This is a genomic window from Streptomyces sp. NBC_01171 (assembly GCF_045039805.1).
Taxonomy (GTDB): Bacteria; Actinomycetota; Actinomycetes; order Streptomycetales; family Streptomycetaceae; genus Streptomyces.
Genome location: NZ_CP108609.1, coordinates 3,643,726 through 4,100,178, shown reverse-complemented (window position 1 = coordinate 4,100,178; position 456,453 = coordinate 3,643,726). Strand labels below are relative to the sequence as shown.

389 protein-coding genes, 5 tRNA genes, 3 rRNA genes, 2 pseudogenes and 2 riboswitches (2 of these 401 cut by a window edge) are annotated in these 456,453 nt (G+C 71.9%); of the genes and pseudogenes, 177 read left to right on the top strand and 222 right to left on the bottom strand.

The features are described from left to right. From OG448_RS18925 to OG448_RS18915, 3 genes are all read left to right on the top strand, one after another. A protein-coding gene (locus OG448_RS18925) for a CDP-glycerol glycerophosphotransferase family protein (protein WP_405555312.1) crosses the window boundary here: on the top strand, positions 1 to 957 show its final stretch. The gene continues 1,248 nt to the left of window position 1, outside the view; only the last 957 of its 2,205 coding nucleotides appear in the window; its start codon lies beyond the left edge, outside the window; the stop codon is at positions 955 to 957. Positions 958 to 1,082: 125 nt separating this feature from the next. Beyond that, positions 1,083 to 3,284: a CDP-glycerol glycerophosphotransferase family protein gene (locus OG448_RS18920; protein WP_405555310.1), complete on the top strand. Its 2,202-nt coding sequence runs from the start codon at positions 1,083 to 1,085 to the stop codon at positions 3,282 to 3,284. A gap of 6 nt (positions 3,285 to 3,290) precedes the next feature. After that, positions 3,291 to 5,507 (top strand): CDP-glycerol glycerophosphotransferase family protein, encoded by a 2,217-nt coding sequence (locus OG448_RS18915; RefSeq protein ID WP_405555309.1) that lies wholly within the window; start codon positions 3,291 to 3,293, stop codon positions 5,505 to 5,507. Between the two features lie 9 nt (positions 5,508 to 5,516). On the opposite strand, the gene OG448_RS18910 is transcribed toward OG448_RS18915, so the two are convergent. Beyond that, entirely contained in the window at positions 5,517 to 5,930 is a 414-nt protein-coding gene (locus tag OG448_RS18910) for an organic hydroperoxide resistance protein (protein WP_135793587.1), read from the bottom strand. 129 nt (positions 5,931 to 6,059) lie between these two features. On the opposite strand from OG448_RS18910, the gene OG448_RS18905 reads away from it, so the two are divergent. Further along, a complete protein-coding gene (locus tag OG448_RS18905; protein WP_405555307.1) occupies positions 6,060 to 6,572 on the top strand; it encodes a MarR family winged helix-turn-helix transcriptional regulator in 513 nt (170 codons plus the stop codon). On the opposite strand, the gene OG448_RS18900 is transcribed toward OG448_RS18905, so the two are convergent. Then, entirely contained in the window at positions 6,514 to 8,145 is a 1,632-nt protein-coding gene (locus tag OG448_RS18900; protein WP_405555305.1) for a hypothetical protein, read from the bottom strand. The two genes, OG448_RS18905 and OG448_RS18900, sit on opposite strands and share 59 nt — an antisense overlap. Positions 8,146 to 8,236: 91 nt before the next feature. Here OG448_RS18900 and OG448_RS18895 point away from each other — a divergent pair, with 91 nt between their 5' ends. Beyond that, entirely contained in the window at positions 8,237 to 9,502 is a 1,266-nt protein-coding gene (locus OG448_RS18895) for a glycosyltransferase 87 family protein (protein WP_405555303.1), read from the top strand. 25 nt (positions 9,503 to 9,527) lie between these two features. After that, positions 9,528 to 11,120 (top strand): glycosyltransferase family 2 protein, encoded by a 1,593-nt coding sequence (locus OG448_RS18890; protein WP_405555302.1) that lies wholly within the window; start codon positions 9,528 to 9,530, stop codon positions 11,118 to 11,120. A 4-nt stretch (positions 11,121 to 11,124) separates the two neighbouring features. On the opposite strand, the gene OG448_RS18885 is transcribed toward OG448_RS18890, so the two are convergent. Beyond that, complete coding sequence (locus OG448_RS18885) at positions 11,125 to 11,748, bottom strand: TetR/AcrR family transcriptional regulator (RefSeq protein WP_405555300.1); 624 nt, start codon at positions 11,746 to 11,748, stop codon at positions 11,125 to 11,127. 178 nt (positions 11,749 to 11,926) lie between these two features. On the opposite strand from OG448_RS18885, the gene OG448_RS18880 reads away from it, so the two are divergent. The 4 genes from OG448_RS18880 (at position 11,927) to OG448_RS18865 (ending at position 17,616) form a co-directional block, all read left to right on the top strand. Then, the gene (locus OG448_RS18880) at positions 11,927 to 12,835 is read left to right on the top strand and encodes an ABC transporter permease (RefSeq protein WP_135793581.1); all 909 of its coding nucleotides are present in this window, start codon (positions 11,927 to 11,929) and stop codon (positions 12,833 to 12,835) included. Then, entirely contained in the window at positions 12,828 to 13,658 is an 831-nt protein-coding gene (locus OG448_RS18875; RefSeq protein WP_391292254.1) for an ATP-binding cassette domain-containing protein, read from the top strand. Before OG448_RS18880 ends, OG448_RS18875 begins: the two co-directional genes overlap by 8 nt. Before the next feature lie 104 nt (positions 13,659 to 13,762). Continuing rightward, positions 13,763 to 15,961 carry a CDP-glycerol glycerophosphotransferase family protein gene (locus OG448_RS18870; protein ID WP_405555298.1) on the top strand — a complete coding sequence of 733 codons (2,199 nt, stop codon included), beginning with the start codon at positions 13,763 to 13,765 and terminating at the stop codon, positions 15,959 to 15,961. Then, a complete protein-coding gene (locus OG448_RS18865; protein WP_405555296.1) occupies positions 15,958 to 17,616 on the top strand; it encodes a glycosyltransferase family 2 protein in 1,659 nt (552 codons plus the stop codon). Before OG448_RS18870 ends, OG448_RS18865 begins: the two co-directional genes overlap by 4 nt. Positions 17,617 to 17,623: 7 nt before the next feature. On the opposite strand, the gene OG448_RS18860 is transcribed toward OG448_RS18865, so the two are convergent. The 4 genes from OG448_RS18860 to OG448_RS18845 form a co-directional block, all read right to left on the bottom strand. Beyond that, positions 17,624 to 19,021 (bottom strand): hypothetical protein, encoded by a 1,398-nt coding sequence (locus OG448_RS18860; protein ID WP_405558852.1) that lies wholly within the window; start codon positions 19,019 to 19,021, stop codon positions 17,624 to 17,626. 205 nt (positions 19,022 to 19,226) lie between these two features. Continuing rightward, positions 19,227 to 24,170, bottom strand: a complete 4,944-nt coding sequence (locus OG448_RS18855; RefSeq protein ID WP_405555294.1) for an NAD-glutamate dehydrogenase — start codon at positions 24,168 to 24,170, stop codon at positions 19,227 to 19,229. Positions 24,171 to 24,642: 472 nt separating this feature from the next. Further along, positions 24,643 to 25,311, bottom strand: coding sequence for an HAD family hydrolase (locus tag OG448_RS18850; protein WP_405555292.1), 669 nt, complete (start codon positions 25,309 to 25,311; stop codon positions 24,643 to 24,645). 58 nt (positions 25,312 to 25,369) lie between these two features. Then, entirely contained in the window at positions 25,370 to 25,864 is a 495-nt protein-coding gene (locus OG448_RS18845) for a DUF6912 family protein (protein ID WP_405555291.1), read from the bottom strand. Between the two features lie 303 nt (positions 25,865 to 26,167). Between OG448_RS18845 and OG448_RS18840 the strand changes: the two genes are divergently transcribed. Then, positions 26,168 to 26,602 (top strand): Rv3235 family protein, encoded by a 435-nt coding sequence (locus OG448_RS18840; protein ID WP_405555289.1) that lies wholly within the window; start codon positions 26,168 to 26,170, stop codon positions 26,600 to 26,602. Between the two features lie 131 nt (positions 26,603 to 26,733). Here OG448_RS18840 and secA read toward each other — a convergent pair whose 3' ends face one another. Beyond that, positions 26,734 to 29,577, bottom strand: coding sequence for a preprotein translocase subunit SecA (gene secA, locus OG448_RS18835; RefSeq protein WP_405555287.1), 2,844 nt, complete (start codon positions 29,575 to 29,577; stop codon positions 26,734 to 26,736). A gap of 252 nt (positions 29,578 to 29,829) precedes the next feature. Between secA and OG448_RS18830 the strand changes: the two genes are divergently transcribed. Next, positions 29,830 to 30,468 carry a GNAT family N-acetyltransferase gene (locus OG448_RS18830; RefSeq protein ID WP_405555285.1) on the top strand — a complete coding sequence of 213 codons (639 nt, stop codon included), beginning with the start codon at positions 29,830 to 29,832 and terminating at the stop codon, positions 30,466 to 30,468. Continuing rightward, the gene (locus tag OG448_RS18825; RefSeq protein WP_405555284.1) at positions 30,465 to 31,655 is read left to right on the top strand and encodes a winged helix-turn-helix domain-containing protein; all 1,191 of its coding nucleotides are present in this window, start codon (positions 30,465 to 30,467) and stop codon (positions 31,653 to 31,655) included. Before OG448_RS18830 ends, OG448_RS18825 begins: the two co-directional genes overlap by 4 nt. A 10-nt stretch (positions 31,656 to 31,665) precedes the next feature. Here the strand turns inward: OG448_RS18825 and OG448_RS18820 are convergent, their stop codons facing one another. The 7 genes from OG448_RS18820 to mtnA form a co-directional block, all read right to left on the bottom strand. Continuing rightward, the gene (locus OG448_RS18820) at positions 31,666 to 32,412 is read right to left on the bottom strand and encodes a response regulator (protein ID WP_405555282.1); all 747 of its coding nucleotides are present in this window, start codon (positions 32,410 to 32,412) and stop codon (positions 31,666 to 31,668) included. Positions 32,413 to 32,615: 203 nt separating this feature from the next. Next, positions 32,616 to 33,308 carry a ribosome hibernation-promoting factor, HPF/YfiA family gene (hpf, locus tag OG448_RS18815; protein ID WP_405558850.1) on the bottom strand — a complete coding sequence of 231 codons (693 nt, stop codon included), beginning with the start codon at positions 33,306 to 33,308 and terminating at the stop codon, positions 32,616 to 32,618. Between the two features lie 324 nt (positions 33,309 to 33,632). After that, positions 33,633 to 34,484, bottom strand: coding sequence for a ComF family protein (locus OG448_RS18810; protein WP_405555280.1), 852 nt, complete (start codon positions 34,482 to 34,484; stop codon positions 33,633 to 33,635). A 134-nt stretch (positions 34,485 to 34,618) separates the two neighbouring features. Beyond that, the gene (locus OG448_RS18805) at positions 34,619 to 36,496 is read right to left on the bottom strand and encodes an LpqB family beta-propeller domain-containing protein (RefSeq protein WP_405555278.1); all 1,878 of its coding nucleotides are present in this window, start codon (positions 36,494 to 36,496) and stop codon (positions 34,619 to 34,621) included. Beyond that, on the bottom strand, positions 36,486 to 38,564 hold the full coding sequence (gene mtrB, locus OG448_RS18800; RefSeq protein WP_405555276.1) for an MtrAB system histidine kinase MtrB: 2,079 nt from the start codon (positions 38,562 to 38,564) through the stop codon (positions 36,486 to 36,488). Before mtrB ends, OG448_RS18805 begins: the two co-directional genes overlap by 11 nt. Before the next feature lies 1 nt (position 38,565). Next, positions 38,566 to 39,255 (bottom strand): two-component system response regulator MtrA, encoded by a 690-nt coding sequence (gene mtrA / locus OG448_RS18795; RefSeq protein ID WP_190045392.1) that lies wholly within the window; start codon positions 39,253 to 39,255, stop codon positions 38,566 to 38,568. Positions 39,256 to 39,404: 149 nt separating this feature from the next. Continuing rightward, positions 39,405 to 40,547: an S-methyl-5-thioribose-1-phosphate isomerase gene (mtnA, locus tag OG448_RS18790; protein ID WP_405555274.1), complete on the bottom strand. Its 1,143-nt coding sequence runs from the start codon at positions 40,545 to 40,547 to the stop codon at positions 39,405 to 39,407. Between the two features lie 140 nt (positions 40,548 to 40,687). On the opposite strand from mtnA, the gene OG448_RS18785 reads away from it, so the two are divergent. From OG448_RS18785 to OG448_RS18765, 5 genes are read left to right on the top strand one after another with little or no spacing between them, the layout of a single operon-like run. Continuing rightward, positions 40,688 to 42,025, top strand: a complete 1,338-nt coding sequence (locus tag OG448_RS18785; RefSeq protein WP_405555272.1) for a hypothetical protein — start codon at positions 40,688 to 40,690, stop codon at positions 42,023 to 42,025. Between the two features lie 4 nt (positions 42,026 to 42,029). Continuing rightward, positions 42,030 to 42,761 carry a DUF4129 domain-containing protein gene (locus OG448_RS18780; protein ID WP_405555270.1) on the top strand — a complete coding sequence of 244 codons (732 nt, stop codon included), beginning with the start codon at positions 42,030 to 42,032 and terminating at the stop codon, positions 42,759 to 42,761. Continuing rightward, entirely contained in the window at positions 42,758 to 43,936 is a 1,179-nt protein-coding gene (locus tag OG448_RS18775) for a DUF4350 domain-containing protein (protein ID WP_405555268.1), read from the top strand. The genes OG448_RS18780 and OG448_RS18775 overlap by 4 nt, the downstream gene beginning before the upstream one ends. Beyond that, entirely contained in the window at positions 43,933 to 44,925 is a 993-nt protein-coding gene (locus tag OG448_RS18770) for an AAA family ATPase (protein WP_405555266.1), read from the top strand. The genes OG448_RS18775 and OG448_RS18770 overlap by 4 nt, the downstream gene beginning before the upstream one ends. Next, positions 44,925 to 46,235 (top strand): DUF58 domain-containing protein, encoded by a 1,311-nt coding sequence (locus OG448_RS18765; protein WP_405555264.1) that lies wholly within the window; start codon positions 44,925 to 44,927, stop codon positions 46,233 to 46,235. Before OG448_RS18770 ends, OG448_RS18765 begins: the two co-directional genes overlap by 1 nt. A 94-nt stretch (positions 46,236 to 46,329) precedes the next feature. Here OG448_RS18765 and rrf read toward each other — a convergent pair. The 4 genes from rrf to OG448_RS18745 form a co-directional block, all read right to left on the bottom strand. Further along, positions 46,330 to 46,446, bottom strand: a 5S ribosomal RNA gene (gene rrf, locus OG448_RS18760). Positions 46,447 to 46,529: 83 nt separating this feature from the next. Beyond that, positions 46,530 to 49,653, bottom strand: a 23S ribosomal RNA gene (locus tag OG448_RS18755). Between the two features lie 293 nt (positions 49,654 to 49,946). Next, a 16S ribosomal RNA gene (locus OG448_RS18750) occupies positions 49,947 to 51,472 on the bottom strand. Together the 16S, 23S and 5S rRNA genes form the textbook arrangement of a ribosomal RNA operon. A 569-nt stretch (positions 51,473 to 52,041) precedes the next feature. Next, the gene (locus OG448_RS18745; RefSeq protein WP_405555262.1) at positions 52,042 to 53,049 is read right to left on the bottom strand and encodes a stage II sporulation protein M; all 1,008 of its coding nucleotides are present in this window, start codon (positions 53,047 to 53,049) and stop codon (positions 52,042 to 52,044) included. Between the two features lie 140 nt (positions 53,050 to 53,189). On the opposite strand from OG448_RS18745, the gene OG448_RS18740 reads away from it, so the two are divergent. Continuing rightward, positions 53,190 to 54,080: an RDD family protein gene (locus tag OG448_RS18740; protein WP_405555260.1), complete on the top strand. Its 891-nt coding sequence runs from the start codon at positions 53,190 to 53,192 to the stop codon at positions 54,078 to 54,080. Here OG448_RS18740 and OG448_RS18735 read toward each other — a convergent pair. From OG448_RS18735 to OG448_RS18700, 8 genes are all read right to left on the bottom strand, one after another. Continuing rightward, positions 54,077 to 54,709: a hypothetical protein gene (locus OG448_RS18735; protein WP_405555258.1), complete on the bottom strand. Its 633-nt coding sequence runs from the start codon at positions 54,707 to 54,709 to the stop codon at positions 54,077 to 54,079. The two genes, OG448_RS18740 and OG448_RS18735, sit on opposite strands and share 4 nt — an antisense overlap. A 115-nt stretch (positions 54,710 to 54,824) precedes the next feature. Further along, a complete protein-coding gene (gene ahcY, locus OG448_RS18730) occupies positions 54,825 to 56,282 on the bottom strand; it encodes an adenosylhomocysteinase (RefSeq protein WP_405555256.1) in 1,458 nt (485 codons plus the stop codon). Between the two features lie 373 nt (positions 56,283 to 56,655). Continuing rightward, complete coding sequence (locus OG448_RS18725; RefSeq protein WP_405555254.1) at positions 56,656 to 57,636, bottom strand: cation diffusion facilitator family transporter; 981 nt, start codon at positions 57,634 to 57,636, stop codon at positions 56,656 to 56,658. 151 nt (positions 57,637 to 57,787) lie between these two features. Continuing rightward, complete coding sequence (manA, locus tag OG448_RS18720) at positions 57,788 to 58,936, bottom strand: mannose-6-phosphate isomerase, class I (RefSeq protein WP_405555252.1); 1,149 nt, start codon at positions 58,934 to 58,936, stop codon at positions 57,788 to 57,790. A gap of 50 nt (positions 58,937 to 58,986) precedes the next feature. After that, positions 58,987 to 60,114 (bottom strand): SIS domain-containing protein, encoded by a 1,128-nt coding sequence (locus tag OG448_RS18715; protein WP_405555250.1) that lies wholly within the window; start codon positions 60,112 to 60,114, stop codon positions 58,987 to 58,989. Positions 60,115 to 60,169: 55 nt separating this feature from the next. Further along, on the bottom strand, positions 60,170 to 60,340 hold the full coding sequence (locus OG448_RS18710; protein WP_020940431.1) for a Trm112 family protein: 171 nt from the start codon (positions 60,338 to 60,340) through the stop codon (positions 60,170 to 60,172). A gap of 137 nt (positions 60,341 to 60,477) precedes the next feature. After that, positions 60,478 to 61,839, bottom strand: coding sequence for a phosphomannomutase/phosphoglucomutase (locus OG448_RS18705; protein WP_405555248.1), 1,362 nt, complete (start codon positions 61,837 to 61,839; stop codon positions 60,478 to 60,480). A gap of 72 nt (positions 61,840 to 61,911) precedes the next feature. Further along, positions 61,912 to 62,334: a DUF3499 domain-containing protein gene (locus tag OG448_RS18700; RefSeq protein WP_030814457.1), complete on the bottom strand. Its 423-nt coding sequence runs from the start codon at positions 62,332 to 62,334 to the stop codon at positions 61,912 to 61,914. 320 nt (positions 62,335 to 62,654) lie between these two features. Here OG448_RS18700 and OG448_RS18695 point away from each other — a divergent pair, with 320 nt between their 5' ends. The 4 genes from OG448_RS18695 to OG448_RS18680 all read left to right on the top strand — a co-directional run bounded on the left by OG448_RS18695 (position 62,655) and on the right by OG448_RS18680 (position 65,788). After that, a complete protein-coding gene (locus OG448_RS18695) occupies positions 62,655 to 63,335 on the top strand; it encodes a TetR/AcrR family transcriptional regulator (RefSeq protein WP_405555245.1) in 681 nt (226 codons plus the stop codon). Then, positions 63,332 to 64,087 carry an SDR family NAD(P)-dependent oxidoreductase gene (locus OG448_RS18690; protein ID WP_405555243.1) on the top strand — a complete coding sequence of 252 codons (756 nt, stop codon included), beginning with the start codon at positions 63,332 to 63,334 and terminating at the stop codon, positions 64,085 to 64,087. Before OG448_RS18695 ends, OG448_RS18690 begins: the two co-directional genes overlap by 4 nt. Positions 64,088 to 64,145: 58 nt before the next feature. Next, entirely contained in the window at positions 64,146 to 65,021 is an 876-nt protein-coding gene (locus OG448_RS18685; protein ID WP_405555241.1) for an ABC transporter substrate-binding protein, read from the top strand. 314 nt (positions 65,022 to 65,335) lie between these two features. Then, positions 65,336 to 65,788, top strand: coding sequence for a metallopeptidase family protein (locus OG448_RS18680; RefSeq protein ID WP_405558849.1), 453 nt, complete (start codon positions 65,336 to 65,338; stop codon positions 65,786 to 65,788). Positions 65,789 to 65,827: 39 nt separating this feature from the next. Here the strand turns inward: OG448_RS18680 and OG448_RS18675 are convergent, their stop codons facing one another. The 3 genes from OG448_RS18675 to OG448_RS18665 form a co-directional block, all read right to left on the bottom strand. After that, the gene (locus OG448_RS18675; RefSeq protein WP_405555239.1) at positions 65,828 to 67,315 is read right to left on the bottom strand and encodes a DUF5719 family protein; all 1,488 of its coding nucleotides are present in this window, start codon (positions 67,313 to 67,315) and stop codon (positions 65,828 to 65,830) included. Next, positions 67,312 to 70,962: a glycosyltransferase gene (locus OG448_RS18670; protein ID WP_405555238.1), complete on the bottom strand. Its 3,651-nt coding sequence runs from the start codon at positions 70,960 to 70,962 to the stop codon at positions 67,312 to 67,314. Before OG448_RS18670 ends, OG448_RS18675 begins: the two co-directional genes overlap by 4 nt. Positions 70,963 to 71,164: 202 nt before the next feature. Then, on the bottom strand, positions 71,165 to 71,428 hold the full coding sequence (locus tag OG448_RS18665; RefSeq protein WP_030377564.1) for a WhiB family transcriptional regulator: 264 nt from the start codon (positions 71,426 to 71,428) through the stop codon (positions 71,165 to 71,167). A gap of 596 nt (positions 71,429 to 72,024) precedes the next feature. On the opposite strand from OG448_RS18665, the gene OG448_RS18660 reads away from it, so the two are divergent. The 4 genes from OG448_RS18660 to OG448_RS18645 all read left to right on the top strand — a co-directional run bounded on the left by OG448_RS18660 (position 72,025) and on the right by OG448_RS18645 (position 75,931). After that, complete coding sequence (locus tag OG448_RS18660; RefSeq protein WP_405555235.1) at positions 72,025 to 72,531, top strand: cysteine dioxygenase; 507 nt, start codon at positions 72,025 to 72,027, stop codon at positions 72,529 to 72,531. Positions 72,532 to 72,576: 45 nt separating this feature from the next. After that, positions 72,577 to 73,536: a 2-phospho-L-lactate transferase gene (gene cofD / locus OG448_RS18655; RefSeq protein ID WP_405555233.1), complete on the top strand. Its 960-nt coding sequence runs from the start codon at positions 72,577 to 72,579 to the stop codon at positions 73,534 to 73,536. Then, a complete protein-coding gene (locus OG448_RS18650) occupies positions 73,533 to 74,834 on the top strand; it encodes a coenzyme F420-0:L-glutamate ligase (RefSeq protein ID WP_405555232.1) in 1,302 nt (433 codons plus the stop codon). Before cofD ends, OG448_RS18650 begins: the two co-directional genes overlap by 4 nt. Before the next feature lie 86 nt (positions 74,835 to 74,920). Then, positions 74,921 to 75,931 carry a DNA-3-methyladenine glycosylase family protein gene (locus OG448_RS18645; protein ID WP_405555231.1) on the top strand — a complete coding sequence of 337 codons (1,011 nt, stop codon included), beginning with the start codon at positions 74,921 to 74,923 and terminating at the stop codon, positions 75,929 to 75,931. Between the two features lie 7 nt (positions 75,932 to 75,938). Here OG448_RS18645 and OG448_RS18640 read toward each other — a convergent pair whose 3' ends face one another. Next, a complete protein-coding gene (locus OG448_RS18640; RefSeq protein ID WP_405555230.1) occupies positions 75,939 to 77,021 on the bottom strand; it encodes a sugar phosphate nucleotidyltransferase in 1,083 nt (360 codons plus the stop codon). 230 nt (positions 77,022 to 77,251) lie between these two features. Between OG448_RS18640 and OG448_RS18635 the strand changes: the two genes are divergently transcribed. The 4 genes from OG448_RS18635 (at position 77,252) to OG448_RS18620 (ending at position 82,983) form a co-directional block, all read left to right on the top strand. Next, complete coding sequence (locus tag OG448_RS18635; RefSeq protein ID WP_405555228.1) at positions 77,252 to 78,007, top strand: TIGR03089 family protein; 756 nt, start codon at positions 77,252 to 77,254, stop codon at positions 78,005 to 78,007. A 60-nt stretch (positions 78,008 to 78,067) separates the two neighbouring features. Then, a complete protein-coding gene (locus OG448_RS18630) occupies positions 78,068 to 79,294 on the top strand; it encodes an LCP family protein (protein ID WP_405555226.1) in 1,227 nt (408 codons plus the stop codon). Between the two features lie 234 nt (positions 79,295 to 79,528). Further along, a complete protein-coding gene (locus OG448_RS18625) occupies positions 79,529 to 81,274 on the top strand; it encodes an LCP family protein (protein ID WP_405555225.1) in 1,746 nt (581 codons plus the stop codon). 113 nt (positions 81,275 to 81,387) lie between these two features. After that, positions 81,388 to 82,983: an LCP family protein gene (locus OG448_RS18620; RefSeq protein ID WP_405555223.1), complete on the top strand. Its 1,596-nt coding sequence runs from the start codon at positions 81,388 to 81,390 to the stop codon at positions 82,981 to 82,983. Between the two features lie 57 nt (positions 82,984 to 83,040). Here the strand turns inward: OG448_RS18620 and OG448_RS18615 are convergent, their stop codons facing one another. Next, positions 83,041 to 84,069, bottom strand: coding sequence for a glycosyltransferase family 2 protein (locus tag OG448_RS18615; RefSeq protein ID WP_405555222.1), 1,029 nt, complete (start codon positions 84,067 to 84,069; stop codon positions 83,041 to 83,043). Between the two features lie 261 nt (positions 84,070 to 84,330). Between OG448_RS18615 and OG448_RS18610 the strand changes: the two genes are divergently transcribed. Further along, complete coding sequence (locus OG448_RS18610) at positions 84,331 to 85,704, top strand: LCP family protein (RefSeq protein ID WP_405558847.1); 1,374 nt, start codon at positions 84,331 to 84,333, stop codon at positions 85,702 to 85,704. 15 nt (positions 85,705 to 85,719) lie between these two features. Here the strand turns inward: OG448_RS18610 and OG448_RS18605 are convergent, their stop codons facing one another. Further along, the gene (locus OG448_RS18605; protein WP_031184341.1) at positions 85,720 to 86,268 is read right to left on the bottom strand and encodes an acyl-CoA thioesterase; all 549 of its coding nucleotides are present in this window, start codon (positions 86,266 to 86,268) and stop codon (positions 85,720 to 85,722) included. A 119-nt stretch (positions 86,269 to 86,387) separates the two neighbouring features. Here OG448_RS18605 and OG448_RS18600 point away from each other — a divergent pair, with 119 nt between their 5' ends. Further along, positions 86,388 to 87,662, top strand: coding sequence for an LCP family protein (locus tag OG448_RS18600; protein WP_405555220.1), 1,275 nt, complete (start codon positions 86,388 to 86,390; stop codon positions 87,660 to 87,662). A 67-nt stretch (positions 87,663 to 87,729) separates the two neighbouring features. Here the strand turns inward: OG448_RS18600 and OG448_RS18595 are convergent, their stop codons facing one another. Beyond that, a complete protein-coding gene (locus OG448_RS18595) occupies positions 87,730 to 88,890 on the bottom strand; it encodes an acyl-CoA dehydrogenase family protein (protein ID WP_030814394.1) in 1,161 nt (386 codons plus the stop codon). Positions 88,891 to 89,080: 190 nt separating this feature from the next. Between OG448_RS18595 and OG448_RS18590 the strand changes: the two genes are divergently transcribed. After that, positions 89,081 to 90,424 carry a UDP-glucose dehydrogenase family protein gene (locus tag OG448_RS18590; protein WP_405555219.1) on the top strand — a complete coding sequence of 448 codons (1,344 nt, stop codon included), beginning with the start codon at positions 89,081 to 89,083 and terminating at the stop codon, positions 90,422 to 90,424. A gap of 108 nt (positions 90,425 to 90,532) precedes the next feature. Here the strand turns inward: OG448_RS18590 and OG448_RS18585 are convergent, their stop codons facing one another. After that, positions 90,533 to 90,691 (bottom strand): CGNR zinc finger domain-containing protein, encoded by a 159-nt coding sequence (locus OG448_RS18585; RefSeq protein ID WP_405555217.1) that lies wholly within the window; start codon positions 90,689 to 90,691, stop codon positions 90,533 to 90,535. A 66-nt stretch (positions 90,692 to 90,757) separates the two neighbouring features. Between OG448_RS18585 and OG448_RS18580 the strand changes: the two genes are divergently transcribed. After that, positions 90,758 to 91,117 carry a VOC family protein gene (locus tag OG448_RS18580; protein ID WP_405555215.1) on the top strand — a complete coding sequence of 120 codons (360 nt, stop codon included), beginning with the start codon at positions 90,758 to 90,760 and terminating at the stop codon, positions 91,115 to 91,117. A gap of 43 nt (positions 91,118 to 91,160) precedes the next feature. Here OG448_RS18580 and OG448_RS18575 read toward each other — a convergent pair whose 3' ends face one another. Then, entirely contained in the window at positions 91,161 to 91,520 is a 360-nt protein-coding gene (locus tag OG448_RS18575) for a MerR family transcriptional regulator (RefSeq protein WP_405555213.1), read from the bottom strand. A 55-nt stretch (positions 91,521 to 91,575) separates the two neighbouring features. On the opposite strand from OG448_RS18575, the gene OG448_RS18570 reads away from it, so the two are divergent. Further along, positions 91,576 to 92,649 (top strand): alkene reductase, encoded by a 1,074-nt coding sequence (locus OG448_RS18570; protein WP_405555211.1) that lies wholly within the window; start codon positions 91,576 to 91,578, stop codon positions 92,647 to 92,649. Here OG448_RS18570 and OG448_RS18565 read toward each other — a convergent pair. From OG448_RS18565 to OG448_RS18555, 3 genes are read right to left on the bottom strand one after another with little or no spacing between them, the layout of a single operon-like run. Beyond that, positions 92,646 to 93,824, bottom strand: a complete 1,179-nt coding sequence (locus OG448_RS18565) for a dipeptidase (RefSeq protein WP_405555209.1) — start codon at positions 93,822 to 93,824, stop codon at positions 92,646 to 92,648. The two genes, OG448_RS18570 and OG448_RS18565, sit on opposite strands and share 4 nt — an antisense overlap. Before the next feature lie 6 nt (positions 93,825 to 93,830). Continuing rightward, complete coding sequence (gene purE, locus OG448_RS18560; RefSeq protein WP_405555208.1) at positions 93,831 to 94,352, bottom strand: 5-(carboxyamino)imidazole ribonucleotide mutase; 522 nt, start codon at positions 94,350 to 94,352, stop codon at positions 93,831 to 93,833. Beyond that, positions 94,349 to 95,488, bottom strand: coding sequence for a 5-(carboxyamino)imidazole ribonucleotide synthase (locus tag OG448_RS18555; RefSeq protein WP_405555207.1), 1,140 nt, complete (start codon positions 95,486 to 95,488; stop codon positions 94,349 to 94,351). Before OG448_RS18555 ends, purE begins: the two co-directional genes overlap by 4 nt. A 195-nt stretch (positions 95,489 to 95,683) precedes the next feature. Here OG448_RS18555 and OG448_RS18550 point away from each other — a divergent pair, with 195 nt between their 5' ends. Then, complete coding sequence (locus OG448_RS18550) at positions 95,684 to 96,178, top strand: GtrA family protein (protein ID WP_405555205.1); 495 nt, start codon at positions 95,684 to 95,686, stop codon at positions 96,176 to 96,178. Here the strand turns inward: OG448_RS18550 and OG448_RS18545 are convergent. Both OG448_RS18545 and OG448_RS18540 read right to left on the bottom strand, forming a co-directional pair. Beyond that, positions 96,175 to 97,440, bottom strand: a complete 1,266-nt coding sequence (locus OG448_RS18545; protein ID WP_405555203.1) for an ATP-binding protein — start codon at positions 97,438 to 97,440, stop codon at positions 96,175 to 96,177. The genes OG448_RS18550 and OG448_RS18545 overlap by 4 nt on opposite strands. Before the next feature lie 142 nt (positions 97,441 to 97,582). Further along, a complete protein-coding gene (locus OG448_RS18540) occupies positions 97,583 to 98,260 on the bottom strand; it encodes a response regulator transcription factor (protein ID WP_030814361.1) in 678 nt (225 codons plus the stop codon). Between the two features lie 494 nt (positions 98,261 to 98,754). Between OG448_RS18540 and OG448_RS18535 the strand changes: the two genes are divergently transcribed. After that, entirely contained in the window at positions 98,755 to 100,260 is a 1,506-nt protein-coding gene (locus tag OG448_RS18535; RefSeq protein WP_405555201.1) for a peptide MFS transporter, read from the top strand. A gap of 84 nt (positions 100,261 to 100,344) precedes the next feature. On the opposite strand, the gene OG448_RS18530 is transcribed toward OG448_RS18535, so the two are convergent. Further along, positions 100,345 to 100,905, bottom strand: a complete 561-nt coding sequence (locus OG448_RS18530; protein WP_405555199.1) for an ATP-binding protein — start codon at positions 100,903 to 100,905, stop codon at positions 100,345 to 100,347. A gap of 292 nt (positions 100,906 to 101,197) precedes the next feature. Further along, positions 101,198 to 101,575, bottom strand: coding sequence for an STAS domain-containing protein (locus tag OG448_RS18525; RefSeq protein ID WP_030814352.1), 378 nt, complete (start codon positions 101,573 to 101,575; stop codon positions 101,198 to 101,200). A 245-nt stretch (positions 101,576 to 101,820) separates the two neighbouring features. Between OG448_RS18525 and OG448_RS18520 the strand changes: the two genes are divergently transcribed. Both OG448_RS18520 and OG448_RS18515 read left to right on the top strand, forming a co-directional pair. Continuing rightward, positions 101,821 to 102,717: an RNA polymerase sigma factor SigF gene (locus tag OG448_RS18520; RefSeq protein ID WP_405555197.1), complete on the top strand. Its 897-nt coding sequence runs from the start codon at positions 101,821 to 101,823 to the stop codon at positions 102,715 to 102,717. 201 nt (positions 102,718 to 102,918) lie between these two features. Further along, positions 102,919 to 104,442 carry an RICIN domain-containing protein gene (locus OG448_RS18515; RefSeq protein ID WP_405555196.1) on the top strand — a complete coding sequence of 508 codons (1,524 nt, stop codon included), beginning with the start codon at positions 102,919 to 102,921 and terminating at the stop codon, positions 104,440 to 104,442. Between the two features lie 39 nt (positions 104,443 to 104,481). Here OG448_RS18515 and hutI read toward each other — a convergent pair whose 3' ends face one another. From hutI to hutU, 4 genes are all read right to left on the bottom strand, one after another. Beyond that, complete coding sequence (hutI, locus tag OG448_RS18510) at positions 104,482 to 105,657, bottom strand: imidazolonepropionase (protein ID WP_405555194.1); 1,176 nt, start codon at positions 105,655 to 105,657, stop codon at positions 104,482 to 104,484. 50 nt (positions 105,658 to 105,707) lie between these two features. Beyond that, the gene (locus OG448_RS18505) at positions 105,708 to 107,045 is read right to left on the bottom strand and encodes a formimidoylglutamate deiminase (protein WP_405555192.1); all 1,338 of its coding nucleotides are present in this window, start codon (positions 107,043 to 107,045) and stop codon (positions 105,708 to 105,710) included. Then, the gene (locus OG448_RS18500; RefSeq protein ID WP_405558846.1) at positions 107,042 to 108,244 is read right to left on the bottom strand and encodes an allantoate amidohydrolase; all 1,203 of its coding nucleotides are present in this window, start codon (positions 108,242 to 108,244) and stop codon (positions 107,042 to 107,044) included. The genes OG448_RS18505 and OG448_RS18500 overlap by 4 nt, the downstream gene beginning before the upstream one ends. A 74-nt stretch (positions 108,245 to 108,318) precedes the next feature. After that, on the bottom strand, positions 108,319 to 109,983 hold the full coding sequence (gene hutU, locus OG448_RS18495; protein ID WP_405555190.1) for a urocanate hydratase: 1,665 nt from the start codon (positions 109,981 to 109,983) through the stop codon (positions 108,319 to 108,321). A gap of 94 nt (positions 109,984 to 110,077) precedes the next feature. Here hutU and OG448_RS18490 point away from each other — a divergent pair, with 94 nt between their 5' ends. From OG448_RS18490 to OG448_RS18470, 5 genes are all read left to right on the top strand, one after another. Next, positions 110,078 to 111,529, top strand: a complete 1,452-nt coding sequence (locus OG448_RS18490) for a diaminopimelate decarboxylase (protein WP_405555189.1) — start codon at positions 110,078 to 110,080, stop codon at positions 111,527 to 111,529. A gap of 192 nt (positions 111,530 to 111,721) precedes the next feature. Then, a complete protein-coding gene (locus tag OG448_RS18485) occupies positions 111,722 to 112,111 on the top strand; it encodes a hypothetical protein (protein WP_405555187.1) in 390 nt (129 codons plus the stop codon). Continuing rightward, a complete protein-coding gene (locus tag OG448_RS18480; protein WP_405555186.1) occupies positions 112,108 to 112,938 on the top strand; it encodes a transcriptional regulator in 831 nt (276 codons plus the stop codon). Before OG448_RS18485 ends, OG448_RS18480 begins: the two co-directional genes overlap by 4 nt. 31 nt (positions 112,939 to 112,969) lie before the next feature. Next, entirely contained in the window at positions 112,970 to 113,470 is a 501-nt protein-coding gene (locus tag OG448_RS18475) for a roadblock/LC7 domain-containing protein (protein WP_405555184.1), read from the top strand. 23 nt (positions 113,471 to 113,493) lie between these two features. Further along, complete coding sequence (locus tag OG448_RS18470) at positions 113,494 to 113,865, top strand: hypothetical protein (protein WP_030814321.1); 372 nt, start codon at positions 113,494 to 113,496, stop codon at positions 113,863 to 113,865. Positions 113,866 to 113,877: 12 nt separating this feature from the next. Here the strand turns inward: OG448_RS18470 and OG448_RS18465 are convergent. The 3 genes and pseudogenes from OG448_RS18465 to OG448_RS18455 form a co-directional block, all read right to left on the bottom strand. After that, positions 113,878 to 114,105 (bottom strand): annotated as a pseudogene (locus OG448_RS18465) (hypothetical protein); the annotation flags it as partial. A 93-nt stretch (positions 114,106 to 114,198) separates the two neighbouring features. After that, entirely contained in the window at positions 114,199 to 115,041 is an 843-nt protein-coding gene (locus OG448_RS18460; protein ID WP_405555183.1) for a MurR/RpiR family transcriptional regulator, read from the bottom strand. A gap of 148 nt (positions 115,042 to 115,189) precedes the next feature. Continuing rightward, the gene (locus OG448_RS18455) at positions 115,190 to 116,527 is read right to left on the bottom strand and encodes a PLP-dependent aminotransferase family protein (RefSeq protein ID WP_405555181.1); all 1,338 of its coding nucleotides are present in this window, start codon (positions 116,525 to 116,527) and stop codon (positions 115,190 to 115,192) included. A gap of 114 nt (positions 116,528 to 116,641) precedes the next feature. On the opposite strand from OG448_RS18455, the gene OG448_RS18450 reads away from it, so the two are divergent. Continuing rightward, a complete protein-coding gene (locus OG448_RS18450) occupies positions 116,642 to 117,292 on the top strand; it encodes a LysE family translocator (protein WP_405555179.1) in 651 nt (216 codons plus the stop codon). A gap of 301 nt (positions 117,293 to 117,593) precedes the next feature. Here OG448_RS18450 and OG448_RS18445 read toward each other — a convergent pair whose 3' ends face one another. Next, positions 117,594 to 118,985, bottom strand: a complete 1,392-nt coding sequence (locus OG448_RS18445) for a cystathionine beta-synthase (RefSeq protein ID WP_405555177.1) — start codon at positions 118,983 to 118,985, stop codon at positions 117,594 to 117,596. A 161-nt stretch (positions 118,986 to 119,146) separates the two neighbouring features. Between OG448_RS18445 and OG448_RS18440 the strand changes: the two genes are divergently transcribed. The 3 genes from OG448_RS18440 to OG448_RS18430 all read left to right on the top strand — a co-directional run bounded on the left by OG448_RS18440 (position 119,147) and on the right by OG448_RS18430 (position 122,600). Further along, positions 119,147 to 120,166 (top strand): SGNH/GDSL hydrolase family protein, encoded by a 1,020-nt coding sequence (locus OG448_RS18440; RefSeq protein WP_405555175.1) that lies wholly within the window; start codon positions 119,147 to 119,149, stop codon positions 120,164 to 120,166. Between the two features lie 136 nt (positions 120,167 to 120,302). Then, on the top strand, positions 120,303 to 121,523 hold the full coding sequence (locus OG448_RS18435; RefSeq protein ID WP_405555173.1) for an acetyl-CoA C-acetyltransferase: 1,221 nt from the start codon (positions 120,303 to 120,305) through the stop codon (positions 121,521 to 121,523). A 294-nt stretch (positions 121,524 to 121,817) separates the two neighbouring features. Beyond that, positions 121,818 to 122,600, top strand: a complete 783-nt coding sequence (locus OG448_RS18430; RefSeq protein ID WP_391298834.1) for a hypothetical protein — start codon at positions 121,818 to 121,820, stop codon at positions 122,598 to 122,600. Positions 122,601 to 122,643: 43 nt separating this feature from the next. On the opposite strand, the gene OG448_RS18425 is transcribed toward OG448_RS18430, so the two are convergent. Further along, on the bottom strand, positions 122,644 to 122,955 hold the full coding sequence (locus tag OG448_RS18425) for a hypothetical protein (RefSeq protein ID WP_405555171.1): 312 nt from the start codon (positions 122,953 to 122,955) through the stop codon (positions 122,644 to 122,646). A 98-nt stretch (positions 122,956 to 123,053) separates the two neighbouring features. Between OG448_RS18425 and OG448_RS18420 the strand changes: the two genes are divergently transcribed. Further along, the gene (locus OG448_RS18420) at positions 123,054 to 123,284 is read left to right on the top strand and encodes a DUF4287 domain-containing protein (protein WP_031184306.1); all 231 of its coding nucleotides are present in this window, start codon (positions 123,054 to 123,056) and stop codon (positions 123,282 to 123,284) included. 72 nt (positions 123,285 to 123,356) lie between these two features. Here OG448_RS18420 and OG448_RS18415 read toward each other — a convergent pair whose 3' ends face one another. The 5 genes from OG448_RS18415 to OG448_RS18395 all read right to left on the bottom strand — a co-directional run bounded on the left by OG448_RS18415 (position 123,357) and on the right by OG448_RS18395 (position 127,908). Next, positions 123,357 to 124,202 carry a Bax inhibitor-1/YccA family protein gene (locus OG448_RS18415; RefSeq protein ID WP_405555170.1) on the bottom strand — a complete coding sequence of 282 codons (846 nt, stop codon included), beginning with the start codon at positions 124,200 to 124,202 and terminating at the stop codon, positions 123,357 to 123,359. Between the two features lie 245 nt (positions 124,203 to 124,447). After that, positions 124,448 to 125,119 carry a hypothetical protein gene (locus OG448_RS18410; protein ID WP_405555168.1) on the bottom strand — a complete coding sequence of 224 codons (672 nt, stop codon included), beginning with the start codon at positions 125,117 to 125,119 and terminating at the stop codon, positions 124,448 to 124,450. A 221-nt stretch (positions 125,120 to 125,340) separates the two neighbouring features. Further along, positions 125,341 to 127,284: a hypothetical protein gene (locus OG448_RS18405; protein WP_405555166.1), complete on the bottom strand. Its 1,944-nt coding sequence runs from the start codon at positions 127,282 to 127,284 to the stop codon at positions 125,341 to 125,343. Between the two features lie 133 nt (positions 127,285 to 127,417). After that, the gene (locus OG448_RS18400; RefSeq protein ID WP_030814261.1) at positions 127,418 to 127,636 is read right to left on the bottom strand and encodes a hypothetical protein; all 219 of its coding nucleotides are present in this window, start codon (positions 127,634 to 127,636) and stop codon (positions 127,418 to 127,420) included. 56 nt (positions 127,637 to 127,692) lie between these two features. Continuing rightward, positions 127,693 to 127,908, bottom strand: a complete 216-nt coding sequence (locus OG448_RS18395) for a hypothetical protein (protein ID WP_405555164.1) — start codon at positions 127,906 to 127,908, stop codon at positions 127,693 to 127,695. Between the two features lie 239 nt (positions 127,909 to 128,147). Between OG448_RS18395 and OG448_RS18390 the strand changes: the two genes are divergently transcribed. Then, entirely contained in the window at positions 128,148 to 128,555 is a 408-nt protein-coding gene (locus OG448_RS18390; RefSeq protein ID WP_393607231.1) for a helix-turn-helix domain-containing protein, read from the top strand. A 171-nt stretch (positions 128,556 to 128,726) separates the two neighbouring features. Next, positions 128,727 to 128,987, top strand: coding sequence for a hypothetical protein (locus OG448_RS18385; RefSeq protein WP_391298847.1), 261 nt, complete (start codon positions 128,727 to 128,729; stop codon positions 128,985 to 128,987). A 38-nt stretch (positions 128,988 to 129,025) separates the two neighbouring features. Here the strand turns inward: OG448_RS18385 and OG448_RS18380 are convergent. Then, a tRNA-Leu gene (locus OG448_RS18380) sits at positions 129,026 to 129,109 on the bottom strand. Between the two features lie 389 nt (positions 129,110 to 129,498). On the opposite strand from OG448_RS18380, the gene OG448_RS18375 reads away from it, so the two are divergent. Together OG448_RS18375 and OG448_RS18370 are read left to right on the top strand one after the other, a co-directional pair. Beyond that, positions 129,499 to 130,269: an ABC transporter ATP-binding protein gene (locus OG448_RS18375; protein WP_405555161.1), complete on the top strand. Its 771-nt coding sequence runs from the start codon at positions 129,499 to 129,501 to the stop codon at positions 130,267 to 130,269. Beyond that, entirely contained in the window at positions 130,269 to 132,797 is a 2,529-nt protein-coding gene (locus OG448_RS18370; protein WP_405555159.1) for an ABC transporter permease, read from the top strand. Before OG448_RS18375 ends, OG448_RS18370 begins: the two co-directional genes overlap by 1 nt. A 59-nt stretch (positions 132,798 to 132,856) precedes the next feature. Here the strand turns inward: OG448_RS18370 and OG448_RS18365 are convergent, their stop codons facing one another. The 19 genes from OG448_RS18365 to OG448_RS18275 all read right to left on the bottom strand — a co-directional run bounded on the left by OG448_RS18365 (position 132,857) and on the right by OG448_RS18275 (position 164,039). Further along, positions 132,857 to 134,161 carry a class I SAM-dependent methyltransferase gene (locus OG448_RS18365; RefSeq protein WP_405555157.1) on the bottom strand — a complete coding sequence of 435 codons (1,305 nt, stop codon included), beginning with the start codon at positions 134,159 to 134,161 and terminating at the stop codon, positions 132,857 to 132,859. A 193-nt stretch (positions 134,162 to 134,354) separates the two neighbouring features. Further along, positions 134,355 to 135,737: an NAD(P)/FAD-dependent oxidoreductase gene (locus OG448_RS18360; RefSeq protein WP_078858577.1), complete on the bottom strand. Its 1,383-nt coding sequence runs from the start codon at positions 135,735 to 135,737 to the stop codon at positions 134,355 to 134,357. A gap of 475 nt (positions 135,738 to 136,212) precedes the next feature. After that, on the bottom strand, positions 136,213 to 137,154 hold the full coding sequence (locus OG448_RS18355; RefSeq protein WP_405555155.1) for an exopolyphosphatase: 942 nt from the start codon (positions 137,152 to 137,154) through the stop codon (positions 136,213 to 136,215). Beyond that, on the bottom strand, positions 137,151 to 137,711 hold the full coding sequence (locus tag OG448_RS18350; RefSeq protein WP_405555153.1) for a DUF501 domain-containing protein: 561 nt from the start codon (positions 137,709 to 137,711) through the stop codon (positions 137,151 to 137,153). Before OG448_RS18350 ends, OG448_RS18355 begins: the two co-directional genes overlap by 4 nt. Before the next feature lie 46 nt (positions 137,712 to 137,757). After that, positions 137,758 to 138,234 (bottom strand): septum formation initiator family protein, encoded by a 477-nt coding sequence (locus OG448_RS18345; RefSeq protein WP_405555151.1) that lies wholly within the window; start codon positions 138,232 to 138,234, stop codon positions 137,758 to 137,760. A 169-nt stretch (positions 138,235 to 138,403) separates the two neighbouring features. Beyond that, a complete protein-coding gene (gene eno, locus OG448_RS18340; RefSeq protein WP_030814218.1) occupies positions 138,404 to 139,693 on the bottom strand; it encodes a phosphopyruvate hydratase in 1,290 nt (429 codons plus the stop codon). A gap of 325 nt (positions 139,694 to 140,018) precedes the next feature. Further along, the gene (locus OG448_RS18335; RefSeq protein WP_405555150.1) at positions 140,019 to 140,723 is read right to left on the bottom strand and encodes a transglycosylase family protein; all 705 of its coding nucleotides are present in this window, start codon (positions 140,721 to 140,723) and stop codon (positions 140,019 to 140,021) included. A 4-nt stretch (positions 140,724 to 140,727) separates the two neighbouring features. Further along, positions 140,728 to 140,906: riboswitch (cyclic di-AMP (ydaO/yuaA leader) on the bottom strand. A gap of 194 nt (positions 140,907 to 141,100) precedes the next feature. Next, positions 141,101 to 142,129 carry a transglycosylase family protein gene (locus tag OG448_RS18330; protein WP_405555148.1) on the bottom strand — a complete coding sequence of 343 codons (1,029 nt, stop codon included), beginning with the start codon at positions 142,127 to 142,129 and terminating at the stop codon, positions 141,101 to 141,103. A 123-nt stretch (positions 142,130 to 142,252) separates the two neighbouring features. Next, the gene (locus OG448_RS18325; RefSeq protein WP_405555146.1) at positions 142,253 to 143,596 is read right to left on the bottom strand and encodes a cytochrome P450; all 1,344 of its coding nucleotides are present in this window, start codon (positions 143,594 to 143,596) and stop codon (positions 142,253 to 142,255) included. Between the two features lie 117 nt (positions 143,597 to 143,713). Then, complete coding sequence (locus OG448_RS18320) at positions 143,714 to 144,709, bottom strand: nucleoside triphosphate pyrophosphohydrolase (RefSeq protein WP_405555145.1); 996 nt, start codon at positions 144,707 to 144,709, stop codon at positions 143,714 to 143,716. A 150-nt stretch (positions 144,710 to 144,859) separates the two neighbouring features. Continuing rightward, positions 144,860 to 145,498 (bottom strand): SurA N-terminal domain-containing protein, encoded by a 639-nt coding sequence (locus OG448_RS18315; protein WP_405555143.1) that lies wholly within the window; start codon positions 145,496 to 145,498, stop codon positions 144,860 to 144,862. A gap of 151 nt (positions 145,499 to 145,649) precedes the next feature. Further along, positions 145,650 to 146,270 (bottom strand): hypothetical protein, encoded by a 621-nt coding sequence (locus tag OG448_RS18310; RefSeq protein WP_405555141.1) that lies wholly within the window; start codon positions 146,268 to 146,270, stop codon positions 145,650 to 145,652. 172 nt (positions 146,271 to 146,442) lie between these two features. Next, positions 146,443 to 148,209, bottom strand: a complete 1,767-nt coding sequence (locus OG448_RS18305) for an insulinase family protein (RefSeq protein WP_405555139.1) — start codon at positions 148,207 to 148,209, stop codon at positions 146,443 to 146,445. Beyond that, complete coding sequence (locus tag OG448_RS18300; protein ID WP_405555138.1) at positions 148,206 to 149,189, bottom strand: hypothetical protein; 984 nt, start codon at positions 149,187 to 149,189, stop codon at positions 148,206 to 148,208. The genes OG448_RS18305 and OG448_RS18300 overlap by 4 nt, the downstream gene beginning before the upstream one ends. A gap of 40 nt (positions 149,190 to 149,229) precedes the next feature. Continuing rightward, positions 149,230 to 150,348: a hypothetical protein gene (locus OG448_RS18295; RefSeq protein ID WP_405555136.1), complete on the bottom strand. Its 1,119-nt coding sequence runs from the start codon at positions 150,346 to 150,348 to the stop codon at positions 149,230 to 149,232. A 264-nt stretch (positions 150,349 to 150,612) separates the two neighbouring features. Continuing rightward, entirely contained in the window at positions 150,613 to 151,041 is a 429-nt protein-coding gene (locus OG448_RS18290; RefSeq protein WP_405555134.1) for an Imm1 family immunity protein, read from the bottom strand. Continuing rightward, positions 151,038 to 161,954 (bottom strand): LamG-like jellyroll fold domain-containing protein, encoded by a 10,917-nt coding sequence (locus tag OG448_RS18285; protein WP_405555132.1) that lies wholly within the window; start codon positions 161,952 to 161,954, stop codon positions 151,038 to 151,040. The genes OG448_RS18290 and OG448_RS18285 overlap by 4 nt, the downstream gene beginning before the upstream one ends. A 329-nt stretch (positions 161,955 to 162,283) precedes the next feature. Continuing rightward, positions 162,284 to 163,000, bottom strand: a complete 717-nt coding sequence (locus OG448_RS18280) for an HNH endonuclease family protein (RefSeq protein ID WP_405555130.1) — start codon at positions 162,998 to 163,000, stop codon at positions 162,284 to 162,286. Between the two features lie 154 nt (positions 163,001 to 163,154). Further along, on the bottom strand, positions 163,155 to 164,039 hold the full coding sequence (locus OG448_RS18275) for an SCO6745 family protein (protein ID WP_405555128.1): 885 nt from the start codon (positions 164,037 to 164,039) through the stop codon (positions 163,155 to 163,157). 114 nt (positions 164,040 to 164,153) lie between these two features. On the opposite strand from OG448_RS18275, the gene OG448_RS18270 reads away from it, so the two are divergent. Continuing rightward, on the top strand, positions 164,154 to 164,747 hold the full coding sequence (locus tag OG448_RS18270) for a TetR/AcrR family transcriptional regulator (RefSeq protein ID WP_405555126.1): 594 nt from the start codon (positions 164,154 to 164,156) through the stop codon (positions 164,745 to 164,747). A gap of 96 nt (positions 164,748 to 164,843) precedes the next feature. On the opposite strand, the gene mfd is transcribed toward OG448_RS18270, so the two are convergent. From mfd to OG448_RS18240, 6 genes are all read right to left on the bottom strand, one after another. Then, positions 164,844 to 168,389: a transcription-repair coupling factor gene (gene mfd, locus OG448_RS18265; RefSeq protein ID WP_405555124.1), complete on the bottom strand. Its 3,546-nt coding sequence runs from the start codon at positions 168,387 to 168,389 to the stop codon at positions 164,844 to 164,846. Between the two features lie 288 nt (positions 168,390 to 168,677). Next, positions 168,678 to 171,257 (bottom strand): ABC transporter permease, encoded by a 2,580-nt coding sequence (locus OG448_RS18260; RefSeq protein ID WP_405555122.1) that lies wholly within the window; start codon positions 171,255 to 171,257, stop codon positions 168,678 to 168,680. Next, entirely contained in the window at positions 171,254 to 172,042 is a 789-nt protein-coding gene (locus OG448_RS18255; protein WP_405555121.1) for an ABC transporter ATP-binding protein, read from the bottom strand. The genes OG448_RS18260 and OG448_RS18255 overlap by 4 nt, the downstream gene beginning before the upstream one ends. 413 nt (positions 172,043 to 172,455) lie before the next feature. Next, a complete protein-coding gene (locus OG448_RS18250; RefSeq protein WP_405555119.1) occupies positions 172,456 to 173,319 on the bottom strand; it encodes a cellulose-binding protein in 864 nt (287 codons plus the stop codon). Between the two features lie 182 nt (positions 173,320 to 173,501). Further along, positions 173,502 to 175,883, bottom strand: a complete 2,382-nt coding sequence (locus tag OG448_RS18245; protein WP_405555117.1) for an SUKH-4 family immunity protein — start codon at positions 175,881 to 175,883, stop codon at positions 173,502 to 173,504. A 10-nt stretch (positions 175,884 to 175,893) separates the two neighbouring features. Next, positions 175,894 to 176,898: an SMI1/KNR4 family protein gene (locus OG448_RS18240; RefSeq protein WP_405555115.1), complete on the bottom strand. Its 1,005-nt coding sequence runs from the start codon at positions 176,896 to 176,898 to the stop codon at positions 175,894 to 175,896. A 333-nt stretch (positions 176,899 to 177,231) separates the two neighbouring features. Between OG448_RS18240 and OG448_RS18235 the strand changes: the two genes are divergently transcribed. Next, positions 177,232 to 177,747: a YwqJ-related putative deaminase gene (locus tag OG448_RS18235; RefSeq protein WP_405555114.1), complete on the top strand. Its 516-nt coding sequence runs from the start codon at positions 177,232 to 177,234 to the stop codon at positions 177,745 to 177,747. Between the two features lie 62 nt (positions 177,748 to 177,809). Continuing rightward, entirely contained in the window at positions 177,810 to 178,343 is a 534-nt protein-coding gene (locus OG448_RS18230; RefSeq protein ID WP_135787635.1) for an SUKH-3 domain-containing protein, read from the top strand. Here the strand turns inward: OG448_RS18230 and OG448_RS18225 are convergent. The 5 genes from OG448_RS18225 to OG448_RS18205 all read right to left on the bottom strand — a co-directional run bounded on the left by OG448_RS18225 (position 178,330) and on the right by OG448_RS18205 (position 183,034). After that, positions 178,330 to 179,211 carry an SAM-dependent methyltransferase gene (locus OG448_RS18225; RefSeq protein ID WP_405555113.1) on the bottom strand — a complete coding sequence of 294 codons (882 nt, stop codon included), beginning with the start codon at positions 179,209 to 179,211 and terminating at the stop codon, positions 178,330 to 178,332. The genes OG448_RS18230 and OG448_RS18225 overlap by 14 nt on opposite strands. After that, a complete protein-coding gene (locus tag OG448_RS18220) occupies positions 179,196 to 179,870 on the bottom strand; it encodes a cysteine hydrolase family protein (protein ID WP_405555112.1) in 675 nt (224 codons plus the stop codon). The genes OG448_RS18225 and OG448_RS18220 overlap by 16 nt, the downstream gene beginning before the upstream one ends. After that, complete coding sequence (locus tag OG448_RS18215; protein ID WP_405555111.1) at positions 179,867 to 180,955, bottom strand: isocitrate/isopropylmalate family dehydrogenase; 1,089 nt, start codon at positions 180,953 to 180,955, stop codon at positions 179,867 to 179,869. Before OG448_RS18215 ends, OG448_RS18220 begins: the two co-directional genes overlap by 4 nt. 38 nt (positions 180,956 to 180,993) lie before the next feature. Next, positions 180,994 to 181,524, bottom strand: coding sequence for an EF-hand domain-containing protein (locus tag OG448_RS18210; protein ID WP_405555110.1), 531 nt, complete (start codon positions 181,522 to 181,524; stop codon positions 180,994 to 180,996). Positions 181,525 to 181,702: 178 nt separating this feature from the next. Beyond that, entirely contained in the window at positions 181,703 to 183,034 is a 1,332-nt protein-coding gene (locus OG448_RS18205) for a sensor histidine kinase (protein WP_405555109.1), read from the bottom strand. Positions 183,035 to 183,172: 138 nt separating this feature from the next. Between OG448_RS18205 and OG448_RS18200 the strand changes: the two genes are divergently transcribed. The 6 genes from OG448_RS18200 (at position 183,173) to pth (ending at position 188,340) form a co-directional block, all read left to right on the top strand. Then, positions 183,173 to 184,048: a hypothetical protein gene (locus OG448_RS18200; protein ID WP_405555108.1), complete on the top strand. Its 876-nt coding sequence runs from the start codon at positions 183,173 to 183,175 to the stop codon at positions 184,046 to 184,048. 14 nt (positions 184,049 to 184,062) lie between these two features. Then, a tRNA-Gln gene (locus tag OG448_RS18195) sits at positions 184,063 to 184,138 on the top strand. A 132-nt stretch (positions 184,139 to 184,270) separates the two neighbouring features. Continuing rightward, positions 184,271 to 185,719: a bifunctional UDP-N-acetylglucosamine diphosphorylase/glucosamine-1-phosphate N-acetyltransferase GlmU gene (glmU, locus tag OG448_RS18190; RefSeq protein ID WP_405555107.1), complete on the top strand. Its 1,449-nt coding sequence runs from the start codon at positions 184,271 to 184,273 to the stop codon at positions 185,717 to 185,719. A 149-nt stretch (positions 185,720 to 185,868) separates the two neighbouring features. Next, a complete protein-coding gene (locus tag OG448_RS18185) occupies positions 185,869 to 186,849 on the top strand; it encodes a ribose-phosphate diphosphokinase (protein WP_391298906.1) in 981 nt (326 codons plus the stop codon). A gap of 204 nt (positions 186,850 to 187,053) precedes the next feature. After that, positions 187,054 to 187,653, top strand: a complete 600-nt coding sequence (locus OG448_RS18180; RefSeq protein ID WP_405555106.1) for a 50S ribosomal protein L25/general stress protein Ctc — start codon at positions 187,054 to 187,056, stop codon at positions 187,651 to 187,653. A 90-nt stretch (positions 187,654 to 187,743) separates the two neighbouring features. After that, positions 187,744 to 188,340: an aminoacyl-tRNA hydrolase gene (pth, locus tag OG448_RS18175; RefSeq protein ID WP_405555105.1), complete on the top strand. Its 597-nt coding sequence runs from the start codon at positions 187,744 to 187,746 to the stop codon at positions 188,338 to 188,340. Here pth and OG448_RS18170 read toward each other — a convergent pair. Both OG448_RS18170 and OG448_RS18165 read right to left on the bottom strand, forming a co-directional pair. Further along, on the bottom strand, positions 188,297 to 192,802 hold the full coding sequence (locus OG448_RS18170; protein ID WP_405555104.1) for a hypothetical protein: 4,506 nt from the start codon (positions 192,800 to 192,802) through the stop codon (positions 188,297 to 188,299). The two genes, pth and OG448_RS18170, sit on opposite strands and share 44 nt — an antisense overlap. Next, a complete protein-coding gene (locus OG448_RS18165; protein WP_405555103.1) occupies positions 192,799 to 193,998 on the bottom strand; it encodes a hypothetical protein in 1,200 nt (399 codons plus the stop codon). The genes OG448_RS18170 and OG448_RS18165 overlap by 4 nt, the downstream gene beginning before the upstream one ends. 173 nt (positions 193,999 to 194,171) lie before the next feature. On the opposite strand from OG448_RS18165, the gene OG448_RS18160 reads away from it, so the two are divergent. Next, positions 194,172 to 194,669 carry a hypothetical protein gene (locus OG448_RS18160; RefSeq protein WP_405555101.1) on the top strand — a complete coding sequence of 166 codons (498 nt, stop codon included), beginning with the start codon at positions 194,172 to 194,174 and terminating at the stop codon, positions 194,667 to 194,669. Between the two features lie 71 nt (positions 194,670 to 194,740). Here OG448_RS18160 and ppc read toward each other — a convergent pair whose 3' ends face one another. After that, a complete protein-coding gene (gene ppc / locus OG448_RS18155; protein ID WP_405555099.1) occupies positions 194,741 to 197,485 on the bottom strand; it encodes a phosphoenolpyruvate carboxylase in 2,745 nt (914 codons plus the stop codon). A 301-nt stretch (positions 197,486 to 197,786) separates the two neighbouring features. Here ppc and OG448_RS18150 point away from each other — a divergent pair, with 301 nt between their 5' ends. After that, positions 197,787 to 198,785, top strand: a complete 999-nt coding sequence (locus OG448_RS18150) for an acyl-CoA desaturase (RefSeq protein ID WP_405555098.1) — start codon at positions 197,787 to 197,789, stop codon at positions 198,783 to 198,785. Further along, entirely contained in the window at positions 198,782 to 199,459 is a 678-nt protein-coding gene (locus OG448_RS18145) for a TetR family transcriptional regulator (protein ID WP_405555097.1), read from the top strand. Before OG448_RS18150 ends, OG448_RS18145 begins: the two co-directional genes overlap by 4 nt. Here the strand turns inward: OG448_RS18145 and OG448_RS18140 are convergent. Beyond that, a complete protein-coding gene (locus OG448_RS18140; RefSeq protein WP_405555096.1) occupies positions 199,456 to 199,818 on the bottom strand; it encodes a VOC family protein in 363 nt (120 codons plus the stop codon). The genes OG448_RS18145 and OG448_RS18140 overlap by 4 nt on opposite strands. Positions 199,819 to 199,821: 3 nt before the next feature. Then, the gene (locus OG448_RS18135) at positions 199,822 to 200,613 is read right to left on the bottom strand and encodes a trans-aconitate 2-methyltransferase (protein ID WP_405555094.1); all 792 of its coding nucleotides are present in this window, start codon (positions 200,611 to 200,613) and stop codon (positions 199,822 to 199,824) included. 89 nt (positions 200,614 to 200,702) lie between these two features. Between OG448_RS18135 and tamR the strand changes: the two genes are divergently transcribed. Further along, on the top strand, positions 200,703 to 201,200 hold the full coding sequence (tamR, locus tag OG448_RS18130; protein ID WP_130338675.1) for a MarR family transcriptional regulator TamR: 498 nt from the start codon (positions 200,703 to 200,705) through the stop codon (positions 201,198 to 201,200). Here tamR and OG448_RS18125 read toward each other — a convergent pair. Next, complete coding sequence (locus OG448_RS18125) at positions 201,159 to 201,926, bottom strand: LuxR C-terminal-related transcriptional regulator (protein WP_405555093.1); 768 nt, start codon at positions 201,924 to 201,926, stop codon at positions 201,159 to 201,161. The two genes, tamR and OG448_RS18125, sit on opposite strands and share 42 nt — an antisense overlap. A 230-nt stretch (positions 201,927 to 202,156) precedes the next feature. On the opposite strand from OG448_RS18125, the gene OG448_RS18120 reads away from it, so the two are divergent. After that, on the top strand, positions 202,157 to 202,612 hold the full coding sequence (locus tag OG448_RS18120) for a GNAT family N-acetyltransferase (RefSeq protein WP_405555091.1): 456 nt from the start codon (positions 202,157 to 202,159) through the stop codon (positions 202,610 to 202,612). Between the two features lie 11 nt (positions 202,613 to 202,623). Here OG448_RS18120 and galK read toward each other — a convergent pair whose 3' ends face one another. The 3 genes from galK to galT are packed head-to-tail and all read right to left on the bottom strand — an operon-like array spanning position 202,624 to position 205,822. Then, a complete protein-coding gene (galK, locus tag OG448_RS18115) occupies positions 202,624 to 203,778 on the bottom strand; it encodes a galactokinase (RefSeq protein WP_405555090.1) in 1,155 nt (384 codons plus the stop codon). After that, positions 203,778 to 204,740, bottom strand: coding sequence for a UDP-glucose 4-epimerase GalE (gene galE / locus OG448_RS18110; RefSeq protein WP_405555088.1), 963 nt, complete (start codon positions 204,738 to 204,740; stop codon positions 203,778 to 203,780). The genes galK and galE overlap by 1 nt, the downstream gene beginning before the upstream one ends. After that, positions 204,737 to 205,822: a galactose-1-phosphate uridylyltransferase gene (gene galT / locus OG448_RS18105; protein ID WP_405555086.1), complete on the bottom strand. Its 1,086-nt coding sequence runs from the start codon at positions 205,820 to 205,822 to the stop codon at positions 204,737 to 204,739. The genes galE and galT overlap by 4 nt, the downstream gene beginning before the upstream one ends. A 167-nt stretch (positions 205,823 to 205,989) precedes the next feature. Between galT and OG448_RS18100 the strand changes: the two genes are divergently transcribed. Both OG448_RS18100 and OG448_RS18095 read left to right on the top strand, forming a co-directional pair. Continuing rightward, positions 205,990 to 207,702 carry a sodium:solute symporter family transporter gene (locus OG448_RS18100; RefSeq protein WP_391298937.1) on the top strand — a complete coding sequence of 571 codons (1,713 nt, stop codon included), beginning with the start codon at positions 205,990 to 205,992 and terminating at the stop codon, positions 207,700 to 207,702. A 21-nt stretch (positions 207,703 to 207,723) separates the two neighbouring features. Next, on the top strand, positions 207,724 to 208,062 hold the full coding sequence (locus tag OG448_RS18095; protein ID WP_391298939.1) for a hypothetical protein: 339 nt from the start codon (positions 207,724 to 207,726) through the stop codon (positions 208,060 to 208,062). 33 nt (positions 208,063 to 208,095) lie between these two features. Here OG448_RS18095 and OG448_RS18090 read toward each other — a convergent pair whose 3' ends face one another. The 4 genes from OG448_RS18090 to OG448_RS18075 form a co-directional block, all read right to left on the bottom strand. After that, a complete protein-coding gene (locus tag OG448_RS18090) occupies positions 208,096 to 208,788 on the bottom strand; it encodes a LuxR C-terminal-related transcriptional regulator (RefSeq protein WP_391298941.1) in 693 nt (230 codons plus the stop codon). 67 nt (positions 208,789 to 208,855) lie between these two features. Further along, positions 208,856 to 210,502 carry a PQQ-binding-like beta-propeller repeat protein gene (locus OG448_RS18085; RefSeq protein ID WP_405555084.1) on the bottom strand — a complete coding sequence of 549 codons (1,647 nt, stop codon included), beginning with the start codon at positions 210,500 to 210,502 and terminating at the stop codon, positions 208,856 to 208,858. A 60-nt stretch (positions 210,503 to 210,562) separates the two neighbouring features. Beyond that, positions 210,563 to 212,326: a PQQ-binding-like beta-propeller repeat protein gene (locus tag OG448_RS18080; RefSeq protein ID WP_405555083.1), complete on the bottom strand. Its 1,764-nt coding sequence runs from the start codon at positions 212,324 to 212,326 to the stop codon at positions 210,563 to 210,565. A gap of 165 nt (positions 212,327 to 212,491) precedes the next feature. Further along, positions 212,492 to 214,300: an ABC-F family ATP-binding cassette domain-containing protein gene (locus tag OG448_RS18075; protein ID WP_405555081.1), complete on the bottom strand. Its 1,809-nt coding sequence runs from the start codon at positions 214,298 to 214,300 to the stop codon at positions 212,492 to 212,494. A gap of 157 nt (positions 214,301 to 214,457) precedes the next feature. Between OG448_RS18075 and OG448_RS18070 the strand changes: the two genes are divergently transcribed. Beyond that, positions 214,458 to 215,051: a Uma2 family endonuclease gene (locus tag OG448_RS18070; protein ID WP_405555080.1), complete on the top strand. Its 594-nt coding sequence runs from the start codon at positions 214,458 to 214,460 to the stop codon at positions 215,049 to 215,051. Positions 215,052 to 215,054: 3 nt separating this feature from the next. Here OG448_RS18070 and OG448_RS18065 read toward each other — a convergent pair whose 3' ends face one another. From OG448_RS18065 to rsmI, 6 genes are all read right to left on the bottom strand, one after another. Continuing rightward, the gene (locus tag OG448_RS18065; protein WP_405555078.1) at positions 215,055 to 215,948 is read right to left on the bottom strand and encodes a 4-(cytidine 5'-diphospho)-2-C-methyl-D-erythritol kinase; all 894 of its coding nucleotides are present in this window, start codon (positions 215,946 to 215,948) and stop codon (positions 215,055 to 215,057) included. Then, on the bottom strand, positions 215,945 to 216,814 hold the full coding sequence (rsmA, locus tag OG448_RS18060; protein ID WP_405555076.1) for a 16S rRNA (adenine(1518)-N(6)/adenine(1519)-N(6))-dimethyltransferase RsmA: 870 nt from the start codon (positions 216,812 to 216,814) through the stop codon (positions 215,945 to 215,947). The genes OG448_RS18065 and rsmA overlap by 4 nt, the downstream gene beginning before the upstream one ends. Before the next feature lie 40 nt (positions 216,815 to 216,854). Then, positions 216,855 to 218,150: a ubiquitin-like domain-containing protein gene (locus OG448_RS18055; protein WP_405555074.1), complete on the bottom strand. Its 1,296-nt coding sequence runs from the start codon at positions 218,148 to 218,150 to the stop codon at positions 216,855 to 216,857. 121 nt (positions 218,151 to 218,271) lie between these two features. Next, positions 218,272 to 219,153 (bottom strand): TatD family hydrolase, encoded by an 882-nt coding sequence (locus tag OG448_RS18050; protein ID WP_405555073.1) that lies wholly within the window; start codon positions 219,151 to 219,153, stop codon positions 218,272 to 218,274. A gap of 25 nt (positions 219,154 to 219,178) precedes the next feature. Beyond that, positions 219,179 to 219,502, bottom strand: a complete 324-nt coding sequence (locus OG448_RS18045; protein ID WP_030814621.1) for a hypothetical protein — start codon at positions 219,500 to 219,502, stop codon at positions 219,179 to 219,181. A gap of 259 nt (positions 219,503 to 219,761) precedes the next feature. Further along, positions 219,762 to 220,610, bottom strand: a complete 849-nt coding sequence (rsmI, locus tag OG448_RS18040; RefSeq protein ID WP_405555071.1) for a 16S rRNA (cytidine(1402)-2'-O)-methyltransferase — start codon at positions 220,608 to 220,610, stop codon at positions 219,762 to 219,764. 105 nt (positions 220,611 to 220,715) lie between these two features. Between rsmI and OG448_RS18035 the strand changes: the two genes are divergently transcribed. From OG448_RS18035 to OG448_RS18025, 3 genes are all read left to right on the top strand, one after another. Next, entirely contained in the window at positions 220,716 to 222,467 is a 1,752-nt protein-coding gene (locus OG448_RS18035) for a dolichyl-phosphate-mannose--protein mannosyltransferase (protein ID WP_405555069.1), read from the top strand. A gap of 472 nt (positions 222,468 to 222,939) precedes the next feature. Then, positions 222,940 to 224,571 (top strand): penicillin-binding transpeptidase domain-containing protein, encoded by a 1,632-nt coding sequence (locus OG448_RS18030; RefSeq protein WP_405555068.1) that lies wholly within the window; start codon positions 222,940 to 222,942, stop codon positions 224,569 to 224,571. A gap of 96 nt (positions 224,572 to 224,667) precedes the next feature. Next, on the top strand, positions 224,668 to 226,329 hold the full coding sequence (locus OG448_RS18025) for a penicillin-binding transpeptidase domain-containing protein (protein ID WP_405555066.1): 1,662 nt from the start codon (positions 224,668 to 224,670) through the stop codon (positions 226,327 to 226,329). On the opposite strand, the gene OG448_RS18020 is transcribed toward OG448_RS18025, so the two are convergent. Further along, positions 226,330 to 226,671 (bottom strand): SsgA family sporulation/cell division regulator, encoded by a 342-nt coding sequence (locus OG448_RS18020; RefSeq protein ID WP_031184234.1) that lies wholly within the window; start codon positions 226,669 to 226,671, stop codon positions 226,330 to 226,332. Between the two features lie 161 nt (positions 226,672 to 226,832). Here OG448_RS18020 and OG448_RS18015 point away from each other — a divergent pair, with 161 nt between their 5' ends. From OG448_RS18015 to OG448_RS18000, 4 genes are all read left to right on the top strand, one after another. Next, the gene (locus tag OG448_RS18015; RefSeq protein WP_405555064.1) at positions 226,833 to 227,879 is read left to right on the top strand and encodes an energy-coupling factor ABC transporter permease; all 1,047 of its coding nucleotides are present in this window, start codon (positions 226,833 to 226,835) and stop codon (positions 227,877 to 227,879) included. A 1-nt stretch (position 227,880) separates the two neighbouring features. Then, a complete protein-coding gene (cbiQ, locus tag OG448_RS18010; RefSeq protein WP_405555062.1) occupies positions 227,881 to 228,642 on the top strand; it encodes a cobalt ECF transporter T component CbiQ in 762 nt (253 codons plus the stop codon). Beyond that, complete coding sequence (locus tag OG448_RS18005; RefSeq protein ID WP_405555060.1) at positions 228,630 to 229,397, top strand: energy-coupling factor ABC transporter ATP-binding protein; 768 nt, start codon at positions 228,630 to 228,632, stop codon at positions 229,395 to 229,397. Before cbiQ ends, OG448_RS18005 begins: the two co-directional genes overlap by 13 nt. Positions 229,398 to 229,478: 81 nt before the next feature. Beyond that, positions 229,479 to 230,639 carry a serine hydrolase domain-containing protein gene (locus OG448_RS18000; protein ID WP_405558845.1) on the top strand — a complete coding sequence of 387 codons (1,161 nt, stop codon included), beginning with the start codon at positions 229,479 to 229,481 and terminating at the stop codon, positions 230,637 to 230,639. 6 nt (positions 230,640 to 230,645) lie between these two features. On the opposite strand, the gene OG448_RS17995 is transcribed toward OG448_RS18000, so the two are convergent. The 5 genes and pseudogenes from OG448_RS17995 to OG448_RS17975 all read right to left on the bottom strand — a co-directional run bounded on the left by OG448_RS17995 (position 230,646) and on the right by OG448_RS17975 (position 236,076). Then, complete coding sequence (locus OG448_RS17995; protein WP_405555058.1) at positions 230,646 to 230,921, bottom strand: DUF1876 domain-containing protein; 276 nt, start codon at positions 230,919 to 230,921, stop codon at positions 230,646 to 230,648. A gap of 80 nt (positions 230,922 to 231,001) precedes the next feature. Continuing rightward, positions 231,002 to 231,913: pseudogene (locus OG448_RS17990) on the bottom strand (NAD(P)-dependent oxidoreductase); the annotation flags it as partial. Positions 231,914 to 232,179: 266 nt separating this feature from the next. Further along, positions 232,180 to 233,025 carry an EamA family transporter gene (locus OG448_RS17985; RefSeq protein WP_403387867.1) on the bottom strand — a complete coding sequence of 282 codons (846 nt, stop codon included), beginning with the start codon at positions 233,023 to 233,025 and terminating at the stop codon, positions 232,180 to 232,182. Between the two features lie 135 nt (positions 233,026 to 233,160). Further along, positions 233,161 to 235,365, bottom strand: coding sequence for an MMPL family transporter (locus tag OG448_RS17980; RefSeq protein WP_405555056.1), 2,205 nt, complete (start codon positions 235,363 to 235,365; stop codon positions 233,161 to 233,163). Positions 235,366 to 235,476: 111 nt separating this feature from the next. Continuing rightward, positions 235,477 to 236,076 (bottom strand): TetR/AcrR family transcriptional regulator, encoded by a 600-nt coding sequence (locus OG448_RS17975; protein WP_405555055.1) that lies wholly within the window; start codon positions 236,074 to 236,076, stop codon positions 235,477 to 235,479. Between the two features lie 183 nt (positions 236,077 to 236,259). Between OG448_RS17975 and OG448_RS17970 the strand changes: the two genes are divergently transcribed. Then, entirely contained in the window at positions 236,260 to 239,535 is a 3,276-nt protein-coding gene (locus tag OG448_RS17970; RefSeq protein ID WP_405555054.1) for a S41 family peptidase, read from the top strand. Between the two features lie 144 nt (positions 239,536 to 239,679). Next, positions 239,680 to 241,857 (top strand): RNA polymerase recycling motor ATPase HelR, encoded by a 2,178-nt coding sequence (helR, locus tag OG448_RS17965; RefSeq protein ID WP_405558844.1) that lies wholly within the window; start codon positions 239,680 to 239,682, stop codon positions 241,855 to 241,857. A gap of 68 nt (positions 241,858 to 241,925) precedes the next feature. Here the strand turns inward: helR and OG448_RS17960 are convergent, their stop codons facing one another. From OG448_RS17960 to OG448_RS17945, 4 genes are all read right to left on the bottom strand, one after another. Then, positions 241,926 to 242,153 carry a hypothetical protein gene (locus OG448_RS17960; RefSeq protein ID WP_405555053.1) on the bottom strand — a complete coding sequence of 76 codons (228 nt, stop codon included), beginning with the start codon at positions 242,151 to 242,153 and terminating at the stop codon, positions 241,926 to 241,928. Positions 242,154 to 242,239: 86 nt separating this feature from the next. After that, positions 242,240 to 243,124 (bottom strand): SDR family oxidoreductase, encoded by an 885-nt coding sequence (locus OG448_RS17955; protein WP_405555051.1) that lies wholly within the window; start codon positions 243,122 to 243,124, stop codon positions 242,240 to 242,242. Next, positions 243,121 to 244,008 carry an alpha/beta fold hydrolase gene (locus tag OG448_RS17950; RefSeq protein ID WP_405555049.1) on the bottom strand — a complete coding sequence of 296 codons (888 nt, stop codon included), beginning with the start codon at positions 244,006 to 244,008 and terminating at the stop codon, positions 243,121 to 243,123. The genes OG448_RS17955 and OG448_RS17950 overlap by 4 nt, the downstream gene beginning before the upstream one ends. Next, positions 244,005 to 245,525, bottom strand: a complete 1,521-nt coding sequence (locus OG448_RS17945) for a flavin-containing monooxygenase (protein ID WP_405555048.1) — start codon at positions 245,523 to 245,525, stop codon at positions 244,005 to 244,007. The genes OG448_RS17950 and OG448_RS17945 overlap by 4 nt, the downstream gene beginning before the upstream one ends. A 184-nt stretch (positions 245,526 to 245,709) precedes the next feature. On the opposite strand from OG448_RS17945, the gene OG448_RS17940 reads away from it, so the two are divergent. Beyond that, positions 245,710 to 246,330, top strand: a complete 621-nt coding sequence (locus OG448_RS17940; protein WP_391299544.1) for a MerR family transcriptional regulator — start codon at positions 245,710 to 245,712, stop codon at positions 246,328 to 246,330. On the opposite strand, the gene OG448_RS17935 is transcribed toward OG448_RS17940, so the two are convergent. After that, complete coding sequence (locus OG448_RS17935; protein ID WP_405555046.1) at positions 246,327 to 247,130, bottom strand: exodeoxyribonuclease III; 804 nt, start codon at positions 247,128 to 247,130, stop codon at positions 246,327 to 246,329. The two genes, OG448_RS17940 and OG448_RS17935, sit on opposite strands and share 4 nt — an antisense overlap. A 68-nt stretch (positions 247,131 to 247,198) precedes the next feature. On the opposite strand from OG448_RS17935, the gene OG448_RS17930 reads away from it, so the two are divergent. From OG448_RS17930 to OG448_RS17920, 3 genes are all read left to right on the top strand, one after another. Beyond that, the gene (locus OG448_RS17930) at positions 247,199 to 247,696 is read left to right on the top strand and encodes a GNAT family N-acetyltransferase (RefSeq protein ID WP_405555044.1); all 498 of its coding nucleotides are present in this window, start codon (positions 247,199 to 247,201) and stop codon (positions 247,694 to 247,696) included. A 204-nt stretch (positions 247,697 to 247,900) separates the two neighbouring features. Beyond that, positions 247,901 to 248,935, top strand: a complete 1,035-nt coding sequence (locus OG448_RS17925) for a hypothetical protein (RefSeq protein WP_405555042.1) — start codon at positions 247,901 to 247,903, stop codon at positions 248,933 to 248,935. A gap of 76 nt (positions 248,936 to 249,011) precedes the next feature. Continuing rightward, entirely contained in the window at positions 249,012 to 249,626 is a 615-nt protein-coding gene (locus OG448_RS17920) for a class F sortase (RefSeq protein WP_405555040.1), read from the top strand. A 116-nt stretch (positions 249,627 to 249,742) separates the two neighbouring features. Here OG448_RS17920 and OG448_RS17915 read toward each other — a convergent pair. The 7 genes from OG448_RS17915 to galU form a co-directional block, all read right to left on the bottom strand. Next, positions 249,743 to 249,816: transfer RNA gene (locus OG448_RS17915), tRNA-Ala, on the bottom strand. A gap of 69 nt (positions 249,817 to 249,885) precedes the next feature. Next, complete coding sequence (gene glpR, locus OG448_RS17910) at positions 249,886 to 251,091, bottom strand: gephyrin-like molybdotransferase receptor GlpR (RefSeq protein ID WP_405555038.1); 1,206 nt, start codon at positions 251,089 to 251,091, stop codon at positions 249,886 to 249,888. Between the two features lie 183 nt (positions 251,092 to 251,274). Further along, on the bottom strand, positions 251,275 to 251,907 hold the full coding sequence (locus OG448_RS17905; protein ID WP_405555036.1) for a GNAT family N-acetyltransferase: 633 nt from the start codon (positions 251,905 to 251,907) through the stop codon (positions 251,275 to 251,277). A 17-nt stretch (positions 251,908 to 251,924) separates the two neighbouring features. Beyond that, on the bottom strand, positions 251,925 to 252,452 hold the full coding sequence (locus OG448_RS17900) for a molybdenum cofactor biosynthesis protein B (RefSeq protein WP_405555033.1): 528 nt from the start codon (positions 252,450 to 252,452) through the stop codon (positions 251,925 to 251,927). Then, on the bottom strand, positions 252,449 to 252,928 hold the full coding sequence (gene moaC, locus OG448_RS17895; RefSeq protein WP_030814523.1) for a cyclic pyranopterin monophosphate synthase MoaC: 480 nt from the start codon (positions 252,926 to 252,928) through the stop codon (positions 252,449 to 252,451). The genes OG448_RS17900 and moaC overlap by 4 nt, the downstream gene beginning before the upstream one ends. A 145-nt stretch (positions 252,929 to 253,073) precedes the next feature. After that, entirely contained in the window at positions 253,074 to 254,390 is a 1,317-nt protein-coding gene (gene glp, locus OG448_RS17890) for a gephyrin-like molybdotransferase Glp (protein WP_405555031.1), read from the bottom strand. After that, complete coding sequence (galU, locus tag OG448_RS17885) at positions 254,387 to 255,298, bottom strand: UTP--glucose-1-phosphate uridylyltransferase GalU (RefSeq protein ID WP_405555029.1); 912 nt, start codon at positions 255,296 to 255,298, stop codon at positions 254,387 to 254,389. The genes glp and galU overlap by 4 nt, the downstream gene beginning before the upstream one ends. A 92-nt stretch (positions 255,299 to 255,390) precedes the next feature. On the opposite strand from galU, the gene OG448_RS17880 reads away from it, so the two are divergent. After that, complete coding sequence (locus tag OG448_RS17880; protein WP_405555028.1) at positions 255,391 to 256,011, top strand: 5-formyltetrahydrofolate cyclo-ligase; 621 nt, start codon at positions 255,391 to 255,393, stop codon at positions 256,009 to 256,011. A gap of 72 nt (positions 256,012 to 256,083) precedes the next feature. Here OG448_RS17880 and OG448_RS17875 read toward each other — a convergent pair whose 3' ends face one another. After that, positions 256,084 to 258,918, bottom strand: coding sequence for a penicillin acylase family protein (locus OG448_RS17875; RefSeq protein ID WP_405555026.1), 2,835 nt, complete (start codon positions 258,916 to 258,918; stop codon positions 256,084 to 256,086). A gap of 269 nt (positions 258,919 to 259,187) precedes the next feature. Between OG448_RS17875 and OG448_RS17870 the strand changes: the two genes are divergently transcribed. From OG448_RS17870 to mscL, 6 genes are all read left to right on the top strand, one after another. Continuing rightward, complete coding sequence (locus OG448_RS17870; protein WP_405558842.1) at positions 259,188 to 260,693, top strand: potassium/proton antiporter; 1,506 nt, start codon at positions 259,188 to 259,190, stop codon at positions 260,691 to 260,693. A gap of 221 nt (positions 260,694 to 260,914) precedes the next feature. After that, the gene (locus OG448_RS17865; RefSeq protein WP_405555024.1) at positions 260,915 to 262,201 is read left to right on the top strand and encodes an MFS transporter; all 1,287 of its coding nucleotides are present in this window, start codon (positions 260,915 to 260,917) and stop codon (positions 262,199 to 262,201) included. 67 nt (positions 262,202 to 262,268) lie between these two features. Further along, the gene (locus tag OG448_RS17860) at positions 262,269 to 262,574 is read left to right on the top strand and encodes an FmdB family zinc ribbon protein (RefSeq protein WP_405555022.1); all 306 of its coding nucleotides are present in this window, start codon (positions 262,269 to 262,271) and stop codon (positions 262,572 to 262,574) included. Between the two features lie 108 nt (positions 262,575 to 262,682). After that, complete coding sequence (locus OG448_RS17855; protein ID WP_405555021.1) at positions 262,683 to 263,516, top strand: S-methyl-5'-thioadenosine phosphorylase; 834 nt, start codon at positions 262,683 to 262,685, stop codon at positions 263,514 to 263,516. A 196-nt stretch (positions 263,517 to 263,712) separates the two neighbouring features. Next, positions 263,713 to 264,324, top strand: a complete 612-nt coding sequence (locus OG448_RS17850) for an RcpC/CpaB family pilus assembly protein (RefSeq protein WP_405555020.1) — start codon at positions 263,713 to 263,715, stop codon at positions 264,322 to 264,324. Between the two features lie 141 nt (positions 264,325 to 264,465). Continuing rightward, on the top strand, positions 264,466 to 264,987 hold the full coding sequence (gene mscL / locus OG448_RS17845) for a large conductance mechanosensitive channel protein MscL (protein WP_391299023.1): 522 nt from the start codon (positions 264,466 to 264,468) through the stop codon (positions 264,985 to 264,987). A gap of 19 nt (positions 264,988 to 265,006) precedes the next feature. Here the strand turns inward: mscL and OG448_RS17840 are convergent, their stop codons facing one another. Further along, positions 265,007 to 265,183, bottom strand: coding sequence for a hypothetical protein (locus OG448_RS17840; RefSeq protein WP_086695572.1), 177 nt, complete (start codon positions 265,181 to 265,183; stop codon positions 265,007 to 265,009). A 73-nt stretch (positions 265,184 to 265,256) separates the two neighbouring features. On the opposite strand from OG448_RS17840, the gene OG448_RS17835 reads away from it, so the two are divergent. From OG448_RS17835 to OG448_RS17825, 3 genes are all read left to right on the top strand, one after another. After that, positions 265,257 to 265,877, top strand: a complete 621-nt coding sequence (locus tag OG448_RS17835) for a flavin reductase family protein (protein WP_405555017.1) — start codon at positions 265,257 to 265,259, stop codon at positions 265,875 to 265,877. 25 nt (positions 265,878 to 265,902) lie between these two features. Then, positions 265,903 to 266,940, top strand: coding sequence for a P1 family peptidase (locus OG448_RS17830; RefSeq protein ID WP_405555016.1), 1,038 nt, complete (start codon positions 265,903 to 265,905; stop codon positions 266,938 to 266,940). A gap of 185 nt (positions 266,941 to 267,125) precedes the next feature. After that, complete coding sequence (locus OG448_RS17825) at positions 267,126 to 267,872, top strand: DUF6227 family protein (RefSeq protein ID WP_405555014.1); 747 nt, start codon at positions 267,126 to 267,128, stop codon at positions 267,870 to 267,872. A gap of 83 nt (positions 267,873 to 267,955) precedes the next feature. Here the strand turns inward: OG448_RS17825 and OG448_RS17820 are convergent, their stop codons facing one another. The 4 genes from OG448_RS17820 to OG448_RS17805 all read right to left on the bottom strand — a co-directional run bounded on the left by OG448_RS17820 (position 267,956) and on the right by OG448_RS17805 (position 273,530). After that, on the bottom strand, positions 267,956 to 270,067 hold the full coding sequence (locus OG448_RS17820) for a fructose-specific PTS transporter subunit EIIC (protein WP_405555012.1): 2,112 nt from the start codon (positions 270,065 to 270,067) through the stop codon (positions 267,956 to 267,958). 109 nt (positions 270,068 to 270,176) lie between these two features. Next, positions 270,177 to 271,124 carry a 1-phosphofructokinase gene (pfkB, locus tag OG448_RS17815; protein WP_405555010.1) on the bottom strand — a complete coding sequence of 316 codons (948 nt, stop codon included), beginning with the start codon at positions 271,122 to 271,124 and terminating at the stop codon, positions 270,177 to 270,179. After that, positions 271,121 to 271,882 carry a DeoR/GlpR family DNA-binding transcription regulator gene (locus OG448_RS17810; protein WP_135787710.1) on the bottom strand — a complete coding sequence of 254 codons (762 nt, stop codon included), beginning with the start codon at positions 271,880 to 271,882 and terminating at the stop codon, positions 271,121 to 271,123. Before OG448_RS17810 ends, pfkB begins: the two co-directional genes overlap by 4 nt. Positions 271,883 to 272,033: 151 nt before the next feature. Continuing rightward, positions 272,034 to 273,530 carry an MFS transporter gene (locus tag OG448_RS17805; protein WP_405555008.1) on the bottom strand — a complete coding sequence of 499 codons (1,497 nt, stop codon included), beginning with the start codon at positions 273,528 to 273,530 and terminating at the stop codon, positions 272,034 to 272,036. Positions 273,531 to 273,593: 63 nt separating this feature from the next. Here OG448_RS17805 and OG448_RS17800 point away from each other — a divergent pair, with 63 nt between their 5' ends. Further along, positions 273,594 to 274,574, top strand: a complete 981-nt coding sequence (locus OG448_RS17800; RefSeq protein WP_405555007.1) for a helix-turn-helix transcriptional regulator — start codon at positions 273,594 to 273,596, stop codon at positions 274,572 to 274,574. On the opposite strand, the gene OG448_RS17795 is transcribed toward OG448_RS17800, so the two are convergent. Together OG448_RS17795 and OG448_RS17790 are read right to left on the bottom strand one after the other, a co-directional pair. Next, the gene (locus tag OG448_RS17795; protein WP_405558841.1) at positions 274,565 to 275,173 is read right to left on the bottom strand and encodes a TetR/AcrR family transcriptional regulator; all 609 of its coding nucleotides are present in this window, start codon (positions 275,171 to 275,173) and stop codon (positions 274,565 to 274,567) included. The genes OG448_RS17800 and OG448_RS17795 overlap by 10 nt on opposite strands. Before the next feature lie 521 nt (positions 275,174 to 275,694). Beyond that, positions 275,695 to 276,723 (bottom strand): RNA polymerase sigma factor RpoD/SigA, encoded by a 1,029-nt coding sequence (locus OG448_RS17790; RefSeq protein WP_405555005.1) that lies wholly within the window; start codon positions 276,721 to 276,723, stop codon positions 275,695 to 275,697. Positions 276,724 to 276,914: 191 nt separating this feature from the next. Here OG448_RS17790 and OG448_RS17785 point away from each other — a divergent pair, with 191 nt between their 5' ends. Then, complete coding sequence (locus OG448_RS17785; protein ID WP_405555004.1) at positions 276,915 to 277,442, top strand: GNAT family N-acetyltransferase; 528 nt, start codon at positions 276,915 to 276,917, stop codon at positions 277,440 to 277,442. Between the two features lie 15 nt (positions 277,443 to 277,457). Here the strand turns inward: OG448_RS17785 and OG448_RS17780 are convergent, their stop codons facing one another. Then, positions 277,458 to 278,246, bottom strand: coding sequence for a dioxygenase (locus tag OG448_RS17780; protein WP_405555002.1), 789 nt, complete (start codon positions 278,244 to 278,246; stop codon positions 277,458 to 277,460). A 128-nt stretch (positions 278,247 to 278,374) separates the two neighbouring features. On the opposite strand from OG448_RS17780, the gene OG448_RS17775 reads away from it, so the two are divergent. After that, complete coding sequence (locus OG448_RS17775) at positions 278,375 to 278,896, top strand: MarR family winged helix-turn-helix transcriptional regulator (RefSeq protein ID WP_405555000.1); 522 nt, start codon at positions 278,375 to 278,377, stop codon at positions 278,894 to 278,896. 18 nt (positions 278,897 to 278,914) lie between these two features. Here OG448_RS17775 and OG448_RS17770 read toward each other — a convergent pair whose 3' ends face one another. Further along, positions 278,915 to 280,453: an MFS transporter gene (locus tag OG448_RS17770; RefSeq protein ID WP_405554998.1), complete on the bottom strand. Its 1,539-nt coding sequence runs from the start codon at positions 280,451 to 280,453 to the stop codon at positions 278,915 to 278,917. 191 nt (positions 280,454 to 280,644) lie between these two features. Next, a complete protein-coding gene (locus OG448_RS17765; RefSeq protein ID WP_391299550.1) occupies positions 280,645 to 281,289 on the bottom strand; it encodes a TetR family transcriptional regulator in 645 nt (214 codons plus the stop codon). Between the two features lie 346 nt (positions 281,290 to 281,635). Between OG448_RS17765 and OG448_RS17760 the strand changes: the two genes are divergently transcribed. Further along, positions 281,636 to 282,982, top strand: coding sequence for a M6 family metalloprotease domain-containing protein (locus OG448_RS17760; RefSeq protein WP_405554997.1), 1,347 nt, complete (start codon positions 281,636 to 281,638; stop codon positions 282,980 to 282,982). A 98-nt stretch (positions 282,983 to 283,080) separates the two neighbouring features. Beyond that, a tRNA-Arg gene (locus tag OG448_RS17755) sits at positions 283,081 to 283,153 on the top strand. A 65-nt stretch (positions 283,154 to 283,218) separates the two neighbouring features. On the opposite strand, the gene OG448_RS17750 is transcribed toward OG448_RS17755, so the two are convergent. Further along, complete coding sequence (locus OG448_RS17750; RefSeq protein ID WP_405554995.1) at positions 283,219 to 283,584, bottom strand: amphi-Trp domain-containing protein; 366 nt, start codon at positions 283,582 to 283,584, stop codon at positions 283,219 to 283,221. A gap of 222 nt (positions 283,585 to 283,806) precedes the next feature. Between OG448_RS17750 and OG448_RS17745 the strand changes: the two genes are divergently transcribed. The 3 genes from OG448_RS17745 to OG448_RS17735 all read left to right on the top strand — a co-directional run bounded on the left by OG448_RS17745 (position 283,807) and on the right by OG448_RS17735 (position 287,396). Continuing rightward, positions 283,807 to 284,133 carry a carboxymuconolactone decarboxylase family protein gene (locus OG448_RS17745; RefSeq protein WP_405554993.1) on the top strand — a complete coding sequence of 109 codons (327 nt, stop codon included), beginning with the start codon at positions 283,807 to 283,809 and terminating at the stop codon, positions 284,131 to 284,133. Between the two features lie 116 nt (positions 284,134 to 284,249). Then, positions 284,250 to 285,686: a DUF2252 domain-containing protein gene (locus OG448_RS17740; RefSeq protein ID WP_405554991.1), complete on the top strand. Its 1,437-nt coding sequence runs from the start codon at positions 284,250 to 284,252 to the stop codon at positions 285,684 to 285,686. A gap of 93 nt (positions 285,687 to 285,779) precedes the next feature. Continuing rightward, complete coding sequence (locus OG448_RS17735; protein ID WP_405554989.1) at positions 285,780 to 287,396, top strand: MFS transporter; 1,617 nt, start codon at positions 285,780 to 285,782, stop codon at positions 287,394 to 287,396. Positions 287,397 to 287,509: 113 nt separating this feature from the next. Here OG448_RS17735 and OG448_RS17730 read toward each other — a convergent pair whose 3' ends face one another. The 3 genes from OG448_RS17730 to OG448_RS17720 form a co-directional block, all read right to left on the bottom strand. Then, the gene (locus tag OG448_RS17730; protein ID WP_405558839.1) at positions 287,510 to 288,457 is read right to left on the bottom strand and encodes a bile acid:sodium symporter family protein; all 948 of its coding nucleotides are present in this window, start codon (positions 288,455 to 288,457) and stop codon (positions 287,510 to 287,512) included. Positions 288,458 to 288,587: 130 nt separating this feature from the next. Beyond that, positions 288,588 to 288,962: a TraR/DksA family transcriptional regulator gene (locus OG448_RS17725; protein WP_405554987.1), complete on the bottom strand. Its 375-nt coding sequence runs from the start codon at positions 288,960 to 288,962 to the stop codon at positions 288,588 to 288,590. Then, the gene (locus tag OG448_RS17720; protein ID WP_405554985.1) at positions 288,963 to 290,156 is read right to left on the bottom strand and encodes an MFS transporter; all 1,194 of its coding nucleotides are present in this window, start codon (positions 290,154 to 290,156) and stop codon (positions 288,963 to 288,965) included. 69 nt (positions 290,157 to 290,225) lie between these two features. Between OG448_RS17720 and OG448_RS17715 the strand changes: the two genes are divergently transcribed. Both OG448_RS17715 and OG448_RS17710 read left to right on the top strand, forming a co-directional pair. Then, the gene (locus tag OG448_RS17715; protein WP_405554983.1) at positions 290,226 to 291,200 is read left to right on the top strand and encodes a helix-turn-helix domain-containing protein; all 975 of its coding nucleotides are present in this window, start codon (positions 290,226 to 290,228) and stop codon (positions 291,198 to 291,200) included. A gap of 9 nt (positions 291,201 to 291,209) precedes the next feature. Continuing rightward, positions 291,210 to 291,716 (top strand): glutathione peroxidase, encoded by a 507-nt coding sequence (locus OG448_RS17710; RefSeq protein ID WP_405554981.1) that lies wholly within the window; start codon positions 291,210 to 291,212, stop codon positions 291,714 to 291,716. 123 nt (positions 291,717 to 291,839) lie between these two features. On the opposite strand, the gene OG448_RS17705 is transcribed toward OG448_RS17710, so the two are convergent. From OG448_RS17705 to OG448_RS17695, 3 genes are all read right to left on the bottom strand, one after another. Then, a complete protein-coding gene (locus tag OG448_RS17705; protein WP_391299108.1) occupies positions 291,840 to 292,031 on the bottom strand; it encodes a DUF397 domain-containing protein in 192 nt (63 codons plus the stop codon). Positions 292,032 to 292,241: 210 nt separating this feature from the next. Beyond that, positions 292,242 to 293,099 carry a helix-turn-helix domain-containing protein gene (locus OG448_RS17700; protein WP_405554979.1) on the bottom strand — a complete coding sequence of 286 codons (858 nt, stop codon included), beginning with the start codon at positions 293,097 to 293,099 and terminating at the stop codon, positions 292,242 to 292,244. Positions 293,100 to 293,353: 254 nt separating this feature from the next. After that, complete coding sequence (locus tag OG448_RS17695; protein WP_391299112.1) at positions 293,354 to 294,109, bottom strand: GPP34 family phosphoprotein; 756 nt, start codon at positions 294,107 to 294,109, stop codon at positions 293,354 to 293,356. Between the two features lie 196 nt (positions 294,110 to 294,305). Between OG448_RS17695 and OG448_RS17690 the strand changes: the two genes are divergently transcribed. From OG448_RS17690 to OG448_RS17680, 3 genes are all read left to right on the top strand, one after another. Continuing rightward, positions 294,306 to 296,882 carry a D-alanyl-D-alanine carboxypeptidase gene (locus OG448_RS17690; protein WP_405554977.1) on the top strand — a complete coding sequence of 859 codons (2,577 nt, stop codon included), beginning with the start codon at positions 294,306 to 294,308 and terminating at the stop codon, positions 296,880 to 296,882. Between the two features lie 166 nt (positions 296,883 to 297,048). Continuing rightward, positions 297,049 to 299,028: an MFS transporter gene (locus OG448_RS17685; protein ID WP_405554975.1), complete on the top strand. Its 1,980-nt coding sequence runs from the start codon at positions 297,049 to 297,051 to the stop codon at positions 299,026 to 299,028. A 164-nt stretch (positions 299,029 to 299,192) separates the two neighbouring features. Further along, the gene (locus OG448_RS17680) at positions 299,193 to 300,764 is read left to right on the top strand and encodes a sodium:solute symporter family protein (RefSeq protein ID WP_405554973.1); all 1,572 of its coding nucleotides are present in this window, start codon (positions 299,193 to 299,195) and stop codon (positions 300,762 to 300,764) included. A gap of 6 nt (positions 300,765 to 300,770) precedes the next feature. Here the strand turns inward: OG448_RS17680 and OG448_RS17675 are convergent, their stop codons facing one another. Beyond that, complete coding sequence (locus tag OG448_RS17675; protein WP_391299120.1) at positions 300,771 to 301,886, bottom strand: ADP-ribosylglycohydrolase family protein; 1,116 nt, start codon at positions 301,884 to 301,886, stop codon at positions 300,771 to 300,773. 37 nt (positions 301,887 to 301,923) lie between these two features. Further along, positions 301,924 to 302,391 carry an ATP-binding protein gene (locus tag OG448_RS17670; RefSeq protein WP_405554971.1) on the bottom strand — a complete coding sequence of 156 codons (468 nt, stop codon included), beginning with the start codon at positions 302,389 to 302,391 and terminating at the stop codon, positions 301,924 to 301,926. 114 nt (positions 302,392 to 302,505) lie between these two features. On the opposite strand from OG448_RS17670, the gene OG448_RS17665 reads away from it, so the two are divergent. From OG448_RS17665 to OG448_RS17655, 3 genes are read left to right on the top strand one after another with little or no spacing between them, the layout of a single operon-like run. Beyond that, positions 302,506 to 303,318, top strand: coding sequence for a helix-turn-helix domain-containing protein (locus OG448_RS17665; protein ID WP_405554969.1), 813 nt, complete (start codon positions 302,506 to 302,508; stop codon positions 303,316 to 303,318). Beyond that, positions 303,315 to 303,503, top strand: a complete 189-nt coding sequence (locus OG448_RS17660) for a DUF397 domain-containing protein (RefSeq protein WP_405554967.1) — start codon at positions 303,315 to 303,317, stop codon at positions 303,501 to 303,503. Before OG448_RS17665 ends, OG448_RS17660 begins: the two co-directional genes overlap by 4 nt. Before the next feature lie 47 nt (positions 303,504 to 303,550). Continuing rightward, on the top strand, positions 303,551 to 304,072 hold the full coding sequence (locus tag OG448_RS17655; protein ID WP_405558838.1) for a DUF2165 domain-containing protein: 522 nt from the start codon (positions 303,551 to 303,553) through the stop codon (positions 304,070 to 304,072). A gap of 8 nt (positions 304,073 to 304,080) precedes the next feature. On the opposite strand, the gene OG448_RS17650 is transcribed toward OG448_RS17655, so the two are convergent. After that, positions 304,081 to 304,647 carry a hypothetical protein gene (locus tag OG448_RS17650; RefSeq protein ID WP_405554965.1) on the bottom strand — a complete coding sequence of 189 codons (567 nt, stop codon included), beginning with the start codon at positions 304,645 to 304,647 and terminating at the stop codon, positions 304,081 to 304,083. 60 nt (positions 304,648 to 304,707) lie between these two features. Then, the gene (locus tag OG448_RS17645; RefSeq protein WP_405554963.1) at positions 304,708 to 307,293 is read right to left on the bottom strand and encodes a bifunctional FO biosynthesis protein CofGH; all 2,586 of its coding nucleotides are present in this window, start codon (positions 307,291 to 307,293) and stop codon (positions 304,708 to 304,710) included. A 173-nt stretch (positions 307,294 to 307,466) separates the two neighbouring features. Between OG448_RS17645 and OG448_RS17640 the strand changes: the two genes are divergently transcribed. The 6 genes from OG448_RS17640 to OG448_RS17615 all read left to right on the top strand — a co-directional run bounded on the left by OG448_RS17640 (position 307,467) and on the right by OG448_RS17615 (position 314,388). Next, positions 307,467 to 307,976 (top strand): hypothetical protein, encoded by a 510-nt coding sequence (locus OG448_RS17640; RefSeq protein ID WP_405554961.1) that lies wholly within the window; start codon positions 307,467 to 307,469, stop codon positions 307,974 to 307,976. Positions 307,977 to 308,062: 86 nt separating this feature from the next. After that, positions 308,063 to 308,905, top strand: a complete 843-nt coding sequence (locus OG448_RS17635) for a DUF4097 family beta strand repeat-containing protein (RefSeq protein WP_405554959.1) — start codon at positions 308,063 to 308,065, stop codon at positions 308,903 to 308,905. 42 nt (positions 308,906 to 308,947) lie between these two features. Next, a complete protein-coding gene (locus tag OG448_RS17630) occupies positions 308,948 to 309,967 on the top strand; it encodes an ATP-binding cassette domain-containing protein (protein ID WP_405554957.1) in 1,020 nt (339 codons plus the stop codon). Further along, on the top strand, positions 309,964 to 310,746 hold the full coding sequence (locus OG448_RS17625; RefSeq protein WP_405554955.1) for an ABC transporter permease: 783 nt from the start codon (positions 309,964 to 309,966) through the stop codon (positions 310,744 to 310,746). Before OG448_RS17630 ends, OG448_RS17625 begins: the two co-directional genes overlap by 4 nt. 289 nt (positions 310,747 to 311,035) lie before the next feature. Continuing rightward, positions 311,036 to 313,972: an AfsR/SARP family transcriptional regulator gene (locus OG448_RS17620; protein WP_405558836.1), complete on the top strand. Its 2,937-nt coding sequence runs from the start codon at positions 311,036 to 311,038 to the stop codon at positions 313,970 to 313,972. Between the two features lie 224 nt (positions 313,973 to 314,196). Further along, the gene (locus tag OG448_RS17615; RefSeq protein ID WP_130338849.1) at positions 314,197 to 314,388 is read left to right on the top strand and encodes a hypothetical protein; all 192 of its coding nucleotides are present in this window, start codon (positions 314,197 to 314,199) and stop codon (positions 314,386 to 314,388) included. 123 nt (positions 314,389 to 314,511) lie between these two features. On the opposite strand, the gene OG448_RS17610 is transcribed toward OG448_RS17615, so the two are convergent. Both OG448_RS17610 and OG448_RS17605 read right to left on the bottom strand, forming a co-directional pair. Next, complete coding sequence (locus OG448_RS17610) at positions 314,512 to 316,866, bottom strand: PQQ-binding-like beta-propeller repeat protein (protein ID WP_405554953.1); 2,355 nt, start codon at positions 316,864 to 316,866, stop codon at positions 314,512 to 314,514. Positions 316,867 to 317,059: 193 nt separating this feature from the next. Further along, positions 317,060 to 317,788, bottom strand: a complete 729-nt coding sequence (locus tag OG448_RS17605; protein WP_405554951.1) for a VOC family protein — start codon at positions 317,786 to 317,788, stop codon at positions 317,060 to 317,062. 135 nt (positions 317,789 to 317,923) lie between these two features. Between OG448_RS17605 and OG448_RS17600 the strand changes: the two genes are divergently transcribed. Both OG448_RS17600 and OG448_RS17595 read left to right on the top strand, forming a co-directional pair. Beyond that, positions 317,924 to 318,559, top strand: coding sequence for a TetR family transcriptional regulator (locus tag OG448_RS17600; RefSeq protein ID WP_405558834.1), 636 nt, complete (start codon positions 317,924 to 317,926; stop codon positions 318,557 to 318,559). 103 nt (positions 318,560 to 318,662) lie between these two features. Continuing rightward, positions 318,663 to 319,340, top strand: a complete 678-nt coding sequence (locus OG448_RS17595) for a pyridoxal 5'-phosphate synthase (RefSeq protein WP_405554949.1) — start codon at positions 318,663 to 318,665, stop codon at positions 319,338 to 319,340. Positions 319,341 to 319,346: 6 nt separating this feature from the next. Here OG448_RS17595 and OG448_RS17590 read toward each other — a convergent pair whose 3' ends face one another. Further along, positions 319,347 to 320,216, bottom strand: a complete 870-nt coding sequence (locus tag OG448_RS17590; RefSeq protein WP_405554947.1) for a GNAT family N-acetyltransferase — start codon at positions 320,214 to 320,216, stop codon at positions 319,347 to 319,349. Between the two features lie 166 nt (positions 320,217 to 320,382). Between OG448_RS17590 and OG448_RS17585 the strand changes: the two genes are divergently transcribed. Beyond that, positions 320,383 to 321,561 (top strand): flavin-containing monooxygenase, encoded by a 1,179-nt coding sequence (locus OG448_RS17585; RefSeq protein WP_405554945.1) that lies wholly within the window; start codon positions 320,383 to 320,385, stop codon positions 321,559 to 321,561. Here OG448_RS17585 and OG448_RS17580 read toward each other — a convergent pair. Beyond that, positions 321,558 to 322,859 carry an MFS transporter gene (locus OG448_RS17580; RefSeq protein WP_405554943.1) on the bottom strand — a complete coding sequence of 434 codons (1,302 nt, stop codon included), beginning with the start codon at positions 322,857 to 322,859 and terminating at the stop codon, positions 321,558 to 321,560. The genes OG448_RS17585 and OG448_RS17580 overlap by 4 nt on opposite strands. 71 nt (positions 322,860 to 322,930) lie before the next feature. On the opposite strand from OG448_RS17580, the gene OG448_RS17575 reads away from it, so the two are divergent. Next, the gene (locus OG448_RS17575; RefSeq protein ID WP_405554941.1) at positions 322,931 to 323,950 is read left to right on the top strand and encodes a GlxA family transcriptional regulator; all 1,020 of its coding nucleotides are present in this window, start codon (positions 322,931 to 322,933) and stop codon (positions 323,948 to 323,950) included. Positions 323,951 to 324,208: 258 nt separating this feature from the next. Here the strand turns inward: OG448_RS17575 and OG448_RS17570 are convergent, their stop codons facing one another. After that, entirely contained in the window at positions 324,209 to 324,703 is a 495-nt protein-coding gene (locus OG448_RS17570) for an ATP-binding protein (RefSeq protein ID WP_405558833.1), read from the bottom strand. Between the two features lie 500 nt (positions 324,704 to 325,203). Further along, positions 325,204 to 325,584: an STAS domain-containing protein gene (locus OG448_RS17565; protein WP_130338867.1), complete on the bottom strand. Its 381-nt coding sequence runs from the start codon at positions 325,582 to 325,584 to the stop codon at positions 325,204 to 325,206. A gap of 338 nt (positions 325,585 to 325,922) precedes the next feature. On the opposite strand from OG448_RS17565, the gene OG448_RS17560 reads away from it, so the two are divergent. Both OG448_RS17560 and OG448_RS17555 read left to right on the top strand, forming a co-directional pair. Beyond that, entirely contained in the window at positions 325,923 to 326,495 is a 573-nt protein-coding gene (locus OG448_RS17560; RefSeq protein ID WP_405554939.1) for an RNA polymerase sigma factor, read from the top strand. After that, entirely contained in the window at positions 326,492 to 327,682 is a 1,191-nt protein-coding gene (locus OG448_RS17555) for a maleylpyruvate isomerase N-terminal domain-containing protein (RefSeq protein ID WP_405554937.1), read from the top strand. The genes OG448_RS17560 and OG448_RS17555 overlap by 4 nt, the downstream gene beginning before the upstream one ends. A 21-nt stretch (positions 327,683 to 327,703) precedes the next feature. Here OG448_RS17555 and purU read toward each other — a convergent pair whose 3' ends face one another. Both purU and OG448_RS17545 read right to left on the bottom strand, forming a co-directional pair. Next, the gene (purU, locus tag OG448_RS17550) at positions 327,704 to 328,597 is read right to left on the bottom strand and encodes a formyltetrahydrofolate deformylase (RefSeq protein WP_405554936.1); all 894 of its coding nucleotides are present in this window, start codon (positions 328,595 to 328,597) and stop codon (positions 327,704 to 327,706) included. 69 nt (positions 328,598 to 328,666) lie between these two features. Beyond that, positions 328,667 to 329,167: an SCO4402 family protein gene (locus OG448_RS17545; protein WP_391299165.1), complete on the bottom strand. Its 501-nt coding sequence runs from the start codon at positions 329,165 to 329,167 to the stop codon at positions 328,667 to 328,669. A gap of 117 nt (positions 329,168 to 329,284) precedes the next feature. Here OG448_RS17545 and OG448_RS17540 point away from each other — a divergent pair, with 117 nt between their 5' ends. Continuing rightward, on the top strand, positions 329,285 to 330,613 hold the full coding sequence (locus tag OG448_RS17540; RefSeq protein ID WP_405554935.1) for an ABC transporter substrate-binding protein: 1,329 nt from the start codon (positions 329,285 to 329,287) through the stop codon (positions 330,611 to 330,613). 20 nt (positions 330,614 to 330,633) lie between these two features. On the opposite strand, the gene OG448_RS17535 is transcribed toward OG448_RS17540, so the two are convergent. Then, positions 330,634 to 332,103 (bottom strand): hypothetical protein, encoded by a 1,470-nt coding sequence (locus tag OG448_RS17535; RefSeq protein ID WP_405554933.1) that lies wholly within the window; start codon positions 332,101 to 332,103, stop codon positions 330,634 to 330,636. Positions 332,104 to 332,230: 127 nt separating this feature from the next. Beyond that, entirely contained in the window at positions 332,231 to 333,616 is a 1,386-nt protein-coding gene (locus OG448_RS17530; RefSeq protein WP_405554931.1) for a transcriptional regulator, read from the bottom strand. 281 nt (positions 333,617 to 333,897) lie between these two features. Between OG448_RS17530 and OG448_RS17525 the strand changes: the two genes are divergently transcribed. The 3 genes from OG448_RS17525 to OG448_RS17515 all read left to right on the top strand — a co-directional run bounded on the left by OG448_RS17525 (position 333,898) and on the right by OG448_RS17515 (position 336,993). Next, entirely contained in the window at positions 333,898 to 334,551 is a 654-nt protein-coding gene (locus OG448_RS17525; protein WP_405554930.1) for a bifunctional DNA primase/polymerase, read from the top strand. A 70-nt stretch (positions 334,552 to 334,621) separates the two neighbouring features. Further along, positions 334,622 to 335,398: an ABC transporter ATP-binding protein gene (locus OG448_RS17520; RefSeq protein ID WP_135787760.1), complete on the top strand. Its 777-nt coding sequence runs from the start codon at positions 334,622 to 334,624 to the stop codon at positions 335,396 to 335,398. After that, on the top strand, positions 335,395 to 336,993 hold the full coding sequence (locus OG448_RS17515; RefSeq protein WP_405554927.1) for a transporter: 1,599 nt from the start codon (positions 335,395 to 335,397) through the stop codon (positions 336,991 to 336,993). The genes OG448_RS17520 and OG448_RS17515 overlap by 4 nt, the downstream gene beginning before the upstream one ends. A 70-nt stretch (positions 336,994 to 337,063) precedes the next feature. Here the strand turns inward: OG448_RS17515 and OG448_RS17510 are convergent, their stop codons facing one another. After that, a complete protein-coding gene (locus OG448_RS17510) occupies positions 337,064 to 337,930 on the bottom strand; it encodes an alpha/beta fold hydrolase (protein ID WP_405554926.1) in 867 nt (288 codons plus the stop codon). Positions 337,931 to 338,245: 315 nt separating this feature from the next. After that, positions 338,246 to 338,938 (bottom strand): metal-dependent transcriptional regulator, encoded by a 693-nt coding sequence (locus tag OG448_RS17505; RefSeq protein WP_405554925.1) that lies wholly within the window; start codon positions 338,936 to 338,938, stop codon positions 338,246 to 338,248. A 213-nt stretch (positions 338,939 to 339,151) separates the two neighbouring features. On the opposite strand from OG448_RS17505, the gene OG448_RS17500 reads away from it, so the two are divergent. Further along, positions 339,152 to 339,907, top strand: a complete 756-nt coding sequence (locus tag OG448_RS17500) for an SIS domain-containing protein (protein ID WP_405554924.1) — start codon at positions 339,152 to 339,154, stop codon at positions 339,905 to 339,907. 43 nt (positions 339,908 to 339,950) lie between these two features. Here OG448_RS17500 and OG448_RS17495 read toward each other — a convergent pair whose 3' ends face one another. After that, the gene (locus OG448_RS17495) at positions 339,951 to 341,315 is read right to left on the bottom strand and encodes a PAS domain-containing protein (protein WP_405554922.1); all 1,365 of its coding nucleotides are present in this window, start codon (positions 341,313 to 341,315) and stop codon (positions 339,951 to 339,953) included. Positions 341,316 to 341,701: 386 nt separating this feature from the next. Continuing rightward, positions 341,702 to 342,394, bottom strand: a complete 693-nt coding sequence (gene pdxH, locus OG448_RS17490) for a pyridoxamine 5'-phosphate oxidase (protein WP_405554921.1) — start codon at positions 342,392 to 342,394, stop codon at positions 341,702 to 341,704. Between the two features lie 169 nt (positions 342,395 to 342,563). Between pdxH and OG448_RS17485 the strand changes: the two genes are divergently transcribed. Continuing rightward, a complete protein-coding gene (locus tag OG448_RS17485; RefSeq protein WP_405554920.1) occupies positions 342,564 to 343,664 on the top strand; it encodes a citrate synthase 2 in 1,101 nt (366 codons plus the stop codon). Between the two features lie 219 nt (positions 343,665 to 343,883). Here the strand turns inward: OG448_RS17485 and OG448_RS17480 are convergent, their stop codons facing one another. Both OG448_RS17480 and OG448_RS17475 read right to left on the bottom strand, forming a co-directional pair. Further along, the gene (locus tag OG448_RS17480) at positions 343,884 to 344,264 is read right to left on the bottom strand and encodes a peptidoglycan-binding protein (protein ID WP_405554919.1); all 381 of its coding nucleotides are present in this window, start codon (positions 344,262 to 344,264) and stop codon (positions 343,884 to 343,886) included. Positions 344,265 to 344,417: 153 nt separating this feature from the next. Next, on the bottom strand, positions 344,418 to 344,846 hold the full coding sequence (locus tag OG448_RS17475; RefSeq protein WP_405554917.1) for a peptidase inhibitor family I36 protein: 429 nt from the start codon (positions 344,844 to 344,846) through the stop codon (positions 344,418 to 344,420). Positions 344,847 to 345,067: 221 nt separating this feature from the next. On the opposite strand from OG448_RS17475, the gene OG448_RS17470 reads away from it, so the two are divergent. Continuing rightward, the gene (locus tag OG448_RS17470; protein WP_405554915.1) at positions 345,068 to 346,033 is read left to right on the top strand and encodes an ArsR/SmtB family transcription factor; all 966 of its coding nucleotides are present in this window, start codon (positions 345,068 to 345,070) and stop codon (positions 346,031 to 346,033) included. Positions 346,034 to 346,173: 140 nt separating this feature from the next. On the opposite strand, the gene OG448_RS17465 is transcribed toward OG448_RS17470, so the two are convergent. The 9 genes from OG448_RS17465 to OG448_RS17425 form a co-directional block, all read right to left on the bottom strand. Then, positions 346,174 to 347,202 (bottom strand): isopenicillin N synthase family dioxygenase, encoded by a 1,029-nt coding sequence (locus OG448_RS17465; RefSeq protein WP_405554914.1) that lies wholly within the window; start codon positions 347,200 to 347,202, stop codon positions 346,174 to 346,176. Positions 347,203 to 347,435: 233 nt separating this feature from the next. Then, positions 347,436 to 348,041: a TetR/AcrR family transcriptional regulator gene (locus OG448_RS17460; protein ID WP_405554912.1), complete on the bottom strand. Its 606-nt coding sequence runs from the start codon at positions 348,039 to 348,041 to the stop codon at positions 347,436 to 347,438. Then, the gene (locus tag OG448_RS17455; protein ID WP_405554910.1) at positions 348,029 to 348,763 is read right to left on the bottom strand and encodes an enoyl-CoA hydratase family protein; all 735 of its coding nucleotides are present in this window, start codon (positions 348,761 to 348,763) and stop codon (positions 348,029 to 348,031) included. The genes OG448_RS17460 and OG448_RS17455 overlap by 13 nt, the downstream gene beginning before the upstream one ends. Next, positions 348,760 to 350,322 (bottom strand): 4-coumarate--CoA ligase family protein, encoded by a 1,563-nt coding sequence (locus tag OG448_RS17450; protein WP_405554909.1) that lies wholly within the window; start codon positions 350,320 to 350,322, stop codon positions 348,760 to 348,762. The genes OG448_RS17455 and OG448_RS17450 overlap by 4 nt, the downstream gene beginning before the upstream one ends. A 23-nt stretch (positions 350,323 to 350,345) precedes the next feature. Next, positions 350,346 to 351,536, bottom strand: coding sequence for an acyl-CoA dehydrogenase family protein (locus OG448_RS17445; RefSeq protein WP_405554907.1), 1,191 nt, complete (start codon positions 351,534 to 351,536; stop codon positions 350,346 to 350,348). Between the two features lie 83 nt (positions 351,537 to 351,619). After that, positions 351,620 to 353,473 (bottom strand): biotin carboxylase N-terminal domain-containing protein, encoded by a 1,854-nt coding sequence (locus tag OG448_RS17440; RefSeq protein WP_405554905.1) that lies wholly within the window; start codon positions 353,471 to 353,473, stop codon positions 351,620 to 351,622. 5 nt (positions 353,474 to 353,478) lie between these two features. After that, positions 353,479 to 355,077 (bottom strand): acyl-CoA carboxylase subunit beta, encoded by a 1,599-nt coding sequence (locus OG448_RS17435; protein ID WP_405554903.1) that lies wholly within the window; start codon positions 355,075 to 355,077, stop codon positions 353,479 to 353,481. 73 nt (positions 355,078 to 355,150) lie between these two features. Beyond that, positions 355,151 to 356,827, bottom strand: coding sequence for an acyclic terpene utilization AtuA family protein (locus OG448_RS17430; protein WP_405558831.1), 1,677 nt, complete (start codon positions 356,825 to 356,827; stop codon positions 355,151 to 355,153). A 2-nt stretch (positions 356,828 to 356,829) separates the two neighbouring features. Beyond that, entirely contained in the window at positions 356,830 to 357,642 is an 813-nt protein-coding gene (locus OG448_RS17425) for a TIGR03084 family metal-binding protein (RefSeq protein WP_405554902.1), read from the bottom strand. 118 nt (positions 357,643 to 357,760) lie between these two features. Between OG448_RS17425 and OG448_RS17420 the strand changes: the two genes are divergently transcribed. Then, positions 357,761 to 358,681 carry a phosphotransferase family protein gene (locus OG448_RS17420; protein WP_405554900.1) on the top strand — a complete coding sequence of 307 codons (921 nt, stop codon included), beginning with the start codon at positions 357,761 to 357,763 and terminating at the stop codon, positions 358,679 to 358,681. Between the two features lie 291 nt (positions 358,682 to 358,972). Here the strand turns inward: OG448_RS17420 and OG448_RS17415 are convergent, their stop codons facing one another. The 3 genes from OG448_RS17415 to OG448_RS17405 form a co-directional block, all read right to left on the bottom strand. Continuing rightward, the gene (locus tag OG448_RS17415) at positions 358,973 to 359,938 is read right to left on the bottom strand and encodes an EamA family transporter (RefSeq protein WP_405554898.1); all 966 of its coding nucleotides are present in this window, start codon (positions 359,936 to 359,938) and stop codon (positions 358,973 to 358,975) included. 144 nt (positions 359,939 to 360,082) lie between these two features. Beyond that, entirely contained in the window at positions 360,083 to 361,204 is a 1,122-nt protein-coding gene (locus OG448_RS17410) for a lipid II:glycine glycyltransferase FemX (RefSeq protein ID WP_405554896.1), read from the bottom strand. 139 nt (positions 361,205 to 361,343) lie between these two features. Further along, positions 361,344 to 364,259, bottom strand: a complete 2,916-nt coding sequence (locus OG448_RS17405) for an FAD-binding and (Fe-S)-binding domain-containing protein (RefSeq protein WP_405554894.1) — start codon at positions 364,257 to 364,259, stop codon at positions 361,344 to 361,346. Between the two features lie 164 nt (positions 364,260 to 364,423). Between OG448_RS17405 and serC the strand changes: the two genes are divergently transcribed. Continuing rightward, positions 364,424 to 365,542: a phosphoserine transaminase gene (serC, locus tag OG448_RS17400; protein ID WP_405554893.1), complete on the top strand. Its 1,119-nt coding sequence runs from the start codon at positions 364,424 to 364,426 to the stop codon at positions 365,540 to 365,542. Positions 365,543 to 365,609: 67 nt separating this feature from the next. On the opposite strand, the gene OG448_RS17395 is transcribed toward serC, so the two are convergent. Then, a complete protein-coding gene (locus tag OG448_RS17395; protein ID WP_405554892.1) occupies positions 365,610 to 366,578 on the bottom strand; it encodes a WD40 repeat domain-containing protein in 969 nt (322 codons plus the stop codon). A 98-nt stretch (positions 366,579 to 366,676) separates the two neighbouring features. On the opposite strand from OG448_RS17395, the gene OG448_RS17390 reads away from it, so the two are divergent. The 3 genes from OG448_RS17390 to OG448_RS17380 all read left to right on the top strand — a co-directional run bounded on the left by OG448_RS17390 (position 366,677) and on the right by OG448_RS17380 (position 369,076). Beyond that, the gene (locus tag OG448_RS17390; protein WP_405554890.1) at positions 366,677 to 367,351 is read left to right on the top strand and encodes a GDSL-type esterase/lipase family protein; all 675 of its coding nucleotides are present in this window, start codon (positions 366,677 to 366,679) and stop codon (positions 367,349 to 367,351) included. Positions 367,352 to 367,447: 96 nt separating this feature from the next. Next, on the top strand, positions 367,448 to 368,035 hold the full coding sequence (locus tag OG448_RS17385) for a Uma2 family endonuclease (RefSeq protein WP_405554888.1): 588 nt from the start codon (positions 367,448 to 367,450) through the stop codon (positions 368,033 to 368,035). Positions 368,036 to 368,083: 48 nt separating this feature from the next. Further along, positions 368,084 to 369,076 (top strand): aldo/keto reductase, encoded by a 993-nt coding sequence (locus tag OG448_RS17380; RefSeq protein WP_405554886.1) that lies wholly within the window; start codon positions 368,084 to 368,086, stop codon positions 369,074 to 369,076. A 159-nt stretch (positions 369,077 to 369,235) separates the two neighbouring features. Here OG448_RS17380 and thpR read toward each other — a convergent pair whose 3' ends face one another. Further along, on the bottom strand, positions 369,236 to 369,808 hold the full coding sequence (gene thpR, locus OG448_RS17375; RefSeq protein ID WP_405554885.1) for an RNA 2',3'-cyclic phosphodiesterase: 573 nt from the start codon (positions 369,806 to 369,808) through the stop codon (positions 369,236 to 369,238). Between the two features lie 35 nt (positions 369,809 to 369,843). Between thpR and OG448_RS17370 the strand changes: the two genes are divergently transcribed. Next, the gene (locus OG448_RS17370; RefSeq protein ID WP_405554884.1) at positions 369,844 to 370,623 is read left to right on the top strand and encodes an inositol monophosphatase family protein; all 780 of its coding nucleotides are present in this window, start codon (positions 369,844 to 369,846) and stop codon (positions 370,621 to 370,623) included. Positions 370,624 to 370,630: 7 nt separating this feature from the next. Here OG448_RS17370 and OG448_RS17365 read toward each other — a convergent pair whose 3' ends face one another. Further along, a complete protein-coding gene (locus OG448_RS17365; RefSeq protein WP_405554883.1) occupies positions 370,631 to 371,899 on the bottom strand; it encodes an MFS transporter in 1,269 nt (422 codons plus the stop codon). A gap of 100 nt (positions 371,900 to 371,999) precedes the next feature. Then, positions 372,000 to 372,437 (bottom strand): MarR family winged helix-turn-helix transcriptional regulator, encoded by a 438-nt coding sequence (locus OG448_RS17360; protein WP_030804715.1) that lies wholly within the window; start codon positions 372,435 to 372,437, stop codon positions 372,000 to 372,002. Between the two features lie 153 nt (positions 372,438 to 372,590). Here OG448_RS17360 and OG448_RS17355 point away from each other — a divergent pair, with 153 nt between their 5' ends. Next, positions 372,591 to 372,773, top strand: a complete 183-nt coding sequence (locus OG448_RS17355) for a ribbon-helix-helix protein, CopG family (RefSeq protein ID WP_030804711.1) — start codon at positions 372,591 to 372,593, stop codon at positions 372,771 to 372,773. Positions 372,774 to 372,812: 39 nt separating this feature from the next. Here the strand turns inward: OG448_RS17355 and OG448_RS17350 are convergent, their stop codons facing one another. Next, positions 372,813 to 374,264 (bottom strand): solute carrier family 23 protein, encoded by a 1,452-nt coding sequence (locus OG448_RS17350; protein WP_391299230.1) that lies wholly within the window; start codon positions 374,262 to 374,264, stop codon positions 372,813 to 372,815. A 192-nt stretch (positions 374,265 to 374,456) separates the two neighbouring features. On the opposite strand from OG448_RS17350, the gene OG448_RS17345 reads away from it, so the two are divergent. The 3 genes from OG448_RS17345 to OG448_RS17335 all read left to right on the top strand — a co-directional run bounded on the left by OG448_RS17345 (position 374,457) and on the right by OG448_RS17335 (position 379,708). Beyond that, positions 374,457 to 374,726, top strand: coding sequence for a DUF2530 domain-containing protein (locus OG448_RS17345; protein WP_405554881.1), 270 nt, complete (start codon positions 374,457 to 374,459; stop codon positions 374,724 to 374,726). Between the two features lie 180 nt (positions 374,727 to 374,906). After that, positions 374,907 to 377,192, top strand: a complete 2,286-nt coding sequence (locus tag OG448_RS17340; protein ID WP_405554879.1) for a GH92 family glycosyl hydrolase — start codon at positions 374,907 to 374,909, stop codon at positions 377,190 to 377,192. Positions 377,193 to 377,305: 113 nt separating this feature from the next. Continuing rightward, positions 377,306 to 379,708: an HAD-IC family P-type ATPase gene (locus tag OG448_RS17335; protein ID WP_405554877.1), complete on the top strand. Its 2,403-nt coding sequence runs from the start codon at positions 377,306 to 377,308 to the stop codon at positions 379,706 to 379,708. Positions 379,709 to 379,711: 3 nt separating this feature from the next. Here the strand turns inward: OG448_RS17335 and OG448_RS17330 are convergent, their stop codons facing one another. The 4 genes from OG448_RS17330 to OG448_RS17315 all read right to left on the bottom strand — a co-directional run bounded on the left by OG448_RS17330 (position 379,712) and on the right by OG448_RS17315 (position 385,961). Then, entirely contained in the window at positions 379,712 to 380,536 is an 825-nt protein-coding gene (locus tag OG448_RS17330; protein ID WP_405554875.1) for a hypothetical protein, read from the bottom strand. A 169-nt stretch (positions 380,537 to 380,705) separates the two neighbouring features. After that, complete coding sequence (locus OG448_RS17325) at positions 380,706 to 381,620, bottom strand: hypothetical protein (protein WP_405554874.1); 915 nt, start codon at positions 381,618 to 381,620, stop codon at positions 380,706 to 380,708. Positions 381,621 to 381,808: 188 nt separating this feature from the next. Then, entirely contained in the window at positions 381,809 to 384,940 is a 3,132-nt protein-coding gene (locus OG448_RS17320) for a sacsin N-terminal ATP-binding-like domain-containing protein (protein WP_405554872.1), read from the bottom strand. A 94-nt stretch (positions 384,941 to 385,034) separates the two neighbouring features. Further along, positions 385,035 to 385,961, bottom strand: coding sequence for a DUF3027 domain-containing protein (locus OG448_RS17315; protein WP_405554871.1), 927 nt, complete (start codon positions 385,959 to 385,961; stop codon positions 385,035 to 385,037). A gap of 281 nt (positions 385,962 to 386,242) precedes the next feature. Between OG448_RS17315 and OG448_RS17310 the strand changes: the two genes are divergently transcribed. The 4 genes from OG448_RS17310 (at position 386,243) to OG448_RS17295 (ending at position 389,766) form a co-directional block, all read left to right on the top strand. Then, positions 386,243 to 387,643 (top strand): MFS transporter, encoded by a 1,401-nt coding sequence (locus tag OG448_RS17310; RefSeq protein WP_405554869.1) that lies wholly within the window; start codon positions 386,243 to 386,245, stop codon positions 387,641 to 387,643. A 62-nt stretch (positions 387,644 to 387,705) separates the two neighbouring features. Next, complete coding sequence (locus OG448_RS17305; RefSeq protein WP_391299247.1) at positions 387,706 to 388,191, top strand: DUF2771 domain-containing protein; 486 nt, start codon at positions 387,706 to 387,708, stop codon at positions 388,189 to 388,191. 17 nt (positions 388,192 to 388,208) lie between these two features. Next, a complete protein-coding gene (locus OG448_RS17300; protein WP_405554867.1) occupies positions 388,209 to 388,928 on the top strand; it encodes a futalosine hydrolase in 720 nt (239 codons plus the stop codon). Next, positions 388,918 to 389,766, top strand: coding sequence for a 1,4-dihydroxy-6-naphthoate synthase (locus tag OG448_RS17295; RefSeq protein ID WP_405554865.1), 849 nt, complete (start codon positions 388,918 to 388,920; stop codon positions 389,764 to 389,766). The genes OG448_RS17300 and OG448_RS17295 overlap by 11 nt, the downstream gene beginning before the upstream one ends. An 8-nt stretch (positions 389,767 to 389,774) precedes the next feature. Here OG448_RS17295 and OG448_RS17290 read toward each other — a convergent pair whose 3' ends face one another. Next, entirely contained in the window at positions 389,775 to 390,158 is a 384-nt protein-coding gene (locus tag OG448_RS17290; protein WP_086694554.1) for a cold-shock protein, read from the bottom strand. A gap of 162 nt (positions 390,159 to 390,320) precedes the next feature. Between OG448_RS17290 and OG448_RS17285 the strand changes: the two genes are divergently transcribed. Continuing rightward, complete coding sequence (locus OG448_RS17285) at positions 390,321 to 390,566, top strand: hypothetical protein (RefSeq protein ID WP_405554863.1); 246 nt, start codon at positions 390,321 to 390,323, stop codon at positions 390,564 to 390,566. Between the two features lie 209 nt (positions 390,567 to 390,775). On the opposite strand, the gene OG448_RS17280 is transcribed toward OG448_RS17285, so the two are convergent. Beyond that, on the bottom strand, positions 390,776 to 391,408 hold the full coding sequence (locus OG448_RS17280) for an HAD family hydrolase (protein ID WP_405554861.1): 633 nt from the start codon (positions 391,406 to 391,408) through the stop codon (positions 390,776 to 390,778). A gap of 49 nt (positions 391,409 to 391,457) precedes the next feature. Further along, the gene (locus tag OG448_RS17275; RefSeq protein ID WP_405554860.1) at positions 391,458 to 392,447 is read right to left on the bottom strand and encodes a hypothetical protein; all 990 of its coding nucleotides are present in this window, start codon (positions 392,445 to 392,447) and stop codon (positions 391,458 to 391,460) included. A gap of 137 nt (positions 392,448 to 392,584) precedes the next feature. On the opposite strand from OG448_RS17275, the gene OG448_RS17270 reads away from it, so the two are divergent. Together OG448_RS17270 and OG448_RS17265 are read left to right on the top strand one after the other, a co-directional pair. Further along, positions 392,585 to 395,041: a helicase-associated domain-containing protein gene (locus OG448_RS17270; RefSeq protein ID WP_405554858.1), complete on the top strand. Its 2,457-nt coding sequence runs from the start codon at positions 392,585 to 392,587 to the stop codon at positions 395,039 to 395,041. Positions 395,042 to 395,111: 70 nt separating this feature from the next. After that, positions 395,112 to 396,767 carry a DNA repair helicase XPB gene (locus tag OG448_RS17265; protein WP_391299260.1) on the top strand — a complete coding sequence of 552 codons (1,656 nt, stop codon included), beginning with the start codon at positions 395,112 to 395,114 and terminating at the stop codon, positions 396,765 to 396,767. A 19-nt stretch (positions 396,768 to 396,786) separates the two neighbouring features. On the opposite strand, the gene OG448_RS17260 is transcribed toward OG448_RS17265, so the two are convergent. Together OG448_RS17260 and OG448_RS17255 are read right to left on the bottom strand one after the other, a co-directional pair. Next, positions 396,787 to 396,993 carry a hypothetical protein gene (locus tag OG448_RS17260; protein WP_391299262.1) on the bottom strand — a complete coding sequence of 69 codons (207 nt, stop codon included), beginning with the start codon at positions 396,991 to 396,993 and terminating at the stop codon, positions 396,787 to 396,789. 130 nt (positions 396,994 to 397,123) lie between these two features. Next, a complete protein-coding gene (locus OG448_RS17255) occupies positions 397,124 to 398,392 on the bottom strand; it encodes a hypothetical protein (protein WP_405554856.1) in 1,269 nt (422 codons plus the stop codon). Positions 398,393 to 398,640: 248 nt separating this feature from the next. On the opposite strand from OG448_RS17255, the gene OG448_RS17250 reads away from it, so the two are divergent. Both OG448_RS17250 and OG448_RS17245 read left to right on the top strand, forming a co-directional pair. Continuing rightward, a complete protein-coding gene (locus tag OG448_RS17250; RefSeq protein WP_405554854.1) occupies positions 398,641 to 400,704 on the top strand; it encodes a HelD family protein in 2,064 nt (687 codons plus the stop codon). A 210-nt stretch (positions 400,705 to 400,914) separates the two neighbouring features. Then, a complete protein-coding gene (locus OG448_RS17245) occupies positions 400,915 to 401,469 on the top strand; it encodes a hypothetical protein (protein ID WP_405554852.1) in 555 nt (184 codons plus the stop codon). A gap of 33 nt (positions 401,470 to 401,502) precedes the next feature. Here the strand turns inward: OG448_RS17245 and OG448_RS17240 are convergent, their stop codons facing one another. Next, entirely contained in the window at positions 401,503 to 402,174 is a 672-nt protein-coding gene (locus OG448_RS17240) for a DUF5701 family protein (protein WP_405554851.1), read from the bottom strand. Between the two features lie 78 nt (positions 402,175 to 402,252). Beyond that, entirely contained in the window at positions 402,253 to 402,945 is a 693-nt protein-coding gene (locus OG448_RS17235) for a copper homeostasis protein CutC (RefSeq protein WP_405554849.1), read from the bottom strand. Positions 402,946 to 403,027: 82 nt separating this feature from the next. Between OG448_RS17235 and OG448_RS17230 the strand changes: the two genes are divergently transcribed. Both OG448_RS17230 and OG448_RS17225 read left to right on the top strand, forming a co-directional pair. Next, positions 403,028 to 403,681: a hypothetical protein gene (locus OG448_RS17230; RefSeq protein ID WP_405554847.1), complete on the top strand. Its 654-nt coding sequence runs from the start codon at positions 403,028 to 403,030 to the stop codon at positions 403,679 to 403,681. A 28-nt stretch (positions 403,682 to 403,709) separates the two neighbouring features. Beyond that, entirely contained in the window at positions 403,710 to 404,813 is a 1,104-nt protein-coding gene (locus OG448_RS17225) for a GNAT family N-acetyltransferase (protein WP_405554845.1), read from the top strand. A gap of 49 nt (positions 404,814 to 404,862) precedes the next feature. Here the strand turns inward: OG448_RS17225 and OG448_RS17220 are convergent, their stop codons facing one another. Continuing rightward, positions 404,863 to 405,123, bottom strand: a complete 261-nt coding sequence (locus OG448_RS17220; RefSeq protein ID WP_405554844.1) for a DUF4031 domain-containing protein — start codon at positions 405,121 to 405,123, stop codon at positions 404,863 to 404,865. Positions 405,124 to 405,136: 13 nt separating this feature from the next. Beyond that, positions 405,137 to 405,532 (bottom strand): hypothetical protein, encoded by a 396-nt coding sequence (locus OG448_RS17215; RefSeq protein ID WP_405554842.1) that lies wholly within the window; start codon positions 405,530 to 405,532, stop codon positions 405,137 to 405,139. 55 nt (positions 405,533 to 405,587) lie between these two features. Here OG448_RS17215 and OG448_RS17210 point away from each other — a divergent pair, with 55 nt between their 5' ends. The 4 genes from OG448_RS17210 to OG448_RS17195 all read left to right on the top strand — a co-directional run bounded on the left by OG448_RS17210 (position 405,588) and on the right by OG448_RS17195 (position 409,218). Next, positions 405,588 to 406,493, top strand: coding sequence for a MurR/RpiR family transcriptional regulator (locus tag OG448_RS17210; RefSeq protein ID WP_405554841.1), 906 nt, complete (start codon positions 405,588 to 405,590; stop codon positions 406,491 to 406,493). A gap of 42 nt (positions 406,494 to 406,535) precedes the next feature. Then, positions 406,536 to 407,462 carry an N-acetylmuramic acid 6-phosphate etherase gene (gene murQ, locus OG448_RS17205; protein WP_405554840.1) on the top strand — a complete coding sequence of 309 codons (927 nt, stop codon included), beginning with the start codon at positions 406,536 to 406,538 and terminating at the stop codon, positions 407,460 to 407,462. 76 nt (positions 407,463 to 407,538) lie between these two features. Next, positions 407,539 to 408,969: a PTS transporter subunit EIIC gene (locus tag OG448_RS17200; RefSeq protein ID WP_405554838.1), complete on the top strand. Its 1,431-nt coding sequence runs from the start codon at positions 407,539 to 407,541 to the stop codon at positions 408,967 to 408,969. A gap of 30 nt (positions 408,970 to 408,999) precedes the next feature. Further along, on the top strand, positions 409,000 to 409,218 hold the full coding sequence (locus tag OG448_RS17195; protein ID WP_405554837.1) for a hypothetical protein: 219 nt from the start codon (positions 409,000 to 409,002) through the stop codon (positions 409,216 to 409,218). Here the strand turns inward: OG448_RS17195 and OG448_RS17190 are convergent. Further along, positions 409,215 to 409,601 (bottom strand): VOC family protein, encoded by a 387-nt coding sequence (locus tag OG448_RS17190; protein WP_405554836.1) that lies wholly within the window; start codon positions 409,599 to 409,601, stop codon positions 409,215 to 409,217. The two genes, OG448_RS17195 and OG448_RS17190, sit on opposite strands and share 4 nt — an antisense overlap. 94 nt (positions 409,602 to 409,695) lie before the next feature. Between OG448_RS17190 and OG448_RS17185 the strand changes: the two genes are divergently transcribed. Together OG448_RS17185 and OG448_RS17180 are read left to right on the top strand one after the other, a co-directional pair. Then, positions 409,696 to 410,265, top strand: coding sequence for a hypothetical protein (locus OG448_RS17185; protein WP_391299296.1), 570 nt, complete (start codon positions 409,696 to 409,698; stop codon positions 410,263 to 410,265). A gap of 266 nt (positions 410,266 to 410,531) precedes the next feature. Continuing rightward, on the top strand, positions 410,532 to 410,969 hold the full coding sequence (locus OG448_RS17180; protein ID WP_405554834.1) for a VOC family protein: 438 nt from the start codon (positions 410,532 to 410,534) through the stop codon (positions 410,967 to 410,969). 63 nt (positions 410,970 to 411,032) lie between these two features. Here the strand turns inward: OG448_RS17180 and OG448_RS17175 are convergent, their stop codons facing one another. The 3 genes from OG448_RS17175 to OG448_RS17165 form a co-directional block, all read right to left on the bottom strand. Further along, positions 411,033 to 412,160 (bottom strand): NADH:flavin oxidoreductase, encoded by a 1,128-nt coding sequence (locus tag OG448_RS17175; RefSeq protein ID WP_405554833.1) that lies wholly within the window; start codon positions 412,158 to 412,160, stop codon positions 411,033 to 411,035. A 145-nt stretch (positions 412,161 to 412,305) separates the two neighbouring features. Next, positions 412,306 to 412,539 carry a hypothetical protein gene (locus tag OG448_RS17170; RefSeq protein ID WP_405554831.1) on the bottom strand — a complete coding sequence of 78 codons (234 nt, stop codon included), beginning with the start codon at positions 412,537 to 412,539 and terminating at the stop codon, positions 412,306 to 412,308. Then, a complete protein-coding gene (locus OG448_RS17165) occupies positions 412,532 to 412,729 on the bottom strand; it encodes a hypothetical protein (protein ID WP_405554830.1) in 198 nt (65 codons plus the stop codon). The genes OG448_RS17170 and OG448_RS17165 overlap by 8 nt, the downstream gene beginning before the upstream one ends. A 112-nt stretch (positions 412,730 to 412,841) precedes the next feature. Between OG448_RS17165 and OG448_RS17160 the strand changes: the two genes are divergently transcribed. Further along, on the top strand, positions 412,842 to 413,681 hold the full coding sequence (locus OG448_RS17160) for a Scr1 family TA system antitoxin-like transcriptional regulator (RefSeq protein ID WP_405554829.1): 840 nt from the start codon (positions 412,842 to 412,844) through the stop codon (positions 413,679 to 413,681). Further along, positions 413,665 to 413,871 carry a DUF397 domain-containing protein gene (locus tag OG448_RS17155; protein WP_405554828.1) on the top strand — a complete coding sequence of 69 codons (207 nt, stop codon included), beginning with the start codon at positions 413,665 to 413,667 and terminating at the stop codon, positions 413,869 to 413,871. Before OG448_RS17160 ends, OG448_RS17155 begins: the two co-directional genes overlap by 17 nt. Here OG448_RS17155 and OG448_RS17150 read toward each other — a convergent pair. After that, positions 413,858 to 414,508: a CatB-related O-acetyltransferase gene (locus OG448_RS17150; RefSeq protein WP_405554827.1), complete on the bottom strand. Its 651-nt coding sequence runs from the start codon at positions 414,506 to 414,508 to the stop codon at positions 413,858 to 413,860. The genes OG448_RS17155 and OG448_RS17150 overlap by 14 nt on opposite strands. Positions 414,509 to 414,683: 175 nt before the next feature. Here OG448_RS17150 and OG448_RS17145 point away from each other — a divergent pair, with 175 nt between their 5' ends. Beyond that, the gene (locus tag OG448_RS17145; protein ID WP_405554826.1) at positions 414,684 to 415,949 is read left to right on the top strand and encodes an RNA-guided endonuclease InsQ/TnpB family protein; all 1,266 of its coding nucleotides are present in this window, start codon (positions 414,684 to 414,686) and stop codon (positions 415,947 to 415,949) included. Positions 415,950 to 415,990: 41 nt separating this feature from the next. Here the strand turns inward: OG448_RS17145 and OG448_RS17140 are convergent, their stop codons facing one another. The 7 genes from OG448_RS17140 to thrC all read right to left on the bottom strand — a co-directional run bounded on the left by OG448_RS17140 (position 415,991) and on the right by thrC (position 424,321). Next, positions 415,991 to 417,031, bottom strand: a complete 1,041-nt coding sequence (locus OG448_RS17140; RefSeq protein ID WP_405554825.1) for a LacI family DNA-binding transcriptional regulator — start codon at positions 417,029 to 417,031, stop codon at positions 415,991 to 415,993. Between the two features lie 61 nt (positions 417,032 to 417,092). Then, on the bottom strand, positions 417,093 to 418,829 hold the full coding sequence (locus OG448_RS17135) for a discoidin domain-containing protein (protein WP_405554823.1): 1,737 nt from the start codon (positions 418,827 to 418,829) through the stop codon (positions 417,093 to 417,095). An 85-nt stretch (positions 418,830 to 418,914) separates the two neighbouring features. Further along, on the bottom strand, positions 418,915 to 419,982 hold the full coding sequence (locus OG448_RS17130; protein WP_405554822.1) for a DUF1996 domain-containing protein: 1,068 nt from the start codon (positions 419,980 to 419,982) through the stop codon (positions 418,915 to 418,917). A 281-nt stretch (positions 419,983 to 420,263) separates the two neighbouring features. Next, positions 420,264 to 421,886 carry a chaperonin GroEL gene (groL, locus tag OG448_RS17125; protein WP_030804589.1) on the bottom strand — a complete coding sequence of 541 codons (1,623 nt, stop codon included), beginning with the start codon at positions 421,884 to 421,886 and terminating at the stop codon, positions 420,264 to 420,266. 276 nt (positions 421,887 to 422,162) lie between these two features. Then, positions 422,163 to 422,366, bottom strand: a complete 204-nt coding sequence (locus tag OG448_RS17120) for a cold-shock protein (RefSeq protein ID WP_009189266.1) — start codon at positions 422,364 to 422,366, stop codon at positions 422,163 to 422,165. Positions 422,367 to 422,774: 408 nt separating this feature from the next. Beyond that, complete coding sequence (locus tag OG448_RS17115; RefSeq protein ID WP_384366572.1) at positions 422,775 to 423,050, bottom strand: MoaD/ThiS family protein; 276 nt, start codon at positions 423,048 to 423,050, stop codon at positions 422,775 to 422,777. Then, on the bottom strand, positions 423,047 to 424,321 hold the full coding sequence (thrC, locus tag OG448_RS17110) for a threonine synthase (RefSeq protein ID WP_405554820.1): 1,275 nt from the start codon (positions 424,319 to 424,321) through the stop codon (positions 423,047 to 423,049). Before thrC ends, OG448_RS17115 begins: the two co-directional genes overlap by 4 nt. 17 nt (positions 424,322 to 424,338) lie before the next feature. After that, a riboswitch (SAM riboswitch) is annotated at positions 424,339 to 424,496 on the bottom strand. 181 nt (positions 424,497 to 424,677) lie between these two features. Between thrC and OG448_RS17105 the strand changes: the two genes are divergently transcribed. Further along, on the top strand, positions 424,678 to 425,622 hold the full coding sequence (locus OG448_RS17105) for a glucosyl-3-phosphoglycerate synthase (RefSeq protein WP_405554818.1): 945 nt from the start codon (positions 424,678 to 424,680) through the stop codon (positions 425,620 to 425,622). A gap of 73 nt (positions 425,623 to 425,695) precedes the next feature. Further along, the gene (locus OG448_RS17100) at positions 425,696 to 427,111 is read left to right on the top strand and encodes a trehalose-6-phosphate synthase (RefSeq protein ID WP_405554816.1); all 1,416 of its coding nucleotides are present in this window, start codon (positions 425,696 to 425,698) and stop codon (positions 427,109 to 427,111) included. Positions 427,112 to 427,342: 231 nt separating this feature from the next. Here the strand turns inward: OG448_RS17100 and otsB are convergent, their stop codons facing one another. Genes otsB through OG448_RS17085 form a run of 3 tightly spaced genes read right to left on the bottom strand, consistent with a single transcriptional unit; the run spans position 427,343 to position 429,750 of the window. After that, complete coding sequence (gene otsB, locus OG448_RS17095) at positions 427,343 to 428,203, bottom strand: trehalose-phosphatase (protein WP_405554814.1); 861 nt, start codon at positions 428,201 to 428,203, stop codon at positions 427,343 to 427,345. Between the two features lie 36 nt (positions 428,204 to 428,239). After that, positions 428,240 to 428,464, bottom strand: coding sequence for a DUF3263 domain-containing protein (locus tag OG448_RS17090; RefSeq protein WP_405554812.1), 225 nt, complete (start codon positions 428,462 to 428,464; stop codon positions 428,240 to 428,242). 35 nt (positions 428,465 to 428,499) lie between these two features. Next, complete coding sequence (locus tag OG448_RS17085; RefSeq protein WP_405554810.1) at positions 428,500 to 429,750, bottom strand: ABC transporter substrate-binding protein; 1,251 nt, start codon at positions 429,748 to 429,750, stop codon at positions 428,500 to 428,502. A 138-nt stretch (positions 429,751 to 429,888) separates the two neighbouring features. Here OG448_RS17085 and OG448_RS17080 point away from each other — a divergent pair, with 138 nt between their 5' ends. From OG448_RS17080 to OG448_RS17070, 3 genes are all read left to right on the top strand, one after another. Then, entirely contained in the window at positions 429,889 to 430,833 is a 945-nt protein-coding gene (locus tag OG448_RS17080) for an ROK family protein (protein WP_405554808.1), read from the top strand. Next, positions 430,833 to 431,996, top strand: a complete 1,164-nt coding sequence (gene nagA, locus OG448_RS17075) for an N-acetylglucosamine-6-phosphate deacetylase (protein ID WP_405554806.1) — start codon at positions 430,833 to 430,835, stop codon at positions 431,994 to 431,996. The genes OG448_RS17080 and nagA overlap by 1 nt, the downstream gene beginning before the upstream one ends. A 117-nt stretch (positions 431,997 to 432,113) precedes the next feature. Continuing rightward, the gene (locus OG448_RS17070; protein ID WP_405554804.1) at positions 432,114 to 433,043 is read left to right on the top strand and encodes a 1-phosphofructokinase family hexose kinase; all 930 of its coding nucleotides are present in this window, start codon (positions 432,114 to 432,116) and stop codon (positions 433,041 to 433,043) included. A 13-nt stretch (positions 433,044 to 433,056) separates the two neighbouring features. Here OG448_RS17070 and OG448_RS17065 read toward each other — a convergent pair whose 3' ends face one another. Together OG448_RS17065 and cdgB are read right to left on the bottom strand one after the other, a co-directional pair. Next, a complete protein-coding gene (locus OG448_RS17065; RefSeq protein ID WP_405554802.1) occupies positions 433,057 to 433,977 on the bottom strand; it encodes a CBM35 domain-containing protein in 921 nt (306 codons plus the stop codon). A 153-nt stretch (positions 433,978 to 434,130) separates the two neighbouring features. Beyond that, positions 434,131 to 435,783, bottom strand: a complete 1,653-nt coding sequence (gene cdgB, locus OG448_RS17060; protein WP_405554800.1) for a diguanylate cyclase CdgB — start codon at positions 435,781 to 435,783, stop codon at positions 434,131 to 434,133. A 305-nt stretch (positions 435,784 to 436,088) separates the two neighbouring features. Between cdgB and OG448_RS17055 the strand changes: the two genes are divergently transcribed. Together OG448_RS17055 and OG448_RS17050 are read left to right on the top strand one after the other, a co-directional pair. Further along, positions 436,089 to 436,661 carry a flavin reductase family protein gene (locus tag OG448_RS17055; protein ID WP_405554799.1) on the top strand — a complete coding sequence of 191 codons (573 nt, stop codon included), beginning with the start codon at positions 436,089 to 436,091 and terminating at the stop codon, positions 436,659 to 436,661. Positions 436,662 to 436,711: 50 nt separating this feature from the next. Then, the gene (locus OG448_RS17050; RefSeq protein ID WP_405554797.1) at positions 436,712 to 437,176 is read left to right on the top strand and encodes a GNAT family N-acetyltransferase; all 465 of its coding nucleotides are present in this window, start codon (positions 436,712 to 436,714) and stop codon (positions 437,174 to 437,176) included. On the opposite strand, the gene arfB is transcribed toward OG448_RS17050, so the two are convergent. Further along, positions 437,173 to 437,601 carry an alternative ribosome rescue aminoacyl-tRNA hydrolase ArfB gene (gene arfB / locus OG448_RS17045; RefSeq protein WP_030804538.1) on the bottom strand — a complete coding sequence of 143 codons (429 nt, stop codon included), beginning with the start codon at positions 437,599 to 437,601 and terminating at the stop codon, positions 437,173 to 437,175. The two genes, OG448_RS17050 and arfB, sit on opposite strands and share 4 nt — an antisense overlap. Positions 437,602 to 437,786: 185 nt before the next feature. Here arfB and OG448_RS17040 point away from each other — a divergent pair, with 185 nt between their 5' ends. The 3 genes from OG448_RS17040 to OG448_RS17030 all read left to right on the top strand — a co-directional run bounded on the left by OG448_RS17040 (position 437,787) and on the right by OG448_RS17030 (position 439,911). Beyond that, entirely contained in the window at positions 437,787 to 438,362 is a 576-nt protein-coding gene (locus OG448_RS17040; protein WP_030804536.1) for a TerD family protein, read from the top strand. 88 nt (positions 438,363 to 438,450) lie between these two features. Further along, a complete protein-coding gene (locus OG448_RS17035; RefSeq protein WP_405554794.1) occupies positions 438,451 to 439,386 on the top strand; it encodes a GNAT family N-acetyltransferase in 936 nt (311 codons plus the stop codon). A 24-nt stretch (positions 439,387 to 439,410) separates the two neighbouring features. Continuing rightward, positions 439,411 to 439,911, top strand: a complete 501-nt coding sequence (locus OG448_RS17030) for a hypothetical protein (protein ID WP_030804532.1) — start codon at positions 439,411 to 439,413, stop codon at positions 439,909 to 439,911. Between the two features lie 6 nt (positions 439,912 to 439,917). On the opposite strand, the gene OG448_RS17025 is transcribed toward OG448_RS17030, so the two are convergent. Beyond that, positions 439,918 to 440,607: a pentapeptide repeat-containing protein gene (locus tag OG448_RS17025; RefSeq protein WP_405554793.1), complete on the bottom strand. Its 690-nt coding sequence runs from the start codon at positions 440,605 to 440,607 to the stop codon at positions 439,918 to 439,920. A 105-nt stretch (positions 440,608 to 440,712) separates the two neighbouring features. On the opposite strand from OG448_RS17025, the gene OG448_RS17020 reads away from it, so the two are divergent. Together OG448_RS17020 and OG448_RS17015 are read left to right on the top strand one after the other, a co-directional pair. Beyond that, positions 440,713 to 441,687 carry a zinc-binding dehydrogenase gene (locus tag OG448_RS17020; RefSeq protein WP_405554791.1) on the top strand — a complete coding sequence of 325 codons (975 nt, stop codon included), beginning with the start codon at positions 440,713 to 440,715 and terminating at the stop codon, positions 441,685 to 441,687. Between the two features lie 77 nt (positions 441,688 to 441,764). Then, on the top strand, positions 441,765 to 443,282 hold the full coding sequence (locus OG448_RS17015) for a DHA2 family efflux MFS transporter permease subunit (RefSeq protein WP_405554789.1): 1,518 nt from the start codon (positions 441,765 to 441,767) through the stop codon (positions 443,280 to 443,282). Here OG448_RS17015 and OG448_RS17010 read toward each other — a convergent pair. Together OG448_RS17010 and OG448_RS17005 are read right to left on the bottom strand one after the other, a co-directional pair. Continuing rightward, entirely contained in the window at positions 443,271 to 443,753 is a 483-nt protein-coding gene (locus OG448_RS17010) for a GNAT family N-acetyltransferase (protein WP_405554787.1), read from the bottom strand. The two genes, OG448_RS17015 and OG448_RS17010, sit on opposite strands and share 12 nt — an antisense overlap. Positions 443,754 to 443,767: 14 nt before the next feature. Then, on the bottom strand, positions 443,768 to 444,394 hold the full coding sequence (locus OG448_RS17005; protein ID WP_405558829.1) for a rhomboid-like protein: 627 nt from the start codon (positions 444,392 to 444,394) through the stop codon (positions 443,768 to 443,770). 244 nt (positions 444,395 to 444,638) lie between these two features. Here OG448_RS17005 and OG448_RS17000 point away from each other — a divergent pair, with 244 nt between their 5' ends. Together OG448_RS17000 and OG448_RS16995 are read left to right on the top strand one after the other, a co-directional pair. After that, a complete protein-coding gene (locus OG448_RS17000) occupies positions 444,639 to 445,706 on the top strand; it encodes a nitrous oxide reductase family maturation protein NosD (protein WP_405554785.1) in 1,068 nt (355 codons plus the stop codon). A gap of 59 nt (positions 445,707 to 445,765) precedes the next feature. After that, entirely contained in the window at positions 445,766 to 446,791 is a 1,026-nt protein-coding gene (locus OG448_RS16995; RefSeq protein WP_405554783.1) for a methyltransferase, read from the top strand. An 88-nt stretch (positions 446,792 to 446,879) separates the two neighbouring features. Here OG448_RS16995 and OG448_RS16990 read toward each other — a convergent pair whose 3' ends face one another. The 7 genes from OG448_RS16990 to OG448_RS16960 are packed head-to-tail and all read right to left on the bottom strand — an operon-like array spanning position 446,880 to position 452,097. Then, complete coding sequence (locus OG448_RS16990) at positions 446,880 to 447,203, bottom strand: TcmI family type II polyketide cyclase (protein ID WP_030804500.1); 324 nt, start codon at positions 447,201 to 447,203, stop codon at positions 446,880 to 446,882. Between the two features lie 29 nt (positions 447,204 to 447,232). Further along, positions 447,233 to 447,709 carry an SRPBCC family protein gene (locus tag OG448_RS16985; protein ID WP_399570659.1) on the bottom strand — a complete coding sequence of 159 codons (477 nt, stop codon included), beginning with the start codon at positions 447,707 to 447,709 and terminating at the stop codon, positions 447,233 to 447,235. Position 447,710: 1 nt separating this feature from the next. Then, positions 447,711 to 447,968: a phosphopantetheine-binding protein gene (locus OG448_RS16980; protein WP_405554781.1), complete on the bottom strand. Its 258-nt coding sequence runs from the start codon at positions 447,966 to 447,968 to the stop codon at positions 447,711 to 447,713. Positions 447,969 to 447,992: 24 nt separating this feature from the next. Next, a complete protein-coding gene (locus OG448_RS16975) occupies positions 447,993 to 449,231 on the bottom strand; it encodes a ketosynthase chain-length factor (protein ID WP_405554779.1) in 1,239 nt (412 codons plus the stop codon). A 7-nt stretch (positions 449,232 to 449,238) separates the two neighbouring features. Then, a complete protein-coding gene (locus OG448_RS16970; protein WP_391299367.1) occupies positions 449,239 to 450,498 on the bottom strand; it encodes a beta-ketoacyl-ACP synthase II in 1,260 nt (419 codons plus the stop codon). Beyond that, positions 450,495 to 450,953, bottom strand: coding sequence for a cupin domain-containing protein (locus OG448_RS16965; protein WP_405554777.1), 459 nt, complete (start codon positions 450,951 to 450,953; stop codon positions 450,495 to 450,497). The genes OG448_RS16970 and OG448_RS16965 overlap by 4 nt, the downstream gene beginning before the upstream one ends. 58 nt (positions 450,954 to 451,011) lie before the next feature. Then, entirely contained in the window at positions 451,012 to 452,097 is a 1,086-nt protein-coding gene (locus OG448_RS16960; RefSeq protein WP_405554775.1) for a SchA/CurD-like domain-containing protein, read from the bottom strand. Positions 452,098 to 452,297: 200 nt separating this feature from the next. Here OG448_RS16960 and OG448_RS16955 point away from each other — a divergent pair, with 200 nt between their 5' ends. Then, positions 452,298 to 453,938, top strand: coding sequence for an FAD-dependent oxidoreductase (locus OG448_RS16955; RefSeq protein ID WP_405554773.1), 1,641 nt, complete (start codon positions 452,298 to 452,300; stop codon positions 453,936 to 453,938). A 63-nt stretch (positions 453,939 to 454,001) separates the two neighbouring features. Here OG448_RS16955 and OG448_RS16950 read toward each other — a convergent pair. Then, positions 454,002 to 454,079 (bottom strand) — tRNA-Thr (locus OG448_RS16950). A gap of 207 nt (positions 454,080 to 454,286) precedes the next feature. Here OG448_RS16950 and OG448_RS16945 point away from each other — a divergent pair. From OG448_RS16945 to OG448_RS16935, 3 genes are all read left to right on the top strand, one after another. After that, positions 454,287 to 455,426, top strand: coding sequence for an ABC transporter ATP-binding protein (locus OG448_RS16945; protein ID WP_405554771.1), 1,140 nt, complete (start codon positions 454,287 to 454,289; stop codon positions 455,424 to 455,426). 203 nt (positions 455,427 to 455,629) lie between these two features. Beyond that, a complete protein-coding gene (locus tag OG448_RS16940) occupies positions 455,630 to 456,109 on the top strand; it encodes a hypothetical protein (RefSeq protein ID WP_350904499.1) in 480 nt (159 codons plus the stop codon). A gap of 112 nt (positions 456,110 to 456,221) precedes the next feature. Further along, positions 456,222 to 456,453 carry the 5' end (the start) of an NDP-sugar synthase gene (locus OG448_RS16935; RefSeq protein ID WP_405554769.1) on the top strand. Its footprint extends 500 nt past the window's final position, so 232 of the gene's 732 nt are visible here — the first part of the coding sequence; its start codon is at positions 456,222 to 456,224; the stop codon falls past the right edge of the window.

Genomic DNA, 456,453 nt, shown 5'->3' with positions numbered 1-456,453 from the left:
GGACCCGGCCTGATCAAGCGCCCCGGCCAGGTCTACGTGCAGACCCGGTACGGCACCCCCCTCGGCCACACCGGCCTCGACCTCCAGGAGCGCCCGGCGGCCGCCCCCGGCACGGACTTCGCCGGGCATCTGCGCGAGGTGGACCAGTGGGACTACGTCGTCTCCGGCAACCGGCACTCCACCCTGACCTGGGAGCGGGTCCACCCCGGCGGCTACACCACGCTGGAGTACGGCAGTCCGCGCAACGACGCCTTCCAGCACGCCACTTCGGCCGACGTGGCCCGGCTGCGCGCGTCCCTCGGCGTGCCGGAGGGGGCGGTCGCCGTGCTGTACGTGCCCGCGCGCCGCGACCACCGGCGCACCCAGAGCCCGCCGCTGGACCCCGGCCGGCTGCTCGGCCTGCTCGGACCCCGGTTCACCCTCCTGACCCGGGCCCCGCTCGGCGAGCCCTCGGCGGCCAGGGCCCGGCTGGTCGACGTCTCCGCCCATCCCGACCTGCCGTCCCTGTGCCTGGCCTCGGACGCGCTGCTCACCGACTTCTCGCCGCTGATGTTCGACTACGCGGGGCTCGACCGGCCGGTGGTGCTGCACACCGGGGACTGGGACACCTTCCGGACGGTCCGGGGCGCCTACCTCGATCTGCTCGCCTGTCCGCCCGGCCCGCTGGCCCGCACCGAGGAGGAGGTCGCGGACGTGTTCGCCTCCGGCCACTGGCGCGGAGTGCGCTCCGCCCGGCTGCGGGCCGCGTTCCGCGAGCGCTTCTGCCCGTACGACGACGGCAACGCGGGCGAGCGCGTCGTCCGGCATGTGGTGCTGGGCCGGCCGGCGGGGCCGCCCGGGGCGGTGCCGCCCGGTGCGCGCAGGCCGGTGCGGCCGTCGGCCGAGGCCCTGGTCCGGGCGCCGCTGGCGTCCGTGCCGCAACCTTCCGGCCCGCTCCCCGTCACCGAGGGCCGCTGAACACCGTTGGACCTTCCGGGAGTTTCCATGCCCCTCGGCACGACGCGGCCCACGCCGACCCGGCCGTCCACCTGGCGTCCCGCCGGGCGGCCGGGCCGCGTCCGCAAGACGACAGAAAGAACAGCATGCCCCGCTTCAGCATCATCGTCCCCTCCCACGGGGTCCCGGGCCACCTGTCGCAGGCCCTCGAATCGGTCCTCGCCCAGTCCTTCGGCGACCTGGAACTGATCCCGGTCTGCGACTCCCCCGACGCCCCGGCCGCCGCCGTGGCCGCCGGGTACGCCGAGCGCGACCGGCGGGTGCTCCCGGTGAACTCGCCGCCGTCGGCCGGACTGAGCGGGGCACGCAACGCCGGGCTGCGGGCCGCGCGCGGCGGGTACGTACTGTTCCTGGACGGCGACGACCTGCTGCTGCCCGGCGCGCTGGCCGCGCTGGACCAGCGGCTGACCGAGACCGCGGGCGTCGACGTGCTGCACGCCGAGTACGAGCGCGTCCCCTGGTGGGAGGGCGAGCCCGCCAACCCGGCCGCCCCGCTGCTGGCGAAGGCCCCCAAGGGCGCCTTCGCGCCCGGCGCGGCCCCCTGGCTCACCGGCGCGGCGCTCCCCGCCTGGAGCGCCTGCTACCGGCGCTCCTTCCTCACCGAGCACGAACTCACCTTTCCCGAGGGTCACTTCACCGACCTCGGCTGGGGCGGCCTGGTCACCGTCGCCGCCGGCCGGCTCGCGGTGCTGCGCCGGGCGGTCGTCCGGCACCGGGCCCGGCGCCAGGGCAGCAGGCTCAACGCACCCGGACCGCACCAACGCGACCTGCTGGACCAGGTGGACCGGGTGCTGCGCCGGGCCGCCGAGTCCGGGCTCCCGGCGGAGCGGGCCAGGGCCCTGTTCGGGCAGCTCTTCACCCAGGTGCTGAAGACCGCGTCCCGCCCCGAGCGGCTCACCGAGGGCCACCGGGCGTTCTTCCGCCGCGCCGGACGGCTGTACCGCAGGCACCGCCCGGCCGGGTACCGGGTGCCCGGCGGGAGCCTCGGGGTGCAGCACCGGCTGCTGGCGGCGGGCGCGTACACGCCGTTCCGGGCGCTGCGCGGGGTCAACCGGGTGGCCGCCGGGGCGCTGCGCCGGCTGCCGAAGCCGCGCATGCTGCGCACCCGGCTGCGCTACGCCCGCGCACTGCGCCGCCCGCTCGACCCCGACCTCGCGGTGTACTGCGCCTATTGGGGCCGGGGGTACGCCTGCAACCCGGCCGCGATCCACGCCAAGGCCCGTGAACTCGCCCCGCACATCCGGTCGGTGTTCCTGGTGGAGGCCGACCAGGCGCACACGGTTCCCGAGGGCGTGGAGTACGCGGTGATCGGCTCGCGCCGGTACTGGGAGGTGCTGGCCCGCGCCAAGTACCTGGTGAACAACGCCAACTTCGCCGAGGGTGTCGTCAAGCGCCCCGGCAGCACGCATCTGCAGACCCAGCACGGCACCCCCTTGAAGAAGATGGGCGTGGACCAGTCGACGTACCCGGTGGTGGCCGCGCGGTCGGGCAGCTTCACCAAGCTGCTGGGCCGGGTGGACCGCTGGGACTTCAACCTCTCCTCCAACCGGCACTCCACCCAGATGTGGGAGCGCGCCTTCCCCGGCTCCTACGAGCAGTTGGAGTACGGCTACCCGCGCAACGACGTGTACGTGACGGCGACCGCCGACGACGTGGCCCGTGTCCGGCGTGAGCTGGGCATCCCCGAGGGAGCGACGGCGGTGCTGTACGCCCCCACCCACCGCGACCACGCCACCGGCTTCGAACCCGGCCTGGACCTGGCCGCGTTCTGCGAGGCGGCCGGGGACGACGTGGTGGTGCTGCTGCGCGCCCACTACTTCTACGACCAGGGCACGGCCCGGAGTTCGGACCGGATCATCGACGTCACCGCGCACCGCTCGGCCGAGGACGTGTGCCTGGCGGCGGACGCGCTGGTCACGGACTACTCCTCGATCATGTTCGACTACGCCAACCTGGACCGGCCGATCGTGGTGTTCGCGGACGACTGGGAGGTCTACCGCGAGACGCGGGGTGTGTACTTCGACCTGATGGCCGAGGCGCCGGGCCCGGTGGCCCGTACCGCCGAGGAGCTGGCGCGGGTCTTCCGCGAGGGCGAGTACCGGGGCGAGGAGTCCGCCGCGCGCCGGGCCGCGTTCCGGGAGCGGTTCTGCGAGTTCGACGACGGGCGCGCGGCCGAGCGGGTCGTACGCCGGGTGCTGCTCGGTGAGCCGCCGGAGGCGCTGCCGCCGGTGGTGCCGCTCGCGGAGCGTGTGCCCGCCCCCGCCGCCGCGTCCCTCGTGAGGAGCTGATCCGCCGTGCCCCGCTTCAGTGTCATCGTCCCCTGTTTCAAGGTGCAGGGCTTCCTGCGCGAGTGCCTGGACTCGGTGCTCGGGCAGTCCTTCGGCGATCTGGAGGTGATCGCCGTGGACGACCGCTCTCCGGACGGCTGCGGCGCGATCCTCGACGAGTACGCCGCGCGCGACCCCCGCGTGAAGGTGCTGCACCTGCCGGAGAACGTCGGCCTCGGCCGCGCCCGCAACGCCGGGATGCCGCATGCCACCGGCGACTACCTGCTCTTCCTCGACAGCGACGACACCCTGACCCCGGGCGCCCTCGCCGCCGTCGCCGGGCGCCTCGCGGAGACCGGTGATCCGGACGTGCTGGTCTTCGACTACGCCCGCACCTACTGGTGGGGCGGCACCCGCCGCAACGTCCTCGCCCATGTCCTCGCCGCCGAGGACGGCACGTTCACGGCGGCCGAGCGGCCGGAGATCCTCGACCTGCTGATGGTGGTGTGGAACAAGGTCTACCGCCGCGACTTCGTGACGCGGCACGGCTTCGCGTTCCCGCCGGGCTACTACGAGGACACCCCGTGGACGTTCCCGGTCATGCTGAGCGCCGGTCGGATCGCCACCCTGGACCAGATCTGTCTGCACTACCGCCAGCGCAGGCAGGGCAACATCCTCTCCACCACCAGCCGCAAGCACTTCGACGTGCACGAGCAGTACGAGCGGGTCTTCGCGTTCGTCGAGGAGCGCCCGGAACTGTGGCGGTGGCGGCCGTATCTGCACCGCAAGATGGGCGAGCACTGCCTGGACATCCTGGCCAAGCCGGACCGGCTGCCGCCGGGCGACAAGGCCGAGTTCTTCCGGCGCACGGCGGAGATGTTCCGTGACCACAGGCCGGAGGGCACCCGCGCCGAGGGCGAGACCCGCGTGCTGGAGGGCGGGTACGGGGCGTACCTCCTGCGGCGCCGGGCCGCGCAGGCGGGCCGGGAGGCCGGACGGCGCGCGGCACGGCTGCGGACGGCGGCCGGGACACGGGCCCGGCGTGGCTGGTCGGCGGTGCAGTCGCGCCGCCCGCTCGACCCGGATCTGGTGGTGTACTCGGCGTCCTCGCACCGGGGCATGCTCGGTGACCCGGCGGCGGTGTACCGGGCGGCGAAGGTGATCGCGCCGCACCTGCGCGGGGTGTGGGTGGTACGGGACGAGGAGACCGCGGCGACCCTGCCCCCGGACACCGAGCACGTGCTGCTGGGCTCGCGGCGCTATCTGGAGGCCACCGCGCGGGCGGCGTTCTTCGTCAACGACGTCAACTGGCCCGGCGCGCTGGCCAAGCGGCCCGGCGCCACGCACATCCAGACCCACCAGGGCACCCCGCTGAAGTACCTGGGCGCCGATCTGCTGGACCGGCCCGGCGCCCGGCTCGGTTTCGACGTGCCCCGGATGCTGCGCCGGGCGGACCGCTGGGACTACGGCCTGGTCGCCAACCGGCACGCGGAGCTGGTGTGGGAGCGGGCCTTCCCCTGCCACTTCACCTCGGTCCGCACCGGCAGCCCGCGCAACGACGTCCTGGTGGGCGCGGGCGCCTCTCGGGGCCGGGAGTTCCGCCGCAGGCACGGCATCCCCGAGGACCACACGGTGGTGCTGTACGCACCGACCCGGCGTGACCACGTCCGGGGCGGCCATGTGGACCGGATCGACCTGGCGGCGTTCGCGGCCGACTTGGGCGAGGGGCACACGCTGGTGGTGCGGCTGCACCCGTCGCTGGCGAACGGCCCGGCGCGCGGGGCGGGGCTGGCCGAGCTGGCCCGGCGCGGGGTGGTGGTCGACGCGACCGGCGAGCCGGACGCGGCGGAGGTGATGCTGGCCTCGGACGCGCTGGTCACGGACTACTCGTCGATCATGTTCGACTACGCCGTGCTGGACCGCCCGGTCGTGGTGCACGCCGACGACTGGGACACGTTCCGGGCGAGCCGGGGCGCCTATCTGGACATCACCGCCCGGCCGCCGGGCCATGTGACGTACTCGCAGCGGGAGTTGGCCTGGCTGTTCGAGTCCGGGGCGTGGCGGGACGGGGAGTCGGCGGCGCTGCGGGCCGACTTCCGGGCGCGGTTCTGCGAGTTCGAGGACGGCCGGGCCGCCGAGCGGGTGGTGCGCACCCTGCTGCTCGGCGAGGCGATGCCCGCCACCGGTGCGGCGCGCATCCCCGGCCCGGCCGTGGGAGCCGATCAGCTCACCCGGTCCCCGTGAGGCACAAGGTCACTCGACGACGAGGGTGACCTCGACGTTGCCGCGGGTGGCGTTGGAGTACGGGCAGACCTGGTGGGCGGTCTCGACCAGCTTGCGGCCGGTCTCCTCGTCCACGGTGTCGGGCAGCTCGACGCGGAGCGTCACCTTGAGGCCGAAGCCCTCGCCCTCCTTGCCGATGCCGACCTCGGCGGTGACGGCGGCGTCGGAGACGTCCACCTTGGCCTGGCGGCCGACCAGGCCGAGGGCGCTGCCGAAGCAGGCGGCGTAGCCGGCGGCGAAGAGCTGCTCGGGGTTGCTGCCCTGGCCGTCACCGCCCAGTTCCACCGGCATGGCCAGCGGCAGGTCGATGCGGCCGTCGGAGGAGACGGCGCGGCCCTCGCGGCCGTGGGTGGCGGTGGCGACGGCGGTGTAGAGCGCGTCCATGGGGAGACCGGTCCTCTCGATGAAGTCGGTGGCGGCGGACCGGGGAGGACCGCCGCCCTCGGCACCGAGTAGAGCACACAATTAAATTGCGCACAACCAAAACCCTGTCGTCCCGCTATCCTGGGTGTCATGAGCGTCTCGCCCACCCCGTCGGCCGGCCCCGCCACCGACGCCGCCGACCCGGACTGGCTCCGCCTGGACCGGCAGATCTGCTTCTCCCTGAACGCCGCCTCCCGCGCCTTCAACGGCGTCTACCGGGTGCTGCTCAAGGACCTCGGGCTCACCTACCCGCAGTACCTGGTGATGCTGGTGCTGTGGGAGCGCGGCGCCCTGCCCGTCAAGCAGCTCGGCGAGCATCTGCGGCTCGACTCCGGCACCCTGTCCCCGCTGCTCAAGCGGCTGGAGGGCGCCGGCCTGGTGCTTCGGGAGCGCAGCGCGAGCGACGAGCGCTCGGTACGGGTGACGCTCACCGGCGAGGGCGTGGCCCTGCGTGAACGGGCGCTTGAGGTGCCCCGCCGCATCGCCGCCGCGACCGGCACGGACCCGGCCGAGATCGGCGAGCTGCGGGACCGCCTCGACCGGCTCACCGGCGCGCTGGACGCGGCGGTCCGGGAACTGGAGCAAGGCCCGGCAGCGCGCTGAGGGCGACCCGGCGGACGTAGAGCCGTACGCTCGCGTCGCCGTCGGCCGACTCCTCGGCGGGCATGAACTCCTGCGCCAGTACGGCCATCTTGGCGCGCTCGGTGGGGCCGGTCGGGCTCCAGCGGCCGGCCAGCAGGTCCCGGTCGGCCACCACCCACACCCGGTCGAGCCCGGACAGCCGCCGCCGCAGTTCGGCCGCATCGGCCTCCCGCCCGTACAGCGTCCCGGCCTCGGGGCCCGGCTCGTCGAGGGCCACGTCGCGTACGCCCGCGAAGGCGCCCGGGTAGGCGAGGGCGGCGTTGCGGGCCTGGGTGGGCAGGAACAGCACGGGCTGACCGGGCTTCACCTCACGCGCCGCGACCCGGGCCACGGCGGCCAGGTCGTCCGGGCGGTGGGCCGGGTCTCGGTCGTCGCTCATCAGTGGGAGCTGGAGGCAGAGCGCCAGGGCGGTCAGCGCGGCTCCGCTCAGGGCCAGCACCGGCGGCCGGGGCACCCGCAGACGCAGCCGGGCGGCGGCCCGCGCCAGCCGGTCGGCTCCGGCGGCGACCAGCAGGGGCGTGCCGGAGAGGGCGTAGAGGACGTACCGGTCGACGTAGAGCGGGGAGAGCTGCGAGGCCAGCATCAGGGCGGCGGGCGGCACCACGGCGAGCGGCAGGCCGACCCGCGCGCAGGTCAGCCGCCCCGGCGGCCCGGCGAGTCCGGCCAGGCCCAGCACGGCGAGCACCAGGCAGCTCCAGTACACGCCCTCGCCCGGGCCGAGGAACCAGCGCAGCAGGCTCTCGGCGGTGACCCAGGTGGGCGGGCGCACCCAGGCCAGTTGGGCGGACTGGGCGTGCGAGACCACGATCATCGGCAGCAGGGTGAGCGTCACGGCCCCGGCCGCGCTCCCCCAGCCCCGCCACACCCGGGCGCCGACGCGGGCCAGCGCGAGGGACACCGCGTGGGCGAGGAACAGCAGCACGGCGAACTCGTGCAGCCAGCAGGTGACCGCGAGGACCGTGCCGTAGGCCCGCCAGGCGCCGGTGCGCACCCCGCGGACGAACAGCAGGGTCGCGCCGGTGGCGCCCGCGGCGACGAGCGCGTACGAGCGGCCCTCCTGGGCGTAGTGGCCGGCCAACGGGGAGGCGGCGTACAGCAGTCCGGCCCACAGGCCGACGCGCGGTCCGGCGAGGCGGACGCCCAGTTCGCCGACGAGGGCGGCGGTGACGGCCGCCGCGCCCACCGAGGGCAGCCGGAGCATTACCTCGTCCGGGTGAACCGCGAGGACGGCGTGCATCAGCAGGTAGTACAGGCCGTGCACCGCGTCGACGCCGTGCAGCAACTGCCAGATCTGCGGCACCGAGCGGCGGGCGACCTGGAAGGTGACGGCCTCGTCGCGCCATATCCCGCCCCGGTCCACCCCCCACAGCCCGAGCCCGAGCATCACCAGCGCGGGCAGGCACACGGGCGCGCCCCACCGGACGCGCCAGGGCACCCGGCCGATCCGCTCCACGCCCGCGCCGCCCGGCACGACCGCCGTTGTTCCAGCCGCTCTGGGCGGCTGCGCTTCCACCAGAGGCCCGACGTCCACCACGGCCCGATCTTTTGCGATGAGACAGTCTTTTCCGATCATTGACGGCGTATCGGCAGAGATACACCATCCGCGCGGATTAGGCTCCCACGCGATGAACCGTCTCCGTGTCACCTCCGGTCCGGTCCTCGCCCTCGTCGCCGGCTGGCTCGCCACCCGCGCGCTGATGCTGGGGCTCCTCGTCCTCGGCTCGGCGCACGTGCTGGGCGGCGGCTCGGTGTCGCGCGAGGTGTGGCGGCTGTACTTCCACTGGTACGGCGTCCTGTCGCAGGGCACGTTCCCCACGCACGACACGCTGTGGCAGTACCCGCCGGGCGCCGGGCTGGTGCTGCTGGCGCCGGGGCTGCTGCCGGGGCTGTCGTACTTCGAGGCGTTCGTGCTGCTGACGCTGGTGGCGGACGCGGCCGTCGCGGTGGCGCTGGCCGTCGCCGGGCGGCGCACCGGGCGCAGTCTGCGCGGCGCCGCGCTCTGGGTGGGCGGCCTCCCGCTGCTGCTGCACATGCCGCTGGCCCGTTACGACGTCCAGGTCACCGCCCTCGGCGTGGCCGCCCTGCTGGCGCTCGGCCGGTCGCCGCGCGCGGCCGGGGTGTTCGGCGCGCTCGGCGCGGTGGTGAAGGTGTGGCCGGCGCTGGTGCTGCTCGGCGTGTCACGCGGACGGGCGACCCGCTCGGCGTGGTCCTGGGCGACGGCGGCCGGCTGCGCCTCCCTCGCGGTGCTGGCGCTGATGTTCGCCAACCCCTTCGGCTTCCTGCGCGAACAGGGCGGCCGGGGCGTCCAACTGGAGTCGCTCGGCGGCACCGCGCTCAACCTCGCCCGGCACGCGGGCTGGCCGGGCACGGTCCGCTACCAGTACGGCTCCATGGAACTGGTCGGCCCCCAGGTGCACACGGTCGCCACCGCCTCCCTCGCGCTGACGGCGGCCGCCTTCGCGCTGCTGGTGGTGTGGCGGCTGCGGGCCCGGCACTTCTCCCCGGCGACGCCGTACGACGCGGCGCTCACCGCGGTGCTGCTGTTCACCGTCACCAGCCGGGTCATCAGCCCCCAGTACCTGATCTGGCTGCTGGGCCTGGCCGCCGTCTGCCTGACCTCGCGGCACACCCGCCAGCGCCCGGTGACCGTGCTGATCCTCCTCGCGACCGGGGTGAGCACCCTGGTCTTCCCGATGAACTACGGCGCGGTCATCGACGGCACCTGGCCTGGCTGCCTGCTCATCCTGGCCCGCAACGTGCTGCTGCTGGCCGCCGCCGTGCTGTCCTTCGTCCGGCTGTGGCAGTCCACCCGGCCCCCGGCCGACGTGCCCGCGAGCCGCGCGCTGCCGGATGCCGGCCGGGTACCGGACCGTGCCCTGACCGGCTCCTGACGGCCCGGCACCGACCATGGACCCCATGTCCGAAGCCGCGCCCCAAGTCGCCGTCGTGGTCATCGGCTACGACGACGCCGCCCATGTCACCGACGCCGTGCGCTCCGCGCTGGACCAGGGTCCGGCGGTGGGCGAGGTCGTCGCCGTGGACGACCGCTCCACCGACGGCAGCGCCGGTCTCCTGGACCGGCTCGCGGCCACCGAGCCCCGGCTGCGGGTGATCCGGCACGCCGTCAACAGCGGGGGCTGCGGCACCCCGCGCAACACCGGGATCGACGCGGTGACCCTGCCGTACGTGATGTTCCTGGACAGCGACGACCTGCTGCCGCCCGGCGCGGTGGACGCGCTGCTGCGGGCGGCCACGGAGACGGGTGCCGAGGTGAGCGCGGGGCTCTGTGTGCGCCGGGAGCTGCCCTCGGGCCGCGAACACCCCTGGCAGTCCGGCCTGTTCGCCGAGGCGGCGCTGATCGAGCACCCTGCGGACCGCCCGCACCTGGTCCACGACACCCTGTGCGTCAACAAGCTGTACCGCACCGACTTCCTCCGGGCGCACGGCATCCGCTTCCCCGAAGGCCGCTACCTCTACGAGGACTTCGTCTTCACCGCCCGCGTCCTCGCCGCCGCCCCGCGCCTCGCCCTCGTCCCGGACCTCGTCTACGTCTGGCACGTACGCCGGGCCGCCGAACAGCTCTCGCTCTCCCTGGACCGGGAGCACATCGGCAACTGGCACTCCCGCACCCGCGCCTGCGCGGAGGCGTACGAGATCCTGCGGGGCGCCGGCCAGACGGAGCCGGCGCGGGAGGCGCGGGCGAAGTTCCTCGACCACGAACTGCGCATGTACCTGCGCGAACTGGGCCTGCGGGACCCGGAGTACCGGCGCGCCTGGTGGGCGCACACCCGTGACCACCTCGCCGGGTACGACGCCGAGGACTGGGCGCGGGACCCCGCCGCACCCGGCACCCTGCTGGGCCGGTTCGTACTGGACTCCCCCGAGCCGCGCGACCTGCCCCGGCTGCGTGAACTGGCCGCCCGCCCGGCCCGCCTGCTGCCTCCGTACGCCCGCACCCCCGAGGGCACCCCCGTCTGGTCCGACGCGCATCCCGGTGTGACCCTGACCCCGCTGCTGTCCTGCCCGACCGAGGCGCTGCCGTGCGCCATGGACGCCGAACTGCTCCCCCACGCCCGCGGCGCCCGGCTCCGGCTGCGCCTGCACGAGCTGTACGGCCGGCTCGCCGAGGCGGGCCCGCTGGCGGTGACGGCCCGCTGGCACGACCGCACGACCGGCCGCCCGGTCCGGCACATCACGCTGCCCCTGGTCCCCGCGCCGAACGGCACCTGGACCGCCGAGGCGGCCGTCGACCTGAACGCTCTGGGCGCGGGCGTCTGGGACCTGTGCCTCACCGTCCACTTCAAGGACGGCGCCCACCGGGACATCACCGCCCACGCCCGCACGGACAGCCCCCACCTGCGCAGACGGGCACTGCCCAGCCCGCGCCACCTGGTGCTGCTGGCCCACCCCTACGCCACCCACTCCGGCGCCCTGTCCCTGCGCGTGGCGACGGGGCCGGCGGGGGCGGCCCGGGTGGCGCGGGGCCGGCTGCGGAGGCTGCTGAGCTGAGGCTCTACAGCGCCTTGAGGGCGCCCGCCGTGGCCTTGGCCAGGTCGGGGAGGTATCCCTTGGGGAGCTTCGGGCTGCGGATGACCACCGCGCGCCAGTAGAGGGGGCCGGAGATCAGGTCGAGGGCGAGGTCCAGGTCGAGGTCCGCGCTCACCTCGCCCCGTTCCCGGGCCGCCGCCACGATCTTGGAGGCGACCCCGTCCTGCCCGTCCCGCACGGCCTTCTGGAGGGTCTCGGCCATCTCCGGGTTGCGGGCGGCCTCCGCCTGGAGGTCGGGGATGATCTGCGAGGCCACCGGGTGGCGCAGGGCGCGCGACATGACCTCGTACAGCAGCCGGAGGTCGCCCTCCAGGGAGCCGGTGTCCGGGGCCGGCAGGCCGAGGACCGCCATCGCGGAGACCACGTCCAGCACCAGGTTCAGCTTGGAGCGCCAGCGCCGGTACACCGCCGTCTTGCCGACACCGGCCCGGCGCGCGATGCCCTCGATGGACATCCGCGCGTACCCCACGGCGGCCAGTTCCTCGAAGACGGCCGCGCGGATCGCCTCCGTCACGTCCTCGCGGAGCACGGCGGCCCCGGCCGGGGCCCGGCGCGGGCGCGCCGGGGGTTCGTCGGCGTTGGTCGTCATGCCCACCAGCATAGGCGGGACGACGCAACGGTTGCGTTCCGTCGCCCGATGGGCCTACTCTCCCGTTGCGACGATACGGTCCCGTCCCGACGTAAGTAAACGTACGGGAAAGCGTGCGGAAACGGCGGGCAACGGCCGGACCGCGCTTCCCCCACCACCCGATCCGAAAGCAGCGGATGTGAGCCAGGTCCTCGACGCACCGCCCCCGATGCAGGTTCCGGCCGACGGAGACCTGGCGGCACTGGCCGCCCGGCACGGCCTGACCGTCAGCGGCGCCCGCCCCTCCGTACCGGCGTACGTCCGGCAGCTCTGGGACCGGCGGCACTTCATCACCGCCTTCGCCACCGCCAAGCTGACCGCCCAGTACAGCCAGGCCAAGCTCGGCCAGCTCTGGCAGGTGATGACCCCGCTGCTGAACGCGGCGGTCTACTACTTCATCTTCGGCGTGCTGCTGGGCACCAAGCGCGGGGTCGCCGACTTCATCCCGTTCCTGGTGACGGGCGTGTTCGTGTGGACGTTCACGCAGAGCTCGATCATGGCGGGCACCCGGGCCATCTCCGGCAACCTGGGCCTGGTGCGGGCGCTGCACTTCCCGCGCGCCGCGCTGCCCATCTCGTTCTGCCTCCAGCAGCTCCAGCAGTTGCTGTTCTCGATGCTGGCGCTGATCGCCATCATCCTCTGCGTGGGCGTCCCGGTCTCGGCGTCCTGGCTGCTGGCGCTGCCCGCGCTGGTCCTCCAGTTCGTGTTCAACGCGGGCGTGTCGATGGTGCTGGCCCGGATGGGCGCCAAGACCCCGGACATCGCCCAGCTCATGCCGTTCCTGCTGCGCACCTGGATGTACGTGTCCGGCGTGATGTGGAGCATCGACCAGCACACCAAGGACCAGCCGCGGGCGCTGTCGCTGCTGCTGGAGTACAACCCGGCCGCGCTGTACATCGACCTCATGCGGTTCGCGCTGATCGACAGCTTCGGCGCGGACAAGCTGCCCCCGCACGTGTGGCTGGCGGCGGCCGGCTGGGCGGTCGCCGCCGGGATCGGCGGCTTCATCTACTTCTGGAAGGCTGAGGAGACCTACGGCCGTGGCTGAGCAGACCACCTCCCCCGTCCGGACCCCGCAGGGCGCGAGCGCCGAGCAGGTCCCCACCGTCGTCGCCGACCGCGTCGACATCGTCTACCGGGTCAACGGCACCGGCGCGGGCCGGGGCTCGGCCACCGCCGCCCTCAACCGCATCCTGCGCCGCGGCAAGGCCGAGAAGGCGGCCGGGGTGCGCCGGGTGCACGCGGTGAAGAAAGTGTCCTTCGTCGCCCACCGGGGCGAGGCGATCGGCCTGATCGGCTCCAACGGCTCCGGCAAGTCCACCCTGCTCAAGGCGGTGGCCGGCCTGCTCCCGGTGGAGAACGGCCACATCTACACCGACGGCCAGCCCTCGCTGCTCGGCGTCAACGCGGCCCTGATGAGCGACCTGACCGGGGAGCGCAACGTCCACCTCGGCGGCCTCGCCATGGGGATGTCCCGCGAGCAGATCAAGGAGCGCTACCAGGACATCGTCGACTTCTCCGGGATCAACGAGAAGGGCGACTTCATCACCCTGCCGATGCGCACCTACTCCTCGGGCATGGCGGCCCGGCTCCGCTTCTCCATCGCCGCCGCCAAGGACCACGACGTGCTGCTGATCGACGAGGCGCTGGCCACCGGCGACCGCTCCTTCCAGAAGCGCTCCGAGGCCCGCATCCGCGAGCTGCGCAAGCACGCCGGCACGGTCTTCCTGGTCAGCCACAACAACAACTCCATCCGCGACACCTGCGAGCGGGTGCTCTGGCTGGAGCGCGGCGAGCTGCGCATGGACGGCGCCACCGAGGACGTGCTCAAGGAGTACGAGGCGTTCACGGGCGACCGCAAGAAGAAGTAGCCAAGGGGCTTCCGCTTCACGCGTGGATATCCCTTTCAGTCGTGTAATGACAGTATGTTATGAAAGGTGACCGCCGGGACGAAGAGCCGAAGGAGCCCCTCCAGATGCCCCAACTCAGCGTCATCGTCTACGGGCCCAACACGCAGGGGCATCTGACCGAACTGCTCGACTCCCTGGACACCCATCCGCTCCCGGACACCGAGGTGATCGTCGCGGCGGTCGGCGACTGGGCGCGGGAGACGGCCGAGGGCCACGCCCCGGAGACGGTCACCGTGCCGCTGCCCGCGGGCATGGGGGACGCCGAGGCACGGTCGGCGGGGGCCGCGCGGGCCTCCGGCCGCTGGCTGCACTTCGTGCACGCCAAGGACGGCCTGCCCGCCGGAGCCCCCCGGCTGCTGGCCGAGCGCACCGCCGAGCTGGACGAGCGCACCGACGTCGTCCTGCTGGACCACGTCACCACCACCTGGCGTACCACCGCCGTCCCCTCCCGCGACGGCCGCCTGCTCGCCGGGGCCGGCCGCGCCGCCGTCACCCTGGACGACTCGCCCAACCTGCTCCGCCTCACCCCGCTGCTCGGCACCCGGGCGGTGCGCGCCGCGTTCTGGCGGGCGCACGAGGAGGAGTTCTCCGGCGGCGACGAGAACTTCATCGCCCAGGCCGCCCTGCTCCGCGCCGACCGCGTGGCCTGCCTCGACCAGACGGCGTACGACGACCGAAGGCTGCGTCCGGAGAGCCTGCCCCCGCGCACCCCCGAGGACCGCTACGCCCTGATCGACCGCTACGAGCGCCTCCTCGCCCTCACCGAGGGCCGCCGCCCGGTGCGGGCGGTGCTGTACGGGCTGATGGTCCGCGACCTGGTGCGGGTCTTCGCCCGCGAGGGCATGCCGGAGCCGGTGGCCCGCGAGTTCTTCCGCCGCGCCTCGGCCGCCGCCGTCCGCTGGCGTCCCGAGGGCCACCAGCGCCCGGCGGGCCTGGAGGGCGTACGGCACGCGCTGCTGGAGGAGGGCGCGTACACCAGGTACCGGGCGCTGCAGACGGCCAACCGCACCCGCCGCTCGGCCCGCAAGGCGGTCCGCGCCCGCAAGCGGCGGCTCGGGGTGCGGCTGCGCGAACAGCAGTACCGCCGGGCGCTCACCCGCCCGCTCGATCCGAACCTGGCCGTGTTCGCGGCCTACTGGGACCGGGGTGTCGCCTGCAACCCGGCCGCCATCGCCGCCAAGCTGGCCGAACTCGCCCCGCACATCCACCCGGTGTGGGTGGTGACCAGGGAGAACGCGGCCCTCCTCCCCCACGGCACCGACCACGTGATCCCCGGCACCCGGCGCTACTGGGAGACGCTGGCCACCGCCACGTACCTCGTCAACAACGTCAACTTCCCCAACGCGGTGGTCAAGCGCCCCGGCTCCGTCCACCTCCAGACCCACCACGGCACCCCGCTCAAGCGCATGGGCCTGGACCAGCGGGAGCACCCGGCGGCGGCCCAGGGGCTCGACTTCGCGGCGCTGCTGTCCCGGATCGACAAGTGGGACTACAGCGTCAGCGCCAACAGCCACTCCACCCGGATGTGGGAGCGCGCCTACCCGGCCCGCTACACCTCGCTGGACCACGGCTATCCGCGCAACGACGTCTTCTACACCGCCACCGCCGCCGACGTCCGCGCCGCCCGCGAACGCCTCGGCATCGCCCCCGGCCGCACCGCCGTCCTCTACGCGCCCACCCACCGCGACTACGAGGCCGGGTTCACCCCGCGCCTGGACCTCGCCACCCTCGCCGACCGGCTCGGCGAGGACACCGTGCTGCTGGTGCGCGCCCACTACTTCTACGGCGGCGGCGCGGCCTCCCCGCTGACCGGGCTGCGCCGCACCGGCCGCATCATCGACGTCTCCACCTACGACCCGGTCGAGGAACTCTGCCTGGCCGCCGACGTGCTGGTCACGGACTACTCGTCGATCATGTTCGACTACGCCAACCTGGACCGCCCGATCGTCGTGCACGCCGACGACTGGGAGACCTACCGCACCACACGCGGGGTCTACTTCGACCTGATGGCCGAGGCCCCCGGCCGGGTCGCCCGCACCCAGGAGGAGCTGACCGAGATCCTCACCTCGGGCGCCTGGCGCGACGAGACCGCGACGAAGGCACGGGCGGCGTTCCGGCGCCGGTTCTGCGAGTTCGACGACGGCCGGGCCGCCGAACGGGTCGTGCGGCGGGTGTTCCTCGGTGAGCCCGAGGAGGCGCTGCCGCCCGTGCTTCCGCTGGAGGAACGTATCCCCGCCCCGACGCCCGAGGAGCTCCAAGGATGACGACCCCCGACGTCACGGTCACCGTCATCGTCTACAACGACGCGGCCCGGCTGCCCCGCGCGGTCGCCTCCCTGCGCGCGCAGACCCACGAGAACATCGAGATCGTCATCAGCGACGACCACTCCACCGACGACACCCCCGAGGTGGCCCGGCGGCTGGCCGCCGAGGACAGCCGGGTGCGGTATCTGCGCCTGCCGGAGAACAGCGGCGGGTGCAGCGCCCCGCGCAACCGGGCCATCGACATCGCCCGCGCCCCGTACCTGATGTTCCTCGACAGCGACGACGAACTCCCGCCGCGCGCCGTCGAGTTGCTGCTCGCCGCGCACCGGGAGCGCGAGGTCGACTTCACCATGGGCGCGGTGCGCCGGGTCCGGGTGGACAACGGCCGGCGCACCACCTGGATGCCGCACCTGGTCCGCGAGCGCCGCACCCTGGACGGCATCGCGGCCGACCCCCGGCTGCTCTTCGAGCACCTGTCGACCAGCAAGATGTACGCCCGCGCCTTCCTCGACCGCCACCACCTGCGCTTCCCCGAGGGCATCCACTACGAGGACCAGCTCTTCTCGGCCCAGGCGTACGGTCTCGCGCGGGCGTTCACGATCATCCCGGACCCGGTCTACACCTGGTACATCGAGCCGTACGCGGCCGAGTCCAGCGCCTCCATCTCCAACCAGCGGCACAAGATCTCCAACGTCGCCGACCGGGTGCACGTCCAGCGCCTGATCGACGCCTTCCTGGTGGAGAGCGGGCAGGCCGAGCTGCGCGAGGACAAGGACTTCAAGTTCCTCAAGCACGACTTCCGGATGTACGCGGGCGACCTGCCCTACCGGGACGACGCCTGGCTGGCGGAGTTCGCCCAGATCATGAACCCGTACCTGGACACCCTCGCCGAGGGCGCCTACGCCCGGCTGCCCCGCCCGGAGCGGGTGGTGCTGGAACTGCTGCGCGAGGGCGACCTCGACGGGGTCCGCCTCGCCGCGCGCGGCCTGGGGCACCCGGTGGCGCCGCGTGAGGTCACCGCCGACGCCGACGGCACGCCCTACTGGGGCGGCGCGGTGCCCGCCACCGAGCGGGGGCGCCGGGAGCTGGACCTGACCGACCTGGAGCTGGAGACCCGCCCCTTCTCCACCGCCTTCTTCCGGCACGAGATCACCGACCTGCGGCCCGGCCCCGGCGCCGCGCTGACCCTGACGGTGCGCACCTACGACCCCGGACTGCGGCTCCCGGTGGGCCCGCAGCGGGCCGGGCTGCTGCTCTCCCCCGGCCGGCGGCGCCTCACGGTGCCGTTCCGGCTGGACCCGGTGCGGCCCGGCGTGTTCGAGGGGCGCGTCCATCTGGACCTGACCCGGGCCCGGCTCCCCCTCCAGGGCTTCGAGGGGGTCCGGCATCCACAGGTCCGGCTCCAGCAGCAGGGCCTCGCGCACTCCGGACTGCTGCTGGCACCGCTCGCCTTCCCGGCCCTGACCGCGCGGGTGGACCCCGGCGGCGCGGCGCACCGGGTCACGGTCGAGCCCGAGGGCCGCAACCCCGGCCGGCTGCAGATCCGCTGGCAGCCGGTGGGGATCACGGCCCGGGTGCTGCGGCCGGTGGTGCGCAAGGTGGACCGGCCCCGGGTGCGCAACGCGTTCCGGCTGGTGACGAGCGCGCTGAAGTGAGCCCCGCTCAGGGGCGCACCGCGTAGAGAACCTGTCCGGCCGGGCCGGTCGTCACCGGGCGCAGCCACGGCTCCGCGTCGGCGGCCGGCCCGATCACCCAGCGCACCCCGTACCGGCGCGCTATGGCCCGCCGGGTGTCGGAGGAGGTGCCGGCCGCGAAGTACCGCTCCACCGCCGCGTCCCGGCCGCCCTGGTCCGGCAGGAACACGTCCGGGTAGCCGGGCGCCACGGTGTACGGCCCGTACGCGGGGATCTGCCGGGACGGCACCGTACGGGCCATCACCACCTGCCCGTAGCCGACCCAAGGGGTGATCCAGTGGTAACCGACCCACGGCGGGCGGTACTTGGCGGCGAGCGGGGCGGGCAGCGCGTCGCGCGGGACGACGTAGCCGAGCATTCCCGCCTGGCCCCAGGCGCCCACGGCCAGGGCGGCGGCGAGCAGGCCGGCCCAGCCGAGCCGGAACGTCCGCCGCCCGGCCGACACGGTCTCCAGCGCGGCCGCGAGCTGGGCCGGGATCAGCGCGGCGGGCGCGGCGCGGCCCCACGAGTAGTGCCCGGTGAGCCCCCCGGCCGCGAACAGCAGGGCGCCGAGGACGAAGAACAGCACCAGCGGGTCCCGGCGATCGCGCCGCCAGCGAAGTGCGAGGGCGACGACCCCGAGCAGTGCCAGCCCGAACCGGCCGAGCAGGTCGGAGTAGAGCGAACGGTGGATCGCCTCAAGCCCGGTGCCGGCGGAGAACAGCGCGAAGAAGTCGTAGTACGGCCACAGCCACAGCAGGACGATACCCACGGCGAGCGCGGCGGCGAGCCCCGGGAGGACCTCGCGGTCCGGGCGGGCGGCGAGCACCGTGGCGAGCGCGCCCAAGGTGGCGACCACGCCGGTGAACTGGTGGCAGAGCAGGATCAGCGCCCAGAGCGCGCCGAGGGCGACCCAGCGGGCCCAGCCTGGGTGCGTGCGGAGTGTGGTCGTGAGCCAGGCCCAGAAGTGGAAGGACAGCCCGAGCGCGAACACGCTGGGGTAGGCCACGGTCAGCGCGAGGGAGTTCAGGCCGAGGAAACCGCTCCAGTTGAGCAGGTCCGGGCCCCACAGGAGGACCAGGCACAGCAGGGCCGGCGCGGGCGCCGCCGGGTGCGCGCTGAGCGTGCGCACATACCGCCACACCCCGGTGAACAGCAGCCCGAGCCCCACCAGCGCGCCGATCCGCAGCACCACGAACACCGGCAGCCCGGTCAGCCGGGCGAGCAGGCCCAGCACCAGTATCCAGGGCGAGTAGTACGGGCTCGGGGTGTCCGCGTCGACCAGCGGGTTGCCGGGGTCGAGCAGGCTGTGCCGGAGCCGCTGCACGGTCGCCGCGTGTATGCCGAGGTCACCGGCCCAGGGCAGCCGCACCACGGCCAGCAGCATCAGCAGCGGGACGAGCGCGGCGAGGGCGACGGCCACCAGTGACGGGGCCGCCTGCGACGCACGGCCGCGCCGCACGCGGGACCCGGTGAGGTTCGCTGTCACGGGCCAGACCCTATCCGAAACGGACAGACCACCCGGAAAGCGACAAGGGCGCCCCCGGCCGGGTTCTCCGGTCCGGGGGCGCCCTCCGCTCAGGCGGCGGCGGTCACGCGTGGGTGCGCAGCAGCGTCCGCATCGTGCGCATCGCCACCGAGAGGTTGGCGAGGTCGAACGAGTCCGAGCTGCGGATCTCCTCCAGCGTGGCGCGCGCCCGGCTCAGGATGGGGGCGTTCTTCTCCTCCCACGCCTTGAACCGCTGCTCCGGCGTCGAGGTGCCGTTGCCCGCCGCGAGCACGTCCGCGGTGAGGGCCGCGTGCGCCGCGTACAGGTCCTCGCGGATGGAGGCGCGGGCCATGGACTGCCAGCGGTCCGCGCGGGGCAGCTCGATGATGCGGTCCATGAGCTGGGTGATGTGCAGCCGGTCGGCGAGGTCGTAGTACACCTCGGCCACGTCCAGCGGCTCCTTGCCCGTGCGGTCGGCCACCGAGACGATGTCCAGCGCCGGGAAGGCGGAGGAGAACCCGGCCACGCGGGTGGCGAGTTCGGCCGGGACACCGGCGGCGGACAGCTCGTCGTACACGTGCTGGTACCACTCGAGGTCCGCGCCGCGCAGCAGCTTGGGCATCTGCTGCCAGACCTGCTCGACCCGGTCCGCGAAGAACTCCACGGTCTCGGCGAGCTGGAGCGGCTGGGGCCGGTTGTTCAGCAGCCAGCGGGTGCCGCGCTCGACCAGCCGGCGCGAGTGCAGCCGGATACGGGTCTGGACGGCCGCGTCGACCTGGTTGTCCAGCGCCTCCACCGCGTCCCACACCGGGGCCGAGCAGAAGATCGCGCGGGCCGCGGTCTGGGCGCGGACGATCTCTTCCAGCGAGGCACCGGTCTCCTCGCGCAGCCGGTGCAGATACGTGGTACCGCCCGTGTTCACCGTGTCGTTGACCAGCACGGTGGTGGTGATCTCCCGGCGCAGCGGGTGGCCGTCGATGACCTCCGCGAACTGCTCGCGCAGCGCCGACGGGAAGTAGGCGTGCAGCAGGCCGCGCAGATACGGGTCGTCCGGCAGCGAGGTGTGCAGCAGCTCCTCGGCGACCGTGATCTTCGTGTACGCCAGCAGCACCGCGGTCTCCGGGCTGGTGAGGCCCTGGCCCTGGTTGAGCCGCTCACGGATCTGGCGGTCGGTGGGCAGGAACTCCAGCGCCCGGTCGAGGTGGCCCTCGCGCACCAGGTGCCGGATGAACCGGGCCTGGGCGTGCAGCATGTCCTTGGACTGGGCGAGCGCGTTGGCCAGCGCGGTGTTCTGCGCGTAGTTGTTGCGCAGGACCAGCGCGCCGACCTCGTCGGTCATCTCCGCGAGCAGCTTGTTGCGCTGCTTGACGGTCATGTCCCCGTCGGTGACCAGGCTGTTGAGCAGGATCTTGATGTTCACCTCGTGGTCGGAGGTGTCCACACCGGCGCTGTTGTCGATGGCGTCGGTGTTGATCCGGCCGCCCTGGAGCGCGAACTCGATCCGGCCGAGCTGGGTGAGACCCAGGTTGCCGCCCTCGCCGACGACCTTGACGCGCAGGTCGGCGCCGTCGACGCGGATGGCGTCGTTGGCCTTGTCACCGACGTCGGCGTCGGTCTCCGCCGAGGACTTGACGTAGGTGCCGATGCCGCCGTTCCACAGCAGGTCGACCGGCGCCTTCAGGATCGTCTTCATCAGGTCGGCCGGGGTCATCTTGGAGATCTTCTCCTCGATGCCCAGCGCCTCCCGGATGTGGTGGTTCAGCGGGATCGACTTGGCGCTGCGCGGGAAGATCCCGCCGCCCGCCGACAGCAGCGAGGTGTCGTAGTCGGCCCAGCTCGACCGGGGCAGCTCGAACAGGCGGCGGCGCTCGGCGTAGCCGGTGGCCGCGTCCGGGACCGGGTCGATGAAGATGTGCCGGTGGTCGAAGGCGGCGACCAGGCGGATGTGCTCGGAGAGCAGCATGCCGTTGCCGAACACGTCACCGGACATGTCACCGATGCCGACGACCGTGAAGTCCTCGGACTGGGTGTCCAGGTCCAGCTCGCGGAAGTGCCGCTTCACCGACTCCCAGGCACCGCGCGCGGTGATGCCCATGCCCTTGTGGTCATAGCCCGCGCTGCCGCCGGAGGCGAAGGCGTCCCCGAGCCAGAAGTCGTAGGACTGGGCGACCTCGTTGGCGATGTCGGAGAACGTCGCGGTGCCCTTGTCGGCCGCGACGACGAGGTAGGTGTCCTCGCCGTCGTGGCGCACCACGTCCTCGGGCGGGACGACCTCGCCGGCCACCATGTTGTCGGTGATGTCGAGCAGGGCGGAGATGAACGTCTTGTAGCTGGCGATGCCCTCGGCCAGCCAGGCGTCCCGGTCCACGCTCGGGTCGGGCAACTGCTTGGCGACGAACCCGCCCTTGGCGCCGACCGGCACGATGACGGTGTTCTTCACCATCTGCGCCTTGACCAGGCCGAGGATCTCGGTCCGGAAGTCCTCGCGCCGGTCCGACCAGCGCAGGCCGCCACGCGCGACCTTGCCGAAGCGCAGGTGCACGCCCTCCACCCGCGGCGAGTACACCCAGATCTCGTACGCCGGGCGCGGTGCGGGCAGGTCGGGGATGGCCTGCGGGTCGAACTTCATCGACACGTAGGCGTGCGGGCCGCCGTCACGGGTTTCCTGGAAGAAGTTGGTGCGCAGGGTGGCCTTGATGACGGTGAGGAAGGAGCGCAGGATGCGGTCCTCGTCCAGGCTCGCCACCTGGTCCAGCGCGGCCTCCAGCTCCTCCAGCAGGGCGTCGGTGATCTCCAGGCCGGCCTTCTGCCGGTCGGGGGACATCCGGGCCTCGAACAGGGAGACCAGCAGCCGGGTGGTGTGGACGTTGTTGCGGAGGGTGTCCTCCATGTAGTCCTGGCTGAAGGTGGAGCCCGCCTGGCGCAGGTACTTGGCGTAGGCGCGCAGCACCATCGCCTGCCGCCAGGTCAGACCGGCGCTCAGCACGAGGGCGTTGAAGCCGTCGTTCTCCGCCTGGCCGGTCCAGGTCGCGGCGAAGGCGTCCTGGAACCGCTCGCGGCCGTCCTCGCCGAGGTGGTCGGTACCGCCGGCCGTCTGCGGCAGGCGCAGGCCGAAGTCGTAGATCCACGCGGTGCTGCGGTCGGTGCGGCGCAGCTCGTAGGGGCGCTCGTCGACGACCTCGACGCCGAGCCGGTTGAGGACCGGCAGCACGGCGGAGAGGGAGACCGCGTCGCCCTTGCGGTAGATCTTGAACCGGCGCTCACCGGGGGCGGCGCCCACCGGCTCGTACAGGCTCAGCGAGAAGTCGTTGCCCTTGTCGTTGCTGAGCCGCTCCAGGTGGACCAGGTCGGAGACCGCGGCGCGCGGGGAGTGGTCGGCCTTGTAGCCCTCGGTGAAGGCGTTGCTGTAGCGGCGCAGCAGCTCGGCGGCGCGCTCCTCGCCGCACTCGGCGTTGAGCGCCTCGGCGAAGCCGTCGGACCAGGAGCGGGTGGCCTCGACCAGGCGGGCCTCGATGCGCTCCTTGTCGGCGTCGGACAGCTGGGGCAGCTCGGTGCCGGGCTGGACGCGGACGACGAAGTGCAGCCGGGACAGGATCGACTCGGTGTTCCAGGCGGTGAAGTCGACGCTGGTGCCGCCCAGTTCCTCCTTGAGGATGTCGATGATCCGCAGCCGGACCCCGGTGGTGTACCGGTCGCGCGGCAGGTAGACCAGGGCCGAGTAGTAGCGGCCGTATTCGTCCTGGCGCAGGTAGAGCCGCAGCCTGCGGCGCTCCTGGAGGTACAGCACGCTGGTGGCGATGGACTGGAGCTCGGCGGGCGGCGTCTGGAACAGCTCGTCGCGCGGGTAGGTCTCGAGGATCTGGGTCAGGTCGCGGCCGTCGTGGCTGTTGGGCGAGAAGCCGGCGCGCTCCAGCACCTCGGCGACCTTGCGGCGGATCACCGGCACCCGGCGCACCGACTCGGTGTACGCGGCGGAGGAGAACAGCCCGAGGAAGCGCCGCTCGCCGACGACGTTGCCGTCCGCGTCGAACTTCTTGACGCCGATGTAGTCCAGGTACGACGGCCGGTGCACGGTGGCCCGGCTGTTGGCCTTGGTCAGGACCAGCAGCTTGTGCTCGCGGGCCTTGGCACGGGCGTCGGCGGGGAGCCGCTCGAAGGAGGGGCTGACCGGGTGCTCGTCGTCCTCGGAGTGGTGCGGGTCGGAGCGCAGGATGCCGAGGCCGGTGCCGGCCTTGGCGCTCAGGGAGTCGTCGCCGCGCAGCTCGTACTCGCGGTAGCCGAGGAAGGTGAAGTGGTCGGCGGCGAGCCAGCGCAGCAGCTCGCGGGCCTCCTCCACCTCGGCGGCGGGAAGGTCGGCCGGCTGGGGCTCGTCCCCCAGACCGTCCGCGATCCGGACGGCCGCCTCGCGCATCTTCTCCCAGTCCTCGACGGCCTCGCGCACGTCGGACAGGACGCGCAGCAGGTCGGCGGAGATCTGCTTGAGGTCGGCGCGGTCGGTCTCGCGGTCGGTCTCGACGTGGATCCAGGACTCGACGTGCGCGTCGTGCGGCAGCTCGCCGTGCGGGCCGGTGGGCAGGACCTCGATCAGCTTGCCGGTGACGTCACGGCGGACGACGACCTGCGGGTGGATCACGACGTGGATGCCGCGGCCCTGGCGGGTCAGCTCGTTGGTCACCGAGTCGACCAGGAAGGGCATGTCGTCGGTGACGACCTCCACGACGGTGTGGCTGCACGTCCACCCGTTCTCTTCCACGGTCGGGGTGTACACCCGCACGTTGGCCGTGCCCTGCGGGCGGGTCTCGGCGAGACGGTAGTGGGAGACCGCGGCACCGAAGACGTCGACCGGGTCGCGGTCGGCGAGGTCTTCCGGGGCGGTGTGCAGGTAGTAGCGCTGGAGGAACGCGAGCACCGCTTCGCTGTCCGGGGTGCCGGAGGTGCCCTCGCTCGTGGTCCCGGTCGGTAGGTGCCCCCCGACCGGGCTGTTCTCAGCTACCCGAGCGGCCCGATCGAGCAGCTCGGCCTTGGCTTCGTCCAGCTTGGTCTGCATTGTCCTCTGGCTCCTGTCGCGCGCCGTTGCGTGACGTAGAAGGAAGTACGGTTTCTTCCCCTCCGGTATGACGCCACGGCCCGAGGTGTCCGGTCCGTTCCGACGCTATGCCGCGAGGCGAGATGGGCGGGGGGATTTCGGCCATTGTCGACAGACTTGTCGGAAGCGACGCTGCTCTCCGCACCGTCGTGCCGGAGGCCGTCCCCGGTGTCCGGGGGGCTGCGGCGCCCCCGTCCCGCCCGAGAAGATCAGCGACCGCCGCCCGGTCACGGAGTTCGTCCGTGCGGTCCGGGCGCAGGGCAGGGACTGTGGCGTCCCCGCGAGATATCGCGCTGATCACGCCACAAGGCTATCGCTCCCGACGGGGGCCCCGTCATGAGCCGTATGTGTACAAAACCGGGGGGTGAAGTTTGACGTTCTGCACAGCGGCGGCGAGGGGCCCGGTGGCGTATTCGCGCCAGGGCCGGGACGGCTACGACGCTATTCGGCGGGCCTCCGCGACGGCCTCGGCCAGGCTGTCCACCACGGGGGCGCCGACGCCGCGCAGGCTCTCCGGGCCGTGCGAGCCGCCCGTGTACAGCACGGCGCGCGCGCCGACGTGCTGGGCGGCCAGCGCGTCGTCGGCCGCGTCACCGATGACCACGGTCCGCTCGGGATCGACCAGGGTGCTCATGGCCTTGAGGTGGCGGACCATGTGCTCGGCCTTGCTGCCGCCGGAGGGGCCGGTCCGGCCGTCGACGCGCAGGAAGTGGGACTCGATGCCGAGGCCGCGCACCAGCGGGAGAAGCTCCTCGTGCCCGTACATGCTGAGCAGGGACTGGCTGTGGCCGTCCTCTCCCCAGCCGGCCAGCAGCTCGGCCGCGCCCTCGGTGAGCCCGCAGCGCACCCGGTGCTCGGCGTAGTGCCGCTGGAAGGCGCCGTCCATGACCTCCCACTCGAGGTCGCTGGGCAGCCGGCCCATCAGGCGCTCGTAGAACTTGGGTACGGGGACGCAGTACAGCGCGCGGTACCGCTCGAGCGTGATCGGCTCCAGGCCCAGCTCGGCGAAGGCCGCGTTGGTCGCCCCGATGATCGCCTCGTTGTCATGGAACAGGGTCCCGTTCCAGTCCCAGACGATGTGCGCGCTCTGCTGCTTCCCCATGCCGAAAAAGGTACCCGCACCCACTGACAGTCAAGAGGGGCGAGGGAATCGCAGCAGGTCAGCGGGGTGCGAGCAGGGTGGGGATCTCCTGGGTGGCGAACCAGAGCAGCTCGTGGTCGTCGGCGCCGTCCACGGCCGTGCGGGCCGCGTCGTCGCCGGCGTCGGCCGCCTCGACGGCCCGTGCGGCGGCGGTGACGTCCGCCTCCGCGTCATCGGCGTCCGCGTGCACGGCCGCGGCCTTGGCGAGCCGGGCCGACGCGGCGACCGTCACCTCGCCGAGGCCGTCCGGGTCCGGGGTGACGGCGCCGTCCGCGACGTCGACCGCGACGACGACGCGGCGCGGGGCCGCCTCGGGGTCGGCGGCCAGCAGCCGCAGCGAGGCGTTCGCGGCCTCCCCGAGCGCGGTGTACTCCAACTCCTCCAGGTCGTCCGTGCCGCACCACTCGCGCAGCGCGGGCGTCACGGCGTAGGCGGCGAACGGGTCCGCCGCCAGCACACCCGTCTCGTGGGCCTTGGCGAGGCCGGGGAGGGTCAGGGGTACGTAGACGCGCATGCGGGCCGCTCTTTCCTGGTCAAAGGAGGGCCTCCAGAATACGTGCGGCCGTCCCCTTTCGAGTTCCCGCCCGACCCCCGTACGGCGTCCACCCACCGCACCGCCCGTCACCCTGCCGCACCGCGCCACCACAAGGTTTACGGAGCCCTCCGTCACCCGGATAAGTGAAGTTCCAGGGGCCCGCGACACCGGCCGAGCATCCTTGCCGGGCCGGTCCCCGCCCCCGTACAAGGTCCCCACCGACTTGAGTTACCGCCCGGTATCCGCCGGGCCGGCCGAACGGGGACTTCCATGAACAAGGTCATGAGCCGCACGCCGCAGACCCGGCCGCACCACCGCCCGCCGACCCGCCACGACACCCGCCGCCCCGGCACCCCCACGCGCAGCCGCACCACCACGCCGCGCCCCACCGACCTCTTCGCGGACCGCCTGCTTGCCGTACTGAGCGGCCAGCGCCCCGTGCACTGGATGCTCCGCCACACCGCGGGCTCCGCCTACGACGACCTGGTCCGCCTGGCCGAACGCACCCCGCTCCGCACCCACGGCCCCCGCCCCACCGTCCACGACCTCGGCTGGTTCGTCCCCCGCACCGGCGCCCTCGAAGTCTTCGCCCGCATCGCCGCCGGCAACCACCTCCGAGCCCTCGCCTTCCGCCTCGAACAATCCGAGGACCTCCGCTGGCGCTGCACAGCGGTAGAACTGGCCACACCCTCACCCCGCCGCCCGACGACGCTCTGAAGGGCGCCTGGAGGGCGTCAGGGACCATATGAGCTGTGTCGCAGCGCCCCCTGGACCCGGTTACGGCACGACTCGGGGCCGGGCCCCGTCAGGGAGAGCCCGGCCCCGAGTCTCTGCTCAAGCCGCGTGCGCTACTTCTTGCGGCGGCGGCCGCCCTTTGCCTGGCGGCGGCGTTCCGCGCGGGTGAGACCGTCGGACTCGGAACGGATGGGCTCGTCGTCCTCGAGGTCGCGCTCGATGACGCCGCCCTCGCCGTCCACGGTGGGCGCGGAGAAGTGCAGCTCGCGGCGCTGCGGCACGTCGAGGCCCTTGGCCCGGATCTCCGGACGCGCCCCGGCGGGAACCTGCGCGGGCACGACGTCCTGGACGCCCTCGCCGACCGGCTGGGCCTCGACCGGGACCTCCTCGACCTGCTGCTCGACCTGGACCTCCAGGTTGAACAGGTAGCCGACGGACTCCTCCTTGATGCCCTCCATCATGGCGGTGAACATGTCGAAGCCCTCGCGCTGGTACTCCACCAGCGGGTCCTTCTGCGCCATCGCCCGGAGGCCGATGCCCTCCTGGAGGTAGTCCATCTCGTAGAGGTGCTCGCGCCACTTGCGGTCCAGCACCGACAGCACGACCCGCCGCTCCAGCTCACGCATGATCTCGGAGCCGAGCTGCTCCTCACGCGCCTCGTACTGGGCGTGGATGTCGTCCTTGATGGACTCGGAGATGAACTCCGCGGTGAGACCGGCCCGGTCGCCCGCGGCCTCCTCCAGCTCCTCGATGGTGACCTTCACCGGGTAGAGCTGCCGGAAGGCGCCCCACAGCCGGTCCAGGTCCCAGTCCTCGGGGAAGCCGTCGGCGGTCTCGGCGGCGATGTACGCGTCGATCGTGTCGTTCATGAAGTGCTGGATCTGCTCCTGCAGGTCCTCGCCCTCCAGGACGCGGCGGCGCTCGCCGTAGATGACCTCGCGCTGCCGGTTGAGCACCTCGTCGTACTTCAGGACGTTCTTGCGCGTCTCGAAGTTCTGCGTCTCGACCTGCGACTGCGCCGAGGCGATCGCGCGGGTGACCATCTTGTTCTCGATCGGCACGTCGTCGGGGACGTTGGCCATCGCCATCACGCGCTCGACCATCTGCGCCTTGAACAGACGCATCAGGTCGTCACCGAGGGAGAGGTAGAACCGGGACTCACCGGGGTCGCCCTGACGGCCGGAACGGCCGCGGAGCTGGTTGTCGATACGGCGCGACTCGTGCCGCTCGGTGCCGAGGACGTAGAGGCCGCCGCAGAGCTCGACCTCCTCCTTCTCGGCCTTGACCGCCTGCTCGGCCCTGGCCAGGGCGGCGGGCAGCGCGGCCGCCCACTCCTCGATGTGCTCCTCGGGGTCGAGGCCGTGCTGGCGCAGCTCCGCCTCGGCGAGGTCCTCGGGGTTGCCGCCGAGCTTGATGTCCGTACCGCGGCCGGCCATGTTGGTGGCCACCGTCACGGCGCCCTTGCGGCCCGCCTGCGCGACGATCGACGCCTCACGCTCGTGGTGCTTGGCGTTCAGCACCTCGTGCTGGATGCCGCGCTTGCTGAGCTGCTGGGAGAGGTACTCCGACTTCTCGACCGAGGTGGTGCCGACCAGGATCGGCTGGCCCTTCTCGTGCTTCTCGGCGATGTCGTCGACGACCGCCTCGAACTTGGCGACCTCGGTGCGGTAGATCAGGTCCGACTGGTCCTTGCGGACCATCGGCCGGTTGGTCGGGATCGGGACGACGCCGAGCTTGTAGATCTGGTGGAACTCGGCGGCCTCGGTCATGGCCGTACCGGTCATGCCGGAGAGACCCGGCACTTCCTTGCCGTTGTGGTCGTGACGCTTGTAGAGGCGGAAGAAGTTCTGGAGGGTGATCGTGGCGAGCGTCTGGTTCTCGTCCTTGATGTCCACCCCTTCCTTCGCCTCGATCGCCTGGTGCATGCCCTCGTTGTAACGGCGGCCGGCGAGGATACGGCCGGTGTGCTCGTCGACGATCATGACCTCGCCGTCCATGACGACGTAGTCCTTGTCCTTCTTGAACAACTCCTTGGCCTTGATGGCGTTGTTCAGGTAGCCGACCAGCGGGGTGTTCACCGACTCGTAGAGGTTCTCGATGCCCAGCCAGTCCTCGACCTTGGAGACACCGGACTCATGGATCGCGACGGTGCGCTTCTTCTCGTCGACCTCGTAGTCGCCGGTCTCCTCGATGCCCTTGAGGGGGTTGCCGGCCTCGCCCCTCTTGAGGCGGGTGACCAGCTTGGCGAAGTCGCCGTACCACTTGGTGGCCTGGTCGGCCGGGCCGGAGATGATCAGCGGCGTACGGGCCTCGTCGACGAGGATGGAGTCCACCTCGTCGACGATGGCGAAGTTGTGGCCGCGCTGCACCAGCTCGTCCGACGCCCACGCCATGTTGTCGCGCAGGTAGTCGAAGCCGAACTCGTTGTTCGTGCCGTAGGTGATGTCGCACGCGTACTGCTCGCGGCGCTCGGCCGGCGTCATGTTGGCCAGGATGCAGCCGACTTCCAGGCCGAGGAACTTGTGGACGCGGCCCATCATCTCGGAGTCGCGCTCGGCCAGGTAGTCGTTGACCGTGATCAGGTGGACGCCTTCACCGGAGAGGGCGTTCAGATACGCGGGCAGGGTGCCGACGAGCGTCTTGCCCTCACCGGTCTTCATCTCGGCCACGTAACCGAGGTGGAGCGCGGCGCCGCCCATGATCTGCACGTCGTAATGACGCTGGCCGAGGACGCGCTTGGCGGCCTCGCGGACGGTGGCGAACGCCTCGGGGAGCAGGTCGTCCAGGCTCTCGCCGTCCGCGTACCGCTGCTTGTACTCCTCGGTGAGAGCCCGCAGCTCGGCGTCGGAGAGGTCGACGAAGTCCTCTTCGATGGAGTTGACCTGGTCCGCGATGCGGTGCAGCTTGCGCAGGATCTTGCCTTCGCCTGCACGCATGATCTTCGAGAGGACGGACACGGGGGGTGGTCTCCTTGCCGGTCGGGCCTGGGACGGTCGGTTTCCATAAGACTTGATTGAGCAACGGCCATCGTATGCGAGGACCCCGCCGCGCCGGGAGGCCCGGCGGCGCAGTGGTCCCTCCACTCCGAACAACGTCCCGGGACCACGGATGGTGCCGCGCCACGCCGATAAATGCGCGAATGGTGATACGTCGCTCACGCAGGGCGAAATGCGTTGGCACGGAATGTCCGGTCCGAGCACACTCGCCGGATGGACCCCGTCGCACTGACCACCGAACGCCTGCTGCTGCGCGCCGTCCGCCCGGACGACACCGAAGCCGTGTTCGCGGCGGCCCAGGACCCCGCCATCCAGCGCTGGATCTCCTCCTTCCCCTCGCCCTACCTTCGGGAACACGCCGAGGCTTTCGTCGGCGGCACCGCGCCCGCGAGCTGGGCGGACGACTCGATGTACACCTTCGGCGCCTTCCTGCCCGCCGGGGAACTGACCGGCATGCTCAGCGTCGTGATGCGCGGGCCCGGCCACGGCGAACTCGGCTACTGGGCCGCCAGGGAGCACCGCGGCCGGGGGTACGTCACCGAGGCCGCGTCCGCCGTCGCCCGCTGGGCCTTCACCGCGCTCTCGGTGGACCGGCTGGAGTGGCGCGCCGAGGTCGGCAACAGCGCCTCCCGCGCGGTGGCCGAACGTCTCGGCTTCACCGTCGAGGGCGTCCTGCGCGCGGGGGTGGGCAGCAGGGGCATCCGGCGGGACTCGTGGGTGGGCTCGCTGCTCCCCTCGGACCTCGGGCTGCGCTCCTCGATGCCGTATCTGCCCGCTCCCGCCCGGCCGTCGGAGGGGAAAGCGCAGGTCAGCGGGGACTGTCAGTGGCACCCTCTATGGTCCCCGTCATGACGACCCTGCCGCGCCCCGCTGTCACCCTCACCGCGGACGACGCCCGCCGTATCGCCCTGCGGGCCCAGGGCTTTCTCGGCGCGCCCGACCGCCGCTCGGGCGCGCGCGGGGTGCTCCGGGCGCTGGGCGCGGTCCAGCTCGACACCATCTCGGTGCTGGCCCGCTCCCACGAGCTGATCCCGTACGCGCGTCTGGGCGCGGTCGGCCGCAAGTCCGTGGAGTCGGCCTACTGGCACACCCCGGCCTCCGGCGCGCCCCACGCCTTCGAGTACTGGTCGCACGCCGCGTGCATCCTCCCCGTCGAGGAGTGGCCGCACTTCGCGTTCCGCCGCCGCGCCTACCGCGACCGCCCGCACTGGAACCACCAGTTGCCCGAGGGCGCCTACGACCAGGTGATCAAGCAGCTCCGCACCGAAGGGCCGCTCACCGCGACCGAGTTGGGCGGCGCGAAGCGCACCAGCGACTGGTGGGACTGGTCCGGCACCAAGGTCGCCGTGGAGCGCGCCCTGATGTACGGCGAGGTGGTCTGCGTGGAGCGCCGGAGCTGGAAGCGGGTGTACGACCTCGCCGAGCGCGCGATCCCGAAGGAGCTGCTCCACGACGACCTGGACGACGCCGAGTGCCTGCGCCGGCTGGTCCGGCTGGCCGGCGAGGCGCTGGGCGTGGGCACCCGCGCGGACATCGCGGACTACCACCGCCTCAAGGGCGAGCAGGTCGACGCGGTGCTCGCCGAATCGGGGCTGGTACCGGTCGAGGTCGAGGGCTGGGGAAAGCCCGCCTGGGCCGACCCGGCCGCGCTGGCGACGCCCCCGCGCGGGCGCCACCGCACCACACTGCTCTCCCCGTTCGACTCCCTGATCTGGGAACGGGCCCGCACGGAACGGATCTTCGGCTTCACCCACCGCCTGGAGGCGTACGTCCCCAAGCCGAAGCGGGTGTACGGCTACTTCGCCATGCCGGTGCTGTCCGGGGGCCGGCTGATCGGCCGGGTGGACCCGGCGCGCGAGGGCCGCACCTTGGTGGCCCGGCAGGTCACGCTGGACGGTCCGAAGGCGGTACCGGGCGTGGCACAGGCCCTGGTGGAGGCCGCGTCCTGGGTGGGCTGCACCGACGTGCGGGTGGAGCGGGTCGACGCCCCCGAACTCCGCGCGCCGCTCACGCTGGAGCTGGCCCGCGCCCTCTCCTAGGCGGGTGCCGCTAGCGGATCTCCAGGATCTTCTCGCGCATCGCGTAGACGACCGCCTCCATCCGGGAGTGCAGTTGCAGCTTCTCCAGGATGTTGCGGACGTGGTTCTTCACGGTGTTCTCGGAGATGAACAACTCCTTGGCGATGTCCCGGTTGTTCATCCCGGTGGCGACGAGCTTGAGCACCTCCAGCTCCCGGTCGGTCAGCCGGGGCGCGGGCACCAGCCGCCGCTCGTCGGTGCGCTGGATCATCGACTTGAACTCGGTGAGCAGCTTGGACGCCATGGAGGGGCTGATCTGCGACTGGCCGTCCGCGACGGCGCGGATGGCGGTGGCCACCTCGTCGGTGGAGATCTCCTTGAGGAGGTAACCGGTCGCGCCCGCCTTGATCGCGTCGTAGAGGTCGGCCTCCTCGTCGCTGATCGTCAGCATGATGATCTTCGCGCTGGGGGCGACCTCCTTGATGGAGGTGCACGCCTCGATCCCGCCCCGTCTGGGCATCCGCACGTCCATCAGCACGATGTCGGGCAGCAGATCGGCCGCCTTGTCCACGGCCTCGGCCCCGTCCCCGGCCTCGCCGACGACCTGGATGTCCTCCTCGGCCGCGAGCACGATCTCCAGACCGCGGCGGAACAGCGCGTGGTCGTCGACCACCAGCACCCGGATCGGCTCGTCGCGTTCGGGGTCCAGGTCCGGCTCCGTGCCGATGACGCCGTCATCGGCGCCCGCGTCGCGCATCGGTCCGAAGGTGTCCGCCATCGTTCCTCCCCCTGAAGGCCGTGGCCCGTGATTCCGTGCCATCGCCAACCCAAGGCAGCGGCCCACCGGTTGGGCCGGTGCGGTCATGATTTCATGCTCCGGCGCCCGAACGGTGACGCACAGGGGGCGAACCGGTCGCACACCGGTGCCCCTGGGGGCGCACACGCGTCCCAGGGGCACCGTCTCCGCTCCCGCCGGGCAGGTCAGCCGCCCAGCGTGTCACCCGCCGCGGGCGACTGCGCCTCCGCCACCATCGGGTCCGTGTTGAGGTGGATGACGCCGTAGTCGTATGCGTGCCGCCGGTAGACGACGCTCGGCTCCTTGGTCTCGGAGTCGACGAACAAGTAGAAGTCGTGGCCGACCAGTTCCATCTCGTAGAGGGCCTGGTCAAGGCTCATCGGGGAGGCGACGTGGGTCTTCTCGCGAACGATCAGCGGGCCGTCGCCCTTGACCTCCAGCGAGCCGATCTTCTTGGTGGGCACCCCGTCGGACTCGGCGGTCGGGACGGGCTCACCGTCGGGGTAGAGCGTCGCCACGCCGGGGACGGCGTCGGGTACTTCGGCGGCCGGGGTGCGTCGTGCGCCCCGGCGCACGACTCGCTTGTCGTGCTGCTTGCGCAGCCGTGCGTCCAGCTTGTCCGCGGCCATGTCGAGGGCCGCGTACGGGTCGCTGGCCGATGCCTCCGCCCGGATCACCGGACCGCGGGAGTGGAGCGTGATCTCCACCCGGTCACAGCGGTCGGCCTGACGGGGGTTGGGCTCCTTGGACACCTCGACGTCGAGGCTGATCACCTTGCCGTCGAGCCTCTGGATCTTCTCCAGCTTCAGCTTCTCGGCCACGTGCTTGCGGAACCGCTCAGGTACTTCGGTCTTGCGGCCCTTGACGACGATGTCCACGCAGAACTCCGTTCCCGGATCGCTCACGCCCTAGGCGGAGCGTCTCCCTTTCGCACCAGGTCCCGGTGAGTCCCGGAACCTCGGACTCGGTGACTTCCACCTCCTCCTCCCCCATGGGCGAGATCTCCATCCCCGTCGCGCGGGAGTTTGCGAAAACCCACGGCACGGCAATCGGATTTGAGAGGTGTGGCCTGGGCCTTTCCTCACAACCGAACATATCTCGCCCGGACGGATGTCGTCACCCTCTACTGAGGCGTACCTCCGTTCAGGTGAATTACTCCCCTCGCTACCTGCAACGACGCAAGTTCTTGGTCGGTTCCCCGCTTATTCGAAGGAATCACGGGGCGCGGCGATCACCGCTGCCCGGACAGCTACTCCGATGATGTTCATCGGCCCATTTTCCGGTGCCCCATGCACCGACTTTCCTCTCTGCGATCGCGGCCCGATCTGTCGTTCCTCCCTACCTTCCCGAGTTGCGCCGCGATACACAGGCATGTCCTGCTCCCGCCGTGTTCCGGCCGTCGCGCGGAGGGCGCGCGCCGCCTCGGCCAGGCTCGCGCCGGTGGTGATCAGGTCGTCGACGAGCACGACTCGTCCGCCGGCGAGCAGGTGTGCGCCGCCCGCGCGCACCTCCAGCGCTCCCGCGAGATTCTCCCGGCGCCGCCGGGCGTCCAGCCCCGCCTGGTCGACCACCGGCCTCCGCTGCCGCAGCACGGCGGCCACCCGCGCCGGAACACCGGCCCGCCGCAGCCGCCCGGCCGCCACCAGCGCCATCCGCCGCACCGGGTCGTGCCCCCGCCTCCGCACGGCCCAGCGGGCGGACGGCACGGGCACGAGGATCACCGGCCCGGCGCGGGACTCCGCCGTACTCCAGGCTGGTTCCGGCCCCAGTCCGGCGCGCACGGCTCCCGCCAGGGCCGCGCCCAGCGCCCCGGTGAGCGCCAGCGCGCCCCGTTCCTTGTGCGCGAGGAGGAGTGCCCGTACCTCCCGTGCGTAAGGAGCGGCGGCGTGCACCACCGGCAGCCCGGGCGGCTCGGGCACCGGCCGCACCCGGCGCGGCTCCGCGCGCTCCAGCAGCGTCCGGCATCGTGCGCACAGCACAGCCGGTGGTGACCCGCAACCGCCGCACTCGGTCGGCAGCGCAAGGTCGCTGAGGTCCTGCATCCATCCCCGCATGCCCACCACTGTGCCGAGGCCCGGGCGACCCGGCCACCCCTGTGGAAAACACCCCTGTGGACAACCTCGACCGGGGTCCGACACCGCTCACCCGCACGAGTGAAGAGGCCGGAAACCCCTAGGTCAGCGGGCTGTTAGCCCGGATAAACCGGCGCCGTCCCGTCCTTGTCCACCTTCTGCCACTGCGCCCCCGACGGCAGCCGGACGATCCCGTCCTCCGAGTAGGCCACCAGCGGCACCCGGTCGTCCTCGGCGGCGGCGATCGCCTTCACCCGGGACAGCGCGGCCGGCGCAGGTCCCTCCAGAGCGGAGCCGTCCACCTGCACATAGCGCATCTGGTGCACACCGCCCTGCTCGCGGCCGACCACGACGAGGCGGCTGTCTCCCGCCCAGGACATCGCGGTGACCTGCTCCATGTCGGGCGCGGCCGGACGGGGGTCGACGACGGCCGGAGGCTCGGCCGGGGTGTCCTCGTTCCCGCTCTGCGCGTCACTGTCGGAGTTCACGCTGTCGCCGCCCTCGATCCGGCCGATGAGCAGCGACTGCTTGTCGCCCTTGGCCGCCACCACCAGCGCGACCCGGGCCCCGTCCGCGGCGACCCGGACGTCCCGGATCGGTCCGGGCAGCTCCGGCAGCGTCACCGCGACCGGCTTGCCGGTGCCCTGCGGGACGACGTAGAGCTGGGGCCGGGCCGGGTTCAGGTCGGCCACCCACAAGTCGCCCCGCGCGTCCCAGCCGGGCCGGCTCAGCCGGGTGTCCTCGCCGGGCCCCTGGCTGGTCAGCACGGGCGGCTCCAGCGGCGCGGCGGCGGCCAGCGGGGTCACGTACAGGGACCTGCCGTCCGCGCTGACCCCGGCCGCCGTGCGCTCGTCCCGCGAGACGGCGACCGACCCGAGCTGCTTGGTGCCCTCGCCGAACGCGCCCGGCACCGGGGTGCCGCCGGTACCCGCCCCGGAGGCGGGCAGCCGGGTCAGCCGGTGCTTGCCGTCCAGGTAGTAGAGGTAGTCCGGGCTCTGCGCGGAGGCGTGCCAGGCGACGGAGTCCGCGCGGCTCTCGGTCAGGTCGCACAACTGGTCCCCGCCGGGCCCGCGCAGGTCGACCGACTCCAGGGTCGGCGCCAGGTTCCGCAGCGTGAAGAGCAGTTGGGTCGCCATCTCCGTGCACCGGGCCGGGCCGACGTGGGCCGCCTTGGCGTTCAGCGGCACGGTCAGCTTGTTCTCGTCGTCCGGGGTCAGCCCGGTGGTGCCGTTCTTCAGCGCCGTACCGGTCGGGAAGCTGGACCTGACCACCGGTCCGAGCCACGTGGTGGGCCCCCTCAGCAGCGACCGCACCAACTGGGTCATCGGGTCGACCTTGCTCCGCATGAACACCGGGTCGGCCACCGCCACGGGGTCCCCGGTCGTGCCGGCCCTGGTGTGGTTGGCGAAGTAGTACTTGTCGACGGACGTGTAGTTGCGCTGGAAATCCGACTTGCCCATCACGACACCGTCGGGCGGCGCGTCGATGCGCCACTGCCCGCTCTTGGGGTCCTGGATCAGATGCACCTTGGCGCGGTAGTCACCGTGCGCCGGGGCGTACGCCTGCCGCGTGTCCACCGTGGCCACCCGGTCGCCCGCCAGCGCATAGGTGCGCCCGGTGCTGGGCTCCCGGCCGGCCGGCGGGGCCTCGGCCATGATGCCGGGCCCGTCCGCGAGCACGGTGGCCGACTTCTCCGGCTGCCAGGCGCGCGCCGCCTGGGCGGTGAGGTACTTGCGCGCCGTGTCGTAGTGCGGATCGTCGCTGGTCAGCGCCTCCAGGAAGCCCTGCATGATCTCGTTGGGGGAAGCGCCCTCGGCGGGCGGCACGGCGAAGACCCGTACCCCCGTGTCCTGGCGGGGCGTGGATTCCACGTTGCGCAGATCCCCGCTGTCGGGCATCGAGGCGCAGCCGCCCAGCAGTACGGCCCCGCAGACCGCGTATGTCACCGCGCGCCCCGGCGTACGCCGGGCGCCCCCCTCGCGGTCAGCGACCACGGAACGCCTCCCCTGCCTCGGTCGAGTCCTGCTCAGCCGGTTCCGGGCCGTCCCCCGCACGCGGGTCGGGCACCTGTGTGCCGGTCCTGTCGTCGGGCCACCGTCCGCCGTTCGCGGGCCGGGACACCACACGGTTGCCGTTGCCGTTGCCGGGCAGCGCCGTCGGGTCGGCCACCGGCGAGGCGGCGCCCTGGCGCGGCGGGAGCGCCGACGCGTTGCCACCGTTCGGCTGCACCGGGACCGTCGCCAGCTTCTCCGCTCCCCCACGCGGAGTGCCGCCGTCGTCCAGGCCCCGGTTGCGGCGCGAGTCCTTGGGCTCCAGCGGTATCGGCGAGCCCCGCAGCGGCTCGTCGGCGGTGCGCGGCAGGGTCAGCCGGAACTGCGAGCCGCCACCCGGCTCGCCCCACGCCTGGAGCCAGCCGCCGTGCAGCCGGGCGTCCTCCAGCGCGATCGACAACCCGAGCCCGGTGCCGCCTGTGGTACGCGCGCGTGCCGGGTCGGCCCGCCAGAAGCGGCTGAAGACGCGGGTGGCCTCACCGGGCTTGAGCCCGACCCCGTAGTCCCGGACCGCGACGGCGACGGCGCCGCCCGCGCTGGCCAGCTTGACCACCACGTCCTTGCCGTCACCGTGCTCGACGGCGTTGACGACGAGGTTCCGCAGCACCCGCTCCACCCGCCGGGCGTCCGCCTCCGCGACGACCGGCTGAAGATCACCGACGACGCGGATACGGCTGCCCTTGCGCTCGGCGAGCGGCGCGGCCCCGCCGACGACCCGCCGGACGACCTCCCTGAGGTCTATCGGCTCGGCTTCCAGCGCGGCCGCGCCCGCGTCGAACCGGCTGATCTCCAGCAGGTCCGCGAGCAGCGACTCGAACCGGTCGAGCTGGTCCGCGAGGAGTTCGGCGGACCGCGCGGTCATCGGGTCGAAGTCCTCGCGGGCCTCGTGAATGACGTCGGCGGCCATCCGAACGGTGGTCAGCGGGGTGCGCAGCTCATGCGAGACGTCGGACACGAACCGCCGCTGCATCCGGGACAGGTCCTCGAGCTGCTGGATCTTGAGCTGGAGGTTCTGCGCCATCTTGTTGAAGGCTTCACCGAGGCGCGCGATGTCGTCCTCACCGGTGACCTTCATCCGCTCCTGGAGCCGCCCGGCGGACAGCCGCTCGGCGATCCCGGCCGCCATCCGCACCGGCGTGACGACCTGCCGCACCACCAGCCACGCGATGGCCCCGAGGAGGACGACCACGAAGAGGCCGGCGGTCGCCAGGGTGCCCTTGACCAGGCTGAGCGACTTCTCCTCCTGCGTGAGCGGGAAGAGGTAGTACAGCTCGTACGGGTGCCCGTTGGGGTCGTTGACCTGCTTGCCGATGACCAGCGCGGGCTGGGATTCCTTGCGGTTGCTGTAGACGATCCGGGTGTAGCTCTGCGCGGCGGCGGTGCTGGAGCTGCTGTTGACCCGGTCGCGCAGGCTGGCGGGCACGCTCTCGGCCGGGCTGACGTACCCGGAACCACGCGGGCTGCGGCCACCGCCGCTGTCGTCGCCGACGGGCAGCGTGACCACGTCGAAGGCGCCCGAACCGCCGCTGGACAGCGACTCCACGAGGTCGCTCATCCACTGGATGACGTTCTGGGACTGCTGGCCGTCGGTGCCGTTGCCGCCCGTGGTGCCGTGGGTGGCGGCCGCGGTCTCGTCGGCGCTCTGCCGGGCCACGGCGAAACCGCCGGTGGCCTGGCTCTGCGACGCCTTGACCTTCGCGTCCAGCAGGCCGTTGCGCACCTGGCCGATGACGACGAAGCCGAGCAGCAGCACGACGCCGAGCGACATCAGCAGGGTGGTGGCGACGACCCGCAGCTGGATGTTGCGCCGCCACAGCCGCATGACGGGCAGCAGCGGACGGCGCACCCAGCGGATGAACAGCCGGACGACCGGACTGCCCTGGACACCGCCGCTCAGCAGGGCGGCGGTGAAGAGGCGGCCCCGGCGCGGATTCCCCGCACCGCGGCCGGACGCGCGTCCCGGACCGGCGCCGGGCCGGCCGGGAGCCGAAGCGGCGCTGTCCCCGGACATGTCAGCTCGGTCCGGCCTTGTAGCCGACACCTCGGACGGTCACCACGATCTCCGGCCGCTCCGGGTCCTTCTCGACCTTGGAACGCAGCCGCTGCACATGCACGTTGACCAGGCGGGTGTCGGCGGCGTGCCGGTAGCCCCAGACCTGCTCCAGCAGCACCTCACGGGTGAACACCTGCCACGGCTTGCGCGCGAGCGCGACGAGCAGGTCGAACTCCAGCGGGGTCAGCGCGATCGACTGCCCGTTCCGCTTCACGGAGTGCCCGGCCACGTCGATCACCAGGTCACCGATGGTGAGCTGCTCCGGCGCCGGCTCCTCCGACCTCCGCAGCCGCGCCCGGATACGGGCCACCAGCTCCTTCGGCTTGAACGGCTTCACGATGTAGTCGTCCGCGCCCGACTCCAGGCCCACGACGACATCGACGGTGTCGCTCTTGGCGGTGAGCATCACGATCGGCACGCCGGACTCCGCCCGGATCAGGCGGCACACCTCGATGCCGTCCCTGCCGGGCAGCATCAGGTCCAGCAGCACCAGATCGGGCTTGGACTCCCGGAAAGCGGCCAGCGCCTTGTCCCCGTCGGCTACGAAAGACGGCTCAAAACCTTCACCACGCAGCACGATGCCGAGCATCTCGGCCAGTGCGGTGTCGTCGTCGACGACAAGGACTCGTCCCTTCATAAACGACATCATCCCATTCTCATAACGACGACAGAGCCGCAGGTGAGGCACGTCACTGGCCTGTGACGATAGTCGTACCGAGCGGTCACTGTCTGCCCCCGTCGCACAGGGGCGGCTGCCGGGGCCGATCGGGCAGGCGGCTCCGGCAGCCGGTGCGGGTCTCAGGCGGTCGGCGTGGCCCGGGCCCTCGCGCACAGCGCGGCCAGCGCCTCCGGGGTCACCGGAGAGACCGTGCCCTCCTCGGTGACGATCGCCGTCACCAGTTCGGGCGGTGTCACGTCGAACGCCGGGTTGTACGCCTGCGTGCCCAGCGGCGCCAACGGCACCCCGCCGCCTCCGCCCACCGCGGACGCCTGGGGCGTGAGGATCTCGGTCACCTCGAAGCCCGGCCGCTGCTCGACCTCGATGGACGCACCGTCCGGCGTGTCCGGGTCCACTGTGGTCACCGGCGCCACCACGATGAACGGCACGTGGTGGTAGCGCGCCAGCACCGCCAGCGGATAGCTGCCGACCTTGTTCGCCACGGAGCCGTCGGCCGCGATCCGGTCCGCGCCGACCAGCACCGCGTCCACCTCCCCGGCCGCGAACAGCGACCCGGCCGCGCTGTCCGTGAGCAGCGTGTACGCCATCCCGCTGCGCGCCGCCTCCCACGCCGTCAGCCGCGCCCCCTGCAACAGGGGGCGCGTCTCGTCCACCCAGAGCCGCCGCAGCCGCCCCACCCGGTGCGCGGCCAACGCCACCGCGAACGCCGTGCCCTCACCGCCCGACACGAGCGCACCGGTGTTGCAGTGGGTCAGGACCCGGTGGCCGCCGCCCGGCATCAGCTCGTCCAGCAGCGTCAGACCGTGCGCGGCCATCCGCGCGCTCGCCTCCGCGTCCTCCCGGTGCAGCGCCTGCGCCGCGGCGAGCGCCGCCGTCGCCGCCGCCGTCGGGTCGCCGGTGGCGGTCAGCGCGTCCCGGTACGCGGCCAGGGCCCGGTGCACACCGACGGACAGGTTCACCGCGGTCGGCCGGGCACTCTCCAGCGCCTCGGCGGCCTCGTCCACGTCGAAGCCGCGCGCGGCGGCCAGCGCGACGCCGTACGCGCCCGCGATGCCCAGCACCGGTGCCCCGCGCACCGCGAGCGAACGGATCGCCTCCACCAGCGCGGACGCGTCCGTGCACACCAGCTCGACCTCCTCGGACGGAAGCCTCGTCTGGTCGAGAAGGATCAGTACGGGCCCTTCGGGTGGTTCCTCCCATCGGATGACCGGTATCTCGCTCGGCCGCTTGTCCTCACCGGGTCGCGCCTGCTGATCAGCCATGCGGTGAGTCTGCCCCGTATCCGGCGGAGAATTGATGGAGTACGGGGCCCACCGCAGCAGGTCACACCGTGACCTGGCCATGGCACGATGGCTGCCAACCTGCCGCCGCGACCGCGGACGGGCACCGTGAAGGAGCTTCGATGAGTGACACGCCGGGCTGGGCCTCGCCCGGACCCGACCCGTCGTCCGAGGAACGGCAGACCGGCGCGGCCGGCGCCGCCGAGCCCACGCCCACCGACAAGCCCGCGCCCGCCGAACCGGCAGCGCAGCCGGGCGACGCTCCGCAGAGCCCGGACGCGAAGGGCCCGGAGGCGAAGTGGGCTGAGGGTCAGCCGCCCCCCGGACAGTGGTCGGCGCCCACCGGCGCGCCCGCACCGGGCCAGGCACCCCCGCCGCCACCACCGGGCGCGGGCTGGGGTGGCCAGCCGCCCGCCGGGTGGGGCGGCCCTGCCGCCTGGGGCAACGGCTGGGGCGGTCCCCCGCCCGCCGCGAAGCCCGGTGTCATCCCGCTCCGCCCGCTCAGCATCGGCGAGATACTCGACGGCGCCATCTCCACCATGCGCGCCTACTGGCGCACCGTCCTCGGCATCTCGCTGACGGTGGCGGTCCTCACCGAGCTCTGCGCGCTCCTTCTCCAGGGCGTCCTGCTGAAGGACACGACCAGCACGCTCAGCGACCCCGATGTCACCCCGACCGAGGCGCTGCGCTCCCTCGGCTCGATCACGGCCGGTGCGCTGCTCGTCGGCGTGGTCTCCGTGGTCGGCACCATCGTTGCCACCGCGCTGCTGACGACCGTGACCAGCCGCGCCGTCCTCGGCAAGCCGATCGGCATCGGCGAGGCGTGGCGCGAGTCCCGCGGCCAGCTCCTCAAGCTGCTCGGCCTCCTCATGCTGCTGGCCCTCATCACCGGCGGCGTCCTGGTCGTCGGCATGCTGCCGGGCCTCGTCGTCGGGCTCGTCGCGGGCTTCGACGCACCTGCCGTCATCCTGCTCGTCCTGGGCATCCTGGCGGCCGTCGTCGTCATGATCTGGCTGACCGTCCGCTTCTCCCTCGCCTCGCCCGCGTTGATGCTGGAGCGACAGGGCGTGTGGAAGTCGCTGAGCCGGTCGGCCAAGCTGGTCCAGGGCTCCTGGTGGCGCGTCCTCGGCGTGCAGTTCCTCGCCGGGCTCATCGCCAACATGGTCTCCTGGATCGCGGTGATCCCCTTCACCGTCATCGCGTTCGCCGTCAACGGCGAGAACATGACCTCCCTGATGGGCACCGGCACCCAGCCGGCCGGCTGGTCGTTCCTGCTCATCACCGGCATCGGTTCGGTGATCGGCGGCACGCTCACCCTGCCGGTCAAGGCCGGGGTCACCGTGCTCCTCTACATCGACCAGCGCATCCGCCGCGAGGCCCTCGACCTCGAACTGGCCCGCGCCGCCGGCGTCCAGGGGTACACCCCCGGCGCCACGCCCGGGCCGGTGCCGGGGAGCTGATGCGGTGAGCATGACGGGGGGAGTTCTCACGGCGGCGTCGGCCATGCCCGGCGCCGCCCGCCTGGCCACTTTCGCGCTGGGCAGCTCCGGCGACGAGCCGCCCGTGACCGTCCCGCGCGATCCCGCCCGCGAGGCGGCCCGCCGCGAGCTGGCCAAGCGGATGTACCACGAGAACGACCCCAGCCTGCTCCAGCGCGCCCTGAACGCCTTCTGGGACTGGCTCGGCAGACTCCTCGCCAAGGCCGCCTCGGCGACGCCGGGCGGCTCGCTCGGCCTCCTCGTCGTGGTCCTGTGCGTCATCGCCGTCCTGGCCGCCCTGTGGTGGCGGCTGGGCACCCCGCGCCGCAGTCCCGTCGCGGCCGCCCCTCTGTTCGACGAACGCCCGCGCAGCGCCGCCGAACACCGAGCCGCCGCCGACGCGCACGCCGCCCAGAGCCACTGGAACCAGGCGGTCCAGGAGCGCATGCGGGCCATCGTCCGCGCGCTGGAGGAACGCGCCCTGCTCGACGTCCGCCCCGGTCGCACCGCCGACGAAGCCGCCGCCGAGGCCGGCCGCACCCTCCCCGCACACGCGGACGAACTCCACGCCGCCGCCCGCCACTTCGACGACGTCACATACGGCGGCCGCATCGCCGACCAGCAGACGTACCAACGCGTCGCCCAACTCGACAGCGCCCTCGAACGCGCCCGCCCCACCCTGGTGAACAGCGCCGCCCCTGACGGGAAGACCGGATGACCACCTCGTCTTCCCTCACCGCCCGCCAGATCTGGACCCGCAACCGGGGGATCGCCCTCGCCGTCGTCCTGCTGCTGGTCGGTGCCGTCGCCATCGCCGTGGTCCGCTCCCAGACCAAGCACGGCGACCTGGACCCCCGCTCGGCCGACCCCCGCGGCAGCCGGGCCGTCGCCGAACTCCTCGCCGACCGAGGGGTCACCACGCGCGTGGTCACCACCCTCGACGCCGCACGCAGGGCCGCAGGCCCGGACACCACCCTCCTGGTCGCCGTACCCGACCTGCTGAGCCACCGCCAGCAGACCCGGCTCGCCAAGACCACGGCATCCTCCGGCGGCCGCACCGTGCTCGTCGCCCCGGGCGACTGGTCCGTCGGCCGCCTCGCCCCCGACGTCACCGCGAGCCCCGTCACGACCGTCGAGACCACACTCGACCCCGACTGCACCCTCCCCGAGGCCCGACGGGCAGGAAGCGCCGAGACCGGCGGCATCCGCTACCGCACCACCGTCAGCGACGCCGACGCCTGCTACCCCAGCGAACGCCGCGCCACCCTGCTCCGCGTCCCGGCGGCCTCGGGCACCGGCGACACCGTCCTCCTCGGCGCGCCCGACATCCTCCTCAACAACCGTCTCGACAAGCAGGGCAACGCCTCGCTCGCCCTGCAACTCCTCGGCTCCCGGCCTCATCTGGTCTGGTACCTCCCCTCGCTCGCCGACTCCTCCGCCGCCGAAACCGACGGCCGCAAGAGCTTCTTCGACCTGCTCCCCCCAGGCTGGCTCTGGGGCACCCTTCAACTGTTCGTCGCAGCAGTCCTCGCCGCCTTCTGGCGCGGCCGCCGCTTCGGCCCCCTCGTCCCCGAGAAGCTGCCCGTCGTCATCCGCGCCTCCGAGACGACCGAGGGCCGCGCCCGTCTCTACCGCAAGGCCGACGCCCGCGACCGCGCCTCCGCCGCCCTGCGCTCCATGGCCCGCACCCGCCTGACCCCGCTCGTCGGCGTCCCCGCTCCCCAGGCGCACACCCCGGAAGCCCTGCTCCCCGCCCTGTCCGCGTGTCTCCCCGACAGCGGCGAACAGGGCCTGCACTCCCTCCTCTTCGGAGCGCCGGCCCGCGACGACGCGGCCCTCATCGCACTCACCGACCGACTCGACGCCCTCGAAAGAGAGGTACGCCGTTCATGATGGCCCCGACCACTGACAGCGCCGGGAACACCGAGGACGCGGCCGCCGCCCGTGCCTCACTGGAGACCCTGCGCACCGAGATCGCCAAAGCCGTGGTCGGCCAAGACCCCGCCGTCACCGGACTCGTCGTCGCCCTCCTGTGCCGGGGCCACGTCCTCCTCGAAGGCGTCCCCGGCGTCGCCAAGACCCTCCTGGTCCGCGCCCTGGCATCGGCACTCGAACTCGACACCAAGCGTGTCCAGTTCACGCCCGACCTCATGCCGAGCGACGTCACCGGCTCTCTCGTCTACGACACCCGCACCGCCGAGTTCTCCTTCCAGCCCGGCCCTGTCTTCACCAACCTCCTCCTCGCGGACGAGATCAACCGCACCCCGCCCAAGACCCAGTCCTCCCTCCTCGAAGCCATGGAGGAACGACAGGTCACGGTCGACGGCACCCCGCGCCCCCTCCCCGAGCCGTTCCTGGTCGCGGCCACCCAGAACCCGGTCGAGTACGAGGGCACCTATCCCCTCCCCGAGGCCCAACTGGACCGCTTCCTGCTCAAGCTGACGATCCCGCTGCCTTCCCGCGAGGACGAGATCGCCGTCCTGACCCGCCACGCGTCGGGCTTCGACCCCCGCGACCTGCACGCAGCGGGCGTACGCCCCGTCGCCGGCCCGGCCGACCTCGAAGCCGCCCGCGCCGCCGTGGCCGAGACGACCGTCTCCGCCGAGATCACGGCCTACGTCGTGGACATCTGCCGCGCCACCCGTCAGTCCCCCTCACTCACCCTGGGCGTCTCCCCCCGAGGCGCCACCGCCCTGCTCGCCGCAGCCCGCGCCTGGGCCTGGCTGACGGGCCGTGACTACGTCACCCCCGACGACGTGAAGGCCCTGGCCCTGCCCGCACTCCGGCATCGGGTCCAACTGCGCCCGGAGGCGGAGATGGAGGGCGTGACCCCCGACTCGGTCATCAACTCGGTCCTCGCCCAGGTCCCGGTACCCCGCTGATGCCGCTCACCGGACGTGCCGCCCTCGTCGCGGCCCTCGGCTCCCTCCCCGTCGGCCTGCTGGAGCCCAGTTGGACGGGCATCCTCGCGGTCAACGGCTCCCTGGCCCTGGCCTGCGCCTGTGACTTCGCGCTCGCGGCGCCCGTACGGCGCCTGGTCCTCACTCGCTCCGGCGACACCTCCACTCGTCTCGGCGAAACCGCCGACATCACCTTGACCGTCACCAACCCGTCCCGCCGCCCGTTGCGGGGACGGCTGCGGGACGCGTGTCCGCCCAGTAGTTGGGAACCGGGCACCGAGGTCGAAGGCTCCCGGCACCGCCTGGACATCCCGGCCGGCGAACGACGCCGTGTGACAAGCCGGTTGAGCCCCACCCGCCGTGGTGACCGCCAAGCCGACCGCGTCACGATCCGCTCCAACGGCCCCCTCGGGCTGTTCTCCCGTCAGGGCACCCACCGAGTGCCCTGGTCACTACGGGTTTTGCCCCCTTTCACCAGCCGAAAGCATCTCCCGTCGAAACTCGCTCGATTGCGTGAACTAGACGGTAGGACAAGCGTCCTGACACGCGGTGAGGGCACCGAGTTCGACAGCCTCCGCGAGTACGTCTCCGGCGACGACACCCGCTCCATCGACTGGCGAGCCACCGCCCGCCAGTCCGCCGTCGCCGTGCGCACCTGGCGTCCGGAGCGCGACCGGCGCATCCTGCTGGTCCTCGACACCGGCCGTACCTCGGCCGGCCGCGTGGACGACGTACCTCGACTGGATGCCGCTATGGACGCGGCCCTCCTCCTGGCGGCCCTCGCCTCCCGCGCAGGCGATCGCGTGGACCTGCTCGCCTACGACCGACAGGTACGCGCCCTGGTCCAGGGCAAGTCCGCCGGCCAGCTCCTGCCGTCCCTCGTCACCGCGATGGCCACGCTGGAACCGGAACTGGTCGAGACCGACGCCCGCGGCCTCACGGCAGCCGCCTTGCGTACGGCACCGCGCCGCTCGCTGATCGTCCTGCTGACATCGCTCGACGCGGCCCCCGTGGAAGAGGGCCTGCTGCCGGTGCTCCCCCAGCTCACTCAACGCCACACGGTCCTCGTGGCCTCCGTGGCCGACCCGCACATCGCGCGCATGGCTCAGGACAGAGGAGACATCGACGCGGTGTACGAGGCAGCGGCGGCGGCACAGGCTCAGCACGAACGGCTGCGCACTGCCGAGCAGCTTCGTCGCCATGGGGTGACGGTGGTGGACGCGACGCCGGAGGAACTGGCTCCCGCATTGGCAGACGCTTATCTGGCGCTGAAAGCGGCAGGCCGCCTCTGAGACGATTCGCGCTCATTCTCTCTTGGGAGGGAAAATGGGCCCGGAACGCAGAAAACCCCCGCACCAAAAGGTGCGGGGGTTTCCCATAAAATTAGTTCGGCGGCGTCCTACTCTCCCACAGGGTCCCCCCTGCAGTACCATCGGCGCTGTGAGGCTTAGCTTCCGGGTTCGGAATGTAACCGGGCGTTTCCCTCACGCTATGACCACCGAAACACTATGAAACTTTCAAACCGTCATGTGTGGCACATGAGGCTGTTCGTGGTTTCAGAACCAACACAGTGGACGCGAGCAACTGAGGACAAGCCCTCGGCCTATTAGTACCAGTCAACTCCACCCGTTACCAGGCTTCCATATCTGGCCTATCAACCCAGTCGTCTACTGGGAGCCTTACCCTCTCAAGGAGGTGGGAATACTCATCTCGAAGCAGGCTTCCCGCTTAGATGCTTTCAGCGGTTATCCCTCCCGAACGTAGCCAACCAGCCATGCCCTTGGCAGGACAACTGGCACACCAGAGGTTCGTCCGTCCCGGTCCTCTCGTACTAGGGACAGCCCTTCTCAATATTCCTACGCGCACAGCGGATAGGGACCGAACTGTCTCACGACGTTCTAAACCCAGCTCGCGTACCGCTTTAATGGGCGAACAGCCCAACCCTTGGGACCGACTCCAGCCCCAGGATGCGACGAGCCGACATCGAGGTGCCAAACCATCCCGTCGATATGGACTCTTGGGGAAGATCAGCCTGTTATCCCCGGGGTACCTTTTATCCGTTGAGCGACGGCGCTTCCACAAGCCACCGCCGGATCACTAGTCCCGACTTTCGTCCCTGCTCGACCCGTCGGTCTCACAGTCAAGCTCCCTTGTGCACTTACACTCAACACCTGATTGCCAACCAGGCTGAGGGAACCTTTGGGCGCCTCCGTTACTCTTTAGGAGGCAACCGCCCCAGTTAAACTACCCATCAGACACTGTCCCTGATCCGGATCACGGACCCAGGTTAGACATCCAGCACGACCAGACTGGTATTTCAACGACGACTCCACACACACTGGCGTGCATGCTTCACAGTCTCCCAGCTATCCTACACAAGCCGAACCGAACACCAATATCAAACTGTAGTAAAGGTCCCGGGGTCTTTCCGTCCTGCTGCGCGAAACGAGCATCTTTACTCGTAGTGCAATTTCACCGGGCCTATGGTTGAGACAGTCGAGAAGTCGTTACGCCATTCGTGCAGGTCGGAACTTACCCGACAAGGAATTTCGCTACCTTAGGATGGTTATAGTTACCACCGCCGTTTACTGGCGCTTAAGTTCTCAGCTTCGCCACAACGAATTGTGACTAACCGGTCCCCTTAACGTTCCAGCACCGGGCAGGCGTCAGTCCGTATACATCGCCTTACGGCTTCGCACGGACCTGTGTTTTTAGTAAACAGTCGCTTCTCGCTGGTCTCTGCGGCCACCCCCAGCTCACCGTGTAAAACGGATCACCAGTGATGGCCCCCCTTCTCCCGAAGTTACGGGGGCATTTTGCCGAGTTCCTTAACCATAGTTCACCCGAACGCCTCGGTATTCTCTACCTGACCACCTGAGTCGGTTTAGGGTACGGGCCGCCATGAAACTCGCTAGAGGCTTTTCTCGACAGCATAGGATCATCCACTTCACCACAATCGGCTCGGCATCAGGTCTCAGACTATGTGCAAGGCGGATTTGCCTACCTTGCGTCCTACACCCTTACCCCAGGACAACCACCGCCTGGGCTGGACTACCTTCCTGCGTCACCCCATCACTCACCTACTAACCGCTTGGGCCGGCGGCTCCACCACTTTCCATTCCCCGAAGGGTCCGGAACGGCTTCACGGCCTTAGCATCACGATGCTCGATGTTTGACGCTTCACAGCGGGTACCGGAATATCAACCGGTTATCCATCGACTACGCCTGTCGGCCTCGCCTTAGGTCCCGACTTACCCTGGGCAGATCAGCTTGACCCAGGAACCCTTAGTCAATCGGCGCAAACGTTTCTCACGTTTGTATCGCTACTCATGCCTGCATTCTCACTCGTGAACCGTCCACAACTCGCTTCCGCGGCTGCTTCACCCGGCACACGACGCTCCCCTACCCATCACAGCACCCGTTGGGGCTATACGCTGCAATGACACGACTTCGGCGGTACGCTTGAGCCCCGCTACATTGTCGGCGCGGAATCACTAGACCAGTGAGCTATTACGCACTCTTTCAAGGGTGGCTGCTTCTAAGCCAACCTCCTGGTTGTCTCTGCGACTCCACATCCTTTCCCACTTAGCGTACGCTTAGGGGCCTTAGTCGATGCTCTGGGCTGTTTCCCTCTCGACCATGGAGCTTATCCCCCACAGTCTCACTGCCGTGCTCTCACTTACCGGCATTCGGAGTTTGGCTAAGGTCAGTAACCCGGTAGGGCCCATCGCCTATCCAGTGCTCTACCTCCGGCAAGAAACACACGACGCTGCACCTAAATGCATTTCGGGGAGAACCAGCTATCACGGAGTTTGATTGGCCTTTCACCCCTAACCACAGGTCATCCCCCAGGTTTTCAACCCTGGTGGGTTCGGTCCTCCACGAAGTCTTACCTCCGCTTCAACCTGCCCATGGCTAGATCACTCCGCTTCGGGTCTTGAGCGCGCTACTGAATCGCCCTATTCGGACTCGCTTTCGCTACGGCTTCCCCACACGGGTTAACCTCGCAACACACCGCAAACTCGCAGGCTCATTCTTCAAAAGGCACGCAGTCACGACGCACTGAGTAAACTCAATGCGCGACGCTCCCACGGCTTGTAGGCACACGGTTTCAGGTACTATTTCACTCCGCTCCCGCGGTACTTTTCACCATTCCCTCACGGTACTATCCGCTATCGGTCACCAGGGAATATTTAGGCTTAGCGGGTGGTCCCGCCAGATTCACACGGGATTTCTCGGGCCCCGTGCTACTTGGGTGTCTCTCAAACGAGCCGCTGATGTTTCGACTACGGGGGTCTTACCCTCTACGCCGGACCTTTCGCATGTCCTTCGCCTACATCAACGGTTTCTGACTCGTCCTGTCGCCGGCAGACGACAGAAGAGAGATCCCACAACCCCGCACACGCAACCCCTGCCGGGTCTCACACGTATACGGTTTGGCCTCATCCGGTTTCGCTCGCCACTACTCCCGGAATCACGGTTGTTTTCTCTTCCTGAGGGTACTGAGATGTTTCACTTCCCCTCGTTCCCTCCACACTGCCTATGTGTTCAGCAGCGGGTGACAGCCCATGACGACTGCCGGGTTTCCCCATTCGGAAACCCCCGGATCAAAGCCTGGTTGACGGCTCCCCGGGGACTATCGTGGCCTCCCACGTCCTTCATCGGTTCCTGGTGCCAAGGCATCCACCGTGCGCCCTTAAAAACTTGGCCACAGATGCTCGCGTCCACTGTGCAGTTCTCAAACAACGACCAGCCACCCATCACCCCACCAGACAAGCTAGTGAGTGCACTGGGGCCGGCGACTGAGGAAAACCATTCCCTCAGACACCCAACAGCGTGCCCGACACTCTCCCCACCCTCGTCCGTTCCACGCCGAAGCAGTACTAGGAGAAAAGCAGTGAGTGTGCCGAATAATCAACGTTCCACCCATGAGCAACCAGCATCGAACATTCGCCGATGTACTGGCCTCTGACCGAGCGAACTCGGTAAGAAGTGCTCCTTAGAAAGGAGGTGATCCAGCCGCACCTTCCGGTACGGCTACCTTGTTACGACTTCGTCCCAATCGCCAGTCCCACCTTCGACAGCTCCCTCCCACAAGGGGTTGGGCCACCGGCTTCGGGTGTTACCGACTTTCGTGACGTGACGGGCGGTGTGTACAAGGCCCGGGAACGTATTCACCGCAGCAATGCTGATCTGCGATTACTAGCAACTCCGACTTCATGGGGTCGAGTTGCAGACCCCAATCCGAACTGAGACAGGCTTTTTGAGATTCGCTCTACCTCACGGTTTCGCAGCTCATTGTACCTGCCATTGTAGCACGTGTGCAGCCCAAGACATAAGGGGCATGATGACTTGACGTCGTCCCCACCTTCCTCCGAGTTGACCCCGGCAGTCTCCTGTGAGTCCCCATCACCCCGAAGGGCATGCTGGCAACACAGAACAAGGGTTGCGCTCGTTGCGGGACTTAACCCAACATCTCACGACACGAGCTGACGACAGCCATGCACCACCTGTACACCGACCACAAGGGGGGCACCATCTCTGATGCTTTCCGGTGTATGTCAAGCCTTGGTAAGGTTCTTCGCGTTGCGTCGAATTAAGCCACATGCTCCGCTGCTTGTGCGGGCCCCCGTCAATTCCTTTGAGTTTTAGCCTTGCGGCCGTACTCCCCAGGCGGGGAACTTAATGCGTTAGCTGCGGCACCGACGACGTGGAATGTCGCCAACACCTAGTTCCCACCGTTTACGGCGTGGACTACCAGGGTATCTAATCCTGTTCGCTCCCCACGCTTTCGCTCCTCAGCGTCAGTAATGGCCCAGAGATCCGCCTTCGCCACCGGTGTTCCTCCTGATATCTGCGCATTTCACCGCTACACCAGGAATTCCGATCTCCCCTACCACACTCTAGCTAGCCCGTATCGACTGCAGACCCGAGGTTAAGCCTCGGGCTTTCACAATCGACGTGACAAGCCGCCTACGAGCTCTTTACGCCCAATAATTCCGGACAACGCTTGCGCCCTACGTATTACCGCGGCTGCTGGCACGTAGTTAGCCGGCGCTTCTTCTGCAGGTACCGTCACTTTCGCTTCTTCCCTGCTGAAAGAGGTTTACAACCCGAAGGCCGTCATCCCTCACGCGGCGTCGCTGCATCAGGCTTTCGCCCATTGTGCAATATTCCCCACTGCTGCCTCCCGTAGGAGTCTGGGCCGTGTCTCAGTCCCAGTGTGGCCGGTCGCCCTCTCAGGCCGGCTACCCGTCGTCGCCTTGGTGAGCCATTACCTCACCAACAAGCTGATAGGCCGCGGGCTCATCCTTCACCGCCGGAGCTTTTAACCGCAGACCATGCGATCCGCAGTGTTATCCGGTATTAGACCCCGTTTCCAGGGCTTGTCCCAGAGTGAAGGGCAGATTGCCCACGTGTTACTCACCCGTTCGCCACTAATCCCCACCGAAGTGGTTCATCGTTCGACTTGCATGTGTTAAGCACGCCGCCAGCGTTCGTCCTGAGCCAGGATCAAACTCTCCGTGAATGTTTACCGGTAATCCGGTGCACACACACGAGAGCGGAACCATCGGAGGAATAGTCCGATGGTTCACAGCGTCCTCGCTGTGTTTTTTCAAAGGAACCTCGTCCCAGTCAGTGACTGGAGACGGGGTTATCAACATATCTGGCGTTGATTTTTGGCACGCTGTTGAGTTCTCAAGGAACGGTCGCTTCCTTTGTACTCACCCTCTCGGGCTTTCCTCCGGGCTTCCCTTCGGTGTTTCCGACTCTATCAGATCTTTTTCCGATCCGATTTCCTCGGTTGCTTTCCAGGTTTTCACTTCGGCGTTTCCGCTTCCGTGTTTCCCTTTCCGGCGGTTCCGACTCTATCAGAGGTTTTCGGCCGGTCTTACCGGCTTCATTTCCGATTAATCGGGGGGCTTCTCGGAAGTCGCACTCAGCGATTTTTCTGGAGAAGCTAGCTAAAGCTTAACAGTCAACCTCGAGCTTGTCCAGCTCCAGGCAACTGTTCGACTCTACCTCCCCGCTCCACCCGTGTCAACAGGATTTGCGAGGCGATGAGGAGACTAGCAGCTCGGCGGGGTCCTACGCACATCAGGCTGCGGTGGGGACGGTGGAGCTGCGTTCGGCCTCCTGGAGATCACCGGTCTCCCCCTCCCGTACCGCCCGGCCACCGAGGACGTAGACGTAGGTGAGGAAGGCCAGCTCGGCCAGGACGCCGATGGTGATGCGGGCCCAGGTGGGCAGGCCGGACGGGGTCACGAAGCCCTCGATGGCGCCGGACACGAGCAGCACCAGGGCGAGGCCGATGGCCATGCCCACGGCGGCGCGGCCCTCTTCGGCGAGCGCGGTGCGGCGGGTGCGCGGGCCGGGGTCGATCACGGTCCAGCCGAGGCGTAGCCCCGTGCCGGCGGCCACGAAGACCGCGGTGAGTTCGAGCAGGCCGTGCGGGAGGACGAGGCCGAGGAAGGTGTCGAGGCGCCCCGCGGAGGACATCAGGCCGAAGCCGACTCCCAGGTTCAGCATGTTCTCGAACAGGATCCAGAGGACCGGCAGGCCCAGGAAGACGCCCAGGACCAGGCAGAGCGCGGCCGCCTGGGCGTTGTTCGTCCACACCTGTGCCGCGAAGGACGCGGCGGGATGGCTGGAGTAATAGGTCTCGTAGCCACCGCCCGGGCGGGTCAGTTCGCGGAGGTGGCCGGGGGCCGCGATCGACGCCTGTACCTCGGGGTGGGTGCCGATCCACCAGCCGAGGAGGATCGCCACGGTGGTGGAGACGAGGGCGGTCGGCACCCACCAGTGGCGGGCGCGGTAGACCGCGGCGGGAAAGCCGCGTCCCAGGAAGCGGGTCACGTCGCGCCAGGAGGCACGGCGGGTGCCGGTTACGGCGCTGCGGGCGCGGGCCACGAGCTGGCTGAGCCGGCCGGTGAGCTGGGGGTCCGGGACGCTGGAGCGGATGAGGGAGAGGTGCGTCGCGGTGCGCTGGTAAAGGGTGACGAGTTCGTCGGCCTCCGCGCCGGTGAGACGGCGTCGGCGGCGGATCAGGGCGTCGAGGCGGTCCCACTCGGCCCGGTGTGCGGAGACGAAGACGTCCAGGTCCATCGGGTCTGCCTGCTCCTCGACTCGTCGTGGCCAGCCGCCACCGGACAACGGAACACTGTCAGCTTGTCCTACCGGGGTGCGATGCGCCCTCAGCTTGGCAGACTTGCGTCACAGGGGTGGGCGAGGGAAGGACGGCGGGCGTGAGTGAGCTGGTGACCGGTGAGGCGGTGGCGCTGGAGCTGCGGCCCGCGAAGCTGCCGAGCAGGGCGTTGGCCGTGCTGATCGATCTGATCGTGGCCGTGCTCGTCTACATCGCCGTGGTGATCGGGCTCGTGGCGGCCACCTCTTCGCTGGACGATGCCGCGCAGGCCGCGTTGTCGGTGGCGGCCTTTCTGCTGGTGCTGGTCGGCGGGCCGATCGCGGTGGAGACACTGAGTCATGGGCGGTCGCTGGGGAAGCTGGCGTTCGGGCTGCGGGTGGTGCGCGACGACGGTGGGCCGGTGCGGTTCCGGCACGCGCTGGTGCGCGGTGGCGTCGGGATGATCGAGATCCTGATGACGTTCGGGGTGGTGGCCTGCATCGCCTCGCTGGTCTCGGAGCGGGGGCGGCGGCTCGGGGACGTGTTCGCGGGGACGCTGGTGGTGCGGGAGCGGATTCCGGTGGGGCGGGCCGGGGTGGCGCCGCCTCCGCCGCCCGGGCTGGCGGGCCGGTTCACGGAGCTGGATCTGTCGGCGGTGCCCGACGGGCTCTGGCTGGCCGTGCGGCAGTACCTGACGCGGATGCACCAGCTTCAGCCGCAGGTCTCCTGGTCGATGGCGTCGCGGCTGGCCGCCGATGTGGCCGCGCGGACGGGGGCCGCTGTGCCGCCGGATCTCCAGGGGCAGCCCGCCGCATTTCTGGCGGCGGTGGTGCATGAGCGGCAGGCGCGGCAGGCGCGGCAGCGGCCCCGGTACGAGAGCGGTGGGCAGCAGGCGGTGACTCCCGTGTCTCCCCCGGCCGTCGCGCCGGTGCTCCAGAAGGCGCCGGAGCACAGCGAGAAGGCGCCGGATCGCCCGCAGAGCCGGTCGACGGGGTTCGCGCCGCCCGCCTAGTCGGCCGGGCCGGTCACGGGGAACGTCGACGGTGGGGTCTGGAGGTCCTCCAGCTCAATGCCTGGGGCCGCGAGGACGACGTCTCCGGCGATGTGCACGGAGTGCCTTTCCCCCGTGTCCAGGGCTGTGACCTGGTATTCGTCCACGATCAGGGGGCCGTTGTCAGTGGCGTGTGCTTCTCTGTCGATCAGTGCCCAGGACTGGTCCACGGTGCGAGGGGCGAGTACCGGGTCGGTGAGGGCGACGAGGCGTACGCGGGTCGCGGAAGAGGAGGGGGTGAGGCGCAGGAGACGTGCGGTGGCGACGAGGAACGCCGGGGACGTGCCGGTGAAGGCGTGGGCGGGCACATTGCCCTCCGTCGCCTCCAGCCCGGCCGGGTCGGTACGGACCCAGGTGACGCCGTCGAGAGCGGCGCCGCGCACCTGCCAGCCGCCGGCGTGGAGTTCGAGGCGGATGGGGCGGCCGAGGTCGTCCAGGGCGAGGTCGACCGAGCCCCGGTGGGCTCCGTCGGGAGCGGTGAGCTGGGAGACGTAGCGCCAGCCGGAGGGGCCGGGGGCGCACTGGAAGTGTTCTTCTGCGAGGGGGGTGTGATCGTGCGGATCGTGGAGCGAATATCGGCCGCGCGGCATGGGAGGTCCTGGGGTCTGGCGGGCTGACGGTCCGGGGCCGCTTGGTCCGGCGCAAAGGGGCAGGCCCCCGGCACGGGGGTGCGGGGGCCTGCCTGGGTGGTGCGGGAGCGGCGGCTCAGTAGCGGTAGTGGTCCGACTTGAAGGGACCGTCGACCTCGACGCCGATGTACGCGGCCTGCTCCGGGCGGAGCTGGGTGAGCTTGACGCCCAGCGAGTCCAGGTGGAGGCGGGCGACCTTCTCGTCCAGGTGCTTGGGGAGCACGTAGACGCCGGTCGGGTACTCGTCGGGCTTGGTGAACAGCTCGATCTGGGCCAGGGTCTGGTCCGCGAAGGAGTTGGACATCACGAACGAGGGGTGGCCGGTGGCGTTGCCCAGGTTCAGCAGGCGGCCCTCGGACAGGACGATGATCTTCTTGCCGTCGGGGAAGGTCCAGGTGTGGACCTGCGGCTTCACCTCGTCCTTGACGATGCCGGGGATCTTGGCGAGGCCGGCCATGTCGATCTCGTTGTCGAAGTGGCCGATGTTGCCGACGATGGCCTGGTGCTTCATCTTGGCCATGTCGCCGGCCATGATGATGTCCTTGTTGCCGGTCGTGGTGACGAAGATGTCGGCCTTGTCGACGACCTCGTCCAGCGTGGTGACCTGGTAGCCGTCCATGGCCGCCTGGAGCGCGCAGATCGGGTCGATCTCGGTGACGATCACGCGGGCGCCCTGGCCGCGGAGGGACTCGGCGCAGCCCTTGCCGACGTCGCCGTAGCCGCAGACGACGGCGGTCTTGCCGCCGATGAGGACGTCGGTGGCGCGGTTGATGCCGTCGACCAGGGAGTGGCGGCAGCCGTACTTGTTGTCGAACTTCGACTTGGTGACGGCGTCGTTCACGTTGATCGCCGGGAAGAGCAGGACGCCGTCGCGCTGCATCTCGTACAGGCGGTGGACGCCGGTGGTGGTCTCCTCGGTGACACCGCGGATCTCGGAAGCGAGCTGGGTCCACTTCTGGGAGCCGTCGGTGATGGTGCGGTTGAGCAGCTCGAGGATGACGCGGTGCTCGTCGGACTCGGCGGTGTCGGGCGAGGGGACCTTGCCGTCCTTCTCGTACTCGACGCCCTTGTGGACGAGGAGGGTGGCGTCGCCGCCGTCGTCCAGGATCATGTTCGGGCCGCCGGTGGGGCTGTTCGGCCAGGTCAGCGCCTGCTCGGTGCACCACCAGTACTCGTCCAGGGTCTCGCCCTTCCAGGCGAAGACGGGGACGCCCTGCGGGTTGTCCGGGGTGCCGTTCGGGCCGACGGCGATGGCGGCGGCCGCGTGGTCCTGGGTGGAGAAGATGTTGCAGGAGGCCCAGCGGACGTCGGCGCCGAGGGCGACGAGGGTCTCGATGAGCACGGCGGTCTGCACGGTCATGTGCAGGGAGCCGGTGATGCGGGCGCCGGCCAGGGGCTGCGCCTCGGCGTACTCCTTGCGGATCGACATCAGGCCGGGCATCTCGTGCTCGGCGAGGGTGATCTCCTTGCGGCCGAACTCGGCCAGGGAGAGGTCGGCGACCTTGAAGTCCTGTCGGTTGTCGACAGTGGTCATGGCGGGCTGCTCCTCGAAGTCGGGGCGAGGTGGGTACGGCTGGTCTGCACGGCGACGGACACAGGGGTGCCCCGAGAAGAGGACACAGGCATGCCCGCGTACGCGCAGCGCAGTCCGTCGGAGGCCCTCTCTCCCTCGGCCGGTCCGCTCCGGGACCGCCCGACCGCCATCAGCAGCGACGTCTGGCTCCGTCCCAAGCTACACCGGAGGGCGGGGCGCGCCCCAGTCCGCGTTCGGACACCGCGTGCCGTCCAGGTGACGGATGTGGCGCGAACGGGTGGGTACGGGGCCCGGTGCCCGGGTGTGCCGAGGCCCCCGGCGCGGCCGGTGGGGACCGGGGTGCGGCGGGGGCCTCGGTGGAGCGACCAGGGGCTCAGTGGCCGGCCGGGTGGGGGTTCGGGCCGCCCGGCGTGGCGAGCGGGTCCGGGCCCTTGGCGGCCTCGGCGGCGCTGTAGATGTCCGGCTCCAGGTAGATGACGCGGGCGATCGGGACGGCCTCGCGGATGCGGGCCTCGGCGGCGTTGATCGCGTGGGCGACCTCGGCGGCCGAGTCGTCGTGCTGGACGGCGATCTTGGCGGCGACGAGGAGTTCCTCGGGGCCGAGGTGGAGGGTGCGCATGTGGATGACGCCGGTGACGGTGTCGCCGTCGACGATGGCGGCCTCGATCTTCTTGACGTCCTCCAGGCCGGCGGCCTCGCCGAGCAGCAGGGACTTGGTCTCGGAGGCGAGGACGAGGGCGATCACGACGAGCAGGACACCGATGCAGACGGTGCCGATGCCGTCCCAGACGCCGTTGCCGGTGAGCAGGGCGATGCCGACGCCGCCGAGGGCGAGGACCAGACCGATGAGCGCGCCGAAGTCCTCCAGCAGGACGACGGGCAGCTCGGGCGCCTTGGCGCGGCGGATGAACTGTGCCCAGGAGAGCTTGCCCCGCAGCTCGTTGGACTCCTTGATGGCCGTACGGAAGGAGAAGCCCTCCGCGATGATGGCGAAGACGAGGACGCCCACCGGCCAGTACCAGTGCTCCACCGGGTGGGGGTGGCTGATCTTCTCGTAGCCCTCGTAGATGGCGAACATGCCGCCGAGGGAGAAGAGGACGATGGAGACCAGGAAGGCGTAGATGTACCGCTCGCGGCCGTAGCCGAAGGGGTGCTGCGGGGTCGCCTCGCGCTGGGCCTTCTTGCCGCCGATGAGCAGCAGGAACTGGTTGCCGGAGTCGGCGACCGAGTGGACGCCCTCGGCGAGCATCGACGAGGAGCCGCTGAACGCGAACGCCACGAACTTCGATGCCGCGATCGCCAGATTGGCGCCGAGTGCCGCCACGATCGCCCTGGTACCGCCTGACGCGCTCATGAGTTCGCGTTTTCCCTTCGCCCTTGTCGCCTGCTCGGCACCCCCGCACGGCTCTTGTGCCCCCACGGGTCGCTTCTTTGCACGTGCTTTGCCGGTGGGCCATTGTTGCAGTCCCACCGGCGTGCGGCGCGTCAGGTATCCACAGGGGCGGTCATACGATCACAGTGGCGCGGAACAACGTGCCCTCGCCGGACGCCTCGGCCTTCTCGCCCGCCGGGACGAAGACGGACCGGCCGGGGAGCAGTCCGTGCTCGCCGACGCGGACCGAACCGGCCGTGCACAGCAGGATCTGCGGGGTCGGGAGGGTCAGGTCGCGGGTGGTCTCGCCGGGCAGGACCCAGCGGGAGAGCCGGAATTCGTCGATGGGGGTCTCGTAGACCTCCTCGCCGTCCGGGGACGCCTCGGGGCGCAGGACGCCGGGGTCGCTGGCCTCGAAGCGGACCACGCGCAGGAGTTCGGGGACGTCGATGTGCTTGGGGGTCAGGCCGCAGCGCAGGACGTTGTCGGAGTTGGCCATGATCTCGACGCCGAGACCGTCCAGGTAGGCGTGCGGGATGCCCGCGCCGAGGAACAGGGCCTCTCCCGGCTGGAGCCGGACGTGGTTCAGCAGCATGGCCGCGATCACGCCGGGGTCGCCGGGGTAGTCGCGGGCCATGTCGGCGTACGGGGTGTACGGGCCGCCGAGGCGGGCGCAGGCGGCGGTCGCCTCGGTGACGGTGTCGGCCATCTGCTCGGGGTCCGCGGTGAGGATCGCCGTGAGGACCTCGCGCAGCGCGGCGTCCTCGGGCTGGGCGCGCAGCAGATCGACGTACGGCTTGAGGGAGTCGACGCCCAGGCCGTCGAGCAGGCCGGCCGCCTCGGCGGGAGCGCGGAAGCCGCACAGGCCGTCGAACTCGGTGAGGGCGCAGATGAGTTCGGGCTTGTGGTTGGCGTCCTTGTAGTTGCGGTCGGGGGCGTCCACGGGGACGCCCCGGCGCTCCTCCTCGGCGTAGCCCTCGCGCGCCTGGGCCAGGTCGGGGTGGACCTGGAGGGAGAGGGGGGCGCCCGCGGCGAGGACCTTGAGCAGGAAGGGCAGGCGGGGGCCGAACTTCGCCACCGCTTCGGCGCCCAGTTCGCGCTCCGGATCGGCGGCGATGAGCTCCACCAGCGTGCCGCGCGGGGTGCGCGAGGGGGCGCCGGGGTGGGCGCCCATCCACATCTCGGCCTGCGGTTCGCCGGTGGGCTCGGTGCCCAGCAGCCGCGGAATGGCGGTGGTCGAGCCCCAGGCGTAGGGGCGGACGGTGTTGTCGAGGCGGTCCATGTGTCTTCTCTGTCTCCGTGCGGCGCTGCGGGCGGTTGCCTGGGGTCAGCTCAGGCGCCGGCGGCGAGCGCCAGGTAAACGGCGGCGAAATCGGTGACGGCGATCAGGTCGGCGAGGGTCTCCAGTTCGCCGCCCTCCTCCGGTTCGAGTTCGCTGATCGGGGTGTCGTGGCCGAGGGCCAGGTCGCGGGCGGCGGGGGCCGCGGTGAGGCCGCCGAGGGGACGGTCCCGGAGCAGCACCACGCGCGCGTGCAGCGCGGGCGCCTCCTCGACGCGGTCACGGAAGAAGTCGTCCGGGTCGGCGCGGGCGGCCAGCGGGCCGGAGAGGAGGGCCTCGTGGGCGGCGAGCGCCTCGGGGAGTTCGGCCACCAGGGCGGGGCGGCCGGCGAGTTCGGCCAGGGCGGCGGCGAAGCGGCGGCCCGCCGGGCCCGCGGAGGTGCCCTCCGTCCAGACGACGGGGAGGGCGTCGGCGAGTTCCGCGGCGAGGGTCTTGGCCGCGTTGCCGTACGTGGCGATGGCGGGGCCGCAGCGCTCGGCGACGTGATCGAGGCGGTCGGCCACCTTCTCCAGCGCGTCGGGGCCGGCGGTCAGCAGGCCGACGCGGTCCAGGAGGGCCAGCAGCGGGGTGAGCAGGGCCCAGAAGACGCCGGAGGAGGACGCGGCGACCGGCTCGCCCTGGTCGTACGGGGCGGTCGCCATCGGGATGAACATGCCGTGCGCGCCCGCGACCGCCTCCGCGAGGGGAGTGCCCGCGGGGGCGACGGCCACCACGGAGCAGCCCCTGCGGTACGCCTGTTCCGCGAGAAGGCCGAGGCTCGGTTCGGTGCCGTCGGGGGTGGCGATCAGCAGCAGGTCCACGGAGCCCGCCCAGCCGGGCAGTTCCCAGCGCAGGGCGCCGGGGGCGGGGGCGACTCCGGTGGCCTCCAGGCGGATCACGGGGCTGCCGGGGCCGGCCAGGGTGCCGAGGAGGTCGGCGGTGTGGGTGGCGGCGGCGCCGGGGCCCGCGATCAGTACGGCGCGGGGGCGGCCGTCGGGCTGGAGCGCGCCGACTCCGGCCTCGGTGGCGTGCCGGGCCGCGGTACGGACTCTCGCGCCCGCCTCCGCCGCGCCGCGCAGCAGCCCTCGGCGGTCGGCCTCGGCGAGGCCCTCCGGGGTGTCCAGGAGCGATTCGTCGAGCATGGGCGGGGTGCCTCCGATCGCCGGGGTCCTACTGCGCGATGTCTTTCGGCGGTACTTACGCCGGCCGGCGGGCCTCGTCGACCAGGAGGACGGGGATGCCGTCGCGGACGGGGTACGCCAGGCCGCAGTCCTGACCGGTGCAGATCAGCTCCGCGTCCTGCTCCTTGAGGGGGGCGTGGCAGGCCGGGCAGGCCAGGATCTCCAGGAGACCGGCTTCGAGCGGCATGGGGTGTCCCTTCGGGCGGAAACGGGGGCTACGGATGTGCTGGTCAGCGTACCGTGGCGCTCCGCTGGTTGGGCGGGGTGATTCCGGCTGCGGGGCGGGGGCGGGTGCGGTTCAAGCGATTCCCACCCGCACACCCGTCACGCGCGGATGATGGTCAGGACCTCGTCCCTGATCTTCGTCATCGTCGCCTCGTCCTCCGCCTCCGCGTTCAGCCGGAGCAACGGCTCCGTGTTGGAGGGGCGGACGTTGAACCACCAGGTGGGGGTGGAGACCGTCAGGCCGTCGAGGTCGTCCAGAGCCGTGTCGGGGTCGGGGGCGTACGTCGCGCGGAGGGCGGCCAGCCGGGCCTGCTGGTCGGTGACCGTGGAGTTGATCTCGCCGGAGCCCGCGTAGCGGTCGTACTGGGCGGTGAGGGTGGAGAGGGGGGTGGGGTGGGTGCCCAGGGCGGCGAGGACGTGGAGGGCGGCCAGCATGCCGGTGTCCGCGTTCCAGAAGTCCTTGAAGTAGTAATGGGCGGAGTGCTCGCCGCCGAAAATCGCGCCGGTGCGGGCCATCTCCGCCTTGATGAAGGAGTGCCCGACGCGGGTGCGGACCGGGGTGCCGCCGTGCTCGCGGACCACCTCGGCGACCGTGCGGGAGGTGATCAGGTTGTGGATGACCGTGCCCGTACCGCCGTTGCGCGCGAGTTCGCGGGCGGCCACCAGGGCGGTGACGGCGGAGGGGGAGACCGGGTCGCCGTTCTCGTCCACGACGAAGCAGCGGTCGGCGTCGCCGTCGAAGGCGAGGCCGAGGTCGGCGCCCTCCTGCACGACCCGCTTGCGCAGGTCCACGATGTTGGCCGGGTCCAGCGGGTTGGCCTCGTGGTTGGGGAAGGTGCCGTCCAGCTCGAAGTACATCGGGACGACGGTCAGCGGCAGCCCCGCGAGGACCGTCGGGACGGTGTGCCCGCCCATGCCGTTGCCCGCGTCGACGACGACCTTCAGCGGGCGGATCGCGGTCAGGTCGACCAGCGAGCGCAGGTACGCGGCGTAGTCGTCGAGGGTGTCGCGCGCCGTGAGGGTGCCCGGTTCGGCGGCCGGGGCCGGGGCGCCCGTCTCCAGCCACCGCTCGACCAGGGCGCGGATGTCGGCGAGCCCGGTGTCCTGGCCGACCGGGGCGGCGCCCGCGCGGCACATCTTGATGCCGTTGTACTGGGCCGGGTTGTGCGAGGCGGTGAACATCGCGCCGGGCAGGTCCAGCGCGCCCGAGGCGTAGTAGAGCTGGTCCGTGGAGCACAGGCCGATCTCGGTGACGTCCACGCCCCGGTTCAGCGCGCCGCGCGCGAAGGCGCGGGAGAGGCCGGGCGAGGAGGGGCGCATGTCGTGGCCGACGACGATCGCGGTCGCGTCCGTCACCTCGGCGAAGGCGGCGCCGAAGAGTTCGGCCAGGGCCTCGTCCCACTGGTCCGGAACGACTCCGCGCACGTCGTACGCCTTCACGATCTGCGACAGATCTGCCACGGCCGGCCCTCCTGAAAGTCCATTGGGGGCCCAAAACTACCCGTTGGGGTGCGCGGCTGCGGGGAGGGTGGCTCAGTTGTCGGGCGAGCGGAGGACCCGCAGGTGGCCGCGCCGGGCGACTTCCATCGGGTCGGCGGTGCGTGCGCCGCCGCCGGCTCCGGCCGCGCGCTCCTGCGGACGGGCCGCCTCGCGGACCGCGTTCGCCAGCGCCTCCAGGTCGTCGCCGCTGGGGCGGGCCGGGGCGGAGCCGTCGAGCAGCCGGACGACTTCCCAGCCGCGCGGGGCGGTGAGGCGCTCGGAGTGCTCGGCGCACAGGTCGTAGCAGTGGGGCTCGGCGTAGGTGGCGAGGGGGCCGAGGACCGCGGTCGAGTCGGCGTAGACGTACGTCAGCGTCGCAACGGCGGGTCGGCCGCAGGCGGTGCGCGAACAGCGACGTACAAGGCTCACGATGTTGGACGGTACCGCACTCTTGAGCGGGCCGCGACGACTCTCCACCAGGTCACTCCCCCGTGTCGTGGCCTGCGGGATCTCTCGGGCCCCGCAGGGAGAGCCCCACTGGGCGCGCCGCGCGGGGGTGCATCCGGTGATGATCCGGGACAAAGCCCGGCGACCGGCGACGGTTCTCGGCCATCCGGCGCACGCGGCCGTGGCCGGAACCGTCGTGCGGTGTGCGGGAGACGACTGAGCGAACACCGGGAGAAAAGTGCGCGAAGAGTCCGGGGAGGGGGTGCGAAGGCGCGGCCACACGGGCGGAGAACGGCCGGCTGTCGCGTGGAACGTTGACAGCGAAGAGACGGAGGGCAACGATGGGAACTATGGAAACTGATTCAGTTCCTCGAGTTTCCATCAGTGACGAGCGGCGTGCGGACGTGATCGTGGAGGCGGCCGGCCGGCTGTTCTTCGGGGCGGGTTTCGCGCGGGTGAGCATGGACGATCTCGCTCGTGAGCTCGGGATGAGCAAGAAGACGATCTACCGTCATTTCCTGGACAAGCGCAGCCTGCTGGCCGCGGTGCTGGACCGCCAGTTCGCCGCGGTGGAGCGCACGCTGGTGGCGGCGACCGAGGACGCAGCAGGGCAGCCGTTCGCTGTGCGGGTGCAGCGGTTCCTGATCGCGGCGGGCAGTGAGCTCGGGCGGATCGGCGCGCCTCAGCTCGCGACGGGGCGGGGCGACGCGGTGCTGCGCCAGTACGTGGAGCAGCGTGTGGACGCGGTGGTCTACCGGCGGCTCGACGAGCTGTTCCGGGAGGGACACCGGCAGGGCTTGCTGCCGGCGCCGCCCGAGCTGCTGAGCGAGATCACCCGCGGCGCGTTGGAGCGGATGCTCATGTCGGAGTTGCCGCGCGATCTGGACTGGACCGCGGCCGATCTGCTGCGGGCGACCGTCGACACCGTGTTGTACGGGGCGATCCGCCCGACAGGCCGGGGCATCGACGACGACCAACCCCAGGCGGTCATCCCGACGGCGCGCGACGACGATCAGGAGGTGGGCCCATGACCGGGACGACCGGCAGGGTGGCATTGGTGACGGGGGCCAGCAGCGGAATCGGCGCGGCCACGGCGCGGCTTCTGGCCGCGCGAGGAATGCGCGTGGTGGTCAACTACCTCCGCAACACCAAGGCGGCCGAGGAGGTCGTGGCCGACATCGAGGCCGCGGGCGGCCAGGCCATGGCCGTGCAGGCCGACGTACGCGAGGAGGCGGCCGTCGAGAGCATGGTCGGACAGGTCCAGGCAGCTTGGGGCGGCATCGACGTACTCGTGCACAACGCGCTCATCCCGTATGCGGTCAAGCCGTTCCAGGACATGACGTGGGAAGAACTGGGCGGCAAGATCGACGGCGAGATGCACGCGGCGTTCGCTGTCACCAAAGCCGTACTGCCCACGATGACCGAACGAGGGTGGGGACGCCTCATCTACATCGGTACCGGACTCAGCCGCCTGCCTCGGGCGGGCATGATCGCGCTGGGCGTTTCCAAGGCCGCACTGGAGCAGTTCGCCCGGTATCTCGCCCAGGAACTCGGCCCGCAGGGCATCACGGTCAACGTCGTCTCGCCCGGCCCGGTGGAGTCCCGCACCGCCGATGCCGTGCTCGACGACGCGACGAGGCAGCGGCAGGTGGCCGCCACCCCCTTGGGCCGCCTGGCCCACCCGGCGGACGTCGCCCAGGCGGTCGCCTTCTACGCCGCCGAGGACAACTCCTTCATGACCGGTACCACGGCCGCGGTCAACGGCGGCATGGCCATGTACTGACACCCTGCCGACCTCCGCACACACGGCCGAACCCTTGGACGAACAAGGAAAGACGTTCATGCACACGATCGATCTGGCCTACGTCGGACGAGGCCTGCACGAGGAGCTGGCCGCCTACATCGCCGACCAGCAGGACTACTACGCCGAGGAGGGTGTCCACGTCGCGCTGCGCGACGGCTGCACCTGGGACGTGGAACGGCTGCGCCGCTGCGCCACCATCGGGCTCGGCCGGGCACTGCTGTCACGACTGACTGACGGCACCCCGTGGGTCGCACTCAGTGTCAACACCCACCGCCCGCTGTTCTGGTTCCTCGCCCGCCCCGGCCTGACCTCCCTGGCCGACCTGGCCGGGCGACGGCTGGCGGTCCACGCCCCGCACACCCCGCCCGGCGCATTCGCCCGGATCGTGCTGCGAAAGGCCGGCCTTGACCCGGACCGTGACGTGAAGACCATCGTCCGCTCGCCCGGCGACTACGGCATGGATCTGCGCCGCCTCAACGACGGCAGCATCGACGCCGCGTACGTCGGCAGCACCATGGCACCGGAGGCGGTGGCCGCCGAGCACGGCTGGCAGGTGCTGGCCTGGGTCGGCGACCACTTCCAGATCCCCACCGTGGGCGTGGCCGTCGACCCCACCCACATCTCACCGGACGACCCTGCGGTCCAGGCCGTCGTACGAGCCCACCGGCGCGCCCTTCAGGTGATCCACGACGACCCCGACACCACGGTGCGCCACATGCAGACGTTCCTCGGCGGACAGACCGCGGAAGAGGCCCGAGCCCACTACGACACGTTCATCGCGCCGTACTTCACCACGGACGGCCAGGCCGACCTCGCTGTCGGCGACAAGGCGATCACCGCGGTCGCCGCCGAACTCGGCGTCCCTGCCACCGTCACCGCGGCCGAGTTCTACCGCACCGCGGCCACCGTCTAGGCATCAGGAGTCGAGTCGTAGGGTGCGAAGACCTGGGCCCGCGGGCCGATGGGGTCACTCCGGTGACCGCGATCGCGGCGTGGTTCTTTTCAGGTATGGGTTCCCCCCCACAGCGGTCTTCCTGCTGGCGTCCGACGGCCAGACGCTGCGGCTGGAGGTGGCCGCAGGCATGCCGGCGGAGTATCTCGCGCCCTGGTTCGGGGTCCTGTCGAGCCGCTTTCCCGCGACCGATGCGGTGCGCGAGCGGCGGCTCGTCTGGCTCGGTGAGCCGGAGGACCTCGCCGGCGGCGGGCGAGGACTACGCTTCTGCGGTGATGGACAACCGTGTACCGCACCCTGCCGCAGGTCCCCGACCCCGACGCCGTGATCGTCACGGGCGGGGCATGCGGGGCCCCATCGCTCCTCCCCAGGTGCCGCTGGCGGCCAGCCGCGCCGAGGTGTTCGCGGACCTCGTGCGCGACTCCGTGGAACGGCTGGAGCGGCGCTGGCAGCAGCTCGCCGAGGTGGAGTTCGTGGTCATGGAGGTGCCCCGGCTGGAGGGCACCGGCGACGGGCCGTGGAACGACGAGGGCGTGCCGCTGGGCGGGACCGTCTCCGCGCGGGACGGCCGGCGGGCGCGGGTCGTGGTGTACCGGCGGCCGATCGAGATCCGCACCAAGGGGCGCGACGAACGCGCCGAGCTGGTGCACGAGGTGGTCGTGGAGCAGGTCGCCGAGCTGCTGGGGCTGACCCCGGAGACGGTGGACCCCCGGTACGGCGAGGAGTAGCGGGCGGCCGTCCCCCAGGGCGGCCGCCCGGCACTCGGTCTACCGCTGGAGCACCGACAGGTCCTGTTCCGCGCGGGGCACCGCGACCAGGCCGCGGTCGCTCGGCAGGGTCTGGATCGTGAAGCCGGGGACGCCGTCGGAGGAGCCCGTGAGGGTGCGGGCGGCGTAGACCGGGCCGCCGGAGACGGGTTCCACGGTCAGCGCGTAGGTGCCCTTGCCGCCCGTGGGGACGCTGATGTCCTGGCTGGTGCCGGACTTGATCGTGTACGTCTTCGTCGCGGGTGTGCCGCCGCCGCTGCCCGCCGATGCGGTGACCTTGACGGTGGCGTTGGCCGTGGGCGCGGTCAGGGACAGGGTGGTGCCCTTGGCGCTGTTGTCGGCGGCGGTGGCGCGGCGGCCGACGGGGGCGGTGGCGGGGATGTACGCCGTCTCCTGCGAGCTTCCCTTGCCGCGCACCACGCGCAGCGCCGCGACCACGGGGACCGCCTTGTCGGTGGGCGTGAGGATCAGCGAGCCCGGCTCGCCGCGGGTGACCGGGCCGAGGTCGACGGCGCTGGTCATGCCCGCCTTGACGTGCACGGTCTCGTTGCCGGCCGGGGTGATCGAGCCGTTCGGGGAAGCCAGGCGGACCTTGAGGTCGGCGTCGTCGTCGCCGGGGGTGAAGGCGACCAGGCGGACGTCGGTGGCGTCCTTGGGGATGCCGGGCAGGACCAGGCTGTCGGCCGGGTCGGCGGCCGCGGGCAGCCAGTCGCCGCCGCCCGCGTCGTCCTGGGCCTGCACCGTGGCGCCGACCCGGCCGCTGCGCACGCCGACGTGCACGGTCAGGTCGGTCTGCGGGTCGTCGGTGAGCGTGGAGAGCAGCACCGGCTCGCTGGAGTGCGGGGGCACGGTGATGCCGTCGGCCACCGTGGACTTCACGGCGCCGCCCTTGCCGTACAGCTTGATGTCGACGACGGCCGCCCCGTCGTCGGGGTTGGTGAGGTGGACGTAGTCGGTACGGCCCTTGGCGGTGCTGGCGCCGGGGAACCAGAAGTCGGTGTCGGCAGGGGTGCAGGTGACGCCCTGGAGGCCGCTTCCGGTGCCCGCGGCGATCCGGGTGGTCTCCTGGACGGTCCAGCCGGGCGCGTACTTGCCGTCGGCGGTGCCGATCAGGGCGGGCGTGTCGCTGCCCGAGGTGTCGCCCAGGGCCGGGGTGCCCGGCGGCTTGGGGGTGAGCACCGCCTTGTCCTTCTTGCCGGCGCCCTTGCCGCCCTTGCCGTCCGCGGACTGCTCGGCGGCCGCCTCCAGCGCGGCCTTGCCGCCGCTGCCCGCGCCCTGCGTGACGGGCGTGAACGACGTGTACGCGGTGTCGGCGATGTCGGAGAAGCTCGGCGCCGGGCACAGCAGGCCGGTGCGCTCCACGGGCCGCTCGGTGGCGCTGCCGGCCGCGCTCGTGCCGGAGGCGGCGGGCGGGTCGAAGGCGGCGAACCCGGTGACGGCGGCCAGGGCGACGGTGCAGGCGATCAGGGACAGGGTCGTGCGGTTCACTGCTGGCTCCCGTCGTGGCGCTCACTGCCGTCGCCGTAGGGCGGCTGCTGGGCGGGGTCGTAGCCCTGCGGGTGGGCCGCCGGGTCGTACGGCTGCTCCTGCTGCGCCCCGTACCCGTAGGGGTCGTAGGGCTGCTGGCCGTAGGGGTCGGGGTGGTACGCGCCCTGGTCGTACCCGGTGTTCTGGTACGGGGCCTGGTAGGGGTCGGCGGGGTAGGCCGCGTACTCGGGGTCGGCGTAGGTGTTCGTGCCGGTGTCCCAGTCGGCGTAGGGCTGCTGGTGCGGGATGACCGGCTGCTCCTGCTGTCCGTACGGCGGGACTTCCGGCCGCTCTTCGGCGGCCTCCGCGGTCTCCGCGGCCTCTTCCGTCTCCTCGGCCTCGGCCTGGGCGCGCAGGCGGCGGGCGCGGCGGCCCTCGCCCTCCATGGCCTGGGCCGGGACGGGCTGCTCCTCGGGGAGGTCGTCGTCGACGTCGCGGCGACGGCCGGGGAGGGCGAGGACGACCAGGAGGACGGCGAGCGCGCCCTGCACCCACAGCCAGACGGTGTGGGTGAACGGGGCGTCGTAGGTGACGTCCAGCTTGCCGCCGCCCGCGGGGAGTTCGAAGCCCTGGGCCCAGCCGTCGACGGTCCTGGGGGTGAGGGGCTTGCCGTCCAGGGTGGCGGTCCAGCCGTCGGAGACGGCGTCGGCCAGGCGCAGCACGCGGCCGCCCGAGCCATTGGGGACGGTGGTGTGGATCTCCACCGGGCCCGCGGCGACGGCCTGCGGGGTGCCGGAGCCGCCCGCGCCGATCAGGGTGGCGCGGGAGACCTCCCGGTCGACGCGCCACAGGGCGTTGCCGTTCTGCTGGCTAAGCCGGTTCAGGCCGGGCGTGGCGTCCAGGACGCGGGTGATCTGGCGGGGGGTGCCCTGGTGGACGAGGACGTAGCGGACGGCGAAGCCGCCGAGCTGGCCGGTCTGGTCGGCGCCGGAGCCCGCGACCAGGTTGGCGACGACCTTGTCCAGGCCGGTGTTGGACCCGTCGGCCGCGGCGATCTCGCCATCACCCATGCGGGCACCCGCGCCCCGGACCAGGGTGTAGCGCACCCGTGCGGCGGAGTCGCTGTCGAGGACCAGGGTGCGGGCCTGGTCGCGGGTGCCGGCGTCCTCGGCGACGAACGCGGGCACCTGAGCGGGGTCGCGGCGCTCCAGGGGGCCGTCGGCGCCCCGGATCATCCAGCCGGCGGCGGCGACCAGCGGGCCGACGGCGCAGGCCAGCGCGATCAGCGCGGCGACCGGCTGGCGCCAGCCGAAGCTCTGCTCGGCCACCCGCGCGCGTGCCCCGTCCGCGCCGAGCGCGGCGGCGGCCAGCAGGGCGATGCCGTAGACCAGGGTGGCCGGACCGGCCCAGGCGGAACGGTTGGCCAGCACCGCGAGCAGCAGCCCGGTCAGCGCGACGGCCCAGGCGGCGCGGATGCCCAACTGGCGCTCGGAGCGCAGCAGGGCGGCCAGCGCGGCCAGCACGATGCCGATGAACAGCAGGCCGGACAGGGTGCCGGGCCCACCGGGGCTGGTGCCCAGCAGGTCGGAGGCGGAAGCCGCCGAGGCACCGAAGTCCAGCCCGGCCTCGGTGAAGAAGCCGGTCGGCAGCAGGGTCAGCGACCAGGGCGCGAGGAGCAGCAGCGGGGTGCCGAGCTGGGCCAGGAAGCGCAGGAGGTGCGCGACCGGGTCGGAGCGGCGCAGCACGAGCACGCCGACGCCGAGGACCAGTGCGGCGGGCCAGACGACGGGGGTGAACGCCGTGGTGATGGTCAGCAGCAGCGCGTACGCCCAGGTGGCGCGCCAACTGCCGCGCGCGCCGGACGGGTTCGCGAGGCCGCTGGCGGCGACGCCCGCGCGGGCGATCAGCGGGAGCAGCACGGCGAGCACGGCGGTGCCGATGCGGCCCTGCGCCAGCGCGCCGGTGGTGGCGGGCAGGAAGGCGTACGCGATGGCCGTCCAGGCGCGCAGCAGCCGGGAGCTGACGAGGGGCCGGGAGGCGAAGTAGGCGGTGAGGCCGGCGAGCGGCACCGAGCAGACCAGCAGCACGGTGACCGCGAACCCGGTGGAGCCGAGGAAGAGCGAGGCGAGCGTCGCCACCACGGCGAGGTAGGGCGGCGCGGAGGTGGTGCTGCCGGCGCCGACCGGGTGCCAGGCATCCGCGAAGCGGGCCCACAGATCGCTCGCGCCGGGCGGGACGGGCAGCAGCGCGCCCCCCGCGAGGGCACCGCCGCCCAGCAGGGCGCGGCAGGCGGCCAGGGAGATCAGCAGCAGGGCGAGGAAGAGCACCGGGCCGGGTTTGCGGGCGATGCGCTTGAGCCGGGCGAACTGCTCGATCTCCAGGAAGTCGGCGTCGTCGCCGCCGGGTCCGGACTCGACCGCGCTGCCGTGGCGGCCGGCCGAGGTGTCGACGTCGGAGTTGCTGGAGAAGTTGGCGGCGACCTGCTCGGCCGTGGCGCGGATGGTGGCGCCGGGCGGCGGGAACAGCTGCCGCAGTTCGTCCTTGTCGATCTGGGAGGGGCCCCGGCTGCGGCGGGCGGCGAGGATGCGCTCGGGACGCAGCAGGACGCCCAGCAGGCCGCGGATCTCGTCGAGGGCCTGGCCGGGGACCTTGCCGACCAGGTAGGCGAGGGTGCGCAGCAGGGTGCCGAGAACCAGCCGGAGCAGCACCCAGGGCAGCGCGGCCGTGCGGGTGTTGGCGAGCAGGGTGTGGACGGCACCGGCCTTGTCGACCTTGTGCGGGGAGGCGGTGGTGCGGCCCGCGCAGTCGACGGTGCGGCGCTCGCGGGAGGCGGCCTCCGCGTGCCGGACGACGGCGTCTGGGGCGATGAGGACGCGGTAGCCCTCGGTGTGGGCGCGCCAGCACAGGTCGACGTCGTCGCGCATCAGGGGCAGCCGGCGGTCGAAGCCGCCGAGCCGCTCGAAGACGTCACGGCGGATCAGCATGCCCGCGGTGGAGACGGAGAGCACGGTGCGGACGTGGTCGTGCTGGCCCTGGTCCTGCTCGCGGCGGTCCAGACCGGTCCAGCGACGGCCGGAGTTGGCGATGGAGACGCCGACCTCCAGCAATTGCCTGCGGTCGTACCAGCCGCGGAGCTTGGGGCCGACCACGGCCACGTCGTCGCGGCCGAGTTCGAGTTCGTTGTCGACGACCCGCAGCATCTGGGCGAGCGCGCCGGGTTCGGGGGCGCAGTCGTCATGCAGCAGCCAGAGCCACTGGACCGGCTCACCGTACGGCAGTTCGGGCAGGTCGTAGGCGTCGTCGCGCCAGGTGCGGGTGGCCGGGTCCCAACTGTTCGGGCGCCTGAGGTAGGGCAGGTCGTCCGGGGTGAGGACGGGGGCGAGGCGGATGGCCTCGTCCACGGCCTGGCCGAAGCCGGTGCGCCGGGCCAGGTGGACGACGGCCTCGTCCCCCAGGGTCTCGGTGACCAGTTGGGCGGAGTCGTCCGCGCTGCCGGTGTCGGCCGCCACCGCGTACTGCACGGGGCGCTCCTGACTCAGCAGCCCGGCGAGCGCGTCGGGCAGCCAGCGGGCGCCGTCATGGGTGACGAGGACGGCCGTCACCACATGGCGCGGGAACTCAGGCGTGGCAGCGTCGTGTTGGGCTGCCGTATGGCTGTGCACGGACATCGAGGTACGGGCCCCGGTTCGATGGACTGCGGTGGACGCCTGTGCCCATCAAGGACAGCGGGGCGTCTCGGACGAGCGCCCACACTATCGGTCGGTCATGACGGCGGCCCGCCACCTGTGGACAACCCACGTGCGACCGGCCGTTCGCCCCGTATGCGTATGTGCCCGGCGGCCGTTCGCCGGCCGGCGGCGCGGGCGCCGGTCAGACGGCGGCCTTCTTCAGCCGGCGGCGCTCCCGCTCGGACAGGCCGCCCCAGATGCCGAAGCGCTCGTCGTTGGCGAGGGCGTACTCGAGGCACTCGGAGCGGACCTCGCAGGCGAGGCAGACCTTCTTCGCCTCTCTCGTGGAGCCGCCCTTCTCGGGGAAGAAGGACTCGGGATCGGTCTGGGCGCACAAAGCGCGCTCCTGCCAGCCGAGTTCCTCGTCCGCGTCGTCGACCAGCAGTTGCTCCACCAGCTCGGTCATGTGCGCCCCTCGTCTGTTCTTCACGTCCCCGTGCCTGGCCGGTCCCGGCCGAACGACACGAGTGAAATTACAAGTGTGCTGCTCCGAGCGAGTCAAGCCGAGATCTGCTATTGAGCCCGTTATTCACTCTGCGGAACCAAGGCCCTGCGTTAAGTGTTCAAATCCGCATAAACCTTGACACACGGCTGAGGACGCGGAGGGGCGCCGCCCGGATGTGCGCCATGTGTCCCGAGTACCGGGTGCACAAACCTTTCACCTGACAGATGCACCGGATGAGGTGAACGATGTCCCTCGAACCGGGCTCCGAGTTGACACAACAGGTATGAACCGCTGTGCTAGGGGGCATGCTCGCCGACTTCGCACCCACGACGACCCGCACCGCCGGGTCCCTCGGTGCTGCCGGCATGCGTTTCAGCTGTTGTTGCTGTCCCTGCTGTTGAGCCGACCGCGCTCCAGCGGACCCCGGGCCCACTCCGGCCCCGCGTGTCCCGCCGTTCCCGTATCCCTCAGGGGACACCCGCCCGTACGCCCGTGATCCGGGCCGGGGCCCAGCGACACCCAGCCACCGCCCCTCCGCCGAGGAACCCCACACCCCCATGAACAGCGACAACGACCTCCAGATCGCCGGTGACCTCCTCGAAGTCCCCCACCTGCTGCAGCCGCCCCGCGCGCACCCGGTGACCGTCGCCGAGTTCGCCGGACTGGCCCGCGCGGTCGCCGCCGACCGCGAACGGTGGGCGCACCTGGTCCGCTACGACGCCACCACCCGCTGGTACCACCGGCTGCGCACCGGCCCCGGCTACGAGGTGTGGCTGCTGTCCTGGGTGCCCGGCCAGGGCAGCGGGCCGCACGACCACGGCCGCTCCTCCGGCATCCTCACCGTGCTGGAGGGCACCCTGACCGAGCGCACCGACCGGGGCACCCGCACCCTCACCGCCGGCGCCCAGCGGGTCTTCGCGCCCGGCTATGTGCACGACGTGGTCAACGACGCGCTCGAGCCCGCGATCAGCCTGCACATCTACTACCCGGGCCTCACCGAGATGCCGATGCACACCTCACCGCACTGCGAGGCCCGCACGGAGCCGAGCCCGGCCGCGGTGTGATCACCGGGCGCACGGGCTGTCGGCGGCTGCTGACACACTGATCCCATGCGCATTGTGGTTCTGGCAGGCGGCATCGGCGGTGCCCGGTTCCTGCGCGGTCTGAAGCAGGCCGCCCCGGACGCGGACATCACGGTCATCGGCAACACCGGCGACGACATCCATCTCTTCGGGCTGAAGGTCTGTCCCGACCTCGACACCGTGATGTACACGCTCGGCGGCGGCATCAACGAGGAGCAGGGCTGGGGGCGGGCGGACGAGACCTTCCACATCAAGGAGGAGCTCGCGGCCTACGGTGCCGGACCGGGCTGGTTCGGACTCGGCGACCGGGACTTCGCCACCCACATCGTGCGGACCCAGATGCTGGGCGCCGGGTATCCGCTGAGCGCGGTCACCGAGGCGCTGTGCGACCGCTGGAAGCCGGGCGTGAAGCTGATCCCGATGACCGACGACCGGGTGGAGACCCACGTCGCCGTCGACCTCGACGGGGAGCGCAAGGCGGTCCACTTCCAGGAGTACTGGGTCCGGCTGCGCGCCTCGGTGCCCGCCGAGGCGGTCGTGCCGGTCGGTGCCGAGCAGGCCAAGCCCGCGCCCGGTGTGCTGGAGGCCATCGCGGAGGCCGACGTGATCCTCTTCCCGCCGTCCAACCCGGTGGTGTCCGTGGGCACGATCCTCTCGGTGCCCGGCATCCGGGAGGCCATCGCGGAGGCCGGCGTCCCGGTGGTCGGGCTCTCCCCCATCGTCGGTGACGCGCCGGTGCGCGGGATGGCCGACAAGGTGCTCGCCGCCGTCGGCGTGGAGTCCACCGCCGCCGCGGTCGCCGCGCACTACGGCTCGGGGCTGCTGGACGGCTGGCTCGTCGACACCGTGGACGCGGGCTCGGTGGAGACGGTGGAGGCGGCCGGCATCCGCTGCCGTGCCGTCCCGCTGATGATGAGCGACCTGGACGCGACCGCCGCGATGGCGCGCGAGGCGCTGGAGCTGGCCGGGGAGGTGCGGACCGCGTGACCGGGTACCGGGTCTGGGCGCCCTCCGGGCTGCCCGAGGTGGTGCCGGGCGACGACCTGGCCAAGCTGATCGCCGCGGCCGAGCCGGGGCTGGCCGACGGGGACGTGCTGCTCGTCACCTCCAAGATCGTCTCCAAGGCCGAGGGACGGATCGTGCGGGCCGCCGACCGGGAGGCCGCGATCGACGCCGAGACGGTGCGCGTGGTGGCCCGGCGCGGTCCGCTGCGCATCGTGGAGAACCGGCAGGGCCTGGTCATGGCCGCCGCCGGGGTCGACGCGTCCAACACCGCCGAGGGCACCGTGCTGCTGCTGCCCGAGGACCCGGACGCCGCCGCGCGGGCGATCCGCGAGGGCCTGCGGGAGGCGCTCGGCGTCACCGTGGGCGTGATCGTCACCGACACCTTCGGCCGCCCCTGGCGCGCCGGGCTCACCGACGTGGCCATCGGCGCGGCCGGGGTGCGGGTCCTGGACGACCTGCGCGGCGGCACCGACGCGCACGGCAACCCGCTCTCCGCGACCGTCGTCGCCACCGCCGACGAACTCGCCTCGGCCGGTGACCTGATCAAGGGCAAGGCGTCGGGCCTGCCGGTGGCGGTCGTACGCGGCCTGCCCCATGTGGTCACCGACGCGGCCGAGCAGGGCGAGGGGGCGCGGGCGATGGTGCGCTCCGCGCGGGACGACATGTTCCGGCTCGGCACCTCCGAGGCGGTACGGGAGGCGCTGAGCCTGCGCCGTACCGTGCGGGCCTTCACCGACGAGCCGGTCGACCCCGGCTCGGTGCGCCGGGCGGTGGCCGCCGCCGTGACGGCGCCCGCCCCGCACCACACCACGCCGTGGCGGTTCGTGCTGCTGGAGTCGGCCGAGTCCCGGCTCCGCCTGCTGGACGCGATGCGGGACGCCTGGATCGCCGACCTGCGCCGGGACGGCAAGAGCGAGGAGTCCATCGCCAAGCGGGTCCGGCGCGGAGACGTGCTGCGCAACGCGCCGTACCTGGCCGTGCCCTGCCTGGTCATGGACGGCTCGCACACCTACGGGGACGCGCGGCGGGACGCGGCCGAGCGGGAGATGTTCGTGGTCGCCACGGGCGCGGGTGTGCAGAACTTCCTCGTCGCGCTGGCCGGGGAGCGGCTGGGCTCGGCCTGGGTGTCGTCCACGATGTTCTGCCGTGACGTGGTCCGCGAGGTGCTGGACCTGCCCGCCGGCTGGGACCCGATGGGCGCGGTGGCGATCGGTCACCCGGCCCAGGAACCGCCGGCCCGTCCCGCGCGGGAGGCGGGGGCCTTCATCGAGGTGCGCTGAACCCGGGACCGCTGAAGGGCCGGGACAAAAAGGCCCTAGTCTCATAGGGCACCCCCGGCCCATCCGCACCCCTAGGACCTCTCCCCGTGGCAGGACGTTTCGCCCCCCGGCCCCCGTCGCACGCGACCGTGCGCGACGCGGTTCCGGCACCCGTGGTGCCCCGGCAGGCGGCCGGACCCCGGGTGCGGACGTGGGTGCCCGAGGGGCCGTACGACCTCGGACTGGTGCTGGGCCCGCTGCGGCGCGGCGGCGGTGACCCGACGTTCCGCGCGACGCGCGACGGCTCGGTGTGGCGGGCCACCCGTACCCCTGCCGGGCCGGGCACGCTGCGCGTGTACGTGTCCGGCGGCGAGGTGCACGGCCAGGCGTGGGGGCCCGGCGCCGACTGGCTGCTGGACCGGCTGCCCGAGCTGCTGGGCGCCGCCGACGAGCCCGCCGTCTTCGAGCCCCGGCACCGGCTGGTCGCCCTCGCCCGGCACCGGCGCCCCGGACTGCGGCTGACCCGGACCGGGCTGGTGCTGGAGTCGCTCATCCCCTCGGTGCTGGAGCAGAAGGTCACCGCCGACGAGGCGTACCGGGCGTGGCGGCGGCTGGTGAGCTGGTTCGGGGAGCCCGCGCCGGGCCCGGCCGGTACGGGCGAGCGCCCGATGTGGGTGATGCCCGCGCCCCGGACCTGGGCGCTGATCCCGTCCTGGGAGTGGCACCGGGCGGGCGTGGACGACAAGCGCGCCTCCACCATCCTGCGGGCCGTCCGGCTGGCCGCGCGGCTGGAGCAGACGGTGGGGCTGCCCCCGGCCGAGGCGCGGGCCCGCCTGGAGGTCGTCCCCGGCATCGGCCCGTGGACGTCGGCCGAGGTGGTGCAGCGCAGCCATGGCGCGCCGGACGCGGTGACCACGGGCGATCTGCACCTGCCCCGCATCGTCGGCTGGGCGCTGGCCGGGAACCGGGACGCGGACGACGCGGAGATGCTGCGCCTGCTGGAGCCGTACGCCCCCGAGGGCCAGCGCCACCGGGCCGCCCGCTACGTCCTGCTCAGCGGCAACACCCCGCCGCGCCGGCACCCGAAGATGCGGAAGACGGACATCGGCAAGTGGTGAACCGGGGTCACTGGTCCGAGGAGAACCTGACCGCCCCGGCCGGGATGCGCGCGTCGCACCACACCCGGACCCCGTCCCGCAGCTCGTTGTCGGCTCCGACCACGGCGCCGTCCCCGACCACCGCGCCGGTGAGGACGGACCGTTCGCCCACGCGGGCCCGGCTGCCGATGAGGGAGTCGGTGACGACCGCGCCGGGCTCGATGACCGCGCCCGGCAGGATCGTGGAGCCGCACACCCGCGCCCCCTCGGCGACGAACGCGCCCTCGCCCACCACCGTGCCCCCGGTCAGCTTGGCGTCCGGCGCGACCCTGGCCGTCGGCAGGATCAGCCGGTCTCCGCGCCGGCCGGGCACGGCGGGTGAGGGCGCGCGGCCCATGACGAGGTCGGCGGAGCCCCGGACGAAGGCGGCCGGGGTGCCGAGGTCGAGCCAGTAGGTGGAGTCGACCATGCCCTGGAGGTGCGCCCCGGCGGCCAGCAGGTCCGGGAAGGTCTCGCGCTCCACGGACACCGGGCGCCCGGCGGGGATGGTGTCGATGACGGAGCGGCGGAAGACGTAGGCACCCGCGTTGATCTGGTCGGTGACGATCTCCTCGGGCGTCTGCGGCTTCTCCAGGAAGGCCAGCACGCGGCCGGTGTCGTCGGTGGGGACCAGTCCGTAGGCGCGGGGGTCGGTGACCTGGGTCAGGTGCAGGGAGACATCGGCGCCGGTGGACTCGTGGGTGTCGACCAGGGCCCGGATGTCGAGGCCGGTGAGGATGTCGCCGTTGAAGATCAGGACGGGCTCGTCCGGGCCGGAGTGCAGCCGTTCGGCGACGTTGCGGATGGCGCCGCCGGTGCCCAGCGGCTCCTTCTCGGTGACGTACTCCAGGTGGAGCCCGAGGGCGGAACCGTCGCCGAAGTGGGGTTCGAAGACCTCGGCGAGGTAGCTGGTGGCGAGGACGATGTGGTCCACGCCCGCGGCTCTCGCTCTCGCCAGTTGGTGCGTGAGGAACGGCACCCCGGCCGCCGGGACCATGGGCTTGGGCGTGTGCACCGTGAGCGGCCGCAGCCGCGTGCCCTTGCCGCCGACCAGGAGGATCGCTTCTGTCACCTGTCGTCTCCGCTTCCTGCCGGGACCGGCGGAACGTCTCGTTTTCGGCCGGCCAGTGTAGGCAGACGGTGCGGTGCCGGCCCTCGATGGCCGCGCGGTGTCGGGCGGATCGGCGGGCGCCGTCCCCCGGCCGTACGCGTCCGCACGGGCGAGTGGCAGCCGGACACCGGCCGCAGGCACCGGTGCTGAGCGGCCGTCGGGCGCGGCTCCGCCCGCGTACCCTTGCGCGGATGAACGCCACCGATCGCACCCCAGCCGGCCTGCTGCGTTCCGCGCTCGCCGCGGACGCCGGACGCCCCCTGGTGACCTTCTACGACGACGCCACGGGCGAACGCGTCGAGCTGTCCGTCGCCACCTTCGCCAACTGGGTGGCCAAGACCGCCAATCTGCTCCAGGGCGAGCTGTCCGTGGCCCCCGGAGACCGGGTGGCGCTGCTGCTGCCCGCGCACTGGCAGACGGCCGTCTGGCTGCTGGCGTGCTCGTCGGTGGGCGCGGTGGCCGACGTGTCCGGGAACCCGGCCGCGGCCGACGTGGTGGTCAGCGGGCCGGACACGCTGGAGGAGGCGCGGGCCTGCCGGGGCGAGCGGGTCGCGCTGGCGCTGCGTCCGCTGGGTGGGCGGTTCCCGCAGACGCCGGAAGGCTTCATGGACTACGCCGCCGAAGTGCCGGGCCAGGGCGACCAGTTCGCCCCGTTCGCGCCGGTGGACCCGGAGGAGCCCGCGCTGATCGTGGCCGGGGCCGAGTTCAGCGCGGCCGAGGTGGTGGAGCGGGCGCTCGCCGACGTGCCCGACCTGGACCTCACCGGGCCGGGCTCCCGGCTGCTGTCGGGGCTGCCGTACGACACCTGGGCCGGGCTGAGCGCGGGGCTGTACGCGCCGCTGGCCGCCGGGGGCTCGGTGGTGCTGTGCCGCAACCTCGACAAGCTGCCCGCCGACGCGCTGGCGCAGCGCATCGACACCGAGCGGGTGACCGCCTCCCGGCACTAGACACCCCCTGGGTCACCCGCCCGGCCCAGCAAAGGGCGGCTCGGGGATGTCCGCGCCGCCATGGTCGTAGGAGCAGGACGTGACGCCCGGACGACCGCGAGGGGTGGTGCCGCCGTGCCCGAGAGCGCGGACGACTCGGCCGTGCCCGGCGGCTCGGCCACCGGGGACGGGCTCGCGCGGCGGCGCCGACGGCGGTGGCTGAGGGGCGGCGCGATCGGCGCGGCTGTGCTGCTCCTGGCGGCGGGCGGGGCCGGCTGGGCGCTGTACGCCCGGCTCAGCGACAACATCACCCCCGACGAGGCGGCCGCGCGCGAGCTGGCCCGCTACGACAAGGAGCGCCCCACCGCGCTGGTGTCGGGTGCCCAGAACATCCTGCTGATCGGCACCGACACCCGGGCCGGGAGCGGCAACGAGCAGTACGGGCGGGACTCGGGCACGGAGCGCTCGGACACCACGATCCTGCTCCACCTGGCGGCCGACCGGCGCAGCGCCACCGCCGTCTCGCTCCCCCGCGACCTGATGGTGCGCGTCCCGGCCTGCCCGCGCACCGGCGGCGGGCGGACCGAACCGTCGTTCGCCATGTTCAACACCGCCTTCCAGGTCGGTGGTTCGGCCTGCACCATCCGTACCGTCGAGGAGCTGACCGGCATCCGGGTCGACCACCACATGGTCGTCGACTTCAGCGGGTTCAAGCAGATGGTGGACGCCGTCGACGGGGTGCGGGTGTGCCTCAGCGAGCCGATCGACGACAAGGCGGCCAAGCTCAAGCTGCCCGCCGGCCGGGTCACCCTGAACGGCGAGCAGGCGCTCGGCTACGTACGGGCCCGCAAGTCGCTGGGGGACGGCAGCGACACCGACCGGATGGACCGCCAGCAGCGGTTCCTCGGCGCGCTGGTGGAGAAGGTGAGCGGCGACGGCGTCCTGCTGAACCCCGTGAAGCTGTATCCGGTGCTGGACGCGGCGACCTCGGCGCTCACCACCGACCCCGAACTGGCCAGTCTGCGGGGCTTGTACCGGTTGGTCCGGGGAGTGCGCGACATCCCCACCGAACATGTGCGCTTCCTCACCGCTCCGCGCGAGGCGTATGTATACGACTCCGACCGTGACCAACTGGTGCAGCCCCAGGCCGGGGAACTGTTCTCCCGGCTGCGCGCGGACCGGCCCGTCGAAGTGGCGGACACTTCACCGGAAAACGGCGGTAAGTCCCTCGGCGACAACGCGGGAATCTCCCCTTCGGCCACCCCTACGTACCGGGGCAGCACAGCCGCCGCGCACACGTGTGAGTAATCCCCACACCAAATCGGCGAACTTTTGTTCAGAGGAATGAGCGGGATTGCCCAGTTCTAAGGACGTGGAATTCGTCACCGGCGTCGCTCGACCCTGAACAGGGCGGATAGTGTGAGCGATCCGGTGCACCCCGGCCCGTGAGGTCCGTCCTCCGACCGCGCACCGTTTCACCGAGACCCGAGCGCCTACGAGGGGGAAGGCGCCGCGTGGCCCCGACGGAGGATTCGGACAACCGTGGACGCGCAAAGCCGTGGGCGGGCGGAGAACATCGACCCCGCAGACCAGTGGGTACTCAATCCGAACACCGGCGAATACGAACTGCGACTGAGCAATTCCGCACCGCAGTCACCGGTTCCCGGACCGCGGGCCTCCCGGCGCGGCCGCCCCGCTGATCCCGAGGCCGAGCGCGGCCGGGGCGGCGCGGCGGTACGGGAGGCTCCGGAGCGCGGTGCCGAGGTGCCGCATCCGCGCCGCCGCAGGGGGGCCGAGCCGGAGCCGCCGCCGGGGCGGCGCAACCGGCGCCCGGTGAAGAAGAAGTCGAAGACCAAGAAGATCGTGGCCTGGACCGGCGGCGGTCTGGCGCTGGTGCTGGTCGCCACCGGCTCGGCGGGCTACCTCTACCTCAAGCATCTCGAGGGCAACGTCTCCGCGACCGACGTCGGCAGCGCGGCGAAGCAGGGCTTCAGCAAGGACGACGCCTTCAACATACTGATCATCGGCACCGACAAGCGCACCGGCGCCGGCAACGAGGGGTACGGCGACAAGAACAGCGTCGGCCACGCGGACACCAACATCCTGCTGCACGTCGCCAAGGACCGGACCAACGCGACGGCGCTGAGCATCCCCCGCGACATGATCGTGGATGTGCCGGACTGCGAGACCGTCCAGCCCGACGGCAGCAAGAAGGTCATCCCCGGCTCCAGCCAGGTCCGCTTCAACACCAGCCTCGGCCAGGAGGGCCGGGACGCGGGCTGCACGATGCGTACGGTGAAGGCGGTCACGGGCATCACGCCGGACCACTTCATGATGGTCGACTTCAACGCGGTCAAGACGCTGACCTCGGCGGTCGGCGGCGTCAAGGTCTGCCTGAAGCACGCGGTGAACGACAAGGACTCCCACCTGGAGCTGCCCGCCGGCGAGTCCAAGATCGAGGGCGAGCAGGCGCTGGCGTTCGTCCGTACCCGGCACGCCTGGGGCAACCAGGGCGACCTGGACCGGATCAAGGTGCAGCAGCAGTTCATGGGTTCGCTGATGCGGGACATGTCCTCCAGCGACACCCTGACCAACCCGCGCAAGCTGCTGGACCTCGCCGAGGCGGCGACCAACGCGCTCACCGTCGACCAGGGCATCAAGACCGTGAGCACGCTCAAGGACATCGCGCTGGAGATGAAGAAGGTCCCGCCGAAGAACATCACCTTCCTCACGGTGCCGGTGATCGACAATCCGGCGGAGAAGGTGCACGCGACCGTCGTGGTCAACCAGACCACGGGCCCGGAGATCTTCGACGCCATCAACAACGACGTCTCCTTCACCGACGTCAAGAAGAAGGAGAAGGCCGCCAAGGACGCCCAGGCCGCCCGGCTGAAGGGCAGTAGGTCGGCGCCGTCCGACGTGCGGGTGCGCATCATGAACGGCGGCGCGGCCGACGGCGCCGCGCAGGATGTCGTGAACTGGATGCAGACCGAGAAGGGCATCCTCAAGTCGGAGAACGCGGGCAACGCCCCGGCCGAGGTGAGCAGGACGACGCTGGAGTACGCGCCCGACCAGGCACCGCAGGCACGCGAACTGGCCGCCCTTATGGGCCTGTCCGGCTCGGCGCTGAAGCCGGGTAAGAGCGTCACCAACGCCCAGGGTCTGCCCACGATGTCGCTGACACTGGGCAAGGACTTCAAGGGCGCGGGTGTCTCGCTCACCGCACCGGCCAAAGCACCGGACGTGAGCAACAAGTCCACGGCCGACAAGGTGGAGTGCGCCTCTTAGGTAACCCAATGGGCCCGTCGTGCGTCTAACTCGGCGCGGGACGGGCCCGTTTGCTGCGTGTGTGGTGGAAGGACGGGGAGTTGTCGCAAAGTCGGGTTCGGGGGAGGGGTTCGGTGGCGCAGGACACCAGAGAGCGCGCGCCGAGGGCCGGGGGCCCGCGCGACGGAGGCGCCGGCGGCCGGCGCCGTAATGGGAAACGGGACGGACGGCCAGGCGGCCGGCGCGCGCTGCGCTGGTCGGCGAGTGTGCTGGCGCTGCTGATACTCGGCACGGCCGGCGCCGGATACCTCTACTACCAGCATCTCAACGGCAACATCCAGAAGGGTGCGCGCAGCGGCAGCGACGACTCCCGGGCCCAGCGCACCCGGCCCAACGCGGCCGGCCAGACCCCGCTGAACATCCTGCTGATCGGCTCCGACAGCCGTGCCTCGGCGGAGAACGTGAAGCTCGGCGGCAGCAAGGACAACCGCAGCAACCCGCCCCTCGGTGACGTGCAGATGCTGATCCACGTCTCCGCGGACCGGAAGAGCGCCGCCATGGTGAGCATCCCCCGCGACACCCGCGTGGACATCCCCGAGTGCAAGGACGCCAAGACCGGACGGGTCTACCCGGCGACCAACGACATCATCAACACCACGCTCGCCCGGGGCGGCGCCGGCTGCACGCTGGCGACCTGGGAGAACCTCACCGGGGTCTACATCGACCACTGGATGACGATCGACTTCGCCGGTGTGGTGCGGATGGCGGACGCGATCCGCGGGGTCGACGTGTGCGTCAACCAGAACGTCTGGGACCGCTCCACCGCCGCCCAGCGCGGCGGCTCCGGCCTGAAGATGACGGCGGGGACCCACAAGGTCAAGGGCGAGCAGGCCCTCCAGTGGCTGCGCACCCGGCACGCCTGGGGCAGCGACGTGATGCGCGCCCGCGCCCAGCACATGTACCTGAACTCGATGATCCGGACGCTCAAGGGCCAGAACGTCTTCACCGACAGCGGCCGGCTGATGGACCTCGCCGAGGCGGCCACCAAGTCCCTGACGGTGTCCGACGAGATCAGCAGCGTCAAGAAGCTGTACGACCTCGGCATGGAGCTGAAGGCGGTACCGACCAACCGGATCACCTCGGTGACGATGCCGAACATCGAGGACCCGTCGAACAGTTCGCACGTGCTCCCCGCCCAGGGCAGCGCCGACAAGCTGTGGCAGATGCTCCGCGAGGACGTGTCGCTCGACAAGAACGGCAAGCCGGCCAAGAAGAAGGCCGCGGACGCCGAGCCCGCCAAGGCGCCCTCCGCCGCTCCCGAGCGGCTCGGGGTGCAGGTGCAGAACGGCACCCGCAGCGACACGCTGGCCCCGGTCAGCGGTCGCGCCCGCGCGGTGGCGAGCGCCCTGGGCGCCAAGGGGTACTCCCAGGCCCAGGCGGACACCTCGGCGGCGCCGTCCGCCGACGAGACGGTGGTGCGCTACCCGAGCGCCGACCTGGAGGGCGACGCCCAGGCAGTGGCCAAGGCGCTGGGTATCCCGGCGAAACAGGTGGAACGTTCCACCGACGTCTCCGGCGTGACCGTCGTGGTCGGCGCGGACTGGCGCACCGGCGACTCGTATCCCAAGAAGGCCGCCCCGAAGGCCGGCGACCTGCCCACCGGTACGGACGCCATCAACGGCTCCGACGACAAGTCCTGCATGGACGTGTACGAGCCGTACCGCTGGTAGCCGGTCGACACGAAAAGGGCCCCTCCCGGCTGCGGGAAGGGCCCTTTCGCGTGGTCACTACCGGGGTTCGAGCACCGCCGGGCGGCGGGACGCGATGACGCGCTTCGCCAGGGACTTGGGGCTGGTCAGGAAGCCGAAGCCCCAGGACATGTGCATGGTGGCGAGGGCCACGGGGATCTGGAGGCGGGCCTTGAGGGGGAGGCCCTTGCCGGCCGGTACGGAGCCCGCGGCGATAGCGGCCAGGTAGCCGGCGGGGACGACGAAGCCCCAGGGGGTCAGGGCCACGCCGACCACGACGCCCGCCGCGATCGCGCACACGGCGGCCGGCGGGGCGAGGTAGCGGAGGTTGATGGAGCCCTCGTGGTAGCGGGCGACGACGTGCCGCCAGCGGCCGTAGTCCTTGTACTGCTTGGCCAGCGCCTTGATGCTCGGGCGCGGCCGGTAGGAGACCCGCAGCTCGGGCGAGAACCAGATCAGGCCGCCCGCCTCGCGGATGCGGAAGTTCAGCTCCCAGTCCTGGGCGCGGATGAACTCCTCGTTGTATCCGCCCTGTTGCTCCAGCGCCTCGCGGCGGAACACACCGAGGTAGACCGTCTCGGCGGGGGCTGCCGCGCCACCGGTGTGGAAGGCGGCGTTGCCGACACCGATCTTGGAGGTCATCGCGGCGGCGACCGCGTGCTCCCAGTCGTTCTCGCCCTCGGCGTGCATGATGCCGCCGACGTTCTGCGCGCCGGTCTCCTCCAGGAGCCGTACGGCGGTGGCGATGTAGTTCGGCGAGAGGATGCCGTGGCCGTCCACGCGCACCACGACCGGGTGCCGGGACGCCTTGATCGCGGCGTTCAGCGCGGCCGGGGTACGGCCGGTGGGGTTGGGGACCGTGACCACGCGGGGGTCCTCGGCCACCAGCTCGGCCGCGATCTCGTCCGTACGGTCCGCTGAGGGACCGAGGGCGATCACGACCTCCATGTCGCCGGCGTACTCCTGCGCGAGGATCGCTTGGACGGCCCCGCGCAGATGCCGCTCCTCGTTGAGCACGGGCATGATCACGGACACGGCGGGGTGCCGCACATCGGGCTTGGCGTTCATAGGGGGCTCACGTTACCGCGAATGGGGGACACCGTTGCGCGCCGCCGCGGCCGCGACGCGGGCTGGAGATCGTATCGACCTACGGTGATCACATTCCCACGTACGGCCGCAGCCCGGAGGTGTCCCTTGCCCAGACCGCCTCGGCCCCCCTCCCCCTCCGTCCGGGGTGCGGGGGGCGCCCCCAGGCCGCCGCGCCGGCCGCGGCCTTCCGGCCGGGTGCGAGGGGGTCCCCTCGCCCGCAGGCGGCGGCCGCACTGGGCGGTGCGGGCGGTGACCGCGCTGTCGGTGGCGGTGCTCGCCTCGGCCGGGATCGGCCACGCGGTCGTCACCGGCCTGGCCTCGGGCATCACACGCGTCGACGCCTTCAAGGACATGAAGAACCGGCCCCGCGCGGGCCACGGCATGAACGTGCTGCTGGTCGGCACCGACGGCCGGGACAAGATCACCGAGGCGGAGCGGCGCGCGTACCGGCTGGGCGGCGCGCCCTGCCACTGCACCGACACGGTGATGATCGTGCACATCTCGGAGGACCGGGAGCGGGCCAGCGTGGTGAGCCTGCCGCGCGACTCGTACACCGAGGTGCCCGAGCACGTCGACCAGACCACCGGGGAGCGGCACCAAGCGCACCCGATGAAGCTGAACGCGGCGTACGCCGAGGGCGGGCCGCAGCTCACCGTGCGCACGGTGGAGGCGATGACGCATGTGAAGGTCGACCACTACCTGGAGGTCGACTTCGCCAGCTTCATGAAGACGGTGGACGCGCTCGGCGGGGTGAAGATCTGCACCCCGACCCCACTGAAGGACGCCTACACCGGGCTCGACCTCCCGCCCGGACCGCACACCCTGGGCGGCGGGCAGGCGCTCCAGTACGTCCGCGCCCGGCACGTGGACGGGGCGAGCGACCTGGGCCGGATGCAGCGCCAGCAGCGGTTCATGGCGGCGCTGATCGAGCGGGCCACGTCCTCGGGGGTGCTGTTCAACCCGATGCGGTTCCGGGACGTGACGCGGGCGGTGCTCGGCTCGGTGCGGGCGGACAACGGGTTCGGCACCGACGAGCTGCTCGACCTCGGCCGGGCCATGCGGAACTTCTCGCCCTCGTCCTCGGAGTTCACCACCGTGCCCATCGCGCAGATGGGCTTCGCCGTGAAGGGCGTCGGGTCGACCCTGAAGTGGGACCCGGTCAAGTCCGAGCAGCTCTTCACCGACCTGCGCGACGACAAGCCGCTCGGCGCGCGCCCGGCGAGGAAGGCCCCGGCGGCGACGACCGTCGAGGTCGACCCGCACGCGGTCCGGGTCCGGGTGGAGAACGGCACCGGTACGGCCGGGCTCGGCCGCAAGGTGGACGCGGCGCTCGCCGCGACCGGCTTCGCCACCACCCACCGGCCGGTCACCGCCGCGCACCCGGTCGAGCACACGGTGATCTCCTACGACCCCCGCTGGGACCGCTCCGCCCGCTCCCTGGCCGCGGCTCTCCCCGGCAGCGAACTCCGCCCGGCCCCCGGCTTCGGCCCCGTTCTCCGTGTGACAGCCGGCGCCGACTGGAAGTCCGTCCACCCGGTCAGGGCCCCCCAGATCGCCGCCCCGGACGCGCCGGTGGTCAGGGGCGACGAGGTGGTGTGCTCGGGCCAGGCGTGACGAAGGCCGGAGGGCCTAGTCCGTGATGCCCTCCGCCGCTCGGCGTTCGCGGAGTTCGCGGATGGCGCGGCGGCGGGCGAGGCGGTGGGTGCGGCGGATCTGGGCTTCCTGGTGGCGGCGGCGGTCGCGTTCGGTCTCGGGGAGGACCGGGGGGACCTGGCGCGGCTTGCCGTCGGCGTCGACGCCGGTGAAGACGAGGTAGGCGGAGCCGACCTGGGTGGCGGGCGCGGACTCGTTCCAGCGCTCGGCCAGGACCCGTACGCCGATCTCCATGGAGGTGCGGCCGGTCCAGTTCACCTGGGCCTTGACGTGCACCAGGTCGCCGACGCGCACCGGCTCCAGGAAGACCATCTCGTCCATGGACGCGGTGACGGCGGGCCCGCCGGAGTGGCGGCCCGCCACGGCGCCCGCGGCGTCGTCGACGAGCTTCATGATCACACCACCGTGCACCGTCCCCAGCAGGTTGGTGTCGTTGTGGGTCATGATGTGGCTGAGGGTGGTGCGGGAAGCGGAAGTGGGCTTGCCCGGAATCTCCGGAGAAGCGGCGGGCGCCTGGTCTGTCATGTCCCCCACCTTATGCCGAAGCGGCTTTCGCGGAATTTATGTCGGGTTCGCAACAGAGGCGCTCCGATTTTCCGACAACCCTTGTAAGGCATCCGTGGGCACCCTGCACACTGGGGCGCATGAATGACTGGCCCGAGGGATGGTCCGACGACGAGCGCGGCCCCCGCTACGGACGCGGCAGCGCCGGTGCGCAGCCGGAAGGCCCGCGCGTGATGCGGCAGGTACGACGCCCGGCCGCGCCGCCGCCCGGCGCTCCCGCGCCGCAGTACGGCGGCGGTGTGCCCAGGCAGCCGTCGTACGTCGACGGCCAGGGCCACGACGGCTACGACAGCGGTTACAACACCGGCCAGGTCTACGGCGGTGGCGGCCCGGGTGGCCCCGGCGCCCCGGCCGGTACTCGCGCACCCCGCCCGGCGCCCAACTGGGGCCGCCGGATCAAGGTGGGCGCGATCACCCTGGCCGCTGTGCTGGTCGTCACCTCGGTGGCCACCTACTTCTGGGCCGACTCCAAGCTGAACCGGGACGTCGACCTGTCCCAGGTGATCGACCGCCCCTCGGAGGGCGACGGCACCAACTACCTGATCGTCGGCTCCGACAGCCGCAAGGGCATGACGAGCGAGGACAAGAAGAGACTCCACACGGGGTCCGCCGAGGGCCAGCGCACGGACTCGGTGATGATCCTGCACGTGGGTTCCAACGGCGACACCCTGATATCCCTGCCCCGCGACTCCGACGTGGTCGTCCCCTCCTACAAGGGCTCCACCTCGGGCAAGGTCTACCCCGCCACCGGCCGGCACGCGAAGCTGAACGCGACCTACGCCGAGGACGGCCCCACCCTGCTGACCCGGACCGTGGAGTACAACACCGGGCTGCGCATCGACCACTACGTGGAGATCGGCTTCGCCGGCTTCGCCAACATCGTGGACGCGGTCGGCGGCGTCGACATCAAGATCGACAAGGGCTTCAAGGACAAGTACTCCGGCGCCGACTTCCAGGCGGGCGAGCAGACCCTCAACGGCGAGCAGGCCCTCGCCTTCGTCCGTACCCGGCACGCCTTCGCCGCCTCCGACCTGGAGCGGACCAAGAACCAGCAGAAGTTCCTCGCGGCGCTGGCCCACCAGGTGGCGACCCCGTCGACCGTGCTGAACCCCTTCAAGTTCTATCCGACGATGGGCGCGGGCCTGGACTCCCTCAGCGTCGACAAGGACATGGGCCTGTTCGACCTGGCCTCGATGTTCTGGGCGATGAAGGGCGTCAACGGCGGCGACGGCACGTCCCTGAACATGCCCGTCTCCGGCTCCGTCGGCGGCAACCTCGTCTGGGACAAGGCGAAGGTGAAGACGCTGGTGGACGAGCTGAACAACGACGAGAAGGTCACCGTCTCCGGCAACTGACCCGGCCCCCGGACATGACGAAGGCGCCTCCCCCGCTCGGCCGGGGAGGCGCCTTCGGCGTCACCTGCTACTTCGGCAGGTTGCGGGCCATGACGATCCGCTGGACCTGGTTGGTGCCCTCGTAGATCTGGGTGATCTTGGCGTCGCGCATCATGCGCTCGACCGGGTAGTCGCGGGTGTAGCCGTAGCCGCCGAGGAGCTGGACGGCGTCGGTGGTGACCTCCATCGCCACGTCCGAGGCGAAGCACTTGGCGGCGGCGCCCTGGAAGGTGAGGTCGGCGTCGACACGCTCGGAGGCGGCCGCGGCCTGGTAGGTGAGGGCGCGGGCGGCGGCGATCTTCATCGCCATGTCGGCCAGCATGAACTGGATGCCCTGGAAGTCCGCGATCGGCTTGCCGAACTGCTTGCGCTCCTGGACGTAGCCCTTGGCGTAGTCGAGGGCGCCCTGGGCGACACCGAGGGCCTGCGCGGCGATGGTGATGCGGGTGTGGTCCAGCGTCTTCATCGCGGTGGCGAAGCCGGTGCCCTCCTCGCCGATCATGCGGTCGGCGGGGATGCGGACGTTGTCGAAGTAGACCTCGCGGGTGGGCGAGCCCTTGATACCGAGCTTCTTCTCCGGGGCGCCGAAGGACACACCCTCGTCCGACTTCTCCACCACGAAGGCGGAGATGCCCTTGGAACGCTTGGTGGGGTCGGTCACGGCCATCACCGTGTAGTACTCGGAGACGCCCGCGTTGGTGATCCAGCGCTTGACGCCGTTGAGCACCCAGAAGTCGCCGTCGCGCACGGCCTTGGTCTTCATGCCGGCCGCGTCCGAGCCCGCCTCCGGCTCGGAGAGGCAGTACGAGAACATGCCGTCGCCCTTGGCCAGCGGGCCCAGGTACTTCTTCTTCAGCTCGGTGGAGCCGGAGAGGATCACCGGGAGGGAGCCGAGCTTGTTCACGGCCGGGATCAGCGAGGAGGACACGCAGGCGCGGGCCACCTCCTCGATCACGATGACCGTGGCGAGCGCGTCGGCGCCGGCGCCGCCGAACTCCTCGGGGACGTGGACCGCGTGCAGGTCGTTGGCGACCAGCGCGTCCAGCGCCTCCTGCGGGAAGCGGGCCTCCTCGTCCACCGCGGCGGCGAACGGCGCGATCTTCGCCTCGACCAGCGAGCGGACGGCGTCCCGGAGCATGTCGTGCTCCTCGGACGGGCGGTACAGGTCGAAGTCAGCCGATCCGGCCACGGTCTCTCACGCTCCAAAGATGCTGTGATACTGACGCTAATTACCGTTAAGTAACTGAAAGTTTAGAGCGCCGCCCCCGGCCCGCATAGGTGAGCTTGGCGACAGCGGGAGATTTTCCCCGGACCAGACCTCCCCCGGGCACGACTATGCTCGGGGGCCGCATCATCGACGTACCCCGCCTGGAGCACCCATGAGCCTCAAGATCACCGTGATCGGCACCGGCTATCTCGGCGCCACGCACGCCGCGGCCATGGCCGAACTCGGCTTCGAGGTGCTGGGGCTCGACGTGGTCCCCGAGAAGATCGCGATGCTGGAGCGGGGCGAGACCCCGATGTACGAGCCCGGCCTGGACGAGCTGCTGCGCGCGCATGTCGCGGGCATCGAGGGCTCGACCGGCCGGCTCCGCTTCACCACCGACTTCGCCGAGGTCGCGGAGTTCGGCGACGTCCACTTCGTCTGCGTCAACACCCCGCAGAAGCACGGCGAGTACGCCTGCGACATGAGCTACGTGGACTCCGCCATCGCCTCCCTCGCCCCGCATCTGCGCCGCCCCGCGCTGGTCGTCGGCAAGTCGACGGTGCCGGTGGGTTCGGCCGACCGGCTCGCCGCCTACCTCGCCGAGCACGCGCCCGCCGGGGCCGACGCCGAGCTGGCCTGGAACCCCGAGTTCCTGCGCGAGGGCTTCGCCGTCCAGGACACCCTGCACCCGGACCGGATCGTGGTCGGCGTGCGCGGGGAGCGCGCGGAGAAGCTGCTGCGCGAGGTGTACGCGACGCCGCTGGGTGAGGGCACCCCGTTCGTGGTGACCGACTTCCCGACCGCCGAGCTGGTGAAGACGGCCGCGAACTCCTTCCTCGCCACCAAGATCTCCTTCATCAACGCGATGGCCGAGGTGTGCGAGGCCGCCGACGGTGACGTGGTGAAGCTGGCCGAGGCCATCGGGCATGACGATCGGATCGGGAAGAAGTTCCTGCGCGCCGGGATCGGCTTCGGCGGTGGCTGCCTGCCCAAGGACATCCGCGCCTTCATGGCGCGCGCCGGTGAGCTGGGTGCCGACCAGGCGCTCACCTTCCTCCGCGAGATCGACTCCATCAACATGCGCCGGCGCGGCGAGATGGTGGAGATGGCACGGGAGGCGCTCGGCGGGGGCTCGTTCCTCGGCAAGCGGGTCGCGGTGCTCGGGGCCACCTTCAAGCCCGACTCCGACGACGTCCGGGACTCCCCCGCGCTGAACGTGGCCGGCCAGATACACCTCCAGGGCGGTCAGGTCACGGTGTACGACCCGAAGGGCATGGACAACGCCCGCAAGCTGTTCCCGACGCTGGGCTACGCCGAGTCGGCGCGGGAGGCCGTACGGGGGGCGGACGTGGTGCTGCACCTGACCGAGTGGCGGGAGTTCCGCGAGCTGGACCCGGAGGAGCTGGGCGAGGTCGCGACGTCGCGGGTCGTGCTGGACGGGCGGAACGCGCTGGACCCGGTGCCGTGGCGCAAGGCGGGCTGGACGTTCCGGGCGATGGGCCGCCCGACCGCGTAACCCGCTTTCCGTACGACGCCGGTTCGGCCGAGGCTCAGTCGGCCGAACCGGCGTCTGTGCGCATTGTGCACCACCGGGCCGGGCGGCGGCCGGGCAACCCCCCGGCTCTTACCTGTCCTTGGCCCGGTAGCGGCGCATCTTCGCGCGTGCCCCGCACCTCTGCGTCGAGCACCAGCGGCCCGGTGTCGGCGAGAGCGAGGGCGGCGGAGCCGTCGGCGTCGTCCACGGTGACCAACAGCGCGGCGGGGGCGAGCAGTTACCCCTCATGCGGGACCATGGGGTAACCGTTACCGGTAGACAAGCCTTACGTGACGCATATCCAAGGAGGAAGTCATGGCTCTCGCCGAGCTGGGCGCGGTCGTCCTGGACTGTCCCGACCCCGAGGCCCTGGCCGGCTTCTACGCCGAGATCCTGGGCGGCACGGTGGAGGGGGACGCCGACTGGGTGGACCTGCGCACCCCCACCGGCCCGACCCTCGCCTTCCAGCGCGCCCCGGGCCACGTCCCCCCGGCCTGGCCCTCCCCCGACGCCTCCCAGCAGTTCCACCTCGACCTCACGGTCCCCGACCTGGACGAGGCCGAAAAGCAGATCCTCACCCTGGGCGCCAAGCCCCTCGACACCGACGCCCCCACCCGCACCTGGCGCGTCTACGCCGACCCAGCAGGCCACCCGTTCTGCCTCTGCGCCTGCTGAGGCCCCCGGCGGGTCAGCCGTAGTGGTACCGGGCAAAGGGGCGTCACTCGCCCCCCGCCGCCTCGATGACCTCGTCCAAGGTGTCGCGAGTGCGGTGGAGGTCGGTGATGAGGCGGTCTATGCGGGTGCGTTCCTCGGTGAGGTCGGCCAGGAGGCGGGGGGTGGCTTGGACCGAGGGGCCGCCGTCCTGGTCACGCATGCAGGGGAGGAGGTGGCGGATGCGGTCGCTGTGCAGGCCGGCCGCGTACAGCTCCTGGATGCGGACCACGCGGTCGACGGCGGTCTCCGGGAACTCCCGGTGGCCGCCCGCCGTGCGCTCGGCCGCGAGCAGGCCCCGGCTCTCGTAGTAGCGCAGCGACCGCTCGCTCACGCCGGTGCGCCGGGCCAGTTCACCGATCCGCATGTGCGCCTCCCCAGGGCTTGAACCTGACACCGGTGTCAGCTTCTACGGTACGGCCATGACGGACTTCCTGGCCCCGGCCCGGCTCGGCGAACTCGCCCTCCCCCACCACCTGTTGATGGCCCCGCTCACCCGCAACCGCGCGGAGGCGGACGGTACCCCGACCCCGCTCATGGCGGACTACTACGCCCAGCGCGCCTCCGCCGGCCTCATCATCGGCGAGGCCGCCACCCCGAACGCGGTCGGCCAGACCTACCCGGACATCGCCGCGATGCACACCGACCGGCACACCGACGGCTGGCGCAAGGTCACCGAGGCGGTACGGGCGGCCGGCGGGCACATGTTCCTCCAGCTCCAGCACGGCGGCCGGGTCAGCCACCCGGCGACGACCGGGCTGACCCCCGTGGCACCCTCCGCCGTACCGCTCCCGGAGACGATCTTCACGCGGCACGGGCATCGGCCCGCCCCCGTGCCCCGCGCGATGACGCCCGACGACATCCGCACCACCGTCGCCGACTTCGCCTCCGCCGCCCGCCGGGCGATCGACGCCGGGTTCGGGGGCGTGGAGGTGCACTCGGCCAACGGGCACCTGCTGCACCAGTTCCTCGCCGGGAACACCAACCGCCGCACCGACGCCTACGGCGGCCCGCCCGAACACCGGGTGCGCTTCACCGTGGAGGTGACCGAGGCGGTGGCCGACGCGATCGGCGCCGAGCGGGTGGGTGTACGGATCTCACCGGGCGGCACGGTCAACGGCATCCAGGAGGACGACACCGCCGACCTGTACCCGGCCCTCGTGCACCGCCTGCGCGGCCTGGGCCTCGCCTATCTGCACCTGGTCCGCGCCGACCCCGGCGACGAGCTGTACCGGCGGCTGCGCGCCGACTGGCCCGGCATCCTGATCGGCAACCCGGTGCTGACCGACCTGACCACCGAGGCGGTGACACGGGCGTCGCGCGAGATGCTGGCCTCCGGCGCGGACCTGGTCGCCCTCGGCCGCCCCTACATCGCCAACCCGGACCTGATCACCCGCCTGCGCCGGGGCGCCCCGCTCAACCCGCTCCGCGAGCGGTACCTGATGTACGTGGGCGGGGCCGACGGATACACCGACTACCCCGCCCTCGACGGCTAGCCGTCCAGCGACTCGATCGTCGCGTGCGACGCCGGGCGGGCAGCACGCTGCTCGCGCGCGACGTCCTCCGCCGCGCCCAGGACGCGGACCGCGTTCTGCCAGGTCAGCTTGGCGAGGTCCGGCTTGGACCAGCCGCGCTCCAGCAGCTCCGCGATCAGGTTCGGATAACCGGAGACGTCGTTCAGACCGTCCGGGGTGAAGGCGGTGCCGTCGTAGTCGCCGCCGATACCGAGGTGGTCGATCCCGGCGACCTCGCGCATGTGGTCGAGGTGGTCCGCGACCGTGGACACCGTGGCGACCGGACGCGGGTTGCGCTCCTCGAACTCCCGGTGGACCTTCATGCCCTCCTCGGTGGTGTCGAGGTGGTGCAGGCCGTGCGCGCGCATGTTGTCGTCGGCGGCGGCCGTCCAGTCCACGGCGGCCTGGAGGACGAACTTCGGCACGAAGGTCACCATCGCCATGCCGCCGTTGGCCGGCAGCCGCTCCAGCACGTCGTCCGGGATGTTGCGCGGGTGGTCGCAGACGGCACGCGCGGAGGAGTGCGAGAAGATCACCGGCGCCGAGGTGGCGTCCAGCGCGTCCCGCATCGTCGTCGCCGCGACGTGGGAGAGGTCGACCAGCATGCCGAGCCGGTTCATCTCGCGGACGACCTCACGGCCGAACGCGGTCAGACCCCCGGCCTTCGGCTCGTCGGTCGCGGAGTCCGCCCAGTCCACGTTGTCGTTGTGGGTGAGCGTCATGTACCGCACGCCCAGCGCGTACAACCCCCTGAGCGTGCCGAGGGAGTTGGCGATGGAGTGGCCGCCTTCAGCCCCCATCAGCGAGGCGATCCGCCCGGAGGCGCGGGCCGCCTCCATGTCGGCCGCCGTCAGCGCGGGCGCCAGCTCGGCCGGGTACCGCTCGATCAGCCGCGTCACACAGTCGATCTGCTCCAGCGTGGCCGGCACCGCGTCGGGCAGATCGGACCGCACGTACACGGACCAGTACTGCGCCCCCACGCCACCCTCGCGCAGCCGCGGCAGGTCGGTGTGCAGATGCGCGCCCTGGTCCCCGGCGATGTCCCGCGCGCCGAGGTCGTAGGCGACCTGCTCCCGCAGCGCCCACGGCAGGTCGTTGTGCCCGTCGACGACGGGGAACTCCCGCAGCAGCGACCGGGCTTCGTCCAGAGAGGTCATCCGCGTCTACTTCCCGAATCCGAAGCCGGCCGAACCCTCGACCTTGGCGCGCAGGCGCTTGCCCTTCTCCGTGGCCTGGTCGTTGAGGTCCTGCTGGAAGTCGCGCATGCGCTGGAGGAGGTCCTCGTCGTGCGCGGCGAGCATGCGGGCGGCCAGGAGGCCGGCGTTGCGGGCGCCGCCGACGGAGACCGTGGCGACGGGGACCCCGGCCGGCATCTGGACGATGGAGAGCAGCGAGTCCATGCCGTCGAGGTACTTCAGCGGCACCGGCACACCGATGACCGGCAGCGGCGTCACCGAGGCGAGCATGCCGGGCAGGTGGGCCGCCCCGCCCGCGCCCGCGATGATGGCCTTCAGCCCCCGGTCGGCGGCCTGCTCCCCGTACGCGACCATCTCGCGCGGCATCCGGTGCGCGGAGACGACGCCCACCTCGTACGGGATCTCGAACTCGTCGAGGGCCTGGGCGGCGGCCTCCATGACGGGCCAGTCGGAGTCCGACCCCATGACGATGCCAACAACGGGGCTCATTCGGTGATCGTGCCTCTCAGGTAGCCGGCTGCGTGACGGGCGCGCTCCAGCACGTCGTCCAGGTCGTCGCCGTAGGTGTTGACGTGCCCCACCTTGCGGCCGGGTTTGACGTCCTTGCCATACATGTGGATCTTGAGCTGCGGGTCACGGGCCATGCAGTGGAGGTACGCGGAGTACATGTCCGGGTAGTCGCCGCCGAGCACGTTGACCATGACCGTCCAGGGCGCGCGCGGGCGCGGGTCGCCGAGGGGGAGGTCGAGGACCGCGCGGACGTGGTTGGCGAACTGCGAGGTGATCGCGCCGTCCATGGACCAGTGGCCGGAATTGTGCGGCCGCATCGCCAGCTCGTTGACGAGGACACGGCCGTCACGGGTCTCGAACAGCTCGACCGCGAGGTGCCCGACGACGCCCAGCTCCTTGGCGATGTTCAGCGCCATCTCCTCGGCGCGCAGCGCGAGGGACTCGTCCAGCTCGGGCGCGGGCGCGATCACGGTGTCGCAGACCCCGGCGACCTGCCGGGACTCCACCACCGGGTAGGCCACGGCCTGGCCGTGCGGGGAGCGTACGACGTTGGCGGCCAGCTCGCGGACGTAGTCGACCTTCTCCTCGGCCAGCACCGGCACGCCCGCCCGGAAGGGCTCGGCGGCCTCGGCCTCGGAGTCGACGACCCACACGCCCTTGCCGTCGTAGCCGCCGCGCACCGTCTTGAGGACGACGGGGAAGCCCTCGCCCTCGGCGGCGAACGCGGCCACGTCGGCCGGGTCTCGCACGATGCGGTGGCGCGGGCAGGGCACGCCGATCTCCGTGAGCTTCGCGCGCATCACACCCTTGTCCTGGGCGTGCACGAGCGCGTCGGGCCCCGGCCGGACGGGGATGCCGTCCGCCTCCAGTGCCTTGAGGTGCTCGGTCGGCACGTGCTCGTGATCGAAGGTGATCACGTCACAGCCGCGCGCGAACTCACGCAGCGTGTCGAGGTCGCGGTAGTCGCCGATGACGACTTCGCTCACGACCTGCGCCGCGGAATCCTGGGGAGTGTCACTGAGGAGCTTGAACCTGATGCCCAACGGGATGCCCGCCTCGTGCGTCATACGCGCGAGCTGCCCCCCGCCGACCATGCCGACTACCGGGAACGTCACCCCCCTAGCGTATCGGCCCTGCGGACCGGCCCGGACGTCCGCCGTCCCGGCCCGCCGACGCACATCTCTTACCTGCCCCTTGCCCGCCTCTTGCCGACCCGTTTCCCCGCGGGGGCCCGGCGCGCGGGCATGGGAGGGATCGCGTGGATAGCATGGCGGGGCCGAGAAGAACCTATGGACGGGAGCTGCACAGCCATGGAACGTCGTTCCTCGGGGCTGCAACGGCTCGCCCGTGAGGTCGCCAAGTTCGGTGCGGTCGGAGGAGCCGGGGTCCTGGTCAACCTCGGTGTGTTCAACCTGGTCCGGCACGTGTCCGACCTGCCCGTGGTCCGGGCCAGCATCATCGCCACGATCGTGGCCATCGTCTTCAACTACCTGGGCTTCCGCTACTGGACGTACCGGGACCGCGACAGGGGCGGGCGCCCGCGCGAGCTGATGCTGTTCCTGGTGTTCAGCGTGATCGGCCTGGTGATCGAGAACGGGGTGCTGTACCTCGCCACCTACGGGTTCGGCTGGGACACCCCGCTGCAGAGCAACGTCTTCAAGTTCGTCGGCATCGGCGTGGCCACGCTGTTCCGCTTCTGGTCGTACCGCACGTGGGTGTTCCGCGCGCTGCCCGGTGAGGCGAGCAGGGAGCCGGTGGCCCGGCACGAGCCGGAGAACCCGGAGAACTCGGCGCGGGTCCGCTAGCGGACCGTGGGCTCCTCCCCCTTGTGCGCGGGGGCGGTACGGGACAGGAACAGGCCGAACACCGGCGGGTGCGTCTGGAGCAGCTCCAGACGGCCGCCGTCGGCCTCGGCGAGGTCACGGGCGACGGCGAGGCCGATGCCGGTGGAGTTGCGGCCGCTGATGGTCCGCTCGAAGATCCGCGCGCCGAGGTCGGCGGGGACGCCGGGGCCCTCGTCGGTGACCTCGATCACGGCCTGGTTGCCGGTGACCCGGGTGCGCAGGGCGACCGTGCCGCCACCGTGCATCAGCGAGTTCTCGATCAGCGCGGCCAGCACCTGCGCGACCGCGCCGGGCGTGCCGACCGCCGTCAGGTGCCGCTTGCCGGAGCTGACGATGGCCCGGCCCGCGCTGCGGTAGGCGGGGCGCCACTCGGCGAGCTGCTGCTGGATGACCTCGTCGAGGTCGAAGGTGACGGCGGAGCCGGTACGGGGGTCGCGCGAGTTGGTCAGCAGCCGCTCGACCACGTCGGTCAGCCGCTCCACCTGCCCCAGCGCGATGGTCGCCTCCTCCTTCACCGTGTCCGGGTCGTCGGTGAGGGTGATCTCCTCCAGCCGCATGGACAGCGCGGTCAGCGGCGTACGGAGCTGGTGCGAGGCGTCGGCCGCGAGGCGCCGCTCCGCGGTCAGCATGCGGCCGATGCGCTCGGCAGAGGAGTCCAGTACGTCGGCGACCCGGTCCAGCTCGGGGACGCCGTACCGCTTGTGCCGGGGGCGGGGGTCGCCGGAGCCGAGGCGTTCGGCGGTCTCGGCGAGGTCGGTGAGCGGGGAGGCGAGCCGGTTGGCCTGGCGTACGGCGAGCAGGACGGCGGCGATCACGGCGAGCAGGGCGACCAGGCCGATGATCAGCAGGGTGCGGCCGACCTCGCGGGTCACGGCGGAGCGGGGCTCCTGCACGGTGACCGTCTCGCCCTCCTCGCCGTGCTGCGTGGAGTGGATGACGTCACCCTCGGGCTTGCTGCCGATCTCGATCGGGGCCCGGCCGGGCATCCGGATCACCGCGTACTGGGTCTTGCTGACCGGGTTGCGCAACACGTCGGCGTTGACGTTCTCGGCGGCGAGGATGCGGCTGTCCACGATGCTGGCCAGCCGGACCGCCTCGGACTCCACCCGCTCCTGGGCACTGTTGCTGATCGTCCGGGTCTCCACGATCACCAGCGAGACCCCGAACACGGCGATCACCACCAGCACGACGGCAAGCGTGGACTGAATAAGACGACGACGCACAGGGTCCCTCCGGGAAGGCTGAGAGCCCCTAGTCTCCCCCGACCTGGGGCAGCGCCCCAAAGGGGCGCGGGGAACCGCGCGACCGGCCACGACGCGGGGTCAGCCGCCGACGCCCCCACAGCCCCCGCCCGGAAGGCGAGGCTCAGCTCTTCTCGAACCGGAAGCCCACTCCACGCACGGTGGCGATGTAGCGCGGGTTCGCGGCATCATCGCCCAGCTTCTTCCGCAGCCATGAGATGTGCATGTCCAGCGTCTTCGTGGAGGACCACCACGTGGTGTCCCACACCTCCCGCATCAGCTGATCCCTCGTGACCACGCGGCCGGCGTCCCGCACCAGCACCCGCAGAAGATCGAACTCCTTGGCCGTGAGCTGGAGTTCCTCCTCGCCCATCCAGGCCCGGTGCGACTCGACGTCGATCCGCACCCCGTGGGTGGCCGGCGGCTGCTGGGGCTCGGCCGAGCCGCGCCGCAGCAGGGCCCGGACCCGGGCCAGCAGCTCGGCGAGGCGGAAGGGCTTGGTGACGTAGTCGTCGGCGCCCGCGTCGAGCCCGACGACGGTGTCCACCTCGTCGGCGCGCGCGGTCAGGATGAGGATCGGCACGGTGTGGCCGTCGGCACGCAGCCGGCGGGCGACCTCCAGGCCGTCCATGCCGGGCAGTCCGAGGTCCAGCACGACGAGATCGACCCCGCCCTGGAGCCCGGCGTCGAGCGCGCTGGGGCCGTCCTCGCGCACCTCGACCTCGTAACCTTCCCGGCGCAGGGCACGGGCCAGCGGCTCCGAGATGGACGCGTCGTCCTCGGCGAGCAGTACACGGGTCATGAGCTGATGGTAGACCGCCCGCGCGTGGGACCGGGGCGTGGTCGGCAGCAGTGCTCTTACCTTTGTACGCTGCTGGTACAAACCACTGACGGTGGGATGCGATCGTGGAAGAGACCTTGGAAACAGGTCACGCGGTTCCCCTGATCCCTGTGATCCGTGTCTCAAGTCCTTCCATATCCGGCAGTGTCCTGCCGTATGGTGACCTGAACGCCTGTAGCACACCGGGGGCCTTTTGGCGGGCACATGACGCCGAGGGTCTCCCTTTCTGTGCGGGCTGACTCCGCTCAGCCTTGAAAGGAATGACCTCTGGCCGGGCTCCGTACGCAGTGACGCGTAGGAGCGTGGATCCCGGTGGTCGCCGTCCTCCGCCTTCGATGTTTTCGATGCGGGAACCCCCAGGGCGTGGGGGCGGACGTCCGACCCTGCCGGTGCCGGCCACACCCCCACCGGGCGCGCAGCGCTCCATCGCGCGTCCCGACCAGCAAGGAACGACCATGGCGTCCAGCCTGACGAAGGACTCGGTCCGCCCGGAGACCCCGGGCACCGACAAGACCTTCTTCGGCCACCCCCGCGGCTTGGCCACTCTCTTCATGACCGAGATGTGGGAGCGGTTCTCCTACTACGGCATGAGGGCCCTGCTCCCGCTGTACCTGGTCGCTCCGGGCGGCCTGCACCTGAGCGCGGGTACCGCGACGGCGATCTACTCGGTGTACCTGTCGCTCGTGTACCTGCTCGCCCTGCCCGGCGGCTGGGTCGCGGACCGCCTGCTCGGTCCCCGCAAGACGGTGGCCGTCTCCGGTCTCATCATCATGCTCGGCCACCTGTGCCTGGCGCTGCCCGTGGCCGCGAGCTTCTACGTCGGCCTTGTGCTGGTCGCCATCGGCTCGGGTCTGCTGAAGGCCAACATCTCCACGATGGTCGGCCACCTGTACAAGGGCGTGGACGACCCGCGCCGTGACGGTGGCTTCACCCTCTTCTACATCGGCATCAACCTGGGCGCCTTCATCGCTCCGCTGGCCATCGGCACGGTGGGCGAGAACGTCAACTGGCACCTCGGCTTCGCGCTGGCCGCGCTCGGCATGGCGCTCGGCCTGGTCCAGTACCTGCTGGGCGGCCGCCACCTCGCCGCGCAGAGCAACGAGGTCCCCACCCCGCTGTCCGCCGAGGAGAAGAAGTCCACGCTGCGCAAGGGCCTGATCTGGCTCGGCATCGCCGCGGTCTTCTACGCCCTGGTGGGCGGCACCGGCCACTTCACGCTGAACTGGGCGCTGATCCCGCTCACGATCATCGGTCTGATCGTGCCGATCCTGGTGATCGCCCGGATCTACCGCGACAAGGACCTGGAGCCCGCCGAGCGCTCGAAGGTCTCCGCGTACGTCTGGTTCTTCGTCGCCGCCGCCGTCTTCTGGATGATCTACGACCAGGGTGGTTCCACCCTGTCGCTGTTCGCCGACAGCTCGGCCAAGAACACCATCGCCGGCTGGAAGTTCCCGGTTTCCTGGTACCAGTCGGTCAACCCGATCATGATCATGGCGCTGGCCCCGGTCTTCGCCTGGCTGTGGCTGTGGCTGAACCGCCGCGGCAAGGAGCCGAGCACGATCGTGAAGTTCGGTTCCGGTCTGGTCCTGGTCGGCGCGTCCTTCTTCCTCTTCCTCGCTCCGCTGTCGATCGCCGAGGGCGGTCACAAGGCCGCGGCGATGTGGCTGGTGGCGATCTACTTCGTGCAGACCGTCGGTGAGCTGGCGCTGTCGCCGGTGGGCCTGTCGGTGACCACGAAGATGGCGCCGAAGAAGTACGCCTCGCAGATGATGGGCGTCTGGTTCCTCGCGGTCACCGCGGGCGACTCGATCACCGCCCTGCTGTCGAACCCGGCCATCGGCGGGGTGAACCTCGACAAGATGGGCTTCGTCGCCCTGGAGGCGATCCTGGCCGTGGTCGCCGGTGTCGCGGTCTGGATGTACCGCAAGAAGGTCAAGGCCCTGATGGGCAGCGTCAACTGACCTGACCCGCTCCGCCTGACGTACGAAGGGCCCCGCATCGAGGATGCGGGGCCCTTCGCCGTTCTTCTCTTCCGGACGCCTGGCTCAGGCCGGAGCGGCCAGTTCCGCCCAGACCGTCTTGCCGGAGTCGTCGGGGGCGCGTACCACGCCCCAGTCGAGGCTGAGGCGCTGGACGATGAACATGCCGTGGCCGCCGGGGCGGCCGGCCTGATGCGGGGTGCGGGGGGCGGGCTGGCCGGCGCCGCGGTCGGTGACCTCCAGCCGGATCACCTTGCGGTCGCAGGACAGGACCAGCTCGTCCGGTCCTTCGGCGTGCAGGCAGGCGTTGGTGACCAGCTCCGAGACGACGAGGAGCACGTCCTCGGCGGCGGCCCGCTGCTCGGCGCCCGAGGCGGGCAGCCAGCCCCACTCGTACAGCGCCTGGCGGGTGAAGTCACGGGCGAGCGGGACCACCCCGCTCTCTCCGTCCAGGCTGAGCCTGCGGACCTGCCGTCCCCTCGCCTCCGGCGCGGCCTCGGAGGGCGCGGCGGGCGCGACGGCGCTCAAGGCCGCCTCGGACGCCGCCACGTCCCCTTCGGGCATGCCGGAAACGCCGCTCGGCTCCGGGCCACCGTCGCCCGGCGAGTAGGGCCGGGTGGTGCTCATCAGCGCTTCACCTCACCGATCCACCAGTACACGATTCCAAAGTCCGACTCCGTTTCGGTCCCGGACGGCCGGTTCACCGTCCGTCCGGTGTCCGCGTGCTGCCTCCGTCACCTTCGGCGTCCGCCCCTCGCCTCATACGTCGCGCCGGACCCCTTCTCCGGTTCCCGGAGCGGGTTCGGCGGCGGGGCTGCCGAAAGGTTTCAGATGTCTCCTGCCCGACTGATCCCCCGGAACACCCCCTCATTCACCCGACGCTCGCAAGCGGCGGCCGGGAGGGGGCGTACGGAAGGAGTCAGCCGGTCTCGCCCGCGAGGGCGGCTTCTACGGAGTCGTGGACGGTGAAGACCGCCTCGGCTCCCGTGATCTCGAACACGCGCGCGACCACGGGCAGCATGCCCGCGAGGTGCACGCCACCGCCGGCGGCATCCGCCTTGAGGCGGGCCCCCAGCAGCACGTTCAGTCCTGTCGAGTCGCAGAACTCCAGCCGCGAGCAGTCCACGACAAGTCGCGTGAAGCCCTTTTCCAGGAGGTCGTCGAGCGGCTCGCGCAGTAGATCGGCGGTGTGGTGATCGAGTTCACCCGCCGGTGTCACTACGGCGCTGGAACCCTCTTCCCGCACCTCCACCAGAAGCCGGCCCGACTGTGCGCTGCCGACCGTCCCGTGGTCCATGCCGTCTCTCTCCCGAGGTCTTGGCTGCTGATGCCCTCGAACATTACGCCTTCCAGCCACACTTCGACACCCGAACAACCCCCCAGAAACGGGCATATCAGCACAAATGACACTTGCGACCAGCTCACTGAAGCAGGTAGGGCTAGTACGGCACACATCCCTACACGCCGGCTTCGGAGGCGCCGCACACCGCAGTGCACGTATCGGCTTCGGCAGCCATATGCCGAGAACGATGGAGGACACCCATGTCAGCCCGGCTCGACGGATCGCCTACCCACAAAGCGACGTCGACACCCCCACCGGAAATGCTGGACCACACCATCGACCCTCTCGACCCCCTGGCGGGGCTCCCCGAGATCCCGCCCTTCGACGAGGTCGGCCCGGTGGACGCGCGAGCCCTGTCCAAGACGCTCTTCGAGCGCCTGGAGTCGCTGGAGGAGGGCACGTACGAATACTCGTACGTCCGTAACACCCTCGTCGAACTGAACCTGGCGCTGGTCAAGTTCGCCGCCTCGCGGTTCCGTTCCCGCAGCGAGCCGATGGAGGACATCGTCCAGGTCGGCACGGTCGGCCTGATCAAGGCGATCGACCGCTTCGAGATGTCGCGCGGGGTCGAGTTCCCGACCTTCGCCATGCCGACCATCATCGGCGAGATCAAGCGCTTCTTCCGTGACACCTCGTGGTCCGTGCGCGTCCCGCGCCGCCTGCAGGAGCTGCGGCTCGACCTGGCCAAGGCCGGGGACGAGCTGGCCCAGCGGCTGGACCGCGCCCCCACCGTCGCGGAACTGGCCGAGCGCCTCGGGCTCTCCCCCGAGGAGGTCGTCGAGGGCATGGCCGCCTCGAACGCCTACACCGCCTCCTCGCTGGACGCGCAGCCCGCCGAGGACGACACCGAGGGCGCGCTCGCGGACCGCATCGGGTACGAGGACCACGGGCTCGAAGGCATCGAGTACGTCGAGTCGTTGAAGCCCCTCATCGCCGAACTGGCGCCCCGCGACCGGAAGATCCTCTCCCTGCGCTTCGTGGCGGGCCTGACCCAGTCCGAGATCGGCGAGGAGCTGGGCATCTCCCAGATGCACGTCTCCCGGCTGCTGTCGAGGACGTTGACGCGGCTGCGCAAGGGACTGACGTTGGACGAGTGACGGTGGGCGCCGCCGAAAGGCGGACCTTTCCCGCACGCGTGAGGCGGCCCGGCTGACGTTGCCGGGCCGCCTCGCCGTGCCACCGATGCGCGAACCGTTATGTGTTACCTGAAGTAACCCCTTTCCCGGGATGCGCCCCTCCAGCACCATGGGCCACCCGACTGACTGGTATGTCAGAACCCCAGGGGACGGAGGGTGCGCATGGCTCAGACCGAGCCCGACGAGGACGTCCAGGACACGCCGGACGCACGGCTCACCGAACTGCTGCGCACCCCGACCCCGACGGCGTACCCGGCGCTCCAGGAACTGCGCCGGCGCCACCAGCCGGCCGTACTCGCCTACGCCCGCCTGTGCACCACCGGCGAGTCCACCGCCCGCAGGCTGGCGGGCGAGGCCCTCACCGAGGCCGCCCGGGACACGGCGCGCGGCATCGAGCCGAACGTGCCGCTGCGCCACCACCTGCTGCTCCTGGCGGGCCGCGCCGCGGCGTCCTGGGCCCGTGACGAGCGGGCGGCGGGCCTCGATCCCGGCCTGCTGCTGGTGCTCAACTCCGGTGCCGCACCCGAAGGTCCGACCCCGCCCCTGCTCCCGGCGTTCCGGTCGCTGCCGTCCCGCGACCAGGGCCTCGTCTGGTACGGCGTCCTGGAGGAGGAGCCCCAGGAGCGGGCCGCCGCCTACCTCGGCCTCGCCCCCGCCGATGTCGCCCACGGCACCCCGCAAGCCCTGCAGACGCTGGCCCAGGCGTGTCTGCGCCACCGGCTGGCCGCGTCCGACGATCCGCGCTGCGCCGACTTCCGCCGACTGATCGAGGAGGCGGTACGGCCGGAAGGGCCCCGCCGCAGCGTCGACCTGGACGCGCACAAGGCCCAGTGCCCCTGCTGCACGGCCGCGTTCGAGGACCTGAGCGCCCTGCGCGACACCCCGCGGCAGGCCCTCGCTGAAGGGCTGCTGCCCTGGGGCGGCACGGCATACGCCCACCGAGGCGGGCCCGCACTGGCCACGGCGCCCGAAGGGCCCGCCCCACGACGGAACCGGCCACCGCGGCGGCGTTATCTGCCGGCCGCGGTGGTCCTGGGCGCGGCCCTCGTGACGCTCCTGGCGTTCCTGCTCTTGCGCACCGACGACTCCCCCGGACAGCCGGTGGCGGCCCCGGCGCCCCCGCGGGTGACGGTCACGACGACGTTCTCCCCCTCGCCCGTCGCCTCCCCCACCCCGTCCCGCACGGCCAAGTCGCCTGCGCCGACCAGGTCTTCGCACCGCCCGACGTCCCCGCCGACCCGCCGTCAGCCCAGCCCATCCGCCACGCCCCCGCCCACACCGCCGGGCGCCGCCCACACCCAGGTGGTGAATCTGGCCACCGGCACGTGCCTGGACGTACGCGATGGCGACTTCGACAAGGGCACCGACGTCGTCACCGCTCCCTGTACCTCCTCCCCCACCCAACGCTGGAGCGTCGACAGCGACCTGGGGGTCGTCCGCTCGGCCGCCGACTCCGACTTCTGCCTGGACAGCCGGGGCGAGGCCGACCGGGGCGTGGGCATCTGGCCGTGCGACTCGGTCCACGGCGACAACGGCCAGAACCTCCGCTTCACCGTCGACCCCGACGGCACCATCCGGCCGGAGATCGCCATCGAGACGGCCGTGGTACCCGACGGCGGTGGCGGGGTGGAGCTGCGGCCACTGAACGGCGGCCGGGAGCAGCGGTGGCGGGCGGGGGCCCGCTGACGAGGACGGGGTCCGCGCGCGGAGGGCACCGGACGGTGATCAGGCCATCCGGACGCCGCGCCGCCACACCCCTTCGACCAGCGGCACGCCCGGCCGGTAAGCCAGGTGGACATGGCTCGGGGCGTCCAGCAGCACCAGGTCGGCCCGGCTGCCGGGGGTGAGCCGGCCCACGTCGCTGCGGCGCAGCGCGGCCGCCCCGCCCGCCGTGGCGGCCCACACGGCCTCGTCCGGGGTCATCCCCATGTCCCGCACCGCCAGCGCCACGCAGAACGGCACGGACGAGGTGTACGACGAGCCGGGGTTGCAGTCCGTGGACAGCGCCACCGTGGCCCCCGCGTCGAGCAGACGGCGGGCATCCGGCCACTCGGCGCGGGTGGAGAACTCGGCACCGGGCAGCAGCGTGGCGACCGTTCCGCTGTTGGCCAGGGCGTCCACGTCGGCGTCCGTGAGGTGGGTGCAGTGATCCGCGCTGGCCGCGTCCAGCTCCACGGCCAACTGGACGCCGGGACCGTACGAGAGCTGGTTGGCGTGAATGCGCGGGTGCAGGCCCTTGGCGCGGCCGGCGGTGAGGATCGCACGGGCCTGGTCGCCGTCGAAGGCGCCCTTCTCGCAGAACACGTCGATCCAACGGGCGTGCGGGGCGCAGGCGTCCAGCATCTCCCCGGTCACCAGGGCGACGTACGCGGCCGGGTCCTCGGCGAGTTCGGGGGCGACGATGTGGGCGCCGAGGTAGGTCACCTCGTCGGTGTGGGCGGCCGCGAGGCGCAGGGCACGGGACTCGTCCTCCACGGTGAGGCCGTAGCCGGACTTGGTCTCCATCGTGGTGGTGCCCTGGCGGAGCGCCTCGGCCAGGTGGCGGGCGAGGCCCGCCTCCAGCTCCGCGTCGGAGGCGGCGCGGGTGGCGGCGACCGTGGTGCGGATGCCGCCGGCGCTGTAGGCGCGGCCGGACATGCGGGCGTTGAACTCGGCGGTGCGGTCCCCGGCGAAGACCAGGTGCGAGTGGGAGTCCACGAAGCCCGGCAGGACCGCCTTCCCACCAGCGTCGAGGCGGTTGTCGGTGGCGGGTGCTTTGCTTGACTCACCGGCCCACACGACGCGTTCGCCGTCGATGACCAGGGCCGCGTCCTGGATCAGTCCGAGAGGGGAACCGTCACCGAGGGAGGGGTCGTTGGTGACCAGCGTGGCGATGTTGGTGATGGCGGTGCTGCTGCTCATGGTGTTCTCGGTGTCCTCAGGGGTGCCGGTAGGGGGGCCGGTGGTGGGGGTCAGTCGCGCAGGGCGCCGATCGCGTCGGCGAGGGCGGCGGGCACGTCGGGCACGCGCGTGTGCGCCCCGTCCCGTACGACCTGGCGGCCGCCCACGACCGTGTGCCGGACGTCCGCCGCGCTCGCCGCGAATACGGCCGTCTCGGCGCCGAGCCGGGGCGGCGGTCCGGCCGTCCTGACCGAGTCGAGCGCGATGGTCGTGAGGTCGGCCAGCCGTCCTGGCTCGATGGCGCCCGCCTCCCGCCAGCCGAGCGCCGCGTGGCCGTCCTCGGTGGCCGCGCGCAGCAGCGCGGCGGCGGTCCAGTGCCCCCTGGTGCGGGTGCGTAGCCGCTCGTCCAACTCCATGGCGCGCGCCTCTTCGAGCAGGTCGATGACGGCGTGGCTGTCGGAGCCGAGGGAGAGCGGGGAGCCCGCGCTCTGGAGGGCGACGGCGGGGCCGATGCCGTCGGCCAGGTCGCGTTCGGTGGTGGGGCACATGCAGGTGCCGGTGCCCGAGCCGCCGAGCAGCGCGATGTCCTCGCCGGTCAGGTGGGTGTTGTGCACCCCGGTGGTGCGCGGTCCGAGCACGCCGTGCTCGGCGAGCAGCCGGGCCGGGGTGACGCCGTGCGCGGCCAGGCAGGCGTCGTTCTCGGCGGTCTGCTCGGAGAGGTGGACGTGCAGCGGGGCCCGCCGCTCCCCGGCCCAGCCCGCGACGGTCGCCAACTGGGCGGCGGGCACGGCCCGTACGGAGTGGACGGCCGCGCCGATCCGCGCGTGATCCTGTTCCTTGAGAACTGAACAGCGTTCGGCCCAGGCGTCGGCCGTGCCGTCGGAGAAGCGGAGCTGATGGTGGTTGGGGGGCTCGCCGAAGCCCGCCGAGAGGTACGCGGTGTCCAGCAGGGTGATGCGGATGCCGGCCTCGGCGGCGGCAGCGATCAGGGCCTCGCCCATGGCGTTGGGATCGGCGTAGGGCGTGCCGCCGGGCGCGTGGTGGAGGTAGTGGAACTCCCCGACGCAGGTGATCCCGGCGAGGGCCATCTCGGCGTACACCGCGCGGGCGAGGGCGTGGTAGGTGTCCGGGGTCAGCCGGTCGGCGACGGAGTACATCACCTCGCGCCAGGTCCAGAAGGTCCCGGAGCCGACCTGGACCGTGCCGCGCAGCGCCCGGTGGAAGGCGTGGCTGTGCGCGTTGGCGAGACCGGGCAGGGTGAGGCCGCGCAGGACCTCGGCGCCGGGCGGCGGGGCGGGCGTGCCGGTGCGGACGGCGGTGATGCGGCCGTCCGCGACCTCGACGAGCACCCCCGGCTCGGCGCTCGTGCCGAGCCAGGCGTGCTCCAACCAGTAGGTTCCCTGGGTCACCTGCGGGTCAGTCCTTCCAGTACGTCGGCGAGGGCGCGCACCCCGGCCACGCAGTCGTCCTCGGTCGCGGACTCGGCCGGGGAGTGCGAGACACCGGTGGGGTTGCGCACGAACAGCATGGCGGTCGGGACGCTCCCGGAGAGAATCCCGGCGTCGTGCCCGGCGCCGGTGCCCAGCACGGGCACCGACAGCCCGCTGTCCCGGCCCAGGAGGCGGCCGAGTTCGTCGCGCAGGGCGTGGTCGAACTCCACGACCGGGGTGAAGGACTCCCGGACCACGTCCAGGTCGATGCCCTGGGCGCCCGCGTACTCCCGCGCGGCCCGGGTGATGCCGTCGAGGACCGCGTCCAGCGCCTCCTGGCCGGGGGCGCGGGAGTCCAGCCAGCCCCGCACCAGGGAGGGGATGGCGTTGACCCCGTTGGGCTCCACGGAGATCTTGCCGAACGTGGCCACGGCTCCGGCGAGTTCGGCCTCCCGGCGGGCGGCCAGCACGGTCTCGGCGTACGTCGGCATCGGGTCGCGCCGGTCCGCGAGCCGGGTGGTGCCGGCGTGGTTGGCCTCGCCCCGGAAGTCGAACCGCCAACGCCCGTGCGGCCAGATGGAGCTGGCGATGCCGACCTGGTCGCCGGACAGGTCCAGCGCGCGGCCCTGTTCGACGTGCAGCTCGACGAACGCGCCGATACGGGCGAGTCGCTCGGGGTCGGCACCGATGGCGTCGGGGTCGTAGCCGGCGGCCGCCATCGCCTTGGGCAGCGTGATCCCGTCGCCGTCGGTCAGCAGATGCGCCTGCTCCACGGTGAGCTGCCCGGCGGCAAGCCGCGACCCCACACAGGCCAGCCCGAACCGGGCCCCTTCCTCGTCCCCGAAGTTGACGATGCCGAGGGGGCGATCGAACTGGATCTGCCGGGACCGGAGTTCATCCAGCGCCGCGAAGGCGGACACCACCCCGAGAGGCCCGTCGAAGGCCCCACCGTCCGGCACGGAGTCGAGATGCGACCCGGTGACGACGGCGTCCCCGGCGGAGGGGTCCCCGAGCCAGGCCCACTGATTCCCGTTCCGGTCGACCTCGTAGGTCAGCCCGCGCCCCTCGGCCTGCTCGCGGAACCAGGCCCGGCACTCGGCATCGGCGGCGGTCCAGGCGTATCGCCGGTACCCGCCGGAGTCACGGTGACGCCCGATGGGCAACAACTCGGCCCACATCTCCTGGAAAGAGGGAGGCCGGACAGCGCCGGGCTCGGGCTGTACCCCGCCCGTCCTCACCACGGAGCCGTGCGTCACGCGTCGTCACCCTCACGCATAGGCACCCGAACGTCCCGCTCCTCAGCCACGGACTCCGCGATGTCGTACCCCGCGTCCACATGCCGAATGACACCCATACCGGGGTCGTTCGTCAGCACCCGCCGAATCTTCTCCCCCGCCAGCGCAGTCCCGTCCGCCACACTGACCTGCCCCGCGTGAATGGACCGCCCCATCCCCACTCCACCCCCATGGTGGATGGAAACCCAGGAGGCCCCGGAAGCCACATTGACCATGGCGTTCAGCAGCGGCCAGTCGGCGATCGCATCCGACCCGTCCAGCATCGCCTCGGTCTCCCGGTAAGGCGACGCGACAGACCCGCAGTCGAGATGATCACGCCCGATGGCCAGCGGAGCGGCAAGCTCACCGCTCGCCACCATGTCGTTGAACCGCTCGCCAGCCTTGTCCCGCTCCCCGTACCCGAGCCAGCAGATCCGGGCCGGAAGACCCTGGAAGTGCACCCGCTCCCCGGCCATCTTGATCCAGCGCGCGAGGGACTCGTTCTCCGGGAACAGCTCCAGCAGTGCCTTGTCGGTCTTGGCGATGTCGGCCGGGTCGCCGGAGAGCGCGGCCCAGCGGAAGGGGCCCTTGCCCTCGCAGAAGAGGGGCCGGATGTAGGCGGGGACGAAGCCGGGGAAGGCGAACGCGCGGTCGTAGCCCGCGAGCTGGGCCTCGCCGCGGATGGAGTTGCCGTAGTCGAAGACCTCGGCGCCCGCGTCCATGAAGCCGACCATCGCCTCGACGTGCCGGGCCATGGACTCGCGGGCGCGGGTGGTGAACCCGGCCGGGTCCTTGGCGGCGGCGTCGGCCATGTCCTCGAAGTCGACGCCGACCGGGAGGTAGGCCAGCGGGTCGTGCGCGGAGGTCTGGTCGGTGACGATGTCGATGGGGGCACTCATGGCGAGGAGCTGCGGGACCAGCTCGGCCGCGTTGCCCAGGACGCCGATGGAGAGCGGGCGGCGGGCGTCGCGGGCCTCGGTGGCGAGCTGGAGGGCGTGCTCCAGGCTGTCGGCCTTCACATCGAGGTACTTGTGCTCGATGCGGCGCTCGATGGCACGCGGGTCGACGTCGATACAGATGGCCACGCCGTCGTTCATGGTGACGGCGAGCGGCTGGGCGCCGCCCATGCCGCCGAGGCCCGCGGTCAGCGTGATGGTGCCGGCCAGGGTGCCGCCGAACTTCTTCGCGGCGACGGCGGCGAACGTCTCGTAGGTGCCCTGGAGGATGCCCTGGGTGCCGATGTAGATCCAGGAACCGGCGGTCATCTGGCCGTACATGGTGAGGCCGAGGGCCTCCAGGCGGCGGAACTCCTCCCAGTTGGCCCAGTCGCCGACCAGGTTGGAGTTGGCGATGAGGACGCGCGGCGCCCACTCGTGGGTCTGCATCACGCCGACCGGGCGGCCGGACTGGACGAGCATCGTCTCGTCCTGCTTCAGCGTCCGCAGCGTGCGCACCATGGCGTCGAAGGAGCGCCAGTCGCGGGCGGCCTTGCCGGTGCCGCCGTAGACGACGAGCTTGTCGGGGTGCTCGGCGACCTCGGGGTCGAGGTTGTTCTGGAGCATCCGGAGGGCGGCTTCCTGCTGCCAGCCCAGGGCGCTCAGTTCCGTGCCGCGCGGTGCTCGTACGGGGCGGGGTCCCGACATCGTGTGCTCCTCCTGTTGCTGTCTCTATTCACATAGTCCAGTCGTGAATAGAGCTAGTCAATAGCTTCCAGGTGCCATCGCCCGCGCGTCGGGAATGTTTGGCTGGAACCGGAACGGGGGCGAGCGAGAGGAACGAGGGCACACCGTGGCACAGGAGACCGTGGAGCACGACGGCACCGACGGGCGGGAGCGGGAGGCCGCCGCGCGTGTCGCCCGGCGGGACGCCGCCGTGCGGGGCGCGGTGACCGGCGGGCTGCTGGGCCCGGACGCGCCGCTGGTCGCGCTGCTGGACGTCGCCGGCATCCGGGAGTCGGCGGCGGCCCTGCACGCGGCGTTCGACGCGGTGGTGGCGCCGGGCACCCCGGTGCTGCACGCCTTCGCGGTGAAGGCGGCCCCGCTCGTCCCCGTGCTGAGCCTGCTGCACGCGGCCGGCCTGGGCGCCGAGACGGCGAGCCCCGGCGAACTGGCCCTCGCCCGCGCGGCCGGGGTGCCTGCCTCGCGGACCGTGCTCGACTCCCCCGCCAAGACGCCCGGCGAGCTGCGCGAGGCACTGGCGCTGGGGGTCGCCGTCAACGCGGACAACCCGCAGGAGCTGGCCCGTATCGACGCCCTGGTCGCGGCCGGGCCCACCCGGTCCCCGCTCGGCATCCGGGTGAACCCGCAGGTCGGCGGCGGCACCATCGGAGCGACCTCCACGGCGACGCCCACCTCGAAGTTCGGGGTGGCGCTGCTGGACGAGGGGGCCAGGGAGTGGGTGGTACGGGCGTACCAGGACCGGCCCTGGCTGACCCGGCTGCACGCGCACACCGGCTCGCAGGGCATCCCGCTGCCGCTGATGGCGCGGGGCGTGGCGGAGGCGTACGCGCTGGCGGAGGAGGTCAACGAGCGGGCCGGGCGGCGCCAGATCGACACCCTGGACATCGGCGGCGGCCTGCCGGTCGACTTCACGGCCGAGGCGACCGCGCCGACGTACGCGCACTACGCCCGGCTGCTGGCCGCCGAGGTGCCGGGGCTGTTCGACGGGCGGTACGGGCTGGTGACCGAGTTCGGCCGGTCGCTGCTGGCCAAGCACGGCACGGTGCTGGCGCGGGTGGAGTACGCCAAGAGCGCGGGCGGCCGGCGGATCGCGGTGACGCACGCGGGCGTACAGGTGGCCGCGCGGACGGTGTACGCCCCCGCGCAGTGGCCGCTGCGGGTCGCCGCGTACGACGCCGGGGGCCGGCCGAAGTCCGGGCCGGAGGTGGTGCAGGACGTGGCGGGTCCGGCCTGCTTCTCCGGGGACCTGCTCGCCGAGGGCCGTTCGCTGCCCGCACTGGAGCAGGGCGACCTGGCGGCCGTGCTGGACACGGGGGCCTACTACTTCGCCCACCACTATTCCTACAACTCCCTTGCCCGGCCGGGCGTCTACGGCTTCGTGCCGGACGGCGCCGGGGGCGTGGAGTTCGCCACCGTGCGCGAGCCGCAGACGGTCGCGGAGATCGTGGCCGAGTCCGGCGGGGCGCATGCGGACGCGCTCACCACCCTGGACGCGCTCGGGAGCCGTTGACGCGGGAAGTCCGCCCGAAGGACGTTCCACAGACAAAGGGACCGACTTCCGCGCAACGCAGGCCAATCGGTCCACACTAGTACGCCGGACGCACGTTCCAACGGAAAATGCCAAAGCCGTCACCCGCCCCGCACACGTTGCGTAGTGTCGGTGTCACTGAGCCGGAGTCCCAGGCGGGGAGGGGAGCCCACGGTGCCCGGAATCGACGAATGCTTACTGGAAGCCATGCGCTTGCCCGGCGCTCGGGGGGCCGCGCTGGTGGACTGGACGAGCGGACTGGCCCTCGGCACGGTCGGCGAGGCGCCCGGCGGTGACCACGAGACGACGGCCGCCGAGGCGGCCGAACTGGCCCGGCTGGCCGCCGAGCACGGCGCCTTCTCGGCCGGGGAGGGCGAGGAGGGGCGGCCGCCCGTCGAGGACGTGATCGTCAGCAACCACGACAGCTATCACCTGCTGCGGTTCGTGGACACGTCCTTCGACAGCAGCGTCTTCCTCCATCTGTGGGTGGGCCGCGCGGAGGGCAATCTCGCGCTCGCCCGGATCAGGCTCGGCGAGATGGCCGACCGGCTGGTGCTGGGATGACCGTGGTGGACATACCCCCGCCGCTGCCCGTGCGGGACCGGAGCGACCAGCGCGATGTGGCCGCGGGCGCCCTGTCCCCGATGCTCAGACGGCTGGCGGAGGAAGAGGCCACCGGTGTCCTCGTCCGCGAGCACGGCACCCTCTACCTGGCCCAGGGCAGAGTGGTGCACGCCGAGAGTCCGCTCGCCCCCGGCCTCGGCGTGCTCCTCACCGCCCATGGCACCCTCGCGGCGACCGCCTGGCAGCGCGCCACCGAGCACTCCGCCAGCCCCGCGGACGCCGCCCGGCTGCTGCTCGACGCCGGGCTGCTGCCGGAGGGCGCGCTGGAGCTGTGCCACCTGGACGCGCTGTACGACGCCGGGTACTTCGCCCTCGCGCCGAGCAGCACCCCGGGCCGGTTCCGCTACGACGGCGCGCCCCGGCTGGGCCCGCTGCCCTCGGTGCCGGTGGTGGCGCTGGAGCGGGAGACGCTGCGCCGGCGCCTGCTGCTGCACCGGCTCTGGCCCGACCCGGCCGCCGACAGCGCCCCGCTGATCCGGGCCGCCCCGGTGGGCGCGGCCCCGGTCCCGCCCCGCCGCCGGGCGGTGCTGGAGCGGGTGGACGGGGTCCGTACCGCGCTGGGGATCGCCCACGACCTGGGGCGCCAGGCGTTCCACACCCTGGTGGACGTACGGCGGCTCACGGCGGACGGGCTGCTGGCGCCGATGCCGGTGCCGACCGCGCCGGACCCGCCGCCCGCGGGATTCCACCCGCCCGCCCCGCTCACCGTCACCGACCCCGACATCGCGCTGCTGAAGAGGCTCAGGAATGCGCTGGAGGCGCTTTGAACGGCAACCGCCCGCCGAGAGGAGAGAGCTGATGCTGCCCGCATCGGATCTGGCCGCCGTCGTGGACGAGCTGCGGCGGCTGCGCACGCGCGTACCCCAGCTCACCGGCGCCCTGGCGGCGGGTGTGGACGGCCTGGTCGTCGCCCACGACACACCCGGCGTCGACCCCGACGGGCTGGCGGCGCTCACCGCGGCCTCGCTGGGCGTCGCCGTCCGGCTCGCCGACGCCACCGGCAACGGCGGCTTCCGGGAGCTGCTGGTACGCGGCGAGCGCGGCTATGTCGCCACCTACGCGGCCGGCCGCACCGCCGTACTGACGCTGCTCGCGCAGGACCGGGTCAACGTCGGGCGGCTGCACCTGGAGGGCCGCCGGGCGGGCGCCCGCGTCGGGGATCTGCTCGACGCCGCCGAGGCCGAGGCCCGGCGCCGCCCGCCGGAGCGGCCCGCCCGGCCCGCGCCCGCCCGCACCCGCGCCGTCACCCGCACCCCGCGGGCCGCGGCCACCGAAACACCGACCGCAACCGAGAGTTGAACCTCCGAAAGGACAGCAGAACCATGGCGAACACCGAAACGGCACTGAAAGAGGCGCTCACCTCCATCGAGGGTGCCACCGGCGTCGCGCTCGTCGACTACACCAGCGGCATGGCGCTGGGCACGCTGGGCGGCAGCAAGACGTTCGACCTGAACGTCGCCGCCGCGGGCAACACCGATGTGATCCGCGCCAAGATGCGCACCATGGAGCACCTGGGGCTCAACGCCGAGATCGAGGACATCCTGATCACGCTGAGCGACCAGTACCACCTGATCCGGCTGCTGAAGGGCCGGGGCGGCAACGGCTTGTTCCTCTACCTGGTGCTGGACGGCCGGGCCAACCTGGCGATGGCCCGCCACCAGTTGAAGCGGATCGAGAGCGAGCTGGAGGTCTGAGCCGGCCCTCCTGACCGACGCCGTGGCACGGCGGCGGGCCCCGCCGGGGGTCGCGTCGCCCGCCGCGACGCCCGTACCCCGCAGCCCCCGTACGGCCTTGCCGGCCGGGGCTCCGCCGCGCTGGTCCAGCCAGTCGACGCGGACCCGGAGCAGCGCGTCCAGCGCCCGTTCGCGGCGCCCGATCCACCCCGCCTTCAGCCGGAGCCCGGCGCCCGCACCGGCGAGCAGCAGACCGCCGGCCACTACGCGCCACGTCGGCCTCCCGCGTCACCGTGTCCGACGTTCGCGCGGCAGGTTGACGAGGCAACCAGAGACGAGGCTGGGGCGCGCCGGTCACTCCACGAAGAGCCCCCGGGCCGAGGCCCGCGCGTCGAACTCCTCCAGCCGGGCCTGTGCGTCGGGCAGCCCGTCGCACAGCGCCTCCAGCAGCACCCGGCCCAGCAGCATCGGCGCGCACGCGGTGTCGAAGGCGAGCCCGGTGCCGACGGCGGCGGGCAGCAGCAGGTCGGAGTACTTGGCGACCGGCGCGAACGCGGAGTCGGCCACCGTGACGATCGTCAGCCCGGCCTCCCTGGCGTACGCGAGGGTGTCCAGCACCTCGCGCGGGTGCCGGGGCAGCGCGAAGCAGAGCAGCGCGGAGGCACCGGCCCGTACGGCGGTGTCGATGCGGTCCTGCACCATCGAGCCGCCCTCGTCGAGCAGCCGGACGTCGGGGTGGACCTTGGCGGCGAAGTAGGCGAAGCCGAACGCCTGCGGGGCGGCGGCGCGCAGACCGAGCACCGGCAGCGGACGGGATGCGGCCAGGACACGGCCGGCGCGCTGGACGGGGGCCGGGTCGGCGAGGAGTTCGGCGAGGTGGCGCAGGTTCTCGATCTCGGCCTCGACGGCCTGCTGGTACTCGTTGAACGCGCCGTTGTCCGCGACCGGTTCGGCGGGGACGACCTCGCGCAGATGGCGGCGGAGCGCCGGATAGCCGTCGAAGCCGAGGGCGACCGCGAACCGGGTGACCGAGGGCTGGCTGACCCCGGCCAGCTCGGCCAGTTCCACGCTGGACAGGAACGGCACGTCGGCGGCGCGGCGCACCATGCTGTGCGCGATGCGGCGCTGGGTGGGCGTGAGCCGGTGCCCCTCGAAGAGCGCCTGCAACCGGTTCGCAGGGCTGTCGCTCGCGCTCATGCCGCGCTCCCCCTCCAGATGTCGTCGGGTCCTGGACGCCCCCGCGCGGAAAGTACGGAGGGTACAGCGCCGGGGCGGGGTCGGGCACCGTCGCCTATTCAGACGCGATACGCCCTGCATACCTTTATACAGCGCGGCGGGCCGACCGTCAGTCGGCGAGCAGATCCTCCGGCGCGGACCGGGCGATCCCGGCCAGGGTGTCCAGGGCGGAGCCGAGCACGTCGGCGGGCGGGGAGGCGAGGGCGAGCCGGACGGCGTGCGGGGCGCTGTCGCGGCGGACGGCGAAGGCGGCGGCCGGGGCGACGGCGATGCCGTGCCGCGCGGCGGCGGCGACGAAGGTGTCCGCCCGCCAGCCCTCGGGCAGCCGCCACCAGCAGTGGTAGGCGCGGGCGTCCCCGCGCACGTCGAACCCGTCGAGCCGCCGCGCCATGAGCGCCTGCCGCCCGGCCGCGTCCCGGCGCTTGTCGGCCACGAGCCGGTCCGCGGTGCCGTCGCACTGCCAGCGGCGCATGACCTCCAGGGCGAAGCGCATCGGGGTCCAGCCGCCGGAGCGCAGCGAGGTGGCCAGGGCGTCGGTGCGGGCGGGCGGTGCGACGAGAAAGCCGAGGGTGAGGCCGGGGGCGACGCGCTTGGAGAGGCTGTCGACGAGCACCGTCCGCTCGGGCAACAGGGCAGCGAATGGCGGGAGTTCGCCGTGCAGGAAGCCCCAGACGGCGTCCTCCACCACGGGGAGGTCCAGCCGGGTCAGCACCCCGGCGAGCGCGGCCAGCCGGGCGGGCGGGGCGGTGAGCGAGAGCGGGTTGTGCAGGGTCGGCTGCGTGTAGACGGCGTGCAGCGGGGCGCGCCGGTGGGCCTGCTCGACGGCGCCGGGGACGAGCCCCGCCTCGTCCATGGCGAGCGGTACGAGGGTGACACCGAGCCGGGCGGCGACCGTACGGATGACGGGGTACGTCAGCTCCTCCACCCCGAGCCGGCCACCGGGCGGGACCAGGGCGGCGACGGCGGCGGAGACGGCCTGGCGGCCGTTCCCGGCGAACAGCACCTGGCCGGGGTCGGGGCGCCAGCCGCCTCGGGCGAGCAGGTCGACGGCGGCCTCGCGGGCGGCGGGGGTGCCGGCGGCGCCGACCGGGCGGAGGGCGTCGCCGAGGATGTCGGGCCGGGTGAGCGGGGCGAGGCCCTCGGCGAGGAGGTCGGCGTGGCCGTGCAGGGTGGAGTGGTTCAGCTCCAGGTCGACGCGGGCGGCGGCCGGTTCGGTGAGGGCGGGGGCGGCGGTCTCGGCTCCGGCGCGGACGTAGGTGCCCCGGCCGACCTCGCCCACGGTGAGGCCCCGGCGGGCGAGTTCGCGGTAGACGCGGGTGGCGGTGGAGTCGGCGATGCCGTGCCGCCGGGCGAACGTGCGCTGCGGGGGCAGCCGGTCGCCGGGGCGCAGGGCTCCGCTGCGGATCTCCTCGGCCACCGCGTCCGCCACACTCCGGTAGTCGCTCACTCCGGGCCCCCTCCCACGACATTGCCCCGAGAACAATAGCGGCTATTGCACCGAGAATTGACGGTCCATAACCTCAAGGCAATACCGCTCACGCACAGACCGGGGGACCTTCCCATGCTCATCGAGCCCAGCGCGGCCCCGGGGGTGACGGTGGTGGCCCTCGGCATGGTCCTCACGCCGGGCCCGAACATGATCTACCTGGTCTCCCGCAGCATCACCCAGGGCAGACGCGCCGGGCTCATCTCCCTCGGCGGGGTGGCCCTGGGCTTCGTCGCCTACCTCCTGGCGGCCAACCTCGGCCTCTCGGTGCTCTTCCTCGCGGTGCCGGAGCTGTACGTCGCGGTGAAGCTGGCCGGCGCGGGATACCTCGCGTATCTGGCCTGGTCGGCACTGCGGCCGGGCGGGGTGTCGGTGTTCGCCCCGCGCGAGGTGCCGCCGGACTCGCCCCGCAGGCTGTTCACGATGGGCCTGATGACGAACCTGCTCAACCCGAAGATCGCCATCATGTACCTGTCCCTGATCCCGCAGTTCGTCGACCTGGACCGGGGCCATGTCCTCGCCCAGGGCCTCCTGCTGGGCTCCTGCCAGATCGCGGTGAGCGTGGCGGTGAACCTCACCATCGTCCTCGCCGCCGGCACCATCGCCACGTTCCTGGCCCGCCGCCCGTCCTGGCTCAAGATCCAGCGCTACGCGATGGGCACGGTCCTGGGCGCCCTGGCCGTCACCTTGGCGGTGGACACGTCGGGACCGAGCGCCACGAGCTGAGACCCCTGTAGGAGGGCCCCGTAAAAACATTCGCGGGGACCGCCGCACCCCCGGTGAAGGGGGGCGGGACGACGGCGGTCCCCGCGAAGGACGCGGGTCGGGTCAGGCCCGTGCGCGTCCGAGGCGCCGTGGGAGGTCCGGGAGCCGCTCCGGAGTTTCCTGGGCGCCGTTCGGCGTCGGCCGGGGCGGGGAGCCGCTCCCGCCCTGCCGACACCACCAACTGTGCCGGGCCCGTGTTAAGCACGTGCTGCGCGCACGTGACACGCTCGTGCCACTTGGACCACGGCCCGGTCAAAGGCGGTCAGTGATTGGCGCCCTTGGCAAGGAAGGACAGCAGGTCCTGGCGGCTGACCACGCCGGTCGGCTTGCCCTCGACCAGGACGATCGCCGCGTCCGCCGCGCCGAGCACCGACATCAGGTCGCCCACCGGCTCACCGGAGCCGACCTGCGGCAGCGGGGCCGACATGTGCTTCTCCAGGGGGTCGCCGAGCGAGGCCCGCTGGGAGAACAGCGCGTCCAGCAGCTCCCGCTCCACGACCGAGCCGACGACCTCGGCGGCCATCACGTCCGGGTGACCGGCGCCCGGCTTCACGACCGGCATCTGCGAGACGCCGTACTCGCGCAGCACCTCGATGGCCTGGCCGACCGTTTCCTCCGGGTGCATGTGGACCAGGGACGGGATGACACCGCCGGCCTTGTCCTTGAGCACGTCGGCGACGCGGGCGCTGGGGCCCTCGTCCTCCAGGAAGCCGTAGTCGGCCATCCACTCGTCGTTGAAGATCTTGGACAGGTAGCCGCGGCCGCTGTCCGGGAGCAGGACGACCACCACGTCGTCCGGGCCGAGGTCCTGCGCGACGCGCAGCGCGGCGACGACCGCCATGCCGCAGGAGCCACCGACCAGCAGGCCCTCCTCCTTGGCGAGGCGGCGGGTCATCTGGAAGGCGTCCTTGTCGGAGACCGGCACGATCCCGTCGGCCACGTTCCGGTCGTAGGCGGTCGGCCAGAAGTCCTCGCCGACGCCCTCGATCAGGTACGGGCGGCCGGAGCCGCCGGAGTAGACGGAGCCCTCCGGGTCGGCACCGATGACCTTGACCTTGCCGCCGCTGGCGTCCTTGAGGTAGTTGCCGGTGCCGGAGATGGTGCCGCCGGTGCCGACGCCCGCCACGAAGTGGGTGATCTTCCCGTCCGTCTGCTCCCACAGCTCGGGACCGGTCGAGTGATAGTGCGAGAGCGGGTTGTTCGGGTTGGAGTACTGGTCGGGCTTCCACGCGCCCGGCGTCTCACGGACCAGCCGGTCGGAGACGTTGTAGTACGAGTCCGGGTGCTCGGGGTCCACGGCGGTCGGGCAGACCACGACCTCGGCGCCGTACGCGCGCAGCACGTTGATCTTGTCCATGCTGACCTTGTCGGGGCACACGAAGATGCACTTGTACCCCTTCTGCTGCGCCACGATGGCGAGCCCGACCCCGGTGTTTCCGCTGGTCGGCTCGACGATCGTGCCTCCGGGCTTCAGCTCCCCGCTCGCCTCCGCCGCCTCGATCATGCGCAGGGCGATGCGGTCCTTCACGGAACCGCCGGGGTTGAAGTACTCCACCTTGGCCAGGACGGTGGCCTGGATGCCCTCGGTCACGTTGTTGAGCCTCACCAGCGGGGTGTTGCCGACGAGGCTGATCATCGAGTCGTGGAAATGCACCGTTGTCTCCGGTTGCTTGCAAAAAACTGTGGTCGTCGTGGTTGTGCCAGCCTACGGCCAGCGGGAGGAGATGCGGACGGGCCTTCACTCAGTGTGGAGATTGGCGCACATGCCGTACGGGGCAAGGAGTGGGTACGGCTACGAGGAGGTGGCGGCGACGCATGACGAGCATGTCGAGGGCGAGAGTGGCCCGGCGCATCGCGGCCGGGGCGGCGTACGGCGGCGGCGGGGTCGGGCTGGTCGGGGCGGCCGCCGTCGGGCTGCTGCTCACGGAGATGCGGATGGCGCGGCGCCATGTGAACAACGGCGGCGCCACCGGCCGGGTGCCCCTGGCGGACGGTGTGTACGGCGCGGGGTACGGGCGGTTCGGCGAGCCACCGCTGCGGCTGGCCATGCTGGGTGATTCCACGGCCGCCGGGCAGGGCGTGCACCGGGCGGGCCAGACACCGGGCGCGCTGCTGGCCTCCGGGCTGGCGGCGGTCGCGGAGCGGCCGGTGTCGCTGCGCAACGTCGCCCTGCCGGGCGCCACCTCGGACGACCTGGAACGGCAGGTGGCGCTGGTGCTGGCCGCCCCGATCGCCGCGCCCGACATCTGCGTGATCATGATCGGCGCCAACGACGTCACCCGCCGCATCCCGCCCACCCGCTCGGTGCGGCACCTGTCGGCGACGGTACGGCGGCTGCGCTCGGCCGGTGCCGAGGTGGTCGTCGGCACCTGTCCCGACCTCGGCACCATCGAGCCGGTGCGGCAGCCGCTGCGCTGGCTGGCCCGGCGCGCCTCGCGGCAGTTGGCGGCGGCGCAGACCATCGGGGCGGTGGAGCAGGGCGGCCGGACGGTGTCGCTGGGCGACCTGCTGGGACCGGAGTTCGCGGCCAACCCCCGCGAGCTGTTCGGCCCGGACCACTACCACCCCTCGGCCGAGGGGTACGCGACGGCGGCGATGGCGGTGCTGCCCACCCTCTGCGCGGCGCTCGGCCTGTGGCCGGCCGAGGAGGAGCGGCCGGACGCCTCGCGCCGGGAGGGCTTCCTGCCGGTGGCCCGCGCGGCCGCCGAGGCGGCGTCGGAGGCGGGTACGGAGGTCGCGGCGGCGATGCCGACCGGGCCCCGCGGTCCATGGGCGCTGCTCAAGCGGCGCCGGCGCCGCCGGGTGCGGGAGACGGAACCGGTCACACCGTCCTGACGGGAATGACACTGGCCAAGCAAGCGCTTAGACAATTGCGGCCAGTGTCACACCGCCGCACCGGTGACCCGGACCATACGTACAGGTAACTTCCGACTCGGCCCTGCCCGAATTCCCGTAAGCCTCTGGAGCCGTGATGCCCGAAGCCGTCATCGTGTCGACCGCCCGCTCCCCCATCGGCCGCGCCTTCAAGGGCTCCCTGAAGGACCTGCGCCCGGACGACCTCACCGCCACGATCATCCAGGCGGCCCTCGCCAAGGTCCCCGAGCTGGACCCGAAGGACATCGACGACCTGATGCTCGGCTGCGGCCTGCCCGGCGGCGAGCAGGGCAACAACCTCGGCCGGATCGTGGCCGTGCAGATGGGCATGGACCACCTGCCGGGCTGCACGATCACCCGCTACTGCTCCTCCTCGCTCCAGACCTCCCGGATGGCGCTGCACGCCATCAAGGCGGGCGAGGGCGACGTCTTCATCTCCGCCGGTGTGGAGATGGTCTCCCGCTTCACCAAGGGCAACTCCGACAGCCTGCCGGACACGCGCAACCCGCTCTTCGCCGAGGCCGAGGCCCGCACCGCGGCCGTCGCCGAGCAGGAGGGCACCACCTGGCACGACCCGCGCGAGGACGGCCTGATCCCGGACGCGTACATCGCCATGGGCCAGACCGCCGAGAACCTGGCCCGGCTCAAGGGCATCAGCCGCCGGGAGATGGACGAGTTCGGCGTCCGCTCGCAGAATCTCGCCGAGGAGGCCATCAAGAACGGCTTCTGGGAGCGCGAGATCACCCCGGTCACGCTGCCCGACGGCACCGTGGTCGGCAAGGACGACGGCCCGCGCGCGGGCGTCAGCCTGGAGGGCGTCGAGGGCCTGAAGCCGGTGTTCCGCCCCGACGGCCTGGTCACCGCGGCCAACTGCTGCCCGCTGAACGACGGTGCCGCGGCCCTGGTCATCATGAGCGACACCAAGGCCCGCGAGCTGGGCCTGACCCCGCTCGCCCGGATCGTCTCCACCGGTGTCTCCGGCCTCTCCCCCGAGATCATGGGCCTCGGCCCGGTCGAGGCGAGCAAGCAGGCGCTGAGCCGCGCCGGGCTCGGTGTCGGCGACATCGACCTGGTCGAGATCAACGAGGCGTTCGCCGCCCAGGTGATCCCCTCCTACCAGGAGCTGGGCATCGACCTGGACAGGCTCAACGTCAACGGCGGTGCCATCGCGGTCGGCCACCCCTTCGGCATGACCGGCGCCCGCATCACCGGCACGCTGATCAACTCCCTGCAGTTCCACGACAAGCAGTTCGGTCTGGAGACCATGTGCGTCGGCGGCGGCCAGGGCATGGCCATGGTCATCGAGCGCCTGAGCTGACCCCCTTTTGATCGACCCTCGGTGACCGTCTCCGCACGGTCGGTCGAGAACGGCCCAGAACCCGGTAAAGCCCCCTGGTTCTGGGCCGTTTTGTGATCCAATCTCCCCCAGGGTGTGACCTATCTCGCTCGCTGGGGGATCGACGCAGGTCAGTGCAGTGACCCGAGTGGCGCCAGAGGCCGCCGAGGCCAAAGCCCTGTCCGTTTCGTGACGTTACGCACTGACAGGCGGTCAGTCCACCCTTCAAGCTGAGGTAGGAAGTCGGGGGTCGACTTTGAACCTGGGAGTACGTCAGTGAGCGCCATGTCCATCGCCCTGCTGCTCACCACGGCCGCCACGGGCGCCGTGGGCGTCGCCGTCCTGTGCACCGTGCTGCGGCTGCGCCGCCAGATCGCCGAGCTGCACACCCAGCTCGCCGCGAACCAGGCGGCCGAGATCCGCGCGCTGCTGCCCGCGGCCCGCACCACCGCCGACGCGGAGGAGATACGCGAGGCCGTGGCCGCCGCGCTCGCCGAGGAGCGGGAGCGCGAGCTGGCCGAGGCCCGCGCCTTCTGGGCCGCGCAGGAGGTCCGTGACCTCTCCGACGCGCCGCCCCCGCTGTACGGCCTGGACGCCGATACGTTCCTGCCCCGCCCGTCCGACTTCGCCGGCCTGGAGCCGGTGTCGGAGCCGGTGATCGAGCCGGACGAGTTCTCCGGCGACTCCCCCGAGCTGGCCGCGGCCCGCCGCCGCCACCCCTCGCACCCGGACTTCGTCCCTGTGCAGTCGCCGGTGGGCGACGAGGAGGACCGCGCCGTCACCATCCTGGAGCGGCTCTCCGAGGAGGGCACCGCCCTCGCCGACGTCCGCCCCGGCCCGCTGGGCACGCTCGACGTCTATGTCTTCGCCGACGGCACCACGCTCTGCATGACGCCGGGCCACCGCGAGACCGCCGAACGGCTGGCCGCCGCGCTCCAGGAGGGCGAGGCCCCCTGTCTGCTGGGCGGCTCGGGCATCTCCGGCGCCTTCACGCTGACCTTCGCCTGCGGCGAGGAGACGGTGTACGTCCTCGCCGACCGGGTCATCGCCTCGCTGTAGCCCGGCGCCTTCGCAAACCCGGCGCCTTCCGAAACCCCGCGCCTCAGACACCGGCCCGCTTGCGGGCCTCCTCGACCAGCTCGACCGCCTCCGCGAGCTGGTCCTCGCTTCGCAGCGCGACCGCCAGGTCGTGCCCGGCCACCGTGATCTGGTCGGCCGCCGCGAACATCCCGGCGTCCGGCATCTCCCGCGGCTCGCTGCCCGGCTCCTCCAGCTCCTGCGCCCGCCGGGCCAGCTCCCGCGCCACCGCCAGCGCCTCGGCGGCCGCGCCGCGCTGCAGCCGGCTCTGCGGGGCGGCCCGCAGCCGGTCGGCGAAGAGTTCCACTGCTTTGGTCAGAGGCGTCGTATCCAGCACGCGCCGAGCGTAACGCGGGCACTGTTGCCAAGCGGCCCGTGCTCGGGCACGGTGACCTGAAGGACCGGCCTTAATTCCCCTTGTGTCCGGAGGCGCCGATGTCCCAAGTCTTCTCCGAGGAGACCCACCGCAACCTGCTCGCCCGCATCCCGCACTGCACCGGCCGTGAAGTCACCGACTGGCTGCGCACCGTCGACGAGGGCCCGTCCCTCTTCCGCTTCGAGGACAAGGTCAACTGGCTCCGGCACGAGCACAACCTCGCGTACGGCCACGCCAAGGCCCTCGTCCACGAGTACGACCTGAGGAGGGCCGCGCGGAAGCTGGGGTGACCACCCCCGCCCCGCACATGCCGGAGGGCCCCCGGCGCGCATGCACCGGGGGCCCTCCGTCGCGCCGGGGCGCTAGTCGTTGTTGCTGAAGATGGCGACCAGGCGCAGCATCTCCAGGTAGATCCAGACCAGGGACACGGTGAGTCCGAAGGCGGCGAGCCAGGACTCCTCGCGCGGGGCACCGTAGGCGATGCCGTCCTCGATCTGCTTGAAGTCCAGCGTCAGGAAGAACGCGCCGAGCAGGATGGCGATGACACCGACGATCGCGCCCAGCGGGCCCATGCCGCGCAGACCGCCGTCCGGGGCGACCCCGAACGCGACCAGCAGCAGGTTCACCACCATGGCCAGCACGAACGCGAGGGCGATGGCCATGCCGATCCGGGCGTACCGGGCGGTGACGCGAATCCAGCCGGCCTTGTAGACCAGCAGGGTGGCGGCGGAGACCGCCATGGTGCCGAGCACCGCCTGGAAGGGGGCGCCGCTCCAGCGGCTGTTGTACATCTCGCTGATGACCCCGAGGAATACGCCCTCGAAGGCCGCGTATCCCAGGATCAGCGCGGGCGACGGCTTGCGCTTGAAGCTCTGCACCAGACCCAGGACCATGGCGACGATCGCGGACCCGAAGGCCAGCCCGAAGCTGGTCGTGGAGACCGGCAGCAGGGCCCAGGCGAGCACCGCGCCGAGGACGACGACGCCCAGCGTGGTCGCCGAGCGGACGATCACGTCGTCCATCGTCATCCGGCCGGCCGCGGGCGGCGCCTGCGGCGGGGCGCCCTGGCCGACGGTGGTCTGCGCGTAAGGGTTCTGCGCGTACGGGTTGCCCTGCGCGTACCCGGCCTGCGGTGCGGTGTCGAAGCCTGCGTAGCCGTTGTCGCGGCCGAACCCTCGGCGCGAGAAGACCGGGTTGCTGCTCCTCATTTCACTCCTCCATGGCTGCCGTGCGCAGCCTTGGCTCAAGAGTAATGGATTGGCAAAGGACCGTCAGTGCTCCTCAAGGAGGATCTTTCCTTCGCCGTGCTTGACCAACGCACCACGCGGAGGCCATGTTCCCGGCCCGGTCCTTTTATATGCGCAGGCCCGTGCGGAAGAGGCCGGCCGCCGGTCCCCCGCGGGAGGCGCTCGCGGGAACCGGCGGCCGGCCGGGAGGGACGGTCAGACCGGGGTCAGTGGCCCGGCCAGCCGTCCAGTCGGCGGTGCAGGGTGACGTCCGGCTTCTCGGTGCCCTTGGGCGCCTTGGCCACGGCCGTCTGGAGGACGCCGTTCACCTCGCCCGCGAGGGCGTCCACCCGCTTCTGCAGCTCGGTGGCGGGCAGCGTGGACCGGGTCAGCGCGTCCAGCCTGCGGTGGATGTCGGCCAACCGGCGGCGGGCCCCGGCGTCCAGCGAGAGCGGGTGGGGTGTGGAGACGACGAACTGGTAGGCGCCGGCCAGCGTCTGGCAGCCGTCGCAGTACTTGTTGGCCGCGTCGCTGACGTTGACCGCCTTCAGGTGGTGCGCGTCCCCGGCGACCGTGACGATCTGGAAGGACAGCGCGACCGAGCGGCAGTGGTCGTCCACCGAGCAGCCCATGGAGACCGCGTGCGCCTGGTTGCGCACGGAGGTCGCGTTGACCTTGCCGAACTGGCGGACGGTGAAGGAGTCGCGGGCCTGGGTGGGGTGGAGCCGGTTGGCGCCTGTGAACACGCTGTCCGACACCACCGCGGCCGACCGCACGGGCCCGGTCGCGGCGTGCGCCGGCACGGCGGTGGCCACGCCCGCGGCACCGGCGGCGAGAAGGACGGTACGGACGGCCCGCCCGTTGAACGGACTGCTGCGTGGTTTCCGGTGGCTGCTCATGGGTTCTCTCCCGAGGAATGAAGGACGTGCTGATGACGAGGCCCGGCACACGCACGGACGCGGCCGGGCCGGGGACCGCGACGGGATCGGGACGACGGCACCGGGACGGCGGACCGCCGCCGCGCGGTGGCGTAGCGGGTTCGGCGGAGGGGCCGAGGCGGCCGAGCCCTCCGGGAGACCGGGACGGGTTCGGCGGCCGGCGCGGACCGGCTCCCGTCCGGTCAGGACGTCGACACCGGAGCCGGTGAATCGCTGGTGGGCGCCGCCGTCGAGGGCTCGGAGGTGGGCGTCGGTGCGGCGCTCTCCGAAGGGACCGAGGAGGTCTCGGTGACCGGCGCGGACTGCTGCGTGGACGGCTGGCCGGCCGGGGCCCCGCCACCGCCGCTGCTCTCGCTCTGCCGGGGCCCGTCCTCGCCACGCGTCGGCTTGTCCGGTGCCGTCGACGAGTCGGAGGACGGCTGCGGCGCGGAGGCGGAGGCGCCCGCCGAGGCCCCGGCGCTCGGGTCCCCCGGCTTGACCTCGGCCGGTGTGCCCGGTGAGACCGAGGGCTCACCGGGGACCGCGCCCGGCCCGCCGGAGGTGCGGCCGGGACCGGCGTCCGGCGTCGAGGCGTCCGGGGCCGGCGGTGCCGTGGTGGGCACCCCCGGCTGGAGGATCGGCGCGATGGGCGGCTTCTTCGGCAGCGGTTGCGGGGTCACCCCGGACATCCAGGCGTAGGCCAGCCCGCCGAGCCCGGCGAGCAGCAGCCCGCACAGCGCGACGCGCAGGGTGGGCCGCCCGGCCGTGGAGCGCTTGGCGAGCCGGAACAGCCGGCCGCCGATCTTCACCGAGAGATAGAGGACACCGGCCATCGGGAACAGCAGCATCAGCGTGCCGAGCACCCCGACGAGGCCGGGCAGCACGTCCCCCGCCGCGAACGCCGACCCCGTGCCGGTGACCTGCTCGGTGAGCGAGCGGATCATCGTGCTGATGATCCGGGGGAGGTTCCACAGCCCGTAGCCCAGCTCGCCGATGATCAGCGGCACCATGGTCAGCACCCAGGTGGCGACGATGGCGCGCGCGGACTTCTTCAGCCCCGCGACCTCCTGGCGGGCCGACTGGCCCCGCTCGCCCGGCACCAGGGAGAGCAGGATCGGCTTGATCTTGCCGTACAGGTCCGGGACGCCCGCGAGGTCGCCCAGGATGTAGTAGCCGTCCAGGCGGACGGCGGGCATGAGCTGTTCCAGGATCTCGAAGTGGCCGAGGTAGACCGCGGCCAGGAAGAACTGCTCCCCGGTGGCGAAGTAGGCGCCGGCCATGGCCAGCATGAAGACGACGTTGAAGTACACCCCGCCGAAGTCGGTGCGGATGCGCCCGGCCTTGTTGATCCGGTAGACGTCGGTGACGTCGGTGTACATCGACGGCCAGATGAGGAAGAGCCCGCAGCCGATGCAGCCGGGTCTCGCCCCGCCGTACCGGCAGGCGGAGGCGTGACCGAACTCGTGGAAGACGAGCGAGGCCACGGTGAGCACGAAGACCAGCAGGATGAGCACCGGCTGGTCCAGCACCTCCAGCACCGGTTCGATCGCGCCGAAGAAGCCGAACAGCCAGACGTCCATGACGACGGCCGCCAGCAGCACCGCCGCGACCACCACCGGCCGGTGCAGCCAGGCCAGCGACTTGGCGATCCGGGCGGTGCGCCGCTCGTCGAAGATGACCCGGTGGCCCTTGAGGGCGAGCAGCAGGTCGGAGCGGGGGGCGTCGACCTCGTCGCTCTCCTGACCCTCCGGAACCGTCACGCCCAGCGGGTCGAGCTTGTTCTCCACGAGGTAGCGGATGTTCTCACCGCTGACCTCGCGGCCGAAGCGCGCGCTGACCCGGTGGGCGATCGTGTCGTCGTCGCGGACCCCGTCGACGGACGACGCCACCAGGTACAGCAGGCGTGAGAGCTGCACGACCTGCCCGTCCCCCCGACGGGCGATGTACTTGGGCTCGGTGAAGCCCGAGCCCTGGTACTCACCGTGCAGCCGCAGCCCCGCGCTCAGCCGCGGGACGGGCCGGGCCGGCACCCCGGCTGCCGGCAGGCTGCCGGTCGCCACCTGCTCGTACGTCACCGGCCAGCCACCGGGTCCGGGCAGCGGTCCGGTGTCGTACAGCGTGGTCGTGCCGTTCCCCAGCACCGTCATCTGTGGTCTCCCCCCACCTTGACGCCACGTCGATGCCGCCTCACCGCCGCGCCTCCCCCGGCATGGCCGCGGGGGCGGACCGCCCCGTGCTCGGGCGCGGTCCGCCCCCGTGACCGCCGTCGCGGCGGTGGTGCTACTGCTTGACGCTGATCGTCTGTCCGGCCTGCGACTGGGCGTCCGACCACAGCGAGTGGTCGTTGAGCGCGGCGGACTGGTTGGCGGCCTCGATGTTGGCCACGTGCTTGGTGACGTTCACCGTCTTGTTGAAGCTGAACTTCAGCTTGCCCAGGGCCTCGCGGCCCGGCAGCAGCTCCGCGGACTCGGCGTCCAGGTCGCGCATGTCCATGCTCATGATGGTGTTCCCCTCTTGTCTTGCTTGTCTTGCTTGCTGTTTCCCGATGGTCCGGACTACTGGCTGACGCTGATGGCCTGCGAGGCGCCGGAGCTGGCGACGGACCACGCCGAGTGGTCGTTGAGCGCGGCCGACTGGTTGGCGGCCTCGATGTGGGCGACGTGCTTGGTGACGTTCACCGTCTTGCCGAAGCTGAACTTCAGCTTGCCGAGGGCCTCGCGGCCGGGCAGCAGTTCGGCGGACTCGGCCTCGAGCTCGTGGGCGTCCATCATGGTGTTTCCCCCTCGGGAAATGGGCATTTCCGGTCGGACCGAGTCAGGTTCCCCCCGGACTCTGTCCAACTTGGCCGGACGTGCTGTCCAACGAGATTGGACACTAGGCCCTCGCGGCGGCTGCCCGCAACCCTTTTGGGTAATCACTCTTTCGGCCGTTCAGCTACTCGCCCGTAGACTCCCTCCCGACAGGGACGTGCGGCCGAGCGGCGAGCAGGACGAGCAGGAAGTGACCAACGGTGGCCAACGCACTGCAGCAGTTGATCCGCGAACGCCTGGACCGTGAAGGCTGGTCCTACGGCGAAGTGGCACGTCGCGGCGGCGTCCCCCGCTCCACCGTCCACCATCTGGCCACCACCGAGCGCGTGGTGCGCATGCCCCAGGCCGGCACTCTGGAGGGCCTGGCCAAGGGGCTCGAACTCCCGCTGGACACCGTCCGCCGGGCGGCCGCCGAGGCGTGCGGCATCCACGTGTACGGCAACCCGGCCGGGGCGGACGACACCCCGGCCGCGCCCCGCTCCGGTGACCCCGAGGTGGACCTGCTCATCGCCAGCGTGCAGCGGCTGTCGTCCGACGACCGCCGGCATGTCACCGCCCTGGTGGAGTCCCTGCTCGGCCGCGCGGCGAAGCCGGACCAGCGGGACTGACCCGCGCACCGGGGCGCGTCGCGGGGTGTCCGGCCGGCGCCCTCACCCGGCCGCGCTTCCGTCAACTCGGAAAAAGAAAGCAAGTCCACCCGAACGGGCCGAGATCCCCCGCTAGTCTCTCGTCCTGCCCGAGGAGCGAGAGCCGCACGACCACGGGCCCTTGGGGGGAACGTGTTGTTGGTGCATGGCGGCCCGGCCACCGCGGTGGTCCGGGGCCCGGACGGCGAGTCCGTCGTCCTCCTGTCCGGCGAACTCCCCGAGGTCCTCACCGACCAGGCCGTCCACGAACTGCTCGACCTCGCCGCGGCCATCCTGGACACCGGCGAACTGGCCCTCTTCCGCACCTGCCTGGACGCCCTGCGCCGCAACGGCATGCGAGCGGGCCGCAGCATCGAGGTCGACGGCGCGGTACTGACGGTGTACGAGGGCTGAGCGAACGGCTTCGGCCGGTCCGTCACGACAAGAGAATGTGCCCGGAGCCGGACTCGAACCGGCACGCCCGCGAAGGGGCAGCGAGGTTTAAGCTCGCCGTGTCTGCATTCCACCATCCGGGCAGGCCGTGGGCTCCGCATTCGAGATCCAGAGCCTATCGGGAGGGCTCACTCGGACAGCGGAAAGAACGGACCGACGTTGTCTTATTTTATTGATGTCTGAGGGTGCATCAGACCACGGAACGAGCCATCCGCACTTGCCAACAGCCTGCCGGGACACCCGCGCACCCGTACGCGGAATGACGGAATTTCACCTACCGAACAAGGGCGGTCCCCCTGTTCCTGGTGGTACGTCCCCTCAGGGTCGGCCGTCCTCCCCAGGTATGACACGGAGCGGCGCCGTCCGACCGGAGTCGCGGTAGGGAACGGGAACAGCGGCTGACCGGGCGGGCTCCGGGAACGGGGATCATGGGAACAGACCCCCGAGACCCGTCCGACAGGAGCCCCACCCCGTGACCACCACACCCACCACCGGCAGGACCACCGCCGTGGCCGCGCGCGCCGCGGAGCTGTCGAAGATCTACGGGCAGGGTGAGACCCGAGTGGTCGCCCTGGACCGGGTCTCCGTCGAGTTCCGCCAGGCCGAGTTCACCGCGATCATGGGCCCGTCCGGCTCCGGCAAGTCCACGCTGATGCACTGTGTGGCCGGGCTGGACTCCTTCTCCTCCGGCTCGGTGCGCATCGGCGAGACCGAGCTGGGCTCGCTGAAGGACAAGCAGCTCACGCGGCTGCGCCGGGACAAGATCGGCTTCATCTTCCAGGCGTTCAACCTGCTCCCGACGCTGACCGCGCTGGAGAACATCACGCTGCCGATGGACATCGCGGGCCGCAAGCCCGACAAGGAGTGGCTGGACCGGGTGATCGGGATGGTGGGACTGTCCGACCGGCTCTCGCACCGCCCCTCCCAGCTCTCCGGCGGCCAGCAGCAGCGCGTCGCCGTGGCCCGCGCGCTGGCCTCCAAGCCGGAGATCATCTTCGGTGACGAGCCGACCGGAAACCTCGACTCCCGCTCCGGCGCCGAGGTGCTGGGCTTCCTGCGCAACTCGGTGCGCGAACTGGGCCAGACGGTGGTCATGGTGACCCACGACCCGGTCGCCGCCGCCTACGCGGACCGGGTGGTCTTCCTCGCGGACGGCCGGATCGTGGACGAGGTCCAGGACCCGACGGCCGACTCGGTCCTCGACCTGATGAAGCGCTTCGACGCGAAGGGCCGTACGAGCTGATGTTCCGCACCGCGCTGCGCAACGTCCTCGCGCACAAGGCCCGGCTGATGATGACGGTGCTCGCCGTCATGCTCGGCGTCGCCTTCGTGTCCGGGACGCTGGTCTTCACCAACACCCTCTCCCGCGCCTTCGAGAACAGCTCCGCCCAGGGCTTCGACGGCGTCGACGTGGCCGTACGGGCCAAGCACCATGCGGCGAGCGGCGACCGGGTCGGCTCCACCCCGGACCTGACCCCGGCGCTGCTCGCCAAGGCCGAGAAGGTGCCCGGCGCCGCCTCCGCCACCGGTGTGGTCAGCGGCTTCACCGCGCTGGCCGACAAGCACGGCAAGCTGGTCGGCGACGGCTGGCAGTCCATGGGCGGCAACTACTGGGGCACCAAGGACCCCCGGTACCGGCTCGTCTCCGGCCACGCCCCGCGCGGCAAGGGCGAGCTGCTGATCGACTCCGAGACCGCCCGCCGCACCGGCTACGCCGTCGGTGACACCGTCCGCCTCTCGGTCGACGGCCCGGTCCTCACCCCGCGCGTCGCCGGCATCTTCACCACGGACGACGGCAACGTGGCCGCGGGCGGCAGCCTCACCCTCTTCGACACGCCCACCGCGCAGGCCCTGCTCGGCAAGAAGGGCACGTACGACGAGATCGACGTGACCGCCGCCCCCGGCACCAGCCAGAGCGCCCTCAAGGCCGCGCTGGACAAGGCGCTCCCGGCCGGCCAGATCAGCACCACCACCGGGGAGAAGCTCGCCGCCGACCAGGCGGAGCAGATCTCCGCGTCGATGAGCGGTCTGCGCCAGGCGCTGCTGGTGTTCGCGGGCATCGCCCTGTTCGTCGGCACGTTCATCATCGCCAACACCTTCACCATGCTGGTCGCCCAGCGCACCAAGGAACTCGCCCTGCTGCGCGCGGTCGGCGCCTCGCGCGGCCAGGTCACCCGCTCGGTGCTCACCGAGGCGCTCGCGGTCGGCACGGTCGCGGGCGTCGCCGGTCTGGCCGCCGGTGTCGGCATCGGCGCCGGACTGCGCGCCCTGCTGAACTCCTTCGGCGCGAGCATGCCGGACGGCCCGCTCGTGGTCACGCCGGGCACGGTCGTCGCCGCGCTCGCCGTCGGCATCGTCATCACCGTGCTCGCCGCCTGGCTGCCCGGCCGCCGGGCCGCGAAGATCCCGCCGGTCGCGGCGATGAGCAGCGTGCACGCGACCGCCACCACCCGCTCCCTGGTGGTGCGCAACACCATCGGCACGCTGTTCGCGGCGGCCGGCGCGGCCGTGGTGTTCGCGGCCACCACGATGAACACCGACAAGGGCCAGGGCGCGATGGGCCTCGGCGCGGTGCTGCTGATCATCGGTGTGTTCGTGCTGACCCCGCTGCTGTCCCGCCCGCTGATCGCGGCGGCCGCCCCGCTGCTGCGTCTGTTCGGCGTCTCGGGCCGCCTGGCCCGGCAGAACGCGGTGCGCAACCCGCGCCGTACGGCGGCCACCGCGTCCGCGCTGATGATCGGCCTGACCCTGATCACCGGCATGACGGTGATGGCCGGCAGCCTCCAGAAGTCGATCGACAAGATGGCCGCGGCCTCGATCCGCGCGGACTACGTCGTCTCGATGGCCAACCACACCCCGCTCTCCCCGGAGGTGGCCACCAAGCTGGCCGCCACCGAAGGGGTCGCCGCGTCCAGCCCGCTGCGCAACGGCGCCTCCCGCATCGGCGGTGAGACCGAGTTCCTGACCGGTGTCACCGGTTCGGCGATCGGCGAGCTGACCGACCTGAAGGTGAAGCAGGGCACGTTCGACGTGTCCGGCACCCGGATCGTGGTGGACGCCGACCGGGCCGAGGAGCAGGGCTGGAAGGCCGGTTCGAAGCTCACCGCGCACTTCGAGGACGGCAAGAAGGCCACGCTGACCGTCGCCGGGGTGTACGAGGGCAACGAGATGATCCGGGGCATCATGATCGACGACAAGGTGCTCACCCCGCACCTGCGCGCCCCGGCCGACATGCAGGTCCTGGTCCGCACGGCGGACGGCGCCTCGGACGCGACCAAGGACCGGCTGGCCAAGGCCCTCGGCTCCAACCCGGCCATCCAGGTGCAGGACAAGCAGGACATCACCGACGGCATCGCCAAGATCTTCACGCTGATGCTGAACCTGGTCTACGGCCTGCTCGGCATGGCCGTGGTGGTCGCGGTGCTCGGTGTCATCAACACGCTGGCCATGTCGGTGTTCGAGCGCTCCCAGGAGATCGGGATGCTGCGCGCGATCGGCCTGGAGCGCGGGTCGGTGAAGCGGATGGTCCGCCTGGAGTCCCTGGTGATCTCGCTGTTCGGCGGGGTGCTGGGCATCGGGCTCGGCGTGTTCTTCGGCTGGGCGGCCGGTGAGCTGCTGGGCACGAAGATGGCGACGTACGAGCTGGTCCTGCCCTGGTCCCGGCTGGTGTTGTTCCTGCTGCTGGCGGCCCTGGTGGGCGTGCTGGCGGCGCTGTGGCCGGCCCGGCGCGCGGCCCGGCTGAACGTGCTCGGCGCGATCAAGGCCGAGTAGCGCTCGGGCGCAGTCGTGGGGCCCCGTTCCGGGATCGGAACGGGGCCCCACTTGCGTGGTCAGGCGTTCCAGGTGCGGGTGCGGGCCGGGAGGCCCGAGGTGCCGGTCTCCGGAGTACGGACGGCGAGGACCTGGTTGACGCCGATCTGGTTGCGCTCGAAGGCCAGCGCGGAGGCGGCCATGTACAGCCGCCAGACGCGGGCGCGGCCGAACCCGGCGAGCCGTGTGGCGCGGGCCCAGTCGCCCTCCAGGTTGGTGACCCAGGCGCGCAGGGTGCGGGCGTAGTGCTCGCGCAGCGACTCCACGTCCCGCACCTCGAACCCGGCGCGCTCCAGCATGGTGACGGTGGTGCCCAGGGGGGCGAGTTCGCCGTCGGGGAAGACGTAGGAGTCGATGAACGCGTCCACCTCGTACGCCGTCTCGTCCTGCTGCGGGCGGCGGGCGATCTGGTGGTTGAGGAGGCGTCCGCCGGGCTTCAGCAGGCCGAACAGGTCACGGGCGTAGTCCAGGTAGCGTTCGGCGCCGACGTGTTCGGCCATGCCGATGGAGGAGATCGCGTCGTAGGGGCCGTCGCGGACGTCGCGGTAGTCCTGGACGCGGATCTCGACACGGTCGGTGAGACCCTCGTCGGCGACGCGCTTGCGGGCGAAGGCGGCCTGCTCCTGGGAGAGGGTGATGCCGACGACGCTCACGCCGTGCTCGCGGGCGGCGTGGACGGCCATCGAGCCCCAGCCGCAGCCCACGTCCAGCAGCCGCTGACCGGGCTTCAGGCCCAGTTTCCGGCAGACCAGTTCGAGCTTGTCGCGCTGGGCGCTCTCCAGGGAGGCACCTGTTTCCGGGGCCTCCCAGTAGGCGCAGGAGTACACCATGGACGGGCCGAGGACGAGTGCGTAGAAGTCGTTGCCCACGTCGTAGTGGTGGCTGATGGCGCGCTTGTCGGTGCGGCGGGTGTGCAGGTGGCGTCGTCGGTGGACCTCCTCGCGCGGCGGGGCGGGCGGCAGCGGCGGCCCGACGAGCCGGATCAGGTCGCGGACGGCCGCTCGCGCGGCGGGGTCGCGCACCGTGTCGGCGAGGGAGCGGCCACCGCCCTCGTCGTGGTGCTCCCAGAGCAGGCCGGCCATGGCGCCGAGGGCGGTGTACAGATCACCCTCGATGTCCAGGTCCCCGGCCACCCAGGCGCGGGCCATGCCCAGTTCGCCCGGCTTGAACAGCATGCGGCGCAGGGCGCGCCGGTTGCGTACGACGATCACGGGAGCCCCCGGCGGCCCGGCCTGGGAGCCGTCCCAGGCACGTACCCGCACCGGGAGGGGCGCTCCCAGCAGTTGTTCGGCAACACTCACCAAGCGCGACGCGGCGTCGGCCATGACGCACACCTCCAAGACGACGATCCCGGATGTCCGTTACCACGTAAACACCACGCCGTACCCGGCACAGTCCCGCATTGGGGTTACGACAGGGCAAAACAGGGGGCGCGGAGGGGAACGCCGAAGGACCTCCCGCACCACGGATGGCGGAAGGTCCTTCGGGTCGAGCAGGGTGAGGGGAACTGACCGGAGGTCAGCTCGCCTTGGCCTTCTCCTCGGTCTTCGGCGCGGCGGCGACCGGGGCGGGCTTGGCGGCCTCGTAGAACTCCTCGCGCGGGTGCTCCATGGCACCGAGGGCGACGACCTCGCGCTTGAGGAACATGCCGAGGGTCCAGTCCGCGAAGACGCGGATCTTGCGGTTGAAGGTCGGCATGGCCAGACCGTGGTAACCGCGGTGCATGTACCAGGCGAGACGGCCCTTGAGCTTGATCTTCATCTTGCCCATGACGATCATCGCCACGCCCTTGTGCAGGCCGAGACCCGCGACGGCACCCTTGTTGGCGTGCTCGTAGTCCTTCTGCGGGAAGCCCCGCATGCCGGAGACCACGTTGTCGCCGAGCACCTTGGCCTGGCGCAGCGCGTGCTGGGCGTTCGGCGGGCACCAGGCGTTCTCGTTGCCCGCCTTGCGGCCGACGAGGTCGGGGACCTGGGCGTTGTCACCGGCGGCCCAGATGTAGTCGGTGCCGGTGACCTGGAGGGTCGGCTGGCAGTCGACGTGGCCACGCGGGCCGAGGGGCAGACCGAAGCGCGTGAGGGCCGGGTTGGGCTTGACGCCCGCGGTCCAGACGATCGTGTCGGAGTCGACCTCGAGGCCGTTCTTCAGCACGACGTGGCCGTCGACGCAGGAGTCCATCGAGGTGGAGAGGTAGATCTCCACACCGCGGCTCTCCAGGTGCTCCTTGCCGTACTGGCCGAGCTTGGGGCCGACCTCGGGGAGGATCTTGTCGGCGGCGTCGACCAGGACGAAGCGCATGTCCTCGCGGGACACGTTCTTGTAGTACTTGGCGGCGTCGCGGGCCATGTCCTCGACCTCGCCGATGGTCTCCGCGCCCGCGAAGCCACCGCCGATGAAGACGAAGGTGAGCGCCTTGCGGCGGATCTCCTCGTCGGTCGTGGAGTCGGCCTTGTCGAGCTGCTCCAGGACGTGGTTGCGCAGGCCGATGGCCTCCTCGATGCCCTTCATACCGATGCCCTGCTCGGCGAGGCCGGGGATCGGGAAGGTGCGCGAGACCGCGCCCATGGCGATGACCAGGTAGTCGAAGGGCAGCTCGTACGCCTCGCCCACGAGGGGGGCGATCGTGGCGACCTTGCGGTCCTGGTCGATGGTGGTGACCCGGCCGGTGAGGACCTCCGCCTTCGGCAGCACGCGTCGCAGCGGTACGACGACGTGGCGAGGGGAGATGTTGCCGGCGGCGGTTTCGGGGAGGAAGGGCTGGTAGGTCATGTACGACCGGGGGTCGACGACCGTGACGGTCGCCTCTCCGAAGCGCATCTTCTTGAGGATGCGCCGAGCTGCGTACAGGCCTACGTACCCACCGCCTACTACGAGGATCCTGGGACGCTCCGTGGTGCTCATGCCATCGAGTATCCACCCGCCCCGGGGGGGTAGCTCGTGCGCCCCTTCACAAGCTTGAGGAGGGGGTGTGTTATCCTCCGCCACTCACGTGACGCAGGTCATGTTCACGATGGGGAACCCGGAGTGACCCCGACCCGTTGTCAATGCCGCTTGAGCTGGCTTTCCGGCACCTCAGGACCCTCGCGCGACACCCTGCGCGGGTGCTCAGGACACCCCGGCGAAACCCTGTCGCAATACGGTCGTGATCATGCTCCAGGGGCGGTCCGGGCCCCGAACGGGTCAATGCGGACCCCCACATCCCCCACCGGGGCCGATTTCCTTGTGAAGAACTTCACGAAGGTTGTGGCGGGAGCCCCGCGAAGCGGCGTGTCAGCCGCCCCGCAGGGGCGCTCAAACGTCGTCCCGGCTGCTCAGCCGCACACTACTGGACGGTAACAAGCCGTGCCAGTACGGGCGTCGGAGCGGTCGGGGGCGGTCAGGCGATGGACCACGCGATGCCGTCGAGGATGTCGTGCTCGCTGACGACGACCTCCTCGGCACCGGTCCGCTCCATGATCGAGAGCAGCACGAGAGCGCCCGCGCCGATCACGTCCACCCGGCCGGGGTGCATGGAGGGGATCTCCGCCCGCTCGGCGTGCGAGGAGCTGAGCAGCCACTCGGTGATCTGGCGGACACGACCCCGCGAGATCCGGGAGTGGTGGATGCGCGCGGAGTCGTACTCCGGCAGCTCCAGCGCGATGGCGGCCACCGTGGTGACCGAGCCCGCGAGCCCGACCAGCGTGCGCGCCTCGTCCAGCGGCACGGTCTCGGCGGCCAGGTCCAGCGCGGCCGCGATGTCCGTCCTTATGGCGGCGACCTGCTCGTGCGCGGGCGGGTCGGTGACCTCGCCGTCCTGCACGAGGTGCCGCTCGGTCAGCCGCACGCAGCCGATGTCCACCGACCGCGCGGCGCCCACGTGGTCGTCCCCGACGACGAACTCGGTGGAGCCGCCGCCGATGTCCACCACCAGGTACGGCTTCTCCAGCCGGTCGTCGCCGGACAGTTCCCTGGTCGCGCCGGTGAAGGAGAACTCGGCCTCCTGGTCGCCGGTGATGACCTCCGGCTCCACGCCGAGGATGTCCACGACCCCGCGCACGAACTCGTCCCGGTTCTCCGCGTCGCGCGAGGCGGAGGTGGCGACGAACCGCACCTTGGTCGCGCCGAGTTCACGGATGACCTGGGCGTACTCCCGACAGGCGGCGAAGGTGCGCTCCAGCGCCTCGGGGGCGAGACGGCCGGTGCGGTCGACACCCTGGCCGAGCCGGACGATCGTCATCCGGCGGTCCAGGTCGGTCAGTTGACCCGTCTCGGGGTCGGCGTCGGCGACCAGCAGGCGGATGGAGTTGGTGCCGCAGTCCACGGCGGCCACACGGGTCATCGCTGCTCCTCCGCACCGGACTCGGCCGGCTCCGCCGCGCAGGCGCCGGGCACCACGCACGGGCCCTTCGCCCACCACTCGGGCAGCATGGCGATGGCCTCGTCGCCCAGCGGGTTCACACCCGGTCCGGCGGCCAGCGAGTGGGCGACCAGGACGTGCAGGCACTTCACCCGGTCGGGCATGCCGCCCGCGCTGGGGAAGCCCGCCAGCACCTCGATCTCGTCCCGGCGCCGGATGTAGTCCTCGTGCGCCGCCCGGTAGGCCGCGGCCAGCTCCGGGTCGGTCTGCAGCCGCTCGGTCATCTCCTTCATGACACCGTTGGCCTCCAGCGTGCCGATCGCCGAGGCGGCGCGCGGGCACGTCAGGTAGTACGTCGTCGGGAAGGGCGTGCCGTCGGGCAGCCGGGGCGCCGTCTCCACGACGTCCGGCTGGCCGCAGGGGCAGCGGTGGGCGATGGCCCGCAGGCCGCGCGGCGGGCGGCCGAGCTGGAGCTCGAAGGCGGCGATGTCCGCCTCGGTGGGCTCGGTGCGCGGGGTGTGGGGCGGGGGCGTTTCCATGACTGCTTCCGTAAGTGGCTTGTCGTCGGTCACCGGCGGGTGCCGGTCACTGGTCGGAGGCGTCGGACTTGTCGACGCCGTCCCAGACGTTCGCGTACCAGGGCCGGTGGGCGGCGCCCCGGTCGGTGCGGGACTGCGTGGCGGCGCCCGGGTCGATCACGACGTACCCGGTCTCACCGGGCATCACATAGTGCAGCCTGCGCCGGATCTGCTGTTCGGCGTAGGCGTCGTCCTGCCAGCGGGCCTTGACGTCCCTGAGCTGCTCGACCCGGGCGCGGGCCTGCTCCTGGCGGTTCTTCAGGTCCGCGATCTCGGCGCGCTGGGACACGTACTGCCGCATCGGGTAGGCGAGCGCCACGATCATCGAGCACAGCACCAGGGCCAGCAGGGCGGCGCGGCCGGTGAGCCGGGAGCGGCGGGCCTGCCGTTTGGTCTGGGAGCGGTAGACGCGGGCCGCCGTCTGCTCACCGAGCAGCCGCAGCCTGGTCGTGGTGGAGAAACGGTCCCGGTCCCTCGCGGCCATCTGGCTCTCCGCCTCCACTGTGCCTGTGCGTCTTCTGCTGTGCTTCTCGTGCCGTGCTCATACGCGCGTACGTCCCCGGACACGGTACGGGACCGGGTCCGGGGACGTAGGTACGACGGGCGGGGCCGACTCGCGCCGGGCCCCGCCGGGGTATCAGCCCTTGCTGTGTCTACTGGTTCGCGGAGCGAAACCGCGGGAAGGCGCTGCGGCCGGCGTAGACGGCGGCGTCGTCGAGGATCTCCTCGATGCGCAGGAGCTGGTTGTACTTGGCGACGCGCTCGGAGCGGGCCGGGGCACCGGTCTTGATCTGGCCGCAGTTGGTGGCGACGGCCAGGTCGGCGATGGTGACGTCCTCGGTCTCGCCGGAGCGGTGGGACATCATGCACTTGTAGCCGTTGCGCTGGGCCATCTCGACGGCGTCCAGGGTCTCGGTCAGCGAGCCGATCTGGTTGACCTTGACCAGCAGGGCGTTGGCGACGCCCTCCTCGATGCCGCGGGCGAGGCGCTCGGGGTTGGTGACGAACAGGTCGTCGCCGACGATCTGCACCTTGTCGCCGATGCGGTCGGTGAGGACCTTCCAGCCCGCCCAGTCGTCCTCGAACAGCGGGTCCTCGATGGAGACCAGCGGGTAGGCCGCCACCAACTCCTCGTAGTACTCCGTCATCTCGGCGGCGGAGCGCTCCTTGCCCTCGAAGAGGTACTTGCCGTCCTTGTAGAACTCGGACGCGGCGACGTCGAGCGCGAGGGCGATCTGCTCGCCGGGGGCGTAGCCGGCCTCCTTGATGGCCTCGAGGATGAGGTCGAGGGCCTCACGGTTGGAGCCGAGGTTCGGGGCGAAGCCGCCCTCGTCGCCGAGACCGGTGGCGAGGCCCTTGTTCTTCAGGACCTTCTTGAGGGTGTGGTAGACCTCGGCACCCCAGCGGACGGCCTCGGAGAAGGACTCCGCGCCGATCGGGGCGATCATGAACTCCTGGATGTCCACGTTGGAGTCGGCGTGCGAGCCGCCGTTCAGGATGTTCATCATCGGCACCGGGAGCAGGTGCGCGTTGGGGCCGCCCAGGTAGCGGAAGAGCGGCAGGTCGCTGGCCTCGGAGGCGGCGTGGGCGACGGCGAGGGAGACGCCGAGGATGGCGTTGGCGCCGAGCGAGCCCTTGTTGTCGGTGGCGTCCAGGTCGAACATGGCCTGGTCGATCAGGCGCTGCTCGGTGGCGTCGTAGCCGACCAGCTCCGGGCCGATCTGCTCGATGACGGCGAGGACGGCCTTCTCGACACCCTTGCCCTGGTAGCGGTTCGGGTCACCGTCACGCAGCTCGATGGCCTCGAAGGCACCGGTGGAGGCGCCGGACGGGACGGCGGCACGACCCGTGCTGCCGTCGTCGAGGCCGACCTCGACCTCGACCGTGGGGTTGCCTCGGGAGTCCAGGATTTCCCGGGCTACGACGACGTCGATGGACGGCACGAGCATCTCCTTCATGGATGTGACGCGATGAGTGCGGGGCGTGCGCCGGATGGCATGCCTTGCCTCTAGAGCCTAACCGTCCCGGGGGCGTCGGCAGGCGACCGACCGCCTCGTGGACGGGGTGGGACAGGGAGACCGTACCCATTGTTCCCGTCCGGAACAAAGGGTTCTGGGCAAAGGTTCCGGGCGGGCGGGGCAGGCCGGGCGCGGAACGCGCACCGCCCCGGCACGCGGGGGGAGCGCGCACCGGGGCGGGGGGTCCGTCAGGGGGACCGGCAGCTCGGGGGCCGGACGGTTCGGGGGCCGGCCGCCGAGCGGGTCGCGGTTACTTCAGGTGCAGCATCTGGCCGGGGAAGATGAAGTCGGCCTTCTCGACGATGTTCTTGTTCAGGTCGAACAGCTTCTTCCAGCCGCCCTCGACCTTGTGCTTCGCGGCGATGGAGCTGAGCGTGTCGCCCTTGACCACCTTGTACTCGCCATCGCCCTTCTTGACCTTGTCACCGGTCGGCGTGGTGACGGTCTTGCTCGCCTCCGGACGCTCGGTGGAGCGGGAGGCGGCCTGGTCGTCGGAGGTGCGGTCAGCGGTGTCGGCCTTGTCCTCGGTCTTGGTGTCCGTGGAGGGGGCCGGGCTCGCCGGGGCGGCGGAACCGCTGTACGGCGTGCCGGACAGGCCCGTGCCGCAGACCGGCCAGGCGCCCTTGCCCTGGGCGGAGAGCACCTTCTCCGCGACGGTGATCTGCTGTTCCTTGCTCGCCTTGTCGGCGGTGGCGGCGTACTGCGTGCCGCCGTACGCGGCCCAGGTGGAGGCGGAGAACTGGAGCCCGCCGTAGTACCCGTTGCCGGTGTTGATGGACCAGTTGCCGCCCGACTCGCACTGGGCGACGGCGTCCCACTCGGAACCGGTGGCGGCGGAGGCGCTGCCCGACGCCATCACCGGGCCCGCGACGGCCGCGCCGGCGACACCGGCGAGCGCGAGGACACGGACGGTCTTGGACGGGCGACGGTGCTTGCCCTTGCTGGAAAGCAGCATGGATCGATCCCCTCACCGACGCCTGCGAGGTGAGCTGTCGGGTTCGGGCCGGTTGAGTTGCCCGGCCACCCCTCCCTGGTACTTCGGGAAGGCGTGGCTCCACCCCAAGCCCGTCCCGGCGTCAGCCACCGGTTCGGGCACCTACCTTGGGTCCCCCGCTCCTGCCTACGGCGCTTGACGCGACGGTTACCCCCGACGGCCGCTGGCAGGATTCGGCGTTGCGGCCACGGGTGCTCGTGGTGACGAGCGGTCCCGACCGTAGACATGCGCCGCGACGAATTTCAAAGACGATCACGGCTTCTGAGAGCCATCCCACACTTTCGCCAAATGGGACATATAAGAGGATAGCGGGGCGTCAAATTCCGCCATCCGGCGCCCTATTCGCCCGGTACTTTCAGGGTCTGGCCCGGGTCGACATGGTTCGGGTTCGCGCCGATGGCCTGCTTGTTCGCGGAGTAGAGGGCCTCCCACCCGCCGTCCACGTCAAGGGAGTCGGCGATGGAGCCGAGCGTGTCACCGTCACGGACGGTGTAGGCGGCCGGGGAGGCGGTGGCGTGGCGGCCCGTGCCGGCCGTGTGCTGACCTTCCGTCACGCCCTCGTCGCCGCTGCCGCCGCGGTGACGGCCACCGCCGCCGAGGTCACCGGTGTCGACGAGGCTCCAGGAGCCGCCGTCCTCCCACGACTCGTCGTCCTCCACCGCGGGGGCACCGGAGGGCGAACCGCCGCCCTTGTACCCCCGGTCGGCGGCCGGGGGCGCGGACGCGTCGGAGCGGGAGGCGCCGGCGTCCTTCTTGGAGTCGCCGGAGGTGTCCTTCTCGCTCGCACTCGGAGCCGGCTTGCCGGTCTCCTTGGCGGAGGAGTCGGACGAGTCGGACGACGGGGAGGAATTGTCCAGTCCGGACGAGCCGGAACCTTCGGACGAAGCGCCCGCGTCGGGCGCCTCGCTCGACTTGCCGGCGCCCTTGTCCGAGCCGTTCTGGTCCGCGGACGGGGACTCGCTCACGCCCGTGTCGACGTCCACCGAGCCGGAGTTGGAGGTCAGTCCGGCGAGCAGGGCGCAGGTGGCCCAGTGGGTGGTGCCCTGGTCGGCCAGGATCTTCTCGGCCACCGAGATCTGCTGCGAACGGCTGGCCTGGTCGGCGCTGGCCGCGTACTGCGTGCCGCCGTACTTGTCCCAGTCGTCCTGGGATATCTGGAGGCCGCCGTAGTAGCCGTTGCCGGTGTCGGCGCTCCAGGAGCCGCCGCTCTCGCACTCGGCGACCTTGTCCCAGGTGGTTCCGTCGGCCGCGTTGGCGCTCGCCGCCCCGAGGAGCGGGATGGCGATGGCGGACGTGGTCACGCCGGCCGCGACGAGGAGCGCCGGAGCCTGGCGGGGGCGACGGTGCCTACCGTTCCCGGAGAGCATGCGGTTGCCTTTCGTGCGACAGCGGTACGGCGTGGCGAGTGGTGCTCGGCGCCACACTGATGGGTGAACGTAGCGTCAGACGATCGCTTGTCACAAGTTCATGCCGCAGAGATCACGTGAAGATCACATAGTTGAACGTCCGTCAGGTGTGCTTTCACGACTGGGACCGACTGGTGTGAACTCCACCGGCAGTGTGCGCAGTCCACGCATGATCAGCCCGCCGCGCCAGCGGAGTTCGGCCGGATCGGCCGCGAGGCCGAGATCCGGCAGTCGGGTGAGCAGGGTGGCCAGCGCGGTCTGTCCCTCCAGCCGGGCGAGCGGGGCGCCCAGGCAGTAGTGGATGCCGTGTCCGTAGCCCAGGTGCTGGTTGTCACGGCGGCCGAGGTCCAGCAGGTCCGGGTCGGCGAACCGCTCCGGGTCGCGGTCGGCCGCCGCGAGGACCACCAGCACCGGGTCCCCGGCCGCGATGTCCTGGCCGCCGACGGTGAGCGGCTCGGTGGCATAACGCCAGGTCGCCAGCTCGACCGGGCCGTCGTAACGCAGCAGTTCCTCCACCCCGGTCTGGAGCAGGCCCCTCTCACCGGCGGCCAGCGAGAGCTGGAGCCGACGGCGCTCCTCGGGGTGGGTGAGCAGCGCGTAGGTGCCGTTACCGATGAGGTTGACGGTGGTCTCGAAGCCCGCGAAGAGCAGGATGAAGGCCATGGCGGCGGCCTCGTTCTCGGTGAGGTGCTCGCCGTGGTCGGAGGCCCGGATGAGCGCCGAGATGAGGTCCTCGCCGGGCACGGGCTCGGCGGGGAGCGCCTGGCGCTTGCGGTGGATGAGGTCCGCGAGATAGCCCCGCATCTTCTTCACCGAACGCGCCACCCCGCCCCTCGGCCCGCCGCCGTGCCGGATCATCATGCCCGCCCAGTCCCGGAAGTCGTCCTGGTCCTCGCGCGGGACGCCGAGCAGGTCGCAGATGGCGTAGATGGGGAGCGGGAAGGCGAACTCGTGGATGAGGTCGGCCGAACCCTTCTCGGCGAACCGGTCGATGAGGTCGTCCGTCAGCTCCTGCACCCGGTCCGCGAACTCGGCGACCCGGCGCGGGGTGAACGCCTTGCTGACCAGCCGGCGCAGCCGGGTGTGGTCCGGCGGGTCGATGTTCAGCAGGTGGGTCATCAGGTCGGCCTTGCGCTCACCGGGGATACCGGTCTTCCCTTTGGCGTGCGCGGTCTCGGCGTGGTGCGCCGGGTTCTTGCTGAGCCGCTGGTCGGCCAGGGCCTGCTTGGCGTCGGCGTACCGGGTGACCAGCCACGCGTCCACCCCGCTGGGCAGCTTGGTCCAGCGCACGGGAGCGTGCTCCCGGAGCCAGGCGTAGGCGGGGTAGGGGTCGGCGGCGAACTCCCAGGTGAAGAGGTCCGGGGCGGTGTCCTCGGCGGGGGCTCCGGGGGTGGGGTCGTCAGGGGTGGGGCGGTGCGGCTGGGTCACTCCCCGACGGTATCCGGCGGGCCGGGGTGTGGGCGGGTCGGCTCCTTTCTCCTGGGTCTGCTGGGGGTGCTCCGTGCCGGCGGGGAGCCCGCGCCGGCGTGGGCCCGCCGGCCTGGGCTACTCGGTGTCGTGGTCCGGGGCGGGTACGCCCTCGGCGGTGCGTATCGCGTCCCGGTAGGTGCGGGCGGCCGCTCTCAGGGCCGCTTCCGGGTCGACGCCCGCCTGCTCGGCGCGGGCGGCCAGGTCCAGCAGTTCGTATCCGATGCCGTCGCCCTGGGGCAGGGGCACGTCCAGGCCGGCGGTGCGGACGCGGGAGGCCAGCTTGGCGGCGAGCGCGAGGCCGGGCTGACCGAGGGGGACGCCCTCGGTGACGGAGCTGCGCTGCTTCTCCTCGGCCTTGGTGCGCAGCCAGTGCGCCTTGACGTCCTCGGGGGTCTCGGCCTCCTCCTCGCCGAAGACGTGCGGGTGACGGTGGATCAGCTTGGTGACGATGCCCCCGGCGACGTCGTCGATGGAGAAGGGGGCGTCCGCGTCCTCCTCGGCGATGCGGGAGTGGAAGACGACCTGGAGCAGCACGTCGCCCAGTTCCTCCCGCAGCTCCTCGCGGTCGCCCGCCTCGATGGCCTCGACGAGTTCGTACGCCTCCTCGATGCCGTACTTGGCCAGGCCCTCGTGGGTCTGGCGGGAGGACCAGGGGCACTCGGCGCGGATGCGGTCCATGACCTGGACGAGGTCGAGGAGGCGCGCGCCGGGCAGGTCGTAGGAGGCGGGGAGCAGCTCCAGTTCGGGCATCTGCACCCGGCCGGACCCGGCGAGCCGGGCGAGGCCGTCGGTGAGGGCGGGCTCCCCCTCACCGGTGGCGACGACGACCACCGTGCGGTCGCCCGCGCAGGCGTCGACCAGTTCCTCGGCGGTGGGGGACGCCTCCGTCACCGCTATCCCGGCCTCGCGCAGATACGGCACCTGCGGATGGGCGCCGTCCGCGCACAGCACGGCGTCGGCGGAGCGCAGCACCTGCCAGGCGGGCCAGGACAGCAGGCCGGGGGCGACGCGGTGGCTGGTGGTGAGCAGGACGATGCGGCCAGGGGCGGACTCGGAGCTGATTGCGTTCACGATCCGAACGTAACCCAGGACGCGGAATGACGGGCCGGGTTGTCCACAGGGGTGGAGGAGTCCTGTGATCGTATGACCGACACGCGGCGCGGGGCCGGGAACCAGCAGGTCACCCGCCCCGCACCGGGCGTATCGCGGCCTCGCGCCCGCTCAGGCGCTCTGTGTCGCCGAGGCGTCCCGCAGCCAGGGCGTACGGGCGTCGACCCGGCTGCTCTTGGCCACGTCCCAGGCGCCGTAGCGGGGGTTCACGTCGATGTGGAGTTCCTTGGACGCCTTGGAGAGGGCGTCCCAGAACGGGGGCTGGCTGGTGTCGGTGCCGAGCTTGGCGGCGAGCTTCTGCGCCTCGATCTGGAGGCCGAGGTTGTCGTCGAGGCGCCCGGGGGCGATGCCGTACTTCTGGAGCCAGGCCGACCGGAGCTGCGTGATGCCGCCCGCCTGCTTCTCCAGGTCGGCGCGCATCCGCTGGATCTCCTTGCGGGTGACCGCGACGCCCTGGTCGCGCGCGGCGCGGTGCAGCACCTGGTCCAGGACCATGTTGTGCAGGGTGTCGCGGGTGAGACTGCCGGTGGAGGCCAGGACCTGCTGGTACTGGGTCTGGTCGGACGCCTCCGCCCGCTGCGCCGCCCGCACCTCGTTCACCCGGCCCTCCAACTGCGACACGGTGATCCGCTGCCCGCCGACGACGGCCGCGGCGCCCGGATGCGCGTCGTTTCCGCAGGCGGTCAGGAGCGGGGCCGCGGCGGCGATCGCGGCGGTGAGGACTAGCGCGGTGCGACGGCGGCGGAGCAAGGGGAACCTCCTGAGGAGATTGTGCGACGGTGCACAAAGTCTTGCGGTGATCGATGTTAGGCAGCCGTACTGCTCCGGCCAACCCATTGGACCAACGATTCACCACGAGTTCGGGCACCGCCGCCGGTGTTTCCCGCCTCGCGTGGTCCCGCTAGCTCCTCGCCTCGATCGCCCGCTCGACGGCGCCCGCCACGTCGGCCCGCAGGCCGTCGCCGGTGTGGAGGAGGGACACGTTGCCCCCGGAGTGGCCGCCGCCGACCAGCACGAAGCCGGTCTTGCCGTACTTCGGGGCCGCTTCCGCCGCGACGGAGACCTCGGGCCCGCCGACCGCCACGACGACCTCGCAGGAACCCTGGAGCATGCCGTTGAGGTAGGGGCGCGCGTTGCCGGCGCTCTGCTCCCCCATCACCTGCTGGTAGCTGACCCGCGCATGCGTCTTGAGAGAGGCGTCCTGCATGCCCTGCCAGACGGTCGCGGCGGGCGTGCCGGCCATGATGCCGTCCTTGCCGGTGAGCAGGCAGGCGTCGATCTCGGTGTAGTGCCGCGCGCGGGTGTCCGGGATGGGCGGCCGGTCGTCACCGCCGGACAGGAACGCCCACACCACGACGACCGCGGCGACGACGGCCAGGGCCCCCGCGGCGATCGCGATCGTGCGCCTGCTGAGGGAGCGCAGCCAGGCGACGACGGCGCGGCCGAAGCGGGCGCCCCCCGCCTCCTGCTGCCGCGTCACCGGCGGACGCGACTGCGTCACCTGTCGGACCTGCTTGGCCACGAACTACCTGCTCTCCTGCTCGGCACGGGTTCTACGGCTGCTGACACGTATCCACGATGCCGAAACCGGTTGGCACCGTAGCCGACGGCCGTCCGACGCCCAGGAAAGAGGTCGCCATGAAAATCACAAGAGTCACTTAAGCAACAGCAAAACCCGCGCTGCGGAGCCGTATTCACCTCCGGTTGGTGCGCCGCAGAATCCGTACGGCCGGCCACGCCAGCAGCGCGGTGACCCCCCAGAGGAACCCCGACATGGCGAGCCACTCGCCGACGCTGGTCTCCGGATCGTCCGCGCCGAAGACCGTGAGCATGAGGGCGAGCAGGCCGAAGCAGCCGCCGAGGACCCCGAGGAGAACGATGCCCACCGTCTGGCCCCCGGTGCGCCGGGGCCGGTCGGCCGGGGCGGTGCCGGTGGCGGGAGGGGCCGCCGTGGGGCGGGCGGACGTGGTGGTGCCGGACGCCGGTGCCCTGTCCAGGCGTGGCGGATGCGGCCGGGGCGGCAGCGGCACCACCGCGTCCGGCGGTACCGCGGCGTCGATGACCGCCAGGGCGCTCGGCTCGACGCCGTACACCGCGGGCTCCACGTCGACGGTGATGCCGTCGGCGCCGATGAGGCGACGGCCGCCGTCGGGTCGGCTCAGCATGGCGGCACAGGAGCGGTAGAGGACGGTCGCCACCCGCGTCCCCTCGGGTCCGGGGGACGACCGTTCCGTGAGGCTGACGCCGTCGTCGCCCACGGTCAACTCGGCGTCGCCCACGCGTCCGGTGATGAAGCGCGGGCCGGTGACCGCACGGTCCGACGCGGTCGGGGCCGCCGTATACCCGGCCCAGTCCGCCGAGTGTCCGGAGGGCACTTGCAGGAGGGCCGTACCGGCGGCCTCCAGGGCCACCTCGTGCAGGTGGCCGGGCGTCACCGCCCACATTTCGGAGCGCAGTTCGGCGGCGTCACGCCACGGGCGCCCCGCGAGCAGGTCCTCCGCCATACCGGGCAGCCGTCGCGCCGCCGCCTCGGGCGAGGACAGTGCCGCGTCGGCGCGGCCACGCACCGCGTCCAGGTCGGCCTGGGCGATCCGCCCCGCCTGGAATCCGGCGAGCACGTCGACGAAACCGCCGAGCACCGCGTCCTGCTTGGCGGGCAGCGCGTCCGCGAACGCGGCGAGGACGGCGAATCCGTCCCGGCGGGGCGTGAGGTCGCTCGCGGTCGTGTACGAGTGACCGCCCTCCTGCCGCAGGGCGCGGGTCAGTTCGCGCTCCAGGACGCCCGAGTACAGCCACGCGGCGGTCGTGTCGGCGACGACGGCGTCCAGCAGGACCCCGCCGGTGCCGTCCGAGAAGTACGCGGGGGTGGTAGGGAGGGCCGAGGTCACCGCGGGCATCGGACGCCTGTCGCCCGCGGGCAGCTTGAGGGAGAGACCGGCAGGGATGTGCTCACCGGCGATCCAGAGCACCGCGTTGTCCGCCGTGAACCAGCTCTGCGCCCACTGCCACACGTCCCGCGCGCTCGCGTTGCGCACACCCCACTCCGGGTAGCTGACCAGCCCGTACCCCTGGGCGCCGTACCGCCACAGCGGGAGCGGAGCCGAGTCGCGGCGGGACTCCTCGGTGCGCAGGATCTCCTTCTCCGTCTCCAGCCGGTCCATGGGCAGGTCGGTCAGGGAGGCGCACACACCGGTGAGGTACGCGGCGATCTCGTGCTCGGCGCCCTCCACGTGGAAGTGGGTGAACGCGGCCTTGGTCGCGCCGTTGTAGTGGTAGTCCGCCACGCCCTGGCGGTAAAGCGCGAGGTGCTCGACGAGATGGGTGAGCCCCGCCCGGCCGAGGGTCTCGTCGGCGATCCCGACCCGGAAGACGAGCCCGGCGCGCACCGGCCCGGCGGCGTACGTGAAGAGGGTGGGTATGCCGTCGACCTCGGTGCGGTGGACGGCGGACTGCGGGTTCATCCACGGCCTCGGTTCGGCGCGGTGGCGGAGGACGTGAGCGCGAGGGCCGCGTCCCGGTGCCGTGTGTAGGCCTCGGCGGGCTCGCCGAGGTAGCTCCAGGGGAACCTCGACGCCAGGTTGCCCAGCGCGCGGAAGTGGGCGGCGGCGCGAGCGGTGTCACCGATCAGGGAGAACAGGGCCGCGAAGCAACCCGCGACGGTGACCCAGCCCGGCTCGCGCCGGAACTCCGGGTGGAGTACCGACCGCCCGGCGGCCTCGACCAGTTCCGCGTGGACGTGGGACTGCCGCAGATACGCGTGCCGCTCCTCGCCCACGTCCAGGTCCAGCCAGTGCTCGAGGTGGGCCTCCGCGACCAGCCCCGCGTTCAGGGCGCCTTGGGGGGCGGCGAGCATGCGGTCCCGGGCGAAGGAGTGGGCGGCCTCCCAGCTCCCGCTCCACTTGGGACACAGTTGCTGGAGCAGCCGGGCCTGGGCCGTGAAGTGGTGGGGATGGGACTTGGCCAGCCGGTCGTAGCGGCGGCGCGCCTCGTTCTGGCCGAGCTGAAGTCCCCGGGCGGTGTTGAGCCGCTCGGCCCACGCCGGTGCGTAGGACGGGTCGAGCGCGGTGGCGCGTATCAGCAGTTGCTCGGCCGTGCGCAGGTGCGCGTGGAAGGTGGCGAACTGCTCTCGGGTCACGCTCTCGGCCCGGGCACCCGTACGGACCTTCCAGCCGATCTGGACCTCGCGGGCGCCGAGGAGGGTCAGCGCGAACACGTCGTCGGGGGCGGCCGCCACCAGATCGCGCAGGACCCGCTCGACGCCCTCCGTCCCGGCCACCGTGCTGAAGACCTGGGACGTGTCGCTCCCCTGCGGCAGCCCGGCGAGGTACTGGCGCACCCCCGCCCAGTCCCACGCGGCCACCGCCTGCCGCAGCCAGGCGACTTCGGGGTGGGCGGACGTGATCTCGAAGTCCGGGGGCGGGAGGGGGGAGGCGAGCGACATGCGCGGATCTTAAGTGAGTGGTCCGACAACCAGGTTCGCGTCAGCGGGCGGCACGGGCCGGCGGCGCCGGGCGGCCCTCCTTGTCCCATCCGATGAAGGTGTTGGTACGGGCGTGGACGAACGTTTTGACCGGGTCGCCGGAGTAACTCCACGGCACGCTGCCGACGTAGGCGCCGACGGCCCGGAACTGCTCGACGCTCTCCGCGAACCGCTCGGTGCGGAACAGCGCGTGGGCCAACAGGTGGCGGACGGTCGGGAGGCGGTGGTGGCCGGCCGGTACCTGGTCGACCGCGTCCAGGGTGGCGTCGATGGCCGTGGTCATGAACGGCCTCTGGTAGACGGACAGGTCGTTCACCCGGAACTGGTGCTCGAACGCGGCGTACAGGCGCAGTACGGGGAGCAGGCTGCCCCGGGGCGCGGAGGCGACGGCCTCCTCCGCGAAGGTGAACATCAGCTCGTCGGAGCCGCGCCACTTGGCGCACCAGTACTGGAGGGCCGACACATGGGCGCCGAAGTGGTGCGGGTCCCGTGCCGTGATCTCGGCCCACAGTGCCCGGAAGTGGTCGTGCGACCAGCCCAGGCCCAGGGCGATGGTGATCTGGGCGACCCAGGGGGTCGGGTCGTCGGGCGCCATCCGGGCCGCCTCCTCGCACGCGGGGAGCGCCTGGGCGAGCAACTGGTGGAAGCTGCCGAACTGTTCGGCCGTGGTGTGCTTCGCGCTCTTCGCCCCGCGGGCCTCACCGGCGAATGCCACCAGCGCGTCGGCGTGGACGAGGGCGGCGGTGGGGTCGTGCGGGTACTCCCTGCGCCACTCCAGCAGCCAACGGTCGTCCTCCACGGCCGCGTGCACGAGGATGCCGAGCCGGTACCACCGCAGATCCCAGTCCCGCCCGGCCCCCGCGAGGTAATTGGCCGCAACCCGCCAGTCCCCGGCAACGGCCGCCGCGGCAACGGCATCCGCCTCCGGATCGGGCCCGGCATACCGCGCGTCAAGCTGATCCCCCGGCACGAGCCCGAACTCGGCGGGATCAATGACGACCCGCTTCACCTTGCCCCCTTGCTCGGCCCGCTGGGCCCGTGCCTTGCGGGCGTTCCGGGGGATGGTGACGGCGGCGTAACCGAGGGCGCTTACGCCGGCTATGGCTATGAAGGGGTTCATGGATGCTTCATCTCGAATTCAGCAGGGGAGCGAAGGTCAAAGCGGGAGAGCCATGGGGCGAAGAAGCCTGCTTTGCCAGCACCCAACACCCGTGCCACGCGAAAAGCAGAACTACTTCAGAACGTCCTCGACACAGGAACGCCGGAACCCTCACCCTCAACCGCGGGTGGGGGCTCCGGCGTCCGACGGCGTTGCCGTCAGCGTTGCCGTCAAGCGCCCTTAGGCGGACGAGTCCTGACCAAGGGCACTATTTTTATTGGAAGCCTAATACTCTTCCCTTTGCCATTCGATGCACGTGGGAACCTGACCACCGCTGGCGAGAAACTCCTTCACCGCCTGACGGACAAGCTCGATGGGAATTTCCGAGCCCGGCATGAACTCCCGCACATGACCGAGGAGCATATATTCGCCTACTCCGCGATCCGTCGAGCCCTTCGATACATAACCGTCATCGGCCGCGAGAGTCAGTGCACCCATCTGGGCGACTCTATCGACTCCGACCGCCATCTCGTGATCTCGATACCCCGATGGCATCGTTGGGCGGTCAAGCGAGTAGACCACGGCGCAATTACGATCGTGTTGCCCGTCCAGCAGGGCATCGATGAACGAGTCCACGTCATCCGCACTGACGAGTAGAGCGGGAGTTCTGGTGTGCTCAGGCCGGAACTGCACCTCAAGCCCCTTGATCGTCATCCCCTACCTCCGAAAAGACGATTCATCATCTCGCCCGTTTCCTTGTCACGCCAGTGCACCCTCAACGTCTTGCCACCCAACAACGAGTCCAAGACATTGGAGCAAGAAAGGGCAGGGGCCGCCTTGACGCATGGCCCGCCCTCATTATTGATCACCACTTCGGCGTGATCAACCGCTTGCTTTTCCATCATGTCGACCACCTTCATCTCGACGTGGTCGGCATCTCCCCAGTCAGCCCTGCTACCCCATTTACCGAGACCCCTGAGCCGGTCAGTGATAGACCGCTTCGTCGCTCTGGTAGCGGGATCGCCACCGCCTCCGCTGACTATGGTTTCGTCGCTGAGAGTACTACGCCCACTCGTCGGCCCTGCGTGATTCGGCCGAGAGGGTAGCTTCGCCAGTTCACACTCGGCATCGAAGTTGTGAACCAGAACCGGCGTGGCCGCAGCCTCCACATAATACGTGTGGAGGGTGCCGATGGTGAGGTCGTACGTCGTGGTGCTCGCGTGGTAAAGGCGGACACCGGTGACCTGGGCCGTGCCGGTCGGAGTCTGGAGGACGTCACCCGGCTTGAGGTTCCTGGCTTCGACGAAGGCCGACTGGGTCTCGTCGTAGAAGGGGTGGTGGAAGGTCGTCGTCAGGTGCGCGGGCTTCGGCTCGGCAGCCTGTGTCGAGGACGCCGAGCTGACCGCTGCCACCGGGGACGTCGCCGGGTCACTGCCACCGTGGCCATGGCCGGCCGACAGCGCGCCCAGGACGGCGGCCGACGCTGCCAGGCCGAAGGCCGCCTTGCGGGCCGCCTTCTTCGCCAGGGACTTGGCGCCGGCCTTCACCGAACGCTTGCCGCCCGCCTTCTTGATCGCCAGGTCCACGAAGTCGTGGTCCGTGTGCGTGACGATCACCGCGGTGACCTTGTGCGCCTCGGTGCCCTTGGCGCCGGGGACCGAGTTGGCGATCGTGTCGCCGACCTTGATGTGATCGATGGCCTTGGTCGTACCGTCGGCCATCAGGACCTGCGTCGAGCCGGTGAAGCTGTGCGGAATCGGGCAGCCGGCACCCTCCTCCGCCGGTGCCTCGTCCGAGTGGGACTGGGACTTGGTTCCCGACGCCTCCGATTTCGCCGCTGCCGCGGCTTCGTCCGTCGCGTCGGCCGTAGCCGATTCGCCGGCTTCTGTGGCTCCCTTGCCGAAGAGGCCGCCGGCTACTTCCAGGGCCTTGGGGGCCGCCTTGGCGAGGATCTTGCCGCCGAGTTCGCCGAGGGCTCCGCCGGCGGCGCCGGTTACCGCGCCCTCGACCGCCGAGCCCGCGAAGGCGCCCACGCTGCAGTCGTCACCGCCGTTGTCGGCGCACTTGAAGCCCTGTTCGACCAGGGCACCCGCCGCGCCGGCGACGGCCGCGCAGCCGATGGAGCCGATGCCGGCCGTGAATGCCTCGCAGCCCGCGAAGACCGCGGTGGAGACCACGATCGACGTGATCGCGGCGGCGTGGTTCTTGACGAACTTCGTCGCCGTCTTCGCCGCCTTGACCGTGGCGTGGTAGGCCGTGCGGGCGGCATGGGCCACCGCGTGCGCGGCCTTCCTCACCGCGTGGGCGACCTTCTTCGCCGCCTTCTTCACCGCGTGGACCACTCGGTGCGCGGCCTTGCGCACGGCGTGGTACGCCGAGTGCACCGCATGGACTATCTGGTGATACGCGCGTCTGACGTGCCGTGCCGCGTAGTGGTAGACGCGGCGCACAACCCGGACCGTGGCGTGGTAGACGTCCCGCACATGGTGCGCGACCTTGTGCGCCACGTGCTTGACCGCGTGGACCACCTTGCGGGCCACGTGCTTGGCCGCGTGGTAGACCTTGTGCGCCACGTGCTTGACCGTGTGGGCCACATGGTGCGCGGCCTTCTTCGCCCCGCAGACCACGTCGTACCAGGAGCAGTTGCCCGACTCGTCGGTGCCCGCGAGCGGGTTGTCGTCGACGTAGGCGAACGGGTTCGCCGCCACCGAGTTCGGCACCGCGTCCAAGGACATGCTGTCCTTGTTGAGGAACTGCCCGGTGCCCGGGTCGTACCAGCGCGAGGCGGTGCCCACGTCGCCCGTGCCGGGCTCGGTCCAGCCGGACTGGAAGCCCAGGTGGCCGGTGACCGTGTCGGTCGGTGAGACCACCTTGCCCAGCGGGTCGTAGGAGGCCGAACCGGCCAGCGCGGTCGCGCCGGAGGTGAAGGTGCCGACCACGTCGTCGTGCTGGTCGGTCAGGGCCAGCACCCCGGCACCGCCGCCGACCGGCTTCACGCCGACCACACCGCCGCCCACGTCGTGGGTGTAGGTGAAGTCGCCGTCCGAGGCGATGGTGTTGTCGGCGCCCGAGTAGGCGAAGGTCCGCGTGAGTCCCCCGGCCGAGGTGTCCCGGTCGGTGATGTTGCGGCCCATCGCGTCCAGGTTGTACGCCTGGTCACCCGCGACGATCTGGTCGCCGAACGCGTCCGTCTTGTACGCCGTCGTGCCCGATGCCGACGACTCCTGGGTCATCGCGCCGCGTGCCGAGTAGTCGTAGGTGTGGACGCCGTCGGAGGTGAGCTGGTCGCGCTGGTCGTACGTGTAGACGTCCGAGCCCTTGCGGATGCGGTTGCCCGAGGCGTCGTACGCGTACGTCGTGCTGGTGGAGCCGTTGTTCCACGACGTGAGGCGGTTCGCCCAGTCGTAGCCGTAGGTGTTGCTGGACGCGCCCGACACCCCTGTCGTCGTCTTCGACGTCAGGTTGCCGTTCTTGTCGTAGCCGTACGTGAAGCTCGCCAGCGTCGACGCGCCCTGGACCAGGGTGTCGGTGGTGAGTTCGTGCGCGGTGTTGTATCCGAAGGTGCGGGTCTGGCCGGTCGCACCGTACTTGACGGACTTGAGCTGGTTGAGCTGGTCGTAGGAGTAGGTGAGCTGGGTGCCGGTCGCCGCGTCGTTGAGCGAGGACAGGCGGCCGGCGGTGTCGTAGCCGTAGGACGTGGTGCCCGAGGCGTCCGTGCGCGAGGTCATCGCGCCGTCGTCGTTGTAGGCGAAGCCGGACGACCCGGCCGAGCCCGACGTGGTGAGGACGTCACCGCGGTCGTCGTAGGTGAACGCGTCGTGCGTCGCGCTCTGGTGGTCGGCCGCTCCGGCGGTACCCGCCTCCGCCGTGTCCGCCGACAGCACACGTCCGTCGGTGTCGTAGGAGAAGCTGCGGGTGGCCGTGACCGCGTCCGCGCCGGAGCCGGACATCGTCTTGAGCTGGCCGTTGCCGTCGTACGTCATCGACGTCGTGGTGCCGCCCGGCAGGGTGACGTTCGTCGCCTGGCCGTCCGCGTCGTAGGCGAAGGTCGTGGTCGAGTCGGCCGCCGAGGTGAACTTCGACGTGGTCGGCTCGATCACCTTCTCCTGCTGGCCCCACGGCGTGTACGTGTAGCGCCAGGAGTTGCCGCGGCCGTCGGTGAACCGGGTGCGGTTGCCCGCCTGGTCGTAGCCGAAGGTCGTGGTGATCGACGTCGACGCGTCGACCGGCTGCGTCTCCTGGGTGATCGTCCCGGCCGCGTCGTAGGTGAACTGGCTGGTGTGACCGCCTGCGTCGGTCGCGGCGGTCATGTTGCCGACACCGTCGTAACTCTGCGACGTGCTCCAGAGCTGGGTGCCGCCGGCGTCGTAGGAGCGCGTGGCCGTCGGGTCGCCGGACGCGTTGTAGTCGGTCGTCGTATAGGTGCCGTCCGCCAGCGTCGTCTTCGCGGGGTTGCCCTCGAAGTCGTAGGCGTACCTGGTGGTGTTGCCGGCGCCGTCGGTGACCGAGGTGATGTCGCCCGCGCGGTTGTAGGCGTACGTGGACGACACACCGCCGGGGCTGGTGGTCGAGGCGACGTGCGCGCCGTAGGGGTTGCCGGTGGTGACCGCGTAGGAGTTGGTGGAGGTCAGGGTCCGGGTCGACGGGTAGCGCTCCAGGGTCGTCCGCGTCAGCGGACGGCCCATGAAGTCGTACGTCGCCTGGGTCTGGGCGCCGGTCGGGTCGGTCGCCGAGAGCTGGTCACCGGCCGTGTCGTAGACGGCATGGGTCTTGGTGCCGTCGGGCGCGGTGGTCTGGACGACGTCGCCGAGCTGGTCGTACAGGTTCGACGTGGTCTTGCCGCCCGGCGTGGTGACGGAGGTCTGGTTCCCTTCGCTGTCGTAGGTCCACACGGTGGTTCCGGCGTTGGGCTGCGCGGCGCCGGCCGGGGTGTAGGACGGCAGGGTCTCGGAGACCTTGTTGCCCTCCGCGTCGTACGCCGTGTTGGTGACGAGGAAGTTGGGGTCCCTCTCCTCGACGGCCTCGCCGAAGGTGTTGAACCCGGATGTGGTGACCGGACGGACGCTGCCGGGGTTGGTGCCGTCGGTCTCCGCCTGGACCGCCGGGGCGGTGGTGAGCGCGAGGTTGCCGGCCTCGTCGTAGACGTAGTCGGTGGTGTGGTTCTCCGCGTCCGTCATCGACGACGGGAGGCCACGCTTGTCGTAGGCGTACTTGGTGGTCTGCGCGGTGGACGAGCCGACCGTGCCGCCGGTGCGTCCCTTGCCGTAGAGCGAGGAGACCTCGGTGGCGGACAGGGCCCGCTGGTAGACCTGCACGTTGGAGACGCCGCCGGGCAGGGCGTCGCTGTCGGCGCCCGCGTACTTGGCGCGGCCGATGGTCAGCGGCCCGGTGGCGGCCCATGGAGTGGTGTTGGTGCCCGCGGTGCCGGACTGGCTGCCGTTGACGTACAGCTTCATGGAGCCGTTGGAGGCGTCGTAGACACCGACCACTTGGGTCCACGCACCGACGGCGGGGACCGCGGTGGAGTACGCCGCCGGGAACGTCGGCCCGGCCGCGTCCTTGCTCGTGTCGTCCAGGCTCCACAGCGGCGAACCGGCGTGCGCGTAGTTGTACTGCAGCATGAACGCGCTGTTGGTGGTGCCGTTCTGCGCCACGATGGTCGCGTTGCGGGTCGGCAGCGAGCTCATCTTGACCCACGCCGACACGGTGTACGAGGCGGTGGTGTCCAGCACCGGACCGTTCGTCGCCACACCCTGCGCGGTGGACGTCCCGGCGAGACCGGCGGACGAGTCGGTCCAGGTGACGTTGCTCGCCTGACCGGTGTTGCCGGTACCGGAGGAGTCGGTCACCGAGGTGCCCGAGCCCTGGTCGAGCTTCCACCAGCCCGCCGGATGACCCGAGGCGTCCCCGTACAGCGTCTCGCTGAGCAGGTTGCCCATGTCGTCGTAGGTGTCGGTGGTGGTGCGGTCGTAGCCGGAGGCGTCGCGGTCGGTCTCGCTGGCGACCTGGTCGTCCGGCGTGTAGGAGACGGTGCTCACCCGGTCCACACCGGTCGGGTCCAGCTCCGTGGACGTGGTGCGGGAAGCGGCGTCGACGGTGTACTTGGTGACCGTCTCGCCGTTGTCGGAGGTGGACTGGAGCAGGTTCCCGGCCGCGTCGTAGGTGTCCGACTCCAGCACGTAGGTGCTCTTGCCGTCACCGCTCTTCTTCGTGACCGTCGCGGTCAGACCGTCGTCGGTGTACGTGTAGGCGGTGACGTTGCCCATCGCGTCGGTGATCGACGCGAGCCGGCCCGACGGGTCGTACGCCCGCGAGGACTCGGTCAGCAGTGTCGCGGGCTGCGGGTCGGTCGGGTCGCCCGTGTACATCAGGCCCTGCGTGAGCAGGTTGCCCTCCGCGTCGTACGTGTACCGGGTCTCGTCGCCGGCGCTGGTGACCTCCTTGGTCTTGTTGCCCGAGGTGTCGTAGCCGTAGGTGGTGGTGTTGCCGTAGCTCGCGCCCGCGGCCACATTGGCGTCCGCCTCGGTCGCCACGTGGTCGTACGCGTCGTAGGTCCACGTCTGCGTGCGCGGCTGGTCGCCGCCGCTCGCGTCCGACACGGTCTGCGAGGTGGTGTTGCCGTCCTCGTCGTAGACCGTGGTGGTCGTGGGCCGGTGCGTGGCGCCGCTGACCCGGTCGGTGATCTGCGGGTCGTCCTCCCTGGTCACCTGGCCGGCCGCGTCGTAGGTGTACGTCGTTGTCAGACCGGCCGGATAGGTGTCGGAGACCACGTTCTGGGTGCTGACCTGGCCGACACCGTCGTAGGTGTAGGAGGTCACCAGCCCGATGCCGTCCGTGGTGGACGCCACGTCACCGTTCTTGTCGTAGGCGACCTGGTTGACCGCGCCGCCGGGACTGACCGTCTTCACCGGCAGTCCCGCGGGCACCACACCTCCGTCCGCGGCCGGGTAGGTGGCGGTGCCGTCGCTGTAGACGGTCTGCGTGGTCCGCCCGTTCGGGAAGCCCGGCACTGCGGGACCGGTGATCGCGGTCTGGTTGCCGGCCGGGTCATAGGTGTAGGTCGTCAGGTAGGTGTTGTCACTCGCCGACGTGGAACGCCCGTCCCGCTCGGTCAGCAATTGGTCGTTGCGGGGGTCGGCGGTGGTGAGCTGCGCCGTCGTGTCGTCGGGGTAGTACGTGTAGTACTCGGTGTTGCACTTGTTCGCCGCCTGGTCCTGGCAGGACGTGGAGGAGACGATGTTGCCGCGCACGTCATGACCGGTGACGGTCATCGAACCGTTCGGGTCGGTCACCGTGCGCTCGAAACCGGACGTGTCGTAACCGAAGCTGGTGGTGTTGCCCAGGGCGTCGGTCTCGCTCAGCAGACGGTTGCCGTGGGTGACGTCGTACGTGTAGCTGAGCGTGGCGTTGGTCGGCGTCGTCACCGTCACCGTCTTCACCGGCAGCAGGCCGGTGGAGTTCAGCGCCGCGTCGTACTGCGCGTCGACGTCGTCCGCGGAGAGCTGCGAACGGTAGACCGCGGCCTCGGCGATCGAGCCCTTGAAGTAGGTGGCGTAACCGGTGTTGTCCGTGCCGCTGCTGTGCGCCTCGTCGGGCCAGTTGCCGCCGAGGTAACCCGCGCCCACGTAGGTGTAGGGCTGGCCGCTCATCGCGGCGGTGCCGGTCTGGGTACCGACCAGGTTGCCGTCCAGGTAGAGGGACTGGCTGGTCGCCGACGTGGAGAGCACGACGTGGTGCCACTTGTCGTCGGTCACCGCCGACGCGGTGCCCAGCGGCTTGGTGGAGCCGCCGGAGAAGTAGAACTCTCCGTACAGCTTGCCGCTGCTGCCCACGTAGAGAAGGGGCGTGTAGGCGGTCGGGGTGGTGGTGCCCAGCGGGTCCTTGGAGGCGCCGACGAGGACACCGTTGGCGGTGGCCGTCTTGAACCACATGTCCACCGACTCGGGGCCGGTGCCGGGAATCGTGCCGCTGGGCAGCGTCACCTTCGAGGACGTGCCGTTGAACGCGCCGGTGGTGTGGTCGCTGAACGGACCGGCCGAGCCCAGCGTCACGGACGAGTAGGTACCCGTCCCGCCGCGTACCTCGTCGAGCGCCGTCGTGGCGCCCGCCGACTCGCCGAAGCGGTAGTACTGGCTGGGGGCACCCCCGAGGACCGCGCCGCGGTAGGTGTTGCTGGAGCCGGTGATGGTCGCCGGGTTCAGCTTCCACACACCGCCGTTCTCGTCGGTCAACTGGGTGACGCGAGCGGCGTTGGTGTCGTAGGTGATGCCGGCGAACGCCTTGCCCGACGGGCGGGTGACGGTGGTCAGCAGCGGCGAGGTCTTGGTGGCCGCGGTGTGGATGCGCGACACCTGGTCGGCGGTCAGCGCGTCCGGGTACAGGGCGACGTCGGCGATGGTGCCGTTGAAGTAGGTCGGGAAGCCCTGGTTGCTCGTGGTCGAGTAGTGGGGCTCGTCCGGCCAGGTACCGCCCAGGAAGCCGGCACCGATGTAGGTGTGGTTCTGGAGCGCGCTGTGGTAGCCGTTGCTGTAGGAGATCATGCCCGAGCGCGTGCCGACCTTGGCGCCGTCCAGGTACAGCGTCTGGAGCGAACCGGCGCCCGCGAGCACGACCTCGTGCCAGGCGCCGTCGTTCACGGCGGAGGAGCTGACGATCGGGGAGACGCCGGTGCTGTTCCAGAACTCGGCGTTGAGCCTGCCGTCCGTGCCGACGTAGATGCCCGGCGTGTACTGCCCCTGGGCCATGGTGTAGCTCAGCGGCAGCGTGGAGTAGGAGAACAGCACACCCGGGGCCGTGGTCGTCTTGAACCACATCGACATGGTCTGCTGGTTGGAGCTGGAGACCAGGCTCGGCGGCAGCTCCGCGTAGGAGGAGGTGCCGTTGAACTTCGCGGCGGTCGCGGTGGAGCCGGCCAGCGGGCCTGCCTGACCGAGAGTGACACCGCTGTACGTGGCATTGTCCGTGCCCTCGCTGTCACCGACCGAGCTGGCGGCCGTGGTGCCGCCGGCCTCGTTGAACTGCCACAGCTCCGACGCCCCGGCGTTCTCCACCTCGGTGCGGAACTGCGAACCGCCGGTGTATCCGTACGTCGTGCACTTGGTCGTCGACAGCGGTGAGCAGACCTTGGTGAGCTGGTCGTTCGTGTAGCCGTACGTCCAGGTCTGCGCGCTGGAGGAGTCCTTCGGGTCGACCGGGTCGGTGACGACGGTCGCCACGTGGGCCGCGGTCGCGCCGGCGGGTGTGGACCAGGTCAGGTTCAGGGACCGTCCGGAGACGGCGGACTTCATCCTGGTGACGTGTCCGGAGGTCCAGGTGAGGTCCACCGAGCGGTTGTTGGCGTCCTTCACCGACGAGATGCCGGACACACCGGTGCCCAGGGGCTGGGCGAAGGTGTAGACGGTGTCGTCCTTGTCGGTCAGCGTGTAACCGGCCGGGGAGGCCTGCGTGCGCAGCATGGCGAATCGGCCGGAGGGCGCGGAGAACGTGCCGTCGGAGTTCTTGCCGAAGCCGACCTCGGAACCGTCCGGGTAGGTGACGACGACACCGGTCAGGGCGCCGGCCGCGCTCTTCTGCTCGGTGACCTTGGCGTCGAAGATGCTCGACCAGCCGGCACCGAACGCGCCGGATATCCGGAAGTCGCGGGAGTTGTAGTCACGCTCGACATCGAGGCTCGGGCCGACCGTGGAGATCGACGCGTCCGTGTCGGAGGTCGTGTAGTTGCCGATGGTGGCGTCATAGCCATGGTCACTGCTGTTCTGCGACAGCTCCGAGGTCAGGAACGGCTGCGGCACCTCCGTCGTCAGCGCGGAGGAGGGGGAGACCGTGGAGTACTTGGTCCCGTCGTATGCCTGTGCGGTCCAGGTGTAGGAGGTGCTCCAGGCCAGCTTGCCGGCCGGCACGGTCCAGTTCGGCGTGGTCACGAGACCGGAGTCCGCGACCAGGGCGCCGGAGGCGTTGTAGACCTTGAAGTCGTACTTCTGCGCCGCCGGGTTCTGCTGGAAGTCCGCGAACGCCTGGAGCTCGGGAGTCAGCGTCGTGATCGAGGAGTTGTTCGCCGGGAAGGTCGCCTCCACCATCGGGGCGACATCACCGGTGTAGTCGTACACGATGTACGGCTCGTCACCGGGGTAGGCCATGGAGCCGAACTGCTTCCAGTGCAGCGCGTCCGTGGTCGCGGCGTAGATCGCCAGGCCGTGGTCCGCGGTGGTGCCGCTGGCCCACTTCTGCATCGCCGCCGTGTCCAGCGGCACCGTCACCCAGTCGCCACCGGACTGGTCACCGGTGGTGTTGGCACACGCGTTGGCCACCGTCGGGGTGACACTGCCGATCGAGGCACCGTGCGCCGGACCGGGGTAGGTCATCGCGTCGGTCGGGTCCCACGCGGCCGATACCTGCGCGACGTTGAACGCCTCCGGCGTACAGGTCGAGGCCCATATGTCGTACAGGTGCAGGTTGGCCGAGACCAGGGAGACACCCGAGCCGTCGAAGCTGTCCCGCCAGTCCTGCACGAACGAGATCGCCGAGTGCGAACCGGAGTCGTAGGAGCCGATCTTCAGGGTCTGCTCCTGCGACCGGTCGGCCACCGGGTAGCCCGACTCCGTGTACGTGCTGTGCACGTAGTCCCACACCGAGGTGTCCGGGTCGACCGTGACCGGGAACTGGCGTGCCTTGGCGTGCAGCCACGCGGGGTTCAGCGTCATCCGCAGCGCGGGCTCACCGTGCGAGGTGACCAGCTCGTACGACACCGCGTGCGTCGTCGCCCGCTCCCCGGACACCTTGTCGATCTTCGAGTCGAACGCATAGGCCGACGGGATCGAGGCGACACCCTTGCCCTTGGCGTCCCGCAGGTCCACGCCGCCGGACTTGTTCAGCTCCGCCGTCAGCCCCTTCAGGTGAAGAGGGAACACCCAGGAGTTCGCGGCGTCCGCCGAGTGCAGCACCAGCGCCTGCCGCAGACCCACCGACGTGGACGTCAGCTCCAGATCGGTGTCCGGGAGCACCTCCGGGTAGGCGACCGTCGACCCCTTCGCCACTCCGGGGACCTTCGCGGCCCCTTCGAGGGCGAACCCGACGCTCTTGCCGTCCTTGCCGAACGAGGCGAGATCGTCGTCCGCCGCCTTCGGCGCGAAGCCGACGTCCACCGCGTTGGACTTCTCGTCCCACCGGCCGTCAGGACCACGGGCGACAGCGGTGTCGATCTGCTGCCATTCACCCTTCGGGTCCTTGTAGTTCAGGGGGAAGGGGGACACCTTCCGGCTGAACGAGCCGTCCGCGTTGTGGTAATACGTCGACTTCTGCGTCGACCGGCCCGACACCCGCTTGCTGGTCCGGGGGTTGAAGCCACGGAACGAGGCACTCAACCCGGCCTTCGCCGACGACTTGTGCGCCTTGTACGCGCCCAACTCGCCCCGGCCATGCCCCGGCTTGTGCCCTGCGCCCCGATGGGCGCGGGTCGCGGCGGCGGACACATGGTGTCGCTTGCCGGCCGCGGTACCGGATTGCTGGTGCGGCAGTTTGCCCCAGTGCGGGTCGGTGAACCAGGAGGCCCACGAGGACAGACTGGCGCTCGGCAACGTGACGCGACCGAGTTCCAGGCCCTCGGCGAGGGCCTGATCGGTCGTGAACATCAGTGCCAGCGCGGTGAGTACGACAACGGCGACCGAGCGCCGCAGACGTTGAGCACGCCGTGCGGGTCTAGGTCGACTGAGTGGCCTGGTAGGCACGGGCTCGACTCCAGCGATCAGTAAGCGACAGATAAGCCCACTGATCCTGCCGTTGTGCACACCCTGTGGACAGGCGCGAGGGGTGATCTTGCGCAACTCTTGAACGCCGCTTGCTCAACCGGACCAGTTTGTCGATAAATACTCCTTTGCAGCTTGTGAACAACTTTGCCGTCACATGATCGAATGCGGACCGAACCAACACATGGACGGAGAACGGGTGATGACGATCCGTCTCAGCGGGCCCGGAAGCGGGACGGGGCGTTGGTGGGGTTGCCGCCTGTGGGGAGTTTCTGGGCGGGGCAGGAGGTGAGGATCTTCTTCATCGCGGACTTCTCCGCCGAGGTGACCCACAGGTCGTACTTCTTCTTCACGGCGACCTGGGCGGCGACGTAGGTGCAGCGGTACTTCTTCTCCGGAGGGACCCAGCTCGCGGTGTCGCCGTCGCCCTTGCCGCGGTTGGTGCTCGCGTCGACCGCGATGAGGTTCAAGGGGTCGTTGGCGAGGGCTATGCGCTTGCTGCTGTCCCAGTACTTGGCGCCCTTCTGCCAGGCGTCCGAGAGGGCGACGACATGGTCGATGTCGACCAGGCTGCGGCCGCGCCGGTAGGTGACCGTCTTGCCGGAGTACGGGTCGGGCTCCAGCACGCCGAAGGTGACCTTGCACTTACCTCCGCTGAACCTCACCTCCTTCAGGTCGCGCTTGAGGATGTCGTCACGGGTGTCGCAGGAGTTGGAGTCGGTGTCGGCCCAGGCGCTGCCGAAGCGCTCACGGGAGTAACCGGTCTTCGGTGCCCGGCCCTTGACCTCCAGTGAGTCGACGGCGGACAGTGCGGCACCCTTGGCGCCCGTCGGCTCCGCGCCGGAAGAGCCGTTGACCTCTTCGGCCTTGCAGCCCGTCACGGCGGTCATCACGACCATGGCGGTGACCGCCCCGCCCCACAGACGCTTCACGTGCGTCCCCCTCGTTCGCCCTGGTCCGTCCGCGGACGCGGGCGGAGAGATCCGCCCTCCACCGTAACGGCCGCTCACCGCTTGGTGGATAGGAACAGAAGGGGCGTACAGCGTCATTCGGGGCCCTGGGCGTCTGCCGGTTCGCGCGCCTTTCTCAGACCTTGCCTATTCCCAGGGTCGATTCGGTGGGCAGCAGGCCGGAGGAGAGGACCGCGACCCAGTGGTCGCCGAGGAGGTCGCCCAGGCGGTCCGCGCCCGCCCGGCCGAGGGACTGCCAAGGGGCGGCGGCCAGGCGGTCGGTGTGCTCCTCGACGCGGCGGCGCAGGACGCGGCCCTCCTGCGTGGCCGTACCGTCCGGCTCCACCAGGCCGCGCGCCGCGAGGCGTTCGCGGGCGGCCGCCCATTCCTCGCGGCTCCAGCCCCGGCTTTCGAAGCGTTCCACGGACGCGGCGCCTATCGCCGCGAAGGACACCAGGGACTCCACGGGATCGAGTCCGGCGACGAGCAGGGCGGCCAGGTGGCCGTCGCCCCGGTGTTCCCGCAGGATCGTGGCCGCGTGCCACAACTGGAGGTGCGGGGCCTCGGGCCACGGGAGTTCCGCGTTGGCCGCGGCGAGGGGTCGGCCCTCGGTGCCGGCCGACTCCGCCGCGCGGCGGGCCAGGGCGGCGGCCTCGGCCAGTCCGGGCCCCTCGACACCGTCTCCGAGTATGGCGCGGTAGGCACGGTCGATGCCGCGCAGGCGGGCCGCCAGTACATCCCGGGGGCCGGCGATGTCCCACGTCCCCTCCATGTGCCGGGCGACCATGCGCGGGCTGAAGCTGTAGAAGGCCGAGGTCGCACGCTCGGCGCCGACCTCTCCCAACGGGGCCGCACGCAAAGGGAAATAGGCGGGCCAGCGATCCTCGGTGCCGTACCCGAGCGCGGCCATCTCCTCTTCCACCTCGGGTGCGTAGTAGAGCAGGGCGTGGAAGGGCTCGAGCAGGTGCCAGAGCTGGCGTACGCGGGCCGTCTCCACCGTTTCCAGTGTCTTCTCGGACATGCCGGTCCCCTCCCCCGGATGCGACCGTCGGCCGGTCGCCTTCGACTTGACACTGACTAGATTGCCGGGACAAAAGGAACTTGTCAATGACTAGATTCCGCGTATTCTGGTTCCATGAGTCCCTCGAACTCCGCGTCCGCGGACCGCCGGACGTACCACCACGGCGACCTGCGGCGGGCCGTGCTGTCCGCCGCGCTCGACGTCATCGCCGCCGAAGGCCCCGGTGCACTGAGCCTGCGCGACCTCGCCCGCCGCGCCGGGGTCTCGCACGCGGCGCCCGCGCACCATTTCAAGGACCGGACCGGCCTGCTCACCGCGATAGCCGCCGAGGGGTTCGGCCTTCTCGCGGATGCCCTGCGGGAGGCTCCCGGCCTGCGTGAGGCCGGCGTTCGGTACGTCCGCTTCGCCCGCGAGCACCCCGCGCACTTCCAGGTGATGTTCAGCCCGGAGCTGCTGCGCGCCGAGGACCTGGAACTGACCACGGCCCGCGCCCTGGCCGGTGACGCCCTGAGCCAAGCCGTCGCCACCGTCGACCCCGGCGACCGGGGCCCCGACGCCCGGCTGGCCGGGATGGCCGCCTGGTCGCTGGCCCACGGCTACGCCACTCTGCTCCTCGGCCACAACCTCGACAACCAGATGGGAGAGGAGGACCCGGAGGACACGTTCCGCGCGCTCACCGCGATGCTGTTCCACTCGGCGGCCGACTGACACGGGCCCGGGCAGCGGGCAGGCAGCCGAGAGGGCCGGGAGAACCACCGCTCCCCCAGCCCTCTCGACCGGACTGCGCCCTCAAAGCCAACTGCCTCAGGACCCCAGGATCGATGCCAGGAACTCCCCGACCCAGCCCAGGAGTTCACGGCCGACCAGCGGCTTGCCGCCGACCTTGGCCGTCTTGGGACGCGGCACCAGCACCTGGTGCGCGGTCGGCTTGATGACCGAGCCCGGGTACAGCCTCTTCAGCCGCAGCTCCTGCGATTCGCGCAACTCCACCGGCGCGAAGCGGATGTTGGGGCCCTGGAGGACGATCTCACCGACGCCGCAGGCCCGCGCGAGCATGCGCAGACCGGCGACGAGCAGCAGGTTCTCCACCGGTTCGGGCAGCTTGCCGTAGCGGTCGGTGAGTTCCTCGCGGACGGCCTTGATGTCGTCCTCCGAGTTGGCGGAGGCAATGGACCGGTACGCCTGGAGGCGCAGCCGCTCGCCCGGCGCGTAGTCGTGCGGGACGTGCGCGTCGACCGGCAGCTCGATCTTGACCTCGAGCGGCGGCTCCTCCACACCTCCCGCCCCAGGCTCCCCCGTCTCCAACTGACGCCGGTAGTCGGCCACGGCCTCGCCCACCATGCGCATGTACAGGTCGAAGCCGACGCCCGCGATGTGGCCGGACTGCTCGCCGCCGAGCAGGTTGCCCGCGCCGCGGATCTCCAGGTCCTTCATGGCGACGTACATGCCGGCGCCCATCTCGGTGTGCTGGGCGATGGTGGCGAGCCGTTCGTGCGCGGTCTCGGTGAGCGGCTTCTCCGGCGGGTACAGGAAGTAGGCGTACCCGCGCTCGCGGCCACGGCCGACGCGGCCGCGCAACTGGTGCAACTGGGAGAGGCCGAAGTTGTCCCCGCGCTCCACGATCAGGGTGTTGGCGTTGGAGATGTCGATGCCGGACTCCACGATCGTAGTGGAGACCAGGACGTCGAACTTGTTCTCCCAGAAGTCCACCACGACCTGTTCCAGGGCCTGTTCGGACATCTGGCCGTGGGCCGTGGCGATGCGCGCCTCGGGGACGATCTCGCGGAGCCGGGCGGCCGCGCGGTCGATGGACTCCACGCGGTTGTGGATGTAGAAGACCTGGCCCTCGCGGAGGAGTTCGCGGCGGATGGCGGCGCCGATCTGCCGCTCCTCGTACGGTCCGACGAAGGTGAGGACCGGGTGGCGCTCCTCGGGCGGGGTGGTGATCGTGGACATCTCGCGGATGCCGGTGACCGCCATCTCCAGGGTGCGCGGGATGGGCGTGGCGGACATGGTGAGGACGTCCACGTTGGCGCGCAGCTTCTTGAGCTGCTCCTTGTGCTCGACGCCGAAGCGCTGTTCCTCGTCGACGACGACCAGGCCGAGGTCCTTGAACTTGGTCTCGGAGGAGAACAGGCGGTGGGTGCCGATGACCACGTCCACCGAGCCGTCCTTGAGCCCCTCCAGGACGGCCTTGGCCTCGGTCTCGGTCTGGAAGCGGGACAGGGCGCGCACGTTGACCGGGAACTGCGAGTACCGCTCGGAGAACGTGCCGAAGTGCTGCTGCACCAGCAGGGTGGTCGGCACCAGGACGGCGACCTGCTTGCCGTCCTGGACGGCCTTGAAGGCGGCGCGGACGGCGATCTCGGTCTTGCCGTAGCCGACGTCGCCGCAGATCAGGCGGTCCATGGGGACCGACTTCTCCATGTCCTCCTTGACCTCGGCGATAGTGGTGAGCTGGTCCGGGGTCTCCGCGTACGGGAAGGCGTCCTCCAGTTCGCGCTGCCAGGGGGTGTCGCCGCCGAAGGCGTGGCCGGGGGCGGCCATGCGGGCGCTGTACAGCCGGATCAGGTCGGCGGCGATCTCCTTGACGGCCTTCTTGGCGCGCGCCTTGGTCTTCGTCCAGTCGGCGCCGCCCAGGCGGTGCAGGGTGGGGGCCTCGCCGCCGACGTACTTGGTGATCTGCTCCAACTGATCGGTGGGGATGTACAGCCGGTCGCCGGGCTGGCCGCGCTTGGCGGGGGCGTACTCCACGACCAGGTACTCGCGGGTGGCGCCCTGGACGGTGCGCTGCACCATCTCGATGTAGCGGCCGACGCCGTGCTGCTCGTGGACGATGTAGTCGCCCGACTCGAGGGTGAGCGGGTCGATGGCCTTGCGGCGGCGGGCGGGCATGCGGGCGCCCTCGCGGCCGGCGGCCTTCTGCCCGGTCAGGTCGGTCTCGGTGAGGACGGCCAGCTTGAGCGCCGGGTCCACGAAGCCGTGGTCGATCGAGCCGCAGGAGACGTGGACCACGGACGGGCTCAGCTCGTCGAGGTCGGCGTCCAGCCGGGCCGCGATGCCCTCGCCGCCGAGCACCTCGACGGTGCGGGAGGCGGGGCCGTGGCCCTCGGTGAGGAACACCGTGCGCCAGCCGTCGGAGAGCCAGCCCTTGGTGTCGGCGAGGGCGCGGGCGGTGTCGCCGCGGTAGGTCTCGGGGGCGCGCATGCCGAGCTTGAGGGTGTCGCCGCCCAGCTCCTCGTCGGCGGCGAACGGCGAGACGGACCACCACATCATGTCCAGCTCGCGCGCGCGGTCCCGCACGTCCGCGATGGACCACAGGGAGGCCGCGCCGACGTCGATGGGCGCCTCGCCGCCGCCCGCGCTGGCCGCCCAGGAGGCGTGGAGGAACTCCTGGGAGGTCGCGACGAGGTCGGAGGCGCGGGTACGGACCCGCTCCGGGTCGCAGACCACGGCCATCGCGTTCTCGGGGAGGACGTCGAGGAGCAGTTCCATGTCGTCGACGAGGACGGGGGCGAGGGACTCCATGCCCTCGACCGCGATGCCCTCGGCGATCTTGCCGAGCAGTTCGCCCAGCTCGGGGTGCTGCTCGGCGAGGGCACGCGCGCGGGCGCGTACGTCGTCGGTGAGGAGCAGCTCGCGGCAGGGCGGGGCCCACAGACCGTGTTCGGCGACCTCCAGGGAGCGCTGGTCGGCGACCTTGAAGTAGCGGATCTCCTCTACGTCGTCGCCCCAGAACTCGATGCGCAGGGGGTGTTCCTCGGTGGGCGGGAACACGTCCAGGATGCCGCCGCGTACGGCGAACTCGCCGCGCTTCTCGACCAGCTCCACGCGCGCGTACGCCGCGGCGGCGAGGGCTTCCACGACCTCGTTCAGGTCGGCGGTCTCGCCGGTGCGCAGAGATACGGGTTCCAGGTCGCCCAGGCCCTTGACCTGCGGCTGGAGTACGGAGCGAACCGGGGCCACGACGACGGAGACGGGGCCGGTCTCGGGGTCGTCGGGGCGGGGGTGGGCCAGGCGGCGCAGTACGGCCAGGCGGCGGCCGACGGTGTCACTGCGGGGGCTGAGGCGTTCGTGCGGGAGGGTCTCCCAGGAGGGGTACTCCACGACGCCCTCGGGCGGCAGCAGTGAGCGGAGCGCTGCGGCCAGGTCCTCCGCCTCGCGGCCGGTCGCGGTCACCGCGAGCACCGGGCGGGTGGTGTCCCGCGCCAGGGCTGCGATGGCCAGGGGGCGGGCCGCGGGGGGACCTACGAGGTCGATGTGGGGGCGGTTGCCCTCCTTGGCCGCGGTGATCGCTTCCGCGAGGGCGGGGTCCTTGACGACGGCGTCGAGCAGACCGTGCAGGCTCATGGAGGGGCTTTCCGTCCTGGGGGTGGGAACGCGAATCGCCCGACTCGTCGTACGGGCCGGGGGTCTTCCAGCGTACGACGCTGCGCTCCGGCTTGGCGGGGGCTGTGGATAACGTCTGCTTCCTGGGGGGCCTGTGGTGCAGTCGGCGTACCAGGGGGCCCTTCACCCTGGACCCCCGGTTTCCCGCCGGGCCCGCCCGTCTCGGCTCGCTGAAAAAGGCCGGCTTGGAAAGCAAACGCCGGTGCCGGGAGCCCCCGAGCTCCCGGCACCGGCCCCTGTCGCTCCCCCTCACTCCGTAGCGATAGCGCTCAGCACATTCATCCGCCCCGCCCGGAACGCCGGGATCAGCGCCGCGAACAGCCCCACGAAGGCCGAGGCGATGAAGACCGTGATGATCGTCGGCCAGGGAATGTCCAGCACCTTCAGCCCCTGCAGGGCCAGGAGCTTCTGCGCGGTGGCGCCCCAGCCCATGCCCAGGCCGAGGCCGAGGAGGGCGCCGAAGAGCGCGATCACCACCGACTCCAGGCGGATCATGCGGCGGAGCTGGCGGCGGGAGAGGCCGATGGCTCGCATGAGTCCGATCTCGCGGGTGCGCTCCACCACCGAGAGGGCCAGGGTGTTCACGACGCCGAGGACGGCGACGATGATGGCGAGCGCCAGGAGGCCGTAGATCAGGTTGAGGAGCTGGCCGATCTGGTCCTTGAGGGCCTGCTTGTAGTCGGTCTGGTCGCGGACGGTGTACTGCGGGTAGTCGTGCAGGGACGCCTTCAGCGCCTTGTACGCGGCGTCCTGCTGGCCCTCCTTGGCGGTGGCGAAGAAAAGCAGGTCGAGCGGCATCTTGTCGGCCGGCACGTACTTCTTCGCCGTGGCGATGGAGACGTACATGGCGCCCTTGTCGACCACGACCTCGTCGCTGGTGATCGCGCGGACCGTCAGCTCGGCGGTACGGCCGTCCTTGAAGGCGACGTCGACCTTGGAGCCGAGCTTGATGCCGTGGTCCTTGGCGAAGCCGGCGAAGACGGACATGGAGTCGGCGCCGTAGGCGTCGGCGAGGTCGCCCTGGACGGTCTTGGTGCGCAGGTCCTCGGCGTAGGTGGGATCGGCGGCGTTGAGGGTCTCGTTCTTGGAGACCTTGCCGTCCGGCGTGGTCATGGTCACCGGGAGGACCTTGTACTCGGTGACCCGCTCCAGCCCCTCGGTGCGCTTGAGGGCGTCGACGGCCTGCGGGGTGATGACGGAGCCGTTGTCGCTCTGGACGATGAAGTCCGCGCCCACCGTCTTGTCGAGCTGGTCGGTGGCGGAGGCCACCATGGACGAACCGACCACGGACAGGCAGGCCACCAGGGCGAGGCCGATCATCAGCGCGGCGCCGGTCGCGCCGGTGCGGCGCGGATTGCGCAGCGCGTTGCGCTCGGCCATGCGGCCGACGGGGCCGAAGACCCTCAGGACGATCGCGCCGAGGACGCGCACCACGCCGGAGGCGAGCAGCGGGCCGATCACCACGAAGCCGATCAGGGTGAGCACGATGCCGAGGCCCAGCCAGGCCGAGCCGGTCGTGGCGTGGTCGGCGGCGGCGGCCGCGGCCAGGCCGGCGGCGCCGGCGCCGGTGAGGACCAGGCCGATGACCGCGCGGATCACGCCGGCCCGGGCGTCGGCCGGGGCGCCCGCGTCGCGCAGGGCGGCCATCGGGGAGATCTTGCCCGCGCGGCGGGCCGGCAGGTAGGCGGCGAGGACGGTGACGACGACGCCGAGCACCACACCGGCGACCGGGGTGGTCCAGGCGACCGTCAGATCGTCCGTGGACAGGTGCATGCCGATCTGGCCCATGAGCTTCATCAGGCCGACCGCGATCCCGACCCCGGCGCCCACCCCGAGCACGGAGCCGACGACGCCGAGCAGCAGGGCCTCGATCAGCACCGACCGGTTGACCTGGCGGCGGGAGGAACCGATGGCCCGCATCAGGCCGATCTCGCGGGTGCGCTGGGCGACCAGCATCGAGAAGGTGTTGATGATCAGGAAGATGCCGACCAGGAAGGCGATCCCGGCGAAGCCGAGCATCGCGTACCGCATGACGTCGAGGAAGCTCTTCACGTCCTGCTGGTTGGCGTCGGCGACCTCCTTGGCGGTCTGCACCTTGTAGCCGGTGCCGAGGGCGGCGCTCACGTCCCGCTTGAGGCGGGCGTCGGTGATGCCCTGGGCGGCGGTGACGTTGACGTTGGTGAAGACGCCGGTGCGGCCGACCAGGGCCTGCTGGGCGGTCTTCGTGTCCAGGTAGAAGATCGCCGCGCCGGGGTTGGTGACGGTGAAGGTGGCGATGCCGGACAGGCGCGCGTGGTGCGTGCCGACGGCGGTGATGACCCCGATGTCGTCGCCGAGCTTCAGGTGGTGCTTGTCGGCGGTGTCGGCGTCGACCATGATCTGGCCGGGACCCTGGGGCGCCGCACCGGTGGTGATCTTCATGGTGCGGGCGTCGTTGGCGTTCCAGTTGCCGACGATGGTCGGGGCGCCACTGGTGGGCGACAGCTTCTCCTTGTCGCCGTCGACCACGGTGACCGAGGTGGAGAACACGGTGCCCTCGGCCGACTTCACGCCCGGCGCCCGTTCGATCCTGCCGACGACGGCGGCGGGCAGGACCGGCGGCTTGCCGGTGTCGGAGGTGGTCTCCCCGGTGTCGGAGGCGCCCTTGGCGCTCACCGTGACGTCGGAGGACGTCACCTGGAAGAGCTTGTCGAAGGTGGTGTTCATGGTGTCGGTGAACACCAGGGTGCCGCAGACGAACGCCACCGAGAGCAGGACCGCGATCGCGGAGAGCGCCATCCGGCCCTTGTGCGCGAGGAAGTTGCGCAGCGAGGTCTTCAGGACGGTCATGATGTGCGCCCCCGCGCGTCGAAGTCCTTCATGCGGTCCAGGACCTGCTCGGCCGTGGGCTTCAGCATCTCGTCCACGATCCGGCCGTCGGCCAGGTAGAGCACGCGGTCCGCGTAGGAGGCGGCGACGGGGTCGTGGGTGACCATGACGATGGTCTGGCCCAGCTCGTCCACCGAGCGGCGCAGGAAGCCGAGGACCTCGGCGCCGGCGCGGGAGTCGAGGTTTCCGGTCGGCTCGTCACCGAAGATGATCTCCGGCCGGGCGGCGAGCGCGCGGGCCACGGCGACGCGCTGCTGCTGGCCGCCGGAGAGCTGGGTGGGCCGGTGCCTGAGCCGGTCCGAGAGCCCGACGGTCTCCACGACCCGGTCCAGCCACGCCTTGTCGGGCTTGCGGCCGGCGATGTCCATGGGCAGCGTGATGTTCTCCAGCGCGTTCAGCGTCGGCAGCAGGTTGAACGCCTGGAAGATGAAGCCGATCCGGTCGCGGCGCAGCCGGGTGAGCTTCTTGTCCTTCAGACCGGTGATCTCGGTCTCGTCCAGGTAGATCTGACCGCTGGTCACGGTGTCCAGACCGGCGAGGCAGTGCATCAGGGTGGACTTGCCGGACCCGGAGGGGCCCATGATCGCGGTGAACTGGCCGCGGGCGATGTCCACGTCGACGTGGTCGAGGGCGACGACGCGGGTCTCCCCGACCCCGTAGGCCTTCACGACCTGCCGCGCTCGTGCGGCGACGGCCGTAGGCCCTCCAGTACCCCCGTGCCTGGGAATGGTCACAGCCGATGTCACGGTATGTCTCCTATGCGGGTCGATCGCGGGCGACCTGGATCGCGGTGCGATGCGTGAGTGGAGTGGTGCGGGCCGGGACGTCCGTGCGCTACGCCTCGAGTCTGGCCGTGGCGGGGGGTGCCGCACGCTGGTGCGGGCCCCCGTTTCCCGGGGGGAAATCCCTACCCCCGGGGTTCGGCCAGCCGCCCCCCTGGCGGCATAAAGACAGACTAAGGACGGGGCATGCCCGCCCTCGTCCTCCGCGGGGACGAACCCTCCCCGAGCCCTCGTACGGAGATACCCCTAGGGGTACTCCACCGACGGGTGGAGCCCTTCTCAGGGTCGTGTCCACCCCGGACCACAGTCAGCCTCCACCCTTACGCCGCGTCAGGGTCAAGCCACCCCCTACGGGCACCCCGAAGCGTGACCCCCCGTCACTGCGCGGCGGCCCGGCCCGTCAACTCGGTCAGGCGGTCGCGTACGCGGCTCGTCTGGGCCTGTACGTCGTCCCAGGTGTCGCTGTGTTCGCGCAGGACGTGTTCGGTCTCGCGGGCGGTGCGCTCCTCGTGGAGGCGGGCCGCGGCGAGGATCTCGGCGGCACGCGCGCGTGCCTCGTCCTGGCAGTGCCGCGCCCGGACGGCCGTCTCCTCCAGCGCCCGTCCGGCGGCCGCGAGTTCGGCCTCCGCGCGGGCGGTCCGCTCGGCGAGGCGGGCCTCGGCCGCCGTCTCGCGCTCGGCGTCCGCGCGTGCGGCCGCCGCCCGGCGCTCCGCCTGCTCGGCCTCCAGTACGGCGGGCATCGCGGCGGCATGCGCACGCGCCTCGCGCAGTACCGCGAGGGCCTGCCCGCGCAGTTCCCGCACCTCGCGCCGGGCGCCCACCCGCACACCGTCCGCCTCGGCACGCGCCGCCAGCAGCAGCCCTGCGGCCTCCTCCTCGGCCTCGGCGCACCGTGCCCGCGCCGCCTCCCGTGCGGCCCGTGCGACACCGGCCGCGTCCTGCTCGGCCCGCGCCACTTCGCGCCGCGCCTCCTCGTGGGCCGCCTCGCGCACCGCCCGGGCCTCCTCGCGCAGCAGCCCGAAGGCGTACCGGGCGCGCTCGCCGAGGGCGTCGTACTCCTGCGGGGCGAGCCCCGCGGCCGTCTCCCGGAGCCGCGCGGACTCGGTCTCCATCCGCCCTGCCAGTACGGTCAGGCGGGCCGCGCGCTCCCAGGCGGCGTCCCGGTCGCGGGAGAGTGCCGCCAGGTACGCGTCGACCTGGTCGGGACGGTAGCCGCGCGGTGTCCTCGCTGTGCCGCTCACCAGGGACCCCTCTCCGCCGGACCTACCCGACAGGACGATTTCCCGCATATCCTGCCGGTCGGGTCACATCTGTTCATAACCCGACACTCCGTAGACGGCACCTGGTCAGGAGCGGTCAGAAAACGCCAGGGGGCCCTTCACCCGAACCGGTGAAGAGCCCCCTGTCTGCGCGGCGGCGCCCGCTAAAGCAGGCCGTCCCACATCTGCTCCAGCAACACCGACCACCAGCTCTCCGGCGACGCCAGCGCGGCCGGGTCCAGGGCGGCCAACTGGGCCTGGAAGTCGACGGTCCAGCGGGCCGCCTGCTCCTGGTTCAGGCCGTAGCGCAGCCGCCACATCCGGCCCAGCAGCGCCAGGCAACGGGCGAACTCGGGCAGCCCGGAGTTGACGAACTGCGGAGGCACCGGCGCCCCGCCCGGCCCGCTCTCCACCGGCACGGCCACGATGTTCGCGGTGCCGTACTGCACGCAGATCGCCTTGCCGAAGTCCGTGCCCATCACCAGGTAGGACCCCGCGTCCGAGGCCGGTGCCACCCCGCGTTCGGCCGCCAGCTCCGCCAGGGTCGGCACCGGCCGCCCCGGCTGGGCCTGCGCCCAGAAGAACGGGCCCATGTCCAGCGGGAGTCCGGCCACCACCAGGGTGTGCGCGACGACCGGCGGCACGCCCTGCCGGGCCACCGCCTGCTGCTCGAACCGGTACACGCCAGGACCGAACACCGCCGCCAGCTCCTGCGCGACGCCCTCCGGCGGGATCGGCGGCACGGGCGGCACAGGGGGCAGCGGCGCCCGCACCGGCGCGGGCCGCGCGGGACCGTCCGCGACCTGGTGCAGCTCGCCCTGATGGGCCAGCAACTCCTGCATGCCCTCCTGCCGGCTCGCGTGGTCGGTGCCGTACGGCGCGATGGACGCGATCCGCGCCTGAGGCCACTGCTCCCGGATCATCCGCGCGCAGTACGCGCCCGGCAGTTCACAGGACTCCAGCTCGGTGTGCAGCTCCAGCACCTGGTCCGGCGGCACGTTCATGGCGCGCAGCTCGTGGAAGATCTGCCACTCCGGGTGCGGGGTGCCCGGCGCGGAACGCCGGATGAGCTGCTGCTCCGAGCCGTCGTGGGCGCGGTAGCGCAGCACCGCCTGGTAGCCGGGCCCCACCATGGGCTGCCCCTGCTGCGGATACCCGTACGCGCCGGGCTGCCCGGGCATCGGCGCGGCCGGCGGAGGCATCGCGCCGGGCGGCGGCATGGCACCGGCCGGGGGCGGCATCGCTCCCGGTGGCGGCATGGCACCGGGCGGCGGCATGGGCGCGCCCTGCGGCGGCGGACCCGCGTGCGGCATCGGCTGCGGCGCGGGCGGCGGGCCGGGCGGCATGCCGGGTACGGGCGGCATCCCCGCCGTCGGCTGGGTGCCGGGCGCGGGGGGCGTGCCGGGGGCGGACGGCGGCGGAGGTACGCCGGGGCCGCCGGGCGAGGGCGGGGACAGCACGGTCTCCGCGTGGTGCACGGCACCGGGCGCTCCGGCGGGCCGGGGCGGGGCCGGGGTGCCCGGAGCGTCCGGCGGCTGCGGCGTACCGCCCGGCCCGGCCGGGGTCTCGGGGCCCAGCGAGGACACCAACTGCGTCGGTACGTACCCCTCGGCGGCCCCGGCCGGCTGCGCACCCGGAGTGCCGGGGGCGCCCGGCGGGTGCGGAAGGACCCCACCGCGCGGCTTGCGGGGCGGCGGGGCGGCCTTGCTGGTCGCGGCGTCGGCGATGTCCCCGGCGTGCGGCGGCAGCGGCCGGGCCGGAGCGGGAGGCGTACCGGGTCCCTGGGCGGGCGTCTTGGTGTCGGCCACCGCCGGCGCGACCGCGGTGGGCGGGAGCTGGCTGCCACCCGACATCAGCGCCGTCTTGGCGTCCGGCGCGGCCGTCGGCGGGGGCGGGGTGCCGTCGGACACCGGCGGCGCGAACACCGTGGCGGGCAGCGGCACCGAACGGTCCTCACCGTCGGCGTTGGTGTCCGTACCGGCCCACGGGGTGTCGCCGTCGCGGGCCTCCTCCACCTCGCTCTTGGCGGCCGGCCAGGCGGCCCCGCTGTCCGGGGCGGCAGCGGGGATGCCGGCCTGCGTCTGGGCGAGCCCCGCCGGGGAACCCTGAGCCGGGACCGAGGGCGCACCCTGGCCCGGCCCCGCGTCCGAACCCTGACGCCGGTCCGGGATGCCCAGCTTGTCCGCGGCCTCCTGCAGCCACTCCGGCGGACTCAGCAGGAACGACGTCTGGTTGAGGTCCACCCGCGCGGCGGGCGGCACCGGTACCGCGTCCTCGACGTCGTCGGGGCGGCCGTACAGCTCCTCGTACCGGCGGATGACCTCGCCCACCGGCAGCGCGGGCCACAGCGTGGCCTCGCCGCTGTCCCGCGCGATGACCAGCCGCTGGCCGCCCGCGTCGGAACGCGGGCCGTCGGCACGGTCCTCGCCCCACACCACGAACCCGAGGTCGAACTCCCTTACCCGCACCTCACGGTGCTGGTACGCCGGGACGTCCCCGTTGATCCACTCCTCGCCGCGCTCCTGCGCGCGCGCAAACGTCACCATGACCCGGACCTCACTCCCCCGTCGGCGCCGAGGACGCCGCAGACACCGGGACGGCGTGCGCGAAGCCGCCGTCCACCATCAGACTCGCCACCGTGTCCAGCTCCGGCGGATCACCGGCCAGCCGGGACAGGAACGCGTCGAAGTCGTCGCCGCAGGGCAGCAGCAGCCGCTCCACGCGCTCCGCCGCCGACCACGACGGGTCGGTGTCCCGTACGTCGTCGTACGCGCAGAACCACACCGAGCCGGCCCGCTCGCCCTTCACCTTCACCGCGACCAGGCCGCCCTGGACGAACGCGACGCCCAGGTAGTCCTTGGTCAGGTGGTCGCGCAGGCACTTGTTCACGTACACCAGGTCGTTGACCGCGGCCTCGTCGCGGACGGTGAAGAACGGCTGGTCCAGCAGCAGGCCCAGCTCGGCGTCGAGCGCGGCGCCCACGGGGGCGCAGCCGCCGGCCGCCTTCAGGAACGACCGGTAGGCGCCGGGCAGCCGGTAGCCGAGGTCCTCCTCGACGCCCTGCACCTGCGACTCCGTCACCGCGACACCGGACTTGGGGAGCGTGAAGTGCGCCGGACGCGTCTCGTTCAGCGGGCGGGTGCCGCGCTTGGCGTGGTCCACCACCGCCGTCGCCACCCCGCCGTGGTGCCGCAGCAGCGCCTTCACCTCGACCGGGATCAGCTCCAGCCGCCGGGAGTTGGCCACGTGGTGCCACGTCCAGCCGTGCGGCGTCGCCACCTCCGGCACCGTGTCCCACAGCTCGTGCCCCGACGCCGCGAGCACCGCGTTCGCCGACACGTAGTCGGTCAGCCGCAGTTCGTCGACGCCGAACCCCTGCGGGGGCTCCGCGATCTCGGCCGCCGCGCGCGCGTACGGCGCGAAGTCGGGATGACCGTGCTCGTCGATCCGCACCCCGCGCGGATGGCGGGCCGCCCGCACCGGGTCCGGGAAGTGCACGACCTGCCCGGCATAGGCCGCGTTCGGCGGCGCGGCTTCCTGCCCGAGCCGACCTGTCGTCATGGCGGTTGCCCCCTGCGGCACTCTGTACGAGCCGGGACGCCCCGACCCGTATCCGACTGTCTTCAACGTCACCGACGCCCTTGCCCGCGCCCCGGCGCGGTGCCGACAGCCTATGCGGTACACGTACACCGGTCACCGGCCCACCGGACCCCGGTCCTCCGCCCCACCCTCTCGAACACCCCCGCGAGAGCCCGTCACTTGTGTGACCAACCGTCACCGCACGTGACGGCGGAGCCTTGCCCTGGCGTGTCGCACCGCCCCAGCTTCCGCAGCCGCCACGGCATTTGGCACTCTGTGTCCTCCGGGCGCAGGCCCAGGGGAGGGAAGACGACCATGAACACGATGCCGACCGGAGGTACCGACGTGCGGGCCGGTGACCCCCGCATCGGCTGGAGCGACAGCAACGAACCTCCCGCCCCCGCCCTGCTGCACCGCCGCGACGGCATCCTGCCCGCCGTCGCCGCCGCCCTCTCCGTCCGCGGCGCCACCCTCACCGGCACCGCCGCCCGCGGCGACCAGCCCGCCCCCCTGCACCACCTCGTGCAGGACTTCCTCGACACCCTCACCAGCAGCCAGCGCGACCGCTTCACCGGACGGTGTGCCGAGACGATCCTCATCTCCCGGCACCTCACCGCCGCCGACGCCGCCCGCAGCAGGCGCTCCGCCCGCCGCCCCATGACCAACGGCGAGGCCCGCAAGTCCCTGAAGCACGCCAAGCTCACCGCCCGCCGCATACGCGAGGACGGCGACCCCCTGCACGGCAGCTTCGCCACCCCCTGCCGCGCCTGCGCCGCCCTCAGCGCCCACTTCGGCGTCCGCGTCGTCGACCCGGCCACCACCGGCGACTGATCCCGCCCCGCCCCCGCCGGGCCCCCGAAGCCAGCTCACCAGCACGACGATCGACAGGGCAGATGCACTCCGACCGCACCTCATCCCCCCGGCTCACCGCACCCCACGGGCCGGGCGGCACCGCACCCCGCTTCCCCGGCGCCGTCGACAACGCGCTGCGCACCGCGGGCTGGCACCCCGGCCGCTGGGACATAAAGCAGGCCGAGATCTGGGCCGACACCCTGCGCGAACACCTCTCCCCCGCCGGCCACCGGCACGCCGTCTTCCCCGCCGCCGTCGAAGCCTGGGCCGAGTTCGGCGGACTCCACATCACCCCCACCGGAACCGGCCGCCAGATCGCCCCGGCCAACCTCCACCTCGACCCGCTCCAGGGCCTGCACCTCGCCCGCACCCTCGGCGACCTCGGCCGCGCGCTGGCCACCGAACTCAGCCCGCTGGGCGAGGAGACCGACACCGCCGCCCTCCTCGCCATCGACACCCAGGGCCGCGTCTACACCCTCGACCACACCGGCGACTGGTACCTCGGCCCCGACATCGACCACGCGCTGACCGCGCTCATCGCCGGCACCCAGCCCGTCCGCCTCACCACCGGCTGACCCCCGCCGCGCCCTTCACCGCGAACACCCAGCGGTTGGCGGCCAGCGCGTCGTCCGGCTCCGGCCGCGGCCCCCGCCCGTACCGGCGCACATGGTCGTACGGCGTCCCCACCTCGGTCCGCCAGCCCCGGCCCGCAAGATCCGCCGCCGAATCCGGACGCGGATCACCGTCGAACAGCGCCGGCAGGTCCACCCCCAGCCGCTCCCGCGCCTCCGCGTACACCGGGCTGTCCCGCACCGCGCGGGCCTCCTTCAGCAGCTTCACCTCGTAGCCGAGCATGCTGCCCGGCGCGCTCAACTCGTCCACCACACCTACGAGCCGGCGCTCGGCGTCCGCCGGGAGATACAGCAGCAGCCCCTCGGCCAGCCACGCCGTCGGCAGCCCCGGCCGCAGACCGGCGCCGAGCAGCGCCCCCGCCCAGTCGCCGCGCAGATCCACCGGCACCGGCACCCGCCCGGCCGACGGCACCGCACCCGCCTCCGCCAGCACCCGCTCCTTGAAGCCGAGCACACCGGGCCGGTCCACCTCCCACACCGTGCTGCCCGACGGCCAGTCCAGCCGGAACGCCCGCGTGTCCAACCCCGCCCCCAGCAGCACGAACTGCCGCGTCCCGGCCCGCGCCGCCTGCCGCAGCGCGTCGTCCAGCACCCGCGTCCGCAGCCCGAAGTACCGGGCTAAGCGCCCCCACACCGGATCGGCCTCCCCACGCGGCACCTCCTCGGGAGACACCGGCCAGAGCGCCGACACCGGCGCCGCCCGCACGAAGCACTCCGCGTACGGATCACGCGCCAGCGCGTCCGGACGGCGCGCCTCGATCGCCCGCGCCGCCGCCACCAGCAGCGCGGTCACCCCTACCCCCGCGTCCACTCCGAAGTCACCGGCACCGGACCGGCCGGCCGTACCGACGCTTGCGATGGTTCCTCCTCGGTCGAGGGACACACGGCCCACAGCTCCGGGTCCGCCCGCGTCGTCAGCCGGGCCCCGTACACCCGCCGCATGAAAGACAGGATCACCGGCTCCGGCAGATGCAACGGCGTCGTGCAGTCCGTCAGCACCGACACCTCGAACCCCTTCTGGAACGCCGTCCGCGCCGTCGAATCCACACACACATCGGTGAACACCCCCGCGAACACCAGCCGCACCACCCCCCGCTCCCGCAGGTACCCCTCGAACCCCTCCGCCAGGAACGCGTCGAAACACGCGTACTTGGTGAACACCGCCTCCCCCGCGGCCGGCACCACCCCGTGGAACTCCGCGCCCCTGCTCCCCGCCACACACTTCGCCCGCTTGCCCAGCACCCGGTCCCGCCGCCGCCAGCTCGGCCCCTGATGCGCCACGTCCCCCAGGAAGCGGACGAAGACCACCTCCACCCCGGCCGCCCGTGCCTGCTCCACCACCCCGGCCGCGGCCCCCGCCGCATCCCCCAGCACCCCCGCATCGCTCCCGTGGCGGGCGGCGGCCGACGCGTCGCAGAAGTCGTTCTGCAGATCGACCACCACCAGCACCACACCGCCCGCCCCGCTCACGCCCCCGCCACCAGCGTGTCCGCCCCCGCCCCCGGCCCCGCCACCCCCAGCCCCTCCAGCACCCCGGCCACCACCTCACCGGTCGACGCCGAACCCCCCACATCGGCCGTGCCCACCCCCCGCGCCGCCAGCCCCGCCAGCGCCCCCTCCACCGCGGCCACCGCCCCCGCACACCCCACGTGCCGCTCCGCCACGGCCGCCGCCGCCCGGACCGTCGCCACCGGATTCACCAGGTCACGGCCCTCAAGATCGTCCGCCGAGCCGTGCACCGTCTGGAACTCCACCAGCCCCGCCACCTCCGGCAGCAGATGCACGTTCTCCGTGAACCGGCTCTCCTGCCGCTCACCCCCGAACCGGTCCAGCAGCACCACATGCATGATGTCCGCCCACTCGTTCCCCGCCACCACCACCGTCCCCGGCGGCAGACCGTGCGCGATCAGATCCCGGTTCACCGTGTCCGGCTGGCACAACCGGATCTCCACCCCGTGCCGCTCCGCCGCCCGCCGCACCCAGTCGTCCAGCGCCCCGTCCAGCAGATGGAACTTGTACGCCATCACCACCCGCCCCGCCCCACCCCCGGGCCACACCAGCCGCGCCCGCGCCAGCGCGCAGTCGATCACCTCGTTCGTGACCGCCTCACCGAACTCCATCGTCCGCACCACCCGCCCCGGCTCATGCCGGTTCTCCCCCGTGTAGAACCCCTGCGCCTGATCCCGCACCAGCAGCAGCTCCGGCGCCACCCCGCCCGGCGGACCCCCCAGCCCGTCCACCTTCACCGCACGCAACCGCTGCCGCACCAGATACAACGACTGCGCGTTGATCGCCGTACGGAACACCGCCGAGACCCCCCGGCCCGCCAGCCCCCGGCAGAACCCCTCGTAATGCGCCGCGTCCTCCTCCGTCAGCGCCGCGATCCGCTCCGGCGCCTCACCCCGCAGCGACACATACGAGTGGTAGACCCGCTCCGAACGCTCCACCCGCACCGGCACCCCGAACGCCCCCGCCAGATGCCCCAGCACCCGCTCGAAGACCCCGGCCACCTCCGCGCCCGTCCCCCGCCCCACGGCGAGCCCCACGACCGTCACCCCGGACCGCCCCTCTCCCCGAACCGACCGCCCCCGCCTCAGACCGCCGCGCCCACCAGGTGGTCCCCCGGAATCCCCGCCTTGTCCGGCGCGTAGAAGTCCTCGATCCCCGCCACCCACGTCGCCACCGCGATCCGGTCCTCCCCGTCCGGACCGAACGCGTCGAACAGCGCCTCGATGTTCGGACCCGCGAAACCGATCGCCCGCATCAACGCCGTGAACAACGGCCGCTCGATCGCCCCGTCCCCGTCCGGATCACCCAGCGCCGCCAGCGCCTCCGCGAACTCCCGCACCGTCCCCCCGAACCGCTCCGGCGCCAGCACACACGCCCGGTACTCCTCCAGCGTGATCCGCCCGTCCCCGTCCGCGTCCAGCTCCGCCTCCAGCGTCTCCCAGTACCGCTGGAACGCCGCCGACATCCGCGCCCGCGCACCCTCCCCCGACCCCTCCGCCACCGCCGTCACCCGCGACGCCATCAGCTCGAAGTCCTCCGGGTCCAGATGACCGTTGCCATTCGCGTCGAACAGCGAGAACACCAGCGTCACCCGGTCGATGGCCTCAGCACGCATGACTTCCCCGAACCCTTCCGTCGGCTCGCCCCGAACCCCTCGGCACGCACCGACACACTGCGTCGGAGAAGCCCCCCGCATGCCGCACGGCGGACACGTTCATCCAATGGGTGGATTCAGCACGTACCGAGGATTGGACGGCGAAAGCGACATGAGCGGCCACCGGAAAACGCGGCCCCTAAGCGGCCGGAATCACCGCCGACACCCGGAAACCCCCGGCATCCGTCGGCCCCGACACGAACACGCCCCCCAGCGCCACGACCCGCTCCCGCATCCCCAGCAGACCGTTGCCGCCCGACGGCAACCCCGCCGACGCCGACCCCGGCTCTGGCGGCGAATCGTTCTCCACCTGCATCGCGATCTCCGTCGACCGATGGGCGAGCCGCACATACGTCTTCGCACCCGCCGCATGCTTGTGCACGTTCGTCAACGCCTCCTGCACCACCCGGTACGCGGTCTGCTCCACCTCCGCCGGATACGACCGCAGCTCACCCTCCACCGACAGCGCCACCACCATCCCGGCCGCCGCCGACTGCCCCACCAGCTCCTCCAGCTCCGACAGACACGGCCCGTCCACCACGACCACCTCGGCCGCCGCCTTCGACGCCGCCTCCGCCGCCGCGACCCCCACCGCGGCCAACGGCACCCGCACCGGCCCGGGCTCCACGCGCCGCCGCACCGCCTCCCCGGAGTCCCCCGACCGCAGCACCCCGAGCATCTCCCGCAGCTCGGTGAGCGCCTGCCGGCCCATGTCCCCCACCAGCGCCGCGTTCCGCACCGCCTTCTCCGGGTCCTTACGGGCCACCGCCTGCAACGCCGCCGCGTGCACCACCATCAGACTCACCCGGTGCGCCACCACGTCGTGCATCTCCCGCGCGATCCGCGTGCGCTCCTCGCCGCGCGCCCACTCCGCACGCTCCTCCGCCCGCTCCGCGAGCAACTGCAGCTCACGCTCCAGACTGTCCGCCCGCTCCCGCAGGCTCTCCATCAGCCGGCGCCGGGCACCCACGTACAGCCCCAGCAGCAGCGGAGGCGCCGTCAGGCCCAGCGAGGTGGTCACCGCGGCGAACGGCACGAACCAGTCGCCCAGCGTCAGGTCCCCGCGCGCCATGTCCTGGCGCACCCGCACGAACGTCACGATCATCGTGCCCACCAGCGACATGCCCGCCAGCGCCACGATCACCCGGCGCGGCAGCTCGCACGCCGCCAGCGTGTACAGGCCGACGATGCCCATCAGGAAACCCATCTGGGCGGGCGTCACCGCGATCGCCACCAGGACCACCGCGACCGGCCACTTCCGGCGCACCAGCAGCACCGAACCCGCCAGCAGCCCGAACACGACACCGAGCCACAGCGGCACGCCCGCGTCCCGCGCGAACGGCACGCCCTCCGCGCCGCACTCCACCGCCGACGCCAGCCCCAGGCCGACGTCCAGCACCGCACCGCGCCGTCTCTCCCACCACCACGGGCCGGTCGGCGCCCTGGTGTGGTCTTCCCCCGTCGTGGTCATGCCCTCCAGCCTACGGGCGCCCCCGGCGGCATTTCCGGTGACTTTCCCCTACCCGTCCGGGCCGCGGCCCCCTCCGTCACTCGAACTACTGAACTCCGCCGCACGGGCTCCCGGAGGCTCACATTCCGCCCGGATGATATGCAAGTGGCACATTCATCAGGCAAAACCTCCAAGTACGCCGACTTCGAGAACCTCCGCGCCCAGGCGATCGCCCTCCGCCGTCAGGGCATGAGCCTCCGCCAGATCCGCGACCACCTGAAGGTCCACAACAACGACCTCCTCAACCGCCTCGTCCACGGCGAACCGGCCCCGGAGTGGACGAGGCGCCCCAACGCCAAGGACGACCTCCGGGAACGCGCCCGCGACCTCCGCCGCCAGGGCTGCACCTACGACCAGATCGAAGCCGCCCTCGGCTGCTCCCGCAGCTCGGTCTCCCTGTGGGTGAGGGACCTGCCGAAGCCGACCCCGAAATACACCCCCGAGGAACAGCAGGCGCTCATGCGCGAGGGGCTGGAGCGGTACCGAGCCGCTGGGCGTGAGCGGCTCGAGGAGGCCAGGGCCTCGGCGCGGGAGGAGATCGGGGAGCTGACGGACCGCGAGCTCTTCCTGGCCGGAGTGGCTCTGTACTGGGCGGAGGGCCAGAAGAGCAAGCCCTACAACCGCCGCGAACGGCTCGTGTTCGTGAACAGCGACACGGGAGTGATCCGCACCTACCTCGCCTGGCTCGACCTGCTCGGCGTGGAGCGGGAGCGGCTGGGTTTCCGGGTGCTCATCCACGAGTCGGCGGACGTGCCGGCGGCCCAGCGGTTCTGGGCCGGGGTGGCCGGGGTGGACGTGTCGGACCTGGCCAGGCCGACACTGAAACGGCACAACCCCCGAACGGTCCGGAAGAACACGGGAGTCGGCTATCACGGGTGCCTGGTCGTGGACGTCGCGCGGAGCGCGGAGCTGTACAACCGGGTCGAGGGCTGGTGGGGTGGGATCGTGACCCGTGCTCAAGCGCGTCTCGGGTAAGGTCTGACGCGCTGTCCCCCGTGGTGTAACTGGCAGCACACTGGTTTTTGGTACCAGCAGGACAAGGTTCGAATCCTTGCGGGGGAGCCACAGCGCCCACGTTTCGAAAGTTCGGGTCCTGACCGGCACACCCCCGGCGGGACCCGCTCTCATGTCCGCCGAAAAGCCCCCCGGTATTCTGCCGCCAGTCACCACCTCTTCCCAGAGCCGAAAGGCAACTCCGTGAGCGCCATTCGCCCGGCAGCCGTCGTCGTTCTCGCAGCGGGTGAGGGCACCCGTATGAAGTCGGCCACACCGAAGGTCCTGCACCAGATCTGCGGCCGCTCCCTGGTCGGTCATGTGCTGGCCGCCTCCCGTGAGCTGGACCCCGCCGAGCTGGTGGTCGTCGTCGGCCACGCCCGTGAGCAGGTCGCCGCGCACCTCGCCGAGATCGACCCCGAGGTCCGTACGGCCGTGCAGGAGCAGCAGAACGGCACCGGGCACGCGGTGCGGATGGCGCTGGAGGAGCTGGGCGGCCCGGTGGACGGGACCGTCGTGGTGGTCTGCGGCGACACCCCCCTGCTGACCGCGGACACCCTGGCGGCCCTCACCGGCACGCACCAGGCGGACGGCAACGCCGTGACCGTGCTGACCGCCGAGGTCCCGGACGCGACCGGTTACGGCCGGATCGTGCGGGACGGCGCGAGCGGCGCGGTGACCGCGATCGTGGAGCACAAGGACGCGACCGACGAGCAGCGGGCGATCCGTGAGATCAACAGCGGTGTGTTCGCGTTCGACGGCCGGCTGCTGGCGGACGCGCTGAAGCAGGTGCGCACGGACAACAGCCAGGGCGAGGAGTACCTGACCGATGTGCTGGGCATCCTGCGGGCGGCCGGGCACCGGGTGGGCGCGTCGGTGGCGGGTGACCACCGGGAGATCGCCGGGATCAACAACCGGGTGCAGCTCTCCGAGGCCCGCCGGACGCTGAACGACCGTCTGCTGACGGCCGCGATGCTGGACGGCGTGACGGTGGTGGACCCGGCGACGACGTGGGTGGACGTGACGGTCGGCTTCGGCCGGGACGCGGTGGTGCACCCGGGTACGCAGCTCACCGGTGCGACGCGGATCGCGGAGGGCGCGGAGGTCGGCCCGAACAGCCGCCTGAACGACACGGTGGTGGGCGCGGGCGCGCGCGTGGACAACACGGTGGCGGACGGCGCGGTGGTCGGCGAGGGCGCGACGGTGGGTCCGTACGCGTATCTGCGGCCGGGTACGCGGCTGGGGGTGAGGTCGAAGGTCGGTACGTACGTGGAGACGAAGAACGCGTCGATCGGTGAGGGGACGAAGGTTCCGCATCTGTCGTACGTGGGGGACGCGACGATCGGTGACTTCACGAACATCGGCGCGGCGAGTGTGTTCGTGAACTACGACGGTGAGAGCAAGCACCACACGACGGTGGGGTCGCATTGCAAGACCGGTTCGGACAACATGTTTGTGGCTCCTGTCACGGTCGGGGACGGCGCGTACACCGGCGCGGGGTCCGTGATCACGAAGGATGTGCCGCCCGGTGCGCTGGCCGTGGCCCGTGGTCAGCAGCGGAATATCGAGGGCTGGGTGGCTCGTAAGCGTCCCGGGAGCGCGGCCGCGAAGGCGGCGGAGGCGGCGTCCCGGCCGGGCGTGGACGAGGGCTGAGGGAAGGCTCGTCGGAAACGGCTGCGTCAAACACGGCGTACCGTGATAAGTGCACAACCGCACCCCTACCAGCCGATTCGGCCCTCTCGTGCCCCGTCGAGAGGTCGCTTGGCCGGCGGCTGGCTGAGAACCTCTGAGGAGACAGTGCTGTGACCGGGATCAAGACGACCGGCGAGAAGAAGATGATGTTCTTCTCCGGCCGCGCCCACCCCGAACTTGCCGAGGAGGTCGCTCACAAGCTCGGCGTGGGGGTCGTCCCGACGAAGGCGTTCGACTTCGCCAACGGTGAGATCTATGTGCGTTATCAGGAGTCGGCGCGAGGCGCGGACTGTTTCCTGATCCAGAGCCACACGGCGCCGATCAACAAGTGGATCATGGAGCAGTTGATCATGATCGACGCGCTGAAGCGGGCGTCGGCGCGCTCCATCACGGTGATCGTGCCGTTCTACGGGTACGCCCGGCAGGACAAGAAGCACCGTGGCCGTGAGCCGATCTCGGCGCGTCTGATCGCGGACCTGATGAAGACGGCGGGTGCGCACCGCATCCTGACCGTGGATCTGCACACGGACCAGATCCAGGGCTTCTTCGACGGTCCGGTGGACCACCTGTTCGCGCTGCCGCTGCTGGCGGACTACGTGGGCGCGAAGGTGGACCGGTCGAAGCTGACCGTGGTCTCGCCGGACGCGGGCCGGGTGCGGGTGGCCGACCGCTGGTGCGACCGTCTGGGCGCGCCGCTGGCGATCGTGCACAAGCGCCGGGACAAGGACGTGGCGAACCAGGTCACGGTGCACGAGGTCGTGGGTGATGTCGAGGGCCGCATCTGCGTGCTGGTGGACGACATGATCGACACCGGTGGCACGATCTGCGCGGCCGCGGACGCGCTGTTCGCGCACGGCGCCGAGGACGTCATCGTGACGGCGACGCACGGTGTGCTGTCGGGTCCGGCGGCGGACCGGCTGAAGAACTCTCGGGTGAGCGAGTTCGTGTTCACCGACACGCTGCCGACGCCGGGTGAGCTGGCGGCGGACCTGGACAAGATCACGGTGCTGTCGATCGCCGGGACGATCGCCAGCGCGGTGCGTGAGGTGTTCGAGGACGGTTCGGTGACGAGCCTCTTCGACGAGCAGTGAGGTTTCTGCCGGCCCGGTGACGGGGCGGCGGAAGATCCTTTTGGGCGCGGCCCCCTTGCCGAGTAGACTGCGACAGTTGCTCGGCGAGGGAGGCCGCGCTCGTGTGTTCCACGGGTGCCGGTTGTCCGTTATCGACGCGCTCTTCGTAGCAGGCCGTTCGTGGCCGGGTGACCGTCCGATCTACCTGTACGAGGAGTGATCCGTATGTCCGAGGTCAAGCTCACCGCCGAGTCCCGCACCGAGTTCGGCAAGGGTGCCGCCCGTCGCATCCGCCGTGACAACAAGGTTCCCGGTGTCCTTTACGGCCACGGTTCCGACCCGCTGCACCTGACCCTGCCGGGCCACGAGCTGCTGCTGGCGCTGCGTACGCCGAACGTCCTGATCGCTCTGGACATCGACGGCAAGACCAACGAGCTGGCGATCCCGAAGTCCGTGCAGCGCGACCCGCTGAAGGGCTTCCTGGAGCACGTCGACCTGCTGCTGGTCAAGCGTGGCGAGAAGGTCACCGTCGAGATCCCGGTCGTCGCCGAGGGCGAGCTGGCCCCGGGCGGCAACCTGCTCGAGCACGTGCTGAACGCGCTGCCGGTCGAGGCCGAGGCCACCCACATCCCCGAGTCCGTGACGGTCTCCGTCGAGGGCCTGGAGGCCGGTGCCTCCGTCCACGCCAAGGACATCGAGCTCCCCAAGGGTGTCTCCCTGGCCGTCGAGGACGACGCCGTCGTCCTCCAGGTCCTGGCCGCCCAGGTCGAGGAGCCGGCCGGGGAAGAGGCCGCCGTCGAGGGCGAAGAGTCCGCCGAGGCCTGAGCCGCACCTTCACCGAAGTAGTCATTCGTCAGCCGCCGTCCCCGACCCCTGGGGGCGGCGGCTGGCGCATATCGAGGAGAGTGGGTCTCGTTGAGTACCCCCGCAAACGCCCCTTGGCTGGTGGTCGGGCTCGGTAATCCGGGGCCGGAGTACGCGATGAACCGGCACAACGTCGGTTTCATGGCGGTGGATCTGCTCGCGGAGCGGATCGGCGGGAAGTTCAAGCGGTCGGGCAAGGCGCAGGCGCAGGTGCTGGAGGGCCGGATCGGTCCGGTGGGTCCGGCGAACCGGCGGGTGATCCTGGCGAAGCCGATGTCGTACATGAACCTGTCGGGCGGTCCGGTGAACGCGCTGCGCGACTTCTACAAGGTGCCGCTCTCCCAGGTGGTGGCGGTCCACGACGAGCTGGACATCGACTACGGCGCGCTGCGGCTGAAGCTGGGCGGCGGCGACAACGGGCACAACGGCCTGAAGTCGATGACGAAGGCGATGGGCCCCGACTACCACCGCGTCCGCTTCGGCATCGGGCGCCCGCCGGGCCGGATGCAGGTCGCGGACTTCGTCCTGAAGGACTTCGGCTCCGCCGAGCGCAAGGAACTGGACTACTTCGTGGACCGCACGGCGGACGCGGTGGAGTGCCTGGTCATCGAAGGGTTGGAGCGGGCTCAGTCGGCGTACAACTCGTAGCGTCCGGCGCGCTGTCCGGGGCGCTCCCGGGGGCGAGCAGGGCGGTGAGTTCGGCGGCGCGCTCGGGTGCGTCGGGGTGGGCGGCGGTCCAGATGCGGGCGCGTTCGCGCAGTTCGGGGTGGTGGGGCGCGGAGGCGGGGTGGGCGGCGAGGCTGCTGAGGACCCGCCAGGTGCTCTCGCCGAGCTGGGGGGCCTCGTCGAGCCGGGGGTGGGCGCGCAGCCACTCCATGGCGTGGTCGACGGCGCCCCGGTCGGAGCCGCCGCGTTCTGTCAGGTGGGTGAGGACGGGCGCGATGATGTAGGAGGCGCCGGGGTGGGTGCCGTGGGCGCGCAGCCAGATGACGGCGTGGCCGAGGGCGGTGTCGAGGGTGTCGCGGGGCAGGGCCGTCGTCTTCAGCAGGTGGTGCAGGAGGAAGGTGGCCTCGGGGGTGCGGCCGAACCGTTTGAGCCAGCCGAGGGTGAGGCGGAGGATGGCGCCGTCGGGTTCCGGGGCCTCGCGGACCCTGCTGAGCAGGGGGGCGAGGGTGAAGGTGTCGGTGACGGCGAGCTGGTCGTGGCGGTGGCCGAGCCATTTCTTCGCGGTGCGGACGAGCGCGGTCTCGGTGTCGGGTTCCAGCGGGGGGAACTTCAGGGCGCCGTCGAGGGCGTAGCGCCATTCCTCGGTGTCGGGTCCGCGGTGCTGGCCGCGGTAGCAGGTGATGACGTGGCGGGCGGCGCGTTCGGCCTGCGCGGGGGTGAGTTCACCGGCGCGGGGGGCGACGCTGTGCAGGGGTTTGAGCAGGTGGGCGAGGTCGTCGGTGTCCTCGGGGACTTCCTGGGCGTCGTACCAGGCGAGGGTGTGCTCGAAGGACTGGTGGGCGACGGTGGTGGCGTCGCGGGTGGCGGTGGTGACGTCCTGGCACATGAGCAGGACGCGCAGGACGCGGCCGGCGGTGTCGGCGGTGTGGTGGGTCTCGAGCCAGTCCAGGACGCGTTCGACGGCTTCGGCGAGGTCGTCGGGGCGGTCGTGGGCGCGGGCGCGGCCCATGAGTGAGGGCAGTACGTAGGCGGCTTCGGGGCCCTCGCCGTGGAGGTCGAGCCAGGTCAGGGCGGCGGTGTGGAGCAGTTCCTCGGTGTCGGGGGGCTGCTCTTCGCGTTTGAGGAGGTGCTGGAGCAGGTAGCGGTCGCTGGGTTCGGGGGGCTGGGGGCGCTTGAGGCGGCGCAGGGCCATGGTGGTGGCGCGGTCGAGCTGTTGTTCCGTCAGTTCGGGGGCGCGGCCGAGGAGGTAGACGAGGACCTGGGTGTCGGCGGAGGTGGCGCCGTGGCGGTCGAGCCAGGTCAGGGCGTGGTCGAAGGTGCGGTCGGCGACGGTGTCGGCGGTCAGTTCGGCGGTGGCGTTGGCCGGTACGCGCAGGGCGAGGCGCAGGACGTAGTCGGCGGCGGTGTGGGCGGCGTAGCGGTCGAGCCAGGTCAGGGTGTGGGCGAGGGTGTGGCCGGGGGCGACGGGGATGCCGGTGCGGGCGTGGTTGAGGAGGCGGGCGAGGACGAAGGAGGCGCCTTTGCGGGTGCCGTGGTCCTGGAGCCAGGTGTGGGCGTGGTGGGTGGCGTCGGTGACCTGGCGGGCGGGGAGGCCGGGGCGGTCCAGGAGGACGGTCAGGAGGCGTCCGGCGACGGACTTGCGGCCGTGGCCGCCGAGCCAGCGGATGGCGAGCTTGGCGAGGTGTTCGGCCTTGCTGGCGGGGAGGTCGGGGTGGCGCAGGGCGGCGGCGTAGAGGGAGGCGGCGCGTTCGCGGGTGGTGTGGCGGCGCAGCCAGTCGTGGAGGGATTCGGTGAGGACGGGCCAGCCTTCGGTGCCGGCGCCGGTGGTGTGGGTGAGGACGGTGAGGAGTTCGCCGGTGTCGAGGTCGTCGCGCAGGCGGTGGGCGAGGGCGATGGCGGTGCGCCGGGCGGCGGCCAGGACCGTGGGGCCGTGGCCGTCGTGCTGGAGGAGGGCGCGCAGGGCGTCGCGGGCCTCGGGGGTGTCGCCGTGGGTGGCGAGCCAGGTGTGGGTGAGCCGGTCGAGGTCGGCGCGGCGGCCGTCGGGGAGGTCGGGGACGCGGGCGAGGACGTTGACGAGGGCGAGGGAGGCCGGTGCGGTGGTGATGTGGCGGTCGAGCCAGGCCAGGGCGCAGTCGAGGAGGTTCTCGGGGGGCTGCCGGGTGTTGCGGACGGCGTCGGTGAGGAAGGTGCGGACGAGGGCGGGGTCGTCGGCGCGGTCCATCCAGGGGGTGACGACGGTGTCCCAGGTGTCGATGACGCCGTGCCGCCAGGGGATGTCGGAGACCATGGCGGTCAGGGCGCGCATGCCGTCCTGGGGGTCGGTGACGAGCATGTCGACGAGGGCGGGTGCGCGGTCGGCGGTCCAGGTGGCGCAGGCACGGACGAGTTCGCGCTGCCGGTCGGGTTCGAGTTCCTTGGCCCAGCGGCCGATGTGTTCGACGGCGCGGCGGAAGGAGGGGAGGTCGCCGAGGAAGGTGTCGAGGAGCTGGGTCAGTGAGGCGGCGTGCAGGGCGACGGCGCGGGGCAGGCAGGTCTGCTGGAGGAACGCCTCGGCGACGATGTCGTGCATGAGTTCCACCGAGTCCGGCAGGTCGGTGGTGGGGAGCAGCCAGCCGAGGGCGACGAGCCGGTTGACGACGCTCTGGCCGTCGTCGAAGTCGGTGCCGGCGCGGGTGAGGCAGCGGTCGACGGCGGTCTCGACGGCGTCGCGGGGCTGGGTGCAGGCGAGGGCGGCGACGGTGACGGCGAGCAGCAGGGCGCGCTCCTCCTTGGGATCGCCGTCGGCGGCGCTGAGTCCTTCTCGGGTGCGGCGGGGGAGCCACTGCAGCAGGGTCTCGGAGCGGGCGGCGGTGGGTTCGAAGCGCTGGCCGCCGGGGGCGGTGTCGCCTTCGGTGAGGAGTTTCTGCAGGTTCTTCTCGACGGCGAGGGCGTGCAGCAGGGCGAGGACGGGCCGGGTGCCGCAGGCGCGGGCCATGCGGGCGTAGCCCCAGGCTTTGAGGGCGTCGGGGGCGACGCGTTCGAAGATGCGGGCGGCGACGGCCCGTTGGTCGAGGTCGTCGGCGGCGAGCGGGATCTCCTCGAAGAGTTCCTGGGAGCCGCGCTGGTGGACGAGGTCGAGGGCGCCGGGGCGTACGGAGGCGAGGCAGGCGATGCGGCTGCCGTCGGGGTCTTCGGCGGCGAGGGCGTCGGCGAGGGCGCGCAGGTCGAGGTAGCGCTGGCTGTCGAGGTAGTCGAAGACGAGGAGGAAGCGGCGTTCGGGGTCTTCCTCGCTGTCCTGGCGTATCTCGTCCACGAGGTCGTCGACGAGGAGCCGGCCGGCGCCGGTGCGGCCTTCGGGCTGGGCGATGTGCAGGACGTGCCAGCCGTCTTCCCGCGCGAGTTTGGCGGTCTCCAGGCAGGTGCGGGTCTTGCCGGCGCCCCAGGGCGCGGTGAGCAGGACGCCGCGTACGGGGTCGCCGAACTCGGTGGTGGGCGGGTCGGCGAGCCGGTCGAGGAGGTTGGCGGGGGCGGCGGGGTGCCGGGGGTCCTCCGGGGGGAGGTAGGGGAGGTGGTCGTCGCTGAGGTAGCGGCCTTTGCGGCCGATGCGGTGCAGGGCCTGGTCGTGGGTGAGGACGGAGGCGTGGCGTGGGGTGGTGCGGCCCCAGTCGCGGCGGTCGCCGTTCCAGTGGCGGGCGTCGAGGTGAGGGGTCTGCCGGGTGCGGTCGGCGGTGAGGCGGGCGCGGACGGGTTCGATGAGGGTCTGCGGGTCGGGTGGCCAGGCGGGGGCGGCGGTGAGTTCGGCGAGGAGGGCACCGCTGAAGGCGCCGCCGCGGCCGGAGCGGCCGTTGGAGGCGGTGGCGCCGTCCTGGGTGGCGTACAGGCTCATCAGTGCCGAGCCCGCGCTGTGGTGGGTGGGGGCGGGGAAGCGGAAGCCGCCGGCGCCGGTGAAGTCGGGCCGGTGCTGGCGGCAGGCGTCGACCAGGAGGACGGTGCGCGGGATGCCGGCGTAGCGGGGGTTGTGCAGCAGGGTGTTCTGGAGGTTCTCGGTGGACAGGGTGTACTCGCGGAAGCGGACGGCGTCCGCGAAGAAGAGGTACTGCTCGCCGGTGCCGGGGTCGAGGACGCCGTGGCCGCTCCAGGCCAGCCAGAGCAGGTCGCCCTTCCAGGTGGGCAGTTCGGTGTCCAGGACGGTCCAGATGTCGGCCTGGGTGGCGCCGCGCACCTCGATGCCGAGCGCGGCGGCCTCGGCCTCGATGCTCTCCCGGCGGGCGTCCGCCACCGACAGGCACAGCCGGATCTGGTCGGCCGGGACCCCGCTCGCGCGCAGCCAGGCGGCATGGGCGAGGGCGTCGACGGCCGGGCTGTCGGGCAGCGGGACGAGGTAGGCGTCGTTCTCGTACTTCTCGATGCCGACGAGGATCGCGTACGTGGAGCGCGGGTCGACGCCTTCGAGGGTGCCGGTCATGCCCCGAGGAGGCGGGCGAGCAGTCGGTGGACCTCGGGGTTGGGGAAGTAGCCGCTGTGGGCGGCGGGGAAGGGCTGGCCGCTGCTGAGTTCGAGGTCGGTGACGCGGGTGGGGAAGACGGCTTCGGCGGGAAAGCCGAGCAGGTCGCGGGCGTCGTAGACGTTGGTCCAGGCGGGGAAGTGTTCGGGCAGCGGCTTGCCGGGGTCGAGGCCGGGCAGGGCGCCGATCTCGTGCAGGTGGGCGGCCTGGGAGCCGACGGTGACCAGGTGGCGTACGCCGGGCAGTTCCTCCTGGGCGAGCAGGTCGACGGCGGCGATGCCGCCGAGGCTGTGCGCGAGGAGGGTGACGGGGCCGTGCTCGCGGGCGACGGCGGTGACGCGGTCCTTGATGAGGGTGCGCAGGGCGCCGCCCCGGGCGAGGTACTTGAGGATGTCGCCGGCCTGCGGGTGGATGCGGGTCATGAGCCAGGCGCGCCGCTTCTCCACGGCCCGCATCACACCGAAGCGGTGGGCGGCCCAGCCGTGCAGCACGAGCACGCCGAGGCCGATCCCCCGTGCCTGGCCGCCGAGTTCGCCGGTGACGAGGCGTACGGCCTCGTCGCGCTGGTCGACCGTCCACAGGACGGGGGTGCCCCGGCGCAGGGCGCCGCCGAGGAGGTGGGCGACGGTGGCGGTGGCGACGGCCTGGGGCAGTTGGCCGGGGCCGAGGCCGTGGGTGAGGGCGTCGCGGCCGGGTCCGCTGTCGAGGACGGCGCTCAGGGAGGCCAGGAAGTCGGCGCGGACCCCGGCGAGGTCGAGGAGGTGGGCGAGTCGCTCGGGCGGGTCCTCGGCCAGTGCGCGGGCGCGGTGTTCGACGTCGGGTCCGGAGCGGTCGCCGAACGCGGGCGTGTCGGATTCGGGGCGGCGCAGTACGGCGAGCGGATCGTCGTAGAGCGCGCCCCAGACGACGGCCTGGCGGTCCTCGGGGTCGAGTTCCTCCTCCGGGACGGGCTCCTCGGCCGGGGCTTCGGGTACGGGGGCGCCGGGCAGGGCGGCGGCGCCGACGTCGGCGGGGACGCCGAAGCTGTCGCCCCAGTAGCAGTCGTGCACGTGGGCGCCGGGGGCGATGGCGGCCAGCTCGGTGCGGAGCAGTTCCAGTGTCTCCCCGTACGCGGGTTGCCGGACCCCGGTGCCATGGACGAACAGCAGCGCACTCATCGCTCTCCCCCGAATGTCCCTCGTACCGCGTGGGTTCACCTGTCTTTCATCTTAGGCAAGTTGTCCCCCGCACGGCCCTCTCGTGCGGGTTCCGTCCCGCTGCCCGGCCCGTCGAAGGCGCGTGACGCGGGCCGCCGCACACCCGGAGTTGACCCGTCGTAGAGGTATGGCCAATGATCCCGGCCATGCCTGCCTCCGCCAGTTCCGCGCGTTCGGGGTCCGTCGTCCGGTGGGGGCGGGTCATGGGCGCGGGGCTGTTCGCCGCGTTGATCGTGTTCGCCGGGGTGTGGGGGTCCTGGGGGACCGCGCAGCACGCGATGCTGCCCAAGGGGCGCGAGCGCGGCACGCTGACGGTGACGGACTGTCTGCCGGAACGCTGCGAGGGGACGTTCGAGCCGCTGTCACCGGGCGCCACGGCGCGGCCCTTGGTCCGGATCGAACGGTCGGTGGTGGTGCGCGAGGGGCACAGCTACGACGTCGTCCTCGAACCCGGCACGGACGTCGCCGTGCGCGCGGGACTGGCCGGTGTGCTGCTGGCCTGGCTGCCGCTGGGCGGGGCGCTGCTGCTGGCCTCGGTGGTGGTCGCGGGCGGGATGCGGATGCCCCGCCCGGCCTGGTTGCTGGCCCTCGCGGGCGCGGGCCTGCTGACGGCCGCCTTCGTACTGTCCTGAGAAACGGGACCCTGATACGCCGGTGCCCCGGAACCGAGGGGTTCCGGGGGCACCGGCGTACGTGCTTCGGGTCAGCCGGTGTTGCGCAGGCCCGCCGCGACGCCGTTGACGGTGAGCAGCAGGGCGCGGCCCAGGGTGGGATCGGGTTCCTCGCCCGCGGCCGCCGCGTCGCGCTGGCGCTTGAGCAGGGCCACCTGGAGGTAGGAGATCGGGTCCAGGTAGGCGTCGCGGATGCCGAGGGTCTGCCGCAACTCGGGCTGTGCGGCGAGGAGTTCGCTCTCACCGGTGATGCGCAGCACCTCGGCGACGGTCAGCTCGTGCTCGGCCTTGATGGTGTCGAAGACGTGCTTCAGCTCGTCGGGGACGAGGGTGTCGACGTAGTGCTGGGCGATGCGCAGGTCGGTCTTGGCGAGGGTCATCTCGACGTTGGAGATGAAGTTCCGGAAGAAGTGCCACTGTTCGTGCATCTCGCCGAGCACGGTGTCCCCTTCCTGCCGCAGACCCGCCTCGCGCAGCGCCTTCAGGCCCGAGCCGACGCCGAACCAGCCGGGCACGATCTGCCGGGACTGGGTCCAGCCGAACACCCACGGGATGGCGCGCAGTCCGTCGAGCGAGACGCCCGAGCCGGGACGGCGGGAGGGCCGCGAGCCCAGGTGCAGCTCGGCGAGCTGGTCGACCGGCGTGGAGGCGAGGAAGTACGTCGGCAGGTCGGGGTCCTCGACGAGCCGGCGGTAGGCGGCGTGGGCGGCGTCGGAGACGACGTCCATGGCCGCGTCCCAGCGGGCGAGCGCCTCGTCGGACTGGCGGGGCGCGGTGTGCAGGGCGGACGCCTGGAGGGTGGCCGCGACCGTCAGCTCCAGGTTCTCCCGCGCGAGGGACGGGATCAGGTACTTGTCGGAGATGACCTCGCCCTGCTCGGTCACCTTGATCTCGCCCTCCAGGGTGCCCCAGGGCTGGGCGAGGATCGCGTCGTGCGAGGGGCCGCCGCCGCGGCCGACGGTGCCGCCGCGGCCGTGGAAGAGGCGCAGCCGCACCCCGTAGCGGTGGGCGACGTCCCGCAGCCGGCGCTGGGCGCGGTGGATCTCCCACTGGCTGGTGGTGATGCCGCCGAACTTGGAGGAGTCGGAGTAGCCGAGCATGACCTCCTGGACGTCCCCGCGCAGCGCGACCAGGCGCCGGTAGGACGGGTCGGAGAGCATGTCCTCCAGGATGGTGTCGGCGGCCTTCAGCTCGTCGGTGGTCTCCAGCAGCGGCACGATGCCGATCTTGGCCCAGCCGGCGTGCAGGTCGAGCAGTCCGGCCTCGCGGGCCAGCACGGTCGCGGCGAACACGTCGTCGGCGCCCTGGCACATCGAGATGATGTACGACTCGATGACCTCGGGCCCGAAGACCTCCAGCGCCCGCTTGACGGTCTGGAAGACGCCCAGGGTCTTGGCGGCGGCCGCGTCGACGGGGGCCGGGCTCGGGGCGAGCGGGCGGCGCGAGCGCAGCTCCTTGGCGAGCAGCTTGGCGCGGTACTCGCGGGGCATGTCGGCGTAGCGCCAGGACTCCTCGCCGAGCCGGTCGAAGAGCTGGCCGAGGGCGTGGTGGTGGGCGTCGGCGTGCTCGCGGACGTCCATGGTGGCGAGCTGGAGACCGAAGGCGGCCAGGGTGCGGATGACGCGGTCGATGCGGCCGTCTGCGAAGAGGGCGCCGCGGTGCTCGCGCAGGGAGGTCTGGATGATCCGCAGGTCGGCGAGGAGTTCGGCGGTGCCCAGGTAGTCCCGGCCGTCCTCGTGCGGGGTGTTGCGGGCCAGGCGCTGCTTGGTGTTCTCCAGCTTCTGCCGGATCGCGGTGGCCTTGAGCCGGTAGGGCTCCTCGGCGTTGAGCCGCTTGTAGCGGGGGCTGATCTCCGGCAGGCGCTCCAGGTCGGCCTCCAGGGAGTCCAGGAGTTCCTCGGTGGCGCCCGCGTAGCGGATGGAGTTGGAGAGCAGGCCGCGGAGCTGGTCGATCATCTCCAGCGCGTCGTTGATGCCGTGCTCGTGCTGGAGGATCAGCACGTCCCAGGTGACCTGGGGGGTGACGTTGGGGTTGCCGTCGCGGTCGCCGCCGATCCAGGTGCCGAAGGTGAGCGGGCGGGTGTCGGGCGGCAGGGTGACGCCGACCCGCTCCAGCTCGGCGGTGAGGTCCTCCAGCACGTCCCCGACGGCGTCGGCGTGCAGCTCGTCCAGGTAGTAGATGGCGTTGCGGGCCTCGTCGGTGGGCTCGGGGCGGACCACGCGCAGTTCGTCGGTCTGCCAGACGAGGTCGATGTTCTCGGCGAGCCGTACGTCGTGGCGGCGGCGGTCGGAGTCGAGGACGGGGGTGTCCAGGAGTTCCGCGATCCGGCGCAGCTTGTTGAGGACCGAGCGGCGGGCGGCCTCGGTGGGGTGGGCGGTGAAGACCGGGCGCACGTTCAGGTTGCGGACGGTGTCCCGCAGGTGCTCGGGGTCGGCGTCCTTGAGCCGGTCGGCGGTGCGGGAGAGCAGACCGCCCTCACTGGCACGCCGGGCGCGCAGCTCGCGGCCGCGGTGCACCTGCTCGGTGACGTTGGCGAGGTGGAAGTAGGTGGAGAAGGCGCGCACCAGCTTGGCGGCGGTCTCCAGCTCGGTGCCGCGCAGCAGCTCGGCCGCGGCCTCGCCGTCCTCGCGGGTGAGGCGGCGGACCTTCTCGACCAGCTCCAGCAGCTCCGGGCCCTCCTGGCGGACGAGGGTCTCGCCCAGGAGATCGCCCAGACGCCGGATGTCGGCGCGCAGCGCCTGGCCGTTCGTGGTGGTCTGGTCGTCGACACTGCTCACAGGTGCGGCTCCTTGCGGTGTTGAAGCTCATCCGGAGGGAACCCGGACACCCATCCATCACACGGCAAAACGCCGCATACCGGCCGGAACGTCCGGGAAGTAAACAGAGCGGACCGCGCTGTCCGACCGTCTCCAAGGATAGGTGGCCCGGCTGACGCGCAGGATCTCGGGCTCTTGCCGCCGGCCGAACCGCTGACATACTTACGACGCCGTAGGTTACGGAACCGTAGGGACGTCCCGTCCGTTCCATACCTGTCCGGTACTGCCTCGACCCCCGCCCTCGACCCCACAGGGGACGCGCATGACCTCAAGTAGTTCCGATGTGATCGACGAAGCCCGCCCCGATGGCGCCTCCGCCACGCTGGGCGGCGAACAGAAGCGCTCGATCGAACAGCTCGCGCTCCTGGTGTTCATCGTCGTACCGTTCCTGGCCCTGCTGGCGACCGTGCCGCTGGTGTGGGGCTGGGGGGTGAGCTGGCTCGACCTGGGCCTGCTGGTGTTCTTCTACTTCCTGGGGTGCCACGGCATCACGATCGGCTTCCACCGCTACTTCACCCACGGCTCCTTCAAGGCGAAGCGGCCGCTCCGGATCGCGCTGGCGATCATGGGGTCGATGGCGGTGGAGGGGCCGCTGGTGCGCTGGGTGGCCGACCACCGCAGGCACCACAAGTTCTCCGACGCCGAGGGCGACCCCCACTCGCCGTGGCGGTTCGGGGAGACGCTCCCCGCGCTGATGAAGGGCCTGTGGTGGGCCCACATCGCCTGGATGTTCGACGAGGAGCAGACCCCGCAGGAGAAGTACGCGCCGGACCTGGTCAAGGACCCGGACATGCGGGCCATCTCCCGGCAGTTCGCGCTGTGGACGGCCGTCTCGCTGCTGCTGCCCCCGCTGATCGGCGGGCTGGCGACGATGTCCTGGTGGGGCGCCTTCACCGGGTTCTTCTGGGGCTCACTCGTCCGGGTGGCCCTGCTGCACCACGTGACGTGGTCGATCAACTCGATCTGCCACGCGGTGGGCAAGCGCCCGTTCAAGTCCCGCGACCGCTCGGGCAACGTGTGGTGGCTGGCCGTGCTGTCCTGCGGCGAGTCCTGGCACAACCTGCACCACGCCGACCCGACCTCCGCGCGGCACGGGGTGGAGCGCGGGCAGATCGACTCCTCGGCCCGGATCATCCGCTGGTTCGAGAAGCTCGGCTGGGCCTATGACGTGCGCTGGCCGTCACGCTCGCGTATCGATTCGCGCCGCACCGACGGCGACGGTTCCTCCCGACGAGGGAAGGCTGCCGCGAAGGCGGCATGATTGACAGCGTGGCCACCGACTCCAGCAGCACCTCGAGCGACGACAAGACGCGGCGGACCCGCCGGACCCGGATGACCGGTGCGGAGCGCCGCCAGCAGTTGCTGGAGATCGGCCGGACCCTCTTCGCGGCGAAGGGTTTCGAGGGCACGTCGGTGGAGGAGATCGCGGCCAAGGCCGGGGTCTCCAAGCCGGTGGTGTACGAGCACTTCGGCGGCAAGGAGGGGCTGTACGCGGTCGTGGTGGACCGGGAGATGCGGTGCCTGCTGGAGATGGTCACCGGCTCGCTCACCGCCGGCCACCCCCGTGAGCTGTGCGAGCAGGCCGCGTTCGCACTGCTGGACTACATCGAGGAGTACACGGACGGTTTCCGCATCCTCGTCCGCGACTCCCCCATCCCGCAGTCCACGGGTTCCTTCGCCTCGCTGATCTCCGACATCGCCACCCAGGTGGAGGACATCCTGGGCCGCGAGTTCAAGAGCCGCGGCTTCGACTCCAAGCTCGCCCCCCTCTACGCCCAGGCCCTGGTCGGCATGGTCGCCCTCACCGGCCAGTGGTGGCTCGACGTCCGCCGCCCCAAGAAGGCCGAGGTGGCCGCCCACCTCGTCAACCTCGCCTGGCACGGCCTGGACGGCCTGGAACAGAAGCCCCGCCTGATAGGTCACCGCAAGAGCTAGCCCCTCGGCCGCAGGAACTCCAATCGGTTGCCGACCGGGTCCGCGGAGTGGAAACGGCGGTGGCCGGGCAGCCCGGCGTCCCACTCCACCGGCGCGCCGTGGGCGGCCAGCCGGGCGGCGCAGGCGTCGAGGTCCGCGACCAGCAGGCCCGGGTGCGCCTTGCGCGCGGGGCGGAGGCCGTTCTCGACGCCCAGGTGGATCTGGACCCCGCCCGCCCGGAACCAGCAGCCGCCGCGCGCCGCCAGGGCCGGGAGCTTGGGTACCTCCGTCATGCCGAGCACCCCGCCGTAGAAGGCGCGCAGCGCGTCCTCCGCACCGGGTGGCATCGCGAGCTGCACGTGGTCGATCGCGCGCAGCACGGCTCAGACCCCCTTCACCGCCACCGCGAACAGGCGACGGAAGGGGAGGACCGTGCCGTAGGGGGCCGTCGGGTACGCCTCGCGGAGGAGGTCGCGGTACTCGGTGACGAAGGTGTCCCTGGCTTCCGGGTCGGCGGCCAGGGCGGTCAGGGCGGGGCGGAGGCCGGTGCCCTTGACCCAGTCCAGGACCGGGTCGTCACCGGGGAGGACGTGCTGGTACGTGGTCTGCCAGACGTCGGTGGCGCAGCCGAGGCGGGCCAGGTGGTCCAGGTAGACGGCGGGGGCGTGGACGGAGTCGGGGGCGCGCAGGACGTCGGCCAGGCGGGGTGCCCAGCGGGGTGTGGCGGCGAGTTCGCGCATCAGGGTGTGCAGCGGGGCGTCAGTGTTGTCCGGCACCTGGAAGGCGAAGACCCCGCCCGGCTTCAGCGCGGTGATCCAGTCCGCGAACCGGTCGAGGTGGCTCGGCACCCACTGGAGGGTGGCGTTGGAGAAGAGCAGGTCGTGCGGCCCCTCGGGCGTCCAGGTGCGGGCGTCGGCGGGGGCGAACTCCAGCGCGGGCTGCTCGGCGCAGGCGCGCTCCAGCATCTCGGGCGAGTTGTCGTAGCCGGTGACCCGCGCGCCGGGCCAGCGTTCGGCGAGCAGCGCGGTGGCGTTGCCGGGGCCGCAGCCGAGGTCGGCGATCCGGGGCCGCTCGGAGGGCAGGCCGGGGACGCGGGCCAGCAGGTCCACGAACGGGCGCAGCCGGTGGCCGGAGTGACGGAGGTACTGGGCGGGGTCCCAGGAGGGCGTCGTCATGACAGCCACCTTCCCGGACAGTTTCTCTTGATGTCAAGATACTCAGCTTCAAGAGACTTCACGTCGACACAACCACTACACTGATCTCCATGGAGGACGAGGTCGATCGGCTGGTCGCAGCGTGGCGCCGGGAGCGCCCTGACCTCGACGTGGAACCGCTGGAAGTGCTGAGCCGGGTGAGCAGGCTGGCCCGGCACCTGGACCGCGCGCGCCGGCTCGCCTTCTCCGAGCACCAGTTGGAGCCCTGGGAGTTCGACGTGCTGACCGCGCTGCGCCGCGCCGGCACCCCGTACCAGCTCTCCCCCGGCCAGTTGCTCACCCAGACGCTGGTCACCTCGGGCACGATGACCAACCGCATCGACCGGCTGGCCAAGAAGGGCCTCGTGGAGCGGCTGCCCGACCCCAGCGACCGGCGCGGTGTGCTGGTCCGGCTGACCGACACCGGCCGGGACCGCGCCGACGAGGCGCTCGCGGGCCTGCTGGCCCAGGAGCGGGCCATCCTCGGCGAGCTGTCCCGCACCCAGCGGGGCGAACTCGCCGGGCTGCTACGCCAGTTGACCGCCCCGTTCGACAACGTCCCCGGCTAGGTCGACCGGCCCCACCCCGGCCCGCCGGGCCAGCGCCACGGCGGCCAGCGTGGAGTGGACGCCCAGCTTGCCCAGCACGTTCTGCATATGGGTGCGCACGGTGTGCGGGGAGAGGAACAGCCGTTCCGCGACCGCCTTGCGGCCGAGCCCGGCGACCATGCAGCGCAGCACCTCCCGCTCGCGCGGGGTCAGCGACTGCACCAGCCGCTCGCTCTCGCTGCGGTGCTTGCGCGCCGCCGTCAGCTCCTTGAGCACGCCGGTGAGCAGCGCGGCCGGCAGATGCGTCTCGTCCCGCAGCACGCCCCGGATCACGGTGAGCAGCCGGGACAGCGAGCAGTCCTTGGCGACCCAGCCGCAGGCGCCCGCCTGGAGCGCGAGCGCGGCCCGGTGCGGGTCGTCCTTCTCGGCGAGGACCACCGTGCGCACCCCGGCCTGTGCCGAGCGCACCCCGGCGACCAGCGAGATCCCGTCCACCAGGCCGTCCGCGTCGCCCGCCTGCACCGGCACCGCCGCCCGCCCACCGGGCAGTGCCCGGCCGAGGTCGGCGTCGACCAGCAGCACGTCGTAGCGGCGGCCCTCGGTGGCGGCGCGCTCCAGACAGCGCAGCGCGGCCGGGCCGCTGCCCGCGGCGGACACGTCCACGTCGGGCTCGGCGGCCAGCGCCGCCGCCAGTGACTCGGCGAAGATGCGATGGTCGTCCACGACCAGCACTCGGATGCGAACCACGAAACCCCCTTCCCCAGGCTCCACTTGGAGCAGGGGTCACCCACGGCCCGGCAACGGCGCGGCGGCCGCCGTCGCGGAAACTGCTACCCCCGGCGCGGTCCCCGTACCCGCCCGTCCCGCCCCCTGATCGGCCACCGGCCCCCACCGGTACCGCTCTTGAGGCCCCTCAGCGTAAGGGCGGCCCTCGGCCGGGGGGAGCCGATTGACGGAACTGACCGGCCGTCGCGTTTATGGTGTGCCGCATGTTTCGGATCGAGACGGAAGTGGACAAGGACCGACGGGATCTGCTGCGCGCACGGCTGCGGGACACCAACACGGCGGCCTCCCCGGTGCTGGCCGCGCTGCGCGGCTCGCCGGGCGACCGGCACACCCCGCTGCACGTGTGGGTGCTGGACGCGGCGGGGGAACTCGCCGGGGGGCTGGTCGGGCACACCTGGGCGGGCTGGCTGCACGTCACCTATCTGTGGGTGGACGCCCGGTACCGGGGCGCGGGCTTCGGCTCCCGGCTGCTCGACGAGGCCGAGCGCATCGCGCACACCGGCCGGGGCTGCGCGCGCTCCCGCGTGGAGACCTGGGACTTCCAGGCCCCGGCGTTCTACAAGGACCGCGGCTACGACGTGGTGTCCGTGATCCCCGACTATCCACCGGGGATCACGGAGTACACGCTGACCAAGCGGCTCGGCTGAAGCCGCCGGGCTCAGCCCAGGCGGCGGGCGCCCGGCGAGGGCACCGCCTCGAAGACGCGCGGGGCGGTGTACCCGGCCGCCGCGAACGCCTCCTCGACCGCCTTGGTGAGGGTGTCCACCGCGGACGCCTCGGCCAGCGCGATCGCGGAGCCGCCGAAGCCGCCGCCGGTCATCCGGGCGCCGAGCGCACCGGCGGCCAGCGCGGTGTCGACCGCGAGGTCCAGCTCCGGGCAGGAGATGCGGAAGTCGTCGCGCAGCGAGGCGTGGCCCTCGGTGAGGACCGGCCCGATGGTCCGGACGTCGCCCGAGGTCAGCAGTTCCACCACCCGCTCGACCCGCCGGTTCTCGGTGACGATGTGCCGCACCAGCCGGCGCACCTCGTCCTCGTCGCCGAGCCGCTCCAGCGCCGCCTCCAGGTCGTCGTACGCCACGTCGCGCAGCGCGTCGACGCCGAGCAGGGCGGCGCCCTTCTCGCAGCCGGCCCGGCGCTTGCCGTACTCGCCGCCGCTGTGGGCGTGCTTGACCTGGGTGTCGATCACCAGCAGGCGCAGGCCCTCGGCGGCCAGGTCGAACGGGATCTGCCGCTGCGACAGGTCGCGGGTGTCGAGGAAGAGCGCGTGGCCCTCCTCGCAACAGGCCGACGCGGTCTGGTCCATGATGCCGGTGGGCGCGCCGACGTAGACGTTCTCCGCGCGCTGGCACAGCCGGGCCAGCTTCCAGCGCGGCAGGTCCAGGCCGAACAGGTCGTCCAGCGCGAGCGCGACGACGACCTCCAGCGCGGCCGAGGACGACAGCCCGGCGCCGGTCGGCACGGTGGAGGCGAGGTGGACGTCGGCGCCGGTGACCGGGTGCCCGGCCTCGCGCAGCGCCCACACCACGCCCGCCGGGTACGCGGTCCAGTCGTCGTCGGTGCCCGGCGCGAGGCCGTCCAGGGCGAGTTCGACGACCTCGCCCTCGATGTCGGCCGAGTGCAGCCGCAGAAGGCCGTCGGTGCGGCGGGAGACGGCGGCGGTGACCTGGTGCGGCAGTGCGAACGGCATGACGAAGCCGTCGTTGTAGTCGGTGTGTTCGCCGATCAGGTTGACCCGGCCCGGCGCCGCCCACACCCCTTCCGGTGCCGCTCCGTACAGCTCGGTGAAGCGTTCCCGGACCTGCTGTGCCCCCACTAGTGCTCCCTCTGCGTGTCGCGCGCGAACTCCCAGGCGTCCGCGATGATCCCGGCGAGGTCCGCGCGGGACGGGTTCCACCCCAGTGTGGCGCGTGCGGTGTCGGCCGACGCCACCAGCACCGCCGGGTCGCCGGCCCGGCGCGGGGCGGTGACCTCGGGGATGGGGTGGCCGGTGACCTCGCGGGCGGTCTCGACGACCTCGCGGACGGAGAAGCCGTTGCCGTTACCGAGGTTGCAGATCAGGTGCTCGCCGGAACGGGCGGCGCCGAGGGCGAGCAGGTGGGCGTCGGCGAGGTCGGCGACGTGGATGTAGTCGCGCACGCAGGTGCCGTCGGGGGTCGGGTAGTCGTCGCCGTAGACCGAGATGGCCTCGCGGCGGCCCTGGGCGACCTGGAGGACGAGCGGGATGAGGTGGGACTCGGGGTCGTGGCGCTCGCCGTAGGGGCCGTAGGCGCCGGCCACGTTGAAGTAGCGCAGGGAGACGGCGGCCAGGCCGTGGGCCTGCGCCTCGCTGGTGATCATGTGGTCGACGGCCAGCTTGGAGGCGCCGTAGGGGTTGGTGGGCCGGGTCGGGGCGGACTCCGGGATCGGGACCTCCTCGGGCTCGCCGTAGGTCGCGGCGGTGGAGGAGAAGACCAGCCGGTTCACGCCCGCCTCGCGCATGGCGGCGAGCAGGGCCATGGTGCCGCCGACGTTGTTCTCCCAGTACTTCTCCGGCTTCACCACCGACTCGCCGACCTGGGAGAAGGCGGCGAAGTGCAGCACCGCGTCGTAGGACGGGTCGAGCCACTTCGCGGCATCGCGGATGTCGCCCTCGACGAAGGCGGCACCGGCGGGCACGCCCGCGCGGAAGCCGGTGGAGAGATTGTCGAGGACGGTGACCTCGTGCCCCGCCTCCAGCAGATGCTGGGCGACGACGCTGCCCACATAACCCGCGCCACCCGTCACCAGGTACTTCATGAACTCGCTACCTCTCGCAGTCGCTCGGCCGCGCGCTCCGGCGGCACGTCGTTGATGAAGACGTTCATGCCGGACTCGGAACCCGCGAGGAACTTCAGCTTGCCGGAAGTGCGGCGGATGGTGAAAAGCTCCAGGTGGAGCGCGAAGTCGTCCCGCGTCACCCCGTCGAAGCCGGGGAGGTCGCCGAACGGCGCCTGGTGCCAGGCCGCGATGTACGGCGTCGGCGCCTCCACCTCGTCGCCCTCCTCACCCTCCGGCCGCCCGAAGATCCGGTCGAAGCGCCTCAAGAGTTCCAGATAGACCTGGGGAAACTCTGTGCGCGCGGCCTCGTCCAGCGCGAGCAGGTCGGGCACCCGGCGCTTGGGGTAGAGGTGGACCTCGTAGGGCCAGTGCGCGGCGAACGGGACGAAGGCCGCCCAGTGTTCACTCTCCAGGACGACCCGGTCACCGGCGAGTTCCCGTTCCAGTACGGCGTCGAAGAGGTTCTCCCCGCCCGTCTCGGCCCTGTGGTCGGCGAGCGAGCGGAACATCAGGGCGGTGCGGGGGGTGATGAAGGGGTAGGCGTAGATCTGGCCGTGGGGGTGACCCAGCGTCACCCCGATCTCGGCGCCCCGGTTCTCGAAACAGAAGACCTGCTTGACGGAGGGCAGATGCGACAGCTCGGCGGTGCGGTCGGTCCACGCCTCCAGCACCAGCCGGGCCTGCTCGTCGGTGAGGGAGGCGAAGGACGCGTCGTGGTCGGAGGTGAAGCAGACGACCTCGCAGCGGCCGGAGTCACCGGCGAGGGAGGGGAAGCGGTTCTCGAAGACGACCACGTCGTAGGTGGAGTCCGGGATCTCGCTGAGCCGCCCGTCCCGGCTGGGGCAGAGCGGGCACTCGTCGGCCGGGGGGTGGTAGGTGCGGCCCTGGCGGTGGGAGGCGACGGCCACCGAGTCGCCGAGCAGCGGGTCCCGGCGGATCTCGGAGGCGGTGACCGTGGGCTCCAGCGGCCGCTTGTCCACCGCGTCGCGGACGGTGTCGTCCCGCAGGTCGTAGTAGACCAGCTCACGCCCGTCGGCCAGCCGGGTCGAGGTCTTCTTCACGCCGGACTCCTCGCTCTCACTCAACACAATCAAACATAACAAACCACAACTCGACAACGGGTCGCACGATCACAATCGAACAAAGAACACCAACAGAACTGTTCAAATAATGAACGCCGCGGCGTAGGTTCCGCTCTGGATCAGTTCGCGCAACGAAGCGAGTTCTCATGCAGACCCCCCCGACCGGACCCGCGCCCCTGGCGGCGGGCCCCAGCTATCTGGCGGCGGAGCTACGGCTCCCCACCAACTGGCTCGACTACACGATCCTGGCCATCTACTTCGTCGTGGTTCTCGGCATCGGCTTCGCGGCCCGCCGCTCGGTGAAGACCAGCCTGGACTTCTTCCTCTCCGGACGCTCGCTGCCCGCCTGGATCACCGGCCTCGCCTTCATCTCGGCGAACCTGGCGGCCACCGAGATCCTGGGCATGGCGGCCAACAGCGCCCAGTACGGCGCGTACACCGTGCACTGGTACTGGATCGGTGCCATCCCGGCCATGGTCTTCCTCGGCCTGGTGATGATGCCCTTCTACTACGGCAGCAAGGTCCGCTCGGTCCCCGAGTTCCTGCTGCTGCGCTTCGACAAGGCCGCCCACCTGCTCAGTTCGATCCTGTTCGCCTTCGCCGCCATCCTGATCGCGGGCGTGAACCTGTACGCGCTGGCGATCGTGGTGGAGGCCCTGCTCGGCTGGCCGCAGTGGGTGGCCATCGTGGTGGCGGGCGCCTTCGTGCTCGGCTACATCACGCTGGGCGGTCTCTCCTCGGCGATCTACAACGAGGTGCTCCAGTTCTTCGTGATCCTGGCCGCCCTCATCCCGATCACCATCCTCGGCCTGAAGAAGGCCGGCGGCTGGGACGGCCTGACCCACAAGCTGGACGCGGCCCACGGCCACAACTTCACCACCGCCTGGGGCGGCACCGGCATCGGCAGCGCCAACCCGCTGGGCGCCAACTGGCTGACCATCGTGCTCGGCCTCGGCTTCGTGCTGTCCTTCGGTTACTGGACGACCAACTTCGCCGAGGTGCAGCGCGCGCTGTCCGCGAAGAACCTCTCCGCCTCCAAGCGCACCCCGCTGATCGCGGCCTACCCGAAGATCTTCATCGTCTTCCTGGTGATGATCCCCGGCCTGGTCGCCGCCGCCCTGGTCCCGAAGATCGGCCAGCCCGGCTCCGGGCTCCAGTACAACGACGCGATCCCCTACCTGATGCAGGAGCTGCTGCCCAACGGTGTGCTCGGCATCGCGGTCACCGGTCTGCTCGCCGCGTTCATGGCGGGCATGGCGGCCAACGTGTCGTCCTTCAACACGGTGTTCACCACCGACATCTGGGCCCGCTACGTGAAGCCGGACCAGGAGGACGCCTACTACGTCCGCTTCGGCCGCTGGATCACCGTGATCGGTGTCGCCGCGTCGGTCGGCACGGCGTTCCTGGCGTCGTCGTTCTCGAACATCATGAGCTACCTCCAGACGCTGTTCTCCTTCTTCAACGTCCCGATGTTCGTGGTCTTCATCGTCGGCATGTTCTGGAAGCGCGCCTCGGCCAAGTCCGGCTTCTGGGGCCTGCTCGCCGGTACCGCGACCGCGATGGTCAACTACTTCGTCTTCTACAAGCAGGGCATCATCTCGATCCCCTCCGACCAGGGCGCCAACTTCGTCTCCGCCATCGCGGGCTTCGTCGCGGGCGCGGTCGTGATGGTCGCGGTGTCGCTGTTCACCAAGCCCAAGCCGGCCGAGGAACTCCAGGGCCTGGTCTACGGCACCACCTCGCCGGGCATGACCGAGGCACCCGCCGAGGGCGACGACGCCTGGTACCGCAAGCCCGCCCTGCTCGGCTGGGGCGCGGTCGTCCTGGCCGCCGCCTGCTACATCCCGTTCTCGTTCTGATCGCGGGAGGATGAGGAAACCATGACCGACGAATCCCCCCGCCCCGAGCACGGCGCGACCGAGCACGACGTCCAGCGCGAGGTCACCGAGCTGGAGGGCAAGTCCGCCACCGCGGCCCGCATCTTCGACCTGCGGCGCATCATCGGCGGCCTGTTCGTGCTGTACGGCGTCATCGTCACGATCACCGGCATCACCGACTCCCAGGCCGCGATCGACAAGGCCGAGGGCGTCAACATCAACCTGTGGACCGGCATCGGCATGCTGCTCCTCGGGGTGTTCTTCCTGGCCTGGCTGAAGCTGCGGCCGACCCCGCCCCCGCTGCCCGCAGAGGACGCGGGCGACGAGGAGCCCGTGCACTAGCCTCACGCGCGGGACGGAGCCGGAGCTGTGGACCTACAGCTCCGGCTCCGTCGTGTGCGGGCCGGCTCCGGCGCGGTCCAGCAGGCCGGTGCGGGCCGCGAGGGCGGCCGCCTCCAGCCGGGAGCCGACGCCCAGCTTCATCAGCACCCGCTGCACATGGGTACGGGCGGTGCTGGGCGCTATCCCCATCCCGGCCGCGATCAGCCGGGTGTCCTCGCCGTCGGCGACCCGGACCAGCACCTCCACCTCGCGCGGGGTGAGCAGCCTGAGCAGCCGCTGGCCCTCGTCGTCGGGCTGCACGGCCGGGTTCAGCAGCTCCGCGAAGGCGCCCTGGAGCAGTTGGGGGGCGACGGCCGCCTCACCGGCCCTGGCCTTCAGGATGGCCCGCTCGACACCCTCGATGCGCTCGTCGTGCCGTACGTACCCGGCGGCGCCCGCCGCGAAGGCGGCCGCGATGCCGCGCGGGGAGGGGACCGGGCCGAGGACCAGGACGGCCACCTGCGGGCGCTCCCGCTTGATGCGGGCCACCGGGTCGAACGCGCCCGGCTCGGCGGGTGCCGCCGTGCCCAGCAGGCACACCTCGGGGGCCCGCGATATCACCAGCTCGGCGGCGCCCGCGGCCGGCGCCGCCGCCGCGAGCACCCGGTGCCCGCGCAGCTTCAGCGCCGACGCCAACGCCTCCGCCAGCAGGCGGTGGTCGTCGACGACCATGAGCCGCACTCCCATAGAGCAACCCCCCAGTCCCCTTGTCCCGGAAGTTACACGCTCGGGGCGCCTGCCGTGCGGGCTTCGCTCAGTCGCGGGTGCCGAAGGCGACCACGCAGTTCTTGTCCTTGTCGAAGCTCCCGATCGGCTTGGCCGCGTTGGGCGCCGCCATGAACAGCTTGCCCTGGCTGTACCGGTACTCCGAGTAGGCGGGCTGGAGACCGGTCTGCAGGGCACGGTCGGCCTGGTCGGCGGGCAGCTCCATCAGCGTCGTGGACTTGAAGCTCGCACCGTCGATGCTGACGACCTGGCCGCCCTTGTCGTACGGCGGGTTCTTGTACGCGATCAGGTTGCCGCCGTCCATGCGGAGCGGGAAGAGCGTGTAGTCCTCGCCGGCCGCGGCCCGCTGGCCGGTCTGCTTGCCGGTGGCGAGGTCGAAGGCGACGACCTCGTTGGTGCGGCTGAGCTTGCTCTTGCCGCCGCCGCTGTGCTCCTTGGTCGCCAGGTACAGCTTGCCCTCGCCCGCGGCGACGCCCTTGCACTCCTCGACGCGGGTGATGGTGTCGCACTCGCCGTTGTAGGTGTCGCCCGACACCGGGATACGGGCCAGCAGCCTGCCGGTGCGGTTGTCGATGGAGAAGTAGTCCGAGACACCGCTGCCGCCGCTCGCGCTGTGCCCGGCGTCCGCGCCGACCACCAGCGGGTCGGTGGAGACGATGCCCGCGTACTCGATGCCGGCGCCCATCTTGTACTCGGAGATCACCTTGCCCGAGGTGGGATCGACGTTCTGGATGCTGAGGGTGCGGTTGCCGTACGCACCGCACTTGCGCACCGCGACCAGCTTGGTGCCGCCGCCGTAGCCGACGTCGTCGCAGTCGTCGCCGGGCTTGGGCTGCCAGAGCACCTTGCCGGTGCCGATGTCGTAGGCCGCGCCGCCGCTGTAGCCGCCGACCGCGACGGTCTTCCCGGCGACGGTGACGTTCTGGAACTGGGTGGCGAACTCACCCGTGCCGACCGACTTGGTCCACAGCTTGGTGCCGGCCCGCACGTCGATCCCCGCGACCTGGGTACAGCCGGGGCGGTTGGTCTTGGTCGGCATCGAGGGCTGGTAGACGATGCCGGTGCGGCCGTCAGCGGTGACGTGGTCGGTGGCCGCGCAGACCGGGCCGGGGAACTTGAGCGTCCACTTCTTGTGGCCGTCGGCCGGGTCGTAGCCGGTGATCTCGGCGATGCCGCTCTTGGCGTAGACGCCGGTGCTCAGCCAGGAGCCCGGCGTGCTGACGACGTTCTCCTCGGTCTTGGGCTGCGGGACCTTGAACAGGACGTCGGCGGCGGGGTTGTCCGGCACCTGCTCCCTGCCACCGGTCGCGGTGCCGGTGCCGTTCTTGTCGCCCCCGGCGCGCGTGCCGCCGCCACCTCCGTCGGAGGAACGGGAGTACCAGACGCCGGAGCCGATGATCAGTCCGATGGCGACGACGGCCGCGAGGACGATCAGCGCGATGGCGCGGTTCTCCCTGGCGCGGATGTCACCGCCCGCCACGACCGTGGGCGGCTGGGCGGGGTAGCCGTAGCCCGGCTGCTGCGGCTGGGCCGGGTAGCCGTAGCCGGGCTGCGGCTGCGGCGGGGGTGCCTGCGGGTAGCCGTACGTGGGCTGGGGATTGGCCGGCGGGACGGGCGGCGTCGGCGGGGTGGGCGGCTGGTCCTGGGGCGGGCCGGAGGGCGGCTGGTCGGTCATCGTGGGGTACCTCGAAGCGGCTGGTGGGGACGGCGGGCGCGGCGGGGAGAAGGGGGAGGGCTACTTGCCGTAGGCCATCATCAGCTTCTCCTCGGAGTCGTCCTGGCCGCTCAGCCGGTTGGTGGCGATGAAGAAGCGGCCGCCGGACCAGACGGTGGTGGCGTCGAAGAAGCCGTTCTCGATCTGCGCCGCGCCGTCCGGGTTCTGGAGCAGCGTGGTGGGCCGGTGCGCGCCGGAGCCGGTCGGGACGGACAGCACCCGGCCGCCCTGGGTGTAGGCCGCGTCGGCGTAGGCGATCAGGTTGCCGCCCTGGAGTCCGACCGGGACCATCGAGCGGGCGACGGGGGACTTGACCCGCCACTTCTCCTTGCCGTCGGCGAGGCCGATGGCGACGATCTCGTTCGCACCGGTGGTGGACTCGGTGGGCAGATAGAGGGTCTTGGCGTCCACCGCGACGGCCTGGCAGTTCTGCAGGCCGCGGGAGAGCGAGCTCCAGCCGCAGCCGGGGGCGAACTTCTTGTCGACCTTGACCTCGGAGGTGAAGCGGCCGCCGCTGTCCAGGGTGGAGATGTTCCACGCCTTCTTGTCGCGGTTGGTCAGGTAGACCACCAGCGGGTTCACGGAGAAGACGCGCTCGGCCCGCCAGCCCTTGGTGACGGCCCGGGTCCACTTCGCCTTGCCCGTGGCCGGGTCGAGTTCGCGGATCTCGTCGCGCTCCTTGGCACCGCCCGCACCGCAGGAGGCCACCTGGACCAGGCGCCCGGTGTCACCGGCGTACCCGGCCGGGTAGCAGTCCGTGCCGTACTTCTTGAGGTCGTACAGCTTCTTGCCGGTGGCCGCGTCGTACGCGGTGCCCGACATGTCGCGGCCGACCATCAGGGTCTTGCCGGCGAGGGTCAGCTCGATGCTGCGGGTGCTGTCGAACAGGCCGGTGCCGTCGGCGACTTGGGCGTGCCAGCCCTTCTTGCCGGTGTCCAGGTCGATCTGCTGGAGCTGGTTGCACTTGGCGCGGTCGGTGGTGCCGTTCATGTAGGCGACGACGATCTTGCCGTCGGCGTCGGCGCGCTTGGTGACCGCGCAGACCTCGTGCGGCAGGGCGATCGGCGCCCAGGCGGGGGTGCCGTCCGCGACGCGGAAGCCGACGACCTCCTTGTACGCGGCCTTCACCGCGGTCCTGCCGGTGACCCAGAGGCCGGGCGCGTCCGCGCCGTTGCCGGGGGCGTCGGGGGCGGACTTGTACCAGAGGACCTTCGCCTCGCCGGGCTTGCGGCCCGCGTTGAGGTCCTCGGCGTCCGCGCGGCCGTCGCCCTTGCCGTCGCCGGTGTCGGCGGAAGGGGACGCGGTGGCGGAGTGCCGGGTGTCGCCGCTGGGGTGGGCGACGGGCTTGTCGTCGTCCCCGCCTCCGCCGGTGACCGCGTACACGGTGCCGCCGACGAGCAGCAGCGCGACGGCCACCGCCCCGGCTATCAGCGCGGTGCGCTTCTTGCCGCCGGGCGGCTCGCCTGGGGCGCCGGGGTGCGGGTACGTCCCGTAGGGGGCGCCGGGCGGGGGTCCGTAGGGACCGGGAGCCTGCCCGTAGGGGCCGGGCTGCGCGTACGGGCCGGGGGGCTGCTGAGGGTAGCCGTAGCCGGGCTGCGGCGGGGGCTGCTGGGGATAGCCGTAACCGGGCTGCTGCGGCGGCTGCTGTGGAGCGCCGAACCCGCCCTGGGGCGGCGGCTGCTGTGGAGCATCGAAGCCCCCCTGCGGCGGCTGACCCTGCGGTGGCTGATTCTGCGGCGGGCCGAAACCGCCGTGCGGCGGCTGACCGGGCGGCGGCTGGCTCATCAGCGCTGCTCCCCCTCGTTCACTGATTTTTAGCCTACGAAGGGTCTTTCTATCACCGACCACCGACGGCACAGGGACCCGTGAGAGCCCCTGTGCCCAAGGACGAACCACCCCGTGATGCGGCCGTTACGGACCCGCCGGTATGGCCGGATTCCGCCGTACGCGCTACGCGTCCTCCGCCAGCTCCAGCCAGCGCAGCTCCAGTTCCTCGCGCTCGCCGACGAGTTCGCGCAGTTCGGCGTCGAGTTCGGCGACCTTGGCGAAGTCCGTGGCGTGGTCCGCGATCCGAGTGTGCAGCTTGGACTCCTTGTCGGAGATCTTGTCCAACTGCCGCTCGATCTTCTGGAGTTCCTTCTTCGCGGCCCGCTGGTCCGCGGCGCTCCGCTCCGTGGTGGCCGGGGCGGGCGCGGCGGCGGCCGAGCGCTGGGCGACGGCCTCCTCCATGCGCAGCCGGCGCTCCAGGTACTCGTCGATGCCGCGCGGCAGCATGCGCAGGGCGCCGTCGCCGAGGAGTGCGTACACCTTGTCGGTGGTGCGCTCGACGAAGAACCGGTCGTGGGAGATGACGACCATCGAGCCGGGCCAGCCGTCGAGGACGTCCTCCAACTGGGTCAGGGTCTCGATGTCCAGGTCGTTGGTGGGCTCGTCGAGGAAGAGGACGTTGGGCTCGTCCATGAGCAGGCGCAGCAACTGGAGCCTGCGGCGCTCACCGCCGGAGAGGTCACCGACCGGCGTCCACTGCTTCTCCTTGGTGAAGCCGAACGTCTCGCAGAGCTGGCCCGCCGTCATCTCGCGGCCCTTGCCGAGGTCGACGCGCTCGCGGACCCGCTGCACGGCCTCCAGCACCCGCCAGTCGGGGTCGAGTTCGGCGACCTCCTGGGAGAGGTAGGCGAGCTTGACGGTCCTGCCGACGTTGACCCGGCCGCCCGCGGGCTGCTCCTCGCCGCCGGAGCGGGCGGCCTCGGCCATGGCCCGCAGCAGGGAGGTCTTGCCGGCGCCGTTGACACCTACCAGGCCGATGCGGTCGCCGGGGCCGAGCTGCCAGGTGACGTGCTTGAGCAGTTCCTTGGGGCCGGCGGTGACGCTGACGTCCTCCAGGTCGAAGACCGTCTTGCCGAGCCGGGAGGAGGCGAACTTCATCAGCTCGCTGCTGTCGCGGGGCGGCGGCACGTCCTTGATCAGCTCGTTGGCCGCCTCGACGCGGAAGCGGGGCTTGGAGGTGCGGGCGGGGGCGCCCCGGCGCAGCCAGGCCAGCTCCTTGCGGACGAGGTTCTGCCGCTTGGTCTCCTCGGTGGCGGCGATGCGCTCGCGCTCGGCACGGGCGAAGACGTAGTCGGAGTAGCCGCCCTCGTACTCGTAGACCGTGCCGCGCTGGACGTCCCACATGCGGGTGCAGACCTGGTCCAGGAACCAGCGGTCGTGGGTGACGCAGACCAGGGCGGAGCGGCGCTCGCGCAGGTGCCGGGCGAGCCAGGCGATGCCCTCGACGTCGAGGTGGTTGGTGGGCTCGTCCAGGACGAGGAGGTCCTGCTCCTCGATCAGCAGCTTGGCGAGCGCGATGCGCCGACGCTCACCGCCGGAGAGCGGGCCGATGACGGTGTCCAGCCCCTTGGGGAAGCCGGCCAGGTCGAGCCCGCCGAACAGGCCGGTCAGTACGTCCCTGACCTTGGAGTTGCCCGCCCACTCGTGGTCGGCCAGATCACCGATGACCTCGTGCCGGACGGTGGCCTCGGGGTCGAGCGAGTCGTGCTGCGTCAGCACCCCGCTCCGCAGCCCCCCGGAGTGCGTGACCCGCCCGCTGTCGGCCTCCTCGACCTTGGCGAGCATCCGGATGAGGGTGGTCTTGCCGTCGCCGTTGCGCCCGACGACCCCGATCCGGTCCCCTTCCGACACACCGAGCGAGACGCCGTCCAGCAGGGCCCGCGTGCCATAGACCTTGCTGACGTTCTCGACATTGACCAGGTTGACGGCCATTTCACTCCTGCGCAGGGGGATGGATCAGCCTTCAAGCGTAGGCCCTGCGGTGCGGGAGCGGAGCGCGAGGTGTCGGTCACCCTTTGTGATGACGGGGTCGGGGTACGGCCGCTACCGTGGAGGGCAGGCAGCAGGATCTCCGTTCATGGGAGGCACAATGACCGCCGAGTCCGCCGAGCACCAGGTCGAGTGGCCGGTGCCGCCCCAGGACGGCTACACCGTGGATGACCTGTTCACGCTGCCCAATCTCCCGCCGCACACAGAGTTGATCGACGGGAGCCTGGTTTTCGTGAGTCCGCAGCGGCGTTTCCACGCCAATGTGATTGACCTGCTGGTCAGCAGCCTGCGCGGCAGCCTGCCAGGGGAATTCAAGGTCAGCCGGGCGATGACCGTGATCCTCGACAAGCACAACGGACCCGAACCCGACGTCAGCGTGCTGCGAGCCGGTGCGATCACCGGACCGAGCCAGACCAGCTACCAGGCCAACGACGTTCTTCTCGCCGTCGAGGTCGTCTCCCCGGACTCGGAGTCCCGCGACCGTACGACCAAGCCGCAGAAGTACGCCACCGCCGGCATTCCGAACTTCTGGCGCGTCGAGGAGAACGGAACCACCGGACGGCCCATCATCCACGTCTACGAACTCGATCCGCTCACCGCGGCATACGTGCACATGGGCATGCACCGCGACCGGATCAGTGTCGCGAAGCCCTACGACATCGACATCGACCTGACCGCGATCGACCGCCTCTGAAGGTCAGAGAACCGTTGCCCCCGGCACCGGCCCCGCTGCCGTGCGGGTGGTGCGACAGGTGCCGGAGTCGCGGAGGGCCTGCGTCACCTGTGCCGCGGCGTCCGCGTCGCGGCACAGGAAGGCGGTCGTGGGACCCGAGCCGGAGACCAGGGCGGCCAGGGCGCCTGCCTGGCGGCCTGCGGCGAGCGTGGCTGCCAGCTCCGGGTAGAGGGAGAGGGCGGCGGGCTGGAGGTCGTTGGTGAGGGCTGTTGCCAGGGCTTCCGGGTCGCCCTTCGCCAGGGCCGTCAGCACGGACGGGTCGGCCTCCGGGGCCGGGATGTCGTGGCCCTCGGTCAGGCGGTCGAACTCGCGGAACACCGCCGGGGTCGACAGGCCGCGCCCGGCCATCGAGAACACCCAGTGGAAGGTGCCGCCGACCTCCAGCGGGGTCAGCTTCTCGCCCCGGCCGGTGCCCAGCGCGGCGCCGCCGACCAGGCTGAACGGGACGTCGCTGCCCAGCTCGGCGCAGATGTCGAGGAGTTCGGCGCGCGAGGCATCCGTACCCCACAGCGCGTCGCAGGCCACCAGCGCGCCCGCGCCGTCGGCGCTGCCGCCGGCCATGCCGCCCGCGACCGGGATGTCCTTGGCGATGTGGATGTGGACCGAGGGCTCGACGCCCCGGCGCTCCGCCAGCGCGAGCGCGGCGCGGGCGGCGAGGTTGGTGCGGTCCAGGGGGACCGACGCGGCGTCCGGGCCGGAGCAGGTGACCCGGAGTTCGTCGGCCGGGGTCACGGTGACCTCGTCGTAGAGGCCGACCGCGAGGAAGACGTTGGCCAGGTCGTGGAAGCCGTCGGGGCGGGCCGCGCCCACGCCGAGCTGGACGTTTACCTTGGCGGGGACCCGTACCGTGACGCTCACGCGCCCGCTCCCTTGTGCTCGGCGATCGCTGCGAACTCCTCGACCGTCAGCGCCTCGCCGCGCGCCTGCGGGGAGACCCCGGCGGCGACCAGCGCGGCCTCGGCGGCGGCGGCCGACCCGGCCCAGCCGGCGAGTGCGGCACGCAGGGTCTTGCGGCGCTGGGCGAAGGCGGCGTCGACCACGGCGAAGACCTCCGCCCGGGTGGCCGACGTCTTGACCGGCTCGGTCCGCCGGACCAGCGAGACCAGGCCACTGTCCACGTTCGGCGCCGGCCAGAACACGTTCCGCCCGATCGCCCCGGCCCGCTTGACCTCGGCGTACCAGTTGGCCTTGACCGAGGGCACGCCGTACACCTTGGAGCCGGGCGCGGCGGCGAGCCGGTCGGCGACCTCGGACTGGACCATCACCAGGGTGCGCTCGATGCTCGGGAAGGTGGCGAGCATGTGCAGCAGCACGGGGACGGCGACGTTGTAGGGCAGGTTGGCGACGAGCGCGGTCGGCGGCGGGCCGGGCAGTTCGTCGACGACCATCGCGTCGGAGTGCACCAGCGCGAACCGGTCGGCGCGGTCGGGCATCCGGGCGGCGACGGTCGCGGGCAGCGCGGCGGCCAGCACGTCGTCGATCTCGACGGCGGTGACCCGGTCGGCCGCCTCCAGCAGGGCCAGGGTGAGGGAGCCGAGTCCCGGCCCGACCTCCACCACCACGTCGTCGGGGCGCACCCCGGCGGTGCGCACGATGCGGCGGACCGTGTTGGCGTCGATCACGAAGTTCTGGCCGCGCTGCTTGGTCGGCCGTACGCCGAGCACGGCCGCCAGTTCGCGGATGTCGGCGGGGCCGAGGAGGGCGTCGGGGGTGGGGCTGCTCACGGGACAAGGGTACGGGGCGGCACGGGCGCCGACGCCCGCCTCAGCCGCGCAGGCGTGCTCCGCAGTGCGGCCAGGGCGAGGTGCCGTGCCGCAGGTACAGGGTCTTGGCGCGCCGGGTCTGCTCCTCGGGCGGCGCGTCCTGGGGGCGTCCGCTGCCGCCGAGGCCGTGCCAGGTGGCGGTGTCGAACTGGTAGAGGCCGCCGTAGGTGCCGGAGGGATCGACGGCGTTCGCCCGCCCGCCGGACTCGCAGACGGCGAGCGCGTGCCAGTTGAGGCTGTCGGCGCCCGAGGCGGTGGCCGGGCGGGCCTTGGTGCCGACCCGGACGAGCTGCCGGCGCGGCTCGCGGACCACCTCGGAGCGCTCGCGGCGGGGGCGCTGCCGGACGCCGTTGACGGTGCGCAGCAGGTAGGTGGTGCGGCGCAGCCCCGGCCGCCCGGCCTGGTCGACGACCTCGGTGCCCTTGAGCAGCGTGGGGTCCTCGGTGCGGCGCACGGCGTACGGGATCTCCTCGTCGCGTGTCTCGTGGGTGCCGGTGATCCGCAGCACGGTGACGGTCTGCCCGTCGCGCGGGAAGGAGGTGCCGGGCACGGAGGTGGTGTCCTCGCCGTGCAGGGTGATCCCGGCCTCGCGCAGGGCCTCGGCGACGGTGGCCGCGTTGGTGCGCAGGGTGCGGGTGCGGCCGTCCGCCATGACGGTGACGCTGCGCTCGGTACGGACGTCCAGGGCGAGCCCGGCGCGGCCGATGGGCAGCGAGCGGGACGCGGACAGGTAGGCGCCCTCCGCCCGCACCCCGAGCTGCCTGAGCGCGCCGTCGACCGTGTCGGCGGTGGTCCACACCACGCGGCGCTCGCCGTCGATGGTGAGCCGGACCGGGCGGCCGTGGCGTACGGCGATCTCGTCGCCGTCGGTGAGCGGGGTGCCGGGAGCGGGCGCGACGACGTCGTGCCGGCCGACGCGGACGCCCTCGTCGGCGAGGAGGCCGGTGACGTCGTCGGCGAAGGTGTGCAGGGTGCGGGGGTGTCCGTCGACGGTCAGCTCGACCGCCTTGTCCTCGGCGACGAAGGCGGCGGTGCCCCCGGCGAGGAAGGCGACGACGAGTGCCTGGGGCAGCAGCCGGCGCACCGGGGACTCGGGCCGCGCGGCGGCCCGGCGTCTGCGTCCCGCCGGCCTCGGTCCCTCCGGCGCCTCGCGGGGCGGGGGTACGGCCTCGTAGGCGGGCCGGTAGGTGTCGCCGGCCACGCCGTACGGCAGGGTCAGCGCGCTGTGCACCGACGGCACGGCCGGTTCGTCGCCGAGGGTGCCGTGGGGGCCGTACCGCTCGTACTGCTGGGTCACGCCGACACGCTCCAGGGGGCGTTGGCCGATCGGGCCCCCAGAACCTAGCGGAGCGGGCGTCACTCTCCAAAGCGACGCGACCACTCAGGGTCACACCTCGAACTGGCGCCTCAGTGCGGCCTCAGTACCCGAAGGCGCGCGCGGTGTTGGCGCCGAGGGCGGCGGCGAGGGTGTCCTCGTCGGTGCCGCGTACGGCGGCCATGGCGCGCACGGTGACCGGGATCAGGTACGGGGCGTTGGGGCGGCCGCGGTAGGGCGCCGGGGTGAGGAAGGGGGCGTCGGTCTCGACCAGGACCAGCTCCAGCGGGGCCACGGCCAGGGCGTCCCGGAGGTTCTGGGCGTTCTTGAAGGTGACGTTGCCGGCGAAGGACATGTAGTAGCCCTCGCGGGCGCAGATCTCGGCCATGTCGGCGTCGCCGGAGTAGCAGTGGAAGACGGTGCGCTCGGGGGCGCCCTCCTCCTTCAGCACGCGCAGCACGTCGGCGTGGGCGTCGCGGTCGTGGATGACCAGGGTCTTGCCGTGCCGCTTGGCGATCTCGATGTGGGCGCGGAAGGACCGCTCCTGCGCCTCCTTGCCCTCGGGGCCGGTGCGGAAGAAGTCGAGGCCGGTCTCGCCGACGCCCTTGACCTGCGGGAGCGCGGCGAGCCGGTCGATCTCGGCGAGCGCCTCGTCCAGCGCGGCGTCCCCGCCCGGCACGCGGGGACCTTGGCGGGACCAGCCGTCGGGGTCGCCGTGCACGATGCGCGGCGCCTCGTTCGGGTGCAGGGCGACCGTCGCGTGGACGCGGTCGTGCGCGGCGGCCGTCTCGGCGGCCCAGCGGGAGCCCGCCAGGTCGCAGCCGACCTGCACGACCGTCGTCACGCCGACCGACGCGGCCTTCGCCAGCCCCTCCTCGACGGTGCCGGACTGCATGTCGAGGTGGGTGTGGGAGTCGGCCACCTCGACGCCGAGGGGCGCGGGGAGCGGGGGCGGCGCGTTCTTGTCGCTGGCGTTCGCAGGCATGCTCCGATCCTACGAAAGGGCCCCGCTAGCTCGCCCGGCGCTGGAAGGGATGCAGCAGGTCGGAGAGGTGCCAGTGGTGGGCCTCCGGCTCGGGGCGCGGGGTGCGTACGGAGGACACCTGTCCCGCGCGCATGATCCGTACGACGTGCCCGTCGCAGTTCTGGCACACCGGCCGGCTCAGCGGGGACGGCACGACGGTGCCCTCGACCACGTACCGGACGCACTCATGGCCCTCGGTGTCGGTGTGGTGCTCTATCGCGTACGACTGCTCCCAGCCGTGCCCGCAGCGCATGCAGGCGAACGCGTACGACTCGTGAACGGCGGCGATCTGCCCGGCGACCTCACTCATGCCCAGCTCCTGCGGTCCACTGGCGCCCCCGGTACGGAGGCGGGGGACGGTTCCCGCCCCTTCGGCCAGTGGACGCCCGCCCCGCCCCGAACGCACGCGACCTGTCGACTGTTGGACGCCCCTTGGACGTTCCTTGCCAAACCGCTCCGCTCAGGGCCCGTTCCCTTTGCCCACCCGACCCCCCGTTTGCCCACCCATGGGGCGCACTCCGGCATACGCGCTGCCCAGCAGGCGCGGGGCTCCGGCTGGAGGAGCCCCCTCAGTCCCCCGAGCGCTTCGCCGCGACCACCGCGTCGAAGACCACGCGCTTGGGGAGGCCCGCCTCGGTGGCGACCGCGGCGATGGCCTCCTTGCGGCGTTCGCCGGCGTCCTCGCGGATGCGGACGCGGCGGACGAGTTCGTCGGCGTCGAGTTCCTCGGGGCCGGAGTCGGGGGCGCCCTCGACCACGACGGTGATCTCGCCGCGTACGCCCTCGGCGGCCCAGGCGGCCAGGTCCGCGAGGGGACCGCGCTTGACCTCCTCGTACGTCTTGGTCAGCTCGCGGCAGACGGCGGCCCGGCGGTCGGCGCCGAAGACCTCGGCCATCGCGGCGAGGGTGTCGTCGAGCCGGTGCGGGGCCTCGAAGTAGACGAGGGTGCGCCGCTCACCGGCGACCTCGCGCAGCCGGGACAGCCGCTCGCCGCCCTTGCGCGGCAGGAACCCCTCGAAGCAGAACCGGTCCACCGGCAGCCCGGACAGCGCGAGCGCGGTGAGCACGGCGGACGGCCCCGGCACGGCGGTGACCTTGATGTCGTGCTCGACGGCGGCCGCGACCAGCCGGTAGCCGGGGTCGGAGACCGACGGCATCCCCGCGTCCGTGACGAGGAGCACACGGGCGCCCCCGCGCAGCTCCTCCACCAGCTCGGGGGTGCGCGCGGACTCGTTGCCCTCGAAGTACGAGACCACCCGGCCGCCCGGCATCACCCCGAGGGCCTGGGTGAGGCGGCGCAGCCGCCGGGTGTCCTCGGCGGCGATCACGTCGGCCTCCGCCAGCTCCTTGGACAGCCGGGGCGGGGCGTCCGCGACGTCGCCGATGGGGGTACCTGCGAGGACAAGGGTTCCAGTCACGGGACCATCCTCCCAGGGGCGCCGGGCGGCACGGAAAACGATCGCGTCCCAATCGGTACCGCGCTTGCACGGGACTCACACGGCACGTTTCCCTACCATGGCGCGGTGACCAGTACCGCGTCCTCCACGGACCTCCGGCAGGGCCAGGCGCCGCCCGACGACGAGCGGCCCTCCTGGCAGCGGCGGCTGCGCCGATTCGGCTACGTACCTCCCGCGGGCGCCCCCGCGGCCGACGTACGGGACCGGCTCGTGCCGCCCTACGCGCAGCCCTCGCCGAGGGTGTGGCAGGTGCTGGGCTGCCCGCCGCACCTGGCGGACCGGATCACCCGCTGGTCGGGCTGGGGCGGGCCGCTGCTGGTGACGCTGCTCGCGGGCCTGCTGCGGTTCTGGCACCTGGGCAGCCCGCGCGCGGTGATATTCGACGAGACGTACTACGCCAAGGACGCCTGGGCGCTCGTCCACCGCGGCTTCGAGGTCAACTGGGACAAGAACGCCAACGACGCGGTCCTCGCCACCCACGGCCACCTCGCCGTCCCCACGGACGCGGCGTACGTGGTGCACCCGCCGGTCGGCAAGTACGTGATCGGCCTCGGTGAGCTGGTCTTCGGGTTCGACCCGTTCGGCTGGCGGTTCATGACCGCGCTGCTCGGCACGCTGAGCGTGCTGCTGCTGTGCCGGATCGGCCGCCGGATGTTCCGCTCGACCTTCCTCGGCTGCCTGGCGGGCGGGCTGATGGCGGTGGACGGCCTGCACTTCGTGATGAGCCGGACCGCGCTGCTGGACGGCGTGCTGATGTTCTTCGTGGTCGCCGCCTTCGGCTGCCTGGTGGTGGACCGGGACCGGGCGCGGGAGAGACTCGCCGCCGCGCTCCCGGTCGGCCCGGACGGCATCGCCCGCCCGGACGCCCGGATCGGCGACACCTTCCGCTTCGGCCTGCGCCCCTGGCGCTGGGGCGCCGGCGTGATGCTGGGCCTGGCCTTCGGCACCAAGTGGAACGGTCTGTACATCCTGGCCGCGTTCTGCCTGATGGCCGTGCTGTGGGACGTGGGCGCCCGCAAGGTGGCGGGTGCCCGGCACCCGTACGAGGCGGTGCTGAAGTACGACACCGGGTTCGCGTTCCTGGCGACGGTGCCGGTGGCGATCGCGGTGTACGTCGCCTCCTGGATCGGCTGGATCCTCTCCCCCACCGACGGCACCGGCGGCTACTTCCGCAACTGGGCCGCGACCGACGGCCGGGGCGGCTCCTGGACCTTCCTGCCGGACTGGCTGCGCAGCCTGTGGCACTACGAGCACGAGGTCTACAGCTTCCACGTCCACCTGTCGTCCCCGCACACCTACCAGTCCAACCCGTGGAGCTGGATCGTGCTGGGCCGCCCGGTCTCGTTCTTCTACGAGTCCCCCGGCCCCGGCTCCGCCGGCTGCCCGATCGGCACCACCGACAAGTGCGCCCGCGAGGTCCTGGCCCTCGGCACCCCCATGCTCTGGTGGGCCGGCTGCGCGGCGATCCTCTACGTCCTGTGGCGCTGGGCCTTCCGCCGCGACTGGCGGGCGGGCGCCATCGCCTGCGGCGTCGCGGCCGGATACCTCCCCTGGTTCATGTACCAGGAGCGCACGATCTTCCTCTTCTACGCGGTCGTCTTCGTCCCCTTCCTCTGCCTGGCCGTCGCCATGCTGGTCGGCGCGATCATCGGCCCCCCGAACTCCACCGACACCCGCCGCGTGGTCGGCGCCACCGCCGCCGGCGTCCTGGTCCTCCTGATCGCCTGGAACTTCATCTACTTCTGGCCCCTCTACACCGGCCAGGCCATCCCCATCGCCTCCTGGCGGGGCCGGATGTGGCTGGACACCTGGGTCTAGCTGCGGGACACGCCAGGTTTCGCCACCCCCTCAGGGGCGCTGCCTGGGGGTTTGGGAAGCGCCAGGGGAACGCGCCAGTCGAACGCCACCGTGGCCGCCACCGGCAAATGGGGGCGAACCACCATCCGGGGTGGGGGCGGAGCGGTTGAGCGGGTGGGGGCGGTTGGGGTTTTCTCTCTCCCGGAGGCCCCAGGGGGAGAGCCTCCGTCACGGTCCCCGTACGTGTGGGGTCCGGCTCCGGTCACGCACCCCGGAGCCGGGCGGACGCGCGGGGACGGGGCGGGTCCGGGCGCAACGCACGTCGCCCGGACCCGCCCCTCGTGCGTCCGCCGTTCAACGTCTCCGTTCGGACAAGTCTCGGAAACGTCCGCCCCAACTGCCTGTGGAGCACATACAGTTCCGTCCGCACCAACTTTTGAACGCGTTCAGGAAGCCGGTGCATCACGGGGACTTCACGGGGAGGAATCGCTTCATGGGCACGTCGAAGGGCAAGGGAGTCAGAGTCGCGGTCATCAGCGGCGTGTGCGTGACGATGCTGGGCGGGGCCGGGTACGGCATGTACAACATCGCCTCCGCGCTGAACACCACCGCGACCGGCGGCACCAAGGCCATACCGACCGGGCCGCCCAGCCGCGAGGAGGTCGAGCAGACCACCGCGAAGTTCTTCGCCGCCTGGGAGAAGGGCCGGCCCCAGGAGGCGGCGAACCTCACCAACTTCCCCGAGGAGGCCGAGTCACTGCTGACCGCGTACGGCTCGGACGCGCACATCACCGGCGTGCACATCACCCCCGGCAAGGCGACCGGGGAGACCGTGCCGTTCCGGGTGCGGGCGACGGTGTCGTACGGGGAGGAGTCCCGGCCGCTGGCGTACGCGAGCAGGCTGAGCGTGGTACGCGGGGTCAACTCGCACCGCCCGCTGGTCGACTGGGACCCCGCGCTGGTGCACCCGAAGCTGGCGAAGGGCGACTCGCTGACCGTCGAGGAGTCCGCCACCCCGCAGGTCGACGCCGTGGACCGCGACGGCCAGGTGCTGACCCAGGAGAAGTACCCCTCCCTCGGCCCGGTCCTGGACGAGCTGCGCAAGCGGTACGGCGCCAGGTCGGGCGGCCGGGCCGGGGTCGAGCTGGTGGTCCGGCACGACGGCAGCGGCGCCGCCGACACCACGCTGATGACCCTGGTCAAGGGCAAGCCGGGCAAGCTGCGCACCACGCTCAGCGCGAGCGCCCAGGCGGCGGCCGAGGCGGCGGTGACCGACTACACCAACTCCTCGGTGGCGGCCGTGAAGCCCAGCACCGGCGAGATCCTGGCCTTCGCCAACCACCGCGACGACGGCTTCAACGCGGCCTTCCTCGGCGAGCTGGCGCCCGGCTCCACCATGAAGATCATCAGCGCCGCGACCCTCATCGACTCCGGCCTCACCTCGGCGAGCGGCCCGGCGCCCTGCCCGCCGTCGGCCGTGTGGCAGAGCCAGACCTTCACCAACCTCACCGATCTCGAGCCGAACGAGAACGCCACCCTCTCCGAGAGCTTCGCCCGCTCCTGCAACACGGCGTTCGTGAAGTTCGCGGACGAGGTCAAGGCGGACTCCCTGACCACGGAGGCCGCGCAGCGGTTCGGCATCGGACGGAACGACTGGAAGGTGGGCGTGCCCTCCTTCGACGGCCGGGTGCCCGCGCCGGACGGCCCCGACAAGGCGGCCGGGCTGATCGGGCAGGGCCAGGTCCAGATGAGCCCGCTGAACATGGCGTCGGTCACGGCGACCGCGAAGACCGGCACCTTCCGGCAGCCGGTGATCGTCCCGCTGAGCCTGGACGGCCGCCAGGCCGCGACCGCGCGCGGGCTGGCGCCGGGCACGTCCCAGCAGTTGCGGGAGATGATGAACCGCACCGCGCGCAGCGGCACCGCGGCGGGCGTGATGGCCGGGCTGCGGGGGGACGTGGGCGCGAAGACCGGTTCGGCGGAGGTCGACGGGCAGTCACGGTCCAACAGTTGGTTCACCGGATACCGGGACGACATCGCGGCGGCCGCGATGACGGAGGACGGCGGGCATGGCATCGACGCCGCCGGTCCGATTGTCGCAAGAGTGCTACGGAGTGCGGGCTGAGATCGGCCGCGTCCGGGAGGACTCTAGGCTGTTGAGGTCGTTGGGGACGTGTGAGGGCTGCGGGGACCCCGGGGAGAGCGCGGAGGACTTGGGACTGTGGGCAAGAGAAGGCGTGCCGCCGAACGGCCGAAGAGGAAACCCGCCGTACTCGGCGGCATGATCGCCCTCGTCGTCGGCGGCGCCGGGTTCGGCCTCTACGCGCTGTACGGCGGCGGGGCGTCCGCCGAGGAGGCGTCCACGCTGTCCGACCACAAGAGCGTGAAGACCGGGCCGCCCAGCGCGCTGGAGGTCAAGACGGTCGCCACCCGCTTCCTGACCGCCTGGCAGCAGGGCCATGTCACGGAGGCGGCCGCCGCCACGGACGACGCCAAGGCGGCCACCGCCCTGCTCACCGGCTACGCCAAGGACGCCCGCCTGAAGGACGTCACCCTCACCGCGGGCCGGGCGGCCGGCGCGAAGGTGCCGTTCGACGTCCACGCGACCGTCTCGTACCAGGGCGTCAGCAAGCCGCTGGCGTACACGAGTTCGCTGACCGTGGTGCGGCGGGCGAGCGACGGCGCGGCGCTGGTCGGCTGGCGGCCCGCCGTGGTGCACCCGGAGCTGAAGGACGGCGACACGCTGGTCACCGGCGCGTCCGGCACCCCGCCGGTCAAGGCGCTCGACCGCACCGGCGGCGAGCTGACGGTGACCGCCTACCCCTCGCTGGGCTCGGTGCTGGACGGGCTGCGGGAGAAGTACGGCAAGACGGCCGGCGGCAAGGCGGGCGTGGAGCTGCGCGTGGTGCGCGGCAAGGCGTCGGAGAAGGCCGGGCTGTCGGACAAGACGCTGGTGGAGCTGAGCGAGGGCACACCGGGCACGGTGAAGACCACGCTGGACCCGAAGTTCCAGGCGGCGGCCGAGCAGCAGGTGGCCAAGCGGGAGCAGGCGTCGGTGGTGGCGCTGCGCGCCTCGACCGGTGAGATCCTCGCGGTCGCCAACAGCGGCCACGGCTTCAACATCGGCTTCCAGGGCTCGCTGGCCCCCGGCTCCACCATGAAGGTGATCACCTCCTCGCTGCTGATCGAGAAGGGCCTGGCGGAGGCGGACAAGGAGCACCCCTGCCCGAAGACCTTCACCTTCGGCGGCTGGAAGTTCCACAACGACGACGACTTCGAGATCAAGAACGGCACCTTCAAGGCGAGCTTCGCCCGCTCCTGCAACACCGCCTTCATCAGCCAGGCGAAGAAGCTGAAGAACGACGACCTGACCAAGCAGGCCCAGCAGGTCTTCGGACTCTCCATGAACAACTGGTCGGTCGGCGTGCCCACGCTGGACGGCTCGGTGCCGGTGCAGTCGGCGGCGCAGATGGCGGCCTCGCTGATCGGGCAGGGCGGGGTGCGGATGAACCCGCTGAACATGGCCTCGGTGGCGGCGACCGTGAAGACCGGCACCTTCCACCAGCCCTACCTGGTCGCCCCGTCCGTGGACCACCGCACGCTGGCGACGGCGTCCCGCACGATGTCCCCGAAGACACTGGGCCAGCTCCGCGAGCTGATGAACTTCACCGCCGCGTACGGCACGGCGGCCGAGGCGATGTCCGGGCTGGGCCCGGACTACGGCGCCAAGACCGGTTCGGCCGAGGTCGACAACCAGAAGAAGCCCAACGGCTGGTTCACCGCCTACCGCGGCGACCTCGCCTCGGCCGGTGTGGTGCAGGCGGGCGGCCACGGCGGCGACACGGCCGGGCCGATCGTCGCCACCCTGCTGAAGCTGGGCTGATCAGTTCCGGACGGGCTCGGCCGTGTAGGTGCGCAGCAGGAACCGGGTCAGCGACTTCACGTCGAACTGGACCACGTCCACACCTTCCGGGGAGTGGAACTCCAGGACCGCCTGCACGCGCCCGCACGGCCAGACCCGTACGTCCCCGCTCTCGGCGGGGGCGCGCAGGCCGTCCTCCAGCAGGGACCGGGAGAAGGTCCACTCGGCGGGGCCGGGCAGTCCGACCTGGACGGAGAGGGGGTCGGCGTCGGGGTCGTAGCGGAGCACCACGCGTACGGCGTCGGGGTCGTCCTCCGCGTCCGTGACGATGTGGGCGCGTGTGTACTGCTCGACTACGGACATCGGATCGCCCTCTCACGTTCGGTGACCGCTAGGAAGGACGCACAGCCACTTCGTCTCTAATGTCGCATATTTCCTGATTTGTGCCCCTGGAGAGCCGAGGCCGAGAGTCGAGACCGCCTCGCTCTTGCAAGGCATTCGCAACAAGCGCTTAAAATCAAACGGTGCATGTACCCGACGGATTCATCGACGCCCCCACCTCCGCTGTCACCGGGGTGGTCGCCGCAGGCGCCCTCGCGGTGAGCCTGCGCGGCGCCCGCCGCGAACTGGACGAGCGCACCGCGCCGCTGGCCGGCCTGGTCGCCGCGTTCATCTTCGCCGTACAGATGCTCAACTTCCCCGTGGCGGCCGGCACAAGCGGCCACCTGTTGGGAGGTGCGCTGGCCGCGATACTCGTCGGCCCCTACACGGCCGTGCTGTGTGTGTCGGTCGTGCTGCTCATGCAGGGCGTGCTGTTCGCGGACGGCGGCCTGACCGCGCTCGGCGTGAACATCACGGACATGGCGATCGTCACGACCGTGGTCGCGTACGCCGTCTTCAAGGCCCTGCTCGCGGTACTGCCCCGCTCCCGGCGCTCGATCACCGCCGCGTCCTTCGTCGCCGCCCTGCTCTCCGTGCCGGCCGCGGCCGTCGTCTTCACGCTGATCTACGCGATCGGCGGCACCACGGACGTGTCCATCGCCAAGGTGGCCACCGCGATGATCGGCGTCCACGTGCTGATCGGCATCGGCGAGGCCGTGATCACCGCGCTCACCGTCGCCGCGGTCGTCGCGGTCCGCCCCGACCTGGTCCACGGCGCGCGCGGGCTGCGGCAGAAGCTCCAGCTCCGGGTGAACGGCGAACTGGTCGACGCCCCCGACGCCGCCCCGGCCCCGGCCGTCGCGCGCACCTCCCGGCGCACCCTGTGGATCACCGGCCTGGTGACCTCGCTGGTCCTCGCCGGGTTCGTCAGCTTCTACGCCTCCGCCAACCCGGACGGCCTGGAGAAGGTCGCCCACGACAAGGGCATCGACAAGAAGACCGAGCCGCACCACTCCTCGGACTCCCCGCTGGCCGACTACGGCGTCAAGGACGTGGCGAACGCCCGGCTCTCCGGCGGTCTGGCGGGCGTGATCGGCGTCGGCGTCACCGTCGTCGCGGGCAGCGCGGTCTTCTGGGCGGTGCGCCGTCGCCACGACCACGACGCCTCTCCCGCGAACACGAGCGTCTGAGATGGGCGCCGGCCACGCGCACAAGCTCTACCGGCACGGGCACTCGCCCGTGCACCGGCTGCCCCCGCACACCAAGCTGGCGGCCGTCTTCGCCTTCGTCGTGGTGGTGGTCTCCACCCCGCGCGAGGCGATGTGGGCGTTCGGGGTGTACGCGCTGCTGCTGGGCTTCGTCGCACACCGGGCGCGGGTGCCCGCCGGGTTCCTGCTGAAGCGGCTGCTGATCGAGGTGCCGTTCGTCGCGTTCGCGGTGCTCATGCCGTTCGTCGCGGAGGGCGAGCGGGTGCACGTCCTCGGCCTCTCGCTGAGCGTCAACGGCCTGTGGGGCGCGTGGAACGTGCTGGCCAAGGGCACCCTGGGCGTCGCCGCCTCCGTACTGCTCGCCGCCACCACCGACCTGCGCGAACTGCTGCTCGGGCTCCAGCGGCTGAAACTGCCGCCGCTGCTGGTGCAGATCGCCTCCTTCATGATCCGCTACGGCGACGTCATCACCGACGAGATGCGCCGGATGCGGATCGCCCGCGAGTCGCGCGGCTTCGAGGCGCGGGGGGTACGGCAGTGGGGGGTGCTCGCCAAGTCGGCGGGCGCGCTGTTCATCCGCTCGTACGAGCGTGGCGAGCGGGTCCATCTGGCCATGGTGAGCCGGGGCTACGCCGGGTCGATGCCGGTCATCGACGAGGTCACCGCCACCCGTGACCAGTGGCTGCGCGCCCTGGCCCTGCCCTGCTCCGCCCTCGTCGTCTGTCTGCTGGGATGGTTCCTGTGAGTACCGCATCGCTGTCGCTGGAAGTCTCCGGCCTCGCCTTCGCCTACCCCGACGGCCACCAGGCCCTGTTCGGCGTCGACTTCACCGTCCCGCGCGGCGAACGGGTCGCGCTGCTCGGGCCGAACGGCGCGGGCAAGACCACCCTCGTGCTGCATCTCAACGGCATCCTGTCCGGCGGTACCGGCACGGTCACCGTGGCCGGACTCCCGGTCGGCAAGCGGCACATGGCCGAGATCCGGCAGAAGGTCGGCATCGTCTTCCAGGACCCCGACGACCAGCTCTTCATGCCGACCGTGCGCGAGGACGTGGCGTTCGGACCGGCGGCGGCCGGGCTGAAGGGGGCCGCGCTGGAGGAGCGGGTACGGACCGCGCTGGAGCAGGTCGGCATGGCCGGCTTCGCCGACCGGCCCCCGCACCACCTCTCCTTCGGGCAGCGGCGCCGGGTCGCGGTGGCGACGGTCCTGGCGATGCGGCCGGAGATCCTCGTCCTCGACGAGCCCTCCTCCAACCTCGACCCGGCCTCCCGGCGGGAACTGGCCGACATCCTGCGGGCGTTGGACGTCACGGTCCTCATGGTCACGCACGATCTGCCCTACGCGCTCGAGCTGTGCCCGCGTGCGCTGATCCTCAGTGACGGGGTGATCGCGGCCGACGGTCCCACGGGCAAGCTGCTCTCCGACGACGCGCTGATGCGGGCGCACCGGCTGGAGCTGCCGTTCGGGTTCGACCCGCGCACGGTGGCGCTGGACGCGTAGGAGTTCCGGGCCGAGGAATCCAAGGCCGTACGGCCGTGTTTCACTCGTGAGTGCGGGCGAGGAAAGGGATACGGCGTGGATGTGCGTGTGAACGGCACGGTGGCCGAGGGCTTCGAGCCGGTGGCGGAGGCGTTCGCGGCGAACTTCGCCCGGCTCGGGGAGCGGGGCGCGGCCGTGGCCGTGTACCGGGACGGGCACCGCGTCGTCGACCTGTGGGCGGGCACCCGGGACGTCGACGGTTCCGCCCCCTGGGAGCGCGGCACCGCGCAGATCGTGCGCTCCGCGACCAAGGGTGTCGCCGCCGCCGCGCTCCTGCTGCTGCACCAGCGGGGGCTGCTGGATCTGGACGCCCCCGTAGGCGCGTACTGGCCCGAGTTCAAGGCGGCGGGCAAGGAGCGCGCCCTCGTGCGCGACCTGCTCGCCCACCGGGCGGGCGTGCCGGTGCTGGACCGGCCGCTGACCCCTGTGGAGGCCGCGGACCCCGACCTCGGCGCGGCCGCGGTCGCCGCGCAGGCGCCGGTGTGGGAGCCGGGCACGGACCACGGGTACCACGCGCAGACGTACAGCTGGCTCACGGGTGAGCTGGTCCGCCGCGTCACCGGGCGCCCGGTGGGCGAGTTCGTCGCGTCCGAGATCGCGGGGCCGGCCAGGGCGGACGTGTGGCTGGGGCTGCCCTCCTCGGAGCAGTCCCGCGTGGGCCGGGTGGGGCCGGTGACGGCACCGGAACCGACTGGCGCGCTGAAGGTACGTCCCAAACGGGCCGTGGCCGACGCCTACGCCGACCCCTCCTCCCTGACCCGGCGCGCCTTCGCCGCGATCACCCCGCTGCCGGACGAGAACGCGCCCGGCTACCGGTCGGCCGCCCTCCCCGCCTCCAACGGCATCGCCACGGCGGACGGGCTGGCCCGCGTGTACGCGTCCCTGATCGGTGAAGTGGACGGCGGTACGCGGCTGTTCACCCCCGAGACGATGGAGCTGGCCCGCGCCGAGGCGTCTGCCGGCCCGGACCGGGTGCTCGTGGTGGGCACCCGGTTCGGCCTCGGCTTCATGCTCCACGGCCCCGCGTCCCCGCTGCTCTCCCCCACCGCCTTCGGCCACCCCGGCCGAGGCGGTGCCCTCGCCTTCGCCGACCCCGCCTCCGGCATCGCCTTCGGCTACGTCACCAACGGCTTCCAGGGCGGAGTGACGGCGGACCCGCGCGCACAGGCGCTCGTGCGGGCGGTACGGGCTTCGCTGGGCTGACGCCGCTCACACGTGGATGGGGTGCGAGATGCGCCCGGAGTCCGCGTCGATCTCCTCGTGCGCCTTGGTCAGCAGGCGCATGGCCAGTTCGTTCAGGGCGCGGGCGCCGGCGATCTCCTCGCCGACCCTCGGCTGGTTGGAGTCGACCTGGTGCCGGGTGGCATGCCCCTGCGCCCGCACCTCACTGCCGTCCGCCAGCCGCACCAGCGCCACCGCGCGCGTGTGCTGGTCGTCCTCCTCGAACTCCAGCTCGATGTGCCAACCCACGGTGTTGTGCATCATCCCAACCACCTCCGAAAGCCACCGTGCTCCCTGCTACCAGGGTGCGCTCGCCTCCGGCGAAGTTCACGTCGGCCGAGGGTTCACTCCGTCTTCTCCTCGAAACTCGCGAAGTAGGCCGCCGCCATGTCCTCGTCCCCGTGGCCCTGGGCGGCCGCGCGGGCGAAGCGGTTGGCGGTGGCTTCGGCGAGGTCGAGGCGGACGCCGCCCCGGTCGGCGGCGGAGGTGATGAGGCGGGCGTCCTTCTCCGCGGTGGCCACGGCGAAGGAGGCCGGGGTGAGCTTGCCGTCCAGGACCAGGGCGGACTTGGCGCGGAGGTAGCCCATGTCCAGCGGGCCGCCCTCGATGAGGTCGAAGAACGAGCGCGGGTCCACCCCGAGCGCCTGGGCGAGGGCCAGCACCTCCCCGGTGGCCGCGGTGACCGCGAGCACCCAGTTGTTGGCGACCAGCTTGAGCCTGCTCGCGCTGCCCTCGGCGCCGTCCTCGCCGGTCCACACCGTGCGGGAACCGACCGCGTCGAAGACCGGCGCGAGGGTGGCCCGCCCCGCCTCGGGCCCGGCGGCCAGCACGGTGAGCTGACCGTCCTCGGCGGGCTTCCGGGTACCGAGCACGGGCGCGTCGTAGAACTCCAGACCGTGCTCGCGGGCGAACGCGGCGAGGCGGCCGGTGAGTTCGGTACCGGCGGTGGTGCTCTGCACCCACAGGGTGCCGGGACGCAGCGCGGGCGCCGCCTCGCGCATCACGTCCAGCACGGTGTCACCGTCGTACAGCATGGTCAGCACCACGTCCGCGCCCTCGACCGCCTCGGCGGGCGTGCCGGTGACGCGGACGCCGTCCTCCGCGAGCGGCTCGGCCTTGGCGCGGGTGCGGTTCCAGGCGCGTACGGGAAGCCCGGCGGCGGCGAGGTTGCGGGCCATGGCGGCGCCCATGATGCCGGTGCCCAGCACGGCGACGGTCGGCCGGTCGGTGGCGGTCATACGGTGGCTCTCCTTCTCACGAGGTGTCGTCCCACGAGGGGGCGTCGATCATGTCCCTCGCCCCCATCCTGCCCGCAAACCCCGCCCGCCCCGCCGTGACTCAGCGGGCCTGCTCGTCCCGCGTGAAGAATTCGATCAGTTCCGCGGACGTGGGCTTGTGGTGGGCCTCGGCGGCCGCGTCGGCGCTGCGGGGGAACAGCACCCGCTGACGAGCATCCCGCCCTGCGTACGCGCGACCCACCGACACCGACCCGACAGCCCCGACAGCGGGCCGACAGGGCGATTCACCCCGCGTGCAGCATCAGCCCGATTCCCACCACCAGCAGCCCCGCCGCCGCGATGCGCGGAGCGCCGAAGCGTTCCTTGAAGAAGAGGGCGCCGATGGCCGCGCCGACGATGATCGAGGATTCGCGGAGGGCGGCGACGGGGGCGAGGGGGGCGCGGGTCTGGGCCCAGAGGACGAGGGCGTATGCGGCGACGGAGAGGACCGCGCCGAGGAGGCCCAGCGTGGCGTAGGGCTTGAGCCGGCGGACCATGTCACCGCGGAAGCGGTAGTACATGTACGCGGGGATGAAGACCCCCTGGACCGCCATCAGCCAGGCGATGTAGCCGAGCGGGGTGTCCGCGTGCCGTACGCCGATGCCGTCGAGGACGGTGTACACGGCGATGGTGAGCCCGGTGGCGACGGCGGCGCCGATGGCCTTCCAGTCCGGCCGCCGCCCCCGCAGCCCCCACAGGCTCACCCCGGTCAGCCCGACGCAGGACACGGCGACCCCGGCCGCAGCCCACCCGCCGGGCACCTCGTGCGCGAACAGGGCGGCCAGCACGGTCACGACCAGCGGGGCGGTGCCGCGCGCGATCGGGTACGCCTGCCCGAAGTCCCCGAGCCGGAAGGAGGTCATGAGCAGCGCGTAGTACGCGACATGCACTCCGGCGGAGATGAGCAGGTACGGCCACGCGGGCCCGGCCGGCCAGGGCGCGAACAGCGCCATCACCAGCCCGACGACCAGCCCGCCCCCGGCGATCAGCGTGAACCCGGTCAGCTTGTCGCTGATCCGGTGGGCGATGGCGTTCCACCCGGCGTGGGTGAACGCGGCGAGCAGTACGGCGGCGGTGACGAGCGGCGTCACCGGTCAGGACCAGTCGTCGTCATACCTGGCACGCTAACCGATCACTTCGTGGCCTGTACACGGGGTTTGCCCGGCGTGACGACGGACGGCCGGTGAGGCGCCTGCCCCACCGGCCGTCCGTTCGTCACACACCCGTCAGGCGCGGACCAGTTCGCGGTCCCCGTCCGTGTCGGAGGCCGTCTTCAGGCCCTCGCCCTCGACGTCCACGTTGGGCAGGGCGCGGTCGAGCCAGGACGGGAGCCACCAGGCGCGGCGGCCGAGGAGGGCCAGGACGGCCGGGACGATGGCCATGCGGACGATGAAGGCGTCGAAGAAGACGGCGATGGCCAGGCCGAATCCGATCATCTTGATCATCGCCTCGCTGGAGCCGATGAAGCCGGAGAAGACGGCGATCATGATGACGGCGGCGGCGGTGACGACGCGGGCGCTGTAGCGGAAGCCGGTGACGACCGCCTGGCCCGGGTTCTCCCCGTGGACGTACGCCTCACGCATCCGGGTCACGAGGAACACCTCGTAGTCCATGGCGAGTCCGAAGACCACACCGACCATGAAGATCGGCATCATCGACATGACCGGCCCGGTCTGCTCGACGTTCATCAGGCCGGACAGCCAGCCCCACTGGAAGACCGCGACGACCGCGCCGAGGGCGGCCAGCACGCTGAGCAGGAAGCCGAGGGCCGCCTTCAGCGGGACCAGGATCGAGCGGAACACCACGATCAGCAGCAGGAAGGCGAGGCCGACGACCAGCGCGAGGTACGGCAGCAGCGCGTCGTTCAGCTTCTGCGACACGTCGATGTTCATCGCCGTGGCCCCGGTGACCAGCAACTCCGCGTCCGTCGCGGAGGCGATCGAAGCGCTCTTGCCCCGGATCGCGTGCACCAGGTCCTCGGTGGTGGCCGAGGACGGCTGGGACTTCGGTACGACGGTGATGATCGCGGTGTCGCCCGCCTTGTTGGGCGCCGGCGGGGTGACCGTGACGACGTCCTTCAGGCCCTTGATCTCGTCGCCGACCTTGGCGAACGCGGCCTTCTCGTCCCCGCTGCCCTTGGCGTCCACCACGACCATCAGCGGGCCGTTGAAGCCGGGGCCGAAGCCGTCGGAGAGCAGGTCGTAGGCGCGGCGCTGGGTGGTGGAGACGGGCTGGGAACCGTCGTCGGGCAGGCCCAGTTCGAGCGAGGCGGCCGGGACGGCGGCGGCGCCGAGGCCGACCACACCGAGCAGCAGGACGGCGACCGGGCGCCGGACCACGAAACTCGCCCACCGGGTGCCCATGTTGGGGCGGCCGGCCTTCTTGGCCGCGCGTCCGCCGCCGAGCAGCTTGCTCTTCTCGCCGGCCGGCTTGACCGTACGGCCCGCGTAGCCGAGCAGCGCCGGGATCATGGTGAGCGCGATCAGCACGGCGATGGCGACCGTGCCCGCGGCGGCCACGCCCATCTTGGTCAGCATCGGGATGTTGACGACGGAGAGCCCGACCAGCGCGATGACGACGGTCAGCCCCGCGAAGACCACCGCCGAGCCCGCCGTACCCACGGCCCGGCCGGCCGCCTCCTCGCGCTCGCGGCCCTCGGCCAGTTCGGCGCGGTAGCGGGAGACGATGAAGAGGGCGTAGTCGATGCCGACCGCGAGGCCGATCATCGTGGCCAGGGTGGAGGTGGTGGAGCCCAGGTCGAGCGGGGTGGCCAGCGCGGTGATCGTGGAGACCCCGATGCCGACGCCGATGATCGCGGTGAGCAGCGGCAGCCCGGCCGCGATGAGCGAGCCGAAGGTGATGACGAGGACGACGGCCGCGATGGCGATGCCGATGACCTCGCTGGACCCGGTCTCCGGCGCGGTGGTGAGCGCGTCACCGCCGATCTCGACGGTCAGCCCGGCGTCCCGCGCGTGCCCGGCGCTCTCCTTGAGGGCGTCACGGGAGGAGTCCTCCAGCTCCATCCCGGAGACCTTGTACTTCACCGAGGCGTAGGCGATCGTGCCGTCCCGGCTGACCGCCTTTCCGGTGTACGGGTCGGCGACGGAGGCGACCTCGGAGCCGGAGCCCAGCTCCTTGACCGTCTTCTCCACCGCCGCCTTGTTGCCGGCGTCGGTCATCTTCTGACCCTCGGGCGCCTTGAAGACGACGCGGGCGGTGGCGCCGTCGGCGCTCATGCCGGGGAAGCGCTGCTCCAGCAGGTCGAAGGCGCGCTGCGCCTCGGTGCCGGGTATGGAGAAGGACGAGTTCCCGGCGGGCGGCGCGGTGGCGGCGCCCACCCCGGCGAGGGTGAGCAGCGCGACCCACAGCAGGGCGACGAAGTGCCGTCGCCGGAAGGCGAATCGGCCGAGTTTGTACAGGTACGTGGCCACGAGGGCGTACTCCCGGTCAGGTCGTGAAAGGCATCTGGGCAGGGGTGGTCAGCCCGGCGACGTGAGCGGTGACGTCAGGTGGTGGGCTTGCTGGGGAGAGAGCTGGGTCGGTCAGACGGTGGGGACGCCGAGAGCGGGGAGGATCACGGCGTCGATGTAGGAGCTGAGGAAGTCCTGGGTGGGGGGCTGCTCGTCGATGAGCGCCCGGGTGGCGAACGCGCCGATCATCATGTGCACCACGAAGGGCAGCGCCGGGTTGTCCGGGGCCACTTCGCCCCGGTCCACGGCCCGTCCGAGCATCCGGCGCAGCTCGGTCATCTCGGGCTCGATGACCTGTTCCCGGAAGGCGTGCAGCAGGTCCGGGTTGGTGTGGGTGGCCATGGCCAGGCCCCGCATGAGGGCGCTGTCCTGCTCCATGGCGCAGTCGTCCTCGCGGTGCACGATCGCGAGGAAGTCCCCGCGCAGCGAGCCGGTGTCCACGTCGGAGATCCGGCCGGGTTTGCTGTGCCGGATCGCGCGGGCGACCAGTTCGGCCTTGCCGCCCCACTGGCGGTAGAGCGTGGCCTTGCTGGAGCGGGTGCGGGCGGCGACGGCGTCCATGGTGAGGGCGTCGTAGCCGACCTCGCGGAGCAGGTCGAGGACCGCCTCGTACAGCTCGGCCGCACGCTCGGGCGTGAGTCTGCTGCGACGCGCGGTGGCGGCGTCGGTCATCCGCCTCACCCTCTCCCGCTCATCGGAACGACACGGCTCGCGTACGGGACCCCGTACAGGACGAAGGTACCCCGGCCACCTACGAAACGAAACCGTTTCGTACGCCTGCCGAGGGTGTCCTGCGTCACGGGGTGCCGGACCGCACGAGTTGCTGTGCCCCTCGCGTCGGAAAAGCATGGATAGGTGAGCTATCTGCGGCTTCCCCACATCAGTGACGATCTGCTGTGCTTCGTGGCCGAGGACGACCTCTGGCTGGCGCCGCTCGACGAACCGGGCCGCCCCTGGCGGCTCACCGCGGACCGCACCAAGGCCGGACACCCCCGCTTCTCGCCCGACGGCAAGCAGATCGCCTTCACGAGCTGGCGCAGCCTGGTGCCCGAGATCCACCTCGTGGACGTGACCGGCGGCCCGGCGCGGCAGTTGACGTACTGGGGCAGTGCCGACACCCAGGTGTGCGGCTGGACGCCCCCGGACCAGCACGGGAACAGCGACATCCTGGCCGTCGCCTCGCACGGCCAGCCCTTCTCCTACTTCACCTGGGCCCACAAGATCGGCACCGACGGCAGTCCCGGTGGCCGCCTGCCCTGGGGCCCGGTCGGCGACATCCAGGTCGCCGACACGGCCGGCGAGCACCAGACCCTCCTCCTCACCGGCACGCCCCCGCACGAACCGGCGTCCTGGAAGCGCTACCGGGGCGGCGCGACGGGACGGCTGTGGCTCCAGGGGAAGCGGCTGCTGGAGGACCTCGACGGCCAGCTCTCCTCCCCGATGTTCGTCGCCGGACGCATCGCCTTCCTCTCCGACCACGAGGGCATCGGCAATCTCTACTCCGTCGCCCCCGACGGCACCGACCTGCGCCGCCACACCGACCACGACGCCTTCTACGCCCGGCACGCCGCGACCGACGGCGAGCGGGTCGTCTACCAGTGCGCGGGCGACATCTGGATCGTGGACGACCTCTCCCCCACCGGCACCCCGCGCAGGCTCGACATCGACCTGGGCGGTCCGGCTCCCGGCCGCCGCCCCTACCAGGTGCCCGCGGCGCACAACGTGGACGGCCTCTCCGTGGACGAGACCGGCCGGGCCAGCGCGGTCACCGTCCGGGGCAGCCTGTACTGGCTCACCCACCGCGACGGTCCGGCCCGCACCATCGCCGACACCCCCGGCGTCCGGGTGCGCCTGCCGGAGATGCTGGGCTCGACCGGCCAGCTCGCCTACGTCACCGACGCCGAGGGCGACGACGCCGTCGCCATCGCCCAGCTCCCCCGCGCCAGCGGGGGCCGCGAGCCCCGGCTGCTCGCGCAGGGCAGGCTGGGCCGGGTGCTGGAGCTGGTCTCCGACCCGGAGGGCGAACGGCTGGCGGTCGCCTCGCACGACGGCAGGCTGCTGCTGATCGACGTGGCGGAGGACGAAGAGGGTACGGAGGGCAGGCAGCCCGGCACCGTCACCGAGCTGATCCGCTCCGACAACGGGCCCGTCCGCGACCTCGCCTTCTCCCCCGACGGCGCCTGGCTCACCTGGTCCCACCCCGGCATCGGCCGCTCCCTGCGCCAGATCAAGCTCGCCCGCATCAAGGACCGCCTCGTCGTCGACGTCACCAACGGCCGCTTCGAGGACGAGAACCCCGTCTTCACCAGTGACGGCCGCTACCTCGCCTTCCTCTCCTGGCGGGGCTTCGACCCGGTGTACGACGTGCACACCGGCGACCTGTCCTTCCCGCTCGGCTGCCGCCCCTACCTGGTCCCGCTGAACTCGGCCACCCCCTCCCCGTTCGCGCTCAGCCCGGAGGGGCGCCCGGCCGCGGGCGGGCTCGATCCGCTGGAGGCGGGGTCCGGCGAGGGCGGCGCGGTGACGGTGGAGGTGGAAGGGCTGGAGAACCGGGTCACGCCGTTCCCGGTGATGTCCTCCAAGTACTCGGCGCTGCGCCCGGTCGCGGGCGGCGGACTGGTGTGGCTGCGCTGGCCGATCTCCGGGGCGCTGGGCGAGACCTTCGTCAACCCGGCCGACATCAGCGGGCGGCCCACGCTGGAGCACTTCAACATCAGCAAGGCGAAGAAGTCCGAACTGGTCGGCCACCTCGACTGGTTCGAGGTGAGCGGCGACGGCACCCGGCTGGTCGTGGTGGACGAGGGCGACCTGCGCGCGGTGCCGGCCACCGAGCCCGGCGACAGCGACAGCACGGTCTGGATCGACCTGCGCCGCATCCTGCACGAGGTGGACCCGGCCGCCGAGTGGCGGGGCGCGTACGCCGAGGGCGGCCGGATCATCCGGGACTACTTCTGGGACCCCGGCATGTGCGGGATCGACTGGACGGCGGTCCTGGAGCAGTACCGCCCGCTGGTCGAACGGGTCACCTCCCCCGACGAGTTCGCCGACCTGATGCGCGAGGTCCTCGGCGAACTGGGCACCTCGCACGCCTACGTCACCCCGGCCCGGCGCAACGAGGGCCCCCCGCACTACCAGCGACGTCAGGGCCTCCTCGGCGTCAACTTCGTTTGCCGGGACGGTGCCTGGACGGTCGCCCGCATCCTGGACGGCGACTCCTCCGACTCTCGCGCCCGCTCCCCCCTGGCCGGCACCGGCATCCGTGAGGGCGCCGTGCTGACCCACGTCAACGGCCGCCCGGTGGACCCGGTGGCCGGGCCGTACCCGCTGCTCGCGGGCTCCGGCGGCACCACCGTGGACCTCACCTTCACCCCGCCGGCGGGCGAGCCCGGCCCCGCCCGCCGGGTGGCCGTCGTCCCGCTGATCGACGAGCGGCCGCTGCGCTACCAGGACTGGGTGGCCAAACGGCGCGAGGTCGTCCGGGAGTTGAGCGGCGGCGAGTGCGGCTATCTGCACATCCCCGACATGGGCGGCTCCGGCTGGGCCCAGTTCAACCGCGACCTGCGCCTGGAGGTGTCGCGGCCCGCGCTGATCGTGGACGTACGCGGCAACGCGGGCGGGCACATCAGCGAGTTGGTGATGGAGAAGCTGACCCGGTCCATCCTCGGCTGGGACCTGACCCGGGACGCGCAGCCGGTGTCGTACGCCTCCAACGCGCCGCGCGGGCCGATCGTGGCGCTCGCGGACGAGGCGACGTCCTCCGACGGGGACATGATCACCGCCGCGTTCAAGCTGCTCGGGCTCGGCCCCGTGGTCGGGCAGCGCACCTGGGGAGGGGTCGTCGGCATGACCGGGCGGCACCGGCTCGGGGACGGCACGGTCATCACGGTGCCGATGAACGCGGCATGGTTCGACGAGTACGGCTGGTCGGTGGAGAACCGGGGTGTCCCCCCGGACCTGGAATCGCTGCGCACCCCGCTGGACTGGGCCGAGGGCCGCTACGCCCAGCTCGACGACGCGGTGGAGCTCGCGCTGGACATGCTGGAGACGACCCCGGCCGCGGTACCGCCCGACTACAGCGACGTACCGGACCGCTCGCGGCCGAAGCTGCCGCCGCGCGAAGAAGGGGGGTGAGGGGGTCGAAAAAGAAGGCGGGAGGAATTGGCACTCGCCGCCATTCACAACATATAGCGCAAGGGGGGCCTTGCGGCAAGGCCCCCCTCATGCCGCAGAATCGCTCGCCGAGCCCAGAACCTGCGGAAATGAGTGATCCACTACATGTGTGCGCTGCTGTCCGAGCGTGAGCCCGCGCCGGAGTCCCGCGCGTTCGACCTCCCCGACCGGCTCGCCGCCAAGGCCGACCCGGCGCTGATCGCCGCCGACGAGCGGCACTTCGCGGACATCGCCGCGAGCCTGGAGCAGACCGTCGCCGAACTGTCCGAGAGCCTGGACGCCCTCCGCCGGGCGCCCGGCGGGGTCGGCCGGGAGGTGCTGGAGCGCGACCTGGAGATCCACCGGCTGACCACCCAGTTGCGGGCTCTTCGCCGCTTCGGCCTCGACCTGTGCCTGGGCCGCATCGTCCACGCCGACGACGCAGAGAACGCGACACCGATGTACATCGGGCGGCTCGGCCTCACCGACAGCACCGGCCGCCGGCTGCTGATCGACTGGCGCTCCCCCGCCGCCGAACCGTTCTTCGCCGCGACCCACGCCCACCCGATGGGCCTGGCGAGCCGCCGCCGCTACCGCTGGACGCGCGGCCGGATCAGCGACTACTGGGACGAGGTGTTCACCGCCGACGGTCTGGAGCACCACGCGGCGCTGGACGACCAGTCCGCGTTCATCGCCACCCTCGGCACCAACCGCTCGGAGCGGATGCGGGACGTGCTCGCCACCATCCAGGCCGACCAGGACGCCATCATCCGCGCCTCCTCGCGCGGCGCCCTCGTGGTGGACGGCGGCCCCGGCACCGGCAAGACCGTCGTCGCCCTGCACCGCTCCGCCTACCTGCTCCACTCCGACCCGCGCCTCGGGCACCGTCGCGGCGGAGTCCTGTTCGTCGGCCCGCACCAGCCCTACCTGAACTACGTCGCCGACGTGCTGCCGAGCCTCGGCGAGGAGGGGGTCCAGACCTGCACCGTGCGGGACCTGGTCGCCGAGGGCGCGGCGGCGGGCGTCGAGGCGGACCCCGAGGTGGCCCGGCTGAAGTCCTCGGCGGACCTGGTGAAGGGCATCGAGAAGGCGGTGCGCTTCTACGAGACCCCGCCCACCGATCCCCTGACCGTCAGCACCCCCTGGGCCGAGCTGCGCCTGACCGCCGCCGACTGGGCCGAGGCGTTCGAGGCCGCGGAGGCGGGCGTCCCGCACAACGAGGCCCGCGACCTGATCTGGGAGGCGCTCGTCACGATCCTCCACGACCAGCTCGACAAGGAGGTCCCGCCGAAGCTGTTCCGCCGGGCGCTGGCCTCCGACGGCGAGCTGACCGGCACCCTCCGGCACGCCTGGCCCCTGCTGGAGGCGGCCGACCTGGTCGGTGACCTGTGGACGGTCCCGGCGTACCTGCGGATGTGCGCCCCCTGGCTCTCCCCCGACGAGGTGCGCCTGCTGCGCCGCGCCGATCCGCAGGCGTGGACGGTGTCCGACCTGCCGCTGCTGGACGCGGCCCGGCAGCGGCTCGGGGACCCGGAGACCTCGCGGAAGAAGCGCCGCCAGGCCGCCACGGTCGCCGTCGAGCGGGAGCGCATGGCCGCCGTCATCGACAGTGTGATCGCGGCCGACCCCGACGGCGAGGGCGCGGTGACCATGCTGCACGGCCAGGACCTCAAGGACAGCCTGGTCGACGAGGGCGCGCTGCCCGCCATCGAGGCGGACACGCTGGCCGGGCCGTTCGCGCACATCGTGGTGGACGAGGCCCAGGAGCTGACCGACGCCGAGTGGCAGATGCTGCTGCTGCGCTGCCCGTCGCGGAGCTTCACCATCGTGGGCGACCGCGCCCAGGCCCGGCACGGCTTCACCGAGTCGTGGCGGGAGCGGCTCGCGCGGGCGGGCCTCGGCCGGGTGGACGTGGCGTCGCTGAGCATCAACTACCGCACCCCCGAAGAGGTGATGGCGGAGGCCGAACCGGTGATCCGCGCCGCCCTCCCGGACGCCAACGTGCCGACCTCGGTACGCGCCAACGGCATCCCGGTCACCTACGGCCCGGTGTCCGACCTGGACTCGGTGCTGCACGACTGGCTGGCCGAGAACGCCGAAGGGACCGCCTGTGTCATCGGCGATCCCGCCTTCAAGGAGCGCCCGCGGGTCCGGTCGCTCACACCGGAGCTGGCGAAGGGGCTGGAGTTCGACCTGGTCGTGCTGGTGGACCCGGACGCCTTCGGCGAGGGCATCGAGGGCGCGGTGGACCGCTACGTGGCGATGACCCGCGCGACCCAGCGGCTCGTCGTACTGAGCGCCTAGTCGCGCCGGGGCGGGGCACCCGGACGTGCCGGGTGCCCCGCCGCGTGGCTTGCGCCGGATCTGCCGCGTCAGGCGGTGTGGTCCGGGTCGAAGCGGTCCTCCACCTCACGCATGCCGCCCTCGGCGCGGTCACGCTGGGGCTGGTGGGCGCGCTCCTGGTGGTCGCGCCCCTGCGGGCCGCGCTGACCGGCCTTCTCGCCGGGCCGGCCGGCCTTCTCCTTGGCCTGGCCGGCCTTCTCCTTGGCCTGGTCCTGCATCTTGCGGGACTTCTCCTGGAACTGGTCCTTCATACCCATGTGGGTTCACATCCCTGGTGAGAACGGTTGCGGCCCCGGTGGGGCCTCGACCAGATTCACACGGGCGAACACCCTCCGCATGTCGATCAGTTACGCTGCGTAGCGCGGGCCGCCTCGTCGGCCGCGCCGCCCGCGCCCACCAGCCCCGAGCGCATCCCGGTCAGCCGGTCCGCGTACCTGCGCATCTCCCGCTGGCCGACGGTGCCGATGAGGGCCGGGAGGTAGCCCCGGATGCCCTGCATCCCGCGCAGCCACCACTGTCCGTACACGTGGGCCGACCGGCGCTCGATGCCGTCCACCAGCCGGTCGACGGCCGGGCCGAGCGGGTAGGTCTTGTTCGACGGCCAGGGCAGCCGCTGCCTCAACTCCCGCATCACGTCGTCCTGGTCGGCGCCGCGCACCATGTCGGTGTCGGTCCAGGACAGGTAGGCGACGCCCACCCGCACGCCCAGGTAGCCGACTTCGCCGCGCAGGCTGTGCGCGTACGCCTCCACGCCGGACTTGGAAGCGCAGTACGCCGTCATCATCGGCGCCGGGGTGATCGCGGCGAGGGAGGCGATCTGGAGCAGGTAGCCGCGGCTCTCGGTGAGCACCGGCAGGAAGGCGCGGGCGGTGACGGCCGAGCCGATGAGGTTGACCTCGATCACCCGCCGCCAGGCCACCGGGTCGGAGTCGGCGAACGGACCGCCGTTCGCCACACCGGCGTTGGCCACCACGATGTCGACCTTGCCGAACCGCTCCTTCACCTCGGCGGCGACCCGGCCCATCGCCTCGTGGTCGGTGACGTCGGCGTACCAGTACGCGCTCTCGCCGTACAGCCGCTCGGAGACGGCCTTCAGCTCGTCCTCCTCCAGGCCGACCAGGGCCACCTTGGCGCCGCGCGCGGAGAGTTTGCGGGCGAGCAGCTCGCCGACGCCGCGTGCCGCACCGGTGACGACGGCCACCTGTCCTTCGAGACCGACCTTGCTCATGCGCCCTCCTCCAGGGTGACGGGGAGGCTCCCCGTGACGTACGTGGTGACGAGTTCCCGTATCCGGCCGGTCACCGCTTCCGGCGCCTCCATCGGGGTCATGTGCCCGATGCCGAACAGCTCGGTGAAGCCTGCGCAGTTGGGCAGCTCCGCCACGAGCGCGCGGGCGTGCGACGAGGGGGTGAGCCGGTCGGCGGTGCCGTGCAGGACGACGGTGGGCACGGTCAACTGCCGTACACCGTGGTCGAGATCGAGCCGGTCCAGCACCCCGCCCCAGGCGTGCCGGGCGGCACGCGGGCAGGCGTGCACGATCCGGGCGCAGGCGTCGACCAGGTGCGGGGCCGAACCGGCGCCCATGGTCGCGTACTTGAGGATTTTCTTGGCCAGCGGTGTGACCGGGCCGAGCGGCAGGGACGAGCCGAGGATGCGTCCGGTGAGCCAGGTGCGGGTGCGTCCGGCGCGCAGCGGCACCACGCGCGCCTCGGCGGTCAGCCGTCCGCTGCCGGTGCTGCACAGCAGCGCGGCGGCCGCGTGCTCCCGGAAGCGGGGACGGCCGGAGGCGGACATGATCGTCATGCCGCCCATCGAGTGGCCGACGATCAGGGCGCGTTCACCGGGCGCGAGGGTGGCCGCGAGCACCGCTTCGAGGTCGTCCGCGAGCGCGTCGGTGGAGCAGACCGGGCTGTACGGGCTGCGGCCGTGACCGCGCTGGTCGTAGGCGATGACCCGGTGGTCGCGGGCCAGGTCCTCGATCTGCGCCGCCCAGAAGGCGGTGGAGCAGGTCCAGCCGTGGGAGAGGACGACCGGCGGCGCGTCCTCGGGGCCGTGCACCTCCACGTGCAGGCGGGCGCCGTTGGTGGAGGGGACCTCCAGGGTGCGGCTCATGCGGTGGCCTCGCTCCGGACGGGGGTCTGCTTCTCGTTCGCGGCCGCCGGCTTGCGCAGCACCTCGTACTCGGTGAGGTCCACGCGGCGGGTGGCCTGGCGGAACTCGCTGGTGGTGCCGGGCCAGACGGTGGTGTTGCGGCCACTGGCGTCCAGGTACCAGCTCGTGCAGCCGCCGGTGTTCCAGACGGTGCGCTTCATCCGCTCCTGCACGCGGCGGTTCCAGCGGTCGACGGCGGCGGGGCGGGCGTCCAGCGCGGTGCGGCCGCCGAGGGTGTCGAGCTGGCGCATGTAGTCGGCCAGGTAGTTGAGCTGGGACTCGATCATCAGGATCATCGAGGAGTTGCCCAGACCGGTGTTGGGCCCGATCACGCTGAGCCAGTTCGGGAACCCGGCCGCCGAACCGCCGCGCAGCGCCTCCATCCCGCCCTTCCACGCCTCGGCGAGCGTGACGCCCCCGACGCCGACCACGCGCTCGGCGATGGGCATGTCGGTGACGTGGAAGCCGGTGCCGAAGACGATCGCGTCGACCTCGGTCTCGGTGCCGTCGGCGGCGACCACGGTCGAGCCCCGGATCTCGCTGACCCCGCTGGCCACCACGTCCACGTTGGGCTTCGCCAGCGCCGGGTAGTACGCGCTGGACAGCAGGATGCGCTTGCAGCCGATGCGGTAGTCGGGGGTGAGCTTGGCGCGCAGGGCCGGGTCCTTGATGGCGCGGGCCATGTTGCGCTTGGCGAGCTGCTCGACCAGGCCGAGTTCGTCGGGGTGCTTGGTGAACGCCTGCACCTGGAGTTCCCGGATGCCCCAGAGCAGCCCGCGCCGCAGCCGCGCGGTGAAGGGCAGCGCCTGGTGCAGCCTGCGCTCGGCGGTGCCGATGGCCCGGTCCATGCGGGGCATCACCCAGGGCGGGGTGCGCTGGAAGACGGTGAGCTTGCCGACCTCGGGCTGGATCGAGGGGACGATCTGGATCGCGGAGGCACCGGTGCCGACCATGGCGACGCGCTTGCCGCGCAGGTCGAAGTCGTGGTCCCAGCGGGCCGAGTGGAACACCCGGCCGGGGAACGAGTCCAGCCCCGGGATCTCGGGGATCTTCGGGTCGGACAGCGGGCCGGTGGCGGAGACCACCACGTCGGCGGTGAGCGAGCCGCTCGCGGTCTCGATGTGCCAGCGCAGCTCGTCCTCGTCCCAGGTCATCCGCTTGACCTCGGAGTCGAAGCGCAGGTGCGGACGGAGCCCGAAGTCGTCGGCGACGCGCTCCAGGTAGGCGCGGATGTGCTCCTGCCCGGAGAAGGTGCGCGGCCAGTCGGGGTTGGGGGCGAAAGAGAAGGAGTACAGGTGCGACGGCACGTCGCAGGCGCAGCCGGGATAGCTGTTGTCCCGCCAGGTCCCGCCGACGCTGCCGGCCCGCTCCAGGACGACGAAGTCGGTGATCCCCTCCCGGCGCAGCCGCACGGCGGCCCCCAGCCCGCCGAACCCGGACCCGATCACCGCCACCCGTACATGCTCGTGCTCGGCCATCCCGACGCCTCCACGCATCCTCGGACTCTGCCAGTGAACACTGGCGCAATGGGACTGTAGAGCAGCTCCGTACTGAGCGGTAGGGGGCGCGGAAAGGAAAGTTACCGGCGGTACGCCATAGGCTGCGGACGTGGCAGAAGACGGCGGACACAGCGGCGGGCAGGCCGGCGGGCGCGAGTACCGCATGGAGGAACTGGCGCGCATCGCCGGGATCACCGTGCGCACCCTGCGGTTCTACCGCGAGCGCAGACTGATCCCGCCGCCTCGCCGCGAGGGCCGTATCGCCTGGTACGACGACCATCACCTGGCCCGGCTGCGCACCATCGCGGCGCTGCTGGAGCGCGGGCACACCCTGAACGGCATAGCCGAGCTGGCCGAGGCGCTGGACAACGGCCGGGACGTGGCCGACCTGCTGGGCGTGACCCCGCCCACCGAGGAGGAACCGGTCCGGCTCACCCCGGAGGAGCTGGCGGCCCGCTTCGAGGGCGAGGTGACCCCGGAGAACCTGGCGGCCGCGATGACCCTCGGCTACGTCGGCACCGACGGCGACGAGATCGTGCACATCAGCCGACGCCTGCTGGACGTCTCATCGGCGCTGGTCCGCGAGGGCATCCCGCTGGCCGAGGTACTGACGGCCGCGGCCCGGGTCCGCGAACACGCGGACGCCCTCGCCGCGCTCTTCGCCGACGTGATCCGGCGCCACGCCCCCGAGGACTCCCTGCAGCGCCTGCGCCCGCTGGCCCGCAGCGTGGTGGAGGCGGAGCTGTCACTGGCGATGGACCGGCGGCTGAGCAAGCAGGACTAGCGCTCGTACACCACGGTGACGGGCGCGTGGTCGGACCAGCGCTCGGCGTGGGTGGCGGCGCGCTCGACGTAGCCCTTGACCGCCTTCGCGGCGAGGCCGGGGGTGGCCATGTGGTAGTCGATGCGCCAGCCGGAGTCGTTGTCGAAGGCGCGGCCCCGGTAGGACCACCAGCTGTAGGGGCCCTCGGCCTCGGGGTGCAGGGCGCGGACGACGTCCACGTAACCGCCGTCCTCGGGGCCGAGCACCCGGCTCAGCCACTCCCGCTCCTCGGGCAGGAACCCGGAGTTCTTGGTGTTGCCGCGCCAGTTCTTCAGGTCGGCCTGCTGGTGGGCGATGTTCCAGTCGCCGCAGACCAGCACCTCGCGGCCGTCGGCGGCGGCCCCCTCGCGCAGTTCCTTCAGGTGGGCGGAGAACTCGCCCATGAAGCGGACCTTCTCGTCCTGCCGCTCGGTGCCGACCTCGCCCGAGGGCAGGTACAGCGAGGCGACGGTCACACCGGGGAGGTCGGCCTCGACATAGCGGCCCGAGCCGTCGAACTCCGCCGAGCCGAAGCCGACCCGGACGCGGTCGGGCTCACGGCGCGTGTAGAGGGAGACGCCCGCGCGGCCCTTGGCGGCGGCGGGCGCGTGCACGACGTGCCAGCCGTCGGGCTGCCGTACGTGCTCGGGGAGCTGCTGCGGCTCGGCGCGCACCTCCTGCAGGCAGACCACGTCCGCGGAGGTCTGGTCCAGCCACTCCACGAAGCCCTTCTTGGCGGCGGCCCGCAGTCCGTTCACATTCACCGAGGTCACAGTCAGCACCAGGGCACGATACCGGCACACTGGTGGAGACCGACGCCCATTCGCCGCATAGAAGTACGATGCCCAGCATGATTATACGCCGCGTTCGCTTCGACCACCCCGACGCCGTGAAGCTCAACGACGAGGTCCAGGCCGAGTACCACGTGCGCTACGGCGACGGCGGCGACGCCACCTCGCTCGACCCGGCCGACTTCGACCCGCCCAGAGGCGCCTACCTGATCGCCTACGACGCGCAGGACCGCCCGGTCGCCACCGGCGGCTGGCGCAGCCAGGACCTGAACGAGGAGGGCAACCAGGACGGCGACGCGGAACTCAAGCGCATGTTCGTCATCGAGCAGATGCGCGGCCACGGCCTGGCCCGCCGCATCCTGGCCGAACTGGAGGCGGACGCCCGCGCGGCCGGCCGCACCCGCATGGTCCTGGAAACCGGCACCGAACAGCCCGAGGCCATCGCCCTCTACACCTCCAGCGGCTACACCCCGTGCACCAAGTTCGGCTACTACCGCCACCACGAGAACAGCCTTTGCTACGCGAAGCCGCTCGGGGCGCCGGACGGCACCGAGTAACGCGACCCCGTGGCCTGTTGCCACAGCACAGGCCACTGTTTCCCCTGTGACGCGCCTGTGACGTGACGGCGATCACTCCGCCGAAAGTCGGAACATACGATCAGCTCAGTAGCTGCCGCGCCTTTCGGCCCCACCTGACAGTGCAAGCGGATGCGACTCCCCCTCCCCATCCATCGGGTTCTTTTTCATCCTCAGGAGTCCTTCATGTCTTCGCTCGGTTTCCGACGCAACTCCGCTCTCCGCACGGGCTTCGTCGCCGCCTCGCTCGCCGCCACCGTCCTGCTGCCCGCCGGTGCCGCGTTCGCCGCCGACGGCGCGACGGCGACCCCGCAGGCCGCCACCCCGGCCGCGAGCGGCACGCCGAGCACGCAGGTCGGCACGCCGACCGCGACCGCCAAGCCCAGCGCGCCCGCCACCACCGCGCCCACCTCGTCCGAGGGCCCCAACGGGCAGCAGGGCCCGGTCCTGGTGCACACCGTCGCGCTCAAGGGCGATCTGACGGCCAAGGTCTACAAGCACACGGACCAGGGCGACGACTACTCGGCCACCATCACCTTCAAGGGCAGGACCCTCGGTGAGCTGCGTGCCGGGGGCGGCTTCGGCGCCCAGCAGATGAAGGTCTTCAACGGCATCAAGGTGACCCTGCGCGCGGACGGCACCATGACCTCCGCCGACGAGTACGTGGGCAACGGCGGCCAGGGCCCCGTCACCCCGGTCCGCTGCGTCGTCACCGTGACGCGGAGCATCGGCGCGGGCACCGAGGCGCTGGTGACCATCAGCCCGTCGGGTCCGTCGGTGCAGTTCCAGGACGCGGGCGACACCAAGCTGCTGCCGTACACCCTGAACCGCCTGCACCCGAAGCTTCCCGCGAGCGCGGGGTTCCTGGCCGAGATCCTGGACCCGAACAGCACCCACCCCCGCCTGCGCACCAACATGGAGGGCGGCGGCCACCCGGCGACCGTCCAGGACTTCCCGAAGCTCCCGAGCGGCTGCAGCTTCGCCTACCCGACCACCTCCACGGGTTCGACGGGCTCCACCGGCACCGGCAACACCGGCGCCACCTCGACCAACCAGACGACCGTCGTGCCCAAGGGCAGCGTCGCGGCCGGCTACGAGAGCACCGGGACCGGCAACGCCCCCGTGCTGATGGCGGTCGGCGGGGCCGCCGCTGCCGGGGCCGCGGGCATCGGCTTCGTCGTCCTGCGCCGTCGCGGCACCTCCGTCGCCGGCCGGATCTGAAACGCCGTCACCAGGGTTGCGGGCCCGCCGTACTGAGCGGTGGCCCGCACCCGTCGTTCCGTCTGGAGTCAGCCCCATGCAACGCCGCGTCATGACCGCCACGCTCACCCTCGCGCTCGGTCTCGCCCTGGCCGCCTGCGGCACGCAGGACAGCACCGAGCACGCGGCCCCGCCGCCGCCCAGCCCCGTCTCCACCCCGGCCGCCGCACCCGCCAAGTCGGTAGCTCCGATGGCCCGTTCGCTCCCGGTCCGCATCACGATCCCCTCGGCGGGCGTCGACACCGGCCCAATCCTGAAGCTTGGCCTCGCCCCCGACGGCACGGTGGAGGTTCCCTCCGTCGCCCAGGCCGACCGGATCGGCTGGTACTCCAAGGGCGTCACCCCCGGCGAGACCGGCCCCGCCGTCCTGATCGGCCACTACGACACCGTGAAGGGCCCGGCCGTGCTGCGGAACGTCGGGAGGATCAAGCAGGGCGCCCGGATCACCGTCGCCCGCACCGACGGCTCCTCCGCCGTCTTCTCCGTCCGCACGGTCGAGCAGGTCGACAAGGACGCCTTCCCCACCGACAAGGTCTACGGCGACACGACCCGCCCCGAACTCCGCCTGATCACCTGCGGCGGAGCCATCGAGAACGGCCACCGCCCGGACAACATCATCGTCTACGGCGACCTGGTGTCCGCGAAGGGCTGAGAGACCGCGCGGCCGGAATCTCAGGCCGCCTCCGGAAACGACGAAACCCCGACCGATCAGAAGATCGGACGGGGTTTCGTCAACTCTCCCCGAGCGGACTCGGGGAGAGCGTTACGTGGACCTGAGGGGATTTGAACCCCTGGCCCCCTCGATGCGAACGAGGTGCGCTACCGGACTGCGCCACAGGCCCTTGCAACGAGTGAAACTCTAGCATCCCGATCGGCGTGCCCGGAAATCCGCTCCTGGACTGGTCAGAGGGTCACTCGTTGGCGGCGCGCGGCCGGTCGCCGTCCTCGTACTGGTCGAACAGCGGGGTGCGGCCCCGCTCGCGGGAGCGGCGGGCGGAGGCGCTGCGCCGGGCGTCGCCCCGCGCGTCCTCCGGGCGCTCCTCGGCCGGCGCCGGATCGGCCGCCGGGACCTCGGGGCGCTGGTCCGGGGTGACGGCGCTGGAGCGGGCCGAGCTCCAGGTGCCGGGGGCGCCCAGGTCCACGTCGGCGCTGGCGCGCGGGGCGACCGGCGCGGTCACGTACGTGGGCAGCGGCACCGGCACCGGGTCCCAGCTCTCGCCGTGGCCGGGGCGGCGCTGCCGCTCGCGCTGCTGGTCGACCCACTCGGCGTGGTCGGTCTGCTCGACCAGGGCGCGCCGGTCGGCGGCGAGGGCGGCGGACAGAGCGGGGTCGGTGTGCGGCCCCGTTCCCTCCTCCGGCTCGTCGGCGACGACGGCCGCCTCGGCGGCCGCGCGGCGGCGCGGCTGACGGGCACGCTCACGCAGCCGGGCGGCCGCGTCCTCGGCGCTCCTGCGGTCCATCTGGAAGGCGAACCGGCGCCGTTCCTGCCGGCGCAGATAGCCGATGTACGCGCTGAGCAGCACGGCCGGCACGGCGGGCACCCAGAGGAGGGCCAGGCCGCCCACGGCGGCGGCGATCGCGCCGACGGTGAAGGCGAGGAAGAGCAGCACGGTGGTGCGCCGTCTGCGGGCGAGCACCTTCGTGCGCTGGGCGCGCGCCGCGGCGGCCTGCGCCGAGGGCGCGCGCCGGGCGGGGACGTGTTCGGGTTCGGGCGCCTGGGCGGTGCGGGACGGATGCGCCTGCGCGGAGGGCGACTTGGGGGCCGGTACGGCCGCCTGTTCGCGCGGGGCTTCCGCCCGCACCTGCCGCTCGGGCTCGGTGTCCGCCCGGACCTGACGGCGCGTCGGAGGCACGGCGAAGTCCCGGACGTCCACCGAGTCGGTGGCGACGTCCGGGTCACCGGCGTCCGGCTCCCCCTCCTGGGAGGAGCGCGCCCGCAGGTCCTTGGCGTACCGGCGCTCCATTCCCGCCCTTCCGGACAGCAGCCGGATGGCGGTACTGAAGCGTTCCGTCGGACGGGCCTCGTTCAGCTCGTCCTGCCTACGGAGCCACATCGGCACCAAGTAGGCGGCCCAGGCCCCGACGATGACTGCGTAGATGAGGCCGCTGCTGCTCACGACTCACACGGTAGAGGGGTTTGCTCAAGGCCATCCGCCAATTGAGCCGGTGTGTCGCACGATCTGGCTGATATTTCCAGCTTTTTTTGCGACCGATGCGATCAGCGGACCGTCGAAGGGGGGAATTGAATGCCCGGAGAGGGACCCGAGACGGTCACCCTGGGCATTAATTCGAACAGATATTCAATTTCCGGTGCTGTTCGCATTCCCCGGCTGTCCGGGCCGCCCCGCGCGCGTGCGCCGCCAGCGGTCGACCAGGCCGTCGGGAACCTCCTCGGCGGTGAGCGCGTAGACCATGTGGTCCCGCCAGGCGCCGTCGATGTGCAGATAGCGCGGCCGCAGCCCCTCCTCGCGGAAGCCGAGCTTCTCCACCACGCGCCGGCTGGGCCGGTTCTCCGGGCGGATGCAGACCTCCAGCCGGTGCAGCCCCACCGCGCGGAAGCAGTGGTCGGACACGAGCGCGACGGCGGTCGGCATCACCCCGCGCCCGGCGACCGACTGGTCCACCCAGTAGCCGATGTGCCCGGAGCACATGGAGCCCCAGGTGATCCCGGCGACCGTGAGCTGGCCGACCAGGCGCCCCTGGTACTCGATGACGAACGGCAGCATCCGGCCCGCCCCCGCCTCGGAGCGCAGGTGCCGGATCATCTGCCGGTAGGTGGGCCGGTGGGCGATCGGCCCGCTCGGGGTGGGCGGCGGGATGGTCGCCTCCCAGGGGCGCAGCCAGTCCCGGTTGCGCCGGTTGACCTCGCGCCAGGCGCGCTGGTCGCGCACCCTTATCGGCCGCAGGACGACATCGCCGTCCACCAGCACCACGGGCCAGGATCTGCCGGTCAGCTCGCACCCCCGGCGCCCGCGTGGCCCGCTGCGTCGGGCCGGGGGTGGTCGCCGCCGCGGATCTGGTCGACGGCGTGCGTCAGCAGCGGCTCCAGCACGGCGAGCCCGTCGCGGACCCCGCCGCTCGAACCCGGCAGGTTCACGATCAGCGTGCCGCCCGCGACCCCGGCCAGGCCCCGCGAGAGCGCGGCGGTGGGCACCTTCTCGCGCCCGTACGCGCGGATCGCCTCGGCGATGCCCGGTACCTCGTAGTCGAGGACCGCGCGAGTGGCCTCCGGGGTGCGGTCGGTGGGCGAGATGCCGGTGCCGCCGGTGGTGACGACCGCGTCGTACCCGGCCGCCACGGCCGCGCGCAGGGCGGCCTCGACCGGGTCGCCGTCCGGGACCACCTGGGGGCCGTCCACGGTGAAGCCGAGGCGGATGAGGCCCTCGGCGACGGCCGGGCCTCCCTTGTCGGCGTAGACACCGGCGGAGGCGCGGTTGGAGGCGGTGACGACCAGCGCGCGGTACGAGGTCCCGGTCACGCCCGGCTCCAGTGGCCCGACTTCCCGCCCGTCTTCTCCTCCACCCGCACGTCGGTGATGACGGCGCCCTTGTCGACCGCCTTCACCATGTCGACCACGGTGAGCGCGGCGACGGAGACCGCGGTGAGGGCCTCCATCTCCACGCCGGTGCGGTCGGTGGTCTTCACGGTGGCCAGGATCTCCACGCCCTCGTCCGTGACGGCGAGGTCCAGCGTCACACCGGACACCGACAACGGGTGGCACAGCGGGATCAGGTCCGGGGTGCGCTTGGCGCCCATGATGCCCGCGATCCGGGCGGTGGCCAGGGCGTCGCCCTTGGGCACGCCCTCGCCGCGCAGCAGCTCGACCACGCGCGGGGACACGAGCACCCGGCCACTGGCACGGGCGGTGCGCGCGGTCACTTCCTTCCCGGATACGTCGACCATGCGGGCCGCGCCCGCCTCGTCGATGTGCGTCAGTCGGTCGTGCGTACTCATGGTGTGCGGTGCTTCCCGTTCGCGGCCCGCCGGCGCGGGCGATGCGCGGGCCTCCTGTGCGCGCCACGGTACCGCCAAGTCGGCTCGGGCACCGGGCCGGGACCCCGCGGGAGCCCTTCCGGGGACCCGCGCGGGGGCGGTGCGGTCAGCCGAGCAGGACGACCTCGACCTCGGTGCCGGGCTCGGCCTCCGTCATGTCCTCGGGAAGCACGATCAGCGCGTTGGCGTGGGCCAGCGCGGCGATCAGATGCGAGCCGCTGCCACCGACGGGGGTGACCTCGCCGTCCTCGTGGTTGCCGCGCAGGAACTGGCGGCGGCCCTCGGGCGAGCGCAGCGGTTCGTCCACCGTGAGGGTGGCCCGTGTGCGCGGCCGGTGGACGTCCGGGAGGCCCATCAGGGCACGGATGGCGGGGCGGACGAACAGCTCGAAGGAGACGTACGACGACACCGGGTTGCCGGGCAGGGCCAGCAGCGGGGTGTGGTCGGGGCCCACCGCGCCGAAGCCCTGGGGCTTGCCGGGCTGCATGGCGAGCTTGCGGAAGTCGACCCCGCCGCCCTCCTCCTCGCCGACCTCGGTGAGCGCCTCCTTGACCACGTCGTAGGCGCCGACGCTGACCCCGCCGGTGGTGACCAGCAGGTCGGCGCGGACCAACTGGTCCTCGATGGTGGAGCGCAGCACGTCCGCGTCGTCCGCGACCGCGCCGACCCGGTAGGCGATGGCGCCCGCGTCACGGGCGGCGGCGGTGAGGGCGAAGCTGTTGGAGTCGAAGATCTGGCCGTGCGCCAACGGCTCGCCCGGCTGGACGAGTTCACTGCCGGTGGACATCACGACGACGCGCGGGCGCGGGCGCACCCGGACCGTGCCCCGGCCGATCGCGGCGAGCAGCGCGATCTGGGACGGGCCGAGGACCGTGCCCGCGGCGAGCGCCCGGTCACCGGCGCGCACGTCGCTGCCGCTGGGCCGGACATGGGCGCCCGTCCCGGCGGGCCGGAAGATCCGCACCTGGCCCTCGGCGCCCTCGGGCGCCTGGGCGCGGGCGCGCATCCCGCTCGCCGGGCCCCCGCCGAGCCCGGCGTCCGTCCACTCGACGGGGACGACGGCCTCGGCGCCGGGCGGCAGCGGGGCGCCGGTCATGATGCGCGCCGCCTGGCCGGGGCCGACCTGGACCGGCGCGGCGTCGCCGGCCGCGACGTCACCGACCACGTCCAGGACCGCCGGGTACTCCTCGGTGGCACCGGTCACGTCCGCGACCCGTACCGCGTAACCGTCCATGGAGCTGTTGTCGAAGGGCGGCAGGGACACCGGCACCATGACGTCGTCGACCAGCGCACAGCCCTGCGCGTCGGGGAGCTGGAGCTCGATGGGGTCGAGCGGGCGGACGGTGCTGAGAATGTCCTCCAGGTGCTCGTCCACCGACCACACGTGGTCCGGTCCGACGGGACGGTTCGCGGCGGTGCTCAACGTTCCTGCATCTCCTCGGCGACGAAACTGCGCAGCCAGGTCCTGAAGTCCGGGCCCAGGTCCTCACGTTCGCACGCGAGACGGACAATGGCACGCAGGTAGTCGGCTCGGTCGCCGGTGTCATAGCGGCGGCCCTTGAAGACGACGCCGTGCACCGGACCCCCGACCTTCTCGTCCTCCGAGAGCTGCTGGAGGGCGTCGGTGAGCTGGATCTCGCCGCCCCGGCCGGGCTCGGTCTTGCGCAGTATGTCGAAGATGTGCGGGTCGAGGACGTAGCGGCCGATGATCGCGTAGTTCGACGGGGCGTCCGCCGGGTCCGGCTTCTCGACCAGGCCGGTCACCTTGACGACGTCGCCGTCCTCGGTGCTCTCCACGGCCGCGCAGCCGTAGAGGTGGATCTGCTCGGGGGCGACCTCCATGAGGGCGATCACGCTGCCGCCGTGCTGCTCCTGCACCTCGATCATGCGCTGGAGCAGGGGGTCGCGGGGGTCGATCAGGTCGTCGCCGAGGAGGACCGCGAAGGGTTCGTTGCCGACGTGCGGTGCGGCGCACAGCACGGCGTGGCCGAGACCGCGGGGGTCGCCCTGACGGACGTAGTGCATGGTGGCCAGGTCGCTGGACTCCTGGACCTTGGCGAGGCGGTCGGCGTCGCCCTTCTTGCCGAGCGCGGACTCCAGCTCGTAGTTGCGGTCGAAGTGGTCCTCCAGCGGACGCTTGTTGCGTCCGGTGACCATGAGGACGTCCTCGAGGCCCGCCGCCACCGCCTCCTCGACCACGTACTGGATGGCCGGCTTGTCCACGACCGGCAACATCTCCTTGGGCGTCGCCTTGGTCGCGGGCAGGAAGCGGGTACCCAGCCCGGCTGCCGGAATGACAGCCTTGCTGATCCTCGGGTGCAACTCAGTCATGCGCGCCACTCTAACCGGTGTCCTTAGGGGGAAATCCCCTGCTCCGCTTAGGTGAGCGTGATAATCGCGGACCGAAATGGAGGCGGCCACAGGTGGAATCCGACGAAGGTGCGAACGACCCCGGGAAGAGGGGTCTACGGCGTGAACTCCTGGAGAATAGAAGGGGGTTGAGCGAGGAAGACCTTCTCGTCCACGAGCGCGCCCTCGCCGCGCACGCCCTCGCCCTGCCCGAACTCGCCTCCGCCCGCACGGTCGCCGCCTATGTCTCGGTCGGCACCGAACCCGGCACGGCCGCCCTCCTGGAGGCACTGCGCGAACGCGGCACCCGGGTCCTGCTCCCGGTGCTGCTCCCCGACGACGACCTGGACTGGGGCCCGTACACCGGACCCGGCTCGCTGGCGGTGGTCCGGTACGGCGGGCGGATGGAGCTGGCCGAGCCCACCGGGCCGCGCCTCGGTCCCGACGCGGTGACGGGGGCGGACGTGGTGCTGCTGCCGGGCCTCGCGGTGGACGGACGCGGTATGCGGCTGGGGCGGGGCGGGGGGTCGTACGACCGGGTGCTCGCGCGTCTTGCGCGCGCGGGCGCGCGTCCGGCGCTCGTGGTGCTGCTGTACGACACGGAGGTGGTGGCGCGGGTGCCCGCCGAGGCGCACGACCGCCCGGTGCACGCCGTGGTGACCCCGACCGGCGTACGCCGTTTCGCACACCCCTGAGCGCCCCTGAGACGTAGGAATGCCCTCCACGCGCGCGTGGAGGGCATTCCTACGGTTGACGCCGTCAGTGGCTCACGGCCGCAGGTTCAGCGTGTCCTTCGTGCTGTCGTCGACCGACCCGGCCGAGAAGGACCAGGGCAGCAGATCGCCGTCGGCCCACTTGTCGGTCTGGTCGGTGTAGTGGGCGTTGAAGGCGTGCCCGGAGGCGCCACTGAGGTTGATCCAGCGGGACTTGTCGAGGTCCGCCAGGTTGACGACCATCCGCATGGACGGCACCCACACCACGCCGTAGCCCCCGGCGGCGTTCCAGCCGGTCGCGTTGACGGTGGCCTCGCCGCCGCTGAGCTTCCAGGGGCCGCGGTTGAGCGCGTACTGGAGCAGCTCCGGGCCCTGAAGGCCGAGGGTCTGGTTCTTCAGGAACAGCCGGTGCAGGCGGCCCCAGCTCCAGGTGTCGATGTCCTTGCCGAGCTTGGCGGTCAGCTCCCAGCGCGCGTCGATCATGGCGCGGGTGAACAGCTCGTCGCGGTTGTGCGCAGCCGGGCGGTTGCCCGACTTGGGAGCCTGCCACCACTGGCTGTCCGGCTTGTCCATGAGCGTGCGCACGACCTCGAACCAGCGGTCGCCGCCGTCCGGCTGCGCCTGGTCGGCGTCCCGCTGACCGCACTCGCGGACCTTGCTCCGGTCGTCCAGCGGACCGGTGCTGCCCGCCCGCTCCACCCACAGGCACTGGTTCTTGGCACGCAGCTCCTTGGGGAGCTTGTCGCCGAAGCCGAGCTTGAGGATGTTGCGCCACACGGCGTTGAAGTAGGCGGCCGCGGCCGAGTCGGCGTCCTGGGTGTAGTCCCAGCCCTCCAGCAGCTTCTGCGCCTTGCGGACCTCGGGGTCGTCCAGGTCCAGCTTCAGCAGCTTGGGCACCAGCAGCTTGGCGATCTCGCTGCTGTTGTCGAGCTGCATCTGGCGCATGTCGTCGGTGGAGACCTTGCCGCCGTCCTTGATCTTGGACTCGATCAGGTCGGCGATGCGCTGGCTGCGGGTGCCGTAGCCCCAGTCGGTGGTCAGGGTGTAGGGGTACTTGTCCTTGTCGACCACGGCCTGGTTGGCGGTGACGATGTAGCCGCGCTTCGGGTTGTACTCGAAGGGCAGCTCGTCCTGGTCCAGGAACCCGGTCCAGCGGTACTCGGAGTCCCAGCCCGGCGCCGGCACCGAGCCGTCGTCGCCCGTGGCGCGGGTGGGGATCTTGCCCGGCAGGGTGTAGCCGATGTTCTCGGAGTCGGCGTAGATCAGGTTCTGCGAGGGCACGTCGAACAGCGCGGCGGCCTTGCGGAAGCCGGACCAGTCGGACGCCTTGTCCATGGCGAACACGGCGTCCATGGAGGTGCCGGGGTCGAGCGCGGTCCAGCGCAGCGCGATGCCGTAGCCGTCGCCGCGGTCGGGGGCGGCGGTGTCGACGCCTGCCTTGCGGCCGACCTCCACCAGCTCGTCGTCGCGGTCGGAGAGCAGTGGCATGCCGTCGGCGGTCTGGCGTACGACGATCTTCTTGGACGCGCCCCCGGCGACCTTGATGGTCTCCTCGCGGGTGCGGAAGGGGCGGACCTTGCCGTCGTCGAGGTAGCCGTCGCCGGAGATCTTCTCCAGGTAGAGGTCGCTGACGTCGACGCCGGAGTTGGTCATGCCCCAGGCGATGTTGCCGTTGTGGCCGATGACCACACCGGGCATGCCCGCGAAGGTGTAGCCCGCCACGTCGTACTGGCACTTGCTGGAGACGCTCCGGCAGTGCAGGCCCATCTGGTACCAGACCGAGGGCAGCGACGCCGAGAGGTGCGGGTCGTTGGCGAGCAGCGGCTTGCCGGTGATGGTGTGCGCGCCGGAGACGACCCAGGAGTTGGAGCCGATGCCCTGGCCGTTGACGCCGACGGCGGTGGGGAGGTCGTCGAGGACCTTGGTGAGGCCGGTGAGCTGGCCGCTGAGGCCGGTGCCGGTGCCGGCCGTGCCGCCGGTCGCGCCCTGGGTGCCCTGCGTGCCCTGGGTGCCGGTGCCCGTACCCGTGCCGGTGTTGCCCGTCGTCCCCGTCGCGCCCTGGGTGCCCTGGGTGCCCGTGCCGGTTCCCGAGGGGGCGCCGTCCTGCTGGAAGGTCTTGCTCAGCGCGCTGTACTGGCCCTCGCGCACGATCGGCTTGTTCCGGTCGTAGGGGTAGTCCGGGTACAGCTCGCGGATCTGCTGGGGATTCAGACGGCTGGTCATCAGGGCGCGGTCGGTCTCGTCGCGCATGTTGCCGCGCAGGTCCCAGGCCATCGCCTTCAGCCACGCGACGGAGTCGACCGGGGTCCACTCGGCGGGCTTGTAGTCGTTGGTGAACCCGAGGGCCGCGTACTCCAGGGAGATGTCCTGGCCGTCCTTGCCCTTGAGGTAGGCGTTGACACCCTTGGCGTACGCCTGGAGGTACTTCTTCGCGGAGGCCGACAGCTTGGTGTCGTACTCCTGCTTCGCCACCCGGTCCCAGCCGAGGGTGCGCAGGAAGGCGTCGTTCTTGACCTGGCTCTTGCCGAACATCTCCGACAGGCGGCCGGAGGTGAGATGGCGGCGCACGTCCATCTCGTAGAACCGGTCCTGCGCCTGGACGTAGCCCTGCGCCATGAACAGGTCGGCGTCGGAGGAGGCGTAGATCTGCGGGATGCCGTAGCCGTCGCGCTTGACGTCGACGGGGCCGGAGAGGCCCTCGAGCGTGACCGATCCCTTGGTCTGCGGGAAGGAGGCACGCACGGTGCTGATGGACCAGAACGCCCCGAAGGCTATGCCTCCGATGAGGGCCAGGACCAGCAGAATCACGACAAGTCGGGCTTTGCGCCCCTTCTTCCTGCCGGACGTGCCGGGCTTGTCACCCGATGTGGCGGTGGTGTTGGGGGGCATCGCTGTCCTTGCTGTCCTCACGCGAGCGGCAGGCGGGGCTGTGACTTTGAATGAGCGCTGGAGCAACCATAGGCGCAGGCCCCGGAACCACTTGACGCGGAGTCGGGAACCAGCGCGCACGGGCGTTCGATCTTGCCAACCCGAGCGTCAAGGAAGCGTCAAGAGTTAGGTAAGGTAACGAAGTAGTCGGGTGCGGTCCGCCGCCCCTCGGTGTCTTGTGTACGCGAGCCCACGTGCGCCCCCGCGTGGGCCAATGAAGGGATGCGCCGCTGACTGTCCACCACCTCAACCAGCTCCTGTTCGCCTGCTCGCTGGTCCTCCTGGTCGCGGTCGCGGCCGTGCGGATCTCCTCGCGCAGCGGGCTCCCCAGCCTGCTCGTCTACCTCGGGATCGGCGTCCTCATGGGCTCCGACGGCGTCGGGAACATCCACTTCGACAACGCCGAGATGACCCAGGTCATCGGGTACGCGGCCCTGGTCGTGATCCTCGCCGAGGGCGGTCTGGGCACGAAGTGGAAGGAGGTGCGGCCGGCCCTGCCGTCCGCCTCCGTGCTGGCGACGGTGGGCGTAGCGGTGAGCGTCGGCGCGACGGCCGCGGGCGCGCACTATCTGGTCGGGCTGGAGTGGCGGCAGGCGTTCATCATCGGCGCGGTGGTGTCCTCGACGGACGCGGCGGCCGTGTTCTCCGTACTGCGCAAGATCCCGCTCCCGTCGCGCGTGACGGGCACGCTGGAGGCGGAGTCCGGCTTCAACGACGCCCCGGTGGTCATCCTCGTCGTCGCCTTCTGCCAGGCCGGTCCGGTCGAGCACTGGTACATCCTGCTGGCCGAGATCGTGCTGGAGCTGGCCATCGGCGCCGCCCTGGGTCTCGCGGTGGGCTTCCTCGGCTCCTGGGGGCTCAGGCACGTCGCCCTGCCCGCCTCCGGTCTCTACCCGATCGCCGTCATGGCCATCGCCGTCACCGCGTACGCGGCCGGCGCCCTGGCCCACGGCAGCGGCTTCCTCGCCGTCTATCTGGCGTCGATGGTGCTGGGCAACGCCAAGCTGCCGCACTGGCCGGCCACGCGCGGGTTCGCGGAGGGGCTGGGCTGGATCGCGCAGATCGGCATGTTCGTCCTGCTCGGCCTGCTGGTGACCCCGCACGAGCTGGGCGACGACGTGGTCCCCGCACTGATCATCGGACTGGTGCTGACCATGGCCGCCCGGCCGCTGAGCGTGGTGCTGAGCCTGACCCCGTTCCGGGTGCCGTGGCAGGAGCAGGCGCTGATGTCCTGGGCGGGGCTCCGCGGCGCGGTCCCCATCATCCTGGCGACCATTCCCATGGTGAGCGGGGTCGAGGGCAGCCGCCGCATCTTCAACATCGTCTTCGTCCTGGTCGTCGTCTACACCCTGGTCCAAGGCCCGACCCTGCCCTGGCTGGCCCGCAAGCTGCGGCTCGGCGAGGAGGGCGAGGCGTCCGACCTCGGCATCGAGTCGGCTCCGCTGGAGCGGCTGCGCGGCCATCTGCTCTCGCTCACCATCCCGGACGGCTCCCGGATGAACGGCGTGGAGGTGGGCGAGCTGCGGCTGCCGCCGGGCGCCGCCGTCACGCTGGTCGTCCGGGACGGCAAGTCGTTCGTGCCCTCCCCCACGACCGTGCTGCGGCACGATGACGAGCTGCTGGTGGTCGCCACCGACCCGGTCCGCGACCAGGCCGAACGCCGTCTGCGCGCGGTCACCCAGGGCGGCAAGCTGGCCGACTGGCTGGGTTCGGGCGGTAAGGAGCACCGGCACTGAGGGTGCTGGTTCTCACAGGTCCGGCGGCGGGGACCGCCTGTACGATCAAGGCATCTGATCGAACCAACTCTGTCCGATTCGTCTGACGCAGAGCTGGCGCGACCGTATGGCGGCCGGACCCGAGCAGTTCCACCGGTATCTACCGCAGTTCCGCGCGCAAGAGGACGGCTCTCGGTGCCCCCCGCACGGGCGCGCTACCAGGCGGAAGAGAGGCACGGGCCGTGGCATCCACGGTCACCACCGAGCGGTCGGCACGTCCGGGTTACGGACAACTGCTGCGCACGAAGGGCGCGTGGACCTTCCTGGTCCCCGGCTTCGCGGCACGCCAGCCGTTCGCCATGCTCACCATCTCCATCGTGCTGCTGGTGCGGCACACCACCGGCTCCTACGGCGCCGCCGGCGCCGCGGCGGCGGTCACCGGGGTCTCCATGGCCCTGTTCGCGCCGTACAGCGGCCGCCTGGCGGACCGCTACGGCCAGCGGGCGGTGCTGATGCCCGGTGTCGTCGTGCACGCGGCGGCGGGGCTCACCCTGACGGCGCTCGCGCTGGCACACGCCCCCCTGTGGGTGCTGTTCGCGGCGGCGGTGCCGACCGGCGCCTCGGTCCCGCAGGTCGGCCCGATGGTCCGGGCCCGCTGGGGCGCGCGGCTGAAGGGATCGCCGCTGATGAGCACGGCGGCGGCCTTCGAGTCGGTCACCGACGAGCTGACCTTCGTCGTCGGCCCGCTGCTGGCGACCGCCCTGTGTACCACCGTCACCCCGTCGGCCGGACTGGTCACGGAGGCCGCGCTGACCCTGGTCGGCGGCCTGCTGTTCGCCGCCCAGCGGGGTACCCAGCCGCCGGTGCCGCCGCGTTCCGAGGAGACGGAGGACACCGCGCACGCGCCCGTGTCCGCCCTCCGGGTGCCCGGCGTACGGGTGCTGATCGTGACGTTCCTCGGCATCGGCACGGTCTTCGGCGGGATGCAGGTCTCGCTGGCCGCGTTCACCGAGTCCATCGGGGAGCCCGGTCTGAACGGCGTCCTCTACGGCGTCTTCGCCGCCGGAAACATGCTCTCCGGGGTGGTCTGCGGCGCGGTCGCCTGGAAGTCGTCGCCCCGGCGCCGGCTCATGGTCGGGTACGCGGCGCTCGCGCTGGCCACGTCCGCGCTCTGGACGGTGCACTCGGTGCCGCTGCTGGCCGGTCTCGGCCTGCTGGTCGGCATGTGTGTCGCGCCCGCGCTGATCACGGGGTACACCCTGGTCGAGGACCTGGTGCCGGCCGGCGCCCGGACGGAGGCGTTCACCTGGCTGACGGGCGCGGTCGCGCTGGGCCAGGCGGCCGCCGTCACGGTGGCGGGACAATGGGAGGACCGGCTGTGGGACGGCGCCGGGTTCCTGGTCCCGATGGCCGGGACCGTACCGGCGCTGGCGACGATTCTCGCCCTGCGTTCCCTGCTGGTGGCGCGGGCCCGGAACCGTACCGTGGCGCGTGGCGTCGGTCACCGCGAGCCGGTCACGGTGGACTGATCCACGGGAATGCGTCACTATGGAGCATCGTTAGCACTCATTGAGTGAGAGTGCCAGGAGGAAGACAGTGCCGACCTACCAGTACCAGTGCAAGGACTGTGGCGAGGGCCTCGAGGCGGTGCAGAAGTTCACCGACGACGCCCTGACCGAGTGCCCCAACTGCGGTGGCCCCTTGAAGAAGGTGTTCTCCGCCGTCGGCATTGTCTTCAAGGGCTCCGGCTTCTACCGCAACGATTCGCGCGGTGCGTCGTCGAGCAGCAGCCCGGCCGCGAAGTCGTCCGGCTCGTCGTCCTCGGACTCGAAGTCGTCCTCGACGTCCTCGTCTTCGTCGACCTCCTCGACGCCGTCGTCCTCGGCCGGCTCCGCCGCCTGAGAACCCAGCCTTCCCGGACCCTGCCGTCATCCGACGGCGGGGTCTTCGGCGTGCGTGCGCACAGGTGCTCCTGGTGACCGGTTTCGGGGGCCCGTTAGGGTGCTGGGCATGGCGAACGCAGAGATCGGCGTAATCGGCGGCTCGGGCTTCTACTCGTTTCTGGACGACGTGACCGAGGTCCAGGTGGACACCCCCTACGGGGCGCCCTCCGACTCCGTCTTCGTGGGCGAGGTCGCGGGCCGCCGGGTGGCCTTCCTGCCCCGGCACGGGCGCGGGCATCATCTTCCGCCGCACCGCATCAACTACCGGGCCAACCTGTGGGCGCTGCGTTCGCTGGGCGTCCGGCAGGTCCTCGGGCCGTGCGCGGTGGGCGGGCTGCGGCCGGAGTACGGTCCGGGCACCCTGCTGGTGCCGGACCAGATGGTCGACCGCACCAAAGCGCGGCAGCAGACGTTCTTCGACGGGCTCCCGCTGCCGGACGGCACGGTGCCCAACGTGGTGCACGTGTCGCTGGCCGACCCGTACTGCCCGACCGGGCGGAGCGTCGCGCTGAAGGCGGCCCGTGGGCGGGACTGGGCCCCGGTCGACGGCGGCACGCTGGTCGTGGTGGAGGGGCCTCGCTTCTCCACCCGCGCCGAGTCGCTGTGGCATCAGGCGCAGGGGTGGTCGGTGGTGGGGATGACCGGGCATCCGGAGGCGGCGCTCGCCCGTGAGCTGGAGCTCTGCTACACCTCGCTGACCCTGGTCACCGACCTGGACGCGGGTGCGGAGACCGGCGAGGGGGTGTCCCACGACGAGGTGCTGCGGGTGTTCGCGGCGAACGTGGACCGCTTGCGGGGGGTGCTGTTCGACGTGGTGGCGGGGTTGCCGGCCACGGCGGAGCGGGACTGTCTGTGTGTGGGGGCGCTCGGGGGGATGGAGCCGGGGATTCCGCTGCCGTAGGTGGGCTGGGGCGGGGCTGAGGGGGTCTGCTTTGCGGGCTGCCGGGGTCCGCAGTGCGGGGTGCGCGGCGGATTTCCTCGTTCGGGTGATGGAGTTTTCCACAACCGGTGGGTGGTCCACAGGCTCCGGCGGGGTTCGGCGGGACGGGTCATCGTGGGGATCGCAGAGCGTTCCCTCGTCCCAGGTGGTGACCCAGATGTCCGTGAACCCGAACACCGTCCCCGCTCCCGCTTTCCGTGTGCCACGCCCGCTGGGGACCGATGCCCCGGCGACCCGTGAGGTCCCCTTCTTCCCGCCCCTGCGCGTACGGGGCGGTGGCGGACCGGCGGGGCGGCTGGCGCGGTACCGGGGCCGGGCGGTCGCCGCGGGGCTGGCGGTGACGGCGGCTGCGCTGGTCGCGGCCGGCCCCCGCTCCCCGGGCGGCGGTACTCCGTCCGCCGAGCGGCCCCGAGGGCATCCGGCCGCCGATCCGGTGCGGGGGCGCGGGCCGGGTGAGCTGGTCAGAGCCCCGGTCCGCATCGCAGACGCGGCCACGGTCCGGCTGCTGCGCCCCGGTGACCGGGTGGACGTGGTCGCGGCGGAGGAGCGGTCGACGGGTGGCGGGTCGGCGCGGGTGCTGGCGCGCGGGGCCCGGGTGGCCCGGCTGCCGGAACCGCTGGAGCGGGCTTCAGTGGACGGTTCGGCGCCGGGAGCGGGTGAGGGAAGCGTCACGGAGGGGGCGCTGGTCGTCCTGGCGGTACCGCGTGCCACGGCGGCTCGGCTGGTGGGGGCGAATCCCATGGCCAGGCTGGCGGTGACGCTGTGGTGAGCCTTGCCGGCGGCACTTCCGGAAGCGGGCGGTCAAGTCGCTCGATCGAGCGACGGGATTGGACAGGGTGGCCGCACCTTGACGTAGGTTGCGGAACGCTCTGTTCCCCAGCCTGTGTACACGACGAGGAGATCCACCGCGGTGAACGCGAAGAAGGAAGCGGCGAGCATTCTGGACGGCTTCAAAGCCTTCTTGATGCGCGGCAACGTCATCGACCTGGCGGTCGCGGTGGTCATCGGCGCCGCCTTCACCAACATCGTGAACTCGGTGGTGAAGGGCATCATCAACCCGCTGGTCGGGGCGATCGGCACCAAGAACCTGGACCACTACAGCTCGTGCCTGAAGGACCCCTGCAAGGTCGGAGCGGACGGCAGCGTCGAGAGCGGCGTGCCGATCATGTGGGGTTCGGTGGCCGGTGCGGCACTCAGCTTCCTGATCACCGCCGCGGTCGTGTACTTCCTGATGGTGATGCCGATGTCGAAGTACCTGGCCCGGCAGGAGGCTCGCAAGCAGGCCCGCACGGGCAAGACGGAGCCGGAGCCGAACCCCGTGACCGAGCTGGAGGTCCTCCAGGACATCCGCGACCTGCTGATCGCCCAGCGCACGGGCACCGTCGACGGCGTGGTCAAGCAGCAGCGCCCGGCCGGGCCGGACGTGCGCTAGCGGAAGCCCACCGTAGCGTTCAGAGGTGGTGGGGCGGCTTCTCGTCGAGGAAGCGCCTGAGGTCGGCGGCGCTGTCGCCGGCCGGACGCTCGCCCCACCCCCGGTCGGTGTCGTCCGAGGACTGCTGGTTCAGCGGGTCGTCGAAGACGAGCGCGGCCTTCGGGTCGCGCGGCTCGGGTGCGGGGGCGTCACTCATGCCTCCAGGGTACGGTCCGCCGCCCGGCACACTTCGGCGCCCGCCGAACGAACCCGTTCCTAGGCTCGTCACCATGAACAGCCACACGGCGATCGAGCCGAGCATCCTCTACTTCGGCACCCCAGTGGTGCTGCTGTCCACGGAGAACGAGGACGGCACCTTCAACCTCGCCCCCATGTCCTCGGCATGGGCGCTGGGCAGCACAGTCGTCCTCGGCCTGGGCCGCGAGGGCCAGACCGCCCGCAACCTCCTCGCCCGCCCCGAGCTGGTCATCAACCTCCCCGCCCCGCACCAGTGGCCCGCGGTGGAGCGCCTGGCCCCCCTGACCGGCCGCGACCCGGTCCCCCCGACGAAGGCGGCGGGCTGCCGTTTCGAACCGGCCAAGTTCGCCGCGGCGGGCCTGCGCGAAGAGCCCTCCCACACCGTCCGCCCACCCCGCGCGGCCGAGTGCCCCCTCCACCTGGAGGCCCGCGCCGAACGCATCCGCCCCGACCTCTCCGGCGACTGCGTCATCGTCGAGACGACGGTCCTCAAAGTCCACGCGGCCCCCGACCTGCTGATCCCCGGTACCCACCACATAGACCCCGCCGCCTGGAGCCCCCTGATCTACAACTTCCGCCACTACTTCGGCCTGGGCCCGGAACTGGGCAGCTCCTACCGCACGGAGACACCGCGCACGACCGGCGTCCGCTGAGGGGGCGGTGGGACAGACTGCCCGTATGACGACGGCTGGGGCGTTGACGGACGTGGACGGGGTTCGGGTCGGGCATGCCGGGCGGTGGGGTGGGGGGTGGCTCAGTGGGGTGAGTGTGGTGCTCGCGCCGGAGGGTGGGGCCGTCGCCGCCGTGGATGTGCGGGGTGGGGGGCCGGGGACCAAGGAGACCGATGCGCTGGACCCGCGCAATGTGGTGCGGCGGGTGGACGCGGTCGTGCTGGCCGGGGGCAGCGCGTACGGCCTGGACGCGGCTTCCGGGGTGATGGCGTGGCTGGAGGAGCGGGGGCGGGGGGTGCGGGTGGGGCCCGAGGCCGGGCATGTGGTGCCGGTCGTGCCCGCCGCCTGTCTGTTCGATCTGGGGCGCGGCGGGGACTTCCGGGCCCGTCCCGACGCGGCGATGGGGCGGGCCGCGGTGGAGGCGGCGGCCGCCGGCGCGCCGGGTGGGCCGGTGGCGGAGGGGTCGGTGGGGGCCGGGACCGGGGCGGTCGCCGGGTGTCTGAAGGGCGGGGTCGGGACCGCGAGCACGGTGCTCGAATCCGGGATCACCGTGGCCGCGCTCGTGGTGGTGAACTCCGCCGGGGCCGTGCTGGATGCCGAAACGGGGGTGCTGTACGGGGAGTTGTTCGAGGGTCCGGTGGTGTACCCGGAGCCGGAGGTGCGGGAGGCCGCGCGGCGGCGGCTGGCGGAGGTCGCCGCGCGGAACGCTCCCCCGCCGCTGAACACCACGCTCGCCGTGGTGGCCACCGACGCGGACCTCGACAAGGCGCAGGCGCAGAAGGTGGCCGGTACCGCGCACGACGGCATCGCGCGCGCCGTCCGCCCCGTACACCTGCTGCACGACGGCGACACGGTGTTCACCCTGGCCACCGGCGCCCGCCCGCTGGACCCGGCGCCGACCGCGCTGAACGAGATCCTGGCCGCCGGCGCGGACCTGGTGACGCGCGCCGTCACCCGCGCCGTGCGCGCCGCGCGCCCGGTGTCGGAGCCGGGCGGGGCGTGGCCGTCGTACGAGGAGTTGTACGGGGAGAGGCAGGGGAAGTAGGGGAAGAAGAGACGTAAGGGGGCGGAAAAGCCTTGGCCCGCACGGCATTTCGGTCGCCGACCGGGAACTCTTCGGCCGTGCCCGGCGTTTACTCCAGTACGTTTCTCGGTTCCCGGACACGATGTCCGACCGAGGGGCTACGGTATGCACCCACCAGGTGACATGCAGCGACGCCGGGAGACACCTTGAGCGTTCCGTACGAGACGGCGGAGCACGAATCCGCCCAGTCGCCCGAGTCTCCGGAGGAGCACCTCGCGCGACTCCTCGGCCGTGCCCTGAACTCGTTCGAGCTGCCCGACGAGGTGATAAGAGAGCTGGACTGCGCGCTGGCGCACGACAGTTCGCTGCACTCCGCACACCACAGCGCGGGGCTGCACCGCGAGACGTACCGGCACACCTGGCTGCTCCCGGACGGCTCGGCGGTCACCCTCTGGGAGCTGGCGCACAACACCGCGCCGGGCGAGGAGGCCCAGCACGAGGTGTACCTCGACGAGGAGGAGCTGCACACCGCCACGACCCGGCTGGCACTGCCGTACGACACCTCGGACTTCGAGCTGCCGGTGCTGACCGAGCTGGGTGCGGTGCCGGAGCCCCGGCACGCGTACGTGGCGGACAACTCCCCCGACCACGCCCGCAGGTTGCTGCGCCGGGCGGAGAACCCGGACCGCCCCGGCAAGGAGCTGGCGGCGCTGCTGGCCACGGCGGAGGCGCACGAGATCACCCAGGCGTTCGGCCGTCCCGGCCGGACCGCGCGGGCCGGGGTCAGTTTCGCGCTGTACGAGCACGCGTTCCTGCTGCGGGACGGGCGGGAGATCTCCCTGTGGGAGGTCGAGCACACCGCGACCCCCGACGGCCGGCACATGTGCGAGGTGTACACCACCCCGGAAGCGGCCCGCGAAGCGATGGAACACCGAGCGGCCCGGCACGGCTGACGGCACCCGACGCGCCGCGTCCCCCCGGCGGGATCACCGAGGGGACGCGACCGTGGGGACGGTGTCAAAGGGCGGGGGGGTACTCAGGCGGCGACCGGCTGCTTGCTCCCCTTCTCCCCCGTCGCCGCGCCCTCCGCCGCACCGGCGGCCGGGGTGCCCTGGGCCGGCTTGCGCATGCCCTTGAGCAGGACCACCAGGGCGGTGCTGACGCAGACGCCCGCGGCGATGGCGACGAGGTAGAAGAGCGGGTTGCCGATCAACGGGACCACGAAGATGCCGCCGTGCGGGGCGCGCAGCGTGGCGTCGAACATCATCGACAGGGAACCGGTGACCGCGCCGCCGACCATCGCGGACGGGATGACCCTGAGCGGGTCGGCCGCGGCGAACGGGATCGCGCCCTCGGAGATGAAGGAGGCGCCCAGCACCCAGGCGGCCTTGCCGTTCTCGCGCTCGGCCGGGGTGAAGAGCTTGCCGCGCACGGTCGTGGCCAGGGCCATCGCCAGCGGCGGGACCATGCCGGCGGCCATCACGGCCGCCATGATCTTCATCGCGGAGTCACTGGGGCTGGCGACGGCGATACCGGCGGTGGCGAAGGTGTAGGCCACCTTGTTGACCGGGCCGCCCAGGTCGAAGCACATCATCAGGCCGAGGAGGGCGCCGAGCAGGACGGCGTTGGTGCCGGTGAGGCCGTTCAGCCAGTCGGTCATGCCCTTCTGGGCGGCGGCGATGGGCTTGCCGATCACCACGAACATCAGGAAGCCGACGACCGCCGAGGAGATCAGCGGGATCACCACCACCGGCATGATGCCGCGCATGGCCGCCGGTATCCGCACCCGCTGGATCGCCAGCACCACGCCACCGGCGATCAGACCGGCCGCCAGGCCGCCGAGGAAGCCCGCGTTGATGCTGAGCGAGATCGCGCCGCCGACGAAGCCGGGCACGAGGCCGGGCCGGTCGGCCATGCCGTAGGCGATGTACCCGGCGAGCACCGGGACCAGGAAGTTGAACGCCATGCCGCCGATCTGGAACAGCAGCGCGCCCCAACTGTCGGACTGGGTCCACACGAAGTGGTCCATGACGGAGGGCGCCTTGTTCACCGTCCAGCCGCCGATGGCGAAGCCCAGAGCGATGAGCAGACCGCCCGCCGCGACGAAGGGAACCATGTAACTGACGCCGGACATCAGCCACTTGCGGAGCTTGGTGCCGTAGCCCTCGGTGGAGTCGCCCGCGCGGTCCACGGGGGTGCCGGTGGCACCGGCGGGGGCGGTCTTCTCGCCGCGTTCCGCCTTGGCACGGACCTCGGAGATGAGTTCGGCGGGGCGGTTGATGCCCGCCTTCACACCGACGTCCACCGTGGGCTTGCCGGCGAAGCGGTCCTTGTCGCGCACCGGCACGTCGTGGGCGAAGACCACGCCGTCCGCCGCCGCGATCACCGCCGGGTCGAGCCGCGTGAAGCCGGCCGAGCCCTGCGTCTCGACAGTCACCTCGACGCCCGCCTCCCGGCCGGCGTTCTCCAGCGACTCGGCCGCCATGTACGTGTGGGCGATGCCGGTCGGGCAGGAGGTGACGGCGACGATGCGGAACGGGCGCTCTTCCGGGGCCCCGGCCTCGGGTGTCTCCGTGGTCGTACTGCCCGCCGCGGCGCCGGCGGAGGCCGCCGCCGGCGCCGTGGCGGTGTCTGTGGCCTCCGCGGCAGAGGCATCCCCGGCGGAGGCACCTGCGGCGGCCGCACCCTCGGCAGCCTCAGCCGGAGTCACGTCCCCCCGCACCAGCGCCGCCGCCGTCTCCGCGTCGGAGACGGCCCGCAGCGCATCCGTGAACTCGGAGTTCATGAGCTGCCGGGCCAGCGAGGAGAGGATCGTGAGGTGGGCGTCGTCCGCCCCGGCCGGGGCCGCGATCAGGAAGATCAGGTCGGCCGGGCCGTCCGCCGCGCCGAAGTCGATCCCTGCGGCGCTGCGTCCGAAGGCGAGCGTCGGCTCGGTGACGTGCTCGCTGCGGCAGTGCGGGATGCCGATGCCGCCGTCGAGACCGGTCGGCATCTGGGCCTCGCGGGCGGCCACGTCGGCGAGGAAGCCGTCCAGGTCGGTCACCCGCCCCTTGGCCACCATGCGCTCGGCGAGGGCACGTGCCGCCGCTTCCTTGCTCTCGGCGGACAGGTCGAGGTCGACCAGGTCCGCGGTGATCATCTCGCTCATCGCGGGCTCCTTTGCTCGCGTATCGCCCTGCTGTGTGGGGTGGGCGCACCGTGAATGGGGACGTGGGGGTGGGAACAGGGGGCGGCGGCGGGCCGTCGGTACGGGCCGTTCATGACACCGGCTCCGTCAGCACCCGGTCGACCGGAACGTCCGCCGTGACCGTGACCGAGGCGGGATCCAGATCGGCCGGCGTCGGCATCACGCTGCCCGGCAACTGCACCGCGGCCGCGCCGTGCGCCACGGCGGAGGCGAGGGCCTCGGGCCCGCTGCCCCCGGCGATCAGGAACCCGGCGAGGGAGGAGTCCCCCGCGCCGACGTTGCTGCGGACGGCGGCCACGCGGGCGGTGCCGAACCAGGCGCCCTCGCCGTCGACCAGTAGTTGGCCGTCGGCGCCAAGGCTGGCCAGGACCGCGCGGGCGCCCATCGCCCGCAGCTCCTCGGCGGCCTTCACCGCGTCGCCCACGGTGGACAGCGGGCGGCCGACGGCGGCGGACAGTTCCTCGGCGTTGGGCTTGACCACGTCGGGCCGGGCCCGCAGCGCCTCCAGCAGAGCCGGTCCCGAGGTGTCCAGGGCGATGCGGGCGCCGCCGGAGTGGGCGCGGGTGACGACATCGGCGTACCAGGACGGGGCGAGGCCCAGCGGGAGGCTGCCGCAGCAGGCGATCCAGTCGGCGTCGGCCGAGTGCGTGCGCACGGCGCCGAGGAGTGACTCCTCCTCGGCGGCGGTCAGTTCCGGGCCCGGTGCGTTGATCTTCGTCAGGACGCCGTCCGCCTCCGCGAGCGCGATGTTGGACCGAGTGGCCCCGGCGACCGGCACGGGCGCGACCTCGATGCCCTGGGCGTCGAGCAGCTCGGCGATCAGGGCGCCGGGCGCGCCGCCGAGCGGCAGGACGGCGAGGGTGCGCCGGCCCGCTGCGGCGACCGCGCGGGAGACGTTCACGCCCTTGCCGCCGGGGTCCATGCGCTCGCCGGAGGCGCGGATGACCTCGCCGCGCTCCAGGACGGGGACCTCGTAGGTGCGGTCCAGGGACGGGTTGGGGGTGACGGTGAGGATCATGCGCGTACTACTTCCGTGCCGCCGCGCTCGATGACGGCCGCGTCTTCGGGGCTGAGCCCGCTGTCGGTGATCAGCAGGTCCACGTCGCTCAGGTCGCCGAAGCGGGCGAAGTGCTCCTGGCCGTGCTTGGCGGAGTCCGCGAGCAGGACGACCCGGCGGGCGGCGGCGACGGCCGCGCGCTTGACGGCGGCCTCGGCGAGGTCGGGGGTGGTCAGACCGTGCTCGGCGGAGAAGCCGTTGGCGGCGACGAAGGCCACGTCGGCGCGGATCTCGCCGTAGGCGCGCAGGGCCCAGGCGTCGACGGCGGCGCGGGTGCGGTTGCGGACGCGGCCGCCGACCAGGTGGAGCTGGAGCCCGGGGTGGTCGGCGAGGCGGGCGGCGATCGGCAGGCTGTGGGTGACGGCGGTGAGCGTCGCCTCCAGCGGGATCGCGGCGGCCAGCCGGGCCACGGTGGTGCCCGCGTCGAGGATGACCGTGCCGTCGACCGGGAGTTCGGCGAGGGCCGCCTTGGCGATGCGGTCCTTCTCGTCGGCGGCGGTGGACTCGCGCTCGCTGAGGTCGGGCTCGAAGTCGAGGCGGCCGGCCGGGATGGCGCCGCCGTGCACCCGGCGGACCAGGCCCGCGCGGTCGAGGGCCTTCAGGTCACGGCGGATGGTCTCCGCCGTCACCTGGAACACCTCGGCCAGCGACAGCACGTCCACCCGGCCGCCGTCACGGGCGAGCCGGAGGATCTCCTGCTGACGCTCCGGTGCGTACATGTCCGCCTGCCTCCGAACCTCGGCCCACCGTCCCGGCTCATGCCCGAACGTGTGGTTTCACTGCGAGGCTACGCCCGAGTTTCCGGAAAGTAAACGGGCTCGGGCTTCATTCGGACATGAACGGAACTTCAGCAGGCGGACCCGGACACTCTCAGACCTTCAGCAGCTCCCGCTCCTCCACCGGCTCCCCCGCGCCCTCACCCTCCACATGCTGCGCGGGCCGCTTCGGCAGCGCCGACATCAGCAGGAAGATCACGCCCATCACCCCGGCCACCCACCACAGCGCGTGCTGGAAGGCGCCGACGAAGGCCGGGCCGACCTGCGCCCGGGGGAGCCGGTCCGCGATCTGCCCGAAGAAGACGACGGACACCAGGCCGAGGCCGAGCGCGTTGCCCATCTGCTGCACGGTGTTGATCAGGCCGGAGGCCGATCCGGCGTGCTCGCGCGGCACCTCGGAGAGCACCGCGTCGGTCAGCGGGGCCACGATCAGGCCCATGCCGACGCCCATCACGACCAGCGGAAGCGCCATCTGCCAGGAGGCGATGGCCAGTCCGTACCGGTCGGACTCCCAGATGTAGAGGAGCACGCCGAGCCCCATCGTCAGGGCGCCGGCCTGGAGCACCTTGCGGCCGAAGCGCGGCACGAGGAACTGCACCGACAGCGCGGCGGCCGTCGACACCGCGAGGGAGAAGGGCACCCCCGTCAGCCCGGCGCGCAGCGCGCTCCAGCCGAGGCCGATCTGCATGTACAGCGTCCAGACCAGGAAGAAGACACCGAGCGCGACCCCGAACACGGTCTGCACGGCGATCCCGGCGGCGAAGCTGCGTACCCGGAACAGGGACAGCTCGACCAGCGGGGAGCCGTCGCGGGCCGCCTTGCGCCGTTCGTACGCGACCAGCGCGGCGAAGACGGGGAGCGAGCCCGCCATCAGCAGGTGGCCCCAGAGCGGCCAGCCCAGCTCGCGGCCCCGGGTGAGCGGGTAGAGCAGCATCAGCAGGCCCAGGGTCACCAGGGCGACGCCGACGAGGTCCAGCTTGAGGGCGCGGGGTGCGCGGGACTCGGTGATGTAGCGGCGGCCGAGCAGGACGGCGGCGATGCCGACGGGGAGGTTGATGAGGAAGATGGGCCGCCACTGAAGGCCGAACAGGTTCCACTCCGTCAGCAGGGCGCCGAGCAGCGGGCCAGAGACCGCGCCGAGGCCGACGACCCCGCCGAACAGGCCGAAGACCTTGCCGCGTTCGTGGGCGGGGAAGGTGGCGTGCACGATGGAGAGCACCTGCGGGACCATCATCGCGGCCATGCCGCCCTGGAGGATGCGGGCCGTGACCAGCATCGCCGGGTCGACGGCGAAGCCGCACAGCGCCGAGGCGAGGGTGAAGCCGCCGACGCCGAGCAGGAACAGCCGCCTGCGGCCGTGGATGTCGCCGAGCCGCCCGCCGGTGATCAGACCGGCCGCGAACGCCAGCGCGTACCCCGCGGTGATCCACTGGATCTGGCTGAACGAGGCGCCCTCGTCCCGCTGGATGGAGGGGATGGCTATGTTCACGATCGTCACGTCGACGAGGTCCATGAAGGCCGCGGTCATCACGATGGCGAGCGCGATCCAGCGGCGCCGGTCCGCGCCGGAGGTCTGTTCCGTTGAGGTCATGTACGCCACGCTAGTGACCCAGTAGGTCAGAACGTGTCCTAGATGTGCGGCATGCTCGGACGCATGACGACGGACACCCCGGCTCGGCTGCTGACGCTCCTGTCCCTCCTCCAGACCCCGCGCGAATGGCCCGGCGGCGAGCTGGCCGGCCGGCTCGGGGTCTCCCGCCGTACGGTCCGGCGCGACATCGACCGGCTGCGCGAGCTGGGCTATCCGGTGCAGGCCAGCAAGGGCGCGGAGGGCGGGTACCGGCTGGTCGCGGGGAAGGCGATGCCGCCGCTGGTGCTGGACGACGAGGAGGCCGTAGCCATCGCGGTCGGGCTGCGCGCGGGTGCCGGGCACGCGGTGGAGGGGGTGGACGAGGCGTCGGTACGGGCGCTGGCCAAGCTGGAGCAGGTGCTCCCGGCCCGGCTGCGCCGCCAGGTGGCCACCCTCCAGGCCGCGACCACCCCGCTGACCAGCGGCGACGGCCCGACCATCGCCCCGGAGACGCTGACCGTGATGGCGTCCACGATCGCCGGTCACGAACGGCTCCGCTTCGCCTACCGCGCCGGGGACGGCAGCGACTCGCGCCGGCTGACCGAGCCGCACCGCCTGGTGTCCACCGGGCGGCGCTGGTACCTCGTCGCCTACGACCTCGACCGCGAGGACTGGCGCACCTTCCGCGTGGACCGGGTCAGCGACCCGTTCGCCACCGGCGCCCGCTTCACCCCGCGCGAACTGCCCTCCGGCGACGCGGCGGAATACCTGCGCCGCTCGATCCAACGGCGCAACGAGACCTGGGAGTTCACCGTCCACTTCGCGGCCCCCGCCGACCAGGTCGCCGCCCGTGTCCCGCACTGGTTCGGCGCCCCCGAACCGGACGGCCCGGATCACTGCCTCCTGCACGGCACGACCGGCGACCCGGTGGAGTGGCTGGCGGTCCGGCTGGCGATGACGGGGCACGAGTTCACCGTGCGGAGTCCGGACGTACTGGCCGTGGCGGCACGGGAGTTGGGGTCACGGCTGCTCCGTGCCGGGGGCCCGCCCGCCCCTCAGCCCTGAGGGGACTCCCACGCGAAGTCGCCCAGGGCCACCAGGTTGCCGAGGGCCAGGGCGGCGGGGCCCGCCGGGCCGGTGGGCGGGGCCTCGGTGAGGGCCCAGGTCTCCACGGCGACCCGTACGGCAGCGCCCGCGACGGCGGCGGCGAAGCGGAGGTGCGGGGTGGCCGCCTCGGCAACGTTGTCGGCGTCGTCCTCGGCGGGCGCCAGCCGCGCGGCCAGCGCCTCCGCGAGTTCCGTCTCCGACGCCTGGCAGACCTCCGCCCAGACCTTGCCGAGGGCCGGGCTGGTGTGGGCCATGCGGATCAGGGTGCGGGCCCATTCCCAGGCGGACGCGGAGACACCGACGCCGGGGGCGAGGGTGCGGTCGACGGCGTGCCGGAGGGCCTCGGGGAGGGTGAGGTGGGCCGGGGCGGCGCGGACGGCCTCGGTCCAGAGCTGGGCGCCGGCCGCGTACAGCGGGGCCACCGCCTCCTCCTTGGAGGCGAAGTAGCGGTAGAAGGTGCGTGGTGCGATGCCCGCCGCGTGCGCGATGTCCTCGGCGCGGGTGGTCCGCAGGCCCTGCCGGACGAAGAGGGTCGCGGCGGCGCGGGCGATCTCCATGCGGGTCTCGGCCTTGCGGCGCTCGGTCAGGGAAGCCGCCGGAGAGGCCGGGTACGAGCGCCTTCGGGCGGTGGTGCCGGTGTTGCCGGTGTTACGGGTGGTACGGGGGGTGCTCACCTCGGCAGGCTATGCCCCTGTGGCAGAATCTGCCATTCGGCGGGTCACCCCGTGGTTCAGGTGCGGGGTGGCCCGCTGCCCCACGCCCACACCCGGCGCTCCCGCAGGCAGAAACTCTCCCCCAGGCAGAAAAAAGCCGGGCCCCGGCGCCGGGGGGGTGGCGCCGGAGCCCGGCCGGGAAGTCCCGACGCCGGGGGGGGGATGGCGTCGGAACTGGTCCGTGGGGCCCGCCCCGGAGGGCGGGCGTGCGGGGCGGTGGGGACGCCGCGCGGTACTCGGTGGGAGTGCGGCCCCCGGAGTCTGGACTCCGGTGCCCGCAAGGGTTGTTCCCGCGCCCGGAGGCGTTGAAGCGACGGGACCGCGCCATGTTGGCACCGCATTCCGCCACGACGCCCCCCGGGGTCCTACGCCGCCGCGTCGAACCCCGTGTCGTGGGCCAGCTTCTTCAGCTCCAGCAGGGCGTGCTTCTCTATCTGCCGGATGCGCTCACGGGTCAGCCCGTGCTCCTTGCCGACCTCGGTGAGGGTCCGCTCGCGGCCGTCCTCGATGCCGTACCGCATCTTGATGATCGACGCGGTGCGCTCGTCGAGGCGGCCGATCAGGTCGTCCAGCTCCTCGCGGCGCAGCAGGCTGAGCACCGACTGCTCGGGGGATACCGCGGAGGTGTCCTCCAGCAGGTCGCCGAACTGGGTCTCGCCCTCGTCGTCCACCGACATGTTCAGCGAGACCGGGTCACGGGACCAGTCGAGCACGTCCGTGACGCGCTCCGGCGTGGAGCCCAGCTCGGCGGCGATCTCCGCGGGCTCAGGGTCCCGGCCGTGCTCCCGGTTGAACTCGCGCTGCACCCGGCGGATACGGCCCAGCTCCTCCACCAGGTGGACGGGGAGCCGGATGGTGCGGGACTGGTCGGCGATCGAGCGGGTGATGGCCTGGCGAATCCACCAGGTCGCGTACGTGGAGAACTTGAAGCCCTTGCGGTAGTCGAACTTCTCGACCGCGCGCACCAGGCCCGCGTTCCCCTCCTGGATGAGGTCGAGCAGGGGCAGGCCGCTGCGCGGGTAGCGCCGGGCTACGGCCACGACCAGGCGGAGGTTGGAGCGGATGAAGACGTCCTTGGCCCGCTCGCCCGCCTCGAACAGCGCCTCAAGCTCCTCGCGGGACGCCTCGGCGCCGGTCTCCTCCTGGCCGTCGAGGACCTGGCGCGCGAAGACGCCGGCCTCGATCGTCTGGGACAGCTCGACCTCCTTGGCGGCGTCGAGCAGGGGCGTACGCGCGATCTCGTCGAGGTACATGCCGACCAGGTCGCGGTCGGCGATCTCGCCGCCGCGCACGCGGACGCTGCTTGCCGAGTCTGCCGTCTGTCCCCCAGAGCCCGGAGCCTGGGAGGTGCCCCCATTGGCGGACTTACGACGGGCGACGGCGCGGGTTGCCATGCGTGCTCCCTTGCGGTGGTGGCTGGCAGGTGGTCCTGGCGAACGCTCGGCACTCCGGACCCTCCCTCGGGACTCTCCTCGGGTGCCCTGCATCCGTGGGAAACAACGACTGGAATCCGGACAGAATTCCCAACCCACCCCTCAATTTTTCTGATCATGCAGTACCCTGTCGGCCCACAGAGGGAGGTCGCATGGTCCCGAGCGGTACGGAAGTGCAGGTCAGGCCCGGAACGGAGGCCGATCTCGACGCTCTGACCGCGCTGTACAACCACTATGTGACTGAGACGGCCATCACATTCGACCTGGCCCCCTTCACCCCCGAGGAGCGCCGCCCGTGGCTGCTCTCCCACCCGGAAGACGGCCCGCACCGCCTCCTGGTTGCCACGGACACGGATTCCCGTCGCGTCCTCGGCTACGCCACCTCGGGCCCCCACCGCCCCAAGGCCGCGTACGCCCCCTCGGTGGAGACCTCGGTGTACCTGACCCCGGACGCGACCGGCCGGGGAGTGGGCACCCTGCTCTACGACGCCCTCTTCGCCGCACTGGCCGAGGAGGACGTGCACCGCGCCTTCGCCGGCATCACCCAGCCGAACCAGGCGTCGGTCAAGCTGCACGAGCGCTTCGGCTTCCGGCACCTGGGCACCTTCGGCGAGGTCGGCCGCAAGTTCGGCCGCTACTGGGACGTGGCCTGGTACCAGAAGGAACTGAAGTCCGGCTGAGTCACCGGCGCGGTTTCAGCCGAACTGCACGGACCGCTTGGCCAGCCCCATCCAGAAGCCGTCGATCACCGACTTGTGCGCGTCCGCGCCGGCCGCGCCGAGCGTGACGAACAGTGGCGCGAAATGTTCGGTCCGGGGGTGGGCCAGTCTCCCGGCCGGGGCCTTGGTCTCGAAGTCCAGCAGCGCGTCCCAGTCGCCGGCGTCCAGCGCGGCCCGGCCCCAGTCGTCGAACTCGGCGGACCAGCCCGGCACGCCCTCGCGGTGCCGGAGCGCGGCCAGGTTGTGGGTGAAGAAGCCGGAGCCGACGATCAGCACACCCTCGTCACGCAGCGGCGCGAGCCTGCGGCCGAGGTCCATCAGCCGGGCCGGGTCGAGGGTGGGCAGGGAGACCTGGAGGACCGGGACGTCGGCCTCGGGGAACATCTCGACCAGCGGGACGTAGGCGCCGTGATCCAGACCCCGGTCGGGAATGTCCTGGACGGGCATGCCGGGGGCGCGCAGCAGCTTGCGTACGGATTCGGCCAGTTCAGGGGCGCCGGGGGCGTCGTAGCGCACGCGGTAGTAGTGCTCGGGGAAGCCCCAGAAGTCGTAGACCAGCGGGGCGGTGTGGGTGGCGCCGAGGGCGAGGGGGGCCTCCTCCCAGTGGGCGGAGACCATCAGGATCGCCTTGGGACGGGGGAGTCCGGCGGCCCAGGCGGCGAGCTGGCCGGGCCAGACGGGGTCGTCGGCGAGCGGCGGCGCGCCATGACTGAGGTAGAGGGCGGGCATGCGGTCGGGAGCGGACGGCTCGGCGGGGTGGTGCATGACGGCTCCTCCCAAGGCGGGCCTCAGCCACCAGACGCCGAGGCTTTGCTTTAACTCTCAAGCATTACTCGGTCAGATTACGCCCGACTTGTTCAAGTTTCAAGAAGGTGGCTCGTACAGTGGGAGACATGAACTCGGCATCCACCCCGGCAACGGCGCCGGCACCCGGACATCGCTGGCTCACCGACGAGGAGCAGCGCGTCTGGCGGGCGTACCTGCACGCGACCACGCTGCTGGAGGACCACCTCGACCGGCAGCTCCAGCGCGACGCGGGCATGCCGCACATCTACTACGGCCTTCTCGTCGGCCTCGCCGAGGCGCCGCGCCGCAGACTGCGGATGACCGAGCTGGCCCGGAAGTCCAAGATCACCCGCTCCCGGCTCTCGCACGCGATCGCCCGGCTGGAGAAGAGCGGCTGGGTGCGCCGCGAGGACTGCCCCTCGGACAAGCGCGGTCAGTTCGCGGTGCTCACCGAGGAGGGCGCCGAGGTGCTGCGCCGTACCGCGCCCGGCCATGTCACCGCCGTGCGGCAGGCGCTGTTCGACCGGCTGAGCCCGGCGCAGCAGAAGGCCCTCGGCGAGATCATGGAGATCGTCGCCGAGGGCCTTCAGCCGAGCGAGGCGGGTGCGGACCTGCCCTGGCTCCGCTGAGTCAGCTCATGCGCTGCGCTAGTGGGCGACCACCGGCACCGGGATCTCGTCCTCGGCGCCGTCACCGGAGGCCACCTTGGTGGCGCCCGGCTTACCGGCGTTGACCATGGTGAACGCGATCAGCGAGGCGACCGCCAGGATGCCGACGGCGAACCAGATGGCCGTGCTGTACCCGTGCACCATGCCCTGCAGCTTGACCAACTGCTGCTGCGGCACCGCGGTCGCGGACGCGATGTGGTCCTTGACGTACGAGGTGGTCGCGGACGCGGCGATGGTGTTCAGCAGGGCGGTGCCTATCGCGCCGCCGACCTGCTGCGAGGTGTTGACCATGGCGGAGGCGACGCCCGCGTCCCGGGGCTCGACGCCCTGGGTCGCCAGCGACATCGCCGGCATGAACGCCGTACCCATGCCGAGGCCGAGCAGCACCATCGCGGGCAGCAGCAGGGCGGCGTAGGAGGAGCCGACCTCGAGCTGGGTCAGCAGCAGCATGCCGAGCGCGGCGAGCAGGAAGCCGGGGCCCATCAGCAGCCGGGCCGGGACCCGGATCATCAGGCGGGCGCCGATCTGGGTCGAGCCGGTGATCATGCCCGCGACCATCGGCAGGAACGCGAAGCCGGTCTTGACCGGGGAGTAGCCCTTCACGACCTGGAGGTAGTAGGTCAGGAAGAGGAACAGGCCGAACATGCCGATGATGGCGAGGCCGAGGGACAGGTAGATGCCGCCCCGGCTGCGGTCGGCGACCACGCGCAGCGGCAGCAGCGGAGCCTTGACCCGCTTCTCGACCAGCACGAACGCCAGCAGCAGCACCACGGAGGCGACGAACATCGAGATGGTGACCGCGTCGCTCCAGCCGTCGGTCTCGGCGCGGGTGAAGCCGTACACCAGGGAGACCAGGCCGAGCGTGGAGAGGACCACGCCGGGGATGTCGAGCGGGGAGCGGTTGCGGCCGCCCTCGGGCTCCCGGATCACGAACCAGGCACCGGCCGCGGCGACGATGGCGAACGGCACGTTGACGAAGAAGGTCCAGCGCCAGTCGAGGTACTCGGTGAGGAAGCCGCCGAGGATCAGGCCGACGGCACCGCCGCCGCCCGCGATGGCGCCGTAGATGCCGAACGCCTTGGCGCGCTCCTTGGCGTCGGTGAACATCACGGCCAGCAGGGACAGCGCGGCCGGGGCGAGCAGGGCGCCGAAGACACCCTGGAGGGCGCGGGCGCCGAACATCATCCCGCCGGTGGTGGCGGCGCCGCCGAGCGCGGAGGCCGCGGCGAAGCCGGCGAGGCCGAGCAGGAAGGCGCGCTTGCGGCCCCACAGGTCGGCGATGCGGCCGCCGAAGAGCAGCAGACCGCCGAAGGCGAGGGCGTAGGCGGTGACGACCCACTGCCGGTTGCCGTCGGATATGCCGAGGTCCTGCTGGGCGGAGGGCAGCGCGATGTTCACGATGGTGGCGTCGAGGACGACCATGAGCTGGGCCAGCGCGATGAAGACGAGCGCCTTCCAGCGGTTGGCGTCGCCGCCGGGCGCGGCGGCCACCGGCGGCTTGGTGACTGTTTCGGACATGGGGGTACCCCGTTCGGGACTTCGGTCGGACGTATCGGACATGCGGGGCACGGTCGTACGGCGTCTCGTACGCGCACAGGGCGTGCGGGCCCCACCGGCTCGCCCTCGTTGGCGGCCGGGTGGCTAAGGGTGGTGATTCCGGGGCGCGGGCCCGGCGGAGTCGTAGGTCTCGGTCGGTCAGGTCGGTCGGGTCAGGACTGGCGGAGATCCTCCATGGTCACGGCCGTACCGGGCAGGACGGAGCGGGCCGGGGCCCGCAGCCCGTCGAGGAAGAGTTGCAGATGGCGGTGGACGAACCGGTCGGCGTCGAAACAGGCGGTACCGGCCGGGGGCCGGCTGAGCTGGGCGGCGGCGACCATCAGGTCACCGACACCGACGTCGGTACGGAGCTGTCCGGCCGCCTTGGCGCGGTCCATGACCTCGGCGATCAGCCCCTCCACCCGCTCCCGCGCCGCCTCCAGGTCGGGGTGGTTGCGGTCGAAGGTGCTGGAGACCATCGGGCACAGCGCGCTGATCCGTTCCTCGGCGGCGGCGTGCGCGAAGCGCTCCAGCGCGGCGAAGGCGTCGCCGGTCTCGGCCAGGGCGCACTTGGCGGCCTCGGCCGTGCGGTCCATGACGGAGCACAGGACCTCCCGGACCAGGGCGTCCCGGTCGGGAAAGTTGCGGTACAGGGTGGCGTTGCCGACGCCCGCGCGGCGGGCGATCTCGTCCAGCGGCACCTGAGGGCCGTGCTCGACGAGCATCTCCCGCGCGGCGGTGATGATCCGCTCCCGGTTGCGGAGCGCGTCGGCACGGGGCCGGGGCGACGCCCTGCGGGCGGAGGGTGCGGTGCGCACGGCGGACACGGCGGGCTCCCCATCGGTACGGGTCGGGACAAGTGGACGGTGATCGTCCGGTGATCCGGGGAGAAGCTCCCCGTTTCGCGCGGACACAGGTCTAAACGGGGAAGACCTCCCCGCTTATTTCCCGCTCCGCATGTGACCTGGGTCACATGCGCGTCAGGGGGCCGCTGATGCCCGCTCGGCCGGTCGATCCACCCTCAACCGTAGGCGATTCACCCCCACTCCTGACGAAATCCCACGATCGGTCTCCCCCAGCGCGCGACCCCGGCTCCGGCGACCCAGGGTGAGCCCAAGGGCGCAGCCAGGTGACGGGGGCTGCCGTGGAGCGGGAGGTCCGTGCATGCAGCCGCAGTCGCCCCGCCGCCCCATACGCCCGCGCCGGATACGCCGGCGCCGCGTTGCCGCCTTCGCCTCGGTGACCGCGCTGACCTTCGCGGTCAGCACCTCGGCCGGGTCCGGGCAGCTCACGGCGCGCAACACCGCCGGGCCGACCGGGCTGATACGCACCGCAGCCCTGGCCCCCTGCATGATCCAGGGAGCGTCCGAGGTCCAGATGACCGAGGGCTTCCCCACTTCCGTCGGCTACTCCCGCTCCACCGGCACCGTCCACGCCCTGACCCTGATGGTCGACTTCCCGGACACCCCCGGCGAGGGCAAGGCGATGGACCGCTTCCACGAGTTCTTCCCGAAGACCCAGGAATGGTTCGCCAAGGCGTCGTACGGCCGGCTCGACTACCGCGCCGAGACCCCGATCACCTCCTGGCTGCGGATGCCGAAGCCGTTCAAGGACTACGGCATAGAGCGCGGCGCCCCCTTCGACCCCGGCTACCGGCAACTGGTGCGGGACATCGTCTCCGCCGCCGACCCGGACGTGGACTTCCGCTCGTACGACCTGCTGAACGTGCTGGTCACCCCGAACGCCGGCCCCTCCGCCCTGGACACGGTCCTCTCGGTGACCTTCGCCGGCAACGGCGAGGCCCCGGTGGCCGACGGCACCGCGGTCGCCAACGCCTCCTTCGTCTACTCCCGCCAGGACGACGGCTCGGGCGCCTACACGGAGACGGGGTACCGGGTGCTGCCGCACGAGAACGGCCACACCTTCGGGCTGCCGGACCTGTACACGCAGGAGGGGGGCAGCTCGGTCGGGCACTGGGACATCATGAGCGAGGACTGGGGGGCCAACAACGACCTGCTGGGCTGGCACAAGTGGAAGCTGGGCTGGCTCCCGGCGTCCCAGGTGAGCTGTGCGACGGCCGCGGGGAGCGCGGACTACACCCTCTCCCCGCTCTCGCAGAAGTCCGGCGGCAAGCTGGTCATGGTCCCGCTGGACAACCGCACCGCGTACGCGCTGGAACTCCGCACGGAGGGCGGCAACGACGAGGCCGTCTGCAAGCCCGGCATCCTCGTCTACAAGGTCGACGCCTCCGTCGACACCGGCCGCGGCCCCATCACCGTCTACGACGCCCACCGCGACACCGGCGGCTGCACCCACAGCCCCAACGTCCACGCCGAACTCTCCGACGCCCCCTTCTCCCCCGGAGAAACCTTCAAGGACCCGTCGTCCGGCATCACGATCCACGTGGTGAGCGCGGGGCTGGACGGAAAGTACCGGGTACGGGTGACGCGAACCCACGCGGCGAAGGGCACGACGGCAGCGGCGGGGCCGGTCCGCCCAAGTCGCGGCTGAGCCCGGCCCTTTGGCCGGCCGCAACCCCGCTCGCCCACCACCCCACCCCTGATCCGCTACCCTGTCAGGGGCAGCCACCCCGGTGGCCGTCGTACCCCGCCTTCGTAGCTCAGGGGATAGAGCACCGCTCTCCTAAAGCGGGTGTCGCAGGTTCGAATCCTGCCGGGGGCACAGAGAAACACCTGGCCGAAGGCCCTTTCGTTCGGTGAACGGAAGGGCCTTCGCGCTTGCTCGGGTCACTTCTTCGCAGCGGCCCGCTTCACGCCCTTGCTTCGGCCGGCGCTCGTGCCGCCGCGCCCCGGCTTCGCGGGCACGCTCTTCCGCGTGACGGCCTCCTGCGCAGCCGCGGCCGTCGGCGGTGGCGCTGCCCGCTTCCGCGCGGTCGGCCACTTGAACTCGATCTCCAGCTCGATCTCGCCGTTGCCGATCTCGATCTCCATCTCGCTGTGCAGGTCGTCGGGGATCCGCAGGCTCAGGGTTCCGGAGCCGAAATCCAACTCGGCCTCCCCGCCTTCCCGTAGCGCGACGGCGAGCGCCGTGAGCTGGTCAGCCGCCTCAAGGCGTGACAGCGAGCGCTTCTGCTCGAACTTGAGGTCCTTCATGGGTGTCTCCCATCCCGGGCGAAGACCGGCCGGCCACTTGCCGATACCGGCCGCCTTCGGCCGGTCGGGCTACTTCCAATCTCGTCTTCCCTGGTTCACCGCGCATGTCGGGGCGCCATGCACGGGGCCCGGATGGGTTCTACGGTTGAGGAGGGGCCCGCGTATCCGCGCTTTCCGCCTCCCATCCTCTCCGGCCCGGAACTCACCAGAAGGGCATGCGACATGTCCACCGCATCCGACACCCCCGTCCTGGACACCCTCACCGCCATGACCGTCGACTCGCTCGAGCGCTGCGGGCTGCCCACGAACGCGCTCATACTCACGCGCATCGCGGCACTCGCCGCCTCCGACGCCCCGCCGATCTCCTACGCGGCCCATATCGACCCCGCCCTCGACAGCGGCGTGACCGCCGAACAACTGCAGGACGTCCTGGTCGCCATCGCACCCATCGTGGGCACGGCCCGCGTCATGACGGCAGCGGCCAACATCGCCACGGCACTCGGCATCGCCATCGCCGTCGCCGATGCCGAGATCGCGGCCCAGGGCTGAGAGCAGCCGCCACCCGGCATCGATGATCCGCGCGGCCGGCACCGGACAGCAGGGCGAGGAAGCGCCCGTCCGGTCCGGCATGCGCCGTGCCCGCAGACCAGGCAGGAGGGTCTTCGATGTCCCGAAGCGCGACCACGGCCATGCGCGCGGCGCCCGGCACCACGCCCGCGGACCGTGCGGCGCTCGGGAAGGCGGCGCGGCGCCGCTCGCCGAGGTCGGGCCACGCCGTGTACCGGCCGTCCCCCGACCGGCCGGACCCGCTGACGATCCTGGAGGCGCAGTCCGCGTCGCGCGTGCCGGAACTGGTCCCGATCCGCTACGGCCGGATGACGGAGTCCCCGTTCCGCTTCTACCGGGGCGCCGCCGCGATCATGGCGTCCGACCTGGCCGGCACCCCGGTCTCGGGACTCACCGCCCAGCTCTGCGGGGACGCGCACCTGTTGAACTTCCGTCTGCTCGCCTCGCCCGAGCGGCAGTTGGTGTTCGACATCAACGACTTCGACGAGACACTGCCGGGCCCTTGGGAGTGGGACGTCAAACGCCTCTCGGCGAGCCTGGTCATCGCGGGCCGGGCGAACGGCTTCGACGACGCCGAGCGCGCCCGCATCGTGAACTCCGCGGTCCGTTCGTACCGCGAGGCGATGGTCCGGTTCGCGGGCATGGGCAACCTCGACGTCTGGTACGCGAAGATCGATGCGGATCTCCTCGAGTCCCTGGTCACGGACCGGCTCCGCGGAACGAGCCGTGGCCGCAAGAACCTGGCCCGCGCCATGACGAAGGCCCGCACCCGCGACAGCCTGCAGGCTTTCGACAAGCTCACCGAGACGGTCGACGGCCGGCCCAGGATCGCGGCGGACCCCCCGCTGCTCATCCCGGCCGGGGACCTGCTGCCGGAGATCGAACGCAGCGCGCTGGAAGAGCAGTTCCGCGGCCTCGTCGAGCGGTACGGCCGCACGCTCGCCTCCGACCGGCGCACGCTCCTGGAGGACTATCGCCTGGCCGACGTCGCCCGCAAGGTGGTCGGCGTCGGCAGCGTCGGCACCCGCTGCTGGGTCTTCCTGCTCCTCGGCCGGGACGACCAGGACCCGCTCTTCCTCCAGGCCAAGGAGGCCGACACCTCCGTACTCGCCACACACCTCGGCGCGAGCCGGTACCGCAACCAGGGCGAGCGGGTGGTCTCGGGCCAGCGGCTGATGCAGGCGACGAGCGACATCTTCCTCGGCTGGGAACGAGTGGACGGGATCGACGGCAGGCAACGCGACTTCTACGTCCGCCAACTGCGCGACTGGAAGGGCATCGCCGTACCGGAACGGATGCGGCCGAAGGACATGCGGGTGTTCGGCGAGCTGTGCGGGTTCACCCTGGCCCGGGCCCACGCGCGGTCCGGTGACCGCATCGCGATCGCCGCCTACCTGGGCAGCGGCGACTCCTTCGACCGGGCACTCGCCGCCTTCGCCGAGGCGTACGCCGACCAGAACGAGCGCGCCCACCAGACCTTGGTCGACGCCGTACGCGCGGGCCGGCTCCCCGCGGAGGAACTGCCGGCCGACTGACCCCGGGCGGCTCCACCGGCCTCGGTCCGCCAACCGGCTGACCTCCGGGGCGGGTCACGCATCGCCCTCGGGGGTGGCTGGGACGATGCGCGCATGGCACCCGGAGCAGGCACCGCCGAGAGTTCGACAACGGCGCGAGTCGTCCTGCTGGCACTCGCGGCCGGCCAGTTCCTCATGGCGCTCGACAGTTCGGTCATGAACGTCTCGATCGCGACGGTGGCCGAGGACGTGGGCACGACGGTGACGGGTGTGCAGGGCGCCATCACCGCCTACACCCTCGTGATGGCGATGTTCATGATCCCCGGCGGCAAGACGGGGGCACTGATCGGCCGCAGACGCGCGTTCATGACCGGCTGCGTGATCTATGGCTGCGGCTCCCTCACCACGGCGCTCGCGCCGAACCTGCCCGTGCTGCTGCTCGGCTGGTCGTTCCTCGAGGGGATCGGGGCGGCACTCATCCTGCCCGCGATCGTGGCACTCGTGGCCAGCAACTTCGCCACCGAACGCCGTCCCGCCGCCTACGGTCTCGTGGCGGCCGCGGGCGCTGTGGCGATCGCGGTCGGGCCGCTCATCGGAGGCGTCGCGACGACGTACTTCTCCTGGCGGTGGGTCTTCGCCGGTGAGGTCGTGATGGTGCTCGGCATCCTGGGGCTCGCCGGCCGCATCACCGACGCGCCGGTCGGTCAGCGCCCACGCATCGATCTGATCGGCGCCGTGCTCTCCGCGCTCGGGCTCGGGCTCTTCGTCTACGGCGTACTCCGCTCGGCCGAATGGGGATGGTTCCAGCCGAAGCCCGACGCGCCCTCGGGGCTCGGGGTCTCGCTGGTGGTGTGGCTGATGCTGGCCGGTCTGCTTCTGGTCTGGCTCTTCCTCCGCTGGGAGGCCCGCATGGTGGAGCGGCACAGGGAGCCGCTCGTCGACCCGGGCATGCTGCGCGACAAGCAGCTCACCGGCGGACTGACGATGTTCTTCTTCCAGTACCTCGTCCAGATGGGCGTCTTCTTCGTCGTACCGCTGTATCTGTCCGTCGCCCTGGGCCTGTCCGCGCTCCAGACCGGCGCCCGCATCCTGCCGCTCTCCGTGACACTGCTGGCGGCCGCCGTCCTGATCCCCCGCCTCTTCCCCGACGTCTCACCGCGGCGGGTGGTGCGGCTCGGGACCCTCGCGCTGCTCGCGGGCGCGGTGGTCCTGATGGCCGCGCTCGACGTGGACGCCGGCGCGGAGATCGTCAGCCTCCCCCTCCTGCTGATCGGGCTGGGCATGGGCGCGCTGGCGTCCCAGCTCGGGTCGGTCACCGTGTCCGCGGTGCCGGAAACGCAGAGCGCGGAGGTCGGCGGCGTCCAGAACGCCGTCACCAACCTCGGCGCGTCGATCGGTACGGCACTCGCCGGGTCGATCATGATCGCCGCGCTGACGGCTTCCTTCCTCACCAGCGTGGAGCAGAATCCGGCGATCCCGGCCGAGGTCAAGAGCCACGCGACCGTCGAACTGCAGAGCGACGTACCGTTCTTGTCGGACGCCCAGCTCGAGTCCGCCCTCGCCGAGGCGGGCACCAGCACGGACGTGACGCGAGCGGCGCTCGACGCGAACACCGACGCCAGGATCGACGGTCTGCGCGCCGCGCTCGCCATCCTCGCCCTCACCGCTCTCCTCGCGATGTTCTTCACCTCCCGGATCCCGGCGACCCAGCCCCGTTCGACGGCCCCGTAGCCTCCTGGCCGACTCGGATCGCAGGCGCCTACGTCGTCACGTTCTCGTGGATCGGCACCGGGTGCGCGGATCGCGTGCCCGGGCCGTGCCCGGACCGGTCCTGGACGGTTTCATTACTTGGCGCGCCGGTTCATCCACGCCGCCACCACCGCGCCCGACAGGTTGTGCCAGACCGAGAAGACCGCGGCCGGGAGGGCTGTCAGCGGGCTGAAGTACGTCGCCGCCAGGGAGGCCGCCAGGCCGGAGTTCTGCATGCCGACCTCGAAGGCCATGGCCCGGCGGGCTGCGGGGTCGAGGTTGGCGAGGCGGGCGGCGCCGTAGCCGAGGGCGAGGCCGAAGGCGTTGTGGAGGACCACCGCGAGGAAGACGATCGCGGCGGCCGCCTTCAGGGCGGAGGCGCTCGCCGCCACGACGATCAGGACGATCACCGCCACCGTTCCGGCCGACAGCCAGGGCAGCACGGGGAGGCAGCGGCGGATCACCGGTGCGGCCAGGCGGCGGACGAGGAGGCCGGCCACCACCGGGACCAGGACCGTCTTCAGGATGTCGACGACCATCGGGCCCGCCTCGACGTCCAGCATGTGCCCCGCGAGCAGCAGGACCAGGTACGGGGTCACCAGCGGGGCGAGCAGCGTGGAGACCGTCGCCACCGACATCGACAGGGCCACGTCACCCCTGGCCAGGAACGTCACCACGTTGGACGCCGTACCGCTCGGGGTGCAGCCGACCAGGATCACGCCCACGGCCAGCGCAGGCGGAAGATCCAGCAGCTCGGCGATCGCCCAGCCGAGGCCCGGCATGATCACGTAATGGGCCACCAGGCCGAGCGCGACGGCCCAGGGGCGCTTCACCACGCCCTGGAAGTCCTCCGACGTCATCGTCAGGCCCATGCAGAACATCACGACGCCGAGCAGGTAGGGCACCGCCTCCTTGCCCTCGGCGAACGTCGACGGCATCACCATCCCGAGGGCGCCCGCGGCCAGCACAAGCAAGGGGAAGACGGTCACGGCCCGTTTCGCCGTACGGTCGGCATCTGCCGTACCAGCGCCGTCAGTTGCCACCTCGGCCGGAACAACCTGGCTCTCTGAGTCCCGCACTTACCGCTCCCGCGTCCGCCGCCCTGTCCTCGCGCGCGTCAAAACGCCCGCCCGGTGATCCTGTCAGACGCGCCCCCGTCCGTGTAGGGCACACCTATCGCGGCCCCGCCCCCGCGCACCCCACACACCGCGTGCTGGCCGGCCGTGCCTCCAGTCGCTCCGCCGGGATCTCCACCCCGCACCGCTCGCAGATCCCGTACCGCCCCTCACCCAGCCGGACCAGAGCGTCGTCCAGGTGCTCCAGGTGTGCCCGGGCCTGGGTGAGGAGGGAGGAGACGTGGGCTCGTTCGAAGGCGGTGCTGGAGCCGTCCGGGTCGTGTTCGTCGTCCACGGCGACGAGGGCGTTCGCGTCGACGATGGCCTGGAAGTCCCTGGTCAGGGCCTCGATCTGGGTCAGGGTGGCAGCGCGCTCCGCCGCGAGGCGTTCCTCGACGGCGGCCCGGTCCAGCGGGGCTTTCCCTGCGGTCACCTATGCCTCAGCGTCCACCTGGACGGCCGTATTCCGGGCCGGGACGCGGCCCGCCAGCGCCAGCACCGAGGTCGCCGCCACCGACGCCCCCGCCATCACCGTCATCCCCGTCGCCGGAGACGTGACCTGGGCCAGCGACCCCGCCACCCCCGCACTCACCCCCTGCATGGTCAGCATCCCCGCCGAGTGCAGCCCCAGGGCGTGGCCGGACAGCGCGTCCGGGGTCAAGGACATGAGCCGCTCCTGCTGGACCAGACTCGCGCCGAATCCCACGGAGGCGAGCGTCACGCACAGCAGCGCCACCGGCAGTGGAGGGTGGGCCGCGAAGACCAGGTACGGCACCGCGAGCAGGAGAAGCAGCGGTGTCGCCAGGTGGGCCCGGACCGCCGGAGGCAGGAGGCGGCCCACCGTCACGTCACCCACCAGCATCCCCACCGCCCCGCAGGCGAAGAGCGTGCCCGCGGACTCGGGGGCGTACGAGACGTACAGCGACTCGCAGCCGACGACCAGGCCGTTGGGGACCCAGAGGCCGAGGTAGGTGAGGCGGCGGGGGCGGGAGGACCACAGGACGGCGTTGGTCCGCCAGGTCGCCGCGACGGACGGGCGGCCGGTGGCGCGGGGCGGGCGGGCGGTGAGGCCGAGGCGGAGGGTCAGGGCGGCGGTCAGGTAGAGGGCGGCGGCGAGCAGGAGGCACACACGCGGCGAGATCGTGGCCAGCAGGAGCCCTCCGGTGGCGAAACCGACTGTCTGCGTCAGGCCGTTCAGGATGTTGAAGAGGGAACGCCCGGGCAGATAGCCGTCCTTGGTGAGGATCTCGTTCAGCAGACCCCAGCGCACACCCCCGCCCAGCGCGGCCACCAGGCCCAACAGCAGCACCACGGCGAGGAGTACGCCGGCCGGCAGTCCCGGTACCGCCTGGAAGGCCGTGCCCGCCGCGAAGACCGCCGCGATGGCGGACAGCGCCGTGCGCGGGGGCAGGCGGTCGGAGCCGGAGAGCAGGAAGGTCGCGCCGATGACCTGGGCCAGGGCCGGGCCGAACATGCTGAGCGCCGCGAGCAGCGGGGAGCCGGTGGCCCGGTAGACGAGGGTGCCGAGCGCGAGCCCGGCCATGGTCTGGGCGGCGGTCTGCGCGGAGGCGGCGAGGAAGAGAGGGGTGAACTCCGGGGTGCGGAACAGGGATCGGTAGCTGGGCATGCGGGGAGTCTCGGCCGCCCGGCGGGTGCTCGTTATTGTTTCGCCGGGCGGCGAAAGGTGGTGCGGGGCATGGGGTGGTGGCTGCTCGACGCGGACACACTGGCCCGCAGCCGGTTCGTGATCTCCCCGCTCGCCGAGACCTTCGCGAGTCTCAAACTGCTGCACGCGGCCACGCCCGCGCACCCCGGCGAACGGGAATGGCTGCGCGCCCATCTGCCCGCTTACCGGGCCCGGTTGGCGGAGGACCCCGTCACCGCCCGCCTGATCCGCGCCGGCCTCGGCCGCGACTGGATCGCCGACTTCCTCACCCCCACCCCGCGCGACGGCGAGACCTTCGCCGAGGAGGTCGGCCGGGTACGGGCCGCCCGCCCCGCCGACGCCCGCGCCCACCTGCTGCTCTCCCTCGCCGGCCCGCTGCCCGCCGCACTGGAGCGGGACGACCTGCCGGAGCGGGCGGCCGCGCTGCTGGAGTGGGTGTGGGAGGAGGCGGTACGGCCCTACTGGGAGCGGCGCAGGCGGGTGCTGGAGGCGGACGTGCTGGCGCGGACCGCGCGGATGGGGCGCGGCGGCTGGGCCGGGGTGCTGGACTCACTGCGGCCGGGGACACGATGGCTCGGGGAGAGCCGGTTCCAGGTCAACCTGCGTGCCTACCCGCCCCGCGAGATCTCCGGCGCCGAACTCGTCCTCGTCCCGGTGACCCCGCAGCGGCAGGGCTGGGTGGCGTGGGAGGAGCGGGAGCGGTACGCGGTGGTCTACCCCTGCGCCGGCGCCCTCGCCGGACAGGCCGAGCGCCCGGCGCCCGCGAGCCTGGGCGCGCTGCTCGGGCCGGCCCGCGCGAGCGTGCTCACCCTGCTGGACTCCCCCTTGAGCACCACCCAGCTCACCGCGCTGACCGGCCAGACGCTCGGCTCGGTCGGCCGCCATCTGAAGGTGCTGCGGGAGTCGGGCCTGATCACCCGCCGCCGCGCGGGCCGCTCGGTGCTGTACTCGCGCACGGCGGCCGGGGAGGTACTGGTGGAGGCCGGGCGCACCGGCCCTGGCTAGGCTGCCCGCATGACGACCAGTGATCACACCCCCTCCCCCCTCGACGTCGAGATCGGTGCCCTCCAGGGCGGTTCCGCCGAGCTGGCCCGGTACGCCGGGCAGGCCGTGCTCGTCGTGAACGTGGCCTCCAAGTGCGGGCTGACCCCGCAGTACACGGGCCTGGAGCGACTCCAGGAGCGGTTCGGCGGGCGCGGGTTCACCGTGCTCGGCGTGCCGTGCAACCAGTTCATGGGCCAGGAGCCCGGTTCGGCCGACGAGATCGCGGAGTTCTGCTCCGCGACGTACGGCGTGACCTTCCCGCTCACCGAGAAGGTCGAGGTGAACGGCGACGGCCGCCACCCCCTCTACGACCGCCTCACCGGCTTCGCCGACGCCGAGGGCCACACCGGTGACATCCGCTGGAACTTCGAGAAGTTCCTGATCGGCCGCGACGGCCGGGTCGCCGCCCGTTTCGCCCCGCAGACCGAGCCGGAGTCCGCGGAGGTCGTCTCCGCGATCGAGGCGCAGCTCGGCTGACGGGCATGACGAAGCCCCCTCGGCAAGGACGGCGGCCGGTCGAGGGGGCTTCGGGGGTGGTGCGTGTGCTGTCGGTGAAGCATCGGTCCGGTGCTTCTACGCGTTGGGACCGGGGACGGTCCCTTATGCCTTGACCGAGGACACGAAGGCGTTCCACGCCGTGGCCGGGAAGGCCAGGACGGGGCCCGCGATGTCCTTGGAGTCGCGTACGGCGAGTTCGGCGGCGGTCGGCGACTTGACCTCGACGCAGGCGCCGTTGCCCGCGGAATAGGAGGACTTCATCCACGTCTCCGTCGCGCCCTGAATCAGTGCCATGTCCACTCCTGTTGCGAGTTGCGGTGGTGCGGTTCGCGCCAACCCATGCGAGCGATTGGCGTGATCGACGCTACCGGTCAACCCCCCTGTCCGCAGGAGCCGTTCACTCAAGCGGGTGGCATATTCCAAGCGAGCCGTCACGGGGGTGGGGCGACGGTGTACGATCCCTCGCCCCATGTACCGCAGCCGTGCTGGAGCCCCACCGGAGCCCTACTGGGCGAACCTCTTGGCCGCGTCCTGGATGAACCGCTGGGACTGCTCCACCGGGAGTGCCTGGGCGCGCAGGTGCTCGTACATCACGGCGTACTTCTGCACGTCCGGCGCCTTCTCCAGGTACAGGTCGCTGGTGACGCCCTCCAGGTAGACCACGCTGGAGTCGGCCGCGTCGGCGAACTCCAGGATGGCGTACTGGCCGTTGAGCCCCGGATGCGCGCCGACCTCGAAGGGGAGCACCTGCACGGTGACGTGCGGGAGGTTGGACAGCTCGATCAGGTGCTCCAACTGCTCGCGCATGATGAGCTTGCTGCCGACGACCCGGTGCAGCGCGGCCTCGTCCAGCACCACCCACAGGCGCAGCGGGTTGCTGTCGTCGGTGACCCGCTCCTGCCTGCGCATCCGGACCTTGACGCGCTTCTCGATCTCGGCCGTCGAGGTCTCCGGCAGCGCGCCGCGCACCAGCGCCTCGGCGTACGCGCGGGTCTGCAACAGGCCGGTCACCAACTGGGGTTCGTACACCCGGAGCGACTGCGCGTCGGTCTCCAGACCGATGTACACGCTGTACGGGATGTCGCCGAAGGTGTGCCACCAGCCCTGCTGGCGGGAGTCGCGGGCCATCTCCATCAGCGAGTCGACCACCCTCTGGTCCTCGACCTCGTACACCCCGCACAGATCACGGACGTCGCGCTGGCTGATGCTGCGGCGGCCGTTCTCCAGCCTGCTGATCTTCGACTGCGACACGAGCAGGCGGTCGGCGACCTCCTCGGCCGTCATGCCCTTGAGCTCACGGAGCTTGCGCAGCTCCTGGCCCAGCCGGCGCCGCCTGACGGTGGGATTGACATTGGACGCCACGGGACGCGCACCTCCGGCTGGCTGCCTGTATCTGACACTTTGCGTATCTGCTGTTGAGCAGACTGCCACCAAGGGGGTTTCTACCGCTGGGAAACGTCGGATATGCGGCGCGTACGCGACAGTTCGGGGTACGCGCCGCCCGGCGGCCTGGTATGGGGTGAAGCGGCGGAGCGGGGCGGGGGGACTCCGTCGGTCCGCCCGTCCCGCTCCTCAACTCGCCTTTCGCCTGCCGGAGTTGCTCCCGGCCGGGCCGTTCAGTGTGCCGCCGCGCGGGCCATCGTGCCGTGGTGCGGCTGCATCGGGACCCCGCGCGCGGGTTCCCCGCCGGCCCTGGCTCCCGGTCCGGGCGGCCGGCCACCCGGGCCCTGGCCGCGCCTCGGCTGGACGCCGACGCCGTTCTGCACGTCCATCACGGCGTGCGCGACCAGGCCGCCCATCGGGTCGTGCCGGATCAGGTCCCTGAGCCGGGAGCGGGACGAGCGTCCCTCGTTCCCCGGGTACAGGTGCTTCCCCAGCCCGACCGCGTGGGCCAGCGCGGCGAGCGCGGCGGTCCGTGGGTCCGGTGGTACGCCGGTGCGGATCGCGGAGTCGAGCCTTCCGCGGATCTCCCGGCTGATGGTGGTGTCCGTCGCCTGGTACCGCGTGGTCGGCAGTACGCCGCACATCTGGCCCGGTACGGCGGCCACCATGCCGCACCTCTCCAGGTGCGACAGGTAGGTCTGGCGCAGGCCCAGCCGGGGCCCGCCTATCCAATGGACGGCCCGTACCGGAGCGCCGCGCCTTCGCAGCAGCTCCAACGCGCAGTCCAGAGTCGGATCTCCTGTCGGCCGTGGCACCACCACGGCGATACGATCCCCGTCTGGGGCTATCCGTCCGGCCAGCGCCAGCTCCACTAGCTGCGCACCGGCCAGACCGAGGTCGAGCGACTGCGGCTGCGCAGTGGTACCCGTGGCCGGGTCCAGTGCGAGCATCAGAAGCTCTTCCGGAAGTGTTCTGCGGCTCCTGCCCATCCATGCCTCCCCGCGTGGATGAATGACAGGGTGACGCCTCTCACATTCATCTGTCGAGAGCGCGTGCCTGGTTCATGGGGGAACCGGCAGGTATGTCGTTCTCGTCTGCCACTACGGGCGAACCCCCACACAGGACACTGGTACATGGTTCGGACAGGGCGCGCGAGGGCGCGTGCGGCGCATCAAGGAGGCATCGGTGGCGGGCGAGTCCCCCGACAGGTCGAAGCAGCACGAGGCGTCGGCGGACGACTCCGCCGGTTCAGCAGGGGTGACTTCTGCCGCTGACTCGACGGGTCCCGTGGAGGACGAGGAACTCCGCGAGGCGGTCTCGGCGTGGGTCCGCTCGGCGGGCAAGCCCTCGGCTTCCGACGAGGGCGCCAAGGCCGGGGAGCCCTCCGGGGGTTCGGCCGCGGAGGAAGGTTCCGGCAGCTCCGAGGAGGCTGCCGCCGAGGTGCCAGACGACACGTTCAAGGACTCGGGCAAGGACGACGCGACGGACGCCACTGACGGCCTGTCCGAGGGCTCGGACGGGGACACCCCCGACGAGGACCCCGAGGACGCCCCTGAGGGGGCCTCCGCGTCCGCTGAAGGCTCCGCCGAGGACGCGGAGGAGGGCGACGCCGAGGACGCCTCCGCCGACGATGCCGAGGACCGCGACGCCCCGGCCGCGAAGGACGGCGACGAGTCGGCCGACGACGCCCCCGAGGGGGCTACGGGCTCCGCCGAGGGCTCCACCGCCCCCGAGGGCGATGCGAAGCTCACCGCCGACGGCGGCCCCAAGGGCTCGGGCAAGGGCACTTCGCCGACGGCCGAGAGTGACGCCAAGGACGCCTCCGGCTCCGCCGACGGCTCCGGGACGGGTACCGGCACTCCGGCTGCCGAGGGCGGCGACGCCGCCCCAGAGGCGTCCAAGGCGGACGCCCCCGCGCCGGCCGCCGAGGACGATGCCGAGTCCGCCCCCAAGGGCGCGGGCAAGGCCACCGCCATCGCGGGCGTCACGGACACCCCCGGACCCACCGGGGACGCCGAGGACGACGTCAAGGCCGCTCCCAAGGGCGCGGGCAAGGCCACCGCTGAGGGCGCGGCCGGCGCGGCCGCCAAGGACACCCCCCGCTCCACCAAGGACACCCCGGCCGCCAAGGCCGACCCCGATGCCGACGGCATCGCCAAGGACACCGCCAAGGGCACCCCCCTCCCCGCCCCCCGGGGTGACGCCGAGGGCGCTTCCAAGAAGGCGGGCGGTAAGCCCGTAGACACCCCCACCACCGCGCTCAAGTCGCCCGCCGCCAAGAAGCCCCAGGTGGATCAGCCGACCACCATGCTCAAGGTCGGCGGGAAGGCCAAGCCCGCTCCCGCGCAGCAAGAGGCGGAGCGGACCAGCAAGTTCGTCGCGCTGAAGCCCGACCTCAAGGGGCCGTCGGCACGCGTCGAGGAGACGCGGGCCGTGCCGCAGGTCGGGCCGGAGCGGACGACGCAGCAGCCGTTGCCGCCGAAGCCGCCGCTGGACCTGCTGGCGGAGCTGACGAACACGCCGCCCCCGCCGGAGACCCCCGTACGCACCCTGGTGCGGCGGGTGAAGATCTGGACGCCGCTGGTGATCCTGCTGGTGGTGATCCTGGGCGTCGTCCAGGCGATGCGCCCTCTGCCGCAGCCCACGCTCGCGCTGACCGCGAAGGACAGCTTCACCTTCGAGGGCGGCAAGCCGGACATCCCGTGGCCCGCCGACGGCCAGGCCGCGCTGGACGTGCAGGGCATCGGCTCGTTCGGCTCGTCCGGTTCGGGCAAGCCCGTGCCGATCGCCAGCGTGGCGAAGGTGATGACCGCGTACCTGATCCTGCGCGACCACCCGCTGAAGAGCGGCGCCGAGGGCCCGAAGATCGCGATCGACAAGGCGGCGCAGGACCAGTCGAAGGCGGGCCAGGAGTCCACCGTCGACGTGACGCAGGGCGACAAGATCACCCAGCGGGAGGCGCTGGAGGGTGTGCTGATCGCGTCCGCGAACAACGTGGCCCGCCTGCTCGCCCGCTGGGACGCCGGCTCGGAGAAGGCGTTCGTGGCGAAGATGAACGCCGCCGCCAAGGGCCTCGGCATGAGCGGGACGACGTACACCGACCCCTCGGGTCTGACGAACTCCACCGTCAGCACGGCGGCGGACCAGGTGAAGCTGGCCAAGGCGGCCATGCGGCAGCCCGCGTTCCGCGAGGTCGCGGCGATGATGTCGTACACCGACTACAAGGGCACGTACCACTCCAACTGGAACCAGCTCGTCGGGCACAACAACGTCGTCGGCATCAAGACCGGCACCACCACCTCCGCGCTCGGCAACCTGGTCTTCGCCGCGAAGCAGGACGTCGGCGGCGAGACCCGGATGGTCATCGGCGCGGTGCTGCGGCAGCCGCCGGGCGGCCGGGAGAACACCATCCTCAGTGCCGCGCTGGACCACAGCGACGCGCTGATCCGGGCCGCGCAGGGCGCGCTGAAGTCGGAGACGGTGCTGAAGAAGGGCACGGTCGTCGGGTACGTGGACGACGGCCTGGGCGGCGAGACCCCGGTCGAGGTCACCGAGGACGTGAAGGCGGCCGGCTGGGCGGGCCTGAAGGTCCGGCTGTCCTTCACCTCGGGCACGATCCCGCACACCGCGAAGGCCGGTACCGAGGTCGGCTCGCTCACCGTGGGCGACGGCTCGTCGGCCGGTGCCGTGAAGGTGCCGGTGGCGCTCCGCGCGGACCTGGCCGAGCCGGGCCTCGGCAGCAAGCTGACCCGCATCGGCTGACCCCCGCGCCACCCGCTGTTCCCGCACCCCGCCGTCCGCGCTCCCACCCCGGGAGCCGGGCGGCGGGGTGCGTGCTAGCGTCACGAAACGGGGCAGGTCACCGGTGACCGCACCCCGGCCGCGCAGGAGGCCGAGAACGGAAGACGGGACACGGGGAGTGCCTGACGTGGCGACAACCGAGCCGAAGCGCGCCGAGAACGCCGACACCGACCCGGCGTCCGGCCCCCGGATACCCGGCCCGCCCCCAGAGAGCACGGCGAGCACCCTGAGCACCTTGCGCGCCCGCGTGCGGACGCACCCCGTGCTGTCGGTGACCCTGCTCGCGGGCGTCCTGCACATCATCTGGTTCTTCACGTTCGCCAACAGCGGCGGCGACCTCGCGGCGCAGGACGCGTGGGCGGAGTTCGTCGGCCGGCACCCGGACTCGGCGTACAACCTCGCCTGGTACGGCGGCATGCACCCGGTGTCGTACAGCGTGGTCTCGCCGTATCTGATGTCCGTGCTCGGGGTGCGGACCACGATGATGATCGCCGGCACCGGCTCGGCCGCCCTGCTGACCATGATCCTGGTGCGCAGCCGGGCGGTGCGCAATCCGCTGTGGGCCGCGCTGGCCGGGGTGTTCGCGCTGCTGGGCAACGCGGTGTCGGGCCGGGTGACGTTCGGCCTCGGCACGCTGTTCGCGCTGTGCGCGGTGGCGACGGTGTTCTGCTGGCCGTACGAGGGGCGGTACGCGCGCTGGGCGACGCCGCTGGCCGCCGCGCCCCTGGCCGCGCTCGCCGGTATCTTCGCGCTGCTCGGCGGTGCCGTCGGGTGGGTGGCGTACGGGCTCGCCGGGCTGTTCGCGGCGGGCGCGGTGGCGGTGGTGTGCTGCTGGCCGTACCGGGGGCGGTACAAGCGCTGGGCGAAGGCGCTGACGGCCGCTCCGCTGGCCGCGCTGGCCACGATGGCGTCGCCGGTGGCGGGGCTGTTCGTGGGGCTGGTCGCGGTCGCGCTGTTCCTGCAGAAGCGGCGGCCGGGCGCGTACGCGCTGGGGGTGGCGCCGGCGGTGGTGGTGGCCGCGTCGGCGTGGCTGTTCCCGTTCTCCGGAACCCAGCCGATGACGTTCGGCTCGGTGATCATGCCGCTGCTGTACGGGCTGCTGTGCCTGTTCCTGGTGCCCAAGGAGTGGGTCACCGTGCGGCTGACGGCGGGTGTGTACAGCCTGAGCGTGGTCCTGGTGTGGCTGATCAGTTCACAGATCGGTTCGAACATCTCGCGGTTGCCGATGCTGTTCGCGGGCGTGGCGCTGGTGGCCGCGCTGCCGTTCACGGCCCCTCGTTCGCGCCGCTGGTACGTGACGGTGCTGGCGTTCGTGGGGTTCGTGGGCTGGATCGGGTTCAAGTCGGTGGACGACGTGGTCCACACGACCCCGGCCGCGTCCTGGGCGCGTGAGCTGGCGCCGTTGGTGCACCAGTTGCAGCGGGTGGACGCGGAGAAGGGCCGGGTGGAGGTGATCCCGGCGCGCTCGCACCGGGAGGCGTCCGCGCTCGCCCCGTACGTCAACCTGGCGCGCGGCTGGAACCGGCAGGCCGACATGGAGCGCAACCCGCTCTTCTACGACGACACGCTCAACTCGGCCAACTACCACGAGTGGCTCCAGCGGTGGGCCGTGCGGTACGTGGTCCTGCCGAGGGTGGACGACCCGGACGGTGACGGCGGGCTGCGCGAGCGGGAGCTGGTGCTGCGCGGGATGCCGTACCTGGACCGGATCTGGAGCGACTCCAACTGGCAGCTCTACCGGGTGACGGACCCGGCGCCGCTGGCCGAGCCGAACGCGGTGGTGCGGCGGGCGGAGCAGGGCGAGATGACGCTGGACGTGCGGGAGCCGGGGCGGATTCTGGTCCGGGTGCCGTACTCGCCGTGGCTGAGCGTGGTGGACGAGCACGGGAAGAGTCTGGCTCCCCCGCAGGAGACCGAGGAGTCGAAGGGGCGGCCGGAAGGGTCCCCGAAGTCGTTCGTCAACGTCAACGGGTGTCTGAAGGAGACTCCGGTGGACGCGGCGGGCGACCGGTGGACGGTGCTGCTGGCGCCGAGGGCGGGGACGTACCACCTGGCGGCGCCGTACCAACTGCCGCGCGGGACGCACTGTCCGGACGAGCTGAAGTAGTCGGCAGACCCGCCCAGTTGTTCATATCTCTGAACTGAGGTCAGCGAACCGAACGATTTTACCTTCCCTTGACTCGACGGTTTCTTGCCGCGCGTCCATGTTCAAACCCAGAGTTCACATGCCTGACTGGCTGATGCCGGCGGCCGGACCCTGGGAGGGGAGACATGAACGGTCTCGACTGGGCGGTGCTGATCGGCTACTTCGGCGTGATGGTGGCGATCGGGTTCTGGTCGCACCGGCGCGTGGACGACGTGGGGGACTTCTTCACCGCCGGGGGGCGGATGCCGTGGTGGCTGTCCGGCATCTCGCACCACATGTCGGGCTACAGCGCGGTGATGTTCACCGGGTACGCGGGCATCGCCTACACCTACGGGGTCACCTCGTACGTGACCTGGTCGTTCCCGATCGCGCTCGGTATCGCCATCGGCTCCCGGCTGTTCGCGCCGCGCATCAACCGGCTGCGGTCGCGGCTCGGGGTGTCCTCGCCGCTGGAGTATCTGAAGAACCGGTACGACCTCACCACCCAGCAGGCGCTGGCCTGGTCCGGGATGCTGCTGAAGATCGTGGACGTGGGCGCGAAGTGGGCGGCGATCGCCACGCTGCTGTCCGTCTTCACCGGCGCCTCGCTGAACCAGGGCATCCTCATCACCGGCGCGGTGACCGCCGTGTACTGCACGATCGGCGGCCTGTGGGCGGACGCGCTGACCGAACTGGGGCAGTTCGTCATCCAGTTGCTGGCCGGGGTGGCGATGTTCGTGGCCGTGGTGCTGAAGCTCGGGGACAGGGACATCGGGGTGTTCGGCGCCTTCGACGAGCCGGCGCTGCGCGGTCACACCGAGCCGCTGGCGGGGCCGTACGGGACGGTGTTCCTGCTGGCGTTCCTGTTCATCAAGCTGTTCGAGTACAACGGCGGGATGCTCAACCAGGCCCAGCGGTACATGGCGACCCGTACGCCCCGTGAGGCCGAGCGGTCCGCACGGCTCTCGGCGCTGCTGTGGCTGGTGTGGCCGGTGGTGCTGTTCTTCCCGATGTGGATGGCTCCGCTGCTGGTCCACGCCCAGAAGCCCGACGGCTCGGACGCGTACGCCCTGATGACCGAGCAGCTCCTGCCCCACGGGCTGTCGGGTCTTGTCGTCGTCGGGTTCTTCTCGCACACCATGGCCATGTGCTCCTCCGACGCGAACGCCATCGCGGCGGTGTTCACACGGGACGTGGCACCGGTGCTGTCGCGACGGGCGCGCGGGTGGGGCGAACGGGCCGGGCTGCTGGCGGCGCGGGTGACGACGGTGGTCTTCCTCGGCCTGTCGATGGCGGTGGCCACCCAGGTCGACTCCCCCGCCTTCAAGGACATCATCACGGTGGTCATCAAGTGGGTGGCCGGCCTGATGGGCCCGATAGCCATCCCGATGATGCTGGGCCTCCTCCACCCGTTCCGCCGCTCGGGCCCCACAGCCGCGCTGACCGCCTGGGCAGCGGGCCTGCTGGCGTTCTGGCTGGTCAACTACCCCGTCAACTGGCAGGTGTCCGGCGGGGTCCCTCTCCAGTACCAGGTCTCGGTACCGCTGGCGGTGTCGCTGGTGCTGTACATCGCCGTCGGCTGGATCAAGCCGGAGGACACCCCGGAACGGCTGGCGGTCATCGACCGGGTCAACTCCGACGGCGGGGGCGCGGCGACGGTCCCGGCGCCCGGGCCCGCGGGGGATGACGTGGTGGGGGCGCCGCCCCGGACGGAGTGAGCGCGGTCAGGCGCGTGGGTAGCGGGCCAGCCAGCCGGGGGCTGAGCCGGCGGGGGTGTGGAGGGCGGGGCCCTGGGTCATTTCCAGGGCGAAGTCGTCGGCCAGGACGAGGATGGTGGGGCGGCCCTCCAGGTCGGGGAGCCAGGCCGGGGGGAGGGCCGTCTCACCGTGCAGGGCGCCCAGGAGGCCGCCCGTGAGGGTGCCTGCGGCGGCTGAGGGGCCGGGGTGGTTGACGGCGAGGCAGAGGCCGTGGCGGACGTCCTCGCCGACCAGGGCGCAGTACACGGCGGCGGAGAGCAGGCCGTCGGCGGTGCCCTCCCCCACCAGTTCCGCCACGCGTGCCGGGCTCGGCAGGCCCTGGCGTACCGCGCCGAGGGCCCGTTGGAGGGCGCTGGTGACGGGCTCGTGGCCGGGGCGGGCGGCCAGCAGGGCGAGGGTGCTCTGGACGGCGCCGTCCAGGCTCTCGCCGCGCGCGAGGGCGTGCACGATGACCGCGTACGCGCCCGCCGAGAGGACCGCCACCGGGTGGCCGTGGGTCTGGGCGGCGCACTCCAGCGCCAGTTGGACGACGAGCTGGGGCTCCCAGCCGACCAGCAGGCCGAAGGGTGCCGAGCGGGCGACGGCCTCCGGGCCCGCCTCGCCGGGGTTCTTGGGGCGTTCCAGCGTGCCCATCACGTCGTTGCCGAGCCCCAGCAGCAGGGCCCGGGTGGGGCTCCGGCGGGCGTACAGCCACTCCTCGCGGGCGAGCCAGCCGTCCTCCTCCCGGCGCTCGTCCGGGCCCCAGTCCCGCTGGGTGGCCGCCCAGCGCAGGTACGCCCGGTGCAGGTCGGTCGGCGGGTGCCAGGCGCCGGTGTCGCGGCGCACCTGGGCGCGGATCAGGCCGTCCACGGTGAAGAGGGTGAGCTGGGTGTGGTGCGAGACGGTGCCGCGTCTGCCCTGGCCGGGGGCGAGGTCGGTCAGGCCCTCGGGGCCGTGCGCGGTACGGATCGCGTCCAGGTCCAGCGAGTCGACCGGTGCGCCGAGCGCGTCCCCGATCGCGGCGCCGAGCAGGGTGCCCCGTACGCGGCCCCGGAAGTCCTGCTGTTCCGCACGGCCCCAGACGGCGCCGCTCGTCGCACCCACCCAGACCTCCTCGCGCCACCGTCCGCCCGCACGCCGGTCAGCACTGTAATGGACCTGGAACGGTCCGCTCAGCGCCCCGATCGGTCTCCGCCGAACCCATACCGGCCAGGAACGGACGCTTCAGCCCCACCCACACGGTCTTGGCCCCGGCGGGCGCCTCGACCACGCCCCACTGGTGGGCGTAGGCGGCGACGATGCGCAACCCCCGGCCGTTCTCGGTCAGTTCGGCCGACTCGTCCGGCACCCGGGGGCTCCGATCACCCCGCGCGTCGGTCACCTCGACACGGAGCGTGCCGTCGTCCCTCCGCAGCAGCTCCAGCCGGAAGTCCCGCCCGCCGACCCGGCCGTGCAGCACGGCATTGGCCGCCAACTCGGCCACGACCTGCGTCGCCTCCTCGAACGGCAGCCCCCACTCGTCGAGTTGCCGCTCGGTGAGAAGCCGGGCGAGCCGGGCACCCCTCCGTGTCGCGGACAACTGGACGCGCAGCCGTGATTTCTCATTCATGTCACCCAGCGTGGCCGCCTGTCCCTACGCTGAACAGTTACGGCCACGGTACGCAGGGTGACTGTACGGGTGGGTGGCGCAGCGGTACGGCTGGTGCGAGGGAGAGGGGCGCGGGTGGAGGACGAGGAGGCCGAGGCCGTACTCAGGGCGGTGGGCCGGCAGATCAAGGCGTGGCGGGAATCAGCAGGAATGCGGCAGCCGGAGCTGGGCGCCGCCATCGGATACAGCACCGAAATGGTGTCCTCGGTCGAACGCGGGCGGCGAGTCCCGAAGCCGGACTTCCTGGACAGGTCGGACGAGGTACTGAACGCGGGCGGCAAGCTGTCCGCGATGAAGGAGGACGTGGAGAGGGCCAGGTACCCGAAGAAGGTCCGGGACCTGCAGAAACTCGAAGAAGAATCCGTGGAACTGGGGGCCTACAGCGTCCTGCACGTACACGGGCTGCTCCAGACAGCGGAGTACGCCCAAGCCTTGTACGCGATGCGACGGCCCGCCCTCACGGAGGAGGAGATCAGCCGTCACGTGGCCGCGCGCATGGCACGCAAGGAGGTCTTCGAACGGATGCCCCCGCCGCATCTCACATTCGTCCAGGAAGAAGCGACGCTGCGGAGGCCCGTAGGAGGCAGACTGGTACTGCGGCGGCAACTCGAACACCTCCTGGAGGTAGGCGAGTTGCGGAACGTGGAGATCCAGGTCATGCCCACGCGCTGGGAGGACCACGCGGGCGTGAGCGGATCGTTCAGGGTGCTCAAACTCCGGAGCGGCTCCGCCGTGGGATACGTGACAGCCGAGCTGTTCAGCAGGGTGATCAGCGACCCTCGGGAAGTCCTGACCCTGGATACGCGCTATGGAATGATCCGGGCCCAGGCCCTGTCGCCGCGGGATTCCCTGGCGTTCATCAAAGATCTTCTGGGAGATGGAACATGACCGCCCCTACGCTTACCTGGTTCAAGAGCAGCTACAGCGGGGCGAACGAGCCCGATTGTGTCGAAGTCGCCCTCACCCCCGACCACATCCACATCCGGGACTCCAAGACCGCCGACGGCGACCAACTGACCGTCTCCGCCGACACCTGGACCGCCTTCCTCAGCCACGCAGTGCCCCGCGTCTGAAAGGCGTTCCTCCTCGGCGTGGGTCGGGAAGAATTCCGGTCATGACCATGACCGATTCTGCGGCCCCCGCCGACTCCACCCGTGCCGCCCGCTCGGGGCTGAGCCTCGCCGCCACCGTGCTCACCGGCGTCCTTGCGCTGTACATCGCCCTCGTCGCCGTAGGCAACATCACCGACTTCGGGACGAACCAGCAGTACGTCCGGCATGTGCTGGCGATGGACACCACGTTCAAGGACGACCACCTGATGTGGCGGGCGATCACCAGTACCGCGCTCCAGGACACCGCCTACGTGGTGATCATTGCGTGGGAGACCGTCGCGGCAGCCGTACTCGTGTGGAGCACGTGGCTGTGGGCCCGGCGGGACAACGCCCGCGCACGCCGCTTCTCCACGTACGGCCTGCTGATGCTGATCCTGCTCTTCGGGGCCGGCTTCATCGCCATCGGCGGCGAGTGGTTCGCCATGTGGCAGTCGAAGACGTGGAACGGCGTGGACGCGGCGACCCGCGTCTTCCTGCTCAGCGGAGTCGCCCTGATCGTCAACCACCTGCCGGACCGCGACGAGCGGTAGCCGCCCGGCTATTCGACGACCGACACCCTCGTCCCCAGGTCGCCGAAGGACCACAGTGCGGCTCCGTCTTCCTTGTGGAGGCGGATGCCGCCGGTCTGGGCGCCGTTCGCGGCCGGGGGCGGAGAGGAGCCGTCGAGGGCGTTGGAGAAGCCTATGTTCACGCCCGACACGGCCGTGAAGTACATGATGTGCTCGACCTGCACCCCGTCCGAGCCGGTCGTGGCTTCCGTCCGCTTGATGATCGAGTACCGGCCCGGCTGCGGGTCCAGCGTGCCCGGCCACACCGTGAACGTCCGGGAAGACGTCCCCGTCGCGTCCACAAGCCACACTCGGTGCGCCTGGACCGAGTAGACGATCCTGCGCCCCACCCCCGACGCCTCCGGCAGCGCGGGCGGGCCGGAGGGGGACGGGGCGGTGGAGGGGGTCGGGGAGGCCGAGGCCGTGGGGCGGGCGTGGGCCGCCGGGGCCGCGGGGCGCTGGCCGTGGTCGGCCTGGACGGCGAGGGCGACGACGGCGGCGGTCGCCGCGACCGTCAGTCCGGAGACCCAGGCCCACGAGGGCAGTCGGGCAGCCACGGGTACGCATCTCCTCCGCTGTGGGACCCCCTTCTCAGATCCGGGGTCGGATCATCGTACTCAGTCCACGAGGGGCAGCAGATCCGGCAGGTGCCCGTCCGACGCACGGGCCGCGGCCTGCCGCTCCTCGGACACCTCGCCGTACAGCGTGGTCCGCGGCTTCGCCGGCCGTCCGGCCGCCTCGGCGACCGCCTCCAGGTCGTGTACGGACTTGTACGAGCCGTACGACGAGCCCGCCATCCGGGAGATCGTCTCCTCCATCAGCGTGCCGCCCAGGTCGTTCGCACCGGACCGCAGCATCTCGGCCGCGCCCTCGGTGCCGAGCTTGACCCAGCTCGTCTGGATGTTGGGAATCCAGGGGTGCAGGAGGAGGCGGGCCATGGCGGTGACCGCGCGGTTGTCCCGCATGGTCGGGCCGGGGCGCGCGATGCCGGCGAGGTAGACGGGGGCGTTGGTGTGGATGAAGGGGAGGGTCACGAACTCGGTGAATCCGCCCGTCCGCTGCTGGATTCCGGCCAGCGTGCGCAGGTGGCCGAGCCAGTGCCGGGGCTGGTCGACATGGCCGTACATCATCGTGGACGAGGAGCGGATGCCCAGCTCGTGGGCGGTGGTGATCACCTCGGTCCAGGTGGCCGTGGGCAGCTTGCCCTTCGTCAGCACCCAGCGCACCTCGTCGTCCAGGATCTCCGCCGCCGTGCCCGGGATCGAGTCGAGCCCGGCCTCCTTGGCAGCCGTCAGCCACTCCCGGATCGACATCCCCGTACGCGTCGCCCCGTTGACGACCTCCATCGGGGAGAAGGCGTGCACGTGCATCCCGGGGACGCGCTCCTTGACCGCCTTCGCGATGTCGAAGTACGCCGTGCCGGGCAGGTCCGGGTGGATGCCGCCCTGCATGCAGACCTCCACCGCGCCCACCTCCCACGCCTGCTGGGCGCGGTCCGCGACCTGGTCCAGGGAGAGGGTGTAGGCGTCGGCGTCGGTGCGCCGCTGGGCGAAGGCGCAGAAACGGCAGCCGGTGTAGCAGACGTTGGTGAAGTTGATGTTCCTGGTGACGATGTACGTCACGTCGTCCCCGACCACCGACTTGCGCACGTCGTCCGCGATCCGGCACACCGCGTCCAGCGCCGCGCCGTCCGCGTGGAGCAGGGCCAGCGCCTCCGCGTCGGTGAGCTTCGCCGGGTCGTCGGCGGCCGTGCGCAGGGCCTCGCGGACGTCGGTGTCGATGCGCTCGGGCACCATGCCGGGGGCGGCGGCCTCCCGCAGCTCGGCCCAGTCGCCGTACACCTCGTCGAAGTCGTCGCGCCGGTCGGAGGTGCGGCCCTCGGTGTCGATGGAGGCGTGCAGGTCGGTGCGGCCGGTGGCGGTGAACACCTCCTCGGGCTCCTGCCAGGGCAGGCCCTCGGGGAGTACGCCGGGCCGGGCGAGGCCGGTCTCCGGGTCGGCCAGGGCGGCGACGTGCGGGCGCAGCCGGGGGTCCAGCCAGGGTTCTCCCCTGCGGACGAACTCCGGATACACGCAGAGCCGTTCGCGCAGCTCGAAGCCCGCCGTACGGGACCGCTCGGTCAGCTCCTCGATCTGCGGCCAGGGGCGCTCGGGGTTGACGTGGTCGATGGTGAGCGGCGACACCCCGCCCCAGTCGTCGATGCCCGCGCCGATCAGCCGCTCGTACTCGCTGTCGACGAGGTTGGGCGGGGCCTGGAGGCAGGCGGAGGGGCCCATGATGTGCCGGGCGACGGCCACCGTGGCGATCAGCTCGTCCAGTTCGGCGTCCGGCATGCCGCGCATCGCGGTGTCCGGCTTGGCACGGAAGTTCTGGATGATCAGCTCCTGGACGCCGTGGTAGGCGCGGGCGACCTTCCGGAGCGCGAACAGGGACTCCGCGCGCTCCTCGTAGGTCTCCCCGATGCCGATCAGCAGCCCGGAGGTGAACGGCACCGAGGAACGGCCGGCGTCCTCCAGCACCCGCAGCCGTACGGCGGGTTCCTTGTCCGGGGAGCCGTAGTGCGGGCCGCCCGGCTCGGACCACAGGCGCTCGGCGGTGGTCTCCAGCATCATGCCCATGCTCGGCGCGACCGGCTTGAGCCGCTGGAAGTCGGTCCAGCTCATGACGCCGGGGTTGAGGTGGGGCAGCAGGCCGGTCTCCTCCAGGATGCGGATGGAGATGGCGCGTACGTAGGCGATCGTGTCGTCGTACCCGTGCGCGTCGAGCCACTCGCGCGCCTCGGGCCAGCGGTCCTCGGGCTTGTCGCCGAGGGTGATGAGGGCTTCCTTGCAGCCGAGCGCGGCACCCTTGCGGGCGATGTCCAGCACCTCGTCCGGCGACATGAACATCCCGTGGCCCGCGCGGCGCAGCTTGCCGGGGACGGTGACGAAGGTGCAGTAGTGGCACTTGTCGCGGCACAGCCGGGTCAGCGGGATGAAGACGCTTTTCGAGTACGTGATGACACCGGGCCGCCCCGCCGCGTCGAGTCCCGCGTCCCGTACCCGTGCCGCGGACGCGGTGAGGTCCTCAAGGGCCTCGCCGCGGGCCTGGAGCAGCACCGCCGCCTCGGAGACGTCGAGGGCGACACCGTCACGGGCACGTTTGAGGGCGCGACGCATGGAGTTCTCGGTGGGGCCGGTTCCGGAGGTCGCGGAAGTCGTCATTCCCTGAGCATACGTTCGGCGTGATCCACAGCTACGGGTGCTTTTCGGGCGGGCCCGGCGGCATCCCACGCGGCACTCCTGCGGCACCACGCGTGGCACCACGTGACACCACTCGGTGCCATGTGGTGCCAATAAGGGTTGCCATGGCGCCACAATGGTGCCAAGCTAACGCCATGGACCTCACCCCGTATGTCGACACTCTTCGCCGGGAACTCGCGGTGGCCGCCGAGGCCGGCGGCGAGGAAGCGCGCGAGCTGGCCGAGCGGCTCACCGCTCCGCTGGAGTCGGCGACCCGCCTGACCATGCTCCACGTGCTCTCCGCCGCGATGGACGAGATCACCCGCGAGCTGGCCCCCGGTTCGGTCGACGTACGGCTGCGCGGTCTGGACCCCGAGTTCGTGGTCACGGCACCACCGGCCGAGCCCGCCCCGGCGGAAGCGGCCCCCGCACCGGCCGCGCCCCAGCCGGCCGCCGAGACCGACGAGGGCGGCACCGCCCGCGTCAACCTCCGGCTCCCGGCGCACCTCAAGGCACGCGCCGAGGAGGCGGCGGGCCGCGAGGGCCTGTCCGTCAACGCCTGGCTGGTGCGCGCCGTCTCGGCGGCGGTCGAGGGCGGCGGCCGGCCGCGCCCGGCGGAGAAGACCCGCACGATCGGCCAGAGCTTCACGGGCTGGGTGCGCTAGCACCCGCGCCCCCGCTCCACTTCTCACCCACCTTCACGTCCCCCACCTGCGGGGACGACCTGACGAGCCAAGAGGACGGGACAGCCATGCCTACTTTCGACACCCCCCAGCCCATCGCGGTCACCGCTCACATCGGCACCGGTTCCCTCCGGTTCGCCGCAAGCGACCGCCCGGACACCGTGGTCGAGGTCGCGCCCCGGGACCCCAAGCGGGACAAGGACGTACGGGCCGCCGAGCAGACCGAGGTCGGCTTCGCCTCCGGCGCCCTGACCGTCCGTACCCGGGAGCGGCTGCTCATCGGCCCCTCCGGTCTGGTCGACGTCACGGTCCACCTGCCCGCCGGCTCCTCCGCCGAGGTCACCGGCTCCTGGACCCAGGTCCTCGGTGAGGGCCGGCTGGGCGAGGTCCGCGTGAAGACCTCCACCGGCGACGTTCGCCTCGACGCCACCGGCCCGCTGAAGCTGACCGTGGCCCACGGCTCGGTCACCGTGGACCGGGTCGACGGCGCCGCCGAGATCACCAGCAGCAGCGGCAACATCCGCGTCGGCACCATCGACGGCCCCGCCGTCCTGAAGAACACCAACGGCACCACGGTCCTGGCCACCGTCACCGGCGACCTGCGCGTGAGCGGTGCCAACGGCGGCATCGACATCGGCCGCACCGAGGCGTCCGTCACCGGCACCACGAGCAACGGCCCCCTGCGCGTAGCCGACGTCGCGCGCGGCGAGGTCCAGTTGGAGACCGCCAACGGCTCCATCGAGATCGGCGTCCGCGAGGGCACCGCCGCCTGGCTCGACGTCAGCTCCGCCCACGGCCAGGTGCGCAACGCGCTCGCCTCCTCCGGGGCACCGGAGCACACCGAGGACACCGTCAAGATCCACGCCCGCACCAACTGGGGCAACATCGACATCCTGCGCGCCCACGCCTGAGCGACACCCCCTGACTTCCACTCCAGCCCTCAGGAGGGCCCCATGCCTTCATCTGTCATGCCCACGCCCAGAAAACCCGTCGACGAGATCCCTGCCGTCTCCGTCACCGGCCTGCGCAAGTCGTACGGCGACAAGACCGTGCTGGACGGCATCGACCTGAACATCCCCGCCGGGACCGTGTTCGCCCTGCTCGGGCCGAACGGCGCCGGGAAGACCACCACCGTCCAGATCCTCTCCACCCTCGTCGCCCCCGACGGCGGCGAGGCACGGATCGCGGGCCACGACATCACCACCGCGCCGGACGGTGTGCGCGCCGCGATCGGTGTCACCGGCCAGTTCGCCGCGCTGGACGACCTCCTCACCGCCGAGGAGAACCTCCTCCTCATGGCCGACCTGCTCCGCCTCGGCAAGCGCGAAGGCCGGGCCCGTACACGAGAGTTGCTGGAGCGGTTCGACATCGCGGACGTGGCGGACAAGCGGGCCGCGACCTTCTCCGGCGGGATGCGGCGGCGGCTCGACCTCGCCATGACCCTGGTCGGCGACCCCCGGGTGATCTTCCTGGACGAGCCGACGACCGGGCTCGACCCGCGCAGCCGCCGCACCATGTGGGACACCGTCCGCTCGCTGGTCGCGGGCGGTACCACGGTCTTCCTCACCACCCAGTACCTGAAGGAGGCCGACCAGTTGGCCGACCGGATCGCCGTCCTCGACGGCGGCCGGATCGTCGCCGAGGGCACCGCCGACGAACTCAAGGCCCGCATCCCCGGCGCCCATGTCCGGCTGCGGTTCACCGGCCCCGAGGAGTACGAGCGCGCGGCGGCGGCCTTCCCCGGCGCCGCGCGGGACGACGAGAACCTCGCCCTCCGGGTGGCCGGCGACGGTGGCCTGGACGCCCTGCGCGCCCTGCTGGACCGGCTCGACGCCGCCGGGGTCCAGGCGTCCGGCTTCTCCGTGCACACCCCCGACCTGGACGACGTGTTCCTCGCGCTCACCGGCCAGGGCACCACCGGCACCCCGCTCCACGTCACCGCCGACACCCTCGCCAAGGAGATCCAGCGATGAGCACCCTCACCTACGCCGTGCACGACTCGATGACGATGCTGCGGCGCAACGTCAAGCACGCCGTCCGCTATCCGGCCGTCTCCCTCGGCAGCTCGATGATGCCGATCCTGATGCTGCTGCTGTTCGTGTACGCCTTCGGGGGCGCGATCGGCGGCGGCATGGGCGGCGGCCGGGACGCCTACCTGGAGTACCTGGTCCCCGGTGTCGTCGTCATGGGGGTGGCGGCCGGCGCCATGTCGACCTCGATCGCGGTCTGCTCGGACATGACCGAGGGCATCATCAACCGCTTCCGCACCATGAACATCAGCCGCTCGTCGTTCATGACCGGCCATGTCATCGGCAGCGTGCTCCAGACGATGGTGAGCCTCGTCCTGGTGATCGCGGTCGCGCTGGCCCTCGGGTTCCGGCCGGACGCGACCCCGCTGGAGTGGCTGGCGGCGGCCGGGTTCCTCGCGGCCATCGCGTTCGCGGTGACCTGGCTGTCGGTGGCGCTCGGGCTGATCTCCAAGACGGTGGAGTCCGCGAGCAACAAGCCGCTGCTGGTGCAGTTCCTGCCGTTCCTGGGCTCGGCGTTCGTGCCGGCCGGGTCGATGTCACCGGGGCTGCGCTGGTTCGCCGAGCACCAGCCGTTCACCCCGATGATCGAGACGCTGCGCGGTCTGCTCACCGGTTCGGCGATCGGGAACGACGGCTGGATCTCGCTCGCCTGGTGTGCGGGGATCGCCCTGGTCGGCTACCTCTGGTCCCGCTCGCTGTTCAACAGCACCACCAAGCGATGAGACCGAGCGTGTGAAAACTCTGTGGAGTCCCCCGCGCCGCCTTGTGATCGGCGTCTCGCACGGCTGACGCAAGTGGCGTGAAGAAGGCAAACTGACTACGGAAGTTGGATTGCCTAGGGGGTGTCTTGTCGATCAGGGCGGATCAGGGAGCGACGTCGGGTGCCGTGCATCGCAAGGCGGAGGAGGGCGTCGATGCGGAGCATCGGCAACCGACGACAACGCGGCGAGGCGCGGTGCCAGACGTCGCGAGCCCGTCATGATCGACAAGACACCCCCTGGGGGCGAACGCATGGACGGTGGGGCGCGGATGCCTGAGCAGCGGGTCTCCGGTTCCGCCGTGCTGCGGTTCGGGGTACTCGGGCCGGTGCGGGCCTGGCGCGGTGAAGCGCCGGTCCCCACCGGCTCTCCGCAGCAACGCGCCCTGCTCGCCGCGCTGTTGCTGCGGGAGGGCCGTACCGCCACGGCGGCCGAACTGATCGACGCGCTCTGGGGGACCGAACCGCCCCCCAGGGCGCTCGCGGCCGTCCGGACCTACGCGTCCCGGCTGCGCAAGGTGCTCGAACCCGGCGTCCTGGTCAGCGAGTCGAGCGGCTACGCCATCCGGACGCTCGCCCCGCTGGACCTCGTCGTCGCCCAGGAACTCGCCGCACAGGCCGAGAAGGCGCGCAGCGCCGGGGAGTTGGGCCAGGCGAGGGAGTCGCTGAACCGGGCGCTGGCACTGTGGGACGGCGAGGCCCTGGCGGGCGTACCCGGCCCCTACGCGGAGGCCCAGCGGGTCCGGCTGGAGGAGTGGCGCCTCCAACTTCTGGAATCCCGGCTGGACATGGACCTGGAGCAGGGCAGCCACGCCGAGGCCGTCTCGGAGCTGACCGCGCTGACCGCCGAGCACCCGCTGCGCGAACGCTTCCGCGAGCTGCTGATGCTGGCGCTGTACCGCAGCGGCCGTCAGGCGGAGGCGCTGGCGGTGTACGCGGACACCCGGCGGCTGCTCGCCGACGAGCTGGGCGTCGACCCGCGTCCGGGGCTCAGCGACCTCCAGCAGCGCATCCTGCGGGCCGACCCCGCGCTCACGGAGCCCTCGCCTGCCGAGGAGCCTCCCGTGCTCCTGGTACGCCCTGCCCAACTGCCCGCCTCGGTGCCGGACTTCACCGGCCGGTCGGCGTTCGTGACCGAACTGAGCGAGGTGCTGGCGTCGGCCTCGGAGGCGGAGGGCCGGGTGATGGCGGTCTCCGCGCTGGCCGGGATCGGCGGCGTCGGCAAGACCACCCTCGCGGTGCACGTGGCCCACCGGGCCCGGGCCGCCTTCCCCGACGGCCAGCTCTACGTCGACCTCCAGGGGGCGGGCCCGCGCCCGGCGGAGCCCGAGACGGTGCTCGGCTCGTTCCTGCGGGCGCTCGGCACGGCGGACTCGGCGGTGCCGGAGTCGCTGGAGGAGCGGGCCGCGCTGTACCGGTCGGTGCTGGACGGGCGCCGGGTGCTGGTGCTGCTGGACAACGCCAAGGACGCGGCGCAGGTCAGACCGCTGTTGCCCGGCACCGAGGGGTGCGCGGCACTGGTGACCTCGCGGGTGCGGATGGTCGGGCTCGCCGGGGCCCATCTGGTGGACCTGGACGTGATGTCGCCCGAGGAAGCCCTGTCGCTGTTCACCAAGATCGTGGGCGCGGAGCGGGTCGCGGCCGAGCGGAAGGCCGCGCTGGACGTGGTGGCCGCGTGCGGGTTCCTGCCGCTGGCCATCAGGATCGCCGCCTCCCGGCTCGCCGCCCGCCGCACCTGGACCACCTCGGTGCTCGCGGCCAAGCTGGCGGACGAACGGCGCCGGCTGGACGAACTCCAGGCCGGCGACCTCGCGGTCAAGGCCACCTTCGAGCTGGGCTACGGCCAGCTCGAACCCGCCCAGGCGCGGGCGTTCCGGCTGCTCGGCCTGGCCTATGGCCCCGACCTGTCGCTGGCGGCCGCCGCCGCGCTGCTGGACCTGGGCCCGGAGGACACCGAGGACCTGCTGGAGTCGCTGGTCGACACCTCGCTGCTGGAGTCGGCCGCGCCAGGCCGCTACCGCTTCCACGACCTCGTACGGCTCTACGCGCGTGCCTGCGCCGAGCGGGACGAGCGCGAGCCCGGCGAGCGGGCCGCCGCGCTCTCCCGGCTGCTGGACTTCTACCTGGCCACGGCCGCGCGGGTGTACGCCATCGAGCGCCCCGGCGACCGGACCGTGGAGCACCTGCACCCCTACGACCACGAGGGGCTGTCCTTCGCCGGGCACCGGGACGCGCTGGACTGGCTGTACGCGGAGGCCGACTGCCTGCTGGCCTGCGTACGGCAGTCGGTGGCCCAGGGCAGCCTGCGGCGGGCGGTGGACCTGCTGATCGTCGCCAAGGACCTCGCCGAATCCGGCGCCAACGCCCACCAGTTCGGGACGGCGGCGACCGTCGTCCGGGACGCGGCGGCCGAGGCGGGGGACGCGCTGGTGGAGGGCCGGGCGCGCACCACGCTGGCCCAAGTGCACACCAACGCGGGCCGGTTCGACGAGGCGGAGGCGGAGGCCGAGCGCGCGGTGGAGCTGGCCGGGGCGGCCCAGGACCCGTGGATCGACTGCAACGCGCCCAGCGAGCGCGGGATCGTGGCCGCGTACCGCAGCCGGCACGCCGAGGCCGAGACCTACCTCCAGCGCACTCTCATCGCGTACCGCGCCGACGGCAACCTGCCGGGCGAGGCGAGCGCGCTGTGCAACCTGTCGCGGGTGCACCTGTCGATGGGCCGGGTGGACAGCGCGGTGGAGCTGGCCGAGTCCGGCGTCGCCGTCTACCGCCACCTGGGCCTCACCGTCCGGCTGGCGAACGGGAGTTACGCACTCGGGCTGGCGCTGGCCGAGTCGGGGCGCGCGGAGGAGGCGGAGGCCCGGCTCTCCGAGGCGCTGACCATCTTCCGGGACAGCAGGCAGCGGCTCTGGGAGGGCATGACCCTCTTCCGGCTCGCCGGACTCCGGCTCACCGAACGGCCCGCGGCCGCGGCGGCCTTGGCCGAGCAGTCGCTGTCGGTCCTGCTCCACGTGGGCGGCGACTGGCGCCGGGCGGGCGTCCTCACCGTGCTCGGCAAGTCCCTGGACGCGCTGGGCGAGACGGACCGGGCCCGCGCCTGCTGGACGGAGGCGCTGAGCGTCTACGACCGGCTGGGCTCGGCGGAGGCCGCCGACTTGCGGGAACTGCTCTCACCTGCGACGGCCGGGTGAGGGCTGCCCCGCGGAAATACGCGGGACCCGGCGTTCATCGTTCGTTTATCGTGCCCGTGCAGTCTTCTCCCAGCCGATTCGTCGTCACGGGGGCGGGCGGATCGGTAGTGCTGTCGGCCGCTCACGCGGTGGCCGGCTGTGACCGGGTCCGTCCGGAAGCCCTCGGGGGAGCGGCCGGGCGGCCCCGGCCACAACAGCACACCTCAGAGCAACGGAGTACGTCGATGAGCGACGCCAAGAAGTCCGACGAAGTCACCACGCAGGAGAGCCACATCACCGGTGAGGGCGCCACGGCGGCGGCCGCCCCGGAGGTCGCTCCGCAGGAGAGCCACATCACCGGCGAGAAGACGGCCAAGGGCGACCTGGACGACGTCACCACGCTGGAGAGCCACATCACCGTGGGCGACCCGCGCTGAGCGGGCGAGAAGCACGGGGGGCGTGAGCCGCGGCGGAGCGGAGGGGGAGCCGCCGCGGCACACGCGGGAAGACGGAACGGCCGGGTCGGGGGACCCGGCCGTTTCCGTGTTCCCCGGCGCCCCTCAGGCCGTACGGGCCGTCCCGGTGCCCTTCTCCGCGTCCAGCGCGTACACGCACCGGTCCTTGCTGCACGCGTACACCACGCCGTCCTTGACGACCGGTGAGCCGGTGATCTCGCCGCCGGTGGCGAGCTTCCAGCGCAGCCGGCCGTCGTCGGCCTTCAGGGTGTACAGCAGGTGGTCGGTGGAGCCGAAGTGGATACGGCCCTCGGCGACCGAGGGGGCGCCCACCACGTCGCCGCCCGCCTGGAAGCGCCACTTGGGCGTGCCGGTGACCGCGTCCAGCGTGTACAGGCCCTTGCCGCTGCCGACGTGCACATGCCCGGCCGCGACCAGCACCGGTTCCACCGAGGAACGGGCCTCGGTGGCGATGCGCCAGCGGTCGCGGCCGTCGGTGGCGTCCAGGGCGTAGACGGTGCCGAGGTAGTCGGCGAGGTAGACCCCGCCGCCGGTGACCGCCGGGCCCGGCACGAAGGCGGGCGGGGACAGGAAGACCGCCGGGGCCTCGAAGTGCCAGCGCACCCGGCCGGTCGACACCTCGATGGCGAGGACCCGGCTGCCCGCGCTGACGTACACATAGCCGTCCGGCGCCGGGGTCACCCGTACCGGAACCCCGCCGCAGGAGGCCGCGTCGCCGATGGGGTACGACCAGCGCTCGTCGCCCGTGCGGGCCTCCAGGGCGCGCAGCCGGGCGTCCTGCCAGACGTAGACGGTGCCGTCGTGCACGGCGGGGCCGGCCTCGGGCGACTCGAAGTCGGTCTGGCAGCCGGAGATCTCCCACAGCTTGCGCCCGGCCGCCGCCTCCCACGCCTGCACCCCGCCGCCGCGCGTGCCGGTGACGACCGTGCCGTGGTCGGCGTGCAGCGAGTACACCCAGGCGTCCGTGGACAGCCGCCACAGGTCGGTGCCCTCGCGGGCGTCCAGCGCGAACAGGGTGGGCCCGTCGGAGGCGTGGATACGGCCGTCCGCGACCGCCATCGACCAGGCCACGTCCCGCGTCTTGAAGCGGCGCCGCCCGGTGGCCACGTCCAGGGCGTGCACCTCGAAGGAGGTGACGTACACCAGGTCCCCGTCGACCGACGGGGTGCCCCACACGTCGTTGGACATCCGGAACCGCCAGGGCCGCCAGCCCGCCGAGGTCTCCGGCAACTGCGGCGGCACAGGGGGTACGGCGGGGTCGGCGCCGTTGACGCCGGGGCGCGGCCGGGACCAGCTCGCCACCAGGCCGGCCTCCGGCGGGGGCGCCTTCACGGCCGCCGCGCGGGCGTCGGCGACGCGCGGTCCCGGCCCGATGGGCACCTCAAGACCGGCCAGCCGCACCGGCCCGGTGCCGGGCCCGCCGGACGGCACGGGGGCCGGGGACGGGGCCGGGACGACCGGGTCGTAGGACGGCGGCGGGGGCACGGCCGGGCGGCCGGCGCTGCGCGGGCCGGGCGGCAGCGGGGCGGGCTTGGCGGGCGGACGGCCGCCCCGGCGGGACTCGATGAGGGCGACGGCCTTCTCCGGCAGCCAGGCGGAGGCGGTGCCGGAGTCGTCGGAGCCGGAGCCGAACAGGTGCGGGGCGAGCTGGGCCTGGAGGTCGGCCGGGGAGGGCCTGCCGGGGGCCTCCATCTGCATGCACGCCTCGATCAGCGGGCGCAGCTCGTCGGGCAGCCCGGTGACGTCCGGGCCCTCGCGCAGCAGCATGAACACCGTCTCGACCGGGTTGGCGCCGTGGAAGGGCGGGTGTCCGGTGGCGGCGAAGACCAGGGTGGAGCCGAGCGAGAACACGTCGCTGGCGCCGGTGACGCTGCGGGAGTCCTTGGCCTGCTCGGGCGACATGTAGGCGGGGGTGCCCACCGCGACGTTCGTCATCGTCAGCCGGGTGTTGGACACCCCGGAGGCGATGCCGAAGTCGATGACGCGGGGGCCGTCCTCGACCACCAGCACGTTGGACGGCTTCATGTCGCGGTGGACCAGACCGGCGCCGTGGATGGACTGGAGCGCCTCGGCCACGCCCGCCGCGAGCCAGCGCACCGCCTGGGCCGGGAGCGGCCCGCACTCGTTCACTATCTCCTCGAGCGAGGGCGCGGGGACGTACGCCGTGGCCAGCCAGGGCACCGCCGCGCGCGGGTCGGCGTCGACGACTGCGGCCGTGTAGAAGCCGGAGACCGCGCGGGCCGCTTCCACCTCGCGGGTGAAGCGGACCCGGAAGAGCTGGTCCTCGGCCAGCTCCGTGCGGACCGTCTTGATGGCCACCCGCCGCCCCGACGCCGAGCGCGCCAGATAGACCAGCCCCATGCCGCCGGCGCCCAGCCGGCCCAGCACCTCGAACGGCCCGATCCGCCGCGGATCGTGCTGCGTAAGCTGATCCACCACTTGCCTGCCACCTCCCCGTACGAGCCGCGTCTTCCGCCTTTGGACGCGACCGAAGTGCAGCGTCTCACCACCGCACCGCCATGGCGGCACGCACCCCGATTCTTCCTGGCCGGGCGGCCGGTTGCGAACCCGGTGGCGAATCGGGGTGTCTCGTGCCCTATCCCGTCATTTCACCCCCCCCCGCGGCGTCCCGTCACCGGGTCAGCAGCGCGAAGGACGCCCCTTGATTGTCCGTGACGACCGCCACCCGTCCGTACGACGCGTCGAAGGGCGGCACCTGGACCCGGCCGCCGAGCCGCCGCACGGTGTCGAGGGCGGCGTCGAGATCGCCGACGCGGAAGTGGACGAGGAAGTGCGCGGGCATCTCGGCCGGGAAGACGTCGGTGATCAGGGCGCGGCCGAAGTCGGGCTCGGCGCCGGAGCCGAAGAGGGCCTCGTGGAAGAGGTCGCCGTAGAAGGTGTTCGCCGCGCGGGGTTCGGGGGTGTACAGCTCGGTCCACACGAAGGCGCCCGGCTCACCGCGGCGCCCGAAGCCGGGGTGGCCGTCGGACTGCCACAGCCCGAACACCGCGCCCTCGGGGTCGGTGACCAGGGCGGCGGAGCCGAGGTCGGCCATCGCGAAGGGGCCGGAGATCAGGCGGCCCCCGGCATCGGTGATCCTCCGGGTCAGGGCGCGGGCGTCCGGTGTGGCGAAGTACACCGTCCACACGGTGGGCATCCGGCCGTCGGTCTTGGGCGCGAGCGAGGCGACCGGTTCGCCGTCCAGCCGGGCCCAGACGGAGGCGCCGGGGGCGTCCTCGCCGTCGAAGGTCCACCCGAACAGCTCGCCGTAGAACCGCTTGCCCGCCTCGACGTCGGGGAGCTGGGCGTCCGCCCAGCAGGGGGTGCCCTCTCCGTACATCGATGCGCTGTTTTCGGCCATATCGTCAAAGTAACCGGGACCCGCGCACCCCGCAGGACCAGGGAAAGCTTGCCTCCGCCAGGGTCGCACCCCATTTGCAGTCGGCCGAATCGCGCTCCTGCCCCCCGTCGGTAAGCTGACGGCATGACAGGACAAGTGCGTACCGTCGACGGCCGGGTGGCCGGCCGGCGTGGGCAGGCGACCCGGCAGAAGCTGCTCGACTGCCTCAGCGAGATGCTCAGCTCCTCCCCGTACCGAGATGTCAAGGTCATCGATGTCGCGCGGAAGGCCGGCACCTCGCCCGCGACCTTCTACCAGTACTTCCCGGACGTCGAAGGTGCCGTCCTGGAGATCGCCGACTCGATGGCCGCCGAGAGCGCCGAGCTGACCGAGCTGCTCGCGGGCCGGACCTGGACCGGCAAGGCGGGGTGGCAGACCGCGCAGGACCTGGTGGACGGCTTCATGGACTTCTACCGGCGCCACGACGCGATCCTGCGCGTGGTCGACCTGGCGGCGGCCGAGGGCGACAAGCGGTTCAACAAGCTGCGGATGAAGATCCTCAACGCGGTGAACGGTTCCCTCACCGAGGCGATCACCGAGCTGAAGTCCAAGGGCCGGGTGGACAAGGACGTGAACCCGGCGGCGATCGCCGGTTCCCTCGTCACCATGCTGGCCTCGGTCGCGGCCCACCAGAAGGGCTTCACCGCCTGGGGCGTGAAGCAGGCCGAGATCAAGCCGAACCTGGCGCTGCTGATCTATCTGGGAGTGACCGGCAAGAAGCCCACGAAGTAGCGACCGGCACCCGCACCGGCCCCAAGTCCTGTCTGGCAGGCGGTGGTCCACCTCGGCGTGGACCACCGCCTGTCGCCGTGTCCGGGGGCGGATACTCGGCCTCATGGCACACGAGGCACACGACGAACTCGACGGACTGCTGCGCTCCCTGAAGGTCTGGTCCCCGGACACCACCGAGCTGCGGCCCTTCGACCCGGACACCGCTCCCCCGACCCCGCTGCCCCTGTTCACGGCCTGGCTGGCCGAGGCCGCGCGGGCGGGCCAGCCGGAGCCGCACACCATGTCGCTGGCCACGGCGGACGCGGAGGGCCGGCCGGACGTACGGATCGTGATGCTGCACGGCGCCGACGCCGACGGCTGGACCTTCGGCACCCACTCCACCAGCCGCAAGGGCCGCGACCTGGCCGCCAACCCGCACGCGGCCCTCGCCTTCTACTGGCCGGCGCTGGGCCGCCAGGTCCGCGTCCGCGGCCCGGTGTCGGCCAGCCCCGCCGAAGCCGCCCAGGCCGACCTCCAGGCCCGCTCCACCGGCGCCCTCGCCGCCGCCCTCACCGGCCGCCAGAGCGAGGACCTGGCGTCGCTGGAGGAGTTGCGCCGGGCCTCCGAGGACGCCTGGTCCCAGGCCCACGACAACCCCACGACCCCGGCCCCCACCTGGACCCTCTACCGCCTCCACCCCCGCTCGGTGGAGTTCTTCCAGGGCGACCCCGACCGCCGCCACGTCCGCCTGGAGTACCGGCGGACCGAGTTCGGCTGGGAGCGGCGGCTGCTGTGGCCGTGAGGGCCGTCAGCCGACGGCCGCCGCGAACGTCCACGTGGCGAAGTCCGCGACGGGGCGGTAGCCGAGCCGCTGGTAGAGCCGGTTGGAGACGGGGTTGGCCAGGTCGGTGAAGAGCAGCACCTCGGCCCCGGTCGCCGCCGCCCGCCCGCTCACCTCGGTGGTGACCGCGCCCGCGTAGCCGTGGCCGCGCAGAGCGGCCGGGGTGTAGACGGGGGCCACCCGGATCTGCCCGGCGCTCTCCGGGAGGTTCCCGGCGAGGGAGACCGGGGTGCCGTCCGGGGTCTCCCAGAGGGTGGCGCCGCCGTGCGCGAGACGGGAGTCGACCCACTGGGCGGGGTCCTGGCGAATCCGGCCGCCGGTGTCGGCCGCGAACTCCACGTACCAGCGCGCCAGCAGCTCCCGGTCGGCCGCGTCCGCCACTCGGGCACGGCCGGGCGGGGTGCGGTCGGGCGGGGTCAGCCCGGCCAGGCGGTAGAGCCGCTGGTGCTCGGACTGCTCGGCGGTCGCCCCGGTGCGCTGCTGCCAGGCCGTGGCGAAGGCGGCCGCGGTCTCCCGCTCGGCCCAGACGCCGGGGACCTGGTGACCCGCCTCCGCGAGCCGGCCGGCCAGCGCGGCCGCCTCCGGCGGATCGAGCGGGGTGAGCTGGATCGGGTGGGGCGGGGTGTGCAGCAGGGTCGCCCGAACCGGGCCGCCCCCGTCGCGCAGCACGCCGAAGCGGGGCGGCTCGGCGCCGTGGGCGTACGGACCACGGGTGCGCAGCGCCTCGGAGACCGTGAGCGTCACGGTGTGCAGGGCCGGTCTGGACCGCAGGAAGTCACCTGCCGTGTCCAGGAATTCGGTGAGGTCGTCGGTCAACTGCCATGCACGGGGCTCCATGTGCACATCCTCGGTCCCGGACTCCCCCGCAGGTGTGAGGATTTCGTTCGCGGCGCGGGCGTTCCGGTGCGTTCTGTCCCCATGCCGTACACAGCCGTGATCAATCCGCAACCGATTCCGGTCTTGACCGAGACCCATCAATCGGGTGGGTGAATACGCTCGCGCCATGGCCGACTCGCGTCCCTCGTTCACGGACCTCTCCGCTACCCCCGCCGACCGTCCCGTCTATGTCATCGGGGCGGGTCCCGGCGGGCTGGCGGTCGCGTACGCGCTGCGGGCCCGCGGGGTGCGGGCGGTGGTGCTGGAGAAGAGCGAGCGGGTGGGGGCGTCCTGGCGGCGGCACTACGACCGGCTCCGGCTGCACACCACCCGGCGGCTGTCGGCGCTGCCGGGCCTGGCGATACCGCGGCGGTTCGGGCGGTGGGTGGCGCGGGACGACGTGATCCGGTACCTGGAGAAGTACGCGGAGCACCACGAGCTGGAGATCGTCACCGGGGTCGAGGTCTTCCGGGTGGAGAAGGCCGGGGACGGCGCGGGCTGGTTGCTGCACGCCTCCGGCGGGCGCGAGCTGACCGGCGCCGCGGTGGTGGTCGCCACCGGCCACAACCACACCCCGCGCCTGCCGGAGTGGACCGGCGCGGACGGCTACGAGGGCGAGTTGCTGCACGCCTCCGCCTACCGGAATCCAGGGCCGTACGCGGGCCGGGACGTGCTGGTGGTCGGGGTCGGCAACACCGGTGCGGAGATCGCCGTGGACCTGGTGGCGGGCGGTGCCTCGCGGGTGCGGCTGGCGGTGCGGACGGCGCCGCACATCGTGCGCCGCTCGACGGCCGGCTGGGCGGCCCAGTACACCGGGATCGTGGTACGGCGGCTGCCGGTGCGGCTGGTGGACCGGCTCGCCCGGCCCATGGCCCGCCTCAGCACCCCGGACCTGTCCGAGCACGGGCTGCCGCGTCCGGAGGCCGGGCTGTACAGCAGGGTCCGGCAGGGCGCGATCCCCGTGCAGGACGTCGGCCTGATCGACGCGGTGCGCACCGGCAAGGTGGAGATCGTGGCCGCCGTCGAGGGGTTCGAGGACGGCAAGGTGGCCCTCGCCGACGGCACCCGGATCGCGCCGGACGCGGTGATCGCGGCGACCGGGTACAGCCGGGGCCTGGACTCCCTGGTCGGCCACCTGGGCGTGCTGGACGAACGCGGCCGGCCCACGGTCCACGGCGCCCGCACCCCCAAGGACGCCCCGGGCCTGTACTTCACCGGGTTCACCAACCCCATCAGCGGCATGTTCCGCGAGCTGGCGATCGACGCGGAGAAGATCGCCAAGGCGGTCGCCCGGCGCCTGCGTTAGGCGACGGCCACGACGGCCGGGCGGCGCCGGATCACCAGGGACATCAGGGCCGCCGCCGCGCACAGCGACCCGGACGCGTACCAGACCATGTCGTAGCTGCCGAAGACGTCACGGGCGAAGCCGCCGAGCCAGGCGACGAGGGCCGCGCCGATCTGGTGCGAGGCCAGCACCCAGCCGAAGACGATCGCGCTGTCGTCCCCGAACCGCTCCCGGCACAGCGCCAGGGTGGGCGGGACGGTGGCGACCCAGTCCAGGCCGTAGAAGACGATGAAGAACACCATCGGCACCCGCACGGCCGGTCCCAGCAGCATGGGCAGGAAGAGCAGCGAGACGCCGCGCAGCGCGTAGTAGACGGCGAGCAGCCGCCGGGAGTCGAAGCGGTCGGTGAACCAGCCGGAGGCGATGGTGCCGAGCACGTCGAACACCCCGATCACCGCGAGCAGCGAGGCCGCCGCCGGTACGGGCATCCCGTGGTCGTGGGCGGCGGGCACGAAGTGGGTCTGGATCAGGCCGTTGGTGGACGCCCCGCAGATGGCGAAGCTGCCCGCGAGCAGCCAGAACTGACCCGTGCGCACGGCGGAGGCCAGCACGGTGAGCGCCCGCCGCGCGGCCCCGGTCACCGGCGGCGGCTTGGGCACGAACTCCGTCGCCCCGTACGGCATCAGACCCACGTCGGCCGGGTGGTCGCGCAGCAGCAGCCAGACGAGCGGGACGACGGCGAGCGCGGCCAGCGCGACCGTGACGGCGGCCGGGCGCCAGTGGTGGTGCTCCACGATCCAGGACAGCAGCGGCAGGAAGATGAGCTGGCCGGAGGCGGACGCGGCGGTCAGGATGCCGCTGACCAGCCCGCGCCGCTCGGTGAACCAGCGCCCGGTGACGGTCGCGGCGAACGCCAGTGCCATCGACCCCGAGCCGAGCCCGACGAACAGGCCCCAGCAGAGCATGAGTTGCCAGGGCGCCGTCATCCACACGGTCAGCCCGGCGCCGAGCGAGATCACGGTCAGCGCCACGGCGACGATCCGGCGGATGCCGAAGCGGTCCATCAGCGCGGCGGCGAACGGCGCGGTGAGCCCGTAGAGCGCGAGGTTGACGGAGACGGCCGCGCCGATGGTGCCGCGCGACCAGCCGAACTCCGCGTGCAGCGGGTCGATCAGCAGGCCGGGCAGCGACCGGAAGGCGGCCGCGCCGATGATCGTGACGAAGGTGACGGCGGCGACGAACCAGGCGCGGTGCACGCGTCGGCGGCGCGGTGCGTCCTGGACGGGGGCGGGAGCGGGAGCGGGACGGGTCTGAGTCACGTGCACCAGAGTCCCGGCACCGGCCGGGCGTAACGAGTGGCCCGAAAGTCAGTGTTCGCTAGGATCGGGCCATGACCGCTGAGATCCCGCCCGTGGACGGCGAGTCCCGCCCGCACCGCGTCGCCGTCCTCGCCCTGGACGGCCTGATTCCCTTCGAACTCGGCATCCCCCACCGCGTCTTCGGTCGTCCGACCGACGCCCTGGGCCGCCCGCTGTACGAGGTGGTGACCTGCTCGATCCGCCCGCCGGGCCCGGTGGAGACCAGCGCCGACTTCGCGGTGGACGTACCGCACGGCCCGGAGGCGCTGGCGGCGGCGGACACGGTGATCGTCCCGGCGTCCTACGAACTCGGCCCGGTCTTCGAGGAAGGACGGCTCACCCCCGAACTCGCCGCCGCGCTGGCCCGCGTCCGCCCCGGCACCCGCTTCGCCTCGATCTGCGTCGGCGTGTACGTCCTCGCGGCTGCCGGTCTGCTCGAGGGGCGCCCGGCGACCACGCACTGGTCCGACGCCGACCGGTTCCAGGCGCTGTTCCCGAAGGTCCGGGTGGACGCCGACGTGCTGTTCATCGACGACGGGGACGTGCTCACCTCGGCGGGGGTCGCGGCCGGGATCGACCTGTGTCTGCACATGGTGCGCCGCGACCACGGCACGGCGGTCGCCAACGACGTGGCCCGCCGCATGGTCGTACCCCCGCACCGCGACGGCGGCCAGGCGCAGTACATCCACCGCCCGCTGCCCGAACCGCAGTTGGCCACCACCACGGCCGCCCGCGCCTGGGCCCTCGGCCGGCTGCACGAACCGCTCCAACTGCGTGACCTGGCCGAGCGGGAGGCGATGTCGGTACGGACCTTCACCCGGCGCTTCCGCGAGGAGGTCGGGGTGAGTCCGGGCCAGTGGCTCACAGCGCAACGGGTCGAGCTGGCACGGCAGTTGCTGGAGTCGACGGATCTCTCGGTCGACCAGGTCGCACGGGACGCGGGGTTCGGCACGGCCCAGTCGATGCGCCAGCACCTCCAACAGGCGCTGGGCGTCACACCGACCGCCTACCGGCGCACCTTCCGCGCGGGCGCCGCCGCCGGGACGGGGTGAGCGCGGGCGGCGGACCGGCCGGCGGCGCGTCCCCCCCTGCCCCCGTCACCACCGGCCGGTGCGACCCACACTCGACGAGGACTCACCCCCGCATGCCCTCGCCGTCCCCTCGCGGCGAATCGCCGTCCCCAAGCCTCCGCAACGCGCGCACCACCCGTCAACACCGGTACGGCGATTCATGCCCTATGCCCACTTCACACCGGGCGCGCACGGAAGCACACCCGGCGCACGCCCCCCTCTGAAGACAAGCGAACTTGGCTAGAAGGCTTCGAAGAGAAGATCCTCGTAGGCGGTCGGCTGGACCCCGTACGCCGGGGCCGTGCCCTCACGGGGCTGGGAACACCGGTCCAGTTCGCACCAGATGTTCTTCCCGGCGCCCTCGGGGCTCCAGCCCCAGCGGTCGGCGAGACAGTCGACGAGGGCGAGACCCCGGCCGCCGGTGGCCTCGCGCCCGGCGCAGCGCGGCACGGGCGCGCGCGAGCTGGCGTCGGCCACCTCCAGCCGTACCGTCACCGAGGCCGCCGGCTCCGCCCCGGCGGGCGTCACGGCAGGCGGACCGCCCGGCAGCGACAGCCGCAGCAGGGCCGGACGGCCGGTGTGCACCACCGCGTTGGTCACCAGCTCGGAGACGAGCAGGATCAGCGTCTCGGCCAGTGGCTCGTCGGCCGCTATGCCCAGCCCGGCGAGCCGCGACCGGGCCCACTTCCTCGCCCGCCCCACCTCTTCGGGGTCGGGCCGGATCTCCAGCGTCACTTGAAGCACCTGCACCGCTCACACCATCCGAACCGGCGGACACATGACCGCACGACGACCCGCCGCCGCGGTGCGAACCGCGACGAACCGCACGACGAGGGCCACGATCGTAGCCATTTTCTGCATGGCCAGAACAACGGCCAGAGCAAGCGTTACGGAACGTGATTCCCTTACGACACAGCATGGTTGACGTACAGTCACCCCAACAAGCGCTTCGGGCATATTCCCGCGCGAAGGAGTACTCGTGCGGCATACTGTGCGACGCACTCGCCGGGGAGTCGAACAGGCGGCGCGCGGGGCCTCACCGGTGGCACTCGCGGTCGCGGTCACTCGCATCCCACCCAAGGTACCCGAGGGGTCGTCCGACTCCGGGCCGTGACGAGTCACAGTCGGAGTACGGGAATCATCTCCACGCTGCGTGACTCATTTTCGCCACGATCCGCGACATCCATGGCCATGGATCGTGGCACCGAGGGCGCTCACCTCGGCAGCGACGGCACTCAGGCCGACAGTGATCCCGCCTCGTCGGCGGTGGCGGACTCCACGTCCGGGCGCACGTCGAAGAGGCGGCGCACACCGAGCGCGCCGAGGACCCGGTTCACGTGCGAGCCGTCCTCCGCGCCCCGGTCGGGGAGGATCAGCCGCAGCCTGCCCTGGCAGGAGCGGATCAGCCGACGGGCCGCGATGAGCACGCCGACGCCGCTGGAGTCGCAGAAGAAGACCTCGGAGAGATCGAGGACCAGGCTGTGGTTCCCCTCGGCGACCACGTCGTGCACCCGCTGCCGCAGCACGGGCGAGGTCACCAGGTCCAGTTCGCCGGCCACCTGGAGCACGGCCCACTCGCCCCGTTCGGTGCCGGTCACTTCGAAAGCCACGGCCACACCTCTCCGCTCGGCGGATCTTGCGGAACCACCCGGAAATGGAAGCAGTTCCTTCGGTTCTTTCCGCGCGGCTGCCCAGCGGCCGTTTCCCTGAAACACGGAACCGCAAACCGCGGAGGGATCGACAAAGGGCTTGTTTCGGTCACTGTCGATCGGGTTCGATCGTACTTCGATCGGAGATGGGCATGAGATAAGTGAAGGGGGTGTGAAGAGACCCCTATCACCTGCGGCGCTTCCCGGGGCGCGCATTGACACAAAGGGGCGTGCACCGTCGGACGTGCCGACTACATTCGAGGGGACGCCGGGCACACCCTGGACATGGCGAGGGGAGGAACCGCATGCCGGCCAAGGACGTACCGCCCCGCTGGGACCGCACGATGCAGCAGCGGCTCGCGCGCGGTGAGGCCGCCGCGCTGGGCGAGTTGTACGACCGGTTCGCCTCCCTGGTGCAGGGCCTCGCGCACCGCGTGCTGAGCGACGACACGGCCGCCGCCGCCGTCACCCGAGACGTCTTCGCCCATGTCTGGGAGCACCCCGACACCTACGACCACCGGCAGGGCCCGCTGCGTACCTGGATCGCCGCGACGACCCAGCGGCTGGCCGTCGAGAAGCTGCGCGAGACCGAGACGGCCGCGCTCGGCGGCGGCTCCCCGGAGGAACTGGCCGCCCTGGAGAGCCGGGTGCGGCACGCCTCCGTCGCCGCCCGCGCCGACTACATCGTCCACTCGCTGCCGCACCCGCTGCGGGCCGCGCTGGAGCTGGCCTACTTCCAGCGGCGCGACTACCGCCAGGCCGCCGCCGACCTCGGCGTCACCGAGGACGAGGCCCGCCGCCGGCTCCGCCTCGGCCTGCAACTGCTCTCCACCGCCCACGACACGGGGGCACCGCCGGGACTCGGGGGTGCGCGATGACCGACCCGCACCACTCCAAGGCGCCGGACGGACCCGCGGACGGCGCGGCCGAGCGCGTGCCCCCGCCTCGCTCCCCCGCCGGGCCCGAGCGGCTAGACCTCCCGCACGAGGTGCTGCGCTCCCTGCTCGGTGCCTGGGCCCTGGCCGCCTGCTCGACGGCGGAGACGGACGCGGTGGAGGAGCACCTCGGGGAGTGCGGGGCCTGCGCCGACGAGGCGCGCCGGCTGCGCGAGGCGGTCGGCCTGCTGCACCGCCCGGAGAGCCTGGAGGTGGACCCCACCCTGCGCAACCGGGTGCTGGAGAACTGCCTGCGCCGCCGCCCGCCGCACATCCCGGTCCCCGAGTGGGCGGCCTCGTACGACGCGGAGACCGCCCGGCTGGACGCGCTGCTGCGGGACTTCGGGGACGCCGAGTGGCACACACCGGTCCGGCTGCGCTGGTTCGAGTCGGGCGTGCCGGCGACCCGCCGGACGACGGTCGCCGGGGTGATCGCGCACCTGCTGTCGGTCGACGGCATGGTGGCGACCGCACTCGGCCTGGAGGACCCGCTGACCGACGCCGTCGCCAAGGCCGAGCCGGACGTGCGGGGCGCGTCCGGGCCCGCCGGGCGGACCGAGGCGTTCTGGCGTGCCTCGCACTTCCCGCCGACCCGCGCGGTACGCGGCCGCTGGCGGGACCAGAGCCACCAACTGCTGCGCACGGTGTCCTTCACCGGCGGCGCGGGCGGATTCCCGGTGAGCTACGGCGACTTCACGCTGCCGCTGCGGGACGCGATGGTGGACCGCGCCTTCGAGTGCTGGGTGCACGCGGAGGACATCGCCAAGGCGGTGGACTATCCCTACGACCCGCCCGCCCCACGGCACTTGAGCCGCATGATCGAACTCGCGGCCCGCATGCTGCCGTTGGCGGTGGCCGCACACCGCGGCGCGGCCCCGCCGGCCACTCCCGGCCGCAGCCTGCGTCTGGAGATCGAGGGCGCGGCCGGCGGCCAATGGCTGATCCCCCTGGACTCCCCCTCCGACCCCACCCCCGAACACGAGGTCGCCCACGTGGCCCTGGACGGAGTCGAGTTCTGCCGCCTGGCAGCAGGCCACCTGACCCCGGAGGAGGCGACGGCGGGCCAGCGGGGCGACAGGGAGGCGATCAGGGATGTCCTGACGGCGACGGCGTCGCTGAGCCGGATGTAGGAAGCCCAGGAGTTCTCTCGGCTAGGCGAACACGACGGTCCGGCGCCCGTTGAGCAGAATGCGCCGCTCCGCATGCCACTTCACGGCCCGCGCCAACGCCTGACACTCCACGTCCCGCCCTATGGCCACAAGCTGATCCGGCCGCAGATCGTGCCCCACCCGCTCGACCTCCTGCTCGATGATCGGCCCCTCGTCGAGATCCGCGGTGACGTAGTGCGCGGTGGCCCCGATCAGCTTGACCCCCCGCGCATGCGCCTGGTGATACGGCTTCGCACCCTTGAAGCTGGGCAGGAACGAGTGGTGGATGTTGATGATCCGCCCGCTCAGCGCCTTGCAGAGGTCGTCCGACAGCACCTGCATGTACCGCGCGAGCACGACCAGCTCGACCCCCTCCTCCCGCACCAGCTCCAGCAGCCGCGCCTCGGCCTGCGCCTTGGTGTCCCGCGTCACCGGAATGTGGTGGAAGGGGATGTTGTACGACCCCACCAGCTCTTCGAAGTCCGTGTGGTTGGACACCACGGCCGCGATCTCCACCGGCAGCGCCCCGATGCTGGCCCGGAACAGCAGGTCGTTCAGGCAGTGCCCGAACTTGCTGACCATGAGCACGATCCGCATCTTCTGGTCGCCCCGGCTGATCTGCCAGTCCATGTGGAAGGAGTCACCGATCGCGGCGAAGCTCGCCCGCAGCTTCTCCAGCGTGACGGGGGCGTCCGCCGAGAAGTGGACGCGCATGAAGAACAGACCCGTGTCGTGGTCACCGAACTGCTGGCTGTCCTCGATGTTGCAGCCGGTCATGAAGAGATAGCTCGACACGGCGTGCACGATGCCCTTTTTGTCCGGGCAGGAGAGGGTGAGGACGTACTGGTCCGCCGAGGTGTCGGCCGCGGCGGCGGCTCGGCTGGGCTGCTCGTTCATGCACTACACGATCTCACGCCGGGCAGCCCGGCCGGGGCCCGTGTCCGTCAGGCGGACCGCACACCCGCCTCAGAGCGACGTCGTCAGGATGCGCAGCGCCTCCAGGCTGCGCGGGACCGCCGCCGGGTCGTCGCCGTCGCCGGCGGCGAGGCGCAGATGCGCGTCCTGGGCCGCCCGTACCGCCTCCGGCCACTGCGGGTGCTCCAGGTAGACGGCGACCGGGGCGTCCGGGCCGACCTGGTGCATGATCCGCAGCACCCGCAGCACGGCGGTGTCCACCAGCGCCGCCTCCTGGGAGTCCCGGAAGATCGTGCCGACGTATTTCTCCGCGGACCAGTTGTCCAGCCAGGTGTCCTCCACCAGCCGGTAGACCGCGTCGGTGACGTCCCCGTACCCCTCCACGCCCGCGAGCCAGACGTCGCGCTGGAAGGCCGGGTCGGAGAGCATGTGCAGCGCGGAGCGCACGTTGCTGCGCCAGCGCCACCACGGCATGTCGTTAAGCGGCATGCCGCCCATGGTGGAGGAGCGACGGCCGCGACGGGAAGAGTTCTCCGAACCTTGCACGGTCATCGATCGTACGTTCCGCGTCGCACAGGCCACATCCGCCCCCGGTGTTCACCCTCGCGTTACCCGCGGTCGACCGGGTGTCACTCCCCGGTTGGCGATGTGGGGGAATCGTGGCGGCCCATGACCGGCAGGCGACGCACCCCCGACAGCTCCCCCAGCTCCCCCTCCTCCCCCCGGCCGCGGCGGGCCGCCCGGTACGCGGGCGCGCTGGCCGCCTGTGCCGTGCTGACCGCCGGCTGCGGGACCGTACCGGGCACGGGCGGCGGCTCCGGGGACGGCACGGTCAGGGTGATGACCTGGGCGCCGCAGAACACCGGCGCCACCAACAAGCCCGGCATGCCCGCGATGGCCCGCGCCTACGCGAAGTGGCTCAACCAGCACGGCGGTGTCGGCGGCCGCACGCTCACCGTGCTGACCTGCGACGAGCACAACGACAGCGTGGGCGCCGCCAAGTGCGCCCGGCGCGCGGCGGCGGAGAACGTGGTCGCGGTCGTCGGCTCCTACAGCCAGTTCGGGGACTCCTTCCTCGCCCCGCTGGAGAGCGCCGGCATCCCCTACATCGGCGGTTACGGCGTCACCAGCGACGAGTTCACCGGCCCGTACTCCTACCCGGTCAACGGCGGTCAGCCCGCGCTGCTGGCGGGGCTCGGGCAGGCGCTCGCGGCGGGGTGCGGCCCGGTCGCGCTGGTCCGGCCGGACAGCATCGCCGGGGACGAGCTGCCCGCGCTGCTCGACTCGGGCCTGAAGGCGGGCGGCCACCCGGCGGCCACCGACCAGCTCGCCGCCGAGGACGCCACCGAGTACGGCGACCAGGCCGAGCGGGCGCTGCGCGGCGCCACCGCCGACCCGGTGCGCAAGGGCTGTGTGGTGCCCGCGCTCGGGGACCGCACCGACACCTTCATGGACTCCTTCCGCCGCGCCCGCGCCGACCACGCCCCGGTGCGCACGGCGACCGTGCTGGGCAGCGTCGACCAGACGGAGATCAACGCGACGGGCGGCGCCTCGGGCCCGTACGAGGGGGCGTACATCACGGGCTGGTACCCGGTGGCGTCCGATCCGCGCTGGAACCCGATGAAGCAGGTGATCAACGAGGAGGCGTTCGGCGACAACAGCATCGACCCGGCCGACGCCGGGGTGCAGACCACCTGGATCGCCTACACCGTGCTGCGGGCCGTGCTGGAGCGGATCGGCGACGGCGACGTGACCCCGGACGCGGTGCGCCACACCCTCGACGGCGGTCTGAAGGTGTCCACCGGCGGGCTGACCCCGACCCTGCACTGGCCGGACGACACCCGGCTCGCGGCGGTCGGCTTCCCGCGCCTGGTCAACGCCGACGTCACCCTCCAGGTGGTCCGAGAGGGCCGGCTGACCGCCGTCCGGCGGGGCAGCAACGGGGCCGCCGCGGGCGGCGACATGACGCGGACGCTGGAGAGCGCGGACGTGGGCTGACCCCCGCCCGCGCCCGGACCTCAGAGCTGGGTCGGCTGGCGGGTGGTGAGCCCGTACTTGGTGGCGATGGCGTTCCAGAGCTGGGCCGCCTTCGCCTTCTGGGCGCTGGCGGTGCCGCTCTGGGCGTTGCCGGCCTGGGTGTGGTTGGTGGAGCGGGCGTGGCCCTTGACGCAGACCTTCTTGCTCTTGGCCTGTCGCGCCCAGACCGCGTAGTGGTTGTCGGCCGCGGCCGACGCCTGCCAGGCGGCGGTCAGCGCGGCGTTCAGCTCGGCGTTGTTCGGCAGCTTGTCCACGGACAGCTTGCCGAGCCGGCTGACCAGGTCGGCGCGCTGCTTGGCGGCGCCGCGCAGGTCGGCGGCGGCCTGGTCGAGGTTCTGGCACTGCTTGATGCGCTCGACCGACTGGATCACGGTGGAGCGGCTGCTGCCGCTGTCGGCGAGCAGCTTGTCCAGCTCGGCCGCCTGCGGCTGGGCCGGGTCGGCGGCCGACGCGGACGGCGAGGGCTTCTCGCTGGCCGGGGTGGAGGAGGCGACCGGCCGGTTGTCGTCGCCGTCGTCACCGCCGCCGCTGAGCAGGGCGCCCGCACCGATGCCGAGGACGACGATGCCGACGCCGACGGCCGCGATCAGGGGGACGCGCGAACCGGTGCGGCCGCCGCCGCGCCGCCCGCCGTCGTCGTGGTGGTCCATCGGCGGCCGGTAGGCGGGCTGGGCCGAGACCATGGGCGCCGGAGGACGCGGGTCGGGGGCCGGGACGCGGGGCATCTGCTGGGTCGAGCCCTGGGCGGCGTCCGCGCCGTACTGGGTGCCCCTGAAGAGGTTGTCGAACTCGGCGGGCGGCTGCCGGTCGGCGCCGTCGGCACCGGCCTGGTAGGGCGGGATGTACTGGGTGGCCGCCTCGTCCACCGGCTGCTGCGGGTAGCCCTGACGGCCGTCGTCGCCGGTGGCCTCGGGCGGCAGCGCGCCGGACGCCACCGGGGGTATGTACTGGGTCGCGGCCTGGTCGGCACCGCCCGACGGGACCGGCGGGAGGTACTGGGTCGCGCCCTCGGGGCCCTGGCCCGGGCCCACGGGCGGCATGAACTGCGTGGCCGCCTCGTCCATCGGCGGCAGCGGCGCGGCCTGCTGCGGGTAGCCGTCGTTGCCGTACCCCTGGTGCTGCTGGTGGTAGGGCTGGGCGCCGCCGTAGCCCTGCGCGTCGTACGTGGGGCCCTCGGGCGGCATCGGGCCGGGGCCGGCCGGCTGCTCCGGGGTCTGCCACTCCTGGGCGGCGGCCGGAGGCCAGCCCTGACCCTGCTGGTGCTGCTGGTGCTGGGGCTGCTGCTGGTCGTGGCCGGGGCCCCAGGAGCCGCCCCAGGACTGGCCACCGGGGGGCACCGCGGGTGTTCCTGTCATGCCCGGCAGCAGGGGCTCCCCTCCGTCGGAGGGCAGCACGATGCCTTCGTGCGCGGGTCGCGCCGAGGGCTCATCGCCCTGTCCACTCTGCGTCACCGGGACTCCTACGATTGAAGGACGTTCGGAATCGTCGGCTCACGCTACCGGGTCCGCGGAGCCCGGTGCCACGCAGCTCAGCGCCCGAGTGCCCTTTCCCACAAGGGCACTCGGACGCACCGGCTGTTCAGGCCGCCTGCCGGACGTCGAGCCGCGCCCCGAACTCCCGTACCACCGCCTCGTCCCGGAAGGGCTGCAACCGCTGCTGGAGGTCCTCCAGATACTCGGTGCCGCGCTCGGAGCGGAGCGTCTCCAGCAGCTCCACCGCCTTCATGCCGGTGCCGCACGCCTGCTCGATCTCGCGCTGCTGCACCTGGGCCGTGGCGAGGAGCACATAGCCGATGGCCCGGCGCCGGGCCCGCGAGACGGGGTGCCGCTCCAGCGCCTGCCGGGCGTATCTGGCGGCGGCCTCGGCCTGCCCGAGGTCGCGGTGGCAGTGCGCCAACTCGTCTGCGAGGTAAGCCTCGTCGAAGTGGGCGATCCACACCGGGTCGTCCCCGTCGGAGGCGTCGGCCCGCTCCAGCGCCGAGATGGCCCGCCCGGCGGACGCCTGCGCGGCGCGCACGTCGCCCAGTACGGCGTGCCCGCGCGCCTCGGCCGCGTGGAACATCGACTCCGCGCGCGGGGTGGCCCGGCCCCGGGCGCCCTCCTGCGCGGCGCGCGCCAACTGGGCGATCTCGCGCGGGTTTCCGAGTTCGGCGGCGAGGTGGCTCATGGAGGCGGCCAGCACATAGCCGCCGTACCCCCGGTCCCCGGCCGCCTGCGCCAGGCGCAGCGACTGGATGTAGTACCGCTGGGCCAGGCCGGGTTGGCCGGTGTCGACCGCCATGTACCCGGCCAGCTCGGTCAACCGGGCGACGGCCGCGAAGAGTTCACGCCCGACGGCCTCCCGGTACGAGCCCGCGAGCAGCCCGGAGACCACGCTGTTGAGGTAGTGCACGACGACCGGGCGCACATGCCCGCTGCCGTACTGGTGGTCGAGGTCGACCAGCGCCTGGGTCATCGAGCGCACGGCCGCCACGTCGGCCTGGCCCACGCGCGGGCCCGCCTGCCGGGCCACCTGGGCGTCCGGCGCCGAGATCAGCCAGTCCCGGCTGGGCTCGACCAGCGCGGAGGCGGCGACCGAGGAGCCGGACAGGAAGTCCCGCCGCCCCACGTCGCTGCGCCACAGCTCGCAGACCTGCTCGATGGCCCCGAGGACCGTCGGCGAGAACTGCAGGCCCACGCCGGAGGCGAGGTTCTTGCCGTTGGCCATGCCGATCTCGTCGATCGTGACCGTACGGCCGAGCTTGCGGCCGAGCGCCTCCGCGATGATCGCCGGGGCACGTCCGCGCGGCTGCTGGCCGCGCAGCCAGCGGGCCACGGACGTCTTGTCGTAGCGCAGGTCGAGTCCGTGCTCGGCGCCGCACATGTTGACGCGCCGGGCCAGCCCCGCGTTCGAGCACCCCGCTTCCTGGATGAGTGCCTGCAGCCGTTCGTTCGGCTGCCTCGCCACTAGCGGCCTCGCGGCCATGCGCTACCCCCTGCGAACCCCTGGAGCCTGAAGATCACTGGTCGTTCCGGTCCTGAGATCACTTCCCAGTCGACATAGCGTCAATGCGCGACATGTGCGGTTTGCCGGGGTAAAGCCGTCTCGCCGCGCTCCCCGTGCCCTTCCTGGTTACCCGCGTCGCCCGTCCGCCTCTCCCACGCGCCCCCGCCCGTGCTCCCATGCGCCCCGGCCGCCGGGCCGGTGTGCCGCCCCCGCGCACGGCCCGGCCGTAACTCCAGGTGGACGCGGCAGTTGAGTGGGACGTGGACGAGACGACCGCGGGCCCCGAGGCGGCCCGGATTCCGCGCCCGCGCGGGGAATCGCTGCTGGAGACCGCCGTTGCGTACGCCGAGGAGCGGCACTGGGACGTGCTGGCGGGCAGTTGGCTGGTGGACGCGGGCGGGGTGCGGTACTGCTCCTGCGGCGACACCCTCTGTCCCGCGCCCGGCGCACACCCCACGCGCCCCGACTGGGCGACACGGGCGACCGGCAGCACGGAGGTCGTCCGGCAGATGTGGCAGGCGCAGCCCTCGGCGTCGATCCTGCTGCCCACCGGCCGCACCTTCGACGCGCTGTCCGTGCCGGAGAGCGCCGGGTTCCTGGCGCTGGCCCGGATGCGGCGCATGGACCTGAACCTCGGCCCGGTGACCCTCACCCCGGACCGGCGCATGCAGTTCCTCGTGCTGCCGGGCGGCGCGGCGAAGGCGCCGGAGCTGGTGCGGCAGGTCGGCTGGGCGGCGGCCGCGCGCGATCTGGTCGCGCTGGGCGAGGGGCGGTACCTGGCGGCGCCGCCGACCCGGATCGGTTCGCGGGGCGCGGTGCAGTGGGCGTGCCGTCCGACCCCGGCCAACCGGTGGCTGCCGGACGCGGAGGAGCTGATCCCGCCGCTGGCGTACGCCTGCAACCAGGACTGCTGAGCGGCGCCCGGACGCCGGGGTTCCGCCGCACGGGTGCCCCGGACAGGGCCGTCACCGTAGGGTTTCCGTCATGACGGAGGCAGCGGTACGGGTACGGGGACTCTGGAAGCAGTTCGGGCAGCATGTCGCGGTCGGCGGCATCGATCTCGATCTGCCGGCCGGGAAGTTCATCGGGTTGGTCGGCCCGAACGGGGCGGGCAAGACGACCACCCTGTCGATGGTGACCGGTCTCCTCCGGCCCGATCAGGGGTCCGTCGAGATCGTCGGGCACGACGTGTGGCAGGACCCGGTGGCGGTGAAGTCCCGGATCGGGGTGCTGCCGGAGGGGCTGCGGCTGTTCGAGCGGCTGTCCGGGCGTGAACTGCTGGCCTACAGCGGGCGGTTGCGCGGGCTGCCGGGCGCCGAGGTGGACAAGCGGGCCACCCAGTTGCTGGACGTGCTGGACCTCGCCGGGTCCCAGCACAAGCTCGTCGTCGACTACTCGACGGGCATGCGCAAGAAGATCGGGCTCGCCGCCGCCCTGCTGCACAACCCCGAAGTGCTGTTCCTGGACGAGCCGTTCGAGGGCGTCGACCCGGTCTCCGCGCAGACCATCCGGGGCGTGCTGGAGCGGTACACCGCGTCCGGCGCGACCGTGGTGTTCTCCTCGCACGTGATGGAGCTGGTGGAGTCACTGTGCGACTGGGTCGCGGTGCTGGCCGCCGGGCGCATCCGGGCGACCGGGACGCTGGCCGAGGTGCGCGGGGAGCACCCGACCCTCCAGGCCGCGTTCCTGGAGCTGGTGGGCGCGAGCGGACGGGACGCGGGGTCCGATCTGGACTGGCTCGGCGGCGGGGCGGTCCGATGACGACCGCGACGCCTGCCTCCGCGACGTCGGTACTGGTCCGGCTGAAGCTGTCCCTGCTGCGCAACGGCCTGCGCCAGTCCACGGGCCGGCGGGCCGCGTTCGTCGCCTCGGCGGTGCTCACCCTGGTCTTCGCGCTGCTGCAACTGCTCGGCTTCGTCGCCCTGCGCTTCCAGTCGCACCCGGAGTCCGTCGCCGTGCCCGGTGTCGCGGTGCTGGCGCTGGGCTGGGCGGTGATGCCGCTGTTCTTCCCCGGCGGCGACGAGACCCTCGACCCGACCCGCCTGGTGATGCTGCCCCTGCGGCCCCGGACGCTGGTACGGGGGCTGCTCGCGGCCTCGCTGGTCGGCATCGGCCCGGTGTTCACCCTGCTGGTGCTGGCGGGCTGCGGGCTGTCGCTGGCGCACGGCGCGGGCTGGGCCTTCGCGGTCGCGGGGGTCGCCCTGGCGCTGCTGACCTGCGTGGCGCTGGCGCGGGCGGTCGCCGCGGCCAACGTCCGCCTGCTGACCAGCCGCAAGGGCCGCGACCTGGCCGTGCTGAGCGGACTGGTCATCGCCATCGGCGCCCAGCTCGTCAACTTCGGAGCTCAGCGGCTCGGTTCGGGCGGGCTGGGTCAACTCCGTCCGGTCGCCGACGTGCTGTCCTGGGTGCCGCCCGCGTCCGCGCTGGGCGCGGTCCGCTCGGCGAGCGAAGGGTCGTACGGGACGGCGCTGGCCCAACTGGCACTGTGCGCCTTGCTGCTGGCGGTGCTGATCGGCGCGTGGGCGCGGAGCCTGACCCGGCTGATGACCTCGCCCGACGGTTCCACGCTCCAGGCGGCCGACGACGGGGGCCGTGACCGCGCCTCGGCGGGGCTGGCCCGGCTGCTGCCGGGCGGGCGCACGGGGGCGGTGATGGAGCGGACCCTGCGCTACATCTGGCGCGACCCGAAGACCAAGGCGGCATGGGTGACCTCGCTGGCGATCGGGCTGATCGTGCCGGTGTTCAACGCCATCCAGGGCACCGGGTCGCTGTACTTCGCGTGCTTCGCCTCGGGGATGCTCGGCATCCAGATGTACAACCAGTTCGGGCAGGACACCTCCGCGTTCTGGATGGTGGCGATGACCGTCTCCTCCCCCCGCGACGCCTACGCCGAGCTGCGCGGCCGGGCGCTGGCCCTGCTGCTGATCACCCTGCCGTACGCCACGCTCGTCACCGTCGTCACCACCGCGCTGCTGGGCGACTGGTCCCGTCTCCCCGAGGTGCTGGGCCTCTCCCTGGCCCTGCTCGGCGCGATGCTCGCCACCGGCGCCTGGACCTCGGCCCGCTTCCCCTACTCGATACCGCAGGAGGGCCACAAGAACGTCGCCCCCGGCCAGGCGGGCCTCGCCTGGATCTCCATCTTCGGCGGCATGGTGGCGGCGGCCCTGCTCTGCTCCCCGGTCATCGCGGCGACGATCTGGCTGAACATCAGCGACGTGGGTGCCCAGTGGTCCTGGCTGCTCCTTCCGGCGGGTACCGCCTACGGAGCGGCCCTCGCCCTGACGGGCCTCCGCCTGGCGGCCCCGAGGACTGCGGCCCGGCTGCCGGAGATCCTGGTGGCGGTGAGCAAGGGGTAGCTGCCGAGCGGTCCGTGCTCCGGTCCGCCCCGGCCCGCCTGGCTGCCATGTGTGGGTCCCCCGCCGAAACTCACCCTCCGGGTGCCCCCAGCTCGCTCAGGAACTGGTCCAGCACCCCCTGCCAGGCCGCCGGCTGGTCGTAGTGGGGGACGTGGCCGGCGTCGGGGATCTCGGCGTAGTGGCCGTCGGGGAGGACGCGGACCATTTCCTGGGCCTCGGCTCGGCCGAGCTCGCCGTCGAGGCCGCGGACGACGAGGGTGGGGCAGCGGACCTGGGTGAGTTCGTCCCAGTGGGCGTCGTGGACCCAGGTCTCGCGGGTGCGGAGCATGCGGTCGGGGTCGAAGAGGGGGCGCCAGCCGTCGGCGGACTCGTGCATGACCTCGGCGTAGAAGGCACCGCGCGCCGGGTCGGGGCGTTCCAGGCGGGGATCGTCCTCGCCGAACCAGCGCCGGACGTCGGCGAGGGTGGTGAAGGGCAGCGGCCAGGAGCGGAACCAGTCGGACCACTCGGCCTGCGAGGCGGCGCCCAGCGCGGAGGCCCGCATGTCGCAGATGACGAGGCCGCGCACCAGGTCCGGACGGCGGGCGGCCAACTGCCAGGCGGTGAGCGCGCCCATCGCATGGCCGACCAGGACGGCGGGGGCGAGGGCGAGCTGCTCCAGCGCGGCCTCGGCGTCCTCGACGTACGCCTCGCGGGTGCAGGCTTCCAGCGGCGGCTGCGCGCTCTGCCCGTGCCCGCGCTGGTCGAGCGCGACCGCGCGGTACCGGCCGGCGAGCCCACGTGCGGTGGACGCCCAGTGCGCGGCGCGCCCCATCAGGCCGTGGAGGAGTAAGACACCCCGCGCGCCGGGCCCGGTCCCTTCCTTGGGCGGGTCCGCGTACTCCCACGCGGCCAGCCGCACCCCGCCCGCCCCTGTCACCTCGATACGTCGTGCCATAGACCTGGCACCCCCCAGCTCCGCCTGCTTCGTACCGTTGTACTGCCGCTGTCGCTGTCGTGTGTCGCCCTGGTGCTGCCGTCGCAGATTATCGAAAGCTCATTCGACACGAGCGTTCGCTCGGCCAATACCCCTCGTTCGAGTGACACCGGAAGAGGAATGATCGCCACCGCCGAGGGGATCTTCTCTGGCGTGGGGGGCGGACCGCTCGGGGAAAAACGGTCCGGAGGGACTGACCCTGGGAGCTCGGGGCTCCGGGTCGGTACCGGGGAGGTGAGGCCCCGGCGCCGCGGCGGCGCCGGGGCCTCGACACATTCAGCGCTTGGCGACGAAGACATGGGAGGCGACGTCGGAGGCCAGCTCGGCCGCCTCACCGCCGCTGCCCACCAGTACGCCACCCGCCGACTCGGTCACGCTGACCACCGAGCCGGGCTGCACGCCGGCCCGCCGCAGCGTGTACATGAGCTGGGCGTCGGTCTGGATCGGCTCCCCGATCCGGCGCACCACGACCGTCTTGCCGTCGGACCCGGGGTCCAGCTCCGCCAGCGAGACCATGCCCGCGTCGAGGAACGGATCGGCGCCGTCCTTCTCGCCCAGCTCCTCGAGACCCGGGATCGGGTTGCCGTACGGCGACTCGGTGGGGTGGCGCAGCAGCTCCAGCACGCGGCGCTCCACCGCCTCGCTCATCACGTGCTCCCAGCGGCACGCCTCCGCGTGCACCTGCTCCCACTCCAGCCCGATCACGTCCACGAGCAGACACTCGGCGAGCCGGTGCTTGCGCATCACGCGCGTGGCCAGCCTGCGGCCCTCGTCGGTCAGCTCCAGATGGCGGTCGCTGGCCACGGACACCAGTCCGTCCCGCTCCATGCGCGCCACCGTCTGACTGACGGTCGGCCCGCTCTGGTCGAGCCGTTCCGCGATGCGGGCGCGCATGGGGACGACGCCTTCCTCTTCCAGTTCGAGGATGGTGCGGAGGTACATCTCCGTGGTGTCGATCAGTCCGGACATACGTGCCCCTCGATTACTTTGCCGAAAAGCTCACCGCTCCCGGCGCGTGCGCTGGCCCAGAATCAATTCTGCCGGATACCACCGACAATCGTGCCGTGCCGGGGAAACGGCGGGAACCGGCCGCCCTTCGGCCGGGAAGCGCGGGCCGTATTGACACCGCTGTGGTCTGGACCGCACCGTGATCCGCGACATCGACGCGCGAAGGGGCACCGCATGAGCGACGGCACGCCGGCCGACCGGTTCCTGGACGCGGCGATCGGCCTGCTGCGGCGGGTGCGTGAGGAGGAGGCCGAGGCCATCGCCGCCGCCGGGACCCTGCTCGCGGACACGGTCGAGTCGGGCGGACGCCTCTTCGCCTTCGGCGCCGGACACTCCTCGCTCCCCGCGCAGGACGTCGTCTACCGCGCGGGCGGCCTCGCCCTGATGAACCTGCTCGCCGTCCCCGGCGTGGTCGGCATCGACGTCAGCCCGGCGGTCCTCGGCTCCGCCCTGGAGCGGGTCGACGGCCTCGCCTCCGCCGTGCTGGACAGCTCACCGCTGCGCGAGGGCGACGCCCTGGTGATCATCTCCCTCTCGGGCCGCAACGCCCTGCCGGTGGAGATGGCCCAGCACGCGCGCGCCCTGGGCATCAAGGTCATCGGCGTCACCTCGGTCTCCTACGCCACCGGGACCGCCTCCCGGCACTCCTCGGGCACGTTCCTGAAGGACCACTGCGACGTCGTGCTGGACTCCAAGATCGCGGTCGGGGACGCCGAACTGACCCTCGACACCGTCCCGGCGCCCTTCGCGCCCGCCTCCACGGTGGTCACCTCGGCCCTGATGCAGTCCATGGTGGCGACGGCGGCGGCCACCCTGGCCGACCGGGGCCTGGAGCCCCCGCTGCTCCGCTCGGGGAACGTGGACGGCGGGCACGACTGGAACGCCCGGATCATGGAGAAGTACGGCGACCGGATCTACTACCACCACTGAGGACACCGGCCGACAGCACTGTCCCTCTGCCGCCGTCGGCGGTTCACACCTGCTCGGTCCCCCGTACCGCGTCCGCCAGGTCCAGCGCCGCCGCGATGCGCGCGGCCACCTCTTCCGCGTACGTCGTGTCCGTGCGGTCGAAGCCGTCGCGGGACGTGCCGCGCAGGAAGGTCAGCACGCCCAGCGTCCGGCCCCGGCTGCGCAGGGGGGTGCACAGCGCGTGGGCGGTGTCGGCGGGCCAGTGCCGGGTGCGGGCCCACTCCCGCGACCGCTCGGCCGGTACCCCGTTCACATCGGCGCGTACGGTGCCGCCCCGCTCGGCGCACCGGGGTGCCGGGTGGTCGGGGGCGTAGCGCACGGGCAGCCCGGTGTGGATGTCGGCGCCCGGTGTCCCGGCGGGCGTGGCGGCGAGCCGCTCCAGCCGTACCGTCTCCCCGCGCGCGTCGGTCAGCCGGTCCAGCAGGGCTTGCTCGGCGAAGCCGGCGAGGGCGAACTCCAGGTGGACGACGGCCGCCTCGGCGGGGTCCTCGCACTCGGCGGCGGCCCGGGCCGCGCGGTGCAACTGGTTGGCGCGGAACCGCAGCAGGGACGCCTCACGCTCCCCCAGCCGGGCCTCGGTGATGTCCTGGAAGAGCCAGCCGACCCCGAGCGGCACCGGTTCCTGCCCCAGCGGCGAGGCCAGCCGGACGAACCCGCTGCGCCAGCAGCGCCGCCGCTCCCCCTCGGCCGTGGGCACGGTCACCCACAGCTCGATCGGGCCGGGCGGGGCGCCCTCGGCCAGCACATGGGTGAGCGCGTTCTCCAGCTCCTCCACCCCCTGGGCGAGGAGTTCGCCGAGCGGCCGCCCGAGCGCGGTGGAGCGGCCGACGCCCAGGGCGCGGGCCGCGTGCGCGTTGACGACGGCCGGGCGCAGGTCGGCATCCATGAGGACGACACCCCAGGCCGCGTCCTCGAACAGGGCCTCGCTCAGCGCGATGGACCGCTCCAGGTCGATCTGGGTGTGCACCTCGCTGAAGGCGCAGTACAGGCCCGCCGGGCGGCCGTCCGGACCGCGTACGGCGGCCGACTGGGTGCGCACCAGGACCCGGCGGCCGTCCTTGGTGACGAGGGCGAACTCGTGGACCTGGCGGCCGGTGGCCCGCATCGCGGACCGCAGCCGCTCGCTCACCTGCGCGGCGTCGGCGCTGCGCACCGCCCAGCCGGCGAAGCCCGGGCGGCCGACCGCCTCGGCGGCGCTCCAGCCCAGGATGCGTTCGGCCTCGCGGTTCCAGTGGGTGACGGTGCCGTCCGCGTCGAAGGCGCACAGGGCGGCGTCCATGCCGTCCAGCAGGGCGTTGAGCAGGTCGGCGCCGCCCGGTTCCTCCGGTCCCAGCTCGTCGGTGGTCCCACTGCGCCGGGAAGCACTCACCCTGGTCCCCCTTGCACGATCCGTCCGGCTGACGGCGTCGATGGTCATTCAACTCGACCGTGACCCAGCCCACACGCCGTTCCGCCAGATTGCGGCGGTGAAAATCACTTGAACCGCGGGTGCCCGCTTTTTTAGGCTGGCGGCACACGGAAGGGAGGTGGTTCGGCAGATGTATGGAAACCGGACGCGTGAGGTGGCTGCGGGCTAGCGGCCCGTCACCACACCTAGTGCGGTGCCGGACCAGCACGTGATCGAAGCGTGCGGCCGGCCCAATCCCAGCAGTCACCCGACCCGCGAGTTCGCCGGTACGTCCGGCCGGCTCCTCCGCCGCACGGCGCAGGAACCAGAACTCGCGGGTCGTTCCGCGTTCAGGGGCTCTTGCGCTCTCAAGGGCTCAGCCGTTCGGTCGTCCAGGAGCCGTCCGGCATGGCGGTGTACCGGAGCCGGTCGTGCAGCCTGTTCTCCCGGCCCTGCCAGAACTCCACCGTCTCCGGCGCGACCCGGAACCCGCCCCAGTTCTCCGGCACCGGCACCTCCTCGCCCTCCGGGTACCGGGCCGCGAGTCCGGCGTAGGCGTCGTCCAGTACGTCGCGGGAGCCGATCACCGTGGACTGGGCGCTGGCCCAGGCGCCGAGCTGCGAGCCGTGCGGGCGGCTGCGGAAGTAGGCGGCGGTCTCCTCGCGGCCGGTGCGCCGGGCCACCCCGCAGACGATCACCTGGCGGGCGATGGGGTGCCAGGGGAAGAGCAGCGAGATGTACGGGTCCCCGGCCAGGTCGCGGGCCTTGCGGGAGCCGTAGTTGGTGTAGAAGACGAAGCCGTCGCCGTCGAAGCCCTTCATCAGCACCGTGCGGGAGCTGGGGCGGCCGGTGGGGTCGACGGTGGAGACGACCATCGCGTTGGGCTCGTAGAGCGTGCCCAGGACGGAGGCGCGGGCGGCGTCCTGGAACCAGTGGGCGAACTGGTCCATCGGGTGCGCGGCGAGGTCGTCCTCGCCCAGACCGCGCTCCCGGTACTGCTCGCGCATGAACGCGGGGTCCACGGCCGGGTCGGGCTTCGGGGTGAGATCGCGGTCGGTCACGCGGTCATCCTGCCGCATCGCACGAACGTGGCACTGAGTGCCGCAGGGTCTCCCCAAGTGTGGCACTCAGGGCTATCGTGCTGTTCCCGCCCCTCGTTCCGGGTGACCCCCGTGCGTATGGGGCAGTACCGGTGATGACCACCACCGACCCAGACCGAGGAGCCGCCTTATGTCCGCGTTCGTACCCGGACTAGAGGGAGTCGTCGCTTTCGAGACCGAGATCGCCGAACCGGACAAGGAGGGCGGGTCGCTCCGCTACCGGGGCGTCGACATCGAGGACCTCGTCGGGCACGTCTCCTTCGGGAACGTGTGGGGGCTGCTGGTGGACGGCGCCTTCGCGCCGGGCCTGCCCGCGGCCGAGCCGTTCCCGATCCCCGTGCACTCCGGCGACATCCGGGTGGACGTGCAGTCCGCGCTCGCCATGCTGGCGCCGGTGTGGGGCCTGCGGCCGCTGCTGGACATCGACGCCGAGGAGGCCCGCGACGACCTCGCCCGCGCCGCCGTCATGGCGCTCTCCTACGTCGCCCAGTCCGCGCGCGGCCAGGGGCTGCCGATGGTGCCGCAGCGGGAGATCGACAAGGCCCGTACGGTCGTCGAGCGGTTCATGATCCGCTGGCGCGGGGAGCCCGACCCGAAGCACGTCGCGGCCGTCGACGCGTACTGGACCTCCGCCGCCGAGCACGGCATGAACGCCTCCACCTTCACCGCGCGGGTCATCGCCTCCACCGGCGCGGACGTCGCCGCCGCGCTGTCGGGGGCGGTGGGTGCGATGTCCGGCCCGCTGCACGGGGGTGCGCCCTCCCGGGTGCTCGGGATGATCGAGGAGATCGAGCGTACCGGGGACGCCGTCGGGTACGTGAAGAAGGCACTCGACCGGGGTGAGCGGCTCATGGGGTTCGGGCACCGGGTCTACCGGGCCGAGGACCCTCGGGCACGGGTGCTGCGGCGTACGGCGCGTGAGCTGGGCGCTCCGCGGTTCGAGATCGCGGAGGCGCTGGAGAAGGCGGCGCTGGAGGAGTTGCACAATCGGCGGCCGGACCGGGTGCTGGCCACCAACGTGGAGTTCTGGGCGGCCATCATGCTCGACTTCGCCGAAGTTCCCTCGCACATGTTCACTTCCATGTTCACGTGCGCGCGTACGGCCGGCTGGTCGGCGCACATTCTTGAGCAGAAGCGAACCGGCCGTCTGGTGCGGCCTTCCGCGGAGTATGTGGGGCCGGGGACTCGGAAGCCTTCGGACATCGAGGGGTTCGCCAACATCTCCGGGTGAACCCGGGTGTGGTGACGAGGCAGGGCCCCTCGTCGTCGGCGTGGTGATTCCACTCCACGCCCTGGCGACCGAAGGGGGCCCTGCGTCCCGGATCCTGCCGAGCTCGACGTCCCGCACGCGCTCGTCGAGCGCGCTGCACGGTACTTGAGATGGCGTGCGCTTGACCTTACAGATCACCCGTAGGTCCGACAGTCACCCATCGGGACGAACCCGTGCGCATCACATTCCGATTCCGCAACAACGCAGAAAAGGCCACGTGTCCCTTCCGACGATCCCGTCGACGGCAAGAAGGTCACGATGGGTCTCATCGTTTATGAAGTCCTGAAACCTCTTGGCGGCGGCTTGAGATTTACTCCCGAAAACACCGTCAATCGTACCGGGGGAAAACCCTGCCTTCTTGAGCAGGCACTGGGCCTCGATGCCTGCAGTTGTCACGACGGTAGAGCTCGGAGTAATTGTATTGCCGCCGTAATAGCCGGCATGCCAATAGCCGTCGGTTTCGGCATAGCTGCACGTGTACGCCTGAGCGGAAGCGGTTCCGGCGAATGCCGCAGGGGCGGCAACGGTGCCAGCCATCAGCGTCGCAACCGTCATGGCCATCGCGATTTTTCTACGCAACGTCGTCTCGATTCTCTTATCCTGTGGCCGGAGATAACGAGGAAGGCAGGGACTCGGGGCCATTGAAGGGCGCCCTCAATGTTCGGGACTCCCGCCGGGAGACAGCAGATGCCTCCCGGCGGGAGTCCGGCGATGTCAGCCGCAGTTACCGGAGATCCACTTGTGGGATCGGACCTTGTAGGTCCCTGCGAGGTTTCCGCCCTGCTGGTTGCGGGTGCAGCCGATGCGGCCGCTGTAATTTGTGCCGGAGTAGAACGCAACGCCGGACGACGATCCGGTGCCGGCGTTGAAGACCGATCGCACGTTGGTGGTCGCCGCCCACGAGCACTTGACGGCGCCGCCCTGCCAGTCCGGGTCGGCGACGTCCCACGCGCATTTGCTGCCCGTGAAGTTGAAGTCGCTCCAGAAGCAGACGTCACCCTGAGCGCAGTCGACCGCAGCAAGCTGCGCTGCACTCGGTTGCGCCAGGGCGGCCGGGGCGGCGCTGGCGCTATTGGGCAGGATGAAGGTCAGAGCAGCCGTAGCAACTGCCGCCGCGGCAACAACGGAACGTATTCCGGACATGAAGTACTCCTCGTCATGCGTGGGTAGCGCCGGGCGATCAGCCCTCGTACCAGCCGCGTGGAGCAGCGCGAGGTGGAGGGCTGACCGATCGCCCCCAGCGTGCTCGCGATGAAAGCGTTGATCCACCACTTTCGAAGCTCGACGAAACACCCTGTTCACATGCCGTGCACAGGGTGGCAGGATGCGACCGTCGGTGGACCTTGCGTCGCTTGGGGAGACACATGCTCCGGCTCCATTTCACTCCGGAAGATCTTGGCCGTGTCCGGTTCGCCAAGGTTCCTGACCCTCTGTGGGAATCCGTACTGAGCCTCACCCTGTTGGGTACGGCCCGAGGTCGCGCCACCTTCGGTCCCTGGCAGGCAAGACTCCGTCCGGCGCTGCCCGGCCTCCCAGCCTGGCAAATACGTCTGTTACGGCGCCTCGTTCCAGCGACCGGAAACTTTCCTGACTTCCTGACGCCCTCTGAATCGGCAAACGGTCTGGAAGCCGGCATCGAGGCCGTGTTGATGACACCGAAGCGAACCCTGAGGCGAGAACTAGCCAGTCTGCCTGACATTCCATCCTGGTCGCGCCCGCTGGCTGAAGGGGACCCGAAAGCACTGACCGCGCTGGCCGACGCGATCCGCAACTACCATCGGGTAGCAATCACACCCCATTGGCCGAATATGGATTCCGTCGTGCAGGCTGAACGGGCTGCACGCTCCCGCACTCTCATGGATCATGGAATCGAAGGCTTGTTGGCGCGGCTGAGGCCAACAATGCGATGGCGACCGCCGATTCTGGAGGTGGACTATCCCGTCTCCCACGACATTCACCTGGCAGGCCGCGGACTCAGGCTGATTCCTTCAGTCTTCTGCTGGCGCATGCCCATCACCTTGATCGATGCCGCACTGCCCCCGGTGCTGCTCTACCCGGTGCCTCGGGATGCGATTGCGTGGACCCGGCCCGAGAGCAGGCCCCGGGCAATCGCCAAAATTCTCGGCAGCACGCGATCGGCTTGTCTGGAGCTGACCGCGTTCGGCTACACCACCCGTGAACTGGCGCGACATGTCGGTGTTGGCGAACCAGCAACCAGCCAGCACCTCAGCTACCTCCGCCAGGCAGGACTCATCACCTCGAGCAGGCAAGGCAACACGGTGCTACATACGATCACTGCTCTGGGACAGTCCCTGCTGGAACAGCGTTGAGATGCAAGGGTTGTCGATAACACGCTGCCGGCCTGCGACTACCCGGATGGAAGAGGCTCACTGAGTGGGCTGATGGGGGCGCGGGGCGGCCGACTCGCCGTCGTGGCTGGTCACGCAGTTCCCGCGCCCGTGAAAAGCCTCTACGCGGGCGTCAGCAGAGAGGCGTGATGCTTCTCCGCCACCAGCGGGTGGGCCCGGAGCTTGCCCTTCAGCTCGTTGAACCCGTATTCCGCGAAAAGCGGGTTGGACGGGTCCGTCGTCACTCCCGGTGCCGTTCCAGCGTGCGGGAAGGGTACCGGGGCGATCTTCGCGTCCAGGCTGGGGTTGTAGAAGAAGGGGACCGAGAAGCGTTCGGTCGCGGCGGGCGGGCTCACCACGCGGTGGTTGGTGGCGACCAGGTAGCCGTTGGTGGCGACCTCCAGGAGTTCGCCGAGGTTGACCACGAACGCGCCTTCCAGAGGCGGGACTTCGTGGAAGCGGCCGTCGTCGCGCTGGACCTGGAGGCCGCCGACCGCGTCCTGGAGGAGCAGGGTGAGGAAGCCGTAGTCCTTGTGCGCGCCGACGCCCTGGTCGGTGCCGTCGCCCGCACTGCCGGGGTAGCGGACCAGCTTGAGGTGCGGGTGGGCGTGGGCGCCGAAGACCGGGTCGTAGAAGCCGGCCGGGGCGCCGATGGCGGTGAGCAGCTCGCGCAGCAGGCGCTGGGCGACCGCGCTGAGCTTGTCGATCCAGGCGAGCGCGGCCGTGCGCAGCTCGGGCAGGGCGGTGGGCCACTGGTTGGGGCCCTGGAGCCACCAGTACGGCGGCTCGCCGGGGCCGGGTACGCGGGCCGGGCGCTCGGCGCCGATGTCGAGCTGGTCGCGCCAGTCGCGGGCGCCGCCGGTGCGCTCGTCGCCGGTACGGGTGTAGCCCCTGAAGTGGGGGGAGTTGATGTTGTCCAGGGCGAGCCGGTCGGCCTCGGGCAGCGCGAAGAAGGCCCGCATGGCGGAGGTCAGGGCGTCGGTCTCGGCCTGCGTCACGCCGTGCCCGGTCAACTGGAAGAAGCCCACGTCATGGGCGGCGCTGTGCAGCCGGGCGTGGAAGAGGGCCCGCTCCTCGGGGCCGCGGTCGGCGGCCGAGAGGTCGATGATCGGGAGCTGGGCGTACGACGGGTCCGTCGCATGAGTCGTCATGGTGCGTCCGCGAGGTGTACGGGGCACGGGCAGCCGCGAGGGGTGTGGCGGCCCCCTGGTGCCGGACGAAGAGAAGAAGAAGACGAGAAAGAGGGGGCTGGATCAGGCGGAGCGCCGACAGCCCATGCTCGTGACGCGCACGTAGTCCACGTGGCGGCGTCGGACGAGCATCGGAAGCATGGGCCCAGAGTACTGCGGCCCTTCGATTTCGAGTGTGACGCGGGTCACTGGGCTCAGTCGAGGGCTTCGTCCAGCAGCGCCGCCCACTGGGCCACGACCCGTTCGCGGCGGGCGGTGTCGTCGGTGAGCAGGGTGGCGAGGCCCAGGCCGCGGGCCATGTCGAGCAGGCCCTGCACGCTCTCGCGCACGCCGGGCCGGGACTCGTCGGCGCCGAGGAGTTCGACGGCGATCCGGTGGCTCTCCCGGCCGACGCGGGCCTCCAGCTCGGTCACCCGGCCGCGCAACTGCTCCTCGTTGGCGGCGGCCACCCAGAGCTGGAGCGCGGCCCTGAAGAGCGGGCCGGTGTAGAGGCCCACCAGGGCGGAGACGACGGCCTGGCGGTCGCCGGGGCCGTCCGGGAACAGGTCGCGCAGGGCGATGGAGCGCCGTTCCGCGACGTACTCGACGGCGGCCGTGAACAGGTCCTCGCGGGTGGGGAAGTGGTGCTGGGCCGCGCCCCGCGAGACGCCCGCGCGCTCGGCGACGACGGAGACCGTGGAGCCCGCCCAGCCGTGTTCGGCGAGGCAGGCCACGGCGGCCTCCAGCAGTCGCAGCCGGGTGGCCCGGCTGCGGTCCTGCTTGGGTACGCGGTCGCGTTCCGCCGTACTCACACCACCCATGCCGCATCCCGTCTTTCCAGGAAGGCCGTCATCCCCTCCCGCGCCTCGGGTGCGGAGAACAGCCGGGCCGAGAGCGCGGTGAGGTGGGCCGCGTCCCGGTCGAACGTCTCCAGCACCCTAGCCGTGAGCAGCTCCTTCGTCGCGGCCAGGGCCTCGGGCGAGGAGCGGCGCAGGCCGTCCAGGACCGGGGCGAGGGTCTCGTCCACGTCGTCGCCGGTGAGCGTGAGCAGGCCGAGCCGTACCGCCTCGGCGGGGCCGAAGCGCTCGCCGGTGAGGTAGTACCGGGCCAGCTCGCGCGGGTCGGTGCGCGGGAGCAGGGGCAGGGAGATCACAGCCGGGGCGACCCCGATGCGGACCTCGGTGAAGGCGAACGTGGCCTCCGCCGAGGAGGCGGCGATGTCGCAGGCGCCCACCAGCCCGAGCCCGCCCGCCCGGACGTGCCCGGTGATCCGGGCGACCACCGGCTTGGGCAGTTCGACGAGCTGGCGCAGCAGGCCGACCAGAGCGTCCGGGTGGGGCGGATCGCGCAGGTCGGCTCCGGCGCAGAAGGTGTTGCCGGTGTGGGTCAGCACGACCGCCCGGACACCGGGGTCCTTGGCGCAGTCGGCCAGGGCTTCGGCGAGCTCGGCGACCAGCGGCGCGGAGAGGGCGTTGCGGGTGGCCGGGGAGTCCAGGCTGAGCGTCTCCACGACACGGCTGCGGGTGCGTCCGACAAGGGTCATGGGCGCAGCTCCCGGCGCAGGATCTTGCCGGAGGCGGCACGGGGCACACCGTCGGTGAAGGTGACCCCGCGCACCCGCTTGTACGGCGCGACGCGCTCGCCCACGTACAGCATGACGTCGTTGGCGCTGAGGTCCGGCGCGGTGGGCCGGCGGACGACGAAGGCGTGCGGGGCCTCGTTGCCGTCCTCGTCGACGACGCCGATCACGGCCGCGTCCGCGATGCCGGGGTGGGTGAGCAGCAGGGCCTCCAGTTCGGCGGGGGCCACCTGGAACCCCTTGTACTTGATGAGTTCCTTCACCCGGTCCACCACGAACAGCCAGCCCTCGTCGTCCACTTGGCCGACGTCTCCGGTGTGCAGCCAGCCGTCGGCGTCGATCATCGCGGTGGTGGCGTCGGGGCGGCCCAGGTACCCCTTCATGATCTGCGGGCCCCGGATCAGGATCTCGCCGCGCTCGCCGGGGCCGAGGTCCTTGCCGGGGTCGTCCAGGGAGACGATCCGCATCTCGGTGCCGGCGATGAGCCTGCCGACCGTGCCGGGCGGGGCGTCGCGCAGGTGGGCGAGCGGGACCACGTGAGTGCCGGGCGACAGCTCCGTCATGCCGTACGCCTGTCCCAGGGGCGGCAGCCCGAGCCGCTCGGCGCAGGCCGCGGCGAGGGCCGCGTCCAGCGGGGCGGCGGCGCTGATCACGTACCGCAGCGAGGAGAGGTCGTACCGGGCGACCGAGGGGTGCTTGGCGAGGGCGAGCACGATCGGCGGGGCGACGTACAGGCCGGTGATGCGGTAAGTCTCGATCGCCGCGAGGAAGGCGTCCAGCTCGAAGCGGGGCAGCACGACCACCGTGGCGCCCTTGCGCAGGGGCGCGTTCAACAGGGCGGTCAGGCCGTAGATATGGAAGAACGGCAGCACCGCGAGGATGCGCTCACCGGGCTCCACCGTGACGGCGGGCTCCAGTTGGGCCAGGTTGGTGGCGATCTGCCGGTGGGTGAGCATCACGCCCTTGGGCGTGCCGGTGGTGCCGGAGGAGTACGGCAGTACGGCGACGTCCTCGGCGGGGTCGACCGCGACGTCCGGCTCGGGTGCGCCGGTGGCGAGCAGTTCGGTGAGCGAGCGGTGGCCGGGCGCCTGGTCGCAGACGAAGATCTCCCGTATCCCGCCCGCGAGTTCGGCCGCTCTGCGGGCGGTGGGCAGCAGCGGGGAGACGGTGATCAGCCAGCGGGCCGAGCTGTCCGCGAGCTGCTTGGCCAGCTCCTGAGGAGTGTGCAGCGGATGGGCGGTGGTGACGGTGGCACCCGCGCGGGTGGCCCCGTAGAAGGCGAGCGGGAACGCGATGGTGTTGGGGCTGTGCAGGGCGAGTACGTCACCCTTGCGCACCCCCGCCTCCGCGAGGGCCGCCGCCAACCTACGGTGCAGGGCGTCGAGTTGGGCGTAGGTGAAGGTGGTGCCGTCCACGCCGTCGATCAGCGCGGGCCGGTCCCCGTAGGCGGCGGCTCCGCCCAGGACGGCGTCGTGGATGGGCTCTTCGACCGGCGGGACCTCGGCGTACGGGCTGTGGAACACGGTTCCTCCGAACGTCGGTCTCTCTAGTACGACTTGGGCAGGCCGAGCGTCTGGTGGGAGATGTAGTTGAGGATCATCTCCCGGCTCACCGGGGCGATCCGGGCCACCCGCGCGCCGATGATCAGTGAGGCGAGCCCGAACTCACGGGTCAGACCGTTGCCGCCGAGGGTGTGCACGGCCTGGTCGACGGCCCGTACGCACGCCTCCCCCGCCGCGTACTTGGCCATGTTGGCCGCCTCGCCCGCGCCGATGTCGTCCCCGGCGTCGTAGAGGATGGCCGCCTTCTGCATCATCAACTTGGCCAGCTCCAGGTCGATGTGGGCCTGCGCGAGGGGGTGTGCGATGGCCTGGTGGGCCCCGATCGGGGTCTTCCAGACGGTGCGCTCGCGGGCGTAATCCAGCGCCTTGGAGACGGCATAGCGGCCCATCCCGATGGCGAACGCGGCCGTCATGATCCGCTCCGGGTTGAGTCCGGCGAAGAGCTGGAGCAGCCCGGCGTCCTCTCCCCCACTGCCGAAAGCGTGGGAGGTGCCCCCACCGACCAGAGCGTCGGCGGGCAGCCGTACGTCGTCCAGGACCAGCTCCCACTGCTTCTCGGCGGCGCTCAGCTCCATGTCGATCGGGCTGCGCGAGAAGCCCTCGGCGTCGCGCGGGACGATGAACAGGCAGGGCTTGAGCTTGCCGGTGCGGGCGTCCTCGGTGCGGCCGACGATCAGGACGGCGTCGGCGTGGTCCACCCCGGAGATGAAGACCTTGCGGCCGGTGAGCAGCCAGTCGTCGCCGTCCCGGCGGGCGGTGGTGGTGATGCGGTGCGAGTTGGAGCCGGCGTCGGGCTCGGTGATGCCGAAGGCCATCGTGCGGGTGCCGTCGGCGAGGCCGGGGAGCCAGGTGCGCTTCTGTTCCTCGGTGCCGAAGCGGGCGATCACCGTGCCGCAGATGGCCGGGGAGACGACGAGCATGAGGAGGGGGGCTCCTGAGGCGCCCAGCTCTTCCAGGACGATGGAGAGTTCGGCTATGCCGCCGCCTCCGCCCCCGTATTCCTCCGGGAGGTTGACGCCCAGGTAGCCCAACTTGGCTGCCTCTTGCCAGAGTTCGGTGGGGTAGCGGCCCTCTTCTATGACTCGGGTGATGTAGTCGCGGCCGTAGCGCTTGCCGAGGGCGGAGACTGCTTTGCGGAGGGCCTGGTGTTCTTCGGATTCGATGAGGGTGGTCACTTCTGTCTCCTTCGGGTGCGGCTGGTCGGTGGTTGCTCGCGCTCACGCGTCGGTAGCCGCACATCGATGCGGCTCCGCGCCCCTCAAGGTCGGCCGGCCTCCACGACCGCCAGCAGCGTGCCCATCTCCACCTGGCGGCCCACGGTCGCCGGGAGCGCGGTCAAGGTGCCGTCCGTGGGGGCGGTGATCCGGTGTTCCATCTTCATCGCCTCCAGCCAGATCAGGGGCTGGCCCGCCTGTACCTCGGTGCCCTCGGTGAGGCCCTCCGCCATGCGGACGACCGTGCCGGGCATGGGGGCCAGGAGGGAGCCGGGGGCGTGTTCGGTGGTGGGGTCGGGGAAGCGGGGGAGGGCGGTGAGGGCGGTGGCGTTCACGTGGACCTGGTCGCCGTAGCGGGCGATGTCGAACTTCCGCTGGACGCCGTCCACTTCGAGGACGACGAGGTGCGGCCCGGTGTGCACCACGCGGACGCCGTCCGCCGCCAGGCCGGCGCGGGTGTGGCGGTAGGCGGCCTCGTGCTCCTCCCCCGCCATCTCGTACCGCTTCACCTGCGGGCCCGAGGGCACGTTGCGCCAGCCGCCGAAGCGGGAGCGGCCGTGGGCGTCGGCGAGGGCCGCGGCGAGCGGGGCCCAGGGGTCGGGGGCGGGCTCGGTCAGGGCGGCGAGGTGGCGGTCGTAGAAGCCGGTGTCCATACGGGCTTCGGTGAACTCCGGGTGCCGGAGCGAGCGGACCAGCAGGTCGCGGTTGGTGACCGGGCCGTGCAGCGCGGTGCGCTCCAGGGCGCCGGCGAGCCTGCGGACCGCCTCGGTGCGGGTGGGGGCGTGCGCGATGACCTTGGCGAGCATCGGGTCGTAGTGCACGCCGATGGTGTCGCCGTCCGCGCAGCCGGTGTCCAGCCGTACGCCGTCCGGCACGGTGAAGCGGTGCAGGGTGCCGGTCTGCGGGGCCCAGCCGCGCGCCGGGTCCTCGGCGTACAGCCGGGCCTCGACGGCGTGGCCGCGCGGGGCCGGCTGCTCGGCGGGCAGGGCGTGGCCCTCGGCGACGCGAATCTGCTCGGCGACCAGGTCGACGCCGAACACCGCCTCGGTGACGGGGTGTTCGACCTGGAGCCGGGTGTTCATCTCCAGGAAGTGGGCGCGGCCGTCGGCCACCAGGAACTCCACGGTGCCCGCGCCCTCGTAGGACACGGCGCGTGTCGCCCGCTCGGCGAGCGCGTACAACTGCTCGGTGAGCGCGGGCGGGAGGCCGGGTGCCGGGGCCTCCTCGATGACCTTCTGGTGCCGGCGCTGGAGTGAGCAGTCGCGGGTGCCGAGCGTCCACACGGTGCCGTGGGTGTCGGCGAGGACCTGCACCTCCACATGGCGGCCGTTCTCCAGATACGGCTCCACGAATACCTCGCCGTCCCCGAACGCGCTCGCCGCCTCCGCGCGGGCGTCCTCCAGCGCGCCGGGCAGCGCGGCGAGGTCGCGTACGACGCGCATGCCGCGTCCGCCGCCGCCCGCCGCCGCCTTGACCAGGACCGGCAGGTCGGCCGCGGTGACGTCTTTCGCGTCCAGCGGGGCGAGGCCCATCAGCTCTTTGGCACGGGTCTTGGACGCCATCGCCTCGATCGCCTCGGGCGGCGGCCCGATCCAGACCAGCCCGGCGTCCCGTACGGCTCGGGCGAAGTCCGCGTTCTCGGAGAGGAAGCCGTAGCCGGGGTGCACGGCGTCCGCACCGGCCGCGAGGGCGGCCTTCACGATCAGGTCGCCGCGCAGATACGTCTCGGCGGGCGCGGCGCCCGGCAGCCGTACCGCTGTGTCGGCCACACGTGTGTGCAGCGCACCCTCATCCGCGTCGGAATGTATGGCGACGGTACGGATGCCGAGGTCGGCGCAGGTGCGGAAGATACGGCAGGCGATCTCGCCCCGGTTGGCGACGAGCAGGGTGGAAATCATGGGCCTCACATCCGGAAGACGCCGAAGCCGCCACGGGCGCCCTCGTAGGGAGCGGTGTGTATGGCGGACAGGCACATACCGAGGACGGTTCGGGTGTCACGGGGATCGATGACGCCGTCGTCGTAGAGCCGCCCGGACAGGAACATGGGCAGCGACTCCGACTCGATCTGCCCCTCGACCATCGCCCGCAGGGCGGCGTCCCCCTCCTCGTCGTAGGGCTGTCCCTTGGCCAGGGCCGACTGGCGGGCCACGATCGACAGCACGCCCGCGAGCTGCTGCGGGCCCATGACGGCCGACTTGGCGCTGGGCCAGGCGAAGAGGAAGCGGGGGTCGTAGGCGCGGCCGCACATGCCGTAGTGACCGGCGCCGTAGGACGCGCCCATGAGGACGGAGAGGTGCGGCACCTTCGAGTTGCTGACCGCGTTGATCATCATCGAGCCGTGCTTCACGATGCCGCCCTGCTCGTACTCCTTGCCGACCATGTAGCCGGTGGTGTTGTGCAGGAACAGCAGCGGGATGTCGCGCTGGTTGGCGAGCTGGATGAACTGCGCCGCCTTCTGCGACTCCTCGCTGAACAGCACCCCGCGCGCGTTGGCCAGGATGCCGACGGGGTAGCCGTGCAGCTCGGCCCAGCCGGTGACCAGGCTCGTGCCGTACAGCGGCTTGAACTCGTCGAAGTCGGAGGCGTCGACCAGGCGGGCGATCACCTCGCGCGGGTCGAAGGGGGTGCGCAGGTCGCCGGGGACGATGCCGAGCAGTTCCTCGGGGTCGTACTTGGGCGGCTCGGCGAGGCTCGGATCGGCGTACGCCTTGCGGTGGTTGAGCCGCGCGACCACCCTGCGCGCCTGCCGGATCGCGTCCCGCTCGTCCACCGCGAAGTGGTCGGCGAGGCCGGAGGTACGGGCGTGCATCTCGGCTCCGCCCAGCGACTCGTCGTCGCTCTCCTCGCCGGTCGCCATCTTCACCAGCGGCGGGCCCCCCAGGAACACCTTCGCGCGCTCCTTGACCATGATCACGTGGTCGGACATGCCGGGGATGTAGGCGCCGCCCGCCGTGGAGTTGCCGAACACGACGGCGACGGTCGGGATGCCCTCGGCCGACAGCCGGGTCAGGTCCCGGAAGATCGCCCCGCCGGGGATGAAGATCTCCTTCTGCGAGGGGAGGTCGGCTCCGCCGGACTCGACCAGGCTGATGACGGGGAGCCGGTTGGCCCGCGCGATCTCGTTGGCCCGCAGGGCCTTCTTCAGGCTCCACGGGTTGCTCGCGCCGCCGCGCACGGTCGCGTCGTTGGCGGTGATCAGGCACTCCGTGCCCTCGACGACCCCGATACCGGTGACCAGGGAGGCGCCGACGGTGTACTCGCTGCCCCAGGCGGCGAGAGGGGACAGCTCAAGGAACGGCGTGTCGGGGTCGAGCAGCAGCTCGATCCGCTCCCGGGCGAGCAGCTTGCCCCGCTTGCGGTGCCGGGCCACATATTTCTCACCGCCACCTGCGAGCGCCTTGGCCTGCTCCGTCTCCAGGTCGGCGAGCTTGGCGAGCATGGTGTCGCGGTTGGCCTGGTGGTCGGGTGCGGTGGGGTCGAGGGTGGTTCGGAGGAGGGTCATGGGGTGCCTCCTGGGTGGCGGGTGTCTCCGGGGTGGGGGGTGGGGGTGCCGGAGGGTCGCGTTGTCCGGGGCGTCACAGCAGTTCCTCCGGGATGTCCAGGTGTCGGGAGCGGAGCCACTCGGCCAGGGCCTTGGCCTGGGGGTCGAAACGGTGTTGTGCGGCCACGCCGGCGCCGAGGATGCCGGTGACGACGAAGTTCAGGGCGTGGAGGCCGGGCAGGACGTGCCGGGTGACCGGGAGGTCGCGGGCCTCGGGGATCAGCTCCCGGAAGCGCTCGACGGTCAGCTCGTGCGCGAGCCAGCGCCAGGCGTCGGCGGAGCGGGCCCAGACACCGACGTTGGCGTCCCCGCCCTTGTCCCCGCTACGGGCCCCGGCCACATGGCCGAGAGGGGCACGGCGGGTGCTGCCCACACGGGGCGGCTCGGGCAGTGCGGGTTCGGGCACCTCGCTGAGCGTGAGCGTCTCCTGCGGCCCGCTCACATCGATACGGCGCCCGTCGTGGAGGACGGCCACATGGTCGACGGCACCATGGGGCACGGCCACATGGTCGAACACCCCGTAGGGCGCGCCCTTCCCCGGTGGCGCCAGCACATGGAAACCGGGGTAACTGGCGAGCGCCAGCTCGATCGCGGCCCCGCTCAGCCCCCGCCCGACCACCTCGGGATCGGAGTCCCGTACGACCAGCCGGAGCAGCGCACTGGCCGTCTCCTCCGTACCGGCGTCGACCCGGTCGGTGCGGGCCAGCTCCCAGCGCACCTCGTCCGGCGCCGCCTTGGCCAGCGCGGCGTCCATCTGCTCCCGCACCAGCTCCGCCTTGGCCTCGATATCGAGACCGGTGAGCACGAAGGCGACCTCGTTGCGGAAGCCGCCGAGCCGGTTGAGGCCGACCTTGAGCGTGGGCGGGGGCGCCTCACCGCGTACCCCTTCGATCCGCACCCGGTCCGGGCCATCCTGGCGGAGCCGTACCGTGTCCAGCCGGGCGGTGACATCGGGCCCGGCGTACCGGGCACCGCCCGTCTCGTACAACAACTGGGCCGTGACCGTACCGGTGTCGACGAACCCGCCGGTGCCGGGATGCTTGGTGACGACACTGCTGCCGTCGGCATGGATCTCGGCCAGCGGAAAGCCGGGACGGCGTACGTCACCGTCCTGGAAGAAGGCGTAGTTCCCGCCCGTGACCTGGGTCCCGCACTCCAGCAGATGCCCGGCGACGACGGCCCCCGCGAGCTGGTCGTGGTCCCTGGGCCCCCACCCGAAGTGCGCGGCGGCGGGCCCGGTGACGAGCGCGGCGTCGGTCACCCGCCCGGTGATCACCACGTCGGCCCCGGCCCGCAGACACTCCGCGATACCGAAGCCGCCGAGGTAGGCGTGGGCGGCGAGGGTGCCGGGGTACGCGGCGGTGAGGTCGTCCCCCTCCACGTGCGCGACCCGTACGGGTATCCCGAGCCGCTCCGCCAACTCCCGCACCTTGTCGGCGAGTCCCGCCGGGTTCAGCCCCCCGGCGTTGGTGACGATCCGCACCCCGCGCTCGTGGACGAGCCCGAGGCAGTCCTCCAGTTGGCGCGCGAAGGTGCGGGCGTATCCGGCGCCGGGGTCCTTCAGCCGGTCGCGGCCGAGGATGAGCATGGTCAGCTCGGCGAGGTAGTCCCCGGTGAGTACGTCGACCTCGCCACCGGTGAGCATCTCGCGCAGGGCGCTTGCCCGGTCGCCGTAGAAGCCGGAGAAGTTGCCGACGCGGAGGGGGGTCACCGTCACCGGGCGGGCTCCTCGGGCGTGGCTTCCTTGGGCGTGCGCCCGGTACCGGGCGGACCCGCGAAGGCTTGGGCGATGTCCAGCCAGCGGTCGGCGTCCGGGCCGACGGCGGTCAGGGCGAGGTCGGCGCGGTGGGCGCGCTGGGTGACGAGCAGGCAGAGATCGACCGCGGGGCCGGTGACCCGTTGCGCGGCGTCCTCGGGGCCGTAGGTCCACAGCTCGCCCGAGGGCGCGCGGACCTCGACGCGGAACTCCTCCTCCGGCGCGGGCAGCCCCCGTACCCCGAAGGCGAAGTTCCGGGCCCGGACCCCGATGCGGACCACATGCCGGAGCCGGTCGGTGGGTGCGCGCACCACACCCAGGGCGTCGGCCACGTCCTGGCCGTGGGCCCAGGTCTCCATAAGCCGGCCGGTGGCCATGGCGGCGGCCGACATGGGCGGTCCGAACCAAGGGAACCGTGTGTGCCGCGCGGCTGCTTCCCGCAGGGCGCGGTCGAGCGCCTGCCGACCGTCCCGCCAGCGGGTGAGCAGTTCGGCGGGGCCGAGCCGGACGCCGTCTTCGGCGCCGTCGTCCACGAAGGAGTCGGGCGACGTGAGCGCCTGTTCGGCGAACTTCTGGAAGGCCGCCTCGCCGCTCACGGCGAGCAGGGCGGCGCGGTCGGTCCAGTGCAGGTGGGCGATCTGGTGGGCGATGCTCCAGCGGGGAGCGGGCGTAGCGCGTGCCCACTCCTTCTCGGTCAACTCGGCTACGAGCAGGTCGAGTTCCCGGCTTTCCTCACGCAGGTCGTCGAAGACGGGCGTCGGATCGGACATGGGCAGGAGCATGGCAGTGGGGGCAGAAACAATCAAGCGTGCTTGCATTAATTTGTCAGGGTGGGGTGTCGGAAAAAACAGGTCCGCTCGGGTCGTCTCCTCCCGCTAGGTTCGCCGGATGCGCGCCTTCACGGACCCCTCGGAGCTACGACGACTGGTGCGGGACGGACTCGGACCGGGGTGCCGGGTCACCAGCACGGAACGGCTGCGCGGTGGCTCGAAGAAGGGGGTCTACCGCCTCACCCTGACCGGGAGGGGCGCCCCGCCAACCGTGATCGCCTATAGCTGGGCCTCACAGGAGAACTTCTGGCCGAGCGTGACGACGACCCACGCCTCCGGCCTGGCCCCGTTCCTGTCCGCCCACCACACCCTTCGCGAGGCAGGCGTTCGCACCCCACACGTCCTGTACGCGTCCGAGCCCGACAACCTGGCCCTGGTGGAGGACATCCCCGGCGACACCCTGGAGACGGCCTTCACCACCGACCCACCCCGAGCGGCGAAGGCCCTGGCGGAGCTGGCCGTGGCTCTGGACCAGATGGCCGCGCACACCTCCGCGGCCGGCCACACCAGCGAGGACGTGACCCTGACCCGAGCCCTCGACGACCTCACCGAGGCGGCGGCCCGCGACCCGCGCGTCAACGCTGCGGCCGCCGCCCTGACCGGCCGCCTGCACGAACTGCACGCAGCCCTGACCCCCCGCACCACCTACTCCCTGGTCCACGGCGAACTGGGCCCCGACCACGTCCTCCTCACCCCCGACGCCCACCCCGCCCTGATCGACATCGAGTCCCTCACCCACTCCGACCCGGAACAGGAACACGCCTACCTGCGCCTCCGCTTCGGCCCCCACTACGCCCCACTCTCCCGCCCCACCCTGAACCCCACCCGCCTGTCCCTCCACACCCTCGCCCTCCACCTCTCCCTGGTAGCGGGCCCCCTCCGCCTCCTGGACGGCGACTTCCCCCACCGGGACGCCATGCGAGGGATCGCGGAACACAACACACGGGAGGCGCTACGGCTGGTGGGCACGGTGGGCTGAGCCGGTGATCAGCCGCCTGGCGAACCCGGCGCCGACGAGAGCCTCGCGAGAACCTGGCTCGACTACGCGAGTTCTGACCGGCGTCGGCCGACCTCGGCTCCCGCACGCTCGCGGAGGCAGACACCCCGAGCGGCAGGGCGTACTCCGGGCGGTGCACCGCCTGACCGAGGCGGCACTCGGCGGCCATCCGCGCGACAGCGTCAAGGAGCGCACCCCCAGGGCGGCCGGGGTGATCACGAGTGGCCGCAGCCCCCAGCAGCGCCCGACACCCCCGTCCGCTGAACGGAGTGCCTACGCCTCCGGCGCCGGCGGCGCCACGCGCCGCGTCTGGGTGCGGACCGCGCCGATGCTGGCCGCGATGACCAGGGCAATGGCGGCGGCCTGGGTGAGGGAGAGGGTCTGGTGGAGGACGAAGAAGCCGGCGGTGGCCGCCACCGCGGGTTCCAGGCTCATGAGGATGGCGAAGGTGGGAGCCGGGAGGCGGCGGAGGGCGAGGAGTTCGAGTGTGTAGGGGAGGACCGAGGAGAGCAGGGCCACTGCCGAACCGAGGGCGATGGTGGTGGGGTTCAGCAGGCGGGTGCCCGCGTCGACGATGCCCAGCGGGAGGAAGACCAGCGCGGCCACGCCCATGGCGAGGGCCAGCCCGTCGGCCTGGGGGAAGCGGCGGCCCGTCCGGGCGCTGAAGATGATGTACGCCGCCCACATGACGCCCGCCGACAGGGCGAACCCGACGCCCAGCGGGTCGAGTCCGCTGAAGCCTCCGCCGCCCAGCAGGAAGACGCCCGCCAGGGCGAGGCCCGCCCATACGGCGTTGATCGCGCGGCGGGAGGCGAAGACGGACAGGGCGAGCGGTCCGAGGACCTCCAGGGTGACCGCGAGACCGAGCGGGATACGGGCGACCGCCTGGTAGAAGAGGCCGTTCATCCCGGCCATGGTGAGACCGAAGACGATCACCGTGCCCCAGTCGGTACGGGAGTGCCCCCGCAGCCGGGGCCGGCACACCACCAGCAGCACGACGGCCGCCGCGACCAGCCGCAGCGTCACCACGCCGAGCGCGCCCGCGCGGGGCATCAGCGTCACCGCGAGTGCCCCGCCGAACTGGACCGATATCCCGCCCGCCAGCACCAGCCCGACCGGCCCCAGCGAGCCGAACCGGCCAGGGGAGTCCGGGGTGGTGGGGGTCTTGGTCGGGGCGGAGGTACGGACGGGTGTCACGGGCTGTCCTGGGGGGCCGGCGGGAGTGGGCTTCCAGCGCATCGGTCGCGGGCACGAGCGCCGCGTACATCTCGATGTACTTCGTGGTCCACGGTAATGGACCTCCGTCAGGTGTGTGAAGCCTTTATGCCACTGTACGCAGGCGGTGTCTTGGATGCTGAGATCAGGGCTCAGCGGGCCGGTGCCTCAGCGGCGGGCCATGTACAGGTCGAACGCCTTGTGCAGCATCTTGTTCAGCGGGAAGTCCCACTCCCCCACGTACTCCGCCGCCTCGCCGCCCGCGCCCACCTTGAAGCGGAGCAGGCCGAGCAGGTGGTTGGACTCCTCCAGGGTGTCGGTGATGCCCCGGAAGTCGTAGACGTGCGCGCCCAGTTCGTGGGCGTCGGCCATCATCCGCCACTGCATGGCGTTGTTCGGCTGGACCTCCCGCTTGCGGGCGGTGGAGGCGCCGTACGAATACCAGACGTGGCTGCCCACGATCAGCATCGTCGCCGCCGCCAGCACCTCCCCGTCGTGGTGGGCGAGGTACAGCCGCATGCGGTCGGGGTCCTCGTTGGCGAGCGCGGTCCACATCCGCTGGAAGTACGCCAGGGGGCGCGGGATGAAACGGTCGCGCTCGGCCGTCTCCTTGTACAGCTCGTAGAACACCGGCAGGTCGTCCGCGCCGCCGCGCACCACCTTCACGCCCGCCTTCTCGGCCTTCTTGATGTTGCGCCGCCACTGCTGGTTGAGCCCGCCGTGGACCTCCTCCAGCGACCGCCCGGCGAACGGCACCTGGCACACGTACCGGGGCTGGCCCGCAGCGAAGCCCTCCTCGGCGTCCGGTTCACTCTGCCGCCAGCCCATGCCGCGCAGCCGGTCGGCGAGGGCCTGGGCGCGCGGGTCCTGCCAGGTCGGCTCGGCGTCCCGGAGCCGGTGCGCGGCCGGGTCGGCGATGGCGGCCTTGACCGCCTCCGGGCTCCAGCGCCGGGCCACCACCGGCGGGCCCATCTTCACCGAGAACACACCCTGCGCCTTGAGGTGCGCCAGCATCGGCTCGAGCCAGCGCCCCAGGTCGTCCGCGTGCCAGTCGATCACCGGTCCCTCCGGCAGATACGCCAGGTACCGCTTCACCTTGGGCAACGGCCGCAGCAACACCAGCCCCGCCCCCACGAGCCGCCCGTCCGCCTCGAACCACCCCAGGCTCTCCGCCCGCCAGTCGGGCTTCACCTCCCCCCACGACGGCACCTGCATATGACTGACCGAGGGCCGCGAACCCACGAAGGCCAGATGCTCGGCCCGGCTGACGGGGCGCAGGGTGAGGGTCATACGGAGGACTCCTTCGCGCAGGCAGATCCGGTCACCCTACGATCCCCCACCTCCGTCCCCCGGCCCGAATCACCGCCGACGTCCCGTGTCCGCCACCCCTGCACGCAGGACGGCACCGCGGCCCGCCCGTACTCCCCGCTCACTGCCGCCCCTCCCTCTCCAACCCCTCCGCCAGCACCTCCGCCAGATGCCGGGCCCGTATCCCCGTCAGTTGCTCCACCTGGGTCCGGCAGGAGTAGCCGTCCGCCAGGATCGCCGCGTTTTCGGGGGCGGAGCGGAGGGCGGGGAGGAGCTGGTCTTCCGCGCAGGTGCGGGAGACGTCGAAATGGTCCTTCTCGAAGCCGAAGTTGCCGGCCAGGCCGCAGCAGCCGCCGGTCAGGTCGCCGGTCAGGGCGGCGGAGGCGCGCAGGTCGCGGTCGGCGGTGTCGCCGAGGACGGCGTGCTGGTGGCAGTGGGTCTGGCCGGTGACGGGACGGTCGAGGGTGGGCGGGGTCCAGTGAGGGGCGTGCCGACGGAGGGTTTCCGCGAAGGTGCGGACGGCGGCGGCCAGGCGGGGTGCGCGTGGGTCGTCGGGCAGGAGTTCGGGGAGGTCGGCGCGGAGGGCCGCCGCGCAGCTCGGTTCCAGGACGACGACCGGGACCCCGGCCTCCAGTACCGGTTCCATCAGGTCCAGCGTGCGGCGCAGCACCGCGCGGGCCCGGTCCAGGCGCCCGGTGGAGATATAGGTGAGCCCGCAGCAGACCTGGGCACGCCGGGCCCGGAGCAGCGCGGTCGGGGTGCGCGAGGTGCCGTCCCCCACCGGGCCCCTGCCGGGCAGCAGGGTCGGCGGCAGCGCCACCCGGAGCCCGGCCGACTCCAGCACCCGGACGGCGGCCCGCCCGACGGACGGCGACAGATGCTCGGTGAAGGTGTCCGGCCACAGCACGACCAGTTGTCCCGAGCCGCCGTTCTCCGGCGCCGGTGGCCGCGCCCGCCACCACCGGCTGAACGTCTCCGCCGCCAGCCGGGGAATCTCCCGCTCCGCCGCGATCCCGCCCACCCGTTTCCCCAGCCGGGCCAACGGCCCCACCGAAGCGAGCCGGTTGAGCAGCGGCGCCGCCCGCGCGCGGGCCACCCACCGCAGCCACACCGGCAGCGAGCCCAGGCTGTAGTGGGCGGCGGGGCGCAGCCGGCCGGCGTAGTGGTGGTGCAGGAACTCCGCTTTGTAGGTGGCCATGTCGACGCCGACCGGGCAGTCCGAGCGACAGCCCTTGCAGGACAGACACAGGTCGAGGGCGTCCCGGACCTCGGGCGAGCGCCAGCCGTCGGTGATCACCTCACCCGCGAGCATCTCGTGCAGCAGCCGCGCCCGGCCCCGCGTGGAGTGCTCCTCCTCCCCGGTCGCCCGGAACGACGGGCACATCACCGCGGACCCGCCCCCCGACTCCGTACGGCACTTGGCGACCCCGACGCAGCGGCGGACGGCCGCGCGGAAGTCGCCGTCGTCGTGCGGGTAGCCGAAGGCGACGTCCACCGGGCGGCGGGGCAGCACCGCGAAGCGGAGGTTCTCGTCCAGCCGGGCCGGCCGGACCAGCATGCCGGGGTTCAGCAGGTCGTCGGGGTCCCACACCGCCTTGGCCCGCTCGAACAGCGCCACCGTCTCCGCGCCGTACATGCGCGGCAGCAGTTCCGCGCGGGCCTGCCCGTCGCCGTGCTCCCCGGACAGGGAGCCGCCGTGGGAGACCACCAGGTCGGCCTGTTCCTCGGAGAAGCGGCGGAACCGCCCCACCCCCGCCTCGGTGAGCAGGTCGAAGTCGATCCGGACGTGCACACAGCCCTCCCCGAAGTGACCGTACGGAGCGCCGCGCAGGCCGTGGGCGGTGAGCAGGGCGCGGAAGTCGCGCAGGTAGGCGCCGAGCCGGGCGGGCGGTACCGCGCAGTCCTCCCAGCCGGGCCACGCCTCCGTGCCGTCCGGCATCCGGGTCGCCGTACCGCTCGCGTCCTCACGCAGCCGCCACAGGCCGCGCTGGGCGACGGGGTCGGTCACCACCAGCGCGTCCACCACGTCGGCCGCGCGCACGACCGCCTCCGCGCGGGCCCGCGCCTCCCCCTCCGAGGCGCCGCCCGTCTCCACGAACAGCCAGGCGCCGCCCTTCGGCAGCCCGATCGGCGCCCGGATGAGGTCGGCCGCCATGCCCTCCACGGTCAGCGGGCCGTACGGCAGCAGGCCGGAGGCGGCGTCGGCGGCGGCACTCTCGTCGGCGTACCCCAGCACGGCCAGGGCATGGACGGCCGGCGCCTCCACCAGATTCACCACCGCCTCGGTGAGGACGCCGAGGGTGCCTTCGGAGCCGCAGAAGGAGCGGGCCACGTCGGCGCCGTGCTCGGGCAGCAGGGCGTCCAGGGCGTACCCGGAGATACGGCGGGGCAGGTCGGGGAAGCCGGTGCGCAGCCGGGCCAGCTCCTCCTCCACCAGTGTCCGCAGTCCTTCCGGCGCGCCCGCCCAGTCCCGGCCGAGGCGCAGCCGTTCGCCGCGCGTGGTGAGTACGGACAGCTCGCGCACGCTGTCGGCGGTGGTGCCCCAGGCCACCGAATGGGCGCCGCAGGAGTTGTTGCCGATCATGCCGCCGAGCGTGCAGCGGCCGTGCGTGGACGGGTCGGGGCCGAAGCGGAGCCCGTGCGGGGCGGCCGCCGCCTGGAGCCGGTCCAGCACCAGGCCCGGCTGGACCCTCGCCGTACGCCCGGCCGGGTCCAGCTCCAGCAGGCCGTTCAGGTGCCGGGTGAAGTCCAGCACCACCCCCGTGCCCGTCGCCTGCCCGGCGATGGACGTGCCCCCGCCCCGCGCGACCACCGGTGTCCCGCGCGCCCGGCACACCTCCAGCACGGCCGCCACGTCCTCGGCGTCCCGAGGGGCCACCACGCCCAGCGGGACCCGCCGGTAGTTGGACGCGTCCATCGTCATCAGCGCCCGCGCGGTCGCGTCGAAGCGGACCTCGCCCCGCACGGCCCGTCGCAGCTCGGCGGCCAGCCCTCCGCCGGTCTCGATCTCCATCTCGGTCCCCCGTCGATCGGTCATGGCTCCAGCATGCATCCGATCACGCAACGTCATCAGAAGTTGTCCACAGGCGCCCCCCGCTCCTCAGATCGTCGTACGACCGCACAAGTCCGCGACTCGGAGGAGTCGTCTCATCCGACGGACACGGCTTCGTCCGGTTTCGCGCACCCGATACGCTCCGACTTGTGGCCGACATCGAGATCCCCGCTGACATCAAGCCCGCCGACGGACGCTTCGGCGCGGGCCCCTCCAAGGTGCGGACGGAGGCGCTCGCCGCGCTCGCGGCGACCGGCAGTTCCCTGCTGGGCACCTCCCACCGGCAGGCCCCGGTCAAGAACCTGGTGGGCCAGGTCCGCGAAGGCATCAGCTCCCTGTTCTCCCTCCCGGACGGCTACGAGGTCGTCCTCGGCAACGGCGGCTCCACCGCGTTCTGGGACATCGCCACCCACGGGCTGATCGAGAACAAGTCCCAGCACCTCAACTTCGGTGAGTTCTCCTCCAAGTTCGCCAAGGCGGCCAAGCTCGCCCCCTGGCTCGCCGAGCCGACCGTCATCGCCTCCGACCCCGGCACCCACCCCGAGCCCAGCGCCGAGGCGGGCGTGGACGTGTACGCGTTCACCCACAACGAGACCTCCACCGGTGTCGCCATGCCGATCAAGCGCGTGGCCGGCGCCGACGAGGGCGCGCTCGTCCTGGTGGACGCCACCTCCGGTGCGGGCGGCCTCCCGGTCGACGTCTCCGAGACGGACGTCTACTACTTCGCCCCGCAGAAGTCCTTCGCCTCCGACGGCGGCCTGTGGATCGGCGTGTTCTCCCCGGCCGCCATCGAGCGCGCCGAGCGTGTCCACGCCTCCGGCCGGCACGTCCCGGAGTTCTTCAGCCTGCCCACGGCGATCGACAACTCCCGCAAGAACCAGACGTACAACACCCCGGCGCTCGCCACGCTCTTCCTGCTCAACGAGCAGCTCGAGTGGCTGAACGGCCAGGGCGGCCTGGACTTCGCCACCGGCCGCACCAAGGACTCCTCGGCCCGGCTGTACACCTGGGCGGAGGAGTCGAAGTACGCGACGCCGTTCGTCACCGACCCGGCCAAGCGGTCGCAGGTCATCGGCACGATCGACTTCGCCGACGAGATCGACGCCGCCGCGGTCGCCAAGGCGCTGCGCGCCAACGGCATCGTGGACACCGAGCCGTACCGCAAGCTCGGCCGCAACCAGCTCCGCGTCGCCATGTTCCCGGCGATCGACCCGGCCGACGTCGAGGCGCTCACCAAGTGCGTCGACCATGTCATCGAGCGGATCTGAAACCTGTAGATCCACGTGAGTAGGGGCGCCCGGTGGTGAACCGGGCGCCCTTTCCCGTACCCCGCGCCTATCCCTTGCGCCGCATCCGCCGCATGCCGAACACGGCGGCGGCGCCGAGTGCGAGGAGGACGGCCCCGGTCTTGAGGCCGGCCCCGCCGCTCTTCTCCCCCGATGCGGAACCCCCGCCGGTGGAAGGTGACTTGGATGCCACCGCACCACCCTTGGGCGCGTCCTGCGCCCGCACCTGGCTCTGCGCGCCCTCGCTGCCGTACATCAGCGTGGTGCCGTCGGCGGAGTAGCTGACGGATTCGCCCTGACCCTGGAGCGGCACGTTCAGCCGGTCCAGCTTCTTGATCCGGCCGCCGTTCCAGTCGTAGGAGATGCCGCCGAAGTAGCCGCGTACGGCGAGCTGTTCGCCGTTCGGCGAGAAGGCCGCGTCGGTGGCCCACAGGTCGACGGGGGCGACCGGGCGGAAGACGTTCGTGCCGGAGGACGACAGTTGGGCGGGGCCCTCGTACAGATGCCCGCCGTCCTCGTTCTTGTCGATGATGTAGACGCGGCCGGTCTTGGGGTGGACGGCCAGCGACTCGGCGTCCCTAGGGCCGTCGGAGTACTTCACGACGTACTGCGTGGCCGTGACCGTCTGGTCCTTCAGGGTCTTCGGCTCGGGCAGGCGGTAGATCCAGACATAGGGCCAGCGGCCGTGGAAGTTGTCCCCGATGTCGCCGACGTAGATCTGGTTGTCCGGCCCGATGGAGATCGCCTCCACGTCACGCGGGGAGCCGATGCCGCGCAGGGTGAGCGTGGCGACGGTCCTGCCGGTGCGGCTGTCCACGGCGTAGAGGTAGGGGCCGTCGTCGCTGTCGTTGTGCGTCCAGTAGACGCCCGGGTGCAGGCGGGAGGCGGCCAGGCCGCTGGACTCGGTGATCCTGGGGTCCTCGATGGTGAACCCCTGGTCCCCGTCCGCGGCGTGGGCGGGCAGGGCGCAGGCACCCGCGAGCAGGGCCCCGGCGAGCAGGGCGAACGGTCGGCGCATGGTCCAAGACTGCCACCTGGCGCGGGCGTTCAGTGGGGGTGGTGGGCCTCACATCGGCCCTGGATGCGGGCCGTACCGTGATCCGCCATCATGAGCGGATGCTCAGGTTCATGCCCGTAGGTGACTCCATGACGATCGGGAGCGCGGGCGAACACACGTGGCGTTACCGGCTGTGGCAGCACCTGCGCGGCACATACGGCGGCCCGTTCCAGATCGTCGGTCCCCGCGAGACGCTGTACGACCAGGCCACCGGGGAGCCCGACTCCCACGAGTACGCCGACCCCGACTTCCCGCGCGCCCACCTCGCCGGCTGGGGCGAGGGCTGGCAGCACATGGCTCCGCTGATCGGGGAGGCGGTGCGGGCGCACCGGGCCGACGTGCTGCTGGTCTCCCTCGGCCTGATCGACCTGGGCTTCTACACCAACGCGGAGCAGACGGTCGACAACGTGCGCGCCTTCGTGGCCGCGGCCCGCGAGGCGCGTCCGCGCGTGCGGATGGTGCTGCTGCCGGTCATCCCGAACATACGTGCCCAGGAGGACGGCCCCTTCGCCGAACAGGTCGACCTCTTCAACACCCTCCTCGCCAAGACGGCCGCCGACCTGGACGAGCCCCGCTCGCCGCTGCTGCTGGCCTCGGCGCCGGGGGGTTGGGACATCCAGACGGACACGTACGACGGCACGCATCCCAACGCCAGCGGCGAGCACCGGATCGCCGGGGCGTTCGCGGGGGCGATGTACGAGGCGTGGGGGCTGGGGGAGCCGTACGTGGCTTGATCGGATCGACCGATTTCCGGCATCTCCCGGTCACGGTGCATATCGTTGAACCGCGCGGCTGCACATCTGCGTGGGCAGCCGGGGAGGAGCGCCACGATGACCGTCCTCGACGACAGGACCGCGATGGCCGAGAGCGACACCGGACGCTTGGACGAGTGGTTCGAGCTTCTTGAGCGCATGCCCGTCCCCGAAGGATTCCGGGCCGAGATCGTCGGGGGCTGCTTCTTCATGGTGCCGCAGCGGAACACGCATTGGCAGATCATCCGTCGGGTCCTGCGGGCCCTGGAGGACAGGTTCGGACCAGACGTCATGGTGTTCTCGGACGTGCGTATCGATTTCCCCGGTCACCAGAACGGCTTCTGCCCGGACATCGCCATGCTCAAGGACTCGGCCGAGCCGGACGAGACGGGCCACTGGCGCCACCAGGACGTCCAGTTCATCGCCGAAGTCATCTCCCAGGGCACGGCCGCCAACGACTACGGCCCCAAGAGGACCGCCTACGCCGTCGCCGAGGTCCCTGTCTATCTCATCGCGGACCCCTACCAGGCCCGGTGCCACGTCCACACCGACCCCAAGGACGGCGACTACGCCACGGTGACAAAGGTCGAGTTCGGCACTGACATCCACCTGACCGGAACGGTCGTCGACCTCATCCTCAAAACCCACGACTTCCCCCGCGACTGACCCCCACCGCTTGCCTAGAGCGCGCTCCAAGACGTTGGCTAGGTGGGCATGAGGTACACGCAGCTTGGACGTACGGGACTGAAGGTCAGCCGCCTGGTGCTGGGCACCATGAACTTCGGGCCGCAGACCGACGAGGCGGACAGCCACGCGATCATGGACGCGGCGCTGGACGCGGGCATCAACTACTTCGACACCGCGAACGTGTACGGCTGGGGCGAGAACAAGGGCCGTACCGAGGAGATCATCGGGAGCTGGTTCGCGAAGGGCGGCGAGCGGCGCGAGAAGACCGTCCTGGCCACCAAGGTCTACGGGAACATGGGCGCAGAAGGCGACGCCTGGCCCAACTACGACAAGCTCTCCGCGCTGAACATCCGCCGCGCGGTGGACGCCAGCCTGAAGCGGCTGCAGACCGACTACATCGACATCTACCAGTTCCACCACATCGACCGGAACACCCCGTTCGAGGAGATCTGGCAGGCGGTCGACGTCCTGGTCACCCAGGGCAAGATCCTCTACGCCGGTTCCTCCAACTTCCCCGGCTACAAGATCGCCCAGGCCAACGAGACGGCCCTGCGCCGGGGCAACACCCTCGGCCTGGTCAGCGAGCAGTGCCTGTACAACCTCGCCGAGCGCCGCGCCGAGATGGAGGTCATCCCGGCCGCGCAGGACTACGGGCTCGGCGTCATCCCCTGGTCGCCGCTGCACGGCGGTCTGCTGGGCGGGGTCATCCGCAAGGAGGCCGAGCGCGGACGCCGCGCCTCCGGCCGTGCGGCCGACGCCCTCGCGGACACGGCCACGCGCAACCGGATCGAGGCGTACGAGGAGCTGCTCGCCAAGCACGGCCTGGAGCCCGGCGAGGTCGCACTCGCCTGGCTGCTGACCCGGCCCGGCGTCACCGGCCCCATCGTCGGCCCGCGCACCAAGGCCCAGCTCGACTCGGCGCTGCGCGCGGTGGAGCTGGAGCTGAGCGAGGAGCTGCTGACCGGCCTGGACGAGATCTTCCCCGGCCCGGGCCCCGCTCCGGAGGCGTTCGCCTGGTAGCGGCAAGCGAAAGGCCGCTCCGTACGGGGGGATTCCCCGCGGAGCGGCCTGGGCGGCAACCGTCAGTGGACGGCCGCCGCCACGGCGACGACCACCAGCATCAGTACGAGCGCACCGGCCATGATCCGGTTCCGGGTTTTCGGGTCCACGACGACGAGCCTAACGGGCGCCGCCCAGTGCCCAGCGGGCGACCGGGGCGTACCGGGGCTGCTCACCGGGTACGCCGGAGGCCGGCAGGTGGCTGCGGACGAGGACCAGTTCGCCCACCGTCCAGGCGGTACCGGTGAATTCGGCGAGGGCGTCGACGTAGGGCCGTAGGTCGGTGTCGCCCTTGCCTCGGGCCAGTGTGAGATGCGCCCGGTAGTGCCGGTGCTCCTCGCCGCCCACCCCGGCCCGCCGTCCGGCCGCCTGGGCCCGCCCGGCCAGCCTGCCCAGCGCGGTGAGGTCTCCTGAGGCCCCGGTCCACAGTGCCTTGCCCCGTCCGAAGCTGCCGCCGCCGGCGAGGGCCAGCGGGAACGGTTCGCTCCGCGCGGCCGCGCGCTCCAGCCGGCGTTCCAGCTCCGGCACGGCCTCCTCCGGGACCTCGCCGTAGAAGGCCAGCGTGAAGTGCCAGCCGTCCGGCTGGGTCCACCGCAGCGCGTCGGCCCCGGCCGGCCGCCGCAGCGCCCGTACCTCCCGGCCCAGCTCCTTCACGGCGTCCGGGGGCGGCAGCACGGCGGCGAAGAGTCTCATCCCCTCACGATCCCAGACGGGTACGCTGCGGCACCGTGACCGAGGACGTCGAAACAGCGACAGCGGGCGCCCTGGCCGGCGCCGAAGTGGTGCGTGAGGGCTACGGCAAGGCGCTGGCCCGGATCGACAAGGGCGCGGGGGACTTCGCCACGGCGGCCGACGTGGCGGCCGAGCGGGCCATCCTGGACGTCATCCGCGCGGCCCGGCCCCAGGACGCGGTACTCGGCGAGGAGGGCGGGCGGCAGGGCGCCACCGACACCGGGCGCCTCTGGCTCGTGGACCCCCTGTGCGGCACCCTCAACTACGCCGTCGGCAACATGCTCGTCGCCGTCAACGTGGCCCTCCGCGACGGCCCCGCAGCCGTGGCGGACCCCTTCAGCGGTGAGGTCTTCCGCACCGACGGCAAGACGGCCTGGCTCCACCAAGAGGGCACCGACATCCCCTTGCGCCCCACGGCGGCCACCGCCCTCGTGGACGTCAACCTGGACCCGCCTTTCCCAAGCGCCCCCGGCTTCCGCGCCACGGACCTCCTGGCACACCCGGTGTTCATCGCGCGCTTCCGCCCCCGAGTGGTCTCCACGACGCTGGCCCTGACCTGGGTCGCGGCGGGCCGCCGAGCCGCCTACGTCACCGACGGCACCGACCTCTCGACCAGCGTCCACTTCGCCGCCGGAATCGCCCTGTGCCGCGCGGCGGGCTGCGTGCTCACAGGCATCGACGGCGCACCGCTGGGCCCGGGCACCCGTGGCTTGGTGGCAGCCGCGGACACCGACACCCACAGCCTGTTGATGTCGATGATCCGCGGCGAGTCCTGACCGGCCCTCACGCCGCCGGCGTCAACTCCTCGCTCCCCCTCGGCACGAACCGCAGATGCGGCCCTCGGTGCCAGGTGAGCCGGAGTCGGAGGTCGCCCGCGCGGGCCAGGAAGAGGCCGATGACAGCCGCCGCGGCGGCCGAGACGACACCGCCGGCGACGAAGCCGAAGCGGGCGCCGTAGGTGTCGGTGACCCATCCCACCAGCGGTGCGCCCAGCGGTGTGCCGCCCATGAAGACCATCATGAAGAGGGACATCACGCGCCCCCGCATGGCCGGGTCGGTGGACATCTGGACGGCGGTGTTGGCGGTGACGTTGACCGTGAGGCCGAAGGCGCCGATGGGAACCATCAGGAGGGCGAACAGCCAGTACGAGGGCGCCAGCGCCGCGACGATCTCCACCGTGCCGAAGGCCAGCGCGGCCGCGACCAGCACCCGGAACCGGGCCGTACCGCGCCGCGCGGCGAGCAGGGCGCCGATCAGGGAGCCGACGGCCATCAGGGTGTTGAACAGGCTGTACGCCCCGGCGCCGGCGTGGAACACGTCGTCGGCGAAGGCGGTGAGCCACACCGGGAAGTTGAAGCCGAAGGTGCCGATGAACCCGACGAGCACGATCGGCCAGATCAGCTCCGGCCGCCCGGCGACATGCCGCAGCCCCTCCCGGAGCTGGCCCTTGCCGCGCGGGGCGCGGTCGACGACGTGCAGCTCACGGGTGCGCATCAGCAGCAGCCCGGCGATGGGCGCGACGAAGGACAGCCCGTTGGCGAGGAACGCCCACCCGGTGCCCACGCCGGTGATCATCAGACCGGCGACGGCGGGGCCGACCAGCCGGGCGGACTGGAAGTTGGCCGAATTCAGGCTGACCGCGTTCTGGAGCTGGCCGGGGCCGACCATCTCGGAGACGAAGGACTGCCGGGCCGGGTTGTCCACGACCGTGGCGAGCCCGACCGCGAAGGCGGCGACGTACACGTGCCAGACCTGGACGTGGCCGGAGAGGGTGAGGACGGCCAGCGCGAGGCCGGTGAGGGCCATCGCGGACTGGGTGAACAGCAGCGCGGGCCGCTTGGGCAGCCGGTCGACGAGGACACCGCCGTACAGGCCGAAGAGCAGCATCGGCAGGAACTGGAGAGCGGTGGTGATGCCGACGGCCGCCGAGGAGCCGGTGAGGCTCAGCACCAGCCAGTCCTGGGCGATGCGCTGCATCCAGGTGCCGGTGTTGGAGACGACCTGCCCGGCGAAGAACAGCCGGTAGTTCCGGACCTTCAGCGAGCTGAACATCGACGTTCTGCCTGCGGCGGGGGTAGTAGTGGCCGGTGCGGGGACGGAAGCTGCTCCGGGTCCCGTACTCAAAAGGTCGCCTCCTGAAGCGATGCCGTGGCTACAGTTGCGCGAGCTTCTCCAGGACGGGGGCGGCGGCGCGCAGGGTGGCCCACTCGTCCTCGTCGAGGCCCTCGACCAGGCCGGCCAGGAACGCGTTGCGTTTGCGGCGGCTCTCGACGAGCATCGCCTCGGCCTGCTCGGTCCGGGTGACGACCTTCTGGCGCCGGTCCTCGGGATGCGGCTCGAGCCGGACCAGGCCCTTGGCCTCCAGGAGCGCGACGATGCGGGTCATCGAGGGCGGCTGGACGTGCTCCTTGCGCGCCAGCTCGCCCGGAGTGGCCTGTCCGCAGTTGGACAGCGTGCCCAGCACCGACATCTCGGTGGGGCTCAGCGACTCGTCGACCCGCTGGTGCTTGAGTCGACGGGACAGCCGCATCACGGCGGAGCGGAGGGAGTTCACGGCGGCCACGTCGTCGCCGTGGGTGAGGTCCGACATGTCTTTAGCCTAACTCATTACTCTTACTAAGGAACACCGCCACGCACGCGGGCCCCCGTGATGTCCGCCACTGTGTCCCGTCGTCACCCGTAAGAGTGAGTCGGTTCCGAAAAGTGACACATCGGGTGGCGGGATGTGGCGACCCTCGTACGCATGGGGACCAGTGTGCTCAGCCTGCGGATGGACGGGGAGCTGCTAGAGAGGCTCCGGGAACGCGCGGCGAGAAGAGGAATGAGCGTGCAGGACTATGTGATCCGCACGCTCGTCAGGGACGACTTCGACGAGCGGTTCCAGACCGCCGTCGACGAGACCGAGAAGTTCTACGGGGTCACATGAGACTCATGTGACCCCGTGGGAACCTCAGCCGCGCCCCGGTCAGGTCAGACCGAGGGCCGGCATCAGGTAGTAGAAGCCGAAGACGGCCGCGACCACGTACATCGCCACCGGGATGTCCCGGCCGCGCCCGGCGGCCAGGCGGAGCACCACGAAGGTGATGAAGCCCATGCCGATGCCGTTGGTGATCGAGTAGGTGAACGGCATCATCACCATGGTCACGAAGGCCGGGATGGCGATGGTGAAGTCGGCCCAGTCGATCTCCCGGATCGAGCCCGCCAGGATCAGGAAGCCGACCGCGAGCAGCGCGGGGGTGGCGGCCTGGGACGGGACCATGGTGGCGACCGGGGTCAGGAACAGCGCGACACCGAACAGGGCGCCGGTGACGACGTTGGCGAGGCCCGTACGGGCGCCCTCGCCGACGCCGGCCGTGGACTCCACGAAGCAGGTGGTGGCCGAGGAGGAGCTGGCGCCGCCCGCCGCGACGGCGAGACCGTCGATCAGCAGGACCTTGTTGATGCCCGGCATCTGGCCCTCGGCGTCGGTCAGCTTGGCCTCGTCGCTGACGCCCATGATCGTGCCCATGGCGTCGAAGAAGCAGGACAGCAGGACGGTGAAGACGAACAGGACGCCGGTCAGCACACCGACCTTGGCGAAGCCGCCGAACAGGCTGACCTGGCCGATCAGCCCGAAGTCCGGGGTGGCGACCGGGTTGCCCGGCCACTTCGGGGTGGTCAGGCCCCAGGACGGCACCTTGGCGACCAGGTTGATGATCACCGCGAGGACGGTCATCGCCACGATGGAGATCAGGATCGCGCCCGGCACCTTGCGGACGATCAGCGCGAGGGTGAGCAGCACACCCAGGACGAAGACCAGCACCGGCCAGCCGGTGAGGTGACCGCCCGTGCCGAGCTGGAGCGGGACGGTGGTCTGCGCGATGTCCGGGATACGGGTGACGAAGCCGGAGTCGACCAGGCCGATCAGCATGATGAACAGGCCGATACCGATGGCGATGGCCTTGCGTAGCCCGTAGGGCACCGCGTTCATCACGCGCTCGCGCAGACCGGTGGCGACCAGCAGCATCACCACGAAGCCGGCGAGCACCACCATGCCCATCGCGTCCGGCCAGGACATGCGCGGCGCGAGCTGGAGCGCGACGACCGTGTTGACGCCGAGCCCGGCCGCGAGCGCGATCGGGACGTTGCCGATCACACCCATGAGGAGGGTGGTGAAGGCGGCGGTGAGCGCCGTGGCCGTGACGAGCTGGCCGTTGTCCAGGTGGTGCCCGTACATGTCCTTGGCACTGCCGAGGATGATCGGGTTCAGGACGATGATGTACGCCATCGCGAAGAATGTGGCGAAACCGCCCCGGATCTCCCGGGCGACGGAGCTGCCGCGCTCGGAGATCTTGAAGTAGCGGTCGACGGCGCCGTAGGAAGGCTTACCGCCCGGCTGTTCGGGGGAAGGAGCCTGGGCCGTGGCCGAGGTGGGCATGCGAGTCCTCTTCACCATTCAGGGTTCCCCCGAGCCCTTTTGGAGTTTCGTACGAACAGAAACAGTCAAAGACAAACGGCTTCAGTATGAACGTATGAAGCCTAGATCGCTATCTCCGCGCGTAGATATTCACCGAATGTCCGTGGGGCAGCGGGCTGCCGGGCGTGGTGCGGTGCCTCGTAAGCTGTGTCCATGACGAAGTGGACCCTCAAGCACGAAGCGCCGGAGCCCCTGGAGGGGCCCGTGGTCGCCACCATCACCGGCGGCACGATCGTGTGGTTCGTCCTCTTCCTGGCCCAGCTCCCCTTCTACGGCTGGTTCGAGGACCACGGCCATCTGTGGTGGGTGTGGACCTGCCTGGCCGGCGCCGGCCTCGGCCTGATCGGCATCTGGTACGTGCGCGGGCGGGACGCCGCGATCAAGCGTGCGGCGGCCGAGCGGGAGGCTGTCCCCTCCGAGTGACCTCCGGGTCGTGCGGGACCTCTGGACGGAATGCGGATTCCGTGTTGTCATGCCCACTGCTGTCCGATGACAACGTTGTTCCGCGGCGCTGACAACGTTGCCTTGAACCACCCCTGAGCACGTCCGGCCCACCACCTCAGAGGTTCCTGCATGACATGGACACGGCATATCGGTCGCTTCATGGCCGGGACACTGGCGGCGACCGCGCTGCTGGCCACCCCCGCCCACGCGCAGGCCGACCCGCCCGCCCGGCTGACCGACCTCGTCAACCCGTTCATCGGCACCCAGAACGAGGGCAACACCTACCCCGGCGCGGCCGTGCCGTTCGGCATGGTGCAGCTCTCCCCCGACACCGGCCACAACACCGGCTACGACTACGCCCAGGACCACATCCGGGGCTTCTCCCTGGTCCACCTCTCCGGCGTCGGCTGCGGCCTCGGCGGTGACCTCCCGGTGCTGCCCACCACGGGCGACGTCACCACCACCGACTACGCCCGCTACGCCGCGAGGTTCAGCCACGACGACGAGACCGCGAGCCCCGGCTACTACCGCGTCGGCCTGGACTCCGGCATCGAGGCCGAGCTGACCGCGACCGCCCGCACCGGCGTGCAGCGCTACACCTTCCCGGCCACCGACAAGGCCAACGTCCTGCTCAACGCGGGCCAGTCGCTGCACACCAAGGTCGCCACCGAGGTCGAGATCCTGGACGACCACACCGTGCGCACCAAGCTCACCGGCCGCGGCTTCTGCCAGGACACCCTCCCCTACACCCTCTATACGGTCACCCGCTTCGACCGCCCCTTCACCGCCCACGGCACCTGGACCGGGTCCACCGTCACCGACGGCGCGAAGACCGGCGCGGACGGGGCGTACCTGCGGTTCGACACCCGGAAGGACCGCACGGTCGAGGCCACCACCGCGCTGTCCTACGTGGACGCGCGGGGCGCGCTCGGCAATCTGCGCGCCGAGGGCGGCCGCTCCTTCGACGTGGTGCGCGGCGCGGCCCGGCGGGCCTGGGAGGACCGGCTGGCCGACATACGGGTGCGCGGCGGGAGCGACACGCTGCGCCGGACCTTCTACTCCTCGCTGTACCGCTCGTTCCTCGCGCCGAACATCGGCAGCGACACCGACGGCCGCTACACCGGCTGGGACCAGAAGATCCACCGCACGCAGGGCTTCACCTACTACCAGAACTGGTCGCTCTGGGACACCTACCGCACCCAGTCCCAGTTGCTCTCGCTGCTCGCCCCGCGTGAGGCGCGGGACATGGCGATCTCGGTGATCCGGATCGACGAGGAGAGCGGCTGGCTGCCCAAGTGGGGCTACGGCACGGTCGAGACCAACATCATGACCGGCGACCCGGTCACGCCGTTCCTGACCAACGCCTACCAGCAGGGCCTGCTGCACGGTTGGGAGGAGCGGGCCTACCGGGCGCTGAAGAAGAACGCGGACGGCGTGCCGCCCGCCGGCTCGCCGGCCGTGGGCCGGGAGGCCAACCGGGAGTACCTCGCCGACGGCTTCGCCCCGTACGTCAAGGACCGCCCGCACGCCAAGCCCGGCGACTCGGACTACGACCACGGGGCGTCGGCCACGCTGGAGTACGCGCTGTCGGACGCGATGCTGTCCCGGATGGCGCGCGACCTCGGGCACCGCGCGGACGCGGACCGGTACGCCGCTCGGGCGCAGAACTACCGGAAGATCTTCGACCCCTCGACCGGGTTCTTCCGCGCCCGTGACGCCTCCGGCGCCTTCACCGGACCGGCCGACCCGGCGAAGAGCGAGGGTTTCCACGAGGGCACGTCCTGGCAGTACCAGTGGCTCGTGCCGCAGGACCTGCCCGGAATGGTGGACCTCGTCGGCGGCAAGCAGGCGGCCAACGACCGGCTCGACTCCTTCTTCGCTTACGGGCAGTTGACGCAGGACCCGGCGAAGACCGCCCGCGAGGTGTGGGTGAACGGGCCGTACGACTACTACAACGCGGACAAGTACAACCCGCAGAACGAGCCCGACCTGATCGCGCCCTACACCTACCTGTCCACCGGGCAGCCGTGGAAGACGACGGACGTGGTGCACGCGGCGCTGACCCTGTTCACGGACGGGCCGACCGGGATGACCGGCAACGACGACCTGGGCACGATGTCCGCCTGGAACGTGCTGTCGTCCATCGGCGTCTTCCCGGTCCAGCCCGGCTACGACACCTGGGGCCTGTCCACCCCGGTGTTCGACCGGGTCGACCTCACCCTGGACCGCCGGTACTACCCGCACGGCGCGCTCACCATCACCGCGCCGGACACCTCGGCGGACGCCCGCTACGTGCAGTCGGCGCGGCTGGACGGCACGGCGTACGGGCGGACGTACCTGACCACGGAGGCGCTGCGGACGCACCGTTCGCTGTCCTTCACGGTCGGATCGGCACCCTCCTCCTGGGGCACCGGGGCCGACGCGGGGCCGCCCGCGCTGGGCTGATCCGGGCCTTGATCAGGGGCGCCCCCGAGACGTGTCGGAGGCGCCCCTGGCGTTACCCGGAGATCGGGCCGCCCGGCAGGTGAAGCGGGGATTCCGCACGTACCGTCGGATGCATGACGCATATCGACGCGGGTGCCGGACTGGACCCCGTGCACCCGGTCGCGCCGCCCACCACCGGGCCGGCGGGCCTGACCCGCGCACAGGTCGCGGAGCGGGTGGCACGGGGGGAGGTCAACGACGTCCCGGTGCGCAGCAGCCGCTCGCTGGGCGAGATCGTGCGGGCGAACGTGTTCACCCGGTTCAACGCGATCATCGGTGTGCTGTGGGTGGTGACGCTGTTCGTCGCGCCGATCCAGGACAGCCTGTTCGGGTTCGTGATCCTCGCCAACACCGGGATCGGGATCGTGCAGGAATGGCGGGCGAAGAAGACGCTGGACTCGCTCGCGGTGATCGGGGAGGCCCGGCCGACCGTGCGCCGGGACGGCAGGGCGGTGCAGGTGCCGACCAGCGGGATCGTGCTGGGCGACCTGGTGGAGATCGGGCCCGGCGACAAGATCGTGGTGGACGGGGTGTGCGCCGAGGCCGACGGCCTGGAGGTGGACGAGTCCCTGCTGACCGGCGAGGCCGACCCGGTGGTGAAGCACCCCGGCGAGCAGGTGATGTCGGGCAGTTTCGTGGTCGCGGGCGGCGGAGCCTTCCAGGCGACCAAGGTGGGCCGGGAGGCGTACGCGGCCCAACTGGCCGAGGAGGCGTCCCGGTTCACCCTGGTCCACTCCGAGCTGCGGTCCGGGATCTCCACGATCCTGAAGTACGTGACCTGGATGATGGTCCCGGCGGCGCTCGGCCTGATCGTCACCCAGCTCGTGGTGAAGAGCAACGACTTCAAGGGCTCGGTGGCCCGGACCATCGGCGGGATCATCCCGATGGTGCCGGAGGGGCTGGTGCTGCTGACCTCGGTGGCCTTCGCCATCGGGGTGATCCGGCTCGGGCGCAAGCAGTGCCTGGTGCAGGAGCTGCCCGCGATCGAGGGCCTGGCCCGGGTGGACACCGTCTGCCTGGACAAGACCGGCACGCTCACCGAGGGCGGCATGGACGTGACCGGCCTGAAACCGCTGAACGGGGCGGACGAGGGCCGGGTGCGGGAGGTGCTGGCCGCGCTCGGGGCGTCCGATCCGCGTCCCAACGCCTCGCTCAAGGCCATCATCGACGCCTATCCGGACGGCCACGGCGCGGGCCGGCGCCCGGTGAGCACGCTGCCGTTCTCCTCGGCCCGCAAGTACAGCGGGGCCGCGTTCGAGGAGGGCGACGGGAAGGTCACCGGCTGGCTGCTGGGCGCCCCCGATGTGCTGCTGGCCCCCGACGACCCCGCGCTGGCGGAGACCGGCCGGCTGAACGAACAGGGCCTACGGGTGCTGCTGCTGGCCCGCGCCGCCCGTGACCTGGACGGTCCCGACCCGGCGCGCGGGGCCCGGCCCGTGGCCCTGGTGGTGCTGGAGCAACGGCTGCGCCCGGACGCGGCGGAGACCCTGCGCTACTTCGCCGACCAGGACGTCCAGGCCAAGGTGATCTCCGGGGACAACGCGGTGTCGGTCGCCGCGGTCGCGCACAAGCTGGGCCTTACGGGCAGGGCGGTGGACGCGCGTCGGCTGCCCGCCGACCCGGCCGACCTGGCCAAGGCGGTGGACCGGGCCACCGTGTTCGGGCGGGTCACCCCGCAGCAGAAGCGGGAGATGGTCGGCGCGCTCCAGTCGGAGGGGCGCATCGTGGCGATGACCGGTGACGGGGTGAACGACGTACTGGCCCTGAAGGACGCCGACATCGGCGTCTCGATGGGTTCGGGTTCGGAGGCCACGCGCGCGGTGGCACAGATCGTGCTGCTGAACAACAGCTTCGCCACGCTGCCGTCGGTGGTGGCGGAGGGCCGCCGGGTGATCGGCAACATCACGCGGGTGGCGACGCTGTTCCTGGTGAAGACGGTGTACTCGGTGCTGCTGGCGCTGCTGGTGGTGTGCTGGCAGGTGGAGTACCCGTTCCTGCCCCGGCATCTGACACTGCTGTCCACGCTGACCATCGGCGTCCCGGCGTTCTTCCTGGCGCTGGCGCCGAACAAGGAGCGGGCGCGGCCGCACTTCGTGCGCCGGGTGATGCGGTACTCGGTACCGGGCGGGCTGCTGGCCGGGGTGGCGACCTTCGTGACGTATCTGCTGGCCCGGCACCACTACACGGGCGCGGGCGCGCTGTCCGCCGAGACCAGCGCGGCCACCCTGACCCTGTTCCTGATATCGATGTGGGTCCTCGCCATCATCGCCCGCCCCTACACCTGGTGGCGGCTGGCCCTGGTGGCCGCGATGGGCGTCGCCTTCCTCTTCGTCCTGACCGTCCCCTGGCTCCAGGACTTCTTCGCCCTGCGCCTGGTCGGCAACACCATGCCGTGGACGGCGGTCGGAGTGGCGGTGGTGGCGGCGGCCGCCCTGGAACTCGTGTGGAGATGGGTCGGCCGCCGCTTCCCGGTGTGAGGGTTACTGCACGTCGACCGCGTCGGCCGCGGAGGTGACGGCGGCCGTGGTGGAGACGCCCGCGTAGACGTAGCGGTAGGAGCCGTCGACCGAGGCGGTGACGGTGGTCTTCAGCTTGCCGTAGTAGTCCGTCGTGACGGTCTTCAGCGTGGTGTAGGTGCTGGAGCCCTTCGGGGCGAACTGCAGCTTCACCGACTGCGCCCCGTAGCCGTAGTACTTGTTGTAGTCCCAGCTCGCGCGGGTCAGGGTGCCGGTGACCGTGATGGTCTTGCCCTTCACCACCGGCTCCGGGGCGGCGTTGGTGGTGAGCTTGGAGTAGCGCAGCAGGCTGGTGGTGGCCAGGCCGCCCTGGTCCTTGAAGCCGACCTTGCTGTAGTCGGGGCTGGAGGGGTTCTGCCCGTTGAAGGCGGTCGCCTCGGCGGCCACCGACCACTTGCCGGCGTCGGAGGCGGTGAGGTCGCCGTCGGCCGGGTAGAGGTCGATGGTGCCGGTGCAGGTGAGCGTGGTGCTCGTGGCGACCTTGCAGGTGGCGAAGTCGTCGCCCTCGACCGTGGCGGTCGGGTCGTCCAGGGAGCCCCGGTACAGGTAGGCGTCGCTGTAGAAGTCGGCGGCGGTCGCCTGGACGTCCGCGCCGTGGGTCAGCGTGTACGAGTAGGTCGCGCTGACCGCGTTGGTGGTGCCGACCTTGATCGACGAGGCGATCTTCAGGTTCGAGAAGCTGACGTTCATCGTGTACGGCGTGGCCGGGGCGGCGTGCGCGGCCGGAACGGCGAAGGCCGAGAGAGCCAGGGCGCCGGTGACGGCGGCCACGGTGGCACGTATGCGCATGTGCGGTTCCCTCTGGGGGAGAAGTGATCGGTGAGTCGGTCGACTCGGGTGATCAGATCCGTGAGGGGCCTTGCTGGTTGTACGGGCGGGGCGTTCCTTGACCTGAATTTGCCCACTCATTGCCTGGTCAAGGGCCCCGCCCGCTCACCTCTTGCGGATTACTCCCGGATTACTTCACGTCGACGAAGTCGGCGGTCGAGTCGACCGCCGGGGTGGTCGAGGTGCCGGCGAAGCTGTAGCGGAAGTAGCCGTCGACGGACGCCTTGACGGTGGTCTTCAGGTTGCCCTTCGAGTCCGTCTTGACGGTCTTCAGCGTGGTGTAGGCGCTGGCGCCCTTCTTCTTGAACTGAAGCTTCACGGACTGCTGGGTGTAGCCGTGGTAGCGGGAGTCGTCCCAGTTCGCGCGCGTCAGGGCGCCGGTGACCGTGATGGTCTTGCCCTTCTTGACCGGCTCCGGGGAGGCGTTGACCGTCTGACGGGAGTACCGCTGGAGCTTGTTCGAGGCGGCCTTGTCCTTGACCGCGACGCCGATCTTGCTCAGGTCCTGCGGGTCGAACGGGTCCTCGCCGTTGAAGGCGACGGCGAAGGCCGCGGTCTTCCAGGTGGCCGCGTCCTCGTTGAAGAGGAAGATCGGGTCGATCTCGATGGTGGCCTTGCAGGACGCGACGGTCGCCGACGACGCGGTGCAGACGGCCTCGTCGCTGTCGATCTCGTTGTCGGCGTAGTCGAACTCCGCACCCCGGTACAGCGCGAGGCCCGTGACGAAGTCGGGGGCGTCGATGTCGACGTCCACGCCGTGCGTCAGCGTGTAGGACACCGGGACCCGGACCACGTTGGTGGTGCCGACCACGATGTTCTTGCCGCTCTTGACGTTCACCTTCGAGAAGGTGACGTCCATGGTGTAGGGCGTGCCCTTGGACTTGACGCCGAAGCCCTTGACGCCGTGGGAGGCGTGCAGGACCTTGCTCGCGGCCGACGCCTCGGAGGGAGCCGCGGGGTGACCGGCGGCGTGGGCGGCAGGCACGGCGAAGGCAGAGAGGGCCAGGGCGCCGGTCGCGGCTGCCACGGTGGCACGAGTGCGCATGTGCGTTCCCCTGCGTAAAGGGGCCCGGGTGACCGCTGCGCCCGACGGGGCGGACCGGCGTGCTGGGGCCCGAATGATCGTGTGAGCCTGTTAGCTCACACGATCAGACGTGCGATCCGAGGGGACGGTTGTACGAAACTCGAAGATTCTGCGACCAATTCGTGAAGCCGCACCTCAAGCAAGGGACTTCAGTCGAACCAGCGGTCCCGTGCCAGTTCCTGCGTGCGGGACGGGTCCTCCAGGAGTGCGGCCACCTCGAAGCGGCGGGGCCACTGGCCGGAGGCCCAGGCGAGGCCGGCGGCGACGCCTTCCAGGGTGGCCGCGTGCAGGACGCCGTCGTCGGTGAGACGCCAGTCGATCTCGACGCCGTCCACGACGAGTTCGTCGTGCTCGACATAGCCGGCCGGGGTGCCCGCCCCGAGCAACGCCCTTACCGGCTCGGGGACTTCGTGCTCGGCGCCCTGGGAGTCCACCGCGCCGGTGACGGACTCGCTCAGCCGCCGCACCTGGAACAGCTCGGCCAACGAGGCGGCCAGGGACGGCCGTACCGGAAGCAGCGGTACTCCGGAGGTGAAGGGCAGCAGGTCGGGCGAGTCGACGACCACCGCGTCCCGCGCGTCCACCACGACGACCCGCCCGTCGCGCACCGCCCGCAGCTCGTCGGGGAGGGTCACCTGCTCCGGGTCCAGGTCGGCCAACGAGCTGTAGAGCCCGTGCAGTTGGACCGGGCTGACCGGCCGGTCGGGGTCCGCGAGCCGGTCGAGGAGTTCGGCGGCACCGCCGGGCTCGTCCAGCAGCGCGGCCACCGAGGTGCGTACCCCGAGAGCCCGGAGCACCTGCTCGTCGTGGAAGCCGGTGGCGTCCGCCTCGTCGTACAGGCCGCGCAGCAGCGGGTCGCCTCCGGAGGCCAGCAGGCCCGCCGGGCGGCGGCCGTCGAGCACCGGGTGCCCGCGCAGCCACCAGGCGGTGTAGGGGCGTACGACCTCGTGGGTGCCGTCCGGGAGGAGGACGCGGACCGGCTGGACGAGGGCGTCGCGCAGCGGCGGCTGGGCCAGCAGGGCGAGCGCCTCGGGCCAGCGGTCGTCGTCCACCAGGTCCAGGTCGCGCACGGCGACGAGTTCGGTGGCGACGGGCGGTACCGGGCTGTCGGGGAAGCGGTCGAGGATGTCCTCGGACCACACGTCGACGGCGTCCAGCAGACCGGCGTCGTCGGGTTCGGCGAAGTCGCTGTCGCGGGGCTCCAGTTCGTCCGGGTCGAGGACCACGTCGGTGGCGCGGACCAGCGCGAAGTCGGCCAGCACCCCGCAGGCGGCGAGCGGCTGCCCGCCCCACCTCTCGGCCAGGTCGGCGTCGACGGCGGCGAGTTCGCCCTCGCGGATCACCCGGGCGAACGGGCTGCCGGGCAGGACCAGTTCACCGGCAGGGGCGAGCTCGCCGTCCTCGTCGGGCAGGGCGAGCGCGCCGAGCCAGGGCTCGTCACCGGGCTCCAGGCCCGCGTCCCGCACCAACGCCAGGACGGTGTCCGCGAGTTCCTCGGCGTCCGGGGCGTCCTCCTCCCACATCGCCCCGCCGTCGTCGTCCAGGGAGGCGGCGACGGCGGCGCGGACCTGCGGGGTGGTGAGCACCGCGCGCGGGGTGGCGGGCAGCGCGCCGAGCTTCTCCAGCAGCGGGTGGGCGGCGTCCGCGTGGGCCATCTTCAGGCCGAGCCGGCCCAGCACCTCGGCGTCCGGCGCGGTGGCGTCCGGGGCGGGCAGCAGCACCTGGCGGGGGCCGATGGTGGTCCGGCCGGTCCCGGCGAGCGGTACGGGCAGCCCGGACAGCCGCTCGGGGTCGACCCCGGCGAGGCTGTCGTAGAGCCGCCACCACCACTCGGGCTCCTTCTCCAGACCGGCCAGCCGGTCCACGGCGTCGGCCAGCGGCAGCCGGGCCACGCCGAGCGCGCGCAGCTCCGGGCGGCGCTCCAGGCCCGCGGGCAGCAGGGTCGGCAGCACCTCGGCGAGGACGCGCACGGTGGCCGCGCCCGCGCCCTCCACGATCTCGGCGTCCCTCGGGCGCAGCGCCTCGGGCAGCTCGTCGTCGCCCTGCGGGGGCAGCGCCGGGGGCAGGAAGGCGATGCGCGGCAGCCGGTCCAGCACGGCCTGGCGGAGCGTGCCGTCCAGCTCACCCTTGCCGAGCGGGCCGGGGACGAGGTCGATGGCGCCCTCCGTCACCGGGCGCCAGCCGGCGAGGAGTTCGGTGTAGGCGTCGGCCGCGCGCTCCACCAGGAAGTCGGTGAGCGGGCCGGGCGCGGCATGCCGGCGGGTGGTGTCCAGCGGGAAGGACGCGATGAGCACGCCCGGGAAGCCGAGGGGCTCGTCGCTGGGGGTGGGCGCGTGCAGCACGGGCGCGGTGCGGGGGCGCACCGGGCGGCCCTCGCCGTCCTCGGGCACCGCCCAGGTGACCGACCAGTGCGGGCGCAGCCGTTCCTCGACCGGGCGGTCCGCGAGGAGGGCGGCGTCGAGGGGGCCGTGGGCGACGACGGTGCGCCAGCGGGTGGTGCCGTCGCGGGAGTCCTCCACGACGGTGACGGCGTCCTCGACGCTGCGGCGCAGGGTGCGCGGCTCGCGCCCCTCCACCTCGATGACGACCTCTTCGAGGCCGGGCAGGGCGAGCAGCAGCGCGTCGTCCACGGCGTCGAGCAGCCGCTCGGCCAGGGAGGCGGCGGCCGCGTCGCGCAGCGGCAGGATGACGGCGGTGTCGTACGGGTCCGGCGCGGTGCCCTCGGCGGCGAACGGCAGCCGCAGCAGCGGGACGTGGCCGTCGCGGCGGCGCACCTCGTCGCCGAGGCCGGGGCTGTGCCGGGCCGTCTCCGCGGTCAGCTCGCGGGCCTCGGCGAGGGACCAGCGGACCCCGCCGTGCCGGCCGACCAGCGCGGGCTCGTCGGTCACGGAGAGCACGGCGGCGAAGCCGACGCCGAACCGGCCGACGGTGGCGTGCTCGTCGTACCGCTCCCGCTTGGCGGAGGCGCGCAGGGTGGACAGTGACTCGACCCCGGCGGCGTCCAGGGGCGCGCCGGTGTTGGCTGCGATCAGCACGCCGTCGCGGAGGGTGAGCCGGAGCCGTCCGGGCGTGTCCGCGCGGGCGGCGGCGTCGGCGGCGTTCTGGGCCAGCTCCACCACGAGCCGGTCCCGGTAGCCGCCGAGGACCAGGTCCTCCTCGGCGTTGGCGTCCTCACGGAACCGGGCGGGGCTGGTGGCCCAGGCGTCGAGGACACCGCGGCGGAGACGGGCGGTGCCGAAGGGGTCGGCGCCCTCGGCCGCCGGCCGCACGTACTTGCTCACGTTCACTCTCCATCATCGACGTGAGTTCGAAGGTACAGCGACCTGACGGTCCGTCCTTCGCGGCGTACGCGCGGGCGGGCGTGCCCGTCGTCCGTTACGAGTGGCCCAGTTCCGCCGCTTCGTCGTCGCCGTCGGCCGGGACCGAGCCGGAGTCGGCGGCGGGGCGGAGCGGGAAGGGGTCGAGCCGGGTCTCGTCCACCACGGGCAGCGGCGGGCGGGGCGGGGTCGGCATGACGGCGGCCTCGGAGTGGGCGCCGCAGCCGTAGGCGAGGGAGACCACGTGGCCGTCGGCCGGGGAGAACTCGTTGCCGCAGACGCCGAACGCCTGGCCCAGCGAGCCTCCGATCGGGGCGAGGAAACCGCAGGTCGCGCAGGTGGCGGGGGCGGCCTGGGCCATCGCGGTCTTCGGGCCGAACGCCTCCTCCCAGCGGTCGGCGGCGACATGCAGGCCGTAGCGGGACAGCACGCGGGCGCGGCGCATGCCCAGTTCCTCGGCGACGGAGGTGATCGAGCCGCGCGCGGGCGGGCCGGCCTGGGCGGCGGGGCTGCCGGGGGTGACCTCGGCGTCCTCGCGCTCGGCCACCTCGCTCAGGCCCTCGGCCAGCGCGGAGTTCGGCGGCGGCTCCTCCTCGCCGGAGAAGCCGGGCTCCAGGCGCAGGTCCTCCTCGTCGGTGGGCAGGAGGTCGCCGGGGCCGAGGTCGCCGGGGCGCAGCCGCTCGCTCCACGGCACCCACTCGGGGGCGAGGAGGGCGTCGCGGCCGGGCAGCAGCACGACTTCGTCCAGGGTGACGATCTTGGCGCGGGAGGCGCGGGCGACGGTGGCGGCCCAACGCCAGCCCCGGTAGCCCGGTTCCGTGCACTCGAAGAAGTGGGTGACGACCCGGTCACCCTCCGACACCACGCCGATATGTTCACCGACGACACCAGGAGCGGCCGCTTCCTCCGCTGCGGTGCGCGCGAGGTCGATCGCCTCGGCGCACAGGCGGTCAGGGGTGCGGCTTCGCGTGGTCGCTGCGCTCACAGGTATCGCTTCTCTCCTACGCCGTCTACGAGTGCGGATGCACTCCGGCGGTGGCGCGGACGGAGCGGACCTGTGGGCCGCATCGACGTCCGCGTCCGAACACGCGCGGGCGCACCTCTGCCATCCATTCTGCGTTATGGCTGAGATACGCACGCTACCCCGTCGCCCATGGTGGGGGACAGTCCACGGCCACCCGGCGGGTTCCGGACAGGTGGATCTTCACAGGTCCGCATCGACTCGCTTGGCCGCAAACCGCCTATCGGACGGCCACTCGGGGCACTATGAAGCACGTGACAGCCACGGACCGGGGGCGCGGTGGCGGCGGTTCGAGCCGCGTCGGCGGTGCCGTCCGCTCCGTCGGCCGTGCCCTCTACCTGCCGGTGACCGGCACGGCACGGGGCATCCGGAAGGTCACGCACGCGCACGGGGCGGGCGAGTCGGGGCTCGGCAAGCTGATCGAGCTGCACGCGGTGAACGGTGCCGGGGACGTCATGATCACCGTGGCGCTGGCCTCCACGGTCTTCTTCTCGGTGCCGACCGACGAGGCCCGTGGCCGGGTCGCGCTCTATCTCGCCATCACGATGGCGCCCTTCACCGTCCTCGCCCCCGTCATCGGCCCGCTGCTGGACCGGCTCCCGCACGGGCGGCGGGCCGCGATGGCCGGGGCGATGCTGGCCCGCGCGCTGCTCGCGCTGGTGCTGTCGGGGGCGGTGGCGAGCGGCGGGCTCGAGCTGTATCCGGCCGCGCTCGGGGTGCTGGTGGCGTCCAAGGCGTACGGGGTGGTGCGCAGCGCGGTCGTGCCCCGGCTGCTGCCGCCGGCGTTCTCCCTGGTCAAGGCCAACTCACGGGTCACGCTGGCCGGCCTGCTGGCCACCGGGGTGGCGGCGCCGATCGGGGCGGGGCTCCAGATGGTCGGGGACCCCTGGCCGCTGTACGGCGCGTTCGTGATCTTCGTCGCGGGTACGTTCCTGTCCTTCTCGCTGCCCCGCACGGTGGACTCGGCCAAGGGCGAGGACGTGGCGCTGCTGGCGGCGGACGAACGGCATCTGCACGGGCCGCAGCGGCGGCAACTGGGCAAGCGGCCGGGGCTGCGGACGGTCGGGCCCGCCGTGACCCACGCGCTGGGCGCCAACGCGGCGCTGCGCTGCCTCTCCGGCTTCCTGATCTTCTTCCTGGCGTTCCTGCTGCGCGAGCACCCGCTGACCGGGGAGAGCGCGGCCGTCTCGCTGGGCATCGTCGGCGTGGCGGCGGGCGCGGGCAACGCGCTGGGTACGGCGGTGGGGGCGTGGCTGCGGTCCAAGGCGCCCGAGATCATCATCGTGACCGTGGTCGCCGTCGCCCTCGGCGCCGCCGTGGTGGCCGCGGTGTTCTTCGGCGCCGTCCTGGTGGCCTGCCTCGCCGCCGTCGCCGGTTTCGCCCAGGCCCTCGGCAAGCTGTCCCTGGACGCCCTGATCCAGCGCGACGTCCCCGAAGCCGTCCGCACCTCCGCCTTCGCCCGCTCCGAGACCATCCTCCAGATGGCCTGGGTCTTCGGCGGCGCGGTAGGCATCGTCATGCCCCTCAACGGCGCGTTCGGCCTGGCCGTGGCCGCCGCGCTGGTGGCTCTGGGCTGGCTGACCACGCTGCGGGGGCTGCTGGCGGCGGCGCGGCACGGGGGGCGGACGCGGCCGCGTGTCGCCTGACGGAGCGGACGTGTCGTACCCCACGTGGACGCCCCGCGAGGTGTGCCCGATAGCCTTCGGGCATGACCTCGCTGCAATCCGCCCCGCGACGCCGCCGGGCGCTCGCCGCCGCCGGTGCCGTTTCTGCCGGACTGCTCGTTCTTTCGGCCTGTGACAAGCCGACGCCCGTCTCCACGGTCACCGTCGGGGACAGCTCGGTCAGTTCCGAGGCGCTCTGCTACAACGGCGACAAGACGCTGACCGCCAAGTCCCTCGCGGAGTGCGCGAAGAAGGCCGGTGACGAGAAGACGATCTCGGTGGACCCGGACGGCGACACGGTCCGTGTCGGCGTCGACCCGAAGATCGCGGACGCGGGCTGGGTGCTGCTGGTCAACGGCCGCCAGTTCACCGACGTCAGCAAGAAGACGTACAGCACCATCCCCGGCAGCGCGTTCTTCAACGCGCAGTACGGCACCCAGGGCAACACCAACACGCTGTCCATCCAGATGGGCACCGGTTCGTCGGCCAAGGGTCTGTGGAGCTACAAGCTCAAGAAGGCGACCTCCTGACGGAGGCTTCCGGTCCCGTGAACGCCCGTACGCGCGTCCTCGTCGCCACCGCCGTCCCGGCCGAACGGGACGCGGTGGCACGGGCGTTTCCGGGCACGGCCGAAGAGGTACGGCTGCCGGGCGCGACGCTGCTGCGGACGGACGGCGCCTGCGACCTGCTGGCCGCCGGTGTGGGCCCCGCCCTCGCCGCCGCCTCCACCGCCACCGCGCTGACCGCCGCCGCCCTTACGGGCACCCCCTACGGTCTGGTCGTCTCGGCCGGGATCGGGGGCGGTTTCCAGCCAGAGGCACCCGTCGGCTCGCTGGTCGTCGCCGACGCGATCACCGCGGCGGACCTGGGCGCCGAGACCCCGGACGGCTTCCTGCCGGTCACCGACCTCGGCTTCGGCACCGTCACCCATCTGCCGCCGAATTCACTCGTACGGGGAGTCGTCGAGGCCACCGGCGCCCGCCCCGGCACCGTGCTGACCGTCTCCACCGTGACCGGCACCGCCACCCGTGCCGCCGCCCTGCGCGAGCGGCACCCCGGCGCGCTGGCCGAGGGCATGGAGGGGTTCGGAGTCGCCGAGGCGGCCGCCGCGCACGGCGTGCCGGTGCTGGAGATCCGCGCGGTGTCCAACCCGGTCGGCCCCCGCGACCGCGCCGCCTGGCGCATCGGCGACGCGCTCGGCGCCCTCACCGGGGCCTTCGGGAAGCTCGCGCCCGCACTGGAGAGTTGGAACACGCATGACGACTGAGCCCCTGCAGATCGCGTACTCGCCCTGCCCCAACGACACCTTCGTCTTCGACGCCGTCGCCCACGGCCGCGTCCCCGGCGCCCCCGCCCTGGACGTGACCTTCGCGGACATCGACATCACCAACGGCATGGCCGAGCGCGGCGAGTTCGACGTGCTGAAGGTGTCGTACGCCGTGCTGCCGTACGTCCTCGACGAGTACGCCCTGCTGCCCTGCGGCGGCGCGCTGGGCCGGGGCTGCGGGCCGCTGGTGCTGACGCGGGAGGCGGACGCCGACCTGACCGGGCGCACGGTGGCGGTGCCGAGCGAGCGCTCGACGGCGTACCTGCTGTTCCGGCTCTGGGCCGCGGACACGCTGCCGGACGGGGTCGGGGAGATCGTGGTGATGCCGTTCCACGAGATCATGCCGGCCGTGCGGGACGGCAAGGTGGACGCCGGGCTCGTCATCCACGAGGCCCGCTTCACCTACCAGGAGTACGGGCTGCACAAGCTCGCGGACATGGGCGAGCACTGGGAGCGGACCACGGGGCTGCCGATCCCGCTCGGGGCGATCATCGCCAAGCGGTCGCTGGGCGCCGAGACCCTTCAGCGGCTCGCGGACGCCTTCCGGACCTCGGTCCGGGCCGCCTGGGACGACCCGGAGGCGTCGCGCGCCTACGTCATGGAGCACGCCCAGGAGATGGACCCGGCCGTCGCCGACCAGCACATCGGGCTGTACGTCAACGAGTTCACCGCCGACCTCGGCGAGGACGGGTACGCGGCGATCCGGGGCCTGCTGACGCGCGCGGCGGCCGAGGGCCTCGTACCGGCCCTCGGCCCGAAGGCGCTGGCGTTCCCTTAAGGGGCTGGTCAGACGTCGAGCTGGTCCGCGACGGCGCGGAGGAGGCCGGCGATCTTCTTGCCCGAGGTGCGCTCGGGGTAGCGGCCCTTCTCCAGCATCGGCGTGATGTTCTCCAGTAGGGTGGTGAGGTCCTGCACGATCGAGGCCAGCTCGTCGGGCTTCTTGCGCTGGGCGGCCGCCACGGACGGGGTCGGGTCGAGCACGGTCACGGAGAGCGCCTGGTCACCGCGCTGGCCGGCCACGACGCCGAACTCCACGCGCTGTCCCGGCTTGAGCGCCTCGACGCCGGCGGGCAGGACCGAGGAATGGACGAAGACGTCGCCGCCGTCGTCGCGGGAGAGGAAGCCGAAGCCCTTCTCGCTGTTGAACCACTTGACCTTGCCGGTGGGCACGTCTGTCCTCGTCCTCGTACTCGTCGGAAAAAGCTCGGAAACGGCTCTGTGTAGCACTGTGGCGGGTCGACCATGACCCGCCGACACCAAGGCTAATGGTCTTCGGGCGGGTGACAAGGTGCTCCCCGGTTGTTCTCTCGCGCTGGGAACTACCCTGGTCCGGTGCGTGACAAAACCCAAACGAATTCCGCCGGGCCCGGTGACGGACTGATCCGCGCCGGCGTCATCGTCTTCTTCCTCGGCGCCGTGGCCACCCTCGTCACGGTCGCCCCGCTCCTCCTCGGCACCCACCCGTTCCCCACCTACATGTTCGGCCTGAGCATGCTGATGGCGGTCGGCTTCCTGGTCGCGGGAGCGGGCGTACTCCGCTCGGTGGCGGCGGGCCGACGACAGGCACGGGGGCGCTAGGCGCTGGCCTTGGCTGTGTCTCTGGGCGCGCGGAGCGCCGGCCGCTGAGGTCGGCGACAGGTCCGCGGGCATCGGCCGGCTGACGGCCGTCATGGCCGGTCGCGCAGTTCCCCGCGCCCCTCGGGTCGGCACGGCCGACGTACCCCCGGCTGCGGGTCGACGCGTGGTCGATGATGCGTTCCGGTGCCGCGGGGCATCGTCCGGCGGCGCTAGGCCGACGTCACGTGGGTGTCCAGCCAGGTCGGGAAAGTGGTCAGGTCCGGGAGGACCACGTCGGCGCCGGCCGCGCGGAGTTCCTCCGGGCTGCACGGGCCCGTGGCCACCGCCACCGAGAGGGCCTCGGCGGCGCGGGCGCCCCGGACGTCGCCGGTGTGGTCGCCGACGTAGACGTGCGCGCCGTGTTCGCGGAGGGCGCGGGCCTTGTCCTCGGCCCAGAGGTCGCCGACCACGACGTCCGGTTCCATGCCGAGGTGGGCCAGGTGGAGCTTGGCGTTGGGCTCGTACTTGGCGGTGACGACCAGGGTGCGGCCCCCGGCGGCGCGGACGGCGGCGATGGCCTCGCGGGCGCCGGTCAGGGCGGGGGTGGGGGTGATGGCGTACTCGGGGTACATCGCCCGGTACAGGTCGGCCGCGGCGGGGACGTCGGCGGCCGGGAACCAGTTCACCAGTTCCTCCGCGAGCGGCGGACCGAGCCGCGTCACCACCAGGTCGGCGTCCACGTACACCCCGGTCCGCTCCGACAGCGCGAGATAGCAGGCCCGGATGCCGGGCCGCGAGTCGATGAGCGTCATGTCGAGGTCGAAGCCGACGGTGGGCGCATACGCAGGGGACACGACAGGCATGACCGCCATTGTGCCCGGCCGGGGTCGCGAGGAGACGGGCCGGGTCCCGCTACCGCCTCCGCTGCGAGCGCCAGAGCAGGAACAGCGCCGAACTCACCGCCGCCCCCCGCACCACCCACGGCCAGGTCTCGGCCAGCGCGTCGCTCATGTGCCCGTCGGCGACCGGAGTCCCCCAGTGCCCGGTGTCGCGCCCCCACAGGTAGCCCACCCCGGCCGCGAGGGCGAGCGCGGGCAGCACCAGCACCGCCCACTTGGTCTCGGCCGGGGTCAGCCGGCGGGAGCCGTAGGCGATGAGCCAGCCGAGGAGCAGCGCGTACCAGTTGCCCAGCACCGCCCCGGCCAGCAGCGCGGCGGCGCCCAGCACCAGGAGCGGGTTGGTCCAGCCGGCCGAGGGGAGCGGGACGAAACGCCGGAACCGGGAGCGCGGGACCACCTCGACGGGCTCCGCCACGGCCTCCTTCGGCCGCGCCTCCTCCGGGGTCTCCTTCGGCGTCTCCCTCGGGGGCCGCCGCAGCATCTCCGGGATCTCCACCCCGCCGACGAACCCCGGCACCGAGTCCGCGGCCGCCGCGCCGAACGGCCCGTCCGCCACCCGCCACCAGTCGGGCCGGGTCAGCGACTCGCCGAGTTCGTCGGCGGACGCGAGATGCGGCGGGGAGGGCGCGTCGGCCGGTACGGAGGGCCCCGGCTCGGCCGGGCGCGGCCGGGGCACGGCGGCGCGCAGCCCCTTGAGCCCCCTGGGCCTCCGCTCCGGCTTCTCCGGCTCCGGCTGCACGGGCACGGCGGTGGGCGGCGGCTGCGGCGCCGGGCCCTTCCCGCCCGCCGACCGCACCACGTCGTCCGGGCTGCCGAGCTGCTCCAGGATGCGGCGCACGGCGGCCGGGCTGTCCACCGTCGCCCGGGCCCGGTGCCGGTCGATCTCGTTGCGCAGCTCGGACACCAGCCGCATGCGCGTGGACGACGGCAACTGCCGCTGCTGCGCCACGTCCCCGACACGGCTCAGATACTCGTAGACGACCTGGTCGCTCTCGATCCCCAACGGAAACCCCTCCGGGGCGACGGCGGTGGAACCCCGTGGAGGAAGGTAGCGCAGACCGCCACCAATCGGCCCACGCGGGCGGAGCGGTCCCCCGGGACCCTCGGCCGCCGCTTGCCCCAGCCGCTAACGTGGGTCAGATGAGCCCCGAGGCATCTTCAACCCCCCGGTCCCTGGCGGAGGCACTCCGCGCGCGGGACGACGCCTCGCTGGCCGCGCTGCTGCGCGACCGACCCGACCTCGTCGCGCCCGTCCCCACCGATCTCACCCAGCTCGCCACCCGCGCGGGCACCCGTGCCTCGGTGCTGCGCGCGCTGGAGCACCTGGACCGGTTCGCCCTCCAGACCGCGCAGGCGCTGGCCGTCGCCCCGGACCCGGCGACCTACGACACGCTGCACGAGCTGCTGGCCGGTGACGACGGCGACCCGGCCGTCACCGAGGCGCTGCCCGACACGGTCGCCGCGCTGCGCAGGCAGGCCCTGATCTGGGGCGACGACGACCGGCTGCACCTGGTGCGCACCGCCCGCGAACTCCTCGCCCCCTCCGCCCAGCACCCCTCCCCCACCGGGCTCGGCCCGACCGTGCGGGAGGCGACGTCGGGCATGTCGCCGGGGCGGGTGCAGCAGATCGTCAACACGGCGGGGCTGCCCTCCACGCACGACCCGGTCTCCGCCGTCACCGCGCTCACCGGTCTGTTCACCGACCGGAAGCGGATGGACGCGCTGCTCGCCGGCGCGCCGGAAGCCGCCCGCGAAGTGCTGACCCGGCTGATGTGGGGTCCGCCGTACGGCCAGGTCACCGCCGACCCCGCCGCCCATCTGCGCTGGCTGCTCAACCGGGGCCTGCTGCTGCCCACCGCGCCCGGCACGGTCGTACTGCCCCGCGAGGTCGCGCTGCACCTGCGCGGCGGCCGGGCGCACCGGGTGCCCGAGCCGGTGCCGCCCGCCGTGGAACCGGCCGTGGCCCACGGCCCGCGGATCGTGGACGCGACGGCCGCCGGGCAGGCGTACACCGCACTCGCCACCATCGAGGATCTGCTCAAGCACTGGGACCAGGGCGGTCCGGCCGTGCTCCGGGCGGGCGGGCTCAGCGTGCGGGACCTGAAGCGGACCGCCGTCGCCCTCGACGCGCCCGAACCGCTCGCCGCGTTCTGGATCGAGCTGGCCTACGCCGCCGGCCTGCTCGCCACGGACGGCGCGGCCGACGAGCGCTACGCCCCCACCCCCGCCTACGACACCTGGCTGGAACGCCCCGTCGCCGAACGCTGGGGCCGCCTCGCCGCCGCCTGGCTCGCCGCGACCCGCACCGCCGGGCTGATCGGCGGCCGGGACATCAAGGACCGCGCCCTGTCCGCACTCGGCCCGGGCCTGGACCGCTCGGCCGCCCCCGAGGTACGGCACCGGGTCCTGACCCTGCTGGCCAACCTCCCCGCAGGGGTGGCACCCACGCCGGAGGCGGTGCTGACCCGGCTGACCTGGGAACGTCCCCTGCGCGCCCCCCAGCGCGACACCGAGGACCTCCGCATCCGGCTGGCCCGCTGGACGCTGAGCGAGGCGGAACTCCTCGGCGTCACCGGCCGGGGCGCCCTCTCCAGCCACGGCCGGGCCCTGCTGGGCGCGGCCCCCGAGCCGGAGGACTCCCCCCTCTCCGCCACGGGCCAGTCCACGGCCACCGCCGTCGGTCTGCTCGCACCCCTCCTCCCCGAACCCCTCGACCACGTCCTGCTCCAGGCCGACCTGACCGCGGTGGCCCCCGGCCCGCTGCTGCGCCCCCTCGCCGAGACGCTCGGGGTCCTCGCGGACGTGGAGTCCAAGGGGGGCGCGACCGTGTACCGGTTCACCCCCGCCTCCGTACGACGTGCCCTGGACGCCGGGCAGACCGCCGCCGACCTGCACGCCTTCCTCGCCCAGCACTCCCGCACCCCGGTACCGCAGCCGCTCACGTACCTCATCGACGACGTGGCCCGCAGGCACGGGCACCTCCGGGTGGGCGTCGCCTCGGCGTACGTCCGCTGCGACGACGACTCCGTGCTGAACGAGATCATGGCCGACAAGCGGGCCGCCGCCCTGCGGCTGCGCCGCCTCGCCCCGACCGTGCTGGCCGCGCCCTGCGACCCGGCGACCCTGCTGGAGGGCCTGCGCGCGCTGGGCTACGCGCCCGCCGCCGAGTCCGCCCAGGGCGATGTGCTGATCACCCGCGCCGACGCCCACCGCACCCCGCCGCGCACCGCGCCCGAGCCGGTGCCGGAGGGTCCGCCCACGCCCGACACCGTGCTGCTCGCGGCCGCCGTCCGCGCCATCCGGGCCGGCGACGTGGCCGCCACCACCCCGCTCAAGGCTTCCGGCCCGCAGCCCGCCGGCGGCGAACTCCCCCGCACCAGCCCCGCCGACACCCTGGCCACCATGCAGGCGGCCGTCATGACCGGCGAGGCCGTCTGGATCGGCTACGTCAACGCCGACGGCGCCGCCAGCCAGCGCGTCGTCGCCCCCATCCGCGTCGAGGGCGGCTTCGTCACCGCCTACGACCACACCGCCGACGAGGTCCGCACCTACCCCCTGCACCGGATCACCGGGGTGGCCGAACTGGCGGAGGACTGACCGCGGGACCTGCCCTCCGGCGTCCGCATCAGGCACACTGGAGGTTTGGCCGCGCGGAAGGATGGCACACGTGAACGGTCCGCTGATCGTCCAGTCCGACAAGACCCTGCTCCTGGAAGTCGACCACGAGCGGGCCGACGAGTGCCGTCGGGCCATCGCGCCCTTCGCGGAGCTGGAACGGGCCCCGGAGCACATCCACACCTACCGGCTCACCCCGCTCGGCCTGTGGAACGCGCGGGCCGCCGGGCACGACGCCGAGCAGGTCGTCGACGCGCTGGTGCAGTACAGCCGGTATCCCGTGCCGCACGCCCTCCTCGTCGACATCGCCGAGACCATGGACCGGTACGGCCGGCTCACCCTGAGCAAGCACCCGGCGCACGGGCTGGTCCTCACCACCACCGACCGGCCGGTGCTGGAGGAGATCCTGCGCTCCAAGCGGGTCACCCCGCTGGTCGGCAACCGGATCGACCCGGACACCGTGGCCGTGCACCCCTCCGAGCGGGGGCAGATCAAGCAGACCCTGCTCAAGCTGGGCTGGCCCGCCGAGGACCTCGCCGGATACGTGGACGGCGAGGCGCACCCGATCGACCTGCGCGAGGACGGCTGGGCGCTGCGCCCGTACCAGAAGCAGGCCGTGGAGAACTTCTGGCACGGCGGCAGCGGTGTCGTGGTGCTGCCCTGCGGTGCGGGCAAGACGCTGGTCGGCGCCGGGGCGATGGCGCAGGCCGGGTCGACCACGCTGATCCTGGTCACCAACACCGTCTCCGCGCGCCAGTGGAAGCACGAGCTGGTGAAGCGGACCTCGCTGACCGAGGACGAGATCGGCGAGTACAGCGGCACCAAGAAGGAAATCCGGCCGGTCACCATCGCCACCTATCAGGTGCTGACCACCCGCCGGAAGGGCGTCTACCCGCACCTCGAACTCTTCGACTCCCGTGACTGGGGTCTGATCGTCTACGACGAGGTCCATCTGCTGCCCGCTCCCGTCTTCAAGTTCACCGCCGATCTCCAGGCCCGCCGCCGCCTCGGTCTGACCGCGACCCTGGTGCGCGAGGACGGCCGCGAGTCCGACGTGTTCTCCCTGATCGGGCCCAAGCGGTTCGACGCGCCGTGGAAGGAGATCGAGGCGCAGGGCTACATCGCGCCCGCCGACTGCGTCGAGGTCCGCGTCAACCTCACCGACACCGAGCGGCTCGCCTACGCCACCGCGGAGACCGAGGACAAGTACCGCTTCTGTGCCACCACCGCGACCAAGCGGAAGGTCACCGAGGCGATCGTGCGCCGGTTCGCCGGGCAGCAGATCCTCGTGATCGGGCAGTACATCGACCAGTTGGACGAGCTGGGCGAGCATCTGAACGCGCCCGTGATCAAGGGCGAGACCTCCAACGCCCAGCGGGAGAAGCTCTTCGACGCCTTCCGTGAGGGCGAGATCAGCGTGCTGGTCGTCTCCAAGGTCGCCAACTTCTCCATCGACCTGCCCGAGGCGACGGTCGCCGTCCAGGTGTCCGGCACCTTCGGCTCCCGGCAGGAGGAGGCCCAGCGGCTCGGCCGGGTGCTGCGGCCCAAGTCGGACGGCCACCGGGCGCACTTCTACTCGGTCGTCGCCCGCGACACGATCGACCAGGACTTCGCGGCCCACCGCCAGCGCTTCCTGGCGGAGCAGGGCTACGCCTACCGGATCGTCGACGCCGACGAGATCCTGGCGGAGGGGTCGAAGGAGAACTGAGGCCAGGAGCGGGACCCGGCTATGGGTCCCCGAGGGCGTCCCCGTATCTGCGGTGGACGCCCGCCTCCTCGCCGTACTCGCCGAGTATGACCACGCCGAAGGCGGCCTGCGCGTAGACCTTGATCGCGCGCAGGGCCTCGCCCAGGACGTGGTGGTGGTCGCCGCCGGCCACCGCGGTGGCTCCGGACGGACGGGGTGGGGCGGGGTGGATGGTCGCTGCGCTCATGTCTCCATGGTGAGACTTCCGGCATAAGTCCGGAATACACCCACGGGTCGGTTCTCAAAGCGATCCCTCTGCACCCGAGGGTGGAGCCCGCCCCTACGCCCGGTCGCCGAAACCCCCTAGGGGTAGGCGCTCAGGAGCCGTCCGCGTGCACCGCGTACACGTACCGCTTCCCCGCGTACTCACTGAGGTTCCAGATCACCGACTCGGCGAACGACCAGCCCGAGGCGCCGCTGGTGTGGTAGCTGAGGTCCTCGCAGCCGATGTTCAGGTTGCACACCGTGCTCGCGGTCGAGGCGCCCGAGGTGAAGGTGCGCAGGGCGCCCGTGCCGGAGGGGCCGTTGCTGACCGAGAGGTAGTGCTTGCTGTTGCGGGAGACGACGCCCTGGATCTTCTTCTGGGCGACCGTGACCGCCTCGCTCGGCGTGCCCGAGGACAGCGAGCGGGTGGTGTAGTCGAGGTCCCAGCGCACGACCTTCGGCGTGGTGGTGGGCGCGCCCGTACCGGTCCACGAGGTGCCCGAGTAGTCGACGGCGCCGTCCTCGGAGTACTCGCTCACCACCAGGCTGTCCGGGGTGCTGGCGCGGTCGAGGCCGATCGCCGAGTAGCGCAGGTACTTGCCGGAGTTGTCGTAGGCGCCGCTCTGCGGGAGCACGTACGAGTAGCCGTAGCCGTAGTAGGTGCCGTCGACCAGGCCGCAGGAGTCCACCTGGGTGGTGTCGACCTGGAAGAGGGTGTTGAGGTCGAAGACCCGCAGGCCCTTGTAGGTGTCGACGACGTACAGCAGGTTGCCGTACCAGAGGATGCCGCCGGCGTGCTTGCGTATGGGGTTGAAGGAGAACTCGCCGGTGGCGGTCTTCACCGGCTCGACCAGCAGGACGTGGCGGTAGGTGGGCGCGGAGGCCGAGTTGTAGTTGACGAAGGTCAGCCGCAGACCCTTGTCGAGGGGGTAGTCGTCGGTGCCGTCGCCGTCCGGGTCGGTCTCGAAGTACCAGGAGACCAGGACGGCCTTGTTGCTGCCGCCGTCGGGGTACACGCCGTTGCCGTAGGCGTCGGCGCTGGTGGTGACGCCCTGCGGAATCCAGTAGTCGACGGCCTGGTCGCCGCTGTCCCAGGTGAAGCCGGCCTCGAACGCCTGGGACGTGCCCGGGGCGCTGGTGAGGCGGGTGGCCTTGCGGTTGGTGTCGGCGAGGACGGCGGTCGCGTCGACCTTGGTCAGCTTGGTCGCCAGGCCCGCGCTCAGGTCGGCGAACTCCCCGTAGGAGTTGCCCGTACGGGCGGTGAGGGCGAACTGCGCCGGGTCGATGGTGGCGGCGTGCGCGGTGGCGGGAGCGAGGATGGCGCTCGCCGCTCCGACGAACGGTGCGGCGGCGATTCCCCGGAGGATACTTCTGCGAGTCATGGACATGGCGGCGAACGTACGTCCTACATGATCAGCCGCACAAGCACATCAGTTCGGCTCCGGAGTGACGCGGGGCCTGATGTGGACGCGCCCGGATATTCATTGGCCTCGCCCCGCCCGCCCCGCCTACAATCTCCGCTCTTGCCCGCCTCCCCTCGGAGTGCCGCCGCCCGGCCGGTAACCGGACGGCACCTTCAGGCCGTATCCGGCCTCGTGACCACGCAGCAGGTACAACCGGAGGCACTCCCTTGTCCGCGACCGCGCCCGACCCGCTCGACGACCCCCGCGCCCCCCTGACCCGCGAACGCACCCACCTGGCCGACTCACGGGCCGCCCTGCGCGCCATGCGGGAGGACGTGGAGGCGCTGGACATCAAGGACGTCGCCGCGAACTGGGTCAACGCACAGGTGCTGACCCGCCAGATCGACGACCGGATCAAGGCGCTGGCCGACCTCAGCGACACCCCGCTGTTCTTCGGGCGGCTCGACTACCTGCACGCGCCGGGGTCCGAGCAGGCGGAGGGCGCGGAGGGCGAGCGGTTCTACATCGGGCGCCGGCATGTGCACGACGCGGACGGCGACCCCATGGTCATCGACTGGCGTGCCCCGGTGTCGCAGCCGTTCTACCGGGCGTCCAGGAAGGACCCGATGGACGTCGGACTGCGCCGCCGCTTCGGCTACACCGGCGGTGAGCTGACCGCGTACGAGGACGAGCACCTGTCGGACCCCTCGGAGACGGCGGCGACCAGCAAGCTGCTCCAGCAGGAGATCGAGCGGCCGCGCGTCGGCCCCATGCGGGACATCGTCGCCACCATCCAGCCCGAGCAGGACGAGATCGTCCGCAGCGGGCTCGGCGGCACCGTGTGCGTGCAGGGAGGTCCCGGTACGGGCAAGACGGCGGTCGGTCTGCACCGGGTCGCCTATCTGCTCTACGCGCACCGGGAGCGGCTCGCCCGTACCGGCACCCTGGTCATCGGGCCGAACCGGTCCTTCCTCCACTACATCGAGCAAGTGCTGCCCGCGCTTGGCGAGTTGAGCGTGCAGCAGGCCACCGTGGACGATCTGGTGGCCCATGTGGAGGTGCGCGGCACGGACGAGGCGCGGGCCGCCGTGCTCAAGGGTGACGCCCGGATGGCCGAGGTGCTGCGCCGGGCGCTGTACGCGCAGGTGACGATGCCCACCGAGCCGATCATGGTGGTGCGCGGCTCGCGCCGCTGGCGGGTCCCGGCGTACGAACTGGAGGAGATCGTCCGCGAATTGCTGGGACGCGAGATCCGGTACGGCGCCGCCCGCGAGGCGTTGCCGCAGCGGATCGCGCACGCGGTGCTGGTGCAGATGGAGCGGGCCGGGGAGGCGCCGGACGACCGGGTGCAGGACGCGGTCGCGCGCAACAGCGCGGTCAAGGCGGCCGTGAAGGCCGTCTGGCCGCCGGCCGACCCGGCCAAGCTGGTGTTGCGGCTGCTGTCCGACGGGGAGTTCCTCGCCGAGCACGCGGCCGGAATCCTGGACGAGGACGAACAGAAGGCCGTGCTCTGGGCCAAGCCGGTGCGCAGCGTGAAGTCGGCCAAGTGGTCTTCCGCGGACGCGGTGTTGATCGACGAGGCGGCCGACCTGATCCAGCGCACGCACTCGCTGGGCCATGTCGTGCTGGACGAGGCGCAGGACCTCTCGCCCATGCAGTACCGCGCGGTCGGCCGCCGCTGCACCACCGGCAGCGCGACCGTCCTCGGGGACCTCGCGCAGGGCACCACCCCCTGGGCGACCCGGAGTTGGGACGAGGCGCTGGCCCATCTGGGCAAGGGCGAAGGCGTGATCGAGGAACTGACGGCCGGTTTCCGCGTCCCCACGGACGTGATCACGTACGCCTCCCGGCTGCTCCCCCATATCGCGCCCGGCCTCACCCCGGTCGCCTCCGTCCGGGAGAATCCCGGCTTCTTCGAGGTGCGCGCGGTGGACGGGGTGGCCGAAGTGGTCGCCGCGTGTGAGGAGTTGCTGGGCAACGAGGGTTCGACCGGTCTCATCGCCGCCGACGCCCGGATGTCCGCGCTCGCCGAGGCCCTGACCGCCGCCGGGATCGGCTTCCTCGCGCCCGGTGAGGAGACCACCGAGGAGACCCGGCTGACCCTGGTCCCGGCCTCGCTCGCCAAGGGCCTGGAGTACGACTACGTGGTGCTGGACGAGCCGCGCGCCGTGGTCGACGGCGAGCCCGACGAACGCACCGGCCTGCGGCGGCTCTACGTGGCACTGACCCGAGCGGTCTCCGGGCTGATCGTGGCGCACACCGGGCCACTGCCCGAGCAGCTCACGGGCTGAGCGGCTGGGTAGGGTGCTGAGTCCGTTCCCTGCCATGTCCCGCCGAAGGGTCACCTGTTGAGCTTCCCGCCGCCTTCACAGCCGTACCCGATGGCACCCGGGGTCCCTTACGGGTACCCGCAGGCGCCCGTGCCCATGGGGTGCCAACTCTGCGGGGCCGGGCCCGCCGCGCCGGTGACGGTGCGGGGGCATCAGGGCATGATCATGATCATGCGGTCCCTGAAGCGGCAGGGCATGTTCTGCCGGACCTGCGCGCTGTCGGTGTTCCGGGAGATGCAGGCCGAGACCCTGATCACGGGCTGGTGGGGGCTGCTGTCGGTGGTCATCACCCCCTTCGTCCTGCTGGCCAACCTCAACACCCTGTCGGACATCCGCCGCATGCCGACCCCGGTCACCCCCGGCTGGCGCCCCCCGCTGGACCCCGGCAAGCCGGTGTTCCAACGCCCGGCGGGGGTGCTGGCGTTGATTCCGCTGGGGGTGCTGGGGATGCTGGTGACGCTCGTGACCGGGGTGATGCTGGCGGGGCTGGCGCCCGGTCTGGTTCCCAGCCTGAGCGAGAGCAAGACCAACCTCACGACCGGCTCCTGCGCCCGCAACGACGGCACCTGGACCGAGCCGGACCTGAAGACCGTGCCCTGCGGCTCCGACGACGCCCAGTACCGGGTCATGGACCCGGGCGCGAACGGCTGCGCGGTCGGCGACTATCTCGCGAGCCCGGATGACAGCGCGGACATGATCGGCCGCTGCCTGCGCCCCATCCGCTGAACCCCCCGCCCCCTGGTTGTCAGCCCCTGCCGTCTACCGCCGGACCTTCCCCCAGGGCTCCAGCCCCCTCCGCCCCGACCCCGAGGCGAAGCCCAGCCAGGTGTGCCGGTTGCCCGCCCAGCACCAGCCGACCTTGGGAGCGTCGCGCCGCTCGCGGCCGTCCCGGCCGGTGCCGTTGCTGATCCAGAGTGCCGGGGTACGGGCGTCCAGCGTGCCCTTGGGCTTGCGCAGCCGGGAGCCGATGGTCATGAAGCAGTGATTGCGCTCCAGTACGTCCGGCCGCTGGAGCACCCAGTGGATGCCCTCGGTCAGCAGCAGCGGCGTACGGGACGCTGCGGTGAGCGCCGGAAGTGCCTCGTCCGGGCTCCAGTTGGCCATGTCGTCACCCCGGTCGACGCCGCTGACCAGGTACAGCGGGGTGTCCGGCAGGTCGATGCCGTCGATCGGCGCGAAGAGGTCGACGTCGGTCATGTCGGTGACGACGAACCCGGCCTTGTCCCGGCGCCGGAGCAGCGGCGCGAGTACGGAGGCGGGGGCGCGGTCCGGGTGGACGGCGAGGAGGGCACCGTCACCGCTCTCCCCGACCCCCTCCGCGGCCGCCCGGACCTCGGCGGCCGAGAGCCCCGCGATCTCGTGCACCCCCAGCTCGATCAGCCGCTCGGCCTGCGTACTCAGCGAGATGACGGTGTGCGTGGTCTCGGACACGATGCTCCCAACGACAGCGGTGTGCACGGGCGCAGGCCCAACGAACCGCCCGCCCGGAACATTCCCGGCACGCCCCGCCTACTCCCCGTCGAGCATCCCCCGCCACACCCCGACGGCGTCGGCACACACCGGCCCCGCCCACCCCTGCGGCCGGGCCGCCCCACCGATGTGGAAGGCGTCGATACCGGCGGACCGCAACTCCGGCACGTGCTCCAGCCGGAGGCCCCCGCCGACCATGATGCGCGGCTCGTACCCCGGCGTACCGGTGTGCGCGGCCTCGACCGTCAGGGTGTCCAGCCCCTCGTCCACGCCCGTCGCCGCACCCGCCGTGAGGAAGGTGTCCAGCCCCGGCAGCCCGCTGAGCCGCTTGCGCAGCGCGTCGCGGTCGGCGGCGCGGTCGATGGCCCGGTGGAAGGTCCACGGGCAGCCGTCCAGCGCGTCGACGACCCGCTCGACCGCCGCGAGGTCCACGTCCCCGTCCGGGTCGAGGAAGCCGAGCACGAACTGGTCGGCGCCCGCCGCCCGCAGCTCGGCGGCCGTGCCGGTCAGCCGGTCGAGGTCGCCCGCCGCGAACCCGTCCGACAGCCGCAGCATCACGCGCAGGTCGATCGCGACGGCGGCCCGGATCGCGGCCACCACGGCGGGGTCGGGGCTGAGCCCGTCCGCCGCCATGTCGGTGACCAGTTCCAGCCGGTCCGCGCCTCCCGCCTGGGCGGCGACCGCGTCCTCGACCCCGAGAGCGATCACCTCCAGGACCGCACGCTTGCTCATGGCACCCCAATTCCGACGGCGGCTACAGGTCTAGTCCAATTCCAGGGTACGCCCCGCCCCCGATCACCGGAACAATGGACACATGGCCGACGCAGACACCGCAGCAGACCTCGGGCTCCGCTTCGCCCGCGCCCTCGAAGCCGCCCGCGCGCCGGGCGAGGGGCCGGACCCGGCGCCGTACGCCGAGAACCTGATCGCCCGCTGGGAGGAGCCGCAGCGGCGCTATCACACGCTCGCCCACCTCACGGCGGTCCTCGACCGGGTCGACGCGCTGGCGGAGTACGCCGACGACCCCGACCTCGTACGGCTGGCGGCCTGGTTCCACGACGCGGTGTACCTGCCGGACCGGTCGGAGAACGAGGAGCGCTCGGCGCGGCTGGCCGAGCGGGCGCTGACCGAGGCCGGGGTGCCGGAGGCGAAGGTCGCGGAGGTGGCCCGGCTGGTCCGGCTCACCGTGGGCCACGACCCGGCCGAGGGCGACCGCAACGGCCAGGTGCTGTGCGACGCCGACCTGGCGATCCTCGCCTCGGCGCCGTCCGCGTACGCCGCCTACACGGCCGAGATCCGCGAGGAGTACCACTTCGTGCCCAACGACGCCTTCCACGAGGGGCGTTCGGCAGTACTGCGCCAACTCCTGCAGCTGCCAAGGCTGTTCCACACCCCCTACGGGTCGGAGCACTGGGAGGCGACGGCCCGCTGGAACCTCGCGGGAGAGCTGGAAATGCTGTCGCCCTGAGTCGGGGCGCACCCCTAGGGTTCCTCGCATGCGAGCGATGAGCGGGGACCAGGTGACCGAGGCCGTGCGCGGCTGCGTGACGACACTGCGCGCGGCGGTCGACCGCGACTGGACGGCCGTTCGCGCCGGAAGCGTGGAGTGGGACTGCCATGTCACCGCCCTGCACGTAGCCGAATGCCTCCTCGCCTATGCCGGCAACCTCGTCGGCCACGCGCGGGACGCGTACGTGCCCTTCGAGATGCGCCTGGAGGACGGCACCGGCAACGACGGCCTGCTGCACGTCATGGAGACCACCGGCGCGCTGCTCGCCGCCGCGGTGAACACGGCCGCGCCCGGCGACCGGGCCTTCCACCCGTACCCGTTCCGCAGCGCCGACCGCGAGGGCTTCGCGGCGATGGGCGTGGCCGAAGTGCTGCTGCACACCCACGACATGGCGCAGGGCCTCGGGCTGGAGTACACGCCCGCCGAGAGCCTCGCCGAATCCGTGCTGACCTGCATCTTCCCGCACGTCCAGCCGGGCCCGGAAGCCTGGCCGACCCTGCTGTGGGCCACCGGCCGGGGCGAACTGGCGGGCCGCGCGGCGGTGGACAACTGGCGCTGGCGCAACAACCTCGTCATCCCCGCCGAACGCCTCACCCTCACCGGCCTGCGCCCGGCCGCCGCCCGCGACCTGCGCCTGGGCGGCGACGGCGGCTTCACCTGGCTCGGCGGCACCCCCTACGAGGGCACCCGCGAGGCGGCCGGCTTCCTGGTCAAGGCGTACGAAGCGGGCGTCCACCGCCCCGAGTTCGGCGTCTTCACCCTCGTCCGCACCGAGGACGGCCTCGCCGTCGGCGGCATCGGCTTCCACGGCACCCCGGACTCCGAGGGCCGCGTCGAGATCGGCTACGACCTGGTCCCCGAGGCCCGCGGCCAGGGCTACGCCACGGAGGCGCTCCGCGCACTGACGGAGTGGGCCCTCTCCCGCGACGACGTCCACACGATCACCGCCACCGTCGAACCCGACAACCCCTCCTCCGAACGCGTCCTGGCCCGCGCGGGCTTCCACCGAGCCGACACGGAACAGGAGCAGACGGCCCGCGAGGCACACGGCATGGAGACAGGGGTACGGCTGTACGTGTACACGGGCTGACCGCGAGTCCGCCCGGCCCGCCGTACCCGCTCACGGGAGCACCCTGGTCCTAGGTCCCCTTGCGTCGTCGCAGCCCCGCCGCGTGCAGCAGCCGCACCACATCCCGGCTGCGTACCTCCACCGCGCCCGCCGCCACCGCGTCGGCGTAGCGGTGGGCGGGGATGTCGTAGTGGTCGCGTTCGAAGGCGCGCGGGGGGACGCCGAGGGTCGCGGCGAAGTGGTGCAGCTCGTCGTACGAGACGTCGCTGACCAGGTGGGACCACATCCGGCCATGGCCGGGCCAGGTGGGTGGGTCGATGTAGACGGTCACGCGGGGCCGGCCGTCACTTGGGGGTGTTCCCGTCCAGCGCCTTGGCGAGGGAGCCGACGGGGGCGACGTCCACGCCGGACTCGTGGCAGACCCAGTGCGGGTCGGGGCCCAGCTCCGGCTCCACGTCCAGCGCGTGCGGGTCGCCCGTGGCGCACACCGGGCACAGCGGCCAGCGGCCCTTCCGTTCCAGCAGCGCGTCCTGCACGTCCTGCGCGACAAGACCGGCGACGAAGGCGGCGCCCTCGGGCCACTGCTCCACCCACCAGCGGCGCTGCGCGAGCGACTCCTCCACCAGCGAGACCACGTCCGCCTCGGCCACGTCGCCGGCCATGAGGTCGGCGAGCACCCGCGCACGGGCCGCGTGCAACGCCTGTTCGAGCGAGCTGACGGGATCTGTGGCGTCGTCCATGCCCCCATTGTGCGCACTCTTGCCCCGCCTGCCGAACCGGAAATATCTTTCAGGGGTGACCCAGGACGTGAAGGAAACTTTCGGGAGCCCCGGCGGCTCGCTCGCCGCCAAGGTGCGCACCCTCACGCCGTCCATGACGCGGTCCATGCAGCGCGTGGCCGACGCGGTGGCGGGCGACCCCGCCGGCTGCGCCGCCCTCACGGTCACCGGGCTCGCGGAGCTGACCGGCACCAGCGAGGCGACCGTCGTCCGCACCGCCCGCATCCTCGGTTACCCCGGCTACCGCGACCTGCGGCTCGCCCTCGCCGGGCTCGCGGCCCGGCAGGAGTCCGGGAGCGCGCCCGCGATCACCACGGACATCGCGCTGGACGACCCGCTCACCGACGTGGTCGCCAAGCTGGCCTACGAGGAGCAGCAGACCCTCGCCGACACCGCCGCCGGACTGGACACCGCCCAGCTCGGCGCGGCCGTCACCGCGCTGGCCGCCGCCCGCCGCACGGACGTGTACGGCATAGGGGCGTCCGGTCTGGTCGCGCAGGACCTCACCCAGAAGCTGCTGCGCATCGGTCTGGTCGCACACGCGCCGGGCGACCCGCACCTCGCGGTGACCAACGCGGTGCAGCTCCGCGCGGGGGACGTGGCCATCGCCATCACCCACTCCGGCTCGACCGGCGACGTCATAGAACCGCTGCGCACCGCCTTCGAGCGCGGCGCGACCACCATCGCCATCACCGGCCGCCCCGACTCGCCCGTCACCCAGTACGCCGACCACGTGCTGACCACCGCCACCTCCCGCGAGAGCGAGCTGCGGCCCGCCGCGATGTCCTCCCGTACGGGGCAACTCCTGGTCGTGGACTGCCTGTTCGTGGGCGTGGCACAGCGGACGTACGAGAACGCGGCCCCCGCCCTGGCCGCGTCCTACGAGGCACTGGCCCACCGGCACCGGAGCGCGACGCGTTAGCTTCCCTCTCATTCGGAACCCCACCGGAAAGAGCCGCACCAGATGACCGACCCCCATCGCCTCCAGAGCGAGCTGGCCACCCTGACCACCGAGGCGTTCCGGCCGGAGCTGGCCGGGATCGACCAACTGCCCACGCTGGACATCGCCCGGCTGATGAACGGCGAGGACACCGGCGTCCCCGCGGCCGTCGCCGCCCGGCTGCCCGAGATCGCCGCCGCCGTGGACGCCATCGCCGTCCGCATGGAGCGCGGCGGCCGCCTCGTCTACGCCGGTGCCGGTACGGCCGGACGGCTCGGCGTGCTGGACGCCTCCGAGTGCCCGCCCACCTTCAACACCGCCCCCGGCCAGGTCGTCGGGCTGATCGCGGGCGGACCGGGTGCGCTGGTGAACTCCGTGGAGGGCGCGGAGGACTCCCCCGACCTGGCCCGCGCCGACCTGGACGCCCTGAAGCTGACCCCGGACGACTCGGTGGTCGGCGTCTCCGCGTCCGGCCGTACCCCGTACGCGATCGGCGCCGTCGAACACGCCCGCGCCGCCGGCGCCCTGACGGTGGGCCTGTCCTGCAACGCCGACAGCTCCCTCGCGGCCGCCGCCGAACACGGCATCGAGGTGGTCGTCGGCCCCGAACTGCTCACCGGCTCCACCCGCCTCAAGGCGGGCACGGCCCAGAAGCTGGTCCTCAACATGCTGTCGACGATCACGATGATCCGACTCGGCAAGACGTACGGGAACCTGATGGTCGACGTCCGCGCCTCCAACGCCAAGCTCCGGGCGCGCTCACGGCGGATCGTTGCGCAGGCGACGGGCGCACCGGACGCGGACATCGAGCGGGCCCTGACGGAGGCGGACGGCGAGGTGAAGACGGCGATCCTGATCATCCTGGCGGGGGTGGACGGCGTCACGGCGACACGTCTGCTGGAGGAGTCCGACGGCAGGCTGCGGGCGGCACTGGGGAAGGCGGGGGCGTAGGCGCAACGCATACGGCCGACCGCCTTCCGGAGGAGTCCCGCGCGCCGGACCGGCGCAGGTGGCGCAGGCTCGGATCGTGCGCAACGACACCGCCACCGCATCCGCCGTCCTCGCCCTGACGGGCGGCACCGCCAACGTCCGTCACGTCACCCACTGCCTCACCCGACTCCGTCTCACCGTCGCCGAACCGGCCGCGGTGGACGAGGAGGCGCTACGCGCGCTGCCGGGCGTGCTCGGGGTGATCGGGGCAGGGACGCCGTCGCTCCAGGTCGTGCTGGGGCCGGGGGTGGTCGACACGGTGACGGCGGAGGTGGAGCGGCAGCTCGCGGCGGGGGTGGGCGCCGTGGAAATGAGCAAGCCCACCGACCCCGACACGGCAGCAGCCAGTCCCACCCCGCAAAAGGGCCCCCTCGCAGCCGCCCTCCGCCGCATCGCCAACGTCTTCGTCCCCCTCATCCCCGCCCTCATCGGCTGCGGCATCCTCGCCGGGATCAACGGTCTGCTCACGAACGCCGGTTGGCTCACCGGCCTCACCCCCGCCCTGGCCGCCATCGCCTCCGGGTTCATGGCGCTGATCGCGGTGTTCGTCGGCTACCAGACCGCGAAGGAGTTCGGCGGCACCCCCATCCTGGGCGGCGCGGTGGCCGCCGTGATCGTCTATCCGGGCGTGGCGAAGGTGACCGCGTTCGGCGTCCACCTCTCCCCCGGCCAGGGCGGAGTCCTCGGCGCCCTGGCCGCCGCCCTGCTCGCGACCCGGATCGAGAAGTGGTGCCGAGGACGCCTCCCCGGCGCACTGGACGTCCTGCTCACCCCCACCGTCACCGTCCTCGTCGCGGGCCTGGCCACCCTGTACGGCCTGATGTACGCGGCCGGAGCCGTGGCCACCGCGATCGGCACCGGCGCGAACTGGCTGCTCACCACCACCGGCGCGTTCGCGGGCCTGATCCTCGGCGGACTGTTCCTCCCGCTGGTGATGCTCGGCCTGCACCAGGCCCTGATCCCCATCCACACCACCCTGATCGAGCAACAGGGCTACACGGTCCTCCTCCCCCTGCTGGCCATGGCCGGCGCGGGCCAGGTCGGCGGCGCGCTCGCGGTGTACGTACGCCTGCGCCACGACACCACCCTGCGCACCACGATCCGCTCGGCGCTCCCGGCGGGCCTGCTGGGCGTGGGCGAGCCCCTGATCTACGGCGTCTCGCTCCCCCTCGGCCGCCCCTTCGTCACCGCGTGCGTGGGCGGGGCGGCGGGCGGCGCGTTCGTCGGCTTCTTCGCCATGCTCGGCGAGAAGGTCGGCGCCACCGCCATCGGCCCCTCCGGCTGGGCCCTCTTCCCCCTCCTCACCGGCAACCAGGGCCCGGCCCCGGCCATCGCCATCTACGCGGGCGGCCTCCTGACGGCGTACGCGATCGGCTTCGCCGCGACCCTCGCCTTCGGCTTCCCCAGGGGTACGGCGAGGAGTACGGCCCCGTCGGCCACCGACCGGACACCCGTCGGCCCCGCGTGACGCCCGCCGCTCCCCGTCGTTGCCCCTGACATGAAGAAGCTGCTGCTAGCCACCCTCGCCGTCGCCGCGTCCTCCGCCGCCCTGGCCGCCCCCGCCCACGCCGCCGCCGACGACCACTGGACGGCCGAAGACACCACCGCCTGCGCGGCGGACCTCACCGTGACCCCGGTCGTCAAGGCGGTCTCCCCCCTCCCCCTGGGCGAGCAGGCCCCCGCATGCGGCAAGGGCAGCCTGCTGCACCACGGCTAGGCGTACTGGGCGAGCTGGATCAGGTTGCCGCAGGTGTCGTCCAGCACCGCGATGGTGACCGGGCCCGCCTCCACCGGCTCCTGGGTGAAGCGCACCCCGAGCCCGCGCAGCCGGTCGTACTCGGCGCGTACGTCGTCCACGGCGAAGGAGGTGGCCGGGATGCCGTCGCCGTGCAGGGCGGCGGTGTACGGCTTGGCCGCGGGGTGGGCGTCCGGCTCCAGCAGCAGCTCGGTGCCGTCGGGCTGCTCGGGCGAGACCACGGTCAGCCACCGGTACTCGCCGAGCGGCACGTCGGCCTTCCTCACGAAGCCCAGCACCTCGGTGTAGAAGCGCAGCGCCTTCTCCTGGTCGTCGACGAAGACGCTGGCCAGATTGATCCTCACGGGGTGCCCTCCACAATGCCGGGGTCGCGGAAACGTACTGCGGCCCGATCCTCGCGCATCCGCCGCCCCGGCGCGCGGGTGAGAAGCTGGACCCATGAATCACGCCCAGCTCACCGCGCTAGGCCGTGCTCTCCGGCTCGTCGGGGAGCACGGTGAGGCGCTGACCGCCGACACCCCGGACTCCCGGCTGCACGAGGTCAAGGCCGATCTGCGCCGCGCGCTGGACCTGCTGGACGAGAGCGTCACGGCCGGCGCCCCCACCACCCGCTGCGCGGAGCACCCGCAGGGCCCGGTGGACAAGAGCGCGCCGGACCTGTGCCTGCTGTGCGAGACCCGGCGAAGGTCCGCCCGCCGCGCGGAGTACGGCGGCCAGGGCCGCGGCCCCGAGGCCCCCGCGACCGCCCCCTCCCGCTACGGCGTCCGCGCCGACCGCCCCCAGCCCCAGCAGCGCTGGCTCCCCGAGGCGTGGAACGGCCGCGAGTGGCAGCTCTGCGGCACCCCGCGCCGCGACCGCCACGAGGCGGAGGCGTACCTCGCCGCCGCCCGCCGGGGCTCGCGCCCGGCGATGGCCTACCGTCTGGTCCACGAGTTCACCGACTACGAGGTGCTCCGCGTCTGGGGCACCCCCACCCAGGTGGACATCGAACCGATGGGCAACCTTTGACTTGCTCCTCGGGCTGAAGCCCGAGGATTCTGGCCTTCTCGACTGGTTGCTGTGCAGCTACGCGGCACGGTTTCCGGTCGGGAATCCGTGGCTTCCTGTTTCTTCGCGCTGTGCCGGGATTGCTCCTGGTCTTACCGGCGCTCCGCAAGGTCCGGCTCCGCCGGAACGACACCGCGACGCTCCGCGTCGCCACCACAAGATTCGCTTCACCCCCGGCCTGAAGGCCGGAGCACTGCGAATGAATCCCGGTAGCCGGAGGCAGCAGCATGGACCAGCAGCTCAGCATGGTCACCCTGGGCGTCGAGGACCTGGCGACGAGCCGCCGTTTCTACAGCGAGGGCCTCGGCTGGACCCCGCTGCTCGACCTGGACGAGGTGGTCTTCTACCAGGTCGGCAAGGGCCTGGCGCTGGCCCTGTTCCCGCTGACCGACCTGGCCGCCGACACCGGCGCCCCGGCCACCCCCGGCACCCCCTTCACCCTCGCCCGGAACCTCGGCTCCCCCGCCGAGGTCGACGCGGCCGTGGCCCGCGCCCGCGAGGCCGGGGCGAACGTCCTCAAGGAACCCCAGCGGGCGGCCTTCGGCGGCTACCACGCCTACTTCACCGACCCGGACGGCCACCGCTGGGAGATCTGCCACAACCCCGGCTGGTCGGTGTCGAAGGACGGCACGGTACGGCTGACCGCGGTGGACCCGGAGAACTGAAGCGCCGGGGCAACACAAAGGCGCCGGGCGGGAGTTCACCCACCCGGCGCCTCACGGAAAGCCTTAGCTGAGCGAGCCCAGCGCGGCCGCGTCGTACGGCTTCAGCTCGTCGAACCGGCCGGAGAGCACCTTCGCGGCCCACTCCGGGTCCTGGAGCAGCGCGCGGCCGATGGCGACCATGTCGTACTCCTCGCGCTCGAAGCCGTCGAGGAGGTCGTCGATGCCCTTGACCGGGGAGCCCTCGCCCTGGAACGCGCCCATGAAGTCGCCGTCCAGGCCGACCGAGCCGACGGTGATGACCGGCTTGCCGGTGATCTTCTTGGTCCAGCCGGCCAGGTTGAGGTCGGAGCCCTCGAACTCGGGGAGCCAGTAGCGACGGGTGGAGGCGTGGAAGACGTCGGCACCGGCGGCGGAGATCGGGGCGAGGATCGCCTCCAGCTCCTCCGGGGTCTCGGCGAGGCGCGCGGTGTAGTCCTGCTGCTTCCACTGCGAGTAGCGGAAGATGATCGGGAACTCGGCGGACACGCGCTCACGCACGGCCGCGACGATCTCCGCGGCGAACTGGGCGCGGGCGACCGGGTCGCCACCGTAGCCGTCGGTACGGCGGTTGGTGCCCTCCCACAGGAACTGGTCCAGCAGGTAGCCGTGGGCGCCGTGGATCTCGACCCCGTCGAAGCCGATGCGCTCGGCGTCGGCGGCGGCCTGCGCGAAGGCGCCGATCACGTCGTCGATGTCGGACTGCGTCATGGCCTGGCCCTTGGGCTCGGCACCCGCCTTGTGGATACCGGACGGGCCCACGGCGGGCGCGTCCGCGAACGGCGGTTCGCCCTGCCGGCGGACCATGCCGATGTGCCAGAGCTGCGGGACGATCGTGCCGCCCGCCGCGTGCACCTCCCGCGCGACCTTCGCCCAGCCGGCGAGCTGCTCCTCGCCGTGGAAGCGCGGCACGCTGTCGCTCTGGCCGGCCGAGTCGTGCCCGACGTACGTACCCTCGGTGACGATCAGGCCGACACCGTTCGCGGCGCGGCGGGAGTAGTACGACACCACGTCCTCGCCGGGGATGCCGCCCGGGGAGAACATCCGGGTCATCGGCGCCATCGCGATCCGGTTGGGCACGGTGAGGCCGTTCAGCGTGATCGGGCGGGACAGGAGCTGGGCCGCGCGGCTGGCGGCGGACGTCGTGACGGTCACGTGGGGGGCTCCTCGGGAGAACGGTGTCGGGTAGACCGGCTGGTATGTGTGCACGCAATGATGCACCTAGTGAAACAACTGGTCCACGCGGTCCCGCATTCCGCTCCACTGGGCGGGGCGGGTGTGACTCCCGACACGCCGCCTCTCAACCCAGCTCGACCCGTCGCCGGGCGTCCCGGTTCAGCAGCCGGACGCGCTCGCGGAGCACGTCGGCGGGGGCGGCCTCACCGAGGCACTCCGGCGGCACGTCCCACTCCTGGCCGCCGCCGAGGGGCCGTAACTGCACGCGACCGCCGACCCGGCCCCTGACCTCGCCGAGCCGACCGTCCCGCGCGTCCCGCGCGTACGCGCCGACGACCGGGGCGCCTTCGTCACTCACCCTCCCGCTCCGTGAGCACGGCGGCGAGACGGGCGGCGACGTCGAGGTTGCAACTCCCGAGGTCCACGAGGGTGTTGCCCCCGCCATAGACCTCCGTCACGGGGTCGACGCGGAGCGAGGGCAGCACGATGCCCGCGTCGCGCAGGGCGGTACGCAGCCGCTCGACCGCCTGGTCAGCCGTGTCCGTCATGTCGATTCCTCCACGCTGAGTGTTCCTGTTCTGCACACAGAGTGGTCGCTCCGCTTCTAGCCTGGCCAGAGAGGCAGCCCCAACAACCTCGCCTGTGGGACAGGAGCCGCGAGTGCCCGGACCGAAGGACCTCGACCCGTCGTCGTCACCGCGAGCGATGATCGGGGCGGAGTTGCGCCATGCGCGGGAGCGGAAGGGTTTGAGCCAGGAGCAGTTGGGCCAAGTCCTCTTCGTGAGCGGCTCGTTCATCGGCCAACTGGAGGCCGGGACGCGGCGGATGCAGCCGGAGTACGCGCGCATGCTGGACGAGGCGCTGGACACGGGGGACTTCTTCGCGCGGAACTGCGTCGCGGCGGCCAAGTCCAAGTACCCGGAGCACTTCGCCGAGGCGGCTGAATCGGAGGCGCAGGCCACGGGCATCAGGGAGTACGCGCCCCTACTGATCCCCGGACTGCTCCAGACGCCCGCGTACGCACGAGCCGTGTTCCGCGCCTACCACCCGACGGAGCCGGAGCGGAAACTCGATGACCTGGTGTCGGCTCGCATGGAGCGAGCTGCGCTCCTCGACGATCCAACAGACCTGGTGTTGTGGATCGTGATGGACGAGGCGGCTCTGCGTCGCGTGACGGGCGGCCGAGCGGTGATGGCGGAGGCGCTGCGACACGTCGCCGACGCGGCCCGGCGGCATCGGGCCATCGTGCAGGTTCTGCCGTTCGAGGCCGGGGCGCACACCGCGATGGAGGGCTCCATCAAGCTCATGGACTTCGTGGACGCTCCACCACTGGTCTACTTCGAGGGGGTCGGCACCGGACGGCTGGAGGACGACCCGTCCACCGTCAGGCGCCACCAGCGCACGTTCGAGCTGCTCGCGGCCTGTGCGCTCCCACCAGCCAACTCACTTGTTCTGCTTGATGCGGTGGCACAGGATTACGCGCATGAGGAACACCCCTGAGCCCGGCCCCGACCCGGCCACCTGGCGCAAGTCGACGTACAGCGGCGGCAGCGGCGGCAACTGCCTGGAAGTGGCCGACGCCCACCCCACCCTCATCCCCGTCCGCGACTCCAAGACCCCCCTCGGCCCGAAGCTCGCGTTCCGGGCGGAGGCGTGGTCGGCCTTCGTGGAGAACCTCAAGCTCGGCTGACGGGCGGCGCCGCCGCCTCCACGTCGGCGATCGTGCCGGACATGATCGTGCGGACGTGCTCGGTGATGTGCTCGGCGGGCCAGTCCCACCAGGCGACCGCCAGCAGTCGGGCGACGTCATGCTCGTCGTAGCGTGTGCGGATGAGGCGGGCGGGGTTGCCGCCGACGATGCCGTAGTCGGGCACGTCGCCCGTGACCACCGAGCCGGCGCCGATGATCGCGCCGTGTCCGATGCGGACGCCGGGCATCACCGTGGCGCCGTATCCGAACCAGACGTCGTTGCCGACGACGGTGTCCCCCCGGTTCGGCAGCCCGGTGAGCAGGTCGAAGTGGTCCGCCCACGAACCGCCCATGGTGGGGAAGGGGAAGGTGGACGGGCCGTCCATGCGGTGATTGGCGCCGTTCATGAGGAACCGCACACCCGTGCCGAGCGCGCAGAACTTCCCGATGATCAGCCTCTCGGGCCCGTAGTGGTAGAGCACGTTACGGGTCTCGAAGGCGGTGGGGTCGTCGGGATCGTCGTAGTACGAGTACTCCCCGACCTCGATCAAGGGGGACTTGACCAGCGGTTTGAGCAGCACGACCCGCGGCTGCTCGGGCATCGGGTGGAGGACGGTGGGGTCAGCGGGCACGGGCATGGCGGGCGACACCTCATCGATCGAATGTGTGCGGGCCGGCTCTCTACTGAAATTCCTGGCGGAGCCTGCACGAGGACACGCCCCTGAAGGATTTCACCAGCCTCAGCAGCTCAAGTGACGACCTGTCCGGACATTCTCTTCAACACCCATAAGCCGCATGTGTAACCTGATCTGTGTGCAGCTTCGGTACAACTTCCGCCTGTATCCGGGTGTCGGTCAGCGCGCAGCGCTGGCATGCGCGTTCGGGTGTGCGCGAGTGGTCTACAACGACGCGCTCCGCGCCCGTGAGACCGCCCGCGAGCAGGGGCTGCCGTTCCCGAGGATCGGGGACCTGTCGAAGCAACTCATCACCGGAGCGAAGAACACCCCGGAACGGGCCTGGCTCGGCGATGTCTCGGCGGTTGTTCTCCAACAGTCCCTCCGCGACCTGGATGCCGCCTACCGGAACTTCTTCGCCGGCCTGGGTGGCAAGCGCATCCGCATGGGCGCCCCTCGATACAAGTCCCGCAAGGACACCCGGCAGGCCGTGAGGTTCACGGCGAACGCCCGCTGGTCGATCACACCGGGCGGGAAGCTGCGTCTGCCGAAGATCGGCGACCTGAAAGTGAAGTGGTCCCGCGCGCTGCCCTCGCCACCAACCACGGTCACGGTGGTCAAGGACTCGGCAGGTCGCTACTACGCGTCCTTCGTCGTTGAGACCGGCCCGAAGGAGATCCTGCCCAAGGTGGCACCCGAAGTGGGTATCGACCTCGGGCTCGCCCACTTCGCCGTGCTCTCCGACGGCCGGAAGATCAAAAGCCCCCGCTTTCTCCGCCGCGCGGAGAAGCGGCTGAAGAAAGCGCAGCGGGAGCTGTCTCGCAAACAGAAGGGTTCCTGCAACCGGCACAAGGCCCGGCTGAAGGCCGCCCGCGCTCACGCGCGGGTCACCGACGCGCGCCGCGAGTTCCACCACCAGCTCTCCACCCAACTGATCCGCGAGAACCAAGCGATCGCGGTGGAGGATCTGGCGGTGAAGGGACTCGCGCGCACGCGCCTGGCCAAGGCGATTCACGACGCTGGATGGTCGGCATTCGTCACCATGCTGAAGTACAAAGCCGCCCGGTACGGGCGCACCCTCATCAAGATCGGCCGCTTTGAGCCCACCTCTCAGGTGTGCTCCGTGTGCGGCGTGAAGGACGGACCCAAGCCCCTGAACGTGCGCGTGTGGACGTGCGGGGCGTGCGGCGCGGTCCTGGACCGGGACATCAATGCGGCGGTCAACGTCGCCAAGGCGGCCGGACTGGCCGTGACAGCCTGTGGAGCGCAGGTAAGACGGGCACCCGTGCCCGCACCGCGCAGCGAAACAGGAACCCACCCGAGGCCCCACCCAACAGGTGCGGGCAGACGGGAATCCCTGGCCTTGAGGCCAGGGAGGAAGTCAACAACACCTGCGAGGGCTTGATCTACAAGTGGCCGCCGCCACACTTAGCTCTACCCCACGTCTCACGCCGACTCCCGCACCACCAACTCCGGATCGAAGATCAGCGACGTAGGTTCCGTCCGCACCCCCCGGACATGCTCGTCCAAAAGCTGCGCCATCGCCGCGGCCATCTCCTCCACCGGCTGCCGCACGGTGGTCAGCGGGGGGCGGCAGGTCAGCGCCGCGCTGGAGTCGTCGAAGCCGACCACCGCGACGTCGTCCGGGACGCGTCTGCCGTGCTCGCGCAGGACCTGGCAGGCGCCCTGGGCCATGAGGTCGTTCGCGGCGAACACACCGTCCAGATCGGGGTGCTCTGCCAGCAGGGCGGACATCGCGGTCACCCCGGTGTCGAGAGTGAAGCCGCCCTCGGCGACCGGGACGTACGGATACCCCCGGCGGGCCATCGTGCCGCGGAACCCGGCGAGCCGGTCCCGGCTGGCGGCGACGTCGAGGGGGCCGGTGACGGTGCCGATCCGCCGGCAGCCGCGCGCCAGGAGGTGCTCGGCCGCCAGGCCGGCCCCGTCCCGGTGGGCGAGGTCGACGTAGCTGAGCGGCACCGGCCGGGAGGGGCGGGCGAAGAGGACGGCGGGGAGGCCGGCGTCGGCGAGGAGGGCGGGCAGCGGGTCGTCGGCGTGCGTGGAGACGACGAGGGCGCCGTCGGCGCTGCCCTGCCGCAGGTCGCTCAGCACCTGGCGGCGGGTGTCCGCGGACTCGGCGAACATCAGGAGCGGATGCATGGACCGCGGGCGCAGGTACCCCACGACACCGCTGACGACCCGCCCGAAGAAGGGATCGGCGAACACCCGTGTCGCGACGGCGTTGTGCACTTCCTCGGGTGTGTCCCCCGCGCCCGACACGACCAGGGCCACCGTCTGGCTGCGCCGGGTCACGAGCGACCGGGCGGCCCGGTTGGGCGCGTACCCCGTCCGCTCGATGGCCCGGCGCACCGTTTCCTGGATGCCGGGGTCGACGTTGCGGACGCCGTTGATGACCCGCGAGACGGTCGCGCGGGAGACTCCCGCCTCCTGCGCGACGTCCTCCAGCGTGGGGGCCTCTCTGCTCATTTCGGCACCCTAGCGGCCCTCCCGCGCGCCGGGGTAGAGCGCTCTCCACCCCTTGGTCGGCTCAGCCGTAGACGCCGAACTCGTAGAGCGAGTAGCCCCATCCGGTGCCCCGCGCGGTCCCGTTGACCCGCACGTACCGGCCGGTCCCGGAGACGTCGAGGTCGTCGACGCCGCCGTTGCCGTCCGTGACGCTGCGGACGGTGGTCCAGTTCTGTCCGTCGTCCGAGGTCTGCACGGTGTAGGACTTGGCGTAGGAGGTCTCCCAGACCAACTGCACATGCCGGAACGAGGTGCGGCCGCCGAGGTCGACGCGGAGCCACTGGGGGTCGCTCCAGTCGCTGGCCCAGCGGGTCGCGAGGTTGCCGTCCACGGCGTTGGCGGCCGTGCAGGGGCAGTCCCCGCCACCCGTCTGGGCCGAGGAGGCGGTCGCGGGCTTGCCCCGGGCGAGGTTCGTACCCGAAGGGACGGGCGGCACCACCCGGAAGGACCGGGTCTCGACGCCCACGTTGCCCTTGCCGTCCTTGGCCTTCACGTAGATCTTCCAGACGCCCGGCCGGTCGGGGGCGGTGACCCGCAGCCGGCCCCCGCCGAGATCGGTGGCGGGCAGCGTGACGAGCTGCTTGCTCTGGTCGATGTAGTTGCTGTTGTCCTGCACCTCGTACGTGATCGGGTCGCCGTCGGGATCGGTGGCCCTGACCGCGAGGGTCAGGTCACCGCCCGCGGGCACCTTGGCGGCGTCGCCCTCGATGCTCAGGTCGGAGATGACCGGCGGGGTGTTGTCCCGCGAGGTGTCCGCTCCGTACGCCCGCTTCACCGCGTAGTACGACAGCCGCTTCTCCCCGGCGGGCAGCAGGTTGAACCAGATGCCGCCGAAGTCGTACTCGGTGCCGTAGTGGAACATCGTGGCGCCGAGGGCGACACCCCGGTGCCCGGTGACGCAGTTCCACGCCCGCGTGTATCCGTCGGCCTTGGCTCGGTCGGTGGGTTCGGCGGGGACGCCGTTCGCGTCGTCCGGAACCTCCCACTCCCCGGCCGGTCCGGTCTCGGTGACGATGTAGGGCTTGGTGTAACCGCCGTGCTCCCAGGCCGCCTTGACGTCGCACACCGCGTTGTAGGCGTTGACGGCGTAGAGGTCGAGGTCGGGCGCGTTCCTCTTGTAGTACGGCCAGGCGCCGGTCCACGCGTCGGTGGAGGTGACCGGGTGGTTGGGGTCGACGGCGTGGATCTTCTTGGTGATGTCGTTGACGAGCGTGGTGTACGCGTCGCGCTGGCGCTCCAGCTCGGCGCCGCTGTAGCAGTTCTGCAGGCCGAGCACGGACTCGTTGCCGACGTTCCACATCAGGACGCCGGGGTTGTCCTTGTAGGTGGCGGCCCACTGCGGGAACTCGGTGAGCACCTGGTTCTTGTACGTGGTGTCCGTCAGGTAGTTCACGCAGCCGCCGCTGCCGGGGCCGCCTCCCGGTTGCAGCCAGAAACCGGCGACGACCTTGATGCCCTGAGATGCGGCCGCGTCGAAGAGCGGTTTGCTGGAGGCGTCGGTGCCCCAGGTGCGGACGGTGTTGACGCCCATCGACTTCAGGTCGGGCAGGTAGCGCGGCGCGTCGGCGGTGGACGGCCCCCAGGTGAGGCCCTTGATCTGGTACGGGCTTCCGTCGACGGTCAGTTGCCAGTTGCCCTGCGAGCCGGTGACCCTGACGACGCTGCCGGCGGCCTGCGCGGGCGGGGCGGGGAGTGCGACGAGGGCTCCCGCGGCGAGGAGGCCCGCGGTGAGGGGTGCCGTGACACGGGATGCGGTCATGAGTGTCCGTCCGGTGTGCGGGTGGGGGGAAGGAGCCGGGGTCCCGCCGGCCGTAACGTGCACCGGCCGGCGGGAGGCGCCGGGATCAGGGGAGCCGGTAGTTCGCGTCGAGGGCGGCGCCGGCCTCGGGGTGCGTCTGGTCATAGCCCCGGGCGTCGCACTGGAGCGCGCCGACGACGCAGTGGTCCACCAGCGCCTTCAGGGTCGGCGCGTCCCACGCGTTGAAGAAGTCGTAGTGGAACGAGTAGCCGGCCCCGCTCGACAGCTTGACCTGGCTCATGTCCCCGTTGACCGGGAAGGCCATCTTGAACTCGATCATCGGCAGGGCGACGGGGTGGTCGTCCGGGCAGATGTTGTTGTTGGTGCCGGGGTTGACCACCGGGTACGCCATGTGGCTCTGGTGGTTCGGGGTGTCCAGGTACTTGCCGTCCCAGCAACTGGGCGCCTGGAAACGGATGTTGAGCTGGACGTCGGCCCGGTTCGGGCACTGGGCGGGGAAGTCGGTGTTGAAGTAGCTGTCGCCGCACTCCCAGCCCTCCACGAAGCCGTGGTGGGCGCGGAACTCGGCCGCCGACTGCATCGGGCTGCCGACGACGAAGCGCAGCCCCTTCGGGAAGGGGCGCACGCTGGTGTAGTCGGTGACGCCCGCCTTGTAGTAGATGGTCTGGGGGCCCACCGGCAGCACCGGCGTACTGCCCTTGAGCAGGGTCGGCATCCAGTATGCCGACTTGTCGCCGGGGGCCTTGCAGGTGGTGCCGCCGGCGTCGAGCGAGGCGGTGGTGCTGGCCGCGTCGGTGGTGGTGTTGCCCATGAAGGTGTGGTCGTGCGACTTGCCCGGCTGGCCGGGGTAGACGATCGGGTCGTCCGGCCGGGTGTGGGACACCGAACAGTTCGCCTGGAACTCGTGGAAGTACCGGTGCGGCGGCTCGGCCTTGGAGGGGACGACCCCGGTCACCGGCGGGTTCGCCGGGATGTACCCGTCGCCGTCCGGGTCCTCCGGCGAGGACTGCGTGGAGACGGGCATCGCATGGCCCGTGTGGACCGACCCCGCCACGGGGTCGGCGCTCACCGCCACGCCGGTCAGGCCGAGCGAGGTGAGGAGCAGTGCGCTGGACACCAGTAATCCTGAGACGATCTTCGATCTCCGTGCCATGGAGACCTCCTGCCACGTCGATGGGGACGGTGGGGGTCGGGCGGCCGGGACCGGCGAGAGGGACGACGCCGTCCGCGACCGTCCGCGTGACGGTCCATCACATGTGCCGTGGAAGCTGGGAGAGCGCTCTCCCGTCGTGGAGTGTTGTGGCGGTCGCGCGAGGGTGTCAAGGGAGCTGACGGAAACCGGCGGCAGATCGGTGGGCGCCCGGAAAACGCCGAAGGGCGGCACCTCCCGTGAGGGAAGTGCCGCCCTGGCGAAGGACAGTTGATCCGGAAGGATCAGAAGTCCATGTCACCGCCCGGCATGCCGCCCGGAGCGGCCGCGGCGGCCTTCTCCGGCTTGTCGGCGATGACGGCCTCGGTGGTGAGGAAGAGCGCGGCGATGGAGGCCGCGTTCTGCAGCGCGGAGCGCGTCACCTTCGCCGGGTCGATGATGCCCTCGGCGATCATGTCGACGTACTCACCGGTCGCGGCGTTCAGGCCGTTGCCGACGGGGAGGTTGCGGACCTTCTCCACGACGACGCCGCCCTCGAGACCACCGTTGACGGCGATCTGCTTCAGCGGGGCCTCCAGCGCGAGCTTGACCGCGTTGGCACCGGTCGCCTCGTCGCCCGACAGCTCCAGCTTGTCGAAGACCTGGCCGGCCTGGAGCAGAGCCACGCCACCACCGGCGACGATGCCCTCCTCGACGGCCGCCTTGGCGTTGCGCACGGCGTCCTCGATGCGGTGCTTGCGCTCCTTGAGCTCCACCTCGGTGGCGGCACCGGCCTTGATGACCGCCACGCCGCCCGCGAGCTTCGCCAGGCGCTCCTGGAGCTTCTCGCGGTCGTAGTCCGAGTCGGAGTTCTCGATCTCGGCGCGGATCTGGTTCACGCGGCCCTGCACCTGCTCCGAGGAGCCGGCGCCGTCGACGATCGTGGTCTCGTCCTTGGTGACGACGACCTTGCGGGCGCGGCCCAGCAGGTCCAGGGAGGCGTTCTCCAGCTTGAGACCGACCTCCTCGGAGATGACCTCGCCACCGGTGAGGATGGCGATGTCGCCGAGCATGGCCTTGCGGCGGTCGCCGAAGCCCGGAGCCTTGACGGCGACGGACTTGAAGGTGCCGCGGATCTTGTTGACCACCAGGGTCGACAGGGCCTCGCCCTCGACGTCCTCGGCGATGATCAGCAGCGGCTTGCCCGACTGCATGACCTTCTCCAGCAGCGGGAGCAGGTCCTTGACCGAGGAGATCTTGGAGTTGGCGATGAGGATGTACGGGTCCTCGAGCACCGCCTCCATGCGCTCCATGTCGGTCGCGAAGTAGGCGGAGATGTAGCCCTTGTCGAAGCGCATGCCCTCGGTGAGCTCGAGCTCCAGACCGAAGGTGTTGCTCTCCTCGACGGTGATGACGCCTTCCTTGCCGACCTTGTCCATCGCCTCGGCGATGAGCTCGCCGATCTGGGTGTCGGCGGCGGAGATGGAGGCGGTGGAGGCGATCTGCTCCTTGGTCTCCACGTCCTTGGCCTGCTCAAGGAGAGCGGCGGAGACAGCCTCGACGGCCTTCTCGATACCGCGCTTGAGGGCCATCGGGTTGGCGCCGGCGGCTACGTTGCGCAGGCCCTCCTTGACCAGGGCCTGGGCCAGCACGGTCGCGGTGGTCGTACCGTCGCCGGCGACGTCGTCCGTCTTCTTGGCGACTTCCTTGACCAGCTCGGCGCCGATCTTCTCGTACGGGTCCTCGAGCTCGATCTCCTTGGCGATGGAGACACCATCGTTGGTGATCGTGGGGGCGCCCCACTTCTTCTCGAGGACGACGTTGCGGCCCTTGGGGCCGAGCGTCACCTTGACGGCGTCCGCGAGCTGGTTCATGCCGCGCTCGAGGCCGCGCCGCGCCTCCTCGTCGAACGCGATGATCTTGGCCATGTGAAGTGGTCCCTCCAGGACTGGGGGTGATTCCTTCGGACCGCGCCCGCGCCCGCGACGGACGGCTCGCCGGCCTCGTGGTTCCTTGCCCCACCCGGCCTGCGGGCCTCACCGACCCGGTCCTTCGTTGTCACTCTCACCTTCAGAGTGCTAACGCAATGATTAGCACTCACCCAGGGCGAGTGCAAGCGCCTTCGGGGGATCAGGACGGGACTTAACAGGACGAAGGGCCCGCACCCTGTACCGGGTGCGGGCCCTGCGCGCTGCTGGAGACGTTCAGGCGGTGACGCGAACCATGTCGGCCTGCGGGCCCTTCTGACCCTGCGAGATCTCGAACTCGACCCGCTGACCCTCTTCCAGGCTGCGGTAGCCGTCCATCTGAATCGCGCTGTAGTGGACGAAGACGTCCGCACCACCGTCGACCGCGATGAAGCCGTACCCCTTCTCCGCGTTGAACCACTTGACGGTGCCCTGAGCCATGGCTAACTCCCCTATTACTGGCCCTTGCGCAGATCCACACCTCGTGAACCTGGGTCAGACCTCGCCCCCCAATCAGTTGGGGGCGTGCGCCGGAACGCGTCGACCGCGGCTGAATGTATCTGTCCAACTGCCGTCTGCAACAGGTCAATCGGACGAGAATTCTGGACGGACACAGTCCGGAATCTGCCGCAACTTCGGCTGAATTCGGGGCAAGTCGGGCCCCATAAAAACCAACAAATGCCGCACATTACCCGCGCATTTTGGCTGCTTCTTGTCGGGCTCGCGGCATGAATCAAGGGCGCCCGGCTCACCGGAGCGGGAGCGCGTTCCCCAACTCTACCGCGCTCAATCACGCAGAATGGCCCCCTCCGTTTCTCTTGCGGAGGGGGCCATTACCGAAGGTAAATTTCAGCCGCCGGCGACCGCCGGAATGATGGAGACACCCGCGCCGTCGGGCGTGGCGGTCTGAAGTCCGCCCTCGAAACGCACGTCGTCGTCATTGACGTAGACATTCACGAACCGGCGCAGCTTGCCCTGGTCGTCCAGGACGCGGGCGGCGATGCCCTGGTGGTGCTTCTCCAGGTCCTCGATGACCTCCGCGAGCGTGCCGCCCTCGGCGGCGACCTCGGCCTGCCCGCCGGTGTAGGTGCGCAGGATGGTCGGGATGCGAACGGTCACGCTCATGCGAGGCCAGCCTCTCGGAAGGAGTCCAGGTTCGGGCGGATGGTCGCGGTCAGACCGGTGCCGGCGACCGCGTCCAGGGTCTTCAGGCCGTCGCCGGTGTTGAGGACGACGGTGGTGAGCGAGGGGTCCAGCGCGCCGGACTCGATCAGCTTGCGGGTGACGCCGACCGTCACCCCGCCCGCCGTCTCGGCGAAGATGCCCTCGGTGCGGGCCAGCAGCTTGATGGCGTCCACGATCTGCGGGTCCGTCACGTCCTCCACCGCCCCGCCGGTGCGGCGCGCGATGTCCAGCACGTACGGCCCGTCGGCCGGGTTGCCGATGGCGAGCGACTTGGCGATGGTGTCCGGCTTCTGCGGCCGCACCACGTCGTGGCCCGCCTTGTACGCGGCCGACACCGGCGAGCAGCCCTCCGCCTGGGCACCGAAGATCTTGTACGGCTTGTCCTCGACCAGCCCGAGCGCGATCAGCTCCTTCAGCCCCTTGTCGATCTTGGTGAGCTGGGAGCCGGAGGCGATCGGCACCACGAGCTGGTCGGGCAGCTTCCAGCCGAGCTGCTCGCAGATCTCGTACGCCAGCGTCTTGGAGCCCTCGGCGTAATACGGCCGCAGGTTGACGTTGACGAAGCCCCAGCCCTCGCCGGCCGGGTCGCCGATCAGCTCGGAGCAGAAGCGGTTCACGTCGTCGTAGTTGCCCTCGATGCCGACCAGCTCGCCGCCGTAGACGGCGGCCATGACGATCTTGCCCTGCTCCAGGTCGTGCGGGATGAACACGCAGGAGCGCAGGCCCGCGCGGGCGGCGGCCGCGCCGACCGCGCCGGCCAGGTTGCCGGTGGAGGAGCAGGAGAGGGTGGTGAAGCCGAAGGCGCGGGCCGCCTCCAGCGCCTGGGCGACGACGCGGTCCTTGAAGGAGTGCGTCGGGTTGCCGGAGTCGTCCTTCACGAACAGCCCGCCGGTGACGCCGAGTTCACGGGCCAGACGGTCGGCCTTGACCAGCGGGGTCCAGCCGGGGTTGAGGTTCGGCTTGTCGGCCACGTCGGCGGGGACGGGCAGCAGCGGGGCGTAGCGCCAGATGTTCGCCGGGCCGGACTCGATGCGCGTCCGGAGCTTCTCGGTGTCGTACGCGGAGAAGTCGTAGGCGATCTCCAGCGGCCCGAAGCACTCCTCGCAGGCGAAGACGGGACCGAGCGGGACGCGGTGTCCGCACTCCCGACAGCTCAGGGCGGCGGCGGGTCCGAGATCGACGGTGGGGGTGGCGACAGTCTGCACAGCCATGGAGGCGAGGCCCTTTCTCCTCATCTTCCTCACGACGCATCTCGCCGTGAGACGGATTTGGCACCTTCCCTAGCCGGGAGCCTCGCGCGTGCCGCGACGTGTCGCGCACGGGAGACCGGCTGGAGGGTTGCCGGGGCTTCATCGGGCCGTTTCCCTCTGCCCCTCTGGATGAGCGGTATTCGGTTGTGAACGCCGTCCGACCTCGACATGCGATGGTCATCGGCGTTGTTCAAGACTGTAACCGAAGGCCAGGAGAGTTGAAGGTGTCGTCCGAACCGCGAGATGGATCACGCGGGGACCGGCGCCGAACCGGCCGGCCCGCGCAGACACGTCCCCACAGTGAGGAGCCGCAGACCATGCTGGAAGAAACCGAGCGCTGGCTGGCCACCCGCTCCTGGTCCGTGGCCGACCGCCCGCTGCACCGTGTGCTGGCCGCCAAGCAGCGGTCCGGGCAGCGCGTCTCCGTGGTGCTGCCCGCGCTGAACGAGGAGGCGACGGTCGGCGAGATCGTCTCCGTGATCCGCCACGACCTGGTCTTCCAGGCGCCGCTGGTGGACGAGATAGTCGTGGTGGACTCCGGGTCCACCGACCGCACCGCCGAGGTGGCCGCCGCCGCGGGCGCGCGGGTGGTGCACCGGGACGAGATCCTGCCCCGGCTGCCCGCCGTGCCCGGCAAGGGCGAGGTGCTGTGGCGCTCCCTGCTGGCGACCAGCGGGGACATCGTGGCCTTCGTGGACGCCGACCTGAAGGAGTTCTCCTCCGACTTCGTCCTCGGCATCGTCGGCCCGCTGCTCACCGATCCGGGCATCGACCTGGTCAAGGCGATGTACGACCGTCCACTGGGCGGCGCCGCCGGGCAGGGCGGCCGGGTGACCGAGCTGATGGCCCGCCCGCTGCTGAACATGCACTGGCCGCAACTCGCCGGGTTCGTGCAGCCGCTCGGCGGGGAGTACGCGGCCCGGCGCTCCCTGCTGGAGCGGCTGCCGTTCCCGGTGGGGTACGGGGTCGAGCTGGGCATGCTGGTGGACTCGCTGCATCTGGTCGGGCTGGACGCGCTGGCCCAGGTGGACGTCGGGGTGCGCAAGCACCGGCACCAGGACGGGCAGGCGCTCGGCCGGATGGCCGCCGCGATCTACCGCACCGCCCAGCTCCGGCTCGCGCGCGGGCATCTGGTGCGGCCGGCGCTGACCCAGTTCGAGCGGGGGGTGGGCGGTTTCGAGCCGCGTACGTACTCGGTGGACACCGAGGAGCGGCCGCCGATGGCGGAGATCGCGGAGTACGCGGCGCGGGAGGTGGCGTGAGCGGGGCTGTATACGGTCGGCTCGCCGGTCGCGCGTACGTTTGAGCATTTGTGGGCCGGGCTAGGTTGAGGCCATGGCTACGCAGGGTGCTGAGGTGCTGGTCGCGTCCAATCGCGGCCCGGTTTCGTACACGGTCGGTCCGGACGGTGAGCTGAGCTCCCGCCGGGGCGGCGGCGGTCTCGTCTCGGGGCTGTCGGCGATCGGTCCGGACACGGACGCGGTGTGGGTGTGCGCCGCGCTCGGGGACGGCGACCGGGAGGCGGTGCGGCGCGCGGACGGCGCACTGCTCCCCGCCGAGGACACCGGCGGGCAGCGGGTGCGGATGCTGGACATCGACGCGGAGGTCTACGCCGACGCGTACAACGGGATCGCCAACTCGGCGCTGTGGTTCGTGCACCACATGCTGTACCAGACGCCGCTGGAGCCGGTGTTCGACGCGGAGTTCCGCCGGCAGTGGGACGCCTACCGCGCCTACAACCAGGCGTTCGCGGAGGCCCTGGCCGAGGAGGCGGCGCCGGGGGCGGCGGTGCTGATCCAGGACTACCACCTGGCGCTGGCCCCCCGGATGCTGCGCAAGCTCCGGCCCGACCTGCGCATCGGCCACTTCTCGCACACCCCTTGGGCGCCGCCGGACTACTTCCGCCTGCTCCCGGACGACATCGCGGCCGAGCTGCTCACCGGCATCCTGGGCGCGGACCGGGCGGCCTTCCTGACCCGGCGCTGGGCGGACGCGTTCACCGACTGCTGTCACGCGGTCCTGGGTCCGGGCATCCCGTCGGGTACGGAGATCGGGGTGCACGGTCTGGGCGCGGACGCGGAGTTCCTGCGGGAGCGGGCGCACCGGGCGGACGTGGACGAGCGGATGGCTCTGCTGCGGGAGGAGATCGGCGAGGGGCGCCGGACGATCGTCCGGGTGGACCGTACCGAGCTGTCCAAGAACATCGTGCGCGGGCTGCTGGCGTACCGGCGCCTCCTGGAGGACCACCCCGAGTGGCGCGAACGCGTGGTCCACGTCGCCTTCGCCTACCCCTCCCGCCAGGACCTCGCCCTGTACCGCTCCTACATGGAAGAGGTCCGCCGGGTGACGGAGCAGATCAACTCCGAGTACGGCACCCCCACGTGGACGCCGGTCCTCCTTCACCTCGACGACGACTTCGCCCGCTCCCTGGCCGCCTACCGCCTCGCCGACGTAGCCCTCGTGAACCCCATCCGCGACGGCATGAACCTCGTCGCCAAGGAGGTCCCGGTCGTCTCCGACGAGGGCGTGGCCCTGGTCCTCTCCCGCGAGGCGGGCGCGTACGAGGAGTTGTCCGAGCACGCCATCACGGTCAACCCGTACGACATCGTCGGCACGGCGGAGGCCCTCCACGAGGCCCTGACCCTCCCCGACCCGGTCCGCGCCGAACGCTCCAAGCACCTCTCCGACGCGGCGACGGCCCTCCCCCCGGCCAAGTGGTTCCTGGAGCAGTTGAACGCACTGCGGGGCTGAGCCGACGCATCGGCCGGCGGTCTGCTCAGTGACAGGCCAGCCAGCCGATGCCCAGGGCGGTGGTGAGACCGGCCCCGGCCCGGGCGGCGAGCCGGTTGCGGTCGGCCAGGAAGCCGAACAGCGCGGCGGTCACCAGCACGGCACCCGTACCGACCGCCGCGCGCGGCAGACCGTCGTCGTGACCGGGTCGCGCCGTGCGGCGGGCCCCACGTCGCCCGGTGACCTTCGGCTTCAGCCGAGGTGCGCCGCCAATTTTCCGAGCAAGTCCACCACACCCGCCGGGCCGTCCACCACCAGGTCGGCCCGCTCCGCCAGCTCCGTCACCTCGGTGCTGCCGCTGCACACCAGGAGGGACGGGGTGCCCTCGGAGCGGAGTTTTTCCAGGGCCGCGAAGGCGGGGAGGTCGCCGAGGTCGTCGCCGGCGTAGAGGACGGATTCGGCGCGTGTGGTGCGGAGGTGGTCCAGGAGGGCCACGCCCTTGTCCATGCCGGGCGGGCGGAGTTCGAGGACGAGGCGGCCGGGCTCGACGATGAGGCCGTGGCGGGTGGCGAGGTCGGTGAGGGGGGCGCGGAGGGTTTCGAAGGCGGCTTCGGGGTCCTCGGCACGGCGGGTGTGGACGGCGACCGCGCGGCCCTTCTCCTCGATCCAGGTGCCGGGCCAGGCACCGGCCCGGTCCAGGACGCCGGGGAGTTCCGCGCGGACCGCGGCGATGCCGGGATGCGGGGCGGGCGCGGTGACGGTGCCGGTGGCGGCGTCCCAGCGCTCGGCGCCGTAGTGGCCGAGGACGACGAGGTGCTCCAGGCCGGGGACCCCGGCGAAGCCGCCGTTGCGGACCGCGACCCCGGCCGGGCGGCCGGTGACCACGGCGACGGAGGCCACCTTCGGCGCGAGCGCCGCCAGCGCGGGCACCGCGCCGGGGTGGGCGCGGGCCTGGTCGGGGTCGGCGACGATGGGGGCCAGCGTGCCGTCGAAGTCCAGGCCGATCACGGCGGTACGCGGCCGCTCAAGCAGTGCCCGCAGACCGTCGCGGCCCGCCTGGGTCACCGGAACCGGCAGCGCACTGTCCTCGGCGGTGTTGTCAGGGTTGCCCATAGGGCGACACTATCCGCGCCGGGCCGCCCTCACGCCTCAGCGTTCCGACCTTCTCGCCTCGCGGACCCGGCGCAGCCGGTTGACCGTCACCGGGTCGTGCCGGAGGGCGCGCTCGTCGTCCAGCAGGGCGTTGAGGAGCTGGTAGTAGCGGACCGGGGCGAGACCGAGCTGCTCGCGGATGGCGCGCTCCTTCGCGCCGGGGCCGGGAAAGCCCCGGCGCTCCAGCGCGAGGATCGACTTCTCACGGCTGCCGAGTTCCATGTCGGCAACCGTAACCCCGACCCCTGACAGCGGGCTCAGCCCTGGGACTGCGCCGTGCTGTCGGCGGCGGTGGCGGCGGCCTGGAGCCGGGTCAGCACGCCCGCGGGGCTGCCGTCCGGGGAGACCGCCTGCCCGATGTCCTTCTTCACGGCCGCGCTGACGGCGGCCCAGGAGGTCTTGTTCACCGGGTACTGCTCGGCGGTCGGCAACTGCTCCAGGAAGGCGTGCAGGGGTACGTCGGTCTTCGCGTCCGACTGGCTCATCGCCTCGGAGGCGGAGGTGGTGACGGGCAGCAGACCGTACTTGCGGGAGAAGTCGAGGACGTTCTTCTGCTCGTACACGAAGTCGAGGAAGCTGCCGATCTGGCGGGCGTGGCCGTTCTGCTTGAAGGCCAGCATCCAGTCGGTGACGCCCATCGCGGCCCGCGCCCGTCCGGTGCGGCCCGGCATCGGGACCATGCCGAACTTCACGCCCTTCGCCTCGGCCTGCCGGATCAGCGTGGGGTGCCCGTTGAGCATGCCGACCTGCCCGTCCGCGAACGCGGCGAACGCGGCGGCCCGGTTGAGCCGGCCGGGGGCGACCGGACCGGTGAGCCCCTTGCCCACCAGGTCGTCCTTGAGCCAGGTGAACGTCTCGCCGTTCACCGCGGAGTCGATCGTGTACGTGCCGATGTCGTCGGTGTAGCCGCTGCCGCCGCTGAGCAGCCACTGCATGGTCTCGGCCTGCGCCTCCTCCGGGCCGAGCGGCAGCGCGAAGGGGTACTTCACGCCCTTGGCCTTGAGCGCCTCGGCGTCGGAGGCCAGCTCGTCCCAGGTGGTGGGCGGGGTGATGCCGGCCTGCTGGAAGAGCGACTTGTTGTAGAAGAGCACGCGCGTCGAGGCCGCGAACGGCATCGCGTACGGCGTGTGGTTCCAGTCCCCCGCGGCGGCGAGCTGCGGCTCGAAGTCGGCCTGGGTGCCGATGGAGAGCGTGTCGGACATCGGGTACAGCTTCCCGGCGGCCGCGTAGTCGGCGTACCCGCCGATCTGGGCCATGTCGGGCGCGTTCCCGGAGTCGACCATCTCCTTGACCTTGGCGTCGACGTCGTTCCAGGAGTAGACGCTGACCTGGACCTTCACATCGGGGTGCTTCGCCTCGTACGCGTCGACCAGCGCGGCCCAGTACTTCTTGGAGCTGTTGGCGGCGGAGTCGCCGTAGTCGGCGGCCACCAGCTTGAGGGTCGTGTCGGAGGAGCCCGTGCTCCCGCAGCCGCCGAGCATCGCCGTCATGCCCAGTGCGGACACCACCGCGATCGTTCCTGCCGTACGCCGACGCACCCTCAAAGCCCCTATCCCCTTGGTCAGACCATTCGATCTCGAACGCATAAGGTCTACACCACGTAAGTGGACTAGACCTCTCGCGGGTCGGCGGGTCACACTGGGCCGGTGAGACATGTCATCGCCCTGGACGTGGGCGGTACCTCGATGAAGGCCGCGCTCGTCGGCGAGGACGGCGCGGTGCTGCACCGCGCCCGCCGCGCGACGGGCCGCGAGAGCGGTCCCGGAGCGGTCGTCGAGAACCTCCTCGCCTTCGCCGCCGACCTGCGCGCGCACGGCGCCGCGCGCCTCGGCGCCCCCGCGCTCGCGGCCGGCGTGGCCGTCCCCGGCACCGTCGACGAGGCGCGCGGCACCGCGCTGTACTCGGCCAACCTCGGCTGGCGCGACGTACCGCTGCGCGCCCTGCTCACCGAGCGGCTCGGCATGCCCGTCGCCCTCGGCCACGACGTGCGCACCGGCGGCCTCGCCGAGGGCCGCGCCGGGGCCGGCCGGGGCACCGGCCGTTTCCTGTTCGTCGCGCTGGGCACCGGGATCGCCGGGGCGATCGGCCTGGCCGGCGGCGTCGAGGCGGGCGCGAACGGCTTCGCCGGGGAGATCGGCCACATCGTCGTACGCCCCGGCGGCGAGCCCTGCCCGTGCGGCCAGACCGGCTGCCTGGAGCGGTACGCCTCCGCCGCCGCCGTCGGCACCGCCTGGGCGAAGGCGAGCGGCCGCGCGGACGCGGACGCCGCCGACTGCGCGCGGGCCGTCGCCGCCGGGGACCCGGACGCGGCCCGCGTCTGGACCGAGGCGGTCGACGCGCTCGCGGACGGCCTCGTCACCGCGCTCACCCTGCTCGACCCCGGCACACTGATCGTCGGCGGCGGCCTCGCCGAGGCCGGTGACGTGCTGTTCCGGCCGCTCGGCGCGGCCATCGAGCGCCGGATCACCTTCCAGAGCGCGCCCGCCCTCGTCCCGGCCGCCCTCGGCGACGGCGCCGGCTGCCTGGGCGCGGCGCTGCTGGCCCAGGACCTGCTCGAGACCATCCCCCAGACCACGGAGGTACGCACCTGATGGCCGACAACAGCGCACCGGCCGGCCGGCCGCTGGTGCTCACCGGCGGCACCGTGGTGCTGCCCACCGGCGAGGTGCCCGGCGGGCGGATCGCCGTCGACGGCCACCGGATCGCGGAGCGCGCGCCCGAGGGCGCCGACGTGCTCGACGTGACCGGCCACTGGGTGGTCCCCGGCTTCGTCGACCTGCACAACCACGGCGGCGGCGGAGCGGCCTTCTCCGGCAGCGCCGAGGACGCGCTCACCGCCGTCCGCACGCACCGCGAGCACGGCACCACCACGCTGGTCGCGTCCACCGTCACCGACGACCTGGACGTACTGGCCCGCCAGGCCGGGCTGCTGGCCGAGCTGGCCGAGCAGGGTGACATCGCGGGCGTCCACTTCGAAGGCCCGTTCATCTCCCCGTGCCGCAAGGGCGCGCACTCCGAGGCGCTGCTGCGCGACCCGGACCCGGCCGAGGTCCGCAAGCTGGTCGACGCGGCGCGCGGCCACGCGAAGATGGTCACCCTCGCCACCGAGCTGCCGGGCGGCCTGGACTCCGTACGGCTTCTCGCCGAGCAGGGCGTGATCGCGGCCGTCGGGCACACCGACGCGAGCTACGAGCAGACGGTCGCCGCCATCGACGCGGGCGCCACCGTCGCCACCCACCTCTTCAACGCGATGCCCCCGATCGGCCACCGCGACCCCGGCCCGATCACCGCGCTGCTGGAGGACGGGCGGATCACCGTCGAGCTGATCAACGACGGCACCCATCTGCACCCGGCCGCACTCCAGTTGGCGTTCCACCACGCGGGGGCCGGCCGGGTCGCCTTCATCACCGACGCGATGGACGCGGCGGGCTCGGGCGACGGCCGCTACCTGCTCGGCCCGCTGGAGGTCGAGGTACGCGACGGCGTGGCCCGGCTGGTGGAGGGCGGTTCCATCGCGGGCTCCACGCTGACCCTGGACCGCGCCTTCCAGCGGGCGGTCACCGTGGACGGGCTCCCGGTCACGGACGTGGTCAAGGCACTCTCGGCCAACCCGGCCCGGCTGCTCGGCATGGCGGACCGGGTCGGCTCGCTGGAGCCCGGCAAGGACGCCGACCTCGTGCTGCTGGACGGCGACTTCGCGCTCAAGGGCGTCATGCGCCGGGGTGAATGGGTGATCACGCCCCAACTGCCCTGATCCGTACCCGGCTTCAAGAGACGGCGTCCGTTCCCCAACTGGGCCGGACGCCGTCTCTTTGGCATGATCAGGCCCCCGGAAACCGAGGCGTACGGACATCGAGGGAGGTCGGACCGGGTGATCCTGACGGTCACGCTGAACACCGCTCTCGACATCACGTACCGCGTGACGTCGCTGCGGCCGCACGCCGAGCACCGGGTGTCGGAGGTCGTGGAACGGCCCGGCGGCAAGGGCGTCAACGTGGCCCGCGTGCTCGCCGCGCTCGGATACGGGGTGACGGTCACCGGCTTCGCGGGCGGCCCGACCGGCCAGGTGCTGCGCGAGAGGCTCGCGTCCACGCCGGGGATCACCGACGCGCTGGTTCCGGTCGCCGGGGCGACCCGCCGCACGGTCGCCGTGGTGGACCGACTCACCGGTGACACCACCCAGTTGAACGAGCCCGGCCCGCACATCGGCGCCGCCGAGTGGGCCGCCTTCCTGCGCACCTACGACACTCTGCTCGCGGACGCCTCGGCGGTCGCCCTCTGCGGCAGCCTGCCGCCGGGTGTGCCGGTGGGCGCGTACGCGGGGCTGATACGGCTGGCCCGGTCGGCCGGGGTGCCGGTGCTGCTGGACACGGGCGGGGAGCCGCTGCGGCGCGGGATCGCGGCCCGGCCCGACATCGTCAAGCCCAACGCCCTGGAGCTGGCCGAACTCACCGGTTCCCACGAGCCGGCCCGCGCGACCCGCGACGCCCGCCGCCGGGGCGCCCAGGCGGTCGTCGCCTCCCTGGGCCCGGACGGTCTGCTGGCCGCGACCCCGGAGGGCCACTGGCGCGCCGCCCCGCCCGCCCGCCTGCGCGGCAACCCGACCGGCGCGGGCGACGCGGCGGTCGCGGGCGTGCTGTCGGGCCTGGTCGACGGCCTCCCCTGGCCCGCCCGCCTGACCCGCGCCACCGCCCTCTCGGCAGCGGCCGTACTGGCGCCCACGGCCGGGGAGTTCGACCCGGCGGACTATGAGCGGCTGCTGGGACAGGCCACGGTGACGGACGAGGAATCGGCGGCGTAAGAGCCTTGACCGGCTAGTTCCGCCAGCCCTTCTCCAGCCAGAACTGGTCCAGGTTGACGTCGCACTGGTTGCCGCTGCCGCACGAGATGCTGATCGTGTTCGAGCCCTTCTGGAGCTGAAGGTTCGCCCACGTGTGGGTCCAGCCGCGCTCCCAGTCGCCCTCGGGGGCGTGGGCGAAGTTGGACATGTTCAGCGGCCGGTTCTGCGAGGTGCCGTTGATCGTCAGGGTGGTGTTGGCGTCCTTGCCCGGCACGCCGTAGTTGACGTTCAGCGTGTACTTGCCCGGCTTCGGTACGTCCACCGTCCAGGTCACCGACGCGCCGACCTGGTTCAGGCCGCCCACGTAGGAGCCGCCCGCCGACTTCGCGCCCTTGACGTCGGAGGCCGGGGCGGCACCGCCCGCGAGCTGCACCGCGTCGTCGACCGCGTCCGCCTTCGGCAGCTCGCCGGCCTCGCTGGTGCTGGTCGCCTTCGGGCTCGGCGGGGCATCCTGCGACTGGGTCGGGGACGCGTCCGCCTGGTTGCCGTCCTTGTCGTCGTCGGAGTTGCCGTTGAGCATCGCGATGCTGATGCCGATGACGACCGCCGCGACCACCGCGATGGCGCCGATCAGCAGACCCTTGGTGTTCGGCCCCCGCCGCCCGCCGCCACCGCCACCGTGCATCGCCTGCCGGGAGGTGGGAGCACCGCCGGGCATCGTCTCCGGCGCCTGGTAGTGGGCGGTCGTCTGCCCGTAGCCGCCCTGCTGCTGCGGGGCGGCCTGCTGCGGCTGGCCGTACTTGCGCTCACCGACCGCGCGCACCCTGTTGACCGCGTTGGGATAGCCGTAACCGCTCGACGGCGGCTGGGCCCCCCGGGCCTGGCCGTCGGCGTACAGGTAGCCGAACGGGTCGTCTTCCTCGGGCTTGCTCGCGCCGTTGTCGCCGGGCGTCATCCCTGGGTACTCCTCAACAAGTGCGGGCGGGCGGGGTACGGGGTTGGAATGGCGAGCCTACCCTCCCGCACACCCCGATTCGCTCGGACGGGGGACCCCCGAACGGGCGCCCGAAGCGCGGAGCCCGGCGCTGTCAGCGCACTGACCTGCGTTTCACCCGGCACGCCGATGCTGTTTGGGACGAGATCGTTTCTCAACGTACATCCGCTCGTCGGCGGACTTCAGCACTTCGTCGGCCGTCATCCCGCAGTGCGCCCAGCCGATGCCGAAGCTGGCGCCCACCCGGACCGCCCGGCCCTCGGCCCGGATCGGCTGGATGATCTCGTTGCGCAGCCGCGCCGCGAGGTCGGCGGCGTCGGCCTGGCCGAGGCCGTCGGCGAGGATCACGAACTCGTCGCCGCCGAGCCGGGCCACGGTGTCGCCGTCGCGCAGGCCCGCGCTGAGCCGGCGGGCCACCTCGATGAGGACCGCGTCGCCCGCGTTGTGCCCGAAGCGGTCGTTGATCGACTTGAAGCCGTCGAGGTCGCAGAAGAGGACCGCGAGCCCCTTGGTGCCGTCGTCCGGGCCCTGCTCGGGGGCGACGGTGTGCACATGGTGGTCGAAGGCGTCGTACGCCTCCGCACCCGGCGCGAAGTCGAAGCCGTGCGGGTCCCCGGACCCGGCCGGGTGGCCGTAGGCGGCGTCCAGGGAGTCCAGGGCGTCGAGGTGGGCCGGGCGGCGGCACAGCCGGGCGGCGAGCCGGGAGCGCAGCTCGGCGGAGTTGGGCAGCCCGGTCAGCGAGTCGTGGGAGGCGCGGTGGGCGAGTTGGAGCTCGCGGCGCTTGCGCTCCTCTATGTCCTCGACGTGGGTGAGCAGGAAGCGCGGGCCGTCGGCCGCGTCCGCGACCACGGAGTTGCGCAGCGACACCCATACATAGCTGCCGTCGCGCCGGGCGAGCCGTAGCTCGGCCCGGCCGCCCTCGGCGGAGGTGCGCATCAGGGTGCCGATGTCCTCGGGGTGGACGAGGTCGGAGAAGGAGTAACGGCGCATCGCGGAGGCGGGCCGGCCCAGCAGCCGGCACAGGGCGTCGTTTGTGCGCAGGATGCGGCCGTGCTGGTCGCCGCCCATCTCGGCGATGGCCATACCGGAGGGGGCGTACTCGAACGCCTGGCGGAAGGATTCCTCACTGGCGCGCAGGGCCTGCTGGTCACGCTCCAGGCGGACCAGGGCGCGCTGCATGTTGGCGCGGAGGTGGGCGTTGCTGATGGCGATGGCGGCCTGGAAGGCGTACATCTGGAGCGCCTCGCGGCCCCAGGCGCCGGGGCGGCGGCCGGTGAGGGGGCGGTCGACGGATATGACGCCGAGCAGTCCGCCGCGGGCGCCGCCCTGGGCACCGGGGGCGTACATCGGGGCGAAGAGCCGGTCGCCGGGGTGCCACTCCTCGGGGAAGCTCGGCGGGGGGCCGTCGGTGTACCACTGGGGGACGTCGTCGTCGTCCAGGACCCAGCCCTCGGTGTGGGGTATGAACACCAGGTCGCCCCAGAGTTCGCCCATGCCCAGGCGGCGGTCCCAGGACTCGCGGGAGCCGGTGCGGCCGGTGATGAGGGCCTCGGCGGCGGAGTTGCCGGAGACGGCGGCGACGACCAGATCGCCGTCGGGGCGTACGAGGTTCACGCAGGCCATCTCGTAGCCGAGGGCGCCGACCGCGCCGTCGGCGACGATCTGGAGGGTGTCGGCCTGGCTGCGCGCGGTGTTCATCTCGGCCATGACCTGGTGAAGCTGACGCAGTGACGTCAGAGGGACGTACGGCTCCTGATCGGTCTCCATGCTCGCCCTCCCCCTGCAGTCACAGGCTTTCCGCCACTGAATCACAGCGCGCTGCTCACTCGGTACACAGGGTCAACAATTCCGTACTCCTTGTGACTCAAGTCACAGAAGAACTTGAACAATTGAGTGCAGTTTCCGCACTTTCCCGTCGCGTTCTCCGATCGCAAAGGATGCGAAGTTGCGCATATGCCGCTGGCCGTTCCGGGGTGGGACCTTCTGCCACAGGTCCGGTCCTTTGGTCCTAGGTCCGGGTTACGCCGGAGGCCCGATGCGGTGAGCGCGGGCGGCCGACTAGCGTTTCCGGCGTGCTGAACCCTCCCTCCCCCACCGCCGCGGCTGCTTCTGTGCATGCTGAGGGGGTGAGCGACGACGAGTTCAGGGCCGCCATGTCCCGGCTGGCCGCGGGCGTGGTCCTGGTGACCGCGCAGGAACCGCCGCTGGACCCCGACGACCCGTACGCGCCGGGCGGCGAGGACGCGGGCATGACGGCCACCGCCTTCATGTCGGTCTCGCTGGACCCGCCGCTGGTGCTGGTCAGCCTGCGCACCGACTCCCGCATGGACGACCTGCTGGACGAACAGCCGCTCTGGGCGGTCTCCGTCCTCGCCGAACACCAGCGGCAGATCGCGGGCCGCTTCGCCATGAAGGGCCGCATCAGCGACCGTCTCCTCTTCGCCGACCTCCCCTGTGACCGCGGCGAGGCCACGGGCGCCCCCCTGGTCTCCGACGCCCTCGCCACCCTGGAGTGCCGCACCGAGCAGCGCGTCGAGGCCGGCGACCACACCCTGGTCATCGGCCGCGTCCTGACGGCCCGGGTACCGAGCGCGGAGGGCGGGCCGCTGCTGTACTACCGGGGGCGGTACCGGCACTTGGGCTGAGGCACATAAATAGGGGGCGTCCGGTGGATCGCCCGCCCTAGGGTGCGCGCATGTCACTCCGTCTTGCCGAGGTCACACCCGCGAACCTGGAAACCGCTCTGGCCATCCGGGTGCGGCCCGATCAGGAGCACGCCGTCGAACCCGTCTCGCACTCACTGGCCGAGGCGTACGTGCGCCCCGCCGGGGTGGCGTGGCCGCGGCTGATCCTCGACGGGGACAAGGCCGTCGGCTTCCTGATGGCCTTTCTGGACATCGACTGGCGCGCGGACGGCGGGAGCGTGCGGCGCTCCGGGCTGTGGCGGCTGAACGTCGACGCGGGGCAACAGGGGAAGGGGTACGGGCGGTTCGCCGTGGAGTCGGTCGCGGCGGAGCTGCGGCGGCGCGGGTGCGGGGAGCTGTACGTCACCTGGCATCCCGGCACGGACGGGCCGGGCGAGTTCTACCGGCGGCTGGGGTTCCGTACGACGGATGAGACCAGCGGCGGTCAGACCGTCGGCGTGCTCGACCTGACCTAACCCCAGTCCCGGCCCGAGCGGCCGCGCTTGGTGTCCGCGCGCTGCTTCTTCTCGCGCAGGCGGCGTTCGTTGATGCCGCGGGGGATGCGGGTGGGGCGGCGGGGCTTGGGCGGGGGTGCGGTGGCCTCGGCGAGGAGGGCGGCGAGGCGTACGGCGGCGGTCTCGCGGTTGCGCCACTGGGAGCGGTGCTCGGAGGACCGTACGACGATCACACCGTCCACCAGCCGCCCGGCCAGGCGTTCCAGCGCGCGTTCCTTCCACACCGGGGGCAGGGCCTCGGTGCGGGCGAGGTCGAAGCGCAGCTCCACCTGGGAGTCGCTGGTGTTGACGTGCTGGCCCCCGGGCCCGGAAGACCGCGAGAAACGCCAGGTCAGCTCGGCCTCGGGGAGCGAGACCGAGCCACGGATGAGATAGGGCCCGGACATGTGTCCCATGTTCCCGGCTCCGGGCACCCCGAGTCACCCCGATTTCCGGCGCGCCTGCCGCCTGCGCGGGATCAGCTCGGTAAAAAAGGTAAAGCGGGGCGGAACCTGAGGCACCCCTCCCGCCGTTCTACCCGGTGACGTAGCTTCGTCGGCACAGATACCCAAAAGGGAAGGGACTCCCAATCATGGCTGTAAGCCTGTCCAAGGGTGGCAACGTCTCGCTCACCAAGGAGGCTCCGGGCCTGACGGCCGTCACCGTGGGCCTCGGCTGGGACGTCCGCACCACCACCGGCACGGACTTCGACCTGGACGCCTCCGCCATCGCGGTCAACGGCCAGGGCAAGGTCTACTCCGACCAGCACTTCGTCTTCTTCAACAACAAGCAGACGCCGGACAGCTCCATCGTCCACACCGGTGACAACCGCACGGGCGAGGGCGCGGGCGACGACGAGGCGATCAACGTCAACCTGGCCGCCCTCCCGGCCGACGTCGAGAAGATCGTCTTCCCGGTCTCCATCTACGACGCCGAGAACCGCGGCCAGAACTTCGGCCAGGTCCGCAACGCCTACATCCGCATCGTCAACCAGGCGGGCGGCGCCGAGATCGCCCGCTACGACCTCTCCGAGGACGCGGCCACCGAGACCGCCATGGTCTTCGGCGAGCTGTACCGCAACGGCGCCGAGTGGAAGTTCCGCGCCGTGGGCCAGGGTTACGCCTCCGGCCTGGTCGGCATCGCCCAGGACTTCGGCGTCAACGTCTGAGACCGCCTGCCGCCGGCTCCGGGTCTGCCCCGGGGCCGGTCGCGGAATTCCCCCGGCTGAAGCGAGCGCACGCGTCAGCGTGCCCCGCGTGATCCTCGAACCCGTGCCCGCCGGGGGCATCCTCCCCGCACCGCTGCTCGCCGAGCTGACCGCGCTGTACGGCTCCCAGCGGGCGTTCCACGCGCCGAGCGGGGACTTTCCGGACCCGGCGGACATCCGGCCCGAGCAGGTCGCGGACGCGATCGCGGCCGAACTGGCCCACCCAGACGGGGAGGTGCTGCTCGCCCGGGTGGAGGGCCGGCTGGTCGCGGTGGTGAACACGCTGGCCCGTCACCCCGACCCGGCCGACCCCGACCCGTGGATCGGCCTGCTGCTGGTCGACGCGGCCCAGCAGGGCCGGGGCTACGGGCGCCGGGCCGCCGAACTGACCGAGGCCCGCTTCCGCGCGGCCGGCCGCCAGGCGGTCCGCCTCGCCGTCCTGGACGGCAACCACACGGGCCTGGCCTTCTGGAAGTCCCTCGGCTACGAACCCCTGGACCACCGCCGAGACCGCGCCCTGAACCGCCCCTGCACAGTCCTGCGCAAGGTGCTCCGCACCCCGAGGCAGGCCGCCCGTACCGCCGTGGTCGACCCGGAGGGCGCCGTGTTCCTCTTCCGGTACGACAACTCCGAGGTCGGCGTGCACTGGGCCCTCCCCGGCGGCGGCCTCGAACCCGGCGAGACCCCCCGCGAGGGCGCCGCACGGGAGCTGGCCGAGGAGACCGGCTGGACCGACCTCGCCCCCGGCCCCCTGCTGTGCACCTGGGAACACGACTTCACCCGCGCCGGCGTCCCGGTCCGCCAGCACGAGCACATCTACGTCACCCCCGGCCCCCGCAGGGAACCCACCGCCTCCGCCCACGCCACCCACTCCGCCGAGGGCATCCTGGGCGGCCGCTGGTGGACCCCCGCCGGACTGGCCGCTCCCGCCGAACCGGTATGGCCGCCGGACCTGGGCCGACTGCTGGCCGAGCACGCATGCTGACCCGCGGCCGTGGGACCATCTGACGTGCTCGACATCGGCTACGCCCTTTCCAACCGCTTTCCGGACCCCCCGCAGACGGACTACCGCCGGGCGGACGTCCGGGCGTTGCGGCACGACCTGTTCTGCGGGGACGTCTACCTCGCCGACACCAAGTCGGACCGGGAGTTGTCCACAGCCTGGGGATGGGTGCCGGTACTGGACTTCGCGTGGGCGCTGTGCGACATCGCGGAGCAGTTGGACAAGGACCCGATGGGCTCGCGTGCCGCCCGCCCGCAGCGCGCGGAGCTGGACTTCACCGAGTCCACCGACCGCATGCTGTTCGAGCGCCGCTTCGGCTGGGTGGACATCGAGTCGGACTGGATGCCCGCCGAGGAACCCCCGCTGAGCTTCTCGCACGCCGAGTTCCGCCGCGAGGCCCGCGACTTCCTGCACGACGTCATCGCGGACCTGACCGACATGCACGAGGACCTCGCCGAGAACCCCGCGATCTGGACCCTCCAGGCCCGCTACCCCCGTATTTCGTAATTCCCGTCACCCCTCCACCCTGATCCCCAGCTCCGCGGCCAGCAGCGGGGCGAGGTCCAGCAACTGCCCGGTGCCGATCAGCGCGCCCGACAGCCGGTCCAGCCCGCGGGTGATCTCCAGCGGAGCGACCCCCCGCAGGTCGACGTCCTTCAGCGTGGCGCGGGAGAGGTCGGCGGACTTCAGGGCGCAGTCGACGAACTCCACCCGCTCCAGCTTGGCCCCGCCGAAGTCGGGCTCCACCAGCACGCAGGACTCGAAGACCACGTCCTTCAGCCGCGCCTCCCGCAGGTTGAGGAAGTCGAGCTTGCCCCCGCGCACCACGACCCGCTCCAGCACCGCCCCGTGCAGCTGGGCGCCGCCGAGCCGGGGCGAGCGGAACTCCACGTCCCGGAACGTGGCCTCGGCCAACTGGGTACCCACCCCTCGCACCCCGTCGAGCACCGAGTCCAGCACCCGGGCCCGCCCGAGCCCGGTCTCGTCCAGTACGCAGCCGGTGAGCGCGCAGTCCATGAAGCGGGCGCCCCCGCCATGCTGCCCCGACAGGTCGACCTCCTGGAACTCCAGCCCGTCGTAGTCCCCGTCCCGCTCAAGTTCCGCGTCCGCCCAGGGGGTCAGGGGCGGCAGCCTGAGCTCCGGGCGCCGCGCGCCCCGTACCGCCGTGCTGCCGCCCGTACCCGTGCTCCGCCTCATCGCCATGCGCCCATGCTGCACCCCGGCACTGACACCGCCTTGACCTCAAGTGCCGTTGAGGTCGAAGAGTGGGCCTCCGTAAGCGGAGAGACGTAAAACCCTGGGGGTCCCATGCACGCCGTCCGTCTGTACGCCTTCGGGCCGGCCGAGAACCTGACGTACGAGAAGACCGACGACCCCTCCCCCGGCCCCGGCCAGGTGCGGATCGCGGTCGCGGCGGCCGGGGTGCACCTGCTGGACACAGCCCTGCGGGAGGGCCGGCGGGGCCCGTCGCCCGAGCGGCCCGCGCTGCCGACCGTGCCCGGCCGGGAGGTCGCCGGGGTGGTGGACGCGCTCGGGGAGGGCGTGGACGCGGGCTGGCTCGGCAGACGGGTCGTCGCCCACCTCGGCTTCGCACCCGGCGGGTACGCCGAACTCGCCGTCACCGACGCGACCCGGGCGCACCCGGTCCCGGAGGGCCTGGGGTTCGCCGAGGCCGTCGCCATGATCGGCACCGGCCGCACCGCGCTCGGCATCGCGGGGTTCGCGGAACCGGGACCGGAGTCCGTGGTGGTCGTACCGGCGGCGGCCGGAGGCATCGGCACCCTGCTCGTGCAGCACGCCCGGAACGCGGGAGCGACGGTCGTCGGCCTGGCGGGCGGCGCCGAGAAGACCGCGCTGGTACGCGCGAACGGCGCCGGCCTCGCCGTCGACTACACCCGCCCCGACTGGCCCGCCGAGGTCCGCGCGGCCCTCGGCGGACGCGCCGCCACGCTCGTCTACGACGGGGTCGGCGGCGAGGTCGCCCGCGAGGCCGTCGCCCTGCTCGGGCCGGGCGGCCGGCACCTGGTCTTCGGCTGGTCCGCCGAGGGCATCGGGGAGGGCGCCCGGGGCCACTTCGTGGACGGGGTCTCCGAGTCCGTGCTCGGACCGGAGATGCTCCGGCGCGGCGGCGGCCTGCGCGCCCTGGAGGAGCGGGCCCTCGCCGAGGCGGCGGCGGGACGGCTGCGCCCGGCCGTCACCCGGTTCCCGCTCGCCGAGGCGGCCGCCGCCCACCGGGCGCTCCAGACGCGCGGCACGGTCGGGAAGGTGGTGCTCGAACCATGAAGAACCGTTACGGCGCCCAGCGGCGCGGGCCCTTCGACGCGGATGCGACACGCCCCGATCCATGGTCTTCTGGCCAGATGAGCATCGGCCGAACGGGTGAACGCGGTCCGGTCCCCGCCGGAGCCGAGGCAACCGATCCCCACCGCTGGTGGGGCCTTGTCGTGATCGCGCTGGCCCAGTTGATGGTGGTCCTGGACGCGACGATCGTGAACATCGCCCTTCCCTCCGCCCAGCACGCCCTGCACATGTCCGACGGCAACCGGCAGTGGGTGATCACGGCCTACACCCTGGCCTTCGGCGGGCTTCTGCTGCTGGGCGGGCGGATCGCGGACCTGGTGGGGCGTAAACGCACCTTCGTCATCGGGCTGATCGGCTTCGCCCTGGCCTCCGCGCTGGGCGGCGCGGCGGGCAGTTCCGGGATGCTCTTCGGCGCCCGCGCGCTCCAGGGCGTGTTCGCGGCCCTGCTCGCGCCGTCCGCGCTGTCCCTGCTGACCACGACGTTCACCGACCCGCGCGAACGCGGCAAGGCGTTCGGGATCTACGGCGCCCTCGCGGGCAGCGGCTCGGCGATCGGGTTCATCCTGGGCGGGCTGCTCACGGAGTACCTGAACTGGCGCTGGTGCCTGTACGTCAACGTGCCGATCGCGGTCATCGCCGTCCTCGGCGCCTTCGCCCTGCTGCACGACCGGCCCGGCCACGGCGGCACCGCGCGGCTCGACGTGCCCGGCGCGGTGCTCGGCTGCGGCGGGCTGGTGGCCATCGTCTACGGGTTCAGCGAGGCCGAGCCGCGCGGCTGGACCGATCCGCTGGTGCTGGCGCTGTTCGCGGCCGGGATCGCGCTGCTCGCGGTGTTCGTGTGGTGGCAGAACCGGGCGCCGGACCCGTTGCTGCCGCTGCACATCGTGCGGGACCGGAACCGCGCGGGGTGCTTCCTCACCATGCTGCTCGCGGTGATCGGCATGTTCGGGCTGTTCCTGTTCATGACCTACTACCTGCAGATCATCCTCGGCTACTCCCCGGTCCGGGCGGGCCTCGGCTTCCTGCCGCTGACCGCCGCGATCATCATCGGCTCGACCCAGATATCGGCGCGGCTGCTGAACCGGGTGGCGCCGCGTCTGCTCATGGTGCCCGGCGCGCTGCTGGCCACCGGTGGCCTGCTGCTGCTCACGCGGATGACGGTGCACTCCTCGTACAGCTCGGAGCTACTGCCCGCGCTGCTGCTGCTCGGGCTCGGCATGGGCCTCACCTTCATGCCGGTGTTCGCCACCGCCACGGCCGGGGTCGCCCCGCGCGACTCCGGGGTCACCTCGGCCACCGTCAACACCGCCCAGCAGGTCGGCGGCTCCATCGGTACGGCCCTGCTCAACACCATCGCCACCACCAGCGCCGCCGCCTATGTCACCGCCCACCTGCGCAGTCCGGCCGACCGGGCCACCGTGGTCCCGGCGGGCGTGGTGCACGGCTACACGGTGGCCATCTGGTGGGCGGCCGCGGTCATGCTGCTGGCCGCCGTGGTGGCGGGGCTGATGGTCACGGCGAAGCCGCCGCGGCACGGGGTGCCGGCCGCGGCGCAGGTGCGGGAGTCAGTCGGCTGAGCGGGCCAGGTCTGCCAGTGCCTCGTCGGTGAGCCGGTAGACCGTCCACTCGTCCTGCGGGCGGGCGCCGAGCTTCTCGTAGAAGCCGATGGCGGGCTGGTTCCAGTTCAGCACCGACCACTCCAGACGCTCGTAGCCGCGCTCGGCGCAGATCCGGGCCAGCTCGGTGAGCAGGGCGCGGCCGTGGCCGCCGCCGCGTGCGGTGGGGCGGACGTACAGGTCCTCCAGGTAGACGCCGTGCACGCCGCGCCAGGTGGAGAAGTTCAGGAACCACAGCGCGAAGCCGGCGGGCTCGCCGGTGGCGTCGTCCACCGCGAGGTGCGCGTACACCGCCGGGCGCTCGCCGAACAGCGCCTCACGCACCTGCTCCTCGGTGGCCCGTGCCTCGTCGGGCTCCTTCTCGTACTCGGCCAGCTCGCGGATCATCGTGTGAATGACGGGGACGTCGTCGGGGCGCGCGGTACGGATCATGCCCGGCAGCGTAGTCAGCCCGACGGCGCGGCCGGGGTCCGGAACGGATGCCACGTACTCCCCCGGTCCCGCACCAGCGGATAACAGGCCAGCCCGATCAGCGCGGCCAGGGCGTGCCCCACGTCGGTGAAGGTCCGGCCCTCGACGAGGGGGACGGTGTAGACGGCGAGCAGCACGGCGAGGTACGGGTACCGCCAGGGCGCCGCGATCCGGTACGTCAGTACGCCCATCACCCCCGCGAGGGCGTAACTCACCCCGATGTCCAGCGTGTTGACGGCCGAGGCCGGAGCATGCCCGTCGTTTATGGCCCTGAGCAGCGCCAGCTCACTGATCAGCGTGGCCAGCACATGCGCGGCCACACACACCACCACCCACCGAGCCGTCCCGAGCCACCGCTCCGCCTGCGCGTGAAACACGCTGTACGCGACCACATACGGCAGCCAGTGCCCCCCGTCGATCCACATCCCACTCGTGATCAACACCCGCACCGGGTTCTGCGACAACTCATGGATATTGGTGGACCGCTGCCGCAGGAACTCCTTCTCGAACTCCGGCGACATGTGATGCAGAGCCACAGTGGTGACAAACAAGACGGCGAGCCACACATAGGTCCCGGGCGCGGACCGCACATAGGCCACCACCGCCCGGAACCCTCGTCGCACTCCGCCGACCCGGCTCACATCCGCCAGTATGGGCGGCCGGATGCGCCGGGCGCCTGGCGAGCGGCCGGTCGGCCCGGGCCGCCGATCGGGTGACAGCCACGCGTGAGGCCGCCCGGGAACTCCGGTCATGCGCCCCGGCTGCCGGCGGGCACCCTCTGACAGACACGCCCCCGGACGGACCATCGCGCGGAATACCGGATCAACCGGTCATACCGTACGCGGTATGAAGAGATGTCACCTCGCGTATCTCGCCTGCACCGCGGTCCTCGTGAGCGCGGGTGTGGGGGCGGTCCCCGCGGCCGCTGCTCACCAGACCCTCGTGGTCCGTCCGGGCGAGTCGATTCAGAAGGCCGTCGACACCGCGCGGGCCGGGGACACCGTGCTGGTGCTCCCCGGTACCTACCACGAGAGCGTGCAGATCGGCACGGACCGCATCACACTGCGCGGCGCGGGCGCCCGCACGATCGTCAAGCCCGCCGCCGTCAAGACCGGCAAGGACGCCAACACCTGCGCCCAGAACGGCAACGGCATCTGCGTCCTCGGCACCAAGGCCAGGAACATCGAGGGCGTCACCGTCGCCGACCTCACCGTCACCGGCTTCACCCGCGCCGGCGTCTTCGGCATGGCGACCGACCGCATGACGGTCCGCCACGTGCACGCCGTCGACAACGACACCTGGGGCATCGCCCAGGAGCGCTCCACGGGCGGCGTGTTCCGCGAGAACGTCGCCGAGCGCAACGGCGACGCCGGACTCTTCCTCGCCAACACCATCAAGGAGGAGGCGGGCGCGTACGACGCCGGACGGACCCTCGTCGAGCACAACCGCCTCCAGGACAACCGCATCGGCGTCACCGTCCGCCGGCTGCGCAACCTGACCGTCTCGGACAACGGCATCAGCGGCAACTGCGCCGGTGTCTTCGTCGTCGGCGACGAGAACACCCCGAAGGCCGGTCACCTGACCGTCGCCCGCAACCGCGTCTCGCAGAACAACAAGTCCTGCCCGAAGACCGAGCGCCTGCCCGCCCTCCAGGGCTCCGGCATCGTGCTGACCGGCGTCGAGCAGACCCGCGTGACCGGCAACCACGTGCGCGGCAACGCCGGCAAGTCCCCGCTCTCCGGCGGCATCGTGCTCTTCAAGAGCATGGTCGGCGCCACCGGCCAGGACAACCGCGTCGACGGCAACACGCTGTCGGCCAACGCCCCCGCGGACCTCGTGAACACCGACACGGGCAAGGGCAACACCTTCGAGCGCAACTCCTGCCGGGCCTCGAAGCCCGCGGGCCTGTGCTGACCGCCCGCCCGCTGCCCATCGATGACCGAAGAAGGCCGAAGAACGAGAAAGGGCGGCAGATGACGACCGCTGAGACAGCCCCACCGCCCCCCATGCGCCTGCGCGAGCTGGTGTTCGGGGCGGCCTGCGCCGCCGCCGTCCGGGCCGCCGCCCGGCTCGGCGTCGCCGACGCCCTCGGTGACGACCCGAAGCCCGTGCAGGACCTGGCGGCCTCGGTGAAGACCGAGCCCAAGCCGCTGCGCCGGCTGCTGCGCGCCCTGTCCTGCTACGGCGTCTTCGCCGAGCAGCCGGACGGCACCTTCGCGCACACCGACATGTCCCGCCTGCTGCGCGAGGACGACCCCAACAGCCTCCGCGCCATCGCCCTGTGGTGCACCGAGCCGTGGACCTGGGACGCCTGGCCCCGGCTGGACGAGGCCGTGCGCACCGGCGACAACGTCGTGGAGTCCCTGTACGGCAAGGAGTTCTTCACCTACCTCAACGAGGACGCCCCCGAGTCCGCGGACGTCTTCAACCAGGCCATGACCCGCTCCAGCGAGCAGTCGGCCCGCGAGGTCGCCGCCCTGCTCGACCTGTCCGGCGCCTCCTCGGTGGCGGACCTCGGTGGCGGCCAGGGCCATGTGGTGGCCTGCCTGCTGGACAAGTACCCGACGATGCGCGGCAGCCTGCTGGACCTGCCCCGCGTGGTCGAGAACGCCCTGCCCCGCCTGCGCGACGGCGACCTCGCCGACCGCGCCGAGATCGTGCCCGGCGACGTGCGCGCCTCGGTCCCGGTGAAGGCCGACGTCTACGTCATCAAGAACATCCTGGAGTGGGACGACGAGAGCACCGCCCGGCTGCTCGGCAACGTCGTCGCCGCGGGCGGCCCCGGCACCCGCGTCGTCGTCATCGAGAACCTCGTCGACGACACCCCCTCGATGCGCTTCAGCACCGCCATGGACCTGCTGCTCCTGCTCAACGTCGGCGGAGCCAAGCACACCACCGAGTCCATGGTCGGCCGGCTCACCTCGGCGGGCCTGGTCGTGGACGACATCCGTCCGGTCAACCCGTACCTGCACGCCTTCGAGTGCCACGTCGCCGGCTGACCGGAGACAGGCACCCGAAAACCGGCCGCCGGGCCCGCGACGCTGCGGGCCCGGCGGCCGGTGGTCTTCCCTCGAGGGAGCCGGACGGTCAGTCGCGCTCCCAGACGTAGAAGCGCTCCGCCATCGCGTCCTTCGGGGAGCGCCAGGTCTCCGGGTCGTACGCGCTGACGTACGCCGACAGGCGCTCGCTGATCCCGCGGAACTCCGGGTGGCCGGCCACCTTGGCGATGGCCGGGGCCGGGTCGCTGTCCGACTCGACGAGGTGCATGTACACATCGCCGAACTGGAACAGACTGCGGCGGCGCACTCCGACGAGGTGCGGCAGCTCGCCCCGGTCCGACTCCGCGAAGATCTTGGCGATGTCCTGGGCCGAGCCCGGTGCCATCCGGGCCACGATCAGTCCCTGGTGCATGGCAGGTGTCCTCATCTCCCGTTCGCCGGTCAGTCGGCCAGGGCCGGGGCGGGGCGGTCCCCGGCGGCCTGCTGGATCTTGTCCCGGATGAGCGCCATCTGGACCTTGGAGTTGCGGTTGATGTTGTCGGTCATCCAGTCGTCGTCGACCGGCGCCTCGGGCTTCATGGCGAAGTCCTGCGTCCACACCATCCGGGTACCGGCGGGCACCTCCTCGTAGGCCCAGTGGATGTCCATGTGGGCGAAGGGGCCCGTCTCCACGCGGCGGGCCCGCACGGTGCGGTTCTCGCGGTCCGGCTCGCGCTCGGAGACCCAGCTCCACACGGTGCCGTTGTCGTCCGGGTGCATGGTGAGCCGGAACGTCGTCTTGCGGCCCTCACGCTTCAGGACCTCGACGGACGCGTACTCGCTGAACAGCTGAGGCCAGTTCTCCAGGTCGTTGGTCATGTCCCAGACCAGGTCGAGCGGAGCGGCGATGGTGATCTCGTTGCGGGTGTGTCCGGCCATGTCAGGCTCCTGCCATCAGTGCGCTGTTGACGAGGTCGAGGAACGCCTGCGGCGTCTTGCAGCGCTCGGCGTCCGGGGGCATCGGGGTGCCGTGCCGGTTCTCCAGCTCGCCGACGATGCCCAGCAGGCCGAGCGAGTCGAGCCCCAGCGTCTCGAAGGGGGTGTCGGGCTGCGCCCGCAGCAGGTCGGGGGCGACGGTGATGCCCGCCGCCTTCTTCATGAGGGCGGCCAGTTGTTCTTCGGTGATCTGCACGTTCATGCCGTTCTCTCCTTTGCTGTTCGCCTACTGGGCGCCGTGCCGCAGCACCAGCGCCGCGTTCGACCCCATGAGGCCCCGGCTGAGGACCAGCGCCGTGCGCGGCTCGGCCACGCGGGCGCTCCCGGTCACGAGGTCCAGGTCGTGGCAGACGTCCACCACGTTCGGCGTGGGCGGGATCAGGCCGTGCTCCATCGCCAGCACCGCCGCCGACACGTCCAGCACCGGTGCCGCGCAGTAGCCGCGCCCGATGCCGGTCTTCGGCGCCGTCACCGGCACCCGGCGGCCGTGCTCGCCGAGCGCGTCCACCAGCGCCAGCGCCTCGGCACGGTCCGCCTCCGGCACCCCGAGGGCGTCGGCGAAGACCATGTCGACCTCCTCCGGCGCGCAACCGGCCTCGGCCAGCGCGTTCCGGATGGCCTGAGCCAGCCCCTCGCGGGACTCGGCCCAGCGGGAGGCCCCGGTGAACGTCGCCGCGTGTCCCGCGATGTACGCCCGGATGTCGACCCCGCGCTCCCGCGCGGACCGCTCCGCCTCGACCACGAGCATCGCGCCGCCCTCGGCGGGCACGAACCCGCACGCCGCGTCGGTGAAGGGGCGGTACGCGCGCGCCGGGTCGCTCTGACCGCTCAGCTCCCCGTACCCGAGCTGGCAGACCATCGAGTACGGCGCGAGCGGCGCCTCGGTGGAGCCGGCCACCATCACATCGGTGCCCCGGCGGACCGCGCGGGCGGCGTGCGCGAGGGCGTCCAGACCGCCCGCCTCGTCGGAGGCGACCACCGAGCAGGGCCCCTTGAGGCCCCGCCGGATGGAGATCTGGCCGGTGCTGGCCGCGTAGAACCAGGCGATGGACTGGTACGGGCCGACGAACCGGCTGCCCTTGCCCCACAACTGCTGGAGCTCGCGCTGGCCGAACTCGCCGCCGCCGGAGCCGGAGGCGGTGACCACCCCGATGGAGAAGGGGTCCGCCGCGGTGTCCGCCTGTCCCAGCCGGGCGTCCTCCAGGGCCAGGTCCGCCGCCGCCATGGCGAAGTGGGTGAAGCGGTCGGTCTGCACCAGGAAGCGTTCCTCGACCACGGCCGGGTCGAACTCGCGGACCTCGCCCGCCACCTTCAGCGGCAGGTCCTGGCAGCCCTCGCGGGTCACCCGGTCCAGGACGCTGATGCCCTCCTGGGTGGACTTCCAGAAGGTCTCGGTGCTGATGCCGTTCGGCGCGACCACCCCGATACCGGTGACGGCCGCGCGCCGTTCCTCGGTTGTGCTCATCGTGTCCTCACTCCCTCGGCCGGGTCAGGATCACCGCGGACTGGAAACCGCCGAACCCGCTGCCCACGGAGAGCACGCCGTTCAGCTTCCGCTCCCGTGCCTCGCGCGGGACGTAGTCCAGATCGCACTCGGGGTCGGGGGTCGTGTAGTTCGCGGTCGGCGGGACGGCCTGCTTGGCGAGCGCCAGCACACACGCCACCACCTCGATGGCCCCGATCGCCCCGAGGGAGTGCCCCACCATCGACTTGATGGAGCTCATCGGGGTGTCGTAGGCGTGCTGCCCGAGCGCCCGCTTCACCGCGGCCGTCTCGTGGCGGTCGTTCTGCCGGGTGCCGGAACCGTGCGCGTTGACGTAGTCGATCGCGGTCGGGTCGATCCGAGCCTGGTCCATGGCGGTCTCGATCGCACGGGCCATCTCCAGGCCGTCGGGGGTCAGACCGGTCATGTGGTACGCGTTGCCGAACGTGGCGTACCCGCTCAGTTCGCAGTACACGTGCGCACCGCGGGCCCGGGCGTGCTCCAGTTCCTCGAGCACCAGCACCGCGCCGCCCTCGCCCATGACGAACCCGTCACGGTCGTTGTCGAAGGGGCGGGAGGCGTGCGCCGGGTCGTCGTTGTTCGGGGACGTCGCCTTGATCGCGTCGAAGCACGCCATCGTGATCGGGGATATCGGCGAGTCGGAGGCACCGGCCAGGCATATGTCCGCCCGGCCCTCCTGCACGGTGTGGAAGGCGTACCCGACGGCGTCCAGGCCCGAGGTGCAGCCCGTGGACACGGTCTGCACCGGGCCCCGCGCGCCGAACCGCTCGGCCACCGACGAGGCGACCGTGCTGGGCGAGAACGCCCGGTGCAGTTCGGGGCGGGCCTGGGTGTGGTCCACATCCCAGCGCTGGCCGCCATGGCTGACCAGCACATAGTCGTTCTCCAGCCGGGTGGTACCGCCGACCGCGGTGCCGACCGACACCGCGATCCGCCACGGGTCCTCGGCCGCGAGGTCGAGACCCGAGTCGTGCACCGCCTCGTCGCCGGCCACCAGCGCGAACTGGATGTACCGGTCGGCCCGCTGCACCTGCTCGGCGTCCAGCCCGTAGGCCGCCGGGTCGAAGTCGCACTCGGCGGCGATCCGTGACCGCAGCCCCGAGGGGTCGAAGAAGGTGATGCCGCGCGTCGCGGTCCGGCCGTTGGACAGCAGGTCCCAGAACGCGGGCGTACCGATCCCGCCCGGAGCCACGATGCCTATGCCCGTGACCGCCACCCGCCGGGTCATGAGCGCACCTGTTCCCGGCCGGCAACGGCACCACCGGCCTCCGTCACCACCGCGGCGGCCCCGATGACGTCCGTCTCCTCGGTGTCCACGTGACCGAGCTGCGGGCGCGGGGCCAGCGGGCCCAGGTGGAAGACGAGGCGCGCCTCCTCGTCACCCACATTGCGGAAGCGGTGCCGCATGTGGGCGGGGATCATCAGGCCCTGCTCCGGCTTGAGGGGGTGCGCCTCGCCGTCGAGGTCCACCTCCAGCCGGCCGCAGATCACGTACACGAACTCCTCGGAGTACGGGTGGTAGTGCTCACCGATGCGGTCGCCGGGCTGCACGATGGCCACGCCCATGAAGCCGCTGGTGGCGCCGACCGTCGCCGGGGTCAGCATGGCGCGCAGGTCGCCGCCGCGCCGGGTGTTGTGCTCGGTGTCCTTCAGGTTGATGATCTTGGGACGGTTTTTGATCACAGCTTCCTCCGTGGGATGTGCCGCGTCGGCGGTTGCGGGGTGAGAGGCGGTCACCGGATCAGGCGTCCGAGGCGCGGCGGTCGGTGACGAGGTCCATCCGGGCGGCGTCGCCGGCGAGCAGCTTCCGCAGCTCGGCGGCCGCGGCCGCGTCGGCGGGCAGCGCGTCGACCTCCCGGCCGCGTACGTCCACCAGGCGCACCACCACGTCGTCGCGCTGGAAGACCGTGCTGCGCAGCACCGCGCTCGCCGGGTCGTCGGCCGCGACCTGGTCGTGCTGGGAGATCAGCTCGGCCAGCCGCATGCCCTGGCCGGCGCGGGCCGGGTAGAACAGCGCGAGACGGTTGCCCTCCGCCTGCTCGTCGGCCATCACGTGGTGCACCGCCGGGAGCGCCGCACGGGTGAAGAACATCCGGGCCGACTCCTGGTCGTTCAGGTCCCGGTGCTGCTCCAGGTAGGGGTTGATGGCCTCCTCGACCGCCCGCACCTCGGGCTGCTGGGCCACGTGCCGCAGCGCCGCGAGCAGGTCGCCGCGCACCTCGATGGCCCGCACCACCCGGTTGCCCTGCATGAACAGCGAGGTCCGCACCAACTCCGTGGTGTCGTCCACGCGGGCCTTGGGCGAGGCGTAGTCCGCGAGGATCGCCGCGACCTTCTCCTCGGTGCCGGGCTTCACGGTGAAGGTGAGCGCGTGCCGGATCACTCCGTCACCGATGCGCGGGTGCGCCTGGAGGCGGCGGCCGGGGGCCGACTCGGCGGGGACCGCCGGGCCGCCCGTCTCGCGGACGATGTGGAAGCGCAGCGAACGGGTGTCACGCACGCAGGAGTGCAACGGCTCCACCATGTGCACGTGCTCCTCGCTGTTCACCCAGGTGAGGAACGGCGGGGCGCTCTCCCACTCGCTGGTGATGAGCCACTGCGAGGGGTTCTCGATGGACTGGCAGAGCTGGTCGCTGACGTGACCGGGAACCTGCGCGACCTGGGCGCAGAGCTGCTCGTACGCCTCCAGGAACTGCTGCTGCGCGCCGTCGTACACGTCGACCAGGAGGACGACCCGCAGCGGGGAACCGTCGAACACGGACTGGGATACACGCCTGGACACCTCGCGTGCCGGCGTTTCTGAGGGACGTTCAGACGTGGTGGTCATCCTGCACACATCTCCTTCGCGGGGCAGAACCGGTGCCGGTCTTCGATCGGGCCCGGCAGCGTTCCTTGATCCTGTGCCGGTCCCCACAAGCCCGCGACTCCTGTGAACCACGTGGGTGATTGGGCACGCGGAGCCGCCGCCACCGGGAAGGAGGAGTCACAGGCGCCCCACGCACCCACCCCCAGCCACTGGAGGCTTCGATGCATCAGAAAGCCGACCACCGGGTCCCCGTCCTCATCGTGGGCGGCTCACTGGTGGGTCTGTCCATGTCCGTGTTCCTGGGCCGTCTCGGGGTGCGGCACATGCTCGTCGAGCGGCACTCCGGGACCTCGGTCCACCCGCGTGGGCGCGGCAACAACGTCCGCACGATGGAGCTGTTCCGGGTCGCCGGGGTCGAGCCGGACATCAAGGCGGCCGCCTCGCTCCTCGCCGACAACCACGGCATCCTCCAGACGCCCACCCTCGTGGGTGACGCCGGGGAGTGGCTGTTCAAGAACATCGACCCGGGCGGCGGTCTGGCGAGGTTCAGCCCCACCGCCTGGTGCCTGTGCAGCCAGAACGACCTCGAGCCGGTCCTGCTGGACAGCGCGCGCGAACTCGGCGGCGACCTTCGGTACTTCCACCAGATGGAGTCCTTCGAGCAGGACGCCGACGGAGTGACGGCGACGGTGTTCGACCGGAACACCGAGGAACGGTTCACCGTCCGCGCCGACTACCTCGTCGCCGCCGACGGCCCGCGCAGTCCCGTACGGCGTGCCCTCGGCATCGGGCAGAGCGGGCCCGGCGACCTGTTCGCCAACGTCAGCGTCACCTTCCGCTCCAGCGCGCTGGCCGACGTGGTCGGCGACCGCCGCTTCATCTGCTGCTACCTCACCCATCCGGACGCGGACGGCGCACTGCTGCCCGTGGACAACAAGGAGAACTGGGTCTTCCACGCCCCCTGGCACCCCGAGCGCGGCGAGACCCTCGACGACTTCACCGAGGAGCGGCTGCGCGACCACATCCGCCGGGCGGTCGGCACCCCCGAACTCGACGTGAAGATCACCGGTATGGCCTCCTGGCGTGCCGCCGAACGCGTCGCCGACCTCTACTCCTCGGGCCGGGTCTTCCTCGCCGGCGACTCCGCCCACGAGATGTCCCCGACCGGCGCGTTCGGCTCCAACACCGGTATCCAGGATGCCCACAACCTCGCCTGGAAGCTGTCCGCCGTGCTCTCCGGCTGGGCGGGTCCCGGCCTGCTGGAGTCCTACGGCGCCGAGCGCCGCCCGGTCGCGGCCGCCACCAGCGCCCGCGCCTCGGCCCGCTCGGTCGAGCACAGCCACCCCGGCTTCGCCCCGGCCCCCGGCGTGGGCGGCGCCAGGCGCGGCGGCATCCTCAACGTGGTCCTCGGCTACCGCTACCCGGCCGGCGCCGTCCTCGGCGCCGACCCCTACGCCGAGGTCGTCCCGGACGCCCTCACCCTCGACGGCCGCCCCGGCAGCCGCGCCCCCCACCTCTGGCTCCGCCGCGGCGGCCTCCGCCTCTCCACGCTCGACCTGTACGAACGCTCGATGGTCCTCCTCACCGACGCCCCCGACGACGCGGGCTGGTACGCGGCCGCCCGCCGCGTCGCGGCGGAGGACGGTGTCGCCCTCGACGCCTACCGCCTGGGCCCCGGCCCGGACGCCGACCTCACCTACGACACGCAGGGGTCCGACTGGGCGCGAGCCCACGGCACCACCGCCGACGGCGCGGTCCTCGTCCGCCCCGACGGCTTCGTCGCCTGGCGCGCGACCAGCGCGGCGGCGGACCCGGACACGGTGCTCCGCGAAGCCCTGACGTCGCTGCTGACGCCGGCCTGAGAAACCCCGAAGGCCGCCCGCACCCCCTCGGGGCGGGCGGCCTTCGCCATGCTCGGCTGCCTGTGGAGCCCCCTGTCGGATTCGAACCGACGACCTACGCATTACAAGTGCGTTGCTCTGGCCGGACTGAGCTAAGGAGGCGTGGACGGGCCGGGTGGGGTCCGTGTCCGTGAAGTGTACCCAAGCGGGGGCGTGGGAGGGCGGGGGAAATTCGGGGGCGTCCGGGTACTGACAGGGCAGGTGGGCGGCGGGTACGGTCCTGAGCTGGTTCACCTGGGTGAACCGACGAACCACCTTCCTACAACGGATCGTCCGGCACGTTCCTGCCGGTAGAAGGGGGCCCTCACCATGGCCACTGTCACGTTCGACAAGGCGACCCGGATCTATCCGGGCTCCACCAAGCCCGCCGTCGACGCCTTGGAGATCGCCATCGAGGACGGCGAGTTCCTCGTCCTCGTCGGCCCGTCCGGCTGCGGCAAGTCCACCTCGCTCCGCATGCTCGCGGGGCTCGAGGACGTCAACGGCGGCGCCATCCGCATCGGTGACCGCGACGTCACCCACCTGCCGCCCAAGGACCGGGACATCGCCATGGTGTTCCAGAACTACGCCCTCTACCCGCACATGACGGTCGCCGACAACATGGGCTTCGCCCTGAAGATCGCGGGCGTCAACAAGGCGGAGATCCGGGCGAAGGTCGAGGAGGCCGCCAAGATCCTCGACCTCACCGAGTACCTGGACCGCAAGCCCAAGGCGCTCTCCGGCGGTCAGCGCCAGCGTGTCGCCATGGGCCGCGCCATCGTCCGCGAGCCGCAGGTCTTCCTCATGGACGAGCCGCTGTCCAACCTGGACGCCAAGCTCCGCGTCTCCACCCGTACCCAGATCGCCTCCCTCCAGCGGCGCCTGGGCATCACCACCGTCTACGTCACCCACGACCAGGTCGAGGCCATGACGATGGGCGACCGGGTGGCCGTGCTCAAGGACGGTCTGCTCCAGCAGGTCGACACCCCGCGCAACATGTACGACCGCCCCGCCAACCTCTTCGTCGCCGGCTTCATCGGCTCCCCCGCGATGAACCTGGTCGAGGTGCCGATCACCGACGGCGGTGTGAAGTTCGGCAACAGCGTGGTGCCGGTCAGCCGGGACGCGCTCTCGGCCGCCGCCGACAAGGGCGACACCACCGTGACGGTCGGCGTCCGCCCCGAGCACTTCGACGTGGTCGAGCTGGGCGGCGGCGCGGCGGCCACCACGCTGACCAAGGACAGCGCCGACGCCCCGGCCGGCCTCGCCGTCTCGGTGAACGTCGTCGAGGAACTGGGCGCCGACGGGTACGTGTACGGCGCCGTCGAGGTCGACGGTAACGTCCGGGACCTCGTCGTCCGGGTGAACGGCCGTCAGGTGCCGGAGAAGGGCTCCACGCTGCACGTCGTGCCGCGGCCGGGCGAGATCCACGTGTTCTCGACCTCCACGGGCGAGCGCCTCTCCGGCTGACGGGGGCACACAGGCAGTTCACAGGGAGGGGGTCCTGCGGGGCCCCCTCCCGCCGTACCCGGGCACGGTTCGGCGGATATCCCGGCACAGGGATCAATTCGGGCGCCCGGCGTCAACCCTCTACCCAGAAAGCAGCGCGACTTCATCCCCCGTAAGGGTGACTAAATGTCGCCAAATCAGCACCGAGCGCTACCCTCACTCGCGTGACGCACTCCACCATCCCTCAGACGCGACGCGGCCACCGGGGCGGCCCTGCCCGCCGGATCGGCCGCACTCTCGCCCTCGTCCTGCCCGTCGTCCTGGTGCTCTCCGGAACCCTCGCGGTCACGCGGGTCAACTGGACCGGGGACTCCGAAGGCTCCGTGCTCACCGCCTCGGACGTCGCCCAGGCCCCCGCGAAGGCCGGCACCGCCCGTACGGTCACCGCCAAGAAGGCGGCGCCCCAGGACGTCCTGCGCGACCGGCTGCTGACCGAGCTTCAGGACAAGAACCCCGGCGTGGTCCTCACCCACCTCCAGCAGGCGGTCAACGGCCACCCCGCGCTCGCCGAGCACTGCACCTCCATCGCCCGCACCCTGGGCCGCGCCGCGGTCCGCCTCTACGGCGCCACCCGCGCCCAGTCCTACGCCCGCCCGGTGTGCGACACCTCCTTCGCAACGGGTGTGCTGGCGGCACATAGCTGACCCCCACACAGCCGCCCGACACACAGCTCACCGCACCACAGCCGACAGCGCCCCCACGAGCGGCCCTGTCGTGCCCCTGGCCCCCGCCGGGGCGCCACGTACAGTTCGGGGCATGACCCATCCGAACGTCGCTGCGCGCCCCACCCAAGCCGTCGTCCTGGCCGGTGGCCAGGGCTCCCGGCTGCGCCCCTACACGGACGACCGGCCCAAGCCGATGGTCGAGATTCCCGGCACGGGCACCCCGATCATCGGCCACCAGCTCAACTGGCTGGCCGAAGAGGGCGTCACGGACGTGGTGGTCTCCTGCGGCCATCTCGCCGAGGTCCTCCAGAAGTGGCTGGCCA

Excerpts from the sequence above, each read along its gene's own strand:
- OG448_RS18920 (WP_405555310.1), top strand. The coding sequence starts at position 1,083 with ATGCCCCGCTTCAGCATCATCGTCCCCTCCCACGGGGTCCCGGGCCAC.
- OG448_RS18910 (WP_135793587.1), bottom strand. The coding sequence starts at position 5,930 with ATGGACGCGCTCTACACCGCCGTCGCCACCGCCACCCACGGCCGCGAG.
- OG448_RS18905 (WP_405555307.1), top strand. The coding sequence starts at position 6,060 with ATGAGCGTCTCGCCCACCCCGTCGGCCGGCCCCGCCACCGACGCCGCC.
- OG448_RS18895 (WP_405555303.1), top strand. The coding sequence starts at position 8,237 with ATGAACCGTCTCCGTGTCACCTCCGGTCCGGTCCTCGCCCTCGTCGCC.
- OG448_RS18890 (WP_405555302.1), top strand. The coding sequence starts at position 9,528 with ATGTCCGAAGCCGCGCCCCAAGTCGCCGTCGTGGTCATCGGCTACGAC.
- OG448_RS18885 (WP_405555300.1), bottom strand. The coding sequence starts at position 11,748 with ATGACGACCAACGCCGACGAACCCCCGGCGCGCCCGCGCCGGGCCCCG.
- OG448_RS18870 (WP_405555298.1), top strand. The coding sequence starts at position 13,763 with ATGCCCCAACTCAGCGTCATCGTCTACGGGCCCAACACGCAGGGGCAT.
- OG448_RS18865 (WP_405555296.1), top strand. The coding sequence starts at position 15,958 with ATGACGACCCCCGACGTCACGGTCACCGTCATCGTCTACAACGACGCG.
- OG448_RS18860 (WP_405558852.1), bottom strand. The coding sequence starts at position 19,021 with ATGCTGCTGGCCGTGGTGCGGCTGCCCTGGGCCGGTGACCTCGGCATA.
- OG448_RS18855 (WP_405555294.1), bottom strand. The coding sequence starts at position 24,170 with ATGCAGACCAAGCTGGACGAAGCCAAGGCCGAGCTGCTCGATCGGGCC.
- OG448_RS18850 (WP_405555292.1), bottom strand. The coding sequence starts at position 25,311 with ATGGGGAAGCAGCAGAGCGCGCACATCGTCTGGGACTGGAACGGGACC.
- OG448_RS18845 (WP_405555291.1), bottom strand. The coding sequence starts at position 25,864 with ATGCGCGTCTACGTACCCCTGACCCTCCCCGGCCTCGCCAAGGCCCAC.
- OG448_RS18840 (WP_405555289.1), top strand. The coding sequence starts at position 26,168 with ATGAGCCGCACGCCGCAGACCCGGCCGCACCACCGCCCGCCGACCCGC.
- OG448_RS18830 (WP_405555285.1), top strand. The coding sequence starts at position 29,830 with ATGGACCCCGTCGCACTGACCACCGAACGCCTGCTGCTGCGCGCCGTC.
- OG448_RS18825 (WP_405555284.1), top strand. The coding sequence starts at position 30,465 with ATGACGACCCTGCCGCGCCCCGCTGTCACCCTCACCGCGGACGACGCC.
- OG448_RS18820 (WP_405555282.1), bottom strand. The coding sequence starts at position 32,412 with ATGGCGGACACCTTCGGACCGATGCGCGACGCGGGCGCCGATGACGGC.
- OG448_RS18810 (WP_405555280.1), bottom strand. The coding sequence starts at position 34,484 with ATGCGGGGATGGATGCAGGACCTCAGCGACCTTGCGCTGCCGACCGAG.
- mtrB (WP_405555276.1), bottom strand. The coding sequence starts at position 38,564 with ATGTCCGGGGACAGCGCCGCTTCGGCTCCCGGCCGGCCCGGCGCCGGT.
- mtrA (WP_190045392.1), bottom strand. The coding sequence starts at position 39,255 with ATGATGTCGTTTATGAAGGGACGAGTCCTTGTCGTCGACGACGACACC.
- mtnA (WP_405555274.1), bottom strand. The coding sequence starts at position 40,547 with ATGGCTGATCAGCAGGCGCGACCCGGTGAGGACAAGCGGCCGAGCGAG.
- OG448_RS18785 (WP_405555272.1), top strand. The coding sequence starts at position 40,688 with ATGAGTGACACGCCGGGCTGGGCCTCGCCCGGACCCGACCCGTCGTCC.
- OG448_RS18775 (WP_405555268.1), top strand. The coding sequence starts at position 42,758 with ATGACCACCTCGTCTTCCCTCACCGCCCGCCAGATCTGGACCCGCAAC.
- OG448_RS18770 (WP_405555266.1), top strand. The coding sequence starts at position 43,933 with ATGATGGCCCCGACCACTGACAGCGCCGGGAACACCGAGGACGCGGCC.
- OG448_RS18765 (WP_405555264.1), top strand. The coding sequence starts at position 44,925 with ATGCCGCTCACCGGACGTGCCGCCCTCGTCGCGGCCCTCGGCTCCCTC.
- OG448_RS18745 (WP_405555262.1), bottom strand. The coding sequence starts at position 53,049 with ATGGACCTGGACGTCTTCGTCTCCGCACACCGGGCCGAGTGGGACCGC.
- OG448_RS18735 (WP_405555258.1), bottom strand. The coding sequence starts at position 54,709 with ATGCCGCGCGGCCGATATTCGCTCCACGATCCGCACGATCACACCCCC.
- ahcY (WP_405555256.1), bottom strand. The coding sequence starts at position 56,282 with ATGACCACTGTCGACAACCGACAGGACTTCAAGGTCGCCGACCTCTCC.
- OG448_RS18725 (WP_405555254.1), bottom strand. The coding sequence starts at position 57,636 with ATGAGCGCGTCAGGCGGTACCAGGGCGATCGTGGCGGCACTCGGCGCC.
- manA (WP_405555252.1), bottom strand. The coding sequence starts at position 58,936 with ATGGACCGCCTCGACAACACCGTCCGCCCCTACGCCTGGGGCTCGACC.
- OG448_RS18715 (WP_405555250.1), bottom strand. The coding sequence starts at position 60,114 with ATGCTCGACGAATCGCTCCTGGACACCCCGGAGGGCCTCGCCGAGGCC.
- OG448_RS18710 (WP_020940431.1), bottom strand. The coding sequence starts at position 60,340 with ATGCCGCTCGAAGCCGGTCTCCTGGAGATCCTGGCCTGCCCGGCCTGC.
- OG448_RS18695 (WP_405555245.1), top strand. The coding sequence starts at position 62,655 with ATGGAAACTGATTCAGTTCCTCGAGTTTCCATCAGTGACGAGCGGCGT.
- OG448_RS18690 (WP_405555243.1), top strand. The coding sequence starts at position 63,332 with ATGACCGGGACGACCGGCAGGGTGGCATTGGTGACGGGGGCCAGCAGC.
- OG448_RS18685 (WP_405555241.1), top strand. The coding sequence starts at position 64,146 with ATGCACACGATCGATCTGGCCTACGTCGGACGAGGCCTGCACGAGGAG.
- OG448_RS18680 (WP_405558849.1), top strand. The coding sequence starts at position 65,336 with ATGGACAACCGTGTACCGCACCCTGCCGCAGGTCCCCGACCCCGACGC.
- OG448_RS18670 (WP_405555238.1), bottom strand. The coding sequence starts at position 70,962 with ATGTCCGTGCACAGCCATACGGCAGCCCAACACGACGCTGCCACGCCT.
- OG448_RS18665 (WP_030377564.1), bottom strand. The coding sequence starts at position 71,428 with ATGACCGAGCTGGTGGAGCAACTGCTGGTCGACGACGCGGACGAGGAA.
- OG448_RS18660 (WP_405555235.1), top strand. The coding sequence starts at position 72,025 with ATGAACAGCGACAACGACCTCCAGATCGCCGGTGACCTCCTCGAAGTC.
- cofD (WP_405555233.1), top strand. The coding sequence starts at position 72,577 with ATGCGCATTGTGGTTCTGGCAGGCGGCATCGGCGGTGCCCGGTTCCTG.
- OG448_RS18635 (WP_405555228.1), top strand. The coding sequence starts at position 77,252 with ATGAACGCCACCGATCGCACCCCAGCCGGCCTGCTGCGTTCCGCGCTC.
- OG448_RS18630 (WP_405555226.1), top strand. The coding sequence starts at position 78,068 with ATGGTCGTAGGAGCAGGACGTGACGCCCGGACGACCGCGAGGGGTGGT.
- OG448_RS18615 (WP_405555222.1), bottom strand. The coding sequence starts at position 84,069 with ATGAACGCCAAGCCCGATGTGCGGCACCCCGCCGTGTCCGTGATCATG.
- OG448_RS18605 (WP_031184341.1), bottom strand. The coding sequence starts at position 86,268 with ATGACAGACCAGGCGCCCGCCGCTTCTCCGGAGATTCCGGGCAAGCCC.
- OG448_RS18600 (WP_405555220.1), top strand. The coding sequence starts at position 86,388 with ATGAATGACTGGCCCGAGGGATGGTCCGACGACGAGCGCGGCCCCCGC.
- OG448_RS18590 (WP_405555219.1), top strand. The coding sequence starts at position 89,081 with ATGAGCCTCAAGATCACCGTGATCGGCACCGGCTATCTCGGCGCCACG.
- OG448_RS18585 (WP_405555217.1), bottom strand. The coding sequence starts at position 90,691 with ATGAGGGGTAACTGCTCGCCCCCGCCGCGCTGTTGGTCACCGTGGACG.
- OG448_RS18580 (WP_405555215.1), top strand. The coding sequence starts at position 90,758 with ATGGCTCTCGCCGAGCTGGGCGCGGTCGTCCTGGACTGTCCCGACCCC.
- OG448_RS18575 (WP_405555213.1), bottom strand. The coding sequence starts at position 91,520 with ATGCGGATCGGTGAACTGGCCCGGCGCACCGGCGTGAGCGAGCGGTCG.
- OG448_RS18570 (WP_405555211.1), top strand. The coding sequence starts at position 91,576 with ATGACGGACTTCCTGGCCCCGGCCCGGCTCGGCGAACTCGCCCTCCCC.
- OG448_RS18565 (WP_405555209.1), bottom strand. The coding sequence starts at position 93,824 with ATGACCTCTCTGGACGAAGCCCGGTCGCTGCTGCGGGAGTTCCCCGTC.
- purE (WP_405555208.1), bottom strand. The coding sequence starts at position 94,352 with ATGAGCCCCGTTGTTGGCATCGTCATGGGGTCGGACTCCGACTGGCCC.
- OG448_RS18550 (WP_405555205.1), top strand. The coding sequence starts at position 95,684 with ATGGAACGTCGTTCCTCGGGGCTGCAACGGCTCGCCCGTGAGGTCGCC.
- OG448_RS18540 (WP_030814361.1), bottom strand. The coding sequence starts at position 98,260 with ATGACCCGTGTACTGCTCGCCGAGGACGACGCGTCCATCTCGGAGCCG.
- OG448_RS18535 (WP_405555201.1), top strand. The coding sequence starts at position 98,755 with ATGGCGTCCAGCCTGACGAAGGACTCGGTCCGCCCGGAGACCCCGGGC.
- OG448_RS18530 (WP_405555199.1), bottom strand. The coding sequence starts at position 100,905 with ATGAGCACCACCCGGCCCTACTCGCCGGGCGACGGTGGCCCGGAGCCG.
- OG448_RS18525 (WP_030814352.1), bottom strand. The coding sequence starts at position 101,575 with ATGGACCACGGGACGGTCGGCAGCGCACAGTCGGGCCGGCTTCTGGTG.
- OG448_RS18520 (WP_405555197.1), top strand. The coding sequence starts at position 101,821 with ATGTCAGCCCGGCTCGACGGATCGCCTACCCACAAAGCGACGTCGACA.
- OG448_RS18515 (WP_405555196.1), top strand. The coding sequence starts at position 102,919 with ATGGCTCAGACCGAGCCCGACGAGGACGTCCAGGACACGCCGGACGCA.
- hutI (WP_405555194.1), bottom strand. The coding sequence starts at position 105,657 with ATGAGCAGCAGCACCGCCATCACCAACATCGCCACGCTGGTCACCAAC.
- OG448_RS18500 (WP_405558846.1), bottom strand. The coding sequence starts at position 108,244 with ATGTGGGCCGAGTTGTTGCCCATCGGGCGTCACCGTGACTCCGGCGGG.
- hutU (WP_405555190.1), bottom strand. The coding sequence starts at position 109,983 with ATGTCGGGACCCCGCCCCGTACGAGCACCGCGCGGCACGGAACTGAGC.
- OG448_RS18490 (WP_405555189.1), top strand. The coding sequence starts at position 110,078 with ATGTTTGGCTGGAACCGGAACGGGGGCGAGCGAGAGGAACGAGGGCAC.
- OG448_RS18480 (WP_405555186.1), top strand. The coding sequence starts at position 112,108 with ATGACCGTGGTGGACATACCCCCGCCGCTGCCCGTGCGGGACCGGAGC.
- OG448_RS18475 (WP_405555184.1), top strand. The coding sequence starts at position 112,970 with ATGCTGCCCGCATCGGATCTGGCCGCCGTCGTGGACGAGCTGCGGCGG.
- OG448_RS18470 (WP_030814321.1), top strand. The coding sequence starts at position 113,494 with ATGGCGAACACCGAAACGGCACTGAAAGAGGCGCTCACCTCCATCGAG.
- OG448_RS18460 (WP_405555183.1), bottom strand. The coding sequence starts at position 115,041 with ATGAGCGCGAGCGACAGCCCTGCGAACCGGTTGCAGGCGCTCTTCGAG.
- OG448_RS18450 (WP_405555179.1), top strand. The coding sequence starts at position 116,642 with ATGCTCATCGAGCCCAGCGCGGCCCCGGGGGTGACGGTGGTGGCCCTC.
- OG448_RS18440 (WP_405555175.1), top strand. The coding sequence starts at position 119,147 with ATGACGAGCATGTCGAGGGCGAGAGTGGCCCGGCGCATCGCGGCCGGG.
- OG448_RS18435 (WP_405555173.1), top strand. The coding sequence starts at position 120,303 with ATGCCCGAAGCCGTCATCGTGTCGACCGCCCGCTCCCCCATCGGCCGC.
- OG448_RS18420 (WP_031184306.1), top strand. The coding sequence starts at position 123,054 with ATGTCCCAAGTCTTCTCCGAGGAGACCCACCGCAACCTGCTCGCCCGC.
- OG448_RS18415 (WP_405555170.1), bottom strand. The coding sequence starts at position 124,202 with ATGAGGAGCAGCAACCCGGTCTTCTCGCGCCGAGGGTTCGGCCGCGAC.
- OG448_RS18410 (WP_405555168.1), bottom strand. The coding sequence starts at position 125,119 with ATGAGCAGCCACCGGAAACCACGCAGCAGTCCGTTCAACGGGCGGGCC.
- OG448_RS18405 (WP_405555166.1), bottom strand. The coding sequence starts at position 127,284 with ATGACGGTGCTGGGGAACGGCACGACCACGCTGTACGACACCGGACCG.
- OG448_RS18400 (WP_030814261.1), bottom strand. The coding sequence starts at position 127,636 with ATGAGCATGGACATGCGCGACCTGGACGCCGAGTCCGCGGAGCTGCTG.
- OG448_RS18395 (WP_405555164.1), bottom strand. The coding sequence starts at position 127,908 with ATGATGGACGCCCACGAGCTCGAGGCCGAGTCCGCCGAACTGCTGCCC.
- OG448_RS18370 (WP_405555159.1), top strand. The coding sequence starts at position 130,269 with ATGTTCCGCACCGCGCTGCGCAACGTCCTCGCGCACAAGGCCCGGCTG.
- OG448_RS18365 (WP_405555157.1), bottom strand. The coding sequence starts at position 134,161 with ATGGCCGACGCCGCGTCGCGCTTGGTGAGTGTTGCCGAACAACTGCTG.
- OG448_RS18360 (WP_078858577.1), bottom strand. The coding sequence starts at position 135,737 with ATGAGCACCACGGAGCGTCCCAGGATCCTCGTAGTAGGCGGTGGGTAC.
- OG448_RS18355 (WP_405555155.1), bottom strand. The coding sequence starts at position 137,154 with ATGACCCGTGTGGCCGCCGTGGACTGCGGCACCAACTCCATCCGCCTG.
- OG448_RS18350 (WP_405555153.1), bottom strand. The coding sequence starts at position 137,711 with ATGGAAACGCCCCCGCCCCACACCCCGCGCACCGAGCCCACCGAGGCG.
- OG448_RS18345 (WP_405555151.1), bottom strand. The coding sequence starts at position 138,234 with ATGGCCGCGAGGGACCGGGACCGTTTCTCCACCACGACCAGGCTGCGG.
- OG448_RS18335 (WP_405555150.1), bottom strand. The coding sequence starts at position 140,723 with ATGCTGCTTTCCAGCAAGGGCAAGCACCGTCGCCCGTCCAAGACCGTC.
- OG448_RS18330 (WP_405555148.1), bottom strand. The coding sequence starts at position 142,129 with ATGCTCTCCGGGAACGGTAGGCACCGTCGCCCCCGCCAGGCTCCGGCG.
- OG448_RS18305 (WP_405555139.1), bottom strand. The coding sequence starts at position 148,209 with ATGAACCCGCAGTCCGCCGTCCACCGCACCGAGGTCGACGGCATACCC.
- OG448_RS18300 (WP_405555138.1), bottom strand. The coding sequence starts at position 149,189 with ATGTCGCTCGCCTCCCCCCTCCCGCCCCCGGACTTCGAGATCACGTCC.
- OG448_RS18295 (WP_405555136.1), bottom strand. The coding sequence starts at position 150,348 with ATGAACCCCTTCATAGCCATAGCCGGCGTAAGCGCCCTCGGTTACGCC.
- OG448_RS18290 (WP_405555134.1), bottom strand. The coding sequence starts at position 151,041 with ATGACGATCAAGGGGCTTGAGGTGCAGTTCCGGCCTGAGCACACCAGA.
- OG448_RS18285 (WP_405555132.1), bottom strand. The coding sequence starts at position 161,954 with ATGTTCACGACCGATCAGGCCCTCGCCGAGGGCCTGGAACTCGGTCGC.
- OG448_RS18275 (WP_405555128.1), bottom strand. The coding sequence starts at position 164,039 with ATGTCCGAGAAGACACTGGAAACGGTGGAGACGGCCCGCGTACGCCAG.
- OG448_RS18270 (WP_405555126.1), top strand. The coding sequence starts at position 164,154 with ATGAGTCCCTCGAACTCCGCGTCCGCGGACCGCCGGACGTACCACCAC.
- mfd (WP_405555124.1), bottom strand. The coding sequence starts at position 168,389 with ATGAGCCTGCACGGTCTGCTCGACGCCGTCGTCAAGGACCCCGCCCTC.
- OG448_RS18260 (WP_405555122.1), bottom strand. The coding sequence starts at position 171,257 with ATGACCGTCCTGAAGACCTCGCTGCGCAACTTCCTCGCGCACAAGGGC.
- OG448_RS18245 (WP_405555117.1), bottom strand. The coding sequence starts at position 175,883 with ATGGTGACGTTTGCGCGCGCGCAGGAGCGCGGCGAGGAGTGGATCAAC.
- OG448_RS18240 (WP_405555115.1), bottom strand. The coding sequence starts at position 176,898 with ATGACGACAGGTCGGCTCGGGCAGGAAGCCGCGCCGCCGAACGCGGCC.
- OG448_RS18235 (WP_405555114.1), top strand. The coding sequence starts at position 177,232 with ATGAACACGATGCCGACCGGAGGTACCGACGTGCGGGCCGGTGACCCC.
- OG448_RS18230 (WP_135787635.1), top strand. The coding sequence starts at position 177,810 with ATGCACTCCGACCGCACCTCATCCCCCCGGCTCACCGCACCCCACGGG.
- OG448_RS18210 (WP_405555110.1), bottom strand. The coding sequence starts at position 181,524 with ATGCGTGCTGAGGCCATCGACCGGGTGACGCTGGTGTTCTCGCTGTTC.
- OG448_RS18205 (WP_405555109.1), bottom strand. The coding sequence starts at position 183,034 with ATGACCACGACGGGGGAAGACCACACCAGGGCGCCGACCGGCCCGTGG.
- OG448_RS18200 (WP_405555108.1), top strand. The coding sequence starts at position 183,173 with ATGCAAGTGGCACATTCATCAGGCAAAACCTCCAAGTACGCCGACTTC.
- OG448_RS18180 (WP_405555106.1), top strand. The coding sequence starts at position 187,054 with ATGTCCGAGGTCAAGCTCACCGCCGAGTCCCGCACCGAGTTCGGCAAG.
- OG448_RS18170 (WP_405555104.1), bottom strand. The coding sequence starts at position 192,802 with ATGACCGGCACCCTCGAAGGCGTCGACCCGCGCTCCACGTACGCGATC.
- OG448_RS18165 (WP_405555103.1), bottom strand. The coding sequence starts at position 193,998 with ATGAGTGCGCTGCTGTTCGTCCATGGCACCGGGGTCCGGCAACCCGCG.
- OG448_RS18160 (WP_405555101.1), top strand. The coding sequence starts at position 194,172 with ATGATCCCGGCCATGCCTGCCTCCGCCAGTTCCGCGCGTTCGGGGTCC.
- OG448_RS18150 (WP_405555098.1), top strand. The coding sequence starts at position 197,787 with ATGACCTCAAGTAGTTCCGATGTGATCGACGAAGCCCGCCCCGATGGC.
- OG448_RS18145 (WP_405555097.1), top strand. The coding sequence starts at position 198,782 with ATGATTGACAGCGTGGCCACCGACTCCAGCAGCACCTCGAGCGACGAC.
- OG448_RS18135 (WP_405555094.1), bottom strand. The coding sequence starts at position 200,613 with ATGACGACGCCCTCCTGGGACCCCGCCCAGTACCTCCGTCACTCCGGC.
- tamR (WP_130338675.1), top strand. The coding sequence starts at position 200,703 with ATGGAGGACGAGGTCGATCGGCTGGTCGCAGCGTGGCGCCGGGAGCGC.
- OG448_RS18120 (WP_405555091.1), top strand. The coding sequence starts at position 202,157 with ATGGTGTGCCGCATGTTTCGGATCGAGACGGAAGTGGACAAGGACCGA.
- galE (WP_405555088.1), bottom strand. The coding sequence starts at position 204,740 with ATGAAGTACCTGGTGACGGGTGGCGCGGGTTATGTGGGCAGCGTCGTC.
- OG448_RS18100 (WP_391298937.1), top strand. The coding sequence starts at position 205,990 with ATGCAGACCCCCCCGACCGGACCCGCGCCCCTGGCGGCGGGCCCCAGC.
- OG448_RS18095 (WP_391298939.1), top strand. The coding sequence starts at position 207,724 with ATGACCGACGAATCCCCCCGCCCCGAGCACGGCGCGACCGAGCACGAC.
- OG448_RS18090 (WP_391298941.1), bottom strand. The coding sequence starts at position 208,788 with ATGGGAGTGCGGCTCATGGTCGTCGACGACCACCGCCTGCTGGCGGAG.
- OG448_RS18085 (WP_405555084.1), bottom strand. The coding sequence starts at position 210,502 with ATGACCGACCAGCCGCCCTCCGGCCCGCCCCAGGACCAGCCGCCCACC.
- OG448_RS18080 (WP_405555083.1), bottom strand. The coding sequence starts at position 212,326 with ATGAGCCAGCCGCCGCCCGGTCAGCCGCCGCACGGCGGTTTCGGCCCG.
- OG448_RS18075 (WP_405555081.1), bottom strand. The coding sequence starts at position 214,300 with ATGGCCGTCAACCTGGTCAATGTCGAGAACGTCAGCAAGGTCTATGGC.
- OG448_RS18070 (WP_405555080.1), top strand. The coding sequence starts at position 214,458 with ATGACCGCCGAGTCCGCCGAGCACCAGGTCGAGTGGCCGGTGCCGCCC.
- OG448_RS18050 (WP_405555073.1), bottom strand. The coding sequence starts at position 219,153 with ATGCCTGCGAACGCCAGCGACAAGAACGCGCCGCCCCCGCTCCCCGCG.
- OG448_RS18045 (WP_030814621.1), bottom strand. The coding sequence starts at position 219,502 with ATGAGTGAGGTCGCCGGGCAGATCGCCGCCGTTCACGAGTCGTACGCG.
- OG448_RS18030 (WP_405555068.1), top strand. The coding sequence starts at position 222,940 with ATGGGCACGTCGAAGGGCAAGGGAGTCAGAGTCGCGGTCATCAGCGGC.
- OG448_RS18020 (WP_031184234.1), bottom strand. The coding sequence starts at position 226,671 with ATGTCCGTAGTCGAGCAGTACACACGCGCCCACATCGTCACGGACGCG.
- cbiQ (WP_405555062.1), top strand. The coding sequence starts at position 227,881 with ATGGGCGCCGGCCACGCGCACAAGCTCTACCGGCACGGGCACTCGCCC.
- OG448_RS18005 (WP_405555060.1), top strand. The coding sequence starts at position 228,630 with ATGGTTCCTGTGAGTACCGCATCGCTGTCGCTGGAAGTCTCCGGCCTC.
- OG448_RS17995 (WP_405555058.1), bottom strand. The coding sequence starts at position 230,921 with ATGATGCACAACACCGTGGGTTGGCACATCGAGCTGGAGTTCGAGGAG.
- OG448_RS17975 (WP_405555055.1), bottom strand. The coding sequence starts at position 236,076 with ATGACCGACGCCGCCACCGCGCGTCGCAGCAGACTCACGCCCGAGCGT.
- helR (WP_405558844.1), top strand. The coding sequence starts at position 239,680 with ATGTGTGCGCTGCTGTCCGAGCGTGAGCCCGCGCCGGAGTCCCGCGCG.
- OG448_RS17960 (WP_405555053.1), bottom strand. The coding sequence starts at position 242,153 with ATGGGTATGAAGGACCAGTTCCAGGAGAAGTCCCGCAAGATGCAGGAC.
- OG448_RS17955 (WP_405555051.1), bottom strand. The coding sequence starts at position 243,124 with ATGAGCAAGGTCGGTCTCGAAGGACAGGTGGCCGTCGTCACCGGTGCG.
- OG448_RS17950 (WP_405555049.1), bottom strand. The coding sequence starts at position 244,008 with ATGAGCCGCACCCTGGAGGTCCCCTCCACCAACGGCGCCCGCCTGCAC.
- OG448_RS17945 (WP_405555048.1), bottom strand. The coding sequence starts at position 245,525 with ATGGCCGAGCACGAGCATGTACGGGTGGCGGTGATCGGGTCCGGGTTC.
- OG448_RS17940 (WP_391299544.1), top strand. The coding sequence starts at position 245,710 with ATGGAGGAACTGGCGCGCATCGCCGGGATCACCGTGCGCACCCTGCGG.
- OG448_RS17930 (WP_405555044.1), top strand. The coding sequence starts at position 247,199 with ATGATTATACGCCGCGTTCGCTTCGACCACCCCGACGCCGTGAAGCTC.
- OG448_RS17925 (WP_405555042.1), top strand. The coding sequence starts at position 247,901 with ATGTCTTCGCTCGGTTTCCGACGCAACTCCGCTCTCCGCACGGGCTTC.
- OG448_RS17920 (WP_405555040.1), top strand. The coding sequence starts at position 249,012 with ATGCAACGCCGCGTCATGACCGCCACGCTCACCCTCGCGCTCGGTCTC.
- moaC (WP_030814523.1), bottom strand. The coding sequence starts at position 252,928 with ATGAGTACGCACGACCGACTGACGCACATCGACGAGGCGGGCGCGGCC.
- galU (WP_405555029.1), bottom strand. The coding sequence starts at position 255,298 with ATGACTGAGTTGCACCCGAGGATCAGCAAGGCTGTCATTCCGGCAGCC.
- OG448_RS17875 (WP_405555026.1), bottom strand. The coding sequence starts at position 258,918 with ATGCCCCCCAACACCACCGCCACATCGGGTGACAAGCCCGGCACGTCC.
- OG448_RS17855 (WP_405555021.1), top strand. The coding sequence starts at position 262,683 with ATGGCGAACGCAGAGATCGGCGTAATCGGCGGCTCGGGCTTCTACTCG.
- OG448_RS17850 (WP_405555020.1), top strand. The coding sequence starts at position 263,713 with ATGTCCGTGAACCCGAACACCGTCCCCGCTCCCGCTTTCCGTGTGCCA.
- OG448_RS17840 (WP_086695572.1), bottom strand. The coding sequence starts at position 265,183 with ATGAGTGACGCCCCCGCACCCGAGCCGCGCGACCCGAAGGCCGCGCTC.
- OG448_RS17835 (WP_405555017.1), top strand. The coding sequence starts at position 265,257 with ATGAACAGCCACACGGCGATCGAGCCGAGCATCCTCTACTTCGGCACC.
- OG448_RS17830 (WP_405555016.1), top strand. The coding sequence starts at position 265,903 with ATGACGACGGCTGGGGCGTTGACGGACGTGGACGGGGTTCGGGTCGGG.
- OG448_RS17820 (WP_405555012.1), bottom strand. The coding sequence starts at position 270,067 with ATGAGCGAGATGATCACCGCGGACCTGGTCGACCTCGACCTGTCCGCC.
- pfkB (WP_405555010.1), bottom strand. The coding sequence starts at position 271,124 with ATGATCCTCACCGTCACCCCCAACCCGTCCCTGGACCGCACCTACGAG.
- OG448_RS17810 (WP_135787710.1), bottom strand. The coding sequence starts at position 271,882 with ATGTACGCACCGGAGCGTCAGCAGGAGATCCTCCGGCTCGCCCGTGAC.
- OG448_RS17805 (WP_405555008.1), bottom strand. The coding sequence starts at position 273,530 with ATGACCTCAACGGAACAGACCTCCGGCGCGGACCGGCGCCGCTGGATC.
- OG448_RS17800 (WP_405555007.1), top strand. The coding sequence starts at position 273,594 with ATGACGACGGACACCCCGGCTCGGCTGCTGACGCTCCTGTCCCTCCTC.
- OG448_RS17795 (WP_405558841.1), bottom strand. The coding sequence starts at position 275,173 with ATGGAGATCGCCCGCGCCGCCGCGACCCTCTTCGTCCGGCAGGGCCTG.
- OG448_RS17790 (WP_405555005.1), bottom strand. The coding sequence starts at position 276,723 with ATGGCAACCCGCGCCGTCGCCCGTCGTAAGTCCGCCAATGGGGGCACC.
- OG448_RS17785 (WP_405555004.1), top strand. The coding sequence starts at position 276,915 with ATGGTCCCGAGCGGTACGGAAGTGCAGGTCAGGCCCGGAACGGAGGCC.
- OG448_RS17780 (WP_405555002.1), bottom strand. The coding sequence starts at position 278,246 with ATGCACCACCCCGCCGAGCCGTCCGCTCCCGACCGCATGCCCGCCCTC.
- OG448_RS17775 (WP_405555000.1), top strand. The coding sequence starts at position 278,375 with ATGAACTCGGCATCCACCCCGGCAACGGCGCCGGCACCCGGACATCGC.
- OG448_RS17770 (WP_405554998.1), bottom strand. The coding sequence starts at position 280,453 with ATGTCCGAAACAGTCACCAAGCCGCCGGTGGCCGCCGCGCCCGGCGGC.
- OG448_RS17760 (WP_405554997.1), top strand. The coding sequence starts at position 281,636 with ATGCAGCCGCAGTCGCCCCGCCGCCCCATACGCCCGCGCCGGATACGC.
- OG448_RS17750 (WP_405554995.1), bottom strand. The coding sequence starts at position 283,584 with ATGAAGGACCTCAAGTTCGAGCAGAAGCGCTCGCTGTCACGCCTTGAG.
- OG448_RS17745 (WP_405554993.1), top strand. The coding sequence starts at position 283,807 with ATGTCCACCGCATCCGACACCCCCGTCCTGGACACCCTCACCGCCATG.
- OG448_RS17740 (WP_405554991.1), top strand. The coding sequence starts at position 284,250 with ATGTCCCGAAGCGCGACCACGGCCATGCGCGCGGCGCCCGGCACCACG.
- OG448_RS17735 (WP_405554989.1), top strand. The coding sequence starts at position 285,780 with ATGGCACCCGGAGCAGGCACCGCCGAGAGTTCGACAACGGCGCGAGTC.
- OG448_RS17720 (WP_405554985.1), bottom strand. The coding sequence starts at position 290,156 with ATGCCCAGCTACCGATCCCTGTTCCGCACCCCGGAGTTCACCCCTCTC.
- OG448_RS17715 (WP_405554983.1), top strand. The coding sequence starts at position 290,226 with ATGGGGTGGTGGCTGCTCGACGCGGACACACTGGCCCGCAGCCGGTTC.
- OG448_RS17710 (WP_405554981.1), top strand. The coding sequence starts at position 291,210 with ATGACGACCAGTGATCACACCCCCTCCCCCCTCGACGTCGAGATCGGT.
- OG448_RS17705 (WP_391299108.1), bottom strand. The coding sequence starts at position 292,031 with ATGGCACTGATTCAGGGCGCGACGGAGACGTGGATGAAGTCCTCCTAT.
- OG448_RS17695 (WP_391299112.1), bottom strand. The coding sequence starts at position 294,109 with ATGGGCAGGAGCCGCAGAACACTTCCGGAAGAGCTTCTGATGCTCGCA.
- OG448_RS17680 (WP_405554973.1), top strand. The coding sequence starts at position 299,193 with ATGAACGGTCTCGACTGGGCGGTGCTGATCGGCTACTTCGGCGTGATG.
- OG448_RS17670 (WP_405554971.1), bottom strand. The coding sequence starts at position 302,391 with ATGAATGAGAAATCACGGCTGCGCGTCCAGTTGTCCGCGACACGGAGG.
- OG448_RS17660 (WP_405554967.1), top strand. The coding sequence starts at position 303,315 with ATGACCGCCCCTACGCTTACCTGGTTCAAGAGCAGCTACAGCGGGGCG.
- OG448_RS17655 (WP_405558838.1), top strand. The coding sequence starts at position 303,551 with ATGACCGATTCTGCGGCCCCCGCCGACTCCACCCGTGCCGCCCGCTCG.
- OG448_RS17645 (WP_405554963.1), bottom strand. The coding sequence starts at position 307,293 with ATGACGACTTCCGCGACCTCCGGAACCGGCCCCACCGAGAACTCCATG.
- OG448_RS17640 (WP_405554961.1), top strand. The coding sequence starts at position 307,467 with ATGGACCTCACCCCGTATGTCGACACTCTTCGCCGGGAACTCGCGGTG.
- OG448_RS17635 (WP_405554959.1), top strand. The coding sequence starts at position 308,063 with ATGCCTACTTTCGACACCCCCCAGCCCATCGCGGTCACCGCTCACATC.
- OG448_RS17630 (WP_405554957.1), top strand. The coding sequence starts at position 308,948 with ATGCCTTCATCTGTCATGCCCACGCCCAGAAAACCCGTCGACGAGATC.
- OG448_RS17625 (WP_405554955.1), top strand. The coding sequence starts at position 309,964 with ATGAGCACCCTCACCTACGCCGTGCACGACTCGATGACGATGCTGCGG.
- OG448_RS17620 (WP_405558836.1), top strand. The coding sequence starts at position 311,036 with ATGGACGGTGGGGCGCGGATGCCTGAGCAGCGGGTCTCCGGTTCCGCC.
- OG448_RS17615 (WP_130338849.1), top strand. The coding sequence starts at position 314,197 with ATGAGCGACGCCAAGAAGTCCGACGAAGTCACCACGCAGGAGAGCCAC.
- OG448_RS17605 (WP_405554951.1), bottom strand. The coding sequence starts at position 317,788 with ATGGCCGAAAACAGCGCATCGATGTACGGAGAGGGCACCCCCTGCTGG.
- OG448_RS17595 (WP_405554949.1), top strand. The coding sequence starts at position 318,663 with ATGGCACACGAGGCACACGACGAACTCGACGGACTGCTGCGCTCCCTG.
- OG448_RS17590 (WP_405554947.1), bottom strand. The coding sequence starts at position 320,216 with ATGGAGCCCCGTGCATGGCAGTTGACCGACGACCTCACCGAATTCCTG.
- OG448_RS17585 (WP_405554945.1), top strand. The coding sequence starts at position 320,383 with ATGGCCGACTCGCGTCCCTCGTTCACGGACCTCTCCGCTACCCCCGCC.
- OG448_RS17575 (WP_405554941.1), top strand. The coding sequence starts at position 322,931 with ATGACCGCTGAGATCCCGCCCGTGGACGGCGAGTCCCGCCCGCACCGC.
- OG448_RS17560 (WP_405554939.1), top strand. The coding sequence starts at position 325,923 with ATGCCGGCCAAGGACGTACCGCCCCGCTGGGACCGCACGATGCAGCAG.
- OG448_RS17555 (WP_405554937.1), top strand. The coding sequence starts at position 326,492 with ATGACCGACCCGCACCACTCCAAGGCGCCGGACGGACCCGCGGACGGC.
- purU (WP_405554936.1), bottom strand. The coding sequence starts at position 328,597 with ATGAACGAGCAGCCCAGCCGAGCCGCCGCCGCGGCCGACACCTCGGCG.
- OG448_RS17545 (WP_391299165.1), bottom strand. The coding sequence starts at position 329,167 with ATGACCGTGCAAGGTTCGGAGAACTCTTCCCGTCGCGGCCGTCGCTCC.
- OG448_RS17540 (WP_405554935.1), top strand. The coding sequence starts at position 329,285 with ATGACCGGCAGGCGACGCACCCCCGACAGCTCCCCCAGCTCCCCCTCC.
- OG448_RS17530 (WP_405554931.1), bottom strand. The coding sequence starts at position 333,616 with ATGGCCGCGAGGCCGCTAGTGGCGAGGCAGCCGAACGAACGGCTGCAG.
- OG448_RS17520 (WP_135787760.1), top strand. The coding sequence starts at position 334,622 with ATGACGGAGGCAGCGGTACGGGTACGGGGACTCTGGAAGCAGTTCGGG.
- OG448_RS17515 (WP_405554927.1), top strand. The coding sequence starts at position 335,395 with ATGACGACCGCGACGCCTGCCTCCGCGACGTCGGTACTGGTCCGGCTG.
- OG448_RS17510 (WP_405554926.1), bottom strand. The coding sequence starts at position 337,930 with ATGGCACGACGTATCGAGGTGACAGGGGCGGGCGGGGTGCGGCTGGCC.
- OG448_RS17505 (WP_405554925.1), bottom strand. The coding sequence starts at position 338,938 with ATGTCCGGACTGATCGACACCACGGAGATGTACCTCCGCACCATCCTC.
- OG448_RS17500 (WP_405554924.1), top strand. The coding sequence starts at position 339,152 with ATGAGCGACGGCACGCCGGCCGACCGGTTCCTGGACGCGGCGATCGGC.
- OG448_RS17485 (WP_405554920.1), top strand. The coding sequence starts at position 342,564 with ATGTCCGCGTTCGTACCCGGACTAGAGGGAGTCGTCGCTTTCGAGACC.
- OG448_RS17480 (WP_405554919.1), bottom strand. The coding sequence starts at position 344,264 with ATGGCCATGACGGTTGCGACGCTGATGGCTGGCACCGTTGCCGCCCCT.
- OG448_RS17475 (WP_405554917.1), bottom strand. The coding sequence starts at position 344,846 with ATGTCCGGAATACGTTCCGTTGTTGCCGCGGCGGCAGTTGCTACGGCT.
- OG448_RS17470 (WP_405554915.1), top strand. The coding sequence starts at position 345,068 with ATGCTCCGGCTCCATTTCACTCCGGAAGATCTTGGCCGTGTCCGGTTC.
- OG448_RS17465 (WP_405554914.1), bottom strand. The coding sequence starts at position 347,202 with ATGACGACTCATGCGACGGACCCGTCGTACGCCCAGCTCCCGATCATC.
- OG448_RS17460 (WP_405554912.1), bottom strand. The coding sequence starts at position 348,041 with ATGGGTGGTGTGAGTACGGCGGAACGCGACCGCGTACCCAAGCAGGAC.
- OG448_RS17455 (WP_405554910.1), bottom strand. The coding sequence starts at position 348,763 with ATGACCCTTGTCGGACGCACCCGCAGCCGTGTCGTGGAGACGCTCAGC.
- OG448_RS17440 (WP_405554905.1), bottom strand. The coding sequence starts at position 353,473 with ATGATTTCCACCCTGCTCGTCGCCAACCGGGGCGAGATCGCCTGCCGT.
- OG448_RS17435 (WP_405554903.1), bottom strand. The coding sequence starts at position 355,077 with ATGACCCTCCTCCGAACCACCCTCGACCCCACCGCACCCGACCACCAG.
- OG448_RS17425 (WP_405554902.1), bottom strand. The coding sequence starts at position 357,642 with ATGTCCGATCCGACGCCCGTCTTCGACGACCTGCGTGAGGAAAGCCGG.
- OG448_RS17420 (WP_405554900.1), top strand. The coding sequence starts at position 357,761 with ATGCGCGCCTTCACGGACCCCTCGGAGCTACGACGACTGGTGCGGGAC.
- OG448_RS17415 (WP_405554898.1), bottom strand. The coding sequence starts at position 359,938 with ATGCGCTGGAAGCCCACTCCCGCCGGCCCCCCAGGACAGCCCGTGACA.
- OG448_RS17410 (WP_405554896.1), bottom strand. The coding sequence starts at position 361,204 with ATGACCCTCACCCTGCGCCCCGTCAGCCGGGCCGAGCATCTGGCCTTC.
- OG448_RS17405 (WP_405554894.1), bottom strand. The coding sequence starts at position 364,259 with ATGACCGATCGACGGGGGACCGAGATGGAGATCGAGACCGGCGGAGGG.
- OG448_RS17395 (WP_405554892.1), bottom strand. The coding sequence starts at position 366,578 with ATGCGCCGACCGTTCGCCCTGCTCGCCGGGGCCCTGCTCGCGGGTGCC.
- OG448_RS17390 (WP_405554890.1), top strand. The coding sequence starts at position 366,677 with ATGCTCAGGTTCATGCCCGTAGGTGACTCCATGACGATCGGGAGCGCG.
- OG448_RS17385 (WP_405554888.1), top strand. The coding sequence starts at position 367,448 with ATGACCGTCCTCGACGACAGGACCGCGATGGCCGAGAGCGACACCGGA.
- OG448_RS17380 (WP_405554886.1), top strand. The coding sequence starts at position 368,084 with ATGAGGTACACGCAGCTTGGACGTACGGGACTGAAGGTCAGCCGCCTG.
- thpR (WP_405554885.1), bottom strand. The coding sequence starts at position 369,808 with ATGAGACTCTTCGCCGCCGTGCTGCCGCCCCCGGACGCCGTGAAGGAG.
- OG448_RS17365 (WP_405554883.1), bottom strand. The coding sequence starts at position 371,899 with ATGTTCAGCTCGCTGAAGGTCCGGAACTACCGGCTGTTCTTCGCCGGG.
- OG448_RS17360 (WP_030804715.1), bottom strand. The coding sequence starts at position 372,437 with ATGTCGGACCTCACCCACGGCGACGACGTGGCCGCCGTGAACTCCCTC.
- OG448_RS17355 (WP_030804711.1), top strand. The coding sequence starts at position 372,591 with ATGGGGACCAGTGTGCTCAGCCTGCGGATGGACGGGGAGCTGCTAGAG.
- OG448_RS17350 (WP_391299230.1), bottom strand. The coding sequence starts at position 374,264 with ATGCCCACCTCGGCCACGGCCCAGGCTCCTTCCCCCGAACAGCCGGGC.
- OG448_RS17345 (WP_405554881.1), top strand. The coding sequence starts at position 374,457 with ATGACGAAGTGGACCCTCAAGCACGAAGCGCCGGAGCCCCTGGAGGGG.
- OG448_RS17340 (WP_405554879.1), top strand. The coding sequence starts at position 374,907 with ATGGCCGGGACACTGGCGGCGACCGCGCTGCTGGCCACCCCCGCCCAC.
- OG448_RS17335 (WP_405554877.1), top strand. The coding sequence starts at position 377,306 with ATGACGCATATCGACGCGGGTGCCGGACTGGACCCCGTGCACCCGGTC.
- OG448_RS17330 (WP_405554875.1), bottom strand. The coding sequence starts at position 380,536 with ATGCGCATACGTGCCACCGTGGCCGCCGTCACCGGCGCCCTGGCTCTC.
- OG448_RS17325 (WP_405554874.1), bottom strand. The coding sequence starts at position 381,620 with ATGCGCACTCGTGCCACCGTGGCAGCCGCGACCGGCGCCCTGGCCCTC.
- OG448_RS17310 (WP_405554869.1), top strand. The coding sequence starts at position 386,243 with ATGAAGCACGTGACAGCCACGGACCGGGGGCGCGGTGGCGGCGGTTCG.
- OG448_RS17305 (WP_391299247.1), top strand. The coding sequence starts at position 387,706 with ATGACCTCGCTGCAATCCGCCCCGCGACGCCGCCGGGCGCTCGCCGCC.
- OG448_RS17295 (WP_405554865.1), top strand. The coding sequence starts at position 388,918 with ATGACGACTGAGCCCCTGCAGATCGCGTACTCGCCCTGCCCCAACGAC.
- OG448_RS17280 (WP_405554861.1), bottom strand. The coding sequence starts at position 391,408 with ATGCCTGTCGTGTCCCCTGCGTATGCGCCCACCGTCGGCTTCGACCTC.
- OG448_RS17270 (WP_405554858.1), top strand. The coding sequence starts at position 392,585 with ATGAGCCCCGAGGCATCTTCAACCCCCCGGTCCCTGGCGGAGGCACTC.
- OG448_RS17260 (WP_391299262.1), bottom strand. The coding sequence starts at position 396,993 with ATGAGCGCAGCGACCATCCACCCCGCCCCACCCCGTCCGTCCGGAGCC.
- OG448_RS17255 (WP_405554856.1), bottom strand. The coding sequence starts at position 398,392 with ATGACTCGCAGAAGTATCCTCCGGGGAATCGCCGCCGCACCGTTCGTC.
- OG448_RS17245 (WP_405554852.1), top strand. The coding sequence starts at position 400,915 with ATGCGGTCCCTGAAGCGGCAGGGCATGTTCTGCCGGACCTGCGCGCTG.
- OG448_RS17235 (WP_405554849.1), bottom strand. The coding sequence starts at position 402,945 with ATGAGCAAGCGTGCGGTCCTGGAGGTGATCGCTCTCGGGGTCGAGGAC.
- OG448_RS17230 (WP_405554847.1), top strand. The coding sequence starts at position 403,028 with ATGGCCGACGCAGACACCGCAGCAGACCTCGGGCTCCGCTTCGCCCGC.
- OG448_RS17225 (WP_405554845.1), top strand. The coding sequence starts at position 403,710 with ATGCGAGCGATGAGCGGGGACCAGGTGACCGAGGCCGTGCGCGGCTGC.
- OG448_RS17215 (WP_405554842.1), bottom strand. The coding sequence starts at position 405,532 with ATGGACGACGCCACAGATCCCGTCAGCTCGCTCGAACAGGCGTTGCAC.
- murQ (WP_405554840.1), top strand. The coding sequence starts at position 406,536 with ATGACCGACCCCCATCGCCTCCAGAGCGAGCTGGCCACCCTGACCACC.
- OG448_RS17195 (WP_405554837.1), top strand. The coding sequence starts at position 409,000 with ATGAAGAAGCTGCTGCTAGCCACCCTCGCCGTCGCCGCGTCCTCCGCC.
- OG448_RS17185 (WP_391299296.1), top strand. The coding sequence starts at position 409,696 with ATGAATCACGCCCAGCTCACCGCGCTAGGCCGTGCTCTCCGGCTCGTC.
- OG448_RS17180 (WP_405554834.1), top strand. The coding sequence starts at position 410,532 with ATGGACCAGCAGCTCAGCATGGTCACCCTGGGCGTCGAGGACCTGGCG.
- OG448_RS17165 (WP_405554830.1), bottom strand. The coding sequence starts at position 412,729 with ATGACGGACACGGCTGACCAGGCGGTCGAGCGGCTGCGTACCGCCCTG.
- OG448_RS17155 (WP_405554828.1), top strand. The coding sequence starts at position 413,665 with ATGAGGAACACCCCTGAGCCCGGCCCCGACCCGGCCACCTGGCGCAAG.
- OG448_RS17150 (WP_405554827.1), bottom strand. The coding sequence starts at position 414,508 with ATGCCCGTGCCCGCTGACCCCACCGTCCTCCACCCGATGCCCGAGCAG.
- OG448_RS17140 (WP_405554825.1), bottom strand. The coding sequence starts at position 417,031 with ATGAGCAGAGAGGCCCCCACGCTGGAGGACGTCGCGCAGGAGGCGGGA.
- OG448_RS17135 (WP_405554823.1), bottom strand. The coding sequence starts at position 418,829 with ATGACCGCATCCCGTGTCACGGCACCCCTCACCGCGGGCCTCCTCGCC.
- OG448_RS17130 (WP_405554822.1), bottom strand. The coding sequence starts at position 419,982 with ATGGCACGGAGATCGAAGATCGTCTCAGGATTACTGGTGTCCAGCGCA.
- groL (WP_030804589.1), bottom strand. The coding sequence starts at position 421,886 with ATGGCCAAGATCATCGCGTTCGACGAGGAGGCGCGGCGCGGCCTCGAG.
- OG448_RS17120 (WP_009189266.1), bottom strand. The coding sequence starts at position 422,366 with ATGGCTCAGGGCACCGTCAAGTGGTTCAACGCGGAGAAGGGGTACGGC.
- OG448_RS17115 (WP_384366572.1), bottom strand. The coding sequence starts at position 423,050 with ATGAGCGTGACCGTTCGCATCCCGACCATCCTGCGCACCTACACCGGC.
- thrC (WP_405554820.1), bottom strand. The coding sequence starts at position 424,321 with ATGGCTGTGCAGACTGTCGCCACCCCCACCGTCGATCTCGGACCCGCC.
- OG448_RS17105 (WP_405554818.1), top strand. The coding sequence starts at position 424,678 with ATGCTGGAAGAAACCGAGCGCTGGCTGGCCACCCGCTCCTGGTCCGTG.
- OG448_RS17100 (WP_405554816.1), top strand. The coding sequence starts at position 425,696 with ATGGCTACGCAGGGTGCTGAGGTGCTGGTCGCGTCCAATCGCGGCCCG.
- otsB (WP_405554814.1), bottom strand. The coding sequence starts at position 428,203 with ATGGGCAACCCTGACAACACCGCCGAGGACAGTGCGCTGCCGGTTCCG.
- OG448_RS17090 (WP_405554812.1), bottom strand. The coding sequence starts at position 428,464 with ATGGAACTCGGCAGCCGTGAGAAGTCGATCCTCGCGCTGGAGCGCCGG.
- nagA (WP_405554806.1), top strand. The coding sequence starts at position 430,833 with ATGGCCGACAACAGCGCACCGGCCGGCCGGCCGCTGGTGCTCACCGGC.
- OG448_RS17065 (WP_405554802.1), bottom strand. The coding sequence starts at position 433,977 with ATGACGCCCGGCGACAACGGCGCGAGCAAGCCCGAGGAAGACGACCCG.
- cdgB (WP_405554800.1), bottom strand. The coding sequence starts at position 435,783 with ATGGAGACCGATCAGGAGCCGTACGTCCCTCTGACGTCACTGCGTCAG.
- OG448_RS17050 (WP_405554797.1), top strand. The coding sequence starts at position 436,712 with ATGTCACTCCGTCTTGCCGAGGTCACACCCGCGAACCTGGAAACCGCT.
- arfB (WP_030804538.1), bottom strand. The coding sequence starts at position 437,601 with ATGTCCGGGCCCTATCTCATCCGTGGCTCGGTCTCGCTCCCCGAGGCC.
- OG448_RS17040 (WP_030804536.1), top strand. The coding sequence starts at position 437,787 with ATGGCTGTAAGCCTGTCCAAGGGTGGCAACGTCTCGCTCACCAAGGAG.
- OG448_RS17025 (WP_405554793.1), bottom strand. The coding sequence starts at position 440,607 with ATGGCGATGAGGCGGAGCACGGGTACGGGCGGCAGCACGGCGGTACGG.
- OG448_RS17020 (WP_405554791.1), top strand. The coding sequence starts at position 440,713 with ATGCACGCCGTCCGTCTGTACGCCTTCGGGCCGGCCGAGAACCTGACG.
- OG448_RS17015 (WP_405554789.1), top strand. The coding sequence starts at position 441,765 with ATGAGCATCGGCCGAACGGGTGAACGCGGTCCGGTCCCCGCCGGAGCC.
- OG448_RS17010 (WP_405554787.1), bottom strand. The coding sequence starts at position 443,753 with ATGATCCGTACCGCGCGCCCCGACGACGTCCCCGTCATTCACACGATG.
- OG448_RS17000 (WP_405554785.1), top strand. The coding sequence starts at position 444,639 with ATGAAGAGATGTCACCTCGCGTATCTCGCCTGCACCGCGGTCCTCGTG.
- OG448_RS16995 (WP_405554783.1), top strand. The coding sequence starts at position 445,766 with ATGACGACCGCTGAGACAGCCCCACCGCCCCCCATGCGCCTGCGCGAG.
- OG448_RS16990 (WP_030804500.1), bottom strand. The coding sequence starts at position 447,203 with ATGCACCAGGGACTGATCGTGGCCCGGATGGCACCGGGCTCGGCCCAG.
- OG448_RS16985 (WP_399570659.1), bottom strand. The coding sequence starts at position 447,709 with ATGGCCGGACACACCCGCAACGAGATCACCATCGCCGCTCCGCTCGAC.
- OG448_RS16980 (WP_405554781.1), bottom strand. The coding sequence starts at position 447,968 with ATGAACGTGCAGATCACCGAAGAACAACTGGCCGCCCTCATGAAGAAG.
- OG448_RS16975 (WP_405554779.1), bottom strand. The coding sequence starts at position 449,231 with ATGAGCACAACCGAGGAACGGCGCGCGGCCGTCACCGGTATCGGGGTG.
- OG448_RS16970 (WP_391299367.1), bottom strand. The coding sequence starts at position 450,498 with ATGACCCGGCGGGTGGCGGTCACGGGCATAGGCATCGTGGCTCCGGGC.
- OG448_RS16960 (WP_405554775.1), bottom strand. The coding sequence starts at position 452,097 with ATGACCACCACGTCTGAACGTCCCTCAGAAACGCCGGCACGCGAGGTG.
- OG448_RS16955 (WP_405554773.1), top strand. The coding sequence starts at position 452,298 with ATGCATCAGAAAGCCGACCACCGGGTCCCCGTCCTCATCGTGGGCGGC.
- OG448_RS16945 (WP_405554771.1), top strand. The coding sequence starts at position 454,287 with ATGGCCACTGTCACGTTCGACAAGGCGACCCGGATCTATCCGGGCTCC.